Origin of the sequence: Devosia salina (assembly GCF_019504385.1) — a bacterium.
Lineage (GTDB): Bacteria > Pseudomonadota > Alphaproteobacteria > Rhizobiales > Devosiaceae > Devosia > Devosia salina.
Genome location: NZ_CP080590.1, coordinates 2,991,402 through 3,440,232, shown reverse-complemented (window position 1 = coordinate 3,440,232; position 448,831 = coordinate 2,991,402). Strand labels below are relative to the sequence as shown.

Genomic DNA, 448,831 nt, shown 5'->3' with positions numbered 1-448,831 from the left:
GAGTTCGAACAGGCCGCCAACAACCAGCGGCAGTTCGACCCCGCTGGCGGAGCGGAGACGCACCACCTGTCCGACGCGCAGCCCCAGATCCTCCGCCAGACGCGTTCCCAAAAGCACATTGGAGCTGTTCAGGTCGGTGCTGCCGGCCCGGATGTTCCTGCCGATATTGGCTATGGCGGACACCTTGTCCGGTTGAACGCCGGTGACCGCCACTGGCGCGGTTGCCAAACCACGCACCAGAAAGCCGTTGCCCACGATCTGCGGCGACACCGCCGCCACGCCGGGCGTCGCCTCGATCAGCGGGATGAACGCGTCCGCAGTACGGAGCAATTCAAGCTGCGTGGTGTCGCGCTGCCGCACAATAAGCAGTCCCTGATCTTCGGGCAGCAAAGCGCTGGCGTCACGGCTGGGCGCTTCTATCGTCACATGGGCGATGTCGCCGACCGTGCGCTGCACCAGAAACACCGCCAGCCCGCCGATCAGCGCGCTCATGAAGATGAAGACGAATACGCCAACAGCGACACCCGCGATGAGCAGGCCCGTTTGTGCCTTGCTTGCCGTCAGGTAGCGTGTGGCGATCTTGAGACCATAGAGCATGGACCTACTCCGCAACCGCCAGCTGGCCGGGAGCAACGCTTGAGGGATCGAGCACCACGACGTCACCCGGTTCGATCCCGTCGGTCACCATGACCCGTTCGGCCGGCCAATCCGCGAAATCGATTGCCTGCTCGCGGACCACGCCGTCTTCGAGAAGCAGGACATGGCTTTGCGTCCCTTCCGTCAGGATGGCTCCCCGCGGCACCGAGATGGCCGCGTCAATCTCCGACACGATGATATTGGCGTTGACGGTCAGTCCGACAGGCAGATCGACCGGCGTGTCGAAGGCGATTCTGATCGCCCGCCCGCCGGTGGCCGTATCGACTTTTGGGGAGGTGAAGACAATCGTGCCTTCCTGAGCCACGCTATTGCCGGCCGGCCTGAGCAGGACGTCGAGGCCGTTGGAAATGCGTGAAGAGTACAACTCGTCGACATTGGTCTCGACCAGCAATTCGCTGAGGTCAGCGACCGTGTAAAGATTGCTCTGCGTGTCCACCAATTGTCCGCGGTCGATGGACCGATCGAGGACGACCCCGTCGATTGGGGAGCGGATCGTATATTGTTCCAGCTGGCTCCTCGCCTGGTCCAGCGCCGCCGCAAGGCGCGACACGTCGTTCCTCGCTTCGGTCAGCGCGAGTTCGGCGTCTTCGCGGGTCGAGCGCGGTGTGTTCTCGCCCAGGGCCCGCGCCCGCGCAGCATTGGCCTCGGCCTGTTGCTGACGAACCAGACCAGCATCGAGCGCGGCCTGCGCCTGATCAAGCAGCGCTTGTGGCTGGGCAGTGTCGAGCTGCACCAGCACCGCATTGGCGTTCACGCTTTCTCCCTCGCCCGCGCCCACGGAGACAGCCAGGCCCGATACGGCAGAACGAACCTGGATGGTTTCGCGCGCCATGACCCTGCCATTGACCGCCAGGGCCTGTATCAGCTTGTCCGGTTCCGCGATCTCGACCTCGACGCGGACAGGTTTTTCTTCCCAGGGGCGTTCGAAATAGGCATAGGCGGAACCGGCGCCAATGAGGATGAGCCCAACTATTGTCCATCCGATACGCCTCTTGCGGCGACGGGTGACTTGGTTGCCGGGTTTTGTGGAGGGCGATGCCATAGCGAAGGTCTCTGCGTTCGTCCCGGACACTACGGTGTGAGAGCGTCAGCAGATTTGATCGCATCGGTTCGACAACAGGTTTTGAGCCAGAACCTGCTCATGGAGCCGCCGAACGTGGTCTTGCATGTTCTGCCCACCTCGTGAGTGCAAATGCTCGCTCATCGTGGGGAGATGGACATGCGGTGAACGTGGCCAGGTTGGCGCCTGTGAGAGGCAAACGAGATGAGCCGTGGCGGGCGGATCGAAGAGGATCGGGGATGGGAGAATCGCCGCCGGCTCGCGCCCGGCTGTTTTTTATACCGGTCTCGGCGTGTGCGCCGCGTGCTCCGAACCGGCGATCAGGCGCCGGCGAATGCGGGCACTGAGACTGTCGAAGGCAAAGACCACTATCAGGATCAACACGACCATATAGGCGACGTTTTCCCAATCCTGGTTGGTCCGCATGGCTTCGAGAAGCTTGAGGCCGATGCCGCCGGCACCAACAGCACCAATGATGGTGGCGCCGCGGATATTGGCTTCCCAGAAGTAGAGGGTCTGGGAAATGATCACCGGGGCGACCTGCGGCATGATGCCGAACCGGTTGACCTCTGCCGGACTGGCCCCGACCGAGCGAATGCCTTCACGCTGCTTGTCGTCGATATTCTCAATGGTTTCCGAAAAGAGTTTGCCGAAGGTGCCGGTGTCGGTCACGAAGATGGCGGCGATGCCTGCCAGCGGTCCCGGCCCGAAGCCGCGGGTGAACACCAAGGCCCAGATCAGCATGTCGACCGAGCGGGTGAAATCGAAGAAGCGTTTGGTGATCCAGTTGGCAGGCCGGGAATTGGTGACATTGCGCGCCGCAATGAAGGCCAGTGGAAATGCCAGGGCGGCCGCGAACAGTGTGCCGACAAAGGCCATGACGATGGTCTGGATCAGCTTGTTGAGCACATCGCCATGCTGCCATTCGGCATTTGTCAGAAACTCGGTCCAGGCCAGGGAGAGATTGGTCTGATCCGGATCAAAACGCTCGCCTGAGGTGAGGCTGGTCCACAACTCGCCCGGCCCCATGCCCCAGAAGGGGGATTGCGGGTCGAAGAAGAAGTTCTCCCAGCCCAGGAAGCGGCGACGCACCAGAACCTGCGTCGCGCGAATTTCGGCGCTGCCCGCAAAGCCGTATTCCACCGTGACACGGCCATTGCGTTCGCTCATCTGCGGTGGCGCATTGGCCGGCAGCAGCGCGGCCTCGCCGTCAAACACGATGTCATAGGCAACGCCATTTACAATGGCTGTGACGCCGGTCGAGGCGATGTCGATGTGGTCTCGGTCCGAACCGAAACTGACATCGTGGCTGCCGTCGGGCTGCGTCACGAGCCAGTCGGGGTCGGGATTGTCTCCCAGGGGCGAGAAGCGCTGGAACTCGATCCGGGTGGAGCCATCGTCCTGGAAGCGGAAACGGGGCTGGGCTTCCCAACTGATCCAGTCTGCCATGTAGATGCTGGCGCGCTCCCATTTGCCATTGGCAAGCTTGGAGCCGACATCAAAAAAGCTCCAGCAATAGGCGAGGTAAACCAGGGCCCCGGCGATCAGCAGCAGGCCGCCCCAGCGCTGGGCAATGCTGCGGTTGAACACTTCTGGATGGGCCTGGCGGAGGCGGTTGCGCTCCTGGGGCGAGAGGGTCGAGGCTGTCATGGTGATGTCTCCTAGGCCCCGAACTGGAAGGCGGCATTGCCCACCAGCCGCCGGCGCAGCCAGCCAGAGAACTGGTCGATGGCGACGATGGTGAGGAAGAGGAGGATGACGATGGCATAGGTCTTGGCGGCATGATCGCGCCCGATGGACTGTCGGAAAACCTCGCCGATGCCACCACCGCCGACCGCCCCAATGATGGTCGACGCGCGCACATTGATCTCGGTGCGCAGCAGGAAATATGACACGAAATTGGGCATGACCTGCGGGGCGACGGCAAAGCGCACGCGTTCGAACCAGTTTGCCCCCACCGAGCGCAGTCCCTCGTCGGGCCGCATGTCAGCGTTTTCCACCACCTCGAAGAACAGCTTGCCCAGCGCGCCGACCGTATGAACCGAAACGGCAAAGATGGCGGCGATCGGTCCAAGCGAAAGAATGGCGGCCATCATGCCGGCCAGGACAATTTCGGGAAAGGCGCGCATCAGTTCGAGCAGCCGGCGCACGATCCAGCGCAGTGGCGCGGCCACGCCCAGATTGGACGCGGCGGCAAAGCAGAACAGAAAGGCGAAGAAGCCGCCGATCAGGGTCGAGGCAAAGGCGATATTGAGGGTGACCAGCATCTCGTAGAAAAATTCGGGGATGTAGAAGCTGGTCCCGAACAGATAGTGGCGCCCCACTTCATAGTCGTATTTGAACGAACCATCGGCATAGGGCGAGGGCAGGTCGAACAGGGCCCGCACGATCTCGAAGGGATCGTCGGGCACGAAGTTCTTGATGAAATCGAAGAGATAGGGGAGCCGTTCGAAGAACTTGCCCGAGCTGGCATTGTTGGCGAAAACCAGCGAGGACACCAGCACGGCGGCCAGAACGATGACGGCCAGAAGAGTATAGGCCCGGCGTGTGCGTACAAGCTGACGATAGTGCCGATGGATCGCCATCGCGCTCGATGTCGCGGCAATATCCGCACCAACGCTATTGCTCGCCAAATCCGTCATGCCGATCTCCAGTCAGACGATCGGCCGGCCCCGAATGGGGGCCGGCCGACAGGAATTGATCAACCGCCGATGGTGGCTTTGCGGGCGTCGATGATCGGCTGGTAGAAGCTGGCATCGACTTCAACATAGCCGTTGTAGTCGCCGGACTGCGCCGAGCGGAAACAGTCGTAATTGGTTTCGGGCAGCGCGAGCAGGAAGTCCTTGATCTTGGTCTTGGCGTCCGCGTCCATGGTCGAGCGCAGCACGATCGGGCCATTGGGGATCAGCGGCGACTGCCAGATCTGGACGACGTCTTCCATGTCCAGCATGCCCTTGTCGACCATCGAGCGGATATTGCCCGAGGTGTAGCCTTCGGAGAATTCACCAACACCCGATGCCCAGGTCACGCCGGCATCGAACTGGCCATCGAGGACGGCCAGGACGTTGTTTTCGTGGCCGCCACCGAAGCCGGTCTCGCCAAAATACTGGTCCACCGGCATGCCGATGGCGTCGGGCAGGGTGACCAGCGGGATCAGATAGCCCGAGGTGGAGTCCGGATCCGCGAAGCCCAGGCTCTTGCCCTTCATGTCCTCGAGCGAGGTGATGCCCGAATCCGAGCGGGTCAGCATGACCGAATAGTAGCCGGTCGCCCCATCGGTCTGTTCGGTGGTCAGGATCGGCTCAACCGCGTTGGGATCCTGCAGGTAGATTGCGGCAAAGCCCGAAGCGCCCAGTTCCGCATAGTCAAGGGTACCGCCAAGCAGGCCCTGGATCACGCCGTTATAGTCGGCGGCCGGGAACAGCTGCACATCATCATAGCCCAGTTCGGACTTCATCAGATCGACCAGGCACTGATTGTCGCGCAGGCGGTCGGCTTCGTTTTCGCCGCCAAGCAGGCCAATGCGCAGGACATTGGCGTCCTGAGCGAGTGCCGGGGCGGCAAGGGACAGAGCAATGGAGGCGAGGAGCAGTTTACGGATCGCGGACACGGGAAATCTCCTTTGGTGACGCGGGATGGGCCAGTCGACCGCTTGGGGCGGCCGAACGACTAGGGCGCCTGCTGCGCGTTGGTTGGTGTGCGCGGCAGGAATTTTACGGGCGCCAGGGAGGTCGAGGTCATGGCCTCGGAAAAGGCCTCCCTGAGACCGTCGGCGCCGTAGATGGAGCGGGCGACATCGGTGGTCAGCTCGTCGGGCGTGCCGTCGAACACCACCTTGCCCGCCGCCATACCGATGATGCGCTCGCAATAGGCGCGGGCCGTGTCGAGCGTGTGCAGATTGGTGATGACGGTAATGCCTTCGGCATTGATGTCGCGCAGGCTGTCCATGACGATCTGGGCATTGCGCGGATCAAGACTGGCGATGGGCTCGTCGGCCAGGATCATTTTCGGCTTCTGCATCAGGGCGCGGGCGATGGCGACGCGCTGCTGCTGGCCACCGGACAGGGTCTGGGCCCATTGCGTGGCGGTCTGGGCAATGTCGAGACGCTCCAGAGCCTTGAGAGCTTCGAACTGCTCGTCCGCTGTGAAGACCTGCATCAGGTTCAGCACCGGATTGCGGCCATTAAGCCGCCCCAGCATCACATTGGTGATGACATCGAGGCGGGGCACCAGGTTGAACTGCTGGAAGATCATGGCGCAGTCGCGCTGCCAGTCGCGCAGGGCCTGGCCGCGCAGTTCCGACACTTTCACGCCATCATGGTCGATATGGCCGGTCGAGACGTCGTTGAGGCGGTTGATCATGCGCAGCAGGGTCGATTTGCCGGCGCCCGAACGGCCGATCACGCCCACCATCTGCCCTTGGGGGATTTCGAGCGTCACGTCATTCACGGCGACCTTGTCGCCAAAGCGTCTGGTGACGTGCGAAATCTTCAGCATGCCGGAGCCCCCGTCATCGAACTGGCTATGACCTAGGGCGAGGACGTAACGACAGCGTAACAACTCGGAGACAGTTCAATGACGCAGGTAACTTGCTGAAACGCCAGAATTTCTGGCAGAACAACCAGTGAAAAAGCCGCCGCAGGAGGTTGCGACGGCGGTTCAACTTTCCCAATTTTGGTCAGGTCGGTGACGGTTACCCCTGATACTTGTCCAGGAATGCCTCGATCGGCAGGGCGCGGAAGTCAGGCAGGGCTGTGTGCAACTGCGCATGGCTCCAGTCCCACCATTTGAGCGCGTCGAGGCGACCCGCGACAGGATCGGAGAAGCGTTGGCGGATGGTGCGGGCGGGCACGCCCACTGCGATGGCAAAATCGGCAACGTCTTTGGTGACCACAGCATTGGAGCCGATGATGGCGCCATTGCCGATCGTCACCCCGGGCATGATCACGGCGCCGTGGCCGATCCAGGTATCGTGGCCGATATGAATGTCATTGCCGGCGCGCCAGTCGAAGAAGGCCTGGTCGTCGTCCTCGCCCTCGAAATACTGGGCCGAGCGATAGGTGAAGTGGTGCAGCGACGCGCGCTCCATGGGATGCATGGAGGCGTAGATGCGCACATTGGCGGCAATGTTGGAGAACTTGCCAATGGTCGCATAGGCGATCTGGGTGCCGCCCACGCAATAGGAATAGTCGCCCATGCTCGAATAGGCGACATGGCAGTGCGCGCCCACTTCGGTGTAGCGGCCCAGGGTGGACTGGGTGACTTTCGCCGTTTCGTGGATGAAGGGCGTTTCGCTGAGCTTTTTCATGGCATTCTCCTCAAGCGGGCTGACGAAGCAGGTCACGCAGTAGCGCCACGAACTGGGCTCCGGCACGGTCGAGCTGACCGGAATTGTCGATCTGGACGGTGCCAGGGGGCAGGCGGAAGCGCGCGCCGCGCTCCATGCGCCGCACAATATCGTCCCCGGTTTCGCGCCCGCGTCCGGAGAGGCGACGGGCGATGACGTCGGGTTCGGCCGTGACCTCCACAACCAGAGCATTGGGATAGCGTGCGAGCAGTCTGGGCAGCACGGCCCGCGATAGATTGGCGATGACGACCCGGCCGGCCGCGAGATCGTCCTCCAGCGCAATGGGCAGGCCATAGCTGAGGCCATGCGCCTCCCAGCTCAGGGCAAACGCACCGCGCTGTTTGGCAGCAGCAAATGCTTCGGGTGTCATGCTGTCGTGATCTTCGCTACCGCCATCAGCGGCGCGGGTGACCACGCGGCGCACCACCCTGACCGCCTCGGCCAGATGGTCGCGGGCGAAATTGATCAGGCTGTCCTTGCCGGCGCCACTGGCCCCGACCACTGCGACGAAGGCGCCGGTCATAGCACCCGCCTTCCCTGGCGCCAGACTGTGCGCACGATGGGAATGCCATCCTCGATGCGCAGCTGCACGAGGTCGGCGCGCTTGCCCAGCGCGATCTCGCCGCGATCATCCAGTCCCGCCGCTTCGGCCGGACGGCGGGTGACCAGGCCGATGGCCTGCGGCACATCGATCGCTGCTTCGTCGACCAGGCAAAAGGCGGCCTGCAGCATGGAGAAGGGGATGTAGTCGGAGGACAGGATGTCGAGCAGGCCCGCCGCGGCGAGGTCGCGCGCCGAGACATTGCCCGAATGCGAGCCGCCGCGGACGACATTGGGGCCGCCCATGAGAATGGCAAGGCCCGCATCCTGCGAGGCCTTTGCCGCCTCCATGGTGGTGGGAAATTCGGCAATGCTGATGCCCAGATCCAGCGCGGCGTCGACATGGGCAGCGGTTGCGTCGTCGTGGCTGGCGAGGACTATGGACCGCGCATGGCTGAGTTCGGCCAGCGCCTTGCGGTGGCGATCCGCATAGGTGATCGATTCGAGCGTACGGCGGGCGATGAATTCGGCCAGCTGGGTGTCGCTCATCTTGAGCTTGCCCTGGTAATAGGCGCGATAGGCGTCGGGATTGGCGAATTGGCGCTGGCCCGGGGCGTGGTCCATCAGCGAGGCCAGCCGGACCAATTCATGGTCCATGATGGCCTCGAACGCCTCGAGGCAATCGGGGGCCGAGACCTCGCAGCGCAGGTGAATGAAATGATCGGCGCGCAGGCGCCGCGCCTCGACCCCGGCCGTTATCGCCGCGGCCAGGATGCGCAGTTCGGCGGCGCCCATATCGGCATGTTCGTCAGTGCCGACGCGAATGGCGTCGAAAACCGTGGTGATGCCGGAGGCGGCAATCTGCGCATCATGTGCCTGCACGGCTGCAATTGGGTGCCAGCGCACTTTCGGCCGCGGCGCATAGTGGGTTTCGAGATGGTCGGTATGGAGTTCGACGAGCCCCGGAATGAGGTAGTCGCCCTCGAGATCCAGGCCACGTGTGCTGGAAGAACCGATGTCGGTGATGACGCCGCCGGCCATTTCCACGGCGCCCTCCATGACCCTGTCGGCCAGGACGATGCGGGCATTGGTGAGCACGGTCTGGTCAAGGCCGATGGCGGTCATGTTGCGTCTCCTCGGGCGTCTCCTTGGCCCATCCCCTACTCACGCTCTGTGACAGGCAAACGACATCGGCGGCGACATTCGAATGAGTCGACGCAGGATTGTCGCAGGACGGCGCTACCGTCATTTCAGTGTCACTTCGGCTCGCTAGAACCAGCTCATTCGAATGAGTTGACGATATGCGAAACCAAGGACATTCCTGGGAAGAAACCCGGGACCGGATCAGCGAAGAAATCACCTCGGGGCGGTTGGCGGCCGATACACGGCTGCCGTCAGAGCCCGAGCTGTGCGTGCTCTATGGCGTGCGCCGCCACTCGCTGCGCAAGGCCCTGGCGGCGCTGGTGAGCGAGGGCAAGCTGCGCGTCGAGCATGGACGGGGCACCTTTGTCGAGCGCGCGCCGCTCCTCAATTACGTGATCGGCACGCGCACCCGCTGGCACGAAAACCTGATGAGCCAGGGCCTGACATCCTCGGGCGAAACGCTGGCGGAGATGAAACTTCCGGCCAGCAATCGCGTGGCTGCCGCCCTGGGGATCGACAAGGACGCGCCAGTCTTTGCCCGTTCGTGGCGGGGCTTTGCCAATGACCTGCCCATCTCCATGGGTTGGGCCTATCACGACGCGACGCGCTTCCCGGACCTGCCGGAACGCCGACGCGACACGCCATCCATCACCCAGGTCTACCGCTCCTACGGCATCCTCGACTATCGCCGGCAGCGCACCACCGTGTTCACCCGCCTCGCCTCGGAACACGAGGCCAGCATGTTGATGCTGCGGCCCGGCCAGTCCGTGCTGGTGGTGCAGAAGATCGACGCGGATCTCGATGGCAACCCAATCGGCTTTTCCGAAGCCGTCTGGGCCGGCGACCGCGTCCAATTCACCTTTGAAACCGACCAGCCAACGGTCATGACGGAAAGACACAGCGATGTTCAATGAAACCCCTTCGGGTGGGCCTGGGCACGGCGAGATGCTCGACATTCTCGCCCGCGCCCGCCCCGACCGCCTCAAGCAGCATGCCGAGGCGCTGCTCAACGACATGGGCGAGATCACCGTCGTGGCCAATCGCACCGGCCTTGTGATGGTGCCGATGCGCGACACCGTGCAGAACGTCGATTTTCATCTGGGCGAAGTACTGGTGAGCGAGGCCCAGATCACCGACCCGGCCGGCCAGGTCGGCTATGGCATGGTCACCGGTCGCGACCTTGAGCGCGCCATGGCCATGGCGGTGATCGATCTCAGTGTTGCGGCCCGCGGCCGCGATGACGCGACGGCCCGCTTCCTTGCCGAAGAGAAGACGCATCTCGACCATGTCGATGCCGAGCGCATGCGGCAGGTCGAAGCGACCCGCGTTGAAATGGAGACCTTCTGATGCTGACCGTCGCTCCTCCCGACGCCGTCGAGTTGCGCTCGAACGCCACGTTCGAAGCCCTGATGTGGACTCTCTCGCGCCCCGGCGATGTCCGCACTTTGCCCGAGGCCGGTTTCGGCGCCATTGTCGAGACGCTGGTTGACCTCGAGTGCAGCGCCTATGCCGATACGCCCGCCATGCGCGAACGCATTTTGGCCAGCGGCGCAACGCTGGCCGAGGGGATCGGCAATGCCGACCATGTGTTCCTCGCGACCCTCGATGGCGCCGAGATTGCCCAGATCAATTGCGGTAGCGCGCTCTATCCCGACGATGGCGCGACGCTGGTCGCGGCCGTGGCCCATTCCGGCCAGCGCGTGCGGCTTTCCGGCCCCGGCATCAAGGACACGACCGAAATTGCGCTGGCCGTGTCGCCCGGCTTCTGGGCCATGCGGGACATGCTCTGCCTCTATCCCGAAGGGTTCGACATCTTCTTTGTCGATGGCGACAGGGTCATCGGCATTCCGCGCTCTTGCCTGGTGGAGGTGCTCTAATGGCCTATGTTGCAACCCGCGGTGGCGAAAGGGCCATCGAGCAGGCCGAGCGGCTGTTCCGCCAGGACCTGGGCACGATCGACGCCAACCGCGTCGAGACCATCCGTTCAACCATGCCCTATCTCATCGACCGCGTAATGGGCGAAGCCTCGCTCTATGACGAGGAGCTGGCGGCATTGGCACTGGCCCAGACCGGCGGCGAACTCTCGGAGGCCGTCCTTGTGCTGCGCGCCTGGCGCACCACCCAGCCGCGCCTCTCCATTGCCCGTCCGGTGCAGCAGCACGAAGTGCTGACGCAGCGCCGTATCTCGGCGGCCTTCAAGGATATCCCGGGCGGCCAGATCCTCGGACCGACGCTCGACTATTCGCACCGCGTGCTGGCGACCGACGTGCTCGAGGGCAAGCCCTTTGCTCCGCCTGCCGTCGACAAGGCCGCCACTCCCGCTCCGGCCAGACAGCCATCGCTTGCCGACTGGCAGCGCCAGCAGGGTCTGGTGGCGCCGGCCAAGGCATCCAACGTGCCGCCTGAAAACATTCCGGACCTGACGCGCGAGCCGCTGCTGTTCCCGGCCTCGCGGGCGCATCGGCTGCAGAGCTTGGCGCGTGCCGAAACTGGTGGCGTTCTCGCCCTCGGCTATGCGGCCATGCGCGGCTATGGCAATGCCCATCCGACGGTCAACGAGTTGCGCCTGGGGGAAGCCAATGTCGTGGTGCGCCATCCGCGTGGCACCGAATTTGCCGCCGGACGCGTGCGGGTCAGCCAGGCCGAGGTAACCTCCAAGGAAAAGGGCGGCTATCTCGAACTGGGCTTTGCCGCCACCTTCGGCTGGAACGAGGTCAAGGTGATTGCCGCGGCAACGCTCGACCTCAATTCGGCGGCGGCACCAGTCGGTTCGCCTGTCCATGAAGAGTTCTATCTCTACCACACCGAAAGTGTGGAAGCCTCGGGCTTCTGCATTCACTTCAAGCTGCCCCACTACGTCACCTTCCAGTCGATCCTGGACGCCATGCGCGATGCCAAGGCGAAGCAGGCCGCGGCCGAAGCCAAGGGCGAAGCCTATGTCGCCGAACCCGAAGAGGAACCCGTGCTATGAGCCTTGCCACTCTCACCAAGGACTGGGCAGCCACGAGCTATGGCTTCCTGGACGCCTCGGCCAAGCGCGAATTGCGCCGCAAGATGCTCAAGGCCATTGCCGTGCCCGGTTGCCAGATGCCTTATGCGAGCCGCGAAGTGCCAATGGCCCGCGGTTGGGGCACCGGCGGATTGCAGGTGACCCTGACGCTGGTCAATCCGAACTCGATCGTCAAGGTGATCGATCAGGGGGCCGATGACGGCGTCAATGCCGCCTCGATCCGGCGCTTCATCTCTCGCGTCTCGGGCGCCTCCGAGACCTGGGACACGCTGGGCGCGTCCATCGTGCAATCGCGCCATCGCGTGCCTGAAGAAATCATGCGCGAGGACCAGGTGCTGGTGCTGCAGGTGCCCAATCCCGAGCCGCTGCGGGGGGTGGAACCCAATATTTCCATTGCCAGGCAGATGCATGCCGACGCCGATTATGGCCGGCTCTGGCTGACGCTCTATGAACAGATCGTGCGCAAGGGCCGCATCATGCAGGGGGCGTCGTACCCGTCCATGGTCAATGGCCGTCACGTCATGTCGCCCTCGCCCATTCCACGCTGGGACGTGCCCAAGCTGCATATGGCCAGGCACCTCACCCTGCTTTCGGCGGGCCGGGAAAAGCGGCTCTATGCCGTGCCGCCCTATACGCGGGTCGAACCGCTGGTGTTCTCCGATCGTCCGTATCTGGTGGAAGACCATGCCGACCTCACCTGCCGCCGCTCGGGCGTCCAGGGCTTCTTCATGAACGAGTTGCCGCAGGACGGCGGCGGTTCGGTCTTCGAAGTCAGTGACAGCAATCTGGGCATCAAGGCCATCAACATCGCCGAGGGGACGCCGAGCGAGATCGGTGAAACCTGGTATCGCCACGGGGAATTTTCAGCATGAGCCTTGATCTGGGTCTTCCGGCGCTGGAGCGCGCAGCCCCCCGCCTGATGCGGGCCGAAGCGCTGCTGAGCATGCGCGACATTTCCAAGCGCTTCGGCACTGTCCGCGCGCTGCGCAATGTCGATGCGACCGTTTATCCGGGCGAAGTCATGGGCATTGTGGGCGAAAGCGGCTCGGGCAAGTCGACGCTGCTGCGCATGATGAATCTCGAGGATACGCCCGACAATGGCGCGTACACGCTGCGGCTTCCGGGCCGCGAGAACGAGAACCTCTTCGATCTCCCCCGCTACGAGCGCCGCATGCTCTGCGCCCGCAATATCGGCATCGTCTACCAGAACCCGCATCTGGGACTGCTCATGCGCCACTCCTCGAGCGGCAATGTCGCCGAGCGCCTGCTGATTGCCGGCGAGCGCAGTTTCGATGTGCTGCGCGACAAGGCCCGCGAGGCGCTCGACGCTTCCGAATTCCCGCTCGACCGCATGGATGCGCGGCCCATCGAACTCTCGGGCGGCATGCAGCAGCGCGTGCAGCTGGCCAAGGCCATTGCGCTCGAACCGGCGCTGCTGCTGCTCGACGAGCCGACCACCGGCCTCGACGTCTCGGTGCAGGCGCTGGTGCTCGATACGCTCAAACGCCTGCAGCGGGATCGCAAGATCACCATGGTGCTGGTGAGCCACGATCTGGGCGTCATTCGCACCATGGCCGACCGGGTCATGGTCATGCGCCATGGCGAAGTGGTGGAGCAGGGTCTGGCCGACCAGGTCTTCCAGGACCCGCAGCACAGCTATACCCAGCAACTCGTCCACGCCAAGCTCTAGGGAAATGTCATGACCGCACCGTCGTTCATCTTGCGGGTCCAGGACCTGGCCAAGACCTTCCGCATGTACCATCTGGACAGCATGCTGCATGCCTTTGAAGGCGTCAGCTTCGACCTTCACGAAGGCGAATTCCTGCTGCTGCGGGGCCACAATGGCGCCGGCAAGTCGACCCTGCTGCGCACCATCTGGCGCAGCTACCTGCCGGTCGCCGGGCATGTCTTCTATCGCTCAAACCATGGCGAGATCGACCTGGCCAATGCGGCCGATGTCGACATTGCCCTGCTCCGCCGCGAGGAAATCGGCTTTGTCACCCAGTTCCTCAATGCCCGTCCGCGCGTCGCCGCCCAGGACATCGTCGCCGAGCCGCTGCGCCTGGCCGGCGTGAGCCAGGCCGAAGCGCTCGATCAGGCCCGGCACTGGCTCGACCAGTTCGGCGTCCGTCCCGAGCTCTGGCGCGCCTATCCCTCGACTTTCTCGGGTGGCGAACAGCAGAAGGTGAACCTGGCGCGCGCGCTGATCCTGCCGCAGAAACTCCTGCTGCTCGATGAGCCTACCGCCTCGCTCGACGCCGGTGCGCGCGCTGCCCTGATCCGCCGGCTCGCCGATCTCAAGAGCCAGGGCGTCGCCATTATTGGCGTCTTCCATCACCCCGGCGACGTGGCGACGCTGATCGACCGAGAAATCAACCTCAGCACCCGCGCGGTGGCCGACGAAGAGAACCGGGAGGACGCCGATGTGGCTCTCTGATTTCCGCATTGTGCTTTCCGACCGCGTCATTGCGCGCGGCGCCCTGCGCATCGAGGATGGACTGATCGCCGAGATCAGCGAAACGCCGGTGTCCCAGGCCGATGTCGAGGGCAATGGCCTGCTGCTGATGCCCGGCATGATCGACATGCATGGCGACATGATCGAGCGCGAGATCGAGCCGCGTCCCGGCGTTCGCATGCCCATGGAAATGGGCCTGCGCGATCTCGACCTGAGGCTCGCAACGGCCGGCATCACCACCGCCTATGCCTCGCTGTCCTTCGCGCCCGGCTCGACCTATGGCCACATGCGCAGCTACGATTTCACCAGCGCCCTGATCCGCGCCGTGGTCGAGGCCCGGCCGCGCCTGCTCATCGACCATCGCGTGCATGCACGGTTCGAAGTCACCTTCCCGGCCGCCCTTTCGGTGGTCAAGGAACTGGTGGGCGAAGGCTCGGTGGATCTCGTCTCGCTCTGCGACCACACGCCGGGGCAGGGCCAGTATCGCGACCTCGACCTGCAGGCCGCCAATATTTCCAAGAACAAGGGCATCTCGCTCGAGGCGGCGCACGAAAACCTGCAGCAGCGCATCCGCGATCGCAAGGAAACGGCCGGCGACCTGACGGCGACGCTCCGCGCCATTACCCAATATTGCGCCCTGCACGGCGTGCCCGTGGCCAGCCATGACGACGACACAGTCGAAAAGGTGACGCTGATGGATCAGCTGGGCGCGAACATTTCCGAGTTTCCGGTGACATTGGAAGCGGCCGGGGAATCGCGCCGGCGTGGCATGCTCAATGCCATGGGCGCCCCCAATGCGCTGCGCGGCCAGTCCTATTCAGGCAATCTCTCGGCGCGCGAGGCCCATGCGGCGGGCCTGCTCGACCTGCTCGCCGCCGACTACCATCCCTCGGCCATGCTGCCGGCCGTGCTGGTGCTGGCCGAAACCGATCCTGATGGACTGGCAGGCGCCGCTCGTCTCACCACGCTCAATCCCGCTCGCGCCCTGGGGCTTGAAGACCGTGGCGAAATCCGTGTCGGCCTGCGCGCCGACCTTCTGGTGGCGTCCGAAGCCGGGATGGGCCAGGTCCATGCCACCTTCTCGCACGGCCGTATCGTCCATGCCGATGGCACAATGGATGTCTCGACCGCCGGCAGGCGTCACGCGCATGTCATTCGAATGAGTTAACGCTGTCATGTGCGGTCGCTAGAACTTGTTCATGGGCTGAGCCAGTCCAGGGAACGATCAACGGGTGGAGGACGAGCGGTGCTGGAGCTTCGCAAGATCACCAAGGCCTTCGGCGAAACCATCGCCGTCAACAACGTGTCGTTGAGCTTTGAACCCGGCCAGATGGTTGGCATTATCGGCCGATCAGGGGCGGGCAAGTCCACGCTGCTGCGCCTGATCAACCGCCTTGCCACGTCAGGCAGCGGCGACATCGTGTTCGAGGGCACCAATGTCACGACGCTCTCCGGCAAAGACTTGCGCGAATGGCGCGCCCGCTGCGCCATGATCTTCCAGCAGTTCAACCTGGTGAGCCGGCTGGACGTGCTGACCAATGTCCTGATCGGCCGCATCGGCTATCTCGGGACGATGCCCGTGATGTTCAAGCACTTCTCCGCCGCCGACCGGGCCGCCGCGGCGCTCGCCCTCGACCGCCTGGACTTGCTGCCACAGGCGCTGCAACGGGCGGACACGCTCTCCGGCGGCCAGCAACAGCGCGTCGCCATTGCCCGGGCCTTGATCCAGAATCCGAGGTTGATCCTCGCCGACGAACCCATCGCATCGCTTGATCCGCGCAATGCACGGCTGGTCATGGAAGCCCTGCGCGATATCAACCGGCAGGACAAGATGACCATCATCTGCAACCTGCATACGCTGGATGCGGCGCGCGCCTATTGCGATCGCATCATCGGCATGGCCCAGGGGCACGTCGTATTCGACGGCTCCCCCGCCCAACTCACATCCCGCGTGATCCAGGAGATCTACGGCGGGGATGCCGAAAGCGCCGTGGACGAGAGTCTGACCTCGACCATGGGCGCGATCTACGCGCCGGCAAAGCCCGTCGTGCAACCCGAAATGGCCGGCGCGATCTAGCGTCGACCGCACCCAGTCCCAACATCGGAGCCATTGCTATGTTCACCTTCGTGCGCCGCAGCCTTGCGGCCGTACTGATCTCGGCCGCCCTCGTTTCTGTCGCCGCCGCCCAGGATTGGCGGGAGCAGTATCCCGAACTCACCATCGGGATATCGTCCAGCGAGAATGAAACTGACGCCATCGCCCGCACCGAGCCCTATGCCGCTTACCTGAGCGCCGAGCTCGGCGTGCCGGTCAATATCGTGCGCGGCACCGACTACGCGGCCGTCATCGAGGCCATGCGTTCGGGGCACGTGCACTTCGCCTCCGTCGGTCCGGCCGCTTATGCCCTGGCCCGCAAGGTGATGGGCGAAGACATTGCTCCGGTCGCCGTCACGCTCGATAACGAAGGCAATCTGGGCTACCACTCGGTGATCGCCGTGCGCGCCGACAGCCCCTATCAGAGCCTCGAGGACATCAAGGGCAAGTCCTTTGCCTTCGCCGATCCCAACTCGACCTCGGGCTACGCCGTTCCGTCCTACTATCTGGCGACCGAACTCAAGACCAGCGCCGACGAATATTTCAGCGAAGTGGCCTTCTCGGGCGGCCATGAGCAGAGCGTCATGGCGCTCGTCAACGGCACATTCGACGCCGTTGCCACCCATTGGCGCAATGAAGAGGCGGGCAATATCCAGAACATGGAAAAGAAGGGCCTGATCCCCGCCGGCTCGACCCGCATCATCTGGACCTCGCCCGTCATCCCGAACACCCCGGTCATGATGCTGACGACCTTGCCGCAGGAGCTGCAGGACGCGTTCAAGACGGCTCTGCTCGCTTTCCCGGAAAAGGACCCGGAAGCCTTCGCCACCTACACCAACGGCACTTCGAGCGGCTACGTGGAAGCCAAGCACGAGGACTATCTCGACGTGGTGGCCATCACCGAGTTCAACGCAGAGGAACGTCGCCGCACCGGCGGCAATTGATCGGGCCAATGCCTTCCGGCGCGCGGCATCGCGCGCCGGCTTTCACTCCGCGACAAGGACAGTCCGATATGACCACAATGGGACATTCTGAGGCTAGCTTTGCTGCCGGCCGGCCGCAGCGGCTGGTCGATTTCGAGCAGCGATTTGCCGAGGAACGCCGCCACAAACGATTGTGGACATTCGTTCACCTGGTTCTCTTCGCCATTGCCCTGGCCGGCTCGGTTGCCGTCAGCGATTTCAATCTGGTCGGACTGATGAACGGCCTGCCCAAGGCCTGGAACTACATTGTCGGGACCTTGCCGAAGCTGTCCCTAGAGACGCTCGGTGCCGATCTCTCGGACTGGTACTGGGGGCTGCGTTTCTGGCTGCGCCTTCTGGTCGAAACCATCCTGATGGGCTTTGTCGGCACCGTGCTCGGGGGGCTGATCGCCCTGCTGCTGTGTTTCCCCGCCTCGCGCAATCTGGTCGAGAACACGGGTATCTACTTTTTGGCACGGCGTAGCCTCGAGTTCCTGCGCACGGTTCCCGAGCTGGTCTTCGCGCTCATTTTCGTTTTCGCCTTCGGGCTCGGTCCCTTTGCCGGCGTGCTGGCGATTGCGGTGCATACGGCCGGTTCGCTGGGCAAGCTGTTTGCCGAGGTGAACGAGAATGTGGACCCCCGGCCGATCGAGGGTGTCCGCGCCGCCGGCGGCAACTGGCCCATGCTGATGCGGCTGGGCGTGGTGCCCCAGGCTTTGCCCAATTACGCCAGCTATTTGCTGCTGCGCTTCGAAATCAATGTGCGCGGCGCTTCGGCCCTGGGCATTGTCGGCGCCGGAGGCATCGGGCAGGAGCTCTACGTCGCCATTCGCCAGTTCGAATATACCGACATTTCGGCCATCATGCTTCTGCTGATCGCCACCACTTCCATCATCGACATCACCTGCGAGACGATCCGCCACCGGCTGATCGGGCAGGACATGCAGGCGGGGCACTGACGTGAACAGGACAACCCATGGCGAAATCGCGCGTCTGCGCCGCACCAATCCGGAACTGTTTTCCAGCCCGCTGATCGCACAGATCCGGACCTGGGCACTCTGGCTCGGCTTCATTGCCGCTCTGGCCTATGGGCTCTGGTGGGTCGATGCGAACCCCATGCGGATCGTCAATGGCCTCAACAAGCTGGGCCTGCTGGTTGGCCTGATGATCCCACCCCATCCCGGCGATGGGTTCTGGAGCTATGTCCACGCCATGCTCGAGACGCTTGGCATGGCATTCCTGGGCACGGTCATCGCCGCCGTGCTTGCTGTTCCGCTAGGCTTTCTCGGGGCCAAGAATATCATGCCGAACTGGCTGTTCCATTTCGGCCTTCGCCGTATCTATGATGGGTTTCGCGGTATTGACGGGTTGGTCTGGGCGCTGATCTTCGTTTCCGCCGTCGGACTGGGGCCGTTCGCCGGGGTGCTCGCCATTGCCGTGGGTGATCTCATGATCTTCGCCAAGCTCTTTGCCGAAGCCATCGAGAATGTGGAAACCAAACAGGTAGAGGGGGTTCGCGCCGCTGGCGGCAACGACACCCATGTCATGCGGTTGGGCGTGTTTCCGCAGGTCCTGCCGGTGATGATGAGCCACGTGCTCTACTTCTTTGAATCCAATGTACGCTCCGCCACCATCCTGGGCATTGTTGGCGCAGGCGGCATTGGGCTTGCCCTCTCGGACCGGATGCGCATCAACAATTGGCAGGAAGTTGCCTTCATCATCCTGATGATCCTGGTCACCGTCGCGGTCATCGACAACATTTCTCGCAGCATCCGGGCGAGGCTGATCGATGCCGCGCCCCAGAACTGAAGCGCCTGCAGGTGCGATGGGCAGACCGCCTAGAACTTGTAGTTGATACCGGCGCGGACCACTGAAAAGCGCTGCGAGATGTCGCGATTGCCCACCGGCAGGCCATTGTAGGACTGGGTGCCCAGGTCGACATAGAGATACTCGGCCTTGAGCGAGAGGTTGGCTGTGGCCTGCGCCTCGAGGCCCAGGCCCGCAGCCCAGCCGAAATGACTGGCCGACTGCGAGGTGACGACGCCGGTGGTCTCCTGCGCGGTGCCGCGGCCATAGGCGACGCCGGCCGTGGCATAGGGCATGACCTGGCCTACCGGTACACCAGCGCGGGCACGCAGGGTGCCGAACAGATCGGTCCTGGCTTCGAAGTTTCCGCCGGCGATTGGCTCGCGATAGCCGATGCTGGACCACTGCAGGTCCGCTTCGCCACCCAGCACGAAGCCGCCCATGTCAACATTGTAGCCGGCCTGTCCGCCCAGGCTCCAACCGCCGGCATTGTTATCGGTGACGCCGCCAGCCAGGGCGGGCGAATTGACCGTGGTGCCCCAGCCATAGCCGCCGCTGACCCCGGCATAGAAGCCGGTCCACTGCGCGGCGCTGGTGGGCGAATAGATGGGGGACGTGTTGCCGCCCCAACCCAGATCAGCCGCCTGGGCGGGCGCGGAAACCAGAACCAGAGCAAGCAGCGCGGTGGCAGAGGATCTCATGATTGCCTCGTCGTTAAGAGTTTGGTGCAAATTCGCGCCAATCTCTTAACGAGCAGGTAAGGAACAGGGTTAACGCGCGCGCTTCCTGTCAAATTCCCGCAGTCAGGCCGCGTCGTTGATCAGGCCGTCGGCCATGCCGTATTCATGCAGCTTGCGATAGAGCGTGGAACGACCGATGCCGAGCGCCCGGGCAACCCGCGACATGCGCCCGCCATGATGAGCGATGGCGAAGGCGATGGCCTCGCGCTCGATATCCGATAGCGGCTGCAAGTCACCATTGTCGGAGAGGAAACGGTCACGCGCAGGGGCTGGTGCGGGATCCGGTCGAGGCCGGGCCGTGGCAGCGTCGATATGCACCGGCTCGCTGGGGGCCGCGACCTTCTCGACGGCCCGCAATGCCTCCTCGCGTCCGGCGGACTGCGCCACGATCTGCGGAAAGTCCTGGGTTTCGAGGAAGGGGCCGTCGCTGAGTACAATGGCGCGATAGACGGCGTTTTCGAGCTGGCGAACATTGCCGGGCCAGTCATAGGCCTGGAGCAGGTCCATGACGGCGGGCGAAGCGCCAAGCACCCGCTTGCCGGCCTCGGCCGAGAACCGGGCGGTGAAATGGTCGAGCAGGGCCGGCAGGTCCTCCCGGCGCTCGCGCAGCGGCGGCACATAGATGGGAAAGACATTGAGGCGATAGAACAGGTCTTCCCGGAATTCGCCGGACTTGGCCAGGTTCAGGAGGCGCCGGTTGGTGGCGGAGATGAGCCGAACATTGACCTTCTCGGGCTTGCTGGCGCCCACCGGCTCGATTTCGCCTTCCTGCAGGGCGCGCAGCAGCTTGACCTGAGTTTCGAGGGGCAACTCGCCGACCTCGTCGAGAAAGAGCGTGCCGCCATGGGCTTCGCTGAACTTGCCGGCCTGATCGGCATGGGCGCCGGTAAAGGCCCCCTTCTTGTGGCCGAACAGCACGGACTCGACCAGGTTTGGCGGGATGGCGCCGCAATTGACGGTGACGAAGGGCTTGCCGGCACGTTCGCCGGTGCCCTGGATGATGCGGGCAACCAGTTCCTTGCCCACGCCGGTCTCGCCCTCGATCAGCACCGGAATGGTGCTCTTGGCCGCCTTGGCACAAAGCGTGATGACGCGCGCCATGCTCGGCGCGGTCGCGATCATGTCCTTGCGCGAGAAGGTGCCGGCCCGGCGGGCATGCTCGGCGCGGATGGCCGCCTCGAGCGCGTCGAGCTTCATGGCGTTGCGCAGGGAGATGATGAGGCGCTCCGGCGCAACGGGCTTGACGAAATAATCGGCGGCGCCCTGGCGCATCGCCGAGATCACGGTTTCCAGTGAGGCATTGGCAGTCTGGATGATGACCGGGGTGGTCAGCCCCTCCTTGCGCATGGCCTCCATGACTGCCATCCCGTCGAGATCGGGCATGACCAGGTCGAGGATCATGGCGCCCAGCTGCCGGTCCTCGCGCAGGATGTCGAGGGCCTGTTCGCCGCCCGTGGCAGTGATGGGCTTGAAGCCCGCCCGGTTGGCAATTTCCGCGGTCAGCCGCAATTGCACCGGATCATCATCGACCACCAGAACCCGCGTCATATCTACCCCAAAGTCAAAATTGGCCGGCACGAATCGGGTTGTGCCGTTTTGGGAAAGACGATGCCGACCGCTCCTTAAGAGGATGTTAATCCTAGCAAATCCCGCATCTCATCGCCGGCATGAAAAAGGGCCGCGGCATGAGCCGTGACCCTCCAGAGCATACGATGATTTTTGTTTCTGCTGCCTTATTGCCGCGTGGCGCCCTGGAGCTTGTAAAGTTCGTCCTTCACCTCGAGTTTCTTCCGCTTCAGCGCTGCTACCGTCAGGTCATCGGCGAGCCGATTTTGGGATTCGCTCTGGATCATCCGATCCAGCTCCTGATGGCGCCGTTCCAGCGCTGCGATGTGGCCTTCAGTCGTCATGACAACTCCTTTCAGCGTGTTGGACACAGGTATCGTCACAAATATTTCATGCTTTGTCGACGTCGTTTCACAGGGGCCCGAAATTCAGATGCAAAACTCTGCGTGATCGGTTAACCAAGAGTGAGATCGATGCCCGAGCATGCCGATATCCCATGTTGCAGTTGAGCAAGGAACAGGAAGCCCAGCTGGGGCTGGAACTGGCGACAAAACGCCAGGAACACTCGGATTTGGACGCCGCGATCCATACCTTGACCCAGTCGCATATGGCCGACCGGATGCTGATCCAGCGGCTCAAGAAGCGGAAGCTGTCGCTCAAGGATCGCATCGTCCAGCTCGAGAATATTCTGCTGCCCGACATCATCGCCTGAGCGTTCCGCCGCCTTGAGTTGTGGCAGGAATTGGGCTAATTGCGCGCTTTGCGGAGCGGCACGGGGGAATCGCCATGCTCAAGCCACCGGTCGCCATCGTCATGGGCAGCCAGTCCGACTGGCCCACCATGCGGCTGGCCGCGGAAACCCTCGAAAATCTCGAAGTCGAGTATGAGGCGCGCATCGTTTCGGCGCATCGCACGCCCGAGCGCATGGTGGATTTCGCCACCAATGCCCGCGCCGAAGGGGTCAAGGTGATCATCGCCGGGGCCGGAGGGGCTGCGCATCTGCCGGGCATGATCGCGGCCATGACGCCGCTGCCCGTTTTTGGCGTACCAGTCCGCTCCAAGGCGCTCTCGGGCATGGACAGCCTCTATTCCATCGTGCAGATGCCGGGCGGCATTCCCGTGGGGACGCTGGCCATCGGCGAGCCGGGTGCCATCAACGCGGCGCTCCTGGCCGCCGCAGTGCTGGCGCTGAGCGACGACGACCTGGCCGATCGGCTCGACGCGCACCGCGCCCGCCAGACCCAGTCCGTGCCCCAGTTTCCGTCCGATCTCGAGTAGTGCCTTGACCGACAAATCCACCATTCTCGCTCCCGGTTCCACCATCGGCATTCTGGGCGGAGGACAATTGGGTCGCATGCTGGCGCTGGCGGCGGCGAAACTGGGATTGAAGAGCCACATCTATTGTCCGGACCCGCAGAGTCCGGCTTTCGATGTCACCCCGTTCAAGACCGTGGCCGCCTATGACGATGTCGAGGCCCTCAAGGCCTTTGCGGCTCAGGTCGATGTCGTTACCTATGAATTCGAGAATGTGCCGGCGGCCACCGCCGAGGTGCTGGCCGGCATCAAGCCGCTGCGGCCCGGCGCCAATGCGCTGGCGGTCTCGCAGGACCGGCTGCTCGAAAAGGGCTTTCTGGCTTCCAAGAACATTCCGGTGGCGCCCTATCGGGCCGTGCACAGCCTTGATGAGCTGCATCAGGCGGTGGCCGAGCATGGCCTGCCCGCGGTGCTCAAGACCACGCGGCTGGGTTATGACGGCAAGGGGCAGCGCGTGCTGCGCGCGCCGGGTGATGCCGAGGCCGCTTTCGCCGAACTGGCCCCGCATCCGCTGGTGCTTGAGGGCTTCGTGCCATTCGAGAAGGAAATTTCCGTGGTGGTAGCACGCGGCACCGATGGCACAGTGCGGGCGTTCGATGCGGCCGAAAACGTGCATCGGCACCATATTCTCCACACCTCCACCGTGCCGGCCGATATTCCACCCGGCGTCGAGAAGCATGCCGCCATGCTGGCCAAGGTGATCGTCGTGGCGCTGGACTATGTCGGGGTGCTGGGCGTGGAATTCTTCGTGGTTCCTGGCGAGCGCCCGACCCTGCTCGTCAACGAAATCGCGCCGCGCGTGCACAATTCGGGCCACTGGACCGAGGCGGTGTGCCTGACCGACCAGTTCGAGCAGCATATCCGCGCCATTGCCGGCTGGCCGCTGGGCGACCCGCGCCGCATGGCCGACGTGGTCATGCAGAACCTGGTCGGCGACGAGGTCGAGATGGTCCCCAATGGCCTGGATGGCGACACCCAGCCGCACCTCTATGGCAAGGCCGAGGCGCGACCGGGCCGCAAGATGGGGCATATCAACAGGGTGGTGCGAGGGTAGCTCTCCAAACGGACGCCGATGGCCCCCTCGCCCCTTGTGGGAGAGGGTGGATCGCGCGGAGCGCGAGACGGGTGAGGGGTTCTATCCAAACGCTCGGTTTGTCTCGCGGCCTACCCCTCATCCGCCCTACGGGCACCTTCTCCCACAAGGGGAGAAGGGACAAGGGCTACCGCCCCAGCCACACTTTCATCGCTTCGACGACCGGACGCGGATTTTCCATGGTTGGCAGGTGGCCGGCATCGGGGAACGTCGCCAGTTCCGCGCCCGGAATGCGTGCGGCCATTTCCTCGGACATTTCGGGCGGGATCAGCTTGTCCAGCGCGCCGACCCCCACCAATGTCGGCGCGGTGATTGCGCCCAGATTGGGTACCGAATCGATCCGCCCCATGATCGCCTTCTGCTGGCGGATATAGACCTCACCGCCGACGCGCTCGGACATGGCCTGCACCTCCTCGGCGAGAGGCATTCCAAGATGGTGTGGGGCGACGAGGGTCGGGAGCAATCCGCGGGAAACGCCGATGAACTTGCCCTGGCCGATCATTTCTATGCCTTTGCGGCGGGTTTCGCGACGTTCCTCGGTGTCGGCGCGGGCCGAGGTGTCGAGCAAAGCCAGATGGGTGACGCGTTCGGGTGCCTGGCGCATGATTTCAAGCGCCACATAGCCGCCCATCGACAGGCCAGCCAGGGCGAAGAGCGGCGGTGCAGCGGCGAGGGTCCGGGCGGCCATGGCGGCGATGGTGTCATCGAGCCGGAGGTCAGCGACCATGGGCGCGACGCAGTCCGCCAGCCCGTCGATGACGTCGCGCCAGAGCCTCTGGTCGCAGATGAGGCCAGGCAGGAAGACGATGGGCTGGTACATGGACGGCTCCTTTGCTGCGAGAACGGGTAGCGGCCGGCAGCAAATCCCACAAGATGCCAGCAAATTTCCGCGTCCCAAGTGTGGACAGCGTCGCTTCGATCGGCTATAGAGCCCGCCACGGTGACCGGCTAAGCTGGTCGGCGAGGCGGTTTTTATGGCCGCTTTGCTTCCATCCAGACAGTTTGCATAGCTTTGAAAGGGCGGTTGACCTTTGCAAGTAGTCGTTCGCGATAACAATGTTGACCAGGCGCTGCGCGCGCTCAAGAAGAAGCTGCAGCGCGAAGGCGTCTTCCGCGAGATGAAGCTGCGCAACTATTACGAGAAGCCCTCTGAGAAGAAGGCTCGCCAGAAGGCCGAGGCCGTTCGTCGCGCTCGCAAGCTGGCCCGTAAGCGCGCTCAGCGCGAAGGCGGCATTGTTGCCGCTCCGGGCCGCGCCAGCTAGGCCCAGGCTTTTAGCCAGGAATTTTCGACGCCGTCCCCTCGGGGCGGCGTTTTTTATTGCCCGGGATAGAGCCGGCGATGCAGCAGCGCGGTCGCAATTGCGAGCCCGGCCAGGATCGGCAGCAGGCTGACCATGGCGGCGTGGGCATCTGGAAACAGGGCGATTGCCAGTAGCGAGGCGAGGAAGCCGCCGCCCATCTGGAAGAAGCCGGTCAGAGCGCCGGCGGAGCCGGCCATGTGTCCATAGCGGGCCATGGCGCTGGCAGTGGCGCTGGGCCCAATGGTGGCCAGCCCCAGCATCCACAGGCTCACCGGCGCCATGGTGGCGAGGACCGAATCAGGGAAGAGCCGCGGCCCGATGGCAAAGCCCAGACCGCCCAGCCCCAGAAAGACCAGGCCGACCAGCACCAGCCGAGGTCCATCGAGCCGGTTGGCCAGACGTCCCGCCAGCAGATTGCCGGTGATGAAGGACCCGGTCTGGATCAGCATGGCCATGGCGAACTGGAACGGGGTGAGCCCGATCTGGTCGATCAATACGAAGGGCAGGAGCGCGGCAAAGCCGTAGAACCCGCCAAAGGCGAGTGCCAGGACCAGGGCGGGAAGCAGGAAGGCGGGCGCCAGCAGCAATTGCGCATAATTGCGGATTACCGTGACCGGATGCAGCGGCGTACGCTGGGTCTCGGGCAGGGTTTCGCGGGCTCCCAGGCCGAGCATGGCGATGATGGCGAGGCCGAAGCCGGCCATGACCAGGAACATCACATGCCAGGACCCGACCAGCATGATGAGGCTGCCCAGGGTCGGCGACACAGCGGGCGCGACAGTGAGGATGAGATTGACCAGGGTGAGGATGCGGATGGCGTCCATGCCCACGAACTGGTCGCGCACCATGGCGCGGGACAGTGCCACGCCGGCGGACACGCCGAAGCCCTGCAGCACCCGCCCCAGCAGCAGCACTTCCAGCGTCGGGGCGAGTGCGCCCACCAGCGAGCCGATGACATAAATGGCGAAAAAGCCGATGCCGACCCAGCGTCGGCCATAGCGATCCGAGAGCGGCCCGCAGATCAACTGGGCCAGGGCAAAGGCGGCGAAATAGACCGACATGGTCAGCTTGCCGCCGGCATCGTCGGTTCCCAGCCCGGTGACGATGGCCGGCAGGGCCGGGCTATAGAGGGTGAGGCTGAGGGGGCCGGTTGCCACCATCAACCCACCAATAATGGCGGTGCGCCGGGGCGACATCCCCAGCAGGCGGGGGCTCTTCACTGCGATAGGGCCTTCCGGAAAAAGGCCTCGGCATGGGACCAGATGCCGGCATCCCAAAGGTCGGAATGGTCGGCGCCCGGCACGATCCAGAGTTCGGCCGGATCGGGCGCAAGGGCATAGAGGCGTTCGCCATTCGAGCCGTCAATGGTGCGGTCGGCGGTGCCGTGGGCAACCAGGACAGGCTCGGACACGTCCTTGATCCAGAGATCGTTGCGGAACTGGTCCTGCATCACCAGCCCCACTGGGAGGATGGGATAGCGCTCGGCGGCGACGTTGACCGCCGAGAGGAACGGCGTTTCGAGCAACAAGGCCCTGGCTTCGCGTCGGCTGGCCACATAAGTGGCGGGGCCCGAGCCCAGCGAGCGGCCCCAGATCAGGATGGGGGCATCGGTCTGCGCATCGAGCCAATCATAGGCGGCAAGCGCATCGTTGAGGATATTGGCTTCCGAAATGTCGCCGGGCGAGGCGGGGAAGCCGCGATAGTCGAAAGCAAGGAAGCCGTAGCCATCGGCCACGAATTGCTCGAAGCGTTCGTGCTCCTCGGAGAAGCTCTTGGAGTTGCCCTTGTAGTAGAGGATTACCGGCATGCCGGGTTTGGGCGCCTGATACCAGCCGTTGACGGTGGAACCGCCGGTATCGATGGAGACATCGCTGGCCTTTGGCAGCCGGGTCTCGGCCAGGCTGAACACCTTGCCCTGGGCATTGTACTGCAGCGCGCGCTGGTTGACATACATATAGGCGACCACGGCCGAATAGCCCAAGGCGATCAGGACCAAAGTGGCGAGCAACAGGCGGCGAAAGAGCTTCAAGGCAGAGTTTCCGAACAGGTGATTTGCCGGATTATAGCAGCCTGTTCGGCCCTCGTCAGAGCTCGGAAATGGTCTTGTCGAGCGCCTGTGCAAAGACTTCGTCCGGCTGCGCGCCGGAGAGGGCATATTTCTCGCCGAAGACGAAGAAGGGAACACCGCGAATGCCCTGTTGGGCGGCACTCGTCGCCAGCTGCGCTGTGATATCGAGCTCGGTCTCGTCGTTGATGGCATCCATGGCATCGCCCCGGTCCCAGCCATGCTCGACGGCGATGTCGGCCAACACGTTATCGTCGTTGATCTGCTGGTGCTGGAGGAAATAGGCCTCGGCGATGGCATTAGCCAGGTCGTGCTGATTGCCATTGGCCTTGGAGAGCCGCGTCAGCGTATGCGCCTTGGCCGTATTGAACATGCGCGGCTGGCGGCTGAGATCGAGCGTGATGCCGGCCTTTTGGGCTTCGCTTTCGACCCGTGCCCACATCTCGGCGGGGTCCCGGCCATATTTCTCGCGCAACATGGCACCGACATCCACGCCCTCGGGAGGGACGGTGGGATCGAGATAGAAGGGGTGGTTCTCGATTTCGACCTCAATGTCATCGGGCAGGTTCGCGAGGGCCTGGTCCAGCCGCGCCGACCCCACCAGGCACCAGGGGCAGACCACATCGGTGAAGACGTCGATCTTGAGCAGCTTGGCCATCATGCACTCCGAAACGAAAAACCTCCGCCCAGATGGCAATCCGGGCGGAGCATGGCAAGAGGGTACCTGGAGGTAACTGTCAGCTGGCAGGCGGGGTGTCGTGGCCCTGCATGAGCGCGAAGGGCGGTGCATAGGCGGCGGAGATGGCAAGGCCCATGATGGCACTGAAGCCAATGATGGCCAGCATCGGGGCCATCAGCCAGGCAGCGAGCTTTGAGACGACGCCGACCCGCGAGATGGTGGCCAGGGCCACGAGGAACAGGGCCGAACAGACAAGGCTCAATTGCAGCGAATCGAGCGGCGGGGTGACAAAGGGCAGGGCCACATAGCCCAGGATGAGGGCGATAAGCCAGAACCGCGCCGGGCTGCGCGCTGCGCTCTGCGTCACCGCCCAATAGGCGCTGCCCAACAGCGCCAGCTGCGCCAGGTGGACAATGGCGCCGACCCAGCCGGGCAGACCAAAGGGTGCGAAAAACAGCGGCAGGATGCCAAGGCGTTCGGTACCCAGATTGACGAGCCCGAAGAGGCCGAGAGGGAGGCCGGTGCAGATGAACCAAGCGAGGACAGCATGCCGATTGGTGGCGCTGGCAGGCGTGCCCGGGCGGGCGATGACGAGCGGTGCTGTGGTTGCCATCTTGCGGCTCCCCATTGGCGGAACGTGCCGAGTCAATGGGCGGCGGGGGCAAAGGGTTCCGCTTGCGTCAACCCACGGGAGATGCGGAACGCTTGCGTAGAGGGCATCAGGCCCCTATTGCGGGGCGGTGAACACGGAGAATTGTAATGGACGGTCCTGACCACAGTGAGCGGATCGATGCGCTGGAAGCGCGTGTCGCCTATCAGGACCACACGATCGAGGAACTCAACGCGGCCCTGACCGAGCAGTGGAAGACCATTGACCTGCTCACCAAGAAATTGGCCTTGCTCGAAGAGCAGGTGCGTTCGGGCAGCTATATCGCCGATCCGGCGACGGAAAAACCGCCGCCGCATTATTGACCGTCAAGCTCAGTTGAAGGCGAGAACGGCGCAGAAAATGGTACCCACCAATGCAAGGCGGGTGACCAGTCCGAAGACCTTGGGAGGAACGGCCCTTGCCCAGGGTGTGAAGCCGAGACCGAACGAAAGGATGATCGCGGCCACGCAGGCCATCTTGGCGCTGAACCAGGGATTGGCCCAAAGTCCCGCATCACAGCGAATGGCGACCATCAGCACCCCTGTAAGCACCAGCGTGAGCAGGCTCAGACGGGCGTTGATGCTCAGGCGGCGTGTCAGCGGCCCCAGGGTTGCGCGGCCGTCGGCGCCAAGACTCAACATCGCCGGTACCAAGACGGGCATGACCAGATTGGTGGCGGCCGCGAACAGCAACGCGCCGATGTGGATGAACAGCAGCAGGCGGAAAATGTCGTCCAATTTGGCTCTCCAGGCGCCGGTCGTGGCCGGCTTGTCGGGTGATATCGCCCTTGCTACAACCTCAACATTAGTTGAGGTCAAGCGTCATGTGGAAGTCCCTGCTGAGCGTTGGAGAGGTCGCCCGTCGCGCCGGCGTGGCCGTATCGGCCCTGCATTTCTACGAGCGCAAGGGGCTGATCCAGTCGATCCGCACCGGGGGCAACCAGCGGCGCTATGAACGCAGCGTGCTGCGGCGGGTGGCGGTCATCCAGGTGGCGCAGAGCGTGGGCCTCACGCTCGAGGAGATCGCTGCGGCCATGGCCGAACTGCCGCGCGACAAGGCCCCTGGACCCGAGGACTGGGCGCGCATGTCAGGGCTCTGGCATGCCCAGCTCAATGCGCGGATTGCCCGGCTCGAGCGGCTGCGCGATGGCCTCGGCACGTGCATCGGTTGCGGGTGCCTGTCGACCGGGACCTGCCCGCTGCGCAATCCCGGCGACCAGTTTGGGCAGCAAGGCCGCACGGGAGCGCATCTGCTCAAGGGTGATTGAGCAGACATTCAGGGCGATGGGCGCTCAAAGCCCACTGCATTGCGCAGCGTGGTGATATGGTCGGCCGGCGGCTTGCCGTCGGGGGCGGTGTCGGTCCAGTAGAAATTATGGGTGAACAGGCGCCAGCCCAGCCGGCCCCAGGTGATCTCGACCTTCTCGTCCTTGATGCCCGGCCCAAACCGGTCGGCACCCGAGAGCGGCCCGGAAATGGCGTCGCCCAGGAGGAAAAGCGGGGACTCGCTGCGATCATAGAGATTGGTCCAGCGCACCGCCGAGAACACTGCCGCATGATGCGACGACGGGCCTTTCTGCGCATCGGGATAGATCGAGCCGCGCGTGTCATCATAGGGCTGGGGCGGGGCCGTTGGCAGGACGCGCTCGGTCTTCATGCGCGAGAAATCGGCATGGCCATCGGTGATGAGGAATTCAGCACTCGACAGCGGCGAGCCCAGCGTCACGAGATCGGAAATCTTCCATCCCGAGCCTTCGGATGACCCGGGCTCGCCCTTCTGCCGGCGCAGGGCATCGAAGAGCTGCCATTGCAGCTTCTGATAGGCTTCCACCCGGACAGGGACCCAGTCATCGTCGGGGCCGGCCGCCACGAAATCATCGAGCGCGGCGAAGGCCGCCACGGCCTCGGGGCCGGGCGGGTTGTCCTTGGTCGGTCCCACCTCGCGCCAGAGGATATGCAGCAGGTCATAGGCGAGCACCGAGCCCAGGGAATGGGCGATCACCACCACTCGGTCATATTCGGGGTCGTCATGCAGCGCCTTGAGCAGGGCAAGGCCGCGATTGCGCACGCCCTGCCGGCTTTGCACCGTCTCTGTCTGGGCCGAGAGATAGCTGGCCGCATCGCCGAAATAGGGCAGCAGCAGCGTGCCGGCGAGATAGGCCAGCCAGCCCAGCAGCATCAGATTGGCGACATGGCCGTTCCAGCCGAAACTGTCGAGAAATCCCATGGCGATCACGAAGACCAGCAGCGGGCGTGGCAGGGCCTTGAGCCGGGCCAGGGGGCGGATGAATTTCGGCAGCAGGATCAGCGCCAGTCCCACAAGGCTGATCCAGTGGCCACGTTGCGCGGCGGGGGAGACGAAATGGTCGTACCAGTTCGTGTCGAAAACCTGCGGCAGCGCCAGAACCGCGCCCAGAGCGCTGGTGATCGCAATGACGGTCAGGAACCAGAAGACTGCCCATGGCCAGCGCATGTGGCGCGGCACATAGGCCGGGTCGATCCACAGCAGGCGCCGGATCCAGCGCCAGAGATTGCGCAGCGGCGTGGCGTTCAGCAGGTCCGCATAATAGAGCTCGAAGAAGTCGGTGCGGCGGCCATTGTGCTCGGGCGTGGTGATCCGCTGCAGCTCATAAAGGCCGCTCTTGTCGTCGGGTACGATCCAGATGGGTCGCGGGCGCGGATAGGCCTCGCCGGGGGTGTCGAGTTGGGGATTGTCCTGCCAGAGTGCCTGGACGAAATCGCGGATCGTGCCCATGGGGCGTTGCTCGCCCTGGCCATGGATGACGACGATGGCTTGCCGCGTGATCGGCTCCGGCGTGGCCGTGCTGGTGCGTTTGCGCGGTGTTCTGGCCATGATTTGCCCCCCGGATCGGGTGACAGACTAGGGCAAGTGCTGGCCGGATAAAACCGCTTAGAGGGCTGTTCCGCGGGCGACCCAGAAGGCGATGCCGACCAGGAGCACCGCAAAGACCATGCCCATTGCGCGCCGTCGGGATGGCAGCGTCAGAAAGGGCTGGGCCGTGCCGGCCAGCAGCACCACGCCGCCATGGACGAGGGTGGCGACAAGTACATAGACCGCGCCGAAGAGCAGCGCCTCATGCAGGGTGGCGACGGTGAGAAAGCCAGGCAGAACCGTGACATAGAATAGTGCCGCCTTGGGATTGAGCAGATTGGTGATCAGCCCCCGCCGGAAGAAGCGCCATGCCCCATCCTCGGCGTCGAGCGGGCCGACGGGCTTGCGTGAACTGCTCCAGGCCTCCCATGCCAGATAGAGCATATAGGCGACACCGGCCCAGCGGAGGGATTGGTAGAGCCAGGGCTGGTCGAGCACGAGCGCGCCGAGGCCCAGCAGCGCCACGATGCCAAGCAGGGTCAGGCCCAGCGCTACCCCAGCGACGCCTGCCAGCCCGGCCTGTCGACCGCGATCAGCGGCGACGATGGCGAGATAGGCCATGTTGGGTCCGGGCGTCAGCTCGATCAACAGGCTGGCCAGCGCGAAAGAAAGAAGCGCGGCACTCATGGCCGCGCTTGCCTCAATTCGTCCTTCAGCATCAACCCATCAGTGCCCGAAGGCCTTGACGATGTCCTCGGTGACCTTTTTGGCGTCGCCGAAGAGCATCATGGTGTTGTCGCGGAAGAACAGTTCGTTCTGCACCCCGGCATAGCCGGCGGCCATGCCGCGCTTGATGAACAGCACCGTGCCGGCGTCCTCGACGTTGAGGACCGGCATGCCATAGATGGGCGAAGTCTTGTCGGTCTTGGCAGAGGGATTGGTCACGTCATTGGCGCCGATGACGAAGGCGACGTCGGCCTGGGCAAACTCGGAGTTGATGTCCTCGAGTTCGAACACTTCGTCATAGGGCACATTGGCTTCGGCCAGCAGCACGTTCATGTGCCCGGGCATGCGGCCGGCCACCGGATGGATGGCATATTTGACCTCGACGCCTTCGGCCTTGAGCAGGTCCGCCATTTCGCGCAGGGCGTGCTGGGCCTGGGCCACGGCCATGCCATAGCCGGGGACGATGATGACCTTGCCGGCGTTTTTCATCAGGAATGCGGCGTCGTCGGCCGCGCCCTGCTTGACCGGACGGTCGTCCTCGGCACCCGAGGCAGAGGAGGACGTGTCACCCCCGAAGCCACCCAGGATCACCGAGATGAACGAGCGGTTCATGGCCCGGCACATGATGTAGGAGAGGATGGCGCCCGAGGAGCCGACGAGAGCCCCGGTGATGATCAGCGCGGTATTGCCCAGGGTGAAGCCGATGCCGGCAGCCGCCCAGCCCGAATAGGAATTGAGCATGGAGACCACGACTGGCATGTCGGCGCCGCCGATGGGGATGATCATCAGCCCGCCCAGCACCAGGGCGAGGAGGGTGATGGCCCAGAACAGCCAAGGTTCGGCCGAGCTGGTGAAGGCCCAGACCAGCGCCACGATGGCGACGCCCATGGCAATGTGGATCAGGTGCCGCATGGGCAGGATGATCGGCTTGCCGCTCATATTGCCGTTGAGCTTGGCAAAGGCGATGACCGAACCGGTGAAGGTGAAGGCGCCGATGGCGGTGCCGATGGACATTTCCACCAGCGCCTGGGCGTGAATGGCGCCGACCGCACCGATGCCGAAGGCCTCGGGGGCATAGAGCGCAGCGGCGGCCACGAAGACGGCGGCCAGACCCACCAGCGAGTGGAAGGCGGCGACCAGCTGGGGCATGTCGGTCATCTTGACGGTGCGGGCCATATAGGCGCCGATGCCGCCACCCAGGCCCAGGCCGCCGATGATCAGCAGCCAGCTCACCCAGTCAGATGGCGAGGCAACAGCCAGTGTCGTGACCACGGCAATGCCCATGCCGACCATGCCGAACATGTTGCCCTGGCGGGAGGAGGAGGGATGCGACAGGCCGCGCAGGGCCAGGATGAAGAGAACGCCCGAGACCAGATAGAGAAGGGCGGCGATGTTTGCGTCGATCATTTCGATCAGCCCTTCTTCTTGTACATGGCCAGCATGCGCTGGGTCACGAGGAACCCGCCAAAGATGTTCACGCTTGCGAACACCAGGGCGATGAAGCCGAAAAGCTTACTGACCCAGCTGGCGTCACTGGCCAGCTGCACGCCCACGGCGAGCAGCGCGCCCACCACGATGACCGAGGAGATGGCGTTGGTGACGCTCATCAGCGGGGTGTGCAGGGCCGGGGTGACGCTCCAGACCACGAAATAGCCCACGAAGATCGCCAGCACGAAGATGGCCAGGCGGAAGGTGAAGGGATCGATGGCGCCGCCAATGGCCCCATGGGCCAGGGCTGCGCCGACATCGGCGATGTTTTCGGCCGTTGTTTCCATTTACTTGTCTCCTCCCTTGGGAGCGGCAGGCTTCTTGGCAGCCGGCTTGCGGGCCGCGGGCTTCTTGGCTGCTGCGGGCTTTGGCGTTGCGGCTTCGGTCGCGGCGGGTGCATCCGCCGTTGCAGCGGCCTTGCCGGCGGGTTTTTTTGCGGGTGTCCTGGCTGCCGCCGGTTTGGCTGCTGCCGCGGCTTCGCTCTTTGCCGGCGCCTTGGCGGCTGCAGCGGGCTTCTTGGCTGCGGGTTTCCTGGCGGCAGGCTTCTTCGCCGCTGGCTTGGTTTCCGCCGCTGCGGACGCAGTCTCTGCCTTGGGGGCCGGCGCCGGGGCCGCGACGAAATTGGGATGCACCACTGCGCCGTCGCGCGTCAGCACGGTGGCCTTGACCAGTTCGTCGTCCCAGTTGATGGCGAGCTTTTTCTCCTTGGCGTCGATCAGCGTGGTGATGAAGGCGAGGAGGTTGCGCGCGTAGAGCTGGCTGGCGGTGGTCGGGATGTGACCGGCGAGGTTGGTGTAGCCGATAATGGTCACGCCATTGTGGGTGATCACCTTGCCCGGCTGGGTCAATTCGACATTGCCGCCGCGCTCGGCGGCGAGGTCGACGATCACCGAACCGGGCGCCATGCTCTCGACCATGGCCTTGGTCACCAGTTTTGGTGCCGGGCGGCCCGGAATGAGCGCCGTGGTGATGACGATGTCCTGCTTGGAAATGTGCCCGGCGACCAGTTCGGCCTGGGCCGCCTGTTCATCCTTGGTCAGTTCGCGCGCATAGCCACCGGTGCCCGAGGCGTCCTTGAGGGCCTCGGTCATGATGAACTTGGCGCCCAGGGATTCCACCTGCTCGCCGGCGGCGGCGCGCACATCGGTGGCCGAGACCATGGCGCCGAGGCGCTTGGCGGTGGCAATGGCCTGCAGGCCGGCCACGCCGGCGCCCATCACGAAAGCCTTGGCGGGCCGCACGGTGCCGGCGGCGGTCATCATCATGGGCAGGGCGCGGTCGAACACGCCCACGGCCTCGATGACGGCCTGATAGCCGGCCAGGTTGGCCTGGGAGGAGAGAATGTCCATGACCTGGGCGCGGGTGATGCGCGGCATGAACTCCATGGCGACAGCGGCAACGCCCGCCTTGGCGAGGGCTGCCACGTCCTTTTCATTGCCATAGGGGTCGAGCGCGCCGATGACGAGGGCGCCCTTGTTGACGCCATTGAGATCGGCCGCTGCGGGACGGCGCACGCAGAGCACGATGTCGGCGCCCTTGAGCGTTGCCGCCGCCGTGGCGCCGATGGCGGCGCCAGCTTCGGTGAACTGCGCGTCGGAGATGCGCGAGCCGATCCCGGCGCCTTTTTCGACGGTGATTTCGGCGCCAAGGCCGATGAGCTTGGCGATCGTCTCGGGCGTCGCCGCAACGCGGCTCTCTCCCTCGAACCGTTCGCGCAGAACGGCAATCTTCATGGAAACTCTCCTACCCGCCTGCCCGCGGGCAGGCTCGTTTCATGTGCCTGCTTGCTTAGCTTCGGGTCAGGGATTGACCACGAAAAAGAGGATCACCATCACGGCCGCGAGGGCGTAAAGCGACCATTTCACGCCGGTGACGAAGCCGTTGTACGTCTTTTCGTGCTCGGCATAGTCCATTGCGGATTCCAGTACGGGGGCTGCGTGATGCTCGGGGCGGGTTTTGGCCATCAGGTCCTCGGAAGTATAGTCGTCTTTAGGTTATGCGCCGAAAGTCTCAGCCTAGGGAGCCGAGGCTTCCAGCTCGTCGATCAACCCCTCGATCATCGAGAGGCCGAGCGACCAGAATTGGGGGTCTTTGGCATCGAGCCCGAAGGGCGCCAGAAGTTCTGAGTGATGCTTGCTTCCCCCTGCCTTGAGGAGCTCGAAATACCGCTCCGCAAAGCCTTCGCTGGCTTTCTCATACTGTGCGTAGAGCGAGTTCACAAGGCAATCGCCGAAAGCATAGGCATAGACATAGAAGGGTGAGTGGATGAAGTGGGGAATATAGGCCCAGAAGCTCTCATAGCCTTCATTGGCGATGATGCCCTCGCCGAGCGACTCGGCCTGGACTTCGAGCCAGAGCGCATTGATTTCCTCGGTTCTGAGCTCGCCCTGGCGACGCGCGGTGTGGACCTTGCGCTCGAAGGTGTAAAAGGCGATCTGCCGCACCACGGTGTTGAGCATGTCCTCGACCTTGGAGGACAATAGCGCAAAGCGCTGCCTGGGGTCGGTGGTCTTGTCGAGCAGAGACCGGAAAGTCAGCATTTCGCCGAAGACCGAGGCGGTTTCGGCCAGGGTCAACGGGGTGTTGGCCAGGATCGGCCCCTGCGCGGCGGCAAGCCGCTGATGCACGCCATGGCCCAGCTCATGGGCGAGCGTCATGATATCGCGGGTGCGCCCGAGATAGTTGAGCATGAGGTAAGGATGGGCGCTGGGCACGGTGGGGTGCGCGAAGGCGCCCGACAGCTTGCCATTGCCGGTGGGCGCATCGATCCAGCCGGAATTGAAGAAGGGCTTGGCCACTTCGGCCAGGTCCGGCGAGAAGCGGCCATAGGCGTCCAGCACGGTCGAAACGGCGGTGTCCCAGTCCCAGATGCGCTCGTCACTGGTGGGCAGGGGCGCGTTGCGGTCCCAGGCATTGAGCTTGTCCTTGCCGAACCACTTGGCCTTCATCTTGTAGTAGCGGTGCGAGAGGCGCGGATAGGCGGCCTGCACGGCGGTCTGCAGCGCGTCGACGACTTCGCGCTCGACCGAATTGGCCATGTGGCGGCTGTCGGCAATGTCCTGGTAGCCGCGCCAGCGGTCCGAGATTTCCTTGTCCTTGGCAAGCACATTGGTGATGTGGGTGAACAGACGCCCATTGGCCTTGAGCGTCCTGGCCAGGGCATGGAAGGCTGCTTCGCGCTTCTTCTCGTCCTTTTCGGAGAGCAGGTGCAGCGTGGATTCAAGGTTCAGGGTCTCGCCATCGACATCGAATTCGAGGCTGGAGAGGGTTTCGTCGAAGAGCCGGTTCCAGGCCGAAAAGGCGGTGACCGACTTGTCGTGGAACAATTCCTCGAGCTTGTCGTCGAGCTGGTAGGGCTTGGCCTTGCGCAAATCGGCGAACCAGGTGCGGTAGCGCGCCAGCTCGGGGTCCCTGTCGAGCGCGGCGTCGAGTTCGGCGTCCGCGATACGGTTCAATTCGAGCTCGAAGAACAGGACGCGCGTCGACAGATTGGTCAGCGCCTCATTGGTATCGCCCATGAACTTGGCGCGGTCCGGATCGGTCGATCTCTGCGCATATTGGAGGAAGGCGAACGAACCGATGCGGCCGGTGAGGTCGCCCAGCGTCTCGCTGTCCTTGATCGCCTTGATCAACTGGCCGGATGTGGTGAGGTCGGCCAGCTTGCCCTTGTAGTCGGCCTCGAATTTGGCGGCGAGCGTCTTGGCCTCTTCCAGGGCCGCCTTGAATTCGGGACTGTCCTTGCCGGGATAGAGATCGTCGAGATCCCAGACAGGCAGATTGCCGAACTGGTTGTGGCCCTTTTGTGCGGCGGCGGACATGCAACGCGACTCCCGAAAACGATAGTGGCCGGGACCTTAGCGACCGGAAGTCCGCCTGTGAAGGCGGTGCGGTGACACGGTTATCGGTGAAAGGCCCCCTCACCCGGCCTACGGCCGACCTCTCCCCCAAAGGGAGAGGTCCCCGGGGGAGAGGTCGACGCGACAGCGTCCGGTGAGGAGGCCTTGCCTGGAGTATTACCCCGCCATCAACCGGTTCGTGCCCTCCCAGATCAGTTGCAGGGCCAGGAGGAACACCAGCCAATAAGCGATGCGGTAGAACAGCCGCGCATCGATGCGACGCACCAGATAGATGCCGATGAAGACACCCAATATCCCGACCGGCGCCAGGGCGGCCGAGAGGGTGAGATTGTGCATGTTGAGCTGGCCCAGGAAATAATAGGGCACCAGCTTGGCGGTGTTGACGATGGCGAAGAAGAAGGCCGTCGTACCGGCATAGACGGCCGGCGGCAGGCGGCGCGGCAACACATAGATCTGGAAGGGCGGGCCGCCGGTATGGGAGATGAAGCTGGTAAAGCCGGCAATGCCGCCCCAGAAGACGCCCCATGGCTTTGAGGGCGGCAGGCCCTCGAGCTTCTTGCGCAGCGGCAGGATTGCGTCGAGCACGAAGAGCAGGGTGACGATACCGACCATCAGCAGCACGACGGCGTCGCTGACCACCGCCCAGAGCGCCCAGCCGACCAGCGTACCGATGGCAGCACCGGGCAGCATGATCCGGAGCAGGCCCCAGTCGCATTCCTTGCGATACATCCAGATGGCGACCGCATCCATGCACAGCAGCACCGGCAGCATCATGCCGGCGGCGTCGCGCGGCGCCATGACGAGCGCGAGAAGCGGCACACCGACGACGCCGAGGCCCCCGAGCAGGCCGGCCTTGGACAGGCCGACGATGAGCACCGCGACCACGGCGATCGTGACGAAAACTGGATCAATCATGAGGATGGGCTAGTCCGGCGGGAAATCGCCTAACCCGACCTCGGCAGGCGTGATTTGTCAACCTTGCCCGATGCGCGCTTGCCGGGCTTGCGCTTGTCTTGCGGAGGCGAGGTTGGTGATGGATTCTCCGCGGCGGGATTTGCCTGGCTTTTGCCGCCAGCTGGTGTTGGGGCATCGGACTGCATGGCCTGGTGCAGAAGGGTCATGGACTGGCGGACTGTGCCCATATAGGCCTCACGGTCATTGCGGAGCTCGAAGGCGCGCTGAAGCAGTTCGTGGTCGCGGGCGTGGAACTCGCGTGCCAACTGCTCGGCCTCCTCCTCGGAATGGCCCAGGTGCGTCAGGACCCGCTTGCCCAGTTGCAGGGCCGAATGGAAGGTTTCGCGTTCGAACAGGGTGACGCCCAGTTCCATCAGTTCATGGGCGTGGCCGCGATCGACGGCCCGCGCGGCAATGGCCACATGGGGGAAGTGCCGGCGCACATTGCGGGCGATTTCCAGAATGCGGTCGGCACCACCGACGGCAATGATCACCAGTTCGGCCTGTCCGACACCGGCCGCATGCAGCAGGTCGGTGCGCGAGGCATCGCCATAGAAGACCTTGACGCCGAAGCGGCGGACCAGCTCGATCTGGGCCGCGTCGTCGTCGATCAGGGTCATGTCATAGCCATAGCTGCGCAGCATGCGGGTAACGATCTGCCCGAAGCGGCCATAGCCGAGCACGACGATGCGGTGGGTCTCATCGACGGTATCGGCCGCGCGCTCCTGCTTGCTGCGGGCGTCGAGGCGGGGCGCCACCAGCTTGTCAAAGGCCAGGAGCAACAGGGGCGTCGTGGCCATGGAAAGCGCCACGACCACGGTGAACATGGCGAAGGCATCGGCCCCCAGGGCGCCGTGATTGTTGGCGAACTGCAGGACCACGAAGGCGAACTCGCCGGCCTGGCTGAGGAGAATGGCCACCAGCAGCCGATCGGCCCGGTTCATGCGGAACAGGGTGCACAGGCCCAGCAGAATGACAAATTTGACGACGATGACGCCCAGAACCAGCGCCAGGATGGCGACGGGGCTGCTGAGGAATTCGGAAAAGGCGATCGACATGCCGACCGACACGAAGAACAGGCCCAGCAGCAAGCCCTTGAAGGGCTGGAGATTGCTCTCGAGCTCGTGGCGATATTCGCTGTCGGCCAGCAGCACGCCGCCGATAAAGGCGCCCAGGGCAGGGGAAAGGCCTAGCGCCTGCGTCGCCAGCGCTGCCCCGATCACCAGCGCCAGGGCGAGGGCGGTGAAGGCCTCGCGCACGGCGGTGCGGGCAATGAAGGCCAGGAGCGGCCGCACGATATAGCGGCCACCGGCCACCGCGCCGACAAAGGTGGCCAGCAGCAGGAAGGAGGTCTGCCAGAAGACCGGATTGTCGACCTCGGCCACGGCCTCGGTAAGTTCCGTTTCAATACTGGAGCCGCCCCCGGAGAGCGCGAGCAGCGGCACGATGGCGAGAATGGGGATGACGGCAACGTCCTGCACCAGCAGCACGGCGAGGCTGGCGCGGCCCGCATCGGTGCGGGTGATGTCACGCTGTTCCGCGGTCTGCATAGCGATCGCGGTCGAGCTCATGGCAAAGGCCAGCCCGACGATGACGGCCACGTTGAGGGCGAAGCCGGCAAGTTGCAGCGCAAGGGCGATGGCCAGGGCCGTCAGCACCATCTGCGGCAGGCCCAGGCCCAGGACCTTGTTGCGCATGCGCCAGACTTCGCGCGGCTGCAGGTCGAGCCCGATCAGGAACAGCATCAGGACGATGCCGAATTCGGCGATGTGGCGGATGGTTTCGCTGTCGGTCAGCAGTTTCAGCCCATAGGGGCCGATCAGGATGCCGGCCGCAAGATAGCCGAGCACCGTGCCCAGGCCCGCGGCCTTGGCCAGCGGTACGAGCGCCGCACTGGCCGCCAGCAGGGCGAAGATGGCCAGCAGAATATTGTCTTCCATTCTGCTGGCCTCGTCTGGCTACTCGTCGCTGTCGGACTTGAGCGACTTGAGCTTGGCGAATACCGAGTCGGCGTCCAGGTCGTCATGGCCGGCCGATGCGCCATGGCCCGAGCCGTCTTCACCAAAGCCGGATTCCCCTTCGGGGACGAGGCGGGCATTGGCGCGGGCCAGCGCTTCCTCGGCGGTGAGCAGGGTGGTGCCTTCATTGAACTCGCCCTGGCTCGGCGCATCCTTGCTGGCGCGCTTGACCTCGAGATCGAGGTCGATCTGGCTGCACAGGCCCAGGGTCACCGGGTCCATGGCGGTCAGGTTGGCGGCGTTCCAGTGGGTGTTCTCGCGCACCGATTCAATGGTCGACTTGGTGGTGCCGACCAGGCGCATGATCTGCGCGTCCTTGAGTTCGGGATGGTTGCGCACCAGCCACTTGATGGCATTGGGGCGCTCGTTGCGGCGCGAAATCGGGGTGTAGCGCGGGCCCTTGCGCTTGACAGCGGCAACGCGAACCTTGGGTTCGGACACCTTCATGCGATAGCTCGGGTCGGCCTCGGCCTTCTCGATCTCCTCGCGGGTCAGCTGCCCGTTCTGGATCGGGTTGACGCCCATGATGCCGCTGGCCACGTCGCCATCGGCAATGCCCTGCACTTCCAGCGGATGCAGCGTGCAGAAGGCGGCGATCTGTTCGAAGGACAGGGCGGTGTTGTCCACGAGCCAGACGGCGGTCGCCTTGGGCATCAGAAGGGACTGGGACATGGTTAAATTTCTCCTGCTGGCGCGGCCGGTCTTCCTCCGGGCCGCTCCGCCTCTTGGCCAAATGCTGAGGGGGAACTGGGCACCAATATAGGGAAAATGCCGCGCAATCGCAACGGCTAACTCTGGTTCTCCCCGGCGCCGAATGCCGTGACCAGGACCAGTTTGCCACGGTGGTGCCGGCTCTCCATTTCGGCATGGGCCCGGGCGGCCTCTTCAAGCGGAAAAGTGGTGACCTGCGGCTTTGTCCAATCCGGCGTGGCCAGGGCGGGGAGAAAATCGGATCGGATGCGCTCGGCGATTGCCGCCTTGGTCGCTGCGCTTTGCGGCCGCAGGGTGGAGCCGGAGAGGGTCAGGTCCCTGGCCATCATGGCGCGGAGCGGCACCGTGGCATTGGCGCCTTCCAGGGTCGACACCTGGAGGATGTGACCGCCGCGCGCCGAGGCGGCGATGTTGACAGCGGCAAGGGCACCGCCGACCAGATCGACAACGCGGTCGGCGCCATGGCCGCCGGTCAGTTCCATGACACGGTCGGCGATGTTCTCGCGCGTGCGGTCGATGGTGGCGAAGGCCCCGATCTCTTCGCAATAGTCCGCCTTGTCCGCACTCGATACCACGGCGATGGCCCTGGCCCCGACAATGGAACAGATCTGGATGGCGGCGCCGCCAATGCCACCCGCACCGCCATGCACGAGCACTGTCATGCCCGGTTTCAGACCGGCGCGCATGACCAGGGTCTGGGTCACGGTGAACCAGGTTTCGGGCAGGCCGGCGGCCTCAACCATGCTCCAGCCTTGCGGAATGGGCAGCACCTGGCCGCTGGGCACGGCGACATATTCGGCATAGCCGCCGCCATTGCAGAGCGCCATCACGCGGTCGCCAATGCTGAACCCGGCCGCGGCGTCCCCCAGGGCCACGATCTCGCCGGCAACTTCGAGGCCCGGCAATGGGGAGGCATCGGGGGGCGGGGCATAGTGTCCGCGGCGCTGTGCCAGGTCCGGGCCATTGACGCCGGCGGCCGCGACGCGGATCAGCACATCGGCGGGGCCGGGCACCGGCGGGGCTTGCCGGACCGGGGTCAGAACTTCGGGGCTACCGGGTACGGCGATGGCGATGGCTGTCATGTCAGAGGGCAATGTCATGACAGTATGCTCGCGCATGCCGGCTTGCCCGGCAAGGCCACTGGGCTACACTCGCCTGCAAAGAACAGTGGAGTGCAGAGCAATGGAAGAGGAAGAGCGCAAGCGCCCGGTGAGTCATGAAGTCGGCATGGGGCTCGACAGCCTCTCGGTTGCCGAACTGGAAGACCGGATCGCGCTGCTCGAGGGCGAGATCGCGCGGCTGCGGGCCGCCATTGCCGCCAAGGGCGACTCGCGCAAGGCTGCCGAGGCCGCGTTCAAATTCTAGTTCAGGGGTTTTCGTGATGGCACCGAACGCCAGTCCGCGCGTTCCAGCTTCCGACGCCTGTTAGTGTTAACAGACGGTTATTGTTCGTTTTCCCGAGGCCGGCAGGTAGCGTTTCCTGGCTGTCGAGGGGAGTTGCGGAATGGACTTGAATCTTTTGGGCGTAGCCCTGCTGTTGACGCTGAGCGGTCTCTATTTCCTGGAATCGGAACGCGCGAGGGCGCCGCTGCAGGATCTTCCGGTGCGTATGCTCAAGCCTGCGCGGACGGCCCTGGAGCGGGCCTGGCACACCGAGCCCCTGCAGGTGTTCATGCGGCAATTGCTGGCCGCGCGGCAGAAGCGATCCGACCTTTGGCTTATGGACAAGGGGCGGTTCTAGTCCCATTTCGCTACGGTCCACGGAGGAGTTGGAAATGGTGCGACAGGACGATCTCATTCTCGAAGGTGTGACGGCCACAGACGTGGCCTCGCTGCGCGCGCTCGCCGATGGCGCAACGCTGCCCCCGCGCCAGGCCATTGCGCCGCTGCATGCCAAGGGCTGGGTGGAGGTGATCGGCGACGACGCTATCATCACGCTTACGGGTCGTACCTTGCTGGACCGGCAACAGGCAAGGTTGCGCTGAAATCAATTGGCAGGGTTAAGAAATCGACTCCTGTTAAGAGCCAATTAATCTTTGGGCGGTAAGGTCTGGTTATTCAGATTTGTTCTGGATTTTTCAGAGTGGTTTCTCCCTCTGTTTGACGCCTCCCTGTTAACTTCGAGAGCTGCATCCGTGCGGCTCTTTTTCTTTTTCGGGCCATGGTTTGGCAGGCCTCGCTTGCATCACAAATTAACAATACTGGAACCCATCGGATGACCCGGTGCCCGCTTGGGGCTAGCATGGACTGATCGGAGGGTTCCCCTTGGCTGAGAGTGGCGAAACCAGGCAGGCAATCGCGATTGGTCCACGCATTGTGGCGTCGGGCGGGTTCGACGCGCTCTATCGCGAGGGCATGGGCCTGATCGAGGCGGTGGCGGCCTATCTTGACGCCGAAGGGCGCATCGAAAGCCGGGTGCTACCGCGCGAAGCCGGCTTCCTCTATGCCACCGAATCCATGCGCCTGACGACGCGGCTGATGCAGCTGGCCTCCTGGCTGCTGCTGCAGCGGGCGGTCAATGAGGGCGAGATTTCACGCGAAAACGCCCGCTCCGAAAAGGAAAAGGTCAAGTTTTCCGCCACGCCCAGCCAGCGCGGCGGGCCGGGCTATGAGGAGCTGCCGCAGACGCTGCGCGATTTCATCGACAAGGGCGACCGCCTGTTCGAGAGGGTGATGCAGCTGGACGCGCTCGAAAAGGGCGATTTGCCGGCGGTGACGCCGGGTCTGGCCAATGGCGTGGCCGACCAGCTTTCGCGCCTCAAGGCGGCCTTCGCCCGCGCCGAATAGGGGTCAGCCCCCGCGCGGCGCAAAAAAGATGACGGCCGCCCCAGCCAGCGCCAGCCCCACGCCGAACAGGTCCCAGCGATCCGGGCGTATGCCCTCGAAGCCGGTCGTGAAGGCCACGGACGTCACGATATAGATACCGCCATAGATGGCGAAGACGCGGCCGGCGCTGTCGGTGCCGGCCAGCGAGAGCAGATAGCCGAACAAGCCCAGGGCCAGCACAGCGGGCACCCAGAGCCAGGGCTGGCCATTGCGCATGGCCAGCCAGATCAGGTAGCAGCCGCCGATCTCGAAAATGGCGGCGCCGAAAAACAGCAGGAACGCCATGGGTCAGCCTTTGAGCGCCTCGAGCCCGGCTGCGGTGCGGCTGAGCACGATTTCCGTCAATTCGTATTGCGCGGCGCCTGCGGTCACGAAGGGGTCGGTGGCGACCAATGCCTCAAGCGATGGCCGGTCCCCGTGTGCCAGGATGACGCCACCTGTGCGCGGCTCCTTGCGTCCCGAAGCGAGGAAAATGCCCGCCTCATAGCCCCTGGCGACCCAATCCATATGCGGCCCGATATGCGCGTCGACCCGGTCGAGCGGGACGATATAGGTGAGCGACAGGATGAACATGAACGGGCTCCAAGCAAGACAAAGCCCGGCGCGATGGCCGGGCTTTGCATGAATTCAAACCGGGTCGGCTTAGATGCCGAGGCCCTTGAAGCGCTCCTTGAAGCGCGAGACGCGGCCGCCGCGGTCCATCAGCTGGCCCGTGCCGCCGGTCCAGGCGGGGTGGGTCTTGGGGTCGATGTCGAGCTGCAGCGTGTCGCCTTCCTTGCCCCAGGTCGAGCGGGTCTGGTAGGTGGTGCCGTCGGTCATGACCACGTTGATGGTGTGGTAGTCGGGGTGGATATCGGTCTTCATCGCTTGCCTCAAATCAAACGGGCGCCGCGGCGCCCGGAGAGCATCAATCTGGTGTTGGGCGGCTTGTTACAGCAGAAGATCGGGTTCTGCAAGGGCCGGGAACGCGTTGCGGTGAAGAACTGGCGCGGCAATATTGCCCGACCCAGCGCGGTTGCGGGCTTTGGGGTGAGCCCCTATATGGGGGCGGTCGCCGGTCGAGCCCGGTCCCGCAGCAATTACGGCGTGTTCCAACAATGACAGATCAGGCCGTTTCGGCAGCATCGGACCCCGACAAGATCGTTTCTGAAGTCAAGTCCGCGCCGCGGCAGCTCCAGCCCCTGCGGCGCCTGCTGCCGTTCCTGCTGCGCTATCCGGTGCGGCTGGCGCTGACCATTCTGTTCCTCCTGATCTCGGCCATTTCCTCGCTGGCCATTCCCGCCATTCTGGGTGGCGCGATCGATGAGGGCTTCGTGGCCCAGAATATCGATATGGTGGGTCAATATGGCTGGCTGATCATCGGCATCGCCGCCATCATGGCCGTGGCCAGCGGCGCCCGCTTCTATTTCATCTCGGTCATTGGCGAGCGCGTCGTGGCCGATCTCCGCCAGGCGGTGTTTTCCCATCTGCTGCGCCTCGAAACGCGCTATTTCGACACCCATCGGGTGGGCGAACTGACCAGCCGCCTCAATGGCGATACCGTGTCGATCCGCAATGCCGTGGGGTCGAGCTTCTCGCTGGCCCTGCGCTCCATGGTCACCATCATTGGCGCGCTCGCCATGATGATCCTGACCAGCCCCGTGCTGACGCTGGCCGTGGTCGTGGCGCTGCCCGCCATTCTCATTCCGGTCATGGTCTATGCGCGGCGGCTGCGCGGCATGTCGCGCCGGACCCAGGATGCGCTGGCGGACCTGTCGGCCATGGCCACCGAAATGCTGGGGGCCAATCGCACAGTCAAATCCTTCACCCAGGAAGAGGTGCAGGCGGTCCACTACAATGTGAGCAGCGAGACCAGCTATCGGGCCGAGGTCAAGCGCCTGGGCGCCCGCGCCTTTCTGGTGGGCCTGGTCATCTTCCTGGGCACGGCCTCGCTGGTGGGCCTCGTCTGGTGGGGCGCCCGCTCGGTCTTCGAGGGCTCGGTCACGGCGGGGCAATTGGCCCAGTTCCTCGTTTATGCCCTCATGGCCTCGGGGGCGCTGACCAATGTGTCCGAAGTGCTGGGGAACCTGCAAAGCGTGGCCGGCGCCACCGAGCGGCTGACCGAAATTCTCGATACCGATGCGGAGATCGTCGATCCGGCCGTCCCCGTGGCGCTGCCCGAGCCGCCGCTGGGCACCGTGACCTTCGACAAGGTCAGCTTTTCCTATGGCGGGCAGGGCGGCGACAATGTCCTGAGCAATGTCAGCTTCTCGGTCGGCAAGGGGGAGACCGTGGCGCTGGTCGGGCCGTCCGGCTCGGGCAAGTCGACGACGCTGTCGCTGTTGCAGCGCTTCTACGATGTCAATGCAGGCACCATTTCGGTCGATGGCGTGGATATTCGCAAGGTTCGGCTCAGCGACCTCCGGCAGCGCTTCGCCTATGTGGAGCAGGAGCCGATCATCTTTGCCGGCACCATTGCCGAGAACATCCGCTTCGGCAAACCCGATGCCGGCATGGACGAGGTGATCGCCGCCGCCAAGGCAGCGCTGGTCGATGACTTCGTCGCCGACCTCCCCAAGGGCTATGACACGGTGGTGGGCGAGCGCGGCGTCATGCTCTCGGGCGGGCAGAAGCAGCGCCTCGCCATCGCCCGGGCCATTCTCAAGAACGCGCCCATCCTGCTGCTCGACGAGGCGACCTCGGCGCTCGACGCGCAGTCGGAGCGGCTGGTGCAATTGGCGCTGGAGCACCTGATGGAGGGCCGCACCACGCTGGTCATCGCCCATCGCCTGGCCACTATCCGGGACGCCAATACCATCCTCGTGCTCGATGGCGGCGAGATCATCGACAAGGGCACCCATGACCAGCTCGTGGCCAAGGGCGGCCGCTATGCCGAACTCGCCAAGCTGCAATTCCGGCTGGCCGAGGCGGTTTAGCAACTCAATTTTTGTAGGGCGTACACGCTAGGCCACTGTGCTTGCGGCCCCACCCCACCCTCTGTCCCTCCCCATCGAGGGGAGGGAGGCGCAGGGCTGTGGCGCCAATGTTCATCGTCTCCCTCCCCCTTGTGGGGAGGGACTAAGGGTGGGGGTGCTACACGTGCTCCCTTCATGCGGAGGGTAAGGGCGCAGACGTCAGGCACATCTCCACCAGGTCCCACAACCGTTCCCGTCCCAGGATCAGCAGCCAGGGCGTGTCATCCCGGGGTACGATCTCGACGTGCCCGCCAAGGCCCTCATTGGACGTGCCCAGCCGCCCTGCCGGATCGAGCAGCAGGTCGTCCATGGGATAGAACAGGCCCTCGGTGCGCTCGAAGACAATCGGCACCAGCGGATGGACGGAAATCCGCTCCCGGGCCGCGGCCTCGAAGGCGAAGGGGCCGGATACGGCCAGCGCCACATCGGTCTCGTCGACAAGGATGACCCGCCGGTGCTGCGCCACTTCGTGCAGGGCACTGAGCGCCGCCAGGGTGTGGTCGAGCCGCCTGCCGGTCATGCCCAGTGCCAGGGTCACCGGCGCCGAGGTGGAATAGAGCGCCTTCTGAAAGTCCGTGGTGATCTGCTCGGGAATGTGGATGACCCGGGTGCGGGTTTCCCAGCCGGCGCGATCTTCGATCGAATCAAGATCGCCCAGGATCGCCTCGGGCACGAGGCCTGCGGCGCCAATGGTGTTGCCGCCGCCATCGGCGCCGATCAGCGCGACATTGCGCGCCGCCAGCTCATGCAACAGGGCGGAATCCACCGTGCCGCCGCCGACTATGGCCAGCGGCCGATCAAAACTGAGCAGCACCTTGCTGCTTGAAGGGAGGGGGGATTGCACTCTCAGCTCACTCTCAATAAGGTCCGCACCGTCTCGCTGGGGTGTTCCGGTTGCCGCCGGAGCTGAGAGTTACCCATAGAACCTGAACCAGGTCATGCTGGCGGAGGAAGTTCGAGATGGCAAGGGTGCCCTCGCGCGTCCTATACCATTGACACATCCCTTCACCCATGACCGCACACCAAACGAAGGGAGACCATCATGGTCAAATCCTCCTCGCTGGCGCTTGCGGTCCTTCTTGCCGGATTGTCCGGCAGCGCAATCGCTCAGGACAAGCCCGTCCTCACCATCTACACCTATGACGGCTTCGCCTCCGAATGGGGGCCAGGCGTTCCCCTCAAGGAAGGCTTCGAAGCCACTTGCGGCTGCACCGTCAACTGGGTGGCCGCCGACTCGTCCATCGGCACGTTGCGCAAGGTGCAGCTCGAGGGTGAAAGCACCGAGGCCGATATCGTCCTGGGGCTCGATACCGCCATTGCCGGGGAAGCCCGCGACACCGGCCTCTTCGCCGATCATGGCCTTGAGCTCGATCATCTCGACCTGCCGACGGCATGGACCGATGCGCAATTCGTGCCGTTCGACTATTCGCATTTCGCCTTCATGTGGGACACCGACCGCATGGACGCGCCGCCGGCCTCGTTCGAGGAGCTGATTGCGCTGCCCGAGGACGTCAAGATCGCCATCCAGGACCCGCGTTCGGCCACGCCGGGCCTGGGGCTGCTGCTCTGGGTCAAGGCCGCCTATGGCGATCGTGCGCCGGAAATCTGGGCCGGTCTCAAGCCGCATATCCTCACCATCACGCGCGAATGGAGCGAGAGCTATGCGCTGTTCCTCGATGGCGAGGCGGACATGGTGCTCTCCTACACCACCTCGCCGGCCTATCACATCCTCGATGAGGGTGATCACACCATCAAGGCGGCGCTGTTCGAGGAGGGGCATTTTGCCCAGATCGAGGTCGCCGGCATTCTCAAGTCGTCGCCGCATCAGGACCTGGCGCGGGATTTCCTGGCCTATCTGACCTCGGTCGAAGGCCAGAAGGTCATCCCCACCACCAATTGGATGTTCCCGGTGGTGGATCTGGGGGGCGATCTCGATCCGGCCTTCGCGGACCTGCCGCAGCCGGACAAGACGCTGCGCCTCAACGAAGCCGAAATCACCGCCAATTCCTCGGCCTGGATCGAGGAAATGCTGGCGGCGGTGCAGTAGGGACCGTGGCAAGCTCGATGCAACTCCTCCCCCTTGAGGGGGGAGGTTGGGTGGGGGTGCTTCACGAGCAACCTGCTTGTGCGACCCCCCACTCCTCCCCTCCCCGCGAGGGGGAGGGAGTTGCATCGTGTGTGCGGCAGGGCCGAGTACCATGCTGACCCTGCCACGCCGCCCCATCCGCATTGCGTCGGCCGCGATCCTCACGCTCGTCATCGCGGCGCTGATCGCGGCGGTGCTGTGGGCGATCCTGGCGGCGGCCACGGATGCGGCGAGTGGTTCACGCATCGACATTGCGCATCTGTTGCGGATGACGGCGCTGCAGGCGGGCCTCACAACCGTGCTGTCCCTCGCGGTCGGCATCGCCGTGGCCTGGGCGCTCAACCGGCTGCGCTTCGCCGGGCGCGACCTGGTCGTGGGCCTGTTTGCCGCCGCCATTGTGACGCCGGGCATGGTGGTGGCCTTCGGGCTCCTCTCCATCTGGGGGCGCAATGGCTGGATCAACCAGGTCGCCAATGCGCTGTTCGGCATCCAGTTCGAGAGCCCCGCCTATGGCCTTTCGGGCATATTGCTGGCCCATGTGGTGCTCGACGGCGCCTTTGCCGCCCGCATCCTCTTGGCGCGGCTCGATGCTATCCCGCAGAGCCGGCTCAAGGTCGGGCAATCGCTTGCCCTTGGCGCGGTGCAGCGTTTCACCCTCATCGACTGGCCGGCGCTGCGCGGCAGCCTGCCGGGGCTTGGGGCCATCATTTTCCTCCTGGCCTTCACCAGCTTCCCCATCGTGCTGCTGCTGGGCGGTGGGCCGGCCAACCAGACGCTGGAAGTGGCGATCTATACCGCCGTAAGGCTCGATTTCGACCTGGTCGGGGCGGTGCGGCTGGCCCTGACCCAGATCGGGGTCTGTTCGGTGGTCATCCTTCTCGCCTCGGTGTTCACCCCGGTGCCGTCGGCCCTCTCCCGTTCGACCCCGCCACGCTGGCGCGACCGCCGGGCCGTGCGGGCGCTGCAATGGCTGGTCCTGGTGCTGGCCGGCGTAGGCTTCGCCCTGCCGCTGGTTTCGGTGCTCTATGACGGGCTGGCCGGCGGGCTCCTGCGGGTCCTCGGGCAGGCCGGCTTCTGGCGCGCGACCGCAACCAGCGTCGTCATCGGCACGGCCTCGGCGCTCCTGACCCTGGTGCTGGCGCTGCTTCTGGCATTGGGGCGCAGCGCGACTGGACACCCGCTCGGGCGGACGCTGCTGGGCATTCCCGCTTTCGCCTATCTCGCCGTGCCGGCCGTGGTGCTGTCGTTGGGCTTCTTCCTCCTGGTGCGGACCCTTGGGGTCCCGATCGGCACTGCGGCACCCGTGGTGGTGGTGATCGCCAACAGCCTCCTCTCGCTGCCCTTCGCCGTCGCCACGCTGGGACCGCCGCTCGAAGCGATCATGGCTACGCGCGGCAAGCTGATCCGGTCCCTGGGCCTCAGCGGCTGGCAACAATTCATAGCCATCGAATACCCGCTGCTGGGGCGCGATATCGGGCTGATGCTGGCGCTCGCCTTCTGCTTTTCGCTGGGCGACCTTGGCGTCATTGCCCTGTTCGGTACGCAGGACTTCCAGACCCTGCCGCTGATGATGTATCGCGCGCTGGGTTCGTATCGCAGCAATGATGCGGCGGCCATCGCCGCGCTGTTGCTGATCTTCACCATTGCCGCCTTTGTCGGCCTGCCGCGCCTCGTCGAAAGGATCGCCCATGCTCCGCGCCGATGACCTGGTCTTTGCCTATCCGGGGCAGACGAGACCCTATCGCTTCACCCTCGAGGCGGAGCCGGGCGTGGTCACCGCCATTTCCGGGGCCAGCGGCTCGGGCAAGTCGACCCTGCTCGACCTCCTCGCCGGATTTATCCTCCCCACCAGCGGATCGCTCAGTCTGGATGGCGTCGGCCTGCTGCCGCTCCCGCCCGAGACACGACCCGTGTCCCTGTTGCTGCAGGCCGACAATCTGTTCGAACACCTGAGCGCCGAGGACAATGCCGCCCTCGGATTGCCGCGCGGCACATCGCGAGACGAGGGTCGGCAGAAGGTGGCGGCGGCCCTGTCCGAGGTCGGGCTGGCGGGCTTTGAGGCAAAGCCGACCTCGACCCTGTCCGGCGGGCAGAAGCAACGCGTGGCATTGGCACGAACGCTGCTGCGCAACCGGCCGGTGCTGCTGCTGGACGAACCGTTTTCGGCACTCGACGACGAGACCCGCAAGACCACGCGGGACCTGGTGGGCGAACTCACCCGGCGCCATGGCTGGCACACCATTCTCGTCAGCCACCATGCCGACGATATCGCCGCGCTGGCGGGCCGGCACTATCGCATCATCGATGGCGGCCTGGAGCGCGTCTAGCTATTGCGCCCAGGCGGCCAGGACCTTTTCGAACAGCGCCTGTGCCTCATCATCCTTTTCCAGCGTGAGGATGGCATTGCGGCCCGTTCCATAGACGATGGCGAGGTCGAGCCAGCGGCGGTTCTCGAGCAGGTCGGTGTTGGCTGTCAGGTCACCCTCGGAGGCGCTGAGCGCAAACAGGAAGGAATTGCCCACAACGCGCGCTGCGGCGCCCGCGAGGGCGGTGCCGGGCACCAGTTCCTGGTCCTTGAGCAGCACGCCGGCCAGGGTCGCTATCGAGCCGCCGACAAAGGTGTCGGGCACGTCGAAGCTGATTTCCATCAGATGGCTGGCAGGCAGCACCGGGTCGTTGTTCTTGCGGATGATGATCGACACGCCGAGGTTCCGCGCGGGGATGCTGGCCTCGCCCAACAGGGTCGGCAGGCCGATCTCGTCGGTGCCCTCGGTCCATTCCACCGTGCCCGAGAACGGCACCGCGCCGCCCTGGCCATTGGCCGAGGCCTCCAGCAAGAGTGACTGGTTGCCTGCCAGATCGGCAGGATCGACGCTGGCGGCCGGGTCCTCGGTGGCGGCAATCGAGGTGTCCTCGCCCGAGAGCCGTTCCTCGGTCTTGATCTCGCTGTTGCCGATCGAGGGGAGGACAGTCTCAGTGCCGGTGGGGGTCACCGGTTCCGGCGTGGGTTCGAGCCGGTCGTCGGTCACTTCCAGCGCGCTGGTCGGTTCGGTCGCGGCCGTGGTGGCCGTATTGCCGGGGCCGGAGGCACCCTCTTCGCCGGACGAGGTCGTGGGGGTGGCATTGTCCATGGTCGGGACGGCGGAAGGCTCGGTCGTGGTCACGGGCTCGGTGACGGGGGTCTGGCTGCGCCCGAACATCTGGTCGAGGTCGACATAGCCTTCGCGCCAGGCCCAGTAGCCGGCGCCGCCAACGCCCGCCAGGAGAATGGCAAAGACGATAAGGAAGATGGTGAGCCCCGCGCCCGAGCGCCGCTCCGCGCCGGCCGGCGCAAAGCCGGCATCCTCGTCCTGCAATTCGCCTTCGGGTTGGGTGGTGCCGCTGCGTTCAGGCAGGGGCTCGGTGGTTTCACCGCGCGCTTCGCGGTCCAGCGTCTCGATGGCGCGTTCGATCGCGCCTTCGGCCTCGCGGGTGTCGTCCTGCTCGACGTCCACCTCGCGTACGCTCGATAGGGCCGTGTCGACGGGCAGCGGCGGTTCGATGATCACGGGTTCGGTGGCGACCGGCTGGCTGGCAAGCGCGGTGCTGCCCAGGATCGGCTCGATCCGGGGCGCCAGGCTCGCGGCAGATGCGGCGCCGGTGCCGGTTCCCATTGCCTGTACGGCAGGCTCGGGACGAGGGGAGAAGAACGAGGGGCGCGCGGGCTTGGGCTCGGCCGGGGGCGATACGGCCACCGGGCTCTCGGCCGGGGTCTGAGCCGCAGCCGGGGCCTCGGGGGTCGCGGTTTCGGGCGCTACCGAGTCGACGCGATCCACCGTGACGCCGCTCGTCGCGGCGGCCTGGGTGATGATGTCCTCGATCGAGGTGGGAGCGGCCGCGGCCAAAGGTGCGCCGGTATCCTGTGTGACAGGTTCCTCGACCGGCTCGGCCCTGGTTTCGACCGGTGACGGTTCGGGTTCGGGCTCGGCGACGGGCTCAGGTGCAGTTTCAGCTTCAGCTTCGGCTTCGGGCGGCTGTGCCCTGGCCGGTTCGGCCGGCTCGCTGGCCACCGGTTCCGCCTTGGTGGGCTCCGCGGCCGCGCTAGGTGCCGGCACGGGTTCCGGGGCCGGTTTTGGCGCTGCCGGCGCGGGCGCCGGTGCTGGCGTGGGGCGTGGGGCCGGGCGCGGGGACAGGGGTCCGTCGCGCCCGAGGCTGATCACGGCCTCGCTGGCTTCCTGTTCGACCTGGCGGATACAGTCTTCGAGCTGCAGGCGGTGCTGGGTAATGTCCCGGGCCGGAAGCGGGGGCTGGATAGCGCGCAGCTGTCCAACCAGAGCGGAACGCGCCTTCTCATAGACCGCGCGCCGCGCGGCCCCGTTGTTCTCCGGCAGCGCCGAGATTGCCCGACGCAACAGCTCCTTGTAATCCGCCATTGGCTACTTGGTACTCACTCTGACAGCGCAGTCTTGTATCAAAATTTCTCAGTCTTGGAATGGGTCAACCACAAGGATGGTATCGGCCCGTTCGGGGCTGGTGGACAAGAGGGCAACCGGCGCGCCGATCAGTTCTTCGATATAACGCACATATTTGACGGCCTGGGCGGGCAGTTCTGCCCAGGAACGGGCCCCGGCGGTCGTCTCGGACCAGCCTTCCAGGGTCTCGTAGATCGGCTTAACGCGGGCCTGTGCTCCCATTGAGGCAGGCAGATAATCAATGCGTGAGCCATCCAGTTCGTAGCCGACGCAGACCTTGATCTCTTTCAGGCCGTCGAGCACGTCGAGCTTGGTCAGGGCAATGCCGGTAATGCCGCTGGTCTTGACGGTCTGGCGCACCAGTACCGCGTCGAACCAGCCGCAGCGGCGCGGGCGGCCGGTATTGACGCCAACTTCGCGGCCGACCACGGCGAGATGCTTGCCGATCTCGTCGTCCAGCTCGCAGGGGAAGGGGCCTTCGCCCACGCGGGTCGTATAGGCCTTGGTGATGCCCAGCACATAGCCGATGGCTGTGGGCCCGAGGCCCGAACCGGCTGCGGCCTGGCCGGCGACGGTGTTGGACGAGGTCACGAATGGGTAGGTGCCGTGGTCATTGTCGAGCAGCGCGCCCTGCGCACCCTCGAACAGGATGCGGGCGCCGGCCTTGCGCTTGTCTTCCAGCACGCGCCAGACCTGGTCCATGAAGGGCAGGATTTCCGAAGCGATCGAGGTCAGCTCGTCAAAGATGGCCTGGGCCGAAATTTCATTGAGCCCCATGCCGCGCCGGAGCGCATTGTGATGGGTCAAGAGCCGCTCGATCTTGGGCATCAGCGTATCGGGTTCGGAAAGGTCGACCAGGCGGATGGCGCGGCGGCCGACCTTGTCCTCATAGGCCGGGCCGATGCCGCGGCGGGTGGTGCCGATCTTGAGACCGGAATTGGCGTCCTCGCGGATCCCGTCCAGCTCGCGGTGGAGCGAGAGGATCAGCGGGGCATTGTCGGCGATGCGCAGCACTTCGGGGGTGATCTTGACGCCCTGGCCGCGCAGCTTGGCCATTTCCTGGACAAAGTGGTGCGGGTCGACGACCACGCCATTGCCAATTACCGAGAGCTTGCCCTGCACCAGGCCCGAGGGCAGCAGCGCCAGCTTGTAGCTGACCCCGTCGATGACCAGGGTATGGCCGGCATTATGACCGCCATGGAAGCGCACGACGACGTCGGCGCGCTCCGAAAGCCAGTCCACGATCTTGCCCTTGCCCTCGTCGCCCCATTGCGAGCCGACGACAACCACATTCGCCATATTTCAGTCTTCCCCAAACAAGGCACACGAAAAGGACCGGCCCGAATCAGGTCCACGATGATTGGACGTGAAGTCCTCCCGGCCACCTTTGTCGGGTTTGATTGCGGCCGAATAACTGATAAGTCCGATTGTCCTTACATCACCCGGGCGACGATGACAAAGCCGCACCCACAGCAAAATAGCGGCATATTCGCCCGCGTCCTGGATCAACCCTATCTGCTTCTGATTCTGGCCCCGCTGTTCTGGGGTGGCAATGTGGTGGCCGCCAAGCTCACCGTGGGGCAGATCGATCCGTTCCTGCTGCTGGCCAGCCGCTGCGTGCTCGCCACCAGTTTCATCCTCCCGTTTGCCTGGCCGCATCTGCGCGGCGACCTCGGGGTGATACGCCGTTTCTGGCCGGTGCTGATGGCCTATGGTGCAGTCGGCTATGCGCTGTTCAACGGCTTTCTCTATCTGGGGCTGCAGACGACGACGGCGGTCAATTCGGCGATCGAGCAGGGCTCGCTGCCCATGCTGATCCTGGGCGCCAATTTCATCATCTTCCGGGTGCGGGCCAAGCCAATCCAGATCATCGGGGTGCTGCTGGCGATCACCGGCGTGATGCTGACGGCAACCCATGGCGATCTGGCGCGCATCTTGACGCTCGACATCAATATCGGCGACGGCTTCGTCATGCTCGCATGCCTGGCCTATACCACCTATACCCTCGCCCTGCGCTTCCGCCCCAAAATGCACATTCTGAGCTTCATGGCGGTCAGCTTTTCCGGTGCGGCAATCACCGCCGTCATCATGCTGGCCTTCTCGCCGGACGGGCTCGGGCAGGTGGCGACGCTGGGTTCGGCGCCGCCGGTGGTCTGGGCAGTGATTGCCTATGTGGCGGTGTTTCCGTCCATGTTCAGCCAGGTCGCCTATGCGCGCGGCGTTGAACTGGTGGGCGCCAATCGCGCTGCGCCCAGCCACAACCTCATCCCGGTGTTCGGGACACTGGGCTCGGTGATCATTCTGGGCGAAACGCTCGAGGCCTACCACTTCATCGCCGCCGCCATCATCTTTGGCGGTATCCTGCTGGCCGAATGGGCGGCAAGGCGCAGCGCTCTACGCAGTGCTCCGTAGTTGCCACTGGCATGTCGCTGTGTTCCTCTTTTGTTCAAAGAGGGGGCGCTCATGTCGATGTCGGTAACTGTGTTTTCCAATCGGACTGCGACCATGCGCGAGTGGCAGGCTGGCCTTGATGCGGACGGCTTCGACCTGCTGCTCTACCAATCGGCAGTCTTCGAGGAGTTGAGAGGCTTCCTGCCTGTTCGACTGGATGGGGCGGGGACGGGATTTGAAGTCTTCCACGAAGATTGTGCCGCCCTTGTCAGCGAACTCGGCGAGGAAGGTTGGGACGTTGGCGGACCCTGGCAGTATGCCATGTCGTTCTATTTCGGCGGGGATTATCGCGAGCTCATTTCGGTCCTTGCGGCGGCAGGCAGCTATGCGCGGGTTACCGGGGGCATCGTCTTTGACGGTGAGGAGGCCAAGGTGCAGCAGCCAGCAGAGGTCCTCGAAGAGGCGCGGCGCCTTCGTGATAGCTACAAGGACAAATTGGGCGCCCCGCGATATGAATGGCGGGACGCCAAATAGGTGTGCATTTGAGAGGCCGCGGCGGCTTTAGAAACTCAGCGCCTTGGCCTGCTTGACGCCTTCCAGGGCGGCGATTTCGGCGAGTTGCGCTTCGGTCAGCGTGCCGTCGATGGAGACCAGGGCGATGGCATCGCCGCCGATCTCGGCGCGGCCGAGATTGAAGTTGGCGATGTTGATGCCCAGCTTGCCCAGGATGGTGCCCAGGCGGCCGATATGGCCCGGCTTGTCCTCATTGGTGACATAGAGCATGTGCGGGGTGACTTCCGCTTCCATGTTGATGTCCTTGACCTGGATGATGCGCGACTTGCCATTGGCAAACAGGGTGCCCGCCAGGCCCCGGGTCTGGCGCTCGGTGGTCACGGTCAGGCGGATATAGCCCTCATAGGCGCCCTGCTGGTCGCGGGTGGTGGTCTCGACCACGATGCCGCGGTCCTTGGCGATCTGCGGCGCCGAGACCATGTTGATGTCGCCCAGCGAGGGCTTCAGCACGCCATTGATGGCGGCCGCGATCATCGGCTTGATGTTGAGCGCGGCCGGGGTGCCCTCGAACTCGATCTTGATGCCCGAAATGGCCGTTTCGGTCAGCTGGCCGGCAAAGGAGCCGAGCGTTTCGGCGAGCTTGACCCAGGGGGTGATGATCGGGGCTTCCTCGGCCGAGATGGACGGGAAGTTGAGCGCATTGGTGATCTCACCGGTCATCAGATAGGCTGAAATCTGCTCGGCCACCTGCAGGGCGACGTTTTCCTGCGCTTCGGTGGTCGAGGCGCCCAGATGCGGCGTGCAGATGACGTTGGGCAGTTCGAACAGAGGGTTGTTCTGGGCCGGCTCCTCGAGGAACACGTCCAGCGCCGCACCGGCCACCTGGCCGGATTTGAGCGCTTCGTAAAGAGCGGCTTCATCGATCAGGCCGCCACGGGCGCAATTGATGATGCGCACGCCCTTCTTGGTCTTGGCCAGGGCTTCGGCGTTGAGAATGTTGCGGGTGGCGTCGATCAGCGGGGTGTGCAGGGTAATGAAGTCGGCGCGGGCCAGCAATTCGTCCAGTTCCACCTTTTCAACGCCCATGGTCTGGGCGCGTTCGGGGGTGAGGAACGGGTCGAAGGCCACGACCTTCATCTTGAGGCCAAGGGCGCGGTCGGCAACGATCGAACCGATATTGCCCGCGCCGATCAGGCCCAGCACCTTGTTTGTGACTTCGACGCCCATGAAGCGGTTCTTTTCCCACTTGCTGGCGCGGGTGGACGCGTCGGCCTCGGGCAGCTGGCGGGCCAAAGCGAACATCATGGCAATGGCGTGCTCGGCCGTGGTGATGGAATTGCCGAAGGGCGTGTTCATCACGATGATGCCCTTCTTGGTGGCGGCGGGAATATCGACATTGTCGACACCGATGCCGGCGCGGCCCACGACCTTGAGATTGGTGGCGGCCGAGAGGATCTTTTCGGTCACCTTGGTGGCCGAGCGGATGGCCAGGCCATCATACTGGCCGATCACCTCGAACAGCTTGTCCTTGTCCTTGCCGAGGTCCGGCAGGTAGTCCACCTCGACGCCATTGTCCTTGAAGATCTGGACGGCGGTGGGGCTGAGTTTATCCGAAACGAGAACTTTGGGCATTTGGATGGGTCCCTGAAAGTTTGAATATTGGGATCACCCCCTCCCGCCTCCCCCATCAAGGGGGAGGTGTCGCTCCGAGTTTGTCGCAGTTGCGTATCAGAAACTCGATCAGCACCTCCCCCTTGATGGGGGAGGTTGGGAGGGGGTGACTAGGCGTTAAGCAGCGGCCTTGAGGGCGGCCTTTTCCTGGGCGAAGGCCCAGTCGAGCCACGGGGTCAGCTTTTCGAGGTCGGAGGCTTCGACGGTCGAGCCGGTCCAGATGCGGAGGCCCGTCGGGGCGTCGCGATAGCCGCCGATGTCATAGGCCACGCCTTCCTTGTCGAGCCGCGACACGATCGCCTTGGCAAAGGCGGCCTGAGCGTCGGCATCGAGGGCGTTGACCTCGGGGTCGGCGATAACCAGGCACACCGAGGTGTTGGAGCGCTCGTCTTCCTTCTTGGCGAGGAAGTCGATCCAGTCGGTCTTGGCGACCCAGTCGGCCAGTACCTTGGCATTGGCATCGGCGCGGGCCTGCATGGCCTTGAGACCGCCGATCTCGACACCCCATTGCATGGCGTCCACCGCGTCTTCGATGCAGAGCATGGAGACGGTGTTGATGGTCTCGGCCTTGAAGATGCCTTCGATCAGCTTGCCGCCCTTGGTCATGCGGAAGATCTTCGGCAGCGGGCGATCCGGCTTGTAGGTTTCGAGCCGTTCGACGGCGCGGGGCGAAAGGATCAGCACGCCATGCGCGGCTTCACCGCCAAGCGCCTTCTGCCAGGAGAAGGTGACGACATCGAGCTTGGCGAAATCGAGGTTCTGCGCGAAGGCCGCCGAGGTGGCGTCGCAGATGGTCAGGCCCTCGCGATCGGCCGGGATCCAGTCGGCATTGGGCACGCGGACGCCTGAAGTGGTGCCGTTCCAGGTGAAGACCACGTCACGGCTGAAGTCGACCGCATTGAGGTCGGGCAGTTCGCCATAGGGGGCTTCGAAGACGCGGACGTCGGGGAGCTTGAGTTGCTTCTGCACGTCGGTGACCCAGCCGGCGCCGAACGATTCCCAGGCCAGCATGTCGACGCCGCGGGCGCCCAGGGCGCTCCAGAGGAACATTTCCACCGCGCCGGTGTCGGAGGCGGGGACAATGCCGATGCGGTAGTCGGCGGGGACCTGGAGCAGGTCGCGGGTGAGGTCGATGGCCTGCTGGATGCGGGCCTTGGCCGGCTTGGCGCGATGCGAGCGGCCGGTCAGCGCGCCGGCAAGCGCCTCAATCGTCCAACCTGGACGCTTGGAACACGGACCCGACGAAAAATTGGGGTTAGCCGGTTTTACCGCCGGTGCGGTTTGGGGCATTTCAGCCATATCAAGCGGCCCTCCCAGGCCTATGCGCCTCTCGTTAGGGAGAGGTGTCCTGAGGCCGGAGATACGCCCGGGCGTGGGCGACGTCAATGGGAATAATGGACGATGCATGTTGCCGGCGCCTGCTGGGGGTTCGGTGCGTCAGTCAGCCAATGGGCGCGGCGAACGGAAAGCCGCCGCCGCGCCCATTGCTCTTGGCCGGCAGGTTCAGTGACGGTCGGGCCGCGCGGTGGATCGACGCGGCCCGGCAGGCCGGGCCAGGGCAGGCTCCGTCTCGGTCAACCGCGCCAGCAGGTCACGGATGGCCTTCGGGCAGGTCGTGCAATCGCCGCAGGACGCCATGACTTCGGGCGGGTGCGGGCCGTTCGGGATCGTGGTGCACATCAGGCGGCCTCGTCGGTTCTGGCGAGCCGGGCCAACGCGGCTTCGGCTTCCCGCGTCATCTGCCGCACGATCTCGGCGGCGGGCAGGATGGCGGTGATATTGCCAACGCCCTGGCCCGCGGTCAGGCAGACCTGGTCGATGTCGCCCTCGAAGTCGGGCGTGGGCAGGATGGCGCTATAGCGGGGCACCGGGATTTCCTGACCATTGAGACGGGTCTTGCCGGCCATTTTTCCCTGGGCGGCTAGGCTCGCCTGGGCTTCCCGTCCCAGCGCCTCGCGGGCGCCGCCATTGAGGATGGCGCGCATGGGCTGGTCCGGCCATTCGGGGCCATAGATTGCAAGGATCGCGGTGTCGCCGACATCGGCGCTGGTCACCCGCTCCTTGTAAGTAGCATGGGCATTGGCTTCCTCCGATGCCAGGAAGCGGCTGCCGCACCAGACGGCATCGGCGCCCAGCACCAGGGCCGCGGCCATGGTGGTTCCGTCGGAAATGCCGCCGGCGGCCAGGAGCGGCAGGTCGGGGAAAAGCCGGCGGATGCGCGGGAACAGCGTCATGGTCGAGGCCTCGGCGCGGTTGTGGCCGCCGGCCTCGGCCCCCTGCACGATCAGGGCATCGACGCCCAGGGAAACGGCGGCCCTGGCTTCGGCGACGCTGCCCACCTGCATCCAGAGCGCAATGCCGGCGCTGCGGAGCCGGTCGGCATGCGCTTGGGTGGGAAGGGTCCAGAAATAGATGACCAGCGGCACCCGTTCGGCAATGAGCGTATCGACATGCTCGTCGGTCACGAAATCGCCGATCACGTCGACCCCAAAAGGCCGGTCCGTGAGAGATTTGGTCTCGACGATCATGTCGCGCAGGACCGATGGCGGGTTGATGTCGGACCCGATGGTGCCGAGCCCGCCGGCATTGGAAACCGCGGCGGCCAGGGCCGGTCGTGCAATCATCGCCATGCCGGCATTGACGATGGGCGTGGTGAGCCCGAAGGCAAGGGTAATGGGGGTGGTCAGCATGGTGAGCATTCCTTGAGGTGGGGCCGCGCAGACGCGGGCCGATGCAATGGAAAAAGGGGAAGGGCCAGGGTGGCGCCCTGGCCCGTCGGAGGTCAGGCGGCGGCGGGGATGGCGCCGATCTGGGTGAGCAACATCAATTCGTTGATGTGCAGCCAGGTCTCCACGATCAGCCCGTCCTGCATGCGATAAAGCACCATGCCGTCGAAGGTGATGCGCCGGCCATCGGCCTTGATCCCGGCAAAGTCGCCGCTGTGGCTGGCCCAGATCTGCCAGCGGGCGCTGACAAAATGCTCGTCGGCCACCAGGGCATGAACCTTCCATTCCATGTCGGTGAACGAGCGCCGGAAGGTGCGGAAGAAGTTCTTGTAGCTTTCGTGGTCGGTGATGGTGAAGCCGGGAAAGCCGTGACAGGCGATGGTGTCGCCCACCGTCTGATCGATGATGGCGACGTCGGCAATGTTGCTCGAATGGGTGCCGTTGAGGAAGCGCTCCGCGGTGTCGCGGTTGCGGGCGATGATCTCTGCTTTGGTCAATGTGCTCATTTCAGGTTTCCTTTCATTGGGTCTCGATAAGCGTTGGTAATTGCCAGCCCGGCGCCATGCCGGGCGCATGCCAGCCGATCGCGTTGCCGCACTTCGGAGGAAGCGTGGCTGGCAGGATTTCTGGCGGTTTGGGTTGGTTCAGGCGCTACACCAGGGCAGCGGCGGCAAGTCTTTTCGGCCCGGCAAGATCGAGCCGGGTCAGTCGTCGGTGTGGCCGTAGACGCGCTCGCGGATCTGGTGGCGTCTGACCCCCATGTCCTTGAGCAGATGGTCCGGAAGTCCTTCCAGCGTCTGAATGGCGTCGTGCCGATCAAAGTGCAGGCTGAGGCGAGCGCGAAGGCGGCTGAGGGCCGGCCCGAGGGCCGGGCGGCGGCGACGGAAGGCCGTGGCCTGGGTGAATGCGTGGGTCTGGGTCATTTTCAAGGTCCTTGATTTGCGCAGGTCAGCCGAGCTGGGCCATGACCTGTTCGACGGCCAGCGGATCGATGGCCGAACTGGTGCCGCGGCCATAGGCGTTGGCGACATGGCGGGTCAGCCGGGCGATGCCGTTGCGGGCAAGCGGCAGGTGGCCGGACAGCACGAAGTCGGGATCGGCCCGGTCGAGCGCTGCCAGCATGCCGCCCAGCGCGGACTGGTCCATATGGGCCAGCCAGGGCGCATCGATCGAGGACCACCCGACCAGCCCGTCCCGCAGCACATTGTCCTCGATATCCTCGATATCGCCGGCGGTCGTGGGCAGCAGGGCGCCGAAACTGTCCGCCGCGAAGAAGACGCGTTCGCCCTCGTCGAAGAAGCCGATGGTTTCGGGTGCGTCGTAATAGGGCGGGCGCACGGGGATCAGGCGATGGCCGCCGGCTTCGAAGACATCGCCGGGCGACAACAGGTGCACCCGGCTCACATCCAGGCCCGCCAGGTTCATCTTTCCCATGCCCAGGAAATTGGTGACGACCCTGGCATTGGGCGCCAGCTCCAGCACCCGCGAGAGATTGCCGACATGGTCGGCATCCATGTGGCTGAGCCATATCCACTTCAGGTCTTCGAGATCGACCTCGCCGGCGAGGGTTTCGATGAAACGGTCGCCAAGCGCGGCAAGGCCGGTATCGACCAGCACCGGCTCACGGCCCTTGAGCAGGAAGCTGTTGACCGGCAGCGCGCCCATGCCGGGAACGGGCAGCCAGCCGGGCAGGATCGACCAGGCATTGGTGATGCGGCGCGGCGCATCCAGGATTGGGGTGTCGGGGGCAGGCATTCCGGGTCTCCATTTTCATTTCAATGAACATATGTGTATTGCGAAAATGGCTTTTACGGATGTGGAAACCGCTTGTCAACACTTCAGTGATCGCCTATGTTCACTCAATGAACGAAAAGCGCGCTTACCGTTTGAAAGAACGGGCAAAATCCCAGGAACAGACGCGACAGAAAATTGTCGAGGCGACCATGCATCTGCATGAGGAGGTGGGGCCGCGCGCCACCACGATCAGCGCCATCGCCGAACGGGCCGGGGTGCAGCGGCTGACGGTTTACCGGCACTTTCCCGATGAAACGGCGGTGTTCCAGGCCTGCACGGCGCATTGGCTGACGCTCAACCCGCCACCTGACCCTGCCGCCTGGGCCGGAATCGCCGATCCGGCGGCAAAGCTGGATGCGGCCCTGGGGGCCTTTTATCGCTATTATTCCGCCACCGAGCGGATGTGGACCACCTCGCACCGGGATGTCGCCGAGGTGCCGGCCCTGCAGGGGCCAATGGCGCAGTTCTCCGGTTTCCTGGCATCGGTGGGCGAAGCGCTGGCCGGGGCGTTTGACGCGCCGCCCGAGACCGCCTGGCAGGTTCAGACCACCATACAGCTGGCGCTGGTCTTTCCCACCTGGGCGCAATTGCAGGCGCGCGGCCTGAGTGACGCGCAGAAAGTGTCGCTGGTCGGGGTCTGGACCCGCGGAGCGATGAGTGGAAGCGCAACGCGTCCCGCGCGCTGAGGGGATGCGGCCGGCCCTGCCACTGCATTTATGTGATTTTTCAGACCCGCACCCCTAGTGCTGCCTGCACAAACCCATTAGCGTGGCCTTCCTTCCTGTTTTTTCCTTCATCAGTACTTCGAGACGACCCATGGCCGAGCCCTCTCTTTTCGCCCGCCTTGTTGCCCTTGTCGGGGGTGCCGCCGTTGCCATTCGCCATTCGGGTGATGGTCCGCGCCCGCCCGCCTTCGGCACCGCGCCCGCCATTCCCGATCCCAAGCCGCAGGGCAAGATCCCGACCCTGAAGATGCCGACGGCGAAGGGCTGGGAAGGCGATCACAAGCCGACCGCTGCTGCCGGGCTCAAGGTCAATGCCTTTGCCAAGGGGCTCGATCATCCGCGCAACATGCATGTGCTGCCCAATGGCGATGTGCTGGTCGCCGAATCCATGGGCGAGGAGGGTTCCGGCCCGCGCAGCATTTTCGACCATGCCATGCATGCCACCATGAAGCGGGCCAAGGCCTCGGGCACCAGCCCCAACCGGATCACCCTGCTGCGCGATGCCGATGGCGATGGGGTGGCCGAACAGCGCTTTGCCTATATCGAGAATGTGCGCCAGCCCTATGGCATGGTGCTGATCGGCGACACGCTCTATGTCGGCGCCTCCGATGCGGTGCTGGCCTATCCCTATGTGGCCGGCGAGACCCGCATCACCGCGCCCGGCAAGAAGCTGATGGATCTCATCCCCGGCGGGCACTGGACGCGCAATCTCATTGCCTCCAAGGACGGCAGCAAGCTCTATGTGGCGGTGGGGTCGCTGAGCAATATCGGTGACCAGGGCATGGCCGCCGAAGAAAACCGCGCCTGCATCCACGAACTCGATCTCACCACCGGCAAGTCCCGCATTTTCGCCGGTGGGCTGCGCAATCCGGTCGGCATGGCCTGGGAGCCGATGGGCGGGCATTTGTGGACCGTGGTCAATGAACGCGACGGGCTCGGCGACGAGACCCCGCCCGACTACCTCACCTCGGTGGTCGATGGCGGCTTTTATGGCTGGCCCTATTGCTACTGGAACCGCGTCGTTGACGATCGCGTGCCACAGGACAAGGCCAAGGTCGCCTCGGCCAAGCAGCCCGATTATGCGCTGGGCGGCCATACCGCGTCGCTGGGCCTGTGCTGGCTGCCCGAGGGCACGCTGCCGGACTATGCCGCCGGCATGGCCATCGGCCAGCACGGGTCGTGGAACCGCTCCAAGCTCTCGGGCTACAAGCTGACCTTTGTCGAGTTCCAGAACGGCAAGCCGGTCGGCATGCCGCGCGACATCCTCACCGACTTCCTGTCGCCGGACGAGAAATATTCCTATGGCCGCCCGGTGGGCGTGGCGCTGGCCAGCGATGGCGCCGTGCTGATGGCCGACGATGTCGGCGACGTCATCTGGCGCGTCACCGGCGCCTGAGACGGCGCCACCGCGCCGCCAGGCAAGCGATCGGCTTGATCGATGCCGCGCTCCAAATGGGGCGCGGCATTTTTCATGGGCTGCCGATCCCTGCGGCGGTCCGGTAGCTCATGGCCATGATGGTCAGGAAGGGATTGAACCCGCCATTGGTGGGCTGCACCGCGCCATCGCAGACATAGAGATTGTCGTGGCCCCAGACGCGGCCGCCGGTGTCGGTGACCGAGCGGGCAGGATCGGTGCCCATGCGGCAGGTGCCGGCCTGGTGCTGGCCGGCGGACAGCGTCATGGCGGGCGCCGGACCCCAGTGGCGACTGGCCCCCGAGGCGTCGAGCCAGTCGAAAGCGCGCTGCTGCATGTAGAGCGCGGTGCGCAGGGTTTCGGGGTGAATGGTTCCCGAGAGCCGGGCCACCGGCAGGTCCCAGCGGTCGCGGACATTCCGGGCCAGTGTGACCCGCGAGGCCGGGTTGGGTATTTCATGCACCGGCCCGGTGAGGCGGAGCACCTTGTGGAAATTGTCCCGCATGAAGGCCTTGGCCTCGCGCCCCCAGCGCCGGAGATCAGGCGGCAGGCAGGCTTTCCAGAACAGGATTGGCGGCAGCACGAAATCGTCGGCCAGAAGGCCCCCACCGACAATGCCGGGATTGCCATGGCTGAACTGCGTGGTGCCGATGGTAACGCCGGGGCCTACCGAGCCGTGCACCTCATGGTCGAACAGGCCATAGGCCTGGGGATAGACATGGCCCTGCAGATGGCGCCCGACCTGGTCGGCATTGTTGCCGATGCCGTCCGGTTCGCGTGCCGAGGTGGAATTTAGCAGGAGCCGGGCCGTCTCGATGGCGCCGGCCGCTAGGACGACATTTCTGGCCCGGACCGACCGGACCGCGTGGTCCGGCGCGGCAAAGCTGACCCCCACGACCCGGCCTGCCGGATCGGTGTCGATATGGGTCACCACGACCCCGGTCACCAGTTCACAGCGCCCGGTGGCGCGGGCACGGGCGATGAAGGTGTTGTGCGACCCGTTCTTGGCGTCGCTCGGGCAGGGAAAGCCGACGCAGGAGCCGCAGCCAATGCAGGCGCCGCGACCATCATGGGGCACGCTGTTGATGGCCAATGGCGGGGCAAGGGTTGAAATGCCAAGGGAAGCAGCGCCCCGTGCCAGCGTCGCGGTCTGAGGGGCCGGGGGCAAGGGCGGCATGGCATAGGGGCGGCGCGGGGCGCCTTCGTGGCTGTGGCGCGTGGCGTCGCCGGCAACGCCCAGTTCGGCCTCGACCCGGTTGTACCACGGGGCCAGCTCGATGTGGTCGATGGGCCAGTCGACGAGCGACGAGCCCTCGGGCACGCCATAGAGGCTGGCCATGCGGAAGTCGTCGCGGTGGAAGCGCCAGGCCATGGCGCCATAGAGCGTGGTGCCGCTGCCGACGGCAGCCGCCAGATTGTGGTAGCCGGGCGCATGGGGCGCGACGATATGTTCCACACCGCCGCTGTCCACGAAGACGCGTGGATTTCCCTCAAGGTCCGGCCCTGTGTTGTGGCCGTAGAGCGAGAGCCGATGATTGCGCAGGTGATCGCGGTGACCGCTGTCGGCATAGCTGCGCTCGACGCCGCGTTCGAGCAGCAGCACATGGTGTCCGGCCTCGGCCAGCACGGCTGCGGCGACACCGCCGCCCGCGTCGGCGCCGATAATTATGGTGTCATAGTCACGCGTCCCCGAATGGTGTCGTGGCGCCGGTGCAGGCTGCGCGGGCGGGCCGGACGGGCCTTCTGGCAGGCCGTGGCGATAGCCCAGCATGGCCCAGGAGATGGCGTCGGGATTGCCGCCATTATCGGGATCGGCATAAACCCCCTCGGCGACCAGTTCGGCAAGGCGGATGAACCAGGGCTCGTTCTCGTGCCGGGTGAGGGCCGCATCCTGATCGTCCGGGCTCAGTTCGGCAAAGCCCAGGCCGGCCAGTACGTCCAACGCCGCGTCGATACTGTCGCGGTCCGAGGGGTGCGTTGCCAGGTGGCGATCGAGATAGGTCAGGGCACCAAAGGCGTTGCCGTCGCCATCTCTGGTGTCGGCAGGAAACAGCCGCGCCACCACGGCCCTCAACAACGGTCCGTGCTCGGCCATGCCTTGTCTGTCCACCTGGATCGATCTTGCGGTTCCTGGCACATTGAGCACTGGCGCGGGCCAAAGGTCCAGAGGTTACAAAAAGGGCCGGTGTCTTCTGACACCGGCCCTTTGGACTGGCAGAGGTGGCGATCTGCGGACCGGATCAGTTGAAGCGGTAGCGGACGGAGCCGCGCACTTCGTGCACCCAGTTGTTGTCGAGCGTATAGGGGTGGGTCGCGGCATCGTTCTGGATGCGGTTGATGTAGAGGGCGCGGTAGCCGATATCGGCAACCACCTGGCCGAAGTCATAGCCCACACCAACCATGCCCGCAGCGGCAAAGCTCGTGTTCTGGTCGCGGGTATCGGGCAAGGCCGACCCGCTGGTGACAAAGTCATTGAAGGCAAGGCCTGCGCCCGCGCCGACATAGCCGAACATGCCGCCAGCGGCACCATAGCTGTCACCGGCGAGCGGGAAGTCGTAATAGGCATTGGCCAGAACGACAGTAGAGCGCAGAGACAATTTGTGGTCGCCTACGGTGAGAACAGCACCACCTGAGCCATCGTCAATGTAGGCGGTCATGTTTTCGTTTGCGAGATAGTCGACGGTGGCGTCAACACGCAGGCCATTGCCGAATTCGTAACCGGCACCGGCGCCGACCGAATAACCATAGCCGAATTCGGTAATGGCGAAGGTCTTGTCGGCCGACTGGGCATCCGGATGATTGACATAGGGCGTCCACATCAGGTTCAGCGCCGCGCTGCCGCGCAGGTAGAACGAGCCGGAATAGCCATAGTCGACATCGGGGATTTCGATGACAGGCGGGTAATAGGGCAGGTCCGCAGCCAGGGCTTGCCCGGCAATCATGGTCGCTCCTGCGACCAGCATTGCGGCGGTGAGGTTGCGCATAATGAAGTTCCTTTGGTTGCCACGACACCAAGTCGATTGCGACCAATATCAGGCAAACTTCTTAAAGCGCGCTTAACCTAAAAATTTAACCCTAACCGCCAGTCAATCACAATGGTTTACAGAATGTTTCTGCGACCATCTGTGATTTTACTTTTCTCAATACTTGCGGCGCTGCCTCAGGCGACCTGGCGGATGGCCGCCTCGATCTGTCCCACCACGGTTTCCACCAGCATGGCGTCATCGGCTTCGCCCATGACGCGGATCACCGGTTCGGTGCCCGAGGCGCGCACCACAAGGCGCCCGCCATTGCCCAGCAGCGCCTGGCCATCCTGGATGGCCTGGATGACCTGCTTGTGCTCGAGCGGCTTGCCGGCCTTGAATTTCACGCTGCGCAGCAGCTGCGGCACCTTTTCGAAGCGCGCGCAGATTTCGGAAACTGGCCGTTCCATCTGCTTGAGCACGGCCAGCAATTGCAGCGCCGCCACCAGCCCGTCGCCGGTGGTGGTAAAATCGGAGAGGATGATGTGGCCCGATTGCTCGCCGCCGACATTGAAGCCCTTGTTGCGCATGGCCTCGAGCACATAGCGGTCGCCGACCTGGGTGCGTTCGAGCGTCAGGCCCAGCTTGGTGAGGTGCCGTTCGAGCCCCAGATTGGACATGACGGTGGCCACGATGCCGCCGCCCACCAGCATCTGCCGTTCCAGCCAGCTTTCGGCGATCACGGCCATGAACTGGTCGCCATCGACCACATGGCCCTTTTCATCGACAATGATGACGCGGTCCGCATCGCCATCGAGTGCGATGCCGATATCGGCGCGCACTTCCTTGACCTTGGCGGCCACCGCTTCAGGGGCGGTGGAGCCGACCTTGTGGTTGATGTTGAAGCCATCGGGCTCGGCCCCGATGGTGAAGACTTCCGCGCCCAGCTCCCACAGCGCGATGGGGGCGACCTTGTAGGCGGCGCCATTGGCGCAGTCGAGCACGACGCGCAGGCCGCTGAGGTCGATGTTCCGGGGCAGGGTGCGCTTGGCATATTCGATATAGCGGGTGCGCGCTTCCTCGTCGCGATGGGCCCGGCCGATATCGCGGCCCCTGGCGAGGTAGCGGGTCATGTCGCTGTCGATCAGCTTTTCGATCTGCAGCTCGATCTCGTCGGAGAGCTTGTAGCCGTCGGGCCGGAACAGCTTGATGCCGTTGTCGTCATAGGGATTGTGCGAGGCGGAGATCATGACCCCCAGATCGGCGCGCAGCGAGCGGGTCAGCATGGCCACGGCCGGCGTCGGCATGGGGCCGAGCAGATAGACATCCATGCCCACGGCGGTGAAGCCTGCGGTCAGGGCCTGCTCGATCATATAGCCCGAGCGGCGGGTGTCCTTGCCGATGACGACGCGATTGCGATGATCGCCGCGCACGAATTTGGTGCCGGCCGCCATGCCCACCTTGAGCGCCAGTTCCGGGGTCAGCTTGTCACCATTGGCAAGGCCACGAATGCCGTCAGTGCCGAAATATTTGCGGGCCATGGCCTGTCCTCCGACTCACTGGTCTTGTCTGTCTAATACCACTTTGGGGCCCTTTAGCGGAGAGTCCAGCAAAGCGAAAGGGCCGCCCGGAGGCGACCCTCGATCGTGATTGGTGGGGGCGATCAGCTGCCCGGCTGCGGCTCCATGCCCGGCTCGGGCGGGGAGTCGGGGCGCTTCTTGCCCGGCTTGCCGGCCGAGGGCACACCCGACGCCTTGGGTGCGGCTGGGCCGCTGTCGTCGGGCCGGACGGGCTGCTTGCCATCCATCAGGGCGCGCAGCTCGTCGCCGGTCAGGGTCTCGTATTCGAGCAGGGCCTGGGCAATGGCTTCCCACTGGTCGTGATAGGTGGTCAGGATATGGCGGGCAGAAGCTTCGCCATCCTCGATCAGCTTGCGCACTTCCTGGTCGATGATGCGGGCCGTGTCGTCCGACATGTGCTGGCTCTGCGTCACCGAATGGCCCAGGAACACTTCCTGGTCGTTCGACTTATAGCGCACGCGCCCGAGCTTTTCGCTCATGCCCCATTCCATCACCATGGACCGGGCCAGATTGGTCGCCATCTGGATGTCGCCCGAAGCGCCGGAGGTCACTTTTTCCGGGCCGAACTTGATGATCTCGGCCTCGCGGCCGCCGAACAGCATGGTCAGCCGCGCCAGCGCCTTCTCGCGGGAGAAGGAATAGCTGTCGGTCTCGGGCAGGGTCATCACCATGCCCAGCGCACGGCCGCGCGGGATGATGGTGGCCTTGTGGATCGGGTCGATGCCGGCAACCTTCAAAGCGATGATGGCATGGCCGGCCTCGTGATAGGCGGTGAGCTTCTTCTCGTCATCGGTCATGGCCATGGTGCGGCGCTCGGCGCCCATCATGATCTTGTCCTTGGCGTCCTCGAATTCCTGGTGGGTGACGAAGCGCTTGTTCTTGCGCGCCGCCATCAGGGCCGCCTCGTTGACGAGGTTCATCAGGTCTGCGCCCGAGAAACCGGGCGTACCGCGGGCGAGCACCTTCAAGTCGACGTCGGGGGCCAGCGGCACCTTGCGGACATGGACCTTGAGCACCTTTTCGCGGCCCGAGACGTCCGGGTTCGGCACCACGACCTGGCGGTCGAAACGGCCGGGACGCAGCAGCGCGGGATCGAGCACGTCGGGGCGGTTGGTCGCGGCGATCAGGATGATGCCTTCATTGGCCTCGAACCCGTCCATCTCGACGAGGAGCTGGTTGAGGGTCTGTTCGCGTTCGTCATTGCCGCCGCCCAGACCGGCGCCACGCTGGCGGCCGACGGCGTCGATTTCGTCGATGAAGATGATGCAGGGCGCATTCTTCTTGGCCTGTTCGAACATGTCGCGGACGCGAGACGCGCCGACACCGACGAACATTTCCACGAAGTCGGAACCGGAAATGGTGAAGAAGGGCACATTGGCTTCGCCGGCCACCGAGCGGGCCAGCAGCGTCTTACCGGTACCCGGAGGGCCGACCAGCAGCACGCCACGCGGGATACGGCCGCCCAGGCGCTGGAACTTGCCGGGATCGCGCAGGAATTCGACGATTTCCTCGAGATCCTGCTTGGCTTCATCGACGCCGGCGACGTCTTCGAAGGTCACCTTGCCCTGGGTTTCTGTAAGAAGCTTGGCGCGCGACTTGCCAAAGCCCATGGCGCCGCCGCGACCACCGCCTTGCATCTGGCGGATGAAGAAGAACCACACGCCGATGATGACGAGGAAGGGCAGCCAGCTCGAGAGCAGGATGGACCAGAACGGGCTCGATTCCGGCGCGCGGGCCGTGATGCTGACATCACGATCTTCCAGGCGGCTGACGATGTCGGCGCCCTGCGGGATGATCGTCTCGAAGCGCGAGCCGTCATTGAGCTGGCCGGAGACCACATCGTCGGTGATGGTGACAGCGGAAACACGTCCGGAGTCGACGTCGGTCACGAACTGGCTGTAGCTCTTCTCGGCCACGGACAGCGTCCGCGTCGAGGACTGGAAGACCTGGAACAGGCCCATCAGCATGAAGAGGATGACCAGCCAGATGGCGAAGTTGCGGAAATTTCCGTTCATCAAATCCTGTCCCGGAGAGGCCGGCGCACGGGGCGCGCCGGTATTGGGGCGAATGTAAGACCCCCAATGGGGCGTTACAAGGGCAAGACCTCGGCGTTTCGGGCCTTCCCGTCCAGTCATATTGTCGCGATGCGGTTAATACGCGGTGGCGAGGGAAAGGATGCATCGGCAGCGGGGTGAGGACAACTTGTGGGTCCGTGATGGTCGCCTCGTGGTTCGAGGCTTCGCTTCGCTGCGCGCCTCGCCATGAGGCTCGACAGAGATACGCGCAACAAATCCGTCAGGAGCCCTCATCCTGAGGTGCCGCGCAGCGGCCTCGAAGGGCGAGGGCGGCCATCCCCGCTTCCGATAGTCCCGCAATCCACCCGATCTCCCAAAACAAAGCGCCCCGGCTCATCACCGGGGCGTTTTTAATCCTTGGTCAGGGCCGATCAAGCCCCCGCCGCTTCCTTGACCGCGTCCTGCACCTTCTCGAACGCCCGCACTTCGATCTGGCGGATGCGCTCGCGGCTGACGTCATATTGCTGGGCCAGTTCTTCGAGCGTGGCCGGATTGTCCTGCAGGCGGCGGGCCTGGAAGATGGCGCGCTCGCGTTCGTTGAGCACGTTCATCGCCTTGTTGAGCATGCCCATGCGCTCGTCGAATTCCTCGCTCTCGCCCAGGGTGGTTTCCTGGTCCGGCGTGTCATCGACCAGCCAGTCCTGCCATTCGGACGAGCCTTCATCGGCCCGCATGGGCGAATTGAGCGAGGCGTCGCCGGAGAGGCGCGAATTCATCTGCACCACTTCATCCTCGGTCACATTGAGGGTGGTGGCGATCTGCTTGATCTGGTCGGGATGCAATGCGCCATCCTCGAGCGCGGCGATCTGGCCCTTCACCTTCCTGAGGTTGAAGAACAGGCGCTTCTGGGCGGCGGTGGTGCCAATCTTGACCAGGCTCCAGGAGCGCAGCACATATTCCTGGATGGCGGCGCGGATCCACCACATGGCATAGGTTGCCAGGCGGAAGCCCTTTTCCGGCTCGAAGCGCTTGACCGCGTGCATCAGGCCCACATTGCCTTCCGAGATGACCTCGGAAATGGGCAGGCCATAGCCGCGATAGCCCATGGCGATCTTGGCGACGAGCCGCAGATGGCTGGTGATCAGCTTCTGGGCCGCGCCGGGATCGGCATGTTCCTTGTAACGCTTGGCCAGCATGTATTCTTCATCCGCTTCCAGCATGGGAAACTTGCGGATTTCCTGAAGATAACGGCTGAGGCCACCCTCGGACGAGAGGACCGGCAGATTGGTCTGGGCCATGGACGCACCCCCTTTACGGCATCCCCCGCTGTTCCGCGGGCGGAAATCCGGTCGCCGTCCAATAAGGCACAACGACCGATGTGAGGATAATATAAGTTGCAGTTTGGCGATTTTAAGGGGCCAAGCAGGAACAAACGTTACAAATTGGAAAGCGTTCCCGCGGGCCTTTCGCTATTCATCGGCATAATACGATAAAAGCGTTCCGGGTTCAAACACATTGATGTGACGAGGGCCTAGGCAGGCTGTTGCAGCCCGATTAGGGTCAGCCCCATGTCCGATATCGTCATCCTTCCCGTCCCGCCTTTCTCCCTCCTCTGCAACGCTGCCTTTGCGCTGCGGCGCGAGGTGTTCGTGTGGGAGCAGAAGGTGCCTGAGGCTGAAGAGCACGACAATTACGATATGACAGCCACCCATTTCGTCGCCATTGGCGAGGGCGAGGTGGTGGGCACGCTGCGCCTCATCGACCTGCCCGAGCATGTCAAGATCGGCCGGGTGGCGGTGCGGCAGGCGTTTCGGGGCCGGGGCATTGCCCGCAGGATGATCGCCGCGGCCATGGCGCATGCGCGTCAGGCGGGGCGCGACCGCTTCTATCTGACTGCGCAGTCCGACAAGCTCGGCTTCTACGAAAGCCTGGGCTTCGTCGCCTTCGGGCCGGAATTCATCGATGGCGGCATGCCGCACAGGGCCATGCGCGACTATGACCGGGACAGCGCGGTTCTTGTGGATTAGCAATGCGTTAACGCATTAACTCGGGCCGGGCTGGTCGGCCCACAGGCTTGCGCTATTGTGGGCTTGTCAGCCCTCATGCGCGCCCCATGCCGCGCCGCCGGGGGCAGTACTTTCGCCCGCCTTGCCCGCAGACAGGGCGGGTCGACAATAACATAACCCGTTAACGGGAGGCGGAGAGAGCCGGCGCTGAGCCCATCAGCGGCCGGCTTTTTCTTTGGCTTCAGCCTCTGCCGAAAAAAGCTGCGGAACGTCTCGCGCATTGCCTGCGTTGACGAGGCATCAATGGGCCGTGCGGCGCGCTACCGGCAAGTTTTGCACCGCACGGCCCTGTTCACCGCAACGATGAACCCTTGGAGCCTACTATGATCCGCACGCTTCTTACTAGCTCGGCCATCGCCCTGGTGCTTGGCACGGCCGCCATCGCCCAGACCACCACCAACGAAATGGCCCCCGCCAACGAAATGGCACCGGCCAATGAGATGGCCCCCGCCAACGAGATGGCACCGGCTGACGATGCAATGGCGCCCGCCGATGATGCCATGGCCCCGGCCGACGATGCCGCAACGCCGGCTGACCACGGCGCCATGGACACCATGGAAGCCCGTGAACCCTGGGATATGTCGGCTGGCTACGTGGCTGGCGACGGCGATGCCCTTGTGTCCAACGTTCTGGGCGCCACGATCTTCTCAAGCGGCGCCGATGACGCCGAAGAGATCGGTACCGTCAATGATCTGGTGATCTCGGCCAATGGCGAAATTCATGCCGTGGTGATCGGCGTGGGTGGCTTCCTTGGCATCGGCGAGAAGAATGTGGCCGTCGATTTCGCCGAGCTTGAGCACACCACCGCCGCTGACGGCTCCGAGCGCTGGGTGCTGGCGACCACTGCCGACGCCCTCAATGCCGCTCCCGACTTTGTCTGGGACAATTATGAGGACGGTGCTGCCACCGATCCGGCCATGACCCCGGCCGACCCGGCAATGGCCCCGGCTGACCCGGCAACGGCGCCTGCCGATCCGGCCATGGCCCCGGCCGAGCCTGCCGCTGAAAACACCATGGCCCCGGCGGACGATACCGCCATGCAGGGCGATACGATGCAGCGTGAAGGCTATGCTGCCGTCGAGCGCGAAGCGCTGACGGCCGAAAACCTCACCGGTGCCGTTGTTGTCGGCCCGGATGGCGAGGACATTGCCGAAGTCGGTGACATCCTGCTGACCGAAGATGGCCAGGTCGATGCCATGCTGATCGATTTCGGCGGCTTCCTGGGTATCGGCCAGAAGCGCGTGGCGGTCTCGCTCGACAATCTCGAGTTCGCCGCCAACGACAATGGCGACCTGCTGATCTACAGCGACTTCACCCGCGAGCAGCTCGAAGCCCAGCCGGAATATGACGAGGCAACCTATGCCGACGATCCGGCCCAGCGCGCTACCGACATGTAAGGGACGCACTGGCCCAAATACGAAAGGCCCGCTTCGGCGGGCCTTTTTTCATCAGCGTTCGCCTGCGATTAAAGCCACCCAATCGCCATGACGAAGAGGCCAAATGCGATGAAGCCCAGGGTATAAATCAGGGCTTTTGCCGTGGTGAACGCGCTGCGCACATCCGCACCAGTCGGCACGCCCTTGATACCGGGCAAGACTAGGTTCGACAGCCCAGCGACAATGCCGACCAGTCCCATTGCCAAGAGAACCGAGGGCTTAAATGCTTGTTCCGCGCCGTGAACAACCCAAACTGATACGAAGATCGCGACGAAGCATCCGAAGATGCTGATCAATTGCTCCTTGAGCGCTTCTATGGGCACACCCAGCTCCGCGTCGACGGGTTACTGCCGCCGATAGCGCAGGCGGGCGACTTCGTCGTAGGCGTCCTGCTCCTGCTTGTTCTGCTCGTCCCGTTCGCGCTGGTGTTCGCGCTGATCAAGCAGTTCGACCTTTTTGAGATCCTCAAGCGCCTCGGCCAGGGCATCCTGGGCCGCTTCCAGCTTGCTCTTCATGTCGTTGGCCGAGGCCAGCAGATTGTCGCGCCGGGTGAGCGCGGCCTTGGCAAAGGTGGAATAGGCGAAATGGGCGACGTCGGAAATGCCGGTCTTGGTATGCTCGATCTCGATCTGCTGGTCGAGTTCGGACGCCATGCGCTCGAAGTCAGCAACCATCATCTCGATCTGCGCAACCTGACGGCGCTTCTCGTCCACCTGGAACTTTTTGAGCCGGATGAGGCTCTCGCTGCGCGATTTCAAGACCTGTACTCCTTACACATCAAGTCAGTTCCGGAGCGACCCATACGCAGGCGGGCCGCCCCATCAGTCCCGCGCATCGGCCTCGACGATCAGTCCGGCGAGCATGGCATAGCCCTCGGCGATCGTCGTCGTCTCATCCCTTTGCTGGCCCAGAAACGCCTCCAGCTTGGGGAAGATGGCGATAGCGCGGTCCACGTTCGGATCTGACCCTTTCCGGTAAGCCCCCAGCCGGATCAGCTCCTCCATGTCCGAAAAGATGGACATGAGTTCCCGCGCCCGCGACAGGGTGGGCCGAACCTCTTCGGGCACACAACCTGGCATGGTCCGCGAGATGGACCGGAGCACATTGACGGCCGGGTAGCGTCCCCGCTCGGCAATGCCGCGCTCCATTACGATGTGACCATCGAGAATGCCGCGCACGGCATCCGCAATGGGCTCATTGTGATCATCACCTTCCACCAAAACGGTAAACAGTCCGGTAATGGAACCCGAATTCGGCGTGCCCGGTCCGGCGCGTTCCAGAAGCCGCGGCAGTTCGGTAAAGACAGTGGGCGGGTAGCCCTTGGCCGTGGGGGGCTCGCCAATGGCAAGGCCGATCTCGCGCTGGGCCATGGCAAAGCGGGTGAGGCTATCCATCATGCACAGCACGCGCTTGCCCTGGTCGCGGAAAAATTCCGAGATCGCCATGGAGATATAGGCAGCCTGGCGCCGCATCAGCGCGGCCTCGTCGCTGGTTGCCACCACCACGACGGCGCGAGCCAGGCCTTCCTCGCCCAGATATTCCTGGATGAACTCGTGCACCTCGCGGCCGCGCTCGCCGATCAGCCCGATGACGGAGACATCGACATCGGTATTGCGGGCCAGCATCGACATCAGCACCGACTTGCCCACGCCCGAGCCGGCAAAGATGCCCATGCGCTGGCCTTCGCACATGGTGGTGAAGGTGTTGAGACACCGCACCCCGAGTTCGATCGGCTCGCCGACGCGGGTGCGGTCATGGGCGGCCAGCGGCGACTGGCGCAGAGGATAGGCGTCGGCGCCGCGGGGCAGGGGCCCGAGGCCATCGATGGGTTCGCCATTGGCATTGATCACCCGGCCCAGCCAGCCTTCGGAGGGATTGACCGAGCCGTCATGGCGGCGGAACACCGCCTTGCAGCCCAGCCGCACGCCGCCCAGTTCGCCAAAGGGCAGGCACAGGGCATGGCCGTCGCGGAAGCCGATGATCTCGGCGGCGAGATGATTGCCGTCGGTGGCCTCGATGATCACGCGTCCGCCGACGCGCAATTCGCGCACGGGCCCCACAATCTCGACGAGCAGGCCCTGGACGGATTTGACCCGGCCGAACACTTCCACGTCGTCGATGGCCTCTATGGCCGAGATCAGCGCCTTGATGCTCATCGTGTGTTCATAGGCCATTCATTAACGGGAGCCTGGAGGGCGCCGGGTGCCACAATTATGGTTTCCGGGGAGCCTCGAATCGTGCGCCGTGACGAATCAGAGCGTAACCGATCATTAACGCAAAAGCGCTATTGGCAGTGATGATAGGCGAAATGCGCCTCGCGCCACGATTGTGGCAAAACCACCCCCAAACGCCCCAATTGCTTGAGTCCCAAGAGTCTCTTGGAACCCTTTCTTAATGTAGTACCTTAAGATTTTTTAATGGCATTTTAGCTTGTTTTTCAAGCACTTAAGATAAAGTTGTACTAACGCGCTTTGCGTATTGCGGATCAGAATTAAACTTTGTTAACTAGTTGGGCTTAGGCTTCAGTCATATCCAGTAGGGTTGGAGCGGGAAGGGCAATATGGCCTTGCCTCCCGCGGGTTCCAGCAGGAACGAATGACAAGGGGAATATAATGCGGGTACTCCTTATTGAGGACGACAGCGCTACGGCGCAGAGCATCGAATTGATGCTGAAGTCCGAAAGTTTCAACGTCTATACCACCGATCTCGGTGAAGAAGGCGTCGATCTCGGTAAGCTCTATGACTACGATATTATTCTGCTGGACTTGAACCTGCCCGATATGAGCGGTTACGAAGTCTTGCGCACCCTGCGCGTTGCCAAGGTGCAGACGCCAATTCTCATCCTCTCCGGCCTGGCCGGCATCGAGGACAAGGTTCGCGGTCTCGGCTTCGGTGCCGATGACTACATGACCAAGCCGTTCCACAAGGACGAACTCGTGGCCCGCATCCACGCCATCGTCCGCCGGTCCAAGGGCCATGCCCAGTCGGTCATCTCGACCGGCGACCTGATGGTCAACCTCGACACCAAGACCGTCGAAGTGCAGGGCCAGCGCGTGCATCTGACCGGCAAGGAATACCAGATGCTGGAGCTGCTTTCGCTCCGCAAGGGCACCACGCTCACCAAGGAAATGTTCCTCAACCACCTTTATGGCGGCATGGACGAGCCCGAGCTGAAGATCATCGACGTCTTCATCTGCAAGCTCAGGAAGAAGCTTTCCGTTGCCACCGGCGGCAAGAACTATATCGAGACCGTCTGGGGTCGCGGCTATGTGCTGCGCGAGCCCGACGAGAACGAAGCCTATAGCGAAAACGTCGCCTGATCTCCCGGCATCTGCTGGACGGAACAACCCCGCGCCCCAAGCGCGGGGTTTTGCTTGTTGAGGCACGTAGTGCCGGCCGGCGATGCTGGGTGCTGGAAACCATTCTCGAAAAGCTTCGATGCATGTCGAACCGTTTGGCGGCCGCTCGTCACCATGACGAAGGCCGGTCAAAAGGGTCGGTCACGAGGAGTTTCGAAATGATCCGCAGCATTCTTCTGGCAGGCGCCCTGTTCTTCACCCCGCAAGCCTTCGCCCAGTCCCAACCTGCCGGCGCCTATGCCAGCATCAACGGCATGGAAATGTATTACGAGGTTTCCGGCAGCGGTGACCCGATCGTGGTGCTGCACGGCGCCTATATGAACATACCGGCCATGGGCGAGATCATTCCGCGCCTCGCCGAGACCCACACGGTCTACGCCGTGGAATTGCAGGGGCACGGCCGCACCAATGATATCGAGCGGCCCATTACCTATCCCCATCTCAGCGACGACGTCGCCAGGTTCATGGAGGCCGTGGGGCTCGAGAAAGCCGACGTGCTGGGGTATTCCATGGGGGCGGCGGCCGGACTGAAGCTGGCAATCGATCATCCCGACAAGGTCGACCAGCTGGTGGCCATCTCCGTCGCCTATTCCATGGATGGCATGCAACCCGAATATCACGCCATGGTGCCCACCATGGCGCCAGAAATGTTCATCGGCACGCCGATGGAAGATGCCTGGAAACAATATGCGCCCGATCCCACGGCCTTCCGGCCCTTTGTGGAGCGCATGATCGCGCTGGAACACGAGCCGATGGACTGGGAGGCCGAGGTGCGGGCGCTGAAAACGCCCGTGCTGCTGATCGGCGGCGACGCGGATGTGACCACGCTCGAGCATATGGTGGCCATGTTCCGCTTGCTGGGCGGCGGCGCCATGGGCGATATGGGCAACCCCTTGCCCGCCTCGCGGCTTGCCATTCTGCCCGCCAGTTCACACACCTCGCTCATCGATCAGGTCGACCTGCTCGAGGGGTTCATCGCGCCTTTCCTGGCTGGCGAAGTGCCCCGGGGCATGTTCGAGTGACGAATGCGCATTGGGGAACGGCGAAGTTCGCCTTTCCCCTTGACCTCGTGGCCACGGCATTGATGCTCGTCCCCATCAGATTTACGCTGCGTCGTGGGGAGACTGGGTGCCATGAGCGAAGCCGCAACACAGGCGCGGCGGGAGACCGATCGCGCCATCGCCACCGTCTGGCGCCTGGAGCAGGCACGGCTGATTGCCGGTCTGACGCGGATGGTTCGCGACATCTCGCTGGCCGAGGAACTGGCCCAGGAGGCGCTGATGGCAGCGCTGCGCAGCTGGCCGGAGGCCGGCGTGCCGCGCAATCCCGGCGCTTGGCTGATGCAGGCCGCCAAACGCAAGGCCATCGACCATTTCCGACATCGCAAGATGGCCACCGGCAAGCTTGAGGCGCTGGGCCGCGATATGGATGAAGCCGCGCCCGACACCGAGACGGCCCTGCACGAGCAATTGGACGATGATGTGGGGGACGATCTGCTGCGGCTGATATTTACCTCGTGCCATCCCGTGCTGCCCCCGGAGAGCCGGGTGGCGCTGACATTGCGGCTGATTGGTGGGCTGACCACGGAGGAAATTGCGCGGGCGTTCCTGGCCAATGACACGACCATCGGACAGCGCATCGTGCGCGCCAAGCGGACCATCGCCGAGGCCGGAGTACCGTTCGAGGTCCCGCGCGGCGCCGACCGCGAAGAGCGCGTCGCCTCGGTACTGGGTGTTCTCTACCTGATCTTCAACGAGGGTTACTCGGCTACCGCCGGTGCGGACTGGATGCGCCCGCAATTGTGCGAGGAGGCGATGCGGATGGGGCGCACACTTGCCTCGCTTATGCCCGAGGAGCCCGAAGTCCATGGGCTGCTGGCTTTGATGGAGCTGCAGCATTCACGCGCCAAGGCCCGCACCAATGCTGCTGGCGAGCCGGTGCTGCTGCCCGACCAGAACCGGGCCCTGTGGGATCAGATGATGATCCGGCGCGGGCTGGAGGGGCTGACGCGCGCGCAGCGCCTGGGCGGTATTGCCGGGCCCTACAGCCTACAGGCGGCCATTGCGGCCTGTCACGCCCGCGCCCGCCGGGCCGAGGAAACCGACTGGGGACAGATCGCCGCGCTCTATGGGCTCCTCAACCAGGTGACACCGTCGCCGGTCATAGAGCTCAACCGCGCCGTGGCCGTGTCCATGGCGCAGGGGCCGGAGGCGGCCTTGCCGCTCGTCGATGCTCTCAAGGCGTCATCGGTGCTGGAAAGCTACCATTTGCTCTATGGCGTCAGGGGCGACCTGTTGCGCAAGCTGGGGCGCCATGAGGAGGCCAATGACGAATTCCGCAGGGCGGCAGGCCTCACCCGCAATGCACGGGAAAAGGCGTTTTTGCTGAACCGTGCGGAAGCGGGGGTGTGAGTATGCGCGTAACGTTGGAAGACATTCGAGCGAAGTTCGATGCACTATGCGGTGAACACGAATCCCGCGAAGAGATTGAGAGATTTGCCTGGGACGCAATGAAGGCAAATGATCGGAATGAACTGGAATGTGACCCGGCCGCGTCGCAAGAAATCTGGAATGCTATAGTTTATCTCAGTGGCGTTGCCCTACGAACTGACCCTGAAACTTACTTGCACAGCGTGGAGGATTTCCGGCAGGAGCGGACCAGGTTTGAGACCTAGGTCCATATCATAGTCGGGTTGAAGTTCAGGCGGCCGCGGCCTTGTCCTGAAACTTGGATTCGAGAACATTGCGGTCGAACGGCTTCATCATGTAGTCGTCGGCCCCGGATTTGAGGGCCAGGGCGATGGCGCCAACGTCGTTTTCGACCGTGCAATAGATGACGCGCGGCTTCTCGCCGCCGACATAGGCGCGCAGCAGCTTGAGAAACTCCAGTCCGCTCATGATCGGCATGTTCCAGTCGAGCAGGATGGCGTCAGGCATTTCCTGGCGGCACTTGTCGATCGCTTCCTGGCCATCCTCGGCCTCGTCCACGATATAGTCGAGATCTTCCAGGATGCGACGCGCCACTTTGCGCACCACGCTGGAATCATCGACGATAAGGCAGCTGCGCATGAGTTGGCCCTGGGACAGGAGAGACGCTGTCCAGACTATGCCGTCCAATAGGTTGGCGAATGGTTAGCGCGCCGCGGTCAATTGCCGCCATGGGCGGCAAAAGCATACGGAAATATCACATGGTTACAGCAGTTTAGGCCTGTGCTGCCGCGGCTTGGCCGGTCTTGGGCGTGGCGGTGAAGAAGAACATGTCGTTCTCCAGGCCGATATTGAGCTCCATGTCGGTCATGCGCGCCAGCAGGCCCGTATAGAAGGGCTGGATGCCCCGGGCGTCGACCGAACCTTCCTCGGGCATGCCCGAGAGCAGGCCGGCGGAGCCGGAGGGCACCAGGGTTTTCTGGCGCTTTTCTGGATCGCTTTTCGAGGTGAACTCGAACTTTTCTTCGCCGGCGGGCCCGCTGATCGACGCGCTGACCGAGCCGCCGCGGGGCACCGAGCCGGCCGCGATCAGCAGCATGTTCATGAACAGCTTGGCCTTGTGCTTGGGCAGAAGGATCAGCGGCACGTTCCACTCGAGGTCGGCCTTTTCGATCTCGAACAGGATGCGGGCGACCCGTTCGCATTCGCGCGTGTCGATATCGGTGCCTGCTGTGGAGGAGGCGCCATAGGCCAGGCGGGCGAATTCGAGCTTGGCGCGGCTCTGCCTGGCGGCGCTGGCGATCAGGTCGCGGGCGCCTTCGGCCATTTCGCCCTGGTTGGGATCGGAAAGGACTTCAAGTCCGTTGCCGATAGCACCGATCGGATTGATGAGATCGTGGCAGACCCGCGAGCACAACATGGCGGCGAGGTCGGTTGCCTTGAGCTCGATGATATCCATGGTGCGGGTCTCCATAGGCGCCGTGCGCGGAAAAGGCGAGAATCAGTTAGGCGACATTAATGCGCCCAGTCGGCGTGCACTACCGGGTCGAGAGCGTTTTGGACAGAACCTGCCAATGCTCTTCGCCCCTGATGGCGGCGGCGTCGGGTGCCAGCAGGAAGGCCTCGCGGTTCGAGGCGGAATAGAAGAGGTAAAGCCGCTGCTTGAAGACGGTGTAGATCGAGGGATCGGAGTCGGAGACAAAGCCGCGCGACATGCTCATGGCGCCATGCCCGCCATAGCGCGGCGCGTAGATGTCGGGGTTGCGGCGGAAGACTTCGAGATTGGCGGCATTGGAGAATTGGAACGGCGCCCCCATCCAGATGAACTCATAGTCGGGTCGACCGGGCAGGGGCGTGTTTTCGGTGAAATAGGAGACCGGATCCATGCCGCCCATGGCCAGGCCCGTCAGCGGGTCGGTTTGCACATAGGTGACGATGGACTGAGCCAGGGCGGGCGTGACCATGGCCGGAACAGGCCCGAAAAGCGGCAGAACAAGGGCGATCATGGTTAAGATTTGTTTAGAGGTTTGCTTCATGATCGGCCCAAATGATCGCAACGCCAGGGTTCGAGACTAGGGCCCGAGACCTTAAGGTCTTCGTAAAGGCGGGGGATCACCACGGGAGATTTGCCATGTTCCAGCGCCTTGCCCAGCTTGCGGCCCTGATCGCCGCGCTCTTGATGTTCGGTGGGCCTGCCTATGCGCAGGGCTCGCTGAGCGACACCTTCTCGGGGGAAGAACTGGTCGACAATGGCCGGGAGTTCTTTGGCTCAGCGGCCCAGGGCCTGGCCTCGGTGGTCGAGCGCGCGGTGAGCCAATATGGCCAGCCCAATGGCTATATCCTGGGCGAGGAAGCCGGCGGCGCGTTGTTCGTGGGTGCCAAATATGGCGAGGGGACGCTCTACACACGCAATGCGGGGCAGTTCAAAATCTTCTGGCAGGGTCCCAGCATCGGCCTCGACGTCGGCGGCGACGGCTCCAAGGTGATGATGCTGGTCTACAACCTCTCCACCATCCAGGACATTCTGGGGCGCTATCCCGGCGTGGACGGTTCGGCCTATGTCATCGGCGGGGTCGGCATGACCGTCACCAAGCGCGGCAATGTCGTGGTGGTGCCAATCCGCTCGGGCGTCGGTGCGCGTCTGGGCATCAATGTGGGATATCTCAACTTCACGGCAGAGCCCACCTGGAACCCGTTCTGACCCCCAGCGCGATCAAATCCTGATATAGCCGGGGCTTGGGCTCCGGCTTTATCGTGACTGCGGCACCCAAACCCGTTAGGGTTAACCAGTGCCAAAGATGGCCTGACCCCGTCTTTGCTGCCACATACGAAGAAGAACAAGTCCCAAGGCGGCTGCGAAGGCACCGCCGGAGGCCGCATCGATGCTGATCGAGAACATCATGTATTTTGCGCTGGGCCTGCTGGTGGCGGGCCTGGTCGCGCTCATCATCATGCCCGCGGTGTGGAAGCGCGCCGTGCGCCTGACCAAGCGGCGCATCGAGGCGGCGACGCCCATTACCATGGCCGAGTTCCGCGCCGACAAGGACCAGTTGCGGGCTGAATTCGCGCTCTCGACACGCCGACTGGAAATGAATGTCGAGGCCCTGCGCAAGCGGCTGGCCGAACAGCTCAGCGATGTCAACCAGAAGCGCACCGATCTGGGGGCGCTCAAGGCCGAGCGCGAAAAGCACCTCGAGGTGGTGCGGGAACTCGAAGGCCGCGAAGTCGAGCTGCGGGCCCGCATTCTCGAACTCGAAAAGGACGGCGCCGATCTGGCGAACCGGTTGCGCAAGCGCGACAGGGAGCTCGAGACCCGTGCCGGCGAGATCGAGACCCTGCGCAATTCCTTGCGCGGAGGCCTCGCCAAGGCGACCCGCGTCGATGGCGTGGCACTGTCGGGCGATTACGAGAGTGACATCGACCAGCTGACCACGGCACTGGCCATTGAGCGCAAGCGGGCCGCCTTCCTCGAAGAACAGGCCGGCAGCCTGATCGAGCGGCTTGAGAAATCCGACCGTCGCAGCGCCGAGGCCAGCGCCGCAATTGCGCAGATGCGCGATGCCCTGGCGGGGCGCGAAGCCCAGCGCGAAGTGGATGCCGAGGAGCTGGTAGCCGCCGAAGCGCGCATCGCCAGTGCCGAGAACCGGCTCAATGCGCTTCTGGCCGAAACCAGCCAGATGGTGGAACGGAGCGAGGGCCGGGCCGACCAATTGCTGGCCGACAAGCTCTCGATGGAAGAAGAGCTCGAACGCCTGCGCGCCAAGGTCGGCGACGTGGAGGCGACGATCATGGCGGACTGGGAAAGCGAGCGGTTCGAGGAAGCCTATCTGCGTGAGAAGCTCAACGATATCGCCGCCAGTGTCAGCCGGCTGGTCTATGCGGTCGATCATGAAGCGGTGGCCAGCGCTGCCCCGGAGGAGAGCCTGTTCGACCGCGTGCAGCGCTTTGCCGATGATGGCGAAGGGGTCGAGGTGCTCCCTACCCCCGCCAATAGCCAGCGCGGCAAGGTATCGGACCGGCTGGCCGCGCTCAGGGAAATCCAGGGGCGGTAGCGGCGGAGATGCGACGCTTGCAGTCGCGCCCTCGACTCTCACTGCACCGCCCTCGGGTCAAGCCCGCCGGGCTTATTCCATCCCGATCTGGACGCTGCGCTGCAGTTCGCCGGTACCGGCGTCATAGACATTGAGCATGGTCGCGCCGCCGGCCACGAAGGTGACCTGGATGGTGCCATCGGTGTTGAGCGCGGAAATCACTTCGGCGCCCGCCGGCACCGAAACGCTTGCCGCCACTGCCGGCGGCGGGCTGTCGCGCATGACGCGATAGACAAGCGCAACCCCAATCGCCATAAAGCCCAGCAACAGAATGCCCATGGACACCGCAAACGAGCGGCGGGCTTTTCCCAGCATGACCCGGGCCTCCGGCGACAATTCGGTGTCGGCGGCGTCGGGCGTATTTGGTTCAGGATTGCTCATGGCGGATGACACCGATTTCGAGTTTGAGGGCGAGCCGTCGGGTGAGCCCGTTGAAGTTGTGGTCGATGCCGCCATGGAAGGCGGCCGGCTCGATGCCATGCTGGCAAAAGCGCATGAAGCGCTCAGCCGCAATCGCATCAAGGATCTGATCCTGGCCGGCGCGGTCAGCGTCGACGGCAGGATGATCGCCGAACCCAAATACCGGGTGAAGGCCGGCGAGACAATCGTGCTTGTCGCGCCGCCCCCCGAAGACCCCGATCCGCAGCCGGAAGACATCCCGCTCGATATCCTCTACGAGGACGAGCACCTGATCGTCATCAACAAGCCGGTTGGCATGGTGGTGCATCCGGCGCCCGGATCGCCCTCGGGCACGCTGGTCAATGCGCTGATCTTTCACTGCGGGGACAGCCTGAAGGGCATTGGCGGGGTCAAGCGGCCGGGCATCGTGCACCGGCTCGACAAGGACACGTCGGGCGTCATGGTCGCGGCCAAGACCGAGAAGGCCCACAAGCACCTCTCCGAACAGTTCGCCGATCACGGCCGCACCGGGCCGCTTCACCGGGCCTATATCGCCTATGCCTGGGGCTCGACCCAGTCCGGCATGGGCACGGTGGATGCGCCACTGGGGCGCGATCCGGGCAATCGGCTGAAACAGGCGGTGCTGCGTCACGGCCGCGAGGCGATCACCCATTATGCGGTGGAAGCCCGCTTTGGCGAGCCGGGATGGGATATCACCCGCATCCAGTGTCAGCTCGAAACCGGGCGCACGCATCAGATCCGTGTGCATATGGCCCATATCGGACATCCTCTGGTCGCCGATGCCCTCTATGCGCCCGGCTTCGCCACCAAGGTCAACAAGCTTCCGGAGGACGTTGCCAAGGCCGTGCTGGCCCTGGGGCGGCAGGCGCTGCATGCGGCCGAACTGGGTTTCGAGCATCCCGCCACCGGCGAGGAGATGATGTTCGAGGCCGAGTTGCCGGACGATCTGCAGGCGCTTGAGGACGCGTTGGCGCCTTATGACCAGGTGACTAGGGTCGGTTGAGCGCCCCATTCTGGTCGTGCGCCGGCGCCTGGTGCACGAGGTCGTTGATGTATCCCAGCTTTTCGATGACCCGGGGCGAGAGGACGAAGGGATAGGCGTCAGCCTGCCCGACGGCGCGGTTGAGATTGTTGATCAGGCTCGCCAGCGGCACCCAGTGATCGATGATCCTCTCCATCTCCGGTTCGCGGTAGGGATCAAAGGTCACCGGCGGCAGCGCCATGTGGTCGTCGCCAGTGCGGGGACGCGCCCGCATGCCGAAGGCCGCCGCCATTTCGACCGTATCGGTGATGAGCAGGAAATGGGCAAAGGTCTCGGCAAAATCCTCCCAGGGATGGGCCGTGGCATAGGCGCTGATATGGGTCTGCGGCCAGCCTTGCGGGGCGCCATTGGCATAATGGTCCTCAAGTGACCGGGCATAGTCCTGCCGCTCGTCGCCGAAGAGCGCACGGAATGTCTCCTGCGCTGACCTGCCGGCGACCATGAGGTCCCAGAAGTGATGGCCGATCTCGTGCCTGAAGTGCCCCAGAAGCGTGCGGTAGGGCTCGTTCATGCTGGTGCGGCGATATTCGCGCTCGGCGTCGTCCGCTTCGGCAAGGGCGATGGTGATGATGCCGTTGTCGTGTCCGGTCATGACGCGCTGTGGCGCTGTGGCATCTTCGGCCAGGAAGCGGAAGGCGAGGCCGTGCAGGGGGTCCTCGGCGCGGGTCCGCAGCGGCAGGTCAAGGCGGAGCAGGGAATAGAACAGGCGCTTCTTGGCTCTCTCGATGGTTTGCCAGCGCGCCAGATTGGTCGGATCGTCGATGGGCGGGATGGTCTCGTTATGGCGACACGCGGTGCAGTAGATGTCGCCGCCAGGGTTTGCGGGGATCAGCCAGTTGCAGGCGCCATGCGCGGCATTGGCGCAAAACACATAGGCATCGTCGGAAACGGCCGGGGTGCTCCATAGCCCGCCATCCTCCACCAGGGACACAAGCGCGGCCCGCTGGGGCAGATAGCCCAGTTGGTGCCCACAATGCTCGCACAGCGCATTCTCGAAATAGATCGTGTTGCCGCAATGGTCGCAGGAAAAGAGTTTCATGGGCCGCCCCTGGTTCACAGCGATAATGCGGCCGGTCACATCCGCGTTCCAGCGCAACCGAGCGGGGATGCATTGCGTTTCGCGCACAGCAAAGCCAGGAGGATGCCATGCAGACCATCGACCAGGAAAAGATCCGCGACCGGGCCTATCAGCTCTGGGATCGCGCCGGCCAGCCAGAGGGGCGCGAACAGGAGTTCTGGTACGACGCGGAAAGGGAGCTTGCAGAGGCCGACGAGGTCGACGTTTCCGACGAAACGAGCAAGGTCGATATGCCGCCGGTGGTCCCGGGACGTCTGAGTTGATGTCTCGATCGGGCCGCTGGCGGAACCGGCGCTGACGGGGCATAGTCGGGCTCCTTATGGAGACCCGAGATGAGTATGGAATTCCTCGTCACCACCCTGATCGTGGTCATTTCCCCCGGCGCCGGGGCGCTCTACACGATTGCCACGGGCCTCGGACGGGGTGGCAAGGCCAGCCTCTGGGCAGCCCTGTTCTGCACCTTTGGCATCGTGCCGCACATGCTGGCCGCCATTACCGGGCTTGCCGCCATCCTGCACACGAGCGCCCTGGCCTTCGAGCTCATCAAATATCTGGGGGTCGCCTACCTGCTCTATATGGCCTGGGCGACGCTGCGCGAGAGCGGCGCGCTGTCGGTCGAGGCAAGTCAGGACCGCAAGTCGCTTCCTTCCATGGCGGGCGAGGTGATGCTGATCAATCTGCTCAACCCGAAACTCTCCATCTTCTTTTTTGCCTTCCTGCCGCAATTCGTGCCCACGGATGGTCCGCATGCGGTGGCAAGGATGGTGGAACTCAGCGCTGTGTTCATGGCCATGACCTTCGTGGTCTTCGCGCTCTATGGATTGTTTGCCGCTGCCATTCGGGGCCAGATCATCTCGCGCCCGGCCGTATTGACCTGGATGCGTCGCAGCTTTGCGGCGGCCTTTGTGGCGCTCGGAGCGAAGCTGGCCCTTACGCAACGCTGAGCGCGGCGCCGTTCATTGCTGCCCCGACGATACCAGGTTGGCGGTCGCTGATCGGATCGTCCGGGACCAGAGATGGCGAACGAATTACGGGATTGTCGCGTTGCCCCCACAGCAACGAGAGGAGATCCCATGAGCTACCTGCGATTTGCGGCCATGATCGCAACCTCGACGGCCATCATGTATGGTCTGATGTATCTCAACACCTACCAGATCGACCACGTCTTCTACAGCCAGACGCGGCTGTGGATGGCCTTGCTGATGGGCGCAGTGATGGCTGTCATCATGCTTGGCTTCATGTGGTCCATGTACAAGAACCGCGCTGTCAATCTGGCGATCCTTGCCGGTGCCGCTGTGGTCTTCGCCGGATCGCTGTGGCTGGTCCGCAGCCAGGCGCTGGTCGGCGATCTCGACTATATGCGGGCCATGATCCCGCATCATTCGATTGCCATTCTCACCAGCACCAATGCCAATATCGTTGACCCGCGGGTGCGCGAACTGGCCGATGGCATCATCGAGGCGCAGGTGCGCGAGATTGGTGAGATGAAGGCATTGATCTCGGACCTCGAGGCCAATCCCCCGCCGGCCGATGCACCACTGCTGGCGCCGCGCGTTCCGGCCGGACAGTGAAGGCTCTAAACGCTGCCCACCGTCTTGAGGCGAATGCGCGGATGCACTTCGTTCTGGCTCATGACCACCGTTTGCGGACGGAAACGCTCGATGATGGAGCGCACGTGAGGGCGGATGGACGGGGAGGTGATCAGCACCGGCAATTCGCCCTGCTGGGCGGCGCGCTCAAAGGCCGACTGCACGGCGCCGATGAACTGCTGCAGCTTGCTGGGCGCCATGGCGAGATGCCGGTTGTCGCCGTCGCCGGCCATGGCTTCGGCAAAGTCGCGTTCCCACTGCGGCGACAGGGTCAGCAGCGGCAGGTTGCCGTCGGGCCCCAGATTGGCGGCGCAGATCTGGCGGGCCAGACGCGAGCGCACATGCTCGGTGATGGCGGCGACCGAACGGCCATTGCCGGCAATCTCGGCCACAGCCTCGAGGATGGAGGAGAGGTCGCGAATGGAAATCCGCTCGGTCAGCAGGGACTGGAGCACGCGCTGCAGCCCGGAAACGGTGATCTGGCCAGGCACCAGATCTTCCACCAGCTTTTGCTGGTCCTTGGGAAGGCCCGAGAGCAGGGATTGCACATTGGCGTAGCTCAACAGGTCCGCAACATTGGCCTTGAGGATCTCGGTCAGGTGGGTCGAGATCACCGTTGAGGGGTCAATGATCGAGAGCCCGCGCAACTCGGCTTCGTCGCGCAGGGCCGGCTCGATCCAGGTCGCCGGCAGGCCGAAGGTCGGCTCGGTGGTGTGATTGCCCGGCAGGTCGATGGGATTGCCATAGGGATCCATGACCATGAGCTGATTGGCAAAGATTTGCCCGGCACCGGCTTCGACTTCCTTGATGCGAACTTTATAGTCATTGGGCTCGAGCTGCATGTTGTCGAGAATGCGCACGGGCGGCATGACAAAGCCGAGTTCGAGCGCCAGCTGGCGCCTGAGGGCCTTGATCTGCTCGGTCAGGCGATCGGTGCCGGTCTCGTCCTCCTTGACGAGGCTGAGCAGGCCATAGCCCAGTTCGAGCTTGAGATCATCGATCTTGAGGCTGTCGGTGATCGGCGGCTCGCTTGGCTGCGGCGGCGGCGCGGCCTTGGCGACCTCCTGGGCCTTTTCCTCGATCTGGCGCACGCTCTTGGACCGGCTGGCGCGGAAAGCGGCGTAGCCGACACCGCCGGCCAGCGCCATGAACGGCACCAGCGGCATGCCGGGCAGCAGGGCCAGGGCCACCATGACGGCGGAGGACATGCCCAGGGCGCGCGGGTAACCGGTGAACTGCAGCGTCAGGGCCTTGTCGGCGGCGCCGGTCACGCCCGATTTGGACACCAGGATACCGGCCGCGGTCGAAACGATCAGTGCCGGAATCTGGCTGACGAGGCCATCGCCAATGGTGAGCAGGGTGTAGTTGTTGGCCGCTTCCTGAAAGCCCAGGCCCTGCTGCATCATGCCGATCAGCATGCCGGCAGAGACGTTGATGAAGGTGATGATGAGACCGGCAATGGCGTCGCCGCGCACGAATTTGGATGCGCCGTCCATATTGCCGAAAAAGGCGCTTTCACCTTCCAGGTCGGCACGGCGCTTCTTGGCCGTGTCCTCGTCGATCAGCCCGGCCGAGAGATCGGCGTCGATGGCCATCTGCTTGCCGGGCATCGCGTCCAGGCTAAAGCGGGCGGCGACTTCCGCGATACGGCCCGAACCCTTGGTGATGACGATGAAATTGACGATCACCAGGATGATGAAGACCACGATCCCGATGACGAAATTGCCGCGCGTGACAAAGCTGCCGAACGCCTCGATGACGTGGCCGGCCGCGCTGGTGCCTTCGTGGCCTTCCGAGAGGATGAGGCGCGTTGTCGCCAGGTTGAGGCCCAGCCGGAGCATGGTGGCGATCAGCAGCACCGTGGGGAACGACGAGAACTCCAGGGGCTTCTGGATGAACAGTGAGGTCATGAGGATCATGACCGAGAAGACGATGGAGATCGCCAGCAGCATGTCCACCAGGATGGGTGGCATGGGGACGATGAGGATGACGATCAGGCCCATCACGCCCGTGGCGAGCGCGATGTCGCCCGAGCGCAGGGTCTCGATCACCTGCTTGATGGAGGGGAGCGAGAAGCCTGGACTTTTGCCGGATGGGATATCGGTCATACGGTTTCCAGCGTCGGGGTCTTACCTCTCCCCCTGGGGGAGAGGTCGGCTTGCAAGGCAAGCCGGGTGAGGGGGCCTTGAACAGCATAGCAGGAAGGCCCCCTCACCCGCCGCTTCGCGTCGACCTCTCCCCCGAAGGGAGAGGTGAAGGCCGTCCCGGATAACATGCTAGGCCGCGCCCCGCTTTTCGCCCGGTTCGGGCACGTGCACGCCCTCGTCGGCATATTGGTTGAGCTTGTTGCGCAGCGTGCGGATCGAGATGCCGAGGATATTGGCGGCGTGGGTGCGGTTGCCCAGGGTGTGGTCGAGCGTGTCCAGGATCAGGTCGCGCTCCACATCGGCCACCGTGCGGCCGACCAGGGCGCGGCTCATGGCCTCGGCTGTCTGGGCCAGCTGGGCAGCCGGAGAGGCGGCGCGGGCCGCTTCGGAAAGCCCCATGCCGTCGGGCAGCACGATGGCGTCCGGGCCGATAAAGTCTCCCGAGGACAGCAGCACGGCGCGATGCAGGGTGTTTTCAAGCTCGCGCACATTGCCCGGCCAGGGAGCCTTCACCAGGGCGTCGCGGGCCTCTGCGGAAAGGCTGCGCGGCGGCAGGCCATTGGCCTTGGCATATTTGGCGACGAAGTGCTCTGAAAGCGCAACGATGTCGCCGGGACGCTCGCGCAGCGGCGGGAGCTTGAGATTGACGACGTTGAGGCGGAACAGCAGATCCTCGCGGAAGCTGCCCTCCCGAACCGCCTCGTTGAGGTTGCGGTTGGAGGTCGCAAGGATGCGGATGTCGACCGGCACGGGCTTGGTACCGCCGACCCGGTCGATGATCCGCTCCTGGATGGCGCGCAGCAGCTTTGCCTGCAGGCGCACATCCATTTCCGAGATTTCATCGAGCAGCAGCGTGCCGCCCGAGGCTTCCTCGAACTTGCCGATGCGGCGGGCGATGGCGCCGGTGAATGCGCCCTTCTCGTGCCCGAACAACTCGCTTTCAAGCAGGGCTTCGGGGATGGCAGCGCAGTTGACAGAGATGAAGGGCCGGCTTGCGCGCTTCGACCGGGCATGAACGTATTTGGCGATCACCTCCTTGCCGGTGCCGCTTTCGCCGGTGATGAGGATGGACGCTTCCGAGCCGGCAATCTGCTCGGCCATGCGCACAACGCGCTCCATGGCCGGATCGCGATAGAGAAAGTCTGAGCTTTCGCGCGCCACCGCGGCGATGACGGCCGCGATCAGCTCGGCATCGGGCGGCAGGGGGATGTATTCCTTGGCGCCGGCGCGGATGGCGTTGACGGCGGCGGCTGCGTTGGTCTCGACGCCGCAGGCAACAACCGGAATGGCGATGCGCTCGGCCTCCAGCCCGGCAATGAGCCCGGCAATATCCATCATCACGTCGACCAGCAGCAGGTCGGCGCCCTTGCCGGCACGCAGCGAGGCGACGGCGATCTCGATGGATGGGGCGTGGGCCACCTTGGCTCCGCCATCCATGGCCATCTTTGTCGCGGTGGAGAGCTGGCCCTCGAGGGCCCCGATGATGAGCAGGCGCATGATCGTGTCCCCCTTACTGCGGCTTGATGATTTCGGTCATGGTGACGCCGAGCCGGTCTTCGACCAGCACGATTTCGCCGCGCGCGACCAGGCGGTCATTGATGAAGATTTCAACGGCTTCCCCGACCTGGCGGTCCAGCTCGATAACCGTGCCGGTATCGAGCTTGAGCAGGTTGGAGACCGGCATCTTGGTGCGTCCGAGAACGACCGATACGCGCACGGGGACATCGAAGACCGCTTCCAGGTCGGCGGCGCTGCGCTCCATATAGCCCTCGCCGCGGCCATCGCGTTCGGGCGCATCCATCTCATCGAGGTTGAGGCCCTCGGAGGCGGTGATGTCGTCTTGAGGATCGGTCATGAACCGTTCTCCTTGTGCTGTCCGCGCGTGCGGGAAGCGAGATAGGTGGCAATCTGGCGGTCGATCTGGCGCGCGGTGTCGGCGATGTCGCGCACCAGGCCGCCATCAACCCATTCGAGCCGGCCGTCACCGAGGCGGATATCGGGGTCACCCATCACCACCAGCCGGCCGGCAAAGCCGGCATGGGCCATCTGGGCGGTGGCAACGTCGCGAATGGCGTCGGCGAGGTCGGGGTGGCAACGTATGACCAGATGCGGCACACCGGAGAGGCTGGGCAGGCATTCGGCCACCAGGGCTTCGAGCTCGGTCAGCGGAAAGCGCGCAACCAGGTGCAGGGCCAGCTTGCGCCCAACGCTCAGCGCCAGCTCCACGGCCTCCTGGTGGTGATCATTGCGGGCCTCGTCCAGGGCCGCCGACATCCTGGCGGTCTGGGTCGCCAGGCTTCCGGCAGCAGCGGCGATGGTCTGCGCGGCCATGGAGGCCGCGTTCTGCTCGCCGGCCTTCAGGCCTTCAGCATAGGCCTCCTCGCGCGCATTGGCGATCAGCTGAGCCACCACATCCTCGGGAATGGTGGGCACGGGCTTGGGTGTGGCGGCCTTGCGGATGGCGCGGGGTTCGAGGTCCAGGTCGAAGGTGAAGCGTGCGGGGCTGGCCATGGCGTCACGCAATCATCTGGTCGTCGGATTTGGTCTTGAGGATGATGATGTCACCCTTGGCGGCGAGATCCTTGGCCGTGGCCACCATGCGGGTCTGGGCCTCGTCCACATCCTTCAGGCGCACCGGTCCCATGCCTTGCATGTCGTCCTGCAAGAGCTTGGCGGCGCGGCTCGACATGTTCTTGAAGAAGCTTTCCTTGACCGTGTCGTTGGCACCTTTGAGCGCCAGGGCCAGGTCGCGCTTGTCGAGCTTGGAGAGCAGGGTCTGGATGGCCGACATGTCGAGCTTGGCCAGATCCTCGAAGGTGAACATGAGCTGCTTGATGCGCTCGGCGTCGTCCCGGTTGACCTCTTCGAGATTGGTGATGAAGCGCGCTTCGGTCTGGCGGTCGAAGGCGTTGAAGATTTCGGCCATCTGCTCGTGGCTGTCGCGGCGCTTGGTGTGGTTGAGGGTCGACATGAACTCGGTGCGCAGCGTCATCTCGATCTTTTCGAGGATTTCCTTCTGCACCGGGTCGAGGCCCAGCATGCGCTGCACCACGTCCATGGCCAGTTCCTCGGGCAGCACGGCGAGAACCTTGGAGGCATGCTCGGTGGCGATCTTGGAAAGTACCACGGCAATGGTCTGGGGATATTCGTTCTTGAGATAGGCGGCGAGCACGTCTGCCTGCACGTTGGAGAGCTTCTCCCACATGTTGCGCCCGGCCGGCCCGCGGATTTCCTCCATGATCGCATCGACCTTGTCCTGCGGCAGGAAGGAGAGCAGCAGGCGTTCGGTGGAATCGGTATTGCCCGAGAGCGAACCGTTGGAGGACACGGTGGTCACGAACTCGATCATCAGGTCATCGAGCATTTCCTGGGTGATCGGCCCCAGACGCACCATGGCGCGGGAAAGCTGCTTGACTTCGAGCTCGTCGAGCTCGTCGAAGATCGGCTTGCCGTAGTCCGGACCAAGCGCCAGCAGCAGGGCGGCTGCCTTTTCGTCGCCCTTGAGGACGCGCTGCTCGGCGGAGCCGCCCACCTGCAGCTGCGCGCCCATCGGGACCGGAGCATTGTCTTCGTTGGATTGGGAAACCAGGGCCATCTCGATTACGCCGCGCTACCGAGCCAGTCGCGCACGATGAGTGCGGCCTGCTTGGGGTTTTCCTCGACCAGTGTGCCAACGGTCTTGAGGGTCTGAAGCTGGGTCTCGCCCATGGATTTGGCATTGGCGACCCAGGCCGGGGTCTTGTCGCGCGGCGTCTCATCCTCCTCCGGGATCACCTGGCCGTTGGGACCCAGCACGCCGTGATGGCCCAGCTCAGCGGCTTCGGGCAGGGCGAGCGGCTGGGTTTCCGGGGTCAAGGCCTTCTTGAGCAGCGGGCGCATGACGAAGAAGACCAGGGCCAGCGCGATGAGCAGTGTGACTGCCATCTCGGCGCCGTTCATCAGGTCGTCCCGGGTGAAGTCGAGCAGTCCGCCTTCGGCATCGGTACCGATCGGTGCCAGGTCGGGGCGCTCGGCAAACTGCATGTTGACCACCTCGACGCTGTCGCCGCGCTCGGCCGAATAGCCGACGGCGGAGCGGACGAGCGTCAGGATCTGGGCGACCTCGTCGGCGGAGCGGGGGGTATAGGTCAGGTTGCCGGCGCCGTCATCGGCATAGGTGCCGTCGACTACCACGGCCACCGACAGGCGCTTGACGGAACCGGCCTCGGTGACGGCGGTCTGGGTGGTCTTGGAAATCTCGTAGTTGATGACCTCCTCGGTGGAGGTACCCTGCTCGGTGACGCCGGCCGCGCCATTGTTCTGGCTGGCGCCGGGCAGTTCATTGGCGACCGTCACCTGGCCATTGTTCCCCCCTGCCAGGTTCTCGCTCTCGCGGGTCTGGGTGGAGCGGACGACCTGGCTTTCAGGGTCGAAGGTTTCCTGTGTCGTGGTGGAGCGGTTGAAATCGAGCTCGGCGGCGACCTCAACGCGGGCCCGGCCGGCGCCGACGACATTGGCGAGCATGTCTTCGACGCGGGTGCGCAGGCGGTTCTCGAAGCCCAGAGTACGCTCGTCGTTCTGGGCCGACATGGCGCCCTCGCCATCCTCGCCGGTCCCCGATGCCAGGAGATTGCCCTGATCATCGACAATGGAGACGCGGCTCGGTGTCAGCCCCTCAATGGCCGAGGCGACCAGGTGCTGAATGGCGCGGATTTCGCCATTGGAGAGTTCGCCGCGCACCGACAGGACGATGGAGGCCGAGGGGTCCTTGCGTTCGCGACGGAACAGTTCGCGTTCCGGCAGCACCAGATGCACGCGGGCGCCCTTGATTCGGGTCAGCGAACCGATGGTGCGGGCCAGCTCGCCTTCAAGCGCGCGGACATTGTTGATGTTCTGGACAAAGCTGGTCGCGCCCAGTGTCGACTGCTGATCGAAGATTTCGTAGCCGACCTGACCGCGGGTCGGCAGGCCGTCGCCGGCCAGGGTCATGCGCAGGGTGGTGATCTGGTCGCGAGGCACCAGGATGGTGTCGCCTTCGCCGCGCAACTCATAGGGAATGTTGAGGGTTTGCAGCTCGCTCAGGATGGCCGAAGAGTCTTCAAGGCTCAGCCCGGAATAGAGTGGGGCCAGGTTGGGGGTCTGGCTGCGCATGATCAGGAAGGCGAAAAAGCCCAGCATCAGCACGGCGACCAGGGCCATTGCGGCAATGCGCGGCAGGCCGATCCGGTTGATGAGATTGGTTAGACTTTCCACGCGGCCACTCTGGTCCTGTTCACAGCGGTCGATGGTGCCCCCAGGACCGATGGGCAAAAATTACCTAGCGGATGGTAAACAATGTATTAACCAACTGTTGCAGCTTGCGATTTTAGGCAAGAACTGCCGGGTTCAGTTAAGGAAGGATGAATGGCGATGATGCGGGTTCTGGGACGAATAACCTCGATCAATGTCCGCAAGGTGCTTTGGGCGCTGGACGAACTTGGCCTTGCCTATGATCGCGAGGACTGGGGCCTGCCGATCCGCGACCCAAAGGTCCCCGAATTCCTGGCGCTTAATCCAAATGGGCAGGTGCCGGTGCTGATCGACGGCGATTTCTCCATGTGGGAGAGCAATGCCATCCTGGTCTATCTGGCGGAGCGCTATGGGATGGGCGTATTGCTCCCGGACGATATCCAGACCCGGGCGTTAGCGCTGCAATGGCTGGGCTGGCAGGTCTCGGACCTCAATCCGGCCTGGATGTATGCTGTGCTGGCCCTGCAGCGAAAGGTCCCCGGCTATGACAATGCAGAGCGCATTGCGGAGTCGCTGACGCGCTGGACGGCAAGGATGGACATTCTGGAGGCTGAACTGGCCAAGGGGCGCCCCTTCATCGCCGGGGACAGCTTCTCGATTGCCGACATTGCCATGGGCCTGTCGATCCATCGCTGGTTCTGCCTGCCGGCGGAGAAGAAAGCGATGCCGGCAACGGAAGACTATTACCGCCGCTTGATGGCGCGAGAAGCGGGCGCACGCTGGATGAGCGCAGAAACGCCGTGAGGCGGAAATGACGAAACCCGCCGGATTGAGCCGGCGGGTTTGGTTCATTTTACCGATGATCCGGCCCGGCTTCTCGCGAAGCTCGAAACGTGATCCGCTCAAATCTGTCCACCGGACAGATTTGACCGCGCGGAGCGCGGTCGCGGATCACCCCTCCCGGTAGTGCTGGATCCAGGTGGTGCGCAGGCCGGCGAGGCCATGCTTGTCAATGGCTGCCTGCCAGTTGAGGAATTCATCCACGCTGAGCGTGTACCGCTCGCATGCTTCTTCCAGGCTCAGAAGGCCACCGCGCACAGCGGCGACGACTTCTGCCTTACGGCGGATGACCCACCGTCTCGTATTGGCGGGCGGAAGGTCCGCAATCGTCAGCGGGCTGCCATCCGGGCCAATAACGTACTTCACGCGAGGACGCATCTGTACGGTCATTTTACTCTCTACTCAAACCTGACCATATGAGAAGAGAGTAGGGCAGTGGGCTTAAAATACCCCTAAGGGGAAACTTACAACAGGTTAAGAAACGCCAGCCGTTTCAATCAATTGCACTGGAGCTCAAGCCAGCGGCGGCTCCCGGGTGGGAACCGCCGCCTCAGGCCCGCCGCGAACGGGGAGATCAACTGTCGGTATCGGTATCGGTATCGGTGGTGGTGTCGACCTGCCGGATGCTGGTGACATCGGAGAGGGCCACCTTGTTCTTGCCGACGGTGAGCATGGGTTCGGAACCCGAGAAGTCCACGGCCGTGACCACGCCCACCGACGAGGTGGAGATCTTGACCGTATTGCCCGCCAGATTGGTGCCCTTGATGTCGACCGTATAGACGCCGTCGGGTTGGGTATTGCCGTCGCTGCCCACGCCATCCCAGAGGAAGGCCCCGGGCCCGGCGTTGAGCGAACCGGTTTCGGTATAGACGACGCTGCCCGCGGCATTCTTGATGGTCACGGTGGCATTGGCCACGTTGGTTTCGGCATTATAGGCCCAATAGGCGCCGCCATCCTTGAGTTCGGCGGTCTCGCCCGATGCCGTCACTTCTTTGCCGATATAGGACACCGCATCGGCGCGATAGCTGGTCTGGGTATTGAGCAGCAGGGCCTCGAGGAATTCATTGGTCTTGAGTTGCTGCTCGACGCCGGTGAACTGCACCAATTGCTGGGTGAACTGGTTGGTGTCGAGCGGATCGAGCGGATTCTGGTTCTTGAGCTGGGTGGTCAGGATCGACAGGAAGGTGTCGAAATTTTCGGCAATTGTTGCCCTGGACCCGGAGAGGGCACTGGTAGAGCTCGAACCTGAAACGCCATCGACAGCCATGGCCGCTACTCCTTACGCGATGATGTTGACGCCACTGGCCTGCAGCGCGCCCCTGTAGAGATTGACCATGGGCGGGGTCTGCTCGACCTCGCCAATCCCCTGGTCGTTGTCATTGGCGGAGGACCGTCCCTCGCCACCATTCTGGCCCTTGCCGTCGCCGGCCTGACCCTGTTGGCCAGCAAAGGGATTCTGCTTGAGTGAAAATTCCAGACTGGTCTTGGCGCTGTCGAGGCCGGCCTGTTGCAGGGCGCGTTCGAGGCCGCGCTGGTCGCGTTGCATCAGATCAAGCGTTTCGGACTTTTCGACAGTCAGGCGGGCATTGACCTGGCCGGACTGGTCGATGTCGAGCCGGACATCGATGCGCCCCAGTTCGGGTGGGTCGAGGCGGATCTGGAAGCGGGTATTGCCGTCCTGCACCTGGCGGGCCAGTTCGAAGGCGATCTGCGGCAGGTTGAGCTGTTGCTGGCTGGTCTGGTAGCCGGCCTGGATGATGCGCGGATTGGCCGCCGCATCGATGCGCGCGGCCGCTGGCTGCTGCACATTGGCATCGGCGGAGGGGGCGGGCGTGTTCGAGGCGTCGGTCGGGGCTGGCGCAACGCTGGCGCGGGTTTCGCGGCTCGCCACATCGGGCCGGTCGCGACCGCGATCGGAAGTGGACTGATTGTCCGTGTCGGAATCGTTGCTGCCTGTGTCTGGCTTCTCCGCCGTTGCGGCAGGCGCCGCTCCGCGATCACCGCTCTGGGTGCTGTCGATGTTTTCCGTGGACTTGCCGGTGAGCACGGGCTCGGTGAGCTTGAGCGCCGGCATTGCCAGCGCCGGTTCTTCGGGAACCGCCTTGGCGTCGGCCGACACGCCTGCCGCGAAGCGGTTGAGGGCCGCCTCGATTTCCGCATCGAGCGGCTGCCCCGGCGCCATGCCGAGGGCGGCCAGCTTGTCGGCGGAGACCTGTCCGTCCTCGAGTGCGGCAAGCAGGGCGCCCAGCTTGTCGCCCAGGGCCTTGAGCTTGGTGTCGAGGGCATTGGCCCCGGCGATCTGATCGGCGTCGGTCGCCGGTTGTGCGCCTGCGAGCGACTGCGCCAGGGGCGCGAGCAATTGTGTCAGGGCACCCGCGAGGCCGGTTTCGTCCGCCCCGGTGGTCTCGAGCAGGGCCGCGAAATCCTCGGGTATTGCGAGTTCATCGAGATCGAGGCCCAGGGCCTTGGCGAGATCGCCAAGGGCAGTCTCGACCTGCGAGAGCAGTTCGGGGTCGAGCGGCTCACCCTGGTCCAGGCTGGTCTTGAGTGCGCTCAGGGCTTCGACGAAGTCCACCATGGCCTTGGGCTCGGCCGGAACGGCAAGCTGGGTCGGCAGGTCCATGCCGGCGGCCAGGGCCTCGGGATCAGTCGGGTCCTCGTCAGACGCGTCCCCGAACGTACTCTCGAGACCGAGGCGAAACAGGTTGGCCAGATCAAGGCCGGCTTCGGAACCGGTCGTATCAGCGCCATTGGCAGTGGTCGAGGCGCCAGGCGCCACAGAAGGGGCGGCCGTGGCCTGCCCCAGCAGCGCCGCGAACAGGCCGAGCAGGCCGCCGGCTTCGCCGGTGGCGTTCTGCGCCCCCGGCTGCTGGCCAGCAAAGGCCTTGGCAGAAGCGCTGGCCCCGCCGGTACCGCTGATGATCGTCAGATGTGAAGCCACGTGGGCGCCCCTGAACATGCACAATATCAGTCGGTTCGATGCAAGAGCCTTGCCAACTCCGTGCGAAAGGTAATGTGAAACGAAATCAATAAGTTAGCTTGGATTTGCGGCGGTGCTTGAATGGCGCCGGCGGTCAGTCCTGCCGGGCAGGCGGCAAAAGCTGCCGGGCCCGCGATGGACAGAATGACCGGTGCAGCGTAAAACGCGCGCACAGTTTCCGCTGGCCCTTGACCCCAACCGGATACGAGAAGAGATGCTGAACTCGCTTGATATTGCCAAGCGCCCGGAGGACACGCGCGTTGTCGTCGCCATGTCCGGGGGCGTGGATTCCTCCGTTGTCGCCGGATTGCTCGCCCGCGAGGGTTATGAGGTGGTCGGCGTTACGCTCCAGCTCTACGACCACGGCGAAGCCATTCATCGCAAGGGCGCATGCTGTGCCGGGCAGGACATCCATGATGCGCGCCGCGTAGCCGCAACGCTGGGTATTCCCCATTACGTGCTCGACTATGAAGAGCGTTTCAAGAACGCCGTCATTGAGCCCTTCGCCAATGCCTACCAGCAGGGCGAAACGCCGGTGCCCTGCATTGCCTGCAACCAGTCGGTGAAATTCGTCGACCTGATGGCCGTCGCCCAGGATCTCGGGGCCGACGTACTGGCGACCGGTCACTATGTGCAGACCCGTCTGGGCGAGGATGGCCGCCGCCACCTGTTCCGCCCGGTCGATAATGACCGCGACCAGTCCTATTTCCTCTTTGCCACCACGCAGAGCCAGCTCGATTTCCTGCGCTTTCCGCTCGGCGGCATGGGCAAGGCCGAAGTGCGCCAGCATGCGCGCGACATGGGTCTGGAAATCGCCGAGAAGCACGATAGCCAGGACATCTGCTTCGTGCCGCAGGGCAAATATGCCGACATTATTGCCCGCATGCACCCGGAAGCCCTGAGCAAGGGCGAGATCGTCCACCTCGACGGCCGCGTGCTGGGCGAGCACGAAGGCATCGTCCATTACACGATCGGGCAGCGCAAGGGCCTGGGCATCGCGGCGGGCGAACCACTCTATGTGGTCAAGCTCGACCACCGCACGGGTCGTGTCATCGTCGGACCGCGAGAGGCTCTCAAGACCCACACGGTGCGCCTGCGCGACGTCAACTGGCTGGGCAGCCTGCCGCTCGCCGAGGCGAGCGCCGGCAATGGCGCGCCGGTTGAGGTCAAGGTGCGCTCGACCCGCGGTCCGCAGCCGGCTGTCATCCAGTCGCGCGATGGCGATGTGTATGTGACGCTGGTGAGCGGCGAATATGGCATTTCGCCGGGCCAGGCCTGTGTCTTCTATGCCGATGACAGCGAGACCAGCGAAGTGCTGGGCGGCGGCTTCATCGCCGAAGCGGTGCCGCAGGCGCTGGTTGCCTAATCCCCGCTCACCTGCTCCGCGGTCGGTTCCTTGGCCGCATCGGAAGCTTCGCGCAGGGCCTGGTAGGAGTTCGGGCCGCCCAGGAACATGCCGATGGAGATCAGCAGCACGAGAGCGCCCAGGAGAAGGATCATGATGCGGATGGGGTTGAGCCCGAACGGCCCGTTTTTCTGTTCATCTGCCATAGCCTGGCTACCCCCGGGAAATATGTTGAGCACGGACCAAAGGACTGGCGCGGTGCAATCGTCTTAGTCTCTAGTTTAGCCCGGAGAGGCAAGACGTGCATGCACAAGTGATGGGACTGACCGCCGCACCCCCGCCGGACGTGACCGAGGCGCTGACCCGGGCCCTCGTCGCTCGCGCCGCAAACGGCGATGCCGCGGCCTTTGCCGAGCTGATAGAGGGTCAATATGACCGCATTTATCGCACGGCTTGGCGCTGGTGCGGGCATCGCGACGACGCCGAGGACATAGCCCAGGAGGTCTGCGTCAAGATCGGGCAGGGCATTGCGCGCTTTGACGGGCGCAGCGCCTTTTCGAGCTGGGTCTATCGCATCACGCTCAATGCGGTGCGCGATTGGCAAAGGGCCGGCGCCCGGCGCGGCCGCCATGCCGATGCCTATGCTGAGGTGGCGCCCAAAGAGGCTGCCGCGGACCAGGAAGCGGCGGTGACCAGCAGTCAGCTCTGGGACGCGGTCCGTTCCCTGCCCGAAAAACAGCGCGACGCGGTGCTGCTCGTCTATGCCGAAGAGCTGAGCCACGCTGAAGCTGCGACCATAATGGGTATCAGGGAAGCGACCGTCTCCTTCCATGTGCACGAAGCCCGCAAGACATTGAGGGGGCTGCTATGAGCTTTCCTGAAGACAAAGATCCGTTCGAAACGCTGAAGTCCGGCGCCGTGCCGCCGCCTCGCGCCGCCGCCCGCGAGCGCGCCCTCAATGCTGCCCGGACGGCCTTCGAGGCCGATCAGAAAGAATCTGCGCACGCCCCCAAAGGAAATGCGGCGGGCGGCCGTCTCATGTCCATCATCAATTCCTTGAAGGGGATTTCGATCATGGACATGCGCATTCCCGTGGGCACTGCCGCCCTCGTCCTGCTGGTCCTGCCGCTCGGCTGGCAGCTCTATAGCACCACGTCGCTGACCCCGACGTCGCAGGTCGTGCCTCAGGTCAACCAGCCAGTGGAGTTGGCCGAGACCGATGCCAACGCCACGCCCGAGCCGGCCCCAGTGACCGAGGCCCGCGAGGAGGCTCCGGTCGACGCCGAGATGGCCCTGGCCGACCAGACCGAAGCAGTGGCACCGTTGGCCCCCGCGCCAATGATGACTGCAGAAAGCGAAGTGGGTCGGGCCAATACGGCAACAAAGATGGTGGGGGCCCCGTCCTCCGCCATGTCTGCTGCTCCCGCTGGCGGCATGATGGTCGAAAACGCCGCCGACTATATGCCGCCCTCACAGGTGGTGATGCCGAGCAGCGATGAGTTTGCCACCTTCGAGGAACAACGCCTCAGGGTCGCGGCAGAAGAGCCGGTCTCGACCTTTTCACTCGATGTCGACACGGCCAGCTATGCCTATACGCGCCGCATGCTGGAAGATGGCTATGTGCCCGAGCGGGATGCGGTGCGCATCGAGGAACTGATCAACTACTTCCCCTATGACTATCCGGCGGCAGAAAGCGCCGAGGTGCCGTTCAAGCCCACGGTCATGGTCTATCCGACGCCCTGGAACGACAAGACGCAGATCGTGCAGATCGGCATCAAGGGTTTCGAGCCACCGGTCGCCGACACCAAAAGCAATCTCGTGTTTCTCATCGATACCTCCGGATCGATGGACGAGGCAGACAAGCTGCCGCTCCTCAAACGCGCCTTCGGCCTGTTGCTCGATCAGCTGTCGGCCGATGACACGGTCTCCATCGTCACCTATGCCGGCTCGGCCGGCGTGGCGCTGAAACCCACCTCGGCCGACAACAAGGCCGAGATCATGGCGGCGCTCGACCAGCTCTATGCGGGCGGCAGCACGGCCGGCGCCGAAGGGATCGAGCTGGCCTACAGACTGGCCGAGGAGGCGCGCATCGAAGGCGGCACAAACCGGGTAATCCTTGCCACCGACGGCGATTTCAATGTCGGCATCGACGATCCGGAAAAGCTCAAGGATTTCATCGCCGACAAGCGGGCGAGCGGGGTGAGCCTCTCGGTGCTGGGCTTTGGCCGCGGTAATCTCGACGATGCGACCATGCAGGCGCTGGCCCAGAACGGGGATGGCAATGCGAGCTACATCTCCAGTTTTGCCGAAGCGAAAAAGGTGCTGGTCGAGGAAATCGGCGGCACGCTCCATACCATCGCCAGGGATGTGAAGGTGCAGGTGGAGTTCAATCCCGCCGTCGTCAGCGAATACCGGCTGATCGGCTATGAAACCCGCGCGCTCAACCGCGAGGATTTCAATAATGACGCCGTAGATGCAGGCGATGTCGGTGCGGGCACCACCGTCACAGCGCTCTACGAGATCACCCCGGCGGGCTCTGGCGGCGAACTGGTCGATCCGCTGCGCTATGGTGGCACGGATGCCGGCGCAGGTTCGGAGGAAATCGCCTTCCTCAAGATGCGCTACAAGCTGCCCGACAGCGATGTCAGTCAGCTCATCGAACAGCCTGTCACCGCCAATGTAGTCTATGGCGACATCGCCGATGCGGGCGTCGATGCGCAGTTCGCGGCCGCCGTCGCCGCTTTCGGGCAGAAGTTCAAGGGGAGCGTCTATGGCACGGCCATGAGCTGGGACGCGGTCGGAGCCCTGGCCCAGGTCGGGCGCGGGACGGATGAGGGCGGCTATCGCGCCGAATTCGTGCGCCTGGTGGAAATGGCGAGCCTCTTGAAGCCCGACACGCAGACCGATCCATGCGCGTCGAACTATGGCGCAGAGGACTGCGAGTAGCAGAGACGTCGGTATTCACCGCCTTCTCCCCTTGAGGGAGAAGGTGCCCTAAGGGCGGGTGAGGGGTGTCAATTGAGCTGCGCGCTTGGAGCTTGCGGCCAGAACCATACCCCTCATCCGTCTTGCGCTTCTCGCGATCCCCCTTCTCCCTCAAGGGGGGAAGGGGGATTGGGGTGGAGCCTTGTTCCGCGCAGCCTCAGACCAGCGGCTTCAGGCCGGCTTCGATCTGGGCCCGGCGGCCTTCGAGGAAGGGGGGCAGCGACAGGCTTTCGCCCAGGCTTTCCATCGGCTCGTCAGCAGCAAAGCCGGGAACATCGGTGGCGATCTCGAACAGGATGCCATTGGGCTCGCGGAAATAGAGCGAGGTGAAATAGAAGCGCTCGACTTCGCCCGAGGAGCGGATGCCGAAGCCGTTCACATGCCGCACCCATTCGCGCAGGCTGTCCTGATCGGGCGTGCGGAAGGCCACGTGGTGCACGCCACCGGCGCCGGGTCGGGCCTGGGGCAGGCTCGGGTCGACCGAGACATGCAGTTCGGCTGCCGGGCCGCCCGGACCCATTTCATAGACGAAGACCTCGCCATTGCGTTCGCGCGCCGGATAGTGGCGCACTTGCCGCATGTTCATCACGCGGGTCAGCATGGCGTCGGTCGGCTCGAGCTTGGGGACGGACAGGGTAATCGGTCCGAGGCCGATGATCTGCTTTTCCGCCGGCACGGGGGATTTGGCCCAGGGCACGACCTTGTTCTCGGGGTCCACGACCAGACGGAAGCGCTGGCCCTCGAAGTCCTCGAAATCGAGCGAGAGATGGCCGAACCGCTCCTTGATGGCGCTGGTACCCACATTGCTGGACTGCAGGTGGTTCTTCCACCAGGTCAGCGTCTCTTCGCTGTCGACGCGCAGGCCGGTGCGACCCACCGTGTGATTGCCGCGCTGCTCGCGCATTGCGTCGAAGTCGAAAAATGTCAGGTCCGCGCCCGGCGAGGCGACGCCGTCGCCATAGAAGAGGTGATAGGCCGAGGTATCATCCTGGTTCACCGTCTTCTTGATCAGTCGCATGCCCAGCGTCTGGGTGTAGAATTTGAGGTTTTGCGGCGCGTCGGCGGTGACGGCCGTCAGATGGTGGATGCCGCCAAGTTCAAGTGTCATAGCTGATCTCCTGGGGGGCTTCGGGGAAGCCGTCCTGCCAATCTGCGGCACGCTTGGTACCGCTGTTCGAGGGTCAATGTAGGGGACACGCTCGGCGTTTCATAGCGAACCAATTGCAACGGACTGATGTCGATTGGCGAACAATGGGTGGAGCAAACATGCCGGTCGATACGCACCGATCAGGCTTTGAACCCGGCGAGCGTGGGGCAGACGGTTCGCCGGGGACGGCCATTCTGGAAAAGTCTGGACGCGCGCGCGGCAATGCTTGACAGCGGATAGGCGCGCTCTTAGTAAGGCGCCGGTCAGCCTTGCTGATAGCCCTTTGGGGCGGAGTAGCTCAGTTGGTTAGAGCAGTGGAATCATAATCCATGTGTCGGGGGTTCAAATCCCTCCTCCGCTACCAGTCTCCTCGAAATCGATGGCGACGCCATGACGCGATGTGCAGATCCCATGCCGTGATCGGCGCCCCGCCGTCACAGCATGAAATCGGCCATATCCAGTTCGGCTTCCGGTTCGTCGGCGCTCGCTACAATTGACGAGGCCGCCGCGCCGGGAAACAGCGCGTCATGCGCCTGGCGTTCGGCCTCCATGGTGTAATGCTTGCGCAACCCGGCAAGGGTTTCGGAGAGTGCGGGCGACAGGACTGCCGGTACCGGCTCGGTCGTGAGGCCGGCAATGGCGATGGCAATGTCGTCCAGCGTTTCGGCCATGGCCGACTGGCCCGAGAGTCCCGCTGCAGCGCCTTCGAGCAGGTTGATGACCTTGGGGCCATCGCTGTTGAGGCGCGCAAGGGCGGCGGCCAGGCGCTGGTCGAGCTGGGAAAGGATGTCGAGCGCCAGATTGGCCTGCTCTTCGAGTTCAACCACGCGTCCGGCTCCCTGGCTGGAGGCCGCGGCGCCGAAGGATCCGGCGAGGCTGGAGGATTCGCCCAGGCGCGCCATGGCCGCTTCTGCGGCCACCACGGTTTCACTGGTGAGTTCCCGCAATTGGGTGGCGATGACGGTCAGGGAGGCCCCGCGCGGCCCCAGTTGGGCGCAGCGGACCGCTGCATTGAGACTGACCAGGCGCATATTGGCCTCGATCTCCTGCACCGCCTCGACATGTTCGAGCAGCACGCGCACCGTTTCCTGCACGGCGGCGGCAACACTCTCGAGCTTGGCGCGCTCGGTTTCGAAATCGGCGAGAATGGTCACCGCGGTGCGCAACTGGGCGGAGAGGCTGGCGATCGCTGAACTCTTGCCGCGTTCGTCCCCGCCAAAGTCGCGGCTGCGTGCCATGATGGTGCCGGCATCGGCAGCAAGGGCGGAGAGATCCGCCTCGGCCTGGTCGACTTCCTGGGCGAAGCTGGCCGCCGTCCGGGCGAGCTGTGTCTGCTGCAGGGCGGCGAACGCGGCCAGGGCCGACGGCCGTTCGCTCTCGCCAAACTCGTGTCCCTCTGCCGACTGTCCGGACAAAAGATCGGCCAGGAGCGCAAGCCCGGTCTCGACATGTTCGAGGCGCTGGCGGGTGGCATCGCCAACCTGTAGTGCCATTACTGCGCTTCCGATCCGGCCCACAATCTGGCGCGAAACGCGACCGGTTTGGGCGCTGCTGTCCAGTGCCGTGGTCCGTTGCTGCTCGAGGGCACCGAGTGTCGTGGCCAGGCTCGACCCCAGATGTGACAATGTATCGGCGTGGGCGGTCTCGAAGCGGGCGCGTTGATTGGCGGCGCGATCCACCTCGGCCGTCAATTGCCGATAGACCTGGGCAAAGTCCTGGATGGTGCGATTGGCGGAGTCCGAGAGCGTGGCGATATCGGTGGTGAAGACGTCGAAATCGTCGCTGTCGCCGACAATACCCGCAGCGGTCACGCGCGCATTGACCGAGACGATACCCATCATCTTGACGGCGCGCTTGAGGTCGGACATGGGCGCGTTGGCGGCCGCGACGACGTCCACCAGGCGCGCGAGGTCTGCCTTTTCCTGAGCGAAGGTGGCGGCCAGCTGTTCGGCCCGCGCCGCAACGGCAGTCAGGTGCGCCGTGGCTTCCTCCACCTCGGATCCGCCGAGCGCCTCGGGCAGGGCCTCGAACAGCTTGCTCAGCGTGTTGAGTAGGGCCGCGCCCTCGGTGAGGCGCGCGCCCACGGTGACGAAGGCCGTCTCGATTTCCTGGCGGGGACGAGCGAGGTCGTCGGCCAGTCGCCGGATGGTTTTGGGGTCAACGGGCGTGTTCACAGGGCGCCTCCCGCGCTGGCAGCGGTTTTGCGGCCAAAAGCCGTAATCTCTGCGGCCATCTTGTTCAAAGGCAGCGTGCGCACCGCGGCGCCGCGCTGAATGGCTTCCTTGGGCATGCCGAACACAACGCAGCTGGCTTCGTCCTGGGCGAGGGTGAGGCACCCCATCTGGCGCATTTCGAGCAGGCCGCGGGCGCCGTCATCGCCCATGCCAGTCAGCAGCATGCCGAGCGCATTCTTGCCGGCGGACTGGGCGGTGGAACGGAACAGCACGTCCACGGAGGGCCGGTGACGCGAGACGTGCGGGCCTTCCTCGATCTTGACGGTATAACGCGAGCCGTTGCGGACCAGCAGCATGTGCAGGTTCCCCGGGGCGATCAGCACCTGGCCGGGCAGCACCAGGTCGCCATCCTCGGCTTCCTTGACGCGGACAGCGCAGCCCATGTCGAGACGGCGCGCAAAGGCCGTGGTGAACTTTTCCGGCATGTGCTGGACGATCAGGATGGGCGGGCTGGCTGCGGGCAGGGCCTCGAGTACTTCGCGCAGCGCCTCGGTGCCGCCGGTGGAGGCGCCGATGGCGACCAGTGGCTCGGTGACCGGCAGCCGTGCGATCAGACTGGCGCGGCGGGCGTCGGAAATGGCCGGCAGGATGGCATCGGCCGTCAGCTTGGCCTCGACCTTGACGTCGGGGCTGGCCGCGCGCAGGGCCGGGGATGCCTTGGCCAATCCGCGCAGCTTGGCATGGGCGGCGGCCTTGGCGGCGTCGCAGATGCGCATGCGCGATTCCTGCAGGAACTGGGCCGTATCGACCCGCGGCTTGGCGACGACGTCGACTGCGCCGGCTTCGAGCGCCTGCATGAAGGCGTCGGACCCGTCCTGGGCCAGACTTGAACAGATCACCACCGGGATGGGGCGCTGCGCCATGATCTTCTTGAGGAAGGTGATCCCGTCCATGCGCGGCAGTTCGATGTCGAGAAACATGACGTCGGGCACTTCCTGGCGGATGCGCTCCACCGCGACATAGGGGTCGGCCGCCGTGGCCATGACCTCGAGCTCGGGGTCGGCGGCAATGATGTCGGACAGGGTCGTGCGCACGGAGGCACTGTCGTCGACAATCAGAACGCGGATCTTGGGTGGCATGGCAGGAGCTCAGACCTTCTGGAATACGGCGGGCGCGATCTGGCGCATGGTGATCGACGTGCCGATCATGGACTCCGAATGCCCAAGAAGTAGATAACCGCCGGGACGCAAATGGCCGACCAGCCGCGCAATGACGGATGCCTGATCCTGCTTGTCGAAATAGATCAGCACATTGCGCAGGAAGATGATGTCGACATCCCGGTCATAGGGATAATTGGCATCCATCAGGTTCAACCGGTCGAAACGCACCTGGCGCCGCAATTCGGGAACGACGCGGACTTCCGGCCGGGTCCCGGGCTGTCGCGCATGCATGAGGTAGCGCGACTGCATGCCCGGCGGCACGGGCGCCACCAGTTCGGCCGCATAGATGGCCCGCCGGCCCGCTTCGAGCACGTCGGTGGAGATGTCGGTGCCCAACACCGCAAAACGGAAATTGCGCCGCGCGGCCGCCATATCGGCCAGCACCATGGCGATGGTGTAGGCCTCCGCGCCAGTCGAACTGGCGGCGCTCCACACCTTGAGCAAGGGCGCGCGCTCGGTCCGTCGTGACAGCAGGTCGGGCACCAGAACGTTCTCCATGCACTCGAAGTGCTCGGGCTCGCGGAAGAAGTCGGTCTTGTTGGTGGTGACGGCGTTGATCAGGAAGGGCAGTTCGCGGTCGAGCCCATTCTTGCGGAACAGATAGTCACCATAGTCGGCAAAGGTCTCCAATTGCAGGTGTCGCAGCCGGCGGCGCAGGCGGCCTTCCACCATCAGGCGCTTGGCGGGTGGCAGCTTGATGCCGACTTCCTTGCCGATCAGCGTGGCGATGCGCTGGAAGTCGCGCATGTCCAGGTGGTCTTCTTCGTCGTCCAGGGCGGGCTTGGTGGCAAAGGCAGGCAAGGGTGATACTCCGATACGATGGTCATTGGCCGGCCCAGGGCCGGCCAGGGGCTTGTCAGGCAGCCAGGCCCAGGCGGGCCGTGTCGGCCAGCAGCCGATCGAGGTCGAGCACGGTCACGAAGCGGCCGTTGCGCCGGCCGATGCCCTGGATGCAGTGGCCGCTCCAGCTGGCGCTGATGCTGGGCGGAGGGTCGAGGTCCTCGCTGTCGAGCACGGTGACTTCGAACACCCGGTCGGCCCTGAGGCCGACGGTCAGGGCGCCCTCGGGGCCGTTGACCGAGAGCACTACAATGCGCGTGTTCTCGGTGTCCGGCGCCGCCTCGATCCCGAGGGTCTGGCGCAGGTCGAGCACGGGGACCCCTTCGCCCCGCACGTCGATCATGCCCAGAAGGTTGTCGGGCGCCCGGGGCAGGCGGGCGATGGGCCGCATGTCCAGAATTTCCTGCACCTTGGTGACGGGTGCCGCGAAGAGTTCGTCGGCGACACCCAGAGTGACATATTGGGAGAGCTCAGACATGGCGTGTTTCCTATGCCGCCCCGCGGCGCGTGAAGTCTGCATCCAGCTCGTCCGGACCCTCGTCGAGCGCGATGTCGAAGCCACCACCGGCTTCCTTGGCAGCGCCGCGGGCCCGGGCGGGTTTGCCCTTCTTCATGTGCGGCGCCTTGGCCAGTACGGCCTCCCGCAGGTCGGGCGCTGAGGTCGGCGGTGTCGCGAGCTGCCGGACCCTTTCGCCACTGATGCGGAAGTAGCTGATGGCGGCCTGGAGCTGTTCGGCCTGGCTGGCCAGTTCCTCGGAGGTCGCCGACATCTGCTCGGCGGCCGACGTATTCTGCTGGGTCACCTTGTCGAGCTGCTGGATGGCGGTGTTGATCTGGGCGGCACCGGCATTCTGCTCGCGACTTCCGGCGGAGATTTCTTCCACCAGTTCGGCCGTACGCTGGATGTCGGGCACCAGCTTGCCGAGCATTTCGCCAGCCGACTGGGCGGCCTTGACCGTGGTGCCCGAGAGGGTCGAAATTTCGGCGGCGGCAGCCTGACTGCGTTCGGCGAGCTTGCGCACTTCCGAGGCGACCACGGCAAAGCCGCGACCGTGTTCGCCGGCGCGGGCTGCTTCCACCGCAGCGTTGAGCGCGAGCAGGTCGGTCTGGCGGGCGATTTCCTGCACCACCATGATCTTCTCGGCGATGGTCTGCATCGCCTCGACCGCATTGTTCACCGCTTCGCCCGAGGCGATCGCATCGGCCGCGGACTTACGCGCGATCTTCTCGGTCTGGCTGGCGTTGTCGGCCGATTGCTTGATAGTGGCGGCCATTTCTTCCATCGAAGCCGAGGCTTCTTCAGTCGAGGAGGCCTGTTCGGTGGCGCCCTGGCTCAGCTGTTCGGCAGTGGCCGACATTTCCTGGGAGCCTCCGGCGACATTTCGGGCTGCCGCAATGGCATCGCCAACGACTTCGCTGAGTTTCACCACCATGCGCTGAAGTGCGATTCCCAGCGTGTCTTTGTCGGACAGAGGCTCCACATGCACGGTCAGGTCGCCATCGGCAATCTGGTCGGCAATGGTCGCAGTGGCCCTCAGATTGGCGGTCATGGCATTGAGCGCATCGACGAGATCCTTGACCTCGTCGGCCGAGGTCACTGTCGCGGTCGCGTTGACGTCCCCAAGGGCGACGGCATTGGCCAAGCTAATGGCGGAGGCCAAATTGCGCTTAATTCCGTTTGTGATGAACACCACAACGGCTACGGCGAAAGCGGTCACCAGCACGCTGACGCCGATGATCAACCAATTGAGTGTATTGAACAGCGCCGCGCCTTCGCTACGCAACTGCTGGGCCGCCTCGAGCTGGTAGTGAATAAGCTCAGAGAGGGACTCGGTTGTTGGATCGATGGCGGGGAACATCGTTGTTGAGATGAACTGGTCCAGCGCCGTGGCATTGCGAGTGCGTAGGATGGAGTTGAACTCTTCTATGGCCGAATCGGCATTCACCATGGCTGACTTGACAGTCTCGGCAATTTCACCCTCGCGCTCGGTAAGATGCGTGCCAAGGAAGTCGGTCCAATGTTCATCGATGGTCTCTTGGGCATCCTGAACGCTGAGAGCTGCCTCACTCCAATCCAGGGTGCCGCCATTCAGCTTGTAGGCCGTGTCGACGACCTTGATCGCATAGGCATCCGAAACTTGCTTGAGCTGTTCCAGCGGTACGACGCGGTCGTCGTAGATGGAGGTCATGGAATCGGCCATGGTGCTCATGCCGAAATAACCGACGCCGCCGACAATGCCGGCGATGGCGATGCTGGATGCCAATTGAATGGCGAGAATCTTGGCCGCAATCGAGCGGAATAGCGGACGGCGTTCGCGAGTGCTCATGGTGTCAACCTTCTGGTTTTGAGGAAGCCGGCCGCCTTCATGGCGGCCGGCGGTGGCGCGTGCTATCTGGATCAGGCGGCGCCGCGACGGGTGAAGTCACCGTCTAGATCGTCACCGGCGTCGCCCATATCGAGGTCGAAGCCGCCGCCATTGCCCGCCTTTGGCTTGGCCTTGCCGGGCTTGCGCGGGTTCATATGCGGAGCCTTGGCCAGGATCTGGGCCCTGATGTCGGGCTTGCCGGCCGTCTCATTGGCGGGCATCGAGAGGCTCGATGCGTCGATCCGGAAGTAGCTGATGGCGGCCTGGAGCTGTTCGGCCTGGCTGGCCAGTTCCTCGGAGGTGGCCGACATCTCTTCGGCAGCCGAGGTGTTCTGCTGGGTCACCTTGTCGAGCTGCTGGATAGCCGTGTTGATCTGCGCGGCACCCGCATTCTGCTCCCGCGAGCCGGCCGAGATTTCCTCGACCAGTTCGGCGGTGCGCTGGATATCGGGCACGAGCTTGCCGAGCATCTCGCCAGCCGACTGGGCAGCCTTGACCGTGGTGCCCGAGAGGGTCGAGATTTCGGCGGCGGCAGCCTGGCTGCGTTCGGCCAGCTTGCGCACTTCCGAGGCCACCACGGCAAAGCCGCGGCCATGTTCGCCGGCGCGGGCCGCTTCCACCGCGGCGTTGAGGGCGAGGAGGTCGGTCTGGCGGGCAATCTCCTGCACCACCATGATCTTTTCGGCGATGGTCTGCATGGCCGAGACGGCGTTGTTGACCGCTTCACCCGAGGCGATCGCGTCGGCAGCGGACTGGCGGGCGATCTTCTCGGTCTGGCTGGCATTGTCGGCCGACTGCTTGATGGTGGAGGCCATTTCTTCCATCGAGGCCGAAGCCTCTTCGGTCGAGGAGGCCTGTTCGGTGGCGCCCTGGCTCAGTTGTTCGGCGGTGGCCGACATTTCCTGGGACCCAGCGGCGACATTGCGGGTGGCGCTGGTCACTTCGGTCACCACTTCGCGCAGCTTGGCGGTCATGGCGTTGAGGGTCTTGATGAGGTCGCCGACCTCGTCGTCACCCTTGATCACGGCGGTGGCGGAGAGGTTGCCCCCCGCGACCTCTTCGGCAAGGCGCGCAGCACTGGAGAGGGCACGGGAGATCGATAGCACGATCCATGTGGCGGCGATGGCGGCGATAAGCACGGAAGCTACGAGAATGCCGATCAAAAGCATGCGGCTTTGCTCGTACATGGCGTTGGATTCTGCGACAGTGTCGGCAAGGAGTTGGTCGTTCCGCTCGACAATTCCGTCGACCAATGCGGAAATCTCGCGACGGACCGGGGCCGCCTGAGTATCGCTGATCTGGCCAGTCACGAAATCCGAACGCTGGACCGACAATTCATTGCCCGCCTGCATGGCATCGATCATTGCATTGATCGAGTTTCGGACCTGATTGATCGTCTCCTGCTCGGAAGGCCCGAGCAAACGCGCAAGCCGGTCGACAGCCGGGGTCAGGCCCTCTACTGCGGCGCCAAAATCGTTGAGCCATTCGGACTGCTTTTCTGGATTTTTGGAGGCGAGCAGAACATTGCGGTGCTGCCGAAAGACGTCGCTGGCCATGAGGAACAGGTCGGTCGTTGCCTGATAGGCTTGCGTTGCGCCCGGGTCGCCTGCGCTCAGGCGAGACGACAGGTTCTGGCGAAGTGCGCCGAGTGTCTCTTCGACGGCAGTTACCGCGGCGCTGCCTTGCGTCGTGGTCAAAGCAAAGGCCTTCGCATCGGTCAGCTTCACCGCCTCGTTCTGCATGTGGTCGACGGCGGTCCGGTATGTGGCTAGCTTCTGAACGATGGATTGCATGTCCGTATTTGATGCGGCAATCGAGAAGGTGCCCTGCAGGTTCTCCGCCACGGACGTTATACTTGACAGGCGCTCGTCCATACCGGTGATCGTCGCTTCAAGTTCGCTGATGTCCTGCGAAGTGATCAGGCGCTCCGCGTCAGTGGCCATGCGCATCATGTCGTACTGCATGCCCTTGAGCACCAGCGAGCGCTCGACCGGGCCGTTGACGATGCGGCCCATTTCGGTGTTGAGCGTGCCCAGGTTCTGAAGGGCCATGAACATGCTGGCGCCCGACAGGGCAACCACGGTCGTGAACACGGCCGCCAGTTTTGTCTTGATTGTCAGTCTCACGATGCAGACCTTTCTTCTGATGCTGCGACGGGTGCGTTTCTTGCGCCCGGTGTTTCGAAAATGCGTTCCATGTTCGGAATGATGATGAAGCCGCCATTGCGCTTGCCGATGCCCTTGATGAATTCGGGGCGCCAGCGCATGCCAACCTTGGGGGCTTCCTCGATGGAGGCGGCTTCGATGTCGGTGACGTCATGTACCTTGTCGGCGAGGATGCCGGCGATGGTGGGCTCACCATCCATGTCGACCTCCATAACCACGATGCGGGTATCCTCGTCCGGCTCTGGCCGATTCATGCCGAACATCACCCGCAGGTCGGCCAGGGGCACGACGCGGCCGCGCACATTGATCAGCCCGCCCACGAAGTCGGGTGCGTTGGGCACTTCGGTGATGGGGACGAGATCGAGAATTTCGCGCACCCTGCCGGCCTCGACCGCGAAGAGTTCGTCGTCGAGCCTTATGGTCAGCGCCGTCATGGACAATGGCTGATGGTCCTGGGGTTCGCTCATGCGGCCCTCCCGGTGATGTTGCGGTCGACATAGGACTGGCCGGCGGCCACCAGGTGAGCAGTGTCGAGGATCAGCGCCACAGTGCCGTCGCCCAGAATGGTGGCACCCGAGAATGACTTGATGCCCGAATGCAGCTTGGAGAGCTGTTTGATGACCGTCTGGTTGTTACCAATGATCTGGTCGACCACCAGGCCGACCCGGCCTTCGCCGGAGGAGACGATCACTACCTTCTGGTGCGGTTCGGGTTCCGCCGCGGTGCCGAACACCTCGCGTAGCCTGAGATAGGGTACCAGGGCCCCGCGGATATCGAGGAAGTTGCGGCCCTTGGCATGGGCTTCTATGCCTTCAGGCAGCTCCACGCATTCCTCGACCGCGGCCAGCGGAATGGTGTAGCGGCCATTACCGACCCGCACGAGCATGCCATCGATGATGGCAAGGGTGAGGGGCAGGCGGAGCGTCATGGTCGACCCCTCGCCGGGCTTGCTGGTTACATCGATCGTGCCGCGCAGCCCATCGATCGTGCGCTTGACCACGTCCATGCCCACGCCTCGGCCGGAGAGCGAGGTGACTTCCTTGGCGGTGGAGAAGCCCGGCGCAAAGATCAGGTGGTGCAGTTCCTGCTCGGTGAGCTTGGCGTCCGGCGCAATCAGCCCGTTCTCCTCGGCCTTGGCCCGGATGCGGGCCGTGTCGAGGCCAGCCCCGTCATCGGTGACCGAAATCGCCACTTCTGCCCCGGAATAGACGGCCGAGAGCCGCACGACGCCCTTGGGCGGCTTGCCGGCGGCGGCTCGTTTCTCGGCGCTTTCGAGGCCATGATCGACCGAATTGCGGATGAGATGCACCAGCGGATCGGCAAGGCGCTCGATCATGGTCTTGTCGAGCTCGGTGTCCTCGCCGGCGGTGATGAACTCGATGGGCTTGCCCAGCTCGCCCGAGAGATCGTGGATCAGGCGCCGGAAGCGGCTGAAGAGGGTTCCGATGGGGACCATGCGGATGCCCATTGTGGTATCGCGAAGGCCCGATGAGAGGCGTTCGAGTTCCTCGGCAATGGTCTTGAGTGCCGTGTCGGAGCTCAATCCGGCAATCTGGCTCAGCCGCGCCTGGGCGATGACCAGTTCGCCGACCCGGTCCATCAACTCGTCCAGCCGCTCGGCCGGGACGCGCAGGGAGGAGGCTGCGGCCCGGTCGGCGGTGTCGGCCCCGGCGCCCTGCCTGGGCTTTGGGGTCGGAGACTGGGCGGCGAGGGTCGCCGCAGTGGGGGCGGGCTCTGGTGCAGAAGACGCTTCGGACAGGGCGTCCGGTTCCCCGTCGGGTTCGGCCTGGGCATCGGTTTCGGTCCGCTCATCGAGCCGGGTCAGCGTCAGTTCCATGGTGTCGCGCAGGAACAGGAAGACGTCATCAATGGCCGCGGTCGGGTCGACCGCCTCGATATCGACGCGCCATCCGACATGCGGTGTTTCAGGGTCGAGGACATCAAGAGCCGGGATGCGGTCGGTCAGGGCGGTCACCCTGGTCGGTCCGATTTCGGCCAGTTCTTCGAGCAGCAGGGCAGGATTGGTGCCGTAGATCAGCGCATCGGCGGGCAGGTAGAACTCCAGTCGCCAGATCGCGGTCGCTGCTGGTGGCGGCGGTGGCGCATCGGCGGCCTTGGTAGTCTTTGCCTTCGCCTTTGGCTTGACCGGCGTCTCGGTGTCGACAGGGCCACCGGCGATGATGCGACGCAGATGGGCGAGGATTTCATCACCGCCGCTGATCCGGTCCTCTGGGGCTTCGATCAGCCGGTGAATATGGTCCTTGGCGTCCAGCGCCACCTCGATCAGGGCTGAATTGGCCTTGGTCTGGCCCTTGCGTACCTGGTCGAAGGCTGTTTCGAACTCGTGGACGAATTCGGCCACGGCGGTGAAGCCGAACATGGCGCCCGAACCCTTGATGGTGTGCAGGGCGCGAAAGGTGGAATTGATGAGGTCGGCATTGGCGGGATCCTGCTCGAGATCGAGCAATCCGGCCTCGAGCTGGTCGAGCAGCTCGCGCGCCTCCTGGCGAAAGGTTTCCGTCGGATCGGAGATGTTCATGCGCCCGTCACCTTCTTGATGATAGCCAGCAGTTGATCCTGCTTGAAGGGTTTGACGATCCAGCCGGTGGCGCCGGCCTCCTTGGCCTGCCGCTTGAGGTCTTCGTCGGACTCCGTGGTCAGGAGGATGATCGGGATGCCCTTGGAGGACGGGTGCTGGCGATATTTCCTGATGAACTCGATGCCGTTGAGCACGGGCATGTTGAGGTCGGTCAGCACTGCATGAACGGTATTGGCGGTGGCCACTTCATAGCCCTCCTGACCGTTTCCGGCTTCGAGCACGTCCAGCCCGGCGCCGGTCAGGGTCATGGCCACCATCTGGCGTATGGAAGCGCTGTCGTCGATCGTCAGAATGGTCTTGGTCATGCTCAGTGTCCTGCTGGCTGATCTGAATCGGGGGACCAGAAGGATGCATGCTCCTGGTTGGGCGAAAGAAAGCCGGTCTGTTCCAGCGTGGCCTGCAAGGGCGCCCCCAAGGGCGCAAGCATGGTCAACCTGCCTTTCCGGGCAGCCGCCATTGCCGCGGCCGACAGCAGGGTCTGCACTGTCGTAACGTCAGCGGCCGACACCGTCTGCGTGTCGACGGCAATGTCTTTATGGTTCTCGACGGCTTCGAGCAGGCTGGCCGCAACGTTCTGCGCGGACTTGATACCTGCGTCGCCCGTCAGCACGAGCGTGTGGATACGTTCTTCGGTCATGAGCATGACCGGATACAAATGTGTGTGGATGACATTCTGTCTCTCTACCGCGAAGGACTAAGGGGAAGTCGGTAGGCGAAGTGGACTGGTGCGCTGCTGGTTCCGCTATGCTGTTTCTACTGCCAATCTGTTCGCCGTATTCCCATCCGGCTTACCTATATACTTGCAGTCTTTAGCTTAACCGTTGGTTACCTTCATTATTTTTATCGAAAATTTGATCGCGGCTTCCAAGTATTACCGAATTAAGTATTCGAATTAACAAATTCAACTGTACTGTTTTCCAGAGAGTCAATTGGAATCGCGGTCAACCCGATTCGAGTCGAGCGCGTTTGATTCAGAGTCGTTCGTGTTTGACTCGGAGTCGATTCGCATGGGCGTCATTGGCCATATTGTCTGATTCATTTGCGATCAGACGCGCAAAGAAGTCTAAAGCCTTGCTGGCGTCGCCTTGCGCGCGATAGGGCTCAAATAGCGGTTGCTTGGACGGAGGAAAAACTAGAAGCCGACGGCCTGGGGCTGTTCGGCCGGCTGCATGGTGGCGCAGATTTCCGGCCATTTGGTGCGGAAGGCGGCCACGCATTGGGGGTCGAAATGTGCGCCACTGCAACGGACGATCTCGGCATAGGCCTTTTCGATTGGCCATGCGGGCTTGTAGGGACGCTCGGAACACAAGGCGTCGAATACATCGGCGATGGCCACGATGCGGGCCTCGATTGGGATGTCAGTGCCCGAGAGACGGTCGGGATAGCCGGTGCCGTCCCATTTTTCGTGGTGGCTCTGGGCAATGAGTTCCGCAGTGCGGATCAAGTCCGAGCCGCCGCGCTCGAGAATGCGCGCGCCGATGGTGACATGCTCGCGCATGATCGCCATTTCTTCAGGCGTCAGCTTGCCCGGCTTGGACAGAATGGCGTCGGCTATGCCGATCTTGCCGATGTCGTGCAGGGGCGCGGCGAGGTAGATCATGCGGCAGCGGTCGGGTGGCAGGCCGATGCCCTCGCCGATCAGCTGGCTGATCTGGGCGACGCGTGAGACATGCTCGCCGGTATCGCCATCGCGATATTCGATGGCGCGGGCGAGGCGATAGATGATCTCTTCTTCGCGCGCCAGCAGATGGGCAGTGGCGCGTTCGACCTCGCGGGTCAGCCACTGGGCGCGATCGGCCAGTTCCACCTGGGCCTGGCGCAATGCGAGAAGATTGGACACCCGGGCCTGGAGTTCGATGGGGTCGAAGGGCTTGTGCAGGAAATCGGTGGCGCCGGCCTTGATGGCCTCGATGCGCACGGTCTTGTCGTGGTCAGAGGTGACCATGATGATCGGCACGATGCGGTAGGCCGGGCGTGAGCGCAGGGCGGCGGTGAAGGCGACACCGTCCATCTCGGGCATTATGTGATCGACGATGATCAGGTCGTATTGCTGGCCCTGGCACCATTCGAGCGCCTGCAGCGGATTGAGGCACAGTTCCACCTCGCCCATCACAGCCTCTTTGACGATGCTGCCGATCAGCGCCAGACTCGACCGGCTATCATCGACAATCAGCAAACGCATCGTCGGGCCCCCGCCTGCAACGGCAGGATCATAAGCGGGCATCCCTTAGGCGAAACTTAACAGGAATTGCGACGTTGCAACGGTTTGCTGGTCCGGGGGAGTGGTGACGCCCATCGGCATGCGCTATGGCCTTGGTGTGGCAGGTTGAGGACGGCATGACCCGGATTGCGATCATTGGCGGAGGCCCGGCCGGCCTGATGGCCGCCGAAGCGGCTGCGGGGCAGGGGGCCGAGGTGCATGTCTTCGAGGCCATGCCCACGGTTGGACGCAAGCTGCTGATGGCCGGCAAGTCTGGTCTCAACATCACCCATGCCGAAGACAGGGCCATGTTCGACACGCGCTATGGCACGGCGCGCGCGCTGTTGCAGGCCGCTCTTGATGCGTTTTCGGCGCAGGCCCTGCGGGACTGGTGCCAGGGGCTCGGCATCGAGACCTTTGTCGGCTCCTCCGGCCGGGTGTTTCCCAGGCAGATGAAGGCTTCGCCGCTGTTGCGGGCGTGGCTGGCTCGGCTCGGGACGCAGGGTGTTGCCCTGCACACACGGCATCGCTGGGTCGGGTTCGAAGCGGATGCGCTGGTGTTCGACACGCCATCCGGTCGCAAGGTCGAACGCTTCGACGCGGTGGTCCTGGCGCTGGGTGGCGCCAGCTGGCCCGAGCTTGGCTCGGACGCCGCCTGGGTGCCGAGGCTGGTAGAAATGGGCGTCCCGGTGGCGCCATTCCGACCGGCCAATTGCGGCTTCGAGACAGGCTGGAGCACCGTCTTTGCCGAGCGGTTTGCCGGAGAGCCCATCAAGGCGGTGGTTGCGACCAGCGATGCCGGGTCGCTGCTGGGCGAATTCGTAGTGAGCCAGTGGGGCATTGAAGGAAGTCTCGTCTATGCGCATTCCGCAGCGTTGCGGGATGCGCTGGAGCGGGACGGGCATGCGGCCCTGATGCTGGATCTCGCTCCCGGGCGCAGTCCCGAACGGCTGGCGCGGGACCTGGCGCGGCAGCCGGCCAAGGCGAGCTTTGCTAATCGCCTGCGCAAGGGTGCGGGCATTGACGGGGTGAAGCTCGGTTTGCTGCGTGAACTGATCCCGGACGCGGCGGGCCGGAATCCCGAGGAACTGGCGGGAATCCTGAAGGCGCTGCCGCTGCCGGTGGTGCGGCCGGGGGCGATCGAGCGGGCGATTTCGGTGGCCGGGGGGATTGCGTGGGACGGCGTGGATGAGAATTTCATGCTCACGGCCATGCCGGGTTTTTTCGTGGCCGGAGAGATGCTTGACTGGGAGGCGCCGACCGGTGGCTATCTGTTGACGGCCTGTTTTGCCACCGGCCGGATGGCGGGTCGAGCGGCGGCTGGCTGGGTCCTGGAGGGCGTTGATGAACAGAATTGATCTCGAAGGGCAAGTGGCCGTGGTGACCGGCGGCGCGCAGGGCCTGGGTCTTGCCATTGCCAACCGGCTCCGCGCCTCGGGCGCCCGCATAAGCCTGTGGGATCGCGACGCCGAAACGCTGGACAAGGCCGTGACGGCGCTGGGCCAGGGCGTGGCGCGGCAGGTGGTGGACGTCACCGATCTTGCGGGGCTGGAACAGGCCCATGCCGCGACCGAGGCGGATGTCGGGCCGGTGTCGATCCTCGTGCATTCAGCGGGCATTGCGGGCAATAATGCGACCCTGGACGCCTACGATCCCGCCGAATGGCGGCGCGTCATCGACATCAATCTCAATGGCACCTTCTATGTGAACCGCGTCGTGGTGCCGGGCATGAAGGCGCGCAATTATGGCCGCATCGTCAACATCGCCTCGATTGCCGGCAAGGAGGGCAATCCGACCGCGTCGGCCTATGCGGCGGCCAAGGCCGGGGTGATCGGCATGACCAAGTCGCTGGGCAAGGAACTGGCGAGCTATGACATCGCGGTCAATGCCATCACGCCGGCAACGGCCAAGACGCGCATTCTCGAGACGCTCAGCGACGATTTCATCACCTATATGCTCTCGCGCATCCCGCGTGGCCGCTTTCTTGAGGTCGAGGAGGCAGCCTCCATGGTGGCCTGGCTGGTCAGCCGGGAGAACAGCTTTACCACGGCCAGCGTCTTCGACCTTTCGGGCGGACGGGCGACCTATTGAGGCTGCGCGCCTGCGGCCGGACACCTTATGGTGTCTCCGTTCCAGTCGATCTCCACTGTGGCATGGCCGATATTGTGCTCGTGCTCAAGCCTATTCTTGACCGAAGCGGAGACAGCGGCCGGGTCGGCATTCGGGGCGAGGGCGATTTCGAGCGTCGCCATGGTCTGGCCGGAGGATAGCGACCACACATGGAGGTGGCCGGCCTTGGCCAGGCCTGGAATGCTGGCGCCCAGGTCGGCCTGAAGGCTCTCGATATCCACCCCGTCCGGGGCGCCCTCCATCAGGATGTTGAAGGTGCGCGTGAGCAGGGCCCAGGCGCTGCGGAGAATGAGCAGGCTCACCAGCACGGAGAGAATGGGATCGATGGGCATCCAGCCGGTCAGCCAGATGATGATGGCCGCGGCAATGGCGCCCACCGAACCAAGCAGGTCGCCGAGCACGTGCAAGAGCGCACCCTTGATGTTCACATGCTCCGCGTCGGCGCGCGAGAGAATGGCAAAGACCAGCAGGTTGACGCCGAGGCCGAGTATGGCGACCACGAACATCGGTCCGGCCAGCACGGCCTCGGGGCTAAAGAAGCGCTGGATCGCCTCATAGGCAATCCAGCCGACCAAGGCAAAGAGCGCCAGGGCATTGAGCAGGCCCGCCAGCACTTCGAGCCGCGAATAGCCAAAGCTGCGCCGGGCATCGGCCGGTCGCCGGCCCAGCCGGAACCCGAGCCAGGCCAGGAACAGGGCCACTGTATCGGTCAGCATGTGCCCGGCATCGGCAATCAGCGCCAGCGAGCCCGATAGATAGCCGCCGATCAGTTCGGCGACCATGAACCCGCCCGTCAGCAGTACGCCGATGAGCACTGCCCGCTCGTTGCCGGCGCTGACCGTGGGCGCGTGGCTGTGTCCGGCATGACCGTGGTCATGGCTGGGTTCGGCACCGTGCTGGTGGTCATGCGCGTGATCATGTTCGGGCAAGGATCGTCTCCCTTTGAGTGTACATATGAATATACATTCATATTAGGATGTCAAGGCGGGTGCCTTTCGGGGCAACGGCAGGGCGCGGGTGTGGTTCCAGGGCCGGGGCGTGGGCGCGGTTCCACGGCCGGGGGCGTGGGCGTTGAGGCGTGGCGGGGCAATTCGGTATTGGCAGGATTGCCGGCCCCATGGCCTTGCTCCCCCTTGGGGGGCGCGGGAGGGGTCTTTCGGTGCCTCTATGACCACCCCCACGCCAGCCCGGCCATTCGAGCACAGCCGCTCGGTCCTTCGTGGTGGGTTGGAGCCCTGAGAAAGGGCCACCCCCACCCAGCTTCCCCCCGAAGAGGGGGGGAGGCGTATGTCGCGTATGCCGCTTGATCTGCGAAGGCTCGGATGCGCTCCTCCTGTCAGAGGAAGGTTGGGGGGCTGCGACTTGTCCGTGCGGGGAAGCGAGGCCCGATTTCGACGCTCCCACCCCAACCAACCGAGCGCTGCTCTCATGGCCGTGTCCACTGACCCGGCTGCCCCGGGGCCGCGCCCTCGCTGCGCACCGCCTGCATGGCCCTCAAGGGGTGGGGCGACAGAACCGAACGCCGCGCGGACGGTGAGATGATCCGGCGCTGATGGCGGGCGTCAGCGTGGAAGGCTCCACTGGAGTGCTCGGTCCTTCGGGGAGGGTCGGAGCCCTGAGAAAGGGCCACCCCCACCCAGCCTCCCCCTGAAGAAGGGGGAGGCGTATGTCGCGTTTGTTGCTTGATCTGCGAAGGCTCCGATGCACTCCCCGTGTCCGGGGAAGGTTGGGTCGGGGGCCCCGTCCATGTGGTGAAGCGTGGCCGGACTTCGATATCACCACCCCAGCCAGAAGGCCCCCTCAAGGGGGTGGGGGCGGCAGAACCGAAAACAGCGCTGACGGTGAGATGATCCGGCACCGGTTTGGAAGGCTCCGCTGGAGCGCTCGGTCCTTCGGGGCGGAGCGGAGCCCAAAAAGAGCCACCCCCACCCGGCCTCCCCCTGAAGAAGGGGAGGAGTAGGTCGCGTTTGTTGCTTGATCCGCGAGGCTACGATGCACTCCCCGTGTCAGGGGAAGGTTGTGGCGGGGTCCCGTCCATGCGGTGAAGCATGGCCCGACTTCTACGCTTCCTCCCCAGCCGTTCGGGCACAGCTCTCATGGCCTTTTCGACTGACCTCGCGGCCCCGGCGCCGCGGCCTTGGCTGCGCGCACCGCCTGCACGGTCCCTCAAGGGGAGCGGGCGGCAGAACCGAACGCCGCGCTGGCGGTGAGATGATCTGGCGCTGATGGCCGGCGGCAGCTTGGAAGGCTCCGATAGGGCCATCGGTCATTCCGGGTGGGTCGGAGCCCTGAGAAAGGGCCACTCCACCCAACTTCCCCCTGAAGAAGGGGGAGAGTAGGTCGGGCTGTCAGGGTTTGACCGTGAAACCCTCTAGTCCTGTGCGTCGTCCTCGCCCGGCTCGTGATCCTCCATGGCGTGGGCGAGCATGTCTGTCAGCATGCGCGCGATATGGTCGTCGGCCACCTGGTAGAACACCTGCTTGTTGCGGCGGGTGAAGCGGACGAGGCGGGCGGCGCGGAGGAGGCGCAGATGGTGGCTGACGAGGGAGGGACTGGCGCCGATGGCGGTTGCGATGTCGCCGACGGCAATGGCGCCCTCCAGGCAGGTGAGGACGACCTTGAGCCGTGTCGGGTCGCCCAGAAGCCGATAGGTCTCGGCGATGACGGTCAGGTGATTGTCTTCAGGCAGGGGCACGGTATCGGGTCCGCTTGGGCGTCGGCACCCATAGTTAGGGTGCTTCGGCCCGGCTGACCAGTCAGACGCGGTTGCCGGCAGCGTCGATGACGACTTCACCATCTTCCTTGGTGAAGGGAATACCGAGGGCCTCGGGCAAGATGTCGAGCACGATTTCGGAGGGACGGCAGAGGCGAACGCCGTGGGGCGTCTCGACAAAGGGCCGGTTGATGAGGATGGGGTCGGCCAGCATGGCCTCGATGAGTTCCTCGTCCGAGAGATCGGGATTGTCGAGGCCGAGTTCGAAATAGGGCGTGTCCTTGATCCGAATGGCCTCGCGCACGCTGAGGCCGGCGCGATCGATCAGCTCCACCAGCCGGGCCCGGTCGGGTGGGTTCTCGACATAGAGGACAATCCGGGGCTCGATGCCGGCCCCGCGGATCATGGCCAGGGTGTTGCGCGAGGTGCCACAATCGGGGTTGTGATAGATGGTGACGCTCATGGTGAGACCTTCATTGTTGGCCGGAGCAACCAGGCGGTGACGCCGAGGGCGAGCAGGGCCCCTACGATCTGGGCGAGGATGAAGCCGGGCACGTCGGCGGGGCCGATGCCGGCGAAGCTTGACGTCAGCGCCCGGCCGATGGTCACGGCCGGATTGGCGTAGGAGGTCGAGGCGGTGAACCAGTAGGCGGCGGTGATATAGAGGCCGACGCGCAGGGCGATCTGCTCGGCGGGGTGCTTGAGCGAAAGCAGGATTGTGAGCAGCAGGCCGAATGTCGCCACGGCCTCGCTCAGCCACTGGCTGGGGCCAGTGCGCGGGTCAGCATAGGCCGAAAGCAGCGGCAGGTCGAACATCAGATGCGCGATCAATGTGCCCAGCATGGCGCCGCCGATCTGGCACACCATGTAGAGCGCCGCGTCGCCGGCCGAAAGCTGGCGCCTGAGGGCCATGACCAGCGTCACCGCCGGGTTGAAATGCGCGCCCGAGAGCGGCGCCAGGATGCCGATGAGCACGACGAGGATGGCGCCGGTGGCGATGGTATTGGCGAGCAAGGCCAGGCCGATATCGGTGGTCAGGCGCTGGGCCATGATGCCCGAGCCGACCACGGTGGCGACGAGAATGGCAGTGCCGAGCGCTTCGGCGGCCAGTGGGCGGAGACGATCAGTCATTATTGGCCTTGTCGGTGGCGCCATCGAGCTTGCCGATGTCCTTGAGCTTGTTCTGCAGCGACATGCGGTCGATGGTGGCGAGGGGCAGCGCGGTGAAAACCTCGATGCGGCGGCGCAGATAGTTGGCAGCGTCGCGGAAGGCGTTGACCTTGTCCAGTTCACTGCCCTCGACCGCTGCCGGGTCGGCGACACCCCAATGGGCGGTCATCGGCTGGCCGGGCCAATAGGGGCAGGTCTCGCCGGCGGCATCGTCACAGACGGTAAAGACGAAATCGAGCTGCGGCGCGCCCGGCGCGGCGAACTCGTCCCAGGATTTCGACCGGTAGCCCTCGGTGGGCAGGCCCATTTCCCTGAGTGTGTGCAGGGTCAGCGGATTGACCTCGCCCCTGGGCTGACTGCCGGCCGACCAGGCCTTGAATTTGCCTCCCGGCACGGCGTTCATGATCGCCTCTCCCAGTACGGAGCGGGCCGAATTGCCGGTGCATAGAAACAGCACGTTGTAGACGCGGTCGTTCATTGGCGAATGTCCTCGGGAACGCAGCAGGGGGTGATGTCTTCGATCAGCGGCGCGCAGAGCTCAGGGCGGCCGCCGCAGCAGTCATTGACGAGATAGGACATGACATCGCGCATGCGATTGATGTCGGCGCGATAGGTGATGGTGCGGCCCTGCCGTTCGGCGCTCAGCAGCCCGGCGCGCGTCAACTGGGCCAGATGGCTCGACATCGTGTTTTGCGGCACGTCGAGCCGGCGGGCGATTTCGCCGGCGGGCAGGCCATGGGGCTCATGTTCGACCACGAGGCGGAAAGCCGCGAGGCGCGATGGCTGGGCCAGGGCCGAGAGGGCCTCGATGATGGTTATGTCATCCATATATCGGGATTTATCGATATATTGTGACAGTTGCAAGACGGCGAAGGGCGGTATGACGATACCCCCACCCTTAATCCCTCCCCACAAGGGGGAGGGAGACGATGAACACTAGTGTCAAGGCCCGAAGCCTCCCTCCCTCAAGGGGAGGGAGGCGAAGGCGCCGTCAGTCCCGCGAATAGTGGCGTACCGCGCTACCGATAGCCCGCTGCCTGCAGTTCGAACAATTCGGCATACCGCCCCTTGAGGGCGACGAGCTGTTCGTGGGTGCCCGCTTCGAGAATGGCGCCATTGTCGAGCACGAGGATGCGGTCGGCCATGCGCACGGTCGAGAAGCGGTGAGAGATGATGACGGCGGTCTTGCCTATGGCGAGGCCCTTGAAACGGGCAAAGACCTCAGCTTCCGCCTTGGCGTCGAGCGCCGCCGTGGGTTCGTCGAGGATGATCAGTTCGGCGTCGCGCATATAGGCGCGGGCAATGGCCACCTTCTGCCACTCGCCGCCGGACAGGTCGCGGCCCTGCTTGAACAGACGGCCCAATTGCTGGTCATAGCCCTTGGGCAATCGGGCGATGACGCCCTTGGCCAGGCTCTGCTCGGCGGCGGTGTCGATGCGGTCCTGGTCCTCGCGCGCCTCAATGCGCCCGACGCCGATATTGTCGCGGGCGGAGAAGCTGTAGCGGATGAAGTCCTGGAAGATGACGCCGACATGGGCGTGGATATCGGCGGGGGCCATCTGCCTGAGGTCCACGCCATCGATGGTGATGCGCCCTTCGCTCGGGTCATAGAGCCGGGTCAGGAGCTTGACGATGGTGGTCTTGCCCGCGCCGTTCTCACCCACCAGCGCCAGGGTTTCGCCCGCGGGCAGGGTGAAGGAGAGGTTGCGCACCACCCAATGGTCGGTCTCGGGATACTTGAAGCCCACATTGTCGAAGACAATGCCGGACCGGATAGGGACCGGGAAGGCTGCGGGCGCGGGCGGCGGCAGGACGGTGGGCTCGATTTCGAAGAAGGAAAACAAATCGTCCAGATACATGGACTGCCCGGCAATCTGGGTGAAGCCGAGCAGGATTTTCTGGAACAGGCCGTTGAGCCTCAGGAACGAGCCGGACAGAAAGGCCAGGTCGCCCAGCGAGAAAACGCCGGTAATGGTGCGCCAGACGATGAAGGCATAGGCGGCGTAATAGGCCAGGCTGGCAATGGCGGCAAAGGCGGCGCCCCAGCCGGCCCGCAGAATGGCGACGCGGCGGTTTTCGAGAAAGATCTGATGCGCCAGGCCCTTGAAGCGGGTGACGAGATAGTCGCCCAGGCCGAAGAGCTTGACCTCCTTGGCGGTCTCGGCGCTGGCCCCGATATGGCGCAGATATTCGAGTTCGCGCCGTTCGGGCGTGCGCCAGCGGCTCAGCATATAGGCCAGGGAATTGAAGCGGCTTTCACCCCAGACCGAGGGGATGAAGCTCAGGGGCAGCAGCAGGATCAGCCAGGGCGCGTAGATGAACAGGCCCGCCGCCAGGGTCATGACGGTGATGATGTCCTGGGCCTGCCCGAAGATCTGGCTCAGCAGCGCATTGCGGCCGGCTGCCTGGCGGCGGGCGCGCTCCAGCCGGTCCTGGTATTCGGCGCTTTCGAAGTGCTGCAGGTCGAGCCGGGCGGCATGCTGCATCAACTCGACGCTGACCTGGTTGGAATGGAGTTCGGACAGGATGGAATCCACCAGGCCCGTGGCACGGGAAATCAGGTCATTGGCCAGCACCAGCGCCAGTTCGAGCAGGAGGAAGCCGATGACGGAATTGAGCAGCCCCGCCTCGAACCAGTCGAGAATGCCGGGGCCGGGCGGGGTTACCGCGGAGAGCCGCACCACTTCGTCCACGATCAGCTTGGCGGCATAGAGTACGGCCACCGGTTGCAGTGCCGCGATGATGCGCAGGCCGATGCTGGCCGCGGTCAGGAAGCGGCTGGTGCGCCAGATCTGCGCGACGAGACGCCCCAGATGGGCGAGGTTGTCGATCTGGTCGCGAAGCGTGGGGCTCTTGTCGGGAAGGGGCGGCGGACGCCGGCCGGGGAGGTCGCTCATGGCGCCAATGTAGTGCGTCCCGGCTGCGGCGGGAATAGGCACAAGAGCTTGGCTGCATTACCTTTTGGACAGGCTGGCGGGCCCGGCCTTCAGGGCAGGCTGCGCAGGAAACCGGCCAGGTCGGCGGTCACGTGGTGCACATGCGGGCCGGTCGATTGCCCCAGCTCCCAGGCTTCCACCTGTTCATGGGCGAAGTCTTCGCCGGCGATCACCTGCACTGTTGCCATGCCCACCTCATGCGGCACGACGAGATTCTTTTCGAGATCATCGAACATGATGGCGCGGGTCGGTTCGATATCGTGCAGGGCAAAGAAGCCATCATAGGCGGCCCGGTGCGGCTTGGGGACAAAGGTCATGGCGCGGATGTCGTGCACATGCTCGAACAGGTCGTCGCCGCCCAGCCGGGCGAGCACCGCGCGGGCGTGGCCGGTATCGCCATTGGTGAGGATGAACTTGCGGCCCGGCAGGGCGCGGATGGCCTCCACGAGGTCCGGACGCGGGTCGACGGGGGAATAGTCGATGGCGTGGACGGTGGTAAGGAAGTGATCCGGATCGACCGTGTGGCGCTGCATCAGCCCGTTCAGCGTGGTGCCATAGTCGCGGTAATAGTCCTTCTGCAGGGCGCGGGCATCGGCAAAATCGAGCTGGGTGATGTCCATCACATAGCGGGTGATCAGCGTATCGATCTGCGCGAAGAGATTGCACTCGCGCGGATAGAGGGTGTTGTCGAGGTCGAACACCCAGTCGGTGACGTGATCGAGGCTGGTATGGGGCAGGCGCAAACTGGTCATGGGCGCATTCTGGCACAAATGAGTGAAGGCTTCATCAGCGCCCGGGACAATGGCGGGGCCTGAAGGCCCCGCCACAAGCGCTTACTTGGACTTCTGGTTGGCCGTGACCGAGAGGCCGAGGGCCTGGATCAGGCTGGCTGGATTGGACGCAGCGGCTGCCAGGACCAGCACGCTGGTCGGCGTGGCCGGCTTGACCGCGACTTCCAGGCTCCTGGGATCGTCGAGGAAGGCCGAGACCGGCGGTACCACGAGATCGCCAAGCGCCGGAATGCCGCTTTCGGCGATCATGGCGGGGAGCATGGTCTTGAGGCCTTCCACGAAGGCGCCGCGATCGGCGCCGGACTGGGCCGCGAACATGTCGAGCAGCCTGGGCGTGAGGCCGGCATCGTCATAGCGGATGCCAAGGCCGGAAATGGTCATGGCCTGGGCGATTTCCATGCCCGCCATCATCTGCTTGGCCTGGGCTTCCTCGCTGGCCGGATCGAGATCGGAGCTTTGCAGCGCGTAGATCTTGTCGAGCATTGCGGGGGTGAAGCCGGCCACGTCGGCAGTGATGTTGAGCGCACCGATATCGGCAAAATCGAGCAGGAATTCGTTCACCGCCAGATGGCCATCGGCCATGGTCCAGTCGATCGACTGGGTGATATTGCCGCTCACAGTGGTCAGGCCCAGCGCCGCGATCACCGCGCCGGCCTCGGGCTCTTCCTCGCCCACCGTGCTCAGATCGGCCCAGATGTTGGAGATGGACAGCGAAGAGGAAATCGACTCCAGCGCGTCGTTGTCGTCATAGGCAAATTCGGAGGCGGCTTCCATGCCGTCGATCTTGACCACCTCGACACCATCGCGGCTCAGGGTCAGCGGCCCGGTCGCCATGCGGCCCACCACCTGGAGCAGTACGTCGGCGCTGGTCTGGCCCTCGGGGGGCAGCCAGAGATCCTCGGCAACCATGTCCACCAGGGTCAAATGGCCCACATGGTCGTCGCCGAATTCCATGTCGATATCGGGCACGGTCAGGCTGTCGGCAAAGTAACTGCCATCGTCATTCTCGACGACGCCCGAAAAGGTCAGTTCGGTATCGAGCACCGTGGGCTCCATGTCGGCGCCCGGCACGTTGACGGTGACGCCGTCCACGGTGATGGTGTCGCCCGAGAGCGTGGCGGCGCCAAAGCTCAGGTCATAACCCATGGCCTTGTAGACCGTTTCGACGCGGTTCACGAAGGTCTCGGCGTCGAGTGCCATGGCCGGCTGCATAAGCGCCAGCGTCGTCAGTCCGGTCGTTGCCAGAAGTCCGGTCGTCTTGATCATTCTGATCATTCTATTTCCCTCAATATGACTTGCACGCGACCGGAGCCCTCCAGTTCAGCGCCTCGTCCCTGCAATTTGCCCCTTGCCCGCGCAAATGCAATGGACTCGTGGCGGAAATGGGTCGGATCGCTTTAGATGCGGTATATTTCAGCCTAATGTCACCGCGCCTGCGCGGGTGGACTATTCCAAATTGAGAAATTGCCGATAGGCAGGGTTGTCGGTCTCGTCCCAATAGGGAAAACCGATAGCGTCGATATGGCCGAAGAAGTCGCCCTTGGTATGCTCCGGCACTTCGATGCCGACCAGCACCCGGCCATAGTCGGCGCCGTGATTGCGATAGTGGAACAGGGTGATGTTCCAGGCATCGTTGAGGCCTTCAAGGAATTTCAGCAGGGCGCCCGGGCGCTCGGGAAACTGGAAGCGGAACACCATTTCGTCGCTGATGCCGGCGGCCCGTCCCCCCACCATATGCCGGACATGGAGCTTGGCCACCTCGTTGTCGGTGAGGTCCGTCACCGAAAGGTCGTTGGCCTCGAGCATGGCAATGATGTCATGCTTCTCGGCATCGCCGCCGGAGAGCTTGATGCCCACAAAGATATGGGCGCTTGAGCCGGGGGCGTAGCGATAGTTGAACTCGGTGACGGCGCGGCTGCCGATGAGCCGGATGAAGGCGCGGTAGCTGCCGGGACGTTCCGGGATGGTCACGGCCAGCAGCGCCTCCGCACGCTCGCCGATCTCGGCACGCTCTGCCACGTAGCGTAGCCGGTCGAAATTGACATTGGCGCCCGAATTGATGGCGATCAGCGCTCCCTCGGGTGCGTTGCCGTTTTCGATGTCGCGCCTGAGGCCCGCCAGCGCCAGGGCCCCGGCCGGTTCGGTAATGGCGCGATGGTCGTCGAAGATGTCCTTGATGGCGGCACAGATTTCGTCGGCTGTGACGGTCACGATGTCATCGAGCAGGTCGCGGCAGAGCCGGAAGGTTTCCTCGCCCACCTGGCGCACGGCCACGCCATCGGCAAACAGTCCCACCCGGTCAAGCGGTACGGGCCGGCCGGCCGCGATGGCCGCCTGCATGCTGGCCGCTTCGTCCGGCTCGACCCCGATGACGCGGATTTCGGGCCGCAGGAATTTCACGAAGCTGGCAATGCCGGCGGCAAGGCCCCCGCCGCCCACCGGCACATAGATAGCGCCGATCGGTTCGGGGTGCTGGCGCATCAGTTCGAGCCCGATCGTGCCCTGGCCAGCGATGACGTCGGGGTCGTCGAAGGGATGCACGAAGACATAGCCGTGCCGCTCGGCCAGGGTTGTGGCATGGGCGCGGGCGGCGTCGAAGCCATCGCCGAAGAGCACGACCTCGCCGCCCAGGCGCTTGACGGCATTGACCTTGATGATCGGGGTGGTGGTCGGCATCACCACAACTGCCCTGATGCCCAGACGCGTCGCGGAGAGGGCCACCCCCTGGGCATGGTTGCCGGCGGAGGCACAGATGACGCCACGGGCGCGTTCTTCGGCAGACAGGTGCACGATGCGGTTATGGGCGCCACGGATCTTGAAGGAAAAGACCGGCTGCAGGTCCTCGCGCTTGACCAGGATGGTGTGGCCCAGCCGCGCAGAGAGCAGTTCCATCTTTTCCAGCGGGGTCTGTATGGCGACCTCATAGACCGAGGAGGTCAGGATCTTGCGGACATAGTCGGTCATTGGCATTCCCGAAGGGTGGGCGTGAACATGGGGTGATGGACGCCTGCTGACAGCAATTGTCAATCTGGCAGTCCACAAGGTCGATCAGGGAGAGGGGCCCGATGTTGCGGCCCGCGCATAGCTGAAATATCTCAATCAAGTGATTGATTAAATCTGGATCGCCGTGTATGTCCGCGTCATGCAGGTGGATTGCCCAAAACGAGAGAGTGGCGATGAACGCCGGCTTGCCATTGCGCGGGCCGCCAGGGCGATCATCGTCGAAAGAGGCCTTGAAGGTTTGCGAACGCGCGACATTGCCGCCCGTGTGGGCATCAATATCGCCACGCTCCACTATCACGTGCCGAGCAAGGAAGCCCTGGTGGCGCTGGTCGCGCAAAGCCTCAAGGAGGAATTTCGCGACCAGGGCATGCGGCGCCCGCGCGAAGGACGTACGGGGCTGGAACTGCTGCGCATGGAAATCGAGGACGTCATCGAAACCCTGTTCGAGGCACCCGACCGGCTCAGCATCATGGCCGAACTCATCGAGCGGTCGCGTCGCGATCCCTCGATCGCCGCCATTATCCGGCCGATGACCGGCCACTGGCGACAGATGCTCGCCGACATTTTCGCGCTTGGCGTCAGGGACGGCACGCTTCGTGCCGACCTCGATCCGCAGGCGGCCGCCCACATCTTCCTGGGCACGGTGGCCGGCTGGCGCAGCTCGCATCCCGACCGCTCGGAAATCGAAGCGGCGTTTTCAGAAATCGAGCGGGCCTTCAAGGCGCCCGCCAGCAAAGGGGACTAACAATGTCTGCAGCTCACGCCGAGGCCGCGCCGCCTGATCCGCGCCGCTGGCTCTCCCTGGCGATCCTCCTGATCGCCAATTTCATGAATCTGATCGACGTCACCATCGTCAATGTGGCGTTGCCCTCGATGCGCGAAAACCTTGGCGCGACCGACAGCCAGATCGAGTGGGTGATTGCCGCCTATGTGCTGGCATTCGCCCTCGGGCTTTTGCCCTTCGGGCGGCTAGGCGACATCGTGGGGCGCACGCATATGTTCCTCTGGGGCGTCGGCGCCTTCACCCTGGCTTCGGCCCTGTGCGGCATGGCGCCTTCCATCGAATTGCTGATCGGAGCCCGCGTGCTGCAGGGGCTGGGCGGCGCGATGATGACGCCGCAGGTGCTGGCCATCGCCACGGTCACCTTCCCGCCGCAGGAACGCGGCCAGGCGTTCTCGCTGTTCGGTCTGTCGGCGGGCCTTGCTTCAGTCTGCGGCCCCATCCTGGGTGGCGTGCTGATCGATGCGCATCTGTTCGGGCTCGACTGGCAGCCCATCTTCCTGGTCAACGTGCCCATCGGCATTGCCGCCATCATTGCCGGCTGGCTGCTGATCGCGCGGCTCCCCGGCCATCCCGACCTCAAGAACGACTATGTCGGCATCGGACTGTTCGGGCTGGGCATCGTCTCGGTTGTGTTTCCCATCGTGGAAGGCCGCGCCTATGGCTGGCCGCTCTGGGCCTTCGGCATGATCGCCTTCGGCATCATCATGCTGGGCGCATTCTACCTCTGGCAGGGCCGCCGCGCCGCCGCCGGGGAGCCGCAGCTGCTCAACCATGACCTCCTGCGCAGCAAGGACTTCATGTTCGGCGCCTTCGTGGTCACCGTCTTTGCCTCGGGTATTCCAGGCATGTTCATGGTGATTTCGCTGCTGTTGCAGGCCGGTTTCGACTTCTCGCCGCTCGAATCGGGGCTGACCAATACCCCCTTCTCGGTTGGCGTGCTGATTGCCTCCTTCATTGCCGGCCGCTTCGGCTCGCATTACCTGCGCAGCCGCCTGGCTGGGGCCGGGGCTCTGCTGACCTTCGGCATTGCCTGGCTGCACTTCATCATTGCCGGGGTGACCGACACGATCGACCATTGGTGGTTCCTGCCGCCGCTGCTGATCGCCGGCATCGGCCTGGGCCTCGGATTCTCGTCGCTCTTCCAGCTGGTGCTGCGCAGCGTGCCGCCGCGCGATGCCGGCGCAGGTTCGGGCGCGTTGCAGGCCTTCCAGCAGGTGGGTGGGGCGCTCGGCATTGCGCTGATGGGCGAAATCTTCTTCACCCATCTGGGCAATTCCTTCGCCACCGGCGCCGGCCCGCATGCCGCCTTCGCCGATTCCGCAGCGCTGGCGCTGTGGTACCAGGTGGTGGTCTTCGGCCTCGTGCTGGTGCTGGCCTTCTTCTTCAAGGGCGCCGGCAACCAGCCCCAGGGGCGCCCTGTGGCGCCCGTGCCGGTCGAAGCCTAGAGCGTTTCCCGTTCTGATTGAATCAGAACGGGAGCTCTATCTCTTTGTTTTGTCACGCTTTCGAACCGCAAAAGTGGTGTCCACTTTTTCTGAAAGCGCTCCAGTTGCAGACAGAAGGGCCGCCCATTGGGCGGCCCTTGTTCTATTGGTGAGGTGTTGCCAGTGGGTGCTGATCGACGCGAAAGCTGAACAGGGCGCTTTGCATGCGGGCGGCCATGGGCATGACGATGGGCAGGATCATGTCCCGCAGCTTCAGTTCAAACCAGTTTTGCGCCAGCTTCTGCGAACCGCTGGCACGGCCAAGCCTTATGGCCCTGGCCACCCGGTCGCGTCGGAGGCGCTGAAACCGCGCGAAGGCCTCGACGGAGTTATGCTCCGCTGCAAGGCAGGCGGCCAGGACGATCGCGTCCTCAATGGCCATTGAGGCACCTTGACCCGAATGGGGCGCAACGGCGTGGGCCGCGTCGCCCATCAACAAGACCCGGTCCGAATGCCAGCGGGCCAGTTCGGGCATGTCATAGATCGGATAGTTGCGGGCAATGGGGCCTGCCGATGCCAATATGGCGGCGTTGTCCAGGGGATCATCGGCATGCATGGCGCGCAACTGACTGCCAAAGGCCGCTGGATCCTGCACCGATGCGGCGCTTGCCTGCCTAGTGGGAAAGCTGTTGAACCAGTGGACGGGCCGGCCCGGCGCCTTGATGTAGCCGAAGAATGCCTTGCGTCCGAACGTCATCCGCATCAGCCCGTCGGTCGGCGCAATGTCGGGAATGTCGATGATACCGCCCGTGCCGATCTGTCCCGAATAGACGGGCTGGGGAAGGTCGGGGAATATGTGTTGGCGCATGCGCGAGCGAATGCCGTCGCAGGCCAGGGCGATAGCGAAGTGCTCGATGGTGCCAGCGACAGTCAGTTCCACGCCCCCGTCTGTTTCCCTCGCCTTGTCTATGGCGTGGCCGTGGCGGATTTCCATGCCTGCCGCGACTGCTGCGTCCAGCAGGATGCCGGCCAGCGCGCCGCGGCCAATGGTGACTGAGGCGGCGCCGAAGCTCTGGGCATGAGTGGCATAGTCGACAATGGTCAGAAGCCGCCCGCGCTCGTTGTAGATGGCGAGGCCGTTGGTCTGCAGGCCTGCCGCCAGCACCGTTTCGGCCAGGCCCAGGGCGCGCAGGGCATTGATGCCGTTCGGCGCCAGGGTCAGAAACAGTCCTTCGCTCCGCAATTGACCGGCATCGGCCTTTTCAAACACAACGGCCCGAAATCCGGCCTGGTGCAAGGCCAGGGCGGTGGCCAGACCGCCTATGCCGCCGCCGCAGATCGCAATGGCCGGTTGCGATTTGAGGCTTGCGGGCGAAGGAGCGAAAGACGACATTGATGCAATCCGATTTATTATTAGATGATCTAACAATCAGATTGGCGAAGTAAAATGTCAACAGGGAAGCAGGCGCTGATTGCGGAGCTGGGCATGACGATCATGCGCTGGCAGGACCAGACCCAGAAGTTCGATGAGCTGGTGGGGCGCATCTACGGGCTGGGTCCCTCGGAACGGCTATGCCTGAGCTTTTTGATGGGGGGACCACAGACGGCGAGTGTGATTGCGCGGGAAATCCGGCTCACGCCCGCGGCGGTGACGACGCTGCTCGATCGGCTGGAGCAGCGGGGCTATGTGCGGCGGCAGTCCGATCCGGCGGATCGGCGCAAGGTGATGGTGACGTCCGATCACGCGGCGCTGGCGCTGGCACAGGAGGTCTATCTGCCGATGGCGGAAGCCGGTGCGGCAATGCTCGAGCAGTTCAGCATGGATGAGCTGCAGGTCGTCAATAGGGTCGTCCAGGCGGCCATGGCGCTGCAGGACGAGGCGGCGGCGGCGCTGCAGGAGCGCGGCAGGCCACGCTCCTGAACCAGCCGGCTCAACGCACGATCAGCGTGCCGGCGCCGTGTTCGGTGAACAGTTCCACCAGCACCACATGCGGGGTCTTGCCGTTGAGGATGACGACGCCCTCGACGCCATTGTCGAGTGCTTCGAGGCATGTTTCGACCTTGGGGATCATGCCGCCCGAAATGGTGCCGTCGGCAATCAGCGCCTTGGCCTCGCGCACGGTCAGTTCCGGCATCAGCTTGCCGTTCTTGTCGAGCACGCCCGGCACGTCGGTGAGGAACAGGAGGCGCTTGGCGCCGAGCGAGCCGGCAATGGCGCCGGCAAAGGTGTCGGCGTTGATATTGTAGGTATTGCCGTCGCGGCCCGGCGCCACCGGGGCGATGACCGGGATCATCTCGGAGCGCGCCAGGAGATCGAGCAGGGTGCGGTCGACCTCGACCGGCTCGCCCACAAAGCCCAGGTCGAGCACGCGCTCGATATTGGAGGTGGGGTCCTTGTAGGTCTTTTCGGCCTTCCTGGCGAAGACCATGTTGCCGTCCTTGCCGCAGAGGCCGATCGCCCATTCGCCCTCGGCATTGATCAGGGCCACGATTTCCTTGTTGATCGAGCCGGCCAGCACCATCTCGACGATTTCCATGGTGCGCGCATCGGTGACGCGCAGCCCGCCCTCGAACTTGGATTCGATGCCCAGATTCTTGAGCATGGAGGCGATCTGCGGACCGCCGCCATGCACCACGATCGGGTTGACCTTGGATTGCTTCAATAGCGCGATGTCGCGCGCAAAGGCCTGGCCCAGGTTGAGGTCGCCCATGGCGTGGCCGCCATATTTCACCACGACGGTCTTGCCCTCATAGCGCTGCATATAGGGCAGGGCCTGGGCGAGGATGCCGGCGTCGTGGCTGAACCGGTCGGTATCGGGGGCTTGATCGGTCATGGTGCTCTGCGGCTCCCTGGCAAGGCCTTCGTTCGGGGAAAAGGGTCTAGTCCATTTCCGGTTGCTATGAAACGCCCTTGCCCAGCTTTTTTGAAGGGCGGTGATCCAGTTGTCCCCACGCCACGTTGTGATGGGATGACCCGCAGCCGGTCCTGGGGACGGAGGGACGCCAGCCTATGACCATGCAATCCGAGACCGCCGACATCGCCACCCTGATCTCCCGCTGTTCCCTCAGGGACCGCCAGGCATTCCGCACGCTCTACCAGCGCACCAGCGCGAAACTCTTCGGCGTGGTGCTGCGTATCTTGAGAAACAGGGCCGAGGCCGAGGAGGCCATACAGGAGGTCTATATCAAGATCTGGCAGCGCGCGGACCGCTATGTCGCGGGGCAGTATTCTCCCATCAGCTGGCTTGTCGCCATTGCACGCAATCATGCCCTGGACATGGTGCGGGCGCGACGCCCGGCGGGCGATGATCTCGATGCCGCGCTCGACATTGCCGATGCCGGCCCGGATCCGGAGCGGCTGACCCAGGCCAGCGAGGACGGGGAAAGGATCGAGGCCTGCCTGGCGCAGCTGGAGCCGGATCGCGCCGAAGCAGTACGCGGTGCCTATCTCGATGGTTATAGTTATGAGGAATTGGCACAGCGCTTCGCGGTACCGATCAATACGATGCGGACCTGGTTGCGGCGCAGCCTGATCAAACTGAGAGAGTGTCTGACGGCATGAACGAGACCCGGAGCAAGATGGACGACGGCGGGCGCGGTGCGCTGGTTGCCGAATATGTCCTGGGTCTGCTGGGCCCGGCAGAGCATGCGCGTGTGGCCCGGATGATCGAGGCCGATCCGGCGCTGCAGGCTGAGCACGACTTTTGGTCGGCGCGGTTCGCCGCACTCGATGGCGACTTTGCCGAGGTGGCGGCGCCCGCCCATGTGCTCGCCCGAGTGGAAGAGCGCCTGTTCGGGCCCCAAACGAAATCGTCCTGGTGGGACAGCCTGGCCCTGTGGCGCGGCCTTGCGGCCGGGGCATTGGCCGTGGCGGTTGCTGCCATCGGCCTGAACCTGATGCAGCCGGCGCCGAGCGTGACGAGCCTGACCACCCAGCTGGTGGCGGCGCTCGAAGCGGAAGGCAGCGATGTGCGGTTCCTGGCGCTCTATGACGGGGCAGGGGCGGTGCGGCTGACGGCCCTGTCCGGGGACGTGGCCACCGATCGCGACCTCGAACTCTGGGCCATCCAGGGTGGGGGCGACCCCATTTCGATGGGTGTCATTCCGGTCAATGCGCGCTCGGTGGTGGAATTGTCCGAGCAGGTGCGGCAGGGCTGGGGCGAAGGCTCGGTTCTTGCCATCACGCTCGAACCCAAGGGCGGGGCGCCCGAGGGCAAGCCGACCGGCCCGGTGGTCGCCGCCGGTGAAGTGCACCAGATCTGAGGCCAGACGCTCAGTCGATCAGCAGTTCCACCGTCACGCGCTCGTCGAACGACCAACCGCCCAGCGCCAGCACGCCGCCTTCGGCATCGCGCACCAGAGGCGCAGTGCGGATCGCCTCGGCCGGCGTCGTCACCTTGAAGCCGAGGAAATCCTCGAGCCGATGGCGCGGCATGAAGTCGGTGGGTCCGGCGGTCAAGCCGGCGTCGTCCGAGACATTGGTGATGAGAAAGCGCTGGTCCCAGACCAGGCCCCGGTGCGGCGCCAGGCTGATGGCCTCGGGCAGGGCGCGCCCCGGTTCGCGTGACACGGTCAGCCATTCGCCCTTGCGTCGCACCACGGCCCCGAGCAGCGTCGCGGCGCGCTGCAGGCCGCCCTCCATGAGCTGGTCATAGAGGCGCTCGACCTGGCCGAGGGCACGCGGCTTCTGGCGGCCGCCCACAATATTGAGCACGCGTCCGAGCACCCGGCGGCCGATGGCCGGGCTGATGGCGCGAAAGCTGGCAAAGGGCAGGCTGGCAGCGCCAAAGCCGTCCAGGGTCACCCATTCGGCAAAGGCCGCGTCCGCCATCTGCGCCAGCGCCGTGTCGGCCTCGCCCATGCGCGCGGCAAAGCGGGCCAGTGCCGCGCTATCGAGACCCTGTTCCGCCAAAGCGGGCAGCAGACGGCGCCAGCGCACCCGCTCATAGGCGGGATCGTCATTGGAGGGGTCGTGGGCCGGCGCGAGGCCGGCTTCGGCTACCACCGCGGCAAGGCTTGTGGGATCGACGTCCAGAAGGGGGCGAAATACATCGACGCCTTCCACCCGGCTCAAGGGAGTCATCGCCTTCAGCCCCTCGACGCCACTGCCATGGGCGAGCCGCATCAGCACGGTTTCGGCCTGGTCACCGCGATGATGGGCGGTCAGCAGCAGTCGCGCGCCGTCCTCAGCCATGGCCGCGCCGATGAGGCGGTAACGGGCCTGACGCGCCGCCTCCTGCAGCCCGGCTTCCGGCTTGTCGCCCGTCCAGGCGAGATCACGTGCCTCAAGGCCGAACCGGGCGGCAATCTCGAGAACCATGGACACTTCTGAAGCGGCTTCGGGGCGCAGGCCATGATCGAGGCTATAGACAATCAGGCGCGGCGGGCTGGCCAGTTGCGCGGCCCAGCGCCGGGCCAGAAGCAGAAGGGCCAGGCTGTCGGGCCCACCTGAGACCGCAAGGCCCACGACCGGTTCGGACGCGGCTGGCAGGAACAGCCGCGTCAGGATGGCCGGGTCCCCCAGGTCGGGGGTCAGGCCGGTGGACATTCGGCCTTGGCCTTTTCCTCGGCAAGCCGGGTCTTGAAGGCGGGAATGGTGTCGGGATAGCGCACATCGATCTCGGCGAAGGTGCGGCATGCGGTTTCCCGCTCGCCGACGCCGGCCAGCGATACGCCCAGCTTGAGCAGCAGGTCCGGTGCGCGGGGATGATCGGGATTCTTCTGGTAGGCATCGACCAGCACGTCGGCAGCCTCGGCATAGGCGCCACGGGCCAACAGGGTTTCCCCCAGCCAGTTGCTGGCGTCCATCACCTGGGCGTTGTCGGGATAGAGCGCGACGAACTGGCTGAACTGGTCTTCGGCAAATTCGTAATTGCCGGCGACCAATGCCTCATAGGCGGCCTGGTATTGCGCGTCCGCGTCCGGATTGCCGGTGGCGGCCGCAGCCGGGTCATAGCTGAGATCGAGCGGCTGGCCGGTGATCAGGTCAATGCCGCCGGCCTGGCCGGTGCCCACCAGCGGGTCGCCCGACTGTCCCAGATCGTCCATGGGCATCGAGCCATCGTCAAAGGTGGGGTCGAACTCGACTTCGCCGGGCAGGGGTTGCACGCCCTGTTCGGGAATGTCGGTCATGGGCACGTCCTGTTCCGTCTGGGCCGGGTCCTGCGGCAACGCCTCGGGCTGCGTCGCGCCGCCCGGTTGGGTTGCCGCATCAGTTTTTCCCCCGGCACCGCCTTCCAGCTGCTGGAAGCGGAACTCGTTGTCTTCCTGCATGCGGTTGATGATTTCCTGGAGCTGGGTCAGCTGGAAGGTGAGGCCCTCAACCTGGCCGTTGAGCAGGCGGATCTGCTCTTCGAGCTGCTGGATACGCACCATGAGCTGGGCGCTGTCGGCCTGTGCCACCAGGATGCGGTCGCCACTATTGTTGAAGGTGAGGCCACTCAGTTCCCCGGGCGGGAACACCGATTGCGCCTGAACAGCAGGTGCGCACAGACCCACCCCCAGCGCGCAAAGCGCCGCGCGACCGAGTTTTGCGAGATTTGATAGCGTCAAGCCTGCCTCCAATGCTGCCGTTGCGGGGCCAAGATGGGTGTTATCGGTCTGCCGATAAAGAGCAATTTTGGTGAAAAGAAAGCGCCCGGGCCATTTTGTGGCTCCGGGCGCTCTTGCCTCCAGTTTTCACTGGATCTTTTCCGGGCCCGGGGTGGCGGGGCCCGGTACTTTACTGAACCACGGTGACGGCGCGGCGGTTCTGGCTCCAGCAGGAGATGTCGTTGCAAATGGCCACGGGACGTTCCTTGCCGAAGGACTGGCTGGTGATGCGCTGGGCATTGACGCCGCGGGACACGAGATAGTTCACCACCACCGAGGCGCGACGGGCGCCGAGCGCGATGTTGTATTCGCGCGTGCCGCGTTCGTCGGCATGACCTTCGATCATGATGCGGTAATTGGCGTACTGGTTGAGCCACTGCGCCTGCTTGTCGAGGGTCGCCATGGCTTCGCTGGTCAGCGAGCTGGAATCGGTCTCGAAGAAGACGCGGTCACCAACGGTGACGATGAATTCCTGTTGGCTGCCGGGGGCACCGGCGCCGGCATTGCCCACGCCGGTCAGGCCGACATTGTCGGAGGCGCTGCGCGAACAGGCAGCAATGGCAACCACGAACAGCAGCATGGCTGCGGCGCGCATTGCGGTATTGATGGGGGCGGGGATGACCACGGGGCGGCTCCTGGAAAGGCTAAAATCTTAAGGGCAGCATTTACCGCGCTTAATCTTAAGGCCGGGTGTGCCGGGACAGTTAATCTTTGCCTAATGGGGCGCGGATGTGGCGGGAATCCTGGCTTTTTTGTGACGTTGCCGGGTAGCAACAGGTGAGCGGTGACGTGAGTTAAGGTTAAGGGGCTGCTTGCTGGTGCGGCAGTCCTTCTGCGCGATTGCGGTTTTGATCTCATCTTTGGTGAGGGCATCCCGGGGACTCGCGCGGCTCGACCCGTGATCGGCTCGAAACGCTCCACCGGGGCGTTTCGACGGCGTGACCCGCCGCCGCCCCCGGCCCTTCGCATGGCTCAGGGCGTGATGTCCTCAAATTGCTCCGCCGGAGTAATTTGACCCGCAAAGCGGGTCGGACATCACCCTTCGGTGAGCTTGAATTCGATGCGGCGGTTGCGGCGATAGGCTTCTTCGGTCTCGGCCGGGTCGAGCGGGGTGAACTCGCCAAAACCGGCCGCGACGAGGCGATTGGGCGAGACCCCCTTGGAGACGAGATACTGGGCGACCGAAATCGCGCGGGCCGCCGACAGTTCCCAGTTGGAGGGGAAGCGGGCATTGGAAATGGGGCGGCTATCGGTGTGGCCGTCGATGCGCAGCACCCAGTTGATGTCGGGCGGAATTTCGGTCTCGAGCTGCAATATGGCGTCGGCCAGGGCGTCGAGCTCGGGCGTGCCGGCCGGGTCGATATCGGCCTGGCCGGGATCGAACAGCACTTCGGACTGGAACACGAAGCGGTCGCCCACCACGCGCACATCGGCGCGGTCCTCGAGGATCTGCCGCAGGCGGCCAAAGAAGTCCGAACGATAGCGGCTGAGGTCCTGGACGCGCTGGGCCAGGGCCAGGTTGAGGCGGCGGCCGAGATCGGCAATCTGGGTGCGCGATTCCGCGTCGCGGCTTTCAGAAGCTTCGAGCGCCGATTCAAGAGCGGCGATCTGGGTCCGCAGCGCGGCCAGCTGCTGGTTCAGCAGCGTCACCTGGGCGTTGGCCTCGTCGGAAAGCTGCTGGGCCTCGAGCAGATCGGATTCGAGCCCGGCAATGGTGGCGTCGCGGTCGCCCAGCCCGGTGCCAATGCCCTCAAGCTGGCTGGCCAGGCTGTCGTTCTCGGCCTGTGCGCCCGCCAGCGTCGCGGTCAGCGTCGCCAATTGTGCGGTCAGGTCGTCGGAATTGGCGCGTTCGAGCTGCAGCAGGTCGGTCAATTCGGCAATCTGGCTGTTGAGCCGGGCCAGCGCCGTGTCGCGCCCCTGGATCTCCTGGCCCAGGAAGAACTGGGTCAGCATGAACAGGGACAGCATGAAGATGATGACAAGCAGCAGGCTCGACAGCGCGTCGACGAAGCCGGGCCAGTAATTGGCTTCCTGTCTGCGGCGGGCGCGCGCTCCGGGCATGGATCAGTCCCGGCGCTCGTTGTCGGCTTCGTCCAGCATGGCCTGGATCAAGTCGCGCAGCTTCTTGTTGGTTTCGCCCTGCTCGGTGATGTAGCGCCGGAGGTCGTCCTGTTCGGTGCGGATATGCTTGACCAGGCCATCGATGCCGCGCGCCAGCTCGGCCATGGCGCGGATGGCGTTCTGCGAGGAACTCTGGTTCTGCATGCTGTCGCCGAGCTTTTCGAACATGGCCTGCATTTCCGGGCCACCGGCATTGGCCTGCATGGCCGATACCGGGTGGTCGAGCTCGGTCATGGAAGTCATCCAGTCTTCGAGATCGGTATAGAAGGCGTTCTGCGCCTGGCTGGTCTGGAGGTCGAGAAAGCCCAGGACCAGCGAGCCGGCAAGGCCGAACAGGGAGGACGAGAAGGCGGTGCCCATGCCGCCCAGCGGCGCGGCGAGACCTTCCTTGAGGTTGGAAAAGAGCGAGCCCGTATCCGCCGAGGTCACGTCGAGCGCGTTGATCACGCCGGCGACCGAGCCCACGGTTTCGAGCAGGCCGTAGAAGGTGCCCATCAGGCCCAGGAACACCAGCAGGCCGGTCAGGTAGCGCGAAGTGTCCTTGGCTTCGTCGAGCCGGTTACCGACAGAATCAAGGATGGAGCGCATGGACGAGGGCGTGATGACGGCCTCGCCGATCCGCTCGCGCAGAATGCCGGCCACAGGCGCCAGCAAGACCGGCGGGCGGGTGGATGTGGCCGTTCCATCCTGCAGGGAATTGACCCATTTGACCTCCGGAAACAGCCGGAAAATCTGACGGAAGCTGAGGAAGATGCCCACGAACAGGGCAAAGAAGATCATCGAGTTGATGAACGGATTTGCCCAGAAAAAGGTGATGATATTGGTGATGAGGATGGCGGCGACCAAGCCCACCAGAACCAGAAAGATGACGATCTTGACCAGATAAACGGTCGGGCTGGAGAGGTGATAGGGATCGTAAGTCTGCGTCATCTTTGCCGAACCTTGCCCCTCATACGCGCAAATCAACCGCCTCCGAGACTAGAGGCGGGAGAAAGGCGTGACAATGGAAAAGGTTAACGCTGTGCTACGGCCAGATTGGGGCGCCGGGCCGTCACTGGATCGTGCGCAACGACTTGAGCAGCGCGCCCTGCAGCGCCTCATTGCCGGCCACGATCTGGCCATTCCAGACCGATCCGGGCTGGCCGGCGAAATCCGACACCAACCCGCCGGCTTCCTTGACCAGCAGCAGGCCCGGCGCCACGTCCCAGGGCTTGAGGCCTGCTTCCCAGAGGGCGTCGAGACGCCCGGCGGCCAGCCAGGCCATGTCGATGGAGATCGAGCCACCGCGGCGGATGCCGGCGACGGCGGGGTTGACGGTTGCGAGCTGGCGTAGCTGCAGCGTGTCGTTGCTGGTGCCCTGGGTCTTGATGCCGGTGGACACCACGGCATCGGACAGATGCCGGCGATTGGCGACACGCAGGCGCTTGTGGTCGGCCAGCCAGGCGCCGCCGCCCTTTTCGGCGGTGAACAGCTCGTCCATCACCGGGTTGTAGATCACCGAGGCGACGATCTCGTCGCCGCGCTGCAGGGCAATGGCCACCGCAAAGAGCGGAATGCCATGGAGGAAATTGGTGGTGCCGTCGAGCGGGTCGATGATCCATGTATGCTGGCCGTCGGTGCCGGCAACCTCGCCGCCTTCTTCCATCAGGAAGGCATAGGTGGGGCGGGCCTTGCGCAATTCGTCAAAAACGATCTGCTCGGCCCGAAGGTCGGCCTTGGAGACGAAATCGGCCGGGCCCTTGCGGGAGACCTGCAGGTTCTCGACCTCGTTGAAATCGCGCGAGAGGGACTTGCCGGCCTTGATCGCCGCGCTGACCATGACGTTGAGAAGGGCGGAACGCGCCATAGGGAGGTGCTCGCTAGCTCATGCGGATCAGCCGGCGCGGGCAGATCGGGCTGCCGGCCGGCGAAGGGACCTGACTGGCCCCGCCGCTGGATTGAAGTGTGGCGGGCTTATTGCCCCAGAACTGGCGTGGGTTCAAGGGTCTTGCGTCGCCGGGACGGTCTCGTCTGCGGCGCCGTCCTCCGGACCGGGAGCGTCGGTGGCCGTCCCGGACCCCGTGGGATTGGGATCGACAAGCTGGCTCGGGGCATTGTCCGCATCGGTCGGCGCCGGCAGAGTGGGGCCATCGACCGGGGCGGGGCTGGCGGTCGTCAACTCGCCGGGGGGCAGCGAAGGCCAGAACCGAGCGCGTTCCTCGGCCCGGGCCAGCGCCTCGGGCGGAATGGACACTAGAAGCCGGTCGAGATCGGGGTCGGACAGCCCCTGCCGGCGCGCCAGGGCCCGCCACATGGCGGCTTCCTCGAGGTCCAGGGTCACGCCTTCGCCCACGGCGAGCAGCTTGGCATAGCGATTCTGGGCGACCACGCTGCCCGATTGGGCGGCCACGCCGTACCAGCTCGCCGCCTCGGCAATGTTCCTGTCCACCCCCTGGCCGAGATAGAGCAGGGTTGCGTAGTCCACCTGGGCATCGGTCAGCCCCGCTTCGGCGGCCTGGCGGATGTAGTCCGCGCCTGCCGCGGCGTCCGGCACCACGCCGGCGCCTTCTAGCAACATGGTGCCGTAGTCATAGAGAGCTTCGGGGAGCTCCGCGTCGGCGGCCTCCTTCATCAGCGCTGCGGCGGTGGTCAGGCTCGGATCGGCATAGACGCCTTCGACATGGAGAAGGGCCAGATTGTATTTTGCCGGCATGTAGCCGGCCTCCGCGGCCGTCTTGAACAATTCGGCGGCGCGCTGGCGGTTCTTGGGAACGCCGACGCCCTGCTGATAGAGCATGCCAAGTTCGAAGGTCGCCAGGCGATCACCATTGTTGGACGCAAGCTGGTACCAGCCGGCAGCCCGTTCCGGGCTCTGCGCCACACCCAGGCCGCGGGCATAGATTTCGGCGATCAGGGTCTGGGCGGCGGCATCGCCCTGTTCGGCGCGGGGCAATGCCAGTTCCAGCGCCGTCAAATAGTAGCCGCGCTGGAAGGCGCCGAAGGCGTAATCGACCGGATTGCGCGGCCCAAACACTTCATTGCTGATCTGGTCGGCAGGGTTGGTCTGCGCCTGCGCCGGGAGCGTCAGGCCGAGCACAAGCAGGAGCGCGAGGAGCCGGGAAAGCTTCATGCTTTTGTCCTGGTGGCCTTGTCGAATGCGCCGAGCGCGCTTGCCGGGTCATCGCTGGCCCAGACGGAGTCGGAAAGGGCAATGAATTCGGCGCTGGTCGCATCCCGCGCTTCGGGCGTGGCTGCGGGATTGGAGTGGATGGCGGGCACCTCGAAGGTCTCGGCCCACCAGGTCGCCAGCTCTTCGGCCTGCGGGTCGGCCGGACCGCCCAAGGGGCCGAACATGACATAGTCCACATCAAGTTCGCCAAAGCTCATGGCGTCGTGGCGCGAACGAATATTGCCCACACCGACGATGCTATCGGGCTTGAGGGCCGCGATGGCGGCGCGAATGGCCACGGTTCCGCCGCTGGTAACGTGGACACCGTCGGCACCCAATTGCCGGGCCAGTTCGCAATCATCCTCGACCAGGACTGCGGCACCGGCTGCCTGGCCGATCTGCACCAGGCGCTCGCAGAGCTCGGCATAACCCGGCTCGTCCATGTCGCCACGGCGCACCAGAAGCGCGGCCACTTCGGGGCCGGACAACACGCTCATGAGCCGGCGCGGAAACTGCTCCGGGTTCGGATTGTCCGGCGTAATGAGATAAAGCTGCTGCGCCATTTTGTTCCCGGGTATCGAGCCGTGGGTCCCTAGACCGCCATTTTGGCAAGAAAGGGACATGCCTCAATAGGGGATGGACCCCATCATAGGCAATGGCATGGGGGCCGGGATAAGAATGACGCGCGCCCCGGGAGGGTAGCGCGCGTCAGCCGCGAGGTTGGGCTCGCGGAAGCGGGATCAGGCGGCGCGGTCCAGATCGTTGGACCACTCACCCAGTGCGGCCAGCGAATTCATGTGGGCGCGATGGGCAAAGGCCTGGCGGGCCGTGGGGAAGTTTTCGCGCCGCCCTGCCCAGGTCCGCAGGGCGACATTCTGCAAGGCCCGGCCATAGGAGAAGGTCATCGGCCACGGCTTTCCAGCAATGCGGTTCATCGCCGAGAGATGGGCGGTGGCTTCCTCGTCGGTCTGTCCGCCGGAGAGGAAGGCAATGCCCGGCACGGCCGCGGGCACATGTTCCTTGAGCACCTCGACGGTGCGACGCGCCACTTCGTCCACGGTCGGGCGGTCGCGTGAATTGATGCCAGGCAGGATCATGTTGGGCTTCAGGAGCATGCCGGCCAGATCCACCCCGGCCAGGCGCAGTTCCTTGAAGACGTTTTCGAGCACGTCGCCGGTGACCTGAGCGCACCGCTCCAGCGAATGGTTGCCCGGCTCGCCGTCGCCGACCACCTCCGGCTCGACGATGGGGACAATGCCGGCTTCCTGACAGAGCATGGCATAGCGCGCCAGCACATGGGCGTTGGCGCGGATATTGTTGCGGGTGGGGGCAATGTCGTTGATGGTGATGACTGCGCGCCATTTGGCAAAGCCCGCACCCAGCTCGGCATAATGGGCGAGGCGCTGGCGCAGGCCATCAAGGCCCTCAGTAATCTTCTCGCCGCTTTCGCCCGGCATGGGGAAGGCGCCCCGATCAACCTTGATGCCGGGAATGACGTCGGCATCGGCAAGAATGGCGCGGAAAGGCGTGCCATCGGCCGCTTCCTGCTTGAGCGTTTCCTCGGTGAGGATGACGCCGGAGATGTAGTTCTTCATGGCCTCGCTGGAGCCGAACAGCATCTCGCGATAGTCGCGCCGAAGCTCCAGCGTGTTGGGCAGGTTGATCTTGGCAAAGCGCTTGCCGATCGTGCCTTCGGATTCGTCGGCGGCCAGAATGCCCATACCGGGGGTCATCAGCTTCTGGGCGATCGCGTTGAGCGACTTAGTCATGGGGTCAAACCTCGAATTGGACTGCCCCAATATTAGACTTTCGCTTTTCCGCTTTCGATTAGACGTCCGGTTATGCGACGAAAGGATGATCTTGTATGGAAGATTTCGAAGGAACCGATTGCAGGGCTAGGAATTCCTGTCACTCCATCGTAAGTTGACGATATTCCGCAGGCGCCCCGCGCGCCCAATTCACGAAAAAGATCAGGAAATGAGATGAGCACGCAACCCCATGTGAGCTTCAATGACGGCCGTTCGATTCCGCAGATCGGGCTCGGCGTCTGGCAGACCCCCGATGATGTCGCCGTCGAAGCGGTCAGCACGGCACTCAAGACCGGGTATCGGCATATCGACACCGCCGCTGTCTACCAAAACGAGGAGGGCGTCGGTAAGGGCATTGTCGCGTCGGGGGTGGCGCGCGGAGATATCTTTCTCACCACCAAGGTGTGGAATGAGGATCAGGGGTTCGACGAGACCCTGAGGGCCATGGATGCCAGCCTCAAGCGGCTGGGCACCGACTATGTCGACCTCTACCTGATCCACTGGCCTTCGGCCTATCGCGGCAAATATGTCGAAACCTGGAAAGCGCTGATCCGTCTTCGGGAAGAGGGCAAGGCCCGCTCCATCGGCGTGTCGAATTTCGAGGGCAGCTATATCGACGACCTGATCTCGGAAACCGGGGTGACGCCGGCCATCAACCAGATCCAGCTCCATCCGCGCTTCCAGCAGAAGGCCATGCGGGCCAAGCACGAAATGCTCGGCGTGGTCACGGAAAGCTGGAGCCCGCTGGGGCAAGGCCAGGTACTGACCGATCCGGTGATCGGGGAGATCGCCGCACGCCACGGCAAGAGCCCGGCGCAGGTGATCATCCGCTGGCATCTCGACCTTGGGCTGGTCGTCATTCCGAAATCGGTGACCCCGAGCCGCATCGTCGAGAATTTCGACGTCTTCGATTTCTCGCTCAGCGACGAGGACAAGGCAGCGATCGCGGGGCTGGACAGTGCGGACGGGCGGATCGGGTCTGACCCGGTGACGGCGCGGTTCTAGTATCAACAATGAAGCCGACGGGGCCGGGCCGACACCCCCACCTAGCTTTGCTAAGGCCGTCGGCCTAGCGACGCTACCCTCCCCACAGGGGGGAGGGAGACGATGAACACTGGCAGATCGGCCCTTCGCCTCCCTCCCCTCGATGGGCTTCGACTTGTCCCGAAGGGCAAATCTCTCCGGTGGAGCGATTTGAGAGGAGAAGGAATGAGGGTGGGGTGACACGATGCAAAAGAAAAGGCCGGGTCACCCCGGCCTTTCCCTTACTTCTTCAGCGCTTCAACCCCCGGCAGGGGCTTGCCTTCCATCCATTCGAGGAAGGCGCCGCCGGCGGTGGAGACATAGCTCAGTTGATCCTTGACGCCGGCATGGGCGAGGGCGCCCACGGTGTCGCCGCCGCCGGCGACGGAGACCAGGTCGCCATTATGGGTGCGCTTGGCGACGTGCCTGGCGATGGCAACGGTGCCGGCGTCGAAGGGCTCCATTTCGAAGGCGCCGACGGGGCCGTTCCAGACCACGGTATGCGCATCGTCGATGGCGCCATTGATGCGCTCGATCGAAGAGGGACCGATATCGAGGATCATGCCGTCCGGATCGACGGCATCCACGCCATAGAGGCGAGTGGGTGAATTGGCCTTGAAGTGCCAGGAGACCACGGCATCGATCGGCAGGATGATGGCGCAATTGGCCTTATCAGCCTTGTCCATGATGCGGCGGGCGGTATCGGCGAGGTCCTTTTCGCAGAGCGACTTGCCGACGCCATAGCCCTGGGCAAACAGGAAGGTGTTGGCCATGCCGCCGCCGATGACGAGGCCATCGACCTTGGTGACGAGGTTTTCGAGGAGGTCGATCTTGGACGATACCTTGGCCCCGCCGACAATGGCGACGACCGGCTTTTTTGGCTTTCCGAGGCCGGATTCGAGCGCTTCGAGCTCGGCCTGCATGGCCAGACCGGCGGCGGCAGGCAGCAGGTGAGCCAGCGCCTCGGTGGAAGCATGGGCACGGTGGGCTGCCGAGAAGGCGTCGTTGACATAGACATCGCCCAGGCTGGCCATGCGCTGGGCTAGTTCGGTGTCGTTCTCTTCCTCGCCGGGATGGAAGCGCGTGTTCTCCATGACCAGCACCGAACCGGCAGGCGCGGCGTCGATAGCCTCTCTGGCGGCGCTGACATCCACCCAGTCAGTGGCGACGAAGCCGACGGGATGACCGGTCTGGTCGGCGACGGCCGAGCAGACCTGCTCGAGCGAGAATTCGCCGTTCGCCTTGCCCTTTGGACGACCGAAATGGCTGAGCAGGATGACCTTGCCATCTTTCTTGACGATTTCGCGGATGGTGGGAACGAGGCGTTCGATGCGGGTGGCATCGGTGACCTTGCCATCAGCAACCGGGACATTGAGGTCCGCCCGCAAAAGCACGCGCTTCCCCGTCAGATCGAGTTCATCCAGGGTCTTGAAGCCGTTGCTCATCGTGCCGCCTCCGGGTCAGGTCTTGTCGGGCCGTGGGTAGCAGAGTGGCACGATTGGCGGAAGCGGTGACAGAAAATTTCTGTCGGCCAGACTGGGGGACCCGTCAAATGCGGGAGAACAGTCCGGGGTAGTCGGTGACGATACCGTCGGCGTCGATTTCGAGCACGGCCTCGAAACTGGCGGACTGGTAGCGGAAGTGGGTGGGATCGAGGCGGGTATAGACCTGTTCGGAGCGCTTGAAGCTGAGATCGGTGGCGTCGATCCAGGCCATGGCGAAGCGGATGGGCTGATCGGTCCAGTCCTGGCGCCAGACGGGCAGGGCATTGGTCAGGGGCGTGGGCCAGATATCGACGTCAATGCAGCCATTGAGCGCGGTGATCGGCTCGGCGCGGTCATCGGACCAGCCGCCGGCGCCATCAGCGAAGAGTTCGAGCGTCTTGCCGTCGGTGCGTTCGATCTTCACCGTGCGGGTATGGCCGTTTTCATCGAGCTTGAGACGATAGAAGAGGCCGAAATCGGGACCGATAATGGCGCCGCGAATGCGGGTGTCGCGGCCATTGGCGATGACGTGGCAGTGTTCGAGGGTGTCGAGGTGGAGACCGCGCCAGCGGATGGATCGATTGAGAATCATTTGGCACCAGAGGGTGATCCGTTCTCCAGGCACATTGCATCAGCACCTAGCGGCTGTCATCCCGGCCCCCGGGTCGCGTCGCGCCCGAGGGCAGGCTCTTGAGCCGGGATCCAACTTGAGATCTCAGGATGGGCCCCGGCTTTCGCCGGGGTGACATCGAGGTTGAAGATGGGCGGATCAAAAAAGAAGGGCGCCCCGGAGGACGCCCTAATCAGAATGGACCTATGTGGTGCTTCCTTGGGTCGACCTCATGACGCGCATGCGGATCGCGTGGCGCCTTTCGACCCATGAAGAAAAAGAGCCCAATTAGCAGGCCCAGTCCGGCAAAACCGAAGAGGGTCTGTAAGAGGGGTGACATTAAAGCGTCTTGCCCAGCGCCACGGCCGTGTCGGCCATGCGGTTGGAGAAGCCCCATTCATTGTCGTACCAGGAGAGGACCGAGACGAAATTGCCGTCCATCACCTTGGTCTGATCCAGAGCCATGGTGGAGGAGTGGCTGTCGTGGTTGAAGTCGATCGAGACATTGGGGAACTCGGTGTAGCCGAGCACGCCCTTGAGTTCACCATCGGCGTACTTCTTGACCGCGGCATTGATCTCTTCGGCAGTCACATCGCGCTTGGCGATGAACTTGAAATCGACGCAGGAGACGTTGGGGGTCGGCACGCGGATCGAGACGCCGTCGAGCTTGCCCTTCAATTCAGGGAGCACGAGGCCAATCGCCTTGGCGGCGCCGGTCGAGGTCGGGATCTGCGAAAGCGCAGCCGCACGGCCGCGATAGAGATCCTTGTGCATGGTGTCGAGGGTCGGCTGGTCACCGGTATAGGAATGGATGGTGGTCATCATTCCCTTTTCGATGCCGAATTCCTTGTGCAGCACATAGGCCAGCGGGGCCAGGCAATTGGTGGTGCAGGAGGCGTTCGAGATCACCACGTCGTCCTTGGTGAGGGACGCATGGTTGATGCCGAAAACGATGGTCTTGTCAGCGCCGTCGCCGGGGGCCGAGATGATCACCTTCTTGGCGCCGGCCTTGAGATGCGCCGATGCCTTTTCCTTGCTGGTGAAGATGCCGGTGCATTCCAGAGCGATATCCACGCCCATGGCGGCGTGCGGCAGTTCTTCGGGATTGCGGACGGCGGTCACCTTGATGGGGCCGCGACCGACGTCAATGGTGTCGCCATCGACCTTGACGGTGTGCGGGAAGCGACCGTGCACGCTGTCGAAGCGCAAGAGGTGGGCATTGGTTTCCACCGGGCCGAGATCGTTGATGGCCACCACTTCGATGTCGGTGCGACCCGACTCGATGATGGCCCGGAGGACATTGCGGCCGATACGGCCAAATCCATTGATGGCGACGCGAACTGCCATGTTTTTACGCTCCTAGCGGGAGGGGAGGAGAAAGGGAGGCGGGGCTCTCTTACAACTGTGCGGTGACGGCTTCAACAACGGCCTTGGACGTAATGCCAAAGTGGGCATAGAGCGCGTCGATCGGGCCGGATGCGCCGAAAGAATGCATGCCCACAAAGCGGCCCTTGTCGCCCAGGAGCTTGTTCCAGCTCATCTCGATACCGGCTTCCACGGCGACGCGCGCCTTGGCGGTGCCGAGAATCTCGGCCTTGTAGACGTCGGACTGCTGGGCGAAGAGCTCCATGGAGGGCACCGAGACGACGCGGGCGGAAATGCCCTTCTCGGTCAGTTCCTTCTGGGCTTCGACGGCGATGGCCACTTCGGAACCGGTGGCAAAGATGACAGCGTCGGCATCGGCCGGGCCGACCAGCGTGTAGGCACCCTTGGCCGACTTGTTCTCGGCCGAATATTCGGTGCGGACCGCCGGCAGGTTCTGGCGGGAGAGGGCGAGGATCGAGGGGTGCTTCCTGGTCTCCATGGCCAGTTCCCAGCATTCGGCCGTTTCCATGGCGTCGGCCGGGCGGAAGACCAGCAGATTGGGAATGGCGCGGAGCGCAGACAGGTGTTCGACCGGCTGGTGGGTCGGGCCGTCTTCGCCCAGGCCGATGGAATCGTGGGTCATGACATAGATGACGCGCTGTTCCATAAGCGCCGAGAGGCGGATGGCGGGGCGGGCATAGTCGGTAAAGACCATGAAAGTGCCGCCATAGGGGATGAGGCCGCCATGCAGCGCCACGCCATTCATGGCCGCGCCCATTTCATGCTCGCGAATGCCATACATCATGTAGCGACCCAGGCGGTTGTCGGCCTGGAAGGGCAGGGTCTCGGGCGTGTTGGTGAGATTGGAATGGGTCAGGTCGGCCGAGCCGGCCAGGGTCTCAGGCACGGTCTTGTTGATGATTTCGAGCGCCATCTGCGAAGCCTTGCGGCTGGCGACCTTGGGCTTGTCCTCGGCGAGCTTCTTCTTGTAGGCGGCCATGGCCGAGCCGAAATCGGCCGGCAGCTTGCCCATCATGCGGCGGGCGAATTCGGCCTTCTTGTCCGAGGCATTGAGGCGCGCTTCCCACTCGCCGCGCAGGTTCTGGCTGCGCTTGCCAGCGGCACGCCAGCTTTCGAGAATGGCGGCGGGGATTTCAAAGGCCGGGTAGTCGATGCCGAGCGCGGCCTTGGCGCCGGCCAGTTCCTCGGCGCCGAGCGGGGCGCCATGGACCTTTTCGGTACCGGCCTTCTTGGGCGCGCCGAAACCGATGGTGGTCTTGGCGGCGATCAGGGTCGGCTTGTCGGTCGAGGCCTTGGCGTCGAGAAGGGCCTTTTCAATGGCGGCCTGGTCGTGGCCGTCGATCTCGATGGTGTTCCAGCCCACTGCCTTGAAGCGCGCGATCTGGTCGGTCGAGTCGGCGTTGGAGACCTTGCCGTCGATGGTGATGTTGTTGTTGTCCCAGATGACGATGAGCTTGTTGAGCTTGAGGTGGCCAGCAAGCGAAATGGCTTCCTGGGAAATGCCTTCCATGAGGCAGCCGTCACCGGCGAGGACGAAGGTGTGGTGATCGACGAGGTCAGATCCGAATTCGGCGGCGAGCTTGGCTTCGGCAACGGCAAAACCGACCGAATTGGCAAGGCCCTGGCCGAGCGGGCCAGTGGTGGTTTCGATGCCGGTGGCGTGGCCGAATTCGGGGTGGCCGGCGGTCCTGGAGCCGAGCTGGCGGAAATTCTTGACCTGGTCGATGGTCATGTCGGCATAGCCGAGCAGGTAGAGCGAGGAATAGAGCAGCATCGAGCCGTGGCCGGCCGAGAGGATGAAGCGATCGCGATCGGCCCAATGGGGATCGGCGGGGTCGAACTTCATCACCTTGGTAAAGAGCACGGTTGCGATGTCGGCGCAGCCCATGGGCAGGCCAGGGTGGCCGGAATTGGCTTTTTCGACCGCGTCCATGGAGAGGGACCGGATCGCATTGGCCAAGTCGTTCTGCTGGGCTGTATTCGTCATGAGAGACCGCTCGCTAAAAAATCCAGGATTTGTCGGGAGCGGCGGCGAGGCCAGCCTCCTCCCAAAGGCGGGGTTGAGGCATAACAGGTTCGGCCTGCCTGTCAATGTCACCAAGGGCCAATGCCGTTCGGTTACGGGCCGGATTTCCGGGGGGTTAGCCCGTCAAGCCAGTTGCATTGCCATAATCGGTGGGGCAGGCTGAACCGGTTGGAATCGTCGCGTCTTGAGGGCAGTAGCGGCCATGAGTGAGACGAAACTTGAAGAGGGCCTGGCCACGGCCGCCGACCGGTTCGACCGGGCATTGGCGCGGCTGGCCACGAGCGTACGCGACCTCAACACGCGACTGCAGCGCCACCAGCGCATGGAAGTGGACACGCAGCGCCTGGTGCATGAGCGGGCGCGGCTGGCGACCGAACTCGACAAGACCGCGGCGCGCGCCAAGCGGCTCGACGACAGCGCCCACGAGGTGTCGCGCCGGCTGGTCGTGGCCATGGAAACCGTGCGCGCCGTGCTGGAAAAGGCGGAGTAGCCAGGTGCCCGAGGTCAATGTCGAAATCAATGGCCGCAAATACCGCATGGCCTGCGAGGAGGGCCAGCAGGGCCATCTGATCGGGCTGGCCGAGCGGTTCAATACCCAAGTGGAAGGCCTCAAGGGTGCCGTGGGTGAGATCGGCGACAATCGGCTCACGGTGATGGCCGGCATTGCCGTGCTGGACGAATTGTCCGAGGCCGAACGGCGGATCAAGGCGCTGGAAGCGCAGGTGGCCGAACTCACGCAGGCGGGCCAGGATATCGCGAGCGAACTCGAGAACACCGAGGCCGCGTTCGCCCAAAGGCTCGAGGATGCGGCAAAGGCGCTTGAGGACGTGGCCGATACACTGGACCAAGCCGCATCGCTGCCGTAATCTTTGGCAAAGATTGGCAATCCTTGCCACTTTGCTGGAGCTTGCACCATGGCCACAATGAATGTGTCGCTTCCCGATGCGATGAAGCAATGGGTGGAGGAACAGGTCGAGACCGGCCGATACGCCAATAGCAGCGATGTGATCCGCGACCTCGTGCGCAAGGAGCAGGCGCGGGCGGACGCCCGTGAAAAGCTCGACCAAATGGTAGAGCAGGCCTTGGCCAGCGGTATCGTGGAGATAAGTCGAGAGGATCTCCTGGCACGTATGAAGGCGAAGCGGCTGGACGTCATAGCTCAGCAAAAGTCTGCATGACATGTGGAAGCTTACGGCGGCGGCAAGCGATGACCTTGACCGCATCTCGCTGTGGAGTCTTACCAAGTTCGGGCTGCGTCAGGCCGAAAAGTACGACCAAGTATTGGTCAACATGTTCGATCATCTGGCCGAAAATCCCGAAATGGCGCCAGAACGGCGTGGGGCCAGGCGTCTCGTTCGGCTGATGCCCTGCGAAGCGCATCACATTCTCTATGTCATCGAGGATGGCAACATCATTATCTTGCGAGTCATCCACCATCTGCAAGACTGGTTCGATCTGCTCTAGCCATATCGCAAATGCGGGTGAAACCTTGCTCTGGCCGTTTGCAGCCGGCTGCACAAGCGCCTATATCTTGTGGGCTGCCCGGTGCGTGAGGACACACATATCCCCGGGGCCTTAATCGATCCTAAGGGAGCTGTCCCTGACCGGGCCCGTGGGCTCGGACATACGGCGCCCACCTACGTATGTAGGTTCCCGGGATCGCAAGTCCCACGGCCAGGGCGGCACCGTATTGAATTTGACGAGGGCGCATGGCGGACGAGGCATTCGAAGAGGCAAAGGCGGCGCTGCGCCGGGAGGCTCACGCCATCCGGGCCGGCCTCTCCGACGAGGACCGGGCCGACGCCGCCAAGGCGGTGGCGCAGCATTTCTTCGAAAGCATCGCCTATGCACCCGAGGATGTGATTGCCGGCTATTGGCGCATCCGTGACGAGCTGGATTGCCAGCCGATCCTGATCCGATTGATGGACAGTGGCCAGAAGGTGCTGCTTCCGGTGGTGCAGGGCGACGAGCAGCCGCTGGACCTGCGGGTCTGGGAGGCGGACGCACCCTTGTATGAAGCCGGCTTCGGCACGCTGGCCCCTTCCGACCTGGCGCCCCGGGCGGCACCCGACGTGGTGTTGATGCCGCTGCTGGGCTTTGACAGCCAGGGAACGCGCCTGGGCTATGGCGGTGGCTATTATGACAGGACGCTGGCGGTGCTGCCCAAGAAGCCCATGCTGATCGGACTGGCCTTCGCGGCGCAGGAGTTGAGCTTTGTGCCACGCGAAGACCACGACGTGCCGCTCGACGCCGTCGTGACCGAGAATGGTGTGCGCTTCTTCGGATCGAACGCATGAGGCTGTTGTTCCTGGGTGACGTCGTTGGCCGTTCCGGCCGGGACGCCGTGGCTGAACGCCTGCCGGGGCTGATCGCGCGCTACGGGTTCGACTTCGTGGTGGTCAATGGCGAGAACGCCAGCCATGGCAAGGGCCTGATCGAAACCCATTTCCAGGGCCTGCGCGATGCGGGAGCCGATATCGTCACCCTGGGCGACCATGCCTTCGACCAGCGCGAGGCGCTGAGCTATATCGAGCGCGAACCGACGCTGATCCGACCCGTCAACTATGCTCCCGGTACGCCGGGGCGCGGCGCCATGATGGTCGAGGGGCGCAATGGCCACCGGGTACTGGTGGTCAATGCGCTGGGGCGGGTGTTCATGCCGCCCATAGACGATCCGTTCCGCGCGGTGGAGGCCGCCATCGCCGATGCGCCGCTGGGCGAGGTGGCCGATGCGGTGATCGTGGATTTCCATACCGAAGCGACCTCGGAAATCCAGGCCATGGGGCATTTCCTCGACGGCAGGGTGAGCCTGGTAGTGGGTACTCACACTCATATACCAACCTCGGACCATCGCGTGCTCAAGGGCGGGACGGGTTTCATGGCCGATGCCGGCATGTGCGGGGATTTCGACTCCATCATCGGCACCGATACCGACGAGCCGCTCAACCGCTTCCTGACCGGCATTCCCAATGGCCGGTTCACGCCGGCCGAGGGCGAGGCGACCCTGTGCGGGGTAGCCATCGAGACGGACCCCGCCACCGGGCTGGCGCGCCACATCTGCCCGCTACGGGTGGGCGGGGTGCTTTCACAGGTGCTGCCAGACTTCGCCGAGCGCTGAGGCACAGGCAGATTTCCCCCTTGCCGTTGCCGGCAATATGAGGTCGGATCGGCCTGTTGCGCCTGGGGCGCAGAAGAACGGACAGGCTGGAGAATTATTGGCCCCGGACGCGGTAGCAAGTGCCGATCAATCGTCCACGCATGAGGGAAATGGGGCCATGCTCGATCCGATCATCAACTTTCTCAACGACATCTTCTGGGGCTATGTCCTCATCTATGGCCTATTGGCGGTGGGCCTCTATTTCACCGTCCGACTGGGCTTCATCCAGTTCGTCAATTTTGGCGAGATGTTCCGGGCGGTGCTCGGCTCCAAGAAGGGCGACAGCGCGGGCATTACCCCGTTCCAGGCATTGTGCACGAGCCTGGCCTCCCGGGTGGGCACGGGAAACCTGGCCGGGGTGGCGGTGGCGCTCTATCTGGGCGGACCCGGCGCGATCTTCTGGATGTGGATGGTGGCGCTGGTGGGCATGGCTACGGCCTATTCTGAATCCACACTGGCCCAGCTCTACAAGACCCGGAACGAGGACGGCGAATATCGCGGCGGACCGGCCTTCTATATCGCCCGCGGCCTCGGGGCACCCTGGGCCGGGGCCATATTTTCCGTCTGCCTGATCCTGGCCTTTGGCCTCGTCTTCAATGCGGTGCAGGCCAATTCCATTGCCGATGCCATGCAGGGCGCCTTCGGTTTCGACAAGATCTGGGTCGGCGTGGCGTTGGCCGTAGTGACCGGCATCGTCATTTTCGGCGGCATTCGGCAGATCGCACGGGTGGCCGAGATCATCGTGCCATTCATGGCGGTGATCTACCTGGCCGTCGCGCTCTATGTGGTTGCGATCCATATTGGCGAGGTGCCGGGCGTACTCGGCCATATCGTGCAGAGCGCGTTTGGCCTCGAGGCCGCAGGCGGCGGACTGGCCGGAGCGCTGCTCAACGGGGTCAAGCGGGGCCTGTTTTCCAACGAGGCCGGCATGGGCTCGGCCCCCAATATCGCGGCGGTGGCGACCCCCGACCCGCATCATCCCTCCTCGCAAGGTTTCGTGCAGGCGCTGGGCGTGTTCATCGACACCATTCTCATCTGCACCGCCACGGCGCTGATGATCCTGCTGTCTGGCGTGATGGTGCCCGGCAATGAACTGACCGGGACGCCGCTGACGCAGGCGGCGATGAGCGTCCATATCGGGGGCGCGGGACAGTATTTCATCGCCGTGGCGATCCTCTTCTTTGCCTTCACCTCAATCATCGGCAATTATTCCTATGCCGAGAATGCCATGACCTTCCTCAGGATTGGCAATCGACCCGGGCTGGCAGTGCTGCGGCTGGGCGTGCTCGCCATGGTGGTCTGGGGCGCCTATGAAAGCGTGGCGACCGTGTTCAACGCGGCCGACGCTTCGATGGGATTGATGGCGACGGTGAACCTGATCGCCATCGTGCTGCTCTCGGGCACGGTGGCCAAGCTCACCAAGGATTACCGGGCGCAGCGCAAGGCGGGCCGGGAACCGCTGTTCCACGCTGCCGACTATCCTGAACTCAGCGGCAAGATCGACCAGGACATCTGGAACAAGCACGACCCGGGCTGAGTTCGGGCCGCCGGATTCCGCGCCCGCCCGGTTCCACTGCCGGGCGGGCGCTTTATTTTTGCGCTGCCGCCCCCTATAAGCCAAGCCGAACTCCAGAATTGCATATCCGAGGTCTCACATGGCTGGCCATTCCCACGCCAAAAACATCATGCACCGCAAGGGCAAGTCGGACGCGGCGCGCTCGAAGGTCTTTTCCAAGCTGGCTCGCGAAATCACCGTGGCGGCAAAAATGGGCCAGCCCGATCCGGCCTTCAATGCGCGCCTCAGGCTCGCCGTCGCCAATGCGCGCGCGCAGTCCATGCCCAAGGACAATATCGAACGCGCCATCAAGAAGGCCTCGGGCAATGATGCCGAGAGCTATGACGAAATCCGCTACGAGGGCTACGGTCCGGGCGGGGTTGCCGTCATCGTCGAGGCGCTGACCGACAATCGCAACCGCACCGCCTCCAATGTGCGCTCCTATTTCTCCAAGAATGGCGGCGCGCTGGGTGAAACCGGTTCGGTCGGCTTCATGTTCGACCGGGTTGGCGAAATCACCTATCCGGCCGCGATCGGCTCGGAAGACAAGGTGATGGAGGCCGCCATCGAGGCAGGCGCCGACGATGTCGAGAGCGACGAAGAGGGCCACTATATCTATACCAGCTTCGAGAGCATGGCCGAGGTTGCGGCGGCGCTCGAGGCGGTGCTGGGCGAGGCCGAATCGGTCAAGGCCATCTGGCGGCCGCAGAACGAGACGCCGATCGACGCCGAAAAGGGCGCCACGCTGATGAAGCTGCTCTCGACGCTTGAAGAAGACGATGACGTTCAGAACGTCTATTCGAACTTCGACATGAGTGACGAAGACGCCGCCAAGCTGGAAGGCTGACGGGCGGAAGCAGGCGAGATTGCTCCGGTGGAGCGTTCATCGACAGAACCATGAGAATGGGGCGGTCCTTCGGGCCGCCTTTTTCATGGGTTCATGCAATGCACTTGAGGGTGATGACCGGGACATCCTCGACCTGAACGACCGCGGCGGCATTGCGGCCGGCATGCTTGACGCCATAGAGGCGCTGGTCGGCGATGCGGAACAATTGGGCAAAACTGGTGGCCTGGGTGAAAACGGCGCCGCCAATGCTGACGGACAGTTCGTGTGGCTCTCCCTGGGGCTGGAACGCCGCAAAGTTCACGCAAAGGCGGATGCGGTCGGCAACCAATTGCGCCTGGTGCAGGGTGACGCCCGGCAGGAAGACGCCGAATTCCTCGCCGCCCATGCGGCCGACAATGTCGCCATTGCGCAGGACCGATCGTATGGCGCGGGCAATCACGGTCAGGGCCTCGTCGCCGACGTCATGGCCGTAGAGATCGTTGATGGTCTTGAAGTTGTCGGCATCGATGACCAGCAGCGCGCCACTTCGCGCGGCGGCGGGGTCGCGCAGCCAGGCGTCGATGCGATCGGTGAAGGCACCACGATTGAGACAGGCGGTCAGGCTGTCGGTGCGGGCCACGCGCCCGAGCCGGGCATTGGCGATCGCCAGGCCGCGCATCCGGACGCTGAAATAGAAGAACAGTGGTGCGCCAATGATGATCGGCAGGGCGGCAGCGCATGCCACCAGGCGCAGGCCCAGTTCGTCGCTGAGATCGGCAAAGGCGACGAGGGTGAAGGCGATGGAGGCGGCAACGCAGGCCATGGTGCCGAAGACGGTCCAACGGCCGACGCTGGACCAACTCTGCAGGGAGAGGCTTTTCGGGGACATCATTGGCGGCAGCACGGGCGGTTGGTTCGGGGAATGGATGACCGGGGGGAGCGGGGCGTTGGTGTCCGCGCCGGGCCCCCGACGACGCCGGCCTCAACCCGCGAGACCGCCCGAACCGTGAACCTTGCCCCTGCCGTCGTCATTTGCGCCCCGTCTGCCTGCAATCCCAGGCGCAAGCTAGCGGGGGGTTCCTCAACATGATGTTTGTCCATCCGGTAAAAATTGAACTAGACAAGCAGGTTGGCTGACTTGTTGCCCATTTGTTCACTTTGCACTTGGTAAGTTCGGGCTGCGTCACTACAAGGAATATCATGACACGGGCTGTGCGAATCATCGGGATCGATCCAGGGCTGCGCCGCTGCGGCTGGGGCATCATCGAGGCTGTGGACAACCGGCTGAGCTTCGTCGCCGGGGGCACCATCACCCCGCCGATCGATGGCGCGCTGGCCGATCGCCTCGCGGCGCTGGCCACCGGGCTGGGCGAGGTGCTCGACAGCCACAGGCCCGACGAGGCGGCCGTGGAAGAGACCTTCGTCAATGCCGGCGCCCGTTCGGCACTGATCCTGGGCCAGGCGCGCGGGGTGACCCTGGTGGTGCCGGCCATGCGTGGGCTGGTGGTGGCCGAATATGCCACGAACCTGGTCAAGAAATCTGTGGTGGGGACCGGCCATGCCGAGAAGAACCAGGTGGGGCTGATGGTCAGGACACTCTTGCCGGCGGCGGTGATCAAGGGCGCGGATGCGGCCGACGCGCTGGCCGTCGCCATCTGCCACGCGCATCATCGCGTCTCGGCGCGCCGCATGGGGGCTCTTGCATGATTGGCAAATTGAAGGGCCTGGTCGACAGTTTCGGCGACGACTGGGTGCTTATCGACTGTGGCGGGGTCTGCTACGAGGTGTTCTGCTCGGGGCGCACGCTGCAGGCATTGCCGCGGGTGGGCGAGGCGGCGGTGGTGTTCATCGAGACCATCGTGCGCGAAGACCTGATCCGGCTCTATGGTTTTGCCAATGAGGCGGAAAAGAGCTGGTTCAACCTGCTGACGACAGTGCAGGGCGTGGGCTCGCGGGTGGCATTGGCCATTCTCTCGGTGATGTCGCCATCGGAGCTTTCCAGCGCGGTGGCGCTGCAGGACAAGGCGATGATCGGCCGGGCCAATGGCGTGGGTCCGAAACTGGCACTGCGGGTGGTGACGGAGCTCAAGGGCAAGGTGCCGGCCATTGGTGCAGTAGACGCCGGTACGCTGGGGCTGCAGGCGGCGCTGGGCGAGGGTGTGGCGTCGTCCAATGTAACCGATGCGGTCTCGGCGCTGACCAATCTGGGCTATTCGAGCGCACAGGCCTCGTCGGCCGTGGCGCGGGTGGTGGCGAAGGAAGGCGACGATGCGCCGACCGAAAAGCTTATTCGACTTGGGCTTAGGGAACTGAGCGTTTGACCAATCTTACCTCCCCGGCCGCCGGCCGGGATGACAATCTCGACGTTTCGCTGCGGCCCTCCGGCTTTGCCGATTTTGTCGGGCAGGCGGCGGCGCGGGCCAATCTCGAGGTGTTCATCGAGGCGGCGAAACAACGCGGCGCGGCGCTCGACCATGTGCTGTTCGTCGGGCCGCCGGGGCTGGGCAAGACGACGCTGGCGCAGATCATCGCCAAGGAGCTGGGGGTTGGTTTTCGCGCCACTTCCGGTCCGGTCATCGCCAAGGCAGGGGACCTCGCGGCACTGCTGACCAATCTCGAAGAGCGCGATGTGCTGTTTATCGACGAGATCCATCGGCTCAACCCGGCCATCGAGGAAGTGCTCTATCCGGCGATGGAGGATTTCCAGCTCGATCTCATCATCGGCGAGGGACCGGCTGCGCGCTCGGTGCGCATCGATCTGGCCAAGTTTACCTTGGTTGGCGCGACGACCCGCGCGGGGCTGCTGACGACGCCGCTGCGCGACCGCTTCGGCATTCCGGTGCGGCTCAATTTCTACACGCCGGAAGAGCTGGTGCAGATCGTGACGCGCGGGGCGCGGCTCCTGGGCATGAAGATGGCGCCGGACGGGGCGATGGAAATTGCCCGCCGCTCGCGCGGGACGCCACGCATTGCCGGCCGGCTGCTGCGCCGGGTGATCGACTTTGCCATGGTCGACGGGGTAACCGAAGTCAACCGGGCGGCAGCCGACAAGGCGCTGCTGCGGCTCGACGTGGACGCGCGGGGGCTCGATCAACTCGACCGGCGCTATCTCAACACCATTGCCGATTTCTACAATGGCGGGCCGGTGGGCATCGAGACCATTGCCGCGGCGCTCTCCGAGCCGCGGGACGCCATCGAGGAAATCGTCGAGCCCTATCTCTTGCAGCAGGGCTTCATTCAGCGCACGCCGCGCGGCCGCATGCTGACGGCGATCGCGTTCCAACATCTGGGCAAGGTGGTGCCGCAGGGGTTTGTCGGGCTGCAATCAAGCCTGTTCGAGGAGGATGGGGAGTGAGCGGCCGGCATGTGATCAGCTTTCCCATCGAGGGGCAGCGGTTTAATTTCCGGGTGGCCGGGATCATCATCGTTGATGGTCATGTGCTGGTCTGTCGCGAAGACGATGACGACTACACCATGTTGCCCGGCGGGCGGATCGAGCTGGGCGAGGGCAGCCGCCTCAGCCTCGAGCGCGAGATGGAAGAAGAGCTGGCGATGCCGGCAACGCTGGGGCGCATGATCGCCACCTCCGAAAGCTTCTATCGGCGCGAGGACGAGGACTTCCACGAGCTGGGCTTTTTCTATGAGGTCGCATTGCCGGGGCAGGGGCCAAACGGTGCCGAGCCCTGGCTTCAGCGGCCGGACGAGGGGCACATCCTCTCGTTCTATTGGGTGCCGCTGGAGGATGGGGCGCTGGAAGCGTTCAACCTGTTGCCGCGCTGGTTGCCCGGTTTCCTGCGCGGCCTGCCGGATGACCATGTCCATGTGACCCATGACGAGCGGTCCCGCCACACCCCATGAGCACGCACAGCTTTCCGGTCCGCATCTATTACGAAGACACCGATTTTTCGGGCAATGTCTATCACGCGGCCTATCTCAAATTCTTCGAGCGGGGGCGCACGGAGTTCCTGCGGGACCTGGGTATTCATCACGCCGAGCTGGCCGAACAGGGCATCGCCTTTGCGGTGCGCTCGATGGCGATCGAGTTCATCGGGGCCGCGCGGATCGATGATCTGCTGACCGTCAATACGGAAGTCACCCAGTCAAGCGGCGTACGGCTCGGGCTGCGCCAGACCATCGCGCGGGGCGATGCGGTGCTGACGACGGCGGACGTGACCGTGGTGGCCATCAAGACCAGCGGCGGCCCGGCGCGCCTGCCAGCAGACCTGCGGGCGCGCCTGGTGCCGGGCGCCTGACCCGCTATTGCGGGGGTGTCGTGTCGTCCAGCTTGATGGCCTTGAGCTTGTCGATACCGAGAACCTGCAGGGCGAGCTTCTCGTAGAAGGGTTCGGACGTTCCGGACCGCATCTTGTGCAGGAAGTATTTCTCGAAGCCGATCTTGGCGGCGTGCACCCATTTGCCCGAGGACGCCCAGTTGACATTGCGGGGCGGGATCTGCGGCTGGGCGACGAAGGCGACGCCGCCATCGCCGAAATCGGCGAGGCAGATGGCATTCCAGGTTGCTTCGGCCTGCGGCGGCTTGCCGGCCACCAGATTGGCGATGTTGTGCGCAGTGGCCGTCACCATGGATTCAATCATGAATCCCGTTTTGGGCACGCCAACCGGTACCGGGGTCTTGCCGGTGGGCGGGATGGCGACGCAGACGCCGATGGCAAAGATTTCGGGGAAGGCCGGGTTGCGCTGATATTTGTCAACGAGGATGAAGCCACGGGGGTTGGTCAGGCCCTCAAGATCGCGCACGGCGGCAACGCCCCGGAAGGCCGGTAGCATCATGGCATAAGTGAAGGGCAGGGCGTGCTGCTGGATAGCCTGGCCGTCCTGGCCGATTTCGGCGGCGTGAAGTGTGCCCTCGGCGAATTTCTCCACCTTGGCGTTGCAGATCCACTTGATGTGCCGCTGGCGCATTTCGCTTTCAAGCAAGCCCTTGGTGTCGCCGACGCCATCGAGGCCCAAATGGCCAATATAGGGCTCGGACGTGACGAAGGTCATTGGGACCTTGTCGCGCACCTTGGCGTCGCGCAGCGCCTTGTCGAGGATGAAGGCGAATTCGTAGGCGGGGCCGAAGCAGGAGGCGCCCTGGACGGCACCAATGACCACGGGGCCGGGATTGGCGACGAGGCGCTCGAAGGCCCCCTTGGCGGACACGGCATGGTCGATGAAGCAGACCGACTGCGTTTCCCGCTCAGGTCCGAAGCCTTCGATTTCGTCAAAGGCCAGTTCGGGGCCGGTGGCGATCACCAGATAGTCATACTCCACCACGCTGCCGTCGAGCAGGTCGATCTTGCGCGCGGCCGGGTCGAGACGCTGGGCGCCCTGGGGATGGAAGTCGATGTGGCGGCGGGCGAGGACCGGCCCGAGATCGATCTCGACATCGGATCGGTCGCGCCAGCCGACGGCAACCCAGGGGTTGGACGGGACGAAGGAATAACGTGCGCCCTTGTTGATCACTGAGATCCGGTGTTCCGGACCAAGCCGGTCGCGCAACTCGTAGGCCATGATCGTGCCGCCGAGGCCGGCGCCGAGAACAACTATATGTGACACTGAACCTGTCTCCTCGAGGCCGCATGAACCGTCGGCCTTCTCTGCGTTGTCCCTGGCAGTATCGCCCCGCTTGCGCAGGCGGTTCTTGATCTGGCGCAAAGGGCGGAAGAGGGGGGCGGAGTCGGTTTGTTAACCCTTTGGTGACCATAAGGGACACATAGGCAGATTTGCGCCGCGCCGGACCCGACCAGCGCCCGGAATTGCGGGCATTTCTCTTAATTTTGACAGATTTCGTCCCCATCGCAGCAGCCATGGGGCCACAAGCACGGGCCGGCCAAAGGAAACGTTTCATGGAAGCCATGGATGCAGTGGGAGCGGTCGCTCCCCATGCGGACCTCTCCATCTGGGGCCTGTTCTGGGCCGCCGACTTCGTCGTCAAAACCGTGATGCTGGGGCTGCTGGGCGCCTCCATCTGGTGCTGGGCCATCATCATCGACAAGACCATCACCTATCGCCGCACCCAATCGGAGATGAACCGGTTCGAACGCACCTTCTGGTCGGGACAATCGCTAGAGGAACTCTACCAGCAGCAGGCGGAAAAGCCCTCGGGCGGGCTGGGCTCGGTGTTTGTGGCGGCGATGAAAGAGTGGAAACGCAGCCACGAGCAGAACGCGGCCAGCTTTGTGGGCATGCAGCAGCGTCTCGACAAGGTGCTGGATGTCGCGATTGCGCGGGAAAGCGAATATCTCGAAAAGCGCCTGAGCTTTCTCGCCACGGTCGGGTCCGCGGGACCCTTCATCGGTCTGTTCGGCACCGTGTGGGGGATCATGAACGCCTTCACCAATATCGCCGCCTCGTCCGACACCAATCTGGCGGTAGTGGCCGGCCCGATCGCCGAGGCGTTGTTTGCCACCGCCATTGGCCTGGTGGCGGCCATTCCTGCCGTTATTGCCTATAACAAGCTCTCCTCGGATGCCGGCAAGATGATCGGTCGTCTTGAGGGCTTTGCCGACGAGTTCTCGACCATCCTGTCCCGCCAGCTCGAAGCACGGGGCCGCTAGCATGGGCATGGGCGCAGCAAAGGGCGGCGGAGGCGGCGGGCGTCGCCGGCGCCGCAAGAGCCGGGCGATCATGAGCGAGATCAACGTGACGCCAATGGTCGACGTCATGCTGGTGCTGCTCATCATCTTCATGGTGGCTGCGCCGATGATGACCTCGGGCGTGCCGGTGGACCTGCCGCGCACTGCCGCCAATCAGCTGCCCAGCCAGACGCGGCCGATCACGGTGTCAGTGTCGCCGGATGGCGCGATTTTCGTCGATGAGGCTCCGGTGACCGAAACGGACCTGGTGACCACGATGGGCACGCTGGCCAGCACCGAAGACCGCATCTATCTGCGCGGCGACACGACTGCCAATTACGGCACGGTGATGCGGGTCATGGGCCTGCTGTCGGCGGCCGGCTATACCAAGATCGGGCTCGTCACCGAGCGCGAGAGGTAGGCCGAGGGCATGCGCACCGGCCTCGTCGTATCGATATCTGCCCATGTGCTGCTGCTGGTGCTTGGCCTGATCAATCTAGGATTGACCGAGCCCCTGCAGCCGAACGTGCAGTCTATTGCGGTCGACCTGGTGCCAATCGAGGAATTCTCCAATATCCGCCTCGGGCAACTCGACAGCGAGGTCGTTGAGACCGAGACTCCGTCCGCCGTGGAATCGGACCAGCCCGCAGAACTGGCCCAGCCGACCGGCAATACCGAACAGGACCAGGTGACGCCTTCGCCGGCAGACACGCCCACGCCGGCGCCGGTGACCGAGCAGGCGCCGGCACCCGAGGCTGAACCCACGCCGGAACCGGAGCCTGTGCCCGAGCCTGAACCCACCCCCGAGCCGGAACCGGCACCGGCCCCCGAACCTGAGCCGGCGCCCGTGGTGCTGCCCCAGGAGCGGCCGCAGGACCTGGCACCAGCGCCGGAACCGGAGCCGGCACCCGAGCCGGAGCCGACGCCGGAACCTGAACCCGAGCCGACACCGGAGCCAGAGCCGACTCCCGAGCCCGCACCCACGCCCGAGTCGACGCCAGAGCGGGAACCCGAGCCGACGCCTCAGACGGTCAATGTTGCGATGCCGACCTCGCGGCCAAGCGATCTTGCGCAAATTCGCGAGCAAGCGCTGGCCGCCGAACGCAAGCGCAAGGAAGAGGAGGAGCGTCAGCGCCAGGCCGCCGCCGCGGAGCAGGCTGCGCCGCCGACGCAGATCAGCTCGGAAACCGCCGACGAAATCTCGTCGATCATCAACAACGCGCCGACCACCGGAGCAACGACCGGGCAGGGCGGGTCGCCGACGCTGGGCGACACCAGCGGCACCTCGGCGCGGTTGAGCCAGACGGCAATCGATGGTCTGGTGGCCAAGATCAAGACCTGCTGGAACCTGCTGCCGTCGGACTACAATAGTGGCCTCAACGTCACCCTTTCGGTGAGCATGAGCCCGGATGGCAGCGTCAATGGTACGCCGCAGGTGGTTGCCGCCGATGCCTCGAGCGCGGGGCAGGCGATTGCGCGGGCGGCGCAGCGGGCGGTGATGCAGTGCGGCCCCTACACGATGCTTTCGGCTGATGCCTATGACGAATGGCGCCAGATCGAAGTGGAACTCAGACCCTGACCTTGAATTTGCCTTTGTGCTGGCCAAACTGCGGCCGAAACGGCAAGACCGGAGAGATTTAGGACCGATGACAGTTTTCAACCGACGCACAGCGCTCAAGCTTGGCCTGGCCGGCGGCGCCCTGCTGGCCACCGCGCCCATGACCTTCGCGCAGCTGCGCATCGTGGTGGAAGGCGCCAATTTCCAGCCGCTGCCGATCGCCATTCCCGACTTTGCCTCCTCCGATCCGGCCTTCGGACGCGAGATCGCCGATATCGTGCGCAACAATCTCCGGCGCTCCGGCCTGTTCCTGCCGCTTGATCCGGCCTCGCTGCCGGTTCAGGTTGGCGACGTCAACGCCACGCCCGATTTCAATGTGTGGCGCACCGCCAATGTGGACGGCGTGGTGATGGGGGCGGTCGAGCGCGGCGGGCAGATTTCGGCTTCGGTGCGCGTGTGGGACACGCAGCAGGCTGCCCAGGTGGTCGGCAACAGCTACAATACCGACCCCAATTCGGCGCGCCGCATCGGGCACCTGGTGTCCGACGCCATCTATTCCCAGCTTACGGGCGGCTCAGGCTATTTCGACACGCGGGTGCTCTATGTGGCCGAGAGCGGCCCCAAGGCCAATCGCGTGCGGCGGCTGGCCATCATGGACCAGGACGGCGCCAATGTGAGCTATCTCACCGACGGGCAGACCATGGCGCTGACGCCGCGCTTCTCGCCCAATGGCGACCTCGTCACCTATATGAACTTCTCGGAGGGCAATCCGCAGGTCTTCCTGCTGCAACTCTCCACCGGACGCCAGCAGCGCCTGGCCAATGTCGGGGCGATGACCTTTGCGCCGCGCTTTTCGCCCGATGGCGGCACTGTGGCCTTCTCGGTCGAGCAGGGGGGCAGCACCAATATCTACACAATTTCCACCGGTGGCGGGCAGGCCCTGCAACTGACTTCAGGTGCGGCGATCGACACGTCGCCATCCTATTCGCCCGATGGCAGCCGTATCGTGTTCGAAAGTGACCGCGGCGGCTCCCCGCAGATCTACATGATGGGCGCCGGTGGGGGGAATGCGCAGCGCATCAGCTTTGGCGAGGGCAGCTACTCGACACCGGTCTGGTCGCCCAAGGGAGACCTGATCGCGTTTACCCGCCAGTCCGGGGGGCAGTTCCATATCGGCATCATGAACCCGGACGGCTCGGGAGAACGCCTGCTCTATTCCGGCTATCACGCAGAGGGACCGACCTGGGCGCCCAATAGCCGCGTCATCATGTTCTTCCAGGATCCGGGCGGCAATGACGGCCCGCGCCTGATGAGCGTGGACATATGGGGCCGTGCGGCCCAGACGGTGCCGACCGAGACCTATGCCTCTGATCCGGCCTGGTCGGGGCTGCGCGGATAGCTCCCCCGCCCATTGCATGACGAGGGTCTCCGGGTGACCATCCGGAGACCCTTTTTGTTGGGGCATTCGGGAACCGCGGCGGGGGAAAGGGCTTGGTACGAGCGGACGGCCGGACTGGATCACCGAAGTTTTTGGTTCGAAGAATTGCCCGGCGCACACCTCGATCATCCATTAACATATTGATTTTGCTAGTTTAAAAAACTTCCCGAGGCATTGAAACTCGTCGTGGCGCGCACCCGAAACTGAAATCGGAGGCCCCCCGTATCTTCCTGCGTCCCCTCGAAAGAATGGGGCCAGAATTCACACAGGAAGGAACTCCCAGATGACTCTCTCGCTTCGTGCCCTCTCCGTTGCCACCATTCTCACCCTTGGTTCGGTTTCCGGCGCTGCCGTGATGGCGCAGGACAATCCCATGGTTGGTGGCGCTGCCATGTATGCCGACAAGAACATCGTCGAGAACGCCGTGAACTCGGCTGACCATACCACGCTGGTTGCTGCCGTTCAGGCCGCCGGCCTGGTCGAGACGCTGTCGGGCGAAGGTCCGTTCACCGTCCTGGCTCCGGTCAATGCCGCGTTCGACGCCCTGCCCGAGGGCACTGTCGAAACGCTACTTAAGCCGGAAAACAAGGAAATGCTGACCAAGGTGCTGACCTGTCACGTGATCCCGGCCAAGGCGCTGTCGACCGATATCGTTTCGATGGTCGAGGCGGATGGCGGCGAACACAAGGTGCAGACTGTCGGCGGCTGTGAGCTGACGCTGAAGGCCGATGGCGGCATGGTGACCGTGACCGATGAAAACGGCACTGTTGCCAATGTCACCATTGCGGACGTGATGCAGTCCAATGGCGTGATCCACGTCATCGACGCGGTCCTCACCCCCAAGATGTAACCAAAGCCTGCGCCGCAGCGAATGGCGCAGGTGACGAGGCTTCGCACGTTCCCAGTCCCTCTTGCGGAGCCTCACCTCGACGTGACCAGCGATACGCTCCCCGGCCTGTTATGGTCACGTCCCGGAACCCCCCGCGCTTTTCTGGAGCGCCGGGCGTTCCTGGTCTTTTCGCCGCCGCACCTCCGGGAATCCAGTATTCCCGGGCGTGCCCATCGTCTGGCGCTGCCCGGTCCCCGTCCTCCGGCCGGGCGGCGCCGATCCAAGGAGATGCAAGATGCGCTTTTCCCGTCGTAAGGTCCTGATTTCCGGCTCGCTTTTGAGCCTTGGCGCCGCGCTCGGCTTCGGTCGGGCATCTTCAGCCGCCGAGGGCAGCTTTCCGTTCGAATTGACCGATGAGGAGTGGAAGGCGCGATTGTCCCCGGCGGCCTATCAAGTGCTGCGGCACGAGGATACCGAGCGCCCGTTCACCTCGCCACTCAATGACGAAAAGCATGCCGGCGTCTTTCATTGCGCCGGTTGCGACCAGGCCTTGTTCTCCTCCGACAAGAAATTCGATAGCGGCACCGGCTGGCCCAGCTTCTGGGACTTCATCCCGGGCGCCATTGGCACGAGCGAGGACAATTCGCTCTGGATGACCCGGGTCGAAGTCCATTGCAGCAATTGCGGAGGACACCAGGGCCACGTCTTCGAAGATGGTCCGCCGCCGACGGGATTGCGCTATTGCATCAACGGGGTGGCATTGCGGTTCGAGCCGGCTGCTTGACGGTTCGCGGGGAACGATCCGGGCGCTGGGTCATTGGCCTTTTCTGAAAGGAGAACAGCCATGACCCCTTCCAACGCATCCCAGACCGAGGCCAGCAATATCAGGGCCCGCATCGACAAGGCCAATGCCAAACTCGGCAAGGTCAGTGCCGGTGGCCATCTGGGCGGTACGCATTTCGGACAGGTCGGCGGTGACGCCAAGACCAAGTATCGGGGCAGTGGCGGCGGCAAGACCCGACGCAATGACGGTCGCAACTAACCCACCGCGCGAGTTGCAGGACCGGGTCGGAGGAGCTATCTGAGGGACAGGCATAATTACTCTGTTCCCATGAAACTCACCATCGTCCAGACCGGGGCCGTTCCCGCGCCCCTGCAACCGCACTTCATCGAATACCGGTTGATGTTCCGCGAAATGTTCGCCTCCACCGGGGCCGATTTTGACTATCAGGACATCAATGTCGAGGCCGGGGACAGCCTGCCTGATCCGGCCGGCCTTGAAGGCATCGTGCTCACCGGGTCGCCGGCGGGGGTCTATGAGGACCATGCATGGTTGCCACCGCTGCGGGACTTCATTCGTGGCGCTTATGCCGCCGGAACGCCCATGGTGGGGATATGCTTCGGCCACCAGATCATGGCTGACGCGCTTGGCGGCGATGTGCGCAAGTCTGAGCGTGGATGGGGCATGGGGCGCCACCAATATGCTGTGCAGCAGCGGCCCGCCTTCATGGCGGACGCACCCGAAACACTCATGGTTGCCTGTTCGCACCAGGACCAGGTCATCACGCCGCCTCCCGGGGCCGCGGTGATCCTGGGCTCGCCGTTCGCGCCCAATGCAGGGTTGCTCTACAGTACGGGGCGGGCTCTGAGTTTCCAGCCGCATCCGGAGTTCGAGGACGACTACGCGCGCGCGCTGGTGGAACTGCGGCGAGGGCGGGCGCCAGACGACGTGATCGAGCGGGCGCTGGCCTCGTTCGCCACGCCCTCCGATAGTGCCCTGGTCCGTGGCTATATCACCCGGTTCTTCGAAGGTGCGCGCTAGCGGAATTTGGCAAGCGAATGGTGGCAGGGCTCCGGCCGCGACGGAAGCGTTGAGAGATCACGCCAGGCGCGACGAAATCGCGCGGTTTTTGCGTGCCTGGAGCGCGCGGCGCTAAGGCGGAATTAACCATGAATGATGGAGGTTTGGCGCAATCAACACTTTGCGTCAGGCATGCCATGGGCCGCTTCAGCAGTCTCTCCATCACTCAGAAACTTGTCTCCGCTTTTGTCGGCTTCGGGGCATTGGTCGTCGGCTTCGGCGGCATTGCCCTGGCGCAATTGCTGGCGCTGGGCAACACCAGCATCGTCGCGCTGCTGGTGGCAGCGGGCGCTGCCGCGGCCGCTGGCTGCCTTTCGGTGTTCCTGCTGTTCCGCACCGTTGTGTCCAAGCGGCTGGCGCGGCTGGTGGAGATCACCGGCGCCCTGACGTCTGGCCGCACCGACGTGGTCATTCCCGCGCAGCGATCGCAGGACGAGCTGACGGTGATGTTCGATGCCTTCGGACGGTTCCGCGATGCTCTGATTCAACAGACAGCGCTGGAGGAAAGCGAGCGCCAGCGCGGCGTCGAGGATGGCCAGCGCCGCCGCGCCTCGGACCGGTTGACCGACGATCTGCGGGCCACGCTGCAGGCCGTGATGCAGGGCAGGCTGAGCGAGCGGGTCGATTCCGATTACGAGCAGGGCGAACTGCGCCAGCTGGCCGATGAGGTCAATGCGCTGCTCGCGGCGCTTGATAGCGGGCTGACGGCGACGGGACACGTGCTTTCCGGGCTCGCCCGCGCCGACCTGACCCAACGGGTCACGGGGAGCTTTACCGGCGCCTTTGCGGAATTGCGCGACAATACCAATGCGGTTGCCGATCGCATGGCGCGCGTCATGGGTGAGCTGCAGGAAACCTCCCGCCGGCTCAAGACCGCCACGGGAGAAATCCTGGCTGGCTCGAACGATCTTTCGGAACGGACCAGCCGGCAGGCCGCGATGGTGGAACAGACATCGGCCACGGTTGAGCAGCTGTCGAGCACGGTCGGTGCCAATGCGCGGCGCGCCGAAGAGGCCAACAAGGCCGTGGGCTCGGCCTCGCGCATCGCCGTGGAAAGCGGTGCGGCCATGGAGGCGGCCAGCGCGGCCATGGAAAAGATTTCTGCCTCCTCGGCCAAGATTTCCAACATCATCGGGCTGATCGACGACATCGCCTTCCAGACCAATCTCCTGGCCTTGAATGCCTCGGTGGAGGCGGCGCGTGCCGGGGAGGCGGGCAAGGGCTTTGCCGTGGTCGCCGTGGAAGTCCGCCGGCTGGCGCAGAGCGCCGCAGAAGCGTCCTCGGACATCAAGCAGTTGATCGACATCTCGGTGGGCGAGGTGCATGCCGGCACGCAGGTGGTGCTGCGGATCGGAGAGCGGATCAGCGCCCTCAACAGCTCGGTGACCGCCAGCGCGTCGCTGATCGGCGAGATCACCGCAGCCAGTCGCGAGCAGGCTGTGTCCATCGACGAGGTCAGCGTCGCGGTGCGGCAGATGGACGAAATCACCCAGCACAATGCGGCGCTGGTGGAACAGACCAATGCGGCCATCGAGCAGACCGAGGCGCAGGCCAGCGAACTCGACCGGATCGTTGCCGTGTTCACCACCGAAAAGAGCGAGCAGGGCCGCACGCGGCGCCAGGCAGCGTAGGGGCGCCAGGCCTGAATGCACGAAGGGCGCCTTTCGAGGCGCCCTTTTTGTCTGATCGGACAAGTGGCCGGGCCTTCAGCCCTCGAGCAGCAGTGCTATCTCGCTGCGCAGATGGCCCAGGCCATCGCCCTTTTCGCTCGAGGTCAGGATGACATCGGGATGGGCGGCAGGGCGCTTGGCGATCGTGGCATAGGTGCTGGCGATATTGGCCTCCAGCTCCTTGGCGGAAGGCTTGTCGATCTTGGTCATCACCACCTGGTAGCTGACGGCGGCGCGGTCGAGCTCGTTCATCACGCTGAGGTCATTGTCCTTGGGGCCATGGCGGCTATCGACCAGCACATAGACGCGCCGCAGCGTGGCGCGGCCGGTGAGGTATTGGTGGATCAGCTGGGTCCAGGCCTTCACCTTGGGTTCGGGCGCCTTGGCATAGCCATAGCCGGGCATGTCCACGATGCGCAGGTTTTCGCTCTGGCTCTCGAAGATGTTGAGCTCCTGGGTGCGGCCCGGCGTATTGGAGGTGCGCGCCAGTCCCGAGGTGCCGCACAGGGCATTGATGAGGCTGGATTTGCCCACATTGGAGCGGCCGGCAAAGGCGATTTCCACCCGATCCATGGGCGGCAGGTCTGCCAGGCGCACGCAGCCCTTCACGAAGGCAAAGGGACGGGCGAACAGCAGGCGCCCGCGTTCAATGACATGGGGGGAATAGTCGGGCTGGCTCATGCTCGGTGGTTCCACAAAGGAGAAGCCCGCCGGGTGAGCGGCGGGCCCCATGAAGACGATTCAGGCGGTTCAGCTCTTGCCCTGTTCCGCCGATTTGGGCTTGCGGCGGAAGGTGTCCATGATGTTGCCGAACAGATTCACCTCGGCGCCGTGGCGCTTCATGATGAACCATTGCTGGGCGACCGACAGGGTGTTGTTCCAGGCCCAGTAGATGACAAGGCCCGCCGGGAAGGTGCCCAGCATGAATGTGAAGATCACCGGCATCCAGTTGAAGATGGCGGCCTGGGTGGGATCGGGCGGCGGCGGGTTGAGGCGCATCTGCACCCACATGGTGATGCCCATGACCACGGGCCAGACGCCCAGGTGCAGGAAGCTGCCCACGACCGGCAGTACGGTCGGATCCCAGGGGATCAGGCCGAACAGGGTGAAGATATTGGTCGGATCGGGCGCCGCCAGGTCCTGGATCCAGCCGAAGAAGGGGGCGTGGCGCATTTCCAGGCTGATGAAGATAACGGTGTAGAGCGAGAAGAACACCGGAATCTGGACCAGGATGGGCCAGCAACCGGAGAGCGGGTTGATCTTCTCTTTCTTGTAGAGCTCCATCATCGCCTGCTGCTGGGCAGCGCGATCATCCTTGAGGCGTTCCTGAATGGCCTTCATTTCCGGCTGCACGCGGCGCATCGCGGCCATGGAGGCGTAGGAGCGGTTGGCAAGCGGGAAGAACAGGGCCTTGACGATGACGGTCACGCCAAGCACGGCCAGGCCGAAATTGCCCAGGATGCCATAGAGGGTCACCAGCAGCCAATGCATGGGCTTGGTCAGGAAGTGGAACCAGCCCCAGTCGATCAGCAGTTCGATACGATCGAAACCATAGGTCTCCTGGTAGCGGGCGATGACCTTGTCTTCCTTGGCGCCTGCGAAAACATAGGCTTCGTGGCTGACCGAGGCACCGGCCGGCACCATGACCGGCTGAGTCTCGACATAGCTGGTCTGAAAGACATTGGTGCCGGTGGGCGCCGAATAGGCGAAACGGGCATTGATGTCGGTGTTGGGCTTGGGCAGAACGGCGGTCGCCCAGTATTTGTCGGCAATGCCGAGCCAGCCGGTGGTCGAGGAGAAATCGACCTGCTTCTCGTTCTGCAAGTCGGCATATTTGCGGGCAACATAATTGTTCGAGCCCAGGACGCCAATCGGGCCTTCATGCTGGATGAAGAAGTTCTGCACCTTGGGCGTGCCATGGCGGACGACGCGCGAATAGGGGAAGAGCGCAACGTCGCCCGTGCCGGTGTTCTCGACCGTCTGGGTGACGGTGAACAGGTAGAAATCATCGACGGCGAATGTGCGATGGAACACCAGGCCCTCGCCATTGTCATAGCGCAGTGTGACCGGCGTCTCGGGAGTGAGCGTGGTGTTGTCACCTTCCACGGTCCAGACGGTCTGGCTGCCCGGCAGGGTGATATCCGAGCCGGCTGCGGCAGCCCAGCCCTGCTCGACAAAGTAGGCGTCGACGAGGCCTGCGGGCTTGAGCAGCGCGATGATCGGCGAATCAGGGTCTGCCGTCTCGCGGTACTGCTTGAGCTGCAGGTCGTCGATACGGGCGCCGGTCAGGTTGATCGAGCCATCGAGGTCGGCTGTGGAAATGGCCACCCGGTCGCTGGCCGCCAGGGCACTGTCGCGGTCGGCAAAGACCTGCGGCGCGTCGCCAGTGGCTGCGGCAGCCGGTGTGGCCGTGGAGCCGTCGGCATTGGTCTGCGGGACGGCGAGCTGCTCGGTCTCGGCCTGCTGGCTGGCGGTGATCTCGGCCTGGCGCTGAGCCCGCTCGAGTTGCGGGCCGGCAATGAAGAACTGCCAGCCGAACAGCACAATCATGCTGAGCACGACGGCGAGGATCACATTGCGATTGTCAGAATTCATGGTCTCGGTTTCCGTTGGCCGCGGCCGGGGGTATTTCGATTGTCGCCTGACTTGGTGTCATGCACACGTGCGATCAGGCCGCCCAGATCGGCGACCATTTTGGCAAAGGGCTGGCTGAGGGCCTCGCGCCGTGCGAGCAGGACATAGTCATGTCCGGGCAGAAAGTCACGCGCGCAAGCTGCCGCAGCGGCACGCAGGCGGCGCTTCATGCGGTTTCGCTCGGGGGAATTGCCGACCTTTTTGGTGACGGTAAACCCGACACCCGGCTCGACCTCGGCGCTGGGGGCGGCCTGCAGCCCAAACGCAGAGCGCCCGGCGCGACTGCCCCGGGCGGCTCTCAAAAACTGCGAGCGCCGCTTGAGGCGGCGCAATGTCGCTTTCGGCAAAGACTGTTCGGCCGTCATCCGGCCAGCAATCCTTAGGCCGACAGCTTCTTGCGGCCATCCCGGCGGCGGCGATTGAGAATCGCGCGGCCGTCCTTGGTCGCCATACGGGCACGGAAACCGTGACGACGGGCACGCACGAGCTTGGAGGGCTGGTATGTACGCTTCATGACATCAGACCGCGCTGCTGCACGGTTCCTCTTGTTTGGTGCTGCTAGAAAGCAGATTGGCGATGGCGGGCAGACGCGCCGCCTTCCGGTTGGTGGCGTCTATAGGGAAAAGACTCCCCCAAGTCAACGCGCCTCAACACCTGGAACACGGCTGCGGGCCCTGTTGTCAAGCATGGCTTTCCCCAGCATAAGTGCAGCATTGGTTCTGGCCCCATGGCAGTTATGGCTGAGATATCACGACCCGAGCTCTGCATCGTGGGTGCGGGGGCGCTGGGAATAGCACTGGCGCAGCATGCACGGGCACTGGGAGCGCGCGTCGTATTGGCCGATCGCGGCTTTGCCGAACCCGGCGATGGCCCGCAACGGGCACTGCGCGTGGCGGCGCTCAAGGCGTCCGCGTCGGCCGCGACAGCCATGAGCAATGCGGCGGCGCTGGGGCTGACTTCGAGCGAGCCGCGCATCAGCATGAAGGCGGTGCAGGAGCGGGCGCGGCAGGTCGCCGCGGACAGCGCTGCGCTCGACAGCCCCGAGCGGCTGCAAGCTCTTGGCATTGAGGTGATTGCCGGTCCGACGCGATTTGTCGATGCGGGCACCCTCATGGTGGGCGACACCCAGATCCGGTCGCAGGCTTTTCTGCTGGCCCCGGGGGGCGATGCCGCCGTGCCGGCCATACCCGGGCTCGAGGAGGCGGGCTATTTCACGCCGGACAGCATCCTGGACAATGCGCGCAAGCTGACGCATCTCCTTGTGATTGGCGCGGATCCGGAAGGCCTGGTCCTCGCCCAGGCCTTCTCGCGGCTGGGTTCGGCCGTCACGCTGGTGCCGCAGGGCGAGGCGCTGGCCGGTTTCGACCTCGAAACGGCCAGCCTGCTGATCCAGGCGCTGACACAGGAGGGTGTCACTGTGCTCGATGGTGCCACGGTGCGCACGATCCAGCCGCGCTCGCAGGGGATTGGCGCGGTTGTCGACCTCGCCGATGGCGGGACGGCCGCGCTCGATCTGTCGCATATCCTGATCTGCGGTGGACATCTGGCGCGACTGGAGGGGCTGGGATTGGACGCGGCGCGGTTGCGCCCCGTACGCGGGCAGGCCGGGCGCTTCGCCATCGGCCCCCTGGGCCAGACCAGCAATCGGCGGGTCCGCGTGACCGGGGTGGCCGCGGGAATCGCGGATTGGCCCCAGGCCATGGCGCATGGCCGCGCTGTGGTCGGGGCGCTGGTGCTTGGCGCGGCGGGGCAAAGGCCCCGGGCGCTGCCGCAACTGGTTATGACCGAGCCGGCCCTGGCGCAGATCGGCCGGTTTCCGGCGGATCCACGCAAAATTGCACCCGGGTTTGGCCTTCATCGCGCCAATCTGTTCGAGAACGACATGGCAAGGGCGCTCGGCCAGGCCCAGGGGCTGGTCAAGGTTCTCACCGATGCAAAGGGCCGCCCCGTGGCGGCGAGCGCAGTGGGGACAGGTGCAGCAGAGCTGGCCGGGGTCCTGGCCCTGGCGATGGAGCAGGGCGTGACGATCGACGCATTGGCCGGTCTGCCGCTGCCTCGGCCGAGCCTGATGAGCAGCCTGGTTGCACTTGGCGAAAACCGAATGGCCGGGCGCACCGTATCTTCATGGGTGAGGCGGCGCGGTGCGCTTCTGAGAATGCTGCGGCGATAGCGGCAGCCGAAGCGGCAAAATGGGCCTGACGCCGCCGGGCGACTGGCATAGGATCGGGGCGATGAAAGACCAGCCCAGCGTCATGACCGGCCGGTTCTCAGGCCTTTCGAGCAAGCTGATCGCCACGATCATCGGGGTCATCCTGCTCGTCGAGATCGTCGTCTACCTGCCCTCGCTGGCCAGTTTCCGCTCGACCTGGCTCGAGGACCGGCTGCGCGTCGGCGTGGTGGCCGCCCGCGTGCTGGATGCAGTCCCCGATGTCATGGCCCTGCCGCGCGACCTGACCGACCGGCTGCTCAATTCGGCCGGGGCCAATGCCATCGTCTATCGTCGGGAAGGCCAGAGCCAGATGATCGAGCTGACCAATCCGGTGATGCCGGACAGCGTGGTCACGGCCGATCTGCGGCAGGGGGACCTGCCAAGTCGGGTATGGGGGGCGCTCGATACCCTGTTTGCCGGGCCGGGCCGTACGCTTCGCGTGGTGGGGGCCGGTGACATGAACGAGAGCCTGGTCGAACTGCTGATGCCCGAGGCGCCACTGCGGCGCGACATGATCGATTATTCACGCTCCATCGCCCTGGTGTCGCTGGGCATTGCAGCGGTCACCGCCTTTGTTCTTTACGTGCTGGTCAGCCGTCTTTTCATCGATCCGGTGCTGCGCGCAACGGCCAATATGCTGGCTTTCCGCAAGGCGCCCGAAAACGCCGCATTGGTGCTGACGCCATCGGCACGACGCGACGAGATCGGCATTCTCGAGCGTGAACTGGCGGATATGGAGAGCGAGTTGTTTTCCATGCTGCGCCAGCGCCGGCACCTGGCCGATCTCGGACTGGCCGTGGCCAAGATCAACCACGATCTGCGCAATACCCTGACGGCGGCACAATTGCTGTCCGACCAGGTGGCAACGCTGGACGACCCCAAGGTCCAGCGGCTGGCGCCGCGCCTGGTGACCACGCTCGACAAGGCGATCGGCTTTGCCCAGTCGGTCCTCGATTACGGGCGGGAGACTTCGGCGGTGCCGCAATTCGCACCGGTCGGCCTGCGGGCATTGGTGGACGATGCCGGCTTCGAGGCCCGCGTAGTCGGCCATCCGGTGATCTTGTTCCGCAACGAGGTCGACGATGCGCTGGTGGTCGATGTGGATGGTTCGCAGATGAATCGAGTGCTGGTCAACCTGATCAAGAATGCGCGTGAGGCGCTGGAAACCGCCGCGTCCGAGCGCCGAGATTTCTACATCGCGGTTTCCGCCAGGAGCGATGCGGAGCGGACCGTGATCTCCGTAGTCGACAATGGTCCGGGGCTGCCGCCGCGTGCAAGGGAGAACCTCTTTGTTGCCTTCGAGGGCTCGGCGCGCTCGGGCGGCACCGGTCTGGGCCTTGCCATTGCGCGGGAAATCGTCGAGGCGCATGGCGGTGTTCTGGCGCTGGTGGAAACGGGGCAGGGGACGCGTTTCGACATCACGCTGCCGGCCCGCCGCCAGGACGGGTGACTGCTTCCCACAAAAATCGTGACGAGCCGCTTGCAATGGCTGGGGCGCCCATGTATGGGTTGCCCCGCTTCGATCGGAAGCGCCCAGCGCGCCGGTCAAAAAGCTTGCCGCACATGTCGGCCTGCGCGCCCGTAGCTCAGCTGGATAGAGCACCAGACTACGAATCTGGGGGTCAGGAGTTCGAATCTCTTCGGGCGCGCCATATTTTCCAAGCACTTAGCTGTGGTTCGAGGCCTTACGCCGGTCCTTGGTTTGCAGCCGGTTTGCAAATTCTGTGCTGCTTGCGTTCTCGAACTTGGCCATCGCTGACTTGGCCAGGGCCTTGGTCCGCGACATGTATTTCTCCAGGATCGTGTGCACAGACTTAAGGGAGTGACCGGTGATGGACGCAATCTCTGGCACGCTGCAACCAGCCTCAGCAAGCATGGTTACCGCAGTGCCACGGAGGTCGTGAAAATGCAGATCGATAATGCCAGCGGCCTTACTGGCCTCATCCCACTGCTCGGCGAAGTAGCGCTTTTGCCATGCCCGGCCGGTCTTCGTCGTGAGAATGACCGCCGCCTCTCGATCCATGTCATCGAGCATGGTCTTGAGAGCTTGAGTGCAGGCGACATAGACACGCCGGCTGCCCTTGCTCTGGCGCAGGCTGATACCCTCCCCATCATAGTTGGTCCAGGCGAGCTTGCGCAGGTCACCCTGACGCTGCCCGGTATGCAACGCGAGGATGAGCGCCCGCTGCATTTCGATCGGTGCAACTTTCATGAAGGCGTCGATGTGCTCGGGCAGCCAGACCTTATCTGAACGATCCACTTCGTGTAGGCGTTCGAAACCCTTCACGTGGTTGTGGAAGATGCGCACGCGGCGGACCGCCCAGGTCAGCATCGCCGACAGCACGGTGAGGCGGTTGTCGGCCTCTCGTGCACCCGACTCCTTGGCGACCTCTTCCTGCCAGTCGAGGAAGTCGCCACGGACGCGTGGATCCTCAAGCACCGCTAGCGGCATGGCGCCAAACTTGGTCTCGACCTTGCTCAGCATACGCCGGTATTCCTTCTGTGTGCTCTCGGCGCGCTTGCCGAACTCCGGCGACAAGGTGAAGTCGCGGATCAGTCCGCCGAGGGTCCCCATTCGTTGCGCGACTTGGCTTTGCTCAGCGAGAGCATAGTCGTGAAGGAATTCCGGCGAGCCAGGTGAGCCTCTTAGCGGACGCTTGGTCGCACGATGGTAATAGTGGATCTTGACCGAGCCGTCTTTCTGCCGCTTCTTGACCGTGTTGATGCCCTTAAGATTGGCCCTAACCATTCGTGGCCTTCCATAGGTCGTAGGCACAGGCCAGAGGTGCACTCGAGCTTGTGGTGCGGACGGAAGCGTCTAGCGCTCGATCAAGGGAGGCCTTGTCCCAGCGGCGGACGCGACCAAAGCATGGAAGGGGATCAGGCATGACGCCTAGTCTCAGTAGTTTGCTGAAGTGGCCCGGACTCACGCCAACATAGCTAGCTGCTTCGCTTCTATTGAACACACGACGTTGATCAAGCGGCAGGGCATGTACAAGGTAAGCTGCAAGATTCATAACGACACTCCATCGATCAGTTCGCGCTATAGCGATCGCTGAGTGGGGATGTCGCAGTTTTTTCGATCGTGGTACGGCTGGGGCAAAAAAATGTCTGTCGCGTTCAATGACCGCCAGTAGGCGCGTTCAGCTAGGCGAAGACACCAGCGTTGATCGCGTCGATCGCCTCTACGACCCAATCCGCGTGGCCTTGTCTGACCAAGTCAGCGGGCGATAGGTCCCCATATCCAGAGATTCGACCGCTATCGAACCAACCCTCAGCTTCTCCGAGGTCTCTGAAGCGGTTCGCTACGCGCTCGAGCACTATCGGCTTATAGAGTTCAATCTGTTTTTTGGCTGCCGCAGAAAGTGACCTTTCGGCAGCAAGAAACCTACTTTTGTCCATGCGACCACGTTCGGCGAAACCAACCGCCCTTATCAATGCCACGTCGCGGTAGTATCCTCGCCGCATCGCCTTGCGAATGATCCTACGAACTTCCGCGCGGACGGCCCAAATTTCTCTTCTGGTCATGCCTGCACGATAGCACTCTGTGTTGGGCGTTCAATGGGCAGTATGAGCGACTAAGCCCAGCCCCGCTTTCTGGCCATACCCACGGCTTGCATATGCCTCAAGATTAGGGCCTGAGTGGAAACTCGCAAACTGTGCTCAGGGACGCAGTATGCTCGTGACGGTAGGACGAAGGCGGGTTCCGGCGGATATGTCGGCGCGTTTGCCCCCTGTGATGCCCGATCCGGGCGTCTGGCCTCACGTTGATCTGTCCTTTGGACAAGCTGCACGACCGGTGCGGCGTGTTCTCCAGAGAACAGCTGCACCGGCTGTGCGTTCTCGCCTCACGCGACGTTTTGTTCACTTACCGAAGATGGCGCGTATCGCAGAACGTGTCCTGGTTGTCATGACTGGATCGGTGTGATCAGAGGCGTCACGAATTTCAGTCAGCCAGCCAATTTCGTTTTTGCTCACAACAGTATCGAAGATACGATCGAAGGCGCGCGCCGCGGCTGACCCGGCCCACTGTTCAAGGGCTAGCTGGAGAAGCCGAGCAGGATCCACCTGAAGCGCTTCCGCGAGGGCAGGGACTCGGTCCAACGGAACTCGGATGGCGCCGGATTTCACCATGCTGATCATGTTTGGGTTGGGAAAGCCGGTCTCACTGGCGATTTCGGCCTGGCTCTTTATTGGGCGCAGCTCGAGAATGCGCTTTGCGACAAAGGCAGGAAGGCGGGTGTCGGCATAAGGTTTCGTGAGAGGCATGAGATCGTCTTTTGATTAATTGAAGATGCTATATTTGTAGCGAGACGACGTATGGGGATGCTGACACATAGCAAGGGGACTGCGATACTATCTGCGGGATAGATTCCACATAGAGAGGTGAGCAGGTACTTCGCGGGTTCGGAAAGTTGCGATGGGGCGATCAGGCCGAAGACGGTACTCTACATGGCGGAGCCATCTTACCCGCCGGTTCTGTACACAATCCTGGAATCCCGATTTGACCGCCATGGAGTGGTTGAGGCCACGCCCCCTAGATGGGGCAGATCATTCAGACTTGATTGGATTTTTCTCGCCATCTGGAGCGTCCGCCATGGTGCGAGCCTTTGCGATCAACAAGATGATGGGGACAAGCGGACCGAAGATCACCAGAAATGCTAGCAGATGAAAGAGCGTGAACATGTCCGAGAGCGTCAAGGCGAAGACTCCTTACCGCTCATTTTGGTCATTTGTTTGAGTGGTAGGGCCGGGTGTATGCTCAAGGAGGTCAGCACAACGCCGACGTGGTGCGGAACGCTCGATGCACTGGCAGCTTTCGGGACTATTCGAAACGCCATGCGGACTTGGCGCCCGGCTGTGCAGCTTACGTCATGCGAGCACGGCCCAAATAATTGATAATGCCCGCTTACTCCCGCTGATCTCCGAAGATTTTGATTGGCAGCAAACTAGAAAAAGCAGCCTTCGAGGTCATGCGAGCCCTTCTCTCAGCATCTGACGCGACATCTTTTGGCAAGGCGCCGGGCAGAAGCCCGGCGCTTAAGGGTCAGGAGTTCCAGAACGCCTCGATCTGCTGATCCTGCGCCGCATATGTCGAGGGATCGCCGAAGCTGTCCGGGTCGATGGAAGGGGCTTGTTCGAGCCTTTGCGGGTCCAGGTCGAGCACCAGCGTGTTCACGCCTGGTGTGGCGCTGAAACGCTCCCACGGCACCGCGACATAATCCTCGCCAAAGCCCAGGAAACCGCCGCGCGCCACCACGACATAGGTCAGCTGCCCGCTGTCCGGGTCGATGACCAGGTCGCTGACGCTGCCCAGATTCTCGTCCTGGAGATTGCGCACATCGGTGCCGGTGATGTCATCGACATTCAGCCGTCCCATCTCCGTGAGCTCGGTCACCGGCCTTGCATAGGCCAGCTGCTCGCGCCGCCAGTCGGAAACGCTGCCCGGTTCCACCCCGGCATCCTCGAGCCGCGCCGTATAGGTGCCATAGGTGTTCTCCAGGACCTGCAACAGATATTGGCAACCCTCGCTATTGCCCTGATAGGCCAGCACCTGCGCAGCTCCATAAAGCTCGCGAATCTGGGTGCGCGGAGATCGGACGCCGGCCGCGACGCCGGTCCAGGGCATGACCGTGGTATTGCTCGTGGTTGCGGTCTCCTGGCCGTGGCCCCAGCGATTGCCCCAGCCGTTCAGCCAGTACTGGTTGCGGCCAAGTTCATTGGCGAAATTGGTGAGCGATGTCTGGCAGGTGCCATCCAGGGCGACCGGGTCCTGCTGCGCGTCCCGACCATCGCCGGCCGTGGCCTGGGCCTGCTGGCTGTCTGCCGGCCGGATGGTTGCGGCCTGGCGATCTTCGCTGTCGCCGGCAACGCCCATGGCCTGGGCAATCTCCATGATGCGCTGCTGGTGCTGCTGCAGCACGGGCAGGGTCTTTTGTGCATAGGTGTGAAGCGCCCCGGCCGGCCCGCTTGCCAGATAGTCCTGGTAAAGAGACACGGCTTCATTATGGGCCTGCACCTGGGCACGCACATAGTCGGTCTCGAAAGTGTCGGCGTTCTGGCCGCTGAGCGTTTCGAACTTCTGGCGGTGTACATTGCCCATTTCGGTGGGCATGTCCCAGCCATCCTCGGCCGCTGCCTGCTGAAGCTGGTCGAGCGCCTTCTGGTGGTCCTCGATCATCATCTGGGCGAAATCGCGGACATCCGCCGATTGCACGCGGTCGAGCGCATTCTGGCTGGTCTCGACCTCAAAGAGATTGCCGCTGGCCGCAAGCGCGGTGAACATTGAGGGATCGGTCGCAGCCGCGCTTGCCTGCTCGGTCTGCTGGTTCTGGGGTGATGGCGTCTGTGCCATCGCGGCGGCGGGCAGGCTCAATATGGCCACGGTGGCCATCAGCGTTCTCGCGATCATGGCAGGTCCTCCTTGGACAATTTCGGATTACGCCCGGCTTGCGGGCTCCTTGGCCAATCCCGCCAGCGCCCAACCGTTCCGGGATTAACCGGAGTAACCCGCGGGGACGCAGGGCGGGTCGGGGAGGGAACAAGTCCGGCGGCCCGGGATTTTCCAGTCGCGGCGCGCCACCCGGGCCGCAACTGGATCGGAGGCAGGGACGAGGAGCCAATTCCATGGCATGGCTACAGGACAATGCGCAGGCCATCAGCGCCATTGCCAGCCTCGGGACCCTGGCGATCTGGAGCGTCTATCTCACCATTTTCTGGCGCGGCTATCGCCGTCAGCTCAAGCCCAAGCTCGTGATCAACCGGGGCGAGGGAGACGGGCTCGATGCCCATTGCCTGCTCACCAATATGAGCCAGCAGGCCATCCATATCCAGGGCGTCGAGGCGTCCGTGAGCTTCGGCGAACGCACGCTGACCACCTTCATCACCGACGCCGAAGACGTGCGCGCCGCCGGCAATCCCACGGGCTGGCGACGGCTGACTCGCCAGGGGCCGCTTGCTTCAGGCGCCATGGTGGACATGGGCACATTCGATTCCATTCTGGGCTATGTGGTCGCGCGCGAGCCCGACGCACCCCCGGACGGCGTGGATAATGCGACGGCCTGCAATGTGACGGTGCTGGCCATCTATGGCTCGGAGGATCTGCTGGTCGGGGCCACGCGTGACTTCGATCTCGCGAAAACCGACGAAGGCATACGGCTGCGACCGCGCTCGGTGGTAACCTGGCAGATCAAGCGGCGTTCTGAGCGCCGGCGCTATTCCCGTGGTCTGGCCAAGGACATCTAATCCGCCTTGCGGTCCTTGCGGCGGTAGTCGGGCTTGGGCGGCGCATCGCCGTCATGGATGGCGGGATTGGGTCCCAGGTCGATCTTTGACGGGTGTGCGCCGCCGGGATGGGGCGCTCGGTCCACATACTCCTCGTTGGACGGGTGCGGATCGTGAGGCTGCTTGGGCGTATCGGCCATTGCTGTCTCCTCTGGCTTGGCGGTCAGGCGAAGAGCCGCGTCGAATAGGGGCGGTCGCTGCGGCGGCGGAAATAGACTTCGCGTTCGGGATTGACCTCGATGGCGAAGCCCGAACTGCGCAGCATCGCCTCGACGGCGGCGTTGTTGGGATGAATCAGTTTGTCGGGTCGCCTGCATAGCTGTGTTCGATGAAAATCCTGGTCGGTCCGCCCGATCAGTGGGGCGGTCGGGCGGCGCTGGACTGGCTCGGGCGCCTCGCCCGGTCGGGAAAACATGATCCGGCTGCAGAGGAACTGCTCCGCATGCCGGCGGCGATCGATCGCATCGATGGGGCGGCCGGGCTCCGGCTCTAGCCCCTATAGTGCCGGAAATAGTCGCTGCGGTTGATCACCGGCTTCTGCAGCCCGCCATTATTGGGAATTGGGTGGCTCTCAGAAGAGGCGGGGATGGGTGCCTCGCCATAGGGCGTTTCATCTCTCCGCCGCTCGAGCTCGCGGGCGGCCAGCGCCACGATCTCGTCCGGGTCGCTCGACACCAGTGCCGCAGCCTTGGTGGGCGGCATGTCGAACTCGGTGGCGAGAAATTCCACATCCTTGTCCTTGTTCATTTCGATCTCCGTTTCCTGTCGGGACAATTGAAACGGCCAAGCGACCTCCCCGGTTCAGTCGTCCCGGCGGACAAATGGGTAAGGCCCGCTACATGATGGGGTTCGCCGTGACGACCCTCCTATTCGTCCGGCTTGTGGTCGGGCTTGCCCTTGCGGCTGGTCGAGGCCATTTCCTCGAGCTCCTTTTCGCTCATGGACTCGTACATCGAGCGGGAGGCGCCTTCGAGATCGGTGACCTTGGTGTCGCCCCGCTTGGCCGAAAGCGCCGCGCCTGCGGCCATCTGCTGGGATTTCGATTTTGCCGGCATCTTTTTCTCCTTTCTATTCCGCGATCTTGCCGCCCGTGGTGGCGGCCCGGGCGTCCTGCCGGATGCCCGGATTGTTGAGGAGCCCGTAGACCAGCGCCCCGATCGCCGCCAGGATCAGCACGCCCCCCGCATAGGGGTCGCCGGCTAGGACGACGAAATACAGCCCCGCCAGCAGGATCGCGATGTGGATAACGAACCACTTCAGGAGATTCATGAAGCCGTTATAGGTGCGCACATGGGCCGGGTAATCCATCCCGGGCGCCTCCACGGGTCCCGGCGGGATCAGCGGGTCGGGGCTTTTCTGTTGCTCGCTCATGGATACCTCCTGCCCCCAAATGCGCGGGCGTGGTGCCTGCGTTGCGCGATCGGCGCTGCGCTTGCCCTGGGTTAAGCCGGGGCCGCGACTATCCGGCGTTAGGGACGGGAGCCAAGTGCGGGGCCGCAGGTTAGGTGCGGTGAGAGCAACGGAGAAACCATGACCTCACCATTCGATCTCTACGTCACCGGGCTCAGGAACGCCCACGCCATGGAGAACCAGGCCCTGGCCATCATGCGGCCGCAGGTGGACCGCATCGAGAACTATCCCGAGGTGGCGGACCGGCTGCAATTGCATATCGATGAGACCGAAGAGCAGATCGCCCGTCTCGAGCAATTGCTGGACGCCTGCGGCTCGGACCCGTCCGGGATCAAGGACACCATGCTGGGCCTCGGAGGCAGCATGGCGGCCATCGGCCACACGGTTGCACCCGACGAGATCGTCAAGAACAGCTTCGCCAATTTCGCCTTCGAGCATTACGAGATCGCCGCCTATATGTCGCTCATGGCGCTGGCGGACGAAGGTGGCGTGGAGGAGGCGGCCGACCTTCTCTCGCGCAACCTCGAGGAAGAAATCGCCATGGCCGAGTGGCTGGAGAACCAGATCGAGCCGCTGACGATGCGCTTCGCCCGGCTCAGTGCCGGCGGCGAAGACGCCAAGAAATAACCTGCAGGTCCGAGACCATGGCCCATAAGCAAGAGCCGGGGAAAGACAACCGGCCGGAAGTGGACCGGGTGATCACTGAGCACGCCCAGGACCCGCTCGAGCGGGCGGTTCTGGGCACTAATCCCCATGGCTCGATGCTCCGGATCGCGGCCTTCGTGCTGCTGTTCATCGTGCTGGGGGGCGGGTTGTTCTTCTACCTGGGCATGTAATCGCTACTGGCCGCCGGGTTGGCGAGGGACGGCGCGCGGCCCTATGATCTGCGTCCGTTCGGGCAACCATGCGATCCGGGCGACGTTGTGCGCGTTGATGGGAACAGTTTCAGGGACGGGAACCGATGAACCTCGCGGGAAAGCGCATTCTTGTGGTTGAAGACGACTTTGCCGTGGCCGACGAGCTCTGCCGGGATCTGCGCAAGGAGGGCGCGGTGGTTCTGGGGCCGGCCCCCACTCCGTTTTACGCGCTGCAGCTGCTCGGCCGCCGAAATGTCGACAGCGCGGTCCTCGATGTGCGTCTGCACGGCCAGACGGTGTTCGGACTGGCGGATGAATTGTGCCGCCGCGGTACGCCGATCCTGTTTGCCACCGCCGAGGGGGAGGAAACCTTCCCAGAACGTCACCGTGATCGGCCCCGGCTGAAAAAACCCTACCGGCGCGAGGAACTGTTCGAAAAGCTGCAGGATATCCAGGCATTACCCGCGCACCCGGAAGTGCAGTCGGCGGCGCCCGCATCCCGACAGAACCCGCTTCCCGCGGGGGACGTGCAGACGCGCATGATGCGCGCCATCTCGGCCGCTATGCGTTTGAATGCACGGGCCGTTCGCGGCGGGCAGCATCGATGAGATAGGTCGGGGAGAAATCCGCCAGGTCCCGCATGCCGCCATGGTCTAGGGCCACATGAGTGCCGTTGGTGTGCAGCAGGCCACGGCGGCGCAATTCCTGCAGGGTGCGGTTCACATGGACCGCCGACAGGCCGAGATATTTGCCCATTTCGGACTGGGTGAGATGCAGCAGGTATTGGGACTGGCTGGAAAGGCCCATCCGCCGCAGCCGATATTCCAGCTCACACAGGAAATGAGCGGTGCGCACCAGCGCCGTTCTCTTGCTCACCGACAGCAGCAATTCTTCAGCGGTCGCGGCCTCCACTGCCATGTGCGAGAGCAGCGTCGCCAGCACCTCCGTACGCTCCTCGGCCAGCGTCAGGAAGTCGTCCAGCGAAATGTGCATGAGTGAGCACGTCGTGATGGCGCGCAGTTCCGTCGTGGGCGGCGCGCCGTTCAGGAAGGTGTACCAGCAGGGATCTCCAGGCAGGACCACTGCCGTCAATTGCCCCTCGCTGATTGCATCGGTACGTTGGCGTACTGCAAAGCCGCTCGCCAGCAGGGCGAAGCCGTCCTGCGGAGGAATGCGCCCCCGCGCGTTGATCACTGTGCGCCGCCAGGGCAGTTTCGCCAGTGCCTCCATGTCGCCATTCGCCAAGAGACCAGAGCGCCACATGCGCCTGAAAATCCGAGGCCCTTCGTTGACGGTCTGGTGGTCAAGGCCGACTGCAATGCTGGTCATGGTTTTCCTCCCGTCTTCTGAAGAAACACATTAGCCCCCAAATCGGGGGCAAGTTTGGCACAACCCAAATCAATTCGATAACCTGGGTTATTGCTGCGGGTTGGTCGGCAGAGCGATTGTGAACGCCATTAACCTATGTGAATTCCGGCGCGTCGGCATCTTACTAGGGTGCTGCCAACGCATCAGAATCACGGTCTCCCGTTGCACAAGACTTCCAGCTTCACGACGGCAGCCCCAACGCCAGTTTCGTGGTATTCCCGGACCCGCCACCAACGTGGCCTATATCGGCTTTCGGGTCAGTTCGTCCCCTTGGTCCCGAACGGATGAACGATCGCACCGCTCCGGCGGCGCCGGGTGCTGACGCCTGGCTTCGTCGGCTTTCACACGTATCTGTCCTTTCGGCCGCGGCGCAGGCCACGGCCCAGCGTGCATTCAGCGCCATAAGGCGGGCGCCAACGCGAGACCATCTGGTGCGCGACGGCATAAGGGAAAGCGCGGTAAAGGTGCTGATTGCCGGCTTTGCCTGCCGATATAAATATCTCCCGGCCGGCCGGCGGCAGATTACTGCATTCATTCTGCCCGGTGACATCTGCGACTTCGGATTCCTTTCAGGCAGTCCGGCCGCCCAGGACGTGGTGGCGCTGGCCCCGAGCCTGGTCGCGTCGATCGAGCTGGATCGTTTGGCCGTCATGGTGGAGGAGCAGCCCGACATCATGACCGCTATCCTGCGCTGCGCCGCGATTGAGCAGAGCGCAACGCAGGAATTGCTGGTCAGCCTTGGCGCGCGCAATGCGCTGCAGCGGGTCGCCCATCTGCTGTGCGAACTGCATTTCCGCATGGGGCTCGCTGGCCTCGTCCGGTCTGGTGATACGTTCGAGCTTCCGCTGACGCAGGCGGAACTGGGCGAGGCGCTGGGCCTGTCCACGGTGCATGTGAACCGCACCGTTCAGTCGCTGCGCAAGATGGAGCTGGCCGTGTGGCGCGACCGGCTTATCACCCTGCCGGATCTGCCCCGACTCGCCGCCCTATGCGCCTTCGAGCCCGCCTATCTGAAGGTTCAGGAATAGCGTGGGTCAGCGATCGGCATTGCGAAGGGTCCGAAGAACCAGTTCCCGTACCGTGTCGGATGCATCGCCATCGGTGAGCCGGGCGTGCCACTCCCTTCCTTCGGACATGATGAAGATCAGTCCGTTCTCGATGAAGTAGTTGACCTGGTGCTCCCGGCCGCCATGCTCGAGGACAAGGCTCTGCACCAGATTTTCCCGTTCAACCGGCGTCCGCATCACCTGCCACCTGTTGTCCCATGGTGACCCCCGACCACGCCACTTTCTCGCAGCGTCATCGAGTTGGGACAACGTCGCCCGGGGTCATCTTCAGAACGCCCCCGACCGCGTCCGTGTTTCCGCGCTTAACATGTGATGCAACCAGCCCAGGCACCGCACATGAACGGCGTCAGGACCGCCGGGCATTGCCCGAAAAAGGCGCCCGGTCCGGGTCGGGAAGTTCGCCTTCGGCAAGAGGCCGTCCCTTTGGGCCGCGCGTCTCCTCGGATTCGGGAAGGGCATCCTCGACATCGCCCTGCGGGTGGGCGTCGCCCCGCGCAAACTCGCGCTGCCACTGCCCCTCGGCGTCCTGGTAGAGAATATGCTCGTCCGTGCCGGACAGGCTCTGGCGCCGCGCTGCGCTCTCGGCAGCCTCGTGGGCGGCCTTATGCGTGCCGAAGGTTTCCGAATAGACGTCGCCGACCTTGTAGGCGAACCCGCCATTATGCTCGACGACCTGGTAGGTGATCCGGGCCATTGTTCTCCCCTTGGACCTGAGTTGCGCTTGAGGGGACGGACCCCGGCTTCCGGTGCGGAACGCATCGGGTCACCTCGGGTTGCGTGCCACCCGCAGGGCTCACTTCACCGCCGAAAGCGGGTCGCAACCAGGTTCAAAGACAAATCGCGTTCGAAACAGCAGGCGGTCGGCATCGTCCCTGACCGCAATGGAGATATCGAGGCTTCCATCCCGGGGAATCTCTTCGGCCGCGATTTCGGCCAAAGCCAAAACCGCTTCACGATGCGCCGAGGCCGCGATCGGCAGGTCCTGGCCATCGTCGTCGGCCTGCATGTCACCGTTTCTGTCCAGGTCAAAGAAGAAGATTGGCATGAGCACCTCCGCTTGGGCGGGAAATCGCCAGTTGCGGCGGCGTTCCCCGATACGTCAGGGGTTATGAGCGTCACCCGGATTACGGCGTCCGATGCGGCCATCGAGATAATGCAGATAGGCAGGATCGAATTCCCCGATACGGCGCAACTCGGACCAATGCAGGATGGAAACGCGGTTGTGGTCGAACGCGACGACGCCGCGCTCCCTGAGGTCCTGAAGCGTCCGATTAGCGTGGACGAGCGATATGCCCAGCATGTCGGCAAGATCTGTCTGTGTCAGCGGAAAGAAGAAGCTGTCCTGATCTGCAAGGCCCGCCATTGCAGCCTTGGTGAACTGCTCGCAGAACAGATGCGCCATTCTGGTGATCGCGTCGAACTGCCCCAGCATCAGCATCCAGGCGCGGAAGGCTGCGGCATCGATGAGGGTCGAGCGCCAGAAGAGTGCCGTGAGCTCTGGCGAGCGCACCAGGGCGGCGTTCATCTCGGCATGGGGGATTTGCGCCACGCGGCTCTCGCTCATCGCTGTCAGGTTGTGGTCCATGCGTGGCAGGTGCAGGCTGTGCAGGTCCGGCATATCGCCGGCGGGATGGAGAGAAAAAATCTGCCGCGCGCCATTGGGCGCGTCCTTGGACCGATAGAGATAGCCGTCGAGCACAACGCAGCAACTGGTGGACACTTCGCCGTCGCCCACCAGGTCTTCGCCCTTGCGCAATGACCTGAATTGGAGTGGCAGGGCCGCTAGGGTCGCCCGCCCCTCGGGAGAGAGTTGACCGATCGCCTCCAGGCGTCGGGTAAGCGCCTCGATTGCATTCTGCATTGTGCCTCCGATCTCGGTTGGATGCTTGGGACCAACGTTTCGCCCCGACATTGGTCCCGAAATCGGGCCGCCCTGGAAGGCCCTGTCCGGCATGGCCAGCCACGGTCCGCCTTCGGACCGTGGCTGGCCTCTGGTCGCCATCTCCTGCCATGCGATCACAAATGACCCGGGCTAACCTCGATCAGTCGCTTGCCGGGGAGTGCCAGCATACGGCGCTCCACGCCTCCAGGCGCAGCGACTCCCCATGCCGGGAATGCGTGCCGGTCGATACCGGGGGCGCGGTAATGACGCAGGCAATGTCCACCGGCTCGCTGGATGGGTTCAGGGCCATGCTCAGCACCCCGGCCTCGAAGAGCCAGCTGACCACGATTGCGGCGCCCTGCCGGCCGCTCCGCGCATCGGTGCAGGGGCTCGCCGACAGCGGCCAGACATGCTCGCGGCGCCAGGCAGCAAGCGTGCGGAAGCGGTCGAGGGCAGCCCGGCGCTCATCAAGATCGAACTCGGTCCAGTCCAGCCGAGCGCGCTCGAAGGTTTCCGGGGCATTGGGATCGGGCAGGTCCCCGTCCTCAACCTGCTCGTCGAAACTCTCGCGCATCTGGGTGTAGCGGTCGCGCCGCTTGGTCCCGGCGGCATTCTCCGGAAGGTCGATGAAATAGGGGAAGAGCGTCCGCATATGGGCTTCCTCGCCCATGAAGAACAGGGGCACCTGAGGCGCAAGCATGGTCACGAAATGCAGGAAATCCAGCCGCGCCGCGTCGAGCCGGTCCGGCAGGCGCCGGGCGTCGGCGCGATTGCCGATCTGGTCGTGGTTCTGCACAAAGCAGACAAAGGCGTCCGGCGGTAATCGCGCGGCCGGCTCATTGCGCGTGGTGCCGTCGCTTTCGCCCCTCGCCTCGCCATCGTGCACGAACCCGTCGGCCATGGCCTTTTCGAGGTCCGCGACCGGGTCCTTGGATCCATCCTGGTAGCCGTTCCTGTCCTCGCCCGTCGCCAGGAAATGCAGCACATGGTGGTAGTCGTCATTCCACTGCGCAGTGAAATCGACGGGCCCTCCCGACGCCTCGCGGTCGAGCCAGGAGGCCATGTTGTTCACGTTCTCGATGATCAGCCATGCATCGCGCTTGGCCGCGCGGGCCGACTTGGCGAGATCACCCAGGAACTGTTCGCGGGCCGTCGTGCCGATTTCATGCACGGCATCGAACCGGAGTCCGTCGAAGTCGAACTCTTCCAGCCACATGCGCGCGTTCTCGTAGTAGAACCGGCGCACGCATTCTTTGGTGAAGTCGATGCCCGGGCCCCATGGGGTCTCCATGTGCTGGTCGAACCATTCCGGGCAATAGCGTTCGAGAAAATTGTCGAAGTCGCCAAAGTGGTTGTAGACGACATCCAGCACCATGCCGAGCCCCAGCTCGTGCGCACGGTCGACCAGGGCACGCAGATCGTCCCGCGATCCGTAGGCCTCGGCCGGCGCAAAGAGCAGCGTGCCGTCATAGCCCCAGTTTCGTTGGCCAGGAAAAGCGTTGACCGGCATGATTTCGAGCGCGGTATAGCCTGCATCCCGGAAATGCTCGAGGCGGTCTCTGAGACCCTTGAAACTGCCCTCGGGAGACGCAGTCCCGACATGGACCTCGCACACGATCGCCTGGTGCCAGGGGCGGAGCGCCTGTGCGCGGCCGCTGGGCGGCAGGGGCGGGCAGACCACGCTCCAACCCGCCGTGCCGCCGTCCTGCCGGCGCGATGCCGGGTCCGGAAAATCGAGATCGCCGATGCGGAACCGGTAACGGGTGCCGGGGCCAGACCCCGGCACCAGGGCCTTCCACCAGCCGTCGCCACTGCGCTCGAGGGGCGTTGGAGCTTGGCCGTCGCGCACAAGCTGGACCTGCTCCGCGCCCGGAGCCCAGAGACGAAATTCCGTTGCATTGTCCCGAACGGCAGGACCAAAGATAGGCGACAAGTCTGACCACCCCAGCGTGATTGCGGTGTCAAACGGCACCGAAGGGGACTTGTTCCATCTTCTAACGCCCGTCACAGCGGCCGGGCCGACCGCCTCACGCCACCAGATCGTCCCAATGGGTCAGCACGTCTTCGGTACTGCACACGGTCAATTGCTGCTGGAACCGGCTGCGATAGACGGTGAGGATCGCGTCATGGGTCTGGTCGGCCGAGCCATAGAGTGCATCCTCGGCCAGCACCACCTTGTAGCCATAGTCGATGGCGCCCAGCAGCGTCGCCAGAACGCACACATCGGTTTCCCCGCCGCTGATCAGCACTGTGCGAACTGCGTTCATTTGCAGCAACTGGTGCAGCCGCCCATCGAGCCAGGGGGAATAGGTCGGCTTGTCGAGCAGCAGCGCTGGTGGCGCGAGGCGTCCAAGGCTGGGCACCAGCTCGATCAGTTCGGGGTTGAGCCGGTCGCGGATCATGTCGGGCCAGCGCGCATAGACACGCTGCCAGGCACCGGGCGCCGACCGGTCGTCCTCGGGCGGGATGAAGCGCGTGAAGATGGTATGCGCGGCGAACTTCTCGCTCAGCGCCACGACCGCCGGCAGGATACGCCGCAGCCAGGGCGCGTGCCATGGAGTATCTTCAGCGAACATGCGCTGCATGTCGACGCAGATGTGCATTCCGCCGTTCATCAAGCGACTCCTGGATACCCTCCGGAGATCAGCGCGAGCTTGTGGCGAGCCAGACGAGGATGATCGCCATGGCCGCGATCGCCGCCACAAAGGCCAGATAAAGCCAGAATCCGGTTAGTCCCGAGCGCCTGGGCTGCCCGGCCTCGGCCCGCCGTTCCGGCGCAAAGCGTGTCGCTTGCCCCCCGGCCTCCGCGTCCGTCGCCAGCGGCGCCGCCGCCGGATCGGGGAAATCGACCTTGTCGCCCGTCCGGCCCGCATCGATATCGGCCCTCAGGCGCGCGCCGCTGCTCTTGTCGGTCATGATTCTTCTCCTAGGTGACACCTTTGCCACCGGTCACGCCGAACACCTCGCCGGTGATGTAGCTGCCCTCCTGGGAAGCGAGCAGCACATAGACTGGCGCCAGTTCGACCGGCTGTCCCGGGCGGCCGAACGCGCTGTTGCTGCCAAAATTCTCAACCTTTTCCTGGGTTTGCCCGCCGCTTGGCTGCAAGGGCGTCCAGAAGGGGCCCGGCGCCACGGTGTTCACGCGGATGCCTCGCTCAATCAATTGCTCCGCCAGGGCCTTGCTATAAGCGACAATGCCAGCCTTCGTGGTCGCGTAGTCCAGCAAGTGTGCGGATGGCTCGAAGGCCTGGATCGAGGCCGTGGTGATGATGGCCGCGCCTGGCGGCAAATGCGGTACGGCGGCCTGGGCAAGCCAGTGCAGCGCGTAGAGATTGGTCTTGAGGGTCCTGTCGAAATCTTCCGAACTGACTGCAGCAATCGATGGCCGGGTCTGCTGCCGCCCGGCATTGATCACCAGGATATCCAGTCCTCCGAGTTTCTTTACGGCGTCCTCGACAAGGATTTGGCAGAAGGCTTCATCCGTTACGTCACCGGGAAGCGCGAAACCATTGGTCCCTGCAGCCTCAATCAGACTGACCACATCCTGCGCATCCTCACCTTCCGGCGGCAGATAGTTGATTGCGACGTCCGCCCCCTCCCGCGCATAGGCAATGGCAACGGCTCGCCCGATTCCTGAATCGCCACCGGTGATGAGGGCTTTTCGGCCAGTCAGTCGACCGAAGCCGCCATAACTTTCTTCTCCGTGATCCGGCACAGGCTCCATCCGGCTGGCCAGCCCTGGCGGCGACTGCGGCTGCCTGGAAAAGGGCGGGGCGGGATATTGATGGCGTGGATCCTGCATGGTGAGGCGGTCGATCATTGTGGCTCTCCGACATGGTTGAGGAGCCAATGCGAAACGCCCTAGAGCGTTCCCTGCCTCCGCGGCTAGGTCGCCCAGCAAGCTTCTGGCGGGAACCGTCATCCGCACTCGATCGATGATGATGCAGCAAAGATGCGAAGGCCCGATCATTGCTAGCTGACGTCAAGAGCTAGCCTACTCGCTTGGCCGGAGCTACGAGCCGAGGCTGTGTCGATATTCCGCTTCCTCAGCCGCGTCCATCTCAATGATCACCTGAACACACGTCGATACGCGAGGTTCGCGTCGCGCTCGGCATTGATGGCCTGTCACTTTGGGTATATCCGGGGCCAGCGTTCCCTCCTGGCCAAAGTTGCAGACCCTGCAACTCCGTCCTGTCGTCGCCGTGGGCAGTCTCGGGGTGAAGCTCTAGGTTGGAGTACTTGCCTTATGTGGTCTGCGGCACTCGGTCTATCGCACTGGGTATCAGACCTTCGACTGTCCCGGCGCCATTCAAACTCCGGATAACTATTGCTCCTTTAGTCCCGATGCTTTGCCTAACGAAGTCGAGAGGCCGCAACCATCTGGGCAGGCACCCATTGCTTTTGGACAACCCCAAGGAGGACAAACTCATGAAGAAGAGTCTCATCTCGTCGGTAGCGCTGTCAGCCGCCCTTGCCCTCGTGCCGAATGTGGCGCCTGTCGTGGCACAAGAGAGTTCCCAAACGGAGCTGTCTGCATCTGAAAATCAGGAACAGTCGCAGACCTGGAAAAACCCTGAACGTGTTGCCGAAATCGAAGACAAAGACGAGCGAATCCGCGCCTTTTCCGTACTGATCGGACAATCGGTGTACGACGAAATGCTGAGCGCTGAAGCAGCGCAGGCCATGGAGGGGAAATCCGACAGCGGCGACGCTGGCAATGCCGACAGCAGCGCATCTTCTGATGAAGCGGCTAAATCAGACGATGCCGTTGAACCTGACGCCGCGATGAGCTCAGACAGTGACGAGAATGGTATGGAAGCCAAATCCAATGCCGTTTCCCAGGGGCGGACCTTGAATATTGTCAATATCGCCACACTGCTCGACCCAGCCGACGTGGTGACGCTTGAACAGCATGCCGAGCAGAACCAGCAGGAGCTGACCTCCCTGCAATCTGTGCTCGAACTGGATGAGCAGGTTCGCAAGGCGCTGGAAGAGGAGGGGGTGGTACCCGCGGATGTCGTAGGCATTCAGCGTACCGTTGACACACTGGACATCCTGGTCATCCCCGACTGGCTGAATCAGTAGACCAACGCGTCGCGACGGGCGGGCGCCGGCCCGTCCGTCGCAGTGCGCTAGAGAGGGGACGGGCCGGCACGAGGGCACGCAACAGCTCCGCCGTAGATTCCGCAGATTCCCAAGGGACTAAATGACCGGCACAATGAGACAGTTATCGGTAATCGTCCGCCACAAACCGAGCCCATCGGCGGGCAATTTCACGGCCGCTCATTGTGGTTACGACCACCTCGAACTCCATCGCGCCCACGAGTGAAGCGGTATCCCGACCCATCTCAGCAATAGCAACCCCGGCCTCCTGCCGCGCCGCCTCGTCATCTGCGAATTCCGCCGCATAGGTCTCGTTTGTCGTAGTGCCATTCACCTGGCGCACGTTGAAGTAGTATTTCGGCACGTTGTTCTCCGGCGTTCACAGCCGAAAGGGAAATGGGCTGGTATTGGTTGCCCAAGCGCCAGATCAACTCTGCGAGTAGGCGGACTCACTGTAAAGGCGGACCATATTGGTGGTGCCGTTTGTCTCCCAGTATACGCGGCAAATCAGATGCTGCGGTTTGCCCGAGCGAACAGCCTTCACGCCCAGAGCGCTTTCGGCGGCTCCTTCTGGTGATTGAGCTTGAACCAAGGCCTCGGGCGCGACTGTCTTTGTACGCAGATCGATGACACGGAACTCTGCCAAACCGAATCCTCCTGATCGGCCGAAGCTACCAGTCCTGAACCAATCGTTCGTTCAACTTTGACATGATCCGCCGCTTGCGCTCCTTCACTCGCTCGCCGTCCGGCTCCGAAGCTTTGCGCGGTGCGTCGCAGCGTTCGACATTGGCCTTGAGCTCATTGGTCAGGGGCAGCGCCTGGGGGGACTGATGGTTGGCGACGTGTTGGCCTTGCCGTCCACTAGGCGGAGCGGCAGGTTCAACATATGGGTTTTGGCATGAACGCCTGCCTCGAGTGACCTAATGACAGAGCGCAATGAGTGCTCAGCGTCACTGCAGATCGCTGCGCAAAAATTGGCGTGGCCCGGAAGCAGAACCGTTCCCAGTTGCCGGCCTGCCAGTGAGAGCCAGTTCGACCGCCACGTTTCAGAGCGCCCAAGACTACCCAGAAGTCGCGCCATTCCGCAGCCTTTCCATTTCGCCCATGCCTCAAGGGCCGTCCAGGCCTCAAGCGCAGTGACCCCACGCGCTTCTGCCGTCCAAGTCACCACTGGCTCGGTCAAGACGACTGGTCGAATGGCTTCTATGTCTATGCCCACTGGCTGGTCCGCGACCGCAACGATGGCCATTCCGCTTGTGCGCGACAGACTGAATTCGGGCGCGCCGACCATATACGGCTTGCCGCACTCGTCGCGAGACAGTTCCCCCCTCGGCGCGCCATATTCTTCCAGGATAATCCGGAGCCCAGCGTGACTGGCGAGATACGCGATCCGGTCCGCCGGCCTTAACAGGGCCTCACTGCGTCTCAGCTCCATCGCTCCAATAAGGTCCGTGCGAGCCGAAAGGCGCTCGGCACCGCCTTCAAGGTCGATCACCCAAATATCCAGGAAGCCACTCACTCTGGTGTCAATTCGTCAAGGAGCATTGCTCAGGGGAAAGGAGGGATCCTCCACCTGTTCCTTGAGCGAAATCGGGCAGTTGGCTGACAAGACTCGCAGCAATGGCCTCGACATCCTGCAGTGTGAACACATCACGGTCGAAATAGAAGTTGAGATCAATGCCGTCAGCACGCGACAGAGGACGCAGTTGGAGCTGATTTTCCTGCAATCCGAAGAGGTCTAAGCCGAGTGGCTCGATCTCGAGAGAAAAGGCGGAAATGATGGTATCCTGGTGATCGGCCAGCGTCCCCATGAGTGTGTCGTTCAATGTCCGGTCGGCAAGAAGCCGGGCGTATCCGAAGCGACCTGGAAAGGCCTGTGCGGACAGCCCAACTTCGTCCATGCGGTGCTTATCGGCGTGAATGTCATGAGGCTCGGCCCCGGGCATGGTGAGGAACTGATCGGCGATGGTTCGCGCAGTAACTGCCAGGGCGGTGTGGCGCAGATCACGTGCGGCCAACACCGCGCCTCGTCGCACGAAGCCGACATAGTTCTCGAGCGCCGTCACGGACCGCCCCGGTTGAACCACATGCAATAGCACATCATCGACGCCCCCTGCGGCCGCTATCGCCTTGGCATAGGCTGCCGCAAGAAGCGCGTTTTCCGTGGTGCTCAGGGCGCGCGCCGATTGGCGCAGCGATCGGGCCTGGGCAGGGGCCAATCGAACGGTAAGCCTTTCACTGCTTGCAAGCGTCCAGGGCCCCACGGGCCGACTCGGGTCCGGGGGACGCCCAACATTGGCCCAAGGGAGCGGCGGCAGCGCTTCCATGGCGGCGGTCGCATCGTTATCGCCTGCCCATTGGGCCAGGAGGGATTTCGCTTCGGCCAGAGAGGCGGGGACGGGACCCAGATCGAGTCCGAGATAGGCCCGGATCAGTTGATCGCAGATAAGCGCTAGCGACCAGCCGTCCGCGACGAGCTCGAAGACTTTGACGACCACAACATCGAAACCGTCGAATTGTAGTAGATGCACCTCGAACAGATGCTCTCCTTCAGGCAGCAACGCCCTGCCGGCCAACACCCGTACGACAGTCATGTAGTCCTCGGGCGGGGTCCGGCGGCAATCATGCGTAGCCACGGCGCAGCCCCCCGGGTCGAGGCGTGGGCGCCGATGCCCCCTCATGCCCTCAAAGCGAATCCGGAGATTTTCATGCCGTTCGGTCAGCGTCGAGACCGCCAGTTGTAGTCGGTCGGGATCCACGCCTGGCGAGATGCGGATCGCCTGGCTCAGTGTCCAGGCTCGCCGAAACTGCCTGCTGGCTTTGTCACTGTCGATCAGGTCAAGCAGCCTCATTGCATCCTGCGTGAGAAGGGCGTCATCGCCTTGCGCCGCTACCCCCCGATCCGTGGCGTTCACGGGCCTGACTGACTCGCCCTCGTCCAGGCTGACCGACTGCATCTGCCCGTCCCACCGGATGGCCAGGCATGCCAACGTGCTTTGGAGGAGCGCACGAATAAAGTCGGGGTCGAGCACCGTGCTGTCGAAGGCAAAGGTGAGATGGGCGATACCGTCCGCCGACCGTGAGACTGCGGCCGCGAGGTCGTGCCTCGGCATGTGCAGCGAGACGTCCGACCCATAGAACGCGAATTGTGTCGGCCATGCTCCGCTTTGTCCCGAACCGACCTCACGCGGAAGCAAACTGAGCGGGAAGTCGGCGTGCGGACGGCCCATCTCGAACTGACGACGCACGCTATCTGTGCTGCCCTGGGCATTGACAAGAACGGGGACGACGCCATCGGCAACCATCGCAGCAACCAGAACACTTTCTTGGTCGATTTGAATCGCCAGAGCCCGGCCGAAGGCCTCAAGCCACTGCGTGTCGGTTGGGTGGCTCGAACCACTCTCTGTTACGTCGAGGTCGATGCGCAAGGCCTCGGTGGGCCCGAAGCGGATTGGTGGACCGGATGGCAGTCTGGGGTGCTGGCGATTGGCGAATGGTGTCGCGCAGGGCCAGCGGGCAGCATGCGCCGACCAGTAGGCCCGGCGCCTGCGGACGTCCGCATCATCGTTCTCACCGGGACCCTCGGTCTCAGTCTCTCCGCCGGCCTGCGCCGGTCCTTGGGCCAAGCGTTCCTCGGCAAGGGCAATAATTTGTGTCGTCAGGGACTGTATGCTTGGCGTACCGAAAAATGCTCCCACTGGAATAGCACTACCGAGCTGAGCCTCGATGCGGTTCTTCAGCTCAATCGACGATAGGGAATCAAATCCAAGATCGACCAGAGGGCGGGCCGCATCGATCTCGCTCCCGTCAAGCTTGAGGGCAAGGCTGATTTCCCTGGCCAGCATCCGACTTACCAGGGGTGCCCAGCCGCCTTTCGGTGTCTGCGACAGTTCGCTCAACAGCGGTTGTCCGCCAGTCATTTCTGACCGGGTCAGGGCTTGCACGCGCGGAGGTCCATTCTCTCCTGCTGCGCGCGCCACCGCGTTCCAATCGGCGTCCACATAGTCCAGATTGCTGACGTTCCGCGCCAGGACAAGGTCCAGGGCCGCCAGGGCGTCCTCGTTGGAAATGGGTTTGAAGCCGACACTCTCGAGGTAGGAACGCATGGCCTTGTTGCGGGCCACCATGCCGACGTCCTGCAGGGGGCCCCAGCCAATCGTTTGGGCGCGCAGTCCGAGTGGGCGCCGGTGGCGGGCCAGACCTTCAAGAAAGGCGTTTGCCGCCACATAGTTTGCTTGTCCGACAGATCCCACCGTCTGGGCGATGGACGAAAAGCAGCAGAAGATGTCGGGGTCGAAGCCGTAGTTTCGCGTTGCCGCGTGCAGGTTCCATGCCCCAAAGATTTTGGGCGCCAGCACGGCTTCGACGCTTTCCTTGGTCAATTGGTCGAGCATCGCGTCGCCGAGAACGGCAGCCGCATGGATCACGCCCCCCAGCGCCGCTCCTTCGGCATGCAGCGCGGCAAACAAGGCGTCGACTGCCACAGAGTCGGTCACATCGAGATCCATGGTCTCGATCTGTCTGCCACGGGCAACGAGGCTGTCGATTACAGGGCGCGCCTCTTCACTCAGGCGCCCGCTCCGGGACGCGAGTATGATCCGGCCTGCGCCCTTCTCTGCGAGCCACTGAGCTACCAACGCGCCGAAGCCACCGGTCCCGCCGGTCACGAGATAGACCGCATCTGGACGCACATCGACCTGGTCCAGCCTCTGCCGCACCGGCACCGGTCCCTGCTGATAGTCCAGCACGATCTTGCCGATATGCCTCGCCTGGGCCATTAGCCTGAAGGCCTCTTCAGACCTCGCCGCTGGGTAGCTGGTGATGGGGAGCGGAGTTAGCCTGCCGGATTTGAAACCCTCCATGACCTCTGAAAATACCTGGGGCAAGAGCTCGGGCCGCTGCTCGTTCATCGCGGCCAGATCGATGACGTGAAGGGAAATATTCCGCGCCAACGCCTCGAGCCCAATCTGCCGGTTGTCATAGACGTCGCGTTTGCCGATTTCCAGGAACCGGCCAAAGGGTCGAAGCAGCGACAGGCTCTTTGCCTGCGCATGTCCTGAAAGCGCGTTGAGAACGATGTCCACACCCTCGCCGCCGGTCAGGGCCATGATTTCGTCGGCAAAGGCGAGGCTGCGCGAATGCAATACATGGTCGACGCCCATGTCGCGCAAAAACTGGCGCTTGGTCCCGCTTCCGGCCGTGGCAAAGATTTCCGCGCCCCGAGCGCGGGCGATCTGGATGGCCGCGAGCCCCACCCCACCCGTGCCGAGGTGGATGAGAACCCGGTCTCCACGGCGAATGCGCGCAACGTGCTCCAATCCGTAGTGGGCGGTGGCGAAAGCCGAGCCGATGCTGGCCGCCTGCGCGAAGCTCATCTCATCGGGGATCGGCACGACCTCGGCTGCCGGCCGGACGCTCCATGCCTGCATGGCCGATTTGCCCATGCAGAGCACACGGTCGCCCGGCCGCACGCCCACGACACCCGGTGCGACCTGCCGCACGGTGCCGCTGAATTCAAGACCCAAGGTCTGCCACGCCGGCCGCGCCTCGGCCTTTTGCGGCAGAAGCCCCGTGGCGGCCATGACATCCCGAAAGTTGAGACCGACCGCGGCCGTCTCGATCAGCACTTCACCGCGACCGGGGCAGGGCATGTCGCGACTGTCGTGGTATAGCCCACTCAGAGAGCCCGGCGTGGTCATGGTCAATGCGAAATTGGCCGTCGCAGGCGTCGCCAAAGTTGTTCGCGCTGGCAGGTCCTGCCCTTCAATCCGATTCAGCCTGGGCACCCAGCGACGGTCGCCCCGCAATGCCCATTCGGTTTCCTGGCTCTCTGCTCCGACCGTCTCGATCAGCTCCAGCGGGTCCTCGGGCCCCAGATCAATCTGTCGTACGCGTACATTGTTCAGTTCGCTGGCCAGGGTGCGGGCCAAGCCGGCGAGCGGGCTCGCAGCCAGTCCTGCCTCGTCGATCCCGCGCCCATCTGGAGATCTTGCGCCCCTCGTCACGATGGTAAGACGTGCCGGGCGGGCCGAGTAGCGAAGGACCTTGCCCAGATTGATCAGCGCCAGGATATTTTCATATGCGGATGCGACGGCGTCGCATTCCGGTCCGGACGGAGCAGCGACGAACACAATGTGTGGTTCGGCGATGCGCGGCGACTGGCTCAGCCGATCCTCGATCTGCACCAGGTCCAGCGCTGCATGTTGGGAATGGTCTGCCAGTCCCGGCCCGGTCAGCAGCCGAAATTCCGGCTGTGCCGGATGTGCGGCTCCGTCGCTTTGTTCGATCCAGTTCTCGACCACGAAATGCGGACCAGAAGTGGATTGATCCTGCGCGAGCTGTGGCACTTCGCGCATGCCCAGGCCCGATATCGAAAGAAGTGGATTGCCATCCTCGTCCGTCACCGAGAAATCGGCGCCGAGATCATCGGTCGCATGTGATTTGGCGGTTACGATAATTCGTGGAGGCAAGGCCGCATGGCAGACTACGCGCGCAATTGTCGTGGGCAGCAGGAGCCGCCTGGGCTCGAGGGGTTCATCCACAAAGGCGAAGGTCAGACCTGTTTGGAGAACCCCGTCGAGGAGTGCCGGGTGTGCAAGATAGCTCTGCATCGGGTTGGCGCTATTCGGCGGGAGCACCAGTCGTGCCCGGAGCTCGTTTTCGAAGATCTCGAGCTCAGAGATAGTCCGGAAGGCGGCACCATAGGCGAAACCCAAGCGATCGGCCTGGGCGTAGAACTCCTCTGCCGAAAGGAGGGTGCCGCGCTCCCACAATGCGGGGACGGGTCTTGGGCTGATGTCGGTCAGCCTCAAATGGCCCGTGGCCCGCAGCGTCCACGTCTCGCTGCTCTGACGTAGGCGCGTGTGAACGGCAACCTGCCCGGTCGACGGATCGAAACGCGTCGAAACCAGCACCTCGTCTTGAGGACCCATGAAGAGGGCTGAGACAATGGCGAATTTTTCGAGTTCCAGCGTGCCCTCGCCCAGGGTCTCCCTACCGGCAGCCAACATGAGCTCAAGGTAGCCTGCGGCCGGAAAGACGACACTGCTACCCAAGGCATGATCGGCCAGCATGGCATTGCCGGTCAGGCTGATCTCGTTCGACCAGGAGTACCCCGGGCTGCGCTCGCGCCGGCCGAGTAGTGTGTGGCTCGGCGCGGTCAGCAGCAACGCCTTGGCCTCTTCGGAGATGCGCCAGTGGTTGGTCATGTCCCAGCTGTAGTTGGGCAATCGAACCTCATTGGCGGAGCTGCGCCCCATCTGTGCTCCGGGCAGGTCCAGGCCGGCTTCCCAGATGCCACCCGCTGCCCTTGCGAGGCATTCGAAATCATCCTTTTCCCGCTCGAGCGATGCAATCGCGCGGATCGGCTTGCCTGCTTCGGCACCGATGGCCGCGTTGCTGCCGGTGAGGACCCTATGCGGCGAAATTTCGAGCAGCACATTGGCGCCGAGCTCAAGCGCCTGATGCACGCCCGCGGCATATCGCACCGGCTCACGGAGGTTTCGCCACCAATAGTCGGCATCAAGGCGGCTCTCCGGTTCCCCGGTCACCGTGGAGATGAACAACAATTCGGGTGGTCGACAAGCAATGTCGCCCAATGCCGCGCGGAACCAGTCCTCCAGCGGGTCCAACAACCGCGAGTGCCACGCAGTATCGCTTTGGACCCGCCGCACGAAACAATCCGGTCGTGTCTGCCTCAGATGCCGCTCCAGGGTGGCGATGTCCTCCTGTTCTCCGCTGAGCGTCACAACGCCGGCAGAGTTTATCGCGGCCAGATCTATGTTCAGCGCTTCAGGGATCAGGTCTTCAACGTTGCGGGCCGGCGCGCCCACTACCAGCATCGCGCTATCGCGCCCAATGCGATCCCGTATCTGGCTTCGCACATGGATCAGCTTGGTCGCATCATCGAGCGTCAGGACCCCGGCGGCCACCGCTGCAGCCACCTCGCCAAAGCTGTGTCCCATGACGAACTCCGGACGCACGCCTTGCGCAGTCCAATACGCTGAGAGTCCCAGCTGAAGCCCGAACAGTGCAGGCATAGCGTATTGCGAACGGTGGAGTTGAGAGGCTTGCTCAGTCGCCAGTAGCGTCTCGCGTACCGACCAACCTGCCAGCGCTTTGAACCGCTGCTCGAACGCATGGAACGCGTTGCCGAATGCGGCGTCTTCGAGTAGCAGACGGCGGCCCATGGCCCACCATTGTCCGCCTTGCCCGCCATAGGTGAATGCCAGCCGAGGTTCGACAAGGCTCCTGGTCGGCTCCGTTGTCCCAGTAGCTAGCTCGCGAAGGCGTGAGCCCAGCTCGTGTTCTGAATGGAGGACCAAGGTGCGCCGCCAAGGCTTGGGGTCCCGGCTTCTCAGCGCGGCGACTTTGTCCTCGAACCCTGCCTCGCTGGCATCGAGCGCCTGCGCAGTCCTTTCCGCAAGCCTGCTGAGCGCTGCCGGCGAACTGGCGGACAGTGGCACGGCCGTCGGAAGCCTAAGCTCCGCCGGGGCTGCTGCCCCGGCCTGTTGCAGTTCAACAGACTCGATCAGCACGCTGGCATTGGTCCCCCCAAATCCGAAGGAGTTGACCGCCACTAGAACCGGCTGTCCGCTCCGGCCAATCGGTACGACATCGTTCGGAACCACCAGGTTGTGAGCGTCAAAGGCGATGTCGGGGTTGGGGTCCCTGAAACCGTGATTGGGTGGCACCTGGCGCCTTCTGGCCACGAGCATGGCTTTGATCAGCCCGGCAATGCCGGCAGCCGGCTCCAGATGGCCAATATTGGGCTTGACCGAGCCTACCGGCAACGAGGCCGTGCGACGCTCGCCCCCGAAAACCACACCGATTGCACTGGCCTCGATTGGATCGCCGACCGGTGTGCCGGTGCCGTGCGCTTCTACATAGTCGACCGCTATCGGGTCGACTTCTGCGCGCCGGCAGAGAGTTTCCAGCATGGCGCGTTGTGCTGCCGGGTTTGGGGCGGTGAGGGTCGGCGTTCGCCCATCCTGATTGACCGCCGTGGCGCGAATGCGGGCGAGGATGCGGTTCCCATCCGCCAGCGCGTCGGGCTCCCGCTTTAGAATGACCACGCCCAGGCCTTCGCCGCGGACATAACCGTTGGCGCGGGCATCGAAGGTGGCAATCTCGCCGGTCGGCGAGAGCATGCCCGCCTTTGAAAAGGCAACAAAGCCACCGAAATCGGCCAGCACATGCACGCCCGCTACAATGGCAATGTCGCAATCCCCTCGCTCAAGGTTGAGGACTGCCTGGTCGAGGGCTACGAGCGAAGACGAACAAGCAGTGTCGATGGAATAGCTAGGCCCGCTCAGGTTGAAGCGGTGCGATAACCTGTTGGCCACGATGCTCAGGGCTGCGCCGGTGCCGGTGAATGCATCGCCCTGGGTCCGACGATAGCGTTGCAGATTGGCGTATTCGGCGGCCGACACGCCGACGAAAACGCCCGTGCGAGCCAGTTGCAGGTCGGCGCGCGTGAGGGCGGCGTCCTCCATGGCTTCATAGGCCGCCATCAGCAGCAGGCGCTGCTGCGGGTCCATAACCTCGGCCTCGCGCGGTGAAATACCGAAGAATCCGTGATCGAAGCCGGCAATGTCGCGGAGAAAGCCGCCCCACTTGCTGTAGGACAGTCCAGTGGCGGCTCTGTCCGGATCGAAAACCGCATTGGCCAGAAACCGGTCGGGCGGCAATTCAGTGATCGCCGAGCGCCCAGCGTGCAGCAACTCCCAGAAGGTCTCGGCATCGTCAATGCCACCAGGAAGTCGACAAGCCATTCCCAGAATGGCGATGCCCGGTGGGGGTGAAGCGCGTTCACTCATGCGGTCAAGGTCTTTCGGGCCGGTCGGGAGCCGGCCTAGGAACGGAAAGATGGGCCCGTCACGCGGTCGAGGGCCGGCGACGGGCTCGGTGCAGAGCGGCGGGCAGTGGCGCCCCTCTGCTTCAATCAGAAGCGGGCCTTGAGGCCGACCGCGAGGACATGGCCCAGTACGCTGGCATTGACATTGCGGTTCCCCACGCCACCAGCCCCGGTGAACGTCAGGTTGGCGCGTGAACCGACCAGTAGCGTGTAGTCTGCCGTGAGTTCCACGTTGTCCGACAAGGCATACTGGAAGCCGGCGCCGACGCGCCCGGCGAAAACAGTGCTGCTACCGGTGATCGTACCGTTGATGGCAAAACCGAGCGCGCCCGGGTCGTTGTAAGTGAGGTTGGAATTGATGTTGGCGGCGCCGAGGCCGGCGCTCAGATAAGGCACGAAGTCCCCGAACTGGGAGAATTCATAATAGCCCATTGCCATCACGGAGACGGTGGTCACGCTGCCTGTCAGGGTCCCCGTAGTCTGGCCGGCGACGCCAGCAAATGCACCGGTGAACGAATCGCCGGCATTGTTGGCCACGGCGAGTTCGGCCTCGGCGCGGAAGTTCGGCGAAAGATACTTGCCGACGGCTACAGCCCCCGCGATGCCGGCCTTGAAGCGGGCGTCGCCGTTCAGATCCGGGAGGCCGCCAGCGGTGGCTGTCATGTTGATCGTGCCCGGCAGTGCCACACCGATCTTGGCAGATGCGTACCAGTTCAGCGTGGCAGCATCGTCGGCCATGTAGATGGCATCGACCTGGGGCAGCGCCTGATCGGCTGCACAAGCCGCGCTAACCCCCAATAGGGAAACCGCCAAAGCGGCAGCCATTCCTTTGAAATGCATAATAGTATCTCCAGCACGCAGTGCTCTCGGCCCCGCGCTTTGTGTTGCCCTCCCCGCTGGTCCGGAAATCGGTCGCGGGCTGTTTTTTGACCGGCGCCACATCCTCAAGCGCGCCGGATTGCCTCCCTTCGAAGTCAGCGTCGGCGCAATCGGCTTGCTGCATCGATTGGACGACCTTGAACTCCTTCGGGTGAGCGGAATTCAGCACTTTTATCTCAAAGGCACAAATAAAAAGATCACTGAGCTTTTAAAAGGTCGGCGATTGTGACCAGATTGCAGCGGTGCAAGGCCACAAACCGTTTGGCGCTCTGCCAAGGCATGGGGTACTGCCGTACTTCGCAGCGAGGAGGGCGCCGCGTTCATGGCCGACAGATTTTACTGGATTTACGAATCGCAGCGGCTCAGCAAAGGGGGCCCGCGGCTGATCTGGCTGGCGCTGATGGCCTGCCTTGCTATCATCTTCATCTTGGCGGTTCGCGACGATATCGTATCGCTATCTGGCAGGCCCGCCGCAGAACGGGACGAAATCGCGCTGGCGGGACGCATCATGTCGGCGGTGGATCCGGACGGTTCGCTCAGGCTCCAGGACATACTGGAACAGGGCGACAGCTTCTTCGGTGACATTACCAACCGCGGGGTGTCTCCTGCGCCTACGGCTGCATTCTGGCTCCGCATCGAAGTGCCCCGACTCGACCCGGGCGAGTACGGGATTTCCCTGGAGCTGACGCGGGCGCGGGACACCGATCTTTTCATACCTCGAGACGACGGCTACCGGCTGCTGCAATGGCGGCGCGGTGATTGGTCTAGCCTCACGCGCTATCCGATCTTTGCCCTTGAGGGTGAAGATATCGCCGGCAAGACACTCTACTTGCGCACCGTCACCGGCTCCTCGATGCGCGCAATGCTGCACCTGCGCCCCCTCCAGGCGCTGATAGGCGACTACAGCATGGAATCAGTCACGCTGGGCATCCTTTCCGGCGTGTTGCTGGGTCTGGCCGTCTATATCGGGGTCATGGCCGTGACTTTGCGGGACCGCTTGTTCGGATCGCTGGTTGGTGTCATCGTCGCTTTCACCTGCTACATGCTCGCCGACAGGGGCATCCTCGATACGCACATCTTGCCGGGCGCAGAGACAGTTGCCCGTCTTGTCTCCCTCAGTGCAACCATCCTCATCTATGCAGCGCTTCTGACGTTTACCCGCTACTGGCTCGACGTCCGGTCCTGGTCGAAGGGGCTAGATCGCGCTCTCAACATTGCTGCCATTGCCTTCGGGCTGCTAGCCGCCGAGACAGCCCGCGAAACACTGGTAGGTGAGCAATTCGTGCGCCTATTCTCTGCTTTCGCTGGGATGCTGGCGCTAGTGCTATGCTTGGCGGTCGCAGTGGTTGCACTCTGGCGAACGCGCACCCGGGCGATTCTATTCCTGCTGGGCTGGTCACCGGCCATCGCCACGGCGTTCCTGCGGTTGGCGCTCGACCTGTTCCCCGGCGTTGGCGCCTCGGTACTGTTCGCAAATTCACTCTATGTTGGAGCCACTGCTTCGCTGCTCTGTTATGGCGTGCTGGTCTCAGACAGCCTGCAACATCGCGAGCGCCGCCTGCGCCAGCGAGCCGAACTCATGGAGACGCGCTTCCGCAACTTTGCCGATAGCGCCGCAGATAGCTTTTGGGAAACCACGGCCCAGGGATACATCACCTACTTCGAAGGTCCACAATTTGCCGACCTTTCCCTCGAGATTGGACAGCCTCTCGTGCCGTCACTGGCCGCGGTCGCGCGCCACAGTGACTCGGCGTTGGCCCGCATTCGACGCTGCCTAGAAGAGGGGGAACCTTTCCGGGATGTGGCGCTTGCCGTGCTTGGCCAAGACGGCAAGAGCCGGGAGGTTCTGATCAGCGGCACTTTTGCACGCGATCCGCGCGGGCGGGTATCGGGCTTTGCCGGTACTCTGGTTGACGCGACTGAGCGGGATGCGCATCTGCAACAGTCGGCACGTCGTGAGAAAATGGCCGCCCTCGGACAGCTGGCGGCCTATGTCGCCCACGAGATCAATAACCTCCTGCACCCTATCATGAGTTTCTCGCGACAGGCCCGGCGCCGCGCTCAGGACGACCATGAGACCGTAAAGCTCTTGAACACGGTCGTCGAACTGTCCCAGGACATGCGCGACATGGTGGCATCCCTGCGCTCTACAACGGCGGTCGAACATGAGGACACCACCCGCCTGCCGATCAGCACCGCCTTGCGCCGAAGCCTTGACACCGTACGACCGATCCTGCCGCCTCGCATTGCGCTCAAAGCAGATGTCGCCGAGCTGGAAGGCCCAGAAATTCACGCGGGAGAGATGCTGCAGGTCATGACCAACCTGGTGGCCAATGCCATGCGCGCCATAGACAATGAGGGTGTCATCGAGGTCATCCTGGAGGGGGGCACCACCCCCCGTTTGGTTGTGCGCGACAACGGTTCAGGCATGTCCGACGATGTCGCGTCGCGCGCCTTTGAGCCGTTCTTCACCACGCGCCCGCAGAGCGGCGGCACGGGACTGGGCCTGTCCGTCGTGGCCGGGCTGCTGAAAAGTTGGGGCGCGACGGCGCGCATTGAATCCGTGTCCGGTCAGGGCACGTCCGTGGTCATCGCGTTCGCCCAAGGAGGCGCCGGCTCATGAAACATCCGCCCCGGGTCCTCGTGTGCGACGATTTCGCACCCCTGCTGGCATCTGTTGCCGGCAGCCTCCGGCATGCCGGTTTCGAAGTCGACACTTCAGCAACCGGAATTGATTCCCTCGCTCGGCTCAGGAGCGCGCCTTACGACGTGCTGGTAACTGACATCTGGATGCCCGGCATGGACGGGCTCTCGCTCATGAAGCTGCTGACGACGGAGTTTCCCCAGCTACGAGTGTTCGCGATGACGGGCGGCGGGCCGGACTTCACGGTCGAGACCGCCGTTTCACTAGCCGAGGTCTGGGGCGCTGAGCGCGTCTTCGTCAAACCTTTCGACGAGGAGCAATTGGTTCAGGCTATTCTGGATCGCTAGCTGCGCCGCTCGGGTCGCTACCTTCAGGCTGTCGCTTCTTCGATTGCAGGCGGACCAGCATGCGTTCGAGCGCCTCTGCAAGTGCGCGTTTTTGGACTCCGTCAAGGCTTGCTAGCGCCTCAACCACGGTGTTCAGGGGATCTGACAGCAGCAGTTCGCGCCCTTTGTCGGTGACATCGACACGCCGAATACGGCCGCGTCCAAGCGATCCTGCGTCCTCGAGCAGTCCCTTGGATATCAGCGTTCGCACCGTCCGGGTGGTGGGACCGGGCTCGATCCCTTGGTAGCGCGCCAGGGATATGGCGCTGCGGTGCGGGGCATCCGCTTTGGCAAAATAGCGCAAGGCGCTCCATTGCGCCGGATAGAGGTCAGCGGCGTGGTTGCTGGAGTGAATGTGCCGTGTCACCTGATCGAGCAGACCGGCCAGGGCTGCGTCGGCTTTCGATGGATGGGAAGTGCCAGACGTCAAATGGACCCTCCCAGGCTGATACGACGCCACCCGGCGCAGCGCCAGATATGGCATACGGGCCGGTGAAAGCAAGTCGGCGATCCGGTTCTGCTGGCACTCGAGCTCTGGGCACCGGCGGCCAACGAACACCGTCTCGCTCTCTAGTCGCCACAGCGATTTCCTCTGTACAAGCAGTCCCGCTCGTGGCTCAGTCGGCGTCCGGCCAGTCAGACATGTCCTTTTCGCCATATTTTGCGCTTTCATACGCTTTGCGCAGGTGCGGGACCAGCGCTACATCGACGACAATCTGCTTGTTTGCGTCCTGAAAGCTTCCATCTGGCATGCGACGATACTTCCGCCCTTCATATTCGAAAGGCCAAGGTTGGGTCCGGCGCAGATAATACGCGCCGCCCAAGAGTGCAGCGATTCCAACTATTAGTCCGACTTCCAGCATTCTCTCTCCCCACCTTTTGCGTGGGCCTCAACTGCTATTTTAGAGGCGAGCTCTTACGAGCCCCATTCTCAGGAACCGAAGCATGAAATGCTCACTGAGCATTTATGTCAAGTTGGGAAGAGGGGCAATGCTCAAGAGACGTCGAAGCCTGCTGCGCGAGCCGATCCAAGCTCAAACCTGGTGTGTCTATGGCTCCTGGTACGACGAGGTTTGCCCATACGCAGAGAGTGCGTGATGACGGAGTGGCGCGAGAGAGAAGTGGAAAGGGGCGATCCGGTGTCTCCACCCCCTCACCAAAAATTCGCGTGCTCCCAATGGTTTCGGGAGGTCCGCCAGGAGGGCGAATCCATCCCTCTTCCCAACTTAGGACCGCGTGAACCCTTTCGGGTCGGCAGGTGGGGGCGATGTCTCCGATTTCCCACGCGCTTTCAGCAATGCGACAAGCACTGTCGGCAACAGAATTCCGATGGCAAGGGGGGTGACCTTTCGACGATCGCGCGGTTCAGGAATCTCAACCGCCTCACGATCGGGTGGCCACACACGACCGACGGTGTCGGCCATACGAGCGCCTCGTTCACCGAGCGGTTCGGCCGGACCGGTGGTTGAATCCCGTGCCGTCTGATGTTCGACCTCGGAGTTGAGTTCGGCACCTAGGATGACGATTGTGGTCGAAATCCACAGCCAGATCATCAAGCCGATTACGGCGCCCAGCGAACCGTAGGCCGCGCTGTCGTCCGAGAAATTGCTGACATACCAGGAGAACACCACCGAGCCGCCGCTCAGGAGGAGAGCGGAGAACACAGAGCCTGGCGTAATCCAGCGCCATTTGGCCTGTTCCCGGCTCGGTCCCCAACGGTATAGGGCGGCCACGCCGACCCACAGCACCAGCACCATGGCGGCATAGGCCGCAAGGCGAGCTGTCCACCCCATGCCCTCGGACCATGGGGTAAAGGCGACCAGGCTTGGCACGACCAGCAATACTGCAATAACCAGCAATGCCGCGATGGCGCCAGCCAGGGCAAAGAGCAGCGCGAGTCCGTTGAAGGCAATGAACGAGCGGTTCTCCTGCTCGTGATAGGCAATGTTCATGGCTTCGAACATGGCCTTTACCCCGGCGCTGGAACCCCACAAGGCGACGCCGATGGAGAATAATAGCGATAGGCCCAATCCGCCGCGGCTCTGTTCCGCCAGGCGGGTCAACTGGTCCCGCACCACACCGAGAGCCCCGGGGGGAACCACACCCGCGAGCAGGTCGACATGGTCCAGTACGCTGGTCGCATCGTTGAATAGCCCATAGATGGAAACGAAGGCGTTGAGCGTGGGCACAAGGGCGAGAAGAATGTAGAAGCTCACTGCGGCCGAGGTGAACAACACCCGGTCCCGGCCAATGGACTGGAAGAGGCGCCAGCCAATGTCTTTCCAACCGGGTTGTGGAATCTGACCGGGCGCATCGGCGGCGCGGCCGCGCCTGGATTGGGCGGCATATCGCTCGTCAATCATGCTCATATCTGCTCCGGAACGGGCGAGGAGGCCCGGGGCCTCCTCCCGAGGCTAATGGGTGCCGGTACTGCTGCCGTCGCGGCCGGTCGGTGCCTTGTCCACCGCCTCGGCAAGATCGGCCTTGGCTCGCTCATAGGCCTCTCCCGCCTTGCCTGAGGCTTCTTCGTAGGCCTCCGAGGCCTTGTACTTGCCCTCTTCGTAGAGGTCGGCAGCGGCATCGCCGATCCTGTCCTTGACGGCATCGGCCTGCTTACCCATCACTTCATCTTCCTGGGCGGTGTGCGGCAGGCTGGAGCCCAGCGCGGCCCCCAAGGCAAAGGCCAGGGCGCCGCCGACCATGGGCTGGTCGCGGAACTGTGTCATGATCATCTGGTTAAGATGACCGGCCTGGTGCTGGATGGCACTTGCGGCCTGGCCGGCTCCGTGGCGACCGGCGCTGGCTTGGGCCGCCGCACCGTCCTTGACACCATGGGCTGCATCGCGAACCAGCCGCCAGCTATGGGAGGCCCAGCCGGCTGCCTCGTCCAGCATATTACCGGTTTCGTCGCGAAAATGCTCGATGCGCTCGCCGGCCGCATTGGTGAAACCCTTGAACCGGTTGCCGCTCTCATCGATGAAGTGCCCAGCCCGTTTGCCGCTCTCGTCAGTCAGGGCCTTGAAATTCTTGCCCGCATCGTCGGCGAAGCTGGTGAAGCTGCGGCCGCGGTCGTCCTTGGTCTGCCCGACCCTGCGGAGGCTCGTACCCGAAATCACGGTCACGGGATATTCCCCATACTCCTCCTCGTCGGCATCGGCAGTCCCATAGCCGCGGTGGCGGTTGATACTGCGGTCCCAAGCCTGATCGGCCCTGGTATCGACGGCGTGCCCGTTGGCAGGCTTTGCCATGAGCCAGGCAAGACTGACGCCGAGCAGCGCCACGGGCAGGGGATTGGAAGTGACCTGCCGCTGCAGCGTGGAGACGAACTCCCCACCACCCTTGGTGTAAGCCAGAAATTCATCGACCAGTTGCCCGGGCGAAAGCCTGTCCTGGATCTGGTCGATCGTGTCTTCCACGCGATTGCGCTGCATGTCGATCTCGTGCTGCAGATCGGCGGCGCTCTTATTATGATTGGTATCGGTAGCCATCACAGCCTCTCTTTCACGGCTTCTGCATCGCGGCCCAGCGAGGCCGTCGTACGGTTCAGGTTCAAATTGCTGGCCTTGAGCGCGGCCAGACCCCGGTTGACTGCGATCCAACCGGCAATGCCGACCACCAGCGTCACGATCAGTGCGGACAAGGCGCTGGCGAGGGTTGGGTTCAAGTTCATGCCGACCATCCAGGCCGCCAGAAGTTGAACGATGGCGCTGAGCAGGACGCCCAGCGCACCGAGCACAAGCACGCCACCGGCCGCGATCGATGCCAGCGCTGTCAGCGCCTGCGAGACCTTTTCAGAAGCCTCGGTCTTGGCCAGTTGCACCTCCTTGCGGAACAGGCTCGTCATGTCAGAGACGAGCCCGCTCAGAAGGTCCGTCAGGGGACGGCCGTCATTTGCTACGCTCATTGCATGTCTCCCCTCTCCAGGCCTGGTGTGGCGGTTGGACCGGTCGGGCGCGCGGTCGTCGGTGCGGGCGTGGCCTTGCTGGCGCGGCGATGCGCCGAGGCCAGGGCAAAGCGGCTGGCGACAAAACCGGTCAAGGCGGCAGCGCCCAAGAATGCGACGGGCTGGCTTCGGCCAAAGGATTCCGCAGCTCCCATAAGGTCATCGGTATCGCGTTGCTGGACCTCCGAGCCGACCTTGGAAAGTCCCTGCGCCAGATCCCGGGCGTAGCGGGCGATGGTTTGCTGGTCATTGCCTTCGAGCTCGTCCGCGACCCTGCGGATGGCGTCCGCAACGCCGGTGATCTGGTTGGCAGCTAGGTCTTTCTGGTCTTCGGCAAAGGATCGGGCATTGGCCGTTGCCTCGCCCATCTTGTCCTTGGCCTGCCGCCCCAATTCCTCTACGTCCTGGCGGGCCTGACTCTTGGCGGCGTCAAAATCTCTCTTCGCCTTCTGTGACAACTCGTCAATATCCCCCTTGGCCCTGTCCTGCGGCCCCCGAGAGCTGGTGCCGGGGTTACTTCCGGGCAGGTTCGAATGATCGTTGCTCATTGGTAACTCCTCAAATAATGCGGCCGCACACCCTCGTGGCCACCTAAGGGCTCAATGGTTCGCTACTGATCGAGTTCCGGGGAATATTGCGAGTTGATCCGGATCGCTATCCAGGCGCAACCAGCCCAAGATCGTGGCTAAAGGTGCGGAGAGGAGAACGAACCCAATGGGGCGAACGCGCGTTGCCGTTTGATCATTCGAATTGGCAAGGCAGGCAGCATGCACTGGAGTGAAATGTTCTTTCAAAGCCCGAGGGGGCTGGTTCGGACACTGATCGTTGGTGGTCTGGCCTACATCGCTTTGGTGCTATTCCTGCGCATTTCCGGCAAGCGCACCCTCGCCAAACTGAACGCCTTTGACCTTGTGGTTACGGTTGCCCTTGGTTCGACGCTGTCGTCGATCTTGTTGCAGGAATCCATTGCGCTGACGGAAGGGCTGGTTGCTTTGGCCCTTCTCATAGGGGCCCAGTTTCTCGTGACATTCGCTTCAGTGAGATCAAAACGCTTTGCATCCCTTGTGCGCAGCGAACCCTCGCTCCTGGCTAAAGACGGGCATTTTTGCGAAGGCAGTCTGCAGAGAGAGCGCATCACCAAGGACGAAGCCTTGTCTGTCGTACGGGCAAATGGTGGCAAAGAAATCGCCGATGTGGAGTTTCTTGTGCTGGAAAGCGATGGCACGATCAGTGTCCGCCTTAGAGACGGCAAACCCCGCGCGGTGTAATGGACCCGCAGCCGCGCGCGGAGCGGACTGACCTTCTATTCACCTAAGTTACACGTCGCACTCATAGGCAACCACCTCGGCCCCTGAACATAGTCCTCGGTGCCCTGTGGCCCCGCCATTCGGCCTTCCGACGGCGTCGCAGGTGCGGTCATCGCAATTACCCAGCTCAGGATTCACCATGACCCGAGACCTGACGAGTTCGCCGCGTCAAATACCTTCCTTTTCGTGGATTGCGGGTGCCACCCTGGTGGTCGCCGGCGTCCTCTTTCTGGCTTGGGTTGCCTGGACTGTCTCCCGGGTCATCCTGCTGCTGTTTGGTGCAGTGGTAGTCGCAAGCATCCTGCATGCAGCCGCGGCACTGCTCGAGCGCTTTTCGCCGCTCAATCGAAAATGGGCTCTGATCCTGACGGAAATGGCGGTTCTTGGTCTGGTCGGGCTTTGTTTCTACCTCATGGGAAGCCAGCTGATGGGGGCATTCTCCAACCTTACCGAACAGGTCTCGGCTGCTCTCGACATGCTCTCGGAACGCTACAATATCGATGTTGTAAGAAATCTGCGTGAGCAGGCGGAAATTGGCTGGCTCGGGAGTCTGGTCGGAATAGCGCCCAATTTGGCCGGCCTGGCCACCAGTGTGCTACTGGTTGTCGTCGGGGGCATCTTTCTGGCTGCCCAGCCAGACCTCTATCGCGACGGGGCGCTGCAACTGCTTCCGTCGATGCAACGCCCAGCTGTTAGCTCGGCCCTGTCCAAGGCAGGCAATGCCATGAGGCTCTGGCTTCTGGGCAAGTTGCTGGCGATGCTGGTGATCGGCATCGTTACCTATGTCGGATTACTGGCAGTTGGGCTGCCCTCGGCCCTGGCGCTGGCATTGATCGCAGGACTACTGGAATTCATTCCATTCATAGGGCCAATCCTGAGCTTCGCCCCAGCTGCACTGATAGCCCTCTCTCAAGGCGACGCGACGATCTGGTGGGTTACGGGGCTTTATCTGCTCATCCAGCAAGCAGAGAACAATCTCCTCATTCCGCTGATACAGCAGCGGACGGTCGAACTGCCGCCAGTCCTGGGCCTGTTCTCCATTGCCATACTCGGCTCCCTATTTGGGGCAATTGGCGTCATTTTTGCGGTACCGCTGACCGTCGTGATCATGGTCGCAGTCAAGCAGCTTTATGTCCGCGACAAACTGGGTGAGCACACGCACATTCCAGGCGAGAAGGCAGAGTCCGACTGACCGAGTGCAAGGCAATCAATATTGCTGTCATCCAGAAGCGGAGGCAAGGTGGACCATGCGCATAGCTTAAGGACTACGCTTACGCGTTGCTCTCGGTGCCCCGTCGGCAGCGTTGCATCCGCCGACACCGTCCGCGCGATCCATGGCAGGGCAGATATGAAAGTGCCACTGTTTTCGTAGCGACGATCTGCGCGGCAATGCTGTCGTGCCTGAATCGCAGATCGAGGCCGACAGGGCAGAAGCCGCGGCCAAGTTGGTCTAGGAAGTGAGGGTTCTTCGCGGCAGAGTCAGCAGGCACATGGTCTGCTGGGGGGTACTGGCAGTCGCGCGACTACCGCGACATGGTTCGGCTCAACGGCGAGCCCCGCCCGGCAGAGTTCGATGGTAGCCAACCCTTAGGTGCGCAGGCCGGATCAGATTTCTTCGCAACTATCTACGCGTTCCGGCCTTTGTTCTTCAGGAGGAAAGAGCGAAGGGCGCGATGGGACACCTTTCCACACACATGCTGATGCACCTGATGTTGATGAACGCCATGGTGCCAATTGGCGTCTATGTCCTGAAGAGGCTGGGGCGTTTGCCGCGCATCTGGAGGATCTGGCCCTGGGCCACTGCGGCCCAGCTGGCAATGCTCTGGGGTTGGCACAGCCCGGTCATTCTGAGCGCAGCCACGCAGAACTTGGGTTTGATGATGCTGATGCAGGTTAACCTGGGCGGAGCGGCGGCCCTGTTCTGGATCAGCATTGCCAGCATGCCACAGCACGAAAGCTGGCGCGCAATAATGGCGCTGTTGATCACAGGCAAGCTATTCTGCCTGCTCGGGGCGCTGCTGGTCTTTTCCCCCAACCTGCTGTTTTACGATGCAGGCGCGAACCTTATGCCGGCCGCGGGCGCGCTGGCCGATCAGCAATTGGCGGGGATCATCATGCTCGTGGCCTGTCCACTGAGTTACGTCACCGCGGGCATAATCCTGGCCAGCCGGTGGGTTCTGGCTCTGGAAGATCGCGAAGAATTCCGTGGCTGAGGAGAAGGTCGTCCGGGTCAAGCAGCTGACACGCTGGCAACGCATTGGTGTTGCCAGTCTTTTCGTGGCCGGAGCTTTCGTGCTGACAGGAGCAGCATTCATCCTCTCCGGACTCTACAATATCGGAGCCACGCGTGAGCATTGGTCCGTCACCAATTTCATAATCACTATCCTGCGCGATCGCTCCGTTGCAGTGGCCGCCGGCGGCATCGAGGTGCCCGATCTCGACGATGCGGATCTCTATGAGCTGGGAGAGCAGCATTTCCTGGGAACCTGCACGAGTTGCCACGGAACGCCGGGCGATCCGCTCAATCCCCTCTACGCGCATATGTTGCCGCAGCCACCAGACCTGACGGGTGCCTTCGAACACTATGACGCGCGCGAAGTGTTTTGGATCGTCAACCACGGGCTCAAATATACCGGCATGCCTTCCTGGCCGGCACCGCACCGGCCCGACGAGGTCTGGACGGTTGTGTCTTATCTCGAGCGGCTGAACAGGATCGGGCCGGAGAATGTCGGGGCCGAGGACAATGTCCTTGAGCGCGCGCAGAGTTTGGACACCTGCCGGCGCTGCCATGGCGGGGCCGGTGAAGGGCCGGTAAGCGATCTTGTGCCACGCCTCAATGGAATGTCGGAACATTATCTGCGCCGGGCTCTCGAAGAGTATCGGGATGGCCAGCGCGCCAGCGGCGTCATGGGCCCGATTGCCTTTGACATGAGCGATGAGGTCATTGCCGGCAGTGCAGCCAGCTATGCCGCGCTGCCACCACCTCAGGGTCGCGTCAACCCCGATGCAGACCTGACGCTGGGCCGACGGATCGCAGAAGAAGGGATAGCAGGGCAGGACGTGCCAGCTTGCCGGAGTTGCCACGGCGGCGGCAACCCGCAGGTTCCGAGGCTTGCCGGCCAGTCCGAGCGCTACATGTCGACCCAACTCAAATTGTGGCAGCACGCCGAGTATCGAGACGCTTCGCCCGAGGGGCGGCTGATGTCCATCATCGGTGGACGGCTGACCGAAGACCAGGGGCAGGCCGTCAGCGCCTACTACGCCACACTTGATGCGGAGCCGGGCCGATGAGTATGCGCTCCATGCTCGCAGGGTTGCTCTGTCTGCCTATCGTGGCGGGCTGCTCCGCGCAGCAATCGGCATTCCATCCGACCGGTCACGACGCCGAACAGATCAATGCGTTGTTCTGGATGATGACCTGGGGCGGCATTGCCATTTTTGTCCTGGTCATCGTGCTGGCATCCGTCGCCATTCTTGGATCGCAGAGCCTGCGGCAGCGTCTCGCAGGCGAGGGACTGGTCAAGTGGCTGGGTATCGCCTTTCCAGTGGTCGTGCTGACGGCGCTGCTGGTCTACGGCTTCGTTCTGCTCCAGGCAGGCTCCCAGGCGGAGGCGCGCGGCACAGCCCTGCGCATTGCGGTCAGCGGCGAGCAGTGGTGGTGGCGGGTTACCTATGAAATGGCGGATGGGCGCAGGGTGGAGTCTGCCAATGAGATCCATCTGCCGGTGGGTGAGGCAGTCACGCTGGATCTCACCACGGCCGATGTGATTCACAGTTTCTGGGCGCCAAGCTTGGCTGGCAAGCTCGACATGATCCCCGGTCGCACCAACCAGATGACGGTCACTGCCACCAAAGCGGGCATAACGCGGGGTCAGTGCGCAGAATATTGCGGCGGCGCGCATGCATTCATGGCCTTCCATGTGGTCGCGCAAACTCCGGAACTCTTCGAGGCCTGGCTGGCCCAGGAAGGTGCAGATGCCCAACCCCCAGGGGACGAGCGCCAGGAACGGGGACAGGACCTGTTTCTCAGCAGCGGCTGCGGCGGGTGTCACGCGGTGCGCGGAACAGCTGCGGACGGAACGATCGGGCCGGACCTCACCCATGTGGGCGCCAGGCATTCCCTGGCGGCGGCGACCCTGCCGAACACTGCAGAAGCCTTCGCCGCGTTCATCGTCAATAACCAGCACATTAAGCCGGAAAACCGGATGCCGCCTTACGGCATCTTTTTGGACGATCAACTGGCCGATCTGGCCAGCTACCTGGAAGGGTTGCGCTAGCCATGATCAACTTTGCCAACACGCCCGTGTGGATCAACATCCTCGTCTTTATCGGCTCCGCTGCCGCCGTCTGGATCGCGGGAACCAAGATCGCGCGCTATGCCAATGTCATCAGCGAACGCACTGGCATCGGCCAGGCCCTCATCGGCATCGTTCTGCTGGGGGGCGTGACCTCCCTGCCTGAATTGGCCGTGGCGATCACCTCCGCGGTAACCGATGCGCCGGACCTGGCCGTCAATTCCATCCTCGGCGGCATCGCCATGCAGGTGGCCATCCTGGCCATCGCGGACATGCTGATCGGGCGCGACGCACTGACCAGCGTGCTGCCCGACCCCAAGGTCATCCTTCAGGCGGGCCTCAAAATCGTGCTGCTCTCGATCGTCACGGCGTCCATCATAGTGGGCGATACGCCCGTGCTGGGCGTGGGTATCTGGATGTGGCTTTTGCTCGGGGTCACGGGTCTGAGCCTCTATATCCTGGCCAAGGTGCAGCAGGATGTCTCCTGGAAGCCAACCGATACTTCGGTTTCAGAAGAGAGCGAGCAACAGCGCGCCGACAAGGCGGCGGAAAAGGACGAGGACAAGACGCTCAAATGGGCATTATGGCGCGCCACCCTGGCCGGGGCCGTGATTGTGGTTGCCGGCTATCTGCTGTCGCGCACCGGAGACGCCTTGGCGGAGCAGAGCGGGCTGGGGGAGAGCTTCGTGGGTTCGGTTCTTGTGGCCCTTTCAACCTCGCTCCCTGAGGTCAGCACCGTCATCAGTGCGGTGCGCGCCGGGCTCTACACCATGGCGGTGTCCGACATTTTCGGCACCAATCTGTTCGACGTCTCCTTCCTGTTCATTATCGACCTGGCCGGCGGTGGGGGCGCGGTGATGAATGACACCGGACCCTATGAGGGCTTTGCCAGCATCATCGCCATAACTGTCACGGCCATCTTCGTGGTGGGCCTCGCCGAGCGCCGCAACAGGACTGTCCTGCGCATGGGATACGATTCCCTTGCGGTGCTCGGCACATATCTTTGTGGCCTCTTGGTCCTGTTTTTCCTGAGGTGATGGCATGACCGACAAGCACGTCGCACTTCCCAATCCCGATCCTCGCCCGGATGGCGAACTGGAGGAACTCGAGCGCATCTGGGCGACCCCCAAAGGATTTCGCCTGCCCACGGCCGTGAACAACACCGTCATCGGCACGCTCTATATCGGCGCTGCCTTTCTGTTCTTCGTGATGGCCGGCATCCTGGCGCTATTGATGCGCACCCAACTTGCAGTAGGCGACAACAACTTCCTCAGCCAGGATCTCTACAACCAGATCTTCACCACCCACGGCACGACGATGATGTTTCTGTTCGCGGTGCCGGCAGTGGAGGCGCTGGGCGTCTTGCTCCTGCCGCAGATGCTGGCTGCACGCGATCTGCCCTTTCCGCGCCTCAGCGCCTTCGCGATCTGGGCCTATATCATCGGCGGGCTCGTGTTCTTTTCGACCGTCTTCTACGACATGGCGCCCAAGGGCGGCTGGTTCATGTATCCGCCGCTGACGCTGACGGAGTATCAACCGGGTAACAATGCCGATTTCTGGCTCCTTGGCATTGGCTTTATCGAGATTTCAGCCATTGCCGGGGCCATCGAGATCATCGTGGGGGTGCTGCGCACCCGACCGCCCGGCATGACGCTGGCAAAGATGCCGATCTTCGCATGGGCAATGCTCATCTTTGCGGCGATGATCGTGTTCGCATTTCCTGCGGTGATCCTGGCCACCATGCTGCTGGAGATCGAGCGGGCCTTTGGCTGGCCGTTCTTCACCGCCGCCCTAGGGGGCGATGCGCTGCTGTGGCAGCACCTGTTCTGGTTCTTCGGGCATCCCGAGGTCTATATCATCTTTCTGCCGGCAGCCGGGCTGGTCTCGATGATGATCCCGACCATGGCCCAGACGCCGCTAGTCGGTTACCGGCTGATCGTGGTGGCGCTGATCGCCACCGGCTTCTTCAGCTTTGGCCTATGGGTGCACCACATGTTTACCACGGGCATTCCGGGATTGAGCCTGGCCTTCTTCTCGGCCGCGAGCATGGCAGTCGCCATCCCCTCCGGCATTCAGGTCTTCTCCTGGATCGCCACCATGGCCGCCGGGCGCAAGCGCTTCCGCATCACAGTGCCATCCCTTTTCATCCTGGGCTTTCTGTTCATCTTCGTCCTCGGTGGACTGACCGGCGTGATGGTGGCCGTTGTGCCCTTCGACTTCCAGGCCCATGACAGCTATTTCATCGTCGCCCATTTCCACTATGTGTTGGTGGGCGGCATGGTGTTCCCCCTGTTTGCCACGTTTTATTACTGGGCGCCGCTGGTGAGCTGCCGGATGCTTTCGGAGCGCCTGGGCAAGTGGGCGTTCTGGTTGATGTTCATTGGCTTCAACACCGCCTTCTTCCCCATGCATATTACCGGGCTCTCCGGCATGCCGCGCCGCGTCTGGACCTATCCGTCCAATCTGGGCTGGGACGTTCTCAACTCCATTTCCACGGCTGGCGCCTTCATCATGGCGGCCGGCGTCGGTGTGTTCATCATCGATCTCATCCGCAATTTCCGTTTCGGAGAGGGTGGTCCGGAGAATCCCTGGGGCGCCGGCACGCTCGAATTCCTCCCGAATGGCGTCTATTCCACGCGGTCGATCCCCCATGTCACGAGCCTTGAACCGCTGTGGGACCAGCCCGGGCTGGCCAGGGAGGTCGACGCTGGCCACCATTATCTGCCCAATGCCCCAACCCATCGGCGCGAGACACTGGTGACCTCGGCCGTCCAGGCCAAGCCGCAATATGTGCTGCAAATGCCCGGTCCGAGCTGGACGCATTTGGTTGCTGCCGCGGGTACTGCGGGCTTCTTCCTACTCCTCACCGTCAAGCAGGTTCCGTTGGCCTTGGCGAGCGGCATCGTGGCGATAGCCGCCTGCCTGTTCTGGACCTGGGAACTTGATCGCCCTAGCCAGGGCGATGTGGAAGTCGCCAAGGGACTGCGGCTGCCCACCTATGTAACCGGCCCGCTCTCACACAGCTGGTGGGCCATGGTTGTGCTGATGCTGGTGGGTGCCTCGCTCTATGTCAGTTACTTCTTTTCCTATCTCTATCTCTGGACGGTTTCGCCCGATGTCTGGGCGGGCGCGCCCGCGCCGCCCAGCCCGATCTATCCGGTGCTGTCGGCGGCCATGCTGGCCGTGGGTGCCGGCTGCATGATGTGGTGCGGTCGCATCCTGCCGGAAAGCGAGCGCAGGCATTGGGGCGGCATGGGCCTGCTGGTGCTGGCGACTGCGCTGATGGCCGGGGCCGTTGTCCTGGAAATCTGGGGGCACTGGCAAACCGGCCTGCGACCGACTGACTCGTCCTATGGCGCAATGGTCTACATGGCCTCGGTGCTGGAGGGGCAGATCGCCTTCGCCGTCATCATCATGTGCCTGTTCGCGGTGGCGCGTCTTTCCACCAAACAAATCACCGGCCAGCGGCGCGTGACCTTCGATAACGCGGCTCTTCTATATTACTATGCCGTGGGGCAGGGCCTGTTCGGACTGCTGCTGATCCACGGCTTTCCCCGGCAACTGGGATAAATCCGATGGATGATAGACATTCTCCCCGGCAGATGATCGGCACTTACGTCTTTCTGATCACCGGCCCCATCCTATGGGCAATCAACCTGACATTGATCTATGGCGCTCAGTCCTCGCTATGCGCCTTTGCTGCATGGCCTGCGGGGACGATCAAGGTGCTGGTGGGCGCCATCAGTATCCTTCTCGTGGGATGTGCGGGGGCGGCGATGCTGTGGCCCGAAATTGTGCTCCGTGCGCTGGCCGCCACGTCGCCTCCAGAAGACCAATGGCCCTTCCTCAAAGGGGCAATGCGGCTGCTGACCGGTTTGTCGGCGCTCGCCATGACATATTTTGCACTGGCGGCACTTTTCGTATCCGGTTGCGACGCCCTCCGTTGACGACAGATTCGTCGCTTCAACTATGCTCAGCTTCCAATTGAACGCGATCGCTTTGGCCTAACCCTCGTGGGGGACACTCAGGGAACATTCGCCAATAGTTCGGTGACCGCTCTCCTCCCGCACCTCGTCGAGGTACCTCTCGAGTTTCAGCGCATCGCGCTACAAGGCCACCACGTCAAACCGACTTGGGATAGTGTCCTGTAGTTCATTACCGCCGAAACCTTCGACGCGGACGTCCTAACTACATACTTGGGGACCGAAAAGGCTAAAGCCACGCTTGCACAGCAGCCGATCCCCGCGGGGGACTCTGCCCTGCGCCTACGTCAATTCGTCGTGGGTAACGACGCTTTCGACCTCGATACTAATCGCACCTACGTCAAGCAGTTGCCGAACCACGCAAGGGCTTCCAGAGTGTGGACGCTAGAAAAACCAAGGTCGTCATCGAAGAGCGGAAGGTCCCATTCAACCCGGCCATCGATCGATCTGTCATCTGGATCTGGCCAGGCCGGCTGCGGACTGGACCATGAGTGCTGCTCAGACCACCTTGGGTAGCCCTGAACTAAGCCAGCACCTTCCAAGCCCACCAAGCACTCAGGGCAGCGCCAAGCACCCAGATGAACACCACGACGGCCAGCCCCACCCGGCTAATAGGTTTGCCCTCTCGCTTGCTTGCTTCAAGCCGGAAATCGCTCATGAGTGGTACGGGGATAAGCTTGACCGCCAGCAAAATGCCGAGCGGAACGATCAAGAGGTCGTCAAGGTAGCCCAGGACCGGGACAAAGTCGGGGATGAGGTCAACAGGCGACAGTGCATAGGCGGCGACACACGCCGCAGCGACCTTGGCGATAACTGGCGTGCGCAGATCTCTTGCCGCAATCCACAGTGCGACGACGTCACGCTTGACACCTCGGGCCCAACTCTTTGCTCGACCAATAAAGCTGCTCATGCTTGCATTCTAGCAGAAGACCCACGACCGCAAGGCAGGGACGAATTTTCCACGGGAAAGCAATATAGCATGGACAGATGAGGCCGCGCCGCGAAGAATCGCAGGGCTTGGCAATGGCTCCGCTTGCCCTCAGAACGCGTATCGCGCTCACGCTGCGGGACACACTCCGGCATATCCTTCTGATCCCGGTCGAATGCCCGATTGGAAAACAAAGGCCCCTAGCTCACAGACCGCGGGGGGCAAGCGTCTGAAAGCCAGGGGTTCCTTGAAGGTCAACCGGTTCAATGGACCGTCAACGCTACAATCATAGCACTGACCGGCTGATGGATCAGTTGGTTTGGCTGTAAGGTTTTCGTCAGCTTGAAGCGGGTAAGATGGTGAGCCATGTTTATTCGTCTCTTGCTCGCATTACTGCTGATGGCCGCCTTAGTTGCGCCAAGCGCTGCTCAGGGCAAAGGACAGGGTGGCAGCAGCGCACAAAGAGCCGGCGCCGCCGTGAACTCACAGAGCGGTGGCGGTGGCGAAGGAGCGCCGAGCCGTAACGGCGATGCGCACGGCCCCCCGGATAGGGCCGCAGATAACAGTCATCAGAGCAATCGCAATTCCAACCATGGCGGCGCCACCTCCTCAGGCAACGACAGCGCAGCGGATGCTGACAACGACGGTGGTGGCGAGAAGGCACATGGAGGCAGCACCCCCCTCTCCGGCGCCGTCTCCTTGAACACGGACGAGGCGCTGGTTTTGGTGCAAACACATCAAGCTTTGCCCCTCTCCGAACTGACCGAAATCGTCCACCAGCGTTCCGGGGCAGAGATGGTCGACGCAGAGCTCCTCAAGGTGGGCCAGATACTGGTCTACGCCATCAAGGTGATTGATCAGGCCGAACGCCTCTCGGTCCAATATTACTATGCACGCTCCGGGCGCTATATAGGGAGCGAGTGATGCGCATTCTTGTGTGCGAAGACGACGATCAAATTGCCGAGACATTGACGATCGCATTGAGCAAGTCAGGTTTTGGTGTCGAGCGCGAGAAGGAGGGGGAAGGCGCCCTGTTCCGCGGTGAGACGGAAAACTTCGACGCTGTCGTGCTTGACCTGGGACTTCCCCAAATGGACGGTCTCACCGTCTTAAAACGGTGGCGAAGGGCCAAGCGTCTGATGCCGGTGCTCATCCTCACTGCCCGAGGCCAATGGGAGGAGCGCGTAGAAGGCATCGAAGCAGGCGCTGACGACTATGTGGTCAAACCCTTTCATATCATGGAGATCGTTGCACGGCTGCGGGCATTGATCAGACGCAGCGGTGGACTGGCCTCTTCGAGGGAAGAATTCGGACCTTACGAGCTCGACACTCGCACCATGCAGGTGACGAAAGACGGCCTACCGCTGGACCTCAGCCCGCAGGAGTTCAAGCTCGTTTCATACCTGTTGCACAATCGCGGTCGCGTCGTGACGCAACTTGAAATCACTGAGCACCTGTACCGCCAGGACTACGAGCGGGACTCCAATGCCGTGGAGGTTCTGGTTGCAAGGGTTCGGAAGCGCCTTGGACGCGATGTTGTCAAAACACGCCGCGGCTTTGGCTATACGTTGGGCGACGGCTTTTGAAGCTTCATTCGATCAAACTTCGCTTGATGGCCCTGTCTGCCATCTGGGTGATCGGATCGCTCGCTGCGTCAGCCATCGTATTGCAGTATCTGTTTGTCTCGAGCCTTGAACGCGACGTACGCCAGGACCTTGAGGCTGCCCTGACCCGTCTTGTTGCCCTGCTCGACGAGGACGCGCCGCAGAACGGCCTCTCCGGTCCGCTGCCCGATCCCCGATACGAAACACCGCTCGGCGGGCGCTATTGGCAAATAGAGGTGCCGGAGAATCAGGCTTTGCTCCGCTCGCGCTCACTATGGGACACGGTTCTTCCCGTCACCTCCAACCAAGCTACGACGGGTCATTTCGAGCACGGGGACGAGTGGCACATCATCTATGTGGCCCGGACAATCGCAACCGGTGGGCAGTCCGTGCGACTGACTGTCGGTGAAGATCATGGTCCAATACACGAAGCAGCCAGACTGTTCCTGTGGGACACCGCGCGACTGTTCGCGCTTTTGGGCGCCTTTATTCTTATCGCCGCTTGGTTCCAGCTTCGCCTTGGTCTCGTCCCGCTCGACAAGTTAAGGACGGCCGTGGACGCGGTGAGGCAAGGGCAAAATTCTCGCCTCTTGGGCCGGTTTCCCACCGAAGTGCGGCCGCTGGCGAACGAAGTGAATGCTCTCCTTGAGGAACGTGAGGCCAATATGGAAAGGGCGCGTCAGCGCGCTTCCGACCTTGCCCATGGCCTCAAGACTCCGCTGGCGGCGCTGCACGGTATCGCGGTCCGCGTGCGCGAGAAGGGTAACGAAAGGGACGCCGATCTGATCGATGATCTGGCTTTTGAAATGTCAAAGCGCGTGGACTATCAGATGCGCCTGACGACCTTGCGCCTGCGCAAGAGCGAACACCGCGAAAGCACGTCGCTCAACAACGCCGTACTACGGACAATTGCGGTGCTCAAGAAAACCGGAAGAGGCGAAGCACTGCACTGGCTGGCAGATCTGTCCCAGGACCACCAGGTCGACATTCACCGACAGGACCTGATGGAACTGATCGGCATCACTCTTGAAAATGCCGCCAAATGGGCTTCGACACGGGTCACCGTTCGCAGCACAGTCATTGGCGCCAACGCCACGATCGAAATTTCGGATGACGGTCCCGGCGTTCCCGAAGAGCGACTTCCTCAACTGGGCCGGCGCGGCCAGCGGCTGGACGAGGCCACTTCAGGCAGCGGCTTAGGCTTGGCTATCGCAAGTGAGATTCTTGCACTCAACTCTGGACGCATCGAGTTCCGACGCGGCGACACGGGGGGACTCGTCGTTGCACTCACTTTGCCGCTTGCGCCTCATTAGCGGCGCGGTGGTCTTCCTGGGAGAACTGTTCGTCACGTGTGGGGAACAGCAAGGCGATCCCAGCAGTGCAACCGAGCAGCCAGAAACCAGCGAAAATCAGTAGCGAGAGCATTTGTTTCCTCCAATCTATGGAGGGCCCCGGCTGCGGGAGCGGGGCCCTCAATGGCTAGTCGCTAGTTTCGCTCTCAGCATCAGCATTCTTCTTCATCTGCCCAGGTGCATGGTCCTTGGCATCACCCTCCTGCTGACCCGGTGCGAAATCCTTTGCCGGACCATCTTGCTGACCGGGAGCGAATTCACGGGCGCTGTTTGTGCCGACACCATCGTCCGCTTCGCCGCTCTCGATGGCAGCAAGCAGTTCCGTGGTCGCGGCGATGGCCACACAGCTGTCTTCCAAGCTGGCAAGCTCCACGCCGCAGACTGCGGCCGCCAAGTCGGCAGAGACCTCAATGGTCTCGGGAACGTCCTCGATGTCGACATTGAGCTGGGTCGCCAGATCCGCGTTAATCCCGGACAAATCCACCGTAACAAGCCCGTCCTGGGCAAGTGCCAGGGTTGAGGTGGACATCAAAGCGGCGAAGGCAAATAGAGAAAGTGTGCGCATTGGTTTGTTCCTTTGTTGCTAGCCCCACTCACAAACGGCAGCGAGCCCCAAAGGTTGCAGCTAAGCCATTGATCTATATATTATATCTTCCCATCGCAGGCTGTAATCTTATCGTCAGCTAAGGGGTCCAGCTCACGCCCACGGCTCTCGGACGACGGGGGAAAGATGGTCATCTGATCCCGGGCGTGTTGCCGATCGGCAGGTTCCGGTACCGCCTAATCTGTTTGCAGCATGCGTTCAGCATCAGCATCCGTCGCGAGAACGCGTTCAACTGTTCAAGAAGTGTGAATGGCACCGAGTCCACTGCGATGTGGGAGATGATGGCTCTTCAGTTCCGGCCCCTCGGTCTGGAAGGAACAAGCTCGAGGTGTGGAGTCGGAACCGCGCCTGCCGACTCAGTTTGCGGCCCTCGGCCGCGAACCTGGTCTGTCAGGTCATATTCGACCCCGACCGCGCCATGGGGTGAAGACTGCGCCTTCGACACCAACGCGCGGCATAAGCCGCGACTGGACCATTACGGCGTTGCGCATCCGTCAGGGACGCCCGTGCCCGTTGCCGCCCTGCCCGGCCGACTGACGATTATCGACGCCGCTGTTTTGACTTGCAGCCGCACCTGCACCAGCTGCCGCCGCGTCGCTTCTGTTGTTGGCGCCCGCCGCGCTCCGCTCTGAGCGATTTTCTTGCGCAGCATTGACATTGGCAGGGTTGTCGATGCCATTGCCCCGCGCGCTCTCCGGCAATTCCCGATTGGCCTGGCGCTCAAGTGCCATTTCTCTGGCAGAGGCCGCAACGGCCCTTCCATCCACCATGTAAACGACGTCGTCTGCCCCGTCCCCGGAAACCTTTACTGGTCGCAATTGGCTGGCCGCCGCACTCTGACCCGGTTGAACATCCACCGTCGTATTGGTCACAAAGTCGCGCACCTCGACCACGCCTTCATCCACATCGACCTGCGTCAAACCATTGCGGTAGGTCACGGTGAACTGGGTCCCTTTGACAATAGCGGCCAATACCGGTGTCTGTACCGAGAAGTGCTGCACGTTGCGCTTTTCGGCTTCGACACTCACGGTGCCCCAGACCTGGACGATCCGCGTCATCCTGAGCTACTCCCCAATCGTTGGACAGCTTTTGGCGTAAATTAAGCTACTCGTTGCACCTGCTGGTCGGGTTGGTTTTGGTCAATGCGCTGCCAATAGATCACGGCAGGCGGTTTTCCGCCAAGGGCGGAATGAGGGCGTCGGTTATTATAGAAGTCCACCCATTCGCGGACGCCGGCGCGGGCCTGTGACCCGGTCTCCCAGGCGTGCAGGTAGACGCATTCGTATTTGAGGGTTCTCCAGAGCCGCTCGACAAAGATGTTGTCGAGGAACCGGCCCTTGCCATCCATGGAGATGCGCACCCCCATTCGTCGCAACCGATCGGTCCAGGCAAAGGACGTGAACTGGCTCCCCTGATCGGTGTTCATGATCTCGGGCGGACCGAACTTGTGGACCGCCTCGTTCAACGCCTCGATGCAGAAGTCTGCCTCCAGCGTGTTCGAGATGCGCCATGCCAAGACCTTGCGGGTGTGCCAGTCCATGATGGCCACCAGGTAGAGAAAGCCCCGGCGCATCGGTAAATACGTGATATCCGCAGCCCAGGCCTGGTTCGGGCGCTCCACCCTCAACCCCTTCAGAAGATAGGGCCAGATCTTGTGCCCCTTGGCTGGTCTCGAGGTATTGGGCTTCTGATAAATCGGCATCAGGCCCATGAGCCGCATCAGCCGACGCACGCGCTTCTCGTTTATCACGTGACCTTCATTGCGCAGGTGCCAGGTCATCTGCCGGACTCCGAAGAAGGGCGTTTCCAGGAATTGCCCATCGATCCTGCGCATCAGGGCAAGGTTGATCTCGGTCTCGCCTTTCGGCGTGTAGTAGAACGAAGAGCGCGCGATCGACAGCAGCGTGCACTGTTTGCCAATTGAGAGCACGGGGTGATCAGGTTCTATCATCCCTCGCCTCACTTCCCGCCCCAAGGCTTGAGCTTTCTGGACAAAAAATCGTTGGCGACGGCCAGCTCTCCGATCTTGGCATGCAGATCCTTGACCTGTTCATCGTCAATCTCAGGCCTTTTGCGCCCGCCGCGCTCGAACACACCCGATGCCCCTTCGAGCAACGCCCGTTTCCATTGGTGGATCATCGTGGGGTGAATTCCGAACCGGCTCGCCAATTCCGATACCGTCTCTTCGCCCTTCAATGCTTCCAGGGCGACCTTCGCCTTGAACTCGGGCGAATGCTGCTTGCGTTTCGACATCTCTGATCTCCATCGTCGAAGACCAGCAGACAACAATTCCTAGCTTACGTCAGCGTCCCATTTTCGGGGAGTAGCTCATCCGCCGCGTCTCGGCCTGATGGATGACGATTTCGGTATTGCCGCCAAGCGAGATGGTTTCTTCGCCCCGTTGGAGCTCCACCCGGCCGCCGCCTTCGGTGCGAATTTTTGACGCGTCCGGGACACTGTCTCCGCGAGCCAATGGGGACCAGGAACCATTGGCGAACTTTTCCACGTTGCCGTGCAGGCGAGCGGCGACCCAATCCTCGGCCATTGCCGGCAGGACCGTGGAGACCAAGAGTCCAGCAAAAAGAGCGGCGGCGATTTTGTGCACGGGTTCCTCCCCACTAGGTAAAACCGCATACAGCCAGCGCCCTTGAACCTTTCCAGAGTGTTTATGACGAGGGAGTGAGCTCGGAACGTTGGGAACGTCACCGACAAAGTCCTCACGGTTTCTATTGAATTTGCAGAAAATGCTCCGCGCAATGGAAGCTCCGGCAGCTCGCAACGAGTGCCGGGGCGATGACTGAAGATGGGGGCAATCTGCAGCGTCCGAACATAACTGTTTATCTGACCCTGCAGTTCCGCGGGATGTGGAGGCTACTTCTTGCCGTTTCCATGTCCGCTACCATGGCTCCCGCCATCGCTGTCATTGTCACCGTGTCGGGAGTGTGCCTCCTCGACAGCGCCACCACTGCGCTCATTGGCGTGGGCTAGAGCGGCTTCCCGATTGCTGCCTGGCAGCTTCGCCGCAGCTGAAACCGAATTGCCGCCGGCAGCATCGTCATCTGCCTCGCCCACGTCCTCAACCTCCTCTTCGACTTCGCATCCGTCGACCGGCTCAATGCCAAACGCCTCGAAAAGAGTGGTCGGCTCGCATTCAACCGGCGTTTCAACCTCCTGAGCGATTGTGGTGGTGGATGCCAGTCCCAGCAGAGCGAGAGCGACGATGGAAATGCGGATCACGATAACCTCCGAATTGGACGGCCCGAACTTGACCAACACCCCCTAACAGTTCACCAGAAAGCTTGTTCAAATGCTGACAAACTGCGATGAAACCCCCTGGGTCGAGGGGAGCACAGCACTGGCCCTTAGCCGGATCGGACCATCCTCCCCGGCCTCAGCGCTGCACTCTTCTCCAAGACTGACAGGGTCCACCTGACAGCATGCTTACAGGTCATGCCTTGCGCTTCGCTGGTCCTTCTGGCGCAGCTTGGAGCGAATGCGGCAGTCGAGACCGGAGCGATACGCGAATCTGCGCCGACGAAATCAGAACCTCCCACCTGCAGTTTCCGATCATGAACGTGCTCTGGAAATCGTGCCGCTTCTCACGTCCTTCATGGATGGTTTCAATCGGCAATGAACGGTGCGTGGAGACCGTGCCGACATGTCTTATTGAAATGACATGCCCATAGCGTCTCAATATGCTCTGTTCAATCGCTGCCCGATCCATGGCATCAGCGATGACAGTCAATTGCCCCAAAATAAGAGGTTCAAGCTGCCGCCACGTAACCGAAAGGTGGCGACGATGACGCACAGCGTATTTCGTGAGATTACATGCCCGACTTGTGGGGCCGCAAATGCCGTTCACACGGCCAATCTTCCTGAAGGCACGCCTCTTCACTGTTCGAAATGCCTTTTGCCGCTGGCGTTTTGGGGAACTTGCGAAGGAAAAAGCGCTTTCCTGACATCACCGGTACAACAGCGGTTGGCGAGACCCGAGGCGAATTGGCCAAAGTCTTTGCTCCGACTAATTTCTCAGACTGCAAATATCGTCGCACGGCCATTCTGGTCGACTGCCCGACGCTGGTGACCCGTGCAGGGCCCCTGTCGTCGGTCCGGAGCGGCGAGCTAATGATCCTTCCGGCACCGGAAACGGCACTTCTCACCGCCTTCGATACCTCGTTCAACGCATGAGCAAGGCCGCCGGATCGCCATCGACGGGATGACGCGTCGACCTACGTCTTCTGGTACGGGGCCGCGCTGGTCTCGTCATTCTGCTGCCAATTGTGGGGCGCGACGAAATCGCTCGGGACTGATGGTCGAACGTGCGCAGTTGAATGATATCGCGGAGCAGTTTCTGGCCGTGGCGCTGCAGTGGCGCCTTCCAAACTCCTGGCGATAGAGGTCCGGACCTGGGCAAGCGCAGAACAGTTGGAAGGGTCTCGTTTCGGGCAGATGCAGACGGACCGCCTTTCGGGGGGTGGGGGGACAGGTCGGCCGAAAGGCAAAAAGGGGCGTGGCCGACCGGCCGGTTCCATCTTGAGAGGAGACAGCAGCAAGCCACCCCAACGTCGCACGACACGGGCGCCAACCTTGCCGCCACTACCTGACAAGAGGAAGGTGTAGCGGCATGGCCTTCAACAATCGAGGTCGGTGATGCCCAAAGGACATGTGTTTATCGGAGCAAGCGTGGATGGTTTTATCGCACGACAGGGTGGCGATATCTCTTGGCTCACCCAATTCTCGAACCTTGGTGAAGACCACGGGTATGATGCTCACATGGCCAGGGTTGACGGCATCATCATGGGGCGCGGAACATTCGAGGCCGTCAAAGACATCGAGCCATGGTTCTACGAAAAGACGGTGCTGGTGCTGAGCCGCACACTGGCGAGTTCTGATGTTCCACGATCGCTTCGAAGCAGGGTGGAAATCGTCAATGCTTCGCCTAACGAAGCGATGATGATCGCCGAGGAGCGTGGTTGGCGTGGCGTCTATATCGACGGCGGCGCCGTTATCCAGTCTTTCCTTCGCGCCGGTCTGATCGAGGACATGATAATCAGCCGCGTCCCTGTACTGATCGGACAAGGGTTACCCTTATTTGGCGCTCTCGACGCTGATGTCGGACTCGAGCATCTCGGAACCACGATCTTCCCGTCTGGACTGGTGCAGTCGCATTATCGAGTCAAGAGATGACTAAGGACCTAGCGGCGCGAGAAAGCGGCAAATGGAAGCAGCACGAGCCGTCCAGCAACTATTCACCGGTCAGGTATGTAGACGACGCGCCTTATGGTCGTAGCAGCTCAAACATTGCCTCTGGCACGGCAGGCCAGAGGTCTGATTGTCTAGATTCTCACCTCAAGAGCGCTAGGCGGCTTACCCCCAATTCAGCGCCCCTAATAATGCGGATCGGCGGCTTTTAGGACGTCACGAAAGCTCACTGAATGTCTGGAACGGGGCGCGTTTCGGAAGGACTGCTCCAGGTGGGGTAGTCGGTTTGTCACCGTGAAAACTATCCTTTGCGGGACGCTGTAATCAAGTTCGCGGCGGCCATAAGCTATATGCTCACTAGATCTCGCACGGATTCATTTGTACCTATCGGCCTTTGGTAGCGAGAGTGCCTGCGGCGCTCTCGCTCCTCTTGTGCATTACGTATTTGTATTTTCTCATTTCTCATTTTCTATCTCCATAGAACAAGACTGCTTCTCATTTTGAGAGGCAGTTTGGGTAGGCTCAGCTTTGGCGCTGGCTACTAGCCGTCCTCGCTTCGCGAGCGACGCCTTTGCGGTTCCAGAGACTATGGCCGCCAAAATTCGTCAGGCGGTATAAAGTTCTCATAGTTTAGACTATCTGTGATTGACTTTCCAATATATCTTGCTACGCCAATTTCATTAAAAACAGGCTTGACATCAATGTCCCCGGAGGCAACCAGATATTTCCAGATGCCTTCCGCGCGGTTATCGAATATTTTGGCTTGGCGTTCTCTTTCTGCCTGATCCACATTGAAGAAGTGCACCAAACCATGGAAGTGCGGATTGGTGCGTGGCAACTCCATCATGTACATATTGAACATGCGATAGTCGTGAAGCTTGGCCCAATTTCGGCCAATAAGGCATCGGTTCATTCGCCCGTCCCACTCTTTGAGCTTATCCCTTCGGCTCGCAATTTCCGACTCTGTTACATCTCCCAGACGATTCAGTTTCGCCGGCTCATTGAACGATAAGGTGATGTATCTGTCCCATTGCCGCTCGATCGTCCATCGTAGCCATGCGTCTTTAGTGGCCGCAGGATCGATGAGAGCTGGGCGACGATGTTCTATTCGCTTCATTCGCCTGCTCTGTGGTTGAAGGTACACAAGCTGGTGTCTGAGGCACGAAAACCGCGTTCACTAGAGTTTGGAATAGAGAAGTATTGTTGGTTCGGCATGGGTCTCGCTCGGTTTGAAATGGCCCTATAGCGATCCAGAAAAAGGGATGCCTTTGTTGTCAGCACTTTTTTCGATCAAGGAGGGCTGCGGGAGCCAAGAACTGCTTTGAGGGCCTTACGGGCAAGGGCCGAAGCGGATGCTGGTGAGGTGAACCACCCGGCTCCTGTCCACCTCCGTCGAAGGCACCTAGAGCAGACCGAACCTTCCGCGCTTAGGCCGAGGTAGGAAAAGGCCACTGCGTAATCGCTGGCGCGCTCTTTCTTGTTTGCCGGAGTGGAGCGCACCCCATTTTGACCGGACAGCCGGCATAGCCGATAAGGCATAGGCATGCGCCTATGAGTACGACTATGTCCAAGAGTTCTGACGAGCCGTTTCGACGGGTCGAAGTCATCACCTCCGTGCAGCGCCGCCGGCGCTGGTCAGTGGCCGAGAAGGTTCGGTTGGTGGAGGAAGCCATGCAGCCGGGTATGAGCGTTTCCTACGTGGCACGCCGCGCCGGCATTTCTCCCTCCCAGCTCTTCGCCTGGAAGCGCCGCATGCTTGAGGGCGGTCACGCAGCCGTTCAGGCCGATGAAGATGTTGTTGGCGCCTCCCAGGTGCGCGATCTGGAAAAGCGCGTGCGTGACCTCGAGCGCATGCTCGGCAAGAAGACCATGGAAGCCGAGATCTTGAGGGAGGCCCTGGATCTCGCCCGCCCAAAAAAACGGACCTCGCCCTTGCTGTCGTGGAGCAATCCCGAGGACGATACCCAATGAGCGTTATTGCCCGCACTCTGGGCGTCTCCAGGTCCAACCTCATCGAGCGCGCCAGCAAGCCATCCAAGCCGCGCGGACCTTATCGGAAGGCCGATGATGTGGCTCTTCTTGCCGAACTGCGCCCGATCATCGACCAGCGACCCACCTATGGCTATCGCCGCGTGACGGCATTGCTCAACAGGCAGCGGCGCAAGGAGGGCAAGCTCACCGTCAACACCAAGCGTGTCCTCAGGGTCATGCAGCAGAACGGGCTTACCCTTCAAAAGCATACCGCTCTGCGGCCCACGCGGACCCACGACGGCGTCGTCGTTGCCCTGCGATCCAACATCCGCTGGTGCTCCGATCATCTGGAGATCCATGCCCGCAATGACGAGGTGGTGCGCATCGTCTTCGTCATCGACGCCTGTGACCGGGAGATTATCGCCTGGTCGGCGGTCGCCAATGCTGGCATCTCCGGCGAGATGGTCTGTGATCTGATGATCGCTGCCGTCGAACGCCGCTTCCAGGCCCTCAGGGTCCCGCACCGGCTCGAATGGCTCTCGGACAATGGCAGCGCCTATATCGCCAGGCAGACCGCGCAAGTGGCCGCCGCTCTGGGCATCGAGCTGCTCTTCACCCCGGTTCGAAGCCCGCAGAGCAACGGCATGTCAGAAGCCTTCGTCAAAACTCTGAAAAGGGACTACGCCTCAACCGTCATCCTTCCAGACGCCGAGACCATCCTGGCCTTGCTGCCCGAATGGATCGACGATTACTGTGAGGTCCACCCGCACTCCGGGCTCAAGTATCGCTCACCACGCGAGTTCCTGCGCCTCAGTGCCTAAACCCAACCGCCAGCTGTCCGGCGAAATGGGGTCCACTCCACGGAGGACGCGGAGCGTGTTCGTTCCCGTCCTCATTTCCATATATGTATCTATTATTCTAGATGATTATACATTTTAGGAAATGCGGACGTTTGTGACCGGTTTGGCCTGACGTTCTCCGGACCGCGGCGCTCTCGATTTCCTGGAACACTCGCCTAGCCCGTTGAAGGCGTGTCCGTGTGCACGGTTCGGCCCAGAAGTTCGGCCCTTGGTGAGAGGCAAAATTAGGGTCTTTAATCCACAGCGCCGGCTTTGTCGCCGCCCGCACAAGCACCGAACAGCATGTCGCCGAGTACTGGCACAACGTCCTTGGTCTCGGCCTGCTATCCATCCAGCGCGATGAAATGGGCCGTCTTCGGATCTGGCAGTTCTCCAGTCAGAAAGTGGTTAGCCCCAGGTTGAAAAGTACCAGCCACATCTGCGGCCAAAATTGTCGCTGCTTTGACATCAATCCTGTCGAGGCCCGGCCTTACTGTCTGAGGATCAACACGGGCGCTCCCTGGCTGGATGTTCAACAGTCTGACGCATGTTTTGTCGTCGCATGTAGCAACAGCGCTCAGCGAGCTTCTAAACAGTCGGGCCGAGTGTAGGCGTCGGCCTGATTTGCAGAAAGCTGTAGTTGCTGGTTTCCAGAAAAACGCAATTCCCGCCAATCTTGCCAACTTGGTGTTAGCATCACCGCAAGTATAGATGCGGTGATGCTTCAAAATAGCCTATGTCGACCTGCCTCTTCCCGTTTCGCAGGCGGATGTCACGACTTATCACCGCATGCCAGTTTGCGGTGGTGTTTACACCAAGTTGACAGACCACCGCATGCCGGATGCGGTGGTGTTTACATTAAGTTGTTACTGGATTGTCGTCCAACACTCGCACGTGCCCAGAAGCGCCCACCAAATGGTGAGCCCGACGTCGTGGCCTTTCCTGGCCCCGTATGGCAAGGAACTTTGCTAGCGTTGGCCAAAGATCCATCATCACTACTCCGAGAGTACCCATCCAAACACTGTGCGTAAGAAGACGTTTAATCCGGATGAGGAGGATAGGTCGCCGGATATGCCTCGGCACCCCAAGGCACTGCCTACTGGCTAAGTGGATTTTCTAGGACTTCGCTTCATTTGCGCGTGATTCCAAAGGCATGTGACTGGCGGTACCGAGGGAGTGAGCCATTCCCCGGTTTCAACCCGGTGAGAATTGGCGACGGTTTGGCGAGAGGCGCTAACCCAACAGCAAAAGCCGCGCTCCACTTTCGTGTTAAGCGCGAGTGGGGGAATCGGTTTGCATTTCCGCTCTAAGCCATTGATCTGCAATGCGTCGCTATGGCTCTGGTTTGCGGAAAGAAGTTTATAAATCAACGGCTTGCACCAGACTACGAATCTGGGGGTCAGGAGTTCGAATCTCTTCGGGCGCGCCATTATGCTATCTCGCTAGCATTCCTGGGGGCAGAGCCTCGCATGCCGGAAGTGAGCTGACGGCCAGGCCAACGACGCGCGCCAAATCAGACATTCGGCAATCCGTCACAGTTTCGCGAAAGCGGACCGTGCCGCTGATCGAATCCAGTGTCCTTTCTTGCCAAACACGCTTACGCGCGCAGTCTGGCAGCATCCTTCGATGGCGGCAGCCCGAATTGCCGGGCGTATTCGCGGCTGAATTGCGTCGGGCTATTGTAGCCGATCTCGAACGCAATGGAGGTGGCGCTGCCTTCGCCGGCGATCAATCGAGATCGCGCGTGTAGCAACCGCACCTGCTTCTGGTATTGCAGCGGGCTAAGCGCTGTTACCGCCTTGAAGTGACGATGGAATGCGGAAACACTGAGTGCTGACATTTCCGCCAGTGCTTCCACACGCAGCGGTCTTGCGAAGTTCTGTCTGATCCACTGGATGGCGATACCGATCCGGGAAAGTGCGGTGTTGGGCGTCGCTATGTCCCGCAGCATCCAACTCAATGGGCCCTGCAGAACGCGAAAGAGGATTTCGCGCTCATAGGAAGGCGCCAAGGCGGCGATCTCGTTTGGACGGTCCATCAACCGCAGCATGCGCAGCCAGGCATCGAGCAACTCGGACCCTACAGGTGCCACCGAAAAGCCGGGGGTGTAGAGCTCGCCGCCGACAGGTTTGGGAAGGTCCGCCAAAAGGTCTGCAACGATCGCCGGCTCGAGATTCAGGCTGATGGCGAGGTAGGGTTCTCCATCATCTGACGGATGCACGGAGCCGACCGCCGGCAGATCGACCGACATCACGAAATACGTCGCAGGATCGTAGCGAAGCGTGCGGTCGCCAACCGTCATCGTCTTCGACCCCGCCAGGATCAGATTGACCATGGGATCATAGACAGCGGCCAGTTGGTGTTCAGGGATCTCTCCCTGCACCATCGCGACGCGCGGTATGCCGGTTTCCGTGCGGCGGTTTTCGGCCCGTGACGCCAATTGCCGTAATTCTCGAAGCTGCATGTTCATGAAGTGGCTCGTTTCACACCGGCGCGCCCCGGGCCCAAGCGAAAAGCAGAAATAGGCAAGTTTCAGAGAGAATCGGGAGAGCGCTGCACGGGGCATGGCGGCTATCTGGTGATCCTAGATCGAAGGAGCACCAAGTGAGTATCGTCATCATAACAGGCGGGAGCCGCGGCATCGGCGCCAGCATCGCAGTCCAATGCGCAAGGCGCGGTATGGGCGTCATCCTCACCTACAACAGCAATAGGCAGGCTGCAGAAGAGGTCGTCAACACGATCGAGGCTGCCGACGGCAAGGCCGTGGCTATTGAGCTGGACGTCTGCGACAGCGCAGGTTTTCCCGCCTTTCGCGATGCGGTGGGCGCGGCCCTCGCCACGACATGGTCCGTAGAAGCTTTCGACTTTCTCGTCAATAATGCGGGATATGGCCTCTACAACCCGATTGCGACCGTGACGGAAGACGAATTCGACGGGCTGTTCCGCGTGCATCTCAAGGGGCCGTTCTTTCTCACTCAGACGCTGCTGCCGCTGATCGCCGATGGGGGGCACATCGTGAACGTGTCGAGCGCGACTAGTCGAGTGGCTACTGCGGGCGTCGCGCCCTATGCATCGTTCAAGGCCGGGCTCGAAGTGCTCACCCGCTATATGGCCAAGGAGTTCGGCGGGCGCCGCATACGTGCCAATTCGATTGCACCGGGCCCGATACGCACAGAACTGGGGGGCGGTCTCACGCAAGAGTTCGAGGCCCTACTCGCCGGACAGACGGCGCTCGACCGCATTGGGGAACCGGATGATGTCGGCGCGATGGTTGCCAGCCTGCTGTCTGACGCCAATCGCTGGGTCAACTCCCAGAATATCGAAGTTTCCGGCGGCTACAACATCTGAGTTGGCTCTCATGATCGACCAATATCTTTCGCACTGCCAGCGATCGAGGCCGTTCGACCGGTTGTCACGAGCGGTGCTCCCGACCCTCGGAATCACCGTTTGCCGCAATCTTGAAGGCAGGAAAGGCTCGGCGGGACATCCCGACCTCAATAGCCTGGTGGCAAACGGACGGCCCGGGCTGCCACAGCCTCGAATTCGTCTGCAAGGGCTGGCAGCACGGAAGGTGATGCGATGACCGATACCAGGCTGCGCCAGACGGCAGATGCGCTGATCGCGGCGACCAATGCCTACGATGCTGATGCCGCCCTGACCCTGTTTGCTGCCGACGCGGTGATCGACGACCCATCGGCCGGTCACCGTTTTGATGGCCATGCCGGCATTCGCAACTATGTCGAGCAATATTTTGTCGGCTTTCACACGGTGACCCGGCTTCTCTCGATCGAGACAATCGGCGAGGGTCGCGCGCGCATCCGTGTGGATTTCACCGGAGACTTCGGTCATGAGATCGGGCTCCTCGATATCTCGGTCAATGCCGACGGACTGATCACGCGCATCGAAGCCGATCTCGAGTAGTCTCAGAAGAAGCAGCGAGAACGTGAACATGGTCCATGCAGCCTCCGGCCATGCCAGCGGCGTAGCGGCGACACTTGCTGCTGGCATGGTTCGGATTGCCCAGATGGTGCTCAGGACCACAGGGTCTCCCCGTCGGGTGCGGCATCTGGCGACCGGTAACACTGAAAGCTTCGCAGTGGCGGGGAAGGCACAATCGCGTCGATCATTGCATTGGCGTGGTCCGCGTGGCGCCTGGTCATGCCACCTCGACCACCACCTTTCCATGCGCCCTCCCGCTGGCAACGAGGTCATGGGCTTCTCCCACAGAATCGAGGTCGAACAGCCTCTGATCGATCATCGGTTGCAGCAGGCCGCTTTCGGCCAGCCGGGTCGCCTCGCGCATGATTTCGCCATGATGTTCGCGGCCTTCGCCGGTCTGCACCGGCAGAAGCGTGAACACTCCTGAATAGGTGCCGGCCTTGAACGACAGAGGCGCCAGCGCATGCGTACCCCAGCCGAGTGCACTTACCACATGTCCGAACCGGCCGATTGCTTCGAAGGACTTGTCGAGATTGGCGCCGCCGACTGTATCGAAGACGATGTCGAAGCCATTGGCTCCCGTGTGCTCACGCACGTACTCGTCGACAATCGTGTTGCGGTAGTCGATCGGTACCGCCCCGAGGCGGCGGATGGTTTCGAACTGATCCGCATTGCCTGTTGCACAGACATCGGCCCCAAAGGCCTTTGCGATCTGGACGGCGACATGGCCAACACCGCCGGCACCGCCATGGATAAGGACCTTCTGCCCGTCCGATACACGGGCCCTGTCGACCAGTCCTTCCCAAGCCGTCGTGAAGACGAGCGGCAGCGCAGCGGCTTCTCTCATGGTGAAGCCTTTGGGCAGTCTAGCCAGCAGCCGGGCATCGACCGCCGCATATTGCGCCAGCGTACCCTGGTGCCCGCCAACGCCACCGGCCATGCCATAGACGTCATCCCCCGGGACAAAATCCGAAACGCCCTCTCCCAGCGCTTCGACGGTGCCGGCCAGATCGATCCCGAGAACGGCGGGCAAGGGCTGGCGGGCATGCGGCGCCGCCCCGGCGCGGATCTTGGTGTCGAGCGGGTTGACGCCGCTGGCCTTGATCCGGACGAGCACCTCGCCAGGACCGGGCGTCGGCCTGGCGATCTCTGTAATCCTGAAAGGCGCATTAGCGGCCTCGAGAAGGGCAGCCTGCATAACTGACTTTGTCATTTCCCAGCTCCGTTTGCTTGCGGAGCACTTCAAATGGAATTTTCATTTTCGTTTGAATAGAGATATGATTTTTTGGCTTCCATTCAAAAATGCACGGCGTAAATGGATTGGGATGATGTCCGCGTTTTTCTCTCAATTGCCCGCAACGGCACGCTCGGTGCGGCCGCGCGCGATATCGGCCAGACGCAGCCAACGCTCGGGCGGCGCCTGCGCGGTCTCGAACAGGCGGTCGGCCAGACGCTCTTTCAGCGTAGCTCGAATGGTTTCGTCCTGACCGAGGCCGGGCAGTCAGTCCTCGCGACGGCCGAGCAGATGGAAGAACAAGCCGTCGGTTTTGCCCGTATTCTTGCCGGCCAGGAAAACGGGCTAAGCGGATTGCTGCGCGTCTCGTCTTCCGATTGGTTCGGCGCACAGGTGCTGACCCCGGTCTTTTCCGACTTCTGTCGCACGCATCCGAATGTCACCATTGAATTGATCACCGACGCACGGCGGCTCGATCTCTCCCGTCGCGATGCCGATCTGGTCTTCCGCAACGTGCAGCCCGAGGAACCGGACATCGTCCAGCGCAAGCTCATCGAAATCGACTACGGCTTCTATGGCATCGACCGGTTGCCCCCACCAGAGGCCGGCGACGGTGCCGGCTGCCCGCTGGTTACGATGGACACCGGCTTTGCCGATCTGCCGGACATGGACTGGCTGCGAACTGTCCTGCCCAATGCGCATCCAGTCTATCGCAGCAACAACCGCGAGGCGCAGGCCGTGGCCTGCGCTGCTGGCGTCGGATTTGCCGTGCTGCCGCGCATTCTTGCCGAGCGCATGCCGCAATTGAAGGCAATCAATCTGGGAAGCGCGCCGCCTGGACGCACAATGTGGCTCGCCTATCATCGCGATCTGCGTCATCTGGCGCGGTTGCGCGCTCTGCTCGAACACACCATCGCCGCTCTGGTCTGAGGTCGTCTTGCCGGTGCCTGCTGCACCTCAAACGGGCGTTTCCGGTTCCGATGATGCCGAATGGCGATAGAGCGTCGCGAGTGAGGCTGCATGCGATGGATGAGACCGAACTACGATCCACAGGTCGAACGTCGCAAACGGATGGTCGGAGATCCCATAATCGATTCTCCTCCAAAAAGCTCATCCGGACCAGCCCAGCGAGCTGTCGCCGCTCAGTGCATTATTGTTCGCCGAAGCCATCGAAGCGGCGGGCTTCCCGGCCGGCGTGTTCAACCTCGTTCATGGAGCGGGTCCAGGAGTGGGTGCGGCGCTTGCCGCTCATTCTGATGTCGATATGATCTCCATCACCGGTTCGACCCGCGCCGGCATTGCGGTTGCCCAGGCCGCCGCGTTGACCGTGAAGCGTGTAGCCCAGGAACTGGGTGGCAAATCGCCCAACGTGGTTTTGCCGGATGCCGATCTCGGCCGGGCCGTGCCCCTCGGCGTTGCGGCCAGCTTCCGTAATCTGGGGCAGTCCTGCAGCGCACCAACGCGCATGATCGTGCCGCGTGCGCGGCTGGCCGAGGTCGAGGCGCTTGCCGCGAAGGCCGTGTCCGAGATCGTCGTCGGTGATCCACTGCTGGAAACGACGACGCATGGGGCCATCGCCAATCGCGCGCAGTTCGACCGTATCCAGACCATGATCGGCGATGCCCTTGTCGAAGGAGCCAAGCTCCTGGTCGGCGGGCAGGGGCGGCCGGGCGGCGTCAATGTCGGGCTCTTCGTCAAGCCGACCATCTTCACCGATGTGCGCACCGACATGCGCATCGCGCAGGACGAGGTCTTCGGGCCGGTGCTCTGCATCCTCCCCTACGACACGGTCGAGGAGGCCGTCGCCATCGCCAATGACACCGTCTACGGCCTTGGCGCCCATGTGCAGGGTCGCGACATGGATAGGGTGCGGGATGTGGCCGGACAGATCCGCTCCGGCCAGGTGCATCTGAACTATCCGGCCTGGGACCCCCATGCCCCCTTCGGCGGCTACAAGCGGTCCGGCAACGGGCGCGAATATGGGCTCGAAGGCATGCTGGAATATCTCGAGGTCAAGTCGGTGCTTGGTTACTATCAGGGCGCCTAGCGGCCCCGGCCACGTCTCGTACTTTCTGCTTATTTACGTGAGCCAGTCCGAGCGGCGCTCAGACCGCCACCCGGCTGAGGGTTCGCTCGAACGATGCGAGAAACAGGTCGACATGCTCGGCCTGGCAAACGAGCGGCGAGCGCACCTTGAGTGTGTCCTCATTGGCTCCGGCGATGCTGATGAGGACGCCATCATCGCGCATGGTGTTGACCACATCGAGGGCGTCCAGACCGGCCCGAAGGCGAGCCCCATGGCCAGCGCATTTTGCGGTGCAGACGGCGTGGACCGGCGCACCAAGCTTGGCCACATTCGAATGGATCTGGGCGTTCATCGAGTTGGTGAGGAGGACCAACAAATTTCCTTGGCCAGCCCCGGCTGCCTGGAGTTGATCAAGCCGGCATGACGCGGATCGATATTCGGCCGTGCGTCCAAAGAGCAGGGTTGGCCCTGTGAACGGGACGCTCGTGTCAGTTGATGCTTGTCAATTTGCCTGGCCGACTGTGCTGTAGCATCGGTTGTGGCCGATCCTGGCCCCACTCCACTATTCGCAAAGACGCATTTGGTCATGCTGAAAAAGGTTCCGGATGTCGCCCAGGTACTGGCCCAGGAGGACCAGCGCAGTCGGCGTCGGCGCCTTGTCGGCTGGCTCCTCTTCGCCGCTCTTGCGGCGCTCGTCGCGCTGGCGGCCTGGTGGTGGTTTGCTGGGAGTGACGGGCGCAACGACCAGCAGTTTGTCACCGAATTGGCCGGGTTGGCGGACATAAGGGTTGTCGTCGTGGCGGCCGGCTCGCTCGAACCCATCGGCACGGCGGCCGTTTCGAGCACGATTTCCGGAACCATCGAGTCGGTAAGTGTGCGTCCCAATGATCTCGTCTCCAAGGGCCAGGTTCTGGCCCGCCTGGACATGAGGGATCTGGACAGCCGTCTCGCGGCCGCGGTCGCCATGAGCAAGAGCCAGGAGGCCAATCTGCTTGTGGCCAACATCAATCTGGCTGACGCGGAGGCCGCCCTGGCGCGCACCGATACCCTCTCCTCGGGCCAGTCGGTATCGGCACGCGACCTGGAGCTGGCCGCGTCGGCGGTCAAGCGCGCCCAGGCGCAGCAGGGGGTGGCCGATGCGCAGCTGCGCGCGGCCCAGGCCGATCTGCAGGCGGCCCGAAACGACTTCGAGAAGGCCTGTATCTGCTCACCAATCGAGGGCGTCGTGCTTGAGGCCAACATCACCCCAGGCCAGGCGATCACCGGTGCCGGTGTCGGCCAATCCCTGTTCGTTATTGCGGAAGACCTCAGGCGCCTCGACCTCCAGGTCGATATCGATGAAGCAGATGTGGGTAGCGTGCGCGAGGGCGATGCGGCGACGTTCGCGGTCGAAGCCTGGCCTGGCCGCACCTTTTCCGGTGTGATCCGGGAAATCCGCTTCGCCCCGCAAGTTGTCGAGGGCGTGGTCAGCTACCGGGCCCTGCTCGATGTAGACAATTCCGAGATGCTGCTGCGCCCTGGGATGACGGCCACGGCCGACATCGTGGTCGATGAAGTGGATTCGGTCCTGAGTGTTCCCAATGCCGCCCTGCGGTTCTCGTTTGCCGGAACAGCGGACAGTGGTCTGTTCGATACCATGATGCCGACCTCGAGCATTCAAACGCCGGACGGGGCCAGCCGGACGGTCTGGATATTGCGAGATGGCAAGCCGACGGAAGCAGAGGTCACGGTCGGGTTGAGCGACGGGCAGCGAAGCCAGATCACGTCAGGCAACATCGAGCCGGGCGATGCTGTGATCGTCGGCACGGCGGTCCGCTGACATGTCTTCCCCCGGTTCTGCCCTGGTCGAACTCAGGGACCTGACAAAGGTCTATGGCAGCGGCGAGGGCGAGGTGCGGGCCCTGGACGGGCTGGACCTGATCATCCGGCGCGGAGAGCTGGTCGCGATCATGGGACCCAGCGGCTCGGGAAAATCCACGGCCATGAACATCATGGGTTATCTCGATACCCCCAGCAGCGGCACCTATCTGTTCGACGGCGTGCCGGTGCAGGCGGTCACCCGCGCGCAGCGCACCTTGTTGCGCCGCAGCTTTCTCGGCTTCGTCTTTCAGGGCTACAATCTTCTGTCGCGCAGCAATGCGCTGGAAAATGTCGAACTCCCCCTCACCTATCGCGGGGTCGGTCGGCGCATGCGCCGCGACCTGGCGCGAAAGGCCCTCGAGCGTGTCGGGCTGCAGGGGCGCGAGCACCATTTCCCGTCGCAATTGTCGGGAGGGCAGCAACAACGTGTCGCCATCGCCCGCGCCATCGTCACCAGTCCCATGCTGCTCCTGGCCGATGAACCCACCGGCAACCTCGACACCGCGACAAGCAGGGACATCATGAATTTGCTCGTCGATCTCAATCGCAGTGATGGCATCACCGTGGCCATGGTGACCCATGAACCAGACATGGCAGCCTTTTGTCAGCGTCAGATCCGCATAGTGGATGGCCAGGCGCAGGACGACGCGAGAGAGAACGCCCATGTGGATTGAATCGGTTCGGCTGGCGCTCGGCGCGATCCTTCGAAACGCCCTGCGGTCGCTCCTTACTGTCCTCGGTGTAACCATAGGCGTTGCCGCGGTCATCGCCATGGTGACCCTGGGCCAGGGAGCCACCGCGGAGGTTGGCGAAAGCGTCGCGAGCCTGGGGAGCAATCTGTTGATGGTGCGCCCCGGCCAGTTCAGCCAGACGCCTGGCGGAGGCGGCGTCGGGGTTGCCAGCCTGGATGTCGCCGATGCAGAGGCCATCGCACGGCTGGTGGACGACGTGCGGGTGGCGGCACCCACTGACAGCCGCTCCCTGACGGTGATCGCGAATAATACCGACTTTTTCACCACCGTGATCGGTACGGACAACCGCTATCTCGATGCCCGGGAATGGGGCCTGGCCGGCGGCCGTGTCTTCGACGAGGGCGAGCTGCGCGCAGGCTCCTCTGTCTGCATTGTCGGGCAGGGCGTGGTGGATGCGCTGTTCAACGGCCTCAATCCGCTGGGCGAGGCGATCCGGCTCAGAAGGATGGTATGCACCGTGGTGGGCGTTCTCGAGGAGAAAGGCGGGTCGGCCTTCGGCTCGAACGAAGATGATGTTATCATCGTCCCACTGCGCACCTTTCAACGACGCATCTCCGGCAATGCCGGCGTTACCCTCATCTATGTGGCGGCTGCAGACGAGAGCGCTCTTACCCGGGTCAAGGACGACATCACCGCCCTGATGCGCGATCGTCGAAATCTCTCGGCGAGCGAAGACAATGACTTCATGGTCATGGACATGCGGCAGGTGGCCAGCATGCTCGGCACCATCATGGGCGTTTTGACGGGCCTGCTCTCCGCAGTGGCCGGGATCAGCCTGGTAGTCGGGGGCATCGGCATCATGAATATCATGCTCGCCTCGGTCACCGAGCGGACACGGGAGATCGGTATCAGGCTGGCAATCGGGGCCCGCGAAAGCCAGGTTCTCCTGCAATTTCTGGTCGAGGCTACCCTTCTGTCCGCGATCGGGGGGCTGATCGGCATTGGCCTTGGACTAGGATTGTCCGCGCTGGGCGCCGCCTATCTGGGCGTGCCGTTCCTGCCGGATCCGCTGGTGGTGCTCCTGGCCTTCGGCTTTTCCGGCCTGGTCGGCATCGGCTTCGGCTATTTTCCGGCCCGCGGCGCTGCACGCCTTGATCCCATTGAGGCGCTGCGGCGCGAATAGGCCGAGTGTTTCAGCCTTGACCGGGCTTTGGGCGGCGCTCTTGCGCTGGAACAATTGCACCTAAGGCAAGCGTCCGACCGGCTGAACATAGGTCACCAGTTGGTGCGTTTCGAGTGCCAGCGCCTCGGCGATCTGGCCCGGGTCATTGCCGCCCACAAGACAGGTCCCAAGACCCGCTGCAGCGCAATAGAGATAGACATTCTGCGCGACAACGGCCGTGTCGACAAAGGCAGTGATACGATACTGCATCGCTGCTTCCGCATCGGGTTCGACCGAGACGTCGCCGCCGGCCGCCTCGATCAGCCGCCGTTGATCCGACACATAGATCAGGACGACAGGCGCCGTGCCCACGAAAGGCTGGGGGCTGGTCAGTGCTCGAATATCTCCGGCACGGAGGACCTCCAGAGAGCCTTCGGCCGGGTTGAACCTGCTGACGTCATCGGCGGTTGCGACATAGATGTCCACGTCCATCGCCCCACGCCAGGACGGCGCCGTCCGGCCGCCGGACTGGGGCCGGTTGACGCCGTTGGCCGCCTTGAGCAGGTCGACCAGCACGTCCGTCGCGACAGGCTGCGCGCCATAGACGCGAATGGATTGGCGTCGGGCAAGTGCCTCCCTGACCGACAATCCGGGTGTCGGGACGTCTTCGCCACGTGCGACAGCCCCTGCGAGTGCCACGCTGGCCGCAGCACCCGTCAAAAAAGTTCGCCGGGTAAATGGATGCATGCTCGCCTCCTTCGATGGAGGGCCGAGGTTCTCACCACCAGCGGGGTCACCCCTTGATGGTCGTCAAATCCTCGCGCCACGCTCGACAATGAGCCTCATACGGTGCGCGACTGGCACTTTTGATGCCCGTCAAATCGGCACGGCACCGTGCGCCCATAATCAGCGTCACTGAAGCGGAGGATTCCAAAATGCCAGGTGACAGCGACAACGATCAGGATCGCAGCAGCATCGACGCCGGCTTTTCGCCCGGGCGGCGCCAGTTCCTCAAGATCTCGGCGCTGGCCGGCGCGGCGGCGACCATTTCCAGCAGTGTGGCTTACGGGGCCGGGGAAAGCGGATTCTGGGCCAAGGACCTCGAGGACGAACAATTGGTCGACATGTATCGGCGCATCCTGCGCATCCGCTGGCATGAGCGGACCATGGCCGACAAGATGATGACCGATCCCACCTATCGCGGCTACAACCATTTCTATGCCGGCCAGGAAGCCGTGGCCGTGGGCGTGTGCTCGGCGCTGCGCAATGCGGGCAGTTTCGACCAGATCGATCTGATCTATTCCACGCATCGCCCGACAGGACATGCCATCGCCAAGGGTGTCGACCTCAAGCGCATGTGCGCCGAGAACGACTTCCGCGCCACCGGCCTCAATAGCGGCTATGCCGCCGAGATGCATATCGCCGACCCGAGCGTTGGCTTTATGGGGGCGGACGGCATGATCGGCCCGGGTCCAGTTATTGCGGTTGGCTCGGCCTTTGCGATCAAGGCGCGCGACAGCGATCAGGTGGTCGTCAACTTCGGTGGCGACGGGACCTATGCAACGCCGCATTTTCATTCGGCACTGAACAACGCCACGTTGCTCAAGCTGCCATTCATCTACGTGGTGGAAAACAATCTCTACCACCAGTACGCCCATTATTCCTTCTCGGTGCCGATGAAGGATATCGCCACGGCGGCCGAGCCCTATGGCATTCCCGGCGTGGTGGTGGACGGCCAGGACGTCATGCAGGTCTACAACGCCGCGAAGATTGCGGTGGACCGCGCCCGGGCAGGCGAGGGCCCGACCCTGATCGAGGCCAAGACCTATCGCTACTACAACCACTGGGGTGCACCAGGCGCGACGCCCGGTGAGCTGGGCGCCTTCGGTTATGATCCGCTGGCCATCTCCTCGTTCCGGCCTGAACGCGAACTGCGGGCCTGGATGCAACGCGACCCTGTCGACATCTCGCGCAAGATACTCATCGACTGGGGCCTGCTCGACGATGCCAAGGCCGATGCCATCGAGACCGAAGTGAAGGCCGAAGTCACCGAGGCGTTCGCATGGGCTGCCGAGCAGCCGCTCTGCAAGCCCGAGGACGGCCTCAAGCACGTCTTCGCCGAGGGCGTGGTGGAAGCCCGCCAATTGGCCTGATCAGAGGACAAGGAGCAGAAAAATGGCAGAGAAAAGCTGGATGTATGCGGTCCTCGAGGCCGTTCAATATGAGATGCGCCAGGACCCCAATATGGTCTGGATTTATGAGCTGACCGCCCCGGTCGCTTCCAATCCGGGCATGCCGGTCATCAATCTCGAAACCGAGTTCACCCGCAAGCGCGTGGTCAATACCGGCATTGACGAGATCGGGATGGCGGCGGCCACGCTCGGGGCTGGTCTGGCCGGGTCGAGGGCGGCCACCTACATCCCCTATCAGGGCGCCGTCATGCCCTTCCAGATCATCCAGAACCATGCCGGCAAGCTGCGTCACATGACTGGCGGCGTTGCCTCCATGCCGGTCGTGTTCATCATGGAGATGACCGGGCAGACGCCCGGTTTCGCCGGCCAGCACTCGGACTACGAGATCGACTCCTACTATATGCACATCCCCGGGGTTAAGACGGTCGTCCCCTCGACGCCCTATGACGCCAAGGGAATGATGGTTTCGGCCCTGCGCGATCCCGACCCGGTGATTTACCTCTATCCGGCAGGCCTGCGGGAACTGGTCGAGGAGGTGCCTGACGATCAATATGAAGTGCCCCTGGACAAGGCGGTCGTCCGTAGCGAAGGCAGCGACATCACCATTGTCGGCTCCGGCGCCGGCATGCCGGAAGTGCTCAAGGCCGCCGAGGCGCTCAAAGCCGAAGGGATGAGCGTGGAAGTGGTCGACCTGCGCTCGCTCAAGCCGATGGATACCGAAACGCTGGTGACCTCGGTGGGCAAGACCAAACGACTGCTCGCTGTCGACCAGACCTATTACACGCTCGGGCCGGCAGCCGAAGTGGTGGCGCGCGTCGCCGAGAATGTGGACGGCGCGCGCTTCAAGCGGATCGCCTTCCCGGACGCGCCGCCGCCCGCCTCGCCGGAGATGTTCCTTTGGATGCGGGTCAATGCCGACCACATTGCCAATGCAGCCCGCAAGCTCGTCGGCTAGCGATCGGGGAGAGACGCGTCATGAACTATCAAGACAGGCCGCAGGACCATCTGTCCAGGACCGAAGAAGCCCAGTGCCCGCAATGCGGCAGCGTTGCGGTTGGCCTCACCAGCGTTCGTTCCGCTCTCTGGCAGGGCGAACGCCTGGTCATCATTGAGGGTCTCCCGGCCCTGGAGTGCCGCACCTGCCGCGAGCAGTTCTACGATGATGTCACGGCGACGATGTTGGACCTGTTGCGGGGCGCCGGGTTCCCGGAGGAGCGAGCCGACCGCTTTCTCAAGGTGCCGGTGTTTGATTATACGCAGCTGCTCAAGCGGGCGGATCCAGCAGAACCGGAGCCGCCGCGATGAGCAAGGCCTACCGCTCCCCGCTCGTTGCCATGCTGGCCCTGCTTCTGGCCGGGCCGGTTCTGGCGCAGGCCGGCTTCGAGTTCATGCCCGATGGCGGGAGAGGATTGTTGCGGCAATTGTTTGCCGGAAACCCCGCCGAGCTGGTGAAGCTGTCCGCGGAGGGTCACGACCAGGCAAGCTGGGAGACCATTCTTGGGCAGGATACCGACCTCAGCGAAACCGAGAGGGTCACACTGGCCGGATATCTCAGCGTCAACTTTCCCTTCGCAGGGGATCTGGACGCTCTCGCAAGCGCTGAGGACCCGGTGTCGCTATTACCCGCCGATGGCAAGGAACTGGCTGTGGCGAACTGCCAGTACTGTCATTCCATTTTCTCTGGCTACCTGATGCACGACCGGGACCTACAGGGCTGGCGCAACGTATTCCTGTCGCCCTTCCATCGCGAAATCAAGATGGACGAGAAAGAGCGGGAGACCTTCTCTCTCTACTCGGCAGCCAACATGCCGATGAAATACGAGGATGTGCCGCCCGAATTGCGCTTCTGACGACGCACACCAAGGAGGTTCGAATGAGGCCGAGTTTGACTGCAGCGCTTGCCTTGGGCATCGTCTTCGGATTGACGTCGCTTTCGCTGTCGCAGAACGACGATGTCTTCTCGTTCATTCCGGACGGCGGCAGGACGTTGCTCTCGGGTCTGGTCGAGGCCGGCCTGCCCGATATCGCCCTCAACGAGATCACCACCGGGGAAAAGAGCAGCCAGGAATGGCTGGCCTTCCTCGATGAATCGATGGCCAGTGTTCCCGCCGTGGCGGCGCTGGACGACTACCAACGACAAACGCTGGCGGACTATCTGTTCTATAACGCACCGATCGGAACCGAAATGACCGCCGAGGCCTTGCCCATGGACGGGCGTGACATGACGTTGCGCTACTGCCAGTCATGTCACATCGTGACTGTGGTGATCACCCAGTCGCGGGCAAGGGAGGCCTGGCTAGGCACGATGAACAAGCCCAGCCACGTCGAAATTGACCTCACCCCGGAGCAGCGGGAGGCGCTGGCCGACTATCTGGTGGTCAATGCCGGCATTCCGATCGAAGAGGTGCCCCCCGAATTGCGAGCGGGCGGTGCGTCCTATTGATCAGGCCGGGCGGGCAAGGCGATGCTGTTCAATTCGCTGACGTTCGCTCTGTTCCTGCCTGTGGTTCTGGCCGGGGCCGCTGCACTTCTTCCTGGGTGGCGGTGGCTATGGCTGCTTGCCGCCTCCCTTGTGTTCTATGGCTGGGGACAGCCGGGCAATCTAGTGTTCCTTGGCGGAGCAACTGTCTGGGCCTATCTGTTTGGCCTGGCGCTGGGACACAGCCGTAGCGCCCACGTGCGCGGATGGCTGCTCGCGAGCGCCCTGATGGGCCTGATCGGTTCACTGGCGGCCTTCAAGTTCCACGACTTCATTAGGGCCGAACTGCCCGAGCACTGGGTCAGCGCCTGGCCCACACTCGGGATCGCGGCTCCCGCAGGCTATTCGTTCTACACCTTCGCTGCCGCAGCATATCTGATCGATGTCTATCGCCGGGTGCTGCAGGCGGAGCGGAATGCGGGACAATTCGGGCTCTTCATGGCCTGGTTTCCCAAGGTGCTGGTAGGGCCCATAGCCCGCGCCAAACCCTTTCTGGACCAGACCAGGAACGCTTTGCGCGCTGACCCGGCCAAGATGGTCGGTGCGCTGCAGCTCGTGTTCTGGGGCCTGTTCAAGAAGGTCGTTATTGCAGACAATTTGGCGCCCGTCGTCGACAATGCCTTTGCGATCGCCCCATATGCGGCGCCGCTTGAGCTGCTGATTGCGGTCTATTTTTTTGCCTTCCAGATCTATTGCGATTTTTCAGGCATCGCCGACATGGCGATCGGCATCTCTCGCCTGTTCGGCATCGAGCTGCCCGTCAATTTCCGTCGCCCCTATCTCTCGCGCTCGGTCTCCGAATTCTGGTCGCAGCGCTGGCATATCACGTTGGGGCGCTGGTTCCGCGACTATCTCTATATACCGTTGGGCGGCAGCCGGGCTGGCGTCGGCCGGACTTACATCAACGTCATGGTGGTCTTCCTGATCAGCGGGCTCTGGCATGCCGGGCTTGGCTATGGGCTGGGGTGGAGTTTCCTGATCTGGGGACTGCTGAACGGTCTCTATCAATGGGGGCAGATGGGATTGTCGACCCTGGCCGCAAAGCTGGCCGGCCCCAGGCTGGTCCCGAACTGGGTGAGCGACCTGTTCTCCATGCTTCTGACCTTTCATCTCATCCTGGTATCCTGGGTGTTCTTTCGCGCCACCTCCGTGGGGGAGGCCGTGCTGGTTCTGCAGCGCATCGCGGTCGCTATCCCGGACCTGCCTTCGGTGATCCGCCACTACCCCTTTTCGGGCGACCATGTGCTCGGCGTCACCCTCATCGCCATCCTGATGGGCGTGGAAACACTCGATGAGAAGCGGCCGCTCGCCCACCGCCTCATCGCCTGGCCCCGGCCCTGGCGCTGGGGGCTCTACTATTGTGTCCTGGGCGCCATCGTGGTGGTCGGTAGCTGGCAGGGCGCCCGCTTCATCTACATGCAGTTCTAGCGATGGAAAGCATGGACGAAGCCATTGCCATCCCGCCGCCCCGAGGCCGCACCATCCTGCAATTCCTGATGATCGGACTGGGACTCTATCTCGCGCTCTGCGCGCTCGCGGAGGTCCTTGTCTATCGCAACGGGCACGACAATCCCTTCTTCAAGATCGCGACCGCAGACAGGACGCACTATGACTGGCTGATCCTGGGGGCGTCGCATGCCATGCCCCTTGCCTTCGATGATGCAGAGGCCAAAATTGAAATGGCCGCTGGAGTGAGCATTCTCAACCTTGCCCTGCAGGGCGTTGGACCGCTCTATAATGACGTCGTGCTGGAGCGATTTGCCCGCGACCACTCGGCCTCCGGGCTTGTCTATGTGGTCGATTCCTTTGCCTTCAGGAGCGCGCAATGGAACGAGGGCCGCCTGGCCGATGCGGAACTTCTGGCACGCACGCCGTTCGATCCGGGCGTTGCGCGCAGGTTGCTTGCCGAGAGCATCAAGGGCGAGCTGCCACCGGAGACGCCGCTGGCCTATGTCACCGGCTTTCCCAAGATCAACAATCGGGGCCGCTTCTCCATCGACTTGTGGGAATCCGCCAGCCTGTTCGACCGCCGCTATCGGCCATCGCAAACGGCCGCCGCGGATCGCATCGCCTATCTTTATCCCCAAGGCGCTGGGGAACCGGCGGTGCTGGAGCACTATCTAGATGTGTTCACCGGCCTGATCGAGCGGGCGGAGAGTGCCGGCATGAGGGTGCTCGTGGTCAAACTGCCCCTGCCGCGGACCTTTTCGGATCGAATTCCAGGAGAGGTCGATTTCGATGCGGCACTTGAGGACCGGCTCGCCGCTCGCGGGCTGAGGCTGTTGGACTTCTCCGGCCAGTTGCAGGATGCTCGTTTCTACTTCGACAGCGATCATCTCGGCCGCCAAGGCGTGGAGGCCTTCGCCGCCGAGACGCTGGTGCCACTGCTTCGCCTCGCGGATGACGTCACGTCCGGCGCCGGACAAGCCAGTGAATGAAACCAAAATTTGCGTCTCACCCGTGCGAGGTGTTGGCTATTGTCCTTGCCGGATCGGGTGACCACCGGCCGTCAGTTTCGGCCCGCCCAAGCCTCAGGGTGGGTACGGCGGCGGCTCGGTCACCACTGCGTTGAGTAAGGCTGGGCCGGTGTCTTCATCCGCCAGCAGAGCGGTGGTCGTGCACCGCTGCGCATTATTGCGGCGATCCTTGTCTTGGCCGGACGCTTTGACTTGACGCCAGTCCCGCGCGAGCGTATCCAGACTGCCGGCTCCAGACGCCGGCCGCCCGCAGACGCAAGTCCTGGTGAAGTTCTGGTCTTTCCGCATCCCGATCGTGGCAATCCCGCGTGTTCGGTGCGATGGCAGTGTGGGCCCCATCTCCAAAAATCCGATACGCGTCGATCAGGAGATGACGGTATGAATACGACCATTCCAGACAGCTAGCCTCATTGTTTGCCGGCGCTTTCCACCTGCGCCGCATGCTTTCACGTTTTCCAGAACTCGAAAGACGTCCGGGCCGCCCTGCGCGCCGGGACGCGAAGGACTATGTCATGTCGATTTCAATGACTTCCAATCGATTTACCACCGGACCCATCGGCCGGGTCTTTGCCATGACCGCGATTCCCATCGTGGTGGTCATGGCGACCAACGGTCTGCTCACCGTCACCGATGCCATCTTTCTGGGTCTCTATGTCGGCCCGGAAGCGCTAGGGGCGGTCACGGTCATCTTTCCCCTGGTCATGCTGCTGATGGCGCTGGGGACCATGGTCTCGTCGGGCATGGCCAGCATTCTGGCCCGGCGGCTGGGGGCGGGCGACCAGGAGGGTGCCCGCGCCATCTTTGCCGGGGCGCATGGGCTGGGCCTGCTCATCTGCGGGGCGGCCATCGCGATCTTTCTCCTCCTCGGGCAGGACATGGTGGCCCTTGCTGCCAATGGACGTGCCGACCTCGCCGAAATGGCCCATGTCTATCTGCTGATCACGGTGGTCTGTGCGCCGGTGGCCATGCTGTTGGGGTTGAACTCCGATGCGTTGCGCGTCGAAGGCAGGATCGGGTTGATGGCGGGGCTGAGCCTTGGCGTGTCGCTGGGCAATATCGGGCTCAACTTCGTCTTTATCGGCCTGCTTGGGCTGGGCGTCGCCGGATCGGCCCTGGGGACCGTGGTGGCACAGGCTGTTGCGCTGATGGTCGTTCTCGGGCTCCGGCTCAGGGATAAGGGGCCGCTGGGGCTGCAGCAGTTCGCGTTTGGGCAACTCGGCTTCGGGTGGGCGCGATGTCTGTCGCTCGGTGCGCCGCAAAGCCTGGCTTTTGTGGGCCTGTCGTTGATCACCGGGCTGGTGATCGTGATGATCCAGACCCATGGGGCAGGCGCCTATGATGCGACCGTGGCGGCCTATGGTGCGGTCAATCGCATCCTGTCGCTGTCATTCCTGGTCTTGATGGGACTTGGGCAGGCTTTGCAGGCCATCGTGGGAAACAATATTGGGGCAGGGCGGCCCGACCGCTCGGACGCGGCGCTGCGCCTGGCGCTGATCGTGGCCTTCGCCTTCGGCCTTGCCGTGCAGTCGGCGGCCTGGATATTCCGCGACGAATGGGGTGCGCTCTTCACCGATGACCCGGAGGTGGTAGCGATCGTGGCCCGCATCCTGCCGCTGATGACGGCTGCCTACTGTCTGACAGGGCCGCAGGTGATGCTGGTCAACTACTTCCAGGCGATTGGCGACGCCAGGCGAACGGCACTGCTGGGACTCGGACGCACCTATCTGCTGGTCCTGCCATCGACAGCGCTGCTTCCCATGGTGCTGGGGGAGACGGGAATCTGGCTCGCCAGCCCTGTGGCAGAAATTCTCCTGCTGGGCCTGCTCGCTCTGGTCCTCGCGCAGTCCGCAAGAAGCCAGAACCGGCGTCTCGGGCTGTTCATGGGCTAGGCTGTCCAAAGGGTCTCTGAGAGACTTTTCCCCGCGCCGTGGCTCCTTCGGGCCATGACGCGGGGCGGGACTTTTCAGTATCAGCCTCTCCAGTTGCGTCGGCGTGGTCTTGAGCCGACCGGAACACCAGCATTTGAGAGGATCGACCATGAACGGGGCCACACAGCCGCGCTACGACATGTATTCCGCCATTCACAAGGGAATACGTTACGCCCATTGCCAGCAACTCATGCAATTGAGCAGCTTCGATATCGAGAATGACGCCGCCCGCGACGCCGTTGTCGCATCCATGCGCAAGCACATGGTGCTGTGCCACGGGCATCTGCATCACGAGAACGAACACATTCATACCGCGCTCGAGGCCCGGAGCCCGGGCGCATCCGAGATTGCCGAAGAGGGGCATGTGGAGCACGAGCAGAGCTTTGCCGAGATCGAGCACCTGATCGCGGCACTCGCCAGGGCCGACAAGGGCGAACGTGCTGCGGCGGCGCGTGCCCTTTATCGCCGGTTCGCGCTGTTCATGGCCCATGACTTCGAGCACATGAACGAGGAGGAGACGATCCTCCAGACGGCCCTGCAGCACGCATTCACCGATGCCGAGCTGATGGAAATCGAGCACCGGATCGTCACCTCGATACCGGCCGATGAGGTGCCTCTGTCCATGGTGCCGATGCTGTCGGCCATGCATCCGGGCGACCGCCGTGCGACGTTGGCCGGCATGAAGCAAGGCATGCCCCCGGAGGCCTTTGGCGGCCTGATGGAGGGCATGGTTCGGCCCCTTGTGTCGCACAGTGAATGGACCCAACTGGGCGATCTGCGCGGCTGACAATATTGCAGGGTTCCGGCCAGCAAGGCCGGAGCCCTTGCAGCGAGGGACCAGACATGTGTCGCGCCGAATGTTCGTGCGGGTCGTCCTGCCCGCAACGTCTGTCCAGCCTGCCGCGGGGCGTGCACCTGCTGCGCGCGCGGCAGGATCAGGTGGACAAGACGATCAAGTTCCAGGGTGGCGTCTATGGCGCCAATACCTCCTTCTTTGCGGTCTCGGTGGAGCCCGGCTCCGGACCGGGGCTGCATGTGCACCCCTATGCCGAGGTCTGGATCGTCCGGCGTGGACAGGCCGCATTTCAGGCCGGCGGTCAGGACGTCGTGGCTGGTCCAGGTGACATCCTCGTGGTCGAAGCATCGGTGCCGCACAAATTCACCAGCATCGGAGAGGAGCGGCTGGATATGGTCTGCATTCACGACAGCGGCAATATTGTCCAGCATCCGGTGGACCAGTGAAGCGCTCTACGCGCTCCGCGCCTTGCGAAACAGCGCGGCGGCCTGGCCGCGTGAACGCACGCCCAGCTTGTCGAGAATATTGGCCACATGCCGCTTGACGGTATGGGGGGAGAGCAGCAGGTCCCGCGCGATGGCCTTGTTGCTGTCGCCCCCTGCCAGACGCTCGAGAATTTCCAGTTCGCGGGCGCTGAGGCCGAAACTGTCCTGCTTCGGTTGCACGCCGAGACGCTGCCGGGCATCAACCAGCCGGTCGACCAGCAACAGCAAGGCAAGACGTTGCGCATCGAACTTGCCACCCGCAAAAGGGATGTTGGCCAATTCCTTCAGCCTGGCCTCACCCAGAAACATGAGCCGCGACATTTCACCTGACGCGGTGAGCGCTTCAATCAGGTCACAAAGGATCTGTCAGGCCGCTGCGTAGTCGTGCACCCGCGCCCGAGCGATGGCTCTGGTCGCGGCAAGTTCAGGTTCAAGCGCCAGATAGTCGCCCTGGATGGGGCCCGCAGCAATCCGCAACTCCAGGTCTGGGGTCACGCGGTCCCGCAGGCCGCGCAGGCCACGCAGCATATCGAGATAGGCTTGACCGAGGCGGAGATAGGGCATGTCCAAGACGCGCAGCTCATCGTCGAGGCGCGCGCGGCAAAGGTCCAGAGCGTCCCAATCCTCCAGCGCCGCATGCAATTTCCCGAAGAACAGGGCGGTCAGGCCGCGCCAATAGGCCCAGGAGAGACCCTCGCGTCCTTCGAATATGCCGAAGAAGCGGTCGGCCGCCGCCCGCAGCAGGTTGGCGTCTCCCTGCAGATAGACCAGGACGCTGCGCGCAATCTGGATCGAGCCCCGGACCGAATAGGGCTTGCTGTGCCAGGCCTGACTGCCCTCGACCTCGTCCACAATTGCGGCCGCCTCCCTGTATTCGCCGGACAGAAGCAGGTGCCAGGTGCGCATGCTCAAGGCGCTGTCCCGGAGGGTCTCGTCCAGATCGCCGGCAATGGACAGCGCGCCCGTTGCATAGCGTTCGGCACGCCAGCGCATGCCCTGTTGCAGCCCCAGATAGACATGTAGCCCGCACTGGCTCCAGACCAGGGGGTCGCTACAGGCGAGCAGGCTTTCCAGCATGCGGTCGAAATAGCTCATTTCCTGTTCGACGGTGCCGCCGACACGCGAGAGCAGGTAGCCAGCCAAGGCGCAGAGTGCCCGGCTGCCAACATCCAGGGGCTCCCCCTCAAGTTCGGCCAGCAAGGTCATGGCTTCTGCCGTTCGCGCCTCGCCAAATCTGGCGACCAGTTCATAGGCGCGTGCGCGCTGGCGGCGCTCGGTGGCGCCGGCCTCTGCGAAGAGCCTGGCGGCGTTGGCCAGGTGGATGCCGGCCTGTTGCCAGCGCGGGTAGCACGATTCACACAGGCCCAGCATGTAGGACAGCTCGACCGACTGGCTGACAAAGGCCGCAGGCAACATGTGGACCAAGCGGCTCATGCGCTCGATTTCGCCCTGGGGCAGCAGAGTTTTGGACAGAGCCGATAGTTCGGCTTCGGCCTGGGCGAACTGCCCGGCCCTCACCAGGTAGCCAATCCGGCGTTCCGGGTTGGTCTCTTCGGCTGCCGCCCGGGCGAGCATCGCCTCGATCTGTGCAGCGGTGGACATTCGTCGCAACCGCGCGAAGAGATAGTCGCGGAACAGGTCGTGCAGCCGCAGCACCAGGCCGGAGGCGTCCAGCTCGCTCGCAAAAAGGCCTCGACGGACGATTTCCTCCAGCAGCTCGCCCGCATCGGGCCTGCCAGTCACGGCCCTGCAGACGGGCTCACTCAATTCGACCAGGATCGAGCACTCGGTGAGGAACGCCACCAGTTCCGCAGGCAAGTGCCCGAGAATTTCGCTTGTGAGGAAGTCAAAGGCGATGTCATCGGCGCCTGCAAGGTCGGTACCCGCAATGCCTGCTTGAAGCGCAAGTTCGCAGCCTGCCGGCCAACCCGCCATCTTCGACCAAACGGGCCGCAGGTCTTTCTCATCGCTGTCCTGGGCATGCGCTTTCGCAAGCAGCATGAAGTCATCGAAGGTGAAGCGAAGGTCGTCGGCCCCGAACTCGGCCAGAGCGCCGCTTACGCGCAGCCGGGGCAAGGCGAGGGGAGGGCGTTCGCGAGACGAAAGGAGAATAGCCCAGCCTTCCGGCAGTCGTTCGACAAGCCGCCCCAGCCAGTCGAACGCGGCTGGATCGCGCAGTCGGTGGGCGTCGTCCAGGACTATGATGCCGTGACCGATCTCGCTGGCTGCGAGCGCATCGGCCACCAGATCCGCGACCTGCATGGGACCCGCTTCGCCCTGGCGCGCGACTTCCAGCAGGCCCTGGACCGATGTTCGCCAAGGGATGTCGGCAGATTCCAAGGCCAGTTCGAGCGCGCAGAGCAGACGGGCCAGGTCGTCCTCTTCGTCGATGGAAATCCAGAATGATTGCGCAGCCGGGGACAGATGCTCGAGTGCGCGCACAATGGTGGTGGTCTTTCCAAAGCCTGCGGGCGCGGAGACAAGGACGAGCTTGTGACGGCGGAGGGCGGCGCCCAGCCTGGCCTCCAGGTGCGGCCGGCCGATCTGAGCCATCCTCAAGGCGGGCGGATGCACCTTGGTGCGCGGTAGGACGATGTCTCGCGCAGGCTGATCCGAAATCATGCGGGATAGCCTGGAATATCCCGGCCTCTGGCATATGGGCGAAACGCCATTGCGGCCCAGGGCTCCTTGTGCCGAACGATCTCGTTCGTGTTGCATGTAAGTGGAAATTCTATGGGTCATCAAGCGCGATCGGTGAAGGTGGGTCGCCGACCTCACAACCGAACAAGCCCCGGAGCGCGCGCTTCCGGGGCCTTTGGGCGGTATGGGAATGGTCAGCAAGCCCCTTGGTTACGGTGTCACATCAAGGGCGTGCGCTGCGTCGAAGATGGAGACACACAGGGATCTGGCCGTTTCGGCATGCAGGTGAACGAGCGACCAGCTCATGGCGCGCATGGTGATGCCCTGCGCCGCGAACGGACCACCCACTTCGGCACGCTCGAAGGCCATGACGGCGTCCTCACGCCGGCGCAGGCAGTCCGCAGCGGCGTCGCGCCAGGATGCAAACGCCTCCCCCAGGGCGTCGAGCCTGTGGTTCGCTTCATCGCGGGCCAGCGCCTGATATTCGATCATGGTGCGGGAGTAGCACGCCTCATAGCCTGGAGCCTGTTCGCTTCCGCATTGGTCCAAGGCGGCAATCCGGCGGTCTGACAAATAGGCCATGGCCGATTGCAGCTCGGCGTTGGTGGTGTCCACCAGACTGCGAACGGTGATTTCCAGGTCGACGGCGCAGGCCTGCAGGTCATAGTCGAGAAGAGTTTCGATGGCAGCGCTCTGCGCATCGCTGACGGCAGCCATCGGCGCAACCCGACTCATCGCGTGCTGGCTCTCGAGCATGGCTGCAGCGCCCGCCTGCTCGATATGCGATGTTATGCCATCCCAGGCATCGCATTTGGCCGTCTCGGCCTTGGCCGGAAGCAGGGCAATCTGTTGCCAGAGGTCCTGGGGTGTTTCGGCGGCGGCATAGGTGGTCAGGAGTAGCCATGCACTCCATCCGAGGAGAGTTCGAGCAGGGGTGGTCATGTCCTAGAACCCCACCTGCAGGCCGGTGCCGATCGTCCAGTTCTCGGCATAGGTCCCACCCAGATTGGCCGACGCATAAGTGTTCAGGCGCAGCCGGTCGGTGGGGGCCCATTCGAGATCGACGCCAATACTGTGCCAGGTGGATTCATGGCTGGCGGCGGGAGCGGCAAAGCTGGCGAAACCCGGCATTGCGACACTGACGCCGCCGACCGAACCATCCAGGAGATGGTTGAGCGCGTAGCTCACGCCGATCGTGACTTTGGAGGAGACTTTCAGATCAGCCTCGATCCCGGCGGTGACAAGGTTCGTCGTGTTGACCTGCTCAGACACGGTGCCAGCGCCAGCGCCACCGGTCTCGCGATAGCCAGCCATGGTGCTGCGGCCGACCAGCCACTGGGCATAGGGCGTTACCGCCAGAGTGTCGCCAAGCGGTCGGTTCCAGCTGGCGCGGATGGCGCCGGTCAAGGTGGAGATGCCGGTCTGGCCGATCGCGGTCTCGATGGCCGAGCCGTTGAGATAGTTGCGGTTGATCGTGGCCTGGAGCATGTCGGCGCGGGCACCGACACTCAATTCGAGACCGTCCAGGGCGGGTACTGCGAAGGCCGTGCCCAGATCGACCGCCGCTCCGCCACCGAGCCAGGCGCCCGAATAGGTGGCGCTGCCGCCCCCGTAGAGGGGTGACGATGCCATGAGCATCGCCCCGCCGCCGCCAGTAATGGCCCAGCCCGGCTGGCGCCAGGTCAGCATGCCGCCGCCAAGATTGGAGGAACTGCCCTGGACATGCTCGAAATCGAAAGAGGCACTCAGGCCCGGCATGCCGGAGGCTGCGGGCAAGGAATGGAGCAAACGCCCAGTGGCGATGGCCGATGGCAGACGGGCCACTTCCTGGAGCGAGGCCACCGAATGGGCGTAGTCGGTCGTGCCGAAAAGAACCCCTGCGCGCGCCAGGAAGGCTTGGTATTGACCCGCGCCGGCTTCTCCCCAGCCCACGATGGTGGAGCCGTCATCGCTGATCGCCGTAGCTTCGCGCAGGATCCAGCCTCCGACCACGACGCCGCTCTCTGCCAGCCATGCGTCGAGCGACTGGGCACCAGATGCCTCGGTCCAGCGGAACGCAACGGTTCCGTCCGCCTCGTCCACCAGGATATATTGGCCGACCACCGTCGCCCCATCGGCGGCGATGTCGGTCGCCTCCGAATAGATCCAACCGGTCCCGCCATCGAGCGCCATGGCGCTGCCATAGGCTGCACCCTCCCAGGTCCAGCGGACGGCATGGCCGACATTGCCACTATCGGTTGCTTCGCCAACGATGAAATTGGCGTCATTGGTGATCGCCTCGGCGCGGCTGTAGTCTCCTCCGCCGAAATAGCCCAGCCCCTGCAAGCCATCGACCGAACCAAGGTCCTTGTAGAAGGCCTGGTAGTCGCCACCGGCCATGCGGCTATTGCCCACCAGAATGCCGGTATCGGAAACGTCGGTGGCCCTGGTGCTCGGCGCCCCGCCGGCCATCCAGCCCAGGAGCTGCATGCCGGTCGCCTCGGTCCAGGCGAAGGCCACGTTCTGCCCAGCGCCTGAGACCTCGCCAACAATGACGCTCCCGTCAGAGGAGACACCGTTGGCCACGCTGCTGGTATAGCCGCCAGTCCCCAGGTCAAGCATGCCGCCGGCCTGGGTCCAGCGGAATGCCTCGACATGAGAACCGCCACCGCCATCTGGAACAATGTGATAGCCAATCACGGTGCTGGCATCACCCGAAATGCCCCGACCATCGACCCCCGACCCCGGCAATGCCGTCATGCCCGTATCGGCATCCCAGCGAAACGCGACCTGCGTCAGGTTACTGCTGCCTGCCGTGCCAACCACCACGCCGCCATCGGCCGAGACGTCATAGGCGTAGCTGACGTCATATCCCCCAGCCGGATATCCCAACCACCACAGACCGGGATCGCCAACTGCCTGCGCAAAGGCGGGCAGGGTGCCGCCAAAGGCCGTTGCTGTCGTGGCGAGGGCAAAACCGGAGCGTAGAAGGCCCGTCACCGGCCGGCGGATTGCGGAGCGGGGCGTGCTGACAGGGCAGCGGGGGGAGACAGTCTGTGCGGTGGTCGGCATGCGGAGGCGTCCAGCAATGGAATGGGAATGTCGAAGGCCTGCGCCTCCTCCCATTCTCGGTTGGTTTTCGCGTCCTACCTGCTTGCGGTCGCCCGGTTTCGCATGGCCCGAACGGGCCATATGGGGTTGATAATTTGGTCTCCTCAGTGACGACCATCTGCGCGGACCCTGACCCTTGCCACTAAGATCCGCCTGGTTCCGGCAAGTCCGGACCACAAGGGCAAGATGCCTCGATGTCTGTCGATGTGAGCAGACAGGCCTGGTACGGGGCGTATAATGCGATTTGTGATTGATCCCGCCGCCTTCGTCGTCGGCGTGGAAAATTCGCGGCATTGCTGCAAGGTCACTCGGCGCTTGGAGGAGTGCGAAGGTGACGCGAACAATCGAGACAGACTACCTCATCATCGGGGCCGGTGCGATGGGCATGGCGTTTACCGACGCACTCATCGATCACGCCGATGTCCATGTGACGCTCGTCGATCGTCGCCACGCGGCCGGTGGCCACTGGCATGACGCCTATCCGTTCGTCCAGTTGCACCAGGCCTCGGTGTTCTACGGGGTCGCCTCAACGCAGTTGGGAACCGGCGAGGTCCAGCAGACGGGACCGGAAGCCGGCTTGCAGGTGCGCGCGCGGTCGCCAGAAATCCGAACCTATTATGACGATATCCTGCAGCGCCGATTTGTCGGTTCGGGCCGGGTAAAGTTCCTGGGCGGCCACCAGCACATCCAAAGAGATGGCCGCCAATTGGTGACGTCGCTGGTGTCCGGTGAGACCGTGGAAGTGCATGCGCGTCGCCGGGTCGTTGACGCCACATATCTGGCCCCGACAATTCCGGCGACAACACCGCCGCCCTTTGGTGTGGCCGAGAGTGTGCGGGTCGTGTCGATCAACGACCTGGCGCGACTGGATGAGGCTCCCAGTGAGTTCGTCATCGTCGGATCGGGCAAGACGGCGACCGACGGTATAGTGTGGCTGCTGGCCAATGGCGTGCCACAGGACCGCATAGTCTGGGTGCGTCCGCGTGATCCGTGGATGCTCAATCGGGCAATGGTGCAGCCCGATCCGGCCGTGGCGCTTGGACTGGCAGCAGACACCATGAGCGCAGCGATCGGCGCCCGATCGCCGGAGGAACTGTTCCTGAACCTCGAGGCTGTCGGGGTGATGATGCGGATCGACCGGGAGGTGGTCCCGACCATGGCCAAGGCGCCGACCCTGGGCCGCTGGGAACTGGAGCTGCTGCGCAGCATCGAGCGCGTCGTGCGGATGGGGCACGTCAAGCATATCAGCGAAGACGAGATTGTCCTTGAGCGAGGCTCGACCCCGCTGCTGCCCGGCACGCTTGTCGTGCACTGTGCCGCCTCGGGACTGCGCTATCCGCCCATGGTGCCGATCTGGGGCACCGACATGATCCGCCTGCAGACCATCCGGGCCGGCTTTCCCTGCTTCTGCGCGGCGCTGGCTGGCCTGGTCGAAGCAATTCGGGACGACGACCGCGATCGCAACCGCCTGTGCCCGCCCAACACTCTCCCCGATACGCCGTCCAACTGGGCCGAAATGCAGTTCCGTGGCATCCAGGCATCGCGCGCCTACGGTGCGGAGCCCGATATAGCGGCCTGGGCGAACCAATGCGCGCTCAACCCGGCGCGCGTCACCCCTGTGCAGGCCGCCGACCCTGCCGTGGTTGCAGCTTCGAAGCGGCTGGCGGGTGTGGCGCAAAGCGGACTTGAGCGCATGGCCGCGCTGGCCGGGCTGTCCGTGGAGGGTCGCTGAATGTCGCGCGTATGTCTGGATCGGATGGCGCACCCAGGGCCAAATCGGGTTGCGCGACGTGCCTCGATGCTCAAACCATTGGACAAATGCGAACAGGCAGGCTAACTGGTTGGTCCAGCAGTCCAGTGAGGAATCAAGATGCATGTACTTGTCATAGGCGCGGCGGGAATGCTGGGTCGGAAGCTCACCAGCGCTTTGATCGGGGAGGCTCGCCTCGGGGGGCGGAAGATCGAAAAGCTCACGCTCGTCGATGTCGTCGCTCCCGATCGTCCCGACTTTGGCGGCGCTCTTGAGATGCTGGCCGCGGACCTCGCCGAGGACGGGGTCGCGGCAAGACTGATAGCGGGGCGCCCCGATATCGTCTTCCACCTGGCGGCTATCGTATCGGGCGAGGCGGAGGCAGATTTCGAGAAGGGCTACCGTATCAACCTGGATGGCACGCAGGCGCTGTTCGAAGCCATCCGGCTCGAGGGCGCTGGGAAGGCCTATTGTCCACGCGTCGTCTTTACATCCTCGATCGCAGTTTTTGGCGCGCCTTTCCCCGATGTCATCGGCGATGATCACGCGCTGACGCCGCTCACCAGCTATGGCACGCAGAAGGCGATTGGCGAGCTGCTGCTGGCGGATTATTCGCGTCGCGGGTTCTTCGACGGGGTCGGCGTGCGTCTTCCTACCATCGTGGTTCGTCCCGGCAAGCCCAACAAGGCGGCCTCGGGGTTCTTTTCGGGCATATTGCGCGAGCCGCTGACTGGCCAGGAAGCCATCCTTCCGGTCGCCGACACCGTTCGGCATTGGTTTGCCAGTCCCAGGGCGGCAGTCGGGTTTCTCCTGCATGCAGCGACAATGGATACGAGCGGCCTGGGCATTCGCCGCTCGCTCAACATGCCCGGTGTCGCCGCAACCGTCGCCGAGGAGATCGGGGCGCTGCAGCGCGCAGCCGGCGAAAGGGCGGTTTCGCTCATCCGCCGCCAACCTGACCCCGTCATCGAGAAGATCGTGCAGGGCTGGCCGCGGGCCTTCGATCCAGAGCGCGCACTGGCATTCGGGTTCAGTGGGGATGCCTCATTCGACGCAATCGTGCAGATCTATATCGAAGACGAGCTGGGTGGAGTGCTGCCGGCGTGACCGGCGGCTTCAGCGCGTCCTGAGGTCTGCGACCTGTTCTGGCGTCAGCGGGCGCAGGGCGCGCCCGTCCAGCATCAGGTGAAGCCTGGCGGTCTCTTCCAGCTCCTCGGCGGCATATTGCGCGTCGCGCAGCGTGGTGCCGGCCACGACCGGGCCATGATTGGCAAGGAGGACCGCATGGTGCCGTCCGGCAACGGACTTCACCGCCTGCGCCAGTGCTTCGTCACCCGGCGCGAAATAGGGCACCAGGGGAAGGGTGCCCACGCGCATGACGTAATAGGCCGTCAAGGGTGGCAGCACGTCGGCTGGGTCGATATCGGCCAGCACACTGACGGCCACCGCATGGGTCGAGTGCAGATGGACGACCGCCCCGGCGTTGGGTCGCTCGCAATACATGCAGTTGTGCAGGAAGGCTTCCTTGGTCGGTCGGTCGCCGTCCAGATGCGCACCGTCCGGGCTCAGCCTGGACAGACGCGCCGGGTCCAGTTCCCCCAGGCTGGCGTTGGTCGGTGTCATCAGCGTGCTGCCGTCGCTCAGCCGAACACTGATATTGCCCGTTGAGCCGGCGGTCAGGCCGCGGTTGAAGAGCGAGGCGCCGACCGCGCAGATGTCGTCGCGAATGCGGGTGGCTTCCGACAGAATTGCGCTCATTGCAGCTTGCTCCAGGCCTTCAGGAAGAAGTCGTCAGTGCCGAAATTGCCCGACTTCAGCGCCAAGGCCAATTGCGGTCCGTGGCCGGTCGAGAGGGTCCAGGGCACGCCGGGGTCGATTTCCGGGCCGATCTGCAGGCTGGTGACCCCAAGGTCGCGGATAACAGCGCCGGAGGTTTCTCCCCCCGCCACCAGCAGCCGGGTGAAGCCGTGTCGGGTCAGGGCGACCGCGAGCTGACCCATGAATTGTTCCACCAGTTCGCCCGCCTGGCCCACGCCGAGCCGCTCCTGCGCCGCACGAACGATGTCAGGGTCAGCGCTCGAATAGATGAGTGGGGCCAGCGCGCTGTCCTGCTGCTCGGCAAATGCGGCGGCGTCTTCGACAGTGATCCTTCCCTCTGCGATCTGGTCGGCCTCGAGCTTCAGTGCAGGCACACCCTGCGCTCGTGCGAACTCGATCTGACGGCGCGTTGCCGCCGAGCACGAGCCGGCAAGGACGGCGCCGCGACCCGGCGGTGCCGAAAGTCTGGTCCCGGACTGTACGGGGGTCAGCAACCCCTGACGCAGATAGGCCTCTGGCAGACCCATTGCGATGCCGGAGCCCCCGGTGATCAGGCGAAGGGCGCTCGCGGCATGGCCGATGGTGCGCAGGTCCTGGTCGGTTATGGCGTCGACGATAGCGATGCCGTCGAGCGCGTCCAGGCGATGTCGTACCGCCTCTTCGCCCTGCCGCACGGTGTCATGATCGATCAGGGCGACGGGCCGGGCGGTCTGGCGTCCCAGAACACGGACCAGATTGGCGTCTCGCATTGGGGTAAGTGGGTGATCGCGCATAGGGCTGTCGCTGAGCAGGGCGTCGCCCACGAACAGATGTCCCTTGTAGACGGTTCGCTGGTTGGCGGGAAAAGCGGGGCAAGCCAGCGTGCGCGATTCGCCAAGCAGGGCCAGCAATGCATCGATTACCGGCCCGATATTGCCAGCATCGGTTGAATCGAATGTCGAGCAATATTTGAACATGATCTGGTCCGCGCCATTGGCGAGCAGAACCTCGGCGGCGGCCACCGACATGGATTGCGCCTCCGCTGCCGGCACGGTGCGCGACTTGAGGGAAACGACAACGGCATCGGCGTCTCCGAACCGGGTGCCCGCAGGAGGTACCCCGACAACCTGAAGCACCCTCATGCCGCCCCGCGTCAGCATCAGGGCCAGATCGGTCGCCCCGGTCAGGTCGTCAGCAATCGCACCAAGAATCATGGTTGTTTCGGCTCCGCGTCGTCAGGGATGCACCGGCAGGGTCAGTCAGCGCTTTGTGGCGCTGGTCTCGGCGATGGCTTCCAGGGTGGTTCGGTGAATGCGGTTGAGATGGTTTTCCATCGCTTCGGCTGCGGCGGATGGATCGCGCCGCTCGAACCCGTCGAGGATCTCCATGTGGTCGGCCAGGCTCAGGCTCACCGATCCTTCGCGCAGCAGGACGTGGCGCCGATATTCCATGCCGAAGCTGAACAGTTCGTGCAGGAACTCGCCAACCAGCGCGTTGCCGCTGGCCTGGTAAATGGCATCGTGGAACTCGGCGTCGGAAATCTGGAAGCGAATGGTGTCTTCGAGCATGTCGCGTTGCGCATCGACCAGACGACGCAGCCGGGCAATACCGTCGTCGTCGATCCGTTCGACGGCAGCGCGGATCACTGGAATTTCGACCATCAGGCGAGCCTGATAGACCTCGTCCGCGGACCGCCCGGGCAGGACAGGCTGGGTTACGCTGTTGAACTCGGAGAACCCTTCGGTACGAGCAATGCGCGTGCGGCTGCCCTGGGAGATTTCGACCATGCCGATTGCCGCCAGCATCTGGATGGCGCCGCGGATGGTTTCCCGACTGACTTCCAGCGTTGCCGCAAGTTCGCGTTCGCTGGGCAGTTCGTCGCCGGTGCGCAGGATGCCGGATTGCACCATTGCCGCCAGGCGATGACTGACCTGCTCGCGGATCGTCAGCTTGGAAAGCCCGTTCTTGAGTTTCTGCAAATTGAGTGGTGCGTCCATATCGCTCCCCTGCCGGTTCTGCGCGTCAAAATCAATATGAACCATCGTGTCCCACAGGTCTAGTGGTCTCATGGCCGGACCAGTTGACAAGTTTGTTGGATCATGTTTGGTAAGCGCAAGAAGGCCGGTGGAGGAGAACACGCCATGAAGCCATGTTTGGCGGTCGTATTGGGGGATCCCGCAGGGATCGGGCCGGAACTGGTGGCAAAGCTGTTGGCCAGGCCGGAGAATCGGGAGAAGGCCAATATTCTGCTCGTCGCAGATCGCGCAGAAGTGGAAGAAGGCATGCGCATTGCCGGGCAGCGCTTCGACTATCGCGTCAGCGAGGGTGAGATGGATTTCCGGCCCGGCGGCGACGTGCTGCTGGAAGATTTCAAGGGGTCCTCCATGCGCCCCTTCCAGCGGGCGGTGTCATCGGTCGATGGTGGGCGGTACAGCCTTGAGACACTGGAGCGCGCGGTTGGTCTGACGAGGGCAGGTGTCACCGACGGCATCCTGTTCGCGCCCCTCAACAAGAACTCAATGCATCAGGCCGGATTGCCGCATGAGGATGAGAGCCAGTGGTTCGCTGCCATGCTCGGGGTCAAGGGTCCCCATGGCGAGCTCAATGTGCTCGACAATCTCTGGACCAGCCGGGTGACCAGCCATGTCGCCCTCAAGGACGTGCCTGCCCTGATCACGAGGGAAAGGGTGATCGCCGGCATCGAGCTGGCTCACCAGACCCTCGTCGCGGCCGGGGTGGATCAGCCGCGCATCGCCGTCTGTGGGCTCAACCCGCACAATGGTGAAAACGGCAGTTTTGGCCGCGAGGAAATCGACGTCATCGGCCCAGCTGTGGAGGCCGCGAAGGGGAGGGGGCTGCCGGCAGTGGGGCCGTTTCCGGCAGACACGATCTTCCTGCGCGCCAAGGAGTTCGATGGCATCGTGACGATGTATCACGACCAGGGGCAGATCGCGATGAAGCTGATGGGCTTCTCGCGCGGGGTGACCGTCCATGGCGGCCTGCCCATTCCCATTGCCACGCCCGCGCACGGCACGGCCTTCGACATCTACGGCCAGGGCAAGGCCAATCTCGGCGCCACCCAGGCCGCGTTCGACATCGTTGTGGCGCAAAGCCAGAGCAGGAGCCGGAAGGCCGCCTGAGGCGCGACGCCAAGCTAACCGGCGCACAACAAGAAATTCGACCCGGCCGTCACGCGGCCGGAACGAGCCGTCACGTCCTGAACGTGGCCAGAGCGTTCATTACCCAACCTGCCGAGGAGGGCAGACCCAATGAAGACGACTTCGATTGTACTCGCCGTAGCCGCAACCTTGCTGTCGACCGTGGGCGCCTTTGCCCAATGGGTTCCTGAACGTCCCGTTGAATTCGTCGTCGCTTCTGGTGCCGGCGGCGGCACGGACAATTTCGCCCGCACCATCCAGTCCATTATCGTCCAGCACAACTTGATGGATCAGTCGGTGGTCGTGCTGAACAAGGGGGCCGGCAGCGGCGCCGAAGCCTTTGTCTATGCCAAGGCCAATGCCGGCGACCCGCACAAGCTGATCTTCGGTACCAACAATGTGTACCTGCTGCCCCATGTCGCCAAGATGGCCTATACCTCGGAAGACCTGGTGCCGGTTGCGGCGCTGGCGCTCGACGAGTTCCTCATCTGGGTCAAGGCCGATGCGCCCTTCACGGACGCGGCAGAGTTCATCGCAGCCGCCAAGGCCGATCCGGGCTCGCTGCCCTTCGGTGGCAGCCAGTCCAAGGATACCGACGAGACCCTGGTGGCCCTGATCGAGCAGAAGACCGGCGCCGACTTCAAGTATGTGCCGTTCAATGGCGGCGGTGAAGTGGGCGTGCAACTGGCGGGCGGGCACATCGCGGCCAATGTCAACAATCCCAATGAAAATCTCGGCCAGTGGCAGGCGGGCGCCATCAAGCCGCTCTGCGTCTTCAGCGACCAGCGCATGGCCGAAAGCGCACCAGTGCATGGCGACATGGGCTGGCACGATATCGTCACCTGCACGGAAAGCGGCATCGATATCTCGTCCTACCAGATGCCACGGACCGTCTGGTTGCCGGCCGGCGTTACCGACGAACAATTGGCCTTCTATGTCGACATGATGGAGAAGGTGAGCCAGACGCCCGAATGGCAGGAATACGTCGCCAATACGTCGCAGACCGGACGGTTCCTCGCGGGCGACGAATTGGCCAGTTTCATCGACAAAAGCGAAACCAGCACCGTCGAAGTCTTCAAGGCCGAAGGCTGGGCGCAGTAAGCTTCCTCCCGTGGCCGGGACGGGCACTGCCCGCCCCGGCCCAAAGACAATCAGAGCGGAGCACCGGATCGATGGTCATCAAGCGCATTCACATGGAAGTCTTTGTTGCCGGCCTCACGGCGCTGGCGGGCCTGGTGGTGGCAGGCGGCTCGCTCGAGCTGGGCGTCGGCTGGACCGGTTCCGGACCTGAGGCGGGCTATTTCCCCTTCTATGTAGGCCTGTTGCTGGCCATCGCCGGCAGCGCCAACGCGGTCTGGACAATCCTCATCCATCGCGGCGAAAGCGAAGTGTTCATCGAGCTTGAGCAGGCGAAGCGTCTCATGACCTTCTTCCTGCCCATGGCGGCCTTTGTGGTCGTGACCCTGATGCTCGGACTGTATGTGGGGGCGGCGCTGTACCTGTTCTACGTTGCCTGGCGCCAGGGCAAGTACAACCCGTTCTGGGCTGCGGGCCTGGGCATCGCTTTCTCGGTCTCTCTGTTCGTCGTCTTCGACATCCTGTTCCGCGTCCCGCTGCTCAAGGGGCCGCTGGAAGCTTTCCTCAAAATCTACTGACCGGCCCCGGGAGCACCGAAGATGGAAAATATCGGCTTGTTGATGGAAGGCTTTCAGGTCGCCATCACACCAATGCACCTGGCGATCATGGTGATTGGCGTCCTGCTGGGACTGGTGGTGGGCGTGCTGCCGGGCCTGGGCGCGCCCAATGGGGTATCCCTGCTCATCCCGTTGACCTTCACCATGGACCCGGTTTCGGCCATCATCCTGCTGGCCAGCATGTATTGGGGGGCGCTATTCGGCGGTTCGACCACCTCAATCCTGTTCAATATTCCTGGCGAACCGTCATCGGTGGCAACCACATTTGATGGCTATCCGATGGCGCAGAAGGGACAGACCACCCGGGCGCTGACCCTGGCCTTCATGTCTGCGGGCATCGGCGCGCTGGTCGGCGTCGTGGTGATAACGTTGCTCTCGACCTGGGCAGCCGATTTTGCCCTGCGCTTCGGGGCCCCGGAATATTTCTCGGTCTATTTCCTGGCCTTCTGCGCCTTTATCGGCATGGGCAGTTCCGCTCCGCTCAAGACAATCATTTCGTTGCTGATCGGATTGGCATTGTCGACTGTGGGCATGGACACGATCACTGGCACCTTGCGCCTGACCTTTGGCGCCAATGAACTGATGGGCGGGGTGTCCTTCCTTGTGGTCGTGATCGGCCTGTTCGGCATTGGCGAAATCCTCATGACCGTGCAGGACGGTCTGCATTTCCGTGGCGTCGCCTCGCGCATCGATCTGCGCGATGTGTTCCGCACCATTGCTGAATTGCCGCGCTACTGGACCACACTGCTGCGGTCTTCGGCCATCGGCACCTGGATGGGGATCACCCCTGGCGGCCCGACCGCCGCCTCGTTCATGAGCTATGGCGTGGCGCGCCAATGGTCCAAGCCGGGGGAGGCCTTCGGCAAGGGCCGGCCCGAAGGCATCGTCGCGCCTGAAACGGCCGACCATTCCGCCGGTACCTGCGCCATGCTGCCCATGCTGGCGCTGGGTGTGCCGAGCTCTGCGACTGCGGCCGTGATGATGGGCGGGTTGATGATCTGGGGGCTCACGCCCGGACCGATGCTGTTCGCGACCAAGCCGGATTTCGTCTGGGGCCTCATCGCCTCGATGTATGTCGCCAATATCGTTGGCGTGGTGTTGGTGCTGGCGACGGTGCCGATGTTCGCGGCCCTTCTGCGCATCCCCTTTTCGGTCATCGGCCCGGTCATTGTCGCCATCTGCTTCGTGGGCGCCTACACCGTCAGCAACGCCACGTTCGACCTGTGGCTGGTGCTTCTGTTCGGTTTGATCGGCTTCCTCTTCAGCAAGCTCAACTACCCCTTGGCTCCGCTGGTGTTGGCCATGGTGCTGGGCCACAAGGCCGAGAACTCCTTCCACCAGTCGATGATCCTTTCGGATGGCTCGCTCTGGGTATTCTGGTCCAATCCGCTAGTTGGCTCGATCATGACCCTGGCCTTGATGCTGATCGTCGTTCCTCAAGCGGCCAGGCTGGTGTCCAAATACCGTAGTCGCGGCACCCTCCGCTCGGCCCAGTAACCCTCATTTCCTGGTCTCACCATGAACTTTCACACCTATTTCGCCACTGCAGACAGGACCGTGCCGATCCAGACCTGCATCGTCGGCACGGGCGGCTTCGGGCGGAGCTTTTTGGCGCAGGGTCTGCGCGTGCCACTGATGCAGACGCGCGTCGCTGTCGATGTCAGCGCCGAAATTGCGGCTGCGTCCATGCGCTCGGCCGGCATTGCCGAGGCCGATATCCGCATCTGCGACACGCCGGACGCGGCAAGGCGTGCCTGGGACGCCGGGATGTATGTTGCAGCCGGTCGGATCGAGGACGTGCTCGATCTGCCGCTCGACGTGGTTGTCGAGGCGACCGGCCACCCGCAAGCGGGCGCGCGGCACGTGCGCCTGGCCATTGAGGCCGGCCACCATGTGGCTCTCGTCTCCAAGGAAGTCGACAGCGTGGTCGGGCCCGAACTGGCGCGTCTGGCCAGAAGCCGGGGGCGCTTTGTCTCGCCCGTCGATGGCGACCAGCCGAGCCTTCTCATCGGCCTTGTTACCTGGGCTGAAGTCATCGGGCTCGACATTGTCGCAGCGGGCAAGTCCAGCGAATACGACTTCGTCTTCGACCCCGCGTCCCGGACGCTGACCAGCAATGGCCGCACTGTGGACGCGCCGGGTTTTGCCGACTGGCTGGACCTGGCGGATCGCGATTGCTCTGCGGTCGCGGCAGGCCGGGCAGCGGCGGCTTCGGCCTTGCCGCAACGGGCGGTGCCGGACCTCTGTGAAATGACGGTGGTGGCCAATGCCACCGGATTGATGCCGGATCGACCCGATCTGCATGCGCCCATCGCTGCGATTGGTGAAGTCGCTGACTTTTTTGCCACGCGCGAAGATGGCGGCTTGCTCAACGGGACCCGCCGCCTTGACGTGTTCCACTGCCTCCGCCTGCCCAACGAGCCGAGCTTTGCCGGTGGCGTCTTTGTCGTGGTGCGCTGCCAGGACGAGGCGACCTGGGCCATGCTGCGCGAGAAAGGCCATGTCCTCAGTCGTTCCGGCCGCACGGCCATGCTCTATATTCCGCGTCACCTGCTCGGCATCGAGGCCGCGACCAGCGTGCTGGAAATGGCGCTGCGCGGCGTCTCCAGCGGGGCGCAGGATCCCATGCATCATGTCGACCTCGTCGCCCACGCCGATGCCGACCTTCCGGCGGGAACGGTGCTCACAATGGGTGGGCATCATCACGCGATCGAGAATGTCTCGTCGCGCATGGTCCCGGCACGCGCGCTGACCGCCGAAAGCCCAATGCCGTTCTATCTCGCCGCCGGCGCCCGGCTGGTCCGGCCTGTGGCGAAGGACACGCCTATCCGTCTGGGCGATGTCGAAATCGATCCGAATTCGGAACTCTCAGTCTTGCGGCGGCAGCAGGACAAGAGTTTCTTTCCTGGCCAGTGAGCCTGGGGGAACAAAGTGACTGACAAGACTGCAATCGTGACCGGTGCGGGCACCGGCGTGGGCAAAGCCATCACGCGGGCGCTGCTCGCCGATGGATTCAAGGTGGCGTTGCTGGGGCGCCGGCAGGATGTGCTCGACGCCTCCGCGCGCGAACTCGATCCGTCACGGGAGAAGACCTTGGTGCTGCCCACCGACATTGCCAATGCGGTGGCGGTTCAGGCGGCCTTCGATGCCGTGGTCAACGCCTGGGGGCGGCTCGACCTGCTGGTCAACAATGCCGGCGTCAACGCGCCCCTGGTGCCGCTGGAGGAGACCACACCCGAACAATGGTTCACAGTGGTCAATTCCAACCTGACCGGGGCGTTCTTCTGCACCCAATCGGCCTTCCGCGCGATGAAGGCGCAAAGCCCACAGGGTGGGCGGATCATCAACAATGGCTCGATCTCGGCCACCACGCCGCGCCCCTGGTCGTCGCCCTATGCGGCGACCAAGCATGCGATTACCGGGCTCACCAAGGCATCGGCGCTCGATGGACGGCCGTTCAATATCGCCTGCGGCCAGATCGATATCGGCAATGCCGGCACCGAGATGACCACCACCATTGCCAAGGGCGTGCTGCAGGCGGACGGATCGACAGCCGCCGAGCCGACCATTGATGCGGCCCATATCGCGCGAGCAGTCAGCTACATGGCCAGCCTGCCTCTTGAAGCCAATGTGCTCACCATGACGGTCATGGCCACGCAGATGCCCTTTGTGGGGCGAGGATAGGACCGCATTGATGCCGCGCCTAGCTGCCAATCTCTCCATGCTGTTCACGGAGCTGCCGTTCCTCGACCGGTTCGCCGCGGCGGCGGCGGCCGGGTTCACAGGCGTGGAGTTCCTGTTCCCCTATGACCATCCGGTGGAGGCCGTAAAGGCGTGTGCCGAGGCCGCAGGCGTGGACATCGTTCTGTTCAACATGCCGCCGGGCAATTGGGGCGAGGGCGAGCGTGGACTGGCTGTGCTCCCTGGCCGGGCGGCGGACTTTCGCGAGGGACTGTCGCGGGCCATGCACTATGCCCGGCATCTGGACGTCCCCCGGCTGCACATGATGGCCGGCCTGGCTTCCTCGAACGATGCGGGTGCTCGCCAACGCTATCGCGATGGTCTTCTAGCGGCTTCAGACATTGCCGGCGAGGCAGGAATCGACGTGCTGATCGAGCCATTGAACGGACGCGACATGCCCGGCTACTTTCTCGATAGCTTTGAGATGGCGGCCGACATCATCGCCGATCTCGATCGCCCCAATGTGCGGCTGCAATATGACATCTACCATCGGCAGATCCTGCATGGCGACGTCCTGCGCTCGCTAGAGGTTCTGATGCCGATCATCGGACACATCCAGATTGCCGCGGTTCCGGACCGCAGCGAGCCGGGGACGGGGGAGCTGGATGATGCAAGGATATTGCGCGCCATCGATCAGCTTGGTTATCGGGGCTGGGTTGGGTGCGAATACCGGCCGCTTGGCGACACCATGGACGGACTGAGCTGGCGTCCCGCGCTCCAAATCGCCCCAAGATGACACCCTGCTGTCGCAGACCTCGCGGGGAACAACAACCTGTTGACTGGACCTGCCCCTCAGCGCCGGTCGGGGGGGCCGCGGTCACGGTCGCAGCACCTTTGGGCCGCCCGCCGGTGTTCTATGCCCAGGACGCGGCCATGGCCGACCTGTTCGCCGGGTTGCGGGACCTTTGAAATGGATTGGGTGAACCTGGTCTGGCTGTTGCTGCTGGCAGGCGCGGCCGCCTATGTCCAGACCTTGACCGGCTTCGCCTTCGGCCTCCTGATGATGGCCGGGGTGGGGATGCTGAATCTCATTCCGCTGACCGACGCGGCCGTCGTCGTTGGCATATTGACGCTCGTCAATGCCGTCCAGATGCTGGCCAGGGGCTGGCGGGAGGTCGCCTGGGACCAGTTCCGCCTCATCATCGGACCGAGCCTGGTCCTGCTTTTCGGTGGCTATTTCCTGCTCGAATACCTGGCCGACACCAATCTGGACGGCCTGCGCCTGACGCTGGGCCTTGTGATCATCGTGGCCAGCATCCAGCTTTCGCTGCAGCCGCATCCCCGCAAGCAGCTATCTCGCCCGCAATCGTTCGTGGTAGCGGGTGGGCTGGCAGGGATATTGGGCGGGATGTTCTCGACCGCCGGCCCGCCGCTCATCTACCACATGTATCGTCAGCCATTGCCACATGCCGCGATCCGGCAAACATTGGTGCTGGTCTTTGCAATCAACGCGATGTTGCGGCTCGTGTTGGTGGTGGGATCGGGCAACTGGCCTGGGCAGACAGCGTTGTGGGGCGTGGTGGCAGCGCCCGCGGTGATGGCCCTTACCTATGCCGCAAGGCGCTGGCCGCCGCCATTGTCTCCGCTGGCCATGCGACGCGTGGCCTTTTTCCTCCTGCTGCTGTCCGGTGTATTCTTGGCAATCCCGGCCCTGCTTAATCTGATTGGAGTGTCCCCATGACCGAAATTCGCGAACTGCCCCTGGCCGACAAATCGCTCCTGGTTTCGCAGGCCTATGTTGCCGGCCAGTGGATCGATGCACCCGAGGGCAAGACGTTCGATGTCACCGATCCCTTCGATGGCTCATGCCTGGCGCGCCTGCCCGATCTTGGCCCGGAGACCGTTCGGCATGCGATCGACGTGGCGCATGAGGTGCAGCGGGACTGGGCCGGCAAGACGGCCAAGGAGCGGTCCGTGGTCCTCCGGCGCTGGTACGACCTGATCATGGCCAATGTCGATGATCTGGCCCTGATCCTAACCTCGGAGCAGGGGAAGCCGCTGGCGGAAGCCAGGGGCGAGATCGTCTCCAACGCCGCCTATATCGAGTGGTTCGCCGAGGAGGCCAAGCGCGTCAATGGCGATGTGATCCCCGGCGCAACGCCCCAGCAGCGCATCCTGGTGCTCAAGCAGCCCGTGGGGGTCTGTGCCGCCATAACACCCTGGAATTTCCCCAATGGCATGATCACGCGCAAGGCCGGTCCGGCCTTGGCGGCCGGTTGCACCATGATCCTGAAGCCGGCCTCGCAAACCCCGTTATCGGCCCTGGCGCTGGCCGTGCTGGCCGAGCGGGCCGGCGTGCCCAAGGGCGCGTTTTCCGTGGTGACTGGTGCTGCCAAGCCGATCGGCGAGGAGTTCTGCCGCAACCCCAAGATCGCCAAGATCACCTTTACCGGTTCGACCGGCGTGGGCCGCTGGTTGATGCGTGAAGCGGCCGACGGCATCAAGCGCCTGTCTCTCGAGCTCGGCGGCAATGCGCCGTTCATCGTTTTCGACGACGCCGATCTCGACGCGGCCGTCGAAGGGGCCATGATCTCCAAATTCCGCAATGCCGGCCAGACCTGCGTCTGTGCAAACCGCATCTACGTCCAGGAGAGCGTGGCCGAGGCCTTCTCCGCCAAGATGGTGGCAAAGGTTGCTGAAATCCGCCTGGGCCGGGGTACGGAAGCGGGCACGCAGCAGGGGCCGCTTATCGACGAGAAGGCGGTGGCCAAGATGGAAGAACACGTTGCTGATGCGCTGGCGAAAGGCGGGACGATCCTTGCCGGCGGCAATCGGTCCAGCCTGGGGGGCAATTTCTTCGAACCCACGGTCATGACCGGCATTACCCAGGCCATGAAGGTCGCCCGTGAGGAAACCTTCGCGCCATTGGCCCCGATCATTTCGTTCAAGGACGAGGCCGATGTCATCGCCATGGCCAATGACAGCGAGTTCGGGCTGGCGTCCTATTTCTATGCCAAGGACATGGCTCGCGTGGTTCGCGTCGCCGAAGCGCTCGAAGCAGGCATGGTCGGCGTCAATACCGGCATGCTGGCCAATGAAATGGCGCCCTTTGGTGGCGTCAAGCAGTCGGGTCTCGGGCGCGAGGGCTCCAAATACGGCATCGAGGGCTTCCTTGAAACCAAGTATGTCTGCCTGGCCGGTCTCTAGCCGCACGGCTTGAAATGACCCGTGACGACCACCTGCCGGGCTGCTCTCGCTATAGGGTGTCAGGGCCGGGCGTCGGCGGTGCGGGTCTTTTCACCGGTTCCGAGGTTGAGCCAGCGGTGTCGGTTGGTCCGGGGTGGTCGAGCAGGACCCGTTGGCTGGCCCCGTCAATGTCGTCAAACTGGCCGGAATTGAGCGCCCAGGAAAAGGCGGCCAGGGCCAGCAGGCCCAGGAACAGTGCGCAGGGAATGAGAATGGCAAGACCGGACATGACGGCTCCTAGCGTTGCGTGGTGCCGAATTTGAGACGCATGGCGTTGAGGACGACGACCAGCGACGAGGTGGACATGGCCACGGCCGCAATCAGCGGGGACACCTGGCCGGCGATGGCAAGCGGCAGCACGACGACATTGTAGGCCACGGAGAACAACAGGTTCTGCCGCACCAGGCGGTCCGCCCTGCGGGCGATGGCGATCGCGAAGGGCACGTCGGTGAGGCGGTTGCGGGTCATCACGAGGTCGGCCGCGGCGCGCCCGATATCGGCGGCCGACCCGGGAGCCATGGAGACGTCGGCGGCGCGCATGGCGGGTGCATCGTTGATGCCGTCGCCGACCATCAGCACGGTGCCGTGCTGCGACCGCAGAGTTTCGATGGCCACGACCTTGTCGTCGGGGCGCATGGAAGGCGTGAAGCTGGTCAGGCCGACGGCCTCGGCGATGGCGGCGACAGCGACCGGCCGGTCGCCGGAAAGCATTGTTGCCTGCACTCCTTGGCGCGTCAGGATGCGCAAGGCCTCAGTGGCCTCGGGCCGCGGGATATCGTTGAACTGGAAGCGCGCCAGCACCTCGCCATTGCGGCTCAGCCAGACCTGGCTACCCGTTCCGGCGACATCATCCTCGGCGCCGCAGAAATCGGCATTGCCCAGCCGCCAGATATCGATGCCGTCGTGGGCAGCGACGCCGGCGCCAGGCGTTTCGGTGATTTCGCCAGTGAACTGCAGGGGGTCGGGGCAAGCCTCGACCAGAGCCCTGGAGAGGGGGTGGTTGCTGCCGCTGGCGAGCCAGGCGGCGCGGCGCAGCAGGTCCGGGGGCAGGTCGGGGTCCGCCAAGAGCTGCGGCCGGCCCTGGGTAATGGTGCCGGTCTTGTCGAAGGCGGCCATATGGACGCGGCTCAGCTTCTCCAGCGCGGCACCGTCGCGCACCAGAATGCCGGCGCCGAAGAGCCTGCCGGCCGCCACGACATGCACGATCGGCACGGCGAGGGCCAGGGCGCAGGGGCAGGTGATGATCAGCACTGAAACTGCATGCAGAAGCGCCGTGTGAAGGGAGGCGCCGGCCAGCAACCACCCGGCCAGCGTCGCTGCTGCAGTCACATGAATGACAGGCGCATAAAGCGCTGCCACCCGGTCGGCGAGCCGCCGATAGCGGGTGCGCACATCCTCGGCGGCGCGCATCATCTCGGTCATGCGGCTGAGGAAGGATTGATCGGCCGTGCGCAACACCTCGATCTCGACCGGCCGGTCGAGGACGGCCGCGCCTGCGACCAGGCTCTCGCCCAATTCGAGGGTCAGGGGGTGGGATTCTCCGCTGACCATGGCCAGGTCGAACTGCGCCGGCCCTGTCCGCAGGCGGCCATCTACCGGTACGCGGTCCCCGGCCCGCAACATCAGGATCATCCCGGGCAGGATGCGAGCCAATGGGATCACCTGGGTTCGACCGTCCTCCAGCAGTCGCGTCGCGGCACGGGGCTGCAGGCGCGACAGGCCCTCGACCGCACTGCGGGCCCGCACCCGCATCATGTGGTCGAGCGTGCGGCCAACGAGCAGGAAGAACAGCAGCATGGTGGACGCGTCGAAATAGGCATGCGCGCCGCTGGTTGCGGTCTCATAGAGGCTGAGCCCAGTGGTAGCGAGCACGCCAATGGTGATGGGCACATCCATATTGGTGCGGCTGACCCGCAAAGCCGACCATGCCGAGCGGAAGAACGGCCGGCCGGCATAGGCCACGGCCGGCAGGGCCAGCAGCGCCGAGAGCCAGTGGAAGAGATCGCGCGTTGCCTGGTCCGCGCCGGCCCAGACCGAGACGGAAAACAGCATGATGTTGCCGGCCGCAAACCCGGCCACTGCCAGGCTGCGCACCAGTTCGGAAAGAACCGGGTCCCGGGCGGTGACGTCGGCGGGATCGACGGGAAACGTGCGGTAGCCGCTCCTCGTGATGGCGGGGCCCAGCGCTGCAAGGTCCGCCGTCGCGTCGTGGCGGATGGTCACCTGGCGGCGGGTCAAATTGACCCGTGCGCCGGTCACGCCCGGTACCTGCGCCAATCCTGTCTCGATGGACTGGATGCAGGTGGCGCAATAGGCATCGGGCACCGCAAAGCAGATCTCGCGCTCGCCATCGGCGTTTTGGCGAACCAACTCGGACAGCAGCTCGGGCGTGCCGTCGGCCAGCGATGGAAGGCTCGCCTCAAGCGTCATTCCACGGTGACCCGAGATTCGTACTCGATCATCCCCAGTGCGGTGGGCGCGGTGGTGATGGTGATGTCCCAGACGCCAGGAGCCAGGTCAAGCGCACCGACATAGTCATTGCCCCTGAATTCAAGTGCGAGGGTTGTGTCGTCATGACCGCCGACGGGGCGGCGGACAAAGGCCGAGACATTGTCGAGCATCAGGGTGTTGCCAGAGGCGTCGCGCGCCGAGAAGACGATGCTGCCATCGGCGTGGCTGGTCTCGACCACCCAGCCGGCGGCCCGCTGCGCGGCAATGGTGTGTTGCTTGTCGTTGAAGCGCTGGCTCTCGACATAGGAATTGTCCACCACCAGGCCCGTCCAGGTGCGCATGGACGAGATGGCCATGGTCAGGTTGACCGCGATGACCACCGCAAAGAAGGCGGTGATGATGGCCAGCATGTGCCAGCCGGTGAACTCCCTGGCAGTGGTCTTCATTTGACAGTCTCCGGCGCTTCGAAGCGCACCTGTTGGGTGGCAATGGCCTCACCGACGCTGGCCCGGGCGGTCATCAGAAAGTCGGTTCGGGCCGCCAGGTCCCCTGCCGGTGCGCGCACATAGATGCGCAGTGGCAGAACCAGATCGGGCTCGACCTGAAGCGACAGCGCGGTCGTGGCTTCATCTGCCATGTTCGGCGAGGTGATCGTGGCGCCAGGCAGCCCCTCGATCGTGAAGGTGACCGCGCGCGGCGCGTTGGTCATGTTGAGGATCTTGACGTCGTAGCCATTCTGGATGGAGCCGTCCGAAAGGAGGACGTAGAGCGGGTTGCGATCGTGCAGCACGTTCAGGCCAAGCTCGCTGCGCATGGACAGGGCCACCAGCATGGCGAGGCCAATCAGCCCCCAGACACCAAAGTAGACAAGCGTGCGGAGCCGCACGACGGACCGCCAATTGGTGTGCCGAAGCGCGTCCACCCAACCACCTTCGGGGCGCCGGACCCGTGATGGGTCGATGCCGCGCGGCCCGGTCGCCAGCTTCATGTTGGTGTCGTAGTCGTTCAGCGTGGTGTAGGAGATCAGGCCGCGATCGCGTCCGAGGCGGGTCATGACATCGTCGCAGGCGTCGATGCAGAGCGCGCAGGTGATGCATTCAAGCTGCTGGCCGTCGCGGATGTCGATGCCCATCGGGCATACCGCCACGCAGGCATTGCAGTCCACGCAATCGCCCACGGCCTGGCCATTGGCGGCCGCCTTCTTGGCGTGCTTGCCGCGCGGTTCGCCACGCCAGTCATTATAGGTGACGGTCAGGGAATGCTCATCCAGCATCGCCGCCTGGATGCGCGGCCAGGGACACATATAGGTGCAGACCTGTTCGCGCATGAGCCCGCCAAAGGTGTAGGTGGTGGCCGTGAGCGTGGCGATGGTGGCATAGGCAACCAGCGGCGCCTTCAGCGTCACGATATCGACCAGCAGGGTCGGCGCATCGGCGAAGTAGAACACCCAGGCTCCGCCCGTCAGCACGCCGATCAGCAGCCAGATGCCGTGCTTGCTTACCCGCTTTGCCAGCTTGCTTGCCGTCCAGGGCGCGTTTTCGAGCTTGATGCGCGCATTGCGGTCGCCTTCGATGGCGCGTTCGACGACGAGGAAGAGATCGACCCAGACGGTCTGGGGGCAGGCATAGCCGCACCAGGCACGTCCGACCGTCGAGGTGACGAGGAACAGCCCCACGCCGGCCATGACCAGCAGGCCAGCCACATAGTAGAATTCCTGCGGCCAGATTTCGAGAAAGAAGAAGTAGAACCGGCGGTTGGCCAGGTCGAGCAAGACCGCCTGGTCGGGCGCGTATTCGCCCCGGTCCCAACGCAGCCAGGGGGTGACGTAATAGATGGTCAGGGTGATCGCCATGACGATCCATTTGAGTCGCCGGAAGGTGCCCTGAGCGCGCTTGGGGAAGATCTTGCGGCGTGCCGCATAGAGCGGCTGACGGGTCCTGGCGGAATTCACCGCCTCGACATCTATGCGTGGCGGCACCGCGTCGGTCGTCTTGGTCGTCATGGTCATTGGGCTCCTGTGGGCGGCACATTCTCACGGAAGCGGCCGGACCTAGTTGACTTGAATCAACAAAGGCCGCGGCTGGTCGCCGCGGCCTTTGTGGCGCGTTGTCTGGTGGACGGGCCTACTGCCCGCCGCCCAGGCCATGCACATAGATGGCGAGTTCCTTGATGGTGACGTCATCGAGCTTTTCGGACCAGGCAGGCATCATGCCGTGACGCGCCTGGGTGAGCTGCGCCTCGATGGAGGCCACCGAACCTTCATAGAGCCAGATGGCGTCGGTCAGGTCGGGAGCTCCCAATTCGGCCATGCCCCTGGCATCCTCGCCATGGCAGCCAGCGCAATTGTCGAGAAAGGTCTGGTGTGCGTCGGGGCTCGCGGGATCGGCCTCGATGCCGGACAGGCCTGCGACATAGGCGACCATGTCCTTGATCTGGGCGCGATCCAGCATGCCGTCCACCCCGAAATTGGGCATCAGGTTGAACCGTGTGTCCGGATCGGTCGCGGAGCGCACGCCATGGGAAATGGTGTAGTGAATGTCGTCGATCGTGCCGCCCCAGATCCAGGAATCGTCGTTGAGGTTGGGGTAACCCGAGGCGCCGGCCGCCCCGGTGCCGTGGCATTGCGAGCAGTTGACCTTGAAGGCCGAGGCACCCGCCGCGCTGGCGAAGCGGGTCAGCTCCGTATCGGCGAGTATGTCCTGGAGCGGCAAGGTGGCGATGCGCTCGATCACGGCCTGATTGGCGGTCTGCACGTCCGCCAGGTTCTGGTGCAGGTCGGCACGGCTGGAATAGCCCAGAACACCCCCCGTCGCGCTGGAGATCAGCGGCCAGGCCGGAAAGAGCACGGTGTAGACCACTGCGAACACGATGGTGCCGTAGAAGGTCCAGAGCCACCAGCGCGGCATGGGCGTATTGAGTTCCTTGATGCCGTCCCATTCATGGCCGGTCGTTTCCGTGCCGGTGAGAGCATCGACTTCCTTTTCGGTCTGCCTGTCAGTCATTGCCGGTCTCCTTGGCGGCGTCGCGCAGGGGAATCTGGGCTGCGTCAACGGCGCGATGGCGCGCGCCGGGACGCAACAGGAAGAGGCCGACGAAGAGGAATATGCCGAACATGTAGAGGAGCCCCCACGAGTCGGCGAAATGGCGCATTGCGTCGTAATCCATTCTTTGCGTCCCCTAGCGGAAATTGGCTTCGGCGTCGTAGCTGTCGAATTCGACCAGCGTTCCGAGCATCTGCAGATAGGCGACAAGGGCATCCATTTCGGTGATCTTGTCCGGGTTGCCGTCGAAGTCCCCGACCACGGCCTTGGGATAGCGGGTCAGCAGCTCGGATGTGTCGGCGTCCGGGGTCGCCTGGGCGATCAGGTCGCGCGTTGCGGCATCGATCATCGCCTGGTCATAGGGCACGCCGACGGTGGCATTGGCCTGCAGCTTGCCGGTGATGGTGCCGTAGTCGAGGGTGGCCAACGAGAGGAAGGCATAGCTGGGCATCACCGACTCTGGGACCACCGAGCGCGGATCGGTCAGGTGTTGCACCTGCCAGTCGTTTGAATACCGCCCGCCGACGCGCGCCAGGTCCGGCCCGGTGCGCTTGGATCCCCATTGGAAGGGATGGTCGTACATCGACTCGGCCGCCAGCGAGTAATGGCCGTAGCGCTCCACCTCGTCGCGGAATGGCCGGATCATCTGGCTGTGGCAGGTGTAGCAGCCCTCGCGGATGTAGATGTCGCGCCCGGCCAGCTCGAGCGGCGAATAGGGCCGCATGCCGTCCACCTTCTCGATGGTGTTCTGGAAGTAGAACAGGGGGGCGATCTCAACGATGCCGCCGATTGCGACCACAACGAGCGAGCCGACGAGCAGCAGGGACGCGTTGCGTTCGATGATGCCGTGCTTGGCAAGAATGGACATGATTGGTGCTCCTTACGCGGCGGGCTGCAGGCTGGCCGAGACCGGCATGGGACGCTCGCTGCGGACCTTGCCGACGACGGTCATCCAGATGTTGAAGGCCATGACCAGTCCACCGGCGAGGTAGAGCAGGCCGCCGCCCACGCGCATCAGATAGTAGGGGTGCATGGCCGCCACGGTTTCGGCGAAGGAATAGACCAGGAAGCCCTGGCTATCGTATTCGCGCCACATCAGGCCCTGCATGATGCCGGCGACCCACATGGCGGCGGCGTAGACCACGATACCGAGGGTGGCGAGCCAGAAGTGCCAGTTGACCATGCGTAGCGAATAGAGGCGTTCCCGGCCCCACAGGCGGGGCACCATGAAATAGACGGCGCCGAACGAGATCATGCCGACCCACCCAAGGGCACCGGAATGCACGTGGCCGATGGTCCAGTCGGTATAGTGGCTGAGGCCGTTGACCGACTTGATCGACATGACCGGGCCTTCGAAGGTGGACATGCCGTAGAAGGCGACGGCAATCACCATCATGCGGATGATCGGATCGGTCCGGAGCTTGTCCCACGCACCGCGCAGGGTCATCAGGCCATTGATCATGCCGCCCCAGCTGGGCATCCACAGCATCACCGAGAACACCATGCCCAGGGTTTGCGCCCAGTCGGGCAGGGCGGTGTAGTGCAGGTGGTGCGGGCCGGCCCAGATATAGAGGAAGATCAGCGACCAGAAGTGGATGATCGAGAGCCGGTAGGAATAGACCGGGCGCTCGGCCTGCTTGGGCATGTAGTAGTACATCATCCCCAGAAAGCCGGCGGTGAGGAAGAAGCCCACCGCATTGTGGCCATACCACCACTGGGTCAGGGCATCCTGCACGCCCGAGAACAGCGAATAGCTGCGCGAGCCGAAGAAGGAGACCGGCACGGCCAGATTGTTGACCACGTGCAGCATGGCCACGGTGACGATGAAGGCGAGGTAGAACCAGTTCGCCACATAGATATGCGGCTCCCTGCGCTTGAGGAGCGTCCCCAGGAACAGGATGAGATAGGCCACCCAGACAATGGTGAGCCAGATATCGACATACCATTCGGGCTCGGCATATTCGCGGCTCTGGGTGATGCCCAGCAGATAGCCGGTGGCGGCCATGACGATGAACAGCTGATAGCCCCAGAACACGAACCAGGCGAGGTCCCCGCCGAACAGCCGTGCCCGGCAGGTGCGCTGGACCACATAGAAGCTGGTGGTCAACAGCGCCGTGCCGCCAAAGGCAAAGACCACGGCGGAAGTGTGCAGGGGGCGCAGGCGGCTGAAGGTGAGGAACGGGCCGAAATTGAGGTCGGGGAAGGCCAGTTGCGTGGCCACCACAACGCCGACCAGGAAGCCGACAATACCCCAGAACACGGTCAGCAGCGAACCGATCCGCACCGGACCATCCATGTAGCTGGCCTCGCCCGCCGGATCAGGCACGCGTTCGGGCAGCCGCAAAGCCACCAGCGTCGCCAGGCCCAGCACCAGGGTCAAGATGCCCATATGCAGGCGGAACGGCGCGTCCACAGCCAGCCCCGAAAGCAGGGCCGCCAACAGAGTTCCGCCGCCAAGGCCGATTATCCATCCCTTGTTCACATCGATTCCCCAAGCCAAACCGGCACAGTGCTGCCGTGCTGGGCTTGGTAAGCCGGGGTGGGCTCACCGACTTTGATTTGGATCAAGGTTGGCGCGAGTGTGGATTGTCATGGTGGTCGCCAGGCATTCGAGGGGTTTCCCATGACGGCGACAAAGAGGAACATGGGTGGTCGGCGCGATGGCGAGGCTGCCCTCGATCGACCGGGCTTCTGCCAGATCCTGGCGGCATATCGCGCGGGGGGCTCATCTCAGGAGCGTGGGGCCCCGAGCGCACACGTTCCAGGAGCGCCAGCGGTTCCGGTCAAGTCGCCCGGAAGCTCCAGGCTGCAATGATCTGGCAATCCCTGGTCTGGGGCGTGCTGATGGGCGCTGGTGCGGCGCTGCACTGCGCCGGTATGTGCGGCCCGATCGGCTGTGCCCTGCTGACCGTCACCGATGCACGGCAGTCCGTTCGGCCCGCCTGGCAGCGCCTCGCGGTGATGCAGATTGGCCGGGTGCTTGCCTATGTGGCGCTGGGGCTGGTCTTCGGCGCATTCGGGGCGGGCCTTATCCGGCAGATCGACATGAGCCCCGTGCATATGGCCCTGCAATGGATGGCGGCCGGCGTCGTGATCTGGATGGGCCTGTCGACGGCCGGCCTCGTGCCCAGCCTGGCTGGGTTCGACCGCGCCCTGGCGCCCATGGCGGGCCTGACCGCCAGGGTTCGCTTTGCTCTGTCCCGGGGTGGGCCGGAGCTGGATTTGGTCTCCGGCCTGGTCTGGGGGCTCACCCCCTGTCCCCTTGTCTACGCTGCGGTGTTCAATTCCATGGTGCTCGGCTCGGTCGAGATGGCCATGCTGATGATGCTGGCCTTCGGGCTGGTGACGGCCGTGCCGGTCATGGCGTCGTCGCTGCTTCTCTTTGGAGCAGGCGGGCGACGCAAGCGTCCGGGCCACCTTGCCGCGGGCCTGATGATGGCGGGCATGGGCGTCCTGGCGTTCCTGCTGACCACGCCGGGCAGTCCCCTCTGCATTTCTTGACCCTGTGATCGCTCAGCAGGGCGGACTTGACGCGACCCGCGCGGAAGCGTGGTGTATTCACGATGCGTCGCGGGGCCGAATCTGCGCGCGAACGGGAGCAGGAGTGCGCGTGAAACAAGTGCCGGGCCGCAAGGTTGGGATCAAGGATGTGGCCGATCGGGCCGACGTCGCGGTCTCGACCGTTTCGCACGTTCTCAACGGCACGGCACCGATTTCGCCCGAAGTGCGGGCGCGCGTTCTGGAGGCCGCGGGGACGCTGGGCTACCTGGCCAAGCGTCGGGAAAAGGCGACGATCGCCGTGCTCCGGAGCGTGATGCTGGCGGTGCCGAGCGATACGCTTCCGCACAATGAGTACAATCTCTATTCATGGACGCTGCTGAGCCGGTTGATGCGCGAGTGCGAGCGCCGCTCGATCCGGGTGGTGCCGGTAGAGGTTGATCAACCCAATTTCAGCGGCAGCGAGTTGATCGCGCAGGCGCGGGCCGCTGAGGTCGATGGCATTTTGCTGCTGAACGACGACCGGCGCGAATTGCTGCAGGAAATCGCCGGTTCCGGCATTCCGGCCGTGCTGATGAACGGCGAAGACCAGGAGATGCAGATCGACAGCGTCACGCCCGGCAACCGGTTTGCGGCGCGCTACGCGACCAACTGGCTGATCGAGCAGGGGCATCGCAACATCATGCACCTGACCTGGGAGGGTCGAAGCACGATCCGCCGCCGCCGTGACGGCTTTCTGGATGCCTTTCGCGCCAACAATCTCTCGCTCGAAACGGCCTATGTGCATCACGCGGAAGGTTACCTGCCCGATCTGGGGGGGGCGGCGATCGAGCGCTGGATTGCCAAGCATGAGGGCCTGGGCGGGATCACGGCGATCTTCTGTGCGGCCGACAATCTGGCGCTGGGGGCAATGACGGCCCTGCGCAATGCGGGTTACGCCATGCCACGGGATGTATCGGTGGTCGGCTTCGACGGCGTCGCGCTGGGCGAATTCACTGCGCCTTCGCTCACCACGGTCAGCGTGCCTCTCGACCATATGGGGACAGCAGCGCTGCATCTGCTCGAACAGCGCATCACCAATGCCAATGCCGCCCTACCGGCCCACCGGCTGGAACTGGGCTGCCGGTTGACGATCCGGGGCAGCGTCCGCACGCTGCCCTAGCCTATGCGGGGCCGAACAGGTCGGAAAGAAGCTGCTGGCGGGCCATTTCGACACTGCCCAGCAGGCCGGCACGACTGCCTGTTTCGCTTCGACGGATGACGACCGGGCGGGGCCAGGCCGCCGAGACCAGCGGGCGCACCCGGTCGATAAACTCCTCACGGGCACCGACACTGCCACCGAAGACCACCGTTTCGGCGTCGACCAGTGCCAGAATGCTCACCACCCCGCGGGCGACGAACTGGGCGGCCTGGTCAAGGGCCTGCAACCCAGCGTGATCGCCATTTGCAGCGGCGCGGAATATCTGCTCGACACTGTGCTCGGTGGGCCCCCCGGCCGCCACGTAAAGGCGCCGGATGCCAGCTTCCCCGACCTGGTTTTCGAGGGCCGGCGTGCCGGAAAAGTCCAGCTGCCAGAGCGGCAGATAGCCGATCTCCCCCGCACCGCCATGGGCACCCCGGAGCAGGTGTCCATTGACCATGAGGGCGCTGCCGATGCCGGTTCCCAGGGCGACGAAAGCCATGTTGGCCGACGCGTCGGGCTGGCTCCGTACCTCGGCGACAAGCGCGAGGTTGACGTCGTTGTCGAGGTGCACATGCCCGCCAAGCGCCGAGGTCAACGGTTCGAGCAGGGCGACCCCTTCGATCCCGGGCATGTTGCCTGCCAGGCTCAGGCGCCCGGTGCGCGGATCGACGGCGGCGGGTACGCCGATCGTAGTGTTGCGGACGTGGTAGCGCGGCAGGCCCGCATGGCTGCACAGGCGGTCGGCAATGGCGGCGATCTGGGTGACCAGGGCGTCCGCTCCACGCCTGGTGCTGGGCTCGGTGTACTCGGCCAGCAGCGTGCCGCGCATGTCGCAAACCGCGCCGGAAATCTTGGTTCCGCCGACGTCAAACCCCATGGCCAGGGCTGCATTGGCCCGCAGCGCATATGATAATTGCGATCGCCCGGGCAAACCGTCATGTGTGCCCGCTACATGGACGAAGCCGCGACTCTCAAGCGTGCCAAGAAGGTCCGACACCGAATGGCGCGGCAACCCGATGCGGCGCGAAAGCGCGGGGCGTTGCAGCGAAGGCGATGCCATCAGCAGGTCCACCAGCCGACGCAAGTAACTATCTGGGGAATTTTTTTCAGCAGCGCCGGCAGGGCGCGTTGTGGCGGTCCCGGGAGGCGTAGCTCGTTGAATCTCATGCCGATCTTGCATGGAAGATGGATCGTCTGAATGCATTTTGAGATCACTTTCGAGGGTCGTGAAAATTGTTTCATATTGCGAAAGTGTGAAACTGCCGCAAGGATGCTGCATGTAACAGCAAAGATCGCGCAATATGCAAGGTGCATTGCAAGCGACAGCGCTGGAGCAGGAGAGGGAAGGGAGGAGCTTCATGCAAAAATTTTTGCAGGAAATGTCAGTCACTTCCAATGGAGATCACGCGCTCGCTTTGTCACCAGACGGTGCATTGCGGCGCGCAAAATGAGGAAGACGTCTATGAATGCCAAGAAATGGATCGCGACGGTCGCGATTGCGGCGCTGTCGACGACGGCAATGACCGCGGTTGCCTGGGCCTTCCAGGAAGCGCCGATGCTGGACGAAATGGTGGGCGCCGGGCAGCTCCCTCCGGTCGATGAGCGCCTGCCGGTGAACCCCACCGTTGTCGACGCCCTGACAGTGGGCGAGTATGGCGGCACCTGGCACCGTGCCTATAGCGGTCCCGGCGATCGCTGGGGTCCCACCAAGCTCATGGAAGAGCGCGTGCTCAAGTGGACCGCCGATGCCTCCGGTGAGGCCGTATTGAAGCCCGGCTATATCGAGAGCTATTCGGTCAACGACAGTTCCACCGAATTCACCTTCACCCTGCTCGAAGGGCTGAAGTGGTCGGATGGCGAGCCGGTCACCACCGAGGACGTCGAATTCTGGTACAATGACGTGTTCCTGAACACCGATATCGTGCCCAATATCGATCCGACCTTTGCGCCGGGCGGCGTCCCGCTGCAGCTCGAGGTCAAGGACGAGCGCACCTTCACCATCAAGTTCGCCCAGCCTTACGTGTATTTCCTGCAGATCCTGGCCAAGGACTCGACTGGCGAGCCGAGCCTGGACCGGCCCAGCTTCCTGTTCCCGAAGCACTATCTGAGCCAGTTCAACAACAAGTATGCCAGCGAAGAAGAGCTGGCTGCCGCCGCCGCCAAGTTCAACGTCGCCAAGTGGACCGATCTGTGGGGGTCCAAGGGCGCTGCGACGGCCTGGTGGGCCAATCCGGACCTGCCGGTGATCACCGCCTGGAAGATCGAAACCCCGGCGCCGGCCGAAACCGTCACCATGGTTCGCAATCCCTACTATTACGCCGTCGATCAGGAAGGGAACCAGCTGCCCTATATCGACCGCATCGAACACCGCCTGTTCCAGGATCCGGAAACGCTCAACCTGATGGTTGCGCAGGGCCAGATCGACATGCAGGCCCGCTATATGGGCCTGGACAACTACACCTTCTACAAGGAGAACGAGGCGCGCGGCGGCTATCACGTGGTGACCGGCCGAGACTCCAATGTCTGGTCGATCATTCCAAACCAGACGGTGAAGGATCCGGTGCTGCAGGCCCTGTTCCAGAACCCCGACTTCCGCCATGCCCTGTCGGTCGCTGTCGACCGCGAGGCGATCATCGAGCTGACGCAGTCGGGACTGGCCTTCCCCATCCAGACCGCGCCGGTGAACGGTTCGCCCTATTACAGGGAAGAGCTGTCGTCGCACTGGACCGAATATGATCCCGACCAGGCCGACACCCTGCTCGATGCGGCCGGTCTGACCGAGCGCGACGGCGCTGGTTTCCGCCTGCGTGAAGATGGGCAGCGCCTCAGCCTGACCATCGAGGCCAATGACGCGGCCCATGCCAAGACGCTCGAAGTGATGGCGGACATGTTCGCCGATGTCGGCATCGAGCTGCTGCCGCGCGTCATCGACCGCACCCAGTGGGACAACAACCGCGACAATAACGACTTCCAGCTGCAGTGGATGCCGTTCGACCGTCTGACCTATGTGCCGGCCGACCCGCGCCTGATGCTGGGCAGCCAGTCCTTTGGTACCGAATACTTCAAGTGGTACCAGACCGATGGCGAAAGCGGCATCGAGCCTCCTGAAGGCAGTGCCGTGCGCGACATGTTCGCTGCCTGGGACGAGGCCTCGCAGGCCCTGACCCTGGAAGAGGCCGACGCGGCCGTGAACGAGATGATCGCCGACTTCGTCGATGCCGGCTATGTCATCGGCGTCTATGGTGGCGGTGCAGTGGTCAACATCGTGTCGGACAAGATGCAGAACGTGCAGCCCGACCTGGTGCAGGACGACATCTTCCGCGGCGTGGGCATTGCCCGCACCCAGCAGTTCTGGTTCGACCAGGACTAAGCAAGCAACCGGCCCGGGACCGACTGACGGTCCCGGGCCGCCCTTCATGACTTGAGCCGCCCCCCGCAATATCGGGCGGCTCGGGGAGGAACAGCAGCATGATCGCCTTCATTCTCCGGCGCGCATTTCTGGCGATCCCGACGCTCGCCTTCATTTCATTCATTGCCTTTGTGATCATCCAGTTGCCGCCGGGCGACTACATCACCGCCTATGCCGCCGAACTGCGCCACCAGGGCGAATACATTACCGAGGCGCAAGAGGCCGCCATGCGGGCCCAATATGGGCTCAACGACCCGATCCTGGTCCAATATTGGCGCTGGATCACCGACATCATCTTCCATGGCGATTTTGGCTATTCGCTGCAGTGGAATGCGCCGGTTTCCAGCCTGATCTGGGACCGCCTCGCCATTACGCTGGCCATTTCCACCCTCAGCCTTGTGTTCACTTGGATCATCGCCATCCCGGTCGGCGTCTATTCGGCGACGCGGCAATATTCGGTGCTCGACTATGTGTTCACGGTCTTCGGATTCCTGGGCAAGGGCATTCCGGATTTCCTCCTGGCGCTCATCCTGCTCTGGGTCAGCTTCGTTTATCTCAACCTCGATGTCGGTGGCCTGTTCTCTGCACAATACCAGAGCGCGCCCTGGAGCCTGGGCAAGGTGATCGACCTGCTCCAGCACCTGTGGATCCCGCTGGTCGTGCTGGCCACGGGCGGCGCGGCCGGGCTGATCCGCGTGATGCGCGCCAATATGCTCGACGAGTTGGGCAAGCCCTATGTGGAAACGGCCTATGCCCAAGGCCTGAGCGAGGCCCGCGTGGTCTGGGGCTATCCGGTGCGCGTGGCGCTCAATCCGTTCATCTCGACCGTGGGCTGGGCGCTGCCGGCGCTGTTCTCCGGCGACATCATCACCGCCGTGGTGCTGAACCTGCCGACCACCGGCCCGCTGCTGCTGCAGGCGCTCAAGATGCAGGACATGTATCTGGCGGGCAGCTTCATCCTGGTGCTCAGCGTCTTCACCGTGATCGGCACGCTGATCTCCGACATTCTCCTGGCGTGGTTCGACCCGCGCATCCGCTACGCGTGAGGCAATGGCCATGACCGAGCAGACAATCGACAACGCGCCCGAGACCGTGCGCGACCGCAAGGAAGAGCTGTTTACCGCCAAACCCTGGCAGCTGATCTGGCGCCGGTTCTCGCGGCACACGCTGGCCATGATCTCGATGTGGTTCCTGAGCATCCTGATCCTGGCGGCAGTCTTTGCCGACATGGTCGGCCCCTATGATCCGTTCGAGGTGCAGCGCCTGCGCACGCTGGCGCCGCCCACGCCCATCCATCTGTTCCACGAGGGGCAATTCGTCGGACCCTTCGTCTATGGGCTGGCGCGCGAGCGCGATCCGGAGACAGCTCGGGTGATCTTTGCCGAGGACACCGATAAAGTGCTGCCGATCCAGCTGTTCGCGCAGGGCGACGAATACAGCTTCTTTGGCCTGTTCAAGACCAATTTCCACCTGTTCGGCGTCAACGATCGGCGCGACCAGATCAACCTTCTGGGCACGGACGATCTCGGACGCGACGTGTTCTCGCGGCTCATCCATGGCGCGCGCGTCAGCCTTTCGGCTGGTCTTGTCGGGGTTGCCTTTGCCTTCATCCTCGGGCTCACGCTGGGGTCGATTTCGGGCTATTTCGGCGGCTGGATCGACAGTTCCATCCAGCGGCTGATGGAGTTCATCCGCTCCATTCCGACCATCCCCCTTTGGATGGGGTTGGCGGCTGCCCTGCCGGTGGCCTGGGACCCGCTGTTTGTCTATGTGCTGATCACCCTCATCCTGGCGTTGATCGGCTGGACGCATCTGGCGCGTGTGGTGCGCGGGCAGTTCTTCGCCATCCGCAACGAGGATTATGTGATGGCGGCCCGGCTGGCCGGGGCCTCCGAATATCGCATCATCACCAAGCACATGCTGCCCTCGATGACCTCCTACATCATTGCCGCGCTGACGCTGGCAGTGCCGGACATGATCCTGGGCGAGACGGCACTGAGCTTCCTGGGCCTGGGTCTGCGCCCGCCGGTGGTCAGCTGGGGCGTGCTGCTGCAGGACGCGCAGAACCTGCGCTCGATTTCGCTGGCGCCCTGGCTTCTGTCGCCCGGGATCGCGGTGGTGCTCACCGTGCTTGCCTTCAATTTCCTCGGCGATGGTCTCCGCGACGCCGCCGACCCTTATGGGCAATAGTAGTATGAACCATTCCCCCATGCCCCCCGAGCGCCTGCTCGAACTGGACAATGTGCAGGTGCACTTCCCCATGCGTGAAGGCCTGGTGAAGGCCGTCAACGGCGTGTCCTACCATGTCAATAAGGGCGAAGTGCTCGGCATTGTGGGCGAGAGCGGATCGGGCAAGTCGATCACCGCCCGCGCGATCATGCGGCTGCTGCCCAAGCGCGCCATCGATGCTGGCGGCAGCATCCGGTTCCGGCCCCGTAGCGGCGAGGCGTTCGAGCTTTCGAGCCTCTCGCGCAATAGCCGGGCCATCCGCGAGGTCCGGGGCAACCATATCGGCATGATCTTCCAGGAGCCGATGACGGCGCTGTCACCGGTGCACACCATCGGCACCCAGATCATGCGCACCGTGCAATTGCACAAGGGCTTGAGCCGGGCCGCAGCGCGCGAACGCGCCATCGAGCTCCTGGGCAAGGTGCAGCTGCCGCGCCCGGCCGAACTGGTCGATGCCTATCCGCATCAGCTTTCGGGCGGCATGCGGCAGCGCGCCATGATCGCGCTGGCCATTTCCTGCGACCCGAGCCTGTTGATCGCGGACGAGCCGACCACGGCGCTGGACGTGACCACCGAGGCGCAGATCCTCGAACTGCTCAAGCAATTGCAGTCCGAACTGGGCATGGCGATAATCTTCATCACCCACAATTTCGGCGTGGTGGCCGATATCGCGGACCGCGTGTCGGTGATGTATCTGGGCCATATCGTCGAGACGGCGAGCGTCGATGATATTTTTTACGCGCCCAAGCACCCCTATACGCAGGCGCTTCTGCGCTCGATTCCGCGGCTCGGTGTCGACCAGGGGCGGCGCCTGCCAACCATTCCCGGCATGGTGCCCGATCCGTTCAGCGTCCCCCGGGGGTGTGAGTTCAATCCCCGCTGCAGCCACGCCATCGCCGGGCTCTGCGATGTTCAGGAGCCGCCCGAGAAGCGGTTCAACGGGCAGATGTCGCGCTGCCACATCGCGGACCAGTTTGCCAAGGAGCCGGCTCATGCCTGAGGCCACCACCATGACCCAGACCATGCCGGATGACGTGCTGATCTCGGTGCGCAACCTCAAGAAGTACTTTCCCGTGCATGCCGGCTGGCTGCGGCGCAAGGTCGGGGACATCAAGGCGATCGATGACGTGTCGCTCGATATCCGCAAGGGCGAGACCTTCGGTCTCGTCGGCGAGTCCGGCTCGGGCAAGTCCACCGTGGCGCGGCTGATGCTGCGCGCCTATTCGCTGACCGACGGGCAGATCCTGTTCCGCCAGGCCGATGGATCGGTGGTCGATCTCTCCGCGCTCAGCGACCGGCAGATGCGCTCCATGCGGCGCGAAATGCAGATGATCTTCCAGGATCCCTATTCCTCGCTCAACCCGCGCATGACGTTGCTCGAGCTGGTGGGTGAACCCATGGTCATCCACGGGGTCGGTTCGCAGGGGGAAATCCGCGACCGCGTCGCCGAACTGCTGCAGGTGGTGGGCCTGCGGCCCGAGTTCATCGGTCGCTATCCGCACGCCTTTTCCGGTGGGCAGCGCCAGCGTATCGGCATTGCCCGGGCATTGGCGCTCAATCCCAGTTTCATCGCCGCAGACGAGGCCGTGTCAGCCCTCGACGTGTCGGTGGCGGCACAGAACATCAACCTGTTGCAGGACCTGCAGGAGAGGTTTGGCCTCACCTATCTCTTCATCACCCATGACCTGGGCATGGTCGAGCATATCTCGGACCGCGTCGGGGTGATGTATCTGGGCCGGCTGATGGAAGTGGCGCCGACCGAACAGCTCTTTGCCAAGCCGCTGCACCCTTATACCGAGGCCCTGATGGCCGCGGTGCCGCAGCCGGATCCGCGCGGCAACCGGGCGCGCAAGCGCGTGCCGCTCAAGGGTGAAATCGCCAATGCCGCCAATCCGCCGGCAGGCTGCAGCTTCCACCCGCGCTGTCCCTATGCACAGGCCAAATGCGCCACTGAAGTGCCGGCCCTGCGGACGGTGGCTGGCGGCCGGCAGGTGCGTTGCCACTTCGCCGAAGAATTGTCGCTGGTCGGGGCGGTGGCATGAAGCTGGACGGCGCGCATGACCTGGCGGCCCGGCTGGCGCCGCAGCTGATGCTGGATGCCAGCGAGCCCTATCGCCCTGTCGCCTATGGCTACACGGTGTTCAGGACCGCCGGTCAGTCGCCCTCGTCGAAATTCTTGGTCGAACCGGTCGCCGCGGTGACGGTCGAATATGCGATCTACTATGATTGGGACATCGGCCATCTCTATGATCTCGAGCATGTCTGGGTCCATGCCGATGAAGAAGGCCGGGTCGTTCGCGTCGAAGCCTCGGCGCATGGCGGTCGACGGGTCATGGATGCCGGAAACGGCCAGGCGGAACTGCGTGATGGCCGCCCGGTGGTCTATGTCGAGGCCGGCAAGCATGCCCATTGGGCTACTCCGGAGCTGATGGGTGAGGGGGACCGCCAGAAGCTGGCGATCGCCTGTGGCCCGGCAGCCGGCATCGAGGGCGTGCATCTTGGCAATCCCTTTGCGCAGCGCGGCGACTATCGACCAAGCGGGGCCGACCATCGCCTGGCCCGGCTCAAGATGCGGCGCGATGCCTTCGTGCCCAGTCATCGCTACCTGGCGCTGACCGAGCCCGTGCAATTGATGCCCTGGGCCGAGCTGGAGGCCAGCATTCCCGAGCGGGTCGAACATGAGCTTGCCCGGTTGCGGGGCGCGAATGGACATCTCAGGGCGGTGTTTCTCGATTGCGGCGATACGCTGGTCGATGAACGCACCGAGGTTAAGGCGCCTGGTACCGAAGTGGTGCTGCAGGGCGACCTCATCCCCGGCGCTGGCGAAATGATGCGCGCGCTCAAGGCCGCCGGCTATTGCCTGGTGCTGGTGGCCGATGGTCCGCGGCAGAGTTTCGTCAACCTGCTTGGGCGCCACCAGCTCTGGGATCTGTTCGACGCCCATGTGATTTCCGAGGATATTGGCGCGCTCAAGCCTGACGCGCGCATGTTCGAGGCGGCGTTTTCGGCGATCGGTATCGACCGGTCCGAGGCCTGGCGCTGCGTCATGGTGGGCAACAATCTCTCGCGCGACATCAAGGGCGCCAATGCGCTGGGCATCACCTCGGTCTTCATGGCCTGGTCGAGCCTGCGCACGCATGAGCCTGCCGATTCCAGCGAGCACCCCGATTACAAAATAGGTTCTCCCGAAGAACTGCCGGCCCTGTTGGAGCAGCTCGAATCCCTGCTGCATTACCGCGGGCCGGCACCTTTTCGGGGCTGAGTGCAAACTGAAAGACTTTTGATGACGACGCCATTGATGAGTATCGCCCGTGGCGACAGCCTGAACGCCTGGGAACTGTCGCCCGTCGAGGCGCGCCACTTTCCCGGGGAACCAGCCCCGGCGCGTGACCCGCAGAACTACAAATACATCAATGGTTTCGTCGATGTCGGCGATCTGCCCTGCCGGGTCGCGACCTGGCGGGAGGTCGCTGCCCGCAATGTGAGCCTGCGAACGGACTGGCCAGTCGAAAGCCTCTATCTGCCGGGCAATAACCGACGTGTCGAATTCAGCCAGTTCCGACACCGGCCGACCCGGCTGGCGCGCTGGTGCCGGACGCGGCTTGTGGCGCCCGAGGACCGCTACTGCTCGTTCCGTCTTTCGACGCGCGGGGGCGTGCATATCTGGGTGGATGGCGTGCTCGCAGCGCGGTTCGAGCCATTCACCCGCAACCAGACACAGGAGACCGTGGTCCACCTGCCTCTCAAGGCCGGTGGGAGCGACGTTATCGTGCTGACCGAAGACATGGCCGAGCGCGACGTCAACTGGTTCTTCGAATTGGTGTTGCTTGACGACGTGCGGCTCGACGTCTTCCTTGAGGGCGCGCGGCTGGGTCGTAATGTCGAGGCGCTCAAGGCGCTGTCCAGCCAGGTGCGGACGCGGGGGGATGTGATCAGCGGCGCCCAGGATGTGGTGCTGGCGTTCGACACCCCGGCGCGCATTGCTGTCGATATCGTGGCGCGGATCAGCACCACCTCGCATACCCATGCGACCCTGCTCGATCGCACCCTGCATCTGCCCGCGGGGGCGACCAGCGTGACCCTCTGCAGCGGCACGGAACTGCCCGACGGCTATCATACGCTCGACCTGACCTTTGTGGCCGGTGACAGCCGGGTGGATCGCTCGATTGGCTGTCCGATCCTGCACGACATCGAGCCCAGCGACATTGGTCCCGATCTCGCCAGCCGCAAGGCGCGGGCACTGGAGCATGCCGCGCTGCACGGTGAGATGCGCATGGGCACCGCCACTGCGATCCTCGCCACCGGCCGCGCGGACGACCCACGACTGCGGCCGATCATCGAGGACACGCTGCTGGCGATCGAGGAGCGGCGGGACTGTGCCGATTTCGTTTCGGTGCCGCTGCTCTGGGCCTGGATACGCCACCAGAGCGATTTCCCAAGCGATCTTGCCGAACGCACACGCCGCGCTCTGCTCGAATTCCGCTATTGGGTGGACGAGCCGGGCAATGACGTGATGTGGTTCTGGAGCGAGAACCACGCGCTGTGCTTCCACGTCTCCCAGCTTCTGGCCGGTCTCAGCTTCCCCGAGGCGGTCTTCGCCTGCTCCGGACGGACCGGCGCCCAGCAGGCAGCCCTGGCAACAGAGCGCCTCGGGCTGTGGCTGGATTCGGTGGAGGAAGAAGGCCTGGCCGAGTGGAACTCGGCTGCCTACTACCCGGTGGACTTCATTGGCCTGCTGGCTCTGGTCGAGCTGGCGCCGGAGCCGATTGCCGGGCGCGCGAAGGTGCTCTGCGATCGCATCTTCACCATGGTCGCGCTCCATACGCTTGGCGGTGTCCCCGCAGGGTCGATGGGGCGGGCCTATGACAAGGAACTGCGCGCCGGACCCCTGACCGAACTGGCCCCCTTTGCAGCCGTCGCGTTTGGAACGGGCTGGCTCAACACCGGCGTGGCCTCGCTGCCGCTGTTTGCCGCGGGCGGCTATGAGTCACCGGCCGAAATCGGCGCTTATGTGGCCCCGGATGACGGGCAGGTGGTGACGGCGCGCTACACGCAGGGCTATGGCGAGGCGGCGCAATTGAGCCTCTACAAGACCCGGTATGTTCAGCTATCGAGCAATAGTGGGGCGCGCGCGGGCGGCTATGGCCACCAGCAGCATGTGCTCGACCTGCGCTTCGCCAGCCATCCCATGGCCCGCAGCTGGCTCAACCATCCCGGCGAGGACGATCCCTGGGGTCAGCAGCGTCCCTCCTATTGGGCCGGCAATGGCGTGCTGCCGCGGGTCGGCCAGCACCGCAATGCCGCCATGGCGCTCTTCCGGCTGGGGGCTACCGCCCGACTTGATTTCTCCCATGTCTATGCGGCCCAAGCTGGGCTGGTGCACCATCTGGATGGCGACACGCTGATCCTTGAAGGCGGCAAGGGGCTGGTGGCGTACAAGGCCTTGGGTCCCCTCGTGGCCATGGAGAATGGTCCCTGCGCCGGCATCGAATATCGCCTGACCGGCCCGGACCAGGGCTGGGCCGTGATCGTTGCCGAGAACCAGGACCTGGAGGCATTCACCGCCTATGTCCGGCGCTGTCGTCTGCGCCACACAGGTGGCGAAAGCCTCGTCCTCGAACGCCCCGACAATGCGCGACTGACCCTTGACTGGACCCGGGGTTTGCTGATCGGAGAAGCACAGGCACAAGAGCCGTTTGGCGGGGTCGTACCATCGATCGCGCTTGAAAGGCTGTAGCCGGCGCGATCGGCGCCGACAGACCGAACCGACCCTGACCTTTTTGGCCCTCCGGGCCGCTCCGGATTGCAACCATGCGTATTGAAAAGCTCGATCATCTTCTGTCCCGGCTGCGGAGCCATATCTTTATCCGGCTGGACACCGCCCTGCCGCTGCGGTTCCGGCGGGGGCTGCCGGAAGAGCGCTGCGCCATCGTCGCGCAGGCCTGGGACAATTGGACAGCGGTCGACAGTGAACTCGTCTGGGGCGAGCCGGAAAGCTATTTCTGGTTTGCCACACGGTTCACCCTGCCCGAGGTTGCCCGGGGACGGCGCGTCTATCTCAAGGTCGATGCGCAGTTCGGCAACACGCGCGGCCGTTCAGATCCCCAATGCCTGGTGCGGGTCAATGGCACGATTGCCCAGGGCGTCGATGGCAATCACCAGGAACTGCTGCTCAGCGAAAATGGTGAGCCCGGTGCCGCCTACGAGATCCTGCTCGAGGCCGGCACGATCGAGGACCGCCGCCAGCATGGCATGGCCATGGCGCTGCTGCTGCACGATCCGCTGGTCGAGAAAGTGTTCTACGATCTCAGCGTGCCGCTCAATGTCGCGCGGCTCCTTGCGGCTGACGATCCGCGGCGGCATTTCATCCTCACCCGCGTCGATCGCGCCCTGCGCGCGGTTGATTTCCGGCCGGGGGATGCGGAGCGGTTTGCGGCCTCGCTGCGCCGGGCCGAGGCGATCGGCGCGGAGATTTATGAAGCCGCCGACTTCGAGGAAAAGCCGGTGGTCACCGTCACCGGCCACACGCATATCGACGTCGCCTGGCTGTGGCGCATCCGCGAGACGCGGCAGAAGATGGCGCGGTCCATGTCCACGGCGCTGGCGCTGATGGAGCAATATCCCGACTATCGCTTCATGTATAATCAGGGCGTGCTGCTCGACTATCTTTCGGAAGACTATCCCGAAGTTTTCGAGCGCATGAAGGCGCAGGTCGAGGCCGGTCGCTTCGAGATCGAAGGCGCGCTGTGGCTGGAGCCGGACGCCAATATCACCAATGGCGAAAGCTTCGTGCGGCATATCCTGCATGGCATCGCCTATCACCAGGAGACCTTCGGGGTCACACCCCGCATCTTCTGGCTGCCGGACACGTTCGGCTATTCGGCCGCGCTGCCGCAATTGATGCAGCTTTCGGACGTGGATGTGTTCATCACCCACAAGCTGAGCTGGAACGACACCAACCGCATGCCCAATGAGACCTTCCACTGGGAAGGCATTGATGGCAGCACGGTGGCGGCCTATTTCCTGACCACGCAGAACTATGATTCCAAGAGCATCGGCACGACCTATTGTCCCGACCTCAAGCCGACCCATGTGATGGGCACCTGGCGGCGCCACGGGCAGCAGGACCTCAACAAGGAATTGTTCCTGGTCTATGGCCATGGCGATGGCGGCGGCGGGCCGACCCGCGAAATGCTGGAGAACATCCGTCGCATGGAAAAGGGCATTCCCGGCTGCCCCGCCGTACGCCACGAACATATGCGCCCGTTCTTCGAACGCCTGCTCAAGCGCATGGCCGAGCGGCCGCAGGATTATCCGACCTGGGTGGGCGAGCTCTATCTCGAATATCACCGCGGCACGCTGACCTCGGTGGCCAAGAACAAGCGCAACAACCGGCTGGCCGAGCAGGTGCTGCGCGAGCTCGAGGCGCTGGCGGTGCTGACCGAGCAGCGCGCCGGAACGACCTATGCGACCGAGGAACTGCACGCGCTTTGGCGGATCGTACTGCTCAACCAGTTCCACGACATTCTGCCCGGCTCGTCGATCGGCGCCGTCTTCGATGACAGCGACCACGACTATGCGGAATTCTTCACCCGCGCCGATGCATTGAGGGCCGAGCTGATGGGACATTTCGCCCAGCCGGGTCAGGCTGGGCTGTTCAATGTCCTTGGACGCGGCAGAGATGGCCTGCTCGAAATCGAGGCCCCGGATGCGCAGATCGCACGTATCGGCGATGTCGAGCTGGCCACGCAGACGATCCAGCGCGCCGATGGCACTCTTGCGCAGGCCGTGCCGGTCCGAGACCTCGCGCCCATCGCGGTGACCCCGGTTGCTCTCAGAGAGGGCATCGCCGCCTCCGGCTCAGCGGATCTGAAAGTCTCCGAAACGGGGCTGGAGAATGCCCTGATCGCCGCCCGGTTCGACGGCCAAGGCCGCATCATCTCGCTTTTCGACAAGCGCCGGCAGCGCGAACTGATCCCGCAAGGCGCGCTCGCCAACCGCTTCCAGGCTTATCGCGACATGCCGGTCGAGTACGACGCCTGGGACATTGACGAAAGTTTTGAAGACCAGATCTGGGAGATCGACGACCTCGTCTCGGCCGAGGTGGTCGAGACCGGTCCCTATCGCGCCGCCATCCGCTTCGAATGGCGCTACGAGAATTCCCGGCTGGTGCAGGTGGTGGCGCTCGAAGCGGGGAGCGACCAGCTCGATTTCGACAGCTTCATCGATTGGCATGAGCATGACACGCTGGTCAAAGCCGCGTTTCCGCTCGACCTGCTGGTGCGCGAGAGCACGGCGGAGATCCAGTTTGGGCATGTGCGTCGCCCCGCCCACCGCAACACCTCCTGGGACCAGGCCCGGTTCGAAACGGTCATGCATCGCTGGGTCGATCTGTCCGAGCCCGATTTCGGCGTCGCCATGCTCAATGACAGCAAATATGGCTATGACGTCGTGGGCAGCACGCTGCGGCTGACAATCCTCAAATCGCCCACCTATCCCTGGCCCAAGGCCGACCAGGGCGAGCACCGTTTCCGCTACGCCCTCGTCGTGCATCACGGCCTGCTCGAGAGCGACATTCCTGGCCGCGCCGAGGCCTTCAACCTGCCCCTCAAGCTGGTGCCGGGTGCGGCGGAGGCACCGGTGGCCGGGGCGCCGCTGCTGCGCCTCGACGGCACCGGTGTCACGCTTGAGGCACTCAAGAAGAGTGAAGACGGCGCGGGCATGGTGGTGCGACTGTGGGAGACACATGGCCGGGCCACCGAGGCGGTGTTGCACCTGCCGGCCGGGATCAAAGAGGCGCAGATCGTCAACCTTCTCGAACAGAAGGGGATGGCCATGGCCATCACCGACAATGCCGTGCGGCTCAGCCTTGCGCCGTTCCAGATCCTGACGCTCAAGCTCAATTCCTGACCAAGCCAATTGCCGGAGACTGGCCGATGATCCCGCCGCTTCCCGAAACACTGCCCTCCCTTGAAGGGTTCTCCCAAGGGGTCTGGGTCAAGGGCGACTGGCATCTGCACTCGCGACACAGCACCGATTCTTCGAACAATCCGGAGGCCAAGATCATCGGCTTTGCCGAGCGGATGGGCTTCGACTACCTGGCGATCACCGATCACGATGTGCATGTGATGGGCGCGGTGGCGCATCATACGTGGGCCGATCCCGAGTTCCGCTCCGACAGCGTGCTGCTGTTCTATGGCGCCGAGCTGACGGCGGCGCGCGGACACATCAACATTCTCTCGTGCGAGCCCTATGACCATCAGCGCATCTTCGATGCGCGGGACGACCGGGACTGGAACCTGCTTCGGCTCAAGCAGGAGCTTGGCGTGCACATGTCCGCCAATCATCCCAGCACCAAGAACCATTACGGCTATTCGTTCGACCTGGCTGACTCGGTGGAAATCTGGAACGGCTGCGTCTGGCCCAAGAACATCCCCGGCGTCCGCATCTGGGACGACATGCTGAAGTCCGGCCGGATGCTCGGCGCCCGCGGGGGCAGCGATTCCCATCATGGCGTGCCCGATACGCCCGAGCAGATCGTGCCGCTCTCGGTCGAGGCAAGTGCCAATTACGTGGGGACGCCGACGACCTGGATCTTTGCCCGCGAGCGCAGCAAGCCGGCGATCCTCAGGGCCCTTGAGCAGGGCCGGGCTTCCGTCAGCTCCAACCCCTATAATCCCCGCGTCGAGCTCTATGCCGATGTGGATGGCGACGGGGTCATGGAGATGATGATGGGCGACAATGTCCATCCCACCGGCCGCCCCGTCACCTTCGAGGTGCGGCTGGCCGGCGGCGGTATCCCCGGGGCCAATTATGGGGTGCGCGTCATCAAGAACCGCGACCCCTTTGGCAGCTTCGTGACGGATGCCGAGAGCCGGACAGTTCGGTTCACCGATACGCCGGGCCTGGGCGAGCGCAATTACTACCGGGTTGAGATCGAGGGGCCGCAGGCGCCCTATCCCGAAGTGCCGAATTCAATGGCGCAAAGCCAGAACATGATCGCCCTCTCCAACCCGCTCTATTTCAATTACGACCCGAGCTTCTGAGGGCATCGCCCAAAGCAATTGCCCGGGCGCAGCGACGCACCCGGGCGATGGGATGACCATGGTCGGGGCTGACGATCAGCGCGTGGAGGCGAGGCCGTAGATGGCCTCGATGTCGTCGAGCATCAGGTGAGCCGCATAGATACCGCCCGCCGTGTTCCAGATGATTTCGCTGACCCGAGCGGCCTTGCCGGCCTTGACGCCTTCCAGGTTGAGCCAGAGCGGGTCCTGGAGCCAGTCCGCGAGATTGGCAGCGGCCTCGTCGCTATTGAGGTCATCGGAGAAGTAGAAGATGCGGTCGCCATCCATTTCAGGAATGCGTTCCTTGGTGACCTCGGTGGCAAACTCATCCTTGTCCTGGGCTGGCGGCCGCTTGAAGCCGATCTGGCTGAGGGCCAGGCCCCCGAACGTGTCCTTGTAATAGATGCGGGTGCGGTTGGGCGAGAAACGGACCAGGGAAATCTCTTCGTTGACCGCCTCTCCCAGCGCATCGCGAATGGCCGATGTGCGGGCTGCAAATCCGGCAAGCGCCGCTTCGCCCTCGGCCGTCCGGCTCACGACGTCCGCATAGAATTGCAGGTTCTTCTGCCATTCGCCGCCAATGGTTTCGGTCATCACAGTGGGCGCGATGGCCGAGAGCTGGGGGTAGATTGCCTCCTGCCGCACCTTGGTGCCCAGGATCAGGTCTGGCTCGAGCGTGGCGAGAATTTCAAGATTGACGGCCAGCTCGGTGCCCAGCGGCACTGTGTCGGCCAGCGGCGCTGCGATATGGTCGTACCAGGGATCGCCATCCCAGCTCTGGGCGGCGCCGACGGGCACCACGCCGAGATAGAGCAGGGCTTCTGTGCCTTCATTGGTCAGGATGACGACGCGCTGCGGATTGTCTGGCACGTCGGTCACGCCCATGGCGTGGGTGATTTCGCGTGCGATGGCTGGGTTAGCCAGGAGGATCGTGGCCGCGATTGCAGCCAGGCCGCCGCCGGCAAGGTGCTTGAACATGGTTTTTCTCCAGTGCTCGGAAGGGATGGCCGGCATGATGGCCGGCCGGGAGGGATCAGCGGGTCGCTGCGAGGCCGTAAATGGTCTCGATGTCGTCGAGCATCAGGTGGCCTGCGATGATGCCGCCGGCAGTGTTCCAGACGGCGTCGGAAACGGGGTGCACCTTGCCGGCTTTGACCACTTCGAGGTTCTGCCAGAGTGGATCGGCCAGCCAGTCGGCGGCCTGGCCATCGCCCTCGCCATTGCCGGTTTCATAGGTGAAGTAGAACAGGCGATCCCCTTCGAACTCGGGAATGCGTTCCTTGGTGATCTGTTCGGCGAATTCGGCCTTGTCCTGGCTGGCCGGGCGGTGGAACCCAAGCTGGTCGAGAAGGATGCCCGAAAAGCTGTCCTTGAACATGATGCGGGTCTGGCCGGACATGAAGCGGGCGATGGAGATTTCCTCGGCACGAGCGTCGCCCAGGGCCTCCGACACGGCGGCGACGCGTGCATCGAACGCATCCAGCGCGGCCTGGCCTTCCGCGCCCTTGCCGGCGGCGTCGGTATAGAGCGCCATGTTGATCTTCCAGTCGCCACGCAGGCGCTCGGAGATCACGGTGGGGGCGATCGCCGAAAGCTGCTCGTAGATGTCCTCGTGGCGCTGCTTGTTCCCAAGGATGAGGTCCGGCTGCAGCGATACCAGCACTTCCAGGTTTACCGCCGACTCCTCGCCCACGACGGTGACATCGGCCATCTGATCGGCGATGTGGTCATACCAGGGGTTGCCCAGCCAGGACTTCGCAGCACCCACGGGGGTGATGCCGACAGCCAGCAGTGCTTCGGTCCCTTCATTGGTCAGCACGACGATGCGTCGCGGATGGTCGGGCACATCGGTGACCCCCATGGCATGGGTGATTTCGCGGGCGGCGGCAGGCGTGACGACGGCACCTGCCACCAGCAGGGCTGCAACAAGACGGCGCATCAACATTCTTCTCCTAAAACTTGACAACTGCGATCAGAAATCGGATGGCTGCAGTCAACAGAATTTAATCTGACTGTCAATATCAGGTTTGTTATCGTGGTCGACGCAAGCGTCACATTGCCAATGCGCGCGGTCCTGCCGCGCCTCGGCCGGATCTATGCGGGTCTTGCCCTTGCGCTTGGCCTGGCCATGCTGGCGAGCCTGACCCTGGGCTACAAGATTTATGAGCTGGCCGACGTCTGGTCGGCGCTCTTCGCCAATGACGGCTCGGAGGTGGCGACGGTGATCGCCGGCCTGCGCCTGCCGCGTGCGCTGATCGCCCCGCTGGCGGGGGCGGCGCTCGGCATGGCGGGTGTGATGGTGCAGACCCTGTCGCGCAATCGCATTGCATCGCCGGATACGCTTGGCCTCAATGGCGGCGCTTCGCTCGCCGTTGTCGTCGCCACCGTGGTATTTGGCGTGCAGTCGCTGGTGGGCCTGTCACTGGCGGCGGCGCTGGGTGCGCTGGTCACCAGCATCATTGTCTTTGGCGTGGCGGCGGGAGCCGGCGGCTTGTCGCCGCTCAAGATCGTGCTTGTGGGCGTGACCTTTGCCAGTCTCAGCCATGCAGTGGTGGAGATCATCCTCACCAGCAATGAAGCGCAGTTGCAGCAATTGCTGTTCTGGCTGTCCGGGGCCTTTGTCGACCGGCCGATCAGCCTGTTCTTCAACGGCCTGCCGGTGGTGGCGCTTGGGGCGGCCATCGCTTTTGCGCTCGCGGGCGCGCTCGACGTGCTGCATGCCGACGATGCAACGGCAACCAGCCTTGGCGTGCCGCTGGTGCTGGTGCGGGGCCTTGCCTTTGTCGCCGTGTCGCTGCTGACGGGCGCGGCCGTGTCCATGGCCGGTCCGGTGGCCTTTGTGGGCCTGGTGGTGCCGCATCTGGCGCGGCGCCTGGTCGGCCTGCGTCACCGGCACCAGCTGGCGGCGGCGGCATTGTCGGGGGGCATCTATGCCACGCTGGCCGATATCGCCGCACGCTTCGTCATCTATCCGGTCGAGGCGCCCGTGGGCGCGATCACCGCTGTTGTCGGGGCCTTGACCCTGCTGGTTCTGCTCAGGCGGAGGCTTGCATGAATACGACCGTCACCTTGCGTACGGCCGGGCGTCCCACGCCGGCGATCCTTGCGGTCGGCGTGGTCACGCTCACCTTTGTGGTCTTGTTTCTAGCCGGTATCGGCTTTGGCTCGACGTGGATGCCACTCGACACCGTGGCCGGCGTGCTGCTTGGCGGCGGCGACAAGACCGAGCGGCTGGTCGTGCTGCAATTGCGCCTGCCGCGCGTCGCGGCGGCGGCCCTGGCGGGTGGGGCCATCGCCTTTGCCGGCTATCTGCTGCAGCGGATCACCCGCAACGAGCTGGCTTCGCCCGGCGTGCTGGGGGTGGTCGATGGCGCGGCGCTTGGTGTGGTGCTGTTCATGGCAGTCTTTTCCGGCGAATCCAACGCGCTGCTCGTGCCGGTGGCCTGGCAGCCCCTGGCGGCGGCGCTGGGCGCCATAGCGGCAATCGGGCTGGTGTTCCTCCTCTCCGGACGGCAGGCCTCGTCGGCCATCCGCCTGCTGCTGTTTGGCATTGCGGTCGCGGCCGGGGCCAAGGCGCTGACCACCATCTTCATGCTGGTGGGGCCGATCTATCAGGCGGCGCAGGCCGCGCGCTGGCTGGCCGGCGCCGTCAACACCATCAACTGGACCGAGGTGCAGCTGATGACAGCGGTGCTGGTGCCGACGGCCTTCGTCGCGGCCGTGGCGGCACGTCAATTGCCGCCCGCCGATCTCGATGACATCTCCTCGCGCAGTATCGGTCTCAACCTGCCGCTCTATCGGCTTTTCATCTTCCTGCTCGCGGCCCTGCTCACGGCAGGCGCCGTGGCCTTTGCGGGGGGTGTCAGTTTTGTCGGATTGATCGCCCCGCATCTGGCCCGCATGCTGGTCGGGCGGGCCCGCGCTGCCGGTATCGTTACCTCCATCCTGCTCGGGGCCATCATGCTGGTTGGCGCGGACCTATTGGCCCGTGTGGCGTTCGCCCCGCTCGAAGTACCGGCGGGCACGGTGACGGCCATTATCGGCGCACCCTATTTCCTGTTTCTCCTCATGCGCAAGGACAACACCAATGGATGAGCCGCTGGCCAACCGGATCGAGGTGAAGAACCTGACCCTGGGCTATGGGGACGATGTGGTGCTCGACGCGCTGAGCCTGCCCATTCCGCGCGGGCAGATCACGGTGCTCGCCGGGCCCAATGGCTGCGGCAAGTCGACCCTGTTGCGGGCGATCCGGCGCCTGCATGCGCCACAATCGGGGCAGGTGCTGCTCGACGCCGAGGATATTTCGCGCCTTGGCGGCAAGGCGTTGGGTCGGCGGATTGGCCTGCTTGCACAAAGCCCCAGTGCGCCGCTGGACATGAGCGTGGAAGAGTTGGTGCGCCTGGGCCGCTATCCGCACCAGGCCATGTTGCAGCCCTGGAGCGCGCGGGACGACGCGGCGGTCGTCGCAGCCATGGACGGAACGGGGGTCGCGCATCTGCGCGCTCGCCGCATCGGGTCGCTCTCGGGCGGGCAGTTGCAGCGCGCCTGGATCGCCATGGTGCTGGCCCAGGAAACAGACGTCATCTGCCTCGATGAACCCGTGAACCATCTCGACATGGCCCACCAGCTCGACTGCCTCGAACTGGTGACGCGGCTGAACCGGGAGGAGGGGCGCACGATCGTGCTGGTGCTGCATGACCTCAACCTGGCAGCGCGCTATGCGGACCAGCTGGTCTTCGTCGCCGGCGGCAAGGTGCGCGAACGCGGCGCGCCCGAGGTCATGATGCGGGCCGATCTGATCGCCGAAGTGTTCAATGTCACCGCCGAGATCATCATCGATCCGGTGCATCAGCGTCCGATCTGCATTCCCCACCGGAGGGGCTAGAGCCGATAGATCCTCCGGGCATTGGCGTGGAGGAGCTTTGCCTGCTCCTCCGTGCTGGCGCCGCTGATGATCTCGCGCGTGACCGTGACCCAATCGGTCAGGCTGCCGCCCAGCGTGACCACGGGATGATCCGATCCCCACACGACCCGGTCCCAGCCGAAGCTCTCGATGACATGTTCGACATAGGGGCGCAGGGCCTCCAGCGTCCAATTCTTGCCGGCATAGGCCATGATGCCGGAAATCTTGGCATTGAGGTTCGGTAGCTCTGCAAGGGCCCTGATGTTTGCGCGCCAGGGATCGAGATCGCCGATGACAATGTCCTGGGCGCCGCAATGATCGAGGATGAAGGTCGTGTCCGGGCACCTGGCGACCAGGGCGTGCCCCAGCGGCAATTGGTCGGGGCGGAGGCAGAGATCGAAGGTCAGGCCGTGGGCAGGAAGCCGGCGCAGGCTCTCGGCGAAATGCGGCGTCTGGCCAACGCTGTCCGGGATCTCGTGAAGAATGCGGCGCAGACCGCGAATGCCGGGAATGGCAGCCAGGGACTCGAGCTGCCTTGGGAAGTCGGGGTTCTCGGGGCGACAGGCGGCGATGGCGCCGGCAATGCCGTCCAGTCCGAGGACAAAGCGGGATTCCGCTTCGATGTCCGCCTCATCGACATCGACCTCCATGTGCAGCGCGGCTTCGATGCCCAGGGGGCGGGCCTCATCGAGATAGCTCTCGATCGACCAGGGCCGGTTGAGCGGGTGACCCTGCGATATCCAGGGATAGGTGAAGCAATCCGGATAGATCAGGTGCAGATGCGTATCGATGATCGGGATCATGTGCTTGCCCTTGATTGGTCCATGACCACCGAGTGGCGCATCGGAGCGGCGGCGTCAACGGCGGACGCCGAGGCGGTTCATCTTCTCGCTCAAGGTCCGGCGCGGCACCTGCAGGGCCTCTGCGACGGCAGCGATGGAATCGTCGTGGCGGTCAAGTTCGGCCTCGATGAGGTGACGTTCATAGGCCGCAAGCCGTTCGGCCAGGCTGGCGCCGGCAGCGACCGTCTCGCGCTGGCCCAAAATGTCGCCGAGCGAACGCCCGGTGGCGTCCAGGCCCAAGGCAAACCGGTCGGCGGCGGCTTTGAGTTCTCGCACATTGCCGGGCCAGGCATGGGAGAGCAGGGCGTTGATGTCCGCCGGGTGAAGGCCCGGGGCCGGCCGGCCGAAGCGGCGCGCGGCCTCGGCCAGGAAATGATGGAAGAGAATGACGCAATCGTCTCCGCGGTCACGCAGTGGCGGCAGGTCCAGGGTCGCCATGTTCAGCCGGTAGTAAAGATCGGCGCGGAACCGTCCGGCCTGGCTCTCCGCGGCGAGATCGACCTTGGAGGCGGCGATGATCCTGATGTCCAGCGGGATCTGCCGGTTGGAGCCGAGCCGCTCGACCTCTCTTTCCTGGATGACCCGCAAGACCTTGGCCTGGGCCAGGAGGGGCATGGATTCGATTTCGTCGAGCAACAGAGTGCCACCATGGGCGTATTCGAACTTGCCGATGCGCTGCCCGGCGGCGCCGGTAAAGGCGCCCGATTCATGGCCGAATAATTCGCTCTCGATCAGTTCGGCCGGGATGGCGGCGCAGTTGACGGCCACGAAAGGGCCCTTGGCGCGCGGCGAGAAGTCATGAAGGCATCGCGCCACCACTTCCTTGCCGGTGCCGGTCTCGCCCAGGAGGATGATGTCGGCGGGGATGCTGGCCAGTTCGCGCACCGAGCGGCGCAGTTCGACCATGCTGCGCGAGGCGCCCACAAGGCGGGTTTCGAGCTCGGCCTCGCCTCCGTCCAGTCGACGGCGCAGATCGGCCAGTTCGCGCTTGAGGCGGGCCTGTTCGGCGGCGCGCGCGATCGAATTGACCAGTTGGTCCGGAACATAGGGTTTTTGCAGGAAATCGAAGGCGCCGGCGCGCATGGCATCCACCGCCATGGGAACATCGCCATGGCCGGTGATCAGGATGACCTCGGTGGGCAGGCCGCGATCGGCGATGGAGCGCAGCAGGTCAAGGCCGGACAGGCCGGGCATGCGCACATCGGTCAGGACGACATGGGGATGGTGGTCGTCAATGCCGGCCAGCGCGTCTTCGGCATTGGCGGCCGTCGCCGTCTGGAAACCGGACAGGCGCAGCCATTGCTCGAGTGCGGTGCGCACCATGTCTTCGTCGTCGACAATGAGAACGATGGGTTCTGTCATGCTGATGCCCGATTGGCACCGACGGCGAGCGCCGGCAGGGTGATAGTGAAGGTGCTGCCCTGGCCGGGAATGGAGCGGACGGCGATGGTCCCCCCGCTGTCGCGGATGAGCCCATAGGAGATCGCCAGGCCGAGACCCAGGCCCTTTCCTGCCGGCTTGGTGGTAAAGAACGGGTCGAACAATGTGCCCATATCGGCCTCGGCAATGCCGGTGCCGGTGTCCGCGATTGTAATGCGGGCCAGTTGGCCATCGCTGGAGACGCCGATGGAGAGCACGCGCATGGAAGCGTCCTGCATGGCGTCCGCGGCATTGGCGATGAGGTTGATCAGCACCTGTTCGAGATGCACCGGATTGGCCGAGACCCCTACGGGCGGGCGGGGGCGGCGATATTCGACGTCGATGCCGACCTGGCGCAGTCTGTGGTCCGTCAGGTCGAGCGCATTGGCGATGGCCGTGCCGATATCGGCCGTCATGGCGACCTGGGTTTCCTTGCGGGCAAAGGTCTTGAGGTGCCCCGTGAGGGTGGCGAGACGCTCGACCACCTTGTCCATGGCGCCCAGTATGGGGCCGAGCTCGCTGCCCCCACGACGCTGCTCGAGCAGGCGTGCGCTGGCCAGATGCGTCGTCAGTGCGGCCACCGGCTGGCTCACCTCATGGGCCACACCCGCCAGCGCCTGGCCAAGGCTCGCGAGCTTGGCAGCCTGCACCAGGCCCTGCTGGGCGTCGCGTTCCGCCTTCTCCGCACGAACGCGTTCGGCAATCTCGGCGCGCAATTGCTCGTTCATGGCATGCAGGTCTTCGGTGCGCTCGGCGACCCGCTGTTCGAGCCGGTTGTGGTCGGCCAGTCGATGGGCCACCAGCCGCCGTCGCTGCTCGAGCAGCACGATGATGAGGATGAGCGCGGCGCAGGCGAGTGCCGCGGCGCTCGCCATGGTCAGGGCACTGGCATAGATGGGGGCGAGCGGGGTGAAGCTCAGGATACGCCAGCCATGCTTGGGCAGCCGCAATTCCTGCAGCATGAAATAGCCCGCCGTCTCCGGGTCCGACCCGTCTAGCAGCGCGAATTCGCTGCCGCGTGAAAACCAGCGATCGGTGATGATCCCGACATTCTCGATGCCGTTTTCGCCATAGCGCTGCTGGCCGGCTATGGCATCAATCTGCGATCGCGGAATGGTCTGGAGCGGGCGATAGCGCCAATCCGGCCGGGTCGAGAGAATGGTGACGTCGTTGACATCGACGATCCCGAGCAGTTCGCCCGAGCGCCACCAGGTGGCTTCGATCTCTCCCAGATTGACCTTGATGACGGCGACCCCCAGCGGTCCATCGGGGCCATCCACGCGCTGGGACAGAAACAGGCCCGGCACATTGGTGGAGATGCCGAAGGCGTAATATTCGGCCCGGCCGCGTGCCATGGCATCGGCGAAATAGGGGCGGAAGGAATAGTTCGTGCCCACCAGGCTGGTCAGTGTCCACCAATTGCTCGCAGCCACAACGCTGCCACTGTCCGCCATGAGGAAGATTTCGCTGGCGCCGGCCGTTTCGTTGAGCTTGCTGAGAAAGCCGTTTGCCGCCTCGATGGCGGCCGGATCATCCGGGTTGTCGAGGGCCGCACGGGTCTCCCGAGCCTGGGATATGGCAACCGGCAGATAGTGGAAGCGCTCGACAATGGCTTCGAGCGTCCTGTCGAACAGGGCCAGGCGGCGCTGGGCCTGTTCGCCTGACCCGCGCACGGCGGTGCCAAGGGTCACCTCGAACGCCACCCAGAAGACGAGAACAATCAAGGCCAGCGCCGCGGCGATTGCCCAGAGGTGGCGACGGGACAGCCAATTGCGATGGACCGGGCCGATTGGCACGCCTTTCCCTTCCTTTTTGGCAAGAACTTGCCAGCCTTCTGCGGAAGTCGCGGCAAGTTCTTGCCAGATGAGTTAACATGCGGCGGCGAAATTGCATATCTGCCTTGCATTTTTTACGTGGCACGCTGCTTGCAAGGCTGGGAGCGTTCCGGGGGAGCAACTCCGGGTGAACGCAATTTGGGAGGACCACAAAACATGAAGACCATCGTGAAGATTCTTGCCGCAGGCCTGGCCGTGGGTTCAGCACTCAGCGCCATTTCCGTTGTGGCGCAGGACTATCCGACCCAGCCCGTCACCATCGTGGTGCCGTTCTCGGCCGGCGGCCCGACCGACACGGTGACCCGTCTTGTCGCGGCGGCGATGAGCGAGGATCTGGGCCAGCAGGTGGTGGTGCAGAATGTGGGTGGCGCCGGCGGCACACTGGGCGCTGGACAGGTCGCGGCAGCGCCAAACGATGGATATACCCTGCTGCTGCACCATATCGGCATGTCCACCGCCCCGGCGCTCTATGCCAGCCTGCCCTACGATCCGATGACCGATTTCGCGCCCATCGGCCTGGTCACCGAAGTGCCCATGACCATCGTGGCGCGCAAGGACTTCGAACCCGCGACGCTGGAAGACCTGATCGCCTATGTGAAAGAGAATGGTGAAAACGTTACCTATGCCAATGCCGGCATCGGTGCCGCCAGCCAGCTCTGCGGCCTGCTGTTCATGGATGCGATCGACACCAAGATGACGGAAGTGCCCTATCAGGGGACCGGCCCGGCCATGACCGACCTGCTCGGTGGCCAGATCGACATGATGTGCGACCAGACTACCAACACCACGAGCCAGATCCAGGCCGGCGAAATCAAGGCCTATGCCGTCACCACGCCGGAACGCATTGCCGTTCTGCCCGAGGTTCCGACCCTGTCCGAGGGTGGGCTGGACAATTTCAATCTCTCGATCTGGCACGGCCTTTACGCCCCGGCTGGCACCGATCCCGCCATCGTTGAGCGGCTGAGCAAGGCGCTGCAGGCCGCATTGGCCGACGAAACGGTGGGTAACAGCTTTGCCGAACTGGGCACCTATCCGGTTCCCGCCAGCCAGGCGACGCCGGACGCCCTGGCCGAGAAGCTGGAAGGCCAGATCGGTCTCTGGGCCGAGGTGATCGCTGCTGCCGGCGTGTCCGCGCAGTAATTGAGCAATGATGGCTCGCGGCGTCGTTGCCGCGGGCCATCGTCGAGGCCGACACGCCTGGTCCCGACCTGCTCTCGACTCCACCGGTCAAGGGGAGACGGGCACGGGTGAACCAGTTGGATTGCTTGTTCCAGCCCTATGGGGCGGGACAGCGCGTGTGAGGCCTTATTTGCATGATCCGGGGGAGACATGGCACTCAACGCTTCTCGAAACGACCTGGCGGCCGGCGCGATCTTCGTCGCCTTTGGCGCCTATTTTGCCCTTGAGGCAATGCGCTACGAATTTGGCACGCCGTTCCGCATGGGGCCGGGCTTCATGCCCATCGTGCTGGGCGGCATTCTGATAGCGCTGGGCATCGCCGTCGCGGCCAAGGGCATAGGCAAGCCGGACGAGGAGGCGCCACCACCCTGGCCCTGGCGTGGAACGCTGCTGGTGCTGGGCACGGTCATCTTCTTTGCAGCCACCATTCGAGGCCTGGGGTTTATTCCGGTGGTGCTGATTGCCGGCTTTGCCACCGCCATGTCGTCCAGTCGCAACACCGTGCTTTCGGCATTGGTGATCGCGGCCGGGTTGTGCGTGCTGTGCCTGCTCATCTTTGTTGTGGGGCTTGGGATGATCGTCCCGCTCGTCGGCCCGTGGCTTCGGTTCTAGGAGCGCCATGATGGACCTTTTCTCTTCGCTCGGCCTCGGCTTTTCGGTCGCGCTCGATCCGTTCAACATCCTTTACTGCTTCGTGGGCGTGCTGCTGGGCACGCTGGTCGGCGTGCTGCCGGGCATCGGGCCGACGGCGACCATCGCCATGCTGCTGCCGATCACCTTCTCGCTCAATGCCGAGACGGCGCTGATCATGCTGGCGGGCATCTACTATGGCGCGCAATATGGCGGCTCGACCACCGCCATCCTCATCAACCTGCCGGGGGAATCCTCGGCAGCCGTCACCGCGATCGACGGCTACCAGATGGCCCGCAAGGGCCGTGCCGGCCCGGCGCTGGCGGCGGCCGCAATCGGTTCCTTCTTTGCCGGTTCGGTGGCGACCTTCCTCCTCGCCGCCTTCGCGCCGCCGCTGGCCCGAGCCGCGCTCAATTTCGGCGCACCCGAATATTTCTCTCTGATCGTGCTGGGCCTTCTGGTCTCCATCGCCCTGGCGCATGGCTCCATCCTCAAGGCGCTCGGCATGATTGTGCTGGGCCTGCTTTTGGGCATGGTGGGGCAGGACATTTATACCGGCACGCCACGTTTCACCTTCGGGCTCAGGGAATTGTTCGGCGGGCTCAATTTCGTTGCCGTGGCGGTGGGCGTGTTCGGCGTGGCCGAAATCCTACGCAATCTCGAAAACGAGCATGAGCGCGAGGTGGGCGTCAAAGCCGTCAAGAACCTCTGGCTCACCCGCGACGATCTCAGGCGCATCATCATGCCGGTGCTGCGCGGCACGGGGATCGGGTCGATCCTCGGCGTGTTGCCGGGCGGTGGGCATATCCTGTCGTCCTTTGCTTCCTATTCTGCGGAAAAGCGGCTTTCCAGGCATCCGCAGGAGTTTGGCAAGGGCGCCATCGAGGGGGTGGCCGGGCCGGAATCGGCCAACAATGCCGCGGCTCAGACGTCCTTCATTCCGCTCATGACCTTGGGCATTCCCGCCCACCCCGTTATGGCGCTGATGATCGGGGCGTTCATTCTCCAGGGCATCGCGCCGGGGCCCAATGTCATCAACGAGCAGCCCGCGCTGTTCTGGGGCATCATCGCCTCGATGTGGATCGGCAATCTCCTGCTGGTCATCCTCAACCTGCCGCTGGTTGGCCTGTGGGTGAAGATGCTCTCGATCCCCTACCGGGTGCTGTTCCCGGCGATCGTGCTGTTCGCCTGTATTGGCACTTTTTCGATCAACCAGAACATTTACGACATCTATGCCATCGCCTTCTTCGGCATCGTCGGTTACCTGCTCATCCGCTTCGGTTGCGAACCGGCGCCGCTGCTGCTCGGCTTCGTGCTTGGGCCGCTTCTGGAGGAACATTTGCGGCGGGCGATGATCATCTCGCGCGGCGATCCGATGATCTTCCTGCATCGGCCGATTTCCGCAACCCTGCTGGCGCTGGCGCTAAGTGCGGTTCTGGTGGCAGTGCTTCCGGCCATCCGCAAGAAACGCGCGGAGGTGTTTGTCGAGGACGACTGACCGGCATCGGGCTCGTGACAGGCGGAAGTCTCCCTCGGTCCGCACGAAGCCCCCGGCGGCGGCGCTACTCCAAGTGCCGCCGCACGCTTTTCAGCCCCCGGCTGGTGGGTGTTGCCGGGCGATATTCGAGGCCGACCCTGCCCGCATAGCCATTGGCAAAGAGCCAGGCGAGAGACGTCCTGAGGTCGAGCCCGACGGTGCCGGGGTCCTGACGGCCGGGGTGATCGGCGACGTGAACGTGGATGATGCGATCGACGCGGCCGGCGACCACCGCCTGCGGCACCTCGCCCATGACGAGCGAGTGATAGAGGTCATAGACCACGCCGATTTCGGGCCGGCCGACGTCGTCGACAATATCGAGCGCCTCGACGGTCGAGGGCAGGAAATAGCCCTGGTGATCGATCAGCGTGTTGAGTGGTTCGACGCCGAGGCGCACGCCGGAGCCCTCCAGCACATCGGCAGCAGCGGCAAGGCAGGCGGTGAGGGCGGCCCGTTGCTCATGGCGGGACTTTCCGGGCAGGTCATTGCCCGCCTGGGCAATCAGCACTTTCGCGCCGAGGCGATTGGCGATCTCCACGGAGCGTTTCAGGCCCTCGAGGAAGGCGGCCTGATTGGCCCGATCGGTGAGGGCAATCATCGGTTCGGCGACGAAACCGGAGAGGGCAATCCCGGTCTCTGCCAGCGCCGCCTCGATGGCGTCGAGGTCCTTGTTGCTCCACAGCCAGAATTCAACGGCGTCGAGCCCGGCGGCCTTGGCAAGGCGAATGCGGTCGCCAATGTCCTCGGCTTCGTCGGCATAGAGCCATTCGATACAGGCGGAAAGTTGCATCAGCGTGGTCCAATCCTTGAGGCATCGATGGAGGCGGGGCGGCCGGGCAGGTTGAGGGCGCTCCCGCGCGGCGGCGCGGAGGCGATGACCTTGCCGGACTTGATGACCGCGAGGCGGGTGGCCTTGAGACGAATGGCCTCGATCGGATCGGCGGCCTGGAGCAGCACCAGGTCTGCCTTGCAGCCGATATCGAGCCCGTAGCCATCGAGATGCATGATCTTCGCCGGGCCGGTGGTGACGAGTTCGAAGCACTGGCGCATCGCGTCGCGGCTGGTCATATGGCCGACATGCAGGCCCATGGAAGCGACTTCCAGCATGTCGGCCTGGCCCAGCGAATACCAGGGGTCCATGACGCAGTCGTGGCCGAAGGCGCAGGTGATGCCCTGGGTCAGCATCTCGGGGATGCGGGTCATGCCGCGGCGCTTGGGATAGGTGTCGTGCCGGCCCTGGATGCCGATATTGATCAGCGGATTGGCCGTCGCGCTGACTCCGGCCTCGGCCATCAGCGGCAGGAGCTTTGAGACATAGTAATTGTCCATGGAATGCATGGATGTCAGGTGCGAGCCATTGACGCGGCCATTGAGGCCGAGGCGCTGCGTCTCATAGGTCAGGGTCTCGATGTGACGCGAAAGCGGATCGTCGGTCTCGTCGCAATGCAGGTCGACCAACAGGCCGCGCCGGGCGGCGATTTCGCACAGGGCTTTCACGCTGGCTGCACCATCGGCCATGGTGCGCTCGAAATGCGGGATGCCCCCAACCACGTCGACACCCATGTCAAGCGCACGGTCGAGCAAGTCCACCGCGCGTGGGTAGCGGTAATAGCCATCCTGCGGGAAGGCGACCAGTTGCAGGTCGATATAGGGGGCGACCTGTTTCTTGACCGCGAGCAGGGCTTCGACGCCGAGCAGGCGGGTATCGCAGATGTCGACATGCGTGCGGATGGCGAGGAGGCCCTGCGACACGGCCAGGTCACAATAGTCCAGCGCCCGCTGGATGACGGCGTCCTGGGTCAGGAGCGGTTTGAGCTCGCCCCAAATCTGGATGCCTTCGAGTAGGCGGCCGCTTTCATTGTAGCGCGGATGGCCGAGCGAAAGCGTGGCGTCCATGTGGAAGTGGCAGTCGACGAAAGGCGGGCTCACCAATTGTCCCGCGGCATCGATTACCTGGCCGGCCTCTCCGGCCAGCCCAACCTCGACCGCCGCGATGCGCCCCTGCCGGATGCCGATATCCATGCCGGTCCTGCCGTCGGGCAGGGTGGCATTGGTCAGCTTGAGGTCAAACATGGTCGCGTTCCCCCTGTGCCAAACCGGATGGCCAGACATTCGCCGGAACAATGGCCAGAGTCGGGGCGTCGCGCTCAAGAAAAAAGCGCGCCCGGGGGCGCGCCTTCGGAGGATCAGCGGAAGGCCGGGATAACGTGCCGACCGTAATTGGCGATGATTTCTTCCTCGTCGCCGCTGTCGAGATAGATGTTGAACTGGGTAACGCCCGCCGCCTCAAGCTCGTGGAGCTTCTTGATGTGATCCTCGGGCTCGCCCAGCACGCAGAAGCTCTCCACCACGTCGTCGGTGATGAAGTCGAGATAGGGGTTATCGGCCTGGCCGTGCTTGGAATAGTCGTAGCCACGGCGCTTTTCGATATAGCTGGTCAGGCTCGAGGGCACCTTGTCGCTGTCGGCGCCATACTTCTCGACAATGTCGGCCACGTGATTGCCGACCATGGCCGGGAACCACTTCACATGCTCGATGGCGCGCTTCTTGTCGCCGAAATAGGCGGGGGCAGCGGCCATGGAGCGGAAACCCGACATGTCCTTGCCGGCGGCCTTGCCCGCGTCGATGCACTGGTCGGTGAACCATTTGCAGAGGCCCGGATCGGCGATCTGCAGCACGACGCCATCGGCGTGCTCGCCCGCGGTTTTGAGCGCGAGCGGACCATAGGCGGCGATCCAGCTCGGCATCTCGTGGCCCACCGCCCAGGGGAATTTCACCGAGGCGGGGATTTCGCCATAGGTCACTTCCTCGCCGCGCACCATGGCCTTGGCCTTGTCGATGAATTCGGCAACGCGCTTCAAAGTGGCGGGCTTTTTGCCCATGACGCGCATGGAAGAGTCGCCGCGGCCGACGGCGAGGTCGAAACGGCCGCCGGACTGCTTGGAGAGCGAGCCGAAAATTGAGGCAGCCACCGACCAGTCGCGCACATCCGGATTGGTCACCAGCGGTCCGAAGCGCATGTCGGTGGTGTGTTCCATGCACATGGCGATGGCCGCGTAGCAGTCGCGCCAGAGGATGTGGCTGTCATAGAACCAGCAATAGGAAAAGCCGGCATATTCGGCGGCGCGCACCAGATAGCGGGCGCGCTCATGCTCGATAAAGCCCTTGAAGGTAATGCCGAATTCCATAATGTGCCCTCTGCGCTCCCACGCGTATCAGTGGCGCATGACCTCATCGGATCGCTGAGGATCAATCGTCCGGGCCATGCCGCCGAAATTTGACCAGTCGATCAAATTTTTGGGCGGGCGGGGCGCGATTGTCAATCGGGTATTTGTCGGCGCGTCCTATTCGACCGCCTGATCATAGACGATGAGGGCGTCGCCGGCGGCTGGGTCGGCAACCAGGCGGGCGCTCACACCATAGACTTCGCGCAGCAGGGACGGGGTGAGGACGTCGTTCGGCCGGCCCTCGGCCACCAGCCTGCCGCCAGCCAGCACGACGAGATGATCGCAGAAGCGGGCAGCAAGATTGAGATCGTGCAGCGCCAGCATGATGGTCATGCCAGTTGCGGCCTTGCCTTGCAGCAGCGCCAGCAACTGCAATTGTGCGCGAATATCGAGATGGCTGGTGGGTTCGTCGAGCAGCAGCAGGCGCGGCTGCTGGGCCAGCGCGCGGGCGAGGTGCACGCGCTGCTGTTCACCGCCCGAGAGCGTATCGAAACGGCGCGGGCCAAATGAGGCCATGCCGGTTTCCGCGAGCGCCCTGGCGATAATCGCCTGGTCTTCGGGGCTGGGGCCGGATTGCCACGCGGCCTCGAAGGGAATGCGTCCCAGCGCCACAACCTCCTCGACGCTCAGGCGGTCGTCGGTGGTGGCCGACTGCTCGACGAAAGCGACCTGTCGGGCGCGGTCCCGGCGCGCCATTCTCGGCAGGTCGAGGCCGTCGAAATGCGCCGCGCCCGTCGCGGGCGTGAGGCCGAGAATGGCTGCCAAAAGGGTGGACTTGCCAGCGCCATTGGGGCCGATCAAGCCGGTGATCCGGCCGCTGGGCGCCGTGAACCCCACTCCATCGACAATGGCATGGCCGCCGCGGCTGACCGAGAGGTCTCTGACGCTGAGTGCGCTCATGTCACCCCCCGATAGCGCAGCAGCACAATGAGGAAGACCGGCGCACCGACCAGGGCGGTGATGATGCCCACGGGCAGTTCGCGCGGGTCGAACAGGGTGCGGGCGGCGGTGTCGGTGAGGACCATGAACAGGCCGCCGGCCAGCATGACATGTGGCAGCAGGACGCGATGGCGCGACCCCACGGCCAGGCGCACCGCATGGGGCACGACGAGACCGACAAAGCCGATGGCGCCGCCAATGGCAACCATGATGCCGGTGAGCAGGGCGGTGGTGGCCAGCAAGGTCCAGCGCAGGCGCGGAACGTCTATGCCCAATGTCGCGGCGGCCGTGTCGCCGAAGGCGAAGGCGTCGAGTGCCCGCCCCGAGAGCAGAATGACCGGAGCGCAGAGAACAAGCGCGGCCGTGACCAGGGCGGCATCGGACCAGAGCGAGCCGGAGAGGGAACCCATGAGCCAGCTCAGGATTTCCCGGTAGCTGTCGCCGGTGGCCGACCAGAAGATCAGGAAGGATGTCGCGGCGGCGGCCAGCGCCGAGATGCAGATGCCCGCGAGGATGGCGCGGCTTGGCGTTGCGCCGCCAAGCAGCTGCGCGATGAGCAGGGCCAGGGACAGGGCGCCGAGGCTACCGAAAAAGGCGCCGACGGGCATCAGCAGGCCGAGGCCGAGCAGCAGGAACAGCACTGCGCCCAGTGCCGCCCCCGAGGACAGGCCGAGCAGGTAGGGATCGGCCAGCGGATTGCGGGTCAGGGCCTGCATCACCGCGCCCGAGAGGGCAAGACCGGCGCCGACGCAAAGCGCGGTCAACACGCGCGGCAGGCGCAATTCCCAGACGATGGCATCGCGCAGGCGCGAGACCGGGCTTTCGGGGATCGCGCCCAGGTGGTGAATGATGATCGACCAGGCCTCTCCGGCGCTGATATCGGCCGGCCCGAAGGTGACGGCAATGATGCCGGTGACGAGGGTGAGGGCGAAAAGGGCGGCGAGGGAGAGGCGGGTCATGCTGGTATTGCGTGCGCCGGCACCCCCTCCTCAAGCCCACCGGCGGCACGCTCTTTTGCTCCCTCCCCCCTTGAGGGGGAGGGTTGGGGAGGGGGGTGGTTCAGTGAGATGCCGACGGACCCCCACCCTCGGTCCCTCCCCTCAGGGGGGAGGGATGCGATGGGGCCGAGGGTCCGCGTGCCGTGTCTCATTCCCCGAAAGTCAGCCGGGCCAATTGCGCCGCCATGTCGGCCGTGGCTGGCACATTGCGCACCCCGGCCTCGGATGCGGGGAAGGGAATGACCAGGTAGCGCTGGTTGATGACGGCGTCCAACTGGCTGGTAATGGGGTTCTCGGCCAGCAGCTGCTTTTTCTGCTCGGCCGAGTTCCAGGCGGCATCGACCAGCACGATCACGTCGGGATCGGCATCGACGATGGCTTCCCAGGAGGCCGAGGTCCAGCCCTCGTCGACATCAGCGAAGATATTGGCGAGACCCAGCGCTTCCAAAATCATGGCCGGGGCATTGCTACCGGCGCCAACATAGGGGGTCTTGGTACCGGAGGAGTACCAGAGCGCCGTCAGGCCGCGTGTGTCGGGGGCAATTGCCGCCAGGATGGCTCGCTGCTCGGTCACCAGCCCGGCCGCTGCGTCCTCAAAGTCGAAAATGGCGCCCATCTCGGTGATTTCCGCAAAGAGCTGGTCAAAGGTGAGTTTCACCGGCTTGATCGAGCGACAGGCGGCGGGCGCCACATAAGTGGCGACGCCGAGTTGGGCCAGCGTCGGCCGTTCGCCCGCGCCATCGGCAGCAAAATTGCTTTCCCAGCCGCCATAAATGAAGTCCGGCTCGGTCTCGAGCACCACTTCCTGGCTGGGCAGTTTTTCGGATAGCACCGGTAGCCCGGAACCGGCCAGCACCAGGTGTGGCGGCAGCGGTCCATCCTGGAAGCCGACACCGACAATGCGGTCACCCAGCCCCAGCGAGAGCAGCAATTCGGTGGCGGTGGACTTTATGGCGACGACCCGTTCGGGCGCGGCGTCGAGCGTCACCGTCTGCCCGCAATTGTCGAGGCTGAGGGGATAGCTGGTTGCCGCAAAGGCCTGCGTGGGGGCGGTCAGAAGCCCCAGGCCCGAGAGTGCGATAAGGAGGAGACGCATGGGAATTAGTCCTGACGCTGCTTTTTCTTGGTCTTCAGTTCGGCCATGGCCGCCTCATAGCCAAGGCGATAGGCCTCGGCCGAGCCGAAGCGGAACATATCGTCGTCGCCGGTGCGGGTGAGGCTGCGGGCGCCGGGTGTGTCGAGGTCGAGCACAAAGCGCCCAAGCCCGCGCACCACGGCCACCGGAATGCCGGTGGTCTTGCCCTTGACGAGGTCGGCGGCCCCGGCAATCTCGTCGGCGATCACGGCCTGGGTCACGTGCAGCGGGCGGCCATTGGCATCGGCCGCGCCGCGCAGGTCGTCGGTCAATTGCAGGCCAGCCGCGCCGATCGCCATGTCGGTCTGGCCGATGCGCCAGGCGCGGCCGATCGTATCGGTGATGACCAGTCCCAACTCGACACCGAACCTCTCGCGCAGCCCCGCGCAGAGCGCCCGGGCCGAGGCGTCGGGATCGGCCGGCAGCCGCAGCGCCAGGCCTTCGGGTACATTGGACATGTCGATGCCGGCGGCGGCCATGACGAGGCCCTGCCGCGTCTCGACAATCCGGAAAGTGCCGCCGGGATGCACGCGTTCGGCCACCACGCGCACCGTGTCGGCGGCGATGGCCTGTTCGCGTTCAGCTGCGGGCACCTGCATGCCTTCGGCCTTGGAAACGATCTTGGAGGTGACGACGAGAATGTCGCCCGTTTCCAGCGCCAGGTCAGGGTCAGCCGCAGCCTGTGCCGCGATGGCCGCGGCAATCAGGGCAACGAGGTCGTCGCCCTTTTCAATCTCGGGAATGCCGGGAATACCCCAGACGGAGAAACGGGGGGTCACGTCGCCAGCCTCCGCAGCCGCGGCAGGATCTGCCTGGTGTAGAGATCCAGGAACCGGCTCTGGTCGGTACCCGGCGCGTGGAACACCAGGTGGTCAAAGCCGTAGTCCATGTAGGTCTTGATCGCTGCCACATGCTCATCGGGATCGGACGAGACGATCCAGCGCTTGGCGACGCGCTCGATGGGCAGGGCGTCGGCCAGGCGTTCCATCTCTTCGGGGTCCTTGACCGAATGCTTTTCTTCCGCGGATAGCGAGAGCGCCGCCCAGTTGCGGGTGTCGTTCAGTGCCCGGTCGGGATCGGTATCGAAGGAAACCTTGACCTCGATCATGCGCTCGAACGGCTTGTCCTTGAGCTCGCTTTCGGCGCGGCCGGCCTCGACATTGGGCAGCAGCTGATCGAGATAGAGTTCGGCGCCCTTGCCGGAGGTGCAGATGAAGCCATCGCCCGCGCGCCCGGCATATTTGGCATTGAGCGGCCCACCGGCGGCAATGTAGATCGGCACGGGTTCGGCCGGCTTGTCATAGATGGTGGCGCTGACGGTCTTGTAATATTCGCCCTCGAAGCTGACGCGGTCCTCGCTCCAGAGCTGGCGAATGAGGCGTACCGCTTCGCGGAGGCGCGCCGAGCGTTCCTTTAGTTCAGGCCATTCGATGCCGGTCGCCGGGACCTCATTGAGCCCCTCGCCGGTGCCGACGCCGAGGATGACGCGTCCGGGGAACATGGCGCCCATGGTGCCGAAGGCATGGGCCACGACCGTGGGGTGCAGGCGGAAGGTCGGTGTCAGCACCGAGGTGCCAAGGATGATCTTTTCGGTCCGGGCCAGCACGGCCGACATCCAGCCCGGCGCGAAAGGGGCATGGCCATCGGTATGCTTCCAGGGCTGGAAATGGTCGGATACGAAGACCGAGTCAAAGCCAGCCTGTTCGGCCTCAACGGCGAAGCGCAGCAGGTCATTGGGTGCGAACTGCTCCGCCGAAGCCTTGTAGCCAAAGCGCATGGTCGTCCCTCCAGACTGCCGCGTTCGATTTTTGATCGTTTGGTCAAAAAAGGTCGATAGTCAAGCCGCTTCGTGATAAAGCGCGGTGACGACGAAATACCACTCGGGCGAGAGCCTATTCCGATTCTTCCCGGCATGGGGCCGGAACACGAGACGAATGAGACGATGAAAGTCATTTTTGATACCGATCCCGGCATCGACGATGCCATGGCGCTGCTCTATCTCAGCAAGCTGCCGGAAATCGACCTGTTGGGCATCACCACCGTTGTCGGCAATGCCGATATCGCCACGACAACGCGCAATGCGCTGTTTCTGCGCCAACAGTTCGGCCTGTCCGCGCCCGTCGTGAGGGGCGCCGGCAAGACGCTGGATGGCGTGGACAAGGCCGAGCCGGTCATCGTGCATGGCGTCAATGGGCTGGGCGAGATCGAGATCCCGGACGTCGACGAGGCGGGTCTTCATGCCGACGAGGCCAGCCAGTTCATCATCGACATGGTCAGGGCGCATCCGGGAGAGGTGACCATTATCGCGGTGGGCCGCATGACCAATCTGGCCCTGGCGCTGCGGGCCGAACCGGCGGTCGCGCAATTGGCCAAGCAGGTCATCATCATGGGTGGGGCCTTCGGCTATGAAGGCCGCAGTGGCAACATCACCCCGGCGGCCGAAGCCAATATCCATGGCGATCCGGTCGCGGCCGACGAAATCTTCGCCGCCGACTGGCCGGTCGCGGTGGTGGGGCTAGACGTCACCCACGATATCATTCTCGATACCGATTACCTCGCTGCGCTCTCAAACGAAGTGGGCGAAAATGGCGAGCTGCTGCGCCAGATGTGCGACCACTATGCGCGGTTCTACAAGGAGATCATGGGCCTGTCCGGCGTGGTGGGCCATGATCTGCTGGCAGTGACCTATGCATTGCGGCCCGAATGGTTCGAAACGCGGCGTGGTCCTGTCCTGGTCGTCCGCGATGGCGTGGCCGTCGGTCAGACCATCCAGATGCCCGAAACGCGCAAAGGCGGTCATCCCGATTGGGCGGCCCGCCCGGCACAGACGATCTGTACGCGTGTCGATGCAGAAAAAGTTCTGGCGCATTTCCGTGAGACCGTGGGCCGTTAGGCTCGGCCCCTGCCAGATCGCCATGCGCATTCCCCATGCGGGTGATTGCGCAATAGCGGAAACCCCGTAGTGTCTTTTCCCAGTAGGGAGGAGCGGGGCGTGGGCAGCTTCAGGCGCTATGGTGGATTTGGCGAAGGCATGCAGCGTGGTTTCGCGCTGGATGATGCCGTCGCCTTCCGGCGCCTCATGCTGGACCTCTATCAGTGCCGCTGTGCCGTGACGGGGCAGAGCCCGGCTTCGGGTGAGGGCTCCGACACCCTTGAGGTGTTCCTGTTCCAGCCTCTGGGGCATGGCGGCGTGATGCGGCCGGGCAATGCCCTCGTGGTGGAGGCGGCGGTTGCCAGTCTCCTGGGCAAGGGTCTTGTCTGGATCAGCGATGACTATCATGCCTATGCGCCCTATCCCGAGATCACAGGGGCGGCGGCGGGTCAGCCCGCAGACCGATGCGGGCGGCCGCTATCGCTGCCGGAGGACATCGCCCTCTGGCCCGAAAGGTCAATGATCGCCTATCACCGGAGCCTCTTCCGCGCGCAATGAGTCGTGCGCAACCTGCGCTGGCGACTGGAATAATGCTGGCGCGAGGCGCAGATTACCGCTGCTTCCATTCAAGTCCGGTTATTCGACATGCCCTTTCCCGATATCGTCCATCCCGCTCTCGACACCTATGAGAGTGCCGTCACCATGCCTGCCGATTTTGCGGCATTCTGGCGCGAAACGCTGGCTGAGACGCGAGCGACGGGTGGTGCCGTGAACATGGCGCCCGCGGATACCACATTGAAGCTGCTTGAGGTGTTTGACGTCACCTTTCCCGGTTTTGGCGGCCATCCGGTCAAGGGCTGGCTGGTTCTTCCCAAGGCGCGCCAGGGGCGCCTGCCACTCCTGGTCCAATATGTCGGCTATGGCGGCGGTCGGGGCTTTCCGCACGAGCTGCTGCATTGGGCGGCGTCGGGCTTTGCCTATTTCCGCATGGATACAAGGGGCCAGGGTTCGGGGTGGAGCACGGGCGCAACACCCGATCCGGTGGGGTCGACCAGCCAGCTTCCGGGTGTCATGACCAAGGGCATTCTGGACAAGAACGACTATTACTATCGCCGCCTGTTCATCGACGGGGTCCGGGCCATCGACGCACTGATCGGCGAGGACTATGTGGACCCCGACCGGGTGGCCGTCTGCGGCGGATCGCAGGGCGGCGGCATTGCGCTGGCCGTTGCCGGCATCGACGATCGCGTCAAGGCGGTCATGCCGGATGTGCCGTTCCTCTGCGACTTTCCCCGCGCCGTGCGCGTGGCAGGGCGCGACCCTTACGGCGAAATCGCGCGCTTCCTGGCCCAGCACCGCGACAAGAAGGACGTCGTGTTCGAGACGCTGCGCTATTTCGACGGCGTCAATTTTGCCCGCCAGAGCAAGGCCGCGGCGCTGTTCTCGGTCGCCCTGATGGACGACATCTGCCCGCCCTCGACCGTCTATGGTGCCTTCAAGGCCTTTGGCGGCAGCGACAAGACCATCGTGGAATACGAGTTCAACAACCACGAAGGCGGCGGACCCTTCCAGGACCGCCAGCAGATGGCCTGGCTGACCCAGCGCTTCTTCTAGCCCGTCGAACCAGATGTGATCGGGACGAGCCGGAACTTCGGCTCGCGGTGCGCCGTTGCTCGGCCAGCGTCGTCACCCATTCAAATCTGGAGCTGAGACAAATGGCCGACAAGCAACTGGACGATCTGTTCCTCGACACCCTCAAGGACATCTATTTCGCCGAACGGCATATCCTCAAGGCCCTGCCGAAGATGGCCAAGGCCGCGACGTCGGAAGACCTCAAGGCCGGGTTCGAACAGCACCGCGCCGAGACCGAAGTCCATGTGGAACGGCTCGAAAAGGTGTTCGAGCTGTTGGGCAAGAGCCCGCGCGGCAAGACCTGCGATGCCATTCTCGGGATCATCGAGGAAGGCAAGGAGATCATGGACGAGTTCAAGGGGACGCAGGCGCTCGATGCGGGCCTGGTCTCGGCCGCCCAGGCCGTCGAGCACTACGAGATTGCCCGCTACGGCACTCTGGCGACCTGGGCCAAGCAGCTCGGTCACACCGAGGCGCTCAACCTGTTCCTCGAGACCCTGAAGGAAGAAGAAGCTACTGACCAGAAGCTGACCAAGCTGGCCAAGTCTGCTGTCAACCTCAAGGCTGCGGCCTGACCCGGCGCCGGGCCGGTGCACAAGAGCACCGCCATGGCCGAGCAGATCCGGCGGACCGCCTATTTCCTCTGGGAACAGGACGGCCGGCCGGAGGGGCAGGCCATGGCCTATTGGCTGCGTGCCAAGCAGGCACTGATCCGGCAGCTGGCCTATGACCGGTGGCTGGCAGAAGGCACGCCGCCGGATCGCTCGGACCTGCACTGGGTCGAGGCGGAGCGCGAAATTCTGGACAAATGAGAACGGGCCCGAAAGGGCCCGTTTCTATTTTTGGATTGTGCCAGTGGAGGGGGTGGGCCACTCGACCATAGGTCTCGTGGCCTGATCGCCGCCTGCCGCCCTGCGAGCATAGCTCTCCAGGCCTGACCTGCTCAAAACGCTCCACCGGAGCGTTTTGACCGCGCGAGGCGCGGCCGCAGGTCAGTCCTTGGCGCGTTCGACGTAGGAATTGTCTTCGGTCAGGATGACGATGCGGGTGCCGGCGTCGATATGCGGGGGCACCATGACGCGCAGGCCGTTGTTCAGCACGGCAGGCTTGTAGGAGGAGGAAGCCGTCTGGCCCTTCACGACCGGCTCGGTCTCGACGATCTCGAAGGTCATTCGCTGGGGCAGTTCCATGGAGAGCGCGATGCCTTCATGGGTCATCAGGTGCACCTTCATGCCGTCCGCAAGATAGGCCTTCTGATCGCCGATCACGTCGTCCGAGACGGTGATCTGTTCATAGGTCGAGGGCTCCATGAAGTGGTGCCCTTCGCCGTCCGAATAGAGGTAGTCATATTCGCGGTCGTCCACGTCGGCCTTCTCGACCATTTCCACGGTGCGCCAGCGGCCGATGACCTTCACGCCGTCGGAGATGCGGCGCATGGTGACGTTGGTCACCGAATTGCCCTTGCCGGGGTGGACGTTTTCGGCCGTGAGAATGACGTGGAGGTTGCCGTCCTGCTCGACGACATTGCCTTTGCGCAGGGACGAGGCGATGACCTTGACCATATTTCTTCCTTGTTCGTTTCGTTGGCGCGGTCTAGAGGCAGGGCCGTCCGGGCGCCGGAATTCGCGTGCGTGGTGCGCCCGATACAATATTCCGCGCCCTTTCGCCAGACCGGACGGCAAGAAACCAGAGAATGACGGCATCCGACATATCGCCCTGGTGGCATCCCGAACGCCATGCCGATCGGCAGCCGGCCCTGAGGGCGCGGGCGCGGATCGACGCGGCGGTGCGGATGTGGCTGGCGGAGCGCGATTTTCTGGTGGTGGACCCGCCGGGGCTGCAACGCTCCCCGGGCAATGAGACGCATCTGCATGCCTTCGGCACGACCATGACCGGCAATGACGGCCTGGGGCAGGCGATGTATCTCCATACCTCGCCAGAATTCACCATGAAGAAGCTGCTGGCGGCCGGGGAAACCCGCATTGCGAGCCTGCAGCATGTGTGGCGCAACCGCGAGCGCTCGGCGCTGCACCACCCCGAATTCACCATGCTCGAATGGTATCGCGCCAATGCGCCTTATGAGGCGATCATTGCCGATACGCTGGCCATCATCCGGCTGGCGGCCGAGGTGACCGGGATCGATCAATTCACGTTCCGCGGGCGGCGCTGCGATCCACATGCCGAAGCCGAGCGGATCAGCGTGGCCGAGGCATTCCAGCGCTTTGCCGGCATCGATCTCCTGGCCACCATGGATGCCGATGGCGTGCCCGATAGTGCGGCGCTGGCGGCGCAAATGGTGCGCACTGGCATGGCCTTGCCGGACGACCAAAGCTGGAGCTATTTGTTCACCCAGGTTCTGGTCGAAAAGGTCGAGCCGCAACTGGGCAATGGGCGCGTGACCGTGCTCGATCGCTATCCCGCCTGCGAAGCGGCGCTGGCCCGGCGCGTGCCGGGCGATGCGCGGGTCTCCGAGCGGTTCGAGGTCTATGCCTCGGGTGTCGAACTGGCCAATGGCTTCGGTGAATTGACCGACGCGGCAGAGCAGCGCCTGCGCTTCGAGGCGGAGATGGCCGAAAAGCACCGCCTCTATGGTGAGCGCTATCCCATTGACGAGGACTTCCTGGCGGCGCTCGATTTCATGCCCGCGGCCAGCGGAGTGGCGCTGGGTTTTGACCGGCTGGTCATGCTGGCGACCGGCGCGCAACGGATCGAGGTGGTGCTCTGGGCGCCGGTCGCGGAATGAGCGACGCGCTCAAAACGGTCGGTGATCTCGAGGCCAGCGGCCTCGCGCCAGCTCATTCCGGCCTCGACGCAGTGGCCAAGAAATACGCCATCGGCATAACACCCGCCGTACTCGATCTCATCGATCGGTCCGACCCCACCGACCCCATGGCGCGCCAGTTCGTGCCGACGCGCGCCGAGCTCGTGACAACGCCCGACGAGCGCGTCGATCCCATCGGCGATCTTGCGCATTCGCCGGTCACTGGCATCGTGCACCGCTATCCCGACCGGGTGCTGCTCAAGGCGGTGCATGTCTGCCCGGTCTATTGCCGCTTCTGTTTCCGCCGTGAAATGGTGGGGCCGCAGGGGCTGGGAACGCTGACCGGCGACGAGCTCGACGCCGCAATCGCCTATATCGCGGCCCATACCGAAATCTGGGAAGTCATCCTCACCGGCGGCGACCCGCTGGTGCTGTCGCCGCGGCGGCTGCGCGACCTTATGGAGCGGCTGGCCGAGATCGAACATGTCAGGATCGTGCGCTTCCATACCCGCGTGCCGGTGGTGGAGCCGGAACGGATCGATGCGGCGATGGTCGATGCGCTCAAGGCGAGTGGCAAGACGACATATCTGGCCGTGCACGCCAATCACCCGCGTGAGCTGACGCCGGCGGCCAGAGCTGGGTTCGACCTGCTGCTGGCGGGGGGAATTGCGCTGATCAGCCAGACGGTCCTGCTCAGGGGCGTCAATGACAGCGTCGAAACGCTCGCCGAGCTCATGCGCGGCTTCGTCGAAAACCGCATCCGGCCCTATTACCTGCATCACCCTGACCTGGCCCCGGGCACGGGACATTTCCGGGTGAGCATTGCAGAGGGGCAGGCCTTGGTCGCGGCCCTGCGCGGGCGCATTTCCGGCCTCTGCCAGCCGACCTATGTGCTCGACATTCCGGGCGGATACGGCAAGGCGGACATCGGCGCCACAAGTATTGTCGGCTCGGACGGGTGCTTCACCGTGCGCGACTGGCAGGGTGGCGAGCACGCCTATCCACCGAAGGCGCCGGACTAGCCATCGAAGCCGGCATCCACGGCCTCTACCGCCGCCGTTCGCGCACCCTGGTCGTCTTCCGGGCTGGTCTCGGCGGGCAGGGTGCGAACGCGCGGCAGCGTCTGGGGATAGTTCTCCTGGAGGAAGGCGATCATCTTCTCACGCACCTCGCAACGCAGGTCGAAGGCCTTGGGGGCATTGCGGGCGGTCACCAATATCCGCACCTCCAGATTGGCTTCGCGCAGATCGGTGACCTGCACATGGGCAATGTTCCCGTCCCAGTTTGGTGACCCCTCGACGATCTTGCCCAACTGCTGGCGGATGACGTCCACGGGCACCGAATAGTCGAGATAGAGCATGACGGTGCCGATCAGCGCAGCGCCCTCGCGTGTCCAGTTCTGAAACGGCTTCTCCATGAAATAGCTCAGCGGCACGATCAGGCGTCGCCAGTCCCAGATTTTGACCACCACATAGGTGGAGGTAATCTCTTCCACCGTCCCCCACTCGCCTTCGACCAGAAGGGCATCGTCGATCCGAATGGGCTGGGTGATGGCCAGCTGGATGCCTGCAAAGAGATTCTTCAGTACTGGTTGCAGCGCCAGGCCGAGCACGAGGCCAGCGGCGCCGGCCGAAGCCAGGAGGCTGACGCCATATTGGGCCACACCCTCAAAGGTCATGAGAATGGCCGCGATGCCGATGATGACCAGCAGGGTCACCGCAACGCGCTCAAGGATGCGCGACTGGGTCACGTGCTTGCGCGCCAGCAGATTGTCCTCGCTGTCCAGCTTGAACCGCCGCAGATAGAGCGTGAGCCAGATATGAATGGCAGTGCGCGCGGCCATCACACCCAGCACGATGATGCCGATCAGCAGGGCATGTCGAACCCAGGCCGACTGGGCGATGGTCAATGGTGCCACCACGGCGACGATCCAGCAGAGGACGATTGCCAGACCCAGCTTCAGAGGCAGTTCCAGGCGCTTGACCAGCGAGCGCCAGAACAGGTCGCGCTCAGCTGCAAGACGGGTCAGGAAACCGTGCAGCATCTGGCCGCCATAGAGCGCAAGACCAATGGCCAGGCCGAACAGGACCAGACTGATCAGCCATTCGGGCAACCAGCTGAAAAAGGTTGCGGCGGCACGATCCAATTGTGGCATGCAGAGTTCCCTCACGACGTTGACGCTGGATCAACTGCCAGGAGGGCAAGAGGTTTCGCATCGCTGCAGGGTTGGTCGCGGTCGAGGGCGGTGCCAGCAATCGTCGGGGCGCTTGAGGCGCCCCGAACCGGTCAGTCCACCACGCGCGGGTCGACATCCTTGGAATAGTCCACTCCGCCCACGGCAAAACCGAAGAGCTTCATGAATTCTTCGCGGTATTTCGGCAGGTCCGCGAGCTCGGCCAGGTTCTCCGTATCGAGAACCGCCCAGCGCTTCTTGAGCTCGGCCTGCATGGGCTCGGACAGTTCCCAATCGTCGACGCGGATGCGCTTGTCCTCGTCGAGCTGGAGGTGAACCAGCTTGTCGCGGAACAGGCGGTCGATCTGCTGGATTGGCCCTTCGCCCAGGCCCATTTCGTCCTCGACCTTGATGAGCAGGGTGCCATAGAGCGGCACGACCGGAATGGCCGAGCTGGCCTGGGTGACGACAGCCTTGAGGGCGACGACATGGGCGGCGTTTTCGCCATGGGCGGCACGGATAGCGGCTGCTGCGCGGTCGAGATCGCCCTTGGCCTTGCCCAGCGTGCCCTTGTGATAGATCGGCCAGGTCAGCTCGCTGCCCAGATAGGTATAATTGAGCGTGGTGAAGCCTTCGGCCAGCACGCCGGCTTCGGCAAGTGCCGCGATCCAGAGTTCCCAATCCTCGCCGCCCATCACCTTGACGGTGGCGGCGGCCTCTTCCTCGGTCGCGGGCTCGACGGTGACTTCGGAGACTTCGCCGGTGCCGGTGTTGAGGGTCTTGGAGGTCACCTGGCTGCCATAGGGCTTGATGGCCGAGCGATAGGTGACGCCGTCCTTGGGGTCGGTGCGGACCGGCGAGGCCAGCGAATAGACCACCAGGTCCACCTGGCCCAGATTGGCCTTGATGGCTTCGATGGTCTCGGCCTTGACCGCATCGGAGAAAGCATCGCCCTCGATGGTGATCGCCTTGGCGCCGGCGGCGCGGGCACGGTTCTCGAAGGCGCGGTTATTGTACCAGCCTGCGGAGGCGGGCTTGGTTTCCCCGGGTTCGCGCTCAAAGGAGACGCCCACCGTGTCAGCGCCGCTGCCGAAAGTGGTGACGATGCGCGAGGCGAGGCCATAGCCCGTGGAGCAGCCCAGCACCAGCACGCGCTTGCGGTCGGACGGGATGGGGCCCTTGATCACGACATGGTCGATCTGGCGCTGCACATTGACGGCGCAGCCAGTGGGATGGGCGGTGGTGCAGATGAAACCGCGGATCTTGGGTTCGATGATCATGGGATTTTCTCCTCGATTTGTTCAAGGCAATAGCCCGGATGCGGCCGGAGGGCTAGGGGCGGCTTGGGAGTACCCCCAGCCCGCAAGACCGTCACTCCGCCTTGGCGGGACCAGCGGGAAATATCCCTGACATGACCGAGAAGCCGTCAACGCGGCGAACCCGGTCGGTCCAGCGCCGCAGCGCGGGATAGTCCTGGCGTGAAATGCCGCCTTCTTCGGACAGCATCACGTAAGGAAAACAGGCGATATCGGCCGTGGTCGGGTGGGCGGGCGAACAGAGCCAGTCGCGGCCTTCGCGTTCGCCGAACCAGAGATGCTCATCGAGCAGCCGGAAGATGCGATGCGCGCCTTTCTGGCATTTTTCGATGTCGAAATCGTAGTCATAGCCCAGGGCCAGCCGGGCGGCCGAACTGGTCGCCGTGATGTCGTCGGCCACCGCGTGCCAGCGCAGGATTTGAGCGGTGATGGCGGGGTCATCGGGAAACCACTGGCCGGAGGCGTCATATTTTTTCGCCAGGTAGGCGAGGATGGCGCCGCTATCGGAAAGCACCAGGTCATCGTCCTTGAGCACCGGCAATTGCCCGAAAGGATTGAGCCGCAGGAACCAGTCGGCCTTGTGCTCGCGGCCGGGGAAGAAATCCACCGGCACGATGTCATAGGGGACGTTGAGGATGCCCATCAGGAGACGCAGCTTGTAGCAGTTCCCGGAGAGCTCGAAGTCGTAAAGGGTTATGGTCATGGGTCAGATATCCAGCACCAGGCGCGCCGACTTCGCGCGGCTCACGCAGGTCATCATGCAGGTGTTGGAGGCCTTCTCGCTTCTGTTGAGATAGACGTCCTGGTGGTCCACCTCGCCTTCGATCACGCCGGTGAGGCAGGTGCCGCAAGCGCCCTGTTCGCACGAAGAAGGCACGGTGAGCCCGGCATCGCGCATCACCTCGAGGATCGTCTTGCCCGCCGGGACATGCAGCGTCATGGCTGATCGTGCCAGCTCGATGTCGAAGGCGCTCGAGCTGTCGATGACCTTGTCATTCTGGAAATATTCGAAATGGATGGCTTCGTCGGGCCAGCCCAGGCCGGCTGCAGTCTCCTGCACCATTTCCAGCATGGCGCCGGGGCCGCAGATATAGACATGATTGGCGAAGGCGTGCGGACCGAGCACATCGGCGACCTTGACCTTGATGGCGTCGCGGCCCAGGCCGCTATGGGTCTCGACCTGTCCATGCAACACTTCCAGTTCGCTCCGGAAAGCGACGCTTTCGCCGGTGCGGGTGAAGTAGTGCAATTCGTAGGGCAGGCTCGACTTGTCGAGGAAGCGGGCCATGGAGAGCAGGGGCGTGATGCCGATGCCGCCGGCGATCAGGACCGTGCGGGTGGCGTCGCGGCGCAGCGGGAAGTTGTTGCGCGGTTCGGAAATGGCCAGCACGTCGCCCTCGCGCACGCTGTCCACCAGCACTTTCGAGCCGCCCTTTGAGGCGCTCTCCTGCTTGACGCCGATCACATAGCTCGAAAGGTCGCCCGGCCCGTTGGTGATCGAATATTGCCGCACGAGGCCATTGGGCAGGTGCAGGTCGATATGGGCGCCGGGCTGGAAGGTGGGCAGATGCCTGCCGTCGCGATCAGCCAGTTCGAAGCCGATGACGCCGTCGGCGGTCCGCCATTTGCGCTTGACCACGACATTGAGCGTATTGCCGCGCGGCACGGCAATGTCGGGCATGGTCGCCAGGTCGACCGATACTTTCTCGAAGAGCGGCTGCAGTGGTTCAGGTGCCGGTTTGCGCGCCGCGGCGCGTTCGAGGCGGTCGCGCAGACGGGTCAGCACCTCGTTATAGTGGTGCAGGGCCAAGATCGCGTCGGCGGGGCGCTCCGCCAGCAGGCCACGAATGACGGCGCGGCCCGCATCGACGGGCTGCACGAAATAGGTGACGCCATCGAGCCGCACGGCCATGCCCGGCAACAGGTCGGCCGGCTGGTCGTCAGGCGCCAGCCGCGCCAGGGCGGCCACGACATCTTCCGGCATCGCATTGACCGGCATCGGCCTCAGGGCAAACCAGTCGTGCTCTTCAGCGCCGGGAAAGGGTGCGAAGGCCTTGTCGTCATTGGCCGCCGACCAGATCAGGCCGTAAGCCTCGCGAACCGGATATTTGCGGTTCTCGATGCGGCGCGCCGGCGCGTCGGCCGGATGGGCGGGGATATAGGTGCAGCCGGCGGATTGATTGGCGTAGCGCCAGCCATGGTACTGGCACTTGAGTTCCTGGCCCTCATTGATGCCGATGGAGAGCCGCACGCCACGGTGCAGGCACCGGTTTTCCCAGACATTGACATTGCCATCATCGGCCCGCCAGACGGCGAGCTCGCGGCCAAGCAACTGGCCCTGATAGACGTGGCGAAATGGCAGGTCCTCGCTCGAGGCGATGGGATACCAATTGGGGTCGGAAAGGGAGAGGGGCATGGTTCATCCGAATTCTTGTTAACCGCGTTTCCGAACCGCAAAACCGGCAGCCACTTTCGCTGGAAACGCTTCGAATGATCGCGCCACGATCAAGGCTTCGGTTGGGTCGCAGTCCTGGCGTACGGGACTGTGACTCCCTCTCCCTTGGGGGAGAGGGCCGGGGTGAGGGGGCCTTCTGGCACGCGCCGGAAATGAGGAAGGCCCCCTCACCCGTCGCTTCGCGCCGACCTCTCCCCCAAGGGAGAGGTGAAGAAGGTTCAACTCGCTTGAGGGATGACCCCGTAGGTGATGCCCTTCTGGCTCAGCCAGCGGCGATAGGCGATGGCGCTCTTGTCGGCGCGGATCGGGGTCTCGGCGCGCGGATCGAGCGGCAGTTTCTTGGGATACTGGTTTTCCAGGATCGGCTTGTCCTGCCCGAAGATCGTCTGCTGGAAGCGCCGGAGGTCGGTGATGGTCGAGGTCGAATCGATCATCGACTGCAACAGGTGGGCGCGGCAGCGCTCTTCGGTCATGGGCTGGAGGAAAATGCCGATGACGTCGCGGCGGCTCTCGTCTTCGGGGCAGGACTTGTAGAGCACCGAGCAGAAGGGGTGGGGGACGCGATAGACATATTCCACTTCCATCGCCTGGGTCGCCGATTTGGCGGCGCGGGGCTGCATGAACCGGCATTTGGTGGCCAGCACCTCGTCGCGCTCCTCGGACACTTCCACGTCATATTCCTTGACCTCGGTATGCGGCTCGGCGCCGAGGATATCGGTGTGGACATAGGGGAAGTGGCCCATGTCGAGGAAGTTCTCGACGGCGCGGGGGGCAGACACATGGATGCCGATGGAGCCGCAGCTCATGTTCTTGCGGTCCGGCTCGGCAAATTCGGGAATGGGGAAGAGGTCACCAGAAGGGGTGCCAAGGCAGGTCCATGTATAACCATAGGCCGTCCGCACCGGCAGGCGCTCGAGAATGGTGTCGGCGTCGATCTCGTCGCCATCCTCTTCTGTGGTGCGCAGCCACACCACCGGCTCGCCATCATTGCCACGCGTCAGCGCCAGGCGCGTATCGAGCAGCAGCGTGGTTTCGACGGTGCCGATGGGCAATTCGTCGGTGGCGGCAACGACATGCCAGAGATTGCGGGTAATGGGATCGGGTGCATTGGGCATGGGCAGTCTCAACGGTTCGCCCAAGCATAAACCGGCATGCGGGGAGTGCCAGCATAAAGTTGCGGATGGCGAGCTGCACCGGGGACATGACGGTGGACACTGCCCTCTTGCAGACTTCATGGTGGCATGCCGGCTGGCCCGGATGACGACCATGAGAGAGATGAGCCGTGGAAAGTGAAGCCCCCCGATTTGATGAAACGCTGTTGGCCGAGCGCGTCGAGGCGCGGCTGGCCGAAGCGGGGGCGAGCGCCGAGTCGCGGTCGGCCGCGGTGCGCGCCATGCTGCATGCCTCCCGGCTCGGCATCGACAGTCACGGCGTGCGGCTGACCGAACACTACTGTCGCATGCTCGGAGGCGGGCGGCTCAACAAGGCACCGCAGCTTGGTGTGGACAAGCGTGGCGCCGGCAGCGCCATGGTCGATGGCGACGACGGTCTGGGCCACTACGCTGCCTATCGGGCGGTGGACGTTGGGATGGAGCTGGCGCGGGAGGCCGGTGTCGGGGCGGTCGGTGTCCGGCGCTCTTCCCACTATGGCGCCGCGGGTGCCTATGCGCTGGCGGGTGCCGAGCAGGGATTTGTCACCTTCGCCACCACCAATACCGATTCCATGGTGGCCCTCTTCGACGGGGCCGAGAAATTCCACGGCACCAATCCGCTGGCCTTTGCGGCGCCGGTGCCCGATAGCCAGCCCTGGCTCCTCGACATGGCGACCAGCTCGATCCCCCTCAATCGCGTCCTGCTGCACCGTTCGCTCGACAAGGAACTCCCGCAGGGCGTGGCGGCGACCCCCGAGGGCGAGCCCACCCGGGATCCCTTCGCCGCCGACATGCTATTGCCGCTCGGCGGCGTCGACTATGGCTACAAGGGCGCTGGCCTAGCCGGGGTGGCAACGCTGTTCTCGGCGCTTCTGACCGGGACGACGCTCGATCCCGAGTTCATCCCCATGTATGGCGGCGAGGACATCTCCAGCCCGCGCAATATGGGTCACTTCGTGCTGGTGATCGACCCTGACAAGTTTGCCGGCCGCGCGGTGTTTGCGGCCGCCATCACCGGCTATCTCGCCAGCCTGCGCGCATCGGCGGTGCGCGCCGGCGGCAAGGTCATGGCGCCCGGTGACCGCGAGTGGGACGTGCTCGAGCGGCGGCGGGCCGAGGGCATTCCGCTCGATCCCGACACCATCCGTTTCCTCGGGCTCTAGCTCATTGCTCGCGATATATGTCGAAGGCGCCAATGGCCTGGGTGGTGGCCATGAGCTGGATCTTGTTGACGTTCACATGCTCGGGCAGCGAGGTCGCCCAGAAGATGGACTCGGCGATATCCTCGGCATTCATCGCCTTGGTGCCGGCATAGACATTGCCGGCCTTCTGCTCATCGCCCTTGAAGCGGACCACTGAGAACTCGGTTTCGGTCAGCCCGGGCTCGATATCGGTGACCCGCACATTCTTGCCCTGCAGGTCGGACCGGATGGCCAGGGCAAAGTGCTTCACGAAGGCCTTTGACGCTGCATAGACCGAGCCACCGGGATAGGCATATTCGCCGGCCACCGAGCCCAATGTCACCACATGGCCGCCGCCGCGGGCGATAAGGCCGGGCAGCAGCAGCCGCACGGTATAGACCAGCCCCTTGATATTGGTGTCGATCATGGTTTCCCAGTCACCCAGATCGGCTTCGGCCGCCGGCTGCAGGCCCAGCGCCAGACCGGCATTGGCCAGGACGATGTTGATGGCGTCGAACGGCGCGGGAATGGCCGCCACCGCCGCTTCCATGGCGGCACGGTCGCGCACATCGAGCGGAATGATGTGGCAGCGGTCGTGGCCAAGTTCATCGCGCAGCGCCAATAGCCGGTCTTCGCGGCGACCTGTGGCGATCACCTTTCCCCCGGCGGCGACATAGCGACGGGCTGCGGCAGCCCCGAAGCCCGAGGTGGCGCCGGTGATGAAGACGACGAAGCGGCTGGGATCAAGCAGCTGGTACATAACAATTCCTGGAGGATGACTGGCCGGAGGGTTCGTGCAGGGTGTACCCTAAGGGCGCGCGGCGTCAACATTGCCAAAGTTTAATGCGCCTTGCCCAGAGCTAACGTGAAATGGCCGCAGCTGGGGCGTATGGGTTCATCACGGATTTTTCTTTTGAGGCATTGCACGGCCCATGAAGCGTTTGGCCAGGATATTGATCGTACTGCTGGTACTGGGTGGCGGCGCTGCGGCGGGCTGGTGGTACTTCCTCGCCCCGACCCAGGCCAAGACGGCGCCAGACACGGTGACGGTCGCGCGCGGCGATATCGAATCCACGGTGCTGGCGTCGGGCGTGTTGCAGGCCAGTTCGCTGGTGAGCGTCGGCGCGGAAGTGTCGGGCAGCATCAAGGCCGTTCATGTGACGCTGGGCCAGGCGGTTCAGAAGGGCGATTTGATCGCCGAGATCGACAGCCTCAACCAGGAGAACGCGGTCAAGTCCGCAGAGGCGGCCCTGGCGGGCATCCAGGCGCAGCGGCGCAACCAGGAGGCAACCCTGGCCAAGGCCGAGGCGGCGCTGGCCCGCCAGACCCAGCTCAGTGCCAATAGCCTGGTCTCGCAGACCGAGCTCGAAACGGCCGAGGCGGCAGTGGCCCAGTCCAAGGCGCAGATCGACCAGCTCGACGCGCAGATCGCCCAGGCCGAGCTGACCGTGGAATCGGCCGAACTGGACTTGGCCCGCACCCAGATCGTTGCGCCCGCCGATGGCACGGTGGTGGCGCTGCTGGTGGAAGAGGGGCAGACCCTCAATGCCAATTCGTCCACGCCGACCATTGCCAAGATCGCCAATCTGGACACCATGGTCATCAAGGCGGAAATCTCCGAGGCCGATGTGGTCAAGGTCAAGGCCGGGCAGAAGGTCTATTTCACCATTCTGGGCGAACCCGATACCCGCATCGAGGCGACCCTGCGCGAGATCGAGCCGGCACCGACCTCCATTGCCGATGACACGAGCGCCGCGGGCAGTGCGGTCTATTACAATGGCCTCTTCGAAGTGCCCAATCCCGACCATCGCCTGCGCATCTCGATGACCGCCTCGGTGACCATCGTCCTGGCCGAGGCGCGCAATGTGCTGACCCTGCCGTCGAGCCTGGTCACCCGTCGTGGGCCGGACGGCGGAGCCATGGTCATGGTCTATGACCCACAGACCGAGGAGACCCGCCCGGCCGAGGTCAAGGTTGGCCTCAACAACAATATCTCCGCCGAGATTGTCTCCGGCCTCGCCGAGGGCGACCAGGTCGTCAATGCCACGGGCGCGCGCCTGACCACGACATCGGGCCGCGGGGGAGCCGGCGGGTTCGGCGGCCCGATGATGATGCGGCGCGGGGGCTAGGCCCGGCCGATGAACCGCCATCTCAGCCAGAATGACCGCCTTGGCGCTCAGCCGATCGGAGCGGAGGCCCCCATTATCTCGATTACGGGCCTGTGGCGCCGCTTCCAGGCGGGCGGCGAGGCCGTGGCGGTGCTCCGGGGCGTTGATCTCGATATCCATCGCGGCGAGATGGTGGCGATCATCGGCCAGTCCGGCTCCGGCAAGTCCACCCTCATGAATATCCTGGGGTGCCTCGACCGCGCCAGCGAGGGCACCTATCGCTTTGCGGGCAAGGATGTCGGCAAGCTCGATGCCGATGCGCTGGCCGCGCTCCGGCGCGAGCATTTCGGCTTCATCTTCCAGCGCTACCAATTGCTGCCCGACCTTGATGCCGTCGAAAACGTGGAAGTGCCCGCCGTCTATGCCGGTGCCGACGCCACCAGGCGCCGGGAGCGGGCGATCGCCCTCCTCACCCGGCTGGGCCTGGGCGACCGGCTCGACCATCGGCCCAATGCCCTTTCGGGCGGCCAGCAGCAGCGCGTCAGCGTGGCGCGGGCACTGATGAATGGCGGCGAGGTGATCCTTGCCGACGAGCCGACGGGCGCGCTCGATTCGCATTCGGGCAAGGAATTGATGGCGCTGCTCAAGGAACTGCACGCCGACGGGCACACCATCATCATCGTTACCCACGATCCGCAGATCGCGGCCCAGGCCGAGCGGGTGATCGAGATCGCCGATGGCGAGATCATTGCCGACAGGCACAATGTCGAGCCGCGCCGGGTCGAAACGACCCAGACCGAGATCAGGGCTGCCGCGAGCTGGCGGCGGGGCCTCGATCGCACCGGTGAAGCACTGCGCATGGCGCTCCGGGCCATGGGTGCGCACAAGCTCAGGACCTTCCTGACCATGCTCGGCATCATCATCGGCATCGCCTCGGTGGTGGCCGTGGTGGCGCTGGGGCAGGGCAGTCAGCAGGCGGTGCTGGAGAACATCTCCTCGATCGGCACCAATACGATCAATGTCTATCCGGGGTCCGGCTTTGGCGACATGCGCTCGGGACGGGTGCGAACCCTCAGGGCGACCGATGCGGAGGCCCTGGCGAGCCAGCCCTATGCCGACAGCGTCACCCCGCAGGTCAGCGCCAATGCCACTGTGCTCTACCGCAATACCGCCACCAGTGCCTCGATTACCGGGGTCGGCGCCGACTATTTCCAGGTCAATGGCCGCAGTTTCACTTCCGGCTCCGGCTTTGGCGCCGACAGCATCAGGGACATGGCGCAGGAAGCGGTGATCGACCAGACGGCAGTCGATGCCATCTTCACCAATGGCGAGGATCCGGTGGGCCAGGTGCTCATGCTCGGCCGGGTGCCGGTGCGGGTCATTGGCGTCGTGGCGGCCTCCACCGGCTTCGGGCCGGGTGGCAACAATGCCAATGTCTACGTGCCCTATACCTCGGCAATGAGCCGCATACTGGGCCAGAGCTGGCTCAACTCGATCGCTGTGCGCGTGGCCGATGACTACGACACGGACCAGGCCGAGGCGGAAATCACCGAGCTGATGACGCGGCTGCATGGCGGCACCGAGGATTTCTTCCTCCAGAACACCGACACCATTCGCGAGACCATTCAGTCGACGACGGCGACCCTGACCATTCTGATTTCAACCATTGCCGTTATCTCGCTGGTGGTGGGGGGCATCGGGGTCATGAACATCATGCTGGTGTCCGTGTCCGAACGGACCAAGGAAATCGGCATCCGCATGGCGGTGGGTGCGCGGCGCTCCGACATCATGCGGCAATTCCTGATCGAGGCGATCCTGGTCTGCTTTGCCGGCGGCGCCGCCGGCGTGGCCCTCAGCTTTGCGCTGGGGCAGGGGCTGACGGCGATCGTGTCCGGGGCGCGGCTCGCCTATTCCACCGAATCCATCGTCATCGCCATCCTGTCGGCCAGCCTGATCGGCGTGGTGTTCGGTTTCATGCCGGCCCGCTCGGCGGCGCGGATGGACCCGGTGGATGCCTTGGCGCGGGAATAGGGGCAAACTCTCTTATCCCTCTCCCCTTGTGGGAGAGGGTGGATCGGCCATAGGCCGAGACGGGTGAGGGGTTCGGAGCTATCCGCGTGTCAGGTACTTGTAGGTGGCCTCATACCCCTCATCCGCCCCTCCGGGGCACCTTCTCCCACAAAGGGAGAAGGAAGAGAGGCGTGACCCATCGGCCACGCCTCGCCGATCAAAATCCAATTCCTTCAACGCAAAGGGTGGCCTGTCTCGTCTGGCCGCCCTAAACTCGCCATGAAATCTTCGCCCTTTGGGCGGGGTGGCCGGAAGGATTAACGGAATCTTTCTGCCCATGCGGCAATATCGTGTTCAGCCCGGTTTGGTTGAATGCGTAAAAGGGCGGGATAGACCACTGCAAAGCGCGCGTTTGGTAACGAGTATTGGCGCCTTGAGCATCGCTCTGGCCGTATCGGCCGGGCTGGTGATGCCTGCTGCCGGCTTTGAACTGTTCGGCATGAAATTTTTCGAAGACCAGTCGGAAGTCGATGCCGACGCGGTCATCGTCGATCCGCAACCCTATTTCGTGACCTTCACCTCAAGCGAGGGCGGAGCGGTCGAGGCGGCGCTGCGCAATGCTTCGGCCCTGCTCGCCGATGAGGCCGAGCCGGCCTCCGGTGCCGCCGGGCTGATTGCTAAGGCGCGCGGAGACTATCGGCGCCTCCTGGCGGCGCTCTATGGCGAAGGGCGCTATGGCGGTGCGGTCAGCATCCGCATCGGCGGGGTGGAAGCGGCCAATTTGCCGCCGGACAGCGATCTGCCCGACCCGGTCGATGTCACCATAGCGGTCACGGCGGGTCCCGAATTCACCTTTGCCAATGTCTCGATCGTCAATCAGGCCCCTCCGACGGCCGATCCTGCCGACCAGGTCGACCTGCCGGTCCTGCGGGGCTTTGGCGTCGGCGAGGTTGCGCGTTCCGCGGTCATCCTGCGCGCCGAGCAATTGGCGCTGGAGGCCTGGCGGCAGCAGGGCTATGCCAAGGCCGAGATCGTCTCGCGCGATGTCGTTGCCGACCACGCGACCAATACGGTTGACGCCACCATCACCGTCAATCCGGGGCGCCTGGCCGCCTTCGGCCCGGTGCGGGTCACCGGCACCACCCGCATGAACCCCGAATTCGTCGCCCAGCAGACCGGTCTCGCCGTTGGCGAGGAATACGACCCGGACGAGCTGGAGAGGGCCCAGAAGCGTCTCGACCGCCTGGAAGTGTTCCGTTCGGCCCGCCTGCAGGCGGCCGAGGATATCGGCAGCGATGGGCTCCTGCCCTATGACCTGATCGTGGAAGAACTGCCCGGGCGGCGCTTCGGCGTGGGCGCGACCTATTCGACCATCGATGGGCTGGGGCTGGAGGGCTATCACCTCTGGCGCAATCTGTTCGGCCAGGCCGAGCGGCTGCGGCTCGATGCCCGTATTGCCAGCATCGGCTGGCCGGTGGACACGGCCCAGTTCGACTATTTCGTGGGCGGCACCTTCACCAAGCCGGGCTTTTACCATCCCGATGTGGACCTGGTGGCGACCGTTTCAGCCGAGCGCACCATCTATCCCGAATATACCGAGACCTCGGCCGGGGGGCGCGTCGGGTTGAGCTGGTTCTACTCGGACCAGCTGACCTTCGAGGGCGGTGCCAGCTTCGAGGTCGCACGGTTCGACGACGATTTCGGCACCCGCGATTTCCAGACCGTCGGGCTCTATGCCGGCCTCGTCTATGATGGCCGCGACAGCAGTGTCGACCCGACCGAGGGCTGGTACGCGGCCGCCAATGTCGAACCCTATTTCGATCTTCTGGGCGGCACGCCCGGGGCGCGGCTGGTGGTCGAGGGGCGCACCTATTTCGGCTTTGGCGAGAACGATCCCTTCGTGCTGGCCGGTCGGCTCAAGGGTGGCGCCGTATTCGGTCCGGCCCTGGTCGACATTCCGCCCGACAAGCTGTTCTTTGCCGGCGGCGGCGGCTCGGTGCGCGGCTATGCCTTCAAGTCCATCGGTGTCGATGATGGCAGCGGCACGATCACAGGCGGGCGCTATCTGCTGGAAGCCTCGCTCGAGGCGCGCGCCAAGGTCACGAACGATATTGGCGTCGTTGGCTTCCTCGATGGCGGCTATGTGGCGGCGGACGTGTTCCCCGGGCTCGACGACCTGCGGCTGGGGGCGGGCGTGGGGCTGCGCTATTATACCGGGCTCGGGCCCCTCAGGCTCGATGTCGCGGTGCCGCTCAACAAGCGGGCCAGCGATCCGGACTACGCCATCTATGCCGGCATCGGGCAGGCGTTCTGATGGCGGGACTGTTCGTCAAAAATCGTCGCCGCCTGTTCATCGCCGCGCTGCTGCTGGCTCCGGCCGCGGTGCCCGTGGCGCTGGTGGCCCAGGACATGAGCAATGAGGAGCAGAAGGACTGGCTGACCAGCTTTGTCCAGGACCGGCTCTCGACCCCGGAACGCCAGATCCGGCTCTCCAATATCGACGGCGTGCTCGGCTCGGATGTCTCGATCCGCGAGATCACCATTTCCGACGCCGAAGGGGTCTGGCTGCGCGTCAACAATGCCAGCCTCAACTGGAACCAGGCGGCCTTGTTCGGCGGTCGGCTGGAAGTCAATTCGCTCCGTGCCGATTCCATCGACTATGTCCGCAATCCCATTCCCGTCGAGGGGGCCGTCGACCTGCCGCCGCCCGAGGCCGGCTCGCTGGAAATTCCGGAGTTTCCGGTCGCCATCCAGATCGGGGAGCTGGCCGTGCCCAGCGTCACCTTCGGGGAAGGCGTGTTCGGGCTGGGGTCAGAAATCTCGCTTGCGGGGTCGATGACGCTCGAAAGCGGCAATCTCGATGCCGCGCTCGACATCGAGCGGCTGGATGGCCCCGGCGGTTCGCTCAATCTCGACGCTGTCTATCGCCGCGACGGCAACACCATTGACCTCGGCCTGTCCCTGGTCGAGCCACCCAATGGCGTGCTGGCGAACCTGCTCAATATCCAGGACCGCCCGGCCATGACCCTGACGTTGGAGGGCGAGGGGCCGGTGTCGGACCTGACGACGCAGATGCGGCTTCTGGCCAATGACCAGGAAGCGCTCAGCGGAACGGCAACCATCGGGCAGCAGGCCGACGGATTTGCCGTTGCCGCCAGGCTGGGTGGACCGCTTTCGACCCTGGTGGCGGAGCCTTACCGCGACTTTTTCGGTGCCCAGACCCGGCTGACCGCCGACGCACTGGTCAAGAGCGCTGGCGGGATCGACATCTCCAACCTGACCCTGAGCGGCGGGCAATTGGGCCTGACGGCGCGGGCCCAGACGACGGCTGACAATTTCCTCAGCCTGCTCGATCTGTCGGCGACGGTGGCCGATGCCGATGGCGGCAGGGTAACCCTTCCGGTCCCCGGCGCTGCCACCACGGTTCAGGGTGCACAATTGCAGGTGGGCTTCGGCACTGATGCCAGCCAGGAATGGCAGGCCCGCGCCGACATCGAAGGGCTGGACACGGACGGCTTTGCCGCGCAGACATTCACCTTCGGGCTCAGCGGGGTCGCCCGCAATCTTGAGGACCCATCAAGCCGCATGGTGACCTTCAATGGCGAAGGGTCCCTTTCCGGCATCGACGCCGATCCGGGTGTCGAGGCGGCGCTGGGCGACCGCGTTGGGCTGGGGCTTGCCGGGCTGTGGAATGCCGGCGAGCCGATCCAGCTGGCCGAACTGCGCGTGGTTGGCGCGGCGCTGGTGGCAAGCCTGACCGGCCAGATCGATGGCACCGATTTCGACGGCGATATCCAGGTCCAGACCGGCAGCATCGCGCCGTTCTCGGGTCTGGCCGACCGGTCCCTGTCGGGCGCGCTGAACCTCACCGCCACGGGCCGGATCATGCCTCTGACCGGCGGCTTCGATCTGGTGTTCGACGGGACTGGCACGGATATGTCCATTGACGACCCCACAGCCGATGCGCTGCTTGCCGGCACGGTGCGGCTGTCCGGGCAACTGGCCCGTACCAGTGCGGGGATCACGGCTGACAATTTCCGGATTGCCAATCCCCAGGTGCAGTTCAATGCCGATGGCCGCTATGCCAGCGATGTCGCCGACTTCAACATCGCGCTCGACCTCAGCGATCTGGGTCTGGTTGCCGATGATGCCAGCGGAGCATTGAGCGTTCGTGGCTCGGCGCGGTCCACCGATGCGGAGGCGCCGCTGGTGTTGATGCTGGACGGGCAGGTGCCGAGCGGGACCCTGGGCCGCTACACCTTGCGCGACGCCAAGGTCGGGGTGGCCGCCACCCTCAGGGATGGGACCATCGACGGTGACGTCACCGGCGCGGCGATGCTGGACGGGCATCGCGCAACCCTTGCCACGCATTTCGAGACCAATGCGGAAACGCAGGTCCTGTCCGGGATCGGCTTCGAGATAGCCGGCACCAGCATCTCGGGCAATCTCACCCGCATGGTCGAGACGGGCCTGCTCGACGGGCGCCTGGATGTCTCGGCCAATGATGTGTCGCTGGCCGCCGCGCTGCTGCTGGCCGATGCCGCGGGTGCGGTCAATGCCGCCATCGAACTGTCTCCGCAGGAAGGGCAGCAGGGCGCCGGCATCACCGCCAATGTGGCGAGCCTGCGCTTCAATGACATCCTGGTTGGTCGCGCCGATATTTCGGCCGGCATTGCCGATCTGTTCGGCGTCCCGGTGGTCAACGGCACGGCCAATGCCAGCGCCATCGCGGCAGGCGGGGTTGAGATCGACACGCTCCAGGCCCGCGCCACGCAGAATGGCGATGCGACCAGTTTTGACGCGCAGGCGAGCCTGGCCACCGGCACGGATATCGATCTGGCGGGTGCCCTCAGCCCCATCGACGGTGGCTATCGCCTGGCGCTCGACCGCGCCAATCTCGAACAGGGCAACCTGTCGGCGCGCCTCGCCAGCCCCACGGCGCTGGTCGTGCGCGGGGAGAGCGTGGCGCTCGATGCAATGCGGTTCAATGTCGGTTCGGGCAGCATCACCGCAACCGGCACTGCCGGGACGGCGCTCGACATGGTTGTCGATATTTCCGAGCTTCCCCTCTCCATTGCCAACGCCGTGGCACCAGACCTTGGGCTGTCCGGCACGGTCAATGGTCGTGCGACCATATCCGGCCAGGCGTCGGACCCGCAGGTGCGCTTCGAGGCGCAGGCGAACGGGATCGGCGCGGCCGCCATCGCACCCTTTGGCATTGCGCCGCTGACGCTGTCGGCATCCGGCAGCTATGCCGATCAGGTGGTGACGCTGCAGCGCCTGACAGCCAATGGCAATGGCGGCCTCTCCGTCAGCGGCTCGGGCCAGGTCCCGCTTGCCGGCAATGGCCTCTCGCTGGCGCTCAAAGGCTCGGCGCCGCTGGCCCTCGCCAACCGCTTCGTGGCGGATCGCGGCGCGCAATTGTCCGGCACTGCCAGCTTTGACGCGCGCATTGGCGGCAGCCTCACAAATCCGCAGTTCAGCGGCGCGGTGACCACCAGCGGCGCAGGTTATGTCGATCCGACCCTCAATCTGCGCCTGACCGGCATTGCCGGCCGGGCCGCCCTCAATGGCGACACCGCCACCATCGAAAGCCTCTCGGCAAGCCTGGCCACGGGCGGCAGCGTCTCGGCTTCAGGCACGATTGGCCTCAGTGGTGACCTGCCGGCCAATCTTGTCATGCAGGTCAATTCGGCCCGCTATGCCGATGGTGACCTTTTCGTCGCGACCCTCTCGGGCGGCCTCAACCTCACCGGCAACCTGGCCGGCGCGCCGCTGCTCTCGGGCAATGTGTTTGTCGAACAGGCCAATATCACCGTGCCGGAAAGCCTGGGCGGTGGCGCGCAACTGATCGATGTCGAACACCAGCGCACCCCGGCCGATGTGCAGCGCACGCTGGATCGTGCCCGCATCGATGAGCGCACCGGTGTGTCCGCAGGCGCGGGCGGGCCGCAATTGCAGCTCGACGTCACCGTCAATGCGCCCAATCAGATCTTCATCCGCGGGCGGGGGCTCGATGCCGAGGTCGGCGGGTCGGTACGGCTGACCGGGCCGATCACGGCCATCCAGCCGGTCGGCGCCTTCACCCTTATTCGCGGACGTCTGTCGATCCTCGGGCAGCGTGTGGTCTTCGAGACCGGGACGGTCACGCTGGTGGGCGATCTCGACCCGCAACTGAATTTTGTCGCCCGCACCGAGGGCGACGGCATTACCGTGTTCGTGACCCTCAGCGGCCGCGCCTCGGCGCCCGATATCAGCTTCAGCTCCAACCCGACCCTGCCGCAGGATGAAGTCCTGAGCCGGTTGATCTTCAACCGTTCGATGGGCGAACTCTCGCCAATCCAGCTGGCGCAACTGGCGGCCGCAGCGGCCGAACTGGTGGGCGGTGGTGGTGGCGGCGGGCTGGTCGACAGCCTGCGCGGCGCCGCGGGCCTGGCTGATCTCGACGTGGTCACCGACGACCAGGGCAATGTCGGCGTCCAGGCCGGCACCTATCTCCAGGACAATGTCTATCTCGGCGTCACTGCCGGTGCGAACGGGCAGTCCAAGGTGACGATCAATCTCGACGTGACCGAGGACCTGACCATCAAGGGCGCTGCCGGCCAGGACGGCAATTCGAGCGTCGGCGTGTTCTACGAAAAGGATTATTGAGGGGGCCACCGTCGTCCGTGCGGGGCACCAGGCGACCAGATTGGCTAGTCGGTTGGGATCGCACTTGGGATCAGAGGACTTGCATCGCACGCATGCAGAACATCACTCAACAAATGACTGGCCTCATCCCTGCGCGACGAGAATAGTGAGATGACTATTAGTACATCAACCTGCTTTTGAACGGCAGCCTCGGCCAATTCTTTCCCTTTGGGTGAAATTCCGTAGAATTCTTCTACTTTGCTCGCTATGTTGTTAAATTTCGTACCGTATATAATTGCAGCGTATGGATTTCCCGCCGCCTTGGCCACTTCTTCCATTAGCCCGAACATGGCTCCGCAGCGCTGAAGCAATGCGATTTCCGCTGGCAAATCTTGGGAGAACACAGTGGTGGTCCCAATCAGAGCAGCGATAGTTCCTAGGACCAGTTTCAGAGTGCGTCGGAGGTGGGCGGGCAATTGATGATCCTCGGTGCTGTCCGCTCGGGCCAGTAAGTGTGCATTACTCCCGGCAGCCACTTGTACCTCGTTCCTGTCTGGCCCGCGTCATGTCATGGCCGGACATTCTCCCGCAAACGGGAGCATTGTCCCTTCCGGCGAGGTTGGGCCTACCGAACTGCTACTGCACCGCCCCGCCGGTCTTTTCCGCCTTGGCCTCGTCCCACCACCAGAGCGTGGGAAAGCCCGAGGAGAAGGCCGGCAGGTTTTCCGGGCGGCTGAAGCGGTCCCAGCGAGCCGAGCGGGTGGTGCGCAGCGTATAGCTGGGGATCACGAAGTGTTTGGCCAGCAAGACCCGGTCCAATGCCTTGGTCACCGCTTCCTGTGTTTCGCGGTCGTCGGCCGCGATCAGTTTTTCGATCAGTGCATCCACGGCCGGGTCGGCAATGCCGGCATAGTTCTGCGCGCCCTCCGCATTGGCCGTCGAAGAGCCGAAGAAGAAGCGTTGTTCGTTGCCGGGCGAATAGGACTGGGCCCAGCCCGAATAGATCATGTCATAGTCGAAGCTGCGGGCGCGGTTGATGAATTGCGGGCTGTCCACGGTGCGGATGGTGGCATTGATGCCGATTTGCGCGAGGTTTGTCGTGAGGTTCTGCGCTACCGGCTCGATGGTCGGGCCATTGAGCAGGATTTCGAAGGTGAAGGGCTGGCCGTCCGGGCCGATCATCTGGGTGCCTTCGAGGTGGTAGCCGGCCTGGGTGAACAGGTCGAGCGCGGTGCGCAGATTGGCCCGCAGCTTGCCCGGATCGCCGCTGACCGGGTTGGTATAGGGCGTATCGAAGACCTCGGGCGGCACCAGGTCGCGCACGCTTTCAAGCACTTCGAGTTCTTCCCCCGCAGGCAGGCCCGAGGACTTGAAGGGCAGGCCGAAGAAGAAGCTGTCGATGCGCTCGTACTGGCCATAGAACAGGGTGTTGCTCAGTTCCTCGAAGTCGAAGGCATAGTTGAGCGCCTGGCGCACCAGCGGGTCGGCGAACTTGTCGCGCCGCAGGTTCATGATGAAGCCGACCATCACGCCGCTATCGGCATAGTCCTGCGGGAACAGCTCCTTGATCACCCGTCCGTCGGTGACGGCGGGGAAGTCGTAGGCGGTGGCCCAGCGGCGGGCCTGGTTCTCGCTCCACCAGTCGAACTGGTCGCCCTTGAAGGCCTCGAACATCACGGTGAGGTCGAGGAAATATTCGATGCGATACTCATCGAAATTGTTCTGGCCGACCTGGGTGGGGTGATCGAGGCCCCAATAGTCGGGCACGCGCTCATAGGTGATGGAGCGGCCCGCCTCGAAGTTGGCGAGGCGATAGGGGCCCGAGCCGAGCGGCGGCTCCAGCGTCGACGCGGCGATGTCGCGGGGCTTGCCCTCGGCATCCGTGCCCTCCCACCAGTGCTGCGGCAGCACCAGCAATTGTCCCAGGATCAGCGGCAGTTCGCGATTGTCGCTTTGGTCGAAGGTGAAGGTGACTTCGCCGGGCGCCGTCACTTCGGCCGAGGTGATGTTGGCATAGTATTGGGCCCGGTCCGGATTGACCTCGATTAGCTTTTCGAAGGTCCAGACCACGTCCTCGGCCGTCACCGGCTCGCCATCGTGCCAGCGGGCATCCGGGTCCATGCGGAAGGTGACGGCGCTGTAGTCCGGGGCAATCTTCAGCGCCTCGGCCAGGTGACCGTAATAGGTGCCGATCTCGTCGGCCGACGGGGTCAGCAGCGTCTCGTAGAGCAGGCCGATGCCGCCCGCCGTCTCGCCCTTGGGCAGGATGGGGTTGAACGTATCGAAGCCGCCCAGGTCGCCCAGGCGCACCGTGCCACCCTTGGGCGCATCGACATTGACATAGTCGAAATGGGTGTAGTCGGGGCCATATTTTGGCTCGCCTTCGAGCTGGAAGGAATTGCTCCAGGTGTCGGTCGGCGTCTGCGCCATGGCCGGCGGCGCCAGGCTGATGGCCGTGAGGCCCGCCAGCAGCAGCGCGGAAAGCTTGAAGGGAAGCGTCATTGTGCGGCTCCACGAAGGTGTTCGGGCATGAGGTTATTCGGTTCCGGGGCGGAACGGCAATGCATCGGCGTTCACACTCCCGGGTGGTGCCAGGTCGAAGGCGGCCGACAGCAATTGCCGCGTGTAGTCTTCGCGCGGCGCGGCGAAGATGTCGGCGGCGAGACCATGCTCGACCACCTGCCCGTTGCGCATGACGATGAGGCGATGGGCCAGTGCCCGCACCACGCGCAGGTCATGGCTGATGAACAGATAGCTCAATTGCCGGCGCTGCTGGATGGCTCGCAACAGGTCGATCACCTGCGCCTGGATGGAGACGTCCAGCGCCGAGGTCGGTTCGTCCAGCACCAGGAAATCGGGTTCGAGCACCAGCGCGCGGGCAATGGCGATCCGCTGCCGCTGGCCGCCGGAGAACTCGTGTGGATAGCGGCCGGCCGTTTCAACATCGAGGCCGACTTCGCGCAGGGCGGCAGCGACCTTTTCGGTGCGCTCGGGCGGGGTGAGGCGAGGCATGTGCACGCGCAGCCCCTCCTCGACGATCTCGCCGACCGACATGCGCGGGCTGAGTGACCCGAAGGGGTCCTGGAAAACGATCTGCATGTGCTTGCGCAGGGGCCGCAGGGCGCGCCAGGAGCGCGATTGCACCTCGTTGCCCAGCACGACAATACGTCCCCTGGACGGAATGAGCCGCAGCACGGCATAGCCCAGAGACGACTTGCCCGAGCCGCTTTCGCCCACCACCCCGAGGGTTTCGCCCTTGCGGACGGCCAGGTCGACCCCGTCTACCGCGCGGATGTACCCGACGGTGCGGCGGAGCAGGCCGCGCCTGATCGGAAACCAGACCTTGAGGTCCCTGGTTTCGACGATCGTGGGCGCATCGGGGGCGGGCAGAAGCGGTTCACCGCGCGGGGCGGCGGCAAGCAGATGTTTCGTATAGGCGTGGCGAGGCGCGGCGAAGATGGTTTCCACCGGTCCGCTCTCCACGATTTCGCCCTGGGTCATGACGCAGACGCGGTCGGCAATGCGGCGGACAATCGAGAGGTCGTGAGTAATGAACAGCATGGCCATGCCATGCTGGCGCTGCAGGGACTTGAGCAGGTCGAGGATCTGCGCCTGCACCGTCACGTCCAGCGCTGTGGTCGGCTCGTCGGCAATGAGCAGCTTCGGATCGTTGGCGATCGCCATGGCGATCATCACGCGCTGGCGCTGCCCGCCTGAGAGCTGGTGCGGATAATCCTCGAGACGCGAAGCCGGGTCGGGGATGCCGACCGCATCGAGCAGTTCCAGGGTACGGGCGCGGGCGGCGTTGCGCCTGAGACCCTGGTGCAGGACCAGTACTTCGGCGATCTGGCGGCCGATGGTGTGGACCGGGTTGAGCGAACTCATCGGCTCCTGGAAGATCATGCCGACGCGATTGCCGCGTATGGCGCGCAGGGTTGCATCGTCGGCGCCGGCCAGGTTGTCCCCCTCGAACAGGATTTCGCCATCGAGATGGGCACTGGGCGGCAGGAGGCGCAGCGTCGACAGGGCCGTCATCGATTTGCCGGAACCGCTCTCGCCCACCAGCGCCAGCGTTTCGCCCGGCGCAATGTCGAACGACACATCCCGCGCCGCCTCGAAGGCGCCAAAGCTGATGGTCAGGTCGCGTACCGAGAGCAGGGGCGCGGTCAAGTCGATAGCCAGTGTTGGATAGTCTTCAGGGTTGCGTCGTCTGGCCGGACGATCTGGGTCGATGTCTTGCCATGTTGCCAGACACCTTCGCGGAAAGCCCCGGCGCGGTAGCTGTCGACCAGCCCCGCATCTGCTGTCAGGAGGTGCGGGCAGTCCGCGCCAAGTGCGGTCGCCACGTGAATGGCGTCGGGCAGCTTCAATCGCGTATAGGTGGCGCGCAAGCTCGCCGCCGCCCACAGGATGCCACGGGAAACTGGGATCACCGAAAGCCAGCCACTTGTGGTGAGCGCGTTCTCATAGCCCTGTTCCTGCCGTACGTCGCCGTTGCGGATAGGGTGAACCAGGCTTTCGGCGAGAGTGAGCTCGCTGGTCACGAAAGGCGGCTCGGTCTCGACGCCGACCAGGCCGATCATCTCCAGAAGTGGCATGGCAATGCGGGGATCAGTGTCGCCGCCCAGCGCCGCGATGAGAATATTGCTGTCCAGGTAGATGCGGCTGAAGGGCAAGTCAGTCGTCCCACTCGTCGCGCAATGCCCTGACGTCGGAAACGATGTCCTCCATCGTCCGCTTCTGGTTCGGATGTTGGGCCCGCAGCTTCCGGATGGCTGCGGCCGTTTCGGTGCCGGATGGCAGTCCTGTGCCAGCCCGCTTTTCAGGTTCGGCAACGGTTATTTCGACGGTGACTTCGGCGGCCTCCGGGACCAGCCGTCGCAAGTCCTCGGGTAGCTTTTCGACCGGGTAATGCTCACGCACGATCTTGTTCATCGTTCGCCTCCTTCGGCCGTCACCATATCACACATCATCGGAACGTCTTTCTGGGATCGAAAGCGTCGCGGATGGCTTCGCCGATGAAGACGAGCAGCGTCATCATGATGGCGACGGTGAAGAAGCCGGTCAGGGCCAGCCAGGGAGCCTCCAGGCTCGATTTGCCCTCGGCGAGCAGGCGCCCCAGCGAGGGTGCAGTTACCGGTAGGCCGAAGCCGAGGAAATCCAATGAGGTCAGGGTCGCCACCGAGCCCGAGAGAATGAAGGGCATGAAGGTCAGCGTCGCGACCATGGCATTGGGCAGGAGGTGCCGCCACATGATGATGCGGTTGGAGACGCCGAGGGCGCGGGCGGCGTTGACATATTCGAGATTGCGGGCGCGCAGGAATTCGGCCCGCACGATGCCAACGAGGGTCACCCAGGAGAACAGCAGGAGGATGCCCAGCAGCACCCAGAAGCTGGGGGCAATGACCGAGGAGATGATCAGCAGCAGGTAGAGCGAGGGAACCGAAGTCCAGATTTCGATGAGCCGCTGGCCGACAAGGTCGATCCAGCCGCCGAAATAGCCCTGAATGGCGCCGGCGCCCACGCCGATGATCGAGGAGAGGATGGTCAGGGCCAGGCCGAACAAGATGGAAATGCGGAAACCGTGGATCAGGCGGGCCAGCACGTCGCGGCCGCCGGCGTCGCTGCCCAACCAGTGATAATTGCCCCAGTTGCAGTTGGGGTCGTCCACGCCCTGGGGATAGCGCTGGCAGATCTGGTCACGGGTCAGCAGCCAGCTGGGCGGGTTGGCGCCGGGAAAGGCGATATAGGTGTCGACCGTGTTGTGGTTGAAGCGCACGGGCGGCCACAGCATCCAGCCATGGGCCTCGATTTCGTCGGCGATGAAGGGGTCGCGGAAATTGGTGGTGGCGAGAAAGCCGCCGAACCTGGCCTCGGGATAGTCGACAAAGGCCGGGACCATCAGCTCGCCCTGGTACATGACCAGGATCGGCCGGTCATTGGCGACGAACTCGGCGCCCAGCGTCACCACGAACAGCACCAGAAATATCCAGAAGCTCCACCAGCCGCGGCGATTGGAGCGAAAATTGGCGAGGCGCCGCTGGTTGAGCGGGGAGAGGCGCGAAGGCCTGGACATCGGTTCGGCCAGTTTGGTCTCGCTCATGCCTTGCGGCCCTCGAAGTCGAGGCGCGGATCGACCCACATGTAAGCGAGATCCGAGATCAGCCCGATGACCAGGCCAAGCAGGGAAAAGATATAGAGCGTGGCAAAGACCACCGGATAGTCGCGATTGACGGCCGATTCATAAGAGAGAAGCCCCAGCCCATCGAGCGCAAAGATCGTTTCGATCAGCAGCGAGCCCCCGAAGAACACGCCGAGAAAGGCGCCGGGGAAGCCGGCAATGATCAGCATCATGGCGTTGCGGAAGACGTGACCATAGAGCACCTGATGCTCGGTCAGGCCCTTGGCGCGGGCGGTGACGACATATTGCTTGCCGATCTCGTCGAGGAAGGAGTTCTTGGTCAGCAGGGTTCCCGTGGCAAAGGCCCCCAGGCTCATGGCGGTGATGGGCAGGACCAGGTGCCAGAAATAGTCCAAAATCTGCTGCCACCACGGAAAGGTCGACCAGCCCGTCGAGGTGAGGCCGCGCAGCGGGAAGATCGACCAGAATGAGCCGCCGGCAAACAGGACGACCAGTGCAATGGCGACGAGAAAGCCGGGCACGGCATAGCCGACGATGATCACCGTCGAGGTCCAGACGTCGAAGCGCGACCCGTCGCGGATCGCCTTGGCAATGCCCAGGGGGATGCAGACGCCATAGGAGATCAGCGTCATCCAGAGGCCCAGCGAGATCGAAACCGGCATTTTTTCGAGCACCAGGTCGATGACCGAGGCATCGCGGTAATAGCTTTCGCCAAAGTCGAAGCGCAGATAATTGCCCAGCATCGAGAAGAAGCGCTCGAGCGGGGGCTTGTCGAAGCCGAACTGCTTTTCGATCCGCGCCACCAGTTCGGGCGGCAGGCCCTGGCTGCCGCGATAGCCCGAACCTTGCTTGCCGCCCTGTCCGGGCTGGCCGGAAAAGTCGCCCGCCTGGCTGCCGGTGATGCGCTCGGTGATGCTGGCATTCTGGCCCGAAAGGTTGGCCAGCGCCTGCTCCACCGGGCCGCCCGGCGCAAACTGGGTGATGAGAAACGACACGGCCATGATACCGAACACGGTCGGGATCATCAGCAAGAGGCGGCGAAGGATATAGGCGCCCATTCCTGCTCCGGCGACATGAAAGACCGGTCCCCATGGTGACCAGCGCCGACGCTCGGGCAAATCACCATGCAGTGACGGATTTCTCCCAATGCAACATTTCGATGACGCCTTGGCAAGCCGTGCGACCCCAGCGGCCGCGAGGTGCGGTCGCCGCAGGCCCTTGCCCGGCTTGGCGCACTCGGCCACCATGGGCCCAACACGGAGCCCAAAATGAAATTCGCCCCCATCATCCAGGTCAAGAACCAGTCCGTTGCCCGCGTGCTGATCGTGGCGCTCAGGGCGCATGGCTTTCATCCGCTGGATCCGCGCGAGGGCGGCTTGCCCGGCGTACCCAACCTGTTCGGTCCGGAGGGATTTGTCGTGGAGGTGCCAGAGGACGAAGTGGCCGATGCCACTGCGTTGGCCGAAGACCTGCTGCGGGACATGGAGGGATCGACGCCCTGATCACCAGGTGTCGCCAGGCGCGCAATCGCCTGATTGCGCGAGATTGCCTAAATCGGCCACATTGGTGTGAGAGGCGGATTGATGCGGGTCGGGCAATTGAACCGGGTGGAGGCTTTGGGTATAAGCCGCCACAAGTGTTAATATGCATTAAGCCAACGCGGCAGGAGTGATCAATGCAGGATTGGAAGCGCGGCGCTTCATCCGTTATCGGCCTTGCGGCCCTCGCCCTTCTGGCGGCGGCCTGTTCCCCGTCAAGCCGGACCAACACCGCCAATCTCAATGTCGTGGGCCAGCCCCAGCAGTTGCAGCCGGTGCAGAATTCCACCGTGCAGCAGACGACGCTGCCGGCCATTGGTGCCACCGGCACGCCGGCGCCAGGCCTCAGCGGCCAGCCGGTCCTGGGCGGCCAGACCACGACCACTGCCAGCGCCACCACCCCCGTGGCGGGCACGGGTGCCGGCTCGATCACCACTGTGGGCGCACCGCTGACGACCGGGGTGTCGACCGGCCCGGAAGGTGCCTGGAACGTGGTGGCTGCGGGCCAGACCTGTCGCCTCAACCTGCCGCTCACCGCCAAGACCGGCACCAATTACTACCGCGCCTCGGCGCCGGGCTGCACCGTGCCGCAGATCGCTTCGGTCACTGGCTGGCAGCAGGTGGGTAGCCAGCTCCAGCTCTATGATGAAAACGGCAATATCGCCGCTTTCCTCGCCCCCTCGGGCGGCCGCTATATCGGCACCATGGGCGGCGGCCAGGCCGTCTCGATGGCCCGCTAAAGTCTTTGAAGGCCGGTCCGATTGGGCCGGCTTTTTCCTTCCACGGACGGCTGCCTCATCCACAATTCCGCCCTCGGGCTTGTATCGACGATATCTGATTAAGTTGTCCCGGGAGGCGGTCGCAGCCGCACTCCCGGGTTGACAGCGACCGTCCTCGGACAGGCCTTATCGGCCGAGGTTAAGCAGGGTCCTGTCGGCTCTTCCCTAAACCCGAACAGTTGTGAGGGCAGTTGCCCGCATCACAAGCCAGGGAGAGGCGAGAGAGATGATATCAGAAGCCATCGTCGCGGGCATCGACGTTTCCAAGGATCGGCTGGACGTGCATGTCCTGCCCGGCGCCCAGGTGCTGAGTGTGGACCATGCCCCCAAAGGGCTGGCACGGCTGGTCGGGCTGCTGCGCCGTCTGGGCGTGCAGCGGATCGGGTTGGAAGCCTCGGGCGGTTATGAGCGCGCGGCACTGGACGTGCTCGCACAAGCCGGGTTTGCGGTCTGTCTGGTTCCACCCGCCCGCGTGCGGGCTCTGGCCCACGCCCTGGGTCGCCATGCCAAGACCGATCCAATCGATGCCAGGATGATCGCCTGTTATGTGCAACTGGCGCCCGGCCAGCACGACTATCAACGCGACCCGGCGCGCCAGCGGCTGGACGAGCTGGCCGGCCTGCGCCGGCAATTGATTGCCGAACGCAACAAGCTCGTTTCCCGGCTCGATATCGCTACCGACACGATGGTGCGACGCATGCTGGCCCGCATGCACACCATGGTCGGGGGCCACATTGCCCGGCTCGATGCCGAGATCGCCAGCCATATCCGCGCAACCCACCTCAAGGCGCGCTATGAGATCCTGCTCGCTGTGGCGGGTGTCGGCCCGGTTCTGGCCGCTACCTTGCTCTGCGATCTGCCCGAGCTGGGCCATGCCACGCCCAAACAGCTCGCCAGCCTGGTCGGGGTGGCCCCGCATGCAAGGCAATCGGGGCGAACGGCACGTCCCGGCCGATGCAGCGGCGGACGCGCCAGTGTCAGAAACGTCCTCTATATGGCAACCCTGAGCGCCCTGAAGGCCCGCAGTCCTGCACTCCGAACCTTCTATGACCGCCTCAGGGCCAACGGCAAACCCTTCAAGGTCGCCATCAACGCCGCAATGAGAAAGTTCATCACAATCCTCAGTGCCATCGTCAAACAATCGACAGTTGCTTGACCCGGGGGCCGCTCTCGACGCAATGGGTGTGGCGACTGGCCCTCGGGTCAGGCCCGAGGGCGGCTCCGGATCAGTTCATGTCTTCAAGTACCTCCGCACGAAACGGTCCCGTCCTGGCCGCTTATCACGACCTCGTCGCCCGCGGCGCGCTGACGCCCGACCCGGCACAGGTGGAAGCGGCCGGGCAACTCGACCGGGTCCTTCACGATCTGGTCGCCCGCAAGCCCAAACGGGTCTTCGGCTTTTTTGAAAAGCCGGCCCATGGCGCGCGCGGGCTCTATCTCCATGGCGAGGTAGGGCGCGGCAAGACCATGCTGATGGACCTGTTCTTTGCCGCCGTGCCGTTCGCGGCGAAGCGGCGGGTGCATTTCCATGAATTCATGGACGAGGTGCATGCCGATATTTCCGCATTCCGGAAATCTCCCCGCGGCAAGGATGACGATGCCGATCCGATCGAGGCGGTGGTCAAGCCCATTCTCAAATCCGGTCTGCGACTGCTCTGCCTTGATGAATTCCACGTGCATGACATCACCAATGCCATGCTGCTCGACCGGCTGTTCTCCAAGCTGTTTGCGGGTGGAGTGACGCTCGTGGCCACGTCAAATGTGGTGCCGGACGGGCTCTACAAGGACGGGCTCAACCGGCAGTTGTTCCTGCCGTTCATCGCACTCCTCAAGGAAAAGACCGTGGTGGCGGGCCTGCCCTCGGAGCAGGACTATCGACGCCTGAAATTTGCCGGACAGCATGTCTTCGCGTTCGGTACGGGACCCGAGGTGCGGGACGCCATGGACCAGATGTGGCTGCGCATCACCGGCGGGGAGCCGGGGGCGCCCGCCGTGGTCGAGAGCATCGGGCGCAAGATCCATGTGCCGCTGGCATCAATGGGCGCGGCGCGTTTCGGTTTTTCGGACCTCTGCGAGAAGCCTTTGGGCACGCGCGATTTCGTGCGGATCGCCCATCAATTCGACTCTCTGGTGATCGATGGCGTGCCGCAAATGGACCGGACGAAGTCCGATGCGGCCAAGCGCTTCATCCTGCTCATCGACTCGCTTTACGACCGCGGGGTGAAGCTGGCCGCAAGCTTCGCCGTGCCGCTCGAACAGCTGGGCGCCGACGACAAGACCGCGTTCGAGTTCCAGCGGACCCTGTCGCGCCTCACCGAGATGCAGTCGGAGGAGTATCTGGCCAAGGGCCTGCGCGATGCGGCCCCGTCCGACGCTGAGTAATCGTTTGGCCAATGCCTAAAAGGCATACCCCTATCGCCCATGAGCAAGGCCGTTTCTCCGTTTACGACGAAGGGTTCACTTGCCCGTATGTCCTGACAGGGTTAAGACGTGCGCCAATTCAACGCAGTCCGGGATGAGGATTTATGGCGCGCAAGAAGATTGCCCTTATCGGTGCAGGTCAGATCGGCGGGACGCTGGCCCTGCTGTCGGCCCAGAAGGAACTCGGTGACGTCGTGCTGTTCGACGTGGTCGATGGTGTCGGCCCCGGCAAGGCGCTCGACATCGCCCAGTCGGCGGTCACCCAGTCCTTCGACGTCAAGATGAAGGGCACGTCCGAATACAAGGACATCGAGGGTGCCGATGTGGTGATCGTCACTGCCGGCGTGCCGCGCAAGCCGGGCATGAGCCGCGACGACCTGCTCGAAATCAACCTCAAGGTGATGGAGCAGGTGGGCGCGGGCATTTCCAAATATGCCCCCAATGCCTTCGTCATCTGCATCACCAACCCGCTCGATGCCATGGTCTGGGCGCTGCAGAAGTTCTCCGGCCTGCCCGCCAATAAGGTGATTGGCATGGCCGGCGTGCTCGATAGCTCGCGCTTCTGCCACTTCATCGCCGATGAGCTGGGTGTTTCGATCGAGGACGTCAATGCCTTCGTGCTGGGCGGCCATGGCGATACCATGGTGCCGCTGGCCCGCTACTCGACCGTGGCCGGCATTCCGCTCACCGACATCGTCAAGATGGGCTGGATGAGCAAGGAAAAGCTCGACGAGATCATCCAGCGCACCCGTGACGGCGGCGCCGAGATTGTGGGTCTCTTGAAGACCGGTTCGGCCTTCTATGCCCCCGCAGCGTCCGCCATTGCCATGGCCGAGAGCTATCTCAAGGACAAGAAGCGCGTGCTGCCCTCCGCAGTGCAGCTCAATGGCGAATATGGCGTCAAGGGCACCTATGTCGGCGTGCCGGTCGTCATCGGCGCCGGTGGCGCGGAAAAGGTCGTCGAGATCGCGCTCAACTCTGCCGAGCAAAAGGCGTTCGACAAGTCGGTCGGTGCCGTGGAAGGCCTGATCGAGGCGTGCAAGAAGATCGCGCCGAAGCTGGCGTAACAAGACAAGCCGCTGGCGCCGCCAGCGGCTTTTGGCTTTCCGGCTCCAGAAATGCCGGATGAATGTCTGCCCACCCAAGGGGAAAACGATGAATATCCATGAACACCAGGCCAAGGCGCTGCTGAAGGAATATGGCGCGCCGGTTGCCCAGGGCGTTGCCATTTTCTCGGCTGACGAAGCGGAGGCCGCTGCCAAGGCGCTGCCCGGCCCGCTCTATGTGGTCAAGAGCCAGATCCATGCCGGCGGCCGCGGCAAGGGCAAGTTCAAGGAACTGGGTCCCGATGCCAAGGGCGGCGTGCGCCTCGCCAAGTCGGTCGAAGACGTCATCGCCAATGCCCGCGAAATGCTCGGCAATACGCTGGTGACCAAGCAGACCGGCCCCGCCGGCAAGCAGGTCAACCGCCTCTATATCGAGGATGGTGCCGATATCGCCCGCGAGCTCTACTGTTCGCTGCTGGTCGATCGCGCCACCTCGCGCGTCTCCTTCGTGGTCTCCACCGAAGGCGGCATGGATATCGAGGCCGTGGCCGAGCACACGCCTGAAAAGATCATCACCGTCGCCATCGACCCGATGGCCGGCGTCACCGATGCCGATGTGGCAAAGATCAATTCTGCCCTGGGGCTCGATGGCGCGGCAGCCGAGGACGGCAAGAGCCTGTTCCCGATCCTCTACAAGGCCTTCACCGAAAAGGACATGAGCCTGCTCGAAGTGAACCCGCTGATCGTCATGACCAATGGCCATCTGCGCGTGCTCGATGCCAAGGTCTCGTTCGACAATAACGCGTCCTTCCGCCACGAAGAGCTCAAGCCGCTCCGCGACCTGACCGAGGAAGACGCCAAGGAAATCGAAGCGTCCAAGTACGACCTCGCTTATGTGGCGCTCGACGGCAATATCGGCTGCATGGTCAATGGTGCGGGCCTGGCCATGTCCACCATGGACATTATCAAGCTCTATGGCGCCGAGCCGGCCAACTTCCTCGACGTTGGCGGCGGTGCCTCCAAGGAGAAGGTGACTGCGGCCTTCAAGATCATCACCGCCGATCCGGCCGTGAAGGGTATCCTGGTCAATATCTTCGGCGGCATCATGCGCTGCGACGTCATTGCCGAAGGCGTGATTGCCGCGGTCAAGGAAGTCGGCCTCAAGGTGCCGCTGGTGGTTCGTCTCGAAGGCACCCGCGTCAAGGAAGGCAAGGAAATCCTCGACAATTCCGGCCTCGACGTCATTTCCGCCGATGATCTGGACGACGCGGCCCAGAAGATCGTCAAGGCGGTGCAGGGCTAGGCCGATGCGCAAGGCTCTCGCCCTTCTCCTGGGTCTGGCGCTGGCTGTCCAGCCCGCCCTGGCTCAGGGAAAGACCAAGTCGTCCCCGGCCGATGAGGCCGTGGCGGCTCTGGAAGTGTGCGAGACCTTTGCGCAAGGCGACGTCCTGGCAGTTGATGCCGCGATCGAGGCGGGTTGGGATGCCTATGAGCAGGACTCCGAGAGCCCGTTCATTCGCTCCTATTCCGCCAGCCGTGACATTCCCGGCATCGGCTGGGGCGACCTGTTCGTCCTGGTCGAAAGCTATCCCGAAACCACCCTTGGCTATTGCCGGCTCGACGTGGCCGAACCCAGGGGGAAGGGGGCAGCTGCCATCGAGGCCCTGGCCGGTCTCGACCGCTACCGGGGCGATGTCACCAGCGAGAGCGGCGGCACCTACGCCAGCCTCATGGGCACGGACGACGACAATACCCTGCTGATCACCCATTGGGATGAGGTCGGCTTTGTCATCCAGCTCACCATCATCACGCCGAAAGCCGCTTCGGGCGGACAGTAAACCTCCCGCTTTGCAGCGGGCATGAATGTGGGCCCTAGCGCCCAAGACGGAAGAGAAACAGATGTCCATTCTCGTCAACAAAGACACCAAGGTTCTTGTGCAGGGGCTGACCGGCAAGACCGGTACTTTCCACACCGAGCAGGCCCTGGCCTATTTCGGCACCAAGATGGTCGGCGGCACGCACCCCAAGAAGGGTGGCGAGGTCTGGTCCTCGGGTGTCGACGGCACCGAATTGCCGATCTTTGCCTCGGTTGCCGAGGGCAAGGAGAAGACCGGTGCCAATGCCTCGGTCATCTATGTGCCGCCTCCGGGTGCCGCCGCTGCCATCGAGGAAGCCATCGATGCGGAAATCCCGCTGATCGTCTGCATCACCGAAGGCGTGCCGGTCATGGACATGGTCCGTGTCAAGGCCAAGCTGGAAAAGAGCAAGTCGCGCCTGATCGGGCCGAACTGCCCCGGTGTGCTGACCCCCGAAGAATGCAAGATCGGCATCATGCCGGGCTCCATCTTCTCCAAGGGTTCGGTCGGTATTGTTTCGCGCTCCGGCACGCTTACCTATGAAGCCGTGTTCCAGACCACCAATGAGGGCCTCGGCCAGACCACCGCTGTCGGCATTGGCGGCGACCCGGTCAAGGGCACCGAGTTCATCGACGTGCTCGAGATGTTCCTGGCCGACGAGGCCACCAAGTCGATCATCATGATCGGCGAGATCGGCGGTTCGGCCGAGGAAGAAGCGGCCCAGTTCCTCATCGACGAGGCCAAGCGCGGCCGCAAGAAGCCGATGGCCGGCTTCATCGCAGGCCGCACCGCCCCTCCTGGCCGCACCATGGGCCATGCCGGCGCCGTGATTTCCGGTGGCAAGGGTGGCGCGGAAGAAAAGATCGCGGCCATGGAAGCGGCCGGGATCAAGGTTTCGGCTTCCCCGGCGCGCATCGGCGCGACGCTGGCGGAAGTGCTCCGCGGCTGATCGCGGCCCCACCCACGGTGCCGTCCTCGGGCTTGACCCGAGGACCTGCTGTGACAGGGTACGAGATGGAGATTGGCCCTCGGGTCTGGCCCGAGGGCGGCATGGAGTGTCTGGGGGATTTAATCCCCGATATTGCGGCCAATGTCGGTCGCGCTTCGGTCACGGTTCGGTGTTAACCGGGACCCAATTGTTGGGAGACTGTACGGTATATGGCAGTGACGCCGGAACCGGGCAGGACTTCAATCGAGCCGCGGCCCTGCTCAGGGGCCGTTACACTTAACAGGATACTAAGGATAAGCGGTCAGTATCCGCTCAAAATCAGGGACCGCATGAAACCGGCCTGGCCGGTTCGTTGAGAAGGATGGCAGGGCGCAAGGTCCTGCGACACAAAGCGATGACACGACAGGAAAAGAACGACACGTTCTTGCTGACCTCGTTCCTCTATGGGGGGAACGCCGACTACATCGAACAACTCTACTCCCGCTTCAAAACCGATCCTTCCAGCGTCGATCCGACCTGGTCGAGCTTCTTCTCCCGGCTCGATGACAGCCAGGCCGAGGCCCAGAAGAATGCCGAGGGCCCGAGCTGGGGCCGCAAGGACTGGCCGCCTGCTGAAGGCGGCGATCTGGTCAGCGCGCTCGACGGCGATTGGGGTCAGGCCGCACTCAAGGTCGAGAAGGCCGTGAGCAAGAAGGCCGCCGCGGAAGGCAAGCCGGCGCCGAGCGCCACCGATGTGCTGCAGGCCACGCGCGATTCGATCCGTGCCATCATGATGATCCGCGCCTATCGCATGCGCGGCCATTTGCATGCCGATCTCGATCCATTGAAGCTCAAGACCGACGAACCGGCGCCTGAGCTCGATCCCAAGAGCTATGGCTTCACCGACGCCGATTATGGCCGCAAGATCTTCATCGACAACTATCTGGGGCTCGAATACGCCACCATTCCCGAGATGCTGGCGATCCTGACGCGGACCTATTGCGGTACGCTGGGCATCGAGTTCATGCACATCTCCGATCCCGAGGCCAAGCAGTGGATCCAGGAGCGCATCGAGGGGCCGGACAAGGAAATCACCTTCACCCCCGAGGGCAAGAAGGCGATCCTTTCCAAGCTGGTCGAGGCGGAAGGCTTCGAGAAGTTCCTCGATGTCAAATATACCGGCACCAAGCGCTTTGGTCTTGATGGCGGCGAAGCCACCATTCCGGCGCTCGAGCAGATCATCAAGCGCGGCGGCGCGCTGGGCATCAAGGACATCGTCCTGGGCATGGCCCATCGTGGTCGCCTCAACGTGCTCACCCAGGTGATGCAGAAGCCGCATCGCGCCCTGTTCCACGAATTCAAGGGCGGCGCCTTCTATCCCGACGATGTCGAGGGTTCGGGTGACGTGAAGTACCATCTGGGTGCTTCTTCCGACCGCGATTTCGACGGCAACAAGGTGCACCTGTCGCTGACCGCCAACCCGTCGCATCTCGAGATCGTCGATCCGGTGGTGCTGGGCAAGTCCCGCGCCAAGCAGGACCAGCACATCGCGCCCGATGGCAAGCTCGTCAACATCGCCACCGATGGCAAGCCGGACCGGTCCATGGTGCTGCCGCTGCTGATCCATGGCGACGCCGCCTTTGCCGGGCAGGGCGTGATTGCCGAATGCCTGGGTCTGTCGGGCCTCAAGGGGCACCGGACCGGCGGGTCGATCCATTTCGTGATCAATAACCAGATCGGCTTCACCACTTCGCCGATGTATTCGCGCTCTTCGCCCTATCCCACCGATGTCGCCAAGATGATCGAGGCGCCGGTGCTGCATGTGAATGGCGACGATCCGGAGGCGGTGGTGTTCGCGGCCAAGGTCGCTGTCGAATACCGGCAGAAGTTCGGCCGGCCGGTCGTCATCGACATGTTCTGCTATCGCCGCTTCGGGCACAATGAGGGCGACGAGCCCAGCTTCACCCAGCCCACGATGTACGCCAAGATCCGCGGTCACAAGACGACCCTGGAACTCTATTCGGAGAAGCTGATCGGCGAGGGTCTGGTCACCCAGGCCGATGTCGACAAGCTCAAGGCTGACTGGAAGGCGCATCTGGAAGGCGAGTTCGAATCCGGCCAGGACTATCGCCCCAACAAGGCCGACTGGCTCGACGGGCAGTGGAAGAGCTTCAAGCCTGCCGAGGACGAAGGTCCGCGCCGCGGCGAGACCGGCGTTGCCCTCGACAAGCTGGTCGAGATCGGCACCAAGCTGACCAGGGTCCCGGAGGACTTCAACGTCCACAAGACCGTCAAGCGGTTCATGGACAATCGTCTGAGCGCCATCGAATCGGGCGAGGGCATCGACTGGGCCACGGCCGAGGCGCTGGCCTTCGGCACTCTGGTGACCGAGGGTCACCCGGTGCGCCTCTCCGGCCAGGATTGCGAACGCGGCACGTTCAGCCAGCGCCATTCGGTGCTCAACGACCAGCAGGTCGAGGCCAAGACCTATACGCCGCTCAACAATCTCGATCCAGACCAGGCCCGCTACGAGGTCATCAATTCGATGCTCTCGGAAGAAGCCGTGCTCGGTTTCGAATATGGCTACAGCCTGGCCGAGCCCAAGGCGCTGACCCTGTGGGAAGCCCAGTTCGGCGACTTCGTGAATGGTGCTCAGGTCGTCATCGACCAGTTCATCTCCTCGGGCGAGCGCAAGTGGTTCCGCATGTCGGGCCTGGTGATGCTCCTGCCGCATGGCTATGAAGGGCAGGGCCCCGAGCACTCCTCGGCGCGTCCCGAGCGCTTCCTGCAGCTATGCGCCGAAGACAATATGCAGGTCGCCAATTGCACCACGCCGGCCAATTATTTCCATGTGCTGCGCCGGCAGCTCAAGCGCGACTTCCGCAAGCCGCTGATCCTGATGACCCCCAAGAGCCTGTTGCGCCACAAGCGGGCGGTCTCGGGCCTGGTCGAGATGGGCCCTGATTCCTGCTTCCATCGCCTGCTCTGGGACGATGCCGAGGCGCCGGGCCTGCCCAAGACCACGATCAAGCTGGCTTCGGACGACAAGATCCGCCGCGTCGTGTTGTGTACCGGCAAGGTCTATTACGACCTTCTGGAAGACCGCGAGAAGAAGGGCATCAATGATGTCTATCTGCTGCGCGTCGAACAGCTCTACCCGTTCCCGGCCAAGGCGGTGCTCGACGAGCTGGGCCGCTTCCCCAATGCGGACGTGGTCTGGTGTCAGGAAGAGCCGCGCAATATGGGCGCCTGGGCCTTCATCCAGCCCTATGTGGAATGGGTGTTCGACCAGATGGGCCGCGGTGGCGAACGGGTGCGCTATGTCGGCCGTCCGGCAGCTGCTTCCCCGGCGACTGGCCTGATGCGCACGCATCTGGCGCAGCTCCAGGCATTCCTCGACGACGCGTTCGCGCAGTAACCCGACCAAGAAGGACAATTTTCAATGTCGACAGAAATCCGCGTCCCGACCCTGGGTGAAAGCGTTACCGAAGCAACCATCGGCCAGTGGTTCAAGAAGGTGGGCGACAGCGTCGCCGCCGATGAACCCATTGTCGAGCTCGAGACCGACAAGGTGACCATCGAAGTGCCGGCCCCTGCTGCCGGCGTGCTCGAGGCCATCGCGGCCCAGCCGGGCGAGACCGTCGATGTCGGTGCGCTGCTCGGCGCGATTGCCGCCGGGGCGGGCGCTGCCGCCGCCGCGCCGGCTGCGGCTCCGTCCGAGCCCAAGGTAGAGACCCCCGCCAACAATGCGGCGGGCCCTGAGGTGATCCAGACCGAGCCGGCGCCCCAGCCGACCACGGCCACCGATCGGGCGCCGGCCCCCTCGGCGCAGAAGCTGATCAATGAAAAGGGCCTCGACGCCGGCAATATCGCCGGCTCGGGCAAGGCCGGCCAGGTGCTCAAGGAAGATGTGCTGGCCACCCTGGCGCGTCCCGCACAGGCCGCCGCGCCTGCAGTGGCACAGGTCGCTCCTGCTGCGGCTCCGGCCGCCAAGCCCGCTGCACCGCGTGCTCCGGTGGCCGCCGACGATGCCGAGCGTGAGGAGCGGGTCAAGATGACCCGCCTGCGCCAGACCATCGCCCGCCGCCTGAAGGATGCGCAGAACACCGCCGCCATGCTGACCACCTTCAACGAGGTGGACATGAAGCCGGTGATGGACCTGCGCAATCAGTACAAGGAGCTGTTCGAGAAGAAGCACGGCGTCAAGCTGGGCTTCATGGGCTTCTTCACCAAGGCCGTCGTCCACGCCCTCAAGGAAATCCCGGCGGTCAATGCCGAGATCGATGGCGATGACCTGATCTACAAGCAATACGCCCATATCGGCGTGGCCGTGGGCACCGACAAGGGCCTGGTGGTGCCGGTGGTGCGCAATGCCGACCAGATGAGCATTGCCGAGATCGAGAAGGAAATCGGCAATCTGGGCAAGAAGGCCCGCGACGGCCAGCTCTCCATGGCCGACATGCAGGGCGGCACCTTCACCATCTCCAATGGTGGCGTCTATGGCTCGCTGATGTCGACGCCGATCCTCAATGCCCCGCAATCGGGCATTCTGGGCATGCACAAGATCCAGGAGCGTCCGGTTGTGGTCGGCGGTCAGATCGTCATCCGCCCGATGATGTATCTGGCGCTGAGCTACGATCACCGCATTGTCGATGGCAAGGAAGCCGTGACCTTCCTCGTCCGCGTCAAGGAAAGCCTGGAGGCGCCGGAGCGCCTGGTGCTCGACCTCTAAAAGTCGCCACAGTTCTGCGCTTGAAAGGCCCGCTTCGGCGGGCCTTTTTCATGCCTCACCAATTGGTGTGTGGAGCATGGTCCGCCGGTAAGGTTCCGTTAGCATTTGGCCTTGATACGCATGCAGCGTGGGCGCCGTTTCATTCTGGCTCTGGAGAATTTGGTGTTTCGAGCAAAGTTGGTTGCGGGTGCGGTCCTGTCGATGCTGGCCCTGCCGGCGGTGGCACAGGACACCACGGACAAAGCGCTCGTGGGCGAACTCATGGCCTTTCATGGCTCCAAGGCCATCGTCGATGTGATGACCACCCATTGCTACGAGACCACCGGGCTCGATACCGCCTACAAGGATGCGGCGGCCAATTGGTATCTGCGCAATGTCAGCTATCTTGATCTCGCGGACCGGGTCATCGCGCGGCTCGGCGGCGGTTCGGGCGAAGAGCGCAAGGCGGCCGAGACCTATGGCGGCAGCCAGATCATGACCGCCTATAACCAGGCCTCGGACAAGAACGTATTCTGCCGCGCCTTTCTCGAACAGGTGGAAAGCGGCGCGCTGGATATCGACCAGCAATTGCCCGGCGTGCTCAAGCGCGCGCAGGACATTTCCGCCTCCTGATGCGGGCCGCTTACGGCAAGGCCTTGCCACATCGCAGTTTTTGTTGATCCGAAGGGCAGGGCGCCACGTTGTTCGGGGCAAAGGAGTTGCCCATGAGCGTTGAACTGACCCTGCTTATCTGGAGCACCGTGCTGGCCTTCGCCTATCTGGGCGTCCAGTTGACGCTTTATCGCATCGACTACGGCGTCGAGCACGCCAATAGCCAGCGCGACCATGAGCGTCCGCCCAACAAATGGACAATGCGCGGGCAAAGAGCGCTCGCCAATTTTCTCGAAACCTATGGCATCTTCATCGCCCTGGCTGTCGCGACCGAAATGTCGGGCCGCTCCGATGGTCTCACCCAATGGGGCGCCCATATCTGGTTCTGGGCGCGCTGGGCCTATCTGCCGGCCTATTTCATCGACATCAACCAGATGCGCTCGCTGATCTGGACGATCTCGTTTCTGGGACTGGTGCTGATGTTTTTCGGCGTGGCGTTTTAGGCCCGGAATCATTCCAGGTTCGACGTTTGCCGCCCACCCCACCCTCGGTCCCTCCCCATCAAGGGGAGGGATGCAAAAGATCGAAGCGGCTGTGTTCATCGTCTCCCTCCCCCTTGTGGGGAGGGTAGCGTCGCTAGGCCGAAGGCCGTAGCAAAGCTAGGGTGGGGGGCTTGCCCAGCCTTCTCCAAGGTTATCTTGACCACAGCACACCCCCATGCCCATAGGGCAGGGGGACATAAGCTGCCCTGCGTTGCCCAGTGGCCCCGGCTGGTGTAACCGTTAGCCCGATATTTCGCGGCGGTGGCGACCTATGGACTTCCCCTGGTTCGAATTTCTCGGCCTGATGCTGGCTTTCGGCATCAATGCCGTCATTCCCGGTGCCGATTTCGCCATGGTGCTGCGCCAGTCGGTGGTCCATGGCCGCCGCGAGGCGCTGCTGACCTCGGCGGGCATTGCCACATCCATTCTGGTGCACGGCACCTATACGCTGCTCGGCGTCGGCGTGATCGTCGGGCAGTCGCTGCTGCTGTTCAACATCCTCAAATGGGCTGGCGCGGCCTATCTGGTCTGGCTTGCCATTGCGGCCCTGCGCAGCCCGCCGCCACAGCCGCCCGTGGTGGCCGAGGGCGCCGTGGCGCGCAAGGGCGACATGGCAGCCTTCGCGCTCGGCTTCCTCACCAATCTGCTCAATCCCAAGGCCGTGCTGTTCTTCCTGGCGCTCTTTACCTCGCTGGTGTCGATGCATACGGCGGGGCAGGTCAAGGTGATCTATGTGGGCAGCATGTCCCTCATGCTTTTTGCCTGGTTCGCATTGGTGTCGGTTTTCTTTACGACCCCTTCGGTGCGGCAGGGCTTTTTCCGCGTCGGCCGGTGGTTTAATCGGGTCACCGGCATTACATTCCTGGCGCTGGCTGTGCGTGTCGCACTCGCCCAGCAGCGCTGACACTCTCTGAGGCAAGAACAATGGCAGACCAATTCGACCTTACCATCATCGGCTCGGGCCCCGGCGGCTATGTCTGCGCAATTCGCGCGGCACAGCTGGGCATGAAGGTTGCCGTGGTGGAGAAATGGGCGACCCTTGGCGGCACCTGCCTCAATATCGGCTGCATCCCCTCCAAGGCGCTGCTGCATGCCTCCGAACTGTTCGAGGAAGCCGGCCATGGCTTCAAGGCGCTGGGCATCGATATCCCGGCGCCGCAGCTCAATCTCAAGCAGATGCAGAACCATCGCTCCGAGACCGTGGCCTCCAATGTCGGCGGTGTCGATTACCTCTTCAAGAAGAACAAGATCACCGTCTTCCGCGGCATCGGCTCGATCCCCTCAGCCGGCAAGGTGCTGGTGACGCCGCAGACCGGCGCCCAGACCGAGATCGCCACCAAGAACATCGTCATCGCCACCGGTTCGGTCTCGGCCAATCTGCCGGGCATCGAGATCGACGAGAAGCAGGTGGTGACCTCCACCGGCGCGCTGACGCTGGAAAAGGTCCCCAACCGCCTGGTCGTCATCGGCGCCGGCGTCATCGGCCTTGAGCTCGGTTCGGTCTGGATGCGCCTGGGCGCCCAGGTCACCGTGGTCGAATATCTCGACCGCATCCTTCCGGGCATGGATAGCGAAGTGGCCCGCCAGTTCCAGCGCATGCTGCAGAAGCAGGGCATGGAATTCAAGCTCTCGAGCAAGGTCGCTGGTGTCGACAAGCAGGAAGACGGCTCGCTCAAGGTTCGCGTGGAGCCCGCCAAGGGCGGCGAGGCCGAGGTGCTGGACGCCGATGTGGCGCTGGTCGCCATTGGCCGCAAGCCCTTCACCGAGGGCCTTGGCCTCGACCTCGCCGGCGTGGCGCTGGACGAGCGCGGCCGCGTGCGCGTCGATGGCCACTTCAAGAGCTCGGTCGATGGCATCTATGCCATCGGCGACGTCATTGCCGGCCCGATGCTGGCCCACAAGGCCGAGGACGAGGGCATTGCTGTCGCCGAAATCCTCGCCGGCCAGGCCGGCCATGTGAACTATTCCGCCATTCCGGCCGTGGTCTACACCAACCCGGAAGTCGCCTCCGTCGGCAAGACCGAGGACGAGCTCAAGGCCGAAGGCGTCAACTACAAGATCGGCAAGTTCCCCTTCACCGCCAATGGTCGCGCCAAGGCCATGCTGGCCACCCAGGGCTTCGTGAAGATCCTGGCTGATGTCGATACCGATCGCGTGCTGGGCGCGCATATCGTGGGCAAGAATGCCGGCGAGATGATCCATGAGCTGGTGACGCTGATGGAGTTCTCGGGTGCCTCGGAAGATCTCGCCCGCACGACCCACGCCCATCCGACCCTCAGCGAAGCCATTCGCGAGGCCGCGCTGTCGCTCGGCGACGGAGCCATTCACATTTAGGTTCAGAACCCGTTCATCAACGGGGTCCAGGACCCTGCCAGAATAATCCACAGCGAACCCCGGGCCATGGCCCGGGGTTTGTCATTGCGGCCGAAGGTCTTAGCTTATCCGCCAAAATTCATCATACAACATACGAGTTATTGTATGTTGACTTGTCACTTGAACTTCCATACCAGTTTTGCGCAAGGCTCGCCGATCGGCAAACGAAAAGACGGGCTGGCGGCAGGATTCCTGCCGTTCGGGCCGGTAGGGACCTAGAACACCCGGCCTTGAAGTCACATTGGGAGGACAACCATGTTTCATCTGCCTAAGATGGCGGCTGCTGCCGTCGTCGCATCCACGCTTATGGTTTCGGCCGCCAGCGCCCAGACGGTGCTGCGCTCGTCCGATACCCATCCCGACGGCTATCCCACTGTTGAAGCAGTGAAAAAGTTCGGCGAGCTGCTCTCCGAAAAGACCAATGGCCAGTATTCGGTGGAAGTGTTCCACTCGGCCCAGCTTGGCCAGGAAGCCGATACGATCGAGCAGACCCAGTTCGGCGTGATCGATCTCAACCGCATTTCCATCGGTGCCTTCGGCACTCAGGTGCCCGAGGCCACCGTCACCCAGCTGCCGTTCATCTTCCGCTCGGCGGAACACTTCCACAACGTGCTCGATGGCCCGATCGGCGAGGAAATCCTGGCAGCCTTCGAGTCCGTGGACGTGATTGCGCTGGCCTATTACGACGGCGGCGCGCGCTCGTTCTACAACAGCCAGAAGCCGATCAATTCGCCCGCCGACATGGAAGGCCTCAAGTTCCGCGTCATGGGCTCGGACATCTTCGTGGACATGGTTGGCGCCCTGGGCGGCAACGCCACCCCGATGCCCTATGGCGAAGTCTATTCAAGCATCCAGACCGGCGTTATCGACGGCGCTGAAAACAATTATCCCAGCTATGATACCGCCGGTCACGCGGAAGTCGCCCAGTTCTACTCGCTCGACGAACACCTGATGGTGCCCGAAGTGCTGGTGGTCTCCAAGATCGTCTGGGATGGCCTCAGCCCCGAAGTGCAGCAGGCCATGCGCGACGCGGCCAAGGAATCGGTCGCCTATCAGCGCGAGCTCTGGGCCGCCAAGGAAGTCGAATCCAAGGCCAAGGTCGAAGCCATGGGCGTCAAGATCAACGAAGTCGACAAGCAGCCTTTCATCGATGCGATGAAGCCGGTCTACGACAAGTATGTCACCGATCCCAAGCTCCAGGACCTGGTGGCCCGCATCCAGGCCACTGAAGGCTGATGCAGCATTCCGGGCCGACCCCGCGCCGGCCCGGTCTTGCTTCCAAGGAGAATGAGACGATGAAGAACGGGCTGCTGGCGGCAAGCCGGGTGCTGGGCAGGATATCGACCCTGGCCCTGTGGATTGCCGGAACCGGGCTTGTGGCGATGACCATCATCGTCGCCTACCAGGTCTATATGCGCTACGTCGTCAACGCCTCCCCGTCCTGGACGGAAGGCGGATCGATCATGATCATGAGCTGGTTCATCTTCCTGGGTGCGGCGGTTGGCGTGCGCGAGAAATTCCACATGGGTTTCGACGTGCTGCTCTATGCCCTGCCTCCGGCGGCCAAACCCTGGCTGCGCAGCATCAGCGATATCGCCATCTTCGCCTTTGCCTTCGGCATGATCTTTTATGGTGGTGAATTGGCCATTCGTGGCGCCAGCGTCCGTATTCCGGTGCTGGGCTTGCCGCAGACCTTCACCTATCTCCCCATCGTGGTTTCGGGCGTCCTGATCTGCCTGTTCGTTCTTGAGCGCATGGCGCTGCGACTGGCAGGAGAACCTGTCGACGCCGACGCCACCGACCCGACCGTTTCCGAGGCCTGATCGCTATGGAATATTGGATTCTCTTTGGCGTGTTCGGCCTGCTCATGGTCGTGGGCACGCCCATTGCCTTCTCGCTCGGCATCGCCAGCTTTGCCACCATCGTCTATATCGGCCGGCCTCCGGTGGTTGTGTTCCAGCAACTGACCTCGGGCGTGTCGCCCTTTACTCTGCTGGCCATTCCGTTCTTCATCTTTGCCGGGGACCTGATGATGCGCGGCGGTATTGCCGCGCGGATCATCGCCTTTGCCGGTGCCGTGGTTGGTCACATTCGCGGCGGGTTGGGGCAGGTCAATGTCCTGGCCTCGACTCTTTTCGGCGGCATTTCCGGTTCCGCCGTGGCCGAGGCGGCTGCCGTGGGCGGCATCATGATCCCTCAAATGAAGGCGCGTGGTTATGGCGCCGACTATGCGGTCAATGTGACCTCGATGGCGGCCCTGATCGCCCTCCTGCTGCCGCCGAGCCACAACATGATCATCTATTCGCTCTCCGGTGGCGGGCGCATCTCGATTGCGGATCTGTTCACCGCCGGTGTCATCCCCGGACTGTTGCTGGCGCTGGCGCTGATGATCACTGCCTATGTCGTGGCGCGGCGCCGTGGTTATCCCACCGAACCCTTTCCCGGCTTTTCCAAGGCCATCCAGTATTTCCTCATTTCCATTCCGGGCCTGCTGCTCATTGCCATCATCTTTGGCGGCGTGCGCTCGGGCATCTTCACGGCCACTGAAAGTTCCTGCATCGCGGTCATCTATGCGTTCCTGGTGACGCTTCTGATCTACCGCACCATGAACTGGTCCACTTTCGTGCATTGCGTCTCAGGCGCGGTACGCACCACGGCCATGGTGCTGTTCATCATCGGCGCGGCGGCTTCGTTTGGCTGGCTGATGGCCTATCTCAAGGTCGCGCCGATCCTGACCGAATTCGTCGGCCAGCTCACCAGCGATCCGCTGATGGTGCTCCTGCTCATCAATGTGCTGCTCCTGATCCTGGGCACCTTCATGGACATGGGGCCGCTCATTATCATCACCACGCCCATCTTCCTGCCCATGGTCACCAGCTTCGGCGTCGATCCGGTGCATTTCGGCGTCATCATGATCCTCAATCTGGGCATCGGGCTCAACACCCCACCGCTCGGGCCGGTGCAGTTCGTGGCTGCCGCCGTGGGCAAGATTTCCATCTGGGCCGCCATGCGCAGCGTCTGGCCATTCTACCTGGCCGGCCTGATCGTGCTCGGGCTCGTGACCTATGTTCCGGCCCTGTCGCTGTGGCTTCCGAGCGTGTTCCGGTGACGTCATGGCCCTGATTGACGACTTCCCCCCCGCCCGCAAACCCAAGCTTGCCGAAATGGTCGTCGATGCGCTGCGCAAGCGCATCGGGGCTGGCGAGTTCGGGCCGGGCGAGAAGCTGCCGACCGAAAGCCAGCTCACCACCCATTTTGGTGTCAGCCGCACGGTGGTGCGCGAGGCCATAGCGGCGCTGGCCGCCGATGGCATGGTGCAACCGCGCCAGGGCGCCGGCGTCTTTGTCATGGCGCAGGCGAGTTCTCCCTTCAGCGCCATTGCGGGGGAGCGTTCGAACAAGATTTCGGTCGCGCTCAATGTGCTCGAGGTGCGCATGGGCATCGAGATCGAAAGTGCCGGCCTTGCGGCGCAGCGCCACAGCACCAGCCAGGTCGCCGCGATCCAGGAGGCGTGGAACGAGTTCGGGCGCCTGATGAAACTGGGCAATCCCACCGGCAAGACCGATTTTGCCTTTCATCGCGCCATCGCGGCGTCCACCAATAATCCCTTCTATCTCGAAGTGCTGGACGCCTTGGGGAGCCGCACCATTCCGTGCGACGTGGCCTCGCCCTGGGGCACCGAGAGCGTGCTCACTTACGAATACCAGGTGGGCCTGCATGAAGAGCATCGCCGTATCCTCACCGCCATCGCGGCCCGCGACGCGGACGGCGCGCGCGAGGCGATGCGCGAGCATCTTTCGCGCAGCCAGGAGCGCTATCGCAGCCGCCTGGCTGAACAGAGCCAGACGAACTAGGACCAGCCCATGACCACCGATTTCGACATTCGCTTCGCCATCGACCCCAGCACCGCTGCGGCCATGGGCACGGACGAATTGCGCGACAACTTCCTGATCGATGATCTGTTCGTGCCAGGGCAGGTGCGCTGGACCTATACGCATTATGATCGCATGGCCGTTGGGGGCGCGGTGCCCGGTGGCGGGGCGCTGCCGCTCGAAGCGATCAAGCCCACCGGCACCGCCAACTTCCTTGATCGGCGCGAGCTGATCGCCGTCAATATCGGCGAGGCCGGAGCAATCTCGGTCGATGGCACAGACCATGCGGTGGGCCCGCGCGACATGCTCTATATCGGCATGGGCGCCAGCGATGTCCGCTTTGCCGGTGAGGGCGCCAAGTTCTATCTGCTCAGCGCTCCGGCGCACGCCAGCTATCCCACCACGCTCCTGCAGAAAGCCAATGCCAAGCGGCTGGACCTGGGCAGTAACGAAACCGCCAATGAGCGCTCGATCTTCCAGTATGTGAATGCCGACAGCGTCAAGACATGCCAACTGGTGGTCGGGCTTACCCAGTTCGCGCCTGGTTCGGTGTGGAACACCATGCCCGCCCATGTCCATGACCGCCGCATGGAGGCCTATCTCTATTTCGATCTCAAGCCCGATGCCTTTGTCGTCCACCTTATGGGGGAGCCGGACGAAAGCCGGCACCTGATCGTGCGCAACGAGCAGGCGATCCTCTCCCCGCCCTGGTCGATCCATTGTGGCGCCGGTACTGGCGCCTACACCTTCATCTGGGCGATGGCCGGCGACAATGTCGACTATACCGATGTCGAGAAGGTCGAAATGCAGGACCTGCGCTGATGGATCTCGGCGCCTTTTCCCTCGCTGGCAGGACCATCATGGTCACCGGTGCTAATACCGGTATCGGGCAGGGCATTGCCCTTTCCATCGGCCGGGCCGGCGGCAAGGTCATCGGCGTCGGCCGATCCTCGATGGAAGAAACTGCCGCGCTGATGGCGGGGCAGGGTGCCGATTTTGTCGAGCTGCGTGCCGACCTCGGGTCCACCAGGGACGCGCAGGCCATGTTTGACGGGGCATGGAACGAGCACGGGCCGATTGATGGCCTGGTCAACAATGCCGGCATTATCAAGCGCGTCGATGCGGTGGAATTCACCGAGGCGGACTGGGACGCGGTGATGGATATCAATCTCAAGACGATGTTCTTTCTCTGCCAGTCGCTCGGGCGAAAGGCCATCGCTGCCGAGCGTCCTGCGCGGATCGTCAACATTGCCTCGATGCTCAGCTTCCAGGGTGGTATCCGGGTGGCCAGCTATACGGCGTCAAAAAGCGGCGTGCTGGGCATTACGCGGCTGCTCGCCAATGAGTGGGCGGCCAAAGGTATCAATGTGAATGCGGTCGCGCCGGGCTATATCGAAACCAACAATACGGAAGCCTTGCGCAACGATGCCGATCGGTCTGCCGCCATTCTCGGGCGCATCCCGGCCGGACGCTGGGGTGTGCCGTCCGACATTGGCGACGCGGCGGTCTTCCTGCTCGCGCCCGCTTCCAACTACATGCACGGTGCCGTCATCCCGGTCGATGGCGGTTGGCTTGCGAGGTGATGATATGACCGAACAACAATATTTCGCGCAGCCTGATGCCACCGAATGGACCACGCTTGGGCCGGGCAACACCCGCCGGGTACTGATCCACACGCCCGAATTGATGCAGGTGGAGTTTGGCTTCGACAAGGGCGCTGTCGGCGCGCCGCACAGCCACCCGCATATCCAGGTCAGCTATGTGGCCGAGGGCAGTTTCGAAGTGACCATCGACGGAGTGACCCAAGTGGTGGGGCAGGGCGGCAGCTTCATCGTTCCCTCGGGCTTCGTGCACAGCGTCGTAGCGCTGGAAAAGGGCCGGCTGGTGGATGTGTTCACGCCGCACAGGGCCGATTTTCTCTAGTCGATTTCGGCAAGCATGGCGGCATAGGCGTCGTGGTGACGGCCGGACCAGTTTGGTTTTCCCGGCATTGTCAGCCTGCCCCGGCGCGGCGGGATGAAGCTTTGGATGCTGCGAACGGGGTCGTCCCGCCATTGCAGGTTGAAGGCTGCGAACTTGGGGAAGAACTCTATATCGGAATAGGGCAAGTGATCGTGTATCCACCAGGCCAAGGCTTCCCAGTCCCCGGTGCGCTCGTAATAGGGGATGAAGCGATTGACGATCACGCAGGCCGTGGCGCCCATCCTGCCCTCGGCATCGCGCCGGTCCCAGATATGGCCGGCGAAGTTCTTTTCGTTGGTGGCGCAGTTGAGCTTATTGGCATTGCCAAAGCCGTTGACCTCGGGCGAGCGATAGGCCGAGCGCACCGAGATGCGGCCGAAACGCGCCTGCAGCGGCTCGAGCAGGTCCTCGCACAGGCGCCGGCCGGCTGCAATGGCAAGGTCCGGATCGTCTGGCAGATTGGCGAACCCATTGATCGCGGCAATCTCGGAATAGAGAAAGTCGCGCATGAAGAAGCTGTCGCTCAAACGAACGCGACCGAACTCTTCAAGGGCTCGGACAGTGCGGGGCTGGCGCATGGGGCTTGTTTCCGCGTCGGGGGACAGGCAGATGGTGGAGACGTAACGTTCGCCACGCAACCCGGTTTCGACGCGGAGGAAGCCTGCCATGCTGCTCATCGCCTTCTACATCGCCATAGCGGCCGAAGCGATGACCGCCGCCCTGGCAGCGGGACGGCGCAACATGGACTGGTTCGGGGTCTGCCTCATCGCCTGCGTCACCGCGCTGGGCGGTGGAACCATGCGCGACATCTTCCTCGATCACTATCCGCTCGTGTGGGTGGAAAATCCTTATGTGCTGCTGCTGGTGTGCGGTGCGGCGCTGATCACCATTCCGCTGGCGCGGCTGGTGGATCGTCTGCGTTGGCCGTTCCTGCTGCTCGATGCGCTGGGCCTGGTTGTCTTCACCGTCATCGGCTGCAATATCGGCATAGAGGCGGGTGTGCATCCGATCATCGTCATTGTCGCGGGCATGGTCACCGGGACGGCGGGTGGCGTATTGCGCGACGTGCTCTGCAACGACATTCCGCTGATCTTCCAAGGCGAGCTCTATGCCACCGTGTCGCTGGTGACCGGGGTAATCTACTATCTCGGCCTGATGGGCGGGTTGCCGATCAACCTCATGGTGATCGTTGCCATCGCCATTGGCTTCACGCTGCGCGTGTTGGCCATCGCCTTCAAATGGGAAATGCCCAAATTCGTCTACGATCGGGAGATGCGTAAATGAGGCCGGTGCGGATTGTCTTGTCGCGACGCGGGGGCTTTGATCTGCAGGCCATCTCGCACGCCATCAATGGACTCCCCGCCCAGTCGGTGGCGCGACCCGGGCCGTGGGGCAATCCCTTCACCATCGATACGGTCATGGCCGAGACGGGCCTCGACAAGGATGCCGCCCAGGCCGAGGCGGTGTCGCGCTACGGGCGCTGGATGCGGGGCGAGATCGAGGCTGACCGGCCGCGTCCGACCCTGGACGAAATTCGCGCCAGCCTTCGAGGCAAGAACCTCGCCTGCTGGTGCCGCGAGGGCTCGCCCTGCCACGTCGATACCCTGCTCACACTGGCCAATGATTAAGGCTTCCCGCCCGTTGGCGGATATGGCATCTAGCTTCCATACAAGATTGGAGTTTTGACTTGCGACAGACCTGGCGGTGGTTCGGCCCGAAAGACCTTACCAGCATTGACGACATCACCCAGGCCGGTGCGGCGGGCGTGGTCAGCGCCCTGCATCATGTGCCCAATGGGCTGGTCTGGACGCCCGAGGAGATTGCCAAGCGCCACGGGGAAATCGCCCTGCGCCGGGACGGATCACCTTCCGGCCTGACATGGGATGTGGTGGAAAGCCTTCCGGTCAGCGAGGACATCAAGAAGCAGAAGGGCAATTGGCGCGCGCATATCGACAACTACAAGGTGTCGATGAAGCACCTTGCGGCCAGCGGCATCGAGACGATCTGCTACAATTTCATGCCCGTACTGGACTGGACCCGGACAGATCTGCGCTGGACCGTCGCCAATGGCGGCTCCTGCATGCGTTTCGACATCAATGACTTCGCCGCGTTCGACATCCATATTCTCCAGCGCCCGGGCGCCGCGGCCGACTTCACCAATGCCATTGCCGACGAGGCGGCGCGACGCTTCGAGGCGATGGACGATGACCAGAAGAAGCAGCTGGCGCGCAACGTGACCATGGGCCTTCCGGGCTCGACCGAATCCATGACGCTCGAAGACGTGCAGGCGCATCTGGACGAATACGGCGCCATCAGCCGCGAGCAGTTGCGGGCGCACTTCGTCGACTTCCTCGAAGAGGTGGTGCCGGTGGCCGAGGAACTGGGGCTGCGGCTCTGCTGCCACCCGGACGATCCGCCATTCTCCTTGCTCGGGCTGCCGCGCATCATGTCCACCGAGGCGGACTACAAGTATATTCTGGAGGCGGTGGACAGCCCCGCCAATGGCATGACGCTGTGTTCGGGTTCGCTGGGCGCGCGCCCCGACAATGATCTGCCCGGCATGATGGAGCGGTTCGGCCCCAAGGTTCACTTTCTGCATCTGCGGAACGTCAAGCGCGACAATGACGATATCGCCGGGTCGTTCTTCGAGGCCGAGCATCTGGGCGGCGATACCGACATGGTGGCACTGATTGCGGCCATCCTCACCGAGGAGCGTCGGCGCAAGGCCGAGGGCCGCAGGGACTGGGAAATCCCCATGCGTCCCGACCATGGGCAGGACATATTGGACGATCTTGGGCGCCGGTCGCAGCCGGGCTATCCCACGATCGGGCGGATGAAGGGCCTGGCGGAACTGCGCGGGGTTATGACGGCGCTCGAGCACGCCGAGTGGGGTCTGCGGTCGAACTGACGGTCCGCGCTGCCGCATTTGAAGCGCTAACCTCCGCACATACCCAAAATTAATGGGAAATGCCTATTGTGCGGGCATGTCCGCCCCCGGAGCTGCCTTTTCCCAGATCAACGGATTTGTCGACCGCGCAATTGGTGCGGACGGCCTGTCCGGGGCTTTGCGTGAAAAACTGCTGGGCCAGCAGCTTGCTTCGCTGGCGCTGATGGTCCCGGCCCTGATGGCGGCGTCGCTGATCGTCTCGGCGGTCTTCCTCGTGGTCACCTGGGGTCTGCCGAGCTTTCCGGTGCTCGCGGCGCTGATCGGCGCGATCAATCTGCTGCATCTATACGCCACCATGCTGGCCTCGCGCAGCAAGTCCGGCCAGGCGGTCGGACATGCAGCGACGCAGGTGGTTCTCCTGGCCTTGGCTGCGGGCGTACTTTGGGCCGTCGTGCTCTCCGTCCTGCCCGTGCAGCAGGACATGGCCATCCGCACCGTGGCGTTGCTGGGGGCAGGGGGTCTGCTCTGCGTGTCGCTGATTGCCCTCATCAACTATCCGCAGGCCCTGGCGGCCCTCACCATTCCGATCGTAGTGGGATCCCTGCGCGGGCTGACCGGCCTTGGGCAGTCTGGCGATATCCTGGTGCAGGGGACCCTGATCGGTGGTTTCACCTTCATCATGGTCACCGTGGTCTTCAACCATGCGGCGGCCTTCGTGGCCCTGCGCGCCTCGGAAATGCTTGTCGAGGAGAAGGGCCAGATCATCGGCCTGCTTTTGCGCGAGTTCGAGCAGACGTCATCGGATTGGGTTTGGGGCGTGGACGAGCTCGGCATTGTCAACCGCATCTCGGGTGGCTTTACCAAGGCCACCGGCGCGCCCGAGGCCGAGCTGATCGGCGCTGACTTCCTGGCATTCCTGCGCGATATCACAGCGCCTGGCGATCCACTGGTGCGTCAGGTTGAACGGGCCATTGCGGACCGTGAAACCTTTCAGGATGTTGAACTGCAGATCGTCATCACCGGGCAGGAATGCTGGTGGCGCCTGACGGGGAAACCGGCTTTCGACGACGCCGGGCAGTATCTGGGATATCTCGGCACGGGCTCCGATATCAGCGAGCGCAAGATCGCCGAGCGCCGGATCACGCTGCTTGCCCACCATGACTCGCTGACGGGGCTGCTGAACCGCACCAAGTTCACCGAGCAGCTGGGGCTGAATGTGGCGCGGCTGGAGCGGTATGGCACGCCGTTTTCGGTGATGTTCCTCGACCTCGACCAGTTCAAGGGCGTCAATGACAGCAAGGGGCACATGGCGGGCGATCGCCTGCTGGCCGAAGTTGCCGCTCGCCTGCAATTGCAGCTGCGCGACATCGACGTTGCCGCGCGACTGGGCGGCGACGAATTCGCCATCCTGTTGCCCGATGCCGGATCCGTCGAAGTGGTCGATGACCTGGCCAGCCGGCTCATCGGGGTCATGCGCGAACCCTTCATCATCGAGGGCGACATGTTCCTGATCGGGGCCAGCATCGGCATCGCCATGGCTCCCGATGACGGCATCCGTCCCGATCATCTGCTGCGCAATGCCGACCTGGCGCTCTATCGTGCCAAGGCCGATGGCCGCTCGACGCATCGCTTCTTCGAGAGCCAGATGGATTCCGAGCAAAGGGAGCGGCGCCTGATCGAGGCCGATCTGCGCGGCGCCATCGCCAGGAACGAACTGGTGCTGCACTACCAGCCCCTGGTGAGCGCCACCGACGGGCTGCCCACCGGATTCGAGGCGCTGGTTCGCTGGAACCATCCCACCCGCGGGCTGGTGCCACCGGCCGAATTCATTGCCATTGCCGAACAGTCAGACCTTATCGTCGATATCGGCGACTGGACCATCAATGCGGCCTGCATGGCGGCGGCGGCCTGGCCGGCGCATCTGACCGTTGCCGTGAACCTGTCGGCCCGGCACTTCCGGCGCTCGGACATCGGTCGGGTGGTGCAGAGTGCGCTCGGCAATTCGGGTCTGGCGCCCAGCCGGCTCGAAATCGAGATCACAGAGGGGCTGCTGATCGAGAACCCGGACGAGGTCATCGAGAAACTGGGTGAAATCCGCGCGCTGGGCGTGACCATTGCCATGGACGATTTCGGCACCGGCTATTCGTCCTTGAGCTATCTGCTCAAGTTTCCCTTCGACAAGATCAAGATTGATCGATCCTTCGTGGAGGCGTCCACCAGCGATCCGATCGCGCGCGATATCCTGCGTGCCATTGCCTCCATGGCCAAGACGCTCAAGCTCAAGATCACCGCCGAAGGCGTGGAGACAGCCGAGCAGGCGCGCTTCCTTTCGGAGATCGCCTGCCACCAATTGCAGGGCTTCTATTTCGCCCGGCCGCTGACGCCGGCCGACCTGCCGGCCTATCTGCTCTCCACCATCAGGCCGCGCACGGACCAACCGCCGGAAGCGCCGCGCGCCCTGGCCGGCTGATCAGTCTTCCAGGAGATATCCGCCGGCGCGCGCCGGGAGGATTTCCGTGCCCACGATCTTGGCGACAGAGGATCCCACGACCGCGTATTTGGCGCTGGCGCGCGAGAGAATGATGCCATCGGTGCCGGCCCGCAAAGGGTTGCGGCCGAGAAAGGCATCGGGGCCATCCATGGCGATGATGTCGGCGACGACATCGCCCTTTTTCACCCGGTCGCCCAGACCGACGCGATAGGCGAGCAGGCCGGGCCGGTCGGCGCGCAGCACTTCGGTGGCTTCAAATGGCGTTGGACCCGGCGCCGGCGTGGCGTCCGGCACGGTCGCATCGATCAGCCCGCGCCCGGCGAAGAAGTCATGAAGCCCCTGGGCATCCTCGCGACCCATGGCGTCATGGGTATCGGCCTGGCCGCGATATTCCAGCGTTGCGGTTTCCGCGCCCATGGGAATGGGAAAGCCGGGATTGGCGCGCTGGGCCTTGCGATAAAGATTGGGCAGGACCTCGTCGAAGGAGCCGCCGCCGCTGTCCTCGGCCGTCAAGGTCGCGGCCACCTGCATGCGATCGGCCAGGTCCTGCAGGCCCGGCATCAGGTCGGGCGAGGTGAAGATGTGCTTGAGGCTCTCGTCGTCGCAATGCAGGTCGAGCACGATATCGGCGTTATGGGCGGATTTGAGGATGGCAAGGCGCAACCGCTGGGCCGCCGTCGCCGGTCGCTGCTGGTCCAGCCAGGTGCCGACGGCGGTCCGAATGGTTCCGAGATTGGTTCGCTGATCGTCGGTCAGCTTGCCGGCAATCGCTTCGGCAATCTGCGGATAGAGATCGGGCCAGCGGCGATTGAAATTGACGCCGGTTTCCAGGTCGTAGCGGCCGATATGGCGGCGCAGGACGCGCGTTGCCAGGCCCAGCGGATTGACGGACGGGAATACCACGAAGCGGGCCTTCAGCCGTCCTGCGGCGTCGGCGTCGCGCAGCATGGGCAGCAGATGGTGCAGCGCCATGGTGCCCGGTTGCTCGTCGGCATGCATCGCCGCCTGCAGATGCACCTTTGTCGGGGCGTCTTCGGGGCCGGCCGTGTACCAATAAAGCGTGGTGGACTGGCCGGGCGCGTCGCCGGCCAGCACGGTGGTGTGCTGCTGGAAAGTCATTGTCTTAGCGTAACCATTTGGGGGCAAAGCGCAGGCCGGGCTGCGCGGGAAGGTGGCGCATCAGCCGCTGATAGACGAGGCCGAACAGGAAGAAGACCACCAGCGACACGGCCAGGAAATAGAGCGCGGCGACCGAGAAATGCAGGAAGGCATTGTAGTCGCGCTCGAACAGGGTTTTCGCGGTGATCATCAGGTCAGCCTGCGGCCCCACCACCGGCAGGGCGAAATAAACGATGGCGGTGGCGTGGAACAGGAACACCACTTCATTGGTATAGGCGGGCCAGGCCAGGCGAATGAGGTTGGGCCAGACCACGCGGCGGAATTGCTGGGACCGGCTCATGCCATAGGCGCGCGCCGCCTCGACGGCGCCACGCGGCACGGCCCTGAGCGCGCCATAGAAGATCTCGGCCGTGTAGGCGGCCGTGTTCAACACCAGCACCAGCGGCCCCATGAACAGGGGATGGAGCACGAAGCCCGATATCCCCAATGGCTTCCACAGCGTCAGGTTGAGCGAGAGCGCCAGGGAATAGAACATGAAGAACTGGATGAAGAGCGGCGAGCCCCGGAAGGCATAGATATAGCCGCGCGAGAGCGCATTGATGACCGGGTTGGACGACGCCTTGCCCAAAGCCAGGAAGATCGCCAGCACGAAGCCCAGGGGGATGGAGGCGGCGGCAAAGTAGATGTTGAATACCACTGCCGGGGCCATGAGGCCGAGATCGTTGCGCAAGCCCTCCATCACGCAGACACCCCGGTCAGGATGCCGCGTCCCGTGCGGCGCATGATCGCCTCGAAGGCGCGCTCGGAGAGCCAGGTGACGAGGATGTAGAAGACGAAGAGGACGAGATAGTAGCGCCAGCGCCAGTCGTCATGCACCAGGCCCACGGAGGGCAGGAAATTTGGCGCGCCAAGCCGATCGGCCCAGAGCACGATATCGGCGATCTGCAGCAGCGAGAGCAGCGAGGTGGCCTTGACGATCAGCATCCAGACATTGGAGAGGCCGGGCAGGGCATAGACCCACATCTGGCGGATATGCACGCGCCAGAGCACCTGGGAGGCACTCATGCCATAGGCCCGCGCTGCCTCCAGCTGCCCGGCAGGGACGGCGCGCATGGCGCCGTGAATGACATTGGTGGCAAAGGCGCCATAGACGAGGCCCAGCGACACGCTGGCGAGCAGCAGATATTCAGTGGTTCCCAGGAACCAGTTGGCGTCGCGGCAGGGGGGCCAGGGCGCCGTCTGGGCGGCGATGGCCTCGGGCGAACAGACCTGGGTGGAAACCAGCCATTCCACGCCCTGCTCAAAGGCCAGGGGGAAGAACAGGAAGAACAGCACGTCCGGCACGCCGCGGACAATGGACGAATAGGTCGTCCCGAGCAGGCGCAGCGGAAAGAAGCGGGAATTCTTGAGCGTCGCGCCGGTCAGGCCGAAGACGACGGCGAGTGCCCCGCCCAGAAGGGCAGCATAGACCGTGAACTGGAAACTGGCGTACCAGGTCAGGTGCTTGCCATTGGTGATGTAGCTGAGCCAGAAGGTCAGGTCTTCGGACATCCCGCCGCCCCTTGCGGTTTCAGCCTCTCCCGGGTGACCGGGAGAGGCGCGATTGAAAGGCCTTATTCGGCGAAGTACGGGCCCTTGCCCTCGAACCACTGGGCGATCAGCTTGTCCACGGTGCCGTCGGCCTTGAGCGTGGCCAGGGCCTCGTTGACCTTGGCCTTGAGGTCGGTGTCTTCCTTGCGGATGCCGGCGCCCACGCCGTTGCCGATCATCACGTCTTCGCCCACGAATTCGATCGCCCCGTTCGAAGCGGTCACGACCGGCTCGAGATAGGCGCCGTCGGCCAGGATGGTGTCGAGATTGCCCGCGGCCAGGTCAGCCATGGCCTGGTCGGCGGTGGTGAAGGTGACGATGGTATTGGCGCCGCCCAGGGTTTCCTCGGCATAGGCAGCCTGAATGGTGCCGCCCTGCACGCCGACGCGGGCGCCGGACAGGGCCGAGAAGTCGAGATTGGCGCCGGCAGCGGCGACGTATTTCGACGGATCGGGCGGGAAGTAATTGTCGGAGAAGTCGATGGTTTCGAGGCGCTCCTCGGTGATCGACATGCCGGCCATGATCAGGTCGTAGTTGCCCGCGAGCAGGTTCGGGATGATCGAATCCCAGTCATTGATGATCCACTCGCAGCTCAGGCCCGCGGTCTCGCAGATGGCATTGCCCAGATCGATTTCGAAGCCGGCCGGCTCGCCGGCATCATTGAGGAAGTTCCAGGGGGCATAGGCGCCCTCGGTAGCGATGCGTACGGTTTCCTGGGCAAAGGCCGGGGTGCCGAGCGCCAGGATGGCTGCTGCTGCCAGCATCATCTTCTTCATGGTCGTTCTCCGTTTGGTTGTTTGTTTCATTGTTGCGCCCGATGTGTCGGGTCGGTTCCCAAGGCCGCTACTCATGGTTGGCGGCATTGAGGAATTGCTTGAGACGGGCCGATCGGGTGGCGCCGAAGACGTCGTCGGGTGTTCCCTCTTCCTCCACCAATCCCTGGTGCAGGAAGATCACCCGGTCAGAGACCGAGCGGGCAAAATCCATGTCATGGGTCACCAGCACCATGGTGCGGCCCTCGTCGGCGAGCAGCTTGATGACGCGCAGCACTTCCACTTCTAGCTCGGGGTCGAGCGCGGATGTCGGCTCGTCGAACAGCATTACCCGCGGATTGATGCACAGGGCCCTGGCAATGGCGGCGCGCTGTTGCTGGCCGCCGGAAAGCTGGGCGGGATAGGCGTCGGCCTTGGCGCCGATGCCAACCTTGTCGAGCATGGCGCGGGCCTCGGCCTCGACTTCGGGCCGGGCGCGCTTCTGCACCACCAGGGGTGCTTCCATGACGTTTTCCAGAATGGTCATGTGCGCCCAGAGGTTGAAGGACTGGAACACCATGCCCAGCTCCGAGCGGATGCGGCGGATCTGGTTTTCGTCGCCGATGCGGCGGCCAGCGCCATCGCCCTTGAGGACAATGGCTTCACCATCGATCAACACGTCGCCGCGGTCGGGAACCTCGAGCATGTTGATGCAACGCAACAGGGTGGATTTGCCAGACCCCGACGACCCGATCAGGGAGATCACCTGCCCTTCGCTGGCGGCAAAGGAAATGCCCTTGAGCACTTCGAGCGCTCCGAAGGATTTGTGAATATCGCGCAGTTCAACGACCGGCGATGCCCCCGCAATGGCGGGTTCAGCCTGCTTCATGCTCACCGTTGGCCCAGTTCGGGCGCCTTCCTGACCGGCGATTGCCTTATTGTGGCTGGCAATCTTGACCGATTGGTAGAAAAGCAGAAGCCAGTGAGATAGCAAGCGAAAAAGCGGGTTTTGCCCGCGCCTGCGCGAGGGAAAGGCCTCTATGTTCTTTGTGCTCTCCAAACTGTTCTGGCTAATCGCCCAGCCTCTGAGCCTGGTGCTGCTGCTGGTGATCGCGGGGCTTGTGCTGCTGTTGATGGGCCGCCGGCGCAGTGCCGTTGTGCTGCATTCGGGTGCGATCCTGCTGCTGGCGCTCCTCACCTTCACCAGCCTGGGCTACGTGCTCATCCAGCCGCTGGAAAATCGTTTTGTGGTGCCCGATCCGCAGCCCGACCAGGTCAGCGCCATTGTCATGCTGGGTGGGGCGACCACGGCGCGACCGAGCGCTGCGCGCCAGACTGTGGCGCTGAACGAGGCGGGTGAGCGATTGACGACCACGCTGTGGCTGGCACGCCGCTACCCGGCCGCGCGGATCGTGCTCTCTGGCGGCGGCGGGTTGATGGTCCAAAGCGGGGAGAGCGAAGCGGAAACTGCGCGGCGCTTCTTTGTGGGGCTGGGCCTCGACGAAAGCCGGCTGGTGCTCGAAGGGGAGTCCCGCAACACCGCCGAGAACGCCGAGTTTACACGGGACCTTCTGGGCCAGGGCAGTGGCAAGATCATTCTCGTTACCTCGGCCTTTCATATGCCGCGTTCGGTGGGGCTGTTTCGCGCTGCCGGCGTCGATGTCGTGCCCTGGCCGACAGACTATCGCAGCAGTGGCAGCCAGGGCTTTGGGGTCGAGTTCACCGATCCAGACCAGAATTTCGACACGGCAAGCACTGCTATTCGAGAGTGGATCGGGCTGGCCGTCTATCGACTGACCGGGCAGATCGACAGCCTGTTCCCCGGCCCATGAAAAAACGGCGTCCGAGCGGACACCGTTTTGTTCCATTCAGGCCGAATTCCTGGACGTCAGGTCCGGCGGAAGAAGCCGATCACCAGCGAAATGACCAGGAAGGCCAGAAACAGGAAGAACAGGATCTGCGCAATACCGGCCGACGCGCCGGCGATACCGCCAAAACCAAGAACGCCGGCGATCAACGCGATCACCAGAAAGACGAGTGCATAATACAGCATGGGGATAACTCCATGTTTTGATCTTGCCTCATCAACGTGCTGGATCGTGTTCCAGTTCCGCAGCAAAGCAAAAAGGCCGGTTTGCACCGGCCTTTCGCAGTCTCAAATCTCAGCTCTTGATCAGGCGGCCGCCTTCGAGCCTTCGTCGAAGAACAGCGCCTGGCTGATTAGCGCCTTCACCATTTCGGGGTTGAAGGGCTTGGTGACGAGGAAGGTTGGCTCCGGTCGTTCGCCGGTCAGAAGGCGCTCGGGGAAGGCAGTGATGAAGATCACCGGCACCGAGTGAGTGTTGAGGATGTCATTGACCGCATCGATGCCCGAGCTGCCGTCGGCCAGCTGGATGTCGGCCAGGATCATGCGCGGGTTGGTCTGGTTGAACAGGGTCACCGCTTCCTTGTGGGTGCGGGCGATGCTGACCACCTTGTGCCCAAGGCTCTCCACCATCTGCTCGATATCCATGGCGATGAGCGGCTCATCCTCGATGATCATGATCTCAGTGGCCACCTGGCGGGAAATGTCGGTCGAGGCCTGGTCGAGCAGGGTGGCGAATTCGTCGTCACTGATCGAGAGGATTTCGGCGGCCTGGGAATGGCTGAACCCTTCCACAGCCACCAGCAGGAAAGCCTGGCGGGGCAGGGGGGCGAGATTGGCCAGGTTCGCGGCTGCGCGCTGTTCCCACGCAAAGCTCGATGAGGGTTCTGGCACGGATACGGCCGAGGAGGAAAAGAGCGCCGAAAACAGCTTGTAGAGGGCGATCCTGTCGCTCGAAGCTTCTGGGAACAGGGAAATGTCGGCAATCAAGGCTTCAAGGGTGGCGGCGACATAGGCATCGCCAGACGTCTGCGAGCCCGTTACGGCCCTGGAAAAACGCCGCAGATAGGGCAGGTGCGGTGCAATCCGCGTGGACAATGACATAGACGATAACTCCCAGAGTGACGCTTTTGGGTTCTTGAACCTCACGAAGGCCCAAAACGTGGGTCTCCAAGAAAAGTTCCCGGGTGGTGGAACTTTTGTGCTTCGGTGTGCATTTGTTGCAGCGAAATACATGGATCCATGACTGATCGGTCGAACAAGGCATGAAAAAGGATAATCTGGTGACCCAGCAACGTGTGCGCATGCAGGCGGGGCGGGCGGATGACGGGCTCGGTCCAACGACTGACATCGGTTCGCGTCTGCGTGCGCTTTATGGTGCCGTTCAGGACGAAGGTGTCCCCGAGCAGTTGCTTGACCTGCTCGAAAAGCTCGACAATGTCGAGAAGGCCCAGGGCGGCAAGTCGTCCGATCGGGACGGGGAGTAACAGCATGGGTGCGGAAGGAACTTCCTTCAAGCGCGAAATGCTTGCGACCTTGCCCAGTCTGCGCGCTTTCGCCGTATCGCTGACCGGCAAGCACGACAAGGCAGACGATCTGGTCCAGGACACCGTCATGAAGGCCTGGGCCAAGCAGTCCAGCTTCGAGATGGGCACCAATATCAAGGCTTGGCTCTTCACCATCCTGCGCAATGAATTCTACAGCCAGATGCGCAAGCGCGGCCGCGAGGTGCAGGACAGCGATGGTGTGTTCACCGAGCGGCTTTCGGTGCATCCCTCGCAATATGGCTCGATGGATCTCGAGGATTTCAAGGCGGCGCTGTCCAAGCTGCCCGATGACCAGCGCGAAGCGATCATTCTGATCGGGGCCTCGGGTTTTTCTTATGAAGAAGCAGCGGCAATCTGCGATTGCGCGGTCGGAACGATGAAGAGCCGCGTCAGTCGGGCACGCACGCGGCTGACCGAACTGCTCAAGATCAGCGGTGAATCCGACTATGGTCCGGACGCAGTCTCGGCTCAGGTCACCTCGGGCAACGGGTTCTGATCGAGCCGTCTTGCGATCGCCTCAGCGAGGTCATGGTCGGGGATGGGCTTGACGATGACGGGTGTGCCGGGCAATTCCGGCACACCAAAGGACAGTCGCGCATCGGCCGACAGGCCAAGCACCGGAATCCCGCTTTGCGAGAGCTGCCGCGCGAACTCGATCAATTCGGGGCGGTTGGATTCCAGTTCGACGATGGCCAGCGCGGCGGTGTTCCATTTGGCCACCTTGTCCAGCGCTTCGCTGGCGCTGTTGGCGAGCACGGTCGCTGCGCCCAGCTGTTCGAGAACGGCCTGGATGCCCAGCGCGATGATGAATTCGGTCTCAACGATGAGAACCGTGCGGCCGGCCAGCATGATCACGCTTTCTGCCGGAGCAACGCGCCGGTCCATATGGACAGCGGGCAAGCCCGGCCTGTTTTGGCGCGCCCAGTATCGGGAAGAACAGTGGCGACTCTTCCGCGAAACGCTCCGGTGAACGGACTTGATCGCCCGGGGCCCATGCCTCTGTCATTTAACTTTGACATATGGAACGCAGATGGACGTTGGGGCGTTGATGGTCCGGACTTTCCAAGCGTCAGGAAATCTCGTGAGTCTCGTTCTTCCCTCAACCGGGCGCCGCGTGCCCTGCGAGCAATGCCCGCTGCGCCCGCTGGCGTCCTTTCGGGACTTCACCCCCAGCGAGTTGAAATTCGTCTCGAGCTTCAAGACCGGCGAAATGACGGCCGAGGCCGGCGCGGTCATTCTCTCGGAGGGCGCTCACAGCGCCCATCTCTTTACACTGCTCTCGGGCTGGGCCTTCCGCTTCAAGATGCTTGATGACGGGCGGCGGCAGATTCTCAACTATCTCCTGCCCGGTGACCTGGTTGGCCTGCAGGGATCGGTGATCGGGGAGATGGAGCATTCGGTCGAGGCGCTGTCGCCCCTGGTGCTCTGCGTCTTCCAGCGCGATCGGCTGGACGAGCTGTTCCGCAACCATCCCGGCCTCGGTTTCGACGTGACCTGGCTGGCGGCGCGGGAAGAGCGCATGCTGGACGACCACCTGCTCAGCCTGGGACGACGGACGGCGCTGGAGCGCGCTGCCTACCTCCTGGCCTTCCTTCATGAACGAGCCATGTCGCTTGGGCTTGGCACGACCAATGTGCACATCCCGCTCACCCAGCAGCACGTCGCCGACACGCTGGGCCTGTCCATCGTTCACACCAACAAGACATTGCGCAAGCTCACCAATAGGGGGCTGATCCGATGGCTGGGCCGGAGTTGCCAGGTGCTGGATGCTGCCGAACTGGCGCGCGTGGCGGGCTGGGACAACACGGTCGAACGCATCCGGCCGCTCATCTAGGATGCGGGCCTCAATGCTGCCATGGGTGACAGTCAATGCTAGAACCGCTCCCGATCTCGTTGCCGGTGGGTGCAGGAGATGGACGTAGTGGCGGATCAGGGCTTCAGTGCGGATGCAGCCAGACCCGGGTGGCCGGGAGGCAGGCGACTGGCCGTGTGGGTGTCGCTGGCGCTGATCTGCCTGGCGGCCCTCGCCGCGCTCCTGCTGATGCAGGGCATTGACCGGCAGCTTGGCGATATCACCAAGACCTATGCGGTGCGCAATGCGGCGCGCGAATTGACCCATGCTCTCAGCCAGGCCGAGGCCAGCCAGCGTGGCTATCTGCTCACGGCCGATCCGCAGTTCCTACCGCCCTATCGCGAGGCCGTCTCCAGTCTCGACCGCCGGGTGGCGGCCCTGCTCGAGATGACGGCCGATGATCCGGGCCAGAGCGCCCGGGTCACGAGCATTACCGGCGATATCTCCAGCAAGATGGCGGAGATGAACCGCACGGTCGAGCTGGTGACGACCCAGCGCGCCGAGGAAGCGCAGACGCTGACCGAAACGGGCATGGGTGCCAGGTTGATGGCTGAGGTCAGTGCCACGCTCGAAGACTTCATCGCCGAGGAGGATGCCAAGCTCACCAGCCGCAACCTGGCGATCGACCAGACCCGCACCGGGCTGGTCGCCGCCCTGATCGCGGCCCTCGCAGCCGCCGTGGTCCTGGCCTACTCGTTGCTGCGACGGACGCAGCGGCAGGTGAGCGTGCTGGCGCAACGTCACCGGGGGCTCCTGAGCCAGAAAGAGGCCTTGGAGGCGGAGGTCGCCGAGCGGACACGTGACATCGAGGAGGCGCGGGCCCATGCCGACCGGGAGCGCCAGCGGGTCGAGGCCCTGTTGCAGGATACCAATCACCGGATCGGCAATTCCCTGGCCACCGTGTCATCGCTGCTGGCGCTGCAGATGATGCGCAGCCAGTCCGAACCGGTGCGCGCGGCCCTCGAGGCGGCGCGGTTGCGGGTGCACGCCGTGGCTTCCGCTCATCGCCGCCTGCGGCTGGGCGATGACCTGGAGACGGCCAGCGCCAATGAGTTCCTGTCTGCCGTGCTCGAAGACATCGCTGCCACCCAGACCGATGGCGAACGCATCGTGGTGGTGGGGGAGCTGGCGCCCATCGAGGTCAGCGCGCGCGATGCCACCACGCTCGGCATCCTGGTGGGCGAGCTGGTGACCAATGCGCTCAAATATGCATTCCCCGAGGGACGCGAAGGCCGGATTGTGGTGCAGCTCGATCGTAGTCGCGAAGGCGTGCCCGTGCTGTGCGTGCGCGACAATGGCGTAGGCATGCCCCCCGGGCACGAGGCGACCGAGGCTGGGCTGGGCTCGGTCATCGTTCGGCAGCTGGCAGGGCAGTTCGGCGGCGAGCCCATCTATTCGGTTCCCGAAGGGGGCGGTGTCGAGGTCAAGGTAGTGCTGCCGGAATTGGGCAGCCCGGCCATCCGTGTCGAAGAGGTCGCCCTGTGAAAGTTCGCGCCATTCTCAATCGCGACGGTGGCACGTTGCGCACCACGGACCTGGATGCGCTGTGCGCCCGAGCCGTGGACCTGTTCGGCCGGCATGGTCATGAACTTGAGTGCCGCGTGGTCGCGGGCAGCAGCGTGGAGGCCGAACTCGATGCAGCGGCCGCCGATCCGGCTATCGACGCCGTTGTTGCCGGTGGTGGCGACGGGACGATATCTGCTGCGGCTTCTTCGGCCTTCCGAAGCGGAAAGCCCCTGGGCGTGCTGCCTGCGGGCACAATGAACCTGTTCGCGCGGTCCCTCGGCATGCCACTGGACCTCGACACGGCGTTGGCCGCCATCGCGGCAGGGGCGGTCAGCAAGGTCGATATTGCCACGGCCAATGGACGCCCCTTCGTGCATCAGTTCGGGGTGGGCATCCATGCCCGTCTGGTGCGCATCCGCAATGGCATGGTCTATCGCAGCCGGGTCGGCAAGATGCTCGCCAGTCTGCGCGCCATTTTTGCGTCCGCGGTCAATCCGCCCCGCTTCGAGGTGGAACTGCATGCCGAAAAGGGGGAAATGCGCCTCACCGCCACAGGGGTGGCCATTTCGAACAACCCGCTCGACGAGAGCCCGGTGCCCATCGCAGAAACGCTCGATTCAGGCGTCCTGGGTGTCTATGTGGCCAGAAGTGTCACAACCAATGAGCTGCTCAGCCTGGTGCTGGATGTGATGACGGGGCGGTGGCGGGCCAATCCGGCGGTGCGCGAAACCGAAGTGCGCGATCTGGTGCTTCGCTTCCCCAGGCGCAAGCGCGGGACCCACGCGGTGGTCGATGGCGAGCTGATCGATCTCGAGACCGAGGTGACGCTCGAAATCCACCCGGGCGCGCTGTCAGTCATCCGGCCGGTCCTGGGAACCGACCGCTGAAGCACGACAACCTCAGTCGTCGTCCTTGGAATCGTGCAGCAGGGCAAAGACGGCCAGGGCAGCGGCAGGAAGGCCCAGTTTCAGCAGCAGGGGGGAACGCGCGAGCAGGGGCAGCGCCGTAATGGCGGCCGTCGAGATCAGCGCGCCGGTCTCGCTGGCCCGGCGGCGCTTTGCCAGCTTCTGCTCCCGGCGTCGGCGGACCACCAGGGCGACAAGGTAGACGACCAGCGCCATGAATAGAAAACCGCCCGCCATGATCAGCGCGGCGATGATGGCTCCCAGGCGTTCGGCCAGCGCAATATAGCCCGCGGCCACGAGAAAGGCGGCCGCGGCGAACACGCAGATCGATATGAGGCCATAGACCAGCGCCGAGAACTTGGCGCGGTTGACCAGGTTATCGACCTCGAGACCGAGCAGCGAGGCGAGCTGCGCAACCAGGCCCATGGTCAGTGCCGGGTCAGCAGGGCCAGTACGAACCCGACGCCGGCGGCCGCTGCCACCGCGGTCAGAGGTTTTTCGCGGATCGTGTCCTTGAGTTGCTTTTCCACTTCACCGGCTTGGTCCTGGGCTTCATTGAGCATCTGCTGTCCCTTGGCCTGCAGATGTTTCACTTCCGCGCTGGCCAGGGACCGGGCCTGGCCGACCTTTTCTCCGGTCAGCTTGGCGAGCGTATCGCTGATCGCCATGAGGTCGGCCTGCAGCTGGGCCACCTGGGCTTCGAGCTGCTCTTCGCGGGTAGCCGGGGTCTTGGTGGTAGCGGTGCTGCGGCCGCCATTGCCAGTCTTGCGGCGGTTCGGGGCCATGTCAGAGGTGGTTGCCATCGGGCGCTCCTTGTTCGATGTGGCCACAACGCCTTGGCCGCTGCCGGAGTTCCCCAGCAACCGGTTGTGAGCGAAAAAGAAGTCCCGACAAGCAGGCGCTTGCCGGGACAAAGGGCGCGGACCGAAAAGGGGGGCGACCATCGGTCCGCTGAAGGGCACGTTCCCTTTTCAAGGGATACCAGAGGGACCTGGTGTGCCCGTTTGGGGATAGGATCTGATGCTAGAAGCGTCCCATGAGGACCAGGATCAGCACCACGACCAGAACGACGCCGAGGATGCCCGAGGGGAAGTAGCCGAAGCCACGCGAATAGCCCCAGGTCGGCAACGCGCCGATGAGCAGCAGAATGAGAATGATGATCAGAATAGTGCCGAGTGTCATGAAACCCTCCTAAGAACTCGGGAAACCGGTGCGCTGTTCGACCCTAGACCAGCGCGACCAGCAGGGCGGTGGCAGTCGCCAGGATCAGCGAAGCGGGCAGGAGGGCCATGGCCACTTCAGCAAAACGAGGGTGATGATCGAATGCGTGGTCGGTCCACACTGCAGCCTTGGCGCGGCTGTGACGGTCATGGTGCCTGATCTGTGAAGTGTACATTTCCATGTCTCCTGCGACCCGGTTTGCCGGATCTTTCCTGGCGGAGCCATTCGGCCCGCGTGCCAAGAGAACGGGGACAATGTGAAAATGGTTCCGTGGCGATATTACTCGACGCGGAGCACGTCGACCGACTGCCTGGTCTCGTGCGAGCCATGGGTGCGCAATACCCCGACAATGGGCGAAATGTCGGCATAGTCCCGGCCATGTCCGATGGAGATGTGGTCGGGCCCCGCGATCATGTTGTTGGTGGGGTCGAATTCCACCCAGCCCACATGCTGGCCGCACCAGGCGCGCACCCAGGCATGCATGGCGTCGGCACCTTCCAGACGCGGCTTGCCGGGGGGCGGATTGGTGCGCAGGAACCCCGATACATAGCCAGCGGGAATGCCCATGCCGCGCAGGCCGGCAATCATCATATGCGCGAAGTCCTGGCACACGCCGCGGCGCAGGGCAAAGGCTTCGGCCGGCCGCGTCTCCACGTCTGTGGCCTTGGGGTCGTATTCGAAGTCCTTGTGGATCGCCGTGCACAGCGCGGTTGCCATGGACAGGGTTGTCTGCTCGCCGCCGGTCACGTCGCGCGCATAGTCGGTAATGGCCGGCACGATCTGGACGCGGGGCGAAGCGGCCAGGAAATGCTGGGGGCTGGTCGGGGCGATGGACCAGTATTGCCCGATCTCGCGCGCCAATTGTGGCAGGGGTGGCGAGAGGTCGGCCGGTGGGGTCAGGTCCTCGACCTGCACCCGTGCCGACAGGCGGATGACCAGCTGTTCGTGCGGATCGGTCATGGTGATGGCGGTGACCGCATTGCCGAAGAAGTCGAGGAAGCCGCTTTGTCGGGACGGTGCCGGATCGACGGTCAGGGAGGCGGCGATGACACGCTGGACCCCGGGGACATTGGCCGGCGCCACACGGATATGGTGGCGTCCGCCATGCACGGGCGCGTCGTAGTCGTATTCGAGGGTGAGGCGGATGTCGTAGAGCATGTACCGGCCGCTCAGGTGAAGTAGGCCGCGGCGATAAGCCCGGAGAGCATGCCGATGTCGCCCGCCAGCTGGTCCAGCCGCTCGGGCGTCAACTGGTGCGGCTCGGCGATGACCAGATCGGTATGGATTTGCAGTGCCAGCTTGGCGGCGGGAGACAGCTGGTCGTCCTCGATGCCGCCGGGCAGGGTCTCGACCTGGTTGCGCAGCTCGGTCAGCTGGAACAGCACCGAACGGGGATTGAGCGGGTCGAGGACCAGCAGGTCGATAACGCTCTGCGTGCCGGCGCTCACCGAATAGCGGCGGCGATGCGACATGACGCTGTCGCCGATCTCGAGCAGCATTTCGAGCGATCCGTCAGGCGCCTCGGGTGCCGTCAACCATGCCGTGGCGCGGGCGATCTGGATAGCGCGCTCCAGGCGCCGGCCCAGTTCGAGAAAGCGCCAGCCGGCAAAGCGATACATGTTCTCGTGCACGAGGCCGGAAAAGCCGGCCAGCTTGCGCAGCAGCACCGTCATGGCCCGGGTGGAATCGTCGCCGGTGCTGATGCGGGTCGCAAAGCGCCGGGCGGTCTTCTGCAGGTCATTGAGCGCCAGCCAGCCATCGGGCGAGAAGCGGTCCCGGATCTGACCAGCGCTATGCACCGCGCTGTCAATCGAGGCCAGCAGGCCCTGCGGCATGGCCTCGGAGGCATCGACATCGAGCGTGTCGAGAAAGGCCGCGCAATGGGTGAGAATGGGCAGGTCGGGCTTGGACAATTCGGCCAGCCGGGCATTATAGGCCCGAAGGATGCGCACCGTGGCCTCGCAGCGCTCGGCATAGCGCCCGAGCCAGATCAAATTGTCGGCGGCTCGGCTGGGCAGGCTTCCGGGCGTGTTGCGCACCAGCTTTTGCCCTTCGCGCGGCAGCAGCGACACCGGTTCTACCGGTTTTGTGGATAGCACCCAGACGTCGGCAGCCTGACCGCCGCGCTGCATGGCAAGGGCCGTGGTGTCGGTGGTGGAGCCGACGCGGGCGAAGCCCCCGGGCATGATGGTCCAGCCGTCGTCGGTACGAGCGGCATAGACGCGCAGGGTGATGGGGCGCGGCTCCAGCCGGCCATCGACATAGACCGGGGCGGTCGAAAGCCGCACCGGCTCCTGCCCGACATAGGCGCCGCCCTGTTGGCTGATCCGGTGCTGGAGCTCGGCCTTCTGCTCGGCGGTCATGGCGGCGCCCAGCGCGGTCCCGCGCAGATCGTCGAACGGCAATTGCGTCGAGAAGGCCGGGCCGATCATCAGGCTGTCGAAATTGTCGAGCACGAATTCACGCTCGGCGCCCTGGCCGCACCACCAGGTCGCGATTTCGGGCAGTTCGAGGCCGGTGCCCAGCAGGTGCTTGCAGAGGCGCGGCATGAAGGCCGCCAGGGCCCGCGTTTCGAGAATGCCGGTGCCCAGCGCATTGATCATCGAAATCGAGCCTGAGCGTAGTGCCTCGACCATGCCGGGCGTGCCGATATGGCTGTCATAGCGCAGTTCGAGCGGGTCGGCGAAGCTGGCATCGAGCCGGCGCCAGAGCACGCTGACCGGCTTCAGGCCCGCCACCGTCCGCACCATGACCTGGCCATCCTCGACCACTAGGTCCTCGCCCTCGAGCAGCATCAGGCCGAGATAGCGGGCAATATAGGCGTGTTCGAAATAGGTCTCGTTGAGCTGGCCGGGCGTCAGGATACCGACGCGGCCGCCATCGCGCCGGGCATGGGCAAACAGCGTATCGCGGAAACCCCGGAAGAAGCCGGCGAGCCGGTTGATGTTGAGGCCGCCATAGACGTCCGAGAGCGCGCGCGTGGTAGCGACGCGGTTTTCCAGCGCAAAGCCGGCACCGGAAGGGGCTTGCGTGCGGTCGCCCAACACCCACCAGGCGCCGTCCGGTCCGCGCCCGAGTTCAAAGGCGCAGAAATGCAGATAGTGGCCGCTCACCGGCTGCACTCCCACCATGGGGCGCAGGAATTCGGCGTTCTGGGCGATCAGTTCGGGCGGCAGCAGGCCTTCCTGCACCAGACTGTTGTTGCCGTAGATATCTGCAACGATGCGTTCGAGCAGTTCGGCGCGCTGGGTCAGCCCGCTCGAAATCTGCACCCAGTCGGCTTCGTCGATCAAAAGCGGAATATGGGCCAGCGGCCAGGCGCGCTCCTTGCCCTCGGCGCCGTCATATTTGCGGTAGAACACCCCGGCATCGCGCAGATATTGATCGGCGCGCTCGAAGCGGGCGGCCAGTTCGGTGGGGCCCAGGGCGTCAAAGGCAGACATGAGCTGGTCCCAGCCGGGCCGAATGGCGCCGGACGGGTCGATCATCTCGTCCGGCACGCCGGGCAGCAGGCGGTAATCAGCGATGATGCTGGGGCCGGCCGGGGGCTTGCCGCGGGTCTGCTGATTCCGCGAACTCATGGGTTACGTGAACCGCGGCGGACGCCTGAGGTCAAGCGTCAGCGGAAATTCGTCCGCAGGCTTTTCGGGTCTCAGGGCATAGCCGCCGGGGGTGTGATTGTGCGGCACGAAGCGGGCGAGGCGCCTTGCCTCCGCCTCATTGCCATTGACCGGGAAGGTCTCATAGTTGCGGCCGCCCGGATGGGCAACATGATAGGTGCAGCCGCCAATGGCCCTGCCAGTCCAGCTGTCATAGATATCGAACACCAGCGGCGCATGAACCGGCATCACCGGATGCATGCCCGAAGCCGGCTGCCAGGCCTTGAAGCGGACGCCGCCGACGGAAATGCCCTGGGTGCCGGAGGGCTGCAGCGGCACGGGGCGCTGATTGCAGGTGATGGCATAGCGGCCCGGATTGGTCGTCTCAAGGCGCACTTCGAGGCGCTCGACCGATGAATCCACAAAGCGCACCGTGCCGCCGATGGCACCCTGTTCGCCCATCACGTGCCAGGGCTCGAGCGCCTGGCGCAGTTCCAGCCTGACGCCATCGACGCTCACCTCGCCACAGAAGGGGAAGCGGAATTCGAGCTGGGCGGCGAACCATTCGGGTTCGAAGTCAAAGCCGTGCTGGCGCAGGTCCTCCAGCACGCCCAGGAAATCCCGCCAGACGAAGGAGGAGAGCATGAAGCGGTCGTGCAGGGTGGTGCCCCAGCGGGTGAAGTCACCGGCCAGCGGATTGTCCCAGTAGCGCGCGATCAGCGCCCGGATCAGCAATTGCTGGGCCAGGCTCATGCGCGCATTGGGCGGCATTTCGAAGCCGCGGAATTCCACGAGGCCCAGCCGGCCGGTGGGTCCGTCGGGCGAATAGAGCTTGTCGATGCAGATTTCAGCGCGATGGGTATTGCCGGTGACATCGACCAGAAGATTGCGGAACAGTCGATCGGTCAGCCAGGGCAGGGGCGCCTCGCCCGCTCCGGGCGCGGGCACCTGCGCCAGCGCGATTTCCAGTTCATAGAGGCTGTCGTGCCGGGCCTCGTCGATCCGCGGCGCCTGGCTGGTGGGGCCGATGAACATGCCCGAGAACAGATAGCTCATGGACGGATGACGCTGCCAGTGCAGCACCAGCGATCTGAGAAGATCGGGGCGCCTGAGGAACGGACTGTCACTGGGCGTCGCACCGCCGACCACGACGTGATTGCCGCCGCCCGTGCCCACATGCTTGCCGTCGATCATGAACTTGTCGGCGCCCAGCCGCGACTGGCGCGCCTCTTCATAGACCGCCTCGGTCGTTGCCACGCAGTCGTCCCAGCTCGCAGCCGGGTGGATATTGACCTCGATGACACCCGGATCGGGCGCGACGCGAATGACATTGAGGCGCGGATCATGCGGCGGGGCATAGCCTTCGACATGCACCGGCTTGCCGATCTGTCTTGCGGCGGCCTCGGTGGCCTCGATCAGTTCGAGGTAGTCTTCCAGTGCCGAGACCGGCGGCAGGAACACGCACAGCCGCCCCTCGCGCACCTCGACTGTCAGCGCGGTCCGCACATTGGAATCGATCTCGTCGAGCACCTGCTCGTTGCGGTTCTGTGTTTCGGTGCTGGCCGTGAAGCTGGCGGCGGCCTGAGGCCGGATATCGGCCGGTGGCGCCCCGGTGGCGGCGAGGATGGTGCCCGGCTCCGGCAAGGGTAGGCGCGGAACGCCGGGGTCCATCGGCACAATATGCGGATAACTGGTCGCCGTCAGATGACGCAGGCTGGAGAGCGGCAGACGATAGCCGGCGGCGCTGTCACCGGGGGCGAGATAAAGCTTGCCGCGTCTTGTCTTCCATTGCTCGGTGATCCAGCGGCGACCGCTGGCGGCGGCGTTCCAGCGCTGGATGGGCAGCACATAGCCGGTAGGATTGGTGAGGCCGCGATTGAAGACCGTGGCGATGCGGGCCCGTTCTTCCGGGTCGGTCAGTTTCGAATTTGCCGGGTCAACATTGTCGGGGAGCTTGGCTTCCTTGAGGATCCATTCGCCCGGATCTTCATAGGCCGGCAGCACCGTGTCACCCGCCAGGCCGAGATTGTGCGCAATGGCGCGGTTCAGCGCCTCCGCGTCGCTGCTGGTCACATCATAGCGCACACCTTCCCTGGCGATCAGGCTTTCATCCTGCCAGACCGGCTTGCCGTCCAGGCGCCAATATAAGGAGAAGGTCCAGCGCGGCAGGGTTTCCCCGGGATACCACTTGCCCTGGCCATGATGCAGCAGGCCATTGGGGGCAAAGCGATTGCGAAGGCGGCGGATCAAGTCGTCCGCCAGCTTCCGTTTGGTGGGCCCGACGGCGCCGGCATTCCATTCGTCGGCTTCGAAGTCGTCGATGGAAACGAAAGTGGGTTCACCACCCATGGTCAGGCGGACGTCTTGCTCGGCCAGCCTGGCATCGACAGCCTTGCCGAGCGCATCCAGGCGTTGCCAGCTTTCGTCGGAAAAAGGCTTGGTGATGCGCGGGTGCTCGGCGACCCGGGTCACCTGCATGTCGAAGGCGAAGTCGACTTCGGCATAGGAAGCAAAGCCGGATATGGGCGCCGCATTGCGATAATGCGGCGTGGCCGCCAGCGGCACATGGCTTTCGCCCGTAAGAAGGCCCGATGTCGGGTCGAGGCCGATCCAGCCGGCGCCGGGGAGATAGACTTCCGCCCAGGCATGGAGATCGGTGAAGTCGTGGTCGGTGCCCGCCGGCCCATCGAGCGAAACCAGGTCAGGTTTGAGCTGGATCAGGTAGCCCGAGACGAAGCGGGCGGCAAAGCCGAGATGACGCAGGATATTGACCAGCAGCCAGCTCGAATCGCGGCAGGAGCCCTTGGCATTGCCGAGGGTTTCCTCCGGGGTCCAGACGCCGGGCTCCATGCGGACGATGTAGTTGATGGTCTGTTGCAGGCGGGTGTTGAGTTCGGTGACGAAGGTGACGGTGTTCTTCGGGCTCTTGTCGATAGTATCCAGAAACTGTTGCAGCAGTGGCCCGGCCGGTTCGGTCTGGCGATAGATGGAAAGATCGGCGCGCAGCTCTTCGGGATAGTCGAAGGGCCAGGTCTCGGCGCTCTCTTCCACGAAGAAATCGAAGGGATTGTAAACCGTCATGTCGGCGATGAGGTCGACCTCGATCTTGAGCTCTGTCACCGGCTCGGGAAAGACGAAGCGCGTCAGGAAATTGCCATAGGGATCCTGCTGCACATTGACGAAGTGCAGAGAGGGCGTGACGCGCAGCGAATGGCTGAGCACCTTGGTGCGCGAATGTGGCGCCGGCTGCAGGCGGATGATCTGCGGTTGCAGGGTAACCGGTCGATCATATTTGTAATGGGTGAGATGATAGATGGCGGCTTTGATCGACATGCGGCTTTGTCGCTCGCTCTAAGGCCACAGAATTAGGGCTTCCCGACAAAGAGCTTAGCGGGGATTGCTACGGCTGGATAGGCGCCGCATGCGCCGGCGGGCGTTTCAGCACAATGCCACCCCCTCCCGCCTCCCCATCAAGGGGGAGGTGTGAAGCCGGTGCCTTGAGCACAATGTCGTCCAATACGCGATGCGGCACCTCCCCCTTGATGGGGGAGGATGGGAGGGGGTGATATCACTGCCGGTGCCAGGCGCGGGGCTACTCCAGCCCGTCGATCACCTGCCGCTGCCGGAGCATCTCTAGAAAAATGCGGTAGTCGCGATCGAACTGCAGACGTGCGGCGGGGTCGGGCGCGCGCGAGGTGCCGCCCTGCTGCATGGCCATGCAGGCTTGGTCTAGACCGGGATAGAGGCCGGCGGCATTGGCAGCGACCATGGCCATGCCGAGCAGGGTCGCGTCCGGTGTCGCAGGCTCGACCACGGTGCAGCCGGTGGCATCAGCATAGAGTTCCATCAGCAGCGGATTGCGGGTGTGACCGCCGGTGATGTGCAGCGTGTCGATGGCATAGCCCTTGGTATTGAGCGTCTCCAGAATATGCCGCACGCCCAGAGCGATGGCGACGCAACTGCGCCAATAAAGCCGGCAGAGCGAGTCGAAATCGCTGTCGAGCGTCAGGCCGGAGATGACGCCGAGGGCAAAGGGGTCGCCCAGCGGCGAGCGGTTGCCATGGAAGTCGGGCAGGACATGCAGACGATTGGCCAGCGCCAGGCCTTCGGTCGCCCGCAATTCCATCACGCGTTCGCAGATGGCGAGATGCTTGTCACGGGTCGGTTCACCGCCAGCGCCATGCCAGCGGATGATGTGGTCGAGCAGGGCCCCGGTGGCCGATTGACCGCCCTCGTTGAGCCAGACGCCGGGCAGCACCGCGCCGTAATAGGGGCCCCAGACGCCAGAGGTCGGCCGGTCTTCCGCCGACAGCGCCATCACGCAGCTCGACGTGCCGGCTATCAGCGCCAGGTGCCGGTCGATGGTCTCGACATCGGCCGTGAACGCGCCGAGCACGCCCAGCGCCCCGGCATGGGCATCGATCAGGCCTGCGCCGACCCGGCAGGCAGGGGTGAGGCCAAGCTGGTCGGCGGCTGCGGCTGTCAGTGGACCGAGATCGGCGCCGACGGGGCTTGCGACCTGCGGCAGAGACGCCTTCTCAAGGAGGTCTTCGAGCCCCACACGGGCGAGAAAGTCCTGCCGCCACTTCCGGTCTGAATGGCCAAGATAGGTCCATTTGCAGGTCAGTGTCGATTGCGAGCGGGCCTGCGAGCCGGTCGCCTTCCAGGAGAGGAAGTCGGCCAGATCGAACATCATGCCGGCCCGGGCCCAGCTCTGCGGCAAGTGCCGCTTGAGCCACATGAGCTTGGGCACTTCCATTTCCGGCGACATGACGCCCCCGGCATAGTGCAGCACTTCGTGACCGGTGCGGGTGCACTCGTCCGCTTCGTCCAGGGCGCGATGGTCGAGCCAGACGATGGTGTCCCAACGGTCCCCGCCATCGCGCGACACGGCGACCGGCGCTCCGGCAGGGTCACGCACGACCAGCGAACAGGTGGCATCGAAGCCGATGCCGACGACATCTCCGGGCGCGGCCTTGGCCAGGGACATGGCATCGCGCACGGCCCGGCAGACCGAGGCCCAGATTTCCTCGCTGTCGTGCTCGGCGAAATTGGCGTCAGTACGCCGCATGGAAATGGGAGATTCGGAACGGCCGAGAAATTGCCCTTCGCGCGTGAACACGCCGGCCCGGGCACTGCCGGTCCCGACATCCACTCCCACCAGGAGGTTTTGCGACACGCCGCCCTCTCTTCTCGGTCCGCGCGGACCTTAACGGATGCTTGGGAAAGGGGCTAGGGGTGGCGCAGCGTTCCCGGCCTTCACTGCTGCGCGGTCAAGGCCGGGAGCGTCTGCCTACAGTCGATCTGCCAGATAGGCTTCGAGCGTGCGGGCAGTGCCCTGCGTCCACAAGGAGTGGAGGGCCTTGGTGAAGGCGTCGATGAAGTCGGGTGCCTTGGCGAGGTCACCATAGATGTCGGCCATTTCGAGCCAGACCTTGGGATTGTCCCTGGCCTTGTGGGCCTGGGCGGTGAGGCGATCCCAATTGGGGTCGTTCGGTTCGATGACGGCGTCGCTGTCGGTGGTGCCGTAGCAGTAGCGGCACCACAGGGCCGACACCAATCCGAGGCCGATGACCGACTTGCCGTCCCGGATGCGATCGAGCGCCGAGGGAATGATGAATTTGGGTTGGCGGTTGGAGCCGTCGAGGGCCAGCCGCCGGACCGTGTCGCCGATCTTGGGATTGGCAAAGCGCCGTTCACAGAGCGCGAAATAGTCGTTGAGATCGGTGTCGGGCACGGGGGGCACGACGGGAATGATCTCTTCGGCCTCGACCTTCCTCAGGAACGCCGAGACCAGAGGATGCTCCATGGCCTCATGCACGAAGTGGATGTCGAGCAGGCCCGCCGGATAGGCGATGGTGGCGTGGCCCCCATTGAGGATGCGGATCTTCATATGCTCATAGGGCGCGACGTCCGGCACGAATTGCACGCCGACCTTTTCCAGCGCCGGGCGCCCGGCGGGGAAATTGTCCTCGAGCACCCATTGCCGGAAGCTTTCGCAGAAGACCGGCCAATTGTCGGCGACCCCGAAATTGGCAGCCAGCAGGGCGATCTCCCGGGGCGAGGTGGCGGGGGTGATGCGGTCGACCATGCCATTGGGGAAGGCCACGGACGACGTCACCCAGTCGGCCAGGTCGGGGTCGATGAGGGCGGCGAGCCCGGCGACGGCGTTTTCCGTCACATGGCCATTGCCCGGGATATTGTCGCAGCTCATCACGGTGAAAGGCGCAATCCCGGCGTCGCGGCGGCGCAGGAGCCCCGCGAGGATGAGGCCGAAGGCGGTTTTCGGCGCCTCGAAATGAGCCGCGTCCCAGGCGATATCGGGATGCGTCGGGTCGAACCTTTGCGAGGCGGGGTCGATATAATAGCCGCCCTCGGTGATGGTCAGCGAGACGATGCGGATGGCCGGATCGGCAAGACGCGCTATGACGGCGGCGCTGTCGCCGGGCTGGATATAGTCGATCATGGCGCCGGTGACGTGGGCGGCGCTGGCATCGGCCTCCTGTTCCACCACGGTGGTCAGCCAGTCCTGTGCCATCAGCTTTTGCCGCATGGCCTCGTCGGCCGCGCGCACGCCGGCGCCGACCAGCGCCCAGTCATGCCCCTCGCCCAGATTGAACAGCGCATCGAGATAGACCGCCTGGTGGGCGCGATGGAAATTACCGACGCCGAAATGCACGATGCCGGCGGTGAGGTCCGAGCGCTGGTAGCGGGGCGCACTGACGCCGATGAGCGCGGGCAGGGTGGCGAGGGAGAGCTTGGTGGTCATGACGATCAGCCCTGAAGCGCCTTTCCGGCCGCATCGAAACGGTAGATGCGGTTCGGGTCGGGGGTGAGCCAGACCTTGTCGCCATGGCTGAAGGTCTGTTCGCCATTGGTGCGCACGGTCATCAACCCCAGCCCATCGACCTCGACATGCAGGAAGGTGTCCGAGCCCAATTGTTCGGCGACGCTGACGGTGCCGGCCCATTGGCCGGCGCCCGCCGTGGTCGAGAGGGTGAAATGCTCGGGCCGCACGCCAATGGAGGTCGCCTTGTGCTTTTCGGCTTCCGGGCCATCGACGAAGTTCATCTTAGGCGAGCCGATGAAGCCGGCGACGAAGCGGTTGGCCGGGCGCTTGTAGAGTTCGAGCGGGGAGCCGAACTGCTCCACATTGCCGGCATTGAGCACCACGATACGGTCGGCCATGGTCATGGCTTCGACCTGGTCGTGGGTTACGTAGATCATGGTGGTCTTCAATTGCTGGTGCAGTTCGGTGATCTCGAGCCGCATGTTGACGCGCAGCGCCGCATCCAGGTTCGACAAGGGTTCGTCGAACAGGAACGCCTTGGGCTCGCGCACGATGGCGCGGCCGATGGCGACACGCTGCCGCTGGCCGCCCGAGAGCGCCCGCGGCCGGCGGTCGAGATAGGAGCCCAAGTTCAGCGTGCGTGCCGCATACTCCACCTTCTGGTCGATGATGGCCTGCGGCGTCTTGGCCATTTTGAGCGGGAAGGCGATGTTGTCGCGCACGCTCATATGCGGATAGAGCGCGTAGGACTGGAACACCATGGCCAGGCCGCGGCGCGCGGGTGGCGCGTCGGTCACGTCCTCGCCGTCGAGCTTGATATGGCCGCCGGTGGTGTCCTCGAGCCCGGCGATCAGACGCAAGAGGGTGGACTTGCCGCAGCCCGATGGGCCGACAAAGACGACGAATTCGCCGTCTTTGATCTCAAGCGAAATGTCCGGGATGATCTCGACTTCACCGAAGGACTTGTTGACGTGTTCGAGCGTGATGGAACCCATAGTTCAGTCCTCCGAGATCGGGTGTTGGTGGGCAGACGTTTCGGCCTGCGCCTCCCTCCCCCTTGAGGGGAGGGAATGAGGGTGGGGGTTCGGGCCTATCCGAGAGCGCCGGATTGGCGATGAGTCCGGAACCCCCACCCCAACCCCTCCCCTCAAGGGGGAGGGGCCCAAGAGTGCAGTGGGCGTTCTCACTTCACCGCTCCAAAAGTGAGGCCACGGACAAGCTGCTTCTGGCTGAACCAGCCGAGCAGCAGGATTGGTGCGATAGCGAGCAGCGAGGCGGCCGAAAGCTTGGCCAGGAACAGGCCCTGCGGCGATGAGAAGGATGAGATGAAGGCGGTGAGCGTTCCGGCGCGCCCCGAGGTGAGGGTAATGGTCCAGAAGGCTTCGTTCCAGGCGAGGATGACGTTGAGCAGCAGGGTCGAGGCAATGCCGGGCACGGCCATGGGCACCAGCACATGGACGATCTCGTTCCAGAGCTCCGCGCCATCCATGCGGGCGGCTTCCAGGATATCGACCGGGATTTCCTTGAAATAGGTGTAGAGCATCCAGATGATGATCGGCAGGTTGATCAGCGTCATGATGATGGTCAGGCCATGCACCGTGTCGAGCAGCCGCAGATCCCGGAAGATCAGGTAGATCGGGATCAGCACGCCGACCGCCGGCATCATCTTGGTGGAGAGCATCCACATCAGGATGTCCTTGGTGCGCTTGGTGGGCGCAAAGGCCATGGACCAGGCCGCCGGGATGGCGATGACGAGGCCCAGCAGCGTCGAGCCGACCGACACCACGATCGAGTTCCAGGCATGCTTGAGATAGTCGGAGCGGTCCTGGACGGCGGCGAAATTGTCGAGCGTGAAGGTTTCTGGCAGGAAGGTGGGCGGGGCGGCGATGGCCTCGGCCTCGGACTTGAAGGCAGTGACGATCGTCCACAGGATCGGCGAGAACAGCAAGAGGGCCACGGCCCAGGCGAGGATGGTGAAGCCGATCTTGGTCTGAACGGATGCGGTGCGGGCCATTTAGCGAACTCCCCCTGTGACGGCATATTGGATAGATACCCCCACCCTAGCTGCGCTACGGCCAAGGGGCCGAGCTTCGCTACCCTCCCCACAAGGGGGAGGGAGGGTAAGGAGCCGCGGCGACTGAGGCTTGCGCCTCCCTCCCCCTTGTGGGGAGGGAATGAGGGTGGGGGTGCTTCCCATATACCTAAGCATCGAGGTTTTTCCCCACTGCCCGCATCAGGAAGATCGCGACGATATTGGCGATGATGACGGCGACCACGCCACCGGCCGAACCGGCGCCGATATCGTTGCTGAGGATGCCGGTGCGGAACACGAGGAAGGCGATGTTGGTCGAGGCATAGCCCGGGCCGCCGCCGGTGGTGACGCGGATTTCCGCGAAGATGCCGAGCAGGAATATGGTCTGGATCAGGATCACGATGGTGATGGCCCGGGCCATGTGCGGCAGGATGATGTAGCGGAAGCGGTTGACTGCATTGGCGCCGTCCATTTCGGCCGCCTCGCGCTGCTCCTCGGAGAGCGATTGCAGCGCCGTGAGCAGAATGAGCGTCGCGAAGGGCAGCCATTGCCAGGCGACGATGACGATCACCGAAAACAGCGGATATTGCGCGAACCAGTCGACCGGCTGCAGGCCGAAGGCCTTCCAGAGGTGGCCCAGCATGCCATAGCCGGGATGCATGAAGCCGTTCTTCCAGATCAGCGCGGCCACCGGCGGCATGACGAAGAAGGGCGAGATGACGAGGATGCGCAATATGCCCTGGCCCCAGATGGGCTGGTCGAGCAACAGCGCCAGGAAGGTGCCGCCGACAACGGTGATCAGCAGCACGCCGCCCACCAGGAACAGCGTATTGAACAGCGCCTGGGTGAAGCTGGGGTCGCCGATGACATAGGCGTAGTTGGCCCAGCCGGCAAAGCCGGTCATCATCGGGTTAATGAGGCTATAGTTCTGGAATGAGAACCAGATGGTCATGACCAGCGGCACGATCATCCAGATGAACAGCACCAGCACGGCCGGTGCCATCATGGTGCGCGCCAGGGTGCGGGTCTGCCGGGTTGCCATTCATTCCTCCCAGGGCCGTGTTGCACCCGGTTGTGTCCGGGGCTGGTCGGGCCTCATCGGATGGCCATGATCGGCGTGGCCATCGGGTCAGGTCCGTGGACGGCAGGATGCCGCCTTGGGGCGGAGCCGTCCAACATTCTGAGGGATCAGAAAAGGTCGGGCGGCTCCAGCGTGGCGCGCTCCATGCCAGGGAGGACAGGCGCGCCACATTGGGTTGAAAATGGGCGGCCGCAAGGAGCAGCGGGCCGCCCAAGGCTTGGAGGAGCCTACTTGATATAGCCGGCGCGGGTCATGTCGCGGGTGGTGGCGTCCTGGGCCTGGGCCAGGGCGTCATCGGCCGACATCTGCCCGGCAAGCGCTGCCGAGAACAGCTGGCCGACATTGGTGGCAATGCCCGCGAATTCGGGAATGGCCACGAACTGCACGCCGACATAGGGCACCGGCTTGACGGTCGGGTGCGTCGGATCGGCCGCGTAGATCGAACCGAGGGTCATGTCGGCAAAGGGTGCCGCAGCCTTGTAGTCCGGGTTTTCATAGAGCGAGACGCGGGTGCCCGGGGGCACATTGGCCCAGCCTTCCTTGTCCGCCACCATTTCGAGATAGGCCTTGGACGTGGCCCAGCCGATGAACTGCTCGGCGGCATCGGCATTCTGCGAGGAGGCCGGGATGGCCAGCGACCAGGCCCAGAGCCAGTTGCCGCGCTTGCCCAGGCCGGTGTCGGGCGCCAGGGCGAAGCCGACCTTGTCGGCGACGGTGGAGTCATTGGGATTGGTCACGAAGGAGGCGGCGACGGTGGCGTCGATCCACATGCCGCATTTGCCCTGCTGGAACAGCGTCAGGTTCTCGTTGAAGCCGTTCGAGGAGGCGCCGGTCGGGCCGGCATCTGCCATCAGCGAGAGATAGGTGTCGAGCGTAGCCTTCCATTCTGGCTGGTCGAACTGGGGCGTCCAGTTTTCGTCGAACCAGCGGGCGCCAAAGGAGTTGGACATGGCCGTCAGGAACGCCATGTTCTCGCCCCAGCCGGCCTTGCCGCGCAGGCAAATGCCGTTGATGTCATTGGCACGGTCGGTCATGGCGCGGGCGGCTTCGCCGATGAATTCCCAGGTCGGGGCTTCCGGCATGGTCAGCCCGGCCTTTTCCATCAGGTCGGTGCGATACATGATGAACGAGCTCTCGCCATAGAAGGGCGCGGCATAGAGCTTGCCATCGACCGAAAGGCCATCGCGGATCGGGGGCAGCAGGTCGTCCACGTCATATTCGGCATCGGCGCTCAGGCCATCGAGCGGCTTCAGCCAGCCCTGCTTGGCCCAGATCGGCGCTTCATAGGTGCCGATGGTCATGATGTCATACTGGCCGCCATTGGTGGCGATGTCGGTCGTCACGTTCTGGCGCAGCGTGTTTTCTTCCAGCACCACCCAGTTGAGCTCGATCCCGGTTTCTTCGGTGAAGGCGCTCGACAGGCCCTGCATGCGGATCATGTCGCCATTGTTCACGGTGGCAATGGTGAGCGTCTGCGCAGAAGCGGTGCCGGCAAGGGCGAGCATGAAGGCGCCCGCGAAAAGGGGTGTCAGTTTCATAGATATCCTCCCAGATGCCGAAGCGGGCATTTGCCTCGGCTGTGAGCAAATGTTCACAAATGGGGCATGCGAGTCAAGCAGGCTTTTCTGCAAAACCTTGCGCTACGTGCGTCAGGAATGGGGTGTCGGCCACTCTGTCGGGGAGGGCGGAGTGGGCAATGTGGCCGATGGTGGGCTATTGCCCTGTGTTGGATGCGGTGTGGCGAGGCGGTTTGGGGGTGGGGAGCGGACAGTTGGCCCTTGGTTAGCAGACAGGATTAGCAGACGCTTGGCGACTGCCAAATTTGGGACTGCTTAGGGGACAACCAATTTTGCTTGGGCTCCCCGTCGGCGGTAAGTGTTGTTGCCGGCCAAGAAAATTGCAGGTTGGGGTACGGCCTTGGCGGTAGATTCGTAGCGCGGCAATGGGGAATAGAAACTATGAAAAAAAATGGGCAAGAATCCACAACGCTTGCCGAGGCCATGGAAAAAAACAGACAACAACCCAAAATAAAAAGTGCCTGGGGGCAATTTTGTGCCGAAATTGTAATCTACGCTATGGCATTATCTATTTACTATTTTTGGATGACCGGTCTTGATGATAGCATTTACAAGAGAAATGTAGAGATAATTTTGGTTATTGGAGTTCCTATATTTTTGATCAAACTGGTTCATAGGCTGCAAAAGGATCGTCCAGGAAGTAGGTAATAGGAAGGGATGAGGTAGACACCGAATCTCCAGCAAATCCTGACGAATTTGGCTGCAGTTTCCTGAAAGCTGTTGGTCATTTTTTTCATTTGGCAGGCGTCGAAAAGGGGGTGGGTAGCTGACTATCGGCTTCTGGCGGAGGGCTTGCTATAGCAGACCAAGGGCCGAACGGGTTTTAGGATTCCTCCGAGAGGTCAAGGTTCTGCGGCGGTTCCACTTTGAGGTGCAGGTGCGCTTTTCTTCCTTCTATCTGCTGATGATCGCTATCTGCCTTTCATCAGAAGCTCGGGCGAGCGAACTGGATGTAGAAACGTGGCGGCAACTCTGGACACGCTGCCGTATCGCCATTGAGCAGGGCGAGAAATTGAACACCCAAGGGTTAATCGACCTCGGGCCTTCCATTATGCGTGTTGCACCTATCACCGTTGAGGGATTGGACGCACCGTTGATGCCTGGGTATGAGGTGCTCGAGCAACGCTGGCAGCCACCCGGTTCTTCGTTCGTCCTGGTGGAAGGGGAATACCCCGATGAGCGACGTTCGTGCGAGGTCCGATTAGCTCCCAACGTTCCATCCGTGACATCAGTCGAAGAGGCCGCCTTTGTGTCCGCGTTCATACAGGAACGACGGTTGCTGGTAGCTTCCGGAACCCACGAGGAAAGAAACCCCGATCCCATCTACTCAACGAACCTTGGCGTTGGGTCACTTGCCCGCAGCGGCAGTGGTTGTCGTATTATCTCTGGCCTGCATGTTGAGACTAGGCCAGGCAGGGAGCCGTTCTTCAACTCTTTCGCCGCCGAGCAGTCAAGCTGCCTGACGCAGCCCTAAGCGCGACCGTCAGCTAAAGTGGTATGGCAATAGACGCGCGAATGACTTGTTTGGGTCGTTCCCGACAGTCTGCTCTCCTCCGAATATCCCACCCCGCCGGCCGTCACCCTCGGGCCTGACCCGAGGGCTCTGTACTTCATGATGCCGAGATGGGCGGCTTTGTTTACATTCTTGCCAATATGCGTCGGGGCCAGACCTATATTGGGGTCACCAATAACTTGGTTCGCCGAGTGTGCGAGCACCGCGAAGGCCTGATTGCTGGTTACCACAAAACGCGCAACATCAAGCGGCTTGTTCATTTTGAGCAGTTGGTGAGATCGGCATGGCCATTCAGCGTGAGACGTCACTCAAGCGTTGGTACAGTCACTGGAAACACGCATTGATTGAGGAGAGTAACCCCGACTGGCGCGATCTCTGGGATGATATCGCCAAGTGAAGAGCCCTCGGGTCAAGCAACTGTCGATTGTTTGACGATGGCACTGAGGATTGTGATGAACTTTCTCATTGCGGCGTTGATGGCGACCTTGAAGGGTTTGCCGTTGGCCCTGAGGCGGTCATAGAAGGTTCGGAGTGCAGGACTGCGGGCCTTCAGGGCGCTCAGGGTTGCCATATAGAGGACGTTTCTGACACTGGCGCGTCCGCCGCTGCATCGGCCGGGACGTGCCGTTCGCCCCGATTGCCTTGCATGCGGGGCCACCCCGACCAGGCTGGCGAGCTGTTTGGGCGTGGCATGGCCCAGCTCGGGCAGATCGCAGAGCAAGGTAGCGGCCAGAACCGGGCCGACACCCGCCACAGCGAGCAGGATCTCATAGCGCGCCTTGAGGTGGGTTGCGCGGATATGGCTGGCGATCTCGGCATCGAGCCGGGCAATGTGGCCCCCGACCATGGTGTGCATGCGGGCCAGCATGCGTCGCACCATCGTGTCGGTAGCGATATCGAGCCGGGAAACGAGCTTGTTGCGTTCGGCAATCAATTGCCGGCGCAGGCCGGCCAGCTCGTCCAGCCGCTGGCGCGCCGGGTCGCGTTGATAGTCGTGCTGGCCGGGCGCCAGTTGCACATAACAGGCGATCATCCTGGCATCGATTGGATCGGTCTTGGCATGGCGACCCAGGGCGTGGGCCAGAGCCCGCACGCGGGCGGGTGGAACCAGACAGACCGCAAACCCGGCTTGTGCGAGCACGTCCAGTGCCGCGCGCTCATAACCGCCCGAGGCTTCCAACCCGATCCGCTGCACGCCCAGACGGCGCAGCAGCCCGACCAGCCGTGCCAGCCCTTTGGGGGCATGGTCCACACTCAGCACCTGGGCGCCGGGCAGGACATGCACGTCCAGCCGATCCTTGGAAACGTCGATGCCCGCGACGATGGCTTCTGATATCATCTCTCTCGCCTCTCCCTGGCTTGTGATGCGGGCAACTGCCCTCACAACTGTTCGGGTTTAGGGAAGAGCCGACAGGACCCTGCTTAACCTCGGCCGATAAGGCCTGTCCGAGGACGGTCGCTGTCAACCCGGGAGTGCGGCTGCGACCGCCTCCCGGGACAACTTAATCAGATATCGTCGATACAAGCCCGAGGGTGACGCGCGGTGGGTGGGCAGTCGGCAGGTTTTGATCGTCTCATCGTATGGGCTCGAACGACAGATTTGAGGTCCGAACCTGCCATCCTCGCCATTTGCACCGATCTCGCCCCAACCACAGTGCCGCCCTCGGGCCTGACCCGAGGGCCAGTCGACGCCGCGCCGGGCACGCGTTGACAGAGGTCCTCGGGTCAGGCCGAGGACGGACCGGGATCGGTTGAGCGCGAGGCGCGAAACATCTTATCCCCGCCCCCTCAACCATCCCCCATACTCCCCCCATCACTCCCGCGCGGACGGACTGCAGCGAACTTTGCGGGGGGAGCCGGGCGTAATTGGGTCGCTCCAGTTGCGCGTCCAGGAAGCGGTCACCCTGCGACGAGCGTTCAATGGGGACCGAGTCCTTTACGAAAAACCGGCATCCCGAGGCGGCGACGTCTCTATTACTTAGTTTTACTGAGACGCACGCGCCTCGGGATACGTCCATTGCACAACCGCAAGCCGCAAGGCCGGGCGGCGCGTCAACCCGTCCTTCTGGCCACGCGGCCAATGCGGCGGGGTAGGCTCAGCCCAGCAGCAATTCGGCGGTGCGCTCGTCGGTGATCAGGCCGCTGACCAGCCGGCGGGTGAGGGCGGCGCGAATGGCGGCGGCCTTTTTCTCGCCCATGGCGATGGCGATGACCTGGCCTTTTTCGCGGCTGGGGATGGGGGCCGAGGCGACGCGGTCATTGGTGAGGCCGTCGATCAGCCGCCCCTCGGCGTCGAAGGCCCAGCCGCAGATTTCGCCCATGGCGCCGGCCTTCTGCAGCGCCTTGTGGTCGGCCTCGGAGATGAAGCCATCAAGCAGCAGGGGCGCATCGGGGCCGAGATGGCCGATGCCGACAAAGGTGGTGTCGGCCTGGGCGGCCAGGCTCAGTGTCGCGGCGATCATGGGCTGGGCGTGCAGCAATTCGCGCTCGCGGGCCGAGGAGGCGATGACCGGCAGCGGCATGGGGAAGGACCTTGCCTTGACCGTGTCGGCGACGTTGAAGATGACGTTGTAGAAGGCGGCCGAGCCGTCCGGCGCGATATTGCCCGTGAGCGAGACCACTTTGTGGTGCGGGCAATCCATGGGCTGGAGCTGCTCGATGGCAGCCTTGAGGGTGCGGCCGGTGCCGATGGCCATGATGATCGGCTCGCTGGCGCGCAGGCAGCGCTCGATCTCGGCGGCGCCGGCCTCGGCAATGCCGATGGTGGTCGAGGTGCTGCCGGGGTCTGAGGGGACCACCTCGCATTGGTCGAGGCCATAGCGGGTGCGCAGGCGTTCGGCGAGGTCGAGGCAATGGCCGATGGGGTGGTCGAGGCGGACCTTGATCAGTCCCTCGCTCACCGAAAGCGACACCAGCCGCTGCGCCGACTGGCGGGAGATCCCCATCTTGGTGGCGATTTCCTCCTGCGTGTTGCCGGCCACATAATAGAGCCAGCCGGCGCGCGCGGCGTCGTCCAGCCGGGTCACAGAATTGTCGTTTCGCGCAGCCATCGGCCCCTCGTCCTGGTATTGCGCCGATTATTCCGATCGAGCCGCTGGCCGCAAGGGCGATTAGCGCGCGCGTTGCCGGGCCGGCCGGTCGGCCATGCTGGAGAGCGCATTGCGGATGTCGCGCTCGGTGTCCTTGAGGTGCAGGCGCATCGCCTCGCCCGCCGCCCGCCCATTGCCATCGCGGATGCAGTCGAGAATGCGCTGATGGGCGGCAAGCGTGTCGTACAGGGTGTGGCCGCGATTGGCATGGCCGCGCCGGCTGATCTGGATGCCCTGGCGCAGGGGGATCGCCATGGCCTCGAACAGATAGCCCATGATGCGGTTGCCGCTGGCCAGCGCGATCGCCTCATGAAAGCCGACATCGAAATCGTGGAAGCGCCGGTCGGCCTCCGGGTCATCCGCCACGGCCGCATCGGCATTGTCGCGCATGCCCTGCAGGGCGTTCTCGATGGCGGCGATGCCGGCGCGGCTGGCCCGCTTGGCCGCCAGGGTCGCGCTCTGCACTTCGAGCGAGAGCCGGACCTCGACCAGGTCGAAAAGACCCTTGGAATCGTTGTGCAGCATGGAGGTCAGGAAGTCGGCAAAAGCGGCGCCGTCCGGCTCGCGCACCACCGCCCGGCGGCCGCGCGCCAGCTCGAGCAGGCCGCGACCCGCCAGCAGCTTGACCGCCTCGCGGATGGTCAGCCGGCTGACAGCGTAGCGCTCGGCCAGTTCAGCCTCGCTCGGCAGGCTGGCGCCTGGCGCCAGCTCGGTCAGGATTTCATTGGCCAGATCATCTGCGACCGTGGTGGCGGCGCTGGCCTGATCGGGCCGGTGTTCACCAGTCGTAATCGTTCAAACTCCCAAAGGTATCTGATACCTTTGAACTGTTGTGGGCGTTATTTCGCCCGATTGCAACAGTTCCTCCCTCAGTCGGCGCCACCATATCGATGCTCGAACCAGCCAGCAAGCGGGGCTCTCATTTTATTGCGCCAGTCGAAAAAATATAGGGATGATGCGAATCGATGCTTTACAGGCCTGTCTGATTATCCTAGCGTCCGGCCTCATGGGCTTGGGAGAGTCCATGGCGACAGCAATGTCGTCCGTGCCGGAGGACTTCATGCAGATCCGAGCGGCGACGCCTCGTGGCGTCGACCCGACCAGATGCGGCGTAGAGCGGCACCTGAAATTGTGGCCGAATGGTCATGATCATGGGTGCCGGGCCGTTGAGGCTGCCTGATTTTTCCAGACCCAGAAGACCACGAAACAACCAATCTCGAATATTTTTAGGGAGTCGAGACGTGAAGGTTCTCAAAACAATCGCGACGCTGTTCGCCACGGGTGCGCTGCTCGCATCCGCTGCCACCGGCGCTTTCGCCCAGGACAAGGGCCAGGTTGGCATTGCCATGCCGACCCAGTCGTCGCTGCGCTGGATTTCGGACGGCAACGAGCTCAAGACCGCGCTGGAAGGCATGGGCTACACCGTCGATCTGCAGTATGCGGAAGACGATATTCCGAACCAGCTGGCCCAGATCGAGAACATGGTGACCAAGGGCGTCAAGGCCCTGGTGATCGCCTCGATCGACGGCACCACGCTCTCGGCCGTGCTGCAGCAGGCCGCCGATCAGGGCGTCAAGGTCATTGCCTATGACCGCCTGATCCGCGAAAGCGCCAATGTCGACTACTACACCACCTTCGACAACTTCCAGGTCGGTGTCCTGCAGGCCAATAGCCTCGTGAAGGGTCTCGAAGAGCGCTTCGGCGACCAGAAGCCCTGGAACGTGGAACTGTTCGGCGGTTCGCCGGACGACAACAACGCCTTCTTCTTCTATGACGGCGCCATGGCCGTTCTGCAGCCCATGATCGACGCTGGCGACATCGTCATCAAGTCGGGCCAGATGGGCATGGAACAGGTCGGTACCCTGCGTTGGGACGGTGCTGTCGCCCAGGCACGCATGGACAACATCCTCTCGGCCAACTACTCGGATGGCAGCCGCGTTCACGGCGTGCTGGCCCCCTATGACGGCCTCAGCCGCGGCATCATCTCGTCGCTGCGCGGCGTCGGTTACGGCTCGGGCGACCTGGCCTGGCCGATCATCACCGGCCAGGACGCTGAAGTCCCGTCCGTGAAGGCGATCATCGCCGGCGAGCAGTACTCGACCGTGTTCAAGGACACCCGCGAACTGGCCCAGTACACTGCCCAGCTGATCGACACCGTGCTGTCCGGTCAGGAACCCGGTGGCCTGGACACCAAGACCTATGACAATGGCGTCAAGGTTGTCCCTTCGATCCTGCTGACCCCGTATGAGGTGGATGCCACCAACTACAAGGAACGCGTGATCGACTCGGGCTACATCAAGGAAGAAGAACTGCAGTAATCTGCGGTGGCTTCGACAGGGGACCTCGCGCTTGCGCGGGGTCCCTTTCAGGATTTCTGGGCTCTTGGGTCCGGTGCAGTGTGCCTGCAAACTCGCAGCCAGCATCCACCGGATGTCACCCCGGCGCAGGCCGGGGCCCATCCCGAGATCTCAAGACGGGTCCCGGCCTTCGCCGGGGTGGCAAATGAGTGTAAAAAGGTCTCCGAGCGCGACCTGGCACGCTCACCGGAAGCAGGGCCTACCATGACCAAGACCATTCTGGAGATGCGCGGCATCACCAAGACCTTCCCGGGCGTGAAAGCCCTGTCCGACGTCAATCTGGACGTACGGGAAGGCGAAATCCATGCCATTTGCGGCGAGAACGGCGCTGGCAAATCCACCCTGATGAAGGTGCTGAGCGGGGTTTATCCCTCGGGCTCCTATGAGGGGCAGATTATCTACAAGGGTGAGGAACAGCACTTCAAGTCGATCCGCGACAGCGAACACAAGGGCATCGTGATCATCCATCAGGAGCTGGCGCTGGTGCCGCTGCTCTCGATTGCCGAGAATATCTTCCTGGGCAATGAGCAGGCCAGGAACGGCGTGATCGACTGGGACGAGACCCGCGATGGGGCGCGCAAGCTGCTCAAGATGGTGGGGCTCAACGAGGATCCGGATACGCTGATCACCAATATCGGCGTCGGCAAGCAGCAACTGGTGGAAATCGCCAAGGCGCTCTCCAAGCAGGTGCAGTTGCTGATCCTGGACGAGCCCACGGCGTCCCTGTCCGAGAAGGATAGTCAGGCGCTGCTCGACCTGCTGCTCGAGTTCAAGAAGCAGGGCATTACCTCGATCATCATCAGCCACAAGCTGAACGAAATCTCGCGCATTGCCGACCGGGTGACCGTCATTCGCGATGGCAAGGCCATCGAAACGATGAACACCGAGGACATCACCGAAGACCGCATCATCACCTCGATGGTCGGGCGCTCGCTCAATGACCGCTATCCGGCACGCACGCCCAAGATCGGCGAAGTGGTGTTCGAGGTCCGCAACTGGAATGTCTATCACCCGCAGCATCGGGAGCGGCAGATTATCCGGGACGTCAATCTCACCCTGCGCAAGGGTGAAGTTGTGGGCATTGCCGGGCTCATGGGGTCTGGCCGGACGGAATTCGCCATGAGCGTCTTCGGCAAGGCCTATGGCCAGAAGATCACCGGCGAGGTTCTGGTCAACGGCCAGAAGGTCGATACGTCCACTGTCGACAAGGCGATCCGCAACGGCATCGCCTACGCGACCGAGGACCGCAAGACCTATGGCCTCAACCTGATCGACCACATCAAGCACAACACCACCATCGCCAACCTCATGGGGGTGTCCCGGTGGGGGGTGATCGATGATCTCAGCGAGCTGGACGCGGCCAATGATTATCGGCGCAAGACCAATATTCGCTCGTCCAGCGTCTATCAGGTGGTTGGCAACCTGTCGGGCGGCAACCAGCAGAAGGTGGTGCTCTCCAAATGGCTCTATGCCAATCCGGACGTGCTCATCCTGGATGAGCCAACGCGCGGCATCGATGTGGGCGCCAAATACGAAATCTACACGATCATCAACCAGCTCGCCGCCCAGGGGAAGGCAATCCTGGTGATCTCCTCGGAAATGCCCGAACTGCTGGGCGTCACCGATCGACTCTACGTAATGAACGAAGGCCGCATCGTGGGCGAGATGCCCACCAGCGAGGCGAGCCAGGAAAAGATCATGCGCTCCATCGTGCGCGCTGAAGGAAAGGCATCATGACCACCGAAACTGTACCGACCGGAACCGGCGCGGCGGCCCAGCCGGCCCAGTCCCACGAGTTGAGCCTGATTGGGGCGCTGCGCGCCAATATGCGCGATTACGGCCTGCTGCTGGCGCTGATCCTGATCATGCTGTTCTTCCAGTATTTCACCAATGGCGTGCTGTTCAAGCCGGTGAACCTGACCAATATCATCCTGCAGAACAGCTATATCATCGTGATGGCGCTGGGCATGCTGCTGGTGATCGTGGCCGGCCATATCGACCTCTCGGTGGGTTCGGTCTCGGGCTTCATCGGGGCGCTGGCCGCGATGCTGATGGTGGGGTGGAAGTTCCCGCCCGAGCTGGCATTCCTCGCCAATCCGATCGTGGCAGGCGCCATTTGCCTGCTCGTGGGTGCGGCCATCGGCGCGGCACAGGGTTATCTGATTGCCTACTATCGCATCCCCGCCTTCATCGTGACACTGGCAGGCATGCTGATCTTCAAGGGCCTGTCGCTGGCCATTCTCGCGGGCAAGTCGGTCGGGCCGTTCCCCACCGAGTTCCAGCTCCTGTCGGCCGGCTTCATCCCCGACGTCATCGGGCCAACCACCATGCCGTGGCTGGCCGAAAACGGGCAGAATGTCGCTCTGCACACCACCACCATGGTCATCGCCATCCTGGCGATCGTGGGCATGGTGTTCTTCTCCATCCGTACCCGTGCCCGTCGCAGGGCGCGCGGCTATGACGTGGAGCCGTTCAGCCTGTTCGTGATCAAGAATGTGGTGATTGCGGCGATGGTACTGTTCTTCGCCTATATGCTCGCGTCCTATCGCGGTCTGCCCAATGTGCTGGTGGTGATGGGCCTGCTGATTGCCGTCTTCGTCTTCCTGACCAAGCGCATGACCTTTGGTCGCCGCATTTACGCGCTGGGTGGCAATCTCAAGGCAGCAGCGCTTTCGGGCATCAAGACCGAGCGCACCACCTTCTATATCTTTGCCATTATGGGCGCCCTGGCGGCCCTGGCCGGCATGATCTATGCAGCACGCCTCAATTCGGCGACTCCGAAGGCGGGACAGGGTCTCGAGCTCGACGTGATCGCGGCCGTGTTCATCGGCGGCGCCTCGGCGCTGGGCGGGGTCGGCCAGGTGGCCGGCGCGGTGATCGGCGCCTTCATCATGGGCGTGATGAACAACGGCATGTCGATCATGGGCGTCAACATCGACTGGCAGCAGATGATCAAGGGCGTGGTGCTGCTCGCCGCCGTGTTCTTCGACCTCTACAACAAGAACCGCTCGGCCTGACAGGGCCGGTTCATCGGACCAAGGAAGGGCCGCCGGAGTGATCCGGCGGCCTTTTCGTTTGCGGCTAGTTGCGGGCGTCGAGCGTGCTGTAGCGTCCGCCATGGAGGAAGACCGCACGGTCGAACAGGCTCAGGTCCAGCGGGTTGGGGAGGCGGATATCCGCAAGGTCCGGCAGTAGGGCGGCCGTCGCATCAAAGCTTCGATCGACCTGGCAGACAAAGGCCATGGTCACGCCGCGCGCCTTTGCAAATTCCGCCAGGGCCCTGATCTGCTGTTCCAGCGGCGGATTGGTCCGCTTCTGGTCGAGCAGCTGCAGGTAGTCTACTGCAGTGACTGTGCCGCGCGGCGCAGCGGCGAGTTTTTCGATGACGTAACCGGCGGAGATTGCATCGGAGCAATCGACGTTGAGCTTGGTAGCATGCTGTGCGATGCCCTCTGGGAGCCGAGCCAGTCGCTCGGCGACATCGCGCGGCGTATAATCGAGCGAGAAGAAGTGCGCCTCGTGGCCATCGGCGATGGCAGTCACCGCAATCTGCAGGGCGAACATGGTCTTGCCCTGCAATGGCCGGGCGGCAATGAGGATCATTTCGCCGGGTGCGAGGGAGCGCATCAGCGTGGCAGGGTCGCTTGCGGCTTCTGTCTGTCGGGCCGCGAGAAGGCTCCAACTGGCATAGCCCTCGCCGGCCGCCACATGGTCGAGGGCCGTGTGGAGGGGCATGGCGCTGGCGCGCGCGTGATCGCGGGCGGCGCGCTTGAGGCGGTGGATAGGTGCGGATAGTCGCATGGTCTTGCTCCAGTCGTTGCTGGCTCAGGCAATCCCTCCTTATGCCGTCGCACGACGGGGCGGTTCTGTTGCGAAACGATCCGGCAGGTCAGCTGCTTTCCCGGTGGAGGGGGGTGGCGTGGATCGCGCCAGAGGTGATGGTAGCTGATTCCCGGAAGTCGCGGCGAGCGGGTTGACGTGGAGGCATGTGTGTAACTAAGAAAGTTACATAATAGCGCGGACGTCACGATGCCGAATTTGAGCAGCACCAATCCCTATGCAGAAGGCGCCTTCAAGCAGGTGCCCGGGCTGGATGGCCTTCACAGCATGACCGAATTGCTTCTGGCCGAGCATGTGCCTGAGACGGGGCGTGTACTGGTGCTTGGGGCCGGTGGCGGCGTGGAACTGCGAAACCTGGCGTCGCAGCATGCTGGCTGGCACTTCGATGGCGTCGACCCCTCGGAGAGCATGCTCGAGGCGGCCCAGGTGGCGACCGGACCATTCGGGGATCGCGTGGCACTCCATCGCGGCACGATCGGCAACGCGCCCGACGGTCCATTTGATGGAGCGACGTCGCTGCTGGTCTTCCACTTTATGCCGCTTGGCGACCGCCTCGCGACGCTTCAGGAGTTACATCGACGACTGAAGCCGGGCGCGCCGCTGGTGCTGGCGCATATGAGCTTTCCGCAGGACGACCTGAGCCGGGACCTCTGGATGCGGCGGCACGCGGCCTTTGCCATATCCAATGGGATCGACAGGGCGCAGGCTGAGAGTGGGCGTCAGGCCATGCTGGAACGGTTGCATCTGCTGGCGCCGGAAGCAGAGGAGGCGATGCTGGCCGAAGCGGGCTTTGGCGATATCAGCCTGTTCTATGCAGGCTTCGATTTTCGGGGATGGGTGGCCTATGCCTAAGTGTCAGCTTTCGACCTCGGCATCCTTGTGGGCGCCCCATTCGGCCCAGGAGCCATCATAGACCGCCACGTCCTTTGCACCGGCCTGCTCCAGCGCCAGGGCAAGGGTGACCGCCGTGATGCCGGAGCCGCACGAGGTGATGAGAGGCTTTTCGAGGTCGATGCCGCGCTCGGCGAAAATGGCGCGCAAGTGCTCAGGTGACTTGAGCCTGCCGGCCTCCGTCAGCAGACCGACGGGCACGTTGAAGCTGCCCGGGATATGCCCCGATCGGAGGCCCGGACGCGGTTCTGGCACTTCGCCGTGAAAACGCGGGGCAGGTCGCGCATCGACGACCTGTGCCTCGTGGCTGCGCAGATTGGACATCACCGTGTCGAAATCCACGGCTGCATCGGGATCGAAATTGGCGTTGAAACTGACCCGGTCACGCTGCACGAGGCCCGCCTCGATGCGTCGCTTTTCGGCGCGCCATTTCGGCCCGCCACCTTCGAGCATGAAGACGTTGCGGGCGCCAAAGCTGCGGAAGGTCCACCAGACGCGGGGGGCGCTGAAGAGGCCCACCTCGTCATAGACCACGATCGTCATCTCATCGGAAATGCCGAGGGCCCCGACGGCGCGAGCGAAATCGGCGGGTGAGGGCAGCATATGGGGCAGGTCGGTCGTGGTGTCCGCGATGCCGTCGATGTCAAAGAACACCGCGCCGGGGATGTGCCCGGCCAGGTACTCGGCCTGGGCATTGCGGGACGCATTGGGCAGGTGCCAACTGGCATCGACCACGACGACGTCCGGGTCTGAGAGGTGAGCGGCCAGCCAATCGGTGGAGACGAATGGATTGTGCATGGCGGTGCTCCCTTTCAGTTTGAGGGAGCATGATCATGACCGCCATCGGGGTCAAACCACAAAATGGCGGCGCCACCAAAGGCTGGGGAAAGCTGCGCGCACTATGCGGCGCCGAGGGTCAGCACGTCCCGTGATGCCAGATGCAGGGCGATGCGTTCACCCCGCTGCGGTGGCCCGGACTGGGCGTTGAAGGTGTCGATGCTGATATCGGTGCCGTCGACCTCGACGCGCAGCCGCAGAACGGAACCGAGGAAACCTATGTCCGAAACCGTCCCGCTCAAAGTGGTGTCGGTGTCGGGGCGGGGATGGAGCGAGATCAGCTCGGGCCGGATCGCGCGGTCGGGGCCAAAGACCGAGGCGGGCAGGGTGTTGAGGTGCCCCACGAAGGTCGCTGCAAAGCGGGTCGCCGGGCGATTGTAGATGTCGTATGGGCTGCCCATCTGCTCGATACGGCCAGCATTCATCACCACGATCCGGTCAGAGATCGACAACGCCTCTTCCTGGTCATGCGTGACGAAGACGGTGGTGATGCCCAGTTCGCGCTGTATCGAGCGAATTTCCTCGCGCAGGGAAACGCGGATCTTGGCGTCGAGCGCCGAAAGCGGCTCGTCAAGCAGCAGCAGGCGGGGCCGCGGAGCGATGGCCCGCGCCAGGGCCACGCGTTGCTGCTGCCCGCCGCTCATTTCATAGGGATAGCGTTTTTCGTAGCCGGGCAGGCCGATGAGCCTGAGCATGTCATCGACGCGGGCCCGGCGCTCCTCGCGCCCCATGCCGGCGACCTTGAGGCCAAAGGCAATGTTGTCGCCTACGGTGAGATTGGGGAAAAGCGCGTAGGCCTGAAACACCATGCCGAGCTGGCGCTGATTGGGCTTGAGGTGGGTAATGTCCTTGCTATCGACCTCAATGGACCCGCTGCTCGGTGTCTCGAAGCCGGCGATCATCCGCAGGATGGTGGTCTTGCCACAGCCGGATGGGCCGAGCAGGGAGATGAACTCGCCTTTGTCGAAGGCAAAACTGACGCCCTTGACCACGGTGGTCTGCCCAAAGGTCTTGACCAGGTTCTGGACTTGGAGAAAGGCGGCCATGGTCAGTCTGTCCTTGCGGATGTGCGAGGGGCGAAGCGACCGAGCACGTTGATCATGCCCATGGCGCCCCAGGTGATGATGAAGGAAATGATAGCCAGAGCGGCCGGCTCATAGGCCCGGTTGGTGCCGATGCCGACGAGATAGGGGCCGAAGGCGGGCCGATTGAGCAGGCTCGCAATGGTGAATTCACCAATGACGATGGCGAAGGTGAGAAAGGCGCCCGAGAGGATGGCGACAAGAATATTGGGGAGGATGATCTGGCCGATGATTTGCACCTGGTTGGCGCCCATAATCTGCGCCGCCTCGGTCAAGGTCCCGATATCGATGCTGCGCATGCCATTGTCGACCGCCCGATACATGTAGGGAAGGGCCAGCGTCACATAGGCGCAGGTGAGCAGGATGTCCGTGCCCAGGGCGCTGCCGGTGAAGGGCACCAGCGAGGACGAATTGTAAAGCCGGATATAGCCATAGACCAGCACGAGCGCCGGGATCACCAGCGGTAGTAGGGTGATGAATTCCATGAAGGGCCGCAGCCAGGGCATGCGCAGGCGCACGTAATAGACGGCAGGCACCACGACCAGAATGCCAACCACGATGGTGACCAGTCCGATCACCACCGAATAGCCGAAGCTGGCGTGAAAGCGGGGATCGGCGAAGACCGAGGCATAGGCATCGAAGCTGTAGGTGCCGCGCCGCATGCGCAGCGAAAACTCGAAAGTGGCCAGCAGCGGGATGATGAAATAGGCCGACCCGGCGAGAAAGACGAGCCATGGTGCCCAGCGGTTCGCCTTCATTTCATCCACCTCTCGGCGCGGGCGGCAACGATGAGGTAGATGACATTGGCCAGCGACGTGATGACGATCATCCCCAAGGCCAGTGCCGCACCCAGTCCGGGATTCTGCAGCGCGTCGCCGCGGATCTGGTTGTAGAGCAGCACGGTCACGATGTTGAGGTTCGAGCCTGTTAGCGCCCAGGCGGTGGCGATGGCGCCGAAGGCATTGGCGAACAGCAGGCTCAGCGTGCCCAGGAAGCTCGGCCACAGGATAGGCAGGCCGACATAGCGCCAGAACTGCCATTGGCTGGCACCCAGGATCTGGGCCGCCTCGTTCCACTCCTTCTTGAGCCCATCAATGGCCGGCGCGATCGTGAGCGCCATAAGCGGGATCTGGAAATAGAGGTAGGTAAGAGTGAGGCCCCAGAAGCTGAGGAGGTTGAAGCCCGAACGGTAGATATCGAAGCCGAGAAACCGCAGCACGATTGTGACGAGGCCGAGTCGCCCTAGAGTGGCGATGAAGGCAAAGGCCAGGGGCACGCCGGCAAAATTGGAGGCCACGCCGGAAAAGGTCATGAATGCCGAGCGAAGCCAGCCGGGCAGGCGGCCCCGGATGATGGCCAGGGTGATGGCGAGGCCAATCAGGGCGCCCAGAATGGCCGAAGCGCCCGAAATGCGGATCGATATCCAGTAGGCGGCAACGATCTGGTCGGCGCCCAGGCCGATGATGTTGTCGAAGGTGAACTTGCCGGCGCGATCGGTAAAGGCGGCCCCCACCAACCCCAGCGTGGGCAAGAACAGGAACATCACGGCGAAGATGATGAAGGGCGCGACGGCAAGGCCGTCCCAAGGGATGCGTCGGGAAGATCGCATCGGTGGTGCGGTGTTGTCCGTCATCGCTCGGCCTGCCCCCAGAACCCTGATCTGTGTTCGCTTCCGCACATGGCGTCAGCGGTGCACCCGCCGGCCGGGCCGGCGGGTGCAAGCATTTGGCCTATTGAACGGCAGCGCCGACGGTGCTGTCCCAGCCGCTGGTGATCGTGGCCTTGTTGGCGTTCTGCTCTTCGATGCTGGGGAACACGGCCTTGGCATAGTTTTCGGCCGCGGGGAGCTTCGCCATCAGGTCGTCCGGCAAGACACCGGCTTCTGCCATGGCACTGAAGCGGATCGGGTGGCAGTAGCCCGCGAGCCAGCCGAGTTGGCCTTCGTCGGAATAGAGGTACTCCATCCAGAGCTTGGCCGCATTGGGGTGGGGCGCATAGGCCGAGATGGCCTGGACATAGACGCCGGCTACGACGCCATCGGACGGAACGACGACGTCGATCGGCGGGTTGCCGTTGAGGTTGTCGCGGGCGGCCAGCAGATTGTAGTCCCAGTTGATGGCGATCGGGGTCGTGCCCTGGGCAATGGCGGCGGCTTCAGCGTCGACGGGCACGAAATTGCCCTTGTCGTTGAGAGCCTTGAAGTATTCGAGGCCCGCCTGGGCTGCGACGTCAGCAGCAGCACCCGTGGAAAGACCAGCGGCGTAGACGGACATGATGGCATTGTTGGCGGTGCGCGGGTCGCCGGCCAGAGCGACGGAATTGGCAAACTCGTCCTTCATCAGGTCAGCCCAGGACATGGGGTTGTCGCCGGTGATGATGTCCTTGTTGATGCCGAAGGCGAGCACGCCGTAGTAGTCGCCGTACCAGAAGCCATCAGCGTCCTTGGCATCGTCCGGAATCTCATCCCAGGTCGAAACCTTGTAGGCCTGCAGCAGGCCCTCGTCCTTGGCCTGCGGGCCAAAAGCGAGGCCGATATCGAGAACGTCGGGAGCCTGCGGACCGGTATTGCCCTTGTTGGCGCGGACGGCTTCGAGTTCGTCAGCCGAACCGGCATCGGGATTCAGTTCATTGACCGTGATGCCCGGATACTTGGCCTTGAAGCCATCGATCACGCCGCCATAGTTGCACCAGGAATGGGGCAGGGCGATCACGGTAAGCTGACCTTCGGCCTTGGCCGCTTCATAAAGCGCGTCGATATCGGTCTGGGCGAAGGCCGGAGCGGAAAGGCTCAGTACAGCCAGCAGCGATACCGATGTAGACAGTGCAGACTTGAACGTCATTTTTGACTCCCTGGATGATCCCTTAGGCCTGCCGTTCTGTGGCGGACCCGGCGATATGGCGAGGGAGTAGAGGGGGTGGATGACAGTGGGATGACGATGTCGTGACGAAGTGATTGCGCCCTCCGGGCTCCTAAATCGCCCGGCAATCCAGTCCTTTCGCCGAACTGCTCATCTCCCACGCCCTCCCGTCGCCAGACGAGATTGGCTCTTTGTGACACTTTTGTCCATACGGTCAAAAATCAGACGTGCGTCACTGGCGGACGGGCCCCGAGCTTTCGCGCAAGACCAGTTCCACGGGCCACAGCTCGTGGATGTCTGCGGGCGACTTGCCGGCCAGGATCTGGGTGATCAGTTCGGCGATGCGGGTCCCTGCCTGGCGGATGGAAGACCGGGTCGTCGACATGGTCGGATACATATTGTCGGCGTTGAGATAGGGGAAGACGTCGTCATGGGCGATCATGGACACGTCCGAGCCCAGTTGCAGCCCGGCCTGGCGGATGGCGCGAAAGACCCCGAGCGCCGTCATCATCGAGCCGGCGAGAAACGCCGTTGGCCGGGGGCGCAATTCGAGCATGGCCTGGGCCATGCGGAAGGCGATTTCGTCGGTGAAGGCGGAGTTGCCGAGCAGGGCAGGGTCAACCGGCACGCCACGGGCGGTCAGGGCTGCGCGGTATCCGATCTCGCGATGTTCGGCAAAGGTGCGTCCCTTGACCCCATTGAGCAGGGCAATGCGCTTGTGACCGAGGTCGAGCAGATGGCTGGTGGCGCGCTCCAGCGCGCTGGTATTGTCGATGTCGAGCCAGGCGACCGGCCGGCCGATATTGGTCCGCCCATGCAATACGAAGGGGACCTTGAGCTCCATCAGCAACTCGGCGCGTTCGTCGCTGATGGTGGGGGAGTGCAGAATGACCGCGTCGACCTTCTGGCTGGCCGCCAGACGCCGATAGGCTGCCAGCTCCTCCTGGTGACTGCCGACCGTCGAGACCAGCATGTCGATCTCCTGACTCGCCATATAGCTGCCGACGCCGGAAAGGAATTCGGACATATGCGGGCCCAGCTCGTCGGCGCCGCGCAGCACCAGGCCGACCGCGCCGGCGCGGCCCGTGGCCAGGCGCAGGGCGCTGGCATTGGGGCGATAGCCGAGCAGAGTGGCGGCCTCGGCCACGCGCCGCCGCGTGGCTTCGTTCACTTCGGGATAGCCGTTGAGTGCACGGCTGACCGTGGTTTGCGACAGGCCGAGATGCTCGGCGAGGTCTTTCAATCTCATAGCGGCGATACGGCCCACACGGTCTGACGCTCCCGGTTCGCTGTCTCGCTGGTCTCGCCAGAAAGCCGGTCGATGCAGCCCTTAGGGCAGGCGGTCCCTTTTGAACAGGGGTTCACGCCATTCTCCTCCTGCCGCCATTCAAAGCGATTTCAAATTTTGAAGCAAGAGGCCGAAATCGTTTCAGATTCTGTGAGGTTCGTACGTCAGGCTGAAAAGGCATATTTTTGACCGCTACGCGCCGGTCGAATTTTCAAGCCACTGAATCTAAACGGCAAATTCCGACGCTGGCGGAAAAGTTCGCAGAAACCTAAGGGGCGGCGCTTGACAGAGTTTCGGGGCTCTGGTTCCTTACCTTCCAAAGCGCTTTAAAACTGAACGGCAAAAATCGGTTCAGCGGGGTGCTTTTAAGGGGGAGGAGAACTGGCTCTGCGTCATGGCGCGGAGTCCGTGCAACGCGCCTCTCCCGTGACGTGTTACTTTCGGGAGGATTTCCAATGAAATTGAAGACGCTGCTCGTTTCGATGATGGCGAGCGTTACCCTGGTGGCCGGCGTGGCCCAGGCAGCCGAGCTGTCGATCGTTTCCGGCGACACCGGCAATGGCCTGGCGTTCCTGCGCAGCCAGCTCGACCGCTTCGAGGCGGAAACCGGCCACACCGTGACCGTGGTGCCGATGCCCTCGTCGACCACTGACCAGTTCGGCCAGTATCGTCTGTGGCTTGCTGCCGGCAATACCGACATCGACGTCTATCAGACCGACGTGATCTGGGCTCCCCAGCTCGCCGATCAGTTCCTCGACCTGACCGAGGCGGCCAAGGACGTCGTGGGGAACCACTTCCCCTCGATCATCGAGTCGCAGACCGTTGACGGCAAGCTGGTTGCCCTGCCTGCCTTCACCGACGCCCCGGCTCTCTACTACCGCAAGGACCTGCTCGAGAAGCATGGCAAGTCGGTGCCCGCGACCTGGGCCGAGCTCGAAACCACCGCCAAGGAAATCATGGATGCCGAACGTGCCGAGGGCAATTCGGAAATCTGGGGTTTCGTGTTCCAGGGCAATGCCTATGAAGGCCTGACCTGCGACGCCCTGGAATGGGTCATGTCCAATGGCGGCGGCCAGATCGTGGAAGCCGACGGCACCATTTCGGTCAACAACGAACAGGCTGCTGCCGCGATCGATCGCGCTGCTGGCTGGGTCGGGACCATCGCGCCTGAAGGCGTGCTGGCCTATATGGAAGAAGAAAGCCGTGGTGTCTGGCAGCTCGGCAATGCCGTGTTCATGCGCAACTGGCCCTATGCCTATGCTCTGGGTAACGGCGCCGACTCGGCCGTGGCCGGCAAGTTCGACGTCGCTCCGCTGCCGGCAGGCGACGGCGAAGGCGCGCGTTCGGCGGCAACGCTTGGTGGCTGGAACATGGCCGTTTCCAAGTACTCGCCCGATCCGGAAGCTGCCATCGAGCTGGTGAAGTTCCTGGCTTCGGAAGAAGTCCAGAAGGAACGCGCCATCAAGCAGTCCAACCTGCCGACCATTCCGTCGCTTTATGAAGATGCCGACGTTCTGGCTGCCTCCCCGTTCATGGCGAACTGGAAGGCCATCTTCGAGCAGGCCGTGCCGCGTCCGTCCGCTCCGACCAAGACCGACTACAACGAGGTCTCCTCGCTGTTCTGGAGCGCGGTGCACGACACCCTGGCCGGCAATGGCTCCGCCGCCGAGAACCTTGAAGTTCTCGAGGCCGACCTGCAGGACCTCAAGGGCGACGCCTGGTAAGTCCTCCCGGCAGCCCAAGTGAGTGGGCGGCCGGGGTTTCCCGGCCGCCCACTTCGCGCAATACTGAGACGCAAATAGGGAGGAGGCGATCATGGCAACCGACGCATTGGCGCCCATGGCGCAGACAGCCGCGCCCAAGATGAAGTCGGAACTGCTGCAGCAACGTATTCGCGCGGCACGCTGGTTCCTCGTTCCCATGCTGATCGCCCTGGCGATCGTCGCCGGATGGCCGCTGCTGCGTTCCATCTGGTTTTCGTTTACCGATGTGACCCTGAACGATCTCTATGGCGCGGAGTGGGTCGGCTTCAGCAATTATCTGCGCTGGCAGGTGCTCGAGAGCGGCACCGTGCGCTATCGTGGCGTTCTGGCGGACCCGGCCTGGTGGAATGCGGTTTGGAATACCGTGCGTTTCGCCTTCTGGTCGGTCGCGTGGGAAACCGTGCTCGGCATGGTCGTGGCGCTGGTGCTCAATGCCGAATTCCGTGGCCGCGGCATTGTGCGCGCCGCCATCCTGATCCCCTGGGCCATTCCCACCATCGTTTCTGCCAAGATGTGGAGCTGGATGCTCAACGACCAGTTCGGCATCATCAATGACCTGGGCATGAAGCTGGGCCTCCTCAGTGCCCCCGTTGCCTGGACCGCGTCTGCCGATACCGCCATGACCGCAGTGCTCATCGTCGATATCTGGAAGACCACGCCCTTCATGGCGCTTCTGATCCTGGCGGGTCTGCAGATGATCCCCAAGGACATCTATGAGGCCGCCGATATCGATGGCGTGCATCCGGTCAAGCAGTTCTTCCGCATCACCCTGCCGCTGGTTCGTCCGGCCCTGATGGTGGCGATCATCTTCCGCGTGCTCGACGCGCTGCGCATCTTCGACCTGATCTACGTGCTGACGCCGAACTCCTCGTCGACGAAGACGATGTCGGTGCTGGCCCAGGAAAACCTGTTCCAGTTCAACAACTTCGCCGAGGGTTCGACGCAATCGACCCTGTTGTTTCTGCTGATCGCGATCTTCACCATCCTCTATATCTGGCTGGGCAAGGTCAATTTCGAAGGGGGAGACCGCTGATGGGCGCGACCTTCGACCTGTGGAAGCTGACCAAGACCGCGCTGTTCTACGCGCTGGTGGTGTTCATCGTGGTGGTGTCGGTATTCCCGTTCTACTACGCCATCCTAACCAGCCTCAAATCCGGCACGGACCTGTTCCGCGTCACCTATTGGCCGACCTCGTTCAGCCTCGACAATTTCCGGCAGGTGTTCAGCCAGGGGGCCTTCCCGCGCAACCTGCTCAACTCGGTCTTCGTGGCCAGCGTCACCGTCATCCTGGCGTTGTTCCTGGCGATCACGGCATCATTCGCCCTGAGCCGCGTGCGGTTCCGCGGGCGCAGCCTGCTGCTGATGACGATCCTGGCCGTGTCGATGTTCCCGCAGATCGCGGTGCTGGCAGGCCTGTTCGAGGTGATCCGGTTCCTGGGCATCTACAACACGCCCTGGGCCCTGATCTTCGCCTATACGATCTTCACGCTGCCGTTCACCGTCTGGGTGCTGACCACCTTCATGCGCGACCTGCCGGTGGAGATCGAGGAAGCGGCCATTGTCGATGGCGCCTCGCCATGGGTCATCATCACCCAGGTGTTTATGCCGCTGATGTGGCCGGCATTGGTGACCACCGGCCTTCTGGCCTTCATCGCGGCCTGGAACGAGTTCCTGTTCGCCCTGACCTTCACCGTTTCCAACGACACCCGCACGGTGCCGGTGGCCATCGCGCTGCTCTCGGGCGGTTCGCAATATGAAATCCCGTGGGGCATCATCATGGCCGCCTCGGTGGTCGTGACCGTACCGCTGGTGGCACTGGTGCTCGTCTTCCAGCGCAAGATCGTCAGCGGGCTGACCGCCGGCGGCGTCAAGGGCTAAAGGAGTAACGCCAAATGGCATCAATCGAACTTCGCAACATCCGCAAGTCCTTCGGCGCCGTGAACGTCATCAAGGGCGTCGATCTGGAAGTGCGCAAAGGCGAATTCATGGTCTTTGTCGGTCCCTCGGGCTGCGGCAAGTCCACCCTGCTGCGGCTGATCTCGGGCCTTGAGGACATCACCTCGGGCGAGATGCTGTTCGACGGCAAGGTGGTCAATGCACTGACGCCGTCCAAGCGCGGCATCGCCATGGTGTTCCAATCCTATGCGCTTTATCCGCATATGACGGTCTATGAGAACATGGCGTTCGGGCTGAAGCTGGAAAAGGGCCACAGCAAGGACGAGATCCGCCAGCGGGTCGAGAAGGCCGCCGACATGCTGCAGATCCGGCAATATCTGGATCGCCTGCCCAAGCAGCTGTCGGGCGGGCAGCGTCAGCGCGTTGCCATCGGCCGGGCGATCACCCGCGATCCGAAGGTGTTCCTGTTCGACGAGCCGTTGTCCAACCTGGATGCGGCGCTGCGCGTGGCGACCCGCATCGAGATCGCCAAGCTGCATGAGAGCATGGACAATGTCACCATGATCTATGTGACGCATGACCAGGTCGAGGCGATGACGCTGGCGGACCGCATCTGCGTGCTGCGCGATGGGCTGGTGGAGCAGGTGGGCACGCCCATGGAGCTCTACGAAAAGCCGGACAGCATTTTCGTGGCTGGCTTTATCGGTTCGCCGAAGATGAACTTCATCACCGGCGAGAAGGCGGCCGCGTTCAACTGCACGACGCTGGGCATTCGTGGCGAGCACATGCTGGTCAAGGATGACGGCATCTGGGAAGGCGAGGTCATCCACACCGAAAACCTGGGTGCGGATGCCTATGTCTATCTCGAGATGGGCCAGGAGGAGCCGATTGTGGTGCGTCTCGAAGGCGCGGCGAGCTATCACAGCGGCGCCAAATTGCGCGTGTCGCCCATGGAGGACCGGATCCACCGTTTCGACGACGCCGGCAAGCCGATCCGCTAGAAGGGCGACGCCATGTCGCGGCCGGTCCGCCCCGCGGCGGGCTGGCGAAATCAAACGGGAAGTGGCCATATCATGGTCACTTCCATCCTTGATATGACGGCGGGACCGGCCGGGCCGGCGCGCCGCTTCGTTCAGAGAATTGCGAACGTGGCCACGAGTTGCGTTCCATAGACCGCGAGGGCCGGCGGCCTCCCAAACGGCCGGACCCTGGCACCCGAAAATTCAGGAGATATCCATGCCTATCCGTACCCTGGTCTGGGGCGAGAACGTCCACGAGCAAAAGAACAAGGTTGTCGCCGAGAACTACCCGAACGGCATGCATAACCAGATCGCGTCGCTGCTGAAGCAGGACGCCAATATTTCGGTCAAGACCACGACCCTGCAGGAGCCCGAGCACGGCTGCACCGAGGCGGCGCTGGCTGAAACCGACGTGCTGGTCTGGTGGGGCCATGCCGCCCATGACAAGGTCGATGACGTCGTGGTCAAGCGCGTCATGGAGCATGTCTGGCAGGGCATGGGCCTGATCGTGCTGCATTCGGGCCATCACTCGAAGGTCTTCAAGGGCCTGATGGGGTCGCCCGCCAACCTGCACTGGCGTGAAGCGGGCGAGCGCGAGCGCCTGTGGGTCGTTAATCCCGGCCACCCGATCGCCAAGGGCCTGCCGGCCTATTTCGAGCTCGAATACGAAGAAATGTACGGCGAGCCCTTCACCGTGCCGGAGCCGCTCGAGACGGTGTTTGTGTCCTGGTTCCAGGGCGGCGAAGTGTTCCGCTCCGGCCTGACCTATCGCCGGGGTGCGGGCAATATCTTCTATTTCCGCCCCGGCCATGAGACCTACCCGACCTATCACGATGCCAATGTGGGCCAGGTGCTGCGCAATGCGGTGAACTGGGCCTATCAGGGCGATCGTCACGCGCATCTGATGAAGGCGCCGAACACACCGGTCGCCGAGGCCATCGAGAAGATCGAGGAGCGCGGCGCCAAGCTTTCGGCCGCAGACCATGCAGGCGAAGTGAAGAAATAGGTCCGATAATCGTCATTGCCCGGTTGCCGGGCAATGACGGGACGAGTTGGGTGCTCCAGGAGCGGGCGCCCGGTAACGACAAGCGGGGGCTGCTGCCCCAGGGAATGACACTATGCGTATCCTCATTCTGGGTACCGGCGGCATGGCCAATACGCATGCCAAGAACTTTGCGAGCATCGAGGGGGTGACCCTGGCGGGCGGGGTCGATGTCGATCCCGCGCGCGTCGAGGCGTTTTGCGCGGCGCACAATATCGAGCGGGGCTTTGGTTCGCTCGATGCGGCGCTGGCCTGGGGCGATTTCGACGCCGTGGCCAATGTGACGCCAGACAGCGTACATTATCCCACCACCATGGCCGCGCTCGCGGCCGGCAAGCATGTGTTCTGCGAGAAGCCACTGGCGACCGACCATGCCCGCGCCATGGAAATGACCGAGACCGCCGAGCGGCTCGGTCTGGTCAATATGGTGAACCTGACCTATCGCAATGTCGCGCAGCTTCAGAAGGCGCGCGAGATCGTGCAGTCCGGGCAGGTGGGTACGGTCAAGCATTTCGAAGCCAGCTATCTCCAGAGCTGGCTGGTCTCGAAGGCCTGGGGCGACTGGCGCACCGAAAGCCAGTGGCTGTGGCGCCTCTCCAAGAAGCACGGCTCCAATGGTGTGCTGGGCGATATCGGCGTGCACATCCTGGATTTTGCGGCCTATGGCGCCGGTAGTGACTTTTCGAAAGTGTTCTGCCGGCTGGAGACCTTCGACAAGGCGCCGGGCAACAGGATTGGCGAGTATGACCTCGATGCCAATGACAGCTTCGCCATGACCGCGCAGCTCGAAAACGGCGCGCTGGGCGTGGTGCATGCCTCGCGCTGGGCCACCGGCCATTTCAATGAACTGCGCCTGCGCGTCTATGGCGAGAAGGGCTCGGTAGAGGTGCAGCACCGGCACGACTGGTCCAAGCTATTCACCTGCCTGGGCCCGGATGTGGAAACCGGGACCTGGACCGAGGTGGAGGTGGAGCCGGTGCCCACCAATTATCAGCGCTTCGTGGATGCCTGCCGTGTGGGCAAGAACCTCGAGCCCAGCTTCCGCCACGCCACCAACATCCAGAAGGTGCTGGATATGGCGACGGTCACCGACCGGGATCGCTCGGAGCACACGGTTTAGGATCGCTTGCGTGAAAAAAGGCCCCGGCGTCAGCCGGGGCCTTTTCTATTGAACCCGAAGGATTTCGGATCAGCCGCGATCGTCAACATAGACGATGACCGACCCGTCGGCCTTGGTCTTGAGGCTCACCACGTCCTCGGCGGCATAGCCCTCGGCTTCCAGTTCGGCCATGATGGCGGCATTGTCCGAAACGCGCGCGTGCAGGCCGGCCTGAGCATCGGCATTTGCCGTCAGCTCGTTGTCGAGAGCAGCAGCCTCTGTCTCGGCATTGCCCTGCAACGACGAGATGGTCACGATGGTGATGTCGGTGTCCTCGGTGATGGCGCTGAGATCGAGATCGGCGTTGGCCTTGATCGAGGCCATGACCGAGCCATAGCTGTCATCCGCCGCATCGGCCGAGGCGTTCGCATTGGCATTGGCATTGGCGTTCACGCCGGCATCGGCGCTGGCATCGTCCGTGTCGACACCGACATTGGCGCCGGCATCGGTACCCGCATCCACGTTAACGCCATCTTCCGAGGCGTCGAGGCTGGCATCGACACCAGCATTGGCGCCGGCATCGGCCTGGGCGGTCAGAATTTCGGAATCGACGGCAATGCCTGCGCCGGCCTTCAGGTCCAGCGCGGAATTTGCAGCGATGGCCGGAAGGGCGCTCGAGGCGAACAGTGCGGCGATGGTGGTGGCGATAATGGTCTTCTTCATAATCGGAACTCCATTGTGGGATGTGCCCCCCACTTGAACAGCCCCACAACGACCCGACCCTGTGATGGTTGCGACACGATCGATCACGATGGCTGATCAAATTTTCCGATCGCCTTGCAACCTGCTGGGAAAGTACCAACTTCCTGACCGACAAAGGAGTTTGGGCATGGGCATCATCTGGGCCATCATCATTGGATTTCTCGCTGGGCTGATCGCCAAGTGGATCACGCCGGGCGATCACAAGCCGCGCGGCTTCATCCTCACTACCGTGTTGGGCATTGTCGGCTCGGTGCTGGCCACCTGGCTCGGCCAACAGGTCGGCTGGTACAATTCCGGCGATGGGGCCGGTTTCATCGCCTCGATCCTGGGCGCAGTGATCATCCTGCTGGCCTGGGGTCAGCTGGCGCGCCGGGCCTGACCGGCCATTGCGTTTCGCCTGTAAACCGGTCCAAGAACAAGAAGAAAGGGCGCCCGCGGGGGCGCCCTTCGTTTTCGCGGATGGATCAGGCCTTACTTCACGATGGTGATGCGACCATCGGTGAAGGGCGTATATTCGCCACCCAGTCCGGCGATGTAGTCGGCCAGGACCTGCTCCAGCGGCGGGCCGAAGTCATAGGCATTGTCGCCTTCGGCGAAGGTGCCATAGCCGTCGCCACCACCACGCATGTAGTTATTGGTGACGATGGTGTAGGTGGCCTCTTCGTCGATCGGAGCGAAGCTATCGCCCGAGCCGACCATGACATCGCTGATGCGCTCGCCAGCCGGCTTGGTCAGGTCGGCGGTATATTTCAGACCTGCGACCTGCGGGAAGCGGCCGGCACCGTTTTCGACATCGCTGACGCCGTTTTCGAGGGCATCGATCACGTCGGCACCCGAGATATCGACGGTGGCCAGGGTGTTGGAGAAGGGCAGGACGGTGACCACCTCACCCATGGTGATGTCGCCTGCATCGATGGAAGCGCGCAGGCCGCCACCGTTCTGGATGGCGATCTTGACACCCTGGTCGGCAACGCGATCGAGCATGGCTTCGGCCACCAAATTGCCCATGGAGCATTCCATGGCCCGGCAGACGTCACGCGAGCCTTCGATCGCATCGGTGGCGGTGCCGATGACTTCGCCCATGGCTTCTTCGATCGGCGCGGCCAGTGCTGCCAGCTGGGTCTTGAAGTCCTCGTTGCCGGTGACCGAGGCGTCGATCAGGTAGGGTTCGCCCTCGGCCTTGATGACATTGCCCTCGTCATCCCAGGTGATGGCGATGTCGCCCAGATGCTTGCCATATTGGTTGGCCTGGACCACCGGCACCTCGACCCCCTCGGGATTGGTGACCATGGTGGGGTAGGGGCCGGCCGCCTTTTCGTCGGTATTGGACAGCAGCGTATGGCTGTGGCCACCCACGATCACATCGACCAGCGGCAGGGCGGCAGCGACTTCCATGTCCTGATTGTAGCCGATATGGCTGAGGAGGATGATCTTGTTGATCCCCGCCGCGTCCAGGGCCTCGGATGCGCCGCGGACATATTGGATGACATTGGTGAATTCGACATCGTCGCCGGGCGAGGAAATTTCCGGCGTGTCCTCGGTGGTGGCGCCGATGATGCCGATCTTCTCGCCGCCAACTTCCACGACGATCGAACCCTTGATCTTGCCGGCAAGGTTCTCGTCCCGGGTCACGTCGAAATTGCCGCCGATGATGGGGAAATCGGCCGCTTCGATGAACTTCATGAACTCTTCGGGGCCGTCGTCGAATTCGTGATTGCCCGTGGCCACCACGTCGAAGCCCATCTGGTTGAAGAAGTCGGAAACGACCTTGGACTTGTAGGTGGTGTAGTAGAGCGAACCCTGGAAATTGTCGCCGGCCGAGAGCAGGAGCGAATTGCCCGATTCATGCTTGGCGCGGGTGTCGTCGATGATGGTCTTGAGGCGGGCAATGCCGCCGAAGCATTCACCGGCAGCGTCGGTTTCGGCATCGCAGTTGGAATCGGTGCCGGTGATCGGGTCGAAGCGGGAGTGGAAGTCGTTGATATGCAGAATGTTCAGCGTGAACTCGGCATAGGCGGCCGTGGAGAACCCGGCGCAGAGCGTGAGCGCGGTTGCGCCCAGGAGCAGTTTCTTCATCCCTGATGTCCCTTTTTGCTTTTTGCGTTCGACGTTACCTCCGCCGGTCCGGCCATGACGCCTCTTGGGCCGTCCAGCAGCGTCGCCGAACAGTTAAACAGGTAATTGTGACAGTGGAAAGTGGACCTTTTGGTCAAATTTCCTGACCCATGGACGCAATGAGCCCAAGGCGCGGTCCGCGTAAACGTGCCCGCAAGGGTTAGCGCGTATTGCTGGTGCATGTCGTCTTGTTATGCCGAGTGAAACCGAAGATGAGCGTTGCCCTGGAAAGCCTGATGCGCGAGCCGCCCCAAATGCGCGCCACCGAACGGTCGGGGGGCGGCCTTGTGTCCTTTCTCCTGATTGGTGGCGGGGCGGCGGGCAGCTTTGTCATTCTGAGCAGCCTGATGGTGGCGCTGCTGCCCATGGTGGAAGGCTGGATCGTCAGCGCCGCCTGCTACGCTGTGTTCATCCTGCCCGTCTACCTGCTGCATCGGCGGTTCACTTTCGCCTCGGACGCCGCGCATTGGCAGGCCTTGCCGCGCTATGTGGCGGTGCAGATGATGGCGCTGGCGCTGGCAGCGCTGTTCAGCTTCGTCTTCCATGGAACCCTGGCCCTGCCCAGCCTGCCCGCGGCCATGCTGGTGATCGCGCTGACTTCGGGCGTCAATTATCTGGTGCTCAAGGGCTGGGCCTTTGCCTTTGCCCGTCGCCTGGAGACTGTCCCCGCATGAGCCGGTTACATCCGGGCAAGCAGGTGCTCAATGCCGTTCATGGCGCGCTGATCTTCGGGCGCCGCGTCGAGGCACTCGCCGACGCCCTGGCTGCGGCGATACCGGCGGGTCCCGGCCGGGTCCTCGACCTGGGCTGCGGCGACGGGCAGGTTGCCGTGGCGCTGATGCAGCGGCGGCCGGAACTGGGCGTGGAAGGCGTCGATGTGCTGGTGCGGCCCGTCACCCATATCCCGGTCACGCAATACGACGGCCAGACCCTGCCTTTTGCCGACCAGAGCTTTGACCACGTCACCATTGTGGATGTGCTGCACCATACCGATGACCCTGCGGCCGTGCTGGCAGAGGCGGCGCGGGTGGCGCGGCAGAGCGTGGTCATCAAGGATCATCTGCGCGAGGGCCTGCTGGCCGGGCCGACGCTGCGGCTGATGGATTGGGTGGGCAATCGCGGGCATGATGTGCGCCTGCCCTATAATTATCTCGATGCCGGGCAGTGGGCGGCGGCCTTCGATCGGGCCGGCCTGGCGGAGGCGCAATCCCAAGAGAAACTGGGACTTTACCCCGCGCCACTGAACTGGGCGTTCGAGCGGCGCCTGCACTTCGTGAAGCGGATGGTGCACATCAATCGCGCCTGACGGGCTTACAATACCGGCTCACTCGGGTATTCTCCGCGCCGTTCGATTTGCGGGGAAATGCTCATGCGCAGTGCTTTGATCGTCTATGGCGGCTGGGAAGGTCACGACCCGGAAGAATGCGCCACCATCTATCGCCGGTGGCTGCACGAGGACGGGTTTTCCGTAAGGACCGCCACCGAAACCAGCGCCTTTGCCGACCCCGCCATTGCCGAATTGTCGCTGATCATTCCGATCTTCACCATGAGCAAGATTGCCAAGGAAGAGGTCGAGAACCTCACCAAGGCCGTCGAGAATGGCGTCGGTCTCGCCGGTCACCATGGCGGCATGAGCGACGCCTTCCGCGAATCCGTCGATTACCAGTTTATGGTGGGCGGGCAATGGGTGGCTCATCCGGGCAATATCATCGACTACACGGTCGAGGTCTCCAAGCCGGATGATCCGATCATGGCCGGCATCAAGCCGAGCTTCCCCTACACTTCCGAGCAATATTACATGCATGTCGACCCCTCCAACGAGGTGCTGGCAACGACCACCTTCAGCGGCGAGCATGCCTGGTGGATCGAGGGAGTGAAGATGCCGGTGGTGTGGAAGCGCCATCATGGCAAGGGCCGCGTGTTCCATATGACGCTGGGACATCGGGCCAAGGAGTTCGAGAACTCGAACATGGCCACGATCATGCGCCGCGGCATGAACTGGGCGGCCCGCGACGAGTAGTCTATCCTACCAGCGCAGCAGGTATCGCCCGATGAGGGCGCCGAGCAGTGCGGTCAGGGCGATGCCGAGTGAATACCAGACCGCCATGAACATCATGCTGGTCTCGCCGCAATAAAAGGCATAGGCGGCAGCTCCGAAGCCGCCGGCCAGCAGGCCGGCTGCGCCCCCGGCCAAGGTCGGCGAAGCGGGCGCAAAGCGTCGCATGGCGCCCAGCAGCAGCGCCAGCAGGGGCGCGGCGGTCAGGATGATCAGCCAGGGGCAGACCAGGGCGGTTCCGCCCATCAGCACCGGCATGGCCCAATCGGCCTGCATCCAACCCATCGTGCCCACCATCAGCGCCAGGACGGCCAGGGCGCCGGCAGCCACCAGGGGCCAGAGCAGGCGACGATCGGGACGAGAGAGCGCAGGAACCGCTACGAGGCCCAGCAGGCCCAGGGCCAGCGTATAGGCCAGTTTGCCCCAGAACATCATGCTGCCCCAGGCGCCGCCAAAGGGGCGGCCAAAGACCAGGTCGAGCAGGAGGGGGCCGACCAGCACCGTGCCGGCAAGGCCGATTGCCAAAGCAATCCAGAGACGTCGTTCCAGCGCGTACGGGGCAATGGGCTTGAGCTCGGCCGTGAGGTTGGCGATGAGGTCGTCAGTCATTTCTCGCCTCCGGCAAAGCGCGCCATCAGCGATTTCAGGCCGCGATGGATCGACACCTTGGCTGCGGTCTCGGTCATGCCGTGGCGCGCCGCGGCTTCGGCAACGCTGGCGCCTTCCAGGCGGGTCTGGCGGATAAGGTCGGCGGTGCGATCCGAAACGGTGGAGAGAGCGGCCTCGACATCGTGCCTGTCGGCGGCATTGGCACTGTCGTCGGTGGCAAAGACCGGTGCGTCATCATCGAGTTGAACGGTCGGCCGGATGGCGTGGCGGCGGACATGATCGACGAATTTGTGGTGCGCGATGGCATGCAGCCAGGCGGTGAAGGGCCGCGAGCGGTCGTAGGTCATGCGCCGTCGATGCACGGCCAGCAGGGTTTCCTGCACGAGATCCTCCGCATGCGAAGCGTGGGCGGCGCTCAGGCGCCGCGTGAAATAGGGGCGAAGGTGCCGGCCGAGGTCGGACAATAGCGCGCGATAGGCCACGGCATCGCCCTCGAGCGAGGCCAGCATCAGGCTGCGCAGGCGCTCCTCGATCGGATCAGACTTCACCATTGCTTTCCATTCGCTGCGTCACACGACAAGGTTACACGCGCTTTTTGCCAGTAACCAGAGGCCGGTGCCGAACGAATAAACCATGACATTTCAGTGATGACCCGCACAGCTTTGCCGCGCTAGCGTAGCTATAGGGGAATGAGGGGTTCGGAGGAAGACCATGACGCCGCCACAGGAATTGCCGCCGACGCGCGGGCCGCTGGTCTATCGCCAGTCGATCTGGACGCGGCTGACCCACTGGACCTGGGCCATCTGCCTGTTCTTCCTGCTGCTCTCCGGGCTGCAGATCTTCAATGCCCATCCGGCGCTCTATATCGGCCAGCAGTCGGGCTTCGAGTTCGAGAACGCCATTCTCGAGATCGGGGCCGTGAACACGCCCGATGGGCCGCGCGGACAGACGACGCTGTTCGGGCAGACCTTCGATACTACCGGCGTCCTGGGCATGAGCGGCTCGGCCGAGCGGCCGCAATTTGTCGGTTTTCCTGGTGCAGTGACCATTCCATCCTTCCGCGACCTTGCCACGGGACGGGTGGTACACTTCTTCTTCGGCTGGATATTCGTCGCTGCGCTGTTCATCTGGTTCCTCGCCAGCTTCATCAACGGGCATCTGAGGCGCGATATCCTGCCCCGGGGCGCGGATCTGGGCGGGCTGCCGCGTGACGTCGTGGACCATGCGCGCTTTCGCCTCCACCATGGGCGGACCTACTCGCCGCTGCAGAAGCTGAGCTATTTCACCGTCTTCTTCATTCTCTTTCCGCTGATCATCCTGACCGGCCTCACCATGAGCCCCGGCATGGACGCTGCCTGGCCCTGGCTGCTGGATGTGTTCGGCGGGCGACAGACCGCGCGCACCATCCATTTCGTGGTGATGAGCCTATTGGTGCTGTTCTTCATCGTTCACATCATCATGGTGCTGTTGGCCGGGCCGCTCAACGAGTTGAGATCCATGATCACCGGCTGGTATCGCACGAGCCCGGGTATCCCGGCCGAAAAGGGAGACAGGCCATGAGCCGGCTCATTGTCAATCGCCGCAAGTTCCTTGCCGGCTCGGCCGCGCTCGGGTCGTCGCTGGCCCTGTCCGGCTGCAACCAGTTCGATTTTCTCGGGCAGCGCGGCAATCCCGTGCGCCAGGCGCTGGAGCAGGCCAATGTGCTGACCTATAGGGCGCAGCGCGCACTGATCGGCGACCAGGTGTTGGCGCGCGAATTCAGCGAAAGCGAAATTCGCCAGGGGCAGCGACCGAATGGTTCGACCGATCCGTCGACGCCGGAATATGCTTTCCTCAAGATGCAGAATTTCGAACCCTATCGCCTCACCATCAAGGGCATGGTCGAGCGCGAGGTGAGCTTCTCGCTGGCGGAGTTGCGCAACATGCCGGCCCGCACGCAGATCACCCGGCATGACTGCGTCGAGGGCTGGAGCTGCATCGCCAAGTGGACCGGTACGCCATTGGGGCCGGTGCTCGATCAGGCCGGCGTCAAGCCGGGCGCGCGCTACTGCGTCTACCACTGCTACGACAATATCCAGCGCAGCATCAGCGGCGACATCTTCTACTATGAAAGCTCGGACCTGATCGACGCCTATCACCCGCAGACCATCCTGGCCTATGGGCTGAACGATCAGGTGCTACCGGTGAGCAATGGTGCGCCCGTGCGCCTCAGGATCGAGCGGGCGCTGGGCTACAAGCAGCCCAAATACCTCCACACCATTGAACTGGTGGACGACCTGTCGCCCTTCGGGCAGGGCAAGGGCGGCTATTGGGAAGACAATGGCTATGACTGGTATGGCGGGATCTGACGCGGGACAAAGCCCCGCCCCCTTGAGGGGAGGGGTTGGGGTGAGGTGACGCCAGGGAACTTCTTCCGCACCCCACCCATGCGCCTGCCGCGCTTGCTATTTTTTGCCATCTCCCCCATATGAGCGGGACGTCGCGGCAAAATGGCCGTTGATGGACTTCTCTTCTTACTCAAGCGGTGAGCGGCGAAGTCGACCCGGATACCCAGCACTGCGGTCCGGGTTTGAGCCAGCACCCGCGCGATAATCCCTATCGCCCGATTGCAAAGTTGAAGACGCGCCAGTCGCATGAGCGGCGTGGCGCACGCGCGGTTTCGCGCACCACGAAAGACAAAAGTTTGACCGATTTCATTTCGCTCGGCCTGCCGACCCTGATCACCGACAGCCTGACTGCCAGCGGCTTCACCGAGCCCACCAAGATCCAGACCCAGGCCATCCCCAAGCTCATCGAGGGCCGGGACATGCTGGGCATCGCCCAGACCGGCTCGGGCAAGACGGCCGCCTTCGGCCTGCCGATCCTGGCCGGCATTCTGGGCCTTACCGGCCGTCCCCGCCCCATGACCACGCGCGCGCTGATCCTGGCGCCGACGCGTGAACTGGCGGTGCAGATCGACGAGAATATCCGCAAGTTCGCCGGCTCCAAGATGAAGCTCGACACCGTGCTCGTGCTGGGCGGGGTGTCGCGCTACCACCAGGTGCAGAAGATCGCCAAGGGTGTCGACGTCGTCGTGGCCACCCCGGGGCGCCTCAAGGACCTGCTTGACGACAACAAGATCCGCCTCAACGAAACCCGCTGGCTGGTGCTGGACGAGGCCGACCGCATGCTCGACATGGGCTTCATCGCCCCGGTGCGCGCCATCGCCAAGGCCATTGGCCTCAAGCGCCAGACCATGCTGTTCTCGGCCACCATGGCCGCCGAGGTCGAAGACCTGGCCAAGACCCTGCTCAAGGAGCCGATCAAGGTCGAGGCGGCGCCGCAGGGCTCCACCGTGGTCAAGATCGACCAGCGCGTGATCATGTCCGGCTCGAAGGCCAAGCGCGGCGTTCTCAATGACCTGCTCGCCGACGAGAAGGAAGGCATGGAGCGCGTCATCATCTTCTCGCGCACCAAGCATGGCGCCGACCGCGTGGCCAAGAACCTGGCCATCGACGGGCACGAGGCCGCCGCCATTCACGGCAACAAGAGCCAGAATGCCCGGCAGGCGGCCCTCAAGGGCTTTGCCAATGGCTCGGTGCGCATCCTCGTGGCGACCGATATCGCGGCGCGCGGCATCGATGTGACCGGCATCACCCATGTGGTGAACTACGAATTGCCTGACGATCCGGAGAATTATGTGCACCGCATCGGCCGCACGGGCCGCAACGGCGCCTCGGGCATTGCCATCACGCTGTGCGATGGTACCGAGAAGGGCAAGCTGCGCGATGTCGAACGGCTGATCCGGCGCACCCTGCCGGTTTCCGGTGACGTCAATCTGGTCGAAGAAGCGCCTGCCCCACGCCAGCCGCGCAACAATGCCGGTGCGCCCGCCGGTGCTCGTTCGGCGCGCAATCCCAAGCCCAACGGGCAGCGCAAGTTCAATACGCCACGTCCGGGCGGCGAGCGTGGTCGTGGCGGCGCGCCGCACGCGGCTGCGGATGGCGAACGCAATGGCCAGGTCAAGCATGTCCGTCGCGACCCCGAAACGGGCAAGCCATTGGGCAACAAGCCCGCTGGTGCCAAGAGCGGCAAGCCGCGCTGGTCCAAGGGCCAGCGGGACGCCGGCAAGGCCCGGCGCGCTTCCGCCAACGCCTGACGTCCGGCACGACTGCATGACAAGGGGTGGCCTTCTGGCCGCCCCTTTGCATGTGTGCCGCCTGCACCGGCCTGCGGGAATCTGGTATGGCAGACCGGCACATGCGGAGTGGAGGGACGTCTGTGACCAGTATCGCAATCATCGGGCCCGGAGCCATTGGAGGGACGCTTGCCGCCTGGCTGGCGCAGGACCCCACATTGTCGATTTCGCTCTGCGCCCGCTCCGCGCTCACTGACCTCGTGGTCGAGACGCCGCATGGCACGCTTTCGGCCGCACCCGAGGTGTGGACCGCGCCGGAACAGGCCCAAACCGTGGACTGGGTGCTGATCACCACCAAGACCTACAGCGCGGAGTCCACCAAGCCCTGGCTTGATCGCCTGTGCGGCCCGCAGACGCGGGTGGCGATCATCCAGAACGGGGTGGAGCATGTGAGGCTGTTCCGACACCTGGTGCCGGAGGAGCGACTGGTGCCGGTGATGATCAACCTGCCGGCGAGCCGCACCGCGCCGGGACGCGTCACCCAGAGCCGCGACGGCATCATTGCGGTGCCGACCGGACGAAATGGCGCGGATTTCGTCGCCCTGTTCGCGAACACCCGGATCGCCGCAGCGGTGCATGAGGATTTTCTGTCGCAGGCCTGGGTCAAGCTCTGCGGCAATTGCGCAGCGATCGTGCCGGCGCTTACATTGCGGGCCACCGGGCCGGTCTGGAATGCGGACATGGAAGCGATCATCCGCGGGTTGGCCGAGGAATGCGCGGCGGTGGCTCGGGCCGAAGGGGCCGAGGTGCCGCAGGAGGTCATCGAGAAGACAGTTGCGGCGATGCGGGACATGCCCGAGGGCGCGCTGAGCGGCTCCATTCATGCCGATCGCCTGGCCGGCAATCCGATGGAAATCGATGCGCGCAACGGCGTCATCGTGCGGCTGGGCGAAAAGCATGGCATCGCCACGCCCTTCAACCGCATGCTGGTGACACTATTGTCGGCCTCGGCGAGCCCCTGGACGGCGCCTCATGCGACAGAGGCGAGGTAAAGCACATCCCGGGATGCGCTGGCTTTCGTCAGTGCGCCGGGGGCCAGGCGTTCAAGAAAGGACATGGCCCAGTCATCGACATTGTGGGTTCTCGCGGCCGCCATCAGGGCCTGCCAGCGATCCCGGCGTTCTTCGAGCGGCATGTCGAGCGCCATGCGCAGGGCTTCGGATGTCTCATCGGTATCGAAGGGATTGACCAGCAGCGCCTCGGGGAAGATTTCCGCTGCCCCGGCAAAGCGCGACAATACAAGAACACCGGGATCCTCCGGGTTCTGGGCGCCAACGAATTCATGGGCGACCAGGTTCATGCCGTCGCGCAGGGGAGTCACGAGGCCGACACGAGCGAGGCGATAGAGGCCGGCCAGGCTGGGCTGGCCATAGGCGCGCTTCACATAGGTGAGCGGCTGCCAGTCCGGCTCGGCGAAATGCCCCATGACCCGGCCGCACATGGCATCCAGCGTGTCGCTCGTTTCCTGATATTCCTTGATACTGTCGCGCGAGGGCGGCGCCACCTGCAGCATGTGGACCGAGCGGCGCAGGCGCGCATTGTTGGCGAGGAGCTTTTCATAGGCTTCGACGCGCTGCGGCAGGCCCTTGGAATAGTCGAGCCGATCCACACCCAGGATGAGCCGCTGGTCGCCCAGGGCCCTCTTCATGCGATGCACCATCTTGGTCGCCGCCGGGCTGACGGCCAGGCGCGCAAAGGCGTCCGGATCCGACCCGATGGGAAAGGCTTCCACCTCGGTATGGCTGAAATCGATCGCCTCGACCTTGTGGCCGCCAAAGGTGGAGGGCGCCTGGTGCTCGGCAAATTCGGTGAAGGCGGCCACGTCGCGCTTGGCCTGCATGCCCACCAGGTCATAGCGCGACAGATCGCGCATCAGCTCCTCATGGTGCGGGATCGCATAGAGCGCGTCGGCAGTGGGGAAGGGGATATGGAGGTAGAACCCGATGCGGTTGCGCGCGCCGAGCTGGCGCAGTTCCGAGGCCAGCGGGATCAGGTGGTAGTCGTGCACCCAGACGATATCGTCGGGCTTGAGCAGCGGCAGCAGCGCCCGCGCAAACTGCTGGTTCACCCGGCGATAGCCCTCGTACCAGTGGCTCTCGATGGTGGCCAGGTCGAGCCGCAGGTGAAAGCTGGGCCAGAGAATGGAATTGGAAAAGCCCGCATAATAGGCGTGGTGATCCTCACGCGTGAGATCGATCTGGGCGACCGAGAGGCCATCAATATCCTCGAAGCGGGCGTCCCGATCGGGCTGTTCGGTGAGCTTGCCCGACCAGCCGAACCAGAAGCCCTCCCGTTCGCCCAGTACCTTGCGCAGCGCCACGGCCAGGCCACCTGCGGCAGGGCCCTTGCCGGGAGTGCGGTTGGATACAATGACGATGCGGCTCATGGGATTGGTGCCTCCGTATGGGGTGTGATTGTGGATCGGCCGGGCCCGTTGGGTCGATCGGTCCGGTGTCAGTGGGCAGTGGTGTCGGCGAGCAGCGGCGCATCCTCTGCCATGGCCTCATTGGCTTGCGGGCGGGCGGAAATCTGCGCCAGCCCCAGCAGCAAAGCGTGCACCGATGCGACGTCGGCGATGCGCATGCGGGCAATGGTGTCGCCCGGTCCGAGCTTGATGCCGATGCCCCCCAGTTCCTGGGCAACCCGAAACGCATCCTCATCCGTGGTGTCGTCGCCGATGAA

General features: G+C 63.7%; 431 protein-coding genes, 2 tRNA genes, 1 other RNA gene, 3 pseudogenes and 1 riboswitch (2 of these 438 only partly in view). Of the genes and pseudogenes, 211 read left to right on the top strand and 226 right to left on the bottom strand.

Annotation, left to right across the window (positions count from 1 at the left end):
* The 9 genes from K1X15_RS16885 to K1X15_RS16845 all read right to left on the bottom strand — a co-directional run.
* On the bottom strand, positions 1-597 hold the 5' end (the start) of the coding sequence (locus K1X15_RS16885) for an ABC transporter permease (RefSeq protein WP_220304757.1). Its footprint begins 609 nt before the window's first position; only the first 597 of its 1,206 coding nucleotides appear in the window; the start codon lies at positions 595-597; its stop codon lies beyond the left edge, outside the window.
* A 4-nt stretch (positions 598-601) separates the two neighbouring features.
* Positions 602-1,699, bottom strand: a complete 1,098-nt coding sequence (locus K1X15_RS16880) for an efflux RND transporter periplasmic adaptor subunit (protein ID WP_220304756.1) — start codon at positions 1,697-1,699, stop codon at positions 602-604.
* Positions 1,700-1,993: 294 nt separating this feature from the next.
* Positions 1,994-3,367: a phosphonate ABC transporter, permease protein PhnE gene (gene phnE, locus K1X15_RS16875; protein ID WP_220304755.1), complete on the bottom strand. Its 1,374-nt coding sequence runs from the start codon at positions 3,365-3,367 to the stop codon at positions 1,994-1,996.
* Positions 3,368-3,378: 11 nt separating this feature from the next.
* Entirely contained in the window at positions 3,379-4,302 is a 924-nt protein-coding gene (gene phnE, locus K1X15_RS16870; protein ID WP_240549774.1) for a phosphonate ABC transporter, permease protein PhnE, read from the bottom strand.
* Between the two features lie 116 nt (positions 4,303-4,418).
* Entirely contained in the window at positions 4,419-5,327 is a 909-nt protein-coding gene (gene phnD / locus K1X15_RS16865; RefSeq protein WP_240549530.1) for a phosphonate ABC transporter substrate-binding protein, read from the bottom strand.
* Positions 5,328-5,386: 59 nt separating this feature from the next.
* Positions 5,387-6,214, bottom strand: coding sequence for a phosphonate ABC transporter ATP-binding protein (gene phnC, locus K1X15_RS16860; protein ID WP_220304753.1), 828 nt, complete (start codon positions 6,212-6,214; stop codon positions 5,387-5,389).
* A 196-nt stretch (positions 6,215-6,410) separates the two neighbouring features.
* The gene (locus K1X15_RS16855) at positions 6,411-7,025 is read right to left on the bottom strand and encodes a DapH/DapD/GlmU-related protein (RefSeq protein ID WP_220304752.1); all 615 of its coding nucleotides are present in this window, start codon (positions 7,023-7,025) and stop codon (positions 6,411-6,413) included.
* Between the two features lie 10 nt (positions 7,026-7,035).
* Positions 7,036-7,587, bottom strand: coding sequence for a phosphonate metabolism protein/1,5-bisphosphokinase (PRPP-forming) PhnN (phnN, locus tag K1X15_RS16850; protein WP_220304751.1), 552 nt, complete (start codon positions 7,585-7,587; stop codon positions 7,036-7,038).
* The gene (locus K1X15_RS16845) at positions 7,584-8,729 is read right to left on the bottom strand and encodes an alpha-D-ribose 1-methylphosphonate 5-triphosphate diphosphatase (RefSeq protein WP_220304750.1); all 1,146 of its coding nucleotides are present in this window, start codon (positions 8,727-8,729) and stop codon (positions 7,584-7,586) included. Before K1X15_RS16845 ends, phnN begins: the two co-directional genes overlap by 4 nt.
* 176 nt (positions 8,730-8,905) lie before the next feature.
* Between K1X15_RS16845 and phnF the strand changes: the two genes are divergently transcribed.
* The 12 genes from phnF to phnE (K1X15_RS16785) all read left to right on the top strand — a co-directional run bounded on the left by phnF (position 8,906) and on the right by phnE (K1X15_RS16785) (position 19,078).
* Positions 8,906-9,661, top strand: a complete 756-nt coding sequence (gene phnF, locus K1X15_RS16840) for a phosphonate metabolism transcriptional regulator PhnF (protein WP_220304749.1) — start codon at positions 8,906-8,908, stop codon at positions 9,659-9,661.
* Positions 9,651-10,094, top strand: coding sequence for a phosphonate C-P lyase system protein PhnG (gene phnG, locus K1X15_RS16835; protein ID WP_220304748.1), 444 nt, complete (start codon positions 9,651-9,653; stop codon positions 10,092-10,094). The genes phnF and phnG overlap by 11 nt, the downstream gene beginning before the upstream one ends.
* Complete coding sequence (gene phnH, locus K1X15_RS16830; protein ID WP_220304747.1) at positions 10,094-10,624, top strand: phosphonate C-P lyase system protein PhnH; 531 nt, start codon at positions 10,094-10,096, stop codon at positions 10,622-10,624. Before phnG ends, phnH begins: the two co-directional genes overlap by 1 nt.
* Positions 10,624-11,718 carry a carbon-phosphorus lyase complex subunit PhnI gene (locus K1X15_RS16825; protein WP_220304746.1) on the top strand — a complete coding sequence of 365 codons (1,095 nt, stop codon included), beginning with the start codon at positions 10,624-10,626 and terminating at the stop codon, positions 11,716-11,718. Before phnH ends, K1X15_RS16825 begins: the two co-directional genes overlap by 1 nt.
* Positions 11,715-12,629, top strand: a complete 915-nt coding sequence (locus tag K1X15_RS16820) for an alpha-D-ribose 1-methylphosphonate 5-phosphate C-P-lyase PhnJ (protein ID WP_220304745.1) — start codon at positions 11,715-11,717, stop codon at positions 12,627-12,629. Before K1X15_RS16825 ends, K1X15_RS16820 begins: the two co-directional genes overlap by 4 nt.
* Positions 12,626-13,447, top strand: coding sequence for an ATP-binding cassette domain-containing protein (locus K1X15_RS16815; RefSeq protein WP_220304744.1), 822 nt, complete (start codon positions 12,626-12,628; stop codon positions 13,445-13,447). The genes K1X15_RS16820 and K1X15_RS16815 overlap by 4 nt, the downstream gene beginning before the upstream one ends.
* A 9-nt stretch (positions 13,448-13,456) precedes the next feature.
* A complete protein-coding gene (locus tag K1X15_RS16810) occupies positions 13,457-14,194 on the top strand; it encodes a phosphonate C-P lyase system protein PhnL (protein WP_220304743.1) in 738 nt (245 codons plus the stop codon).
* Complete coding sequence (locus K1X15_RS16805) at positions 14,181-15,380, top strand: alpha-D-ribose 1-methylphosphonate 5-triphosphate diphosphatase (RefSeq protein ID WP_220304742.1); 1,200 nt, start codon at positions 14,181-14,183, stop codon at positions 15,378-15,380. Before K1X15_RS16810 ends, K1X15_RS16805 begins: the two co-directional genes overlap by 14 nt.
* Before the next feature lie 78 nt (positions 15,381-15,458).
* Positions 15,459-16,289 (top strand): phosphonate ABC transporter ATP-binding protein, encoded by an 831-nt coding sequence (gene phnC / locus K1X15_RS16800; protein WP_220304741.1) that lies wholly within the window; start codon positions 15,459-15,461, stop codon positions 16,287-16,289.
* 38 nt (positions 16,290-16,327) lie between these two features.
* Positions 16,328-17,251, top strand: a complete 924-nt coding sequence (gene phnD, locus K1X15_RS16795; RefSeq protein ID WP_220304740.1) for a phosphonate ABC transporter substrate-binding protein — start codon at positions 16,328-16,330, stop codon at positions 17,249-17,251.
* Between the two features lie 68 nt (positions 17,252-17,319).
* Positions 17,320-18,228 carry a phosphonate ABC transporter, permease protein PhnE gene (gene phnE / locus K1X15_RS16790; RefSeq protein ID WP_240549529.1) on the top strand — a complete coding sequence of 303 codons (909 nt, stop codon included), beginning with the start codon at positions 17,320-17,322 and terminating at the stop codon, positions 18,226-18,228.
* Between the two features lies 1 nt (position 18,229).
* Positions 18,230-19,078 (top strand): phosphonate ABC transporter, permease protein PhnE, encoded by an 849-nt coding sequence (gene phnE / locus K1X15_RS16785; RefSeq protein ID WP_220304739.1) that lies wholly within the window; start codon positions 18,230-18,232, stop codon positions 19,076-19,078.
* Between the two features lie 29 nt (positions 19,079-19,107).
* On the opposite strand, the gene K1X15_RS16780 is transcribed toward phnE (K1X15_RS16785), so the two are convergent.
* The 3 genes from K1X15_RS16780 to K1X15_RS16770 form a co-directional block, all read right to left on the bottom strand.
* Positions 19,108-19,776 (bottom strand): outer membrane protein, encoded by a 669-nt coding sequence (locus K1X15_RS16780; protein ID WP_220304738.1) that lies wholly within the window; start codon positions 19,774-19,776, stop codon positions 19,108-19,110.
* A gap of 102 nt (positions 19,777-19,878) precedes the next feature.
* Positions 19,879-21,363 carry a sigma-54-dependent transcriptional regulator gene (locus K1X15_RS16775; RefSeq protein WP_220304737.1) on the bottom strand — a complete coding sequence of 495 codons (1,485 nt, stop codon included), beginning with the start codon at positions 21,361-21,363 and terminating at the stop codon, positions 19,879-19,881.
* Positions 21,364-21,548: 185 nt separating this feature from the next.
* Positions 21,549-21,725, bottom strand: coding sequence for a YdcH family protein (locus K1X15_RS16770; protein ID WP_220304736.1), 177 nt, complete (start codon positions 21,723-21,725; stop codon positions 21,549-21,551).
* A 152-nt stretch (positions 21,726-21,877) separates the two neighbouring features.
* On the opposite strand from K1X15_RS16770, the gene K1X15_RS16765 reads away from it, so the two are divergent.
* The 3 genes from K1X15_RS16765 (at position 21,878) to K1X15_RS16755 (ending at position 23,749) form a co-directional block, all read left to right on the top strand.
* A complete protein-coding gene (locus K1X15_RS16765) occupies positions 21,878-22,093 on the top strand; it encodes a YdcH family protein (RefSeq protein ID WP_220304735.1) in 216 nt (71 codons plus the stop codon).
* A 74-nt stretch (positions 22,094-22,167) separates the two neighbouring features.
* The gene (gene purE, locus K1X15_RS16760; RefSeq protein ID WP_220304734.1) at positions 22,168-22,659 is read left to right on the top strand and encodes a 5-(carboxyamino)imidazole ribonucleotide mutase; all 492 of its coding nucleotides are present in this window, start codon (positions 22,168-22,170) and stop codon (positions 22,657-22,659) included.
* A gap of 4 nt (positions 22,660-22,663) precedes the next feature.
* On the top strand, positions 22,664-23,749 hold the full coding sequence (locus tag K1X15_RS16755) for a 5-(carboxyamino)imidazole ribonucleotide synthase (RefSeq protein WP_220304733.1): 1,086 nt from the start codon (positions 22,664-22,666) through the stop codon (positions 23,747-23,749).
* Positions 23,750-23,915: 166 nt separating this feature from the next.
* Here K1X15_RS16755 and K1X15_RS16750 read toward each other — a convergent pair whose 3' ends face one another.
* Positions 23,916-24,608: an alpha/beta fold hydrolase gene (locus K1X15_RS16750; protein WP_220304732.1), complete on the bottom strand. Its 693-nt coding sequence runs from the start codon at positions 24,606-24,608 to the stop codon at positions 23,916-23,918.
* Positions 24,609-24,819: 211 nt separating this feature from the next.
* Here K1X15_RS16750 and rpsU point away from each other — a divergent pair, with 211 nt between their 5' ends.
* On the top strand, positions 24,820-25,050 hold the full coding sequence (gene rpsU / locus K1X15_RS16745) for a 30S ribosomal protein S21 (protein WP_220304731.1): 231 nt from the start codon (positions 24,820-24,822) through the stop codon (positions 25,048-25,050).
* A gap of 53 nt (positions 25,051-25,103) precedes the next feature.
* On the opposite strand, the gene K1X15_RS16740 is transcribed toward rpsU, so the two are convergent.
* The 4 genes from K1X15_RS16740 to K1X15_RS16725 form a co-directional block, all read right to left on the bottom strand.
* Entirely contained in the window at positions 25,104-26,309 is a 1,206-nt protein-coding gene (locus K1X15_RS16740; protein ID WP_220304730.1) for a multidrug effflux MFS transporter, read from the bottom strand.
* Positions 26,306-27,118 carry an alpha/beta hydrolase gene (locus K1X15_RS16735; protein ID WP_220304729.1) on the bottom strand — a complete coding sequence of 271 codons (813 nt, stop codon included), beginning with the start codon at positions 27,116-27,118 and terminating at the stop codon, positions 26,306-26,308. The genes K1X15_RS16740 and K1X15_RS16735 overlap by 4 nt, the downstream gene beginning before the upstream one ends.
* Positions 27,119-27,173: 55 nt before the next feature.
* Positions 27,174-27,812 (bottom strand): DsbA family oxidoreductase, encoded by a 639-nt coding sequence (locus K1X15_RS16730; protein ID WP_220304728.1) that lies wholly within the window; start codon positions 27,810-27,812, stop codon positions 27,174-27,176.
* 79 nt (positions 27,813-27,891) lie between these two features.
* Entirely contained in the window at positions 27,892-28,446 is a 555-nt protein-coding gene (locus K1X15_RS16725; protein ID WP_220304727.1) for a tryptophan-rich sensory protein, read from the bottom strand.
* A 146-nt stretch (positions 28,447-28,592) separates the two neighbouring features.
* Here K1X15_RS16725 and K1X15_RS16720 point away from each other — a divergent pair, with 146 nt between their 5' ends.
* On the top strand, positions 28,593-28,805 hold the full coding sequence (locus K1X15_RS16720; protein WP_220304726.1) for a SlyX family protein: 213 nt from the start codon (positions 28,593-28,595) through the stop codon (positions 28,803-28,805).
* A gap of 9 nt (positions 28,806-28,814) precedes the next feature.
* On the opposite strand, the gene K1X15_RS16715 is transcribed toward K1X15_RS16720, so the two are convergent.
* Positions 28,815-29,219, bottom strand: a complete 405-nt coding sequence (locus K1X15_RS16715; protein WP_220304725.1) for a hypothetical protein — start codon at positions 29,217-29,219, stop codon at positions 28,815-28,817.
* Positions 29,220-29,305: 86 nt separating this feature from the next.
* Here K1X15_RS16715 and soxR point away from each other — a divergent pair, with 86 nt between their 5' ends.
* Positions 29,306-29,749: a redox-sensitive transcriptional activator SoxR gene (gene soxR / locus K1X15_RS16710; protein WP_220304724.1), complete on the top strand. Its 444-nt coding sequence runs from the start codon at positions 29,306-29,308 to the stop codon at positions 29,747-29,749.
* 8 nt (positions 29,750-29,757) lie between these two features.
* Here the strand turns inward: soxR and K1X15_RS16705 are convergent, their stop codons facing one another.
* From K1X15_RS16705 to K1X15_RS16655, 11 genes are all read right to left on the bottom strand, one after another.
* A complete protein-coding gene (locus K1X15_RS16705; protein WP_220304723.1) occupies positions 29,758-31,335 on the bottom strand; it encodes a hypothetical protein in 1,578 nt (525 codons plus the stop codon).
* A 57-nt stretch (positions 31,336-31,392) separates the two neighbouring features.
* A complete protein-coding gene (locus K1X15_RS16700) occupies positions 31,393-32,001 on the bottom strand; it encodes a LysE family translocator (RefSeq protein WP_220304722.1) in 609 nt (202 codons plus the stop codon).
* Between the two features lie 39 nt (positions 32,002-32,040).
* Positions 32,041-33,444: an NAD(P)(+) transhydrogenase (Re/Si-specific) subunit beta gene (locus K1X15_RS16695; protein ID WP_220307585.1), complete on the bottom strand. Its 1,404-nt coding sequence runs from the start codon at positions 33,442-33,444 to the stop codon at positions 32,041-32,043.
* Positions 33,445-33,452: 8 nt separating this feature from the next.
* Positions 33,453-33,815 (bottom strand): proton-translocating transhydrogenase family protein, encoded by a 363-nt coding sequence (locus K1X15_RS16690; protein ID WP_220304721.1) that lies wholly within the window; start codon positions 33,813-33,815, stop codon positions 33,453-33,455.
* Complete coding sequence (locus tag K1X15_RS16685; protein ID WP_220304720.1) at positions 33,816-35,261, bottom strand: Re/Si-specific NAD(P)(+) transhydrogenase subunit alpha; 1,446 nt, start codon at positions 35,259-35,261, stop codon at positions 33,816-33,818.
* A 66-nt stretch (positions 35,262-35,327) separates the two neighbouring features.
* Positions 35,328-35,492: an aa3-type cytochrome c oxidase subunit IV gene (locus K1X15_RS16680; RefSeq protein ID WP_220304719.1), complete on the bottom strand. Its 165-nt coding sequence runs from the start codon at positions 35,490-35,492 to the stop codon at positions 35,328-35,330.
* 51 nt (positions 35,493-35,543) lie between these two features.
* Positions 35,544-37,346 (bottom strand): M3 family oligoendopeptidase, encoded by a 1,803-nt coding sequence (locus K1X15_RS16675; protein WP_220304718.1) that lies wholly within the window; start codon positions 37,344-37,346, stop codon positions 35,544-35,546.
* Positions 37,347-37,541: 195 nt separating this feature from the next.
* Complete coding sequence (locus K1X15_RS16670; RefSeq protein ID WP_220304717.1) at positions 37,542-38,300, bottom strand: sulfite exporter TauE/SafE family protein; 759 nt, start codon at positions 38,298-38,300, stop codon at positions 37,542-37,544.
* 29 nt (positions 38,301-38,329) lie between these two features.
* Entirely contained in the window at positions 38,330-40,279 is a 1,950-nt protein-coding gene (locus K1X15_RS16665; protein WP_220304716.1) for a monovalent cation:proton antiporter-2 (CPA2) family protein, read from the bottom strand.
* An 18-nt stretch (positions 40,280-40,297) separates the two neighbouring features.
* Positions 40,298-41,029, bottom strand: a complete 732-nt coding sequence (locus K1X15_RS16660) for a DUF1013 domain-containing protein (protein WP_220304715.1) — start codon at positions 41,027-41,029, stop codon at positions 40,298-40,300.
* 116 nt (positions 41,030-41,145) lie between these two features.
* Positions 41,146-42,168, bottom strand: coding sequence for an NAD(P)H-quinone oxidoreductase (locus tag K1X15_RS16655; protein ID WP_220304714.1), 1,023 nt, complete (start codon positions 42,166-42,168; stop codon positions 41,146-41,148).
* Between the two features lie 82 nt (positions 42,169-42,250).
* Between K1X15_RS16655 and K1X15_RS16650 the strand changes: the two genes are divergently transcribed.
* The 4 genes from K1X15_RS16650 (at position 42,251) to rcdA (ending at position 43,855) form a co-directional block, all read left to right on the top strand.
* The gene (locus K1X15_RS16650; protein WP_220304713.1) at positions 42,251-42,433 is read left to right on the top strand and encodes a DUF1192 domain-containing protein; all 183 of its coding nucleotides are present in this window, start codon (positions 42,251-42,253) and stop codon (positions 42,431-42,433) included.
* A 139-nt stretch (positions 42,434-42,572) separates the two neighbouring features.
* Positions 42,573-42,809: a hypothetical protein gene (locus K1X15_RS16645; RefSeq protein ID WP_220304712.1), complete on the top strand. Its 237-nt coding sequence runs from the start codon at positions 42,573-42,575 to the stop codon at positions 42,807-42,809.
* 34 nt (positions 42,810-42,843) lie between these two features.
* On the top strand, positions 42,844-43,053 hold the full coding sequence (locus K1X15_RS16640) for a hypothetical protein (protein WP_220304711.1): 210 nt from the start codon (positions 42,844-42,846) through the stop codon (positions 43,051-43,053).
* Between the two features lie 280 nt (positions 43,054-43,333).
* Positions 43,334-43,855, top strand: a complete 522-nt coding sequence (gene rcdA, locus K1X15_RS16635) for a protease adaptor protein RcdA (protein ID WP_240549528.1) — start codon at positions 43,334-43,336, stop codon at positions 43,853-43,855.
* 3 nt (positions 43,856-43,858) lie between these two features.
* Here the strand turns inward: rcdA and K1X15_RS16630 are convergent, their stop codons facing one another.
* The 3 genes from K1X15_RS16630 to rpmE form a co-directional block, all read right to left on the bottom strand.
* The gene (locus K1X15_RS16630; RefSeq protein ID WP_220304710.1) at positions 43,859-44,179 is read right to left on the bottom strand and encodes a YnfA family protein; all 321 of its coding nucleotides are present in this window, start codon (positions 44,177-44,179) and stop codon (positions 43,859-43,861) included.
* A 3-nt stretch (positions 44,180-44,182) separates the two neighbouring features.
* Positions 44,183-44,467: a YciI family protein gene (locus tag K1X15_RS16625; protein WP_220304709.1), complete on the bottom strand. Its 285-nt coding sequence runs from the start codon at positions 44,465-44,467 to the stop codon at positions 44,183-44,185.
* A 69-nt stretch (positions 44,468-44,536) separates the two neighbouring features.
* Positions 44,537-44,758: a 50S ribosomal protein L31 gene (rpmE, locus tag K1X15_RS16620; RefSeq protein ID WP_220304708.1), complete on the bottom strand. Its 222-nt coding sequence runs from the start codon at positions 44,756-44,758 to the stop codon at positions 44,537-44,539.
* A gap of 233 nt (positions 44,759-44,991) precedes the next feature.
* Here rpmE and K1X15_RS16615 point away from each other — a divergent pair, with 233 nt between their 5' ends.
* Entirely contained in the window at positions 44,992-46,809 is a 1,818-nt protein-coding gene (locus K1X15_RS16615) for an ABC transporter ATP-binding protein (RefSeq protein WP_220304707.1), read from the top strand.
* A 172-nt stretch (positions 46,810-46,981) separates the two neighbouring features.
* Here the strand turns inward: K1X15_RS16615 and K1X15_RS16610 are convergent, their stop codons facing one another.
* The gene (locus K1X15_RS16610) at positions 46,982-47,692 is read right to left on the bottom strand and encodes a thiamine diphosphokinase (RefSeq protein WP_220304706.1); all 711 of its coding nucleotides are present in this window, start codon (positions 47,690-47,692) and stop codon (positions 46,982-46,984) included.
* Positions 47,693-47,719: 27 nt separating this feature from the next.
* Positions 47,720-47,818, top strand: a riboswitch (TPP riboswitch).
* A gap of 72 nt (positions 47,819-47,890) precedes the next feature.
* On the opposite strand from K1X15_RS16610, the gene thiB reads away from it, so the two are divergent.
* From thiB to K1X15_RS16595, 3 genes are all read left to right on the top strand, one after another.
* On the top strand, positions 47,891-48,895 hold the full coding sequence (gene thiB / locus K1X15_RS16605) for a thiamine ABC transporter substrate binding subunit (protein WP_220304705.1): 1,005 nt from the start codon (positions 47,891-47,893) through the stop codon (positions 48,893-48,895).
* Between the two features lie 151 nt (positions 48,896-49,046).
* Complete coding sequence (locus K1X15_RS16600) at positions 49,047-50,639, top strand: ABC transporter permease family protein (RefSeq protein WP_220304704.1); 1,593 nt, start codon at positions 49,047-49,049, stop codon at positions 50,637-50,639.
* Entirely contained in the window at positions 50,623-51,261 is a 639-nt protein-coding gene (locus K1X15_RS16595) for an ATP-binding cassette domain-containing protein (RefSeq protein WP_220304703.1), read from the top strand. The genes K1X15_RS16600 and K1X15_RS16595 overlap by 17 nt, the downstream gene beginning before the upstream one ends.
* Here K1X15_RS16595 and K1X15_RS21460 read toward each other — a convergent pair whose 3' ends face one another.
* Both K1X15_RS21460 and K1X15_RS16585 read right to left on the bottom strand, forming a co-directional pair.
* Complete coding sequence (locus tag K1X15_RS21460) at positions 51,262-53,346, bottom strand: hypothetical protein (protein WP_220304702.1); 2,085 nt, start codon at positions 53,344-53,346, stop codon at positions 51,262-51,264.
* A 48-nt stretch (positions 53,347-53,394) separates the two neighbouring features.
* Positions 53,395-54,684 carry an adenylosuccinate synthase gene (locus K1X15_RS16585; protein WP_220304701.1) on the bottom strand — a complete coding sequence of 430 codons (1,290 nt, stop codon included), beginning with the start codon at positions 54,682-54,684 and terminating at the stop codon, positions 53,395-53,397.
* A 153-nt stretch (positions 54,685-54,837) separates the two neighbouring features.
* Between K1X15_RS16585 and K1X15_RS16580 the strand changes: the two genes are divergently transcribed.
* Positions 54,838-55,797, top strand: coding sequence for a DMT family transporter (locus K1X15_RS16580; RefSeq protein ID WP_220304700.1), 960 nt, complete (start codon positions 54,838-54,840; stop codon positions 55,795-55,797).
* A gap of 93 nt (positions 55,798-55,890) precedes the next feature.
* The gene (locus K1X15_RS16575) at positions 55,891-56,310 is read left to right on the top strand and encodes a hypothetical protein (protein ID WP_220304699.1); all 420 of its coding nucleotides are present in this window, start codon (positions 55,891-55,893) and stop codon (positions 56,308-56,310) included.
* A 27-nt stretch (positions 56,311-56,337) separates the two neighbouring features.
* Here the strand turns inward: K1X15_RS16575 and serA are convergent, their stop codons facing one another.
* The 6 genes from serA to K1X15_RS16545 all read right to left on the bottom strand — a co-directional run bounded on the left by serA (position 56,338) and on the right by K1X15_RS16545 (position 62,441).
* Positions 56,338-57,921 carry a phosphoglycerate dehydrogenase gene (gene serA / locus K1X15_RS16570; RefSeq protein ID WP_220304698.1) on the bottom strand — a complete coding sequence of 528 codons (1,584 nt, stop codon included), beginning with the start codon at positions 57,919-57,921 and terminating at the stop codon, positions 56,338-56,340.
* Positions 57,922-58,077: 156 nt separating this feature from the next.
* On the bottom strand, positions 58,078-59,250 hold the full coding sequence (locus K1X15_RS16565) for a phosphoserine transaminase (protein ID WP_220307583.1): 1,173 nt from the start codon (positions 59,248-59,250) through the stop codon (positions 58,078-58,080).
* 389 nt (positions 59,251-59,639) lie between these two features.
* Positions 59,640-60,650: an NAD(P)H-dependent flavin oxidoreductase gene (locus K1X15_RS16560; RefSeq protein WP_220304697.1), complete on the bottom strand. Its 1,011-nt coding sequence runs from the start codon at positions 60,648-60,650 to the stop codon at positions 59,640-59,642.
* A 92-nt stretch (positions 60,651-60,742) separates the two neighbouring features.
* Positions 60,743-61,192 (bottom strand): ester cyclase, encoded by a 450-nt coding sequence (locus K1X15_RS16555; RefSeq protein WP_220304696.1) that lies wholly within the window; start codon positions 61,190-61,192, stop codon positions 60,743-60,745.
* A gap of 198 nt (positions 61,193-61,390) precedes the next feature.
* Entirely contained in the window at positions 61,391-61,609 is a 219-nt protein-coding gene (locus tag K1X15_RS16550; protein ID WP_220304695.1) for a YjiS-like domain-containing protein, read from the bottom strand.
* A 25-nt stretch (positions 61,610-61,634) separates the two neighbouring features.
* Positions 61,635-62,441, bottom strand: a complete 807-nt coding sequence (locus tag K1X15_RS16545) for an MBL fold metallo-hydrolase (RefSeq protein WP_220304694.1) — start codon at positions 62,439-62,441, stop codon at positions 61,635-61,637.
* Positions 62,442-62,464: 23 nt separating this feature from the next.
* On the opposite strand from K1X15_RS16545, the gene K1X15_RS16540 reads away from it, so the two are divergent.
* Both K1X15_RS16540 and K1X15_RS16535 read left to right on the top strand, forming a co-directional pair.
* On the top strand, positions 62,465-63,166 hold the full coding sequence (locus tag K1X15_RS16540; protein ID WP_338033472.1) for a TetR/AcrR family transcriptional regulator: 702 nt from the start codon (positions 62,465-62,467) through the stop codon (positions 63,164-63,166).
* Positions 63,167-63,296: 130 nt separating this feature from the next.
* Positions 63,297-64,601: a PQQ-dependent sugar dehydrogenase gene (locus K1X15_RS16535; protein WP_220304692.1), complete on the top strand. Its 1,305-nt coding sequence runs from the start codon at positions 63,297-63,299 to the stop codon at positions 64,599-64,601.
* A gap of 73 nt (positions 64,602-64,674) precedes the next feature.
* Here the strand turns inward: K1X15_RS16535 and K1X15_RS16530 are convergent, their stop codons facing one another.
* The 5 genes from K1X15_RS16530 to rpoH form a co-directional block, all read right to left on the bottom strand.
* The gene (locus tag K1X15_RS16530; RefSeq protein WP_220304691.1) at positions 64,675-66,714 is read right to left on the bottom strand and encodes a GMC family oxidoreductase; all 2,040 of its coding nucleotides are present in this window, start codon (positions 66,712-66,714) and stop codon (positions 64,675-64,677) included.
* A 145-nt stretch (positions 66,715-66,859) separates the two neighbouring features.
* Positions 66,860-67,603, bottom strand: a complete 744-nt coding sequence (locus K1X15_RS16525) for an outer membrane protein (RefSeq protein ID WP_220304690.1) — start codon at positions 67,601-67,603, stop codon at positions 66,860-66,862.
* A 176-nt stretch (positions 67,604-67,779) separates the two neighbouring features.
* Positions 67,780-69,123, bottom strand: coding sequence for a phosphoglucosamine mutase (gene glmM, locus K1X15_RS16520; RefSeq protein WP_220304689.1), 1,344 nt, complete (start codon positions 69,121-69,123; stop codon positions 67,780-67,782).
* A gap of 122 nt (positions 69,124-69,245) precedes the next feature.
* Positions 69,246-71,177 (bottom strand): ATP-dependent zinc metalloprotease FtsH, encoded by a 1,932-nt coding sequence (ftsH, locus tag K1X15_RS16515; RefSeq protein ID WP_220304688.1) that lies wholly within the window; start codon positions 71,175-71,177, stop codon positions 69,246-69,248.
* Positions 71,178-71,608: 431 nt separating this feature from the next.
* Positions 71,609-72,475 carry an RNA polymerase sigma factor RpoH gene (gene rpoH, locus K1X15_RS16510; RefSeq protein ID WP_220304687.1) on the bottom strand — a complete coding sequence of 289 codons (867 nt, stop codon included), beginning with the start codon at positions 72,473-72,475 and terminating at the stop codon, positions 71,609-71,611.
* A gap of 270 nt (positions 72,476-72,745) precedes the next feature.
* On the opposite strand from rpoH, the gene K1X15_RS16505 reads away from it, so the two are divergent.
* Together K1X15_RS16505 and K1X15_RS16500 are read left to right on the top strand one after the other, a co-directional pair.
* Positions 72,746-73,204 (top strand): GNAT family N-acetyltransferase, encoded by a 459-nt coding sequence (locus tag K1X15_RS16505; protein ID WP_220304686.1) that lies wholly within the window; start codon positions 72,746-72,748, stop codon positions 73,202-73,204.
* 362 nt (positions 73,205-73,566) lie between these two features.
* On the top strand, positions 73,567-74,640 hold the full coding sequence (locus tag K1X15_RS16500) for a PRC-barrel domain-containing protein (protein ID WP_220304685.1): 1,074 nt from the start codon (positions 73,567-73,569) through the stop codon (positions 74,638-74,640).
* 68 nt (positions 74,641-74,708) lie between these two features.
* On the opposite strand, the gene K1X15_RS16495 is transcribed toward K1X15_RS16500, so the two are convergent.
* The 3 genes from K1X15_RS16495 to fliI all read right to left on the bottom strand — a co-directional run bounded on the left by K1X15_RS16495 (position 74,709) and on the right by fliI (position 76,853).
* Entirely contained in the window at positions 74,709-75,002 is a 294-nt protein-coding gene (locus K1X15_RS16495; protein ID WP_220304684.1) for a hypothetical protein, read from the bottom strand.
* A 21-nt stretch (positions 75,003-75,023) separates the two neighbouring features.
* Positions 75,024-75,437, bottom strand: coding sequence for a flagellar export protein FliJ (fliJ, locus tag K1X15_RS16490; protein ID WP_220304683.1), 414 nt, complete (start codon positions 75,435-75,437; stop codon positions 75,024-75,026).
* Positions 75,438-75,500: 63 nt separating this feature from the next.
* Positions 75,501-76,853 (bottom strand): flagellar protein export ATPase FliI, encoded by a 1,353-nt coding sequence (fliI, locus tag K1X15_RS16485; RefSeq protein ID WP_220304682.1) that lies wholly within the window; start codon positions 76,851-76,853, stop codon positions 75,501-75,503.
* A gap of 438 nt (positions 76,854-77,291) precedes the next feature.
* On the opposite strand from fliI, the gene ctrA reads away from it, so the two are divergent.
* The 3 genes from ctrA to K1X15_RS16470 all read left to right on the top strand — a co-directional run bounded on the left by ctrA (position 77,292) and on the right by K1X15_RS16470 (position 80,449).
* Positions 77,292-77,999, top strand: coding sequence for a response regulator transcription factor CtrA (gene ctrA, locus K1X15_RS16480; RefSeq protein WP_220304681.1), 708 nt, complete (start codon positions 77,292-77,294; stop codon positions 77,997-77,999).
* Between the two features lie 197 nt (positions 78,000-78,196).
* Positions 78,197-79,060 carry an alpha/beta fold hydrolase gene (locus K1X15_RS16475; RefSeq protein ID WP_220304680.1) on the top strand — a complete coding sequence of 288 codons (864 nt, stop codon included), beginning with the start codon at positions 78,197-78,199 and terminating at the stop codon, positions 79,058-79,060.
* A gap of 111 nt (positions 79,061-79,171) precedes the next feature.
* A complete protein-coding gene (locus tag K1X15_RS16470) occupies positions 79,172-80,449 on the top strand; it encodes an RNA polymerase sigma factor (protein ID WP_220304679.1) in 1,278 nt (425 codons plus the stop codon).
* A 288-nt stretch (positions 80,450-80,737) separates the two neighbouring features.
* Here K1X15_RS16470 and K1X15_RS16465 read toward each other — a convergent pair whose 3' ends face one another.
* The 3 genes from K1X15_RS16465 to K1X15_RS16455 form a co-directional block, all read right to left on the bottom strand.
* Complete coding sequence (locus K1X15_RS16465; RefSeq protein WP_220304678.1) at positions 80,738-81,106, bottom strand: response regulator; 369 nt, start codon at positions 81,104-81,106, stop codon at positions 80,738-80,740.
* Between the two features lie 133 nt (positions 81,107-81,239).
* Entirely contained in the window at positions 81,240-81,923 is a 684-nt protein-coding gene (gene chpT, locus K1X15_RS16460) for a histidine phosphotransferase ChpT (RefSeq protein WP_220304677.1), read from the bottom strand.
* A gap of 79 nt (positions 81,924-82,002) precedes the next feature.
* Entirely contained in the window at positions 82,003-82,470 is a 468-nt protein-coding gene (locus tag K1X15_RS16455) for a YHS domain-containing (seleno)protein (RefSeq protein ID WP_220304676.1), read from the bottom strand.
* Between the two features lie 125 nt (positions 82,471-82,595).
* Between K1X15_RS16455 and K1X15_RS16450 the strand changes: the two genes are divergently transcribed.
* Positions 82,596-83,165 (top strand): DUF1134 domain-containing protein, encoded by a 570-nt coding sequence (locus tag K1X15_RS16450; RefSeq protein WP_220304675.1) that lies wholly within the window; start codon positions 82,596-82,598, stop codon positions 83,163-83,165.
* 181 nt (positions 83,166-83,346) lie between these two features.
* On the top strand, positions 83,347-84,516 hold the full coding sequence (locus K1X15_RS16445) for a coiled-coil domain-containing protein (protein WP_220304674.1): 1,170 nt from the start codon (positions 83,347-83,349) through the stop codon (positions 84,514-84,516).
* A 72-nt stretch (positions 84,517-84,588) separates the two neighbouring features.
* Here the strand turns inward: K1X15_RS16445 and K1X15_RS16440 are convergent, their stop codons facing one another.
* On the bottom strand, positions 84,589-84,936 hold the full coding sequence (locus K1X15_RS16440) for a DUF6476 family protein (RefSeq protein WP_220304673.1): 348 nt from the start codon (positions 84,934-84,936) through the stop codon (positions 84,589-84,591).
* On the opposite strand from K1X15_RS16440, the gene K1X15_RS16435 reads away from it, so the two are divergent.
* On the top strand, positions 84,935-85,978 hold the full coding sequence (locus tag K1X15_RS16435) for an RluA family pseudouridine synthase (protein WP_220304672.1): 1,044 nt from the start codon (positions 84,935-84,937) through the stop codon (positions 85,976-85,978). The two genes, K1X15_RS16440 and K1X15_RS16435, sit on opposite strands and share 2 nt — an antisense overlap.
* Here the strand turns inward: K1X15_RS16435 and K1X15_RS16430 are convergent.
* Positions 85,965-87,056 (bottom strand): zinc-binding metallopeptidase family protein, encoded by a 1,092-nt coding sequence (locus K1X15_RS16430; protein WP_220304671.1) that lies wholly within the window; start codon positions 87,054-87,056, stop codon positions 85,965-85,967. The genes K1X15_RS16435 and K1X15_RS16430 overlap by 14 nt on opposite strands.
* 107 nt (positions 87,057-87,163) lie before the next feature.
* Between K1X15_RS16430 and K1X15_RS16425 the strand changes: the two genes are divergently transcribed.
* The 3 genes from K1X15_RS16425 (at position 87,164) to K1X15_RS16415 (ending at position 88,666) form a co-directional block, all read left to right on the top strand.
* Positions 87,164-87,358, top strand: coding sequence for a DUF2934 domain-containing protein (locus tag K1X15_RS16425; protein ID WP_220304670.1), 195 nt, complete (start codon positions 87,164-87,166; stop codon positions 87,356-87,358).
* Positions 87,359-87,427: 69 nt separating this feature from the next.
* Complete coding sequence (locus K1X15_RS16420; protein ID WP_220304669.1) at positions 87,428-88,039, top strand: LysE family translocator; 612 nt, start codon at positions 87,428-87,430, stop codon at positions 88,037-88,039.
* Between the two features lie 129 nt (positions 88,040-88,168).
* The gene (locus tag K1X15_RS16415) at positions 88,169-88,666 is read left to right on the top strand and encodes a DUF305 domain-containing protein (protein WP_220304668.1); all 498 of its coding nucleotides are present in this window, start codon (positions 88,169-88,171) and stop codon (positions 88,664-88,666) included.
* Between the two features lie 5 nt (positions 88,667-88,671).
* On the opposite strand, the gene flhA is transcribed toward K1X15_RS16415, so the two are convergent.
* From flhA to fliF, 6 genes are all read right to left on the bottom strand, one after another.
* A complete protein-coding gene (gene flhA, locus K1X15_RS16410) occupies positions 88,672-90,792 on the bottom strand; it encodes a flagellar biosynthesis protein FlhA (protein WP_220304667.1) in 2,121 nt (706 codons plus the stop codon).
* Positions 90,793-90,960: 168 nt separating this feature from the next.
* Entirely contained in the window at positions 90,961-92,328 is a 1,368-nt protein-coding gene (flbD, locus tag K1X15_RS16405; protein ID WP_220304666.1) for a sigma-54-dependent transcriptional regulator FlbD, read from the bottom strand.
* 13 nt (positions 92,329-92,341) lie between these two features.
* On the bottom strand, positions 92,342-92,632 hold the full coding sequence (gene fliN, locus K1X15_RS16400; protein ID WP_240549771.1) for a flagellar motor switch protein FliN: 291 nt from the start codon (positions 92,630-92,632) through the stop codon (positions 92,342-92,344).
* A 50-nt stretch (positions 92,633-92,682) separates the two neighbouring features.
* On the bottom strand, positions 92,683-93,342 hold the full coding sequence (locus K1X15_RS16395) for a FliH/SctL family protein (RefSeq protein WP_220304664.1): 660 nt from the start codon (positions 93,340-93,342) through the stop codon (positions 92,683-92,685).
* A 4-nt stretch (positions 93,343-93,346) separates the two neighbouring features.
* The gene (gene fliG / locus K1X15_RS16390; protein ID WP_240549770.1) at positions 93,347-94,381 is read right to left on the bottom strand and encodes a flagellar motor switch protein FliG; all 1,035 of its coding nucleotides are present in this window, start codon (positions 94,379-94,381) and stop codon (positions 93,347-93,349) included.
* 50 nt (positions 94,382-94,431) lie between these two features.
* Positions 94,432-96,063 carry a flagellar basal-body MS-ring/collar protein FliF gene (fliF, locus tag K1X15_RS16385; protein WP_220304662.1) on the bottom strand — a complete coding sequence of 544 codons (1,632 nt, stop codon included), beginning with the start codon at positions 96,061-96,063 and terminating at the stop codon, positions 94,432-94,434.
* 150 nt (positions 96,064-96,213) lie between these two features.
* Between fliF and K1X15_RS16380 the strand changes: the two genes are divergently transcribed.
* Positions 96,214-96,843, top strand: coding sequence for a glutathione S-transferase family protein (locus K1X15_RS16380; RefSeq protein WP_220304661.1), 630 nt, complete (start codon positions 96,214-96,216; stop codon positions 96,841-96,843).
* 147 nt (positions 96,844-96,990) lie between these two features.
* Here the strand turns inward: K1X15_RS16380 and sciP are convergent, their stop codons facing one another.
* From sciP to K1X15_RS16365, 3 genes are all read right to left on the bottom strand, one after another.
* Positions 96,991-97,269 (bottom strand): CtrA inhibitor SciP, encoded by a 279-nt coding sequence (sciP, locus tag K1X15_RS16375; RefSeq protein WP_035085775.1) that lies wholly within the window; start codon positions 97,267-97,269, stop codon positions 96,991-96,993.
* A gap of 184 nt (positions 97,270-97,453) precedes the next feature.
* On the bottom strand, positions 97,454-98,146 hold the full coding sequence (locus tag K1X15_RS16370) for a flagellar hook assembly protein FlgD (RefSeq protein ID WP_220304660.1): 693 nt from the start codon (positions 98,144-98,146) through the stop codon (positions 97,454-97,456).
* A 12-nt stretch (positions 98,147-98,158) separates the two neighbouring features.
* On the bottom strand, positions 98,159-99,820 hold the full coding sequence (locus tag K1X15_RS16365) for a flagellar hook-length control protein FliK (protein ID WP_220304659.1): 1,662 nt from the start codon (positions 99,818-99,820) through the stop codon (positions 98,159-98,161).
* A 253-nt stretch (positions 99,821-100,073) separates the two neighbouring features.
* On the opposite strand from K1X15_RS16365, the gene mnmA reads away from it, so the two are divergent.
* Complete coding sequence (mnmA, locus tag K1X15_RS16360; RefSeq protein ID WP_220304658.1) at positions 100,074-101,225, top strand: tRNA 2-thiouridine(34) synthase MnmA; 1,152 nt, start codon at positions 100,074-100,076, stop codon at positions 101,223-101,225.
* Here the strand turns inward: mnmA and K1X15_RS16355 are convergent.
* The gene (locus tag K1X15_RS16355; RefSeq protein ID WP_220304657.1) at positions 101,222-101,410 is read right to left on the bottom strand and encodes a hypothetical protein; all 189 of its coding nucleotides are present in this window, start codon (positions 101,408-101,410) and stop codon (positions 101,222-101,224) included. The two genes, mnmA and K1X15_RS16355, sit on opposite strands and share 4 nt — an antisense overlap.
* A gap of 110 nt (positions 101,411-101,520) precedes the next feature.
* Between K1X15_RS16355 and K1X15_RS16350 the strand changes: the two genes are divergently transcribed.
* Positions 101,521-102,075 carry an RNA polymerase sigma factor gene (locus K1X15_RS16350; RefSeq protein WP_220307582.1) on the top strand — a complete coding sequence of 185 codons (555 nt, stop codon included), beginning with the start codon at positions 101,521-101,523 and terminating at the stop codon, positions 102,073-102,075.
* On the top strand, positions 102,072-104,150 hold the full coding sequence (locus K1X15_RS16345; RefSeq protein WP_220304656.1) for a VWA domain-containing protein: 2,079 nt from the start codon (positions 102,072-102,074) through the stop codon (positions 104,148-104,150). The genes K1X15_RS16350 and K1X15_RS16345 overlap by 4 nt, the downstream gene beginning before the upstream one ends.
* Positions 104,151-104,346: 196 nt before the next feature.
* Here the strand turns inward: K1X15_RS16345 and K1X15_RS16340 are convergent, their stop codons facing one another.
* On the bottom strand, positions 104,347-105,297 hold the full coding sequence (locus tag K1X15_RS16340) for a ring-cleaving dioxygenase (protein ID WP_220304655.1): 951 nt from the start codon (positions 105,295-105,297) through the stop codon (positions 104,347-104,349).
* Positions 105,298-105,623: 326 nt separating this feature from the next.
* Here K1X15_RS16340 and K1X15_RS16335 point away from each other — a divergent pair.
* Positions 105,624-105,700, top strand: a tRNA-Met gene (locus K1X15_RS16335).
* A 70-nt stretch (positions 105,701-105,770) separates the two neighbouring features.
* Here the strand turns inward: K1X15_RS16335 and K1X15_RS16330 are convergent.
* The 11 genes from K1X15_RS16330 to K1X15_RS16280 all read right to left on the bottom strand — a co-directional run bounded on the left by K1X15_RS16330 (position 105,771) and on the right by K1X15_RS16280 (position 118,882).
* A complete protein-coding gene (locus tag K1X15_RS16330) occupies positions 105,771-107,510 on the bottom strand; it encodes a hypothetical protein (RefSeq protein ID WP_220304654.1) in 1,740 nt (579 codons plus the stop codon).
* Positions 107,507-108,649, bottom strand: coding sequence for a protein-glutamate methylesterase/protein-glutamine glutaminase (locus tag K1X15_RS16325; protein ID WP_220304653.1), 1,143 nt, complete (start codon positions 108,647-108,649; stop codon positions 107,507-107,509). Before K1X15_RS16325 ends, K1X15_RS16330 begins: the two co-directional genes overlap by 4 nt.
* Positions 108,650-108,658: 9 nt before the next feature.
* Positions 108,659-109,477, bottom strand: a complete 819-nt coding sequence (locus K1X15_RS16320; RefSeq protein WP_220307581.1) for a CheR family methyltransferase — start codon at positions 109,475-109,477, stop codon at positions 108,659-108,661.
* Positions 109,478-109,586: 109 nt separating this feature from the next.
* A complete protein-coding gene (locus K1X15_RS16315; protein WP_220304652.1) occupies positions 109,587-110,048 on the bottom strand; it encodes a chemotaxis protein CheW in 462 nt (153 codons plus the stop codon).
* 10 nt (positions 110,049-110,058) lie between these two features.
* Positions 110,059-111,897, bottom strand: a complete 1,839-nt coding sequence (locus tag K1X15_RS16310; RefSeq protein ID WP_220304651.1) for a methyl-accepting chemotaxis protein — start codon at positions 111,895-111,897, stop codon at positions 110,059-110,061.
* Positions 111,898-111,968: 71 nt separating this feature from the next.
* Entirely contained in the window at positions 111,969-114,062 is a 2,094-nt protein-coding gene (locus tag K1X15_RS16305) for a HAMP domain-containing methyl-accepting chemotaxis protein (protein WP_240549527.1), read from the bottom strand.
* Entirely contained in the window at positions 114,059-114,568 is a 510-nt protein-coding gene (locus K1X15_RS16300; protein ID WP_240549526.1) for a chemotaxis protein CheW, read from the bottom strand. The genes K1X15_RS16305 and K1X15_RS16300 overlap by 4 nt, the downstream gene beginning before the upstream one ends.
* Complete coding sequence (locus tag K1X15_RS16295) at positions 114,565-116,640, bottom strand: chemotaxis protein CheA (protein WP_220304650.1); 2,076 nt, start codon at positions 116,638-116,640, stop codon at positions 114,565-114,567. Before K1X15_RS16295 ends, K1X15_RS16300 begins: the two co-directional genes overlap by 4 nt.
* The gene (locus tag K1X15_RS16290) at positions 116,637-117,005 is read right to left on the bottom strand and encodes a response regulator (RefSeq protein ID WP_220304649.1); all 369 of its coding nucleotides are present in this window, start codon (positions 117,003-117,005) and stop codon (positions 116,637-116,639) included. Before K1X15_RS16290 ends, K1X15_RS16295 begins: the two co-directional genes overlap by 4 nt.
* Positions 117,006-117,007: 2 nt before the next feature.
* On the bottom strand, positions 117,008-117,337 hold the full coding sequence (locus K1X15_RS16285) for an STAS domain-containing protein (RefSeq protein WP_220304648.1): 330 nt from the start codon (positions 117,335-117,337) through the stop codon (positions 117,008-117,010).
* Positions 117,338-117,832: 495 nt separating this feature from the next.
* Positions 117,833-118,882, bottom strand: a complete 1,050-nt coding sequence (locus K1X15_RS16280; protein WP_220304647.1) for an HD domain-containing phosphohydrolase — start codon at positions 118,880-118,882, stop codon at positions 117,833-117,835.
* 155 nt (positions 118,883-119,037) lie between these two features.
* On the opposite strand from K1X15_RS16280, the gene K1X15_RS16275 reads away from it, so the two are divergent.
* On the top strand, positions 119,038-120,258 hold the full coding sequence (locus K1X15_RS16275) for a TIGR03862 family flavoprotein (RefSeq protein WP_220304646.1): 1,221 nt from the start codon (positions 119,038-119,040) through the stop codon (positions 120,256-120,258).
* Entirely contained in the window at positions 120,245-120,991 is a 747-nt protein-coding gene (locus K1X15_RS16270; protein ID WP_220304645.1) for an SDR family NAD(P)-dependent oxidoreductase, read from the top strand. The genes K1X15_RS16275 and K1X15_RS16270 overlap by 14 nt, the downstream gene beginning before the upstream one ends.
* Here the strand turns inward: K1X15_RS16270 and K1X15_RS16265 are convergent.
* The 10 genes from K1X15_RS16265 to ilvA all read right to left on the bottom strand — a co-directional run bounded on the left by K1X15_RS16265 (position 120,985) and on the right by ilvA (position 131,604).
* Entirely contained in the window at positions 120,985-121,959 is a 975-nt protein-coding gene (locus K1X15_RS16265; protein ID WP_220304644.1) for a cation diffusion facilitator family transporter, read from the bottom strand. The genes K1X15_RS16270 and K1X15_RS16265 overlap by 7 nt on opposite strands.
* A gap of 1,442 nt (positions 121,960-123,401) precedes the next feature.
* Positions 123,402-123,725: an ArsR/SmtB family transcription factor gene (locus tag K1X15_RS16260; RefSeq protein WP_240549525.1), complete on the bottom strand. Its 324-nt coding sequence runs from the start codon at positions 123,723-123,725 to the stop codon at positions 123,402-123,404.
* Positions 123,726-123,786: 61 nt separating this feature from the next.
* Positions 123,787-124,206, bottom strand: a complete 420-nt coding sequence (gene arsC / locus K1X15_RS16255) for an arsenate reductase (glutaredoxin) (protein ID WP_220304642.1) — start codon at positions 124,204-124,206, stop codon at positions 123,787-123,789.
* Positions 124,203-124,874, bottom strand: coding sequence for an aquaporin (locus K1X15_RS16250; RefSeq protein WP_220304641.1), 672 nt, complete (start codon positions 124,872-124,874; stop codon positions 124,203-124,205). Before K1X15_RS16250 ends, arsC begins: the two co-directional genes overlap by 4 nt.
* The gene (locus K1X15_RS16245) at positions 124,867-125,391 is read right to left on the bottom strand and encodes an arsenate reductase ArsC (protein ID WP_220304640.1); all 525 of its coding nucleotides are present in this window, start codon (positions 125,389-125,391) and stop codon (positions 124,867-124,869) included. Before K1X15_RS16245 ends, K1X15_RS16250 begins: the two co-directional genes overlap by 8 nt.
* Positions 125,388-125,741, bottom strand: coding sequence for an ArsR/SmtB family transcription factor (locus K1X15_RS16240; RefSeq protein ID WP_220304639.1), 354 nt, complete (start codon positions 125,739-125,741; stop codon positions 125,388-125,390). Before K1X15_RS16240 ends, K1X15_RS16245 begins: the two co-directional genes overlap by 4 nt.
* Before the next feature lie 191 nt (positions 125,742-125,932).
* Entirely contained in the window at positions 125,933-127,810 is a 1,878-nt protein-coding gene (locus tag K1X15_RS16235; protein ID WP_220304638.1) for an ABC transporter ATP-binding protein, read from the bottom strand.
* An 89-nt stretch (positions 127,811-127,899) separates the two neighbouring features.
* A complete protein-coding gene (locus K1X15_RS16230) occupies positions 127,900-128,601 on the bottom strand; it encodes a pyrimidine 5'-nucleotidase (protein WP_220304637.1) in 702 nt (233 codons plus the stop codon).
* Between the two features lie 81 nt (positions 128,602-128,682).
* The gene (locus K1X15_RS16225; protein ID WP_220304636.1) at positions 128,683-129,906 is read right to left on the bottom strand and encodes a hypothetical protein; all 1,224 of its coding nucleotides are present in this window, start codon (positions 129,904-129,906) and stop codon (positions 128,683-128,685) included.
* Between the two features lie 180 nt (positions 129,907-130,086).
* On the bottom strand, positions 130,087-131,604 hold the full coding sequence (ilvA, locus tag K1X15_RS16220; RefSeq protein ID WP_220304635.1) for a threonine ammonia-lyase, biosynthetic: 1,518 nt from the start codon (positions 131,602-131,604) through the stop codon (positions 130,087-130,089).
* A gap of 178 nt (positions 131,605-131,782) precedes the next feature.
* Between ilvA and K1X15_RS16215 the strand changes: the two genes are divergently transcribed.
* Together K1X15_RS16215 and K1X15_RS16210 are read left to right on the top strand one after the other, a co-directional pair.
* Positions 131,783-132,388, top strand: coding sequence for a TetR/AcrR family transcriptional regulator (locus K1X15_RS16215; RefSeq protein ID WP_276315326.1), 606 nt, complete (start codon positions 131,783-131,785; stop codon positions 132,386-132,388).
* 2 nt (positions 132,389-132,390) lie between these two features.
* Entirely contained in the window at positions 132,391-133,872 is a 1,482-nt protein-coding gene (locus K1X15_RS16210) for a DHA2 family efflux MFS transporter permease subunit (protein WP_220304633.1), read from the top strand.
* Positions 133,873-134,014: 142 nt separating this feature from the next.
* Here the strand turns inward: K1X15_RS16210 and K1X15_RS16205 are convergent, their stop codons facing one another.
* Complete coding sequence (locus K1X15_RS16205) at positions 134,015-135,244, bottom strand: FAD-dependent monooxygenase (protein ID WP_220304632.1); 1,230 nt, start codon at positions 135,242-135,244, stop codon at positions 134,015-134,017.
* Between the two features lie 54 nt (positions 135,245-135,298).
* Here K1X15_RS16205 and K1X15_RS16200 point away from each other — a divergent pair, with 54 nt between their 5' ends.
* The gene (locus K1X15_RS16200; RefSeq protein ID WP_240549523.1) at positions 135,299-135,772 is read left to right on the top strand and encodes a MarR family winged helix-turn-helix transcriptional regulator; all 474 of its coding nucleotides are present in this window, start codon (positions 135,299-135,301) and stop codon (positions 135,770-135,772) included.
* A gap of 10 nt (positions 135,773-135,782) precedes the next feature.
* On the opposite strand, the gene argB is transcribed toward K1X15_RS16200, so the two are convergent.
* Positions 135,783-136,685 (bottom strand): acetylglutamate kinase, encoded by a 903-nt coding sequence (gene argB, locus K1X15_RS16195; protein WP_220304631.1) that lies wholly within the window; start codon positions 136,683-136,685, stop codon positions 135,783-135,785.
* A gap of 176 nt (positions 136,686-136,861) precedes the next feature.
* On the opposite strand from argB, the gene K1X15_RS16190 reads away from it, so the two are divergent.
* Positions 136,862-137,413 (top strand): sigma-70 family RNA polymerase sigma factor, encoded by a 552-nt coding sequence (locus K1X15_RS16190; protein WP_220304630.1) that lies wholly within the window; start codon positions 136,862-136,864, stop codon positions 137,411-137,413.
* Entirely contained in the window at positions 137,410-138,114 is a 705-nt protein-coding gene (locus K1X15_RS16185) for an anti-sigma factor (RefSeq protein ID WP_220304629.1), read from the top strand. Before K1X15_RS16190 ends, K1X15_RS16185 begins: the two co-directional genes overlap by 4 nt.
* Positions 138,115-138,124: 10 nt before the next feature.
* On the opposite strand, the gene tilS is transcribed toward K1X15_RS16185, so the two are convergent.
* The 9 genes from tilS to K1X15_RS16140 form a co-directional block, all read right to left on the bottom strand.
* Complete coding sequence (gene tilS / locus K1X15_RS16180) at positions 138,125-139,399, bottom strand: tRNA lysidine(34) synthetase TilS (protein ID WP_220304628.1); 1,275 nt, start codon at positions 139,397-139,399, stop codon at positions 138,125-138,127.
* Positions 139,384-140,403: a tol-pal system protein YbgF gene (gene ybgF / locus K1X15_RS16175; protein WP_220304627.1), complete on the bottom strand. Its 1,020-nt coding sequence runs from the start codon at positions 140,401-140,403 to the stop codon at positions 139,384-139,386. The genes tilS and ybgF overlap by 16 nt, the downstream gene beginning before the upstream one ends.
* A 169-nt stretch (positions 140,404-140,572) precedes the next feature.
* Positions 140,573-141,037 carry a peptidoglycan-associated lipoprotein Pal gene (gene pal, locus K1X15_RS16170; RefSeq protein ID WP_220307577.1) on the bottom strand — a complete coding sequence of 155 codons (465 nt, stop codon included), beginning with the start codon at positions 141,035-141,037 and terminating at the stop codon, positions 140,573-140,575.
* A 440-nt stretch (positions 141,038-141,477) separates the two neighbouring features.
* A complete protein-coding gene (locus tag K1X15_RS16165) occupies positions 141,478-142,503 on the bottom strand; it encodes a peptidoglycan -binding protein (protein WP_220304626.1) in 1,026 nt (341 codons plus the stop codon).
* A gap of 3 nt (positions 142,504-142,506) precedes the next feature.
* Complete coding sequence (locus tag K1X15_RS16160; protein WP_220304625.1) at positions 142,507-143,493, bottom strand: flagellar motor protein MotA; 987 nt, start codon at positions 143,491-143,493, stop codon at positions 142,507-142,509.
* Positions 143,494-143,614: 121 nt separating this feature from the next.
* Positions 143,615-144,409, bottom strand: coding sequence for an inositol monophosphatase family protein (locus K1X15_RS16155; RefSeq protein WP_220304624.1), 795 nt, complete (start codon positions 144,407-144,409; stop codon positions 143,615-143,617).
* A 132-nt stretch (positions 144,410-144,541) separates the two neighbouring features.
* Positions 144,542-145,672 (bottom strand): tetratricopeptide repeat protein, encoded by a 1,131-nt coding sequence (locus K1X15_RS16150; RefSeq protein WP_220304623.1) that lies wholly within the window; start codon positions 145,670-145,672, stop codon positions 144,542-144,544.
* Complete coding sequence (locus K1X15_RS16145; RefSeq protein ID WP_220304622.1) at positions 145,669-146,274, bottom strand: thiamine phosphate synthase; 606 nt, start codon at positions 146,272-146,274, stop codon at positions 145,669-145,671. Before K1X15_RS16145 ends, K1X15_RS16150 begins: the two co-directional genes overlap by 4 nt.
* Before the next feature lie 177 nt (positions 146,275-146,451).
* Positions 146,452-147,480 carry a class I fructose-bisphosphate aldolase gene (locus tag K1X15_RS16140; RefSeq protein WP_220304621.1) on the bottom strand — a complete coding sequence of 343 codons (1,029 nt, stop codon included), beginning with the start codon at positions 147,478-147,480 and terminating at the stop codon, positions 146,452-146,454.
* Positions 147,481-147,693: 213 nt separating this feature from the next.
* Here K1X15_RS16140 and K1X15_RS16135 point away from each other — a divergent pair, with 213 nt between their 5' ends.
* Entirely contained in the window at positions 147,694-148,524 is an 831-nt protein-coding gene (locus K1X15_RS16135) for an aldo/keto reductase (protein WP_220304620.1), read from the top strand.
* Positions 148,525-148,784: 260 nt separating this feature from the next.
* Here K1X15_RS16135 and K1X15_RS16130 read toward each other — a convergent pair whose 3' ends face one another.
* The 4 genes from K1X15_RS16130 to tkt all read right to left on the bottom strand — a co-directional run bounded on the left by K1X15_RS16130 (position 148,785) and on the right by tkt (position 154,009).
* On the bottom strand, positions 148,785-149,987 hold the full coding sequence (locus K1X15_RS16130; RefSeq protein ID WP_220304619.1) for a phosphoglycerate kinase: 1,203 nt from the start codon (positions 149,985-149,987) through the stop codon (positions 148,785-148,787).
* A 103-nt stretch (positions 149,988-150,090) separates the two neighbouring features.
* Positions 150,091-150,618 (bottom strand): putative glycolipid-binding domain-containing protein, encoded by a 528-nt coding sequence (locus tag K1X15_RS16125; protein ID WP_220304618.1) that lies wholly within the window; start codon positions 150,616-150,618, stop codon positions 150,091-150,093.
* A gap of 357 nt (positions 150,619-150,975) precedes the next feature.
* The gene (gene gap / locus K1X15_RS16120) at positions 150,976-151,983 is read right to left on the bottom strand and encodes a type I glyceraldehyde-3-phosphate dehydrogenase (protein WP_220304617.1); all 1,008 of its coding nucleotides are present in this window, start codon (positions 151,981-151,983) and stop codon (positions 150,976-150,978) included.
* A 49-nt stretch (positions 151,984-152,032) separates the two neighbouring features.
* Positions 152,033-154,009 carry a transketolase gene (tkt, locus tag K1X15_RS16115; RefSeq protein ID WP_220304616.1) on the bottom strand — a complete coding sequence of 659 codons (1,977 nt, stop codon included), beginning with the start codon at positions 154,007-154,009 and terminating at the stop codon, positions 152,033-152,035.
* A 241-nt stretch (positions 154,010-154,250) separates the two neighbouring features.
* Between tkt and K1X15_RS16110 the strand changes: the two genes are divergently transcribed.
* The 9 genes from K1X15_RS16110 (at position 154,251) to K1X15_RS16070 (ending at position 159,607) form a co-directional block, all read left to right on the top strand.
* Positions 154,251-154,538: a DUF4164 family protein gene (locus K1X15_RS16110; protein WP_220304615.1), complete on the top strand. Its 288-nt coding sequence runs from the start codon at positions 154,251-154,253 to the stop codon at positions 154,536-154,538.
* A gap of 4 nt (positions 154,539-154,542) precedes the next feature.
* Complete coding sequence (locus K1X15_RS16105; RefSeq protein ID WP_220304614.1) at positions 154,543-154,914, top strand: cell division protein ZapA; 372 nt, start codon at positions 154,543-154,545, stop codon at positions 154,912-154,914.
* A 48-nt stretch (positions 154,915-154,962) separates the two neighbouring features.
* Entirely contained in the window at positions 154,963-155,226 is a 264-nt protein-coding gene (locus tag K1X15_RS16100) for a type II toxin-antitoxin system ParD family antitoxin (protein ID WP_220304613.1), read from the top strand.
* A 1-nt stretch (position 155,227) separates the two neighbouring features.
* Positions 155,228-155,512 (top strand): type II toxin-antitoxin system RelE/ParE family toxin, encoded by a 285-nt coding sequence (locus K1X15_RS16095; RefSeq protein ID WP_220304612.1) that lies wholly within the window; start codon positions 155,228-155,230, stop codon positions 155,510-155,512.
* Positions 155,513-155,580: 68 nt separating this feature from the next.
* Positions 155,581-155,738, top strand: a non-coding RNA gene (ssrS, locus tag K1X15_RS16090) — 6S RNA.
* Positions 155,739-155,757: 19 nt separating this feature from the next.
* Positions 155,758-156,345, top strand: coding sequence for a 5-formyltetrahydrofolate cyclo-ligase (locus K1X15_RS16085; protein WP_220304611.1), 588 nt, complete (start codon positions 155,758-155,760; stop codon positions 156,343-156,345).
* On the top strand, positions 156,342-157,166 hold the full coding sequence (locus K1X15_RS16080; RefSeq protein ID WP_220304610.1) for a TIGR00282 family metallophosphoesterase: 825 nt from the start codon (positions 156,342-156,344) through the stop codon (positions 157,164-157,166). Before K1X15_RS16085 ends, K1X15_RS16080 begins: the two co-directional genes overlap by 4 nt.
* Positions 157,167-157,323: 157 nt before the next feature.
* Positions 157,324-158,742 carry an alanine/glycine:cation symporter family protein gene (locus K1X15_RS16075; RefSeq protein WP_220304609.1) on the top strand — a complete coding sequence of 473 codons (1,419 nt, stop codon included), beginning with the start codon at positions 157,324-157,326 and terminating at the stop codon, positions 158,740-158,742.
* Positions 158,743-158,860: 118 nt separating this feature from the next.
* The gene (locus K1X15_RS16070) at positions 158,861-159,607 is read left to right on the top strand and encodes a YebC/PmpR family DNA-binding transcriptional regulator (protein ID WP_220304608.1); all 747 of its coding nucleotides are present in this window, start codon (positions 158,861-158,863) and stop codon (positions 159,605-159,607) included.
* A gap of 91 nt (positions 159,608-159,698) precedes the next feature.
* On the opposite strand, the gene K1X15_RS16065 is transcribed toward K1X15_RS16070, so the two are convergent.
* Positions 159,699-160,478, bottom strand: coding sequence for a GGDEF domain-containing protein (locus tag K1X15_RS16065; RefSeq protein ID WP_220304607.1), 780 nt, complete (start codon positions 160,476-160,478; stop codon positions 159,699-159,701).
* Between the two features lie 308 nt (positions 160,479-160,786).
* Between K1X15_RS16065 and ruvC the strand changes: the two genes are divergently transcribed.
* From ruvC to ybgC, 5 genes are read left to right on the top strand one after another with little or no spacing between them, the layout of a single operon-like run.
* Positions 160,787-161,293, top strand: a complete 507-nt coding sequence (gene ruvC, locus K1X15_RS16060; protein ID WP_220304606.1) for a crossover junction endodeoxyribonuclease RuvC — start codon at positions 160,787-160,789, stop codon at positions 161,291-161,293.
* On the top strand, positions 161,290-161,907 hold the full coding sequence (ruvA, locus tag K1X15_RS16055; RefSeq protein ID WP_220304605.1) for a Holliday junction branch migration protein RuvA: 618 nt from the start codon (positions 161,290-161,292) through the stop codon (positions 161,905-161,907). Before ruvC ends, ruvA begins: the two co-directional genes overlap by 4 nt.
* Positions 161,904-162,941 carry a Holliday junction branch migration DNA helicase RuvB gene (gene ruvB, locus K1X15_RS16050; RefSeq protein ID WP_220304604.1) on the top strand — a complete coding sequence of 346 codons (1,038 nt, stop codon included), beginning with the start codon at positions 161,904-161,906 and terminating at the stop codon, positions 162,939-162,941. Before ruvA ends, ruvB begins: the two co-directional genes overlap by 4 nt.
* Positions 162,938-163,444 (top strand): NUDIX hydrolase, encoded by a 507-nt coding sequence (locus tag K1X15_RS16045; RefSeq protein WP_220304603.1) that lies wholly within the window; start codon positions 162,938-162,940, stop codon positions 163,442-163,444. Before ruvB ends, K1X15_RS16045 begins: the two co-directional genes overlap by 4 nt.
* Positions 163,441-163,839, top strand: a complete 399-nt coding sequence (gene ybgC, locus K1X15_RS16040; protein WP_220304602.1) for a tol-pal system-associated acyl-CoA thioesterase — start codon at positions 163,441-163,443, stop codon at positions 163,837-163,839. Before K1X15_RS16045 ends, ybgC begins: the two co-directional genes overlap by 4 nt.
* A 4-nt stretch (positions 163,840-163,843) precedes the next feature.
* Here the strand turns inward: ybgC and K1X15_RS16035 are convergent, their stop codons facing one another.
* A complete protein-coding gene (locus K1X15_RS16035) occupies positions 163,844-165,145 on the bottom strand; it encodes an NAD(P)/FAD-dependent oxidoreductase (RefSeq protein WP_220304601.1) in 1,302 nt (433 codons plus the stop codon).
* A gap of 290 nt (positions 165,146-165,435) precedes the next feature.
* On the opposite strand from K1X15_RS16035, the gene tolQ reads away from it, so the two are divergent.
* From tolQ to K1X15_RS15990, 9 genes are all read left to right on the top strand, one after another.
* The gene (tolQ, locus tag K1X15_RS16030; protein ID WP_420828344.1) at positions 165,436-166,146 is read left to right on the top strand and encodes a protein TolQ; all 711 of its coding nucleotides are present in this window, start codon (positions 165,436-165,438) and stop codon (positions 166,144-166,146) included.
* Position 166,147: 1 nt separating this feature from the next.
* Positions 166,148-166,585, top strand: coding sequence for a protein TolR (gene tolR / locus K1X15_RS16025; RefSeq protein WP_220304600.1), 438 nt, complete (start codon positions 166,148-166,150; stop codon positions 166,583-166,585).
* Positions 166,586-166,594: 9 nt separating this feature from the next.
* The gene (locus K1X15_RS16020; RefSeq protein WP_220304599.1) at positions 166,595-167,743 is read left to right on the top strand and encodes a hypothetical protein; all 1,149 of its coding nucleotides are present in this window, start codon (positions 166,595-166,597) and stop codon (positions 167,741-167,743) included.
* 67 nt (positions 167,744-167,810) lie between these two features.
* On the top strand, positions 167,811-169,121 hold the full coding sequence (gene tolB / locus K1X15_RS16015) for a Tol-Pal system beta propeller repeat protein TolB (RefSeq protein ID WP_220304598.1): 1,311 nt from the start codon (positions 167,811-167,813) through the stop codon (positions 169,119-169,121).
* Between the two features lie 322 nt (positions 169,122-169,443).
* The gene (locus K1X15_RS16010) at positions 169,444-170,010 is read left to right on the top strand and encodes a fasciclin domain-containing protein (RefSeq protein ID WP_220304597.1); all 567 of its coding nucleotides are present in this window, start codon (positions 169,444-169,446) and stop codon (positions 170,008-170,010) included.
* Between the two features lie 274 nt (positions 170,011-170,284).
* On the top strand, positions 170,285-170,773 hold the full coding sequence (msrB, locus tag K1X15_RS16005; RefSeq protein WP_220304596.1) for a peptide-methionine (R)-S-oxide reductase MsrB: 489 nt from the start codon (positions 170,285-170,287) through the stop codon (positions 170,771-170,773).
* A gap of 60 nt (positions 170,774-170,833) precedes the next feature.
* A complete protein-coding gene (locus K1X15_RS16000) occupies positions 170,834-171,031 on the top strand; it encodes a hypothetical protein (protein WP_220307658.1) in 198 nt (65 codons plus the stop codon).
* A gap of 69 nt (positions 171,032-171,100) precedes the next feature.
* Positions 171,101-171,811 carry a type 1 glutamine amidotransferase gene (locus tag K1X15_RS15995; RefSeq protein ID WP_220304595.1) on the top strand — a complete coding sequence of 237 codons (711 nt, stop codon included), beginning with the start codon at positions 171,101-171,103 and terminating at the stop codon, positions 171,809-171,811.
* A 176-nt stretch (positions 171,812-171,987) separates the two neighbouring features.
* Entirely contained in the window at positions 171,988-173,481 is a 1,494-nt protein-coding gene (locus K1X15_RS15990; protein ID WP_220304594.1) for a methyl-accepting chemotaxis protein, read from the top strand.
* A 75-nt stretch (positions 173,482-173,556) separates the two neighbouring features.
* Here the strand turns inward: K1X15_RS15990 and yihA are convergent, their stop codons facing one another.
* The 4 genes from yihA to rpmH all read right to left on the bottom strand — a co-directional run bounded on the left by yihA (position 173,557) and on the right by rpmH (position 176,668).
* A complete protein-coding gene (gene yihA / locus K1X15_RS15985; protein WP_220304593.1) occupies positions 173,557-174,201 on the bottom strand; it encodes a ribosome biogenesis GTP-binding protein YihA/YsxC in 645 nt (214 codons plus the stop codon).
* A 69-nt stretch (positions 174,202-174,270) separates the two neighbouring features.
* The gene (gene yidC, locus K1X15_RS15980) at positions 174,271-176,115 is read right to left on the bottom strand and encodes a membrane protein insertase YidC (protein ID WP_220304592.1); all 1,845 of its coding nucleotides are present in this window, start codon (positions 176,113-176,115) and stop codon (positions 174,271-174,273) included.
* The gene (gene rnpA, locus K1X15_RS15975) at positions 176,112-176,519 is read right to left on the bottom strand and encodes a ribonuclease P protein component (RefSeq protein WP_220304591.1); all 408 of its coding nucleotides are present in this window, start codon (positions 176,517-176,519) and stop codon (positions 176,112-176,114) included. Before rnpA ends, yidC begins: the two co-directional genes overlap by 4 nt.
* A 14-nt stretch (positions 176,520-176,533) precedes the next feature.
* The gene (gene rpmH / locus K1X15_RS15970; RefSeq protein ID WP_035077916.1) at positions 176,534-176,668 is read right to left on the bottom strand and encodes a 50S ribosomal protein L34; all 135 of its coding nucleotides are present in this window, start codon (positions 176,666-176,668) and stop codon (positions 176,534-176,536) included.
* Between the two features lie 213 nt (positions 176,669-176,881).
* On the opposite strand from rpmH, the gene K1X15_RS15965 reads away from it, so the two are divergent.
* The 3 genes from K1X15_RS15965 to K1X15_RS15955 all read left to right on the top strand — a co-directional run bounded on the left by K1X15_RS15965 (position 176,882) and on the right by K1X15_RS15955 (position 180,015).
* A complete protein-coding gene (locus tag K1X15_RS15965; RefSeq protein ID WP_220304590.1) occupies positions 176,882-178,324 on the top strand; it encodes an FAD-dependent oxidoreductase in 1,443 nt (480 codons plus the stop codon).
* A gap of 61 nt (positions 178,325-178,385) precedes the next feature.
* The gene (locus K1X15_RS15960) at positions 178,386-179,813 is read left to right on the top strand and encodes a sensor histidine kinase (protein ID WP_220304589.1); all 1,428 of its coding nucleotides are present in this window, start codon (positions 178,386-178,388) and stop codon (positions 179,811-179,813) included.
* Positions 179,814-179,938: 125 nt separating this feature from the next.
* Positions 179,939-180,015: transfer RNA gene (locus tag K1X15_RS15955), tRNA-Arg, on the top strand.
* Positions 180,016-180,029: 14 nt separating this feature from the next.
* On the opposite strand, the gene K1X15_RS15950 is transcribed toward K1X15_RS15955, so the two are convergent.
* From K1X15_RS15950 to K1X15_RS15935, 4 genes are all read right to left on the bottom strand, one after another.
* Entirely contained in the window at positions 180,030-181,112 is a 1,083-nt protein-coding gene (locus tag K1X15_RS15950; RefSeq protein WP_220304588.1) for a tyrosine-type recombinase/integrase, read from the bottom strand.
* 1,115 nt (positions 181,113-182,227) lie between these two features.
* A complete protein-coding gene (locus K1X15_RS15945; protein ID WP_220304587.1) occupies positions 182,228-182,632 on the bottom strand; it encodes a helix-turn-helix domain-containing protein in 405 nt (134 codons plus the stop codon).
* Between the two features lie 282 nt (positions 182,633-182,914).
* Positions 182,915-183,064 carry a hypothetical protein gene (locus K1X15_RS15940; protein WP_220304586.1) on the bottom strand — a complete coding sequence of 50 codons (150 nt, stop codon included), beginning with the start codon at positions 183,062-183,064 and terminating at the stop codon, positions 182,915-182,917.
* Between the two features lie 346 nt (positions 183,065-183,410).
* The gene (locus tag K1X15_RS15935; RefSeq protein ID WP_220304585.1) at positions 183,411-184,775 is read right to left on the bottom strand and encodes a DUF4142 domain-containing protein; all 1,365 of its coding nucleotides are present in this window, start codon (positions 184,773-184,775) and stop codon (positions 183,411-183,413) included.
* Positions 184,776-184,990: 215 nt separating this feature from the next.
* On the opposite strand from K1X15_RS15935, the gene K1X15_RS15930 reads away from it, so the two are divergent.
* On the top strand, positions 184,991-185,608 hold the full coding sequence (locus K1X15_RS15930) for a hypothetical protein (protein ID WP_220304584.1): 618 nt from the start codon (positions 184,991-184,993) through the stop codon (positions 185,606-185,608).
* On the opposite strand, the gene K1X15_RS15925 is transcribed toward K1X15_RS15930, so the two are convergent.
* The gene (locus tag K1X15_RS15925) at positions 185,605-185,787 is read right to left on the bottom strand and encodes a hypothetical protein (protein WP_220304583.1); all 183 of its coding nucleotides are present in this window, start codon (positions 185,785-185,787) and stop codon (positions 185,605-185,607) included. The two genes, K1X15_RS15930 and K1X15_RS15925, sit on opposite strands and share 4 nt — an antisense overlap.
* 188 nt (positions 185,788-185,975) lie before the next feature.
* Between K1X15_RS15925 and K1X15_RS15920 the strand changes: the two genes are divergently transcribed.
* On the top strand, positions 185,976-186,140 hold the full coding sequence (locus tag K1X15_RS15920) for a hypothetical protein (RefSeq protein ID WP_220304582.1): 165 nt from the start codon (positions 185,976-185,978) through the stop codon (positions 186,138-186,140).
* On the opposite strand, the gene K1X15_RS15915 is transcribed toward K1X15_RS15920, so the two are convergent.
* The 3 genes from K1X15_RS15915 to K1X15_RS15905 form a co-directional block, all read right to left on the bottom strand.
* On the bottom strand, positions 186,137-186,394 hold the full coding sequence (locus K1X15_RS15915; RefSeq protein ID WP_220304581.1) for a hypothetical protein: 258 nt from the start codon (positions 186,392-186,394) through the stop codon (positions 186,137-186,139). The genes K1X15_RS15920 and K1X15_RS15915 overlap by 4 nt on opposite strands.
* A gap of 119 nt (positions 186,395-186,513) precedes the next feature.
* Complete coding sequence (locus K1X15_RS15910) at positions 186,514-186,702, bottom strand: DUF3008 family protein (protein ID WP_220304580.1); 189 nt, start codon at positions 186,700-186,702, stop codon at positions 186,514-186,516.
* Positions 186,703-186,715: 13 nt separating this feature from the next.
* Positions 186,716-187,018, bottom strand: coding sequence for an aa3-type cytochrome c oxidase subunit IV (locus K1X15_RS15905; RefSeq protein ID WP_220304579.1), 303 nt, complete (start codon positions 187,016-187,018; stop codon positions 186,716-186,718).
* Positions 187,019-187,177: 159 nt separating this feature from the next.
* Here K1X15_RS15905 and K1X15_RS15900 point away from each other — a divergent pair, with 159 nt between their 5' ends.
* The 3 genes from K1X15_RS15900 to K1X15_RS15890 all read left to right on the top strand — a co-directional run bounded on the left by K1X15_RS15900 (position 187,178) and on the right by K1X15_RS15890 (position 188,522).
* Positions 187,178-187,684 (top strand): ferritin-like domain-containing protein, encoded by a 507-nt coding sequence (locus K1X15_RS15900; RefSeq protein WP_220304578.1) that lies wholly within the window; start codon positions 187,178-187,180, stop codon positions 187,682-187,684.
* 17 nt (positions 187,685-187,701) lie between these two features.
* Positions 187,702-187,893 (top strand): hypothetical protein, encoded by a 192-nt coding sequence (locus tag K1X15_RS15895; RefSeq protein WP_220304577.1) that lies wholly within the window; start codon positions 187,702-187,704, stop codon positions 187,891-187,893.
* A 125-nt stretch (positions 187,894-188,018) separates the two neighbouring features.
* Positions 188,019-188,522, top strand: coding sequence for a response regulator (locus K1X15_RS15890; protein WP_220304576.1), 504 nt, complete (start codon positions 188,019-188,021; stop codon positions 188,520-188,522).
* Here K1X15_RS15890 and K1X15_RS15885 read toward each other — a convergent pair.
* Positions 188,476-189,243 (bottom strand): Crp/Fnr family transcriptional regulator, encoded by a 768-nt coding sequence (locus K1X15_RS15885; RefSeq protein ID WP_220304575.1) that lies wholly within the window; start codon positions 189,241-189,243, stop codon positions 188,476-188,478. The two genes, K1X15_RS15890 and K1X15_RS15885, sit on opposite strands and share 47 nt — an antisense overlap.
* A 323-nt stretch (positions 189,244-189,566) precedes the next feature.
* Between K1X15_RS15885 and K1X15_RS15880 the strand changes: the two genes are divergently transcribed.
* A complete protein-coding gene (locus tag K1X15_RS15880) occupies positions 189,567-190,310 on the top strand; it encodes a Crp/Fnr family transcriptional regulator (RefSeq protein WP_220304574.1) in 744 nt (247 codons plus the stop codon).
* A 6-nt stretch (positions 190,311-190,316) separates the two neighbouring features.
* On the opposite strand, the gene K1X15_RS15875 is transcribed toward K1X15_RS15880, so the two are convergent.
* The 8 genes from K1X15_RS15875 to K1X15_RS15840 all read right to left on the bottom strand — a co-directional run bounded on the left by K1X15_RS15875 (position 190,317) and on the right by K1X15_RS15840 (position 196,051).
* Positions 190,317-190,526, bottom strand: coding sequence for a hypothetical protein (locus K1X15_RS15875; protein ID WP_220304573.1), 210 nt, complete (start codon positions 190,524-190,526; stop codon positions 190,317-190,319).
* 169 nt (positions 190,527-190,695) lie between these two features.
* Positions 190,696-191,043 (bottom strand): DUF2188 domain-containing protein, encoded by a 348-nt coding sequence (locus tag K1X15_RS21525; RefSeq protein ID WP_220304572.1) that lies wholly within the window; start codon positions 191,041-191,043, stop codon positions 190,696-190,698.
* A 99-nt stretch (positions 191,044-191,142) separates the two neighbouring features.
* Positions 191,143-191,394: a DUF6894 family protein gene (locus K1X15_RS15865; protein WP_220304571.1), complete on the bottom strand. Its 252-nt coding sequence runs from the start codon at positions 191,392-191,394 to the stop codon at positions 191,143-191,145.
* Positions 191,395-191,448: 54 nt separating this feature from the next.
* Positions 191,449-192,210 carry a Crp/Fnr family transcriptional regulator gene (locus tag K1X15_RS15860; RefSeq protein ID WP_220304570.1) on the bottom strand — a complete coding sequence of 254 codons (762 nt, stop codon included), beginning with the start codon at positions 192,208-192,210 and terminating at the stop codon, positions 191,449-191,451.
* Positions 192,211-192,391: 181 nt separating this feature from the next.
* Complete coding sequence (locus K1X15_RS15855; protein WP_240549522.1) at positions 192,392-194,203, bottom strand: alpha-amylase family glycosyl hydrolase; 1,812 nt, start codon at positions 194,201-194,203, stop codon at positions 192,392-192,394.
* A gap of 55 nt (positions 194,204-194,258) precedes the next feature.
* The gene (locus K1X15_RS15850; protein WP_220304568.1) at positions 194,259-194,846 is read right to left on the bottom strand and encodes a cysteine hydrolase family protein; all 588 of its coding nucleotides are present in this window, start codon (positions 194,844-194,846) and stop codon (positions 194,259-194,261) included.
* Between the two features lie 28 nt (positions 194,847-194,874).
* The gene (locus tag K1X15_RS15845) at positions 194,875-195,147 is read right to left on the bottom strand and encodes a hypothetical protein (RefSeq protein ID WP_220307657.1); all 273 of its coding nucleotides are present in this window, start codon (positions 195,145-195,147) and stop codon (positions 194,875-194,877) included.
* Between the two features lie 10 nt (positions 195,148-195,157).
* Positions 195,158-196,051, bottom strand: a complete 894-nt coding sequence (locus K1X15_RS15840) for an SDR family oxidoreductase (RefSeq protein WP_220304567.1) — start codon at positions 196,049-196,051, stop codon at positions 195,158-195,160.
* Between the two features lie 608 nt (positions 196,052-196,659).
* On the opposite strand from K1X15_RS15840, the gene K1X15_RS15835 reads away from it, so the two are divergent.
* Positions 196,660-197,316 (top strand): hypothetical protein, encoded by a 657-nt coding sequence (locus tag K1X15_RS15835; RefSeq protein ID WP_220304566.1) that lies wholly within the window; start codon positions 196,660-196,662, stop codon positions 197,314-197,316.
* A gap of 142 nt (positions 197,317-197,458) precedes the next feature.
* Here K1X15_RS15835 and K1X15_RS15830 read toward each other — a convergent pair whose 3' ends face one another.
* The 3 genes from K1X15_RS15830 to K1X15_RS15820 form a co-directional block, all read right to left on the bottom strand.
* Positions 197,459-197,698, bottom strand: a complete 240-nt coding sequence (locus K1X15_RS15830; protein ID WP_220304565.1) for a DUF6894 family protein — start codon at positions 197,696-197,698, stop codon at positions 197,459-197,461.
* Positions 197,699-198,860: 1,162 nt separating this feature from the next.
* On the bottom strand, positions 198,861-207,152 hold the full coding sequence (locus tag K1X15_RS15825) for a type I polyketide synthase (RefSeq protein WP_220304564.1): 8,292 nt from the start codon (positions 207,150-207,152) through the stop codon (positions 198,861-198,863).
* 125 nt (positions 207,153-207,277) lie between these two features.
* On the bottom strand, positions 207,278-208,030 hold the full coding sequence (locus tag K1X15_RS15820; RefSeq protein WP_220304563.1) for an outer membrane protein: 753 nt from the start codon (positions 208,028-208,030) through the stop codon (positions 207,278-207,280).
* Positions 208,031-208,391: 361 nt separating this feature from the next.
* On the opposite strand from K1X15_RS15820, the gene K1X15_RS15815 reads away from it, so the two are divergent.
* Both K1X15_RS15815 and K1X15_RS15810 read left to right on the top strand, forming a co-directional pair.
* On the top strand, positions 208,392-210,692 hold the full coding sequence (locus K1X15_RS15815; protein WP_220304562.1) for an ATP-binding protein: 2,301 nt from the start codon (positions 208,392-208,394) through the stop codon (positions 210,690-210,692).
* Positions 210,689-211,060: a response regulator gene (locus K1X15_RS15810; RefSeq protein WP_220304561.1), complete on the top strand. Its 372-nt coding sequence runs from the start codon at positions 210,689-210,691 to the stop codon at positions 211,058-211,060. Before K1X15_RS15815 ends, K1X15_RS15810 begins: the two co-directional genes overlap by 4 nt.
* Here the strand turns inward: K1X15_RS15810 and K1X15_RS15805 are convergent.
* The 6 genes from K1X15_RS15805 to K1X15_RS15780 all read right to left on the bottom strand — a co-directional run bounded on the left by K1X15_RS15805 (position 211,044) and on the right by K1X15_RS15780 (position 215,590).
* Positions 211,044-211,529 (bottom strand): MarR family winged helix-turn-helix transcriptional regulator, encoded by a 486-nt coding sequence (locus tag K1X15_RS15805; RefSeq protein WP_220304560.1) that lies wholly within the window; start codon positions 211,527-211,529, stop codon positions 211,044-211,046. The two genes, K1X15_RS15810 and K1X15_RS15805, sit on opposite strands and share 17 nt — an antisense overlap.
* A 187-nt stretch (positions 211,530-211,716) precedes the next feature.
* Positions 211,717-211,962 carry a hypothetical protein gene (locus K1X15_RS15800; protein ID WP_220304559.1) on the bottom strand — a complete coding sequence of 82 codons (246 nt, stop codon included), beginning with the start codon at positions 211,960-211,962 and terminating at the stop codon, positions 211,717-211,719.
* 363 nt (positions 211,963-212,325) lie between these two features.
* Positions 212,326-213,468 (bottom strand): YihY/virulence factor BrkB family protein, encoded by a 1,143-nt coding sequence (locus tag K1X15_RS15795; protein WP_240549521.1) that lies wholly within the window; start codon positions 213,466-213,468, stop codon positions 212,326-212,328.
* Positions 213,469-213,513: 45 nt separating this feature from the next.
* Positions 213,514-214,587 (bottom strand): DUF3618 domain-containing protein, encoded by a 1,074-nt coding sequence (locus K1X15_RS15790; protein WP_220304558.1) that lies wholly within the window; start codon positions 214,585-214,587, stop codon positions 213,514-213,516.
* Positions 214,587-215,003 carry a phage holin family protein gene (locus K1X15_RS15785; protein ID WP_220304557.1) on the bottom strand — a complete coding sequence of 139 codons (417 nt, stop codon included), beginning with the start codon at positions 215,001-215,003 and terminating at the stop codon, positions 214,587-214,589. The genes K1X15_RS15790 and K1X15_RS15785 overlap by 1 nt, the downstream gene beginning before the upstream one ends.
* Complete coding sequence (locus K1X15_RS15780; protein ID WP_220304556.1) at positions 215,000-215,590, bottom strand: hypothetical protein; 591 nt, start codon at positions 215,588-215,590, stop codon at positions 215,000-215,002. The genes K1X15_RS15785 and K1X15_RS15780 overlap by 4 nt, the downstream gene beginning before the upstream one ends.
* Before the next feature lie 219 nt (positions 215,591-215,809).
* Between K1X15_RS15780 and K1X15_RS15775 the strand changes: the two genes are divergently transcribed.
* From K1X15_RS15775 to K1X15_RS15740, 8 genes are all read left to right on the top strand, one after another.
* Positions 215,810-216,310, top strand: coding sequence for a DUF421 domain-containing protein (locus tag K1X15_RS15775; RefSeq protein ID WP_240549520.1), 501 nt, complete (start codon positions 215,810-215,812; stop codon positions 216,308-216,310).
* Between the two features lie 178 nt (positions 216,311-216,488).
* Positions 216,489-217,541, top strand: coding sequence for an AI-2E family transporter (locus K1X15_RS15770; RefSeq protein WP_220304555.1), 1,053 nt, complete (start codon positions 216,489-216,491; stop codon positions 217,539-217,541).
* A gap of 502 nt (positions 217,542-218,043) precedes the next feature.
* Positions 218,044-218,562, top strand: coding sequence for a cytochrome c oxidase assembly protein (locus K1X15_RS15765; RefSeq protein WP_220304554.1), 519 nt, complete (start codon positions 218,044-218,046; stop codon positions 218,560-218,562).
* Positions 218,555-219,640 carry a c-type cytochrome gene (locus K1X15_RS15760; RefSeq protein WP_220304553.1) on the top strand — a complete coding sequence of 362 codons (1,086 nt, stop codon included), beginning with the start codon at positions 218,555-218,557 and terminating at the stop codon, positions 219,638-219,640. The genes K1X15_RS15765 and K1X15_RS15760 overlap by 8 nt, the downstream gene beginning before the upstream one ends.
* 2 nt (positions 219,641-219,642) lie before the next feature.
* Positions 219,643-220,626, top strand: coding sequence for a cytochrome c oxidase subunit II (coxB, locus tag K1X15_RS15755; protein ID WP_240549768.1), 984 nt, complete (start codon positions 219,643-219,645; stop codon positions 220,624-220,626).
* Positions 220,627-220,628: 2 nt separating this feature from the next.
* Complete coding sequence (locus K1X15_RS15750) at positions 220,629-221,681, top strand: sodium:calcium antiporter (protein WP_220304551.1); 1,053 nt, start codon at positions 220,629-220,631, stop codon at positions 221,679-221,681.
* A gap of 4 nt (positions 221,682-221,685) precedes the next feature.
* A complete protein-coding gene (gene ctaD / locus K1X15_RS15745) occupies positions 221,686-224,214 on the top strand; it encodes a cytochrome c oxidase subunit I (protein ID WP_220304550.1) in 2,529 nt (842 codons plus the stop codon).
* 5 nt (positions 224,215-224,219) lie between these two features.
* A complete protein-coding gene (locus tag K1X15_RS15740) occupies positions 224,220-224,591 on the top strand; it encodes a hypothetical protein (protein WP_220304549.1) in 372 nt (123 codons plus the stop codon).
* A gap of 559 nt (positions 224,592-225,150) precedes the next feature.
* Here the strand turns inward: K1X15_RS15740 and K1X15_RS15735 are convergent.
* The gene (locus tag K1X15_RS15735; protein ID WP_220304548.1) at positions 225,151-225,537 is read right to left on the bottom strand and encodes a YkvA family protein; all 387 of its coding nucleotides are present in this window, start codon (positions 225,535-225,537) and stop codon (positions 225,151-225,153) included.
* Between the two features lie 384 nt (positions 225,538-225,921).
* Between K1X15_RS15735 and K1X15_RS15730 the strand changes: the two genes are divergently transcribed.
* Genes K1X15_RS15730 through K1X15_RS15720 form a run of 3 tightly spaced genes read left to right on the top strand, consistent with a single transcriptional unit; the run spans position 225,922 to position 228,472 of the window.
* Positions 225,922-226,479, top strand: coding sequence for a hypothetical protein (locus tag K1X15_RS15730; RefSeq protein WP_220304547.1), 558 nt, complete (start codon positions 225,922-225,924; stop codon positions 226,477-226,479).
* Positions 226,479-227,141 (top strand): response regulator transcription factor, encoded by a 663-nt coding sequence (locus K1X15_RS15725; RefSeq protein WP_220304546.1) that lies wholly within the window; start codon positions 226,479-226,481, stop codon positions 227,139-227,141. Before K1X15_RS15730 ends, K1X15_RS15725 begins: the two co-directional genes overlap by 1 nt.
* Positions 227,138-228,472, top strand: coding sequence for a sensor histidine kinase (locus K1X15_RS15720; RefSeq protein WP_220304545.1), 1,335 nt, complete (start codon positions 227,138-227,140; stop codon positions 228,470-228,472). The genes K1X15_RS15725 and K1X15_RS15720 overlap by 4 nt, the downstream gene beginning before the upstream one ends.
* 166 nt (positions 228,473-228,638) lie before the next feature.
* Here K1X15_RS15720 and K1X15_RS15715 read toward each other — a convergent pair whose 3' ends face one another.
* The 5 genes from K1X15_RS15715 to K1X15_RS15695 form a co-directional block, all read right to left on the bottom strand.
* Complete coding sequence (locus tag K1X15_RS15715) at positions 228,639-229,076, bottom strand: hypothetical protein (protein ID WP_220304544.1); 438 nt, start codon at positions 229,074-229,076, stop codon at positions 228,639-228,641.
* A gap of 533 nt (positions 229,077-229,609) precedes the next feature.
* A complete protein-coding gene (locus K1X15_RS15710; RefSeq protein ID WP_220304543.1) occupies positions 229,610-230,173 on the bottom strand; it encodes a FecR domain-containing protein in 564 nt (187 codons plus the stop codon).
* 41 nt (positions 230,174-230,214) lie between these two features.
* A protein-coding gene (locus K1X15_RS15705) for an IS3 family transposase (protein ID WP_220303547.1) occupies positions 230,215-231,368 on the bottom strand; the annotation gives its coding sequence in 2 pieces (ribosomal slippage) (positions 230,215-231,093 and positions 231,096-231,368; 1,152 coding nt in all).
* Between the two features lie 49 nt (positions 231,369-231,417).
* Positions 231,418-231,720 carry a FecR family protein gene (locus K1X15_RS15700; protein ID WP_220304542.1) on the bottom strand — a complete coding sequence of 101 codons (303 nt, stop codon included), beginning with the start codon at positions 231,718-231,720 and terminating at the stop codon, positions 231,418-231,420.
* A gap of 266 nt (positions 231,721-231,986) precedes the next feature.
* Positions 231,987-232,352, bottom strand: a complete 366-nt coding sequence (locus K1X15_RS15695; protein WP_220304541.1) for a hypothetical protein — start codon at positions 232,350-232,352, stop codon at positions 231,987-231,989.
* Between the two features lie 1,413 nt (positions 232,353-233,765).
* Here K1X15_RS15695 and K1X15_RS15690 point away from each other — a divergent pair.
* Positions 233,766-234,302: a dihydrofolate reductase family protein gene (locus tag K1X15_RS15690; RefSeq protein WP_220304540.1), complete on the top strand. Its 537-nt coding sequence runs from the start codon at positions 233,766-233,768 to the stop codon at positions 234,300-234,302.
* Between the two features lie 601 nt (positions 234,303-234,903).
* Here K1X15_RS15690 and K1X15_RS15685 read toward each other — a convergent pair.
* A complete protein-coding gene (locus K1X15_RS15685) occupies positions 234,904-235,434 on the bottom strand; it encodes a hypothetical protein (protein ID WP_220304539.1) in 531 nt (176 codons plus the stop codon).
* Positions 235,435-235,868: 434 nt separating this feature from the next.
* Here K1X15_RS15685 and K1X15_RS15680 point away from each other — a divergent pair.
* Positions 235,869-237,109 (top strand): IS3 family transposase gene (locus K1X15_RS15680; RefSeq protein WP_420828343.1). Its coding sequence is split into 2 segments (ribosomal slippage): positions 235,869-236,229 and positions 236,229-237,109, totalling 1,242 coding nucleotides; the frame shifts between segments, so codons are not numbered across the junction.
* 1,615 nt (positions 237,110-238,724) lie between these two features.
* Here the strand turns inward: K1X15_RS15680 and K1X15_RS15675 are convergent.
* Positions 238,725-239,597: an AraC family transcriptional regulator gene (locus K1X15_RS15675; RefSeq protein WP_220304538.1), complete on the bottom strand. Its 873-nt coding sequence runs from the start codon at positions 239,595-239,597 to the stop codon at positions 238,725-238,727.
* 134 nt (positions 239,598-239,731) lie between these two features.
* Between K1X15_RS15675 and K1X15_RS15670 the strand changes: the two genes are divergently transcribed.
* Positions 239,732-240,475: an SDR family NAD(P)-dependent oxidoreductase gene (locus tag K1X15_RS15670; RefSeq protein WP_220304537.1), complete on the top strand. Its 744-nt coding sequence runs from the start codon at positions 239,732-239,734 to the stop codon at positions 240,473-240,475.
* A gap of 231 nt (positions 240,476-240,706) precedes the next feature.
* Positions 240,707-241,048 carry a nuclear transport factor 2 family protein gene (locus K1X15_RS15665; protein WP_220304536.1) on the top strand — a complete coding sequence of 114 codons (342 nt, stop codon included), beginning with the start codon at positions 240,707-240,709 and terminating at the stop codon, positions 241,046-241,048.
* 235 nt (positions 241,049-241,283) lie between these two features.
* Here K1X15_RS15665 and K1X15_RS15660 read toward each other — a convergent pair whose 3' ends face one another.
* Positions 241,284-242,279 carry a zinc-dependent alcohol dehydrogenase family protein gene (locus K1X15_RS15660; RefSeq protein ID WP_220304535.1) on the bottom strand — a complete coding sequence of 332 codons (996 nt, stop codon included), beginning with the start codon at positions 242,277-242,279 and terminating at the stop codon, positions 241,284-241,286.
* A 102-nt stretch (positions 242,280-242,381) separates the two neighbouring features.
* On the opposite strand from K1X15_RS15660, the gene K1X15_RS15655 reads away from it, so the two are divergent.
* Together K1X15_RS15655 and K1X15_RS15650 are read left to right on the top strand one after the other, a co-directional pair.
* Positions 242,382-243,230 (top strand): LysR family transcriptional regulator, encoded by an 849-nt coding sequence (locus K1X15_RS15655; protein ID WP_220304534.1) that lies wholly within the window; start codon positions 242,382-242,384, stop codon positions 243,228-243,230.
* 190 nt (positions 243,231-243,420) lie between these two features.
* Positions 243,421-244,347 (top strand): annotated as a pseudogene (locus K1X15_RS15650) (aldehyde dehydrogenase family protein); the annotation flags it as partial.
* A gap of 58 nt (positions 244,348-244,405) precedes the next feature.
* Here K1X15_RS15650 and K1X15_RS21655 read toward each other — a convergent pair.
* Positions 244,406-244,699 (bottom strand): hypothetical protein, encoded by a 294-nt coding sequence (locus tag K1X15_RS21655; protein ID WP_420828342.1) that lies wholly within the window; start codon positions 244,697-244,699, stop codon positions 244,406-244,408.
* Between the two features lie 213 nt (positions 244,700-244,912).
* Between K1X15_RS21655 and K1X15_RS15635 the strand changes: the two genes are divergently transcribed.
* The 3 genes from K1X15_RS15635 to K1X15_RS15625 are packed head-to-tail and all read left to right on the top strand — an operon-like array spanning position 244,913 to position 248,061.
* Positions 244,913-246,145: an efflux RND transporter periplasmic adaptor subunit gene (locus K1X15_RS15635; protein ID WP_220304533.1), complete on the top strand. Its 1,233-nt coding sequence runs from the start codon at positions 244,913-244,915 to the stop codon at positions 246,143-246,145.
* A 1-nt stretch (position 246,146) separates the two neighbouring features.
* The gene (locus tag K1X15_RS15630) at positions 246,147-246,860 is read left to right on the top strand and encodes an ABC transporter ATP-binding protein (RefSeq protein WP_220304532.1); all 714 of its coding nucleotides are present in this window, start codon (positions 246,147-246,149) and stop codon (positions 246,858-246,860) included.
* Complete coding sequence (locus tag K1X15_RS15625; protein WP_220304531.1) at positions 246,850-248,061, top strand: ABC transporter permease; 1,212 nt, start codon at positions 246,850-246,852, stop codon at positions 248,059-248,061. Before K1X15_RS15630 ends, K1X15_RS15625 begins: the two co-directional genes overlap by 11 nt.
* A gap of 60 nt (positions 248,062-248,121) precedes the next feature.
* Here the strand turns inward: K1X15_RS15625 and K1X15_RS15620 are convergent, their stop codons facing one another.
* Complete coding sequence (locus K1X15_RS15620) at positions 248,122-248,787, bottom strand: SagB/ThcOx family dehydrogenase (protein WP_220304530.1); 666 nt, start codon at positions 248,785-248,787, stop codon at positions 248,122-248,124.
* A gap of 188 nt (positions 248,788-248,975) precedes the next feature.
* Between K1X15_RS15620 and K1X15_RS15615 the strand changes: the two genes are divergently transcribed.
* From K1X15_RS15615 to K1X15_RS15570, 10 genes are all read left to right on the top strand, one after another.
* The gene (locus K1X15_RS15615) at positions 248,976-250,193 is read left to right on the top strand and encodes a thiamine pyrophosphate-dependent dehydrogenase E1 component subunit alpha (protein WP_240549518.1); all 1,218 of its coding nucleotides are present in this window, start codon (positions 248,976-248,978) and stop codon (positions 250,191-250,193) included.
* Between the two features lie 22 nt (positions 250,194-250,215).
* Positions 250,216-251,187 carry an alpha-ketoacid dehydrogenase subunit beta gene (locus tag K1X15_RS15610; protein WP_220304529.1) on the top strand — a complete coding sequence of 324 codons (972 nt, stop codon included), beginning with the start codon at positions 250,216-250,218 and terminating at the stop codon, positions 251,185-251,187.
* Between the two features lie 20 nt (positions 251,188-251,207).
* Positions 251,208-251,537, top strand: coding sequence for a YgiT-type zinc finger protein (locus K1X15_RS15605; RefSeq protein WP_220304528.1), 330 nt, complete (start codon positions 251,208-251,210; stop codon positions 251,535-251,537).
* A complete protein-coding gene (locus K1X15_RS15600) occupies positions 251,534-252,082 on the top strand; it encodes a hypothetical protein (RefSeq protein WP_220304527.1) in 549 nt (182 codons plus the stop codon). The genes K1X15_RS15605 and K1X15_RS15600 overlap by 4 nt, the downstream gene beginning before the upstream one ends.
* A 23-nt stretch (positions 252,083-252,105) precedes the next feature.
* Positions 252,106-252,675 (top strand): hypothetical protein, encoded by a 570-nt coding sequence (locus K1X15_RS15595; RefSeq protein WP_220304526.1) that lies wholly within the window; start codon positions 252,106-252,108, stop codon positions 252,673-252,675.
* A 21-nt stretch (positions 252,676-252,696) separates the two neighbouring features.
* Positions 252,697-254,139 carry an MBOAT family O-acyltransferase gene (locus K1X15_RS15590; RefSeq protein WP_220304525.1) on the top strand — a complete coding sequence of 481 codons (1,443 nt, stop codon included), beginning with the start codon at positions 252,697-252,699 and terminating at the stop codon, positions 254,137-254,139.
* An 11-nt stretch (positions 254,140-254,150) separates the two neighbouring features.
* A complete protein-coding gene (locus K1X15_RS15585) occupies positions 254,151-255,149 on the top strand; it encodes a hypothetical protein (RefSeq protein WP_220304524.1) in 999 nt (332 codons plus the stop codon).
* 551 nt (positions 255,150-255,700) lie between these two features.
* Positions 255,701-257,077, top strand: a complete 1,377-nt coding sequence (locus K1X15_RS15580) for an MATE family efflux transporter (RefSeq protein WP_240549517.1) — start codon at positions 255,701-255,703, stop codon at positions 257,075-257,077.
* Between the two features lie 148 nt (positions 257,078-257,225).
* Positions 257,226-257,903, top strand: a complete 678-nt coding sequence (locus tag K1X15_RS15575) for a hemerythrin domain-containing protein (RefSeq protein WP_220304523.1) — start codon at positions 257,226-257,228, stop codon at positions 257,901-257,903.
* 56 nt (positions 257,904-257,959) lie between these two features.
* Positions 257,960-258,358 carry a cupin domain-containing protein gene (locus tag K1X15_RS15570; RefSeq protein ID WP_220304522.1) on the top strand — a complete coding sequence of 133 codons (399 nt, stop codon included), beginning with the start codon at positions 257,960-257,962 and terminating at the stop codon, positions 258,356-258,358.
* A gap of 6 nt (positions 258,359-258,364) precedes the next feature.
* Here K1X15_RS15570 and K1X15_RS15565 read toward each other — a convergent pair whose 3' ends face one another.
* From K1X15_RS15565 to K1X15_RS15550, 4 genes are all read right to left on the bottom strand, one after another.
* Positions 258,365-258,718 (bottom strand): response regulator transcription factor, encoded by a 354-nt coding sequence (locus K1X15_RS15565; RefSeq protein WP_220304521.1) that lies wholly within the window; start codon positions 258,716-258,718, stop codon positions 258,365-258,367.
* A gap of 45 nt (positions 258,719-258,763) precedes the next feature.
* Positions 258,764-261,019 carry a winged helix-turn-helix domain-containing protein gene (locus tag K1X15_RS15560; protein WP_220304520.1) on the bottom strand — a complete coding sequence of 752 codons (2,256 nt, stop codon included), beginning with the start codon at positions 261,017-261,019 and terminating at the stop codon, positions 258,764-258,766.
* A 228-nt stretch (positions 261,020-261,247) separates the two neighbouring features.
* Entirely contained in the window at positions 261,248-261,979 is a 732-nt protein-coding gene (locus K1X15_RS15555; protein ID WP_220304519.1) for a hypothetical protein, read from the bottom strand.
* A 3-nt stretch (positions 261,980-261,982) separates the two neighbouring features.
* On the bottom strand, positions 261,983-264,088 hold the full coding sequence (locus K1X15_RS15550) for a hypothetical protein (RefSeq protein ID WP_220304518.1): 2,106 nt from the start codon (positions 264,086-264,088) through the stop codon (positions 261,983-261,985).
* Between the two features lie 370 nt (positions 264,089-264,458).
* Here K1X15_RS15550 and K1X15_RS15545 point away from each other — a divergent pair, with 370 nt between their 5' ends.
* Together K1X15_RS15545 and denD are read left to right on the top strand one after the other, a co-directional pair.
* Complete coding sequence (locus K1X15_RS15545; RefSeq protein ID WP_220304517.1) at positions 264,459-265,859, top strand: NAD(P)-binding protein; 1,401 nt, start codon at positions 264,459-264,461, stop codon at positions 265,857-265,859.
* 138 nt (positions 265,860-265,997) lie between these two features.
* A complete protein-coding gene (gene denD / locus K1X15_RS15540) occupies positions 265,998-266,984 on the top strand; it encodes a D-erythronate dehydrogenase (protein ID WP_220304516.1) in 987 nt (328 codons plus the stop codon).
* Between the two features lie 9 nt (positions 266,985-266,993).
* On the opposite strand, the gene otnC is transcribed toward denD, so the two are convergent.
* From otnC to K1X15_RS15525, 3 genes are read right to left on the bottom strand one after another with little or no spacing between them, the layout of a single operon-like run.
* Positions 266,994-267,635 carry a 3-oxo-tetronate 4-phosphate decarboxylase gene (otnC, locus tag K1X15_RS15535; protein WP_220304515.1) on the bottom strand — a complete coding sequence of 214 codons (642 nt, stop codon included), beginning with the start codon at positions 267,633-267,635 and terminating at the stop codon, positions 266,994-266,996.
* Positions 267,632-268,888 (bottom strand): 3-oxo-tetronate kinase, encoded by a 1,257-nt coding sequence (gene otnK / locus K1X15_RS15530; RefSeq protein ID WP_220304514.1) that lies wholly within the window; start codon positions 268,886-268,888, stop codon positions 267,632-267,634. The genes otnC and otnK overlap by 4 nt, the downstream gene beginning before the upstream one ends.
* Positions 268,889-268,933: 45 nt before the next feature.
* Positions 268,934-269,671, bottom strand: a complete 738-nt coding sequence (locus tag K1X15_RS15525; protein ID WP_220304513.1) for a FadR/GntR family transcriptional regulator — start codon at positions 269,669-269,671, stop codon at positions 268,934-268,936.
* 144 nt (positions 269,672-269,815) lie between these two features.
* Here K1X15_RS15525 and K1X15_RS15520 point away from each other — a divergent pair, with 144 nt between their 5' ends.
* The 9 genes from K1X15_RS15520 (at position 269,816) to K1X15_RS15480 (ending at position 279,414) form a co-directional block, all read left to right on the top strand.
* Positions 269,816-270,814: a 4-hydroxythreonine-4-phosphate dehydrogenase PdxA gene (locus tag K1X15_RS15520; protein WP_220304512.1), complete on the top strand. Its 999-nt coding sequence runs from the start codon at positions 269,816-269,818 to the stop codon at positions 270,812-270,814.
* 129 nt (positions 270,815-270,943) lie between these two features.
* Positions 270,944-271,933 carry a Bug family tripartite tricarboxylate transporter substrate binding protein gene (locus K1X15_RS15515; RefSeq protein WP_220304511.1) on the top strand — a complete coding sequence of 330 codons (990 nt, stop codon included), beginning with the start codon at positions 270,944-270,946 and terminating at the stop codon, positions 271,931-271,933.
* Positions 271,934-272,004: 71 nt separating this feature from the next.
* Complete coding sequence (locus K1X15_RS15510; protein WP_220304510.1) at positions 272,005-272,487, top strand: tripartite tricarboxylate transporter TctB family protein; 483 nt, start codon at positions 272,005-272,007, stop codon at positions 272,485-272,487.
* Between the two features lie 21 nt (positions 272,488-272,508).
* Complete coding sequence (locus K1X15_RS15505) at positions 272,509-274,023, top strand: tripartite tricarboxylate transporter permease (protein ID WP_220304509.1); 1,515 nt, start codon at positions 272,509-272,511, stop codon at positions 274,021-274,023.
* Positions 274,024-274,044: 21 nt separating this feature from the next.
* Entirely contained in the window at positions 274,045-275,442 is a 1,398-nt protein-coding gene (locus K1X15_RS15500) for an NAD(P)H-dependent oxidoreductase (RefSeq protein WP_220304508.1), read from the top strand.
* 15 nt (positions 275,443-275,457) lie between these two features.
* The gene (locus K1X15_RS15495) at positions 275,458-276,210 is read left to right on the top strand and encodes an SDR family oxidoreductase (RefSeq protein WP_220304507.1); all 753 of its coding nucleotides are present in this window, start codon (positions 275,458-275,460) and stop codon (positions 276,208-276,210) included.
* 10 nt (positions 276,211-276,220) lie between these two features.
* Complete coding sequence (gene otnI, locus K1X15_RS15490) at positions 276,221-277,003, top strand: 2-oxo-tetronate isomerase (protein ID WP_220304506.1); 783 nt, start codon at positions 276,221-276,223, stop codon at positions 277,001-277,003.
* 174 nt (positions 277,004-277,177) lie between these two features.
* Positions 277,178-277,948, top strand: a complete 771-nt coding sequence (locus K1X15_RS15485; RefSeq protein WP_220304505.1) for a TSUP family transporter — start codon at positions 277,178-277,180, stop codon at positions 277,946-277,948.
* Positions 277,945-279,414, top strand: coding sequence for an NAD-dependent succinate-semialdehyde dehydrogenase (locus K1X15_RS15480; protein ID WP_220304504.1), 1,470 nt, complete (start codon positions 277,945-277,947; stop codon positions 279,412-279,414). Before K1X15_RS15485 ends, K1X15_RS15480 begins: the two co-directional genes overlap by 4 nt.
* Positions 279,415-279,463: 49 nt before the next feature.
* Here K1X15_RS15480 and ccoS read toward each other — a convergent pair whose 3' ends face one another.
* The 8 genes from ccoS to ccoN all read right to left on the bottom strand — a co-directional run bounded on the left by ccoS (position 279,464) and on the right by ccoN (position 287,427).
* Complete coding sequence (ccoS, locus tag K1X15_RS15475) at positions 279,464-279,682, bottom strand: cbb3-type cytochrome oxidase assembly protein CcoS (RefSeq protein ID WP_220304503.1); 219 nt, start codon at positions 279,680-279,682, stop codon at positions 279,464-279,466.
* An 8-nt stretch (positions 279,683-279,690) separates the two neighbouring features.
* Entirely contained in the window at positions 279,691-281,883 is a 2,193-nt protein-coding gene (locus tag K1X15_RS15470) for a heavy metal translocating P-type ATPase (protein ID WP_220304502.1), read from the bottom strand.
* A complete protein-coding gene (locus K1X15_RS15465) occupies positions 281,880-282,350 on the bottom strand; it encodes a FixH family protein (RefSeq protein WP_220304501.1) in 471 nt (156 codons plus the stop codon). The genes K1X15_RS15470 and K1X15_RS15465 overlap by 4 nt, the downstream gene beginning before the upstream one ends.
* Positions 282,347-283,906 (bottom strand): cytochrome c oxidase accessory protein CcoG, encoded by a 1,560-nt coding sequence (gene ccoG / locus K1X15_RS15460; protein WP_220304500.1) that lies wholly within the window; start codon positions 283,904-283,906, stop codon positions 282,347-282,349. The genes K1X15_RS15465 and ccoG overlap by 4 nt, the downstream gene beginning before the upstream one ends.
* 121 nt (positions 283,907-284,027) lie before the next feature.
* Positions 284,028-284,906 (bottom strand): cytochrome-c oxidase, cbb3-type subunit III, encoded by an 879-nt coding sequence (gene ccoP / locus K1X15_RS15455; protein WP_220304499.1) that lies wholly within the window; start codon positions 284,904-284,906, stop codon positions 284,028-284,030.
* The gene (locus K1X15_RS15450) at positions 284,899-285,069 is read right to left on the bottom strand and encodes a cbb3-type cytochrome c oxidase subunit 3 (protein ID WP_220304498.1); all 171 of its coding nucleotides are present in this window, start codon (positions 285,067-285,069) and stop codon (positions 284,899-284,901) included. Before K1X15_RS15450 ends, ccoP begins: the two co-directional genes overlap by 8 nt.
* Before the next feature lie 12 nt (positions 285,070-285,081).
* Positions 285,082-285,813 carry a cytochrome-c oxidase, cbb3-type subunit II gene (gene ccoO, locus K1X15_RS15445; protein WP_220304497.1) on the bottom strand — a complete coding sequence of 244 codons (732 nt, stop codon included), beginning with the start codon at positions 285,811-285,813 and terminating at the stop codon, positions 285,082-285,084.
* A 12-nt stretch (positions 285,814-285,825) separates the two neighbouring features.
* Entirely contained in the window at positions 285,826-287,427 is a 1,602-nt protein-coding gene (gene ccoN / locus K1X15_RS15440) for a cytochrome-c oxidase, cbb3-type subunit I (RefSeq protein WP_240549516.1), read from the bottom strand.
* Positions 287,428-287,756: 329 nt separating this feature from the next.
* Between ccoN and K1X15_RS15435 the strand changes: the two genes are divergently transcribed.
* On the top strand, positions 287,757-288,446 hold the full coding sequence (locus K1X15_RS15435; RefSeq protein WP_220304496.1) for a sulfite exporter TauE/SafE family protein: 690 nt from the start codon (positions 287,757-287,759) through the stop codon (positions 288,444-288,446).
* Between the two features lie 109 nt (positions 288,447-288,555).
* Entirely contained in the window at positions 288,556-289,605 is a 1,050-nt protein-coding gene (locus K1X15_RS15430; RefSeq protein WP_220304495.1) for a LacI family DNA-binding transcriptional regulator, read from the top strand.
* Position 289,606: 1 nt separating this feature from the next.
* On the opposite strand, the gene K1X15_RS15425 is transcribed toward K1X15_RS15430, so the two are convergent.
* Positions 289,607-290,686 carry an ROK family protein gene (locus tag K1X15_RS15425; protein WP_220304494.1) on the bottom strand — a complete coding sequence of 360 codons (1,080 nt, stop codon included), beginning with the start codon at positions 290,684-290,686 and terminating at the stop codon, positions 289,607-289,609.
* 402 nt (positions 290,687-291,088) lie between these two features.
* Here K1X15_RS15425 and K1X15_RS15420 point away from each other — a divergent pair, with 402 nt between their 5' ends.
* From K1X15_RS15420 to K1X15_RS15380, 9 genes are all read left to right on the top strand, one after another.
* Positions 291,089-292,996: an ABC transporter substrate-binding protein gene (locus tag K1X15_RS15420; protein WP_220304493.1), complete on the top strand. Its 1,908-nt coding sequence runs from the start codon at positions 291,089-291,091 to the stop codon at positions 292,994-292,996.
* Between the two features lie 98 nt (positions 292,997-293,094).
* Positions 293,095-294,081 carry an ABC transporter permease gene (locus K1X15_RS15415; protein ID WP_220304492.1) on the top strand — a complete coding sequence of 329 codons (987 nt, stop codon included), beginning with the start codon at positions 293,095-293,097 and terminating at the stop codon, positions 294,079-294,081.
* 10 nt (positions 294,082-294,091) lie between these two features.
* Positions 294,092-295,225 carry an ABC transporter permease gene (locus K1X15_RS15410; RefSeq protein ID WP_220304491.1) on the top strand — a complete coding sequence of 378 codons (1,134 nt, stop codon included), beginning with the start codon at positions 294,092-294,094 and terminating at the stop codon, positions 295,223-295,225.
* A 4-nt stretch (positions 295,226-295,229) separates the two neighbouring features.
* Positions 295,230-296,264: an ABC transporter ATP-binding protein gene (locus K1X15_RS15405; RefSeq protein WP_240549515.1), complete on the top strand. Its 1,035-nt coding sequence runs from the start codon at positions 295,230-295,232 to the stop codon at positions 296,262-296,264.
* Positions 296,257-297,306, top strand: a complete 1,050-nt coding sequence (locus K1X15_RS15400; protein ID WP_276315269.1) for an ABC transporter ATP-binding protein — start codon at positions 296,257-296,259, stop codon at positions 297,304-297,306. Before K1X15_RS15405 ends, K1X15_RS15400 begins: the two co-directional genes overlap by 8 nt.
* The gene (locus tag K1X15_RS15395; protein WP_220304490.1) at positions 297,303-298,526 is read left to right on the top strand and encodes an HAD family hydrolase; all 1,224 of its coding nucleotides are present in this window, start codon (positions 297,303-297,305) and stop codon (positions 298,524-298,526) included. Before K1X15_RS15400 ends, K1X15_RS15395 begins: the two co-directional genes overlap by 4 nt.
* Positions 298,527-298,562: 36 nt before the next feature.
* Positions 298,563-301,001, top strand: a complete 2,439-nt coding sequence (locus tag K1X15_RS15390) for a hypothetical protein (RefSeq protein WP_220304489.1) — start codon at positions 298,563-298,565, stop codon at positions 300,999-301,001.
* Positions 301,002-301,075: 74 nt separating this feature from the next.
* Entirely contained in the window at positions 301,076-304,174 is a 3,099-nt protein-coding gene (locus K1X15_RS15385) for an alpha-mannosidase (RefSeq protein WP_220304488.1), read from the top strand.
* 26 nt (positions 304,175-304,200) lie between these two features.
* Positions 304,201-305,310, top strand: a complete 1,110-nt coding sequence (locus tag K1X15_RS15380) for a CehA/McbA family metallohydrolase (RefSeq protein WP_220304487.1) — start codon at positions 304,201-304,203, stop codon at positions 305,308-305,310.
* 75 nt (positions 305,311-305,385) lie between these two features.
* Here K1X15_RS15380 and K1X15_RS15375 read toward each other — a convergent pair whose 3' ends face one another.
* Together K1X15_RS15375 and K1X15_RS15370 are read right to left on the bottom strand one after the other, a co-directional pair.
* Positions 305,386-306,306 (bottom strand): ABC transporter substrate-binding protein, encoded by a 921-nt coding sequence (locus K1X15_RS15375; protein ID WP_220304486.1) that lies wholly within the window; start codon positions 306,304-306,306, stop codon positions 305,386-305,388.
* A 55-nt stretch (positions 306,307-306,361) separates the two neighbouring features.
* Positions 306,362-307,267, bottom strand: a complete 906-nt coding sequence (locus K1X15_RS15370) for an ABC transporter substrate-binding protein (protein WP_240549514.1) — start codon at positions 307,265-307,267, stop codon at positions 306,362-306,364.
* 96 nt (positions 307,268-307,363) lie between these two features.
* Here K1X15_RS15370 and K1X15_RS15365 point away from each other — a divergent pair, with 96 nt between their 5' ends.
* From K1X15_RS15365 to K1X15_RS15355, 3 genes are read left to right on the top strand one after another with little or no spacing between them, the layout of a single operon-like run.
* Positions 307,364-308,383, top strand: a complete 1,020-nt coding sequence (locus tag K1X15_RS15365; RefSeq protein WP_240549513.1) for a FecCD family ABC transporter permease — start codon at positions 307,364-307,366, stop codon at positions 308,381-308,383.
* The gene (locus K1X15_RS15360; protein WP_220304484.1) at positions 308,380-309,423 is read left to right on the top strand and encodes a FecCD family ABC transporter permease; all 1,044 of its coding nucleotides are present in this window, start codon (positions 308,380-308,382) and stop codon (positions 309,421-309,423) included. Before K1X15_RS15365 ends, K1X15_RS15360 begins: the two co-directional genes overlap by 4 nt.
* Positions 309,416-310,213, top strand: coding sequence for an ABC transporter ATP-binding protein (locus K1X15_RS15355; RefSeq protein WP_220304483.1), 798 nt, complete (start codon positions 309,416-309,418; stop codon positions 310,211-310,213). Before K1X15_RS15360 ends, K1X15_RS15355 begins: the two co-directional genes overlap by 8 nt.
* On the opposite strand, the gene K1X15_RS15350 is transcribed toward K1X15_RS15355, so the two are convergent.
* From K1X15_RS15350 to K1X15_RS15340, 3 genes are read right to left on the bottom strand one after another with little or no spacing between them, the layout of a single operon-like run.
* Positions 310,210-311,034, bottom strand: a complete 825-nt coding sequence (locus K1X15_RS15350) for an amidohydrolase family protein (RefSeq protein WP_220304482.1) — start codon at positions 311,032-311,034, stop codon at positions 310,210-310,212. The two genes, K1X15_RS15355 and K1X15_RS15350, sit on opposite strands and share 4 nt — an antisense overlap.
* A 54-nt stretch (positions 311,035-311,088) precedes the next feature.
* Positions 311,089-312,435 carry a sigma-54-dependent transcriptional regulator gene (locus K1X15_RS15345; RefSeq protein ID WP_220304481.1) on the bottom strand — a complete coding sequence of 449 codons (1,347 nt, stop codon included), beginning with the start codon at positions 312,433-312,435 and terminating at the stop codon, positions 311,089-311,091.
* Positions 312,432-314,288, bottom strand: a complete 1,857-nt coding sequence (locus K1X15_RS15340) for an ATP-binding protein (protein ID WP_220304480.1) — start codon at positions 314,286-314,288, stop codon at positions 312,432-312,434. Before K1X15_RS15340 ends, K1X15_RS15345 begins: the two co-directional genes overlap by 4 nt.
* Positions 314,289-314,483: 195 nt before the next feature.
* Between K1X15_RS15340 and K1X15_RS15335 the strand changes: the two genes are divergently transcribed.
* The 3 genes from K1X15_RS15335 (at position 314,484) to K1X15_RS15325 (ending at position 317,634) form a co-directional block, all read left to right on the top strand.
* Positions 314,484-315,467: a tripartite tricarboxylate transporter substrate-binding protein gene (locus tag K1X15_RS15335; RefSeq protein WP_220304479.1), complete on the top strand. Its 984-nt coding sequence runs from the start codon at positions 314,484-314,486 to the stop codon at positions 315,465-315,467.
* 189 nt (positions 315,468-315,656) lie between these two features.
* Positions 315,657-316,118 (top strand): tripartite tricarboxylate transporter TctB family protein, encoded by a 462-nt coding sequence (locus K1X15_RS15330; protein WP_220304478.1) that lies wholly within the window; start codon positions 315,657-315,659, stop codon positions 316,116-316,118.
* Between the two features lie 10 nt (positions 316,119-316,128).
* Positions 316,129-317,634 (top strand): tripartite tricarboxylate transporter permease, encoded by a 1,506-nt coding sequence (locus K1X15_RS15325; RefSeq protein WP_220307567.1) that lies wholly within the window; start codon positions 316,129-316,131, stop codon positions 317,632-317,634.
* Between the two features lie 64 nt (positions 317,635-317,698).
* On the opposite strand, the gene K1X15_RS15320 is transcribed toward K1X15_RS15325, so the two are convergent.
* From K1X15_RS15320 to fgd, 8 genes are all read right to left on the bottom strand, one after another.
* Positions 317,699-318,466: a TIM barrel protein gene (locus K1X15_RS15320; RefSeq protein WP_220307566.1), complete on the bottom strand. Its 768-nt coding sequence runs from the start codon at positions 318,464-318,466 to the stop codon at positions 317,699-317,701.
* A complete protein-coding gene (locus K1X15_RS15315) occupies positions 318,463-319,746 on the bottom strand; it encodes an amidohydrolase family protein (protein WP_220304477.1) in 1,284 nt (427 codons plus the stop codon). Before K1X15_RS15315 ends, K1X15_RS15320 begins: the two co-directional genes overlap by 4 nt.
* 113 nt (positions 319,747-319,859) lie before the next feature.
* A complete protein-coding gene (locus K1X15_RS15310; protein WP_220304476.1) occupies positions 319,860-320,861 on the bottom strand; it encodes a TIGR03842 family LLM class F420-dependent oxidoreductase in 1,002 nt (333 codons plus the stop codon).
* Positions 320,862-321,017: 156 nt separating this feature from the next.
* Positions 321,018-321,800 carry an ABC transporter ATP-binding protein gene (locus tag K1X15_RS15305; RefSeq protein ID WP_220304475.1) on the bottom strand — a complete coding sequence of 261 codons (783 nt, stop codon included), beginning with the start codon at positions 321,798-321,800 and terminating at the stop codon, positions 321,018-321,020.
* The gene (locus K1X15_RS15300; protein WP_220304474.1) at positions 321,797-322,798 is read right to left on the bottom strand and encodes an iron chelate uptake ABC transporter family permease subunit; all 1,002 of its coding nucleotides are present in this window, start codon (positions 322,796-322,798) and stop codon (positions 321,797-321,799) included. The genes K1X15_RS15305 and K1X15_RS15300 overlap by 4 nt, the downstream gene beginning before the upstream one ends.
* A gap of 187 nt (positions 322,799-322,985) precedes the next feature.
* Positions 322,986-323,933 (bottom strand): putative F420-0 ABC transporter substrate-binding protein, encoded by a 948-nt coding sequence (locus K1X15_RS15295; protein WP_220304473.1) that lies wholly within the window; start codon positions 323,931-323,933, stop codon positions 322,986-322,988.
* 5 nt (positions 323,934-323,938) lie between these two features.
* Entirely contained in the window at positions 323,939-324,751 is an 813-nt protein-coding gene (gene cofE, locus K1X15_RS15290) for a coenzyme F420-0:L-glutamate ligase (protein ID WP_220304472.1), read from the bottom strand.
* Positions 324,748-325,749, bottom strand: a complete 1,002-nt coding sequence (fgd, locus tag K1X15_RS15285) for a glucose-6-phosphate dehydrogenase (coenzyme-F420) (protein WP_220304471.1) — start codon at positions 325,747-325,749, stop codon at positions 324,748-324,750. The genes cofE and fgd overlap by 4 nt, the downstream gene beginning before the upstream one ends.
* 165 nt (positions 325,750-325,914) lie before the next feature.
* Between fgd and K1X15_RS15280 the strand changes: the two genes are divergently transcribed.
* The 5 genes from K1X15_RS15280 (at position 325,915) to K1X15_RS15260 (ending at position 329,288) form a co-directional block, all read left to right on the top strand.
* Positions 325,915-326,865, top strand: coding sequence for a nucleoside hydrolase (locus K1X15_RS15280; RefSeq protein ID WP_220304470.1), 951 nt, complete (start codon positions 325,915-325,917; stop codon positions 326,863-326,865).
* 99 nt (positions 326,866-326,964) lie between these two features.
* Complete coding sequence (locus K1X15_RS15275) at positions 326,965-327,402, top strand: hypothetical protein (protein WP_220304469.1); 438 nt, start codon at positions 326,965-326,967, stop codon at positions 327,400-327,402.
* A gap of 87 nt (positions 327,403-327,489) precedes the next feature.
* Positions 327,490-328,458, top strand: a complete 969-nt coding sequence (locus tag K1X15_RS15270) for an acetylxylan esterase (protein WP_220304468.1) — start codon at positions 327,490-327,492, stop codon at positions 328,456-328,458.
* Positions 328,459-328,559: 101 nt separating this feature from the next.
* On the top strand, positions 328,560-329,051 hold the full coding sequence (locus K1X15_RS15265) for a YciE/YciF ferroxidase family protein (protein ID WP_220304467.1): 492 nt from the start codon (positions 328,560-328,562) through the stop codon (positions 329,049-329,051).
* A gap of 33 nt (positions 329,052-329,084) precedes the next feature.
* The gene (locus K1X15_RS15260; RefSeq protein ID WP_220304466.1) at positions 329,085-329,288 is read left to right on the top strand and encodes a DUF2934 domain-containing protein; all 204 of its coding nucleotides are present in this window, start codon (positions 329,085-329,087) and stop codon (positions 329,286-329,288) included.
* Between the two features lie 180 nt (positions 329,289-329,468).
* Here the strand turns inward: K1X15_RS15260 and efp are convergent, their stop codons facing one another.
* Entirely contained in the window at positions 329,469-330,038 is a 570-nt protein-coding gene (efp, locus tag K1X15_RS15255; RefSeq protein WP_220304465.1) for an elongation factor P, read from the bottom strand.
* Between the two features lie 131 nt (positions 330,039-330,169).
* Here efp and epmA point away from each other — a divergent pair, with 131 nt between their 5' ends.
* Both epmA and K1X15_RS15245 read left to right on the top strand, forming a co-directional pair.
* Complete coding sequence (gene epmA / locus K1X15_RS15250; protein ID WP_220304464.1) at positions 330,170-331,219, top strand: EF-P lysine aminoacylase EpmA; 1,050 nt, start codon at positions 330,170-330,172, stop codon at positions 331,217-331,219.
* Positions 331,216-332,259 carry a lysine-2,3-aminomutase-like protein gene (locus tag K1X15_RS15245; RefSeq protein WP_220304463.1) on the top strand — a complete coding sequence of 348 codons (1,044 nt, stop codon included), beginning with the start codon at positions 331,216-331,218 and terminating at the stop codon, positions 332,257-332,259. The genes epmA and K1X15_RS15245 overlap by 4 nt, the downstream gene beginning before the upstream one ends.
* Here K1X15_RS15245 and K1X15_RS15240 read toward each other — a convergent pair.
* The 5 genes from K1X15_RS15240 to K1X15_RS15220 form a co-directional block, all read right to left on the bottom strand.
* A complete protein-coding gene (locus tag K1X15_RS15240) occupies positions 332,256-333,392 on the bottom strand; it encodes a mechanosensitive ion channel family protein (protein WP_220304462.1) in 1,137 nt (378 codons plus the stop codon). The two genes, K1X15_RS15245 and K1X15_RS15240, sit on opposite strands and share 4 nt — an antisense overlap.
* A 131-nt stretch (positions 333,393-333,523) precedes the next feature.
* Entirely contained in the window at positions 333,524-334,690 is a 1,167-nt protein-coding gene (gene fabV / locus K1X15_RS15235) for an enoyl-ACP reductase FabV (RefSeq protein ID WP_220304461.1), read from the bottom strand.
* A 91-nt stretch (positions 334,691-334,781) separates the two neighbouring features.
* Positions 334,782-335,429: a glutathione S-transferase family protein gene (locus K1X15_RS15230; protein WP_220304460.1), complete on the bottom strand. Its 648-nt coding sequence runs from the start codon at positions 335,427-335,429 to the stop codon at positions 334,782-334,784.
* Positions 335,430-335,432: 3 nt separating this feature from the next.
* On the bottom strand, positions 335,433-337,142 hold the full coding sequence (locus K1X15_RS15225) for a Rieske 2Fe-2S domain-containing protein (RefSeq protein WP_220304459.1): 1,710 nt from the start codon (positions 337,140-337,142) through the stop codon (positions 335,433-335,435).
* Positions 337,143-337,399: 257 nt separating this feature from the next.
* Positions 337,400-338,296: an aromatic ring-hydroxylating oxygenase subunit alpha gene (locus K1X15_RS15220; RefSeq protein ID WP_220304458.1), complete on the bottom strand. Its 897-nt coding sequence runs from the start codon at positions 338,294-338,296 to the stop codon at positions 337,400-337,402.
* Between the two features lie 167 nt (positions 338,297-338,463).
* On the opposite strand from K1X15_RS15220, the gene K1X15_RS15215 reads away from it, so the two are divergent.
* Positions 338,464-339,495, top strand: a complete 1,032-nt coding sequence (locus tag K1X15_RS15215) for an Ldh family oxidoreductase (protein WP_240549512.1) — start codon at positions 338,464-338,466, stop codon at positions 339,493-339,495.
* 1 nt (position 339,496) lies between these two features.
* On the opposite strand, the gene K1X15_RS15210 is transcribed toward K1X15_RS15215, so the two are convergent.
* Complete coding sequence (locus K1X15_RS15210; RefSeq protein WP_220304457.1) at positions 339,497-340,273, bottom strand: SDR family NAD(P)-dependent oxidoreductase; 777 nt, start codon at positions 340,271-340,273, stop codon at positions 339,497-339,499.
* A gap of 172 nt (positions 340,274-340,445) precedes the next feature.
* Between K1X15_RS15210 and K1X15_RS15205 the strand changes: the two genes are divergently transcribed.
* The 4 genes from K1X15_RS15205 (at position 340,446) to K1X15_RS15190 (ending at position 350,282) form a co-directional block, all read left to right on the top strand.
* Positions 340,446-341,642, top strand: coding sequence for an efflux RND transporter periplasmic adaptor subunit (locus K1X15_RS15205; protein WP_220304456.1), 1,197 nt, complete (start codon positions 340,446-340,448; stop codon positions 341,640-341,642).
* Between the two features lie 9 nt (positions 341,643-341,651).
* Complete coding sequence (locus K1X15_RS15200; RefSeq protein ID WP_220304455.1) at positions 341,652-343,652, top strand: MacB family efflux pump subunit; 2,001 nt, start codon at positions 341,652-341,654, stop codon at positions 343,650-343,652.
* 412 nt (positions 343,653-344,064) lie between these two features.
* A complete protein-coding gene (locus tag K1X15_RS15195) occupies positions 344,065-345,945 on the top strand; it encodes an autotransporter assembly complex protein TamA (protein ID WP_240549511.1) in 1,881 nt (626 codons plus the stop codon).
* Positions 345,945-350,282, top strand: a complete 4,338-nt coding sequence (locus K1X15_RS15190) for a translocation/assembly module TamB domain-containing protein (protein WP_220304453.1) — start codon at positions 345,945-345,947, stop codon at positions 350,280-350,282. Before K1X15_RS15195 ends, K1X15_RS15190 begins: the two co-directional genes overlap by 1 nt.
* Positions 350,283-350,326: 44 nt before the next feature.
* Here the strand turns inward: K1X15_RS15190 and K1X15_RS15185 are convergent, their stop codons facing one another.
* The 7 genes from K1X15_RS15185 to K1X15_RS15155 all read right to left on the bottom strand — a co-directional run bounded on the left by K1X15_RS15185 (position 350,327) and on the right by K1X15_RS15155 (position 357,461).
* Positions 350,327-350,665: a hypothetical protein gene (locus tag K1X15_RS15185; protein ID WP_220304452.1), complete on the bottom strand. Its 339-nt coding sequence runs from the start codon at positions 350,663-350,665 to the stop codon at positions 350,327-350,329.
* A 232-nt stretch (positions 350,666-350,897) separates the two neighbouring features.
* Complete coding sequence (locus K1X15_RS15180) at positions 350,898-352,763, bottom strand: extracellular solute-binding protein (protein WP_220304451.1); 1,866 nt, start codon at positions 352,761-352,763, stop codon at positions 350,898-350,900.
* A 33-nt stretch (positions 352,764-352,796) separates the two neighbouring features.
* The gene (locus K1X15_RS15175; RefSeq protein WP_220304450.1) at positions 352,797-354,431 is read right to left on the bottom strand and encodes an ABC transporter ATP-binding protein; all 1,635 of its coding nucleotides are present in this window, start codon (positions 354,429-354,431) and stop codon (positions 352,797-352,799) included.
* A complete protein-coding gene (locus K1X15_RS15170) occupies positions 354,428-354,937 on the bottom strand; it encodes a type II toxin-antitoxin system VapC family toxin (protein ID WP_220304449.1) in 510 nt (169 codons plus the stop codon). The genes K1X15_RS15175 and K1X15_RS15170 overlap by 4 nt, the downstream gene beginning before the upstream one ends.
* Position 354,938: 1 nt before the next feature.
* Positions 354,939-355,196 (bottom strand): hypothetical protein, encoded by a 258-nt coding sequence (locus K1X15_RS15165; RefSeq protein ID WP_220304448.1) that lies wholly within the window; start codon positions 355,194-355,196, stop codon positions 354,939-354,941.
* 34 nt (positions 355,197-355,230) lie between these two features.
* Positions 355,231-356,364: an ABC transporter permease gene (locus K1X15_RS15160; protein WP_220304447.1), complete on the bottom strand. Its 1,134-nt coding sequence runs from the start codon at positions 356,362-356,364 to the stop codon at positions 355,231-355,233.
* Positions 356,361-357,461, bottom strand: a complete 1,101-nt coding sequence (locus K1X15_RS15155) for a microcin C ABC transporter permease YejB (RefSeq protein ID WP_220304446.1) — start codon at positions 357,459-357,461, stop codon at positions 356,361-356,363. The genes K1X15_RS15160 and K1X15_RS15155 overlap by 4 nt, the downstream gene beginning before the upstream one ends.
* Before the next feature lie 210 nt (positions 357,462-357,671).
* Between K1X15_RS15155 and K1X15_RS15150 the strand changes: the two genes are divergently transcribed.
* From K1X15_RS15150 to K1X15_RS15050, 21 genes are all read left to right on the top strand, one after another.
* A complete protein-coding gene (locus K1X15_RS15150) occupies positions 357,672-357,905 on the top strand; it encodes a hypothetical protein (RefSeq protein ID WP_220304445.1) in 234 nt (77 codons plus the stop codon).
* Positions 357,906-358,078: 173 nt separating this feature from the next.
* A complete protein-coding gene (locus tag K1X15_RS15145; protein ID WP_220304444.1) occupies positions 358,079-358,681 on the top strand; it encodes an AprI/Inh family metalloprotease inhibitor in 603 nt (200 codons plus the stop codon).
* Between the two features lie 265 nt (positions 358,682-358,946).
* Entirely contained in the window at positions 358,947-359,876 is a 930-nt protein-coding gene (locus K1X15_RS15140; RefSeq protein WP_220303849.1) for an IS110 family RNA-guided transposase, read from the top strand.
* A 77-nt stretch (positions 359,877-359,953) separates the two neighbouring features.
* Positions 359,954-361,102, top strand: coding sequence for a cell division protein ZapE (gene zapE / locus K1X15_RS15135; RefSeq protein WP_220304443.1), 1,149 nt, complete (start codon positions 359,954-359,956; stop codon positions 361,100-361,102).
* A 143-nt stretch (positions 361,103-361,245) separates the two neighbouring features.
* Positions 361,246-362,208: a malate dehydrogenase gene (gene mdh, locus K1X15_RS15130; protein ID WP_220304442.1), complete on the top strand. Its 963-nt coding sequence runs from the start codon at positions 361,246-361,248 to the stop codon at positions 362,206-362,208.
* An 88-nt stretch (positions 362,209-362,296) separates the two neighbouring features.
* Positions 362,297-363,490 carry an ADP-forming succinate--CoA ligase subunit beta gene (sucC, locus tag K1X15_RS15125; RefSeq protein ID WP_220304441.1) on the top strand — a complete coding sequence of 398 codons (1,194 nt, stop codon included), beginning with the start codon at positions 362,297-362,299 and terminating at the stop codon, positions 363,488-363,490.
* Between the two features lie 4 nt (positions 363,491-363,494).
* Positions 363,495-364,025, top strand: a complete 531-nt coding sequence (locus K1X15_RS15120) for a hypothetical protein (RefSeq protein ID WP_220304440.1) — start codon at positions 363,495-363,497, stop codon at positions 364,023-364,025.
* Positions 364,026-364,086: 61 nt separating this feature from the next.
* On the top strand, positions 364,087-364,992 hold the full coding sequence (sucD, locus tag K1X15_RS15115) for a succinate--CoA ligase subunit alpha (protein ID WP_220304439.1): 906 nt from the start codon (positions 364,087-364,089) through the stop codon (positions 364,990-364,992).
* Between the two features lie 394 nt (positions 364,993-365,386).
* Complete coding sequence (locus K1X15_RS15110; RefSeq protein WP_220304438.1) at positions 365,387-368,389, top strand: 2-oxoglutarate dehydrogenase E1 component; 3,003 nt, start codon at positions 365,387-365,389, stop codon at positions 368,387-368,389.
* Positions 368,390-368,413: 24 nt separating this feature from the next.
* Positions 368,414-369,703, top strand: a complete 1,290-nt coding sequence (gene odhB / locus K1X15_RS15105; protein WP_220304437.1) for a 2-oxoglutarate dehydrogenase complex dihydrolipoyllysine-residue succinyltransferase — start codon at positions 368,414-368,416, stop codon at positions 369,701-369,703.
* Between the two features lie 162 nt (positions 369,704-369,865).
* The gene (locus tag K1X15_RS15100) at positions 369,866-370,315 is read left to right on the top strand and encodes a hypothetical protein (protein WP_220304436.1); all 450 of its coding nucleotides are present in this window, start codon (positions 369,866-369,868) and stop codon (positions 370,313-370,315) included.
* 92 nt (positions 370,316-370,407) lie between these two features.
* Positions 370,408-370,797, top strand: coding sequence for an MAPEG family protein (locus tag K1X15_RS15095; protein WP_220304435.1), 390 nt, complete (start codon positions 370,408-370,410; stop codon positions 370,795-370,797).
* A gap of 310 nt (positions 370,798-371,107) precedes the next feature.
* A complete protein-coding gene (locus K1X15_RS15090) occupies positions 371,108-371,740 on the top strand; it encodes a LysE family translocator (RefSeq protein ID WP_220304434.1) in 633 nt (210 codons plus the stop codon).
* 20 nt (positions 371,741-371,760) lie between these two features.
* The gene (gene lpdA, locus K1X15_RS15085) at positions 371,761-373,170 is read left to right on the top strand and encodes a dihydrolipoyl dehydrogenase (RefSeq protein WP_220304433.1); all 1,410 of its coding nucleotides are present in this window, start codon (positions 371,761-371,763) and stop codon (positions 373,168-373,170) included.
* 294 nt (positions 373,171-373,464) lie between these two features.
* Positions 373,465-374,445 (top strand): TRAP transporter substrate-binding protein, encoded by a 981-nt coding sequence (locus tag K1X15_RS15080; protein ID WP_220304432.1) that lies wholly within the window; start codon positions 373,465-373,467, stop codon positions 374,443-374,445.
* A gap of 59 nt (positions 374,446-374,504) precedes the next feature.
* Positions 374,505-375,032 (top strand): TRAP transporter small permease, encoded by a 528-nt coding sequence (locus tag K1X15_RS15075; RefSeq protein WP_220304431.1) that lies wholly within the window; start codon positions 374,505-374,507, stop codon positions 375,030-375,032.
* 5 nt (positions 375,033-375,037) lie between these two features.
* Positions 375,038-376,318, top strand: a complete 1,281-nt coding sequence (locus K1X15_RS15070; protein WP_220304430.1) for a TRAP transporter large permease — start codon at positions 375,038-375,040, stop codon at positions 376,316-376,318.
* Between the two features lie 4 nt (positions 376,319-376,322).
* Positions 376,323-377,063 carry a FadR/GntR family transcriptional regulator gene (locus K1X15_RS15065; protein WP_220304429.1) on the top strand — a complete coding sequence of 247 codons (741 nt, stop codon included), beginning with the start codon at positions 376,323-376,325 and terminating at the stop codon, positions 377,061-377,063.
* A gap of 9 nt (positions 377,064-377,072) precedes the next feature.
* Positions 377,073-377,903 (top strand): 5-dehydro-4-deoxy-D-glucuronate isomerase, encoded by an 831-nt coding sequence (gene kduI / locus K1X15_RS15060; protein WP_220304428.1) that lies wholly within the window; start codon positions 377,073-377,075, stop codon positions 377,901-377,903.
* A complete protein-coding gene (kduD, locus tag K1X15_RS15055) occupies positions 377,903-378,664 on the top strand; it encodes a 2-dehydro-3-deoxy-D-gluconate 5-dehydrogenase KduD (protein ID WP_220304427.1) in 762 nt (253 codons plus the stop codon). Before kduI ends, kduD begins: the two co-directional genes overlap by 1 nt.
* A gap of 4 nt (positions 378,665-378,668) precedes the next feature.
* On the top strand, positions 378,669-379,004 hold the full coding sequence (locus K1X15_RS15050; RefSeq protein ID WP_240549510.1) for a cupin domain-containing protein: 336 nt from the start codon (positions 378,669-378,671) through the stop codon (positions 379,002-379,004).
* On the opposite strand, the gene K1X15_RS15045 is transcribed toward K1X15_RS15050, so the two are convergent.
* Positions 379,001-379,621, bottom strand: coding sequence for a hypothetical protein (locus K1X15_RS15045; RefSeq protein ID WP_220307564.1), 621 nt, complete (start codon positions 379,619-379,621; stop codon positions 379,001-379,003). The genes K1X15_RS15050 and K1X15_RS15045 overlap by 4 nt on opposite strands.
* Positions 379,622-379,709: 88 nt before the next feature.
* Between K1X15_RS15045 and K1X15_RS15040 the strand changes: the two genes are divergently transcribed.
* From K1X15_RS15040 to K1X15_RS15025, 4 genes are all read left to right on the top strand, one after another.
* Complete coding sequence (locus K1X15_RS15040; RefSeq protein ID WP_220304425.1) at positions 379,710-380,327, top strand: trimeric intracellular cation channel family protein; 618 nt, start codon at positions 379,710-379,712, stop codon at positions 380,325-380,327.
* A complete protein-coding gene (locus K1X15_RS15035) occupies positions 380,324-380,671 on the top strand; it encodes a DUF4326 domain-containing protein (RefSeq protein ID WP_220304424.1) in 348 nt (115 codons plus the stop codon). The genes K1X15_RS15040 and K1X15_RS15035 overlap by 4 nt, the downstream gene beginning before the upstream one ends.
* A 59-nt stretch (positions 380,672-380,730) precedes the next feature.
* Positions 380,731-381,951, top strand: coding sequence for a mannonate dehydratase (uxuA, locus tag K1X15_RS15030; RefSeq protein ID WP_220304423.1), 1,221 nt, complete (start codon positions 380,731-380,733; stop codon positions 381,949-381,951).
* 76 nt (positions 381,952-382,027) lie between these two features.
* Positions 382,028-384,400 carry a putative bifunctional diguanylate cyclase/phosphodiesterase gene (locus K1X15_RS15025; protein ID WP_220304422.1) on the top strand — a complete coding sequence of 791 codons (2,373 nt, stop codon included), beginning with the start codon at positions 382,028-382,030 and terminating at the stop codon, positions 384,398-384,400.
* Here the strand turns inward: K1X15_RS15025 and K1X15_RS15020 are convergent, their stop codons facing one another.
* From K1X15_RS15020 to K1X15_RS15000, 5 genes are all read right to left on the bottom strand, one after another.
* Entirely contained in the window at positions 384,401-385,540 is a 1,140-nt protein-coding gene (locus tag K1X15_RS15020; protein ID WP_220304421.1) for a succinylglutamate desuccinylase/aspartoacylase family protein, read from the bottom strand.
* 4 nt (positions 385,541-385,544) lie between these two features.
* Positions 385,545-386,279, bottom strand: a complete 735-nt coding sequence (locus K1X15_RS15015; RefSeq protein WP_220304420.1) for an ABC transporter permease subunit — start codon at positions 386,277-386,279, stop codon at positions 385,545-385,547.
* Positions 386,279-387,091 (bottom strand): ABC transporter permease subunit, encoded by an 813-nt coding sequence (locus K1X15_RS15010; RefSeq protein ID WP_220304419.1) that lies wholly within the window; start codon positions 387,089-387,091, stop codon positions 386,279-386,281. The genes K1X15_RS15015 and K1X15_RS15010 overlap by 1 nt, the downstream gene beginning before the upstream one ends.
* 62 nt (positions 387,092-387,153) lie before the next feature.
* Complete coding sequence (locus K1X15_RS15005; RefSeq protein ID WP_220304418.1) at positions 387,154-387,906, bottom strand: transporter substrate-binding domain-containing protein; 753 nt, start codon at positions 387,904-387,906, stop codon at positions 387,154-387,156.
* Positions 387,907-387,973: 67 nt separating this feature from the next.
* On the bottom strand, positions 387,974-388,771 hold the full coding sequence (locus K1X15_RS15000; RefSeq protein WP_220304417.1) for an ABC transporter ATP-binding protein: 798 nt from the start codon (positions 388,769-388,771) through the stop codon (positions 387,974-387,976).
* 151 nt (positions 388,772-388,922) lie between these two features.
* Between K1X15_RS15000 and K1X15_RS14995 the strand changes: the two genes are divergently transcribed.
* Positions 388,923-389,714 (top strand): YdcF family protein, encoded by a 792-nt coding sequence (locus tag K1X15_RS14995; protein WP_220304416.1) that lies wholly within the window; start codon positions 388,923-388,925, stop codon positions 389,712-389,714.
* Positions 389,715-389,770: 56 nt separating this feature from the next.
* On the opposite strand, the gene K1X15_RS14990 is transcribed toward K1X15_RS14995, so the two are convergent.
* Together K1X15_RS14990 and K1X15_RS14985 are read right to left on the bottom strand one after the other, a co-directional pair.
* The gene (locus K1X15_RS14990) at positions 389,771-389,935 is read right to left on the bottom strand and encodes a DUF1328 domain-containing protein (protein ID WP_220304415.1); all 165 of its coding nucleotides are present in this window, start codon (positions 389,933-389,935) and stop codon (positions 389,771-389,773) included.
* 120 nt (positions 389,936-390,055) lie between these two features.
* Positions 390,056-390,850, bottom strand: a complete 795-nt coding sequence (locus tag K1X15_RS14985) for a response regulator (protein ID WP_220304414.1) — start codon at positions 390,848-390,850, stop codon at positions 390,056-390,058.
* A gap of 161 nt (positions 390,851-391,011) precedes the next feature.
* Between K1X15_RS14985 and K1X15_RS14980 the strand changes: the two genes are divergently transcribed.
* Together K1X15_RS14980 and K1X15_RS14975 are read left to right on the top strand one after the other, a co-directional pair.
* Positions 391,012-391,233 carry a NepR family anti-sigma factor gene (locus K1X15_RS14980; protein ID WP_276315268.1) on the top strand — a complete coding sequence of 74 codons (222 nt, stop codon included), beginning with the start codon at positions 391,012-391,014 and terminating at the stop codon, positions 391,231-391,233.
* Between the two features lie 4 nt (positions 391,234-391,237).
* Positions 391,238-391,789, top strand: coding sequence for an RNA polymerase sigma factor (locus K1X15_RS14975; protein WP_220304413.1), 552 nt, complete (start codon positions 391,238-391,240; stop codon positions 391,787-391,789).
* Here the strand turns inward: K1X15_RS14975 and K1X15_RS14970 are convergent.
* Positions 391,762-392,193: a response regulator gene (locus tag K1X15_RS14970; protein ID WP_220304412.1), complete on the bottom strand. Its 432-nt coding sequence runs from the start codon at positions 392,191-392,193 to the stop codon at positions 391,762-391,764. The genes K1X15_RS14975 and K1X15_RS14970 overlap by 28 nt on opposite strands.
* 181 nt (positions 392,194-392,374) lie before the next feature.
* Between K1X15_RS14970 and K1X15_RS14965 the strand changes: the two genes are divergently transcribed.
* The 3 genes from K1X15_RS14965 to K1X15_RS14955 all read left to right on the top strand — a co-directional run bounded on the left by K1X15_RS14965 (position 392,375) and on the right by K1X15_RS14955 (position 395,538).
* Entirely contained in the window at positions 392,375-393,127 is a 753-nt protein-coding gene (locus K1X15_RS14965) for a Crp/Fnr family transcriptional regulator (protein ID WP_240549509.1), read from the top strand.
* A gap of 78 nt (positions 393,128-393,205) precedes the next feature.
* Positions 393,206-394,630 carry a sensor histidine kinase gene (locus K1X15_RS14960; protein ID WP_220304410.1) on the top strand — a complete coding sequence of 475 codons (1,425 nt, stop codon included), beginning with the start codon at positions 393,206-393,208 and terminating at the stop codon, positions 394,628-394,630.
* Positions 394,627-395,538, top strand: a complete 912-nt coding sequence (locus K1X15_RS14955) for a diacylglycerol/lipid kinase family protein (RefSeq protein WP_220304409.1) — start codon at positions 394,627-394,629, stop codon at positions 395,536-395,538. Before K1X15_RS14960 ends, K1X15_RS14955 begins: the two co-directional genes overlap by 4 nt.
* A 12-nt stretch (positions 395,539-395,550) precedes the next feature.
* On the opposite strand, the gene K1X15_RS14950 is transcribed toward K1X15_RS14955, so the two are convergent.
* From K1X15_RS14950 to K1X15_RS14890, 13 genes are all read right to left on the bottom strand, one after another.
* A complete protein-coding gene (locus tag K1X15_RS14950; RefSeq protein ID WP_220304408.1) occupies positions 395,551-395,982 on the bottom strand; it encodes a hypothetical protein in 432 nt (143 codons plus the stop codon).
* 2 nt (positions 395,983-395,984) lie between these two features.
* Positions 395,985-396,359, bottom strand: a complete 375-nt coding sequence (locus tag K1X15_RS14945; protein ID WP_220304407.1) for an ElaB/YgaM/YqjD family protein — start codon at positions 396,357-396,359, stop codon at positions 395,985-395,987.
* A 220-nt stretch (positions 396,360-396,579) separates the two neighbouring features.
* Positions 396,580-396,738, bottom strand: a complete 159-nt coding sequence (locus K1X15_RS14940; protein WP_220304406.1) for a DUF3309 family protein — start codon at positions 396,736-396,738, stop codon at positions 396,580-396,582.
* A gap of 43 nt (positions 396,739-396,781) precedes the next feature.
* Positions 396,782-396,952: a hypothetical protein gene (locus tag K1X15_RS14935; protein WP_220304405.1), complete on the bottom strand. Its 171-nt coding sequence runs from the start codon at positions 396,950-396,952 to the stop codon at positions 396,782-396,784.
* 104 nt (positions 396,953-397,056) lie between these two features.
* Positions 397,057-397,935 (bottom strand): transglutaminase family protein, encoded by an 879-nt coding sequence (locus K1X15_RS14930; protein WP_220304404.1) that lies wholly within the window; start codon positions 397,933-397,935, stop codon positions 397,057-397,059.
* Positions 397,936-397,946: 11 nt separating this feature from the next.
* Positions 397,947-400,358, bottom strand: coding sequence for a circularly permuted type 2 ATP-grasp protein (locus tag K1X15_RS14925; protein ID WP_220304403.1), 2,412 nt, complete (start codon positions 400,356-400,358; stop codon positions 397,947-397,949).
* Positions 400,359-400,361: 3 nt separating this feature from the next.
* Positions 400,362-403,709 (bottom strand): transglutaminase family protein, encoded by a 3,348-nt coding sequence (locus K1X15_RS14920; RefSeq protein ID WP_220304402.1) that lies wholly within the window; start codon positions 403,707-403,709, stop codon positions 400,362-400,364.
* A 259-nt stretch (positions 403,710-403,968) separates the two neighbouring features.
* Positions 403,969-405,555, bottom strand: a complete 1,587-nt coding sequence (locus K1X15_RS14915; protein WP_220304401.1) for an FGGY-family carbohydrate kinase — start codon at positions 405,553-405,555, stop codon at positions 403,969-403,971.
* Positions 405,556-405,669: 114 nt separating this feature from the next.
* Positions 405,670-407,145 carry a mannitol dehydrogenase family protein gene (locus K1X15_RS14910; RefSeq protein ID WP_220304400.1) on the bottom strand — a complete coding sequence of 492 codons (1,476 nt, stop codon included), beginning with the start codon at positions 407,143-407,145 and terminating at the stop codon, positions 405,670-405,672.
* Positions 407,146-407,150: 5 nt separating this feature from the next.
* On the bottom strand, positions 407,151-408,161 hold the full coding sequence (locus K1X15_RS14905; RefSeq protein WP_220304399.1) for an ABC transporter ATP-binding protein: 1,011 nt from the start codon (positions 408,159-408,161) through the stop codon (positions 407,151-407,153).
* Positions 408,162-408,349: 188 nt separating this feature from the next.
* Positions 408,350-409,180 (bottom strand): carbohydrate ABC transporter permease, encoded by an 831-nt coding sequence (locus K1X15_RS14900; protein ID WP_220304398.1) that lies wholly within the window; start codon positions 409,178-409,180, stop codon positions 408,350-408,352.
* A gap of 187 nt (positions 409,181-409,367) precedes the next feature.
* Entirely contained in the window at positions 409,368-410,240 is an 873-nt protein-coding gene (locus K1X15_RS14895) for a carbohydrate ABC transporter permease (protein ID WP_220304397.1), read from the bottom strand.
* Positions 410,241-410,506: 266 nt separating this feature from the next.
* Positions 410,507-411,817 (bottom strand): ABC transporter substrate-binding protein, encoded by a 1,311-nt coding sequence (locus K1X15_RS14890; RefSeq protein WP_220304396.1) that lies wholly within the window; start codon positions 411,815-411,817, stop codon positions 410,507-410,509.
* A gap of 420 nt (positions 411,818-412,237) precedes the next feature.
* Between K1X15_RS14890 and K1X15_RS14885 the strand changes: the two genes are divergently transcribed.
* The 3 genes and pseudogenes from K1X15_RS14885 to K1X15_RS14875 all read left to right on the top strand — a co-directional run bounded on the left by K1X15_RS14885 (position 412,238) and on the right by K1X15_RS14875 (position 413,766).
* Positions 412,238-412,504 carry a hypothetical protein gene (locus K1X15_RS14885; RefSeq protein WP_220304395.1) on the top strand — a complete coding sequence of 89 codons (267 nt, stop codon included), beginning with the start codon at positions 412,238-412,240 and terminating at the stop codon, positions 412,502-412,504.
* A 229-nt stretch (positions 412,505-412,733) separates the two neighbouring features.
* Positions 412,734-413,330, top strand: a complete 597-nt coding sequence (locus K1X15_RS14880; protein WP_220304394.1) for a hypothetical protein — start codon at positions 412,734-412,736, stop codon at positions 413,328-413,330.
* Between the two features lie 149 nt (positions 413,331-413,479).
* Positions 413,480-413,766, top strand: a pseudogene (locus tag K1X15_RS14875) (GIY-YIG nuclease family protein).
* 12 nt (positions 413,767-413,778) lie between these two features.
* Here K1X15_RS14875 and K1X15_RS14870 read toward each other — a convergent pair.
* From K1X15_RS14870 to K1X15_RS21650, 4 genes and pseudogenes are all read right to left on the bottom strand, one after another.
* Positions 413,779-414,708, bottom strand: coding sequence for an IS110 family RNA-guided transposase (locus K1X15_RS14870; protein WP_220303849.1), 930 nt, complete (start codon positions 414,706-414,708; stop codon positions 413,779-413,781).
* Positions 414,709-415,465: 757 nt separating this feature from the next.
* Complete coding sequence (locus tag K1X15_RS14865; RefSeq protein ID WP_220304393.1) at positions 415,466-416,419, bottom strand: sugar-binding transcriptional regulator; 954 nt, start codon at positions 416,417-416,419, stop codon at positions 415,466-415,468.
* Positions 416,420-416,479: 60 nt separating this feature from the next.
* Complete coding sequence (locus K1X15_RS14860) at positions 416,480-417,028, bottom strand: FadR/GntR family transcriptional regulator (RefSeq protein WP_220304392.1); 549 nt, start codon at positions 417,026-417,028, stop codon at positions 416,480-416,482.
* 9 nt (positions 417,029-417,037) lie between these two features.
* A pseudogene (locus K1X15_RS21650) lies at positions 417,038-417,250 on the bottom strand (winged helix-turn-helix domain-containing protein); the annotation flags it as partial.
* A 449-nt stretch (positions 417,251-417,699) separates the two neighbouring features.
* On the opposite strand from K1X15_RS21650, the gene chvE reads away from it, so the two are divergent.
* From chvE to mmsB, 3 genes are all read left to right on the top strand, one after another.
* Complete coding sequence (gene chvE, locus K1X15_RS14850) at positions 417,700-418,776, top strand: multiple monosaccharide ABC transporter substrate-binding protein (protein WP_240549508.1); 1,077 nt, start codon at positions 417,700-417,702, stop codon at positions 418,774-418,776.
* 243 nt (positions 418,777-419,019) lie between these two features.
* The gene (gene mmsA, locus K1X15_RS14845; protein ID WP_220304391.1) at positions 419,020-420,552 is read left to right on the top strand and encodes a multiple monosaccharide ABC transporter ATP-binding protein; all 1,533 of its coding nucleotides are present in this window, start codon (positions 419,020-419,022) and stop codon (positions 420,550-420,552) included.
* The gene (mmsB, locus tag K1X15_RS14840) at positions 420,549-421,832 is read left to right on the top strand and encodes a multiple monosaccharide ABC transporter permease (RefSeq protein ID WP_220304390.1); all 1,284 of its coding nucleotides are present in this window, start codon (positions 420,549-420,551) and stop codon (positions 421,830-421,832) included. Before mmsA ends, mmsB begins: the two co-directional genes overlap by 4 nt.
* 64 nt (positions 421,833-421,896) lie before the next feature.
* On the opposite strand, the gene K1X15_RS14835 is transcribed toward mmsB, so the two are convergent.
* The gene (locus tag K1X15_RS14835; RefSeq protein ID WP_220304389.1) at positions 421,897-422,616 is read right to left on the bottom strand and encodes a DNA helicase; all 720 of its coding nucleotides are present in this window, start codon (positions 422,614-422,616) and stop codon (positions 421,897-421,899) included.
* Positions 422,617-422,844: 228 nt separating this feature from the next.
* On the opposite strand from K1X15_RS14835, the gene K1X15_RS14830 reads away from it, so the two are divergent.
* On the top strand, positions 422,845-423,507 hold the full coding sequence (locus tag K1X15_RS14830; protein WP_220304388.1) for a class I SAM-dependent methyltransferase: 663 nt from the start codon (positions 422,845-422,847) through the stop codon (positions 423,505-423,507).
* Positions 423,508-423,510: 3 nt separating this feature from the next.
* On the opposite strand, the gene sseA is transcribed toward K1X15_RS14830, so the two are convergent.
* The 6 genes from sseA to K1X15_RS14800 all read right to left on the bottom strand — a co-directional run bounded on the left by sseA (position 423,511) and on the right by K1X15_RS14800 (position 429,572).
* Positions 423,511-424,344, bottom strand: coding sequence for a 3-mercaptopyruvate sulfurtransferase (sseA, locus tag K1X15_RS14825; RefSeq protein WP_220304387.1), 834 nt, complete (start codon positions 424,342-424,344; stop codon positions 423,511-423,513).
* Between the two features lie 101 nt (positions 424,345-424,445).
* Entirely contained in the window at positions 424,446-425,429 is a 984-nt protein-coding gene (locus tag K1X15_RS14820; protein WP_220304386.1) for an ABC transporter ATP-binding protein, read from the bottom strand.
* A gap of 2 nt (positions 425,430-425,431) precedes the next feature.
* Positions 425,432-426,223: an ABC transporter permease gene (locus K1X15_RS14815; RefSeq protein ID WP_220304385.1), complete on the bottom strand. Its 792-nt coding sequence runs from the start codon at positions 426,221-426,223 to the stop codon at positions 425,432-425,434.
* Positions 426,220-427,098 carry an ABC transporter permease gene (locus tag K1X15_RS14810; protein ID WP_220304384.1) on the bottom strand — a complete coding sequence of 293 codons (879 nt, stop codon included), beginning with the start codon at positions 427,096-427,098 and terminating at the stop codon, positions 426,220-426,222. Before K1X15_RS14810 ends, K1X15_RS14815 begins: the two co-directional genes overlap by 4 nt.
* A gap of 97 nt (positions 427,099-427,195) precedes the next feature.
* Positions 427,196-428,305 (bottom strand): ABC transporter substrate-binding protein, encoded by a 1,110-nt coding sequence (locus tag K1X15_RS14805; protein WP_220304383.1) that lies wholly within the window; start codon positions 428,303-428,305, stop codon positions 427,196-427,198.
* A gap of 250 nt (positions 428,306-428,555) precedes the next feature.
* A complete protein-coding gene (locus tag K1X15_RS14800) occupies positions 428,556-429,572 on the bottom strand; it encodes a substrate-binding domain-containing protein (RefSeq protein WP_220304382.1) in 1,017 nt (338 codons plus the stop codon).
* A gap of 494 nt (positions 429,573-430,066) precedes the next feature.
* Between K1X15_RS14800 and K1X15_RS14795 the strand changes: the two genes are divergently transcribed.
* The 6 genes from K1X15_RS14795 (at position 430,067) to K1X15_RS14770 (ending at position 436,451) form a co-directional block, all read left to right on the top strand.
* Positions 430,067-431,335 carry an ABC transporter substrate-binding protein gene (locus K1X15_RS14795; RefSeq protein WP_220304381.1) on the top strand — a complete coding sequence of 423 codons (1,269 nt, stop codon included), beginning with the start codon at positions 430,067-430,069 and terminating at the stop codon, positions 431,333-431,335.
* A gap of 91 nt (positions 431,336-431,426) precedes the next feature.
* Entirely contained in the window at positions 431,427-432,407 is a 981-nt protein-coding gene (locus K1X15_RS14790; RefSeq protein WP_240549507.1) for a carbohydrate ABC transporter permease, read from the top strand.
* Positions 432,407-433,252: a carbohydrate ABC transporter permease gene (locus K1X15_RS14785; RefSeq protein ID WP_220304380.1), complete on the top strand. Its 846-nt coding sequence runs from the start codon at positions 432,407-432,409 to the stop codon at positions 433,250-433,252. Before K1X15_RS14790 ends, K1X15_RS14785 begins: the two co-directional genes overlap by 1 nt.
* A 14-nt stretch (positions 433,253-433,266) precedes the next feature.
* Positions 433,267-434,271, top strand: a complete 1,005-nt coding sequence (locus K1X15_RS14780; protein WP_220304379.1) for an ABC transporter ATP-binding protein — start codon at positions 433,267-433,269, stop codon at positions 434,269-434,271.
* 235 nt (positions 434,272-434,506) lie between these two features.
* The gene (locus K1X15_RS14775; RefSeq protein ID WP_220304378.1) at positions 434,507-435,295 is read left to right on the top strand and encodes a ThuA domain-containing protein; all 789 of its coding nucleotides are present in this window, start codon (positions 434,507-434,509) and stop codon (positions 435,293-435,295) included.
* A gap of 112 nt (positions 435,296-435,407) precedes the next feature.
* Positions 435,408-436,451, top strand: a complete 1,044-nt coding sequence (locus K1X15_RS14770; RefSeq protein WP_220304377.1) for a Gfo/Idh/MocA family protein — start codon at positions 435,408-435,410, stop codon at positions 436,449-436,451.
* Between the two features lie 69 nt (positions 436,452-436,520).
* On the opposite strand, the gene K1X15_RS14765 is transcribed toward K1X15_RS14770, so the two are convergent.
* On the bottom strand, positions 436,521-437,153 hold the full coding sequence (locus K1X15_RS14765) for a hypothetical protein (protein ID WP_220304376.1): 633 nt from the start codon (positions 437,151-437,153) through the stop codon (positions 436,521-436,523).
* Between the two features lie 166 nt (positions 437,154-437,319).
* Between K1X15_RS14765 and K1X15_RS14760 the strand changes: the two genes are divergently transcribed.
* Positions 437,320-437,571: a GlsB/YeaQ/YmgE family stress response membrane protein gene (locus K1X15_RS14760; protein WP_220304375.1), complete on the top strand. Its 252-nt coding sequence runs from the start codon at positions 437,320-437,322 to the stop codon at positions 437,569-437,571.
* 92 nt (positions 437,572-437,663) lie between these two features.
* Here K1X15_RS14760 and K1X15_RS14755 read toward each other — a convergent pair whose 3' ends face one another.
* Positions 437,664-439,268: a bifunctional metallophosphatase/5'-nucleotidase gene (locus K1X15_RS14755; protein ID WP_220304374.1), complete on the bottom strand. Its 1,605-nt coding sequence runs from the start codon at positions 439,266-439,268 to the stop codon at positions 437,664-437,666.
* 251 nt (positions 439,269-439,519) lie between these two features.
* On the opposite strand from K1X15_RS14755, the gene K1X15_RS14750 reads away from it, so the two are divergent.
* The 3 genes from K1X15_RS14750 (at position 439,520) to K1X15_RS14740 (ending at position 441,327) form a co-directional block, all read left to right on the top strand.
* On the top strand, positions 439,520-439,981 hold the full coding sequence (locus K1X15_RS14750) for a GtrA family protein (RefSeq protein WP_220304373.1): 462 nt from the start codon (positions 439,520-439,522) through the stop codon (positions 439,979-439,981).
* Positions 439,978-440,613 (top strand): class I SAM-dependent methyltransferase, encoded by a 636-nt coding sequence (locus tag K1X15_RS14745; RefSeq protein ID WP_220304372.1) that lies wholly within the window; start codon positions 439,978-439,980, stop codon positions 440,611-440,613. The genes K1X15_RS14750 and K1X15_RS14745 overlap by 4 nt, the downstream gene beginning before the upstream one ends.
* 63 nt (positions 440,614-440,676) lie before the next feature.
* On the top strand, positions 440,677-441,327 hold the full coding sequence (locus tag K1X15_RS14740; RefSeq protein ID WP_220304371.1) for a ThuA domain-containing protein: 651 nt from the start codon (positions 440,677-440,679) through the stop codon (positions 441,325-441,327).
* 6 nt (positions 441,328-441,333) lie between these two features.
* Here K1X15_RS14740 and K1X15_RS14735 read toward each other — a convergent pair whose 3' ends face one another.
* Together K1X15_RS14735 and K1X15_RS14730 are read right to left on the bottom strand one after the other, a co-directional pair.
* Positions 441,334-441,972 carry an NrsF family protein gene (locus K1X15_RS14735; protein ID WP_220304370.1) on the bottom strand — a complete coding sequence of 213 codons (639 nt, stop codon included), beginning with the start codon at positions 441,970-441,972 and terminating at the stop codon, positions 441,334-441,336.
* Positions 441,969-442,493 carry a sigma-70 family RNA polymerase sigma factor gene (locus K1X15_RS14730; RefSeq protein WP_220307560.1) on the bottom strand — a complete coding sequence of 175 codons (525 nt, stop codon included), beginning with the start codon at positions 442,491-442,493 and terminating at the stop codon, positions 441,969-441,971. Before K1X15_RS14730 ends, K1X15_RS14735 begins: the two co-directional genes overlap by 4 nt.
* A gap of 190 nt (positions 442,494-442,683) precedes the next feature.
* Here K1X15_RS14730 and K1X15_RS14725 point away from each other — a divergent pair, with 190 nt between their 5' ends.
* The 4 genes from K1X15_RS14725 (at position 442,684) to K1X15_RS14710 (ending at position 447,141) form a co-directional block, all read left to right on the top strand.
* Positions 442,684-443,532, top strand: a complete 849-nt coding sequence (locus K1X15_RS14725; protein WP_220304369.1) for a cytochrome b/b6 domain-containing protein — start codon at positions 442,684-442,686, stop codon at positions 443,530-443,532.
* Positions 443,529-444,320: a molybdopterin-dependent oxidoreductase gene (locus K1X15_RS14720; RefSeq protein WP_220304368.1), complete on the top strand. Its 792-nt coding sequence runs from the start codon at positions 443,529-443,531 to the stop codon at positions 444,318-444,320. The genes K1X15_RS14725 and K1X15_RS14720 overlap by 4 nt, the downstream gene beginning before the upstream one ends.
* A gap of 335 nt (positions 444,321-444,655) precedes the next feature.
* On the top strand, positions 444,656-446,110 hold the full coding sequence (locus K1X15_RS14715) for a DEAD/DEAH box helicase (protein WP_240549506.1): 1,455 nt from the start codon (positions 444,656-444,658) through the stop codon (positions 446,108-446,110).
* A gap of 122 nt (positions 446,111-446,232) precedes the next feature.
* Positions 446,233-447,141 carry a 2-dehydropantoate 2-reductase gene (locus K1X15_RS14710; protein WP_220304366.1) on the top strand — a complete coding sequence of 303 codons (909 nt, stop codon included), beginning with the start codon at positions 446,233-446,235 and terminating at the stop codon, positions 447,139-447,141.
* On the opposite strand, the gene K1X15_RS14705 is transcribed toward K1X15_RS14710, so the two are convergent.
* Positions 447,120-448,535 (bottom strand): alpha,alpha-trehalose-phosphate synthase (UDP-forming), encoded by a 1,416-nt coding sequence (locus K1X15_RS14705; RefSeq protein ID WP_220304365.1) that lies wholly within the window; start codon positions 448,533-448,535, stop codon positions 447,120-447,122. The two genes, K1X15_RS14710 and K1X15_RS14705, sit on opposite strands and share 22 nt — an antisense overlap.
* 68 nt (positions 448,536-448,603) lie before the next feature.
* On the bottom strand, positions 448,604-448,831 hold the end of the coding sequence (otsB, locus tag K1X15_RS14700) for a trehalose-phosphatase (protein ID WP_220304364.1). The gene runs 585 nt beyond the window's last position; 228 of the gene's 813 nt are visible here — the last part of the coding sequence; the start codon falls outside the window, past its right edge; it ends in the stop codon at positions 448,604-448,606.

What these genes read in the sequence shown, in the direction of transcription:
- K1X15_RS16725 (WP_220304727.1), bottom strand. Translation starts at nt 28,446, where the DNA reads ATGGCAACCACAGCACCGCTCGTCATCGCCCGCCCGGGCACGCCTGCC.
- K1X15_RS15295 (WP_220304473.1), bottom strand. Translation starts at nt 323,933, where the DNA reads ATGCGTCTCCTCCTTATCGCACTCTCGGGCCTGGGGCTTCTGACCGCC.
- K1X15_RS15380 (WP_220304487.1), top strand. Translation starts at nt 304,201, where the DNA reads ATGATCCCGCCGCTTCCCGAAACACTGCCCTCCCTTGAAGGGTTCTCC.
- sucD (WP_220304439.1), top strand. Translation starts at nt 364,087, where the DNA reads ATGTCCATTCTCGTCAACAAAGACACCAAGGTTCTTGTGCAGGGGCTG.
- otnI (WP_220304506.1), top strand. Translation starts at nt 276,221, where the DNA reads ATGCCGCGCCTAGCTGCCAATCTCTCCATGCTGTTCACGGAGCTGCCG.
- K1X15_RS16550 (WP_220304695.1), bottom strand. Translation starts at nt 61,609, where the DNA reads ATGACCCAGACCCACGCATTCACCCAGGCCACGGCCTTCCGTCGCCGC.
- K1X15_RS16420 (WP_220304669.1), top strand. Translation starts at nt 87,428, where the DNA reads ATGAGTATGGAATTCCTCGTCACCACCCTGATCGTGGTCATTTCCCCC.
- K1X15_RS16110 (WP_220304615.1), top strand. Translation starts at nt 154,251, where the DNA reads ATGAGTGAGACGAAACTTGAAGAGGGCCTGGCCACGGCCGCCGACCGG.
- K1X15_RS16325 (WP_220304653.1), bottom strand. Translation starts at nt 108,649, where the DNA reads ATGCCACCCAAGATCCGCGTTCTGATTGTCGACGACAGTGCCTCCGTG.
- yidC (WP_220304592.1), bottom strand. Translation starts at nt 176,115, where the DNA reads ATGAATTCTGACAATCGCAATGTGATCCTCGCCGTCGTGCTCAGCATG.
- thiB (WP_220304705.1), top strand. Translation starts at nt 47,891, where the DNA reads ATGGTCAAATCCTCCTCGCTGGCGCTTGCGGTCCTTCTTGCCGGATTG.
- K1X15_RS16770 (WP_220304736.1), bottom strand. Translation starts at nt 21,725, where the DNA reads ATGACGACTGAAGGCCACATCGCAGCGCTGGAACGGCGCCATCAGGAG.
- K1X15_RS16505 (WP_220304686.1), top strand. Translation starts at nt 72,746, where the DNA reads ATGTCCGATATCGTCATCCTTCCCGTCCCGCCTTTCTCCCTCCTCTGC.
- zapE (WP_220304443.1), top strand. Translation starts at nt 359,954, where the DNA reads ATGTCTTCAAGTACCTCCGCACGAAACGGTCCCGTCCTGGCCGCTTAT.
- K1X15_RS15880 (WP_220304574.1), top strand. Translation starts at nt 189,567, where the DNA reads ATGAACGATCGCACCGCTCCGGCGGCGCCGGGTGCTGACGCCTGGCTT.
- K1X15_RS16675 (WP_220304718.1), bottom strand. Translation starts at nt 37,346, where the DNA reads ATGTCCGCCGCCGCACAAAAGGGCCACAACCAGTTCGGCAATCTGCCT.
- K1X15_RS15465 (WP_220304501.1), bottom strand. Translation starts at nt 282,350, where the DNA reads ATGAAGACCACTGCCAGGGAGTTCACCGGCTGGCACATGCTGGCCATC.
- K1X15_RS16345 (WP_220304656.1), top strand. Translation starts at nt 102,072, where the DNA reads ATGAGCTTTCCTGAAGACAAAGATCCGTTCGAAACGCTGAAGTCCGGC.
- K1X15_RS16475 (WP_220304680.1), top strand. Translation starts at nt 78,197, where the DNA reads ATGATCCGCAGCATTCTTCTGGCAGGCGCCCTGTTCTTCACCCCGCAA.
- K1X15_RS15595 (WP_220304526.1), top strand. Translation starts at nt 252,106, where the DNA reads ATGAGGCCGAGTTTGACTGCAGCGCTTGCCTTGGGCATCGTCTTCGGA.
- K1X15_RS15120 (WP_220304440.1), top strand. Translation starts at nt 363,495, where the DNA reads ATGCGCAAGGCTCTCGCCCTTCTCCTGGGTCTGGCGCTGGCTGTCCAG.
- K1X15_RS15330 (WP_220304478.1), top strand. Translation starts at nt 315,657, where the DNA reads ATGGCACTCAACGCTTCTCGAAACGACCTGGCGGCCGGCGCGATCTTC.
- K1X15_RS15040 (WP_220304425.1), top strand. Translation starts at nt 379,710, where the DNA reads ATGCTGCTCATCGCCTTCTACATCGCCATAGCGGCCGAAGCGATGACC.
- K1X15_RS16530 (WP_220304691.1), bottom strand. Translation starts at nt 66,714, where the DNA reads ATGGCCGAGCACGGACCGTTGTTGAGGGCCGTGGTGGCGCGGCTGTTT.
- K1X15_RS16275 (WP_220304646.1), top strand. Translation starts at nt 119,038, where the DNA reads ATGACCCGGATTGCGATCATTGGCGGAGGCCCGGCCGGCCTGATGGCC.
- K1X15_RS15800 (WP_220304559.1), bottom strand. Translation starts at nt 211,962, where the DNA reads ATGCTGGAAGTCGGACTAATAGTTGGAATCGCTGCACTCTTGGGCGGC.
- K1X15_RS14830 (WP_220304388.1), top strand. Translation starts at nt 422,845, where the DNA reads ATGCCGAATTTGAGCAGCACCAATCCCTATGCAGAAGGCGCCTTCAAG.
- K1X15_RS16650 (WP_220304713.1), top strand. Translation starts at nt 42,251, where the DNA reads ATGGAAGAGGAAGAGCGCAAGCGCCCGGTGAGTCATGAAGTCGGCATG.
- K1X15_RS15155 (WP_220304446.1), bottom strand. Translation starts at nt 357,461, where the DNA reads ATGGGCGCCTATATCCTTCGCCGCCTCTTGCTGATGATCCCGACCGTG.
- K1X15_RS15665 (WP_220304536.1), top strand. Translation starts at nt 240,707, where the DNA reads ATGACCGATACCAGGCTGCGCCAGACGGCAGATGCGCTGATCGCGGCG.
- ctrA (WP_220304681.1), top strand. Translation starts at nt 77,292, where the DNA reads ATGCGGGTACTCCTTATTGAGGACGACAGCGCTACGGCGCAGAGCATC.
- K1X15_RS15630 (WP_220304532.1), top strand. Translation starts at nt 246,147, where the DNA reads ATGTCTTCCCCCGGTTCTGCCCTGGTCGAACTCAGGGACCTGACAAAG.
- K1X15_RS16215 (WP_276315326.1), top strand. Translation starts at nt 131,783, where the DNA reads ATGCAGGTGGATTGCCCAAAACGAGAGAGTGGCGATGAACGCCGGCTT.
- K1X15_RS15725 (WP_220304546.1), top strand. Translation starts at nt 226,479, where the DNA reads ATGCGCATTCTTGTGTGCGAAGACGACGATCAAATTGCCGAGACATTG.
- K1X15_RS16065 (WP_220304607.1), bottom strand. Translation starts at nt 160,478, where the DNA reads ATGATGTCCCCGAAAAGCCTCTCCCTGCAGAGTTGGTCCAGCGTCGGC.
- epmA (WP_220304464.1), top strand. Translation starts at nt 330,170, where the DNA reads ATGACGGCATCCGACATATCGCCCTGGTGGCATCCCGAACGCCATGCC.
- K1X15_RS16205 (WP_220304632.1), bottom strand. Translation starts at nt 135,244, where the DNA reads ATGTCGTCTTTCGCTCCTTCGCCCGCAAGCCTCAAATCGCAACCGGCC.
- K1X15_RS16320 (WP_220307581.1), bottom strand. Translation starts at nt 109,477, where the DNA reads ATGCGCGACTTCCAGCGCATCGCCACGCTGATCGGCAAGGAAGTCGGC.
- sciP (WP_035085775.1), bottom strand. Translation starts at nt 97,269, where the DNA reads ATGACCGTACAGATGCGTCCTCGCGTGAAGTACGTTATTGGCCCGGAT.
- K1X15_RS16730 (WP_220304728.1), bottom strand. Translation starts at nt 27,812, where the DNA reads ATGGCCAAGCTGCTCAAGATCGACGTCTTCACCGATGTGGTCTGCCCC.
- K1X15_RS15075 (WP_220304431.1), top strand. Translation starts at nt 374,505, where the DNA reads ATGAAGAACGGGCTGCTGGCGGCAAGCCGGGTGCTGGGCAGGATATCG.
- arsC (WP_220304642.1), bottom strand. Translation starts at nt 124,206, where the DNA reads ATGAGCGTCACCATCTATCACAACCCCGATTGTGGCACCTCGCGCAAC.
- K1X15_RS15500 (WP_220304508.1), top strand. Translation starts at nt 274,045, where the DNA reads ATGAACTTTCACACCTATTTCGCCACTGCAGACAGGACCGTGCCGATC.
- K1X15_RS14940 (WP_220304406.1), bottom strand. Translation starts at nt 396,738, where the DNA reads ATGACACTCGGCACTATTCTGATCATCATTCTCATTCTGCTGCTCATC.
- ruvC (WP_220304606.1), top strand. Translation starts at nt 160,787, where the DNA reads ATGACACGGGCTGTGCGAATCATCGGGATCGATCCAGGGCTGCGCCGC.
- K1X15_RS14890 (WP_220304396.1), bottom strand. Translation starts at nt 411,817, where the DNA reads ATGAAACTGACACCCCTTTTCGCGGGCGCCTTCATGCTCGCCCTTGCC.
- K1X15_RS15635 (WP_220304533.1), top strand. Translation starts at nt 244,913, where the DNA reads ATGCTGAAAAAGGTTCCGGATGTCGCCCAGGTACTGGCCCAGGAGGAC.
- K1X15_RS16880 (WP_220304756.1), bottom strand. Translation starts at nt 1,699, where the DNA reads ATGGCATCGCCCTCCACAAAACCCGGCAACCAAGTCACCCGTCGCCGC.
- K1X15_RS15240 (WP_220304462.1), bottom strand. Translation starts at nt 333,392, where the DNA reads ATGCCACAATTGGATCGTGCCGCCGCAACCTTTTTCAGCTGGTTGCCC.
- K1X15_RS15000 (WP_220304417.1), bottom strand. Translation starts at nt 388,771, where the DNA reads ATGAAGCAGGCTGAACCCGCCATTGCGGGGGCATCGCCGGTCGTTGAA.
- K1X15_RS15355 (WP_220304483.1), top strand. Translation starts at nt 309,416, where the DNA reads ATGGATGAGCCGCTGGCCAACCGGATCGAGGTGAAGAACCTGACCCTG.
- ybgC (WP_220304602.1), top strand. Translation starts at nt 163,441, where the DNA reads ATGAGCACGCACAGCTTTCCGGTCCGCATCTATTACGAAGACACCGAT.
- K1X15_RS16250 (WP_220304641.1), bottom strand. Translation starts at nt 124,874, where the DNA reads ATGACTGATCGTCTCCGCCCACTGGCCGCCGAAGCGCTCGGCACTGCC.
- K1X15_RS15080 (WP_220304432.1), top strand. Translation starts at nt 373,465, where the DNA reads ATGTTTCATCTGCCTAAGATGGCGGCTGCTGCCGTCGTCGCATCCACG.
- K1X15_RS16455 (WP_220304676.1), bottom strand. Translation starts at nt 82,470, where the DNA reads ATGATCGCCCTTGTTCTGCCGCTTTTCGGGCCTGTTCCGGCCATGGTC.
- K1X15_RS16445 (WP_220304674.1), top strand. Translation starts at nt 83,347, where the DNA reads ATGCTGATCGAGAACATCATGTATTTTGCGCTGGGCCTGCTGGTGGCG.
- K1X15_RS15715 (WP_220304544.1), bottom strand. Translation starts at nt 229,076, where the DNA reads ATGCGCACACTTTCTCTATTTGCCTTCGCCGCTTTGATGTCCACCTCA.
- fgd (WP_220304471.1), bottom strand. Translation starts at nt 325,749, where the DNA reads ATGCGCTTTGGCTACAAGGCTTCGGCGGAGCAGTTCGCACCCAATGAC.
- K1X15_RS16845 (WP_220304750.1), bottom strand. Translation starts at nt 8,729, where the DNA reads ATGACCGCCATCGGCCTTGACCAGACCGTGCTCACCAATGCCCGCATC.
- K1X15_RS15090 (WP_220304434.1), top strand. Translation starts at nt 371,108, where the DNA reads ATGGACTTCCCCTGGTTCGAATTTCTCGGCCTGATGCTGGCTTTCGGC.
- K1X15_RS15360 (WP_220304484.1), top strand. Translation starts at nt 308,380, where the DNA reads ATGAATACGACCGTCACCTTGCGTACGGCCGGGCGTCCCACGCCGGCG.
- pal (WP_220307577.1), bottom strand. Translation starts at nt 141,037, where the DNA reads ATGCGCGCCGCAGCCATGCTGCTGTTCGTGGTTGCCATTGCTGCCTGT.
- kduI (WP_220304428.1), top strand. Translation starts at nt 377,073, where the DNA reads ATGACCACCGATTTCGACATTCGCTTCGCCATCGACCCCAGCACCGCT.
- K1X15_RS16665 (WP_220304716.1), bottom strand. Translation starts at nt 40,279, where the DNA reads ATGGAAGACAATATTCTGCTGGCCATCTTCGCCCTGCTGGCGGCCAGT.
- K1X15_RS16525 (WP_220304690.1), bottom strand. Translation starts at nt 67,603, where the DNA reads ATGCGCAACCTCACCGCCGCAATGCTGGTCGCAGGAGCGACCATGATT.
- efp (WP_220304465.1), bottom strand. Translation starts at nt 330,038, where the DNA reads ATGGTCAAGGTCATCGCCTCGTCCCTGCGCAAAGGCAATGTCGTCGAG.
- K1X15_RS16560 (WP_220304697.1), bottom strand. Translation starts at nt 60,650, where the DNA reads ATGCTGACCACCCCCATTACCCTTGCCTTCGGGCTCACCACGCCCATC.
- K1X15_RS15920 (WP_220304582.1), top strand. Translation starts at nt 185,976, where the DNA reads ATGAAAATCCTGGTCGGTCCGCCCGATCAGTGGGGCGGTCGGGCGGCG.
- K1X15_RS15385 (WP_220304488.1), top strand. Translation starts at nt 301,076, where the DNA reads ATGCGTATTGAAAAGCTCGATCATCTTCTGTCCCGGCTGCGGAGCCAT.
- K1X15_RS15600 (WP_220304527.1), top strand. Translation starts at nt 251,534, where the DNA reads ATGAGCAAGGCCTACCGCTCCCCGCTCGTTGCCATGCTGGCCCTGCTT.
- K1X15_RS15140 (WP_220303849.1), top strand. Translation starts at nt 358,947, where the DNA reads ATGATATCAGAAGCCATCGTCGCGGGCATCGACGTTTCCAAGGATCGG.
- K1X15_RS16095 (WP_220304612.1), top strand. Translation starts at nt 155,228, where the DNA reads ATGTGGAAGCTTACGGCGGCGGCAAGCGATGACCTTGACCGCATCTCG.
- K1X15_RS15420 (WP_220304493.1), top strand. Translation starts at nt 291,089, where the DNA reads ATGAATGCCAAGAAATGGATCGCGACGGTCGCGATTGCGGCGCTGTCG.
- K1X15_RS16310 (WP_220304651.1), bottom strand. Translation starts at nt 111,897, where the DNA reads ATGAGCACTCGCGAACGCCGTCCGCTATTCCGCTCGATTGCGGCCAAG.
- K1X15_RS15960 (WP_220304589.1), top strand. Translation starts at nt 178,386, where the DNA reads ATGAAAGACCAGCCCAGCGTCATGACCGGCCGGTTCTCAGGCCTTTCG.
- K1X15_RS14805 (WP_220304383.1), bottom strand. Translation starts at nt 428,305, where the DNA reads ATGACGTTCAAGTCTGCACTGTCTACATCGGTATCGCTGCTGGCTGTA.
- K1X15_RS14870 (WP_220303849.1), bottom strand. Translation starts at nt 414,708, where the DNA reads ATGATATCAGAAGCCATCGTCGCGGGCATCGACGTTTCCAAGGATCGG.
- K1X15_RS15410 (WP_220304491.1), top strand. Translation starts at nt 294,092, where the DNA reads ATGACCGAGCAGACAATCGACAACGCGCCCGAGACCGTGCGCGACCGC.
- K1X15_RS16780 (WP_220304738.1), bottom strand. Translation starts at nt 19,776, where the DNA reads ATGAGATCCTCTGCCACCGCGCTGCTTGCTCTGGTTCTGGTTTCCGCG.
- K1X15_RS16660 (WP_220304715.1), bottom strand. Translation starts at nt 41,029, where the DNA reads ATGTCCCAGTCCCTTCTGATGCCCAAGGCGACCGCCGTCTGGCTCGTG.
- K1X15_RS15910 (WP_220304580.1), bottom strand. Translation starts at nt 186,702, where the DNA reads ATGCCGGCAAAATCGAAATCCCAGCAGATGGCCGCAGGCGCGGCGCTT.
- K1X15_RS15450 (WP_220304498.1), bottom strand. Translation starts at nt 285,069, where the DNA reads ATGGATTACGACGCAATGCGCCATTTCGCCGACTCGTGGGGGCTCCTC.
- tkt (WP_220304616.1), bottom strand. Translation starts at nt 154,009, where the DNA reads ATGACGAATACAGCCCAGCAGAACGACTTGGCCAATGCGATCCGGTCC.
- K1X15_RS15770 (WP_220304555.1), top strand. Translation starts at nt 216,489, where the DNA reads ATGACCCGAGACCTGACGAGTTCGCCGCGTCAAATACCTTCCTTTTCG.
- K1X15_RS16210 (WP_220304633.1), top strand. Translation starts at nt 132,391, where the DNA reads ATGTCTGCAGCTCACGCCGAGGCCGCGCCGCCTGATCCGCGCCGCTGG.
- K1X15_RS15095 (WP_220304435.1), top strand. Translation starts at nt 370,408, where the DNA reads ATGAGCGTTGAACTGACCCTGCTTATCTGGAGCACCGTGCTGGCCTTC.
- argB (WP_220304631.1), bottom strand. Translation starts at nt 136,685, where the DNA reads ATGACCGATCAAGCCCCCGATACCGACCGGTTCAGCCACGACGCCGGC.
- K1X15_RS16565 (WP_220307583.1), bottom strand. Translation starts at nt 59,250, where the DNA reads ATGCCCCAAACCGCACCGGCGGTAAAACCGGCTAACCCCAATTTTTCG.
- K1X15_RS14815 (WP_220304385.1), bottom strand. Translation starts at nt 426,223, where the DNA reads ATGAAGGCGAACCGCTGGGCACCATGGCTCGTCTTTCTCGCCGGGTCG.
- K1X15_RS14800 (WP_220304382.1), bottom strand. Translation starts at nt 429,572, where the DNA reads ATGAGATTGAAAGACCTCGCCGAGCATCTCGGCCTGTCGCAAACCACG.
- K1X15_RS21460 (WP_220304702.1), bottom strand. Translation starts at nt 53,346, where the DNA reads ATGGCGGATTACAAGGAGCTGTTGCGTCGGGCAATCTCGGCGCTGCCG.
- K1X15_RS15110 (WP_220304438.1), top strand. Translation starts at nt 365,387, where the DNA reads ATGACACGACAGGAAAAGAACGACACGTTCTTGCTGACCTCGTTCCTC.
- K1X15_RS15825 (WP_220304564.1), bottom strand. Translation starts at nt 207,152, where the DNA reads ATGAGTGAACGCGCTTCACCCCCACCGGGCATCGCCATTCTGGGAATG.
- K1X15_RS15810 (WP_220304561.1), top strand. Translation starts at nt 210,689, where the DNA reads ATGAAACATCCGCCCCGGGTCCTCGTGTGCGACGATTTCGCACCCCTG.
- mnmA (WP_220304658.1), top strand. Translation starts at nt 100,074, where the DNA reads ATGCTGAACTCGCTTGATATTGCCAAGCGCCCGGAGGACACGCGCGTT.
- K1X15_RS16235 (WP_220304638.1), bottom strand. Translation starts at nt 127,810, where the DNA reads ATGAGCGACCTCCCCGGCCGGCGTCCGCCGCCCCTTCCCGACAAGAGC.
- K1X15_RS15160 (WP_220304447.1), bottom strand. Translation starts at nt 356,364, where the DNA reads ATGAGCGAGACCAAACTGGCCGAACCGATGTCCAGGCCTTCGCGCCTC.
- K1X15_RS16145 (WP_220304622.1), bottom strand. Translation starts at nt 146,274, where the DNA reads ATGGCGCAGCAGCTTTATCTCATTACGCCGGACAATCCGAACCCGGAG.
- sucC (WP_220304441.1), top strand. Translation starts at nt 362,297, where the DNA reads ATGAATATCCATGAACACCAGGCCAAGGCGCTGCTGAAGGAATATGGC.
- K1X15_RS15390 (WP_220304489.1), top strand. Translation starts at nt 298,563, where the DNA reads ATGAGTATCGCCCGTGGCGACAGCCTGAACGCCTGGGAACTGTCGCCC.
- K1X15_RS16855 (WP_220304752.1), bottom strand. Translation starts at nt 7,025, where the DNA reads ATGAAAAAGCTCAGCGAAACGCCCTTCATCCACGAAACGGCGAAAGTC.
- K1X15_RS16615 (WP_220304707.1), top strand. Translation starts at nt 44,992, where the DNA reads ATGACAGATCAGGCCGTTTCGGCAGCATCGGACCCCGACAAGATCGTT.
- K1X15_RS15245 (WP_220304463.1), top strand. Translation starts at nt 331,216, where the DNA reads ATGAGCGACGCGCTCAAAACGGTCGGTGATCTCGAGGCCAGCGGCCTC.
- K1X15_RS14930 (WP_220304404.1), bottom strand. Translation starts at nt 397,935, where the DNA reads ATGCTCTACGACATCCGCCTCACCCTCGAATACGACTACGACGCGCCC.
- ilvA (WP_220304635.1), bottom strand. Translation starts at nt 131,604, where the DNA reads ATGACCGACTATGTCCGCAAGATCCTGACCTCCTCGGTCTATGAGGTC.
- K1X15_RS14790 (WP_240549507.1), top strand. Translation starts at nt 431,427, where the DNA reads ATGGCAACCGACGCATTGGCGCCCATGGCGCAGACAGCCGCGCCCAAG.
- K1X15_RS16295 (WP_220304650.1), bottom strand. Translation starts at nt 116,640, where the DNA reads ATGAACATCTCCGATCCGACGGAAACCTTTCGCCAGGAGGCGCGCGAG.
- ftsH (WP_220304688.1), bottom strand. Translation starts at nt 71,177, where the DNA reads ATGAACGGAAATTTCCGCAACTTCGCCATCTGGCTGGTCATCCTCTTC.
- coxB (WP_240549768.1), top strand. Translation starts at nt 219,643, where the DNA reads ATGCGCTCCATGCTCGCAGGGTTGCTCTGTCTGCCTATCGTGGCGGGC.
- kduD (WP_220304427.1), top strand. Translation starts at nt 377,903, where the DNA reads ATGGATCTCGGCGCCTTTTCCCTCGCTGGCAGGACCATCATGGTCACC.
- K1X15_RS15730 (WP_220304547.1), top strand. Translation starts at nt 225,922, where the DNA reads ATGTTTATTCGTCTCTTGCTCGCATTACTGCTGATGGCCGCCTTAGTT.
- K1X15_RS15020 (WP_220304421.1), bottom strand. Translation starts at nt 385,540, where the DNA reads ATGACTTTCCAGCAGCACACCACCGTGCTGGCCGGCGACGCGCCCGGC.
- K1X15_RS14780 (WP_220304379.1), top strand. Translation starts at nt 433,267, where the DNA reads ATGGCATCAATCGAACTTCGCAACATCCGCAAGTCCTTCGGCGCCGTG.
- K1X15_RS16350 (WP_220307582.1), top strand. Translation starts at nt 101,521, where the DNA reads ATGGGACTGACCGCCGCACCCCCGCCGGACGTGACCGAGGCGCTGACC.
- serA (WP_220304698.1), bottom strand. Translation starts at nt 57,921, where the DNA reads ATGCCCAAAGTTCTCGTTTCGGATAAACTCAGCCCCACCGCCGTCCAG.
- tilS (WP_220304628.1), bottom strand. Translation starts at nt 139,399, where the DNA reads ATGTCCACCGGCCTGACCCCCGACCTGGGGGACCCGGCCATCCTGACG.
- otnK (WP_220304514.1), bottom strand. Translation starts at nt 268,888, where the DNA reads ATGATTCTTGGTGCGATTGCTGACGACCTGACCGGGGCGACCGATCTG.
- K1X15_RS15625 (WP_220304531.1), top strand. Translation starts at nt 246,850, where the DNA reads ATGTGGATTGAATCGGTTCGGCTGGCGCTCGGCGCGATCCTTCGAAAC.
- K1X15_RS14755 (WP_220304374.1), bottom strand. Translation starts at nt 439,268, where the DNA reads ATGAAGAAACTGCTCCTGGGCGCAACCGCGCTCACGCTCTGCGCCGGG.
- K1X15_RS14900 (WP_220304398.1), bottom strand. Translation starts at nt 409,180, where the DNA reads ATGGCCCGCACCGCATCCGTTCAGACCAAGATCGGCTTCACCATCCTC.
- K1X15_RS15945 (WP_220304587.1), bottom strand. Translation starts at nt 182,632, where the DNA reads ATGCCTCTCACGAAACCTTATGCCGACACCCGCCTTCCTGCCTTTGTC.
- K1X15_RS15035 (WP_220304424.1), top strand. Translation starts at nt 380,324, where the DNA reads ATGAGGCCGGTGCGGATTGTCTTGTCGCGACGCGGGGGCTTTGATCTG.
- fliN (WP_240549771.1), bottom strand. Translation starts at nt 92,632, where the DNA reads ATGGATGCGCCCGAACGCGATGGCCGCGGCGAGGGCTATATGGAGCGC.
- K1X15_RS15200 (WP_220304455.1), top strand. Translation starts at nt 341,652, where the DNA reads ATGAACCGCCATCTCAGCCAGAATGACCGCCTTGGCGCTCAGCCGATC.
- K1X15_RS15350 (WP_220304482.1), bottom strand. Translation starts at nt 311,034, where the DNA reads ATGATCCCGATCATCGATACGCATCTGCACCTGATCTATCCGGATTGC.
- K1X15_RS15780 (WP_220304556.1), bottom strand. Translation starts at nt 215,590, where the DNA reads ATGAGCAACGATCATTCGAACCTGCCCGGAAGTAACCCCGGCACCAGC.
- K1X15_RS14885 (WP_220304395.1), top strand. Translation starts at nt 412,238, where the DNA reads ATGAAAAAAAATGGGCAAGAATCCACAACGCTTGCCGAGGCCATGGAA.
- K1X15_RS16630 (WP_220304710.1), bottom strand. Translation starts at nt 44,179, where the DNA reads ATGGCGTTCCTGCTGTTTTTCGGCGCCGCCATTTTCGAGATCGGCGGC.
- K1X15_RS15180 (WP_220304451.1), bottom strand. Translation starts at nt 352,763, where the DNA reads ATGACGCTTCCCTTCAAGCTTTCCGCGCTGCTGCTGGCGGGCCTCACG.
- K1X15_RS16245 (WP_220304640.1), bottom strand. Translation starts at nt 125,391, where the DNA reads ATGAACGACCGCGTCTACAACGTGCTGTTTCTATGCACCGGCAATTCG.
- K1X15_RS16470 (WP_220304679.1), top strand. Translation starts at nt 79,172, where the DNA reads ATGAGCGAAGCCGCAACACAGGCGCGGCGGGAGACCGATCGCGCCATC.
- K1X15_RS15735 (WP_220304548.1), bottom strand. Translation starts at nt 225,537, where the DNA reads ATGAGCAGCTTTATTGGTCGAGCAAAGAGTTGGGCCCGAGGTGTCAAG.
- K1X15_RS16765 (WP_220304735.1), top strand. Translation starts at nt 21,878, where the DNA reads ATGTTGCAGTTGAGCAAGGAACAGGAAGCCCAGCTGGGGCTGGAACTG.
- K1X15_RS16085 (WP_220304611.1), top strand. Translation starts at nt 155,758, where the DNA reads ATGGCGGACGAGGCATTCGAAGAGGCAAAGGCGGCGCTGCGCCGGGAG.
- K1X15_RS16165 (WP_220304626.1), bottom strand. Translation starts at nt 142,503, where the DNA reads ATGCCCGGAGCGCGCGCCCGCCGCAGACAGGAAGCCAATTACTGGCCC.
- flhA (WP_220304667.1), bottom strand. Translation starts at nt 90,792, where the DNA reads ATGACCGATATCCCATCCGGCAAAAGTCCAGGCTTCTCGCTCCCCTCC.
- K1X15_RS15480 (WP_220304504.1), top strand. Translation starts at nt 277,945, where the DNA reads ATGACCGAAATTCGCGAACTGCCCCTGGCCGACAAATCGCTCCTGGTT.
- K1X15_RS15050 (WP_240549510.1), top strand. Translation starts at nt 378,669, where the DNA reads ATGACCGAACAACAATATTTCGCGCAGCCTGATGCCACCGAATGGACC.
- K1X15_RS15995 (WP_220304595.1), top strand. Translation starts at nt 171,101, where the DNA reads ATGAAACTCACCATCGTCCAGACCGGGGCCGTTCCCGCGCCCCTGCAA.
- K1X15_RS14785 (WP_220304380.1), top strand. Translation starts at nt 432,407, where the DNA reads ATGGGCGCGACCTTCGACCTGTGGAAGCTGACCAAGACCGCGCTGTTC.
- K1X15_RS15915 (WP_220304581.1), bottom strand. Translation starts at nt 186,394, where the DNA reads ATGAACAAGGACAAGGATGTGGAATTTCTCGCCACCGAGTTCGACATG.
- mmsB (WP_220304390.1), top strand. Translation starts at nt 420,549, where the DNA reads ATGACCACCGAAACTGTACCGACCGGAACCGGCGCGGCGGCCCAGCCG.
- K1X15_RS16775 (WP_220304737.1), bottom strand. Translation starts at nt 21,363, where the DNA reads ATGACGCGGGTTCTGGTGGTCGATGATGATCCGGTGCAATTGCGGCTG.
- fabV (WP_220304461.1), bottom strand. Translation starts at nt 334,690, where the DNA reads ATGATCATCGAACCCAAGATCCGCGGTTTCATCTGCACCACCGCCCAT.
- K1X15_RS15165 (WP_220304448.1), bottom strand. Translation starts at nt 355,196, where the DNA reads ATGAACAAGATCGTGCGTGAGCATTACCCGGTCGAAAAGCTACCCGAG.
- K1X15_RS15510 (WP_220304510.1), top strand. Translation starts at nt 272,005, where the DNA reads ATGGTCATCAAGCGCATTCACATGGAAGTCTTTGTTGCCGGCCTCACG.
- K1X15_RS14740 (WP_220304371.1), top strand. Translation starts at nt 440,677, where the DNA reads ATGCGCAGTGCTTTGATCGTCTATGGCGGCTGGGAAGGTCACGACCCG.
- K1X15_RS15840 (WP_220304567.1), bottom strand. Translation starts at nt 196,051, where the DNA reads ATGATCGACCGCCTCACCATGCAGGATCCACGCCATCAATATCCCGCC.
- K1X15_RS16230 (WP_220304637.1), bottom strand. Translation starts at nt 128,601, where the DNA reads ATGACCAGTTTGCGCCTGCCCCATACCAGCCTCGATCACGTCACCGAC.
- K1X15_RS14945 (WP_220304407.1), bottom strand. Translation starts at nt 396,359, where the DNA reads ATGGCAACCACCTCTGACATGGCCCCGAACCGCCGCAAGACTGGCAAT.
- K1X15_RS15305 (WP_220304475.1), bottom strand. Translation starts at nt 321,800, where the DNA reads ATGAGCGCACTCAGCGTCAGAGACCTCTCGGTCAGCCGCGGCGGCCAT.
- K1X15_RS15790 (WP_220304558.1), bottom strand. Translation starts at nt 214,587, where the DNA reads ATGGCTACCGATACCAATCATAATAAGAGCGCCGCCGATCTGCAGCAC.
- K1X15_RS15015 (WP_220304420.1), bottom strand. Translation starts at nt 386,279, where the DNA reads ATGGAGGGCTTGCGCAACGATCTCGGCCTCATGGCCCCGGCAGTGGTA.
- K1X15_RS15565 (WP_220304521.1), bottom strand. Translation starts at nt 258,718, where the DNA reads ATGTCGCGGCTCATGTTTCTGGGTGAGGCCAGGCTGAAGGAATTGGCC.
- K1X15_RS15580 (WP_240549517.1), top strand. Translation starts at nt 255,701, where the DNA reads ATGTCGATTTCAATGACTTCCAATCGATTTACCACCGGACCCATCGGC.
- K1X15_RS15930 (WP_220304584.1), top strand. Translation starts at nt 184,991, where the DNA reads ATGGCATGGCTACAGGACAATGCGCAGGCCATCAGCGCCATTGCCAGC.
- flbD (WP_220304666.1), bottom strand. Translation starts at nt 92,328, where the DNA reads ATGCGCCTGCTCATCATCGGGGCCCTCGAGGGCCAGCTCTCCACCGCG.
- phnD (WP_220304740.1), top strand. Translation starts at nt 16,328, where the DNA reads ATGTTCACCTTCGTGCGCCGCAGCCTTGCGGCCGTACTGATCTCGGCC.
- K1X15_RS14720 (WP_220304368.1), top strand. Translation starts at nt 443,529, where the DNA reads ATGAGCCGGCTCATTGTCAATCGCCGCAAGTTCCTTGCCGGCTCGGCC.
- K1X15_RS15065 (WP_220304429.1), top strand. Translation starts at nt 376,323, where the DNA reads ATGGCCCTGATTGACGACTTCCCCCCCGCCCGCAAACCCAAGCTTGCC.
- K1X15_RS14765 (WP_220304376.1), bottom strand. Translation starts at nt 437,153, where the DNA reads ATGAAGAAGACCATTATCGCCACCACCATCGCCGCACTGTTCGCCTCG.
- K1X15_RS21525 (WP_220304572.1), bottom strand. Translation starts at nt 191,043, where the DNA reads ATGGCCCGGATCACCTACCAGGTCGTCGAGCATAATGGCGGGTTCGCC.
- K1X15_RS16670 (WP_220304717.1), bottom strand. Translation starts at nt 38,300, where the DNA reads ATGATTGATCCAGTTTTCGTCACGATCGCCGTGGTCGCGGTGCTCATC.
- K1X15_RS16155 (WP_220304624.1), bottom strand. Translation starts at nt 144,409, where the DNA reads ATGGCGCGTTCCGCCCTTCTCAACGTCATGGTCAGCGCGGCGATCAAG.
- K1X15_RS14810 (WP_220304384.1), bottom strand. Translation starts at nt 427,098, where the DNA reads ATGACGGACAACACCGCACCACCGATGCGATCTTCCCGACGCATCCCT.
- K1X15_RS15145 (WP_220304444.1), top strand. Translation starts at nt 358,079, where the DNA reads ATGCAGGATTGGAAGCGCGGCGCTTCATCCGTTATCGGCCTTGCGGCC.
- K1X15_RS15850 (WP_220304568.1), bottom strand. Translation starts at nt 194,846, where the DNA reads ATGAACGGCGGAATGCACATCTGCGTCGACATGCAGCGCATGTTCGCT.
- K1X15_RS15660 (WP_220304535.1), bottom strand. Translation starts at nt 242,279, where the DNA reads ATGACAAAGTCAGTTATGCAGGCTGCCCTTCTCGAGGCCGCTAATGCG.
- otnC (WP_220304515.1), bottom strand. Translation starts at nt 267,635, where the DNA reads ATGAGCGCAATTCTGTCGGAAGCCACCCGCATTCGCGACGACATCTGC.
- K1X15_RS15900 (WP_220304578.1), top strand. Translation starts at nt 187,178, where the DNA reads ATGACCTCACCATTCGATCTCTACGTCACCGGGCTCAGGAACGCCCAC.
- K1X15_RS16200 (WP_240549523.1), top strand. Translation starts at nt 135,299, where the DNA reads ATGTCAACAGGGAAGCAGGCGCTGATTGCGGAGCTGGGCATGACGATC.
- K1X15_RS14705 (WP_220304365.1), bottom strand. Translation starts at nt 448,535, where the DNA reads ATGAGCCGCATCGTCATTGTATCCAACCGCACTCCCGGCAAGGGCCCT.
- K1X15_RS15505 (WP_220304509.1), top strand. Translation starts at nt 272,509, where the DNA reads ATGGAAAATATCGGCTTGTTGATGGAAGGCTTTCAGGTCGCCATCACA.
- K1X15_RS15150 (WP_220304445.1), top strand. Translation starts at nt 357,672, where the DNA reads ATGAAATTCGCCCCCATCATCCAGGTCAAGAACCAGTCCGTTGCCCGC.
- K1X15_RS16300 (WP_240549526.1), bottom strand. Translation starts at nt 114,568, where the DNA reads ATGAGCGAACCCCAGGACCATCAGCCATTGTCCATGACGGCGCTGACC.
- K1X15_RS14920 (WP_220304402.1), bottom strand. Translation starts at nt 403,709, where the DNA reads ATGTCGATCAAAGCCGCCATCTATCATCTCACCCATTACAAATATGAT.
- soxR (WP_220304724.1), top strand. Translation starts at nt 29,306, where the DNA reads ATGTGGAAGTCCCTGCTGAGCGTTGGAGAGGTCGCCCGTCGCGCCGGC.
- K1X15_RS15845 (WP_220307657.1), bottom strand. Translation starts at nt 195,147, where the DNA reads ATGACCGACAAGAGCAGCGGCGCGCGCCTGAGGGCCGATATCGATGCG.
- K1X15_RS14985 (WP_220304414.1), bottom strand. Translation starts at nt 390,850, where the DNA reads ATGTCATTGTCCACGCGGATTGCACCGCACCTGCCCTATCTGCGGCGT.
- K1X15_RS16805 (WP_220304742.1), top strand. Translation starts at nt 14,181, where the DNA reads ATGTGGCTCTCTGATTTCCGCATTGTGCTTTCCGACCGCGTCATTGCG.
- phnN (WP_220304751.1), bottom strand. Translation starts at nt 7,587, where the DNA reads ATGACCGGCGCCTTCGTCGCAGTGGTCGGGGCCAGTGGCGCCGGCAAG.
- K1X15_RS15520 (WP_220304512.1), top strand. Translation starts at nt 269,816, where the DNA reads ATGAAGCCATGTTTGGCGGTCGTATTGGGGGATCCCGCAGGGATCGGG.
- K1X15_RS15315 (WP_220304477.1), bottom strand. Translation starts at nt 319,746, where the DNA reads ATGTTTGACCTCAAGCTGACCAATGCCACCCTGCCCGACGGCAGGACC.
- K1X15_RS14980 (WP_276315268.1), top strand. Translation starts at nt 391,012, where the DNA reads ATGAAAAAGGATAATCTGGTGACCCAGCAACGTGTGCGCATGCAGGCG.
- K1X15_RS15260 (WP_220304466.1), top strand. Translation starts at nt 329,085, where the DNA reads ATGGCCGAGCAGATCCGGCGGACCGCCTATTTCCTCTGGGAACAGGAC.
- K1X15_RS15890 (WP_220304576.1), top strand. Translation starts at nt 188,019, where the DNA reads ATGAACCTCGCGGGAAAGCGCATTCTTGTGGTTGAAGACGACTTTGCC.
- K1X15_RS16225 (WP_220304636.1), bottom strand. Translation starts at nt 129,906, where the DNA reads ATGATCAAGACGACCGGACTTCTGGCAACGACCGGACTGACGACGCTG.
- K1X15_RS14950 (WP_220304408.1), bottom strand. Translation starts at nt 395,982, where the DNA reads ATGGGCCTGGTTGCGCAGCTCGCCTCGCTGCTCGGTCTCGAGGTCGAT.
- K1X15_RS15070 (WP_220304430.1), top strand. Translation starts at nt 375,038, where the DNA reads ATGGAATATTGGATTCTCTTTGGCGTGTTCGGCCTGCTCATGGTCGTG.
- K1X15_RS16580 (WP_220304700.1), top strand. Translation starts at nt 54,838, where the DNA reads ATGACAAAGCCGCACCCACAGCAAAATAGCGGCATATTCGCCCGCGTC.
- K1X15_RS16135 (WP_220304620.1), top strand. Translation starts at nt 147,694, where the DNA reads ATGAGCACGCAACCCCATGTGAGCTTCAATGACGGCCGTTCGATTCCG.
- K1X15_RS16555 (WP_220304696.1), bottom strand. Translation starts at nt 61,192, where the DNA reads ATGAGCACATTGACCAAAGCAGAGATCATCGCCCGCAACCGCGACACC.
- K1X15_RS15895 (WP_220304577.1), top strand. Translation starts at nt 187,702, where the DNA reads ATGGCCCATAAGCAAGAGCCGGGGAAAGACAACCGGCCGGAAGTGGAC.
- K1X15_RS15325 (WP_220307567.1), top strand. Translation starts at nt 316,129, where the DNA reads ATGGACCTTTTCTCTTCGCTCGGCCTCGGCTTTTCGGTCGCGCTCGAT.
- K1X15_RS15835 (WP_220304566.1), top strand. Translation starts at nt 196,660, where the DNA reads ATGAAGAAGAGTCTCATCTCGTCGGTAGCGCTGTCAGCCGCCCTTGCC.
- K1X15_RS14795 (WP_220304381.1), top strand. Translation starts at nt 430,067, where the DNA reads ATGAAATTGAAGACGCTGCTCGTTTCGATGATGGCGAGCGTTACCCTG.
- lpdA (WP_220304433.1), top strand. Translation starts at nt 371,761, where the DNA reads ATGGCAGACCAATTCGACCTTACCATCATCGGCTCGGGCCCCGGCGGC.
- K1X15_RS15045 (WP_220307564.1), bottom strand. Translation starts at nt 379,621, where the DNA reads ATGCGCCAGCCCCGCACTGTCCGAGCCCTTGAAGAGTTCGGTCGCGTT.
- phnE (WP_240549529.1), top strand. Translation starts at nt 17,320, where the DNA reads ATGACCACAATGGGACATTCTGAGGCTAGCTTTGCTGCCGGCCGGCCG.
- K1X15_RS16150 (WP_220304623.1), bottom strand. Translation starts at nt 145,672, where the DNA reads ATGAAGCTTTCCCGGCTCCTCGCGCTCCTGCTTGTGCTCGGCCTGACG.
- K1X15_RS16140 (WP_220304621.1), bottom strand. Translation starts at nt 147,480, where the DNA reads ATGACTAAGTCGCTCAACGCGATCGCCCAGAAGCTGATGACCCCCGGT.
- K1X15_RS15310 (WP_220304476.1), bottom strand. Translation starts at nt 320,861, where the DNA reads ATGGAATTCGGCATTACCTTCAAGGGCTTTATCGAGCATGAGCGCGCC.
- K1X15_RS15335 (WP_220304479.1), top strand. Translation starts at nt 314,484, where the DNA reads ATGAAGACCATCGTGAAGATTCTTGCCGCAGGCCTGGCCGTGGGTTCA.
- K1X15_RS16075 (WP_220304609.1), top strand. Translation starts at nt 157,324, where the DNA reads ATGCTCGATCCGATCATCAACTTTCTCAACGACATCTTCTGGGGCTAT.
- K1X15_RS15435 (WP_220304496.1), top strand. Translation starts at nt 287,757, where the DNA reads ATGATCTGGCAATCCCTGGTCTGGGGCGTGCTGATGGGCGCTGGTGCG.
- K1X15_RS15795 (WP_240549521.1), bottom strand. Translation starts at nt 213,468, where the DNA reads ATGAGCATGATTGACGAGCGATATGCCGCCCAATCCAGGCGCGGCCGC.
- K1X15_RS15765 (WP_220304554.1), top strand. Translation starts at nt 218,044, where the DNA reads ATGCTGATGCACCTGATGTTGATGAACGCCATGGTGCCAATTGGCGTC.
- K1X15_RS14750 (WP_220304373.1), top strand. Translation starts at nt 439,520, where the DNA reads ATGAGCGTTGCCCTGGAAAGCCTGATGCGCGAGCCGCCCCAAATGCGC.
- K1X15_RS16575 (WP_220304699.1), top strand. Translation starts at nt 55,891, where the DNA reads ATGCGCGAGTGGCAGGCTGGCCTTGATGCGGACGGCTTCGACCTGCTG.
- K1X15_RS16415 (WP_220304668.1), top strand. Translation starts at nt 88,169, where the DNA reads ATGAGCTACCTGCGATTTGCGGCCATGATCGCAACCTCGACGGCCATC.
- K1X15_RS16750 (WP_220304732.1), bottom strand. Translation starts at nt 24,608, where the DNA reads ATGTACCAGCCCATCGTCTTCCTGCCTGGCCTCATCTGCGACCAGAGG.
- K1X15_RS15550 (WP_220304518.1), bottom strand. Translation starts at nt 264,088, where the DNA reads ATGCCGACCACCGCACAGACTGTCTCCCCCCGCTGCCCTGTCAGCACG.
- K1X15_RS14745 (WP_220304372.1), top strand. Translation starts at nt 439,978, where the DNA reads ATGAGCCGGTTACATCCGGGCAAGCAGGTGCTCAATGCCGTTCATGGC.
- K1X15_RS15005 (WP_220304418.1), bottom strand. Translation starts at nt 387,906, where the DNA reads ATGAAGAAGATGATGCTGGCAGCAGCAGCCATCCTGGCGCTCGGCACC.
- K1X15_RS16430 (WP_220304671.1), bottom strand. Translation starts at nt 87,056, where the DNA reads ATGAAACTCTTTTCCTGCGACCATTGCGGCAACACGATCTATTTCGAG.
- K1X15_RS16585 (WP_220304701.1), bottom strand. Translation starts at nt 54,684, where the DNA reads ATGGCGAATGTGGTTGTCGTCGGCTCGCAATGGGGCGACGAGGGCAAG.
- ccoS (WP_220304503.1), bottom strand. Translation starts at nt 279,682, where the DNA reads ATGTCCGGTCTTGCCATTCTCATTCCCTGCGCACTGTTCCTGGGCCTG.
- phnF (WP_220304749.1), top strand. Translation starts at nt 8,906, where the DNA reads ATGCGAAACCAAGGACATTCCTGGGAAGAAACCCGGGACCGGATCAGC.
- mdh (WP_220304442.1), top strand. Translation starts at nt 361,246, where the DNA reads ATGGCGCGCAAGAAGATTGCCCTTATCGGTGCAGGTCAGATCGGCGGG.
- K1X15_RS16070 (WP_220304608.1), top strand. Translation starts at nt 158,861, where the DNA reads ATGGCTGGCCATTCCCACGCCAAAAACATCATGCACCGCAAGGGCAAG.
- rpoH (WP_220304687.1), bottom strand. Translation starts at nt 72,475, where the DNA reads ATGGCCCAGACCAATCTGCCGGTCCTCTCGTCCGAGGGTGGCCTCAGC.
- phnH (WP_220304747.1), top strand. Translation starts at nt 10,094, where the DNA reads ATGCTGACCGTCGCTCCTCCCGACGCCGTCGAGTTGCGCTCGAACGCC.
- K1X15_RS15265 (WP_220304467.1), top strand. Translation starts at nt 328,560, where the DNA reads ATGGCCGACAAGCAACTGGACGATCTGTTCCTCGACACCCTCAAGGAC.
- K1X15_RS15620 (WP_220304530.1), bottom strand. Translation starts at nt 248,787, where the DNA reads ATGCATCCATTTACCCGGCGAACTTTTTTGACGGGTGCTGCGGCCAGC.
- K1X15_RS15605 (WP_220304528.1), top strand. Translation starts at nt 251,208, where the DNA reads ATGAACTATCAAGACAGGCCGCAGGACCATCTGTCCAGGACCGAAGAA.
- K1X15_RS16125 (WP_220304618.1), bottom strand. Translation starts at nt 150,618, where the DNA reads ATGATTCTCAATCGATCCATCCGCTGGCGCGGTCTCCACCTCGACACC.
- odhB (WP_220304437.1), top strand. Translation starts at nt 368,414, where the DNA reads ATGTCGACAGAAATCCGCGTCCCGACCCTGGGTGAAAGCGTTACCGAA.
- K1X15_RS15865 (WP_220304571.1), bottom strand. Translation starts at nt 191,394, where the DNA reads ATGCCAATCTTCTTCTTTGACCTGGACAGAAACGGTGACATGCAGGCC.
- K1X15_RS16285 (WP_220304648.1), bottom strand. Translation starts at nt 117,337, where the DNA reads ATGACCGAAGAACGTATCCACACGCTCGTGCTGACGGGCGACGCAGGT.
- K1X15_RS15225 (WP_220304459.1), bottom strand. Translation starts at nt 337,142, where the DNA reads ATGCCCCTCTCCCTTTCCGACCCCAATTGGTATCCCATCGCCTCGAGC.
- K1X15_RS16315 (WP_220304652.1), bottom strand. Translation starts at nt 110,048, where the DNA reads ATGTCTGAGCTCTCCCAATATGTCACTCTGGGTGTCGCCGACGAACTC.
- K1X15_RS16355 (WP_220304657.1), bottom strand. Translation starts at nt 101,410, where the DNA reads ATGGCAGATGAACAGAAAAACGGGCCGTTCGGGCTCAACCCCATCCGC.
- K1X15_RS15685 (WP_220304539.1), bottom strand. Translation starts at nt 235,434, where the DNA reads ATGAAGCGAATAGAACATCGTCGCCCAGCTCTCATCGATCCTGCGGCC.
- ruvA (WP_220304605.1), top strand. Translation starts at nt 161,290, where the DNA reads ATGATTGGCAAATTGAAGGGCCTGGTCGACAGTTTCGGCGACGACTGG.
- tolR (WP_220304600.1), top strand. Translation starts at nt 166,148, where the DNA reads ATGGGCATGGGCGCAGCAAAGGGCGGCGGAGGCGGCGGGCGTCGCCGG.
- K1X15_RS15785 (WP_220304557.1), bottom strand. Translation starts at nt 215,003, where the DNA reads ATGAGCGTAGCAAATGACGGCCGTCCCCTGACGGACCTTCTGAGCGGG.
- fliG (WP_240549770.1), bottom strand. Translation starts at nt 94,381, where the DNA reads ATGGGCGCGCAGCTGCAGGTGGGCGGCTCCGCCGAGCAGCGCGTCCTC.
- K1X15_RS14770 (WP_220304377.1), top strand. Translation starts at nt 435,408, where the DNA reads ATGCGTATCCTCATTCTGGGTACCGGCGGCATGGCCAATACGCATGCC.
- K1X15_RS14820 (WP_220304386.1), bottom strand. Translation starts at nt 425,429, where the DNA reads ATGGCCGCCTTTCTCCAAGTCCAGAACCTGGTCAAGACCTTTGGGCAG.
- K1X15_RS15525 (WP_220304513.1), bottom strand. Translation starts at nt 269,671, where the DNA reads ATGGACGCACCACTCAATTTGCAGAAACTCAAGAACGGGCTTTCCAAG.
- K1X15_RS15415 (WP_220304492.1), top strand. Translation starts at nt 293,095, where the DNA reads ATGATCGCCTTCATTCTCCGGCGCGCATTTCTGGCGATCCCGACGCTC.
- K1X15_RS14910 (WP_220304400.1), bottom strand. Translation starts at nt 407,145, where the DNA reads ATGACCACCAAGCTCTCCCTCGCCACCCTGCCCGCGCTCATCGGCGTC.
- K1X15_RS16290 (WP_220304649.1), bottom strand. Translation starts at nt 117,005, where the DNA reads ATGACCAAGACCATTCTGACGATCGACGACAGCGCTTCCATACGCCAG.
- K1X15_RS16540 (WP_338033472.1), top strand. Translation starts at nt 62,465, where the DNA reads ATGAACATATGTGTATTGCGAAAATGGCTTTTACGGATGTGGAAACCG.
- rpmH (WP_035077916.1), bottom strand. Translation starts at nt 176,668, where the DNA reads ATGAAGCGTACATACCAGCCCTCCAAGCTCGTGCGTGCCCGTCGTCAC.
- K1X15_RS15470 (WP_220304502.1), bottom strand. Translation starts at nt 281,883, where the DNA reads ATGACGCTTGAGGCGAGCCTTCCATCGCTGGCCGACGGCACGCCCGAG.
- K1X15_RS16810 (WP_220304743.1), top strand. Translation starts at nt 13,457, where the DNA reads ATGACCGCACCGTCGTTCATCTTGCGGGTCCAGGACCTGGCCAAGACC.
- K1X15_RS16185 (WP_220304629.1), top strand. Translation starts at nt 137,410, where the DNA reads ATGAACGAGACCCGGAGCAAGATGGACGACGGCGGGCGCGGTGCGCTG.
- K1X15_RS16000 (WP_220307658.1), top strand. Translation starts at nt 170,834, where the DNA reads ATGACCCCTTCCAACGCATCCCAGACCGAGGCCAGCAATATCAGGGCC.
- K1X15_RS15210 (WP_220304457.1), bottom strand. Translation starts at nt 340,273, where the DNA reads ATGTACCAGCTGCTTGATCCCAGCCGCTTCGTCGTCTTCATCACCGGC.
- K1X15_RS15280 (WP_220304470.1), top strand. Translation starts at nt 325,915, where the DNA reads ATGAAAGTCATTTTTGATACCGATCCCGGCATCGACGATGCCATGGCG.
- K1X15_RS15220 (WP_220304458.1), bottom strand. Translation starts at nt 338,296, where the DNA reads ATGCCCAATGCACCCGATCCCATTACCCGCAATCTCTGGCATGTCGTT.
- K1X15_RS15950 (WP_220304588.1), bottom strand. Translation starts at nt 181,112, where the DNA reads ATGGTTAGGGCCAATCTTAAGGGCATCAACACGGTCAAGAAGCGGCAG.
- K1X15_RS15965 (WP_220304590.1), top strand. Translation starts at nt 176,882, where the DNA reads ATGGCAGTTATGGCTGAGATATCACGACCCGAGCTCTGCATCGTGGGT.
- K1X15_RS15375 (WP_220304486.1), bottom strand. Translation starts at nt 306,306, where the DNA reads ATGTTCAAGCACCTTGCCGGCGGCGGCCTGGCTGCAATCGCGGCCACG.
- phnE (WP_240549774.1), bottom strand. Translation starts at nt 4,302, where the DNA reads ATGGCGATCCATCGGCACTATCGTCAGCTTGTACGCACACGCCGGGCC.
- rnpA (WP_220304591.1), bottom strand. Translation starts at nt 176,519, where the DNA reads ATGACGGCCGAACAGTCTTTGCCGAAAGCGACATTGCGCCGCCTCAAG.
- K1X15_RS14905 (WP_220304399.1), bottom strand. Translation starts at nt 408,161, where the DNA reads ATGGGTTCCATCACGCTCGAACACGTCAACAAGTCCTTCGGTGAAGTC.
- K1X15_RS14960 (WP_220304410.1), top strand. Translation starts at nt 393,206, where the DNA reads ATGGACGTAGTGGCGGATCAGGGCTTCAGTGCGGATGCAGCCAGACCC.
- K1X15_RS15230 (WP_220304460.1), bottom strand. Translation starts at nt 335,429, where the DNA reads ATGACCATAACCCTTTACGACTTCGAGCTCTCCGGGAACTGCTACAAG.
- K1X15_RS15485 (WP_220304505.1), top strand. Translation starts at nt 277,178, where the DNA reads ATGGATTGGGTGAACCTGGTCTGGCTGTTGCTGCTGGCAGGCGCGGCC.
- K1X15_RS15710 (WP_220304543.1), bottom strand. Translation starts at nt 230,173, where the DNA reads ATGACGCGGATCGTCCAGGTCTGGGGCACCGTGAGTGTCGAAGCCGAA.
- K1X15_RS16825 (WP_220304746.1), top strand. Translation starts at nt 10,624, where the DNA reads ATGGCCTATGTTGCAACCCGCGGTGGCGAAAGGGCCATCGAGCAGGCC.
- K1X15_RS15935 (WP_220304585.1), bottom strand. Translation starts at nt 184,775, where the DNA reads ATGATCGCGAGAACGCTGATGGCCACCGTGGCCATATTGAGCCTGCCC.
- K1X15_RS14835 (WP_220304389.1), bottom strand. Translation starts at nt 422,616, where the DNA reads ATGCGACTATCCGCACCTATCCACCGCCTCAAGCGCGCCGCCCGCGAT.
- phnC (WP_220304753.1), bottom strand. Translation starts at nt 6,214, where the DNA reads ATGCTGAAGATTTCGCACGTCACCAGACGCTTTGGCGACAAGGTCGCC.
- K1X15_RS15820 (WP_220304563.1), bottom strand. Translation starts at nt 208,030, where the DNA reads ATGCATTTCAAAGGAATGGCTGCCGCTTTGGCGGTTTCCCTATTGGGG.
- K1X15_RS16815 (WP_220304744.1), top strand. Translation starts at nt 12,626, where the DNA reads ATGAGCCTTGATCTGGGTCTTCCGGCGCTGGAGCGCGCAGCCCCCCGC.
- ctaD (WP_220304550.1), top strand. Translation starts at nt 221,686, where the DNA reads ATGACCGACAAGCACGTCGCACTTCCCAATCCCGATCCTCGCCCGGAT.
- K1X15_RS16685 (WP_220304720.1), bottom strand. Translation starts at nt 35,261, where the DNA reads ATGAAGATTGCCGTTCTGCGCGAACGGTTCGAGGGAGAGAGCCGCGTT.
- msrB (WP_220304596.1), top strand. Translation starts at nt 170,285, where the DNA reads ATGCGCTTTTCCCGTCGTAAGGTCCTGATTTCCGGCTCGCTTTTGAGC.
- K1X15_RS16705 (WP_220304723.1), bottom strand. Translation starts at nt 31,335, where the DNA reads ATGGCCAGAACACCGCGCAAACGCACCAGCACGGCCACGCCGGAGCCG.
- K1X15_RS15740 (WP_220304549.1), top strand. Translation starts at nt 224,220, where the DNA reads ATGGATGATAGACATTCTCCCCGGCAGATGATCGGCACTTACGTCTTT.
- tolB (WP_220304598.1), top strand. Translation starts at nt 167,811, where the DNA reads ATGACAGTTTTCAACCGACGCACAGCGCTCAAGCTTGGCCTGGCCGGC.
- K1X15_RS15615 (WP_240549518.1), top strand. Translation starts at nt 248,976, where the DNA reads ATGCCAGGTGACAGCGACAACGATCAGGATCGCAGCAGCATCGACGCC.
- K1X15_RS16280 (WP_220304647.1), bottom strand. Translation starts at nt 118,882, where the DNA reads ATGCGTTTGCTGATTGTCGATGATAGCCGGTCGAGTCTGGCGCTGATC.
- K1X15_RS16595 (WP_220304703.1), top strand. Translation starts at nt 50,623, where the DNA reads ATGCTCCGCGCCGATGACCTGGTCTTTGCCTATCCGGGGCAGACGAGA.
- K1X15_RS14725 (WP_220304369.1), top strand. Translation starts at nt 442,684, where the DNA reads ATGACGCCGCCACAGGAATTGCCGCCGACGCGCGGGCCGCTGGTCTAT.
- K1X15_RS15655 (WP_220304534.1), top strand. Translation starts at nt 242,382, where the DNA reads ATGGATTGGGATGATGTCCGCGTTTTTCTCTCAATTGCCCGCAACGGC.
- K1X15_RS15190 (WP_220304453.1), top strand. Translation starts at nt 345,945, where the DNA reads ATGGCGGGACTGTTCGTCAAAAATCGTCGCCGCCTGTTCATCGCCGCG.
- K1X15_RS15875 (WP_220304573.1), bottom strand. Translation starts at nt 190,526, where the DNA reads ATGCGGACGCCGGTTGAACGGGAAAATCTGGTGCAGAGCCTTGTCCTC.
- K1X15_RS16340 (WP_220304655.1), bottom strand. Translation starts at nt 105,297, where the DNA reads ATGACACTTGAACTTGGCGGCATCCACCATCTGACGGCCGTCACCGCC.
- K1X15_RS16500 (WP_220304685.1), top strand. Translation starts at nt 73,567, where the DNA reads ATGATCCGCACGCTTCTTACTAGCTCGGCCATCGCCCTGGTGCTTGGC.
- K1X15_RS15270 (WP_220304468.1), top strand. Translation starts at nt 327,490, where the DNA reads ATGCCCTTTCCCGATATCGTCCATCCCGCTCTCGACACCTATGAGAGT.
- K1X15_RS16820 (WP_220304745.1), top strand. Translation starts at nt 11,715, where the DNA reads ATGAGCCTTGCCACTCTCACCAAGGACTGGGCAGCCACGAGCTATGGC.
- K1X15_RS16625 (WP_220304709.1), bottom strand. Translation starts at nt 44,467, where the DNA reads ATGTTCATCCTGTCGCTCACCTATATCGTCCCGCTCGACCGGGTCGAC.
- K1X15_RS16450 (WP_220304675.1), top strand. Translation starts at nt 82,596, where the DNA reads ATGTTCCAGCGCCTTGCCCAGCTTGCGGCCCTGATCGCCGCGCTCTTG.
- K1X15_RS15025 (WP_220304422.1), top strand. Translation starts at nt 382,028, where the DNA reads ATGTCCGCCCCCGGAGCTGCCTTTTCCCAGATCAACGGATTTGTCGAC.
- mmsA (WP_220304391.1), top strand. Translation starts at nt 419,020, where the DNA reads ATGACCAAGACCATTCTGGAGATGCGCGGCATCACCAAGACCTTCCCG.
- K1X15_RS15425 (WP_220304494.1), bottom strand. Translation starts at nt 290,686, where the DNA reads ATGGCATCGCCTTCGCTGCAACGCCCCGCGCTTTCGCGCCGCATCGGG.
- K1X15_RS14760 (WP_220304375.1), top strand. Translation starts at nt 437,320, where the DNA reads ATGGGCATCATCTGGGCCATCATCATTGGATTTCTCGCTGGGCTGATC.
- K1X15_RS16010 (WP_220304597.1), top strand. Translation starts at nt 169,444, where the DNA reads ATGACTCTCTCGCTTCGTGCCCTCTCCGTTGCCACCATTCTCACCCTT.
- rpmE (WP_220304708.1), bottom strand. Translation starts at nt 44,758, where the DNA reads ATGAAGACCGATATCCACCCCGACTACCACACCATCAACGTGGTCATG.
- K1X15_RS16130 (WP_220304619.1), bottom strand. Translation starts at nt 149,987, where the DNA reads ATGAGCAACGGCTTCAAGACCCTGGATGAACTCGATCTGACGGGGAAG.
- K1X15_RS16640 (WP_220304711.1), top strand. Translation starts at nt 42,844, where the DNA reads ATGGTGCGACAGGACGATCTCATTCTCGAAGGTGTGACGGCCACAGAC.
- K1X15_RS15395 (WP_220304490.1), top strand. Translation starts at nt 297,303, where the DNA reads ATGAAGCTGGACGGCGCGCATGACCTGGCGGCCCGGCTGGCGCCGCAG.
- K1X15_RS16465 (WP_220304678.1), bottom strand. Translation starts at nt 81,106, where the DNA reads ATGCGCAGCTGCCTTATCGTCGATGATTCCAGCGTGGTGCGCAAAGTG.
- K1X15_RS15925 (WP_220304583.1), bottom strand. Translation starts at nt 185,787, where the DNA reads ATGGCCGATACGCCCAAGCAGCCTCACGATCCGCACCCGTCCAACGAG.
- K1X15_RS16380 (WP_220304661.1), top strand. Translation starts at nt 96,214, where the DNA reads ATGGCGATGATGCGGGTTCTGGGACGAATAACCTCGATCAATGTCCGC.
- ccoG (WP_220304500.1), bottom strand. Translation starts at nt 283,906, where the DNA reads ATGACGACCAAGACGACCGACGCGGTGCCGCCACGCATAGATGTCGAG.
- chpT (WP_220304677.1), bottom strand. Translation starts at nt 81,923, where the DNA reads ATGGATATCATCGAGCTCAAGGCAACCGACCTCGCCGCCATGTTGTGC.
- K1X15_RS16100 (WP_220304613.1), top strand. Translation starts at nt 154,963, where the DNA reads ATGGCCACAATGAATGTGTCGCTTCCCGATGCGATGAAGCAATGGGTG.
- K1X15_RS16645 (WP_220304712.1), top strand. Translation starts at nt 42,573, where the DNA reads ATGGACTTGAATCTTTTGGGCGTAGCCCTGCTGTTGACGCTGAGCGGT.
- K1X15_RS16545 (WP_220304694.1), bottom strand. Translation starts at nt 62,441, where the DNA reads ATGCCTGCCCCCGACACCCCAATCCTGGATGCGCCGCGCCGCATCACC.
- K1X15_RS14990 (WP_220304415.1), bottom strand. Translation starts at nt 389,935, where the DNA reads ATGCTGTATTATGCACTCGTCTTTCTGGTGATCGCGTTGATCGCCGGC.
- K1X15_RS16425 (WP_220304670.1), top strand. Translation starts at nt 87,164, where the DNA reads ATGCAGACCATCGACCAGGAAAAGATCCGCGACCGGGCCTATCAGCTC.
- K1X15_RS15590 (WP_220304525.1), top strand. Translation starts at nt 252,697, where the DNA reads ATGCTGTTCAATTCGCTGACGTTCGCTCTGTTCCTGCCTGTGGTTCTG.
- phnE (WP_220304755.1), bottom strand. Translation starts at nt 3,367, where the DNA reads ATGACAGCCTCGACCCTCTCGCCCCAGGAGCGCAACCGCCTCCGCCAG.
- K1X15_RS16020 (WP_220304599.1), top strand. Translation starts at nt 166,595, where the DNA reads ATGCGCACCGGCCTCGTCGTATCGATATCTGCCCATGTGCTGCTGCTG.
- K1X15_RS14895 (WP_220304397.1), bottom strand. Translation starts at nt 410,240, where the DNA reads ATGGCAACCCGGCAGACCCGCACCCTGGCGCGCACCATGATGGCACCG.
- K1X15_RS14775 (WP_220304378.1), top strand. Translation starts at nt 434,507, where the DNA reads ATGCCTATCCGTACCCTGGTCTGGGGCGAGAACGTCCACGAGCAAAAG.
- K1X15_RS15750 (WP_220304551.1), top strand. Translation starts at nt 220,629, where the DNA reads ATGATCAACTTTGCCAACACGCCCGTGTGGATCAACATCCTCGTCTTT.
- K1X15_RS15905 (WP_220304579.1), bottom strand. Translation starts at nt 187,018, where the DNA reads ATGAGCGAGCAACAGAAAAGCCCCGACCCGCTGATCCCGCCGGGACCC.
- K1X15_RS16700 (WP_220304722.1), bottom strand. Translation starts at nt 32,001, where the DNA reads ATGAGTGCCGCGCTTCTTTCTTTCGCGCTGGCCAGCCTGTTGATCGAG.
- K1X15_RS15205 (WP_220304456.1), top strand. Translation starts at nt 340,446, where the DNA reads ATGAAGCGTTTGGCCAGGATATTGATCGTACTGCTGGTACTGGGTGGC.
- K1X15_RS14735 (WP_220304370.1), bottom strand. Translation starts at nt 441,972, where the DNA reads ATGACTGACGACCTCATCGCCAACCTCACGGCCGAGCTCAAGCCCATT.
- K1X15_RS15690 (WP_220304540.1), top strand. Translation starts at nt 233,766, where the DNA reads ATGCCCAAAGGACATGTGTTTATCGGAGCAAGCGTGGATGGTTTTATC.
- K1X15_RS15560 (WP_220304520.1), bottom strand. Translation starts at nt 261,019, where the DNA reads ATGATTTCGGATCAGCCTGCGCGAGACATCGTCCTACCGCGCACCAAG.
- sseA (WP_220304387.1), bottom strand. Translation starts at nt 424,344, where the DNA reads ATGCACAATCCATTCGTCTCCACCGATTGGCTGGCCGCTCACCTCTCA.
- ccoO (WP_220304497.1), bottom strand. Translation starts at nt 285,813, where the DNA reads ATGTCCATTCTTGCCAAGCACGGCATCATCGAACGCAACGCGTCCCTG.
- fliI (WP_220304682.1), bottom strand. Translation starts at nt 76,853, where the DNA reads ATGGCCTATGAACACACGATGAGCATCAAGGCGCTGATCTCGGCCATA.
- K1X15_RS14975 (WP_220304413.1), top strand. Translation starts at nt 391,238, where the DNA reads ATGGGTGCGGAAGGAACTTCCTTCAAGCGCGAAATGCTTGCGACCTTG.
- K1X15_RS15585 (WP_220304524.1), top strand. Translation starts at nt 254,151, where the DNA reads ATGGACGAAGCCATTGCCATCCCGCCGCCCCGAGGCCGCACCATCCTG.
- ccoP (WP_220304499.1), bottom strand. Translation starts at nt 284,906, where the DNA reads ATGACTGACAGGCAGACCGAAAAGGAAGTCGATGCTCTCACCGGCACG.
- K1X15_RS16370 (WP_220304660.1), bottom strand. Translation starts at nt 98,146, where the DNA reads ATGGCTGTCGATGGCGTTTCAGGTTCGAGCTCTACCAGTGCCCTCTCC.
- K1X15_RS15405 (WP_240549515.1), top strand. Translation starts at nt 295,230, where the DNA reads ATGAACCATTCCCCCATGCCCCCCGAGCGCCTGCTCGAACTGGACAAT.
- K1X15_RS16680 (WP_220304719.1), bottom strand. Translation starts at nt 35,492, where the DNA reads ATGGCCAAAACCCGCCCCGAGCATCACGCAGCCCCCGTACTGGAATCC.
- K1X15_RS15370 (WP_240549514.1), bottom strand. Translation starts at nt 307,267, where the DNA reads ATGCGCCGTCTTGTTGCAGCCCTGCTGGTGGCAGGTGCCGTCGTCACG.
- K1X15_RS16240 (WP_220304639.1), bottom strand. Translation starts at nt 125,741, where the DNA reads ATGGATGACATAACCATCATCGAGGCCCTCTCGGCCCTGGCCCAGCCA.
- gap (WP_220304617.1), bottom strand. Translation starts at nt 151,983, where the DNA reads ATGGCAGTTCGCGTCGCCATCAATGGATTTGGCCGTATCGGCCGCAAT.
- K1X15_RS14925 (WP_220304403.1), bottom strand. Translation starts at nt 400,358, where the DNA reads ATGAGTTCGCGGAATCAGCAGACCCGCGGCAAGCCCCCGGCCGGCCCC.
- K1X15_RS15860 (WP_220304570.1), bottom strand. Translation starts at nt 192,210, where the DNA reads ATGCAGAATGCAATCGAGGCGCTTACCCGACGCCTGGAGGCGATCGGT.
- K1X15_RS16270 (WP_220304645.1), top strand. Translation starts at nt 120,245, where the DNA reads ATGAACAGAATTGATCTCGAAGGGCAAGTGGCCGTGGTGACCGGCGGC.
- K1X15_RS14995 (WP_220304416.1), top strand. Translation starts at nt 388,923, where the DNA reads ATGTTCTTTGTGCTCTCCAAACTGTTCTGGCTAATCGCCCAGCCTCTG.
- purE (WP_220304734.1), top strand. Translation starts at nt 22,168, where the DNA reads ATGCTCAAGCCACCGGTCGCCATCGTCATGGGCAGCCAGTCCGACTGG.
- K1X15_RS15345 (WP_220304481.1), bottom strand. Translation starts at nt 312,435, where the DNA reads ATGACAGAACCCATCGTTCTCATTGTCGACGACGAAGACATGGTGCGC.
- K1X15_RS15010 (WP_220304419.1), bottom strand. Translation starts at nt 387,091, where the DNA reads ATGTCCGAAGACCTGACCTTCTGGCTCAGCTACATCACCAATGGCAAG.
- K1X15_RS16655 (WP_220304714.1), bottom strand. Translation starts at nt 42,168, where the DNA reads ATGACATTGCCCTCTGACATGACAGCCATCGCCATCGCCGTACCCGGT.
- K1X15_RS16720 (WP_220304726.1), top strand. Translation starts at nt 28,593, where the DNA reads ATGGACGGTCCTGACCACAGTGAGCGGATCGATGCGCTGGAAGCGCGT.
- K1X15_RS14865 (WP_220304393.1), bottom strand. Translation starts at nt 416,419, where the DNA reads ATGGCTGCGCGAAACGACAATTCTGTGACCCGGCTGGACGACGCCGCG.
- yihA (WP_220304593.1), bottom strand. Translation starts at nt 174,201, where the DNA reads ATGAGCCAGCCCGACTATTCCCCCCATGTCATTGAACGCGGGCGCCTG.
- K1X15_RS16435 (WP_220304672.1), top strand. Translation starts at nt 84,935, where the DNA reads ATGGCGGATGACACCGATTTCGAGTTTGAGGGCGAGCCGTCGGGTGAG.
- K1X15_RS15515 (WP_220304511.1), top strand. Translation starts at nt 270,944, where the DNA reads ATGAAGACGACTTCGATTGTACTCGCCGTAGCCGCAACCTTGCTGTCG.
- K1X15_RS16160 (WP_220304625.1), bottom strand. Translation starts at nt 143,493, where the DNA reads ATGACGCAGACTTACGATCCCTATCACCTCTCCAGCCCGACCGTTTAT.
- K1X15_RS15990 (WP_220304594.1), top strand. Translation starts at nt 171,988, where the DNA reads ATGGGCCGCTTCAGCAGTCTCTCCATCACTCAGAAACTTGTCTCCGCT.
- K1X15_RS16600 (WP_220304704.1), top strand. Translation starts at nt 49,047, where the DNA reads ATGCTGACCCTGCCACGCCGCCCCATCCGCATTGCGTCGGCCGCGATC.
- K1X15_RS16535 (WP_220304692.1), top strand. Translation starts at nt 63,297, where the DNA reads ATGGCCGAGCCCTCTCTTTTCGCCCGCCTTGTTGCCCTTGTCGGGGGT.
- K1X15_RS16440 (WP_220304673.1), bottom strand. Translation starts at nt 84,936, where the DNA reads ATGAGCAATCCTGAACCAAATACGCCCGACGCCGCCGACACCGAATTG.
- K1X15_RS15555 (WP_220304519.1), bottom strand. Translation starts at nt 261,979, where the DNA reads ATGACCACCCCTGCTCGAACTCTCCTCGGATGGAGTGCATGGCTACTC.
- K1X15_RS15575 (WP_220304523.1), top strand. Translation starts at nt 257,226, where the DNA reads ATGAACGGGGCCACACAGCCGCGCTACGACATGTATTCCGCCATTCAC.
- K1X15_RS16395 (WP_220304664.1), bottom strand. Translation starts at nt 93,342, where the DNA reads ATGGCCAGCCCCGCACGCTTCACCTTCGACCTGGACCTCGAACCCCGC.
- denD (WP_220304516.1), top strand. Translation starts at nt 265,998, where the DNA reads ATGCATGTACTTGTCATAGGCGCGGCGGGAATGCTGGGTCGGAAGCTC.
- K1X15_RS15775 (WP_240549520.1), top strand. Translation starts at nt 215,810, where the DNA reads ATGCACTGGAGTGAAATGTTCTTTCAAAGCCCGAGGGGGCTGGTTCGG.
- phnG (WP_220304748.1), top strand. Translation starts at nt 9,651, where the DNA reads ATGTTCAATGAAACCCCTTCGGGTGGGCCTGGGCACGGCGAGATGCTC.
- K1X15_RS15300 (WP_220304474.1), bottom strand. Translation starts at nt 322,798, where the DNA reads ATGACCCGCCTCTCCCTCGCCGCCCTTTTCGCCCTCACCCTCGTCACC.
- K1X15_RS15885 (WP_220304575.1), bottom strand. Translation starts at nt 189,243, where the DNA reads ATGACCAGCATTGCAGTCGGCCTTGACCACCAGACCGTCAACGAAGGG.
- K1X15_RS16190 (WP_220304630.1), top strand. Translation starts at nt 136,862, where the DNA reads ATGACCATGCAATCCGAGACCGCCGACATCGCCACCCTGATCTCCCGC.
- K1X15_RS15815 (WP_220304562.1), top strand. Translation starts at nt 208,392, where the DNA reads ATGGCCGACAGATTTTACTGGATTTACGAATCGCAGCGGCTCAGCAAA.
- K1X15_RS16690 (WP_220304721.1), bottom strand. Translation starts at nt 33,815, where the DNA reads ATGGAAACAACGGCCGAAAACATCGCCGATGTCGGCGCAGCCCTGGCC.
- tolQ (WP_420828344.1), top strand. Translation starts at nt 165,436, where the DNA reads ATGGAAGCCATGGATGCAGTGGGAGCGGTCGCTCCCCATGCGGACCTC.
- K1X15_RS16080 (WP_220304610.1), top strand. Translation starts at nt 156,342, where the DNA reads ATGAGGCTGTTGTTCCTGGGTGACGTCGTTGGCCGTTCCGGCCGGGAC.
- K1X15_RS15610 (WP_220304529.1), top strand. Translation starts at nt 250,216, where the DNA reads ATGGCAGAGAAAAGCTGGATGTATGCGGTCCTCGAGGCCGTTCAATAT.
- K1X15_RS15570 (WP_220304522.1), top strand. Translation starts at nt 257,960, where the DNA reads ATGTGTCGCGCCGAATGTTCGTGCGGGTCGTCCTGCCCGCAACGTCTG.
- K1X15_RS15675 (WP_220304538.1), bottom strand. Translation starts at nt 239,597, where the DNA reads ATGAACATGCAGCTTCGAGAATTACGGCAATTGGCGTCACGGGCCGAA.
- K1X15_RS15400 (WP_276315269.1), top strand. Translation starts at nt 296,257, where the DNA reads ATGCCTGAGGCCACCACCATGACCCAGACCATGCCGGATGACGTGCTG.
- glmM (WP_220304689.1), bottom strand. Translation starts at nt 69,123, where the DNA reads ATGGCCCGCAAATATTTCGGCACTGACGGCATTCGTGGCCTTGCCAAT.
- K1X15_RS14935 (WP_220304405.1), bottom strand. Translation starts at nt 396,952, where the DNA reads ATGTACACTTCACAGATCAGGCACCATGACCGTCACAGCCGCGCCAAG.